Genomic DNA, 461,373 nt, shown 5'->3' with positions numbered 1-461,373 from the left:
GAACAGTATCGGCCGTCCATTCAACCTCATTTGCTTTTATGCCATCGATACGATCCCCCATTCCAGTAAGCTCCTGAATTCGTTCAAACGGAATGCGGCTGACATCAGATTGGTCGGTTACGGTATAACCGCGTTGCTTCAACTCGTTAAGCTGCTCTTCCGTAACCAAAGCCCTTACTGTATAGTCGGTTTCGCTGTGCTGCTCGGCCGTAGGACGGTTTATGTCCAGATTTGCTTCCTCCAATTTATGCAGCATGTCCAAGCTGGACGCATGAATCGTTACTTCAAACCTATTCATTGATTTTCTCCTTTCTCTATGCAGCTAAGGCAGTTCACGATATCCAAAATCCCCTTCGCGGCAATCATCCGGTTTCTTTTAATTCATATTCTGTACCTTACAACCTTCCTCTGGAATCAAATCAATAATAATTTGGCGTAAAAAAAATAATACATCCCAAAGTTCAGTTTACATATTTAGATATTTATCCCATTAACTACAGAGAGGCTCGGTTTTTGTAACAGTCCCGGATCGTTTCCGATTTGGGAAATCGTCGGCAAAGGGCTAAAATCATCGGCATCGTGTATAGACGCGATAAAATTTTTAACAGAACCTTGACGGAACCTTCATGGATCAAATGTTTTCTCCTAAATACAGGTAACTATTCCATCCCTCCCGCCGTTATTTATTTTGGAAACCAAAATTATTGTGCTCATTTGGAGGTCATGATGAAAAGCAAATTGGTACATAAGGCGTTACTGGTTCTGTTATGCGGTGTCGTGTTTGCGGGGTGCTCCAGCGCTCCAGCCAAAGAAACGGGGCAGCGCTCCAGCTTCAAAATCATGTATGCGGACGAATCGTATTTCTTCCAGCAATACGGCGATTTGTTTGCGATGCAATACCCCAATATCGATATTGAAGTGGTTAGCATGAACAGTATTTACAGCGGGGATAATCAGGATTACGACAAAGCGTTTGCGGACTTCGTGGAGAAAGAACAGCCGGATGTACTTATGTTGGGCACGGACAATTACGAGAAATACGCAACGGCAGGTAAATTGCAGGAGCTCGACACCTTGATCGAGCGGGATAAGTACGACACCGGGAGCATTTACCCGGCATTGCTCGAGATTCTTAAGGAGAAGGGCGGCGGTAAGCTGTACGGCCTGGCTCCTTCTTTTTATGGAAGTGCCCTTTACTATAATGCGGATCTGTTCGCCAAATACGGAGTCGAAGTGCCGCATGACGGGATGACATGGCAGGAAATCATCGATACGGCCCGGCGGTTTCCGACCGATGGCGACGAGAAGACTCGCGTCTACGGATTTGGCAACGACTACGGTATGTCCATGGGGAATCTCGCTTCTGCCATCGCGGGTACCCAGGGTTTAAAGTATATCAATACTGATACGATGAAAATCACGCTGAATACGGACTCCTGGAAGCAGGCCTATAAGCTGGCCAAGGACGCGGTTGATTCGGGAACGATCTACAATCCAAAGGATGGCGGTTTCCGTAGCGGAACGTTAGAAGAGTATTATCAAAGCCAGGCGTTTTTGATGGGACGTATGGCCATGACGACCAGCAACTCTTATTTATTGCGTAACATTAAAGACGCCAAAAATACACTCAAGGATTACAAACCTTTTCAAGTCGGTATCGTCGCGGGACCGGTCGATCCGGCCGAACCCGATAAATCCCGCGATATCTATTTTAATGAACTGTTTGCCATCCGGGCCAACTCACCTAATGCGGATGCCGCATGGGAATTTCTGAAGTTTGTGAACGGGGAACCATTCGCCAAAATTAAATCACGATCATTAAATAACGGGCTTTTATCCCGTATGGGAAATTCGAAGGAATATGACGGCGTGAACCTGGACGTGTTTTACAAATTAAAACCGAATTTGGACGGGGCAAGTTCGCTGGACAATGATAAAATCCCCCGGAAATTCCACTCCCAATACCAATCGATCGTCGATCGCGAGCTGAAATTGGTCGAGGAGAACAAGAAATCCATTGAGGAGGCACTGCAGACGATGGAGCAGGAAGGCCAGACCGTATTGGATAAGACGGTAAAAGATGAGGCCGCCAAGAAAAACGGAGAACAGGGAGATGACGGCTCCGAAGACGCAGAAGAAACGGCCAACAACAGCGATGACGGTATGATTATAATCAGCAATTAGTTGCAGCATTCATAATAATCGGGTATACTCTAACCATAATTTAACTGGCATGAAGCACATGCCGCTTTAATACGAGCCTTCGTTTGGCTGCGTATTGGAGCGGCTTTTTGTTTGTCTACACTTAAATTGTGATACATAAAAGAAATGGAGTTGAATGTCAAATTGACGACTGAACTTCTTGATCCACGGAATGATTTTGTTTTTAAGCGGATTTTTGGCAGTGAAGATAATAAAGATATACTCCTGGCCTTCTTAAATCGAACCTACTTATTAATGTGGAGATGCAGCTATTTAATAAATACGACATTGAGAAACGAACGCTCTACTATTGGAGCAGGCGCTACTCCAGCCAGTTGCAGGAAGGGCAATCCTACAAGCTACTGAAAAAATGCGTTACGATCAATATTTTGAATTTCACGGCCATTGCCTACGACCGGTATCATAATGTCTATCATTTGCGGGAAGATCACACGGGTCTTGAGTTATGCGATGACATCGAAGTACATGTTATGGAACTATCCAAACTGGATGATCAGCCGATTTCGATGGAGGGCGGTTTGGTGAACTGGCTGCTTTTCCTGAAAAGTGCCGACAAATCCAACTGGGAGGTGCTGAAGATGAATGAACCAAACTTGAAGAAAGCGATGGATACGCTGGAGTTTTTAAGTCTGGATCGGGAAGCCCGCCGCAAGTACGAAGAGCGCCAGAAATACCTGCATGACGAAGCATCCATGATTGAGTGGGCAACGGATAGAGGCATGGCTAAAGGTATGCAGGAAGGTATAGCAAAGGGAGAACAAAAGAAAGCCATTGAAATCGCCAAGAACATGCTGGCCATGGGGATTGAGGTTTCCGTCATCGTGAAAGCGAGTGGATTATCGGAGGACGAAGTCAAATCCTTGAAGTCCACTCACTAGTTTTTTAAAAATAATCGCCTTGCCGATCCGATTAACGGCAAGGCGATTATTTTTTACAGCAACAGTAGAACCCCTCTTATGTCTTCTCCTCCCTCCCGGGGCGCTCCCAATTCGGCTTGATCAACAACTGGAACAGCTTTTTCCCTAATATTTTAAGGATCATATACACCGGGACGATCAGCAGCATGCCGATGATGCCGAATATTTTGCCGCTGCCAAGGATGAGCAAAATCGTTGTGACCGGATGAATATCCAGCGTTTTGCCGAACACGTAAGGCGAGATCAGGTTGTCCTGAATTTGCTGCGCCGCCAGGATGATCACCAGCGACCAGATTCCGATGTACGGCGCTTCGATCAAACCGATCAGCACGATGGGAATAGCAGAGATGATAGCCCCGAAAATCGGGATAAAGTTCATAATGACCGCGATGACCGTCAGCAACAGGGCGTACGGAAGCCCCAAGATCCAGAATCCGATAAGCATCAAAATTCCCAGTGCCACGTTAACGATAACCCGGCCGACGATATAATTGTTTAGTACATTATCGATCTCGCGGACCGTTCTCAGCGCTTCACCGCGATAGCGCCGCGGAAACAATTTCGCCAAAGTGATTCCGAAGCGTTGACCATCTTTGAGCATGTAATACAGGATGATCGGAAACGTGAACAAGGCGATCGCAAAATTGGAGAGCAGCGAAATAAGACCGGAAATGGAATTAGCCAGCATGGTGACGCCAGTGTTCACGTATTCGGTCACTTTGTTATAATCAATCTTTTCCAGCGACAAAAAGGCGAGTTGCTGATTTTTCGCCAGCTCGCTGAGCTTGACATTCAGCATGTCAAGCAAGTTCGGAATATTTTGCAGCAGATTGACCATTTGGGCTTGCAAAGGCGGCCATACCCCTGCGAAAAAGGCGATGGCGACGATCAGCATAACGAGATACAGCAGCAGAATTGCCAACGTCCGGTTGAGCTTGCGCCGTTCCAGAAAATCCACCGCCGGGCGCAGCAAATAGTAGAAAAAAGCGGCCAGGAGCAGTGGAACGAGGACCGCGCTTATCATGACTTGTATGGGCATATAAATAAAATCCAGCTTGGAGCCCAAATAAACGATGGCAATGATGATCAGCAGCAAGGTGCCATAACGAATGGACTTGTCTAACAGCTTTTCCAGCCTCCTTTTGTTTTACGGATGAAGAATTCCCCGTTCCAGAGCCGTGGCTACGGCTTGCGGCCGTGAATCGACTCCCAATTTATTGTAGATATTCGTTAAATGCGCCTTGACCGTTCGCTCGGAAATGCCCATATCAAAGGCGATTTCCTTGCTTTTGTATCCCCGGGCGACAAACTGCAAAACTTGAACTTCTTTCTCGGTAAGCGGAGAAGCTTGCTCTTTCTTCGCGGAATCCTCCCGGTTCTCTTTTGCGGCCAGCGCTTTAGCCAAAATATCGGCCTGCAGCAGCGTCTCCCCGCGCATCGCCGATTCGATTGTGCGGAATAGATGATCCCGGCCCGTATCCTTGAGCAAATAGCCTTTGGCCCCCAAAGCGAGGCCGGTGGCGATAAGATCGTCTTCGTTATAGGTCGTCAAAATAATGACCGGAATCCGGCAACCGCTGTTTTTTAACACTTTCATGGCCTCCAGCCCGCTCATGACGGGCATATTGAGGTCCATGAGAATGACATCCGGGTTAAGCTCATTCACCTGCCTGACGGCCTCTTCCCCGTTTTCCGCTTCACCGATCACCTCAAACCTTTCATCGGTCTCCAGAATCAGCTTGAGTCCTTCCCTCACGACGAAATGATCATCGACAATCAGTACTTTATACCGGTTCATAATGTTTCTCCTTCAAGCCTTGAAGCCTCCATTTGAATTTTTGTGCCTTCCGCGCCGCTAAAAATATGAAGTTCTCCCCCAACCAGCCTGGCGCGCTCCTGCATCCCCAATATACCATAACGCCCCGGCTGTTTGCCGAGCATATCCGTGTTAAACCCTGTCCCGTTATCCCTGATTTCAATAAGCAGCCGATTGTTCGCATCGGACACCGCAACCCACACTTTATCGGCCTTTGCGTGCTTGGCCACATTGGTCAAACACTCGCTAATGATCCGCAGACTATGCTCCATCAACGCTCCGGACAGACGCCGGCTCACCTTCATACTCAGGGCCGTCTGCATCCCTGTCGCCTGAATAAAACGCCGTACCTCATCGGCCACCGCCTCTTTGAAATCGACGTCGGGGGCCGATTTGACCCGCAGGTCGTCGATCGCCCGGCGGGCATCAGCCAACGTACGGCGCGCCTGCTCCATCGATTTTTTGACGATATCCCGCGACCGGTCCAGATTGCCCTGCGACATAAAGGCATCGACGGCCTCCAACTGCATGATCAAGCCGGCTAAACCCTGGGCCAGCGTATCGTGGAGATCGCGAGCCATGCGCTGCCGTTCATTGGCAAGGGTCAATTCTTCAACCTTCCGATGCGCGTTCTCCAGGTCGCGCAGAAAATTTTGCATCCTAATACGCGCGTGAACCTGCCGAAAAAAGAGCAGCGCGTACGCCATAACGATAATCGACATCAGGATGAACAGCGGAAACAGAACTTTCAATTTGTCTAAGCTGCCCGTTAACAGAACGCAATAAAAAAACAACAGCAGGCTGAACAGGACCATGAGGAGTATTTTTCGCTTTTGATAGTACAAACCCACGCTTTGCCCGATCAGAACGGGGAACAATCCGACCAGAGCAGGCGGGGAACCGTACGGCATCAATATGACGCACCATGATATCAGCAGGCCCTGTACTAAAAAATACAGCCAAGGCTGTCTTTTGGTAATGCGGTACGAATTCCAGTGCAGGCAGATATGCGCCGCCATGACCCCGGTAAATAACAGACTGTTAATGATACGTATCTCGTTTAGATTTTGCAATATCAAGGTGGCGATAAATACCATCAACACCCAAAGCAAAACCGGGAACCTGGATACGAACAATTCATTAATCGAATCCGTCAGGGGCGTCTCCCAATCTTCTGATTTTTTTCTGCCGAAGAACATCCAGCCCCCTCCTTTCCCTCTATTATAAGACCTATCCACTCCCTTTTAATCGTACTTTCGTACAATGTACCTTCGCCAATACGGTAGATTTTTAATCTCACCTAGATTACAATAAATTTAGCCACATATGATCAGAAGTTTAACCAAATTTGTCTTAGGAGAATCAACATATGATCAAATCGCAGCGAATTAATCAGATCAAAGAATATGTCTTTGAGCATGAATCGGTATCTTTGGAGGAGCTGGTTGAGCATTTTGGCGTTTCCAAGAACACGATCCGCAGGGATATCCAAATGCTTGTCGAATCGGGGATTCTGAAGAAGGTTTACGGTGGAGTATCCGTCAACCACTCCACACTCGTTGTCTTTAACGAGCGTAGGGATCAAAACTTAACCAAAAAGCAGGAGATTGGAAAGCTGGCCTCGCAATTTGTGGAGGATGGAGAGGTGATCTTTGTCGACTCAGGGACTACAACACTCGAGCTGCTTCCTTACATTCAACACAAGCAGCTTACGATAATTTCCAACAATTTTGACTTCATTCACCAAGCCAAAGCATTTCCTTCCTTGACCATTTTCTCTACAGGCGGCATGCTTGAACGCAAGACGAACTCTTTTGTCGGCTTTCAGAGCATTGAATTTCTTAAAAAATATAATATTAACAAGGCTTTCCTCGCTTCAACCGGCATCACCCTCACCAATGGAGTGACAAATTCGTCGCCGCTAGAAACCGAGGTGAAAAGTACGATCGTGGAAAAAAGTTCAAAGGTTTACTTAATGATTGACGACAGCAAATTTGATAATTATGGGATCACCACCTATTGCTCTTTAAGCGACATTGATTTACTGATCACCAACAGCCTACCCAATGAGAGCTATCAGCAATACGCTCTCGAACACGGCATTACGATTGTCACGCCGTGAAATCCTCGCTCCAAACGCAAACGGCACGCCCCGGCCTTCTTCATAAAAATAGGCCGGATCGTGCCGTCTTGTTGCAGAACGATGATTAGTACGGTTTGGATTTCTTTAACATCTCCACCTTGCGCTGATATGCCCGCTGAATGCTCTCTTTGTCCGATACCTCGGCTACCCCTACATGCCACCAGCTGTCATAGCCGTCCGTCATGGTCTTTGGCAACACCTTCATATCGATTAGCGTGGATGTCGTTTGCTTCTTAGCATCCTCCAGCGCCGTCTTGAGCTCTTGAGCGGTATTGGCTCGATAAACCTTGGCCCCATACGCTTCGGCTATTTTGGCGTAATCGATGTTCATGATCCGGTTGTCTTTCGTCCTGAACTCGCAGTGATAGCTGCCGGAGCCATGATCCATCTGCAAATTGTTAATGCACCCGAATCCCGAATTGTCAAACAGCAGAATATTAATTTTGTGATCATATTGAATCGCTGTGATTAGCTCCGAGTGCAGCATCAGGAAACTGCCGTCGCCTACGATCGAATAGACCTCCCGGTCGGGATGGGCAAGCTTGATGCCCAAAGCGCCGCAGATTTCGTATCCCATACACGAGTAGCCATACTCCAGGTGATACGTATTTGCCACTTCAGCTGTCCAAAGGCGCTGCAGATCTCCTGGTAAGGAACCGGCAGAAGAAACGATGATGCTGTCCTTGTCAATGCTGTCATTGATGGCGATCAACGCCGTTGTCTGAGCCATCTCCGTTCCGAGCGCATCCGCATATTCGTTCATCGTCTCTTGCGTGAAATGCCCCTTGATTTCCGGAGCGAAACCTGAACGTTTAAATTCGATCCGGCCCAAACGTTCCCGCTCGGTGTTCCACTCCGTTTTCAGTTCGGGAATGATCGGACCAAACTCACTGATATATCCGCGCAAGCGGTCATGCAACTTGCTTAAAGCAACTTTGGCATCGGCCACTACTTGCAGGCCATCCAACTTGTAAGCTTGCATGCGGCTGACGTTAATATTCAGAAACTTCGTATTTTCGAAGTCAAACGCCGTCTTGGATGAAGTGGCAAAGTCGGTGTACCGGGTTCCGATACCGATCACCAAATCCGCCATTTTGGCCGCCTTGTTCGCGGCCAGCGTCCCCGTAATGCCCATGCCCCCCAGGTTGTTGGCAAATGTGCTTTCCACGGCCGACTTGCCTGCTTGCGTCTCTACTAACGGAATCCCGAATTCCTTGGAGAAAGCGCTAAGCTCTTCACGGGCCTCCGAATACTTCACGCCCCCGCCCACAAGAATCAGCGGCTTCCTGCTGCTGCGGATCAACCGCTCCGCCGCTTCCAGTTCCCGTTCGCTTGGCTGCAGGCGATCCACATAATGAACGCGTTTTTGAAAAAAAGACTCCGCAAAATCAAAAGCTTCCCCTTCAACATCCTGGGAAATGCAGATGGTGACCGGCCCGCTCTTGACCGGATCGGTCAGCACTTCAAAGCCGCGCAGCAGGCTGCTCATCAATTGCTCCGGCCGCGTCACCCGATCCCAGTAGCGGGAAACCGGCAGCAACGCATCATTGGTCGTAACCGCTATGCTGTATTCCTGCTCAAGCTGCTGCAACACCGGATCGGGTTGTCTGGTGGCGAAGGTATCCGCGGCCAGAAACAGGACAGGGAGGTTATTGGCCAGCGCCGTTGCGGCCGCGGTCACCAGATTGGCAGACCCCGGTCCGGACGAGGTGGACACCGCAAAAATTTTCTGCCGCAGCTTCTCTTTGGCATACGCTATGGCCGCATGAGCCATACCTTGCTCGTTTTTGCCCTGAAAAACTTTCAGATGGCCGGCATCCTGCTCCAACGCCTGTCCGATGCCTAGCACATTGCCGTGGCCGAAAACGGTGAATATGCCTTCAACAAACGGTGTTTCACGGCCGTCAACATGAATATATTGCTGATTTAGAAATTTGACCAGCGCCTGCGCCGTGGTCAATCTAAGCTTTTTCCCCATGCTACAACTCCCCTTTAATTGAAGTTCCCGGTTATTGCCGCGCCAAAATCCACTCATGATCCGGGTCATTGTGGAATTTCCAGATCCGCTTGGGCCCTGCCATAACGTTCAAGTAGTAGGAGGTATATCCGTCCGGTACGCCCACCGGATGATACCCTGCCGGTACAAGCACCACATCCCGATGCTCTACGGACATCGTTTCGTCCAAGCTGCGGTTATCCGTGTACACTCTTTGAAAAACAAATCCGGTATGCGGTTCCACTTCATGATAATACGTTTCTTCGAGAAACGATTCCTCCGGGAGACGATCCTGGTCGTGCTTATGCGGGGGATAACTCGAAAAATGTCCGCCTTCGGTATACACCTCCACCACAAGCAGGCTGCTGGCCGAAGGATCACTGTCCGGCAAAATGTTGTGCACCATGCGTTGGTTCTGATATTTGCCGCGGCGCTCCACGCCTACATCTCCGGCTTTAATCCATCGGGTCGGAAGTTGCTGCAAGGAAGGAGCATAACACAAGGCGACGGTTGCATTCGTCACCGCTTCAAGGAGGAACTGCTTGCCGCCGGATACAAACACGCTGTCGGTCGGCTTTTTCTCGAATACACTCTCCCTTGTCCCGATTCCCGTAAAATGATGTTCGCCTTCAGAAACCGTAATCCGGCCTGTTAGTGCGACAATACAGCATTCCTGATCCGTCAGCGTTTCTTCATAACGCGCTTTCACCTTGAGATCGATCATTTTGAAGCCGACATACTCCAGCCCAGTGTCTTGGGCCAATAGTTGATGGACGATAGTGGCATCACCTTCATGAACTAGACTCGGTTTACGCAGCAACGGACTGGCCACGGATAAATCCCCCTCCATTTTTATTAAAATTTAATTGCTTCTATATGTTAACTGTTGATAATATTTTGGTTATGTTTTATATTAAATGTATTCAAATTCACAGGAGGAAAACAACATGCCATTACTACGATTTGACGTTATTGAAGGCCGCAGCCCGGAGGAATTGAAAAAACTGTTGGATGCGGCTCATGCTGCGATGGTCGATGCCTTCCAGGTCCCTGATTCCGACCGGTATCAGATTGTGCATCAGCACCCTGCTCGTGAAATGATGATTGAAGATACAGGCTTAGGCTTTAAACGTACCGATCAGGTTGTCGTCATCAGCATCGTAAGCAAAGAGCGGACGCCGGAACAGAAAAAACAATTGTACAAGCTGCTGGTTGAACGTCTCAAGCAGGAATGCGGTATTGAGCCAACCGACGTGATCATCTCGCTGGTACAGAATGGACCGGCGGATTGGAGCTTCGGTATGGGGGAAGCCCAGTTTCTCACGGGAAAACTGTAAGCAGGCGTCTCCCAAAACGTACAAAGCCGGCTTTTTAGAAATAGCAAAGGGCATGCATGAGAGTCGGTCAAATCCTATCATCTTCATGCAAGCACATGCATGCCCCTTTTTTTAACGCAATCCCAATCCTTCCTTCATGGCCTTTAATGTAAGTTCACTCGACCATTCGGGTTTGTCCGGATAAGCAAACACTGCATTGGTGGCAATGCCGTCAAACTTCATTTCCTTCAGCTTCTTGAAGATCGCCGGGAAGTTTACCTCTCCTTCGCCAATATTCAAATGCTGGTGGATGGTAATTTCGGCGTCCGGCGGATTGACAATATAACGCAATCCGAAGGCCGCTTTATGATTAAACGTATCGGCAAACAACACATGAGCCAGCAAGTCTCCGGCTTCGTCAAACATTTTCTCGATGTCGCCGATTCCGTCGTCATAGTAAAAAGTGTGAGCGGTGGAGTAGACCAGCTTGATCCAATCTTTGTCCAAAGCGCGGATCATATTAATCGCTTCCCTGTTCGTTTCGATAAAATCCAGGGGATGGGCTTGCAAATTCAGTTTGATGCCTTCCCGCTCAAAGATCGGCAGCAGTTCATCCATGGATTTAATAAATTTCTCTTCGCTCACCCGTGCGTGATATTTACTGCCGCTGAATTCACTGTTCATCAAATCAACATCAAGTTCCACGGCGATTTCGATGGCGCGTTTCCAGTTCCGCACCGCCGCCTGCCTCTGTTCCTCATCCGGACCGGCCCAATAATACAGCGGCAATAACGAGGAGATTTTCAGCCCCGTGTCGCGCAATCTTTTTTTCAGGGAAGCGATTTTGGCTTTGTCGACCTTGGGATATTTATAAAATGGACAAAAATCTTCACGCGGCGACAGCTCAATGTATTCGTAGCCCAGTCTGGCCACCTGATCGACCATTTCCTCAATCGTTGTGTTGTCTCTGTAATGCGTCGGGTCATAAGCGATAATCATGTCACGATCTCCTCCATCATCGGTATCAGTTCCAGTACTTGGCTACATGGCTGCGGGTTACTTCGGCAGCCTTCTTCACGTTCTCCTCCTGGGAAAGCTTGTAGTAATCGGGGCGGAAGACTTCCACCGTGCAAACCTCTCCTTCAAATCCGATTTTCTGCAACGTATCGGCATAACGCCGGTGATCCAGACAATCCCCGGGCTCACCTGGCCATAGCCGCTTCTCATCGGTATTGTACGGGGCCCCGCAAGGCATATTTTCCGAACCGTTCAAATGCCAGACAAAAATTTTCTTGCCATCCGCCTTTTCCAGCGCCTCAAAGCTGGAGGCCATGGCATGGAAATGGTATTGATCCAGCGTGATGCCCACCAGCGGAGAATCAACCGCCTCTGCGATCGCGTAAGCGTCCTCAAAACGGTTGATCGACATGGAAGGAGCGCCGCAGAATTCGATCGACAGCTTGATGCCGTGCGGTTCAACCTTTTTCACCATTTCCTTGAGGACGGCAACCGCATCCGCTTTGATTTCATCCAATGTGGCGTGAACCGGCAAATCCATGGACGGAACCACGACGATCATTTTGCAATCCAACATGTTGCAGCGGCGGATGATTTCGTCCAACTCCTCCATAACCGCCTCCTTTTCGGCCTGCGTTTGCTTCATATTAAAGAAAATAAGTGCGTTGTAGGACAGCATTTGGAGCTTATGGGCGGGGTCTCTGAACCAGGCGCTCAACTCCTCAAGCGTGTATTTTCCGGCCGCCAAATCACGATTCAAGCATTCGGACTGAATATCGATATAGTCAAACCCGTGTTTTTCGCAATATTCCAGATCCTTCAGCACCGAATGATCCTGGCAAAACCGGTTGCATCCTTCATTGAACCCTATTTTCATGGCATTTACCTCCCAATGTTCATCTGCTTATTTCGTAAAAGCCTTCAATACGCAGGAATCGAGATAGCCCCGGGCAATCAGGGCATATTCCAGCGGATTGGCAACCTCCGGATCCTGCTCCGCTTCAATCACGATCCAGCCTTGATAATCGTTCTGAATCAGAAACGAGTACACTTCCACAAAATCGATCAAACCGTCTCCCGGAACGGTAAACATCCCCGCCAGAAAGGATTGCAAAAACGATTTTCCCTCCGCTCTGCAATCATCTAATACTTCCGGCCGCACATCTTTGAAATGAACATGGGCAATCCGCTCGATATGGGCCTCCAGCAGTGACAGATAATCGCCATCCGACACAAAAATATGTCCCGTATCGTAGAGCAAATGCACAAGTTTGGGGTTGGTGCCGGCCATCAGCCGGTCCACCTCTTCTTTGGTTTGAACCCCTGTCCCCATGTGATGGTGATACACCAGCTTTAGTCCGTATTTATTGGCTGCTTCCCCCAGGGTATTCAAGCCCTCGCAAAGCCGCTTCCATTCTGCGCCCGTAAATTCCGGTTTCTCTTTAAACACATTTTTGTCCGTCCCCTGCACACTGTAGGTTTGTTCCGACACAACGGCGACATCCGCGTTAACCGCTTTCAAATAGGCGCAGTGCTCAGTGAAATCCCGCAAGGCCTGCTCAATACCGTCGCGGATGATGTAGCTGCTGAACCATTTTCCCGCAATGCGCAAATTCCGCAGCTTCAGCTCCTTGTTTAACACCTCGGGCTCCGGGAAAAAACCGCCCACTTCCGTTCCTTCAAATTTCGCCACAACGATGTCGCTTAAAATTTGCTGTAAATTGTTGTTCTTGCCGATTTCGGGAATATCATCATTTCTCCAACCAATGGGCGCTATTCCCCATTTGATTGCACTTTGGGTTGCCATGTCCATCCCCCCGCCAAAAAAGTAAGATACGAGATTTCACCGTCTTTCGAGGTTCATTCTAATGGGAAAAAGATTCAAAAACACTATCCATACTTGCTTAGAAATTGACTTTTTTTGCTCATAAAATAGCGTCCAAAAAAGAAGCCAACACCGCACACCGGGTCAGCTTAAAATCTCATCTTTCTGAATTTGCCGGGGGTCAATCCGCCCGTGGATTTTGAGAACGTTCGGATGAAATGGGCAACATTATTAAACCCGCTGCGGGCGCTGATTTCTTCCACCGTGAGGTTGGTCTCCACCAACAGCTGTTTTGTTTTTTTCAGCCGCAAGTTCAGGACGTAGTGGTGTGGGGTTACTCCCATCTCTTTTTTAAACAACCTCACGAAGTGGTACAGGCTCAGGTTCGAAAGCTTGCTTAATTGCTCAACATAAAGTTTCTCGGCATAGTGAGCATGAATGTAATCCAGAGCCGGTCTAAGATCCGGATTAAGCCTTTTTCCCGAAACCTGTTTGGGGCCTGCCGGATAATTGGTTTTAAACAACGAAACCAATAATTGATAGATTTGCACGGACAAATCAAAATCATCGGGATTGCCGGCAGCGATTTTATCAATGATCGCAGGGATTGCCGTATTGTCATGGCCCAGCCCGGAGAACAGGCACCCGGCCTTTTTGTACAATTCTTCACACATCATCTCGGACTGCGGGCCCGAAAAGTGAAAGAAGTGAAATCTTACATCGTCTACCGCATAATAATAATTCCGGTATCTGCAATCCAGCAAAACGATATCGCCCGCGGAAGCGGTAAACTGTTGATCCCGATAATTAAAGGCGAGACTCCCCTCCCGGATTGAAAATAGAATAAAGGAGTTCATATAATCTCTGTCCACTTTGTAAGGAAACCTGCAATAATACTCGCCGCCCCAAAAAACATAAAAGAACATCGATTTCGCCACGTCTGAAGCTTCATGAAAATATACGCCGTTTTTCCATACAATTCCCGGTTCCGATTGAGGAATATACAGATCGATCAAGGGGGCCTCCTTATCAAGCAGGTTTATTGGTTTGTACGGTAAAAATCCGGCTTCTCCTTTAAGGTTACAGGTTCCCAGCCCCCTGACTCCTGCGCTTTTACGCAGGCGTCAGCCGTCACCGCGGCGATGTAGCCGTCCCAGGACGTAGGCCCGCCCGGTTCACCCGTTTTTTGAATGGAATCGATAAAATCCTGCAGCTCAACATCATAAGCCTCGATGAAACGCTGCTTCCAATCCATGAGCAGATTCACTCCGTATTTGGCATCCTTGCGGAACGTAACGCTTTGAACTTCAGGCAGCGTTACAATCCCTTCTTCCCCGATCACCTCGCACTGAATATCGTAACCGTATTTGCAGTTGACAAACACTTCGGCGGTAATAATGATTCCGCTTTCGGTCTTGAGTGTGATGATTTGCGGGTCATGCAAATGGTCTGAAGCATATTTGGTTTTCTTCGGATAAACCACCTGCACGGCTTTATAATCGTCATTGACAAGCCAATGCAACACGTCGATTTCGTGAATCAGCGTATCCGTAATCGCCATATTGGTCAAATAGCTGTCCCCCACTTCCGGATTGCGGTGCGCGGCGCGAATCATCAGCGGTTCGCCGATAAATTTATTTTCGATCGCCTCTTTCAATTTGATGTATCCGCTGTCATAACGGCGCATGAACCCGACTTGCACCAAACGCTTGCCGTGCTTCATCTCGGCTTCGACAATGCGCAGACAATCCTCCGCGGTTGTAGCGAGCGGCTTTTCGCAAAAGACGTATTTTCCCGCTTCGATACCAGCCAGCACGCTCGCCTTGTGAGCCGGTCCCCAGCTCGTGATCACAATGGCATCCACATTACCTTCGGCCAGCAAAGTGCGATCATCGGGAAATACCTTCGCATTCAGCCCCAAATCCGCCACCGCCTGTTTGGCCGCCTCCGGGTTTATATCCGTAACCGCCACAACCTCGCCGCCGTTTAGCGTTTGCTGAATTCTTCTCATGTGATCCATGCCAAGCGCTCCTGTACCGATAACTCCAAATTTCATGGTCATAAGTATACTCCTCCAATGATTTATTAAAAGTTTACATTCGAAGATTCCGGTTGCTGCCGTTCTCCGTAAAGCTCCAACTGAATTTCTTCCAGAGATTTGCCGGAAGTGTTAGGAGCGAACAAGCTGCCGATCAGGAAGCTGATAAACACAAAAACCACCAGGATCGCGGCGACCGCACGGATTCCAAAATCCGTGAGCAGCATCGGCACGAACACGCTCCAGATGCCCAGCGTAATTCTCACCGCGAAAAACATAAAGCCTTGCGCGGACGCCCGCAGCGAAGTGGGGAACAATTCGCTGGACCACAGCTGGTAATTGGCTTGCTGACCAGAGCCGTTGTTGATGCCCATCAAAATGATAAACAGAATAAGAATAGGAATTCCATCCACCGGGAGCAAAAGCAGCGACCAGCCGACAACGGCAAGAAATGCTGAAAACGCATATACCTTCCGGCGATGTTTATCCGCGAACACCATAAAAATCAAGGCTACCGCCAGACCCGTGAAGGTGAAATACCCCATTTGCAACAGATTGGCGGTCGTTGCCGAGACCCCGCCTACTTTCTGATAGATATACGGCATAAAGAAACCCATGACGCCGGCGGCCAAATTCCAGACTAGATAGACCCCCATCAAAAAAAGAATGCTGCGCATAAATTTACGCTGAAATAAGTGCCTATACGTTTTTCTTTCAATCATCCCCCGCTTCTGGTGGACTTGCCGGCTTTTCCAGGCTTCCGATTCCGGCAAGCGCAGGCGCAGGATTAAGGTAATCAAAGAAATGACCAACAAATGGGCAAAAACGATCCGGTTGCCGAGCAAGCCCATCCCCCCGAGCAGCACCGATAGAAGCATAACGATAACCGCTCCCAGCGCCCAGGCTACCTGCGCCATCCCGGCATGCCTTGCCCGCTTCTCCTTGGGAGCATTTTCGGCGATAATGGTCCAGGAGGCGGTAATATCGGCTCCGACCGCGATGCCGGCGATAATGTACCCGGTCAGCAGCATCGGGAAATTAACCCCGAAAATGATGAGCATGGTTCCAAGCGCATAAGCCATCATGCTGGTCGTATAAATTTTCTTCCTCCCCACCTTATCGGCCAGATACCCTCCGACCAGCGCGCCGATGGCGGCCGAAATCGCGTTGGCACTCATCGCACCCAGCAATCCGATTTGACTGTCGTTCAACCCCAGATAATCTACCCATAGGGACAATCCGGCCGAACCGGCCACTATGGAGCCGGCATCGATGTAATTAGCCAATGCGGCAACAATCGTTTTCTTCTGTTTGGACGGTTCTCTGCTTGCCAACGTATTCATGCGCTTCCTCCTCTTTTTGATTCTTCCTCATGTTTTGCCTGTTAAGTCACCTCCTTATCGTATTTCCGATGATGTTATGATTAACTTTTGATAATAATGTGATTACATGATAATATTAAAAGCGCTTACAGTCAACTTATATTTTCCAATATTTCTTTTTATTCCACCTTTTGGGCACGAAATTATCATAATATCTTTGGATTCCTATCTATAACTTCCGATCTTGATCATGTTTTGGTTAAAAAGTTGTAGTTCCATGGAAGTATACGCAAATAAAAACGGCAAGCGTTGTCCGAAGACGGCGCTTGCCGTTTTAAGTTTGCTAATATTCTATTGAATGCTTAAGTCACAAGGAAGAAACCTGTTCCCAGACGGGAATTTCCGCCGGAAACTGCTTTTTGGGAAGGAAGTGCACACTGCGAATATAACGGATCGTGCGGCTCTGCGCGCGCATGATGACGGAATGCGTCTCCGCATGATCAGGGCCGATAAAGCGGACACCGTTCAGAAATTCTCCGGTAGTCACGCCGGTGGCGGCGAACAAGACATCTCCGGAGCCGACCATATCCTTCATGTAAAGCACCTGGGTGGGATCGGCAATGCCCATTTGCAGGCAGCGCTGGACCTCCTGCGGACTGCTCGGAAGCAAAATGCCCTGCATCTCGCCGCCGAGGCATTTCAAGGCGGCCGCGGCCAGCACGCCTTCCGGCGCACCGCCGGAGCCAAGATAAAGGTCTACATCATTGTCCGGAAGCGCGGCCGCAATCGCGCCGGCGACATCCCCATGAAGAAGCAGTTTGATCCGGACGCCGGCTTTTCGCAACTCGGAAATCAGGCCCGCATGGCGTTCCCGGTCAAGAACCATGACGGTCAGTTCGGAAAGCGATTTGCCCGTAATTTGGGATGCTTTGTTTAAGGTGACGCCGACCGGATCCGTAATGCTCAATTTACCGGCCAGTTCCGGGCCACAGGCCAGCTTCTCCATATAAATGTCAGGGGCGTGCAGCAAGCTGCCTTTGTCGGCGACGGCGATGACGGCTTGCGCGTTGCTTAGACCCGCGGCCACCACTTCCGTACCTTCGAGCGGATCAACGGCAACGTCTGCGGACGGTCCCAGGCCATTGCCTACTTTTTCCCCAATATAGAGCATCGGCGCTTCATCCATTTCCCCTTCGCCAATCACCACGGTTCCGTCGATCGAAACGGAATCGAACATGGAACGGATCGCAGCGGTAGCTGCCTCGTCGGCGGCGTTTTTATCGCCTCTGCCGACCCAGCGGGCGGCGGCCAGGGCGCCCAGTTCCGTCACCCTTACAATTTCCAGCGTTAGTTCTCGTTCCATATAAAATCCCCCCATTAGCGTTATAATTCGGAAATTTTTAAATATAACCCATGATGATGCCGGCCGTCTCTTCAATCGCTTTATCGGTAATGTCGATAACCGGACATTTCAGCCGGGAATACAGCGCCAGGGCATAATCTGTTTCTTCCCGGATTCGGGCCAGGCTTGTATATTGCGTGTCTAGCGGCAAGCCCAGCATTTTCAGCCGCTCCGAGCGGATTTTGAGCATATGCTCCGGCTCCATCGTCAGGCCGACGAGGCGGCTCGCAGGCAGGCTCAGCAGATGCGGCGGCGGCCCTACCTCGGGAACGAGCGGATAGTTTACGACTTTTTTGCCGCGATGGGCAAGGAAGATGCTTAATGGCGTCTTGGAGGTGCGCGATATGCCCATCACCACAATGTCCGCTTCGAACATGGCTTCGAGATTCCGGCCGCCGTCGCTGGCCACCGTAAAATCGATGGCTTCTACACGCCGGAAATAATTTTCATTAAGCTGATGCAGCAGGCCGGGGCGCGCCCTCGGCGCATCGTCGAAAGTGTCGATGAACGCCTGCATCATTGGGCCCATAATATCGACGATGCGCAAGTCGAGCCTGACGGCTTCTTCGCGAATCGCTTCGCGGAGCTCCGGCTGCACAAGCGTGTAGGCTACAAAACCTTTGTGGCGCGCGGCTTCTTCCAGCAGCTTCCGCAATTCATCTTCATGCCGAATGTTGCCGTAACGCTTAATCTGGACTCGTTGATTCTCAAATTGGTGAATGACAGCCTGCACAACCGCCTCGGCCGTATCTCCCAATGAATCCGAGCAAATCGTGATCAAATGTGATGTTTCCATGCTCTTTCGATTCCTCCTGTTTCCCTATCAATGGATCTCTTTGTCAAGAAGCAGCTTTAAGATCGAAGTTTTCGTCAAACGGCCAACCACCTCAAGCCTTGCTCCGCTCTCTTCTTCGTTAGCCGGAACGACAACCGGCAGGCTGTCTACCTCGTGCAAAATCATTTTTTGCGCCGCGTCGAGCACCGTATCTTCGGGGAATACCGTAACCACCTTGGGTTGGCGGGTCATGACCATACTGACCGGCATGGACGCGGCGCCAGGGTTGCCGAGCGTAACCTTAAGAAAATCTTTGCGCGAAGCAACCCCGGCGAGCTTGCCGTCATCATCGCAAACGAAAAGCGTGCCCACGTCCTGCAGAAAAAGCGTAACGACAGCATCTTGAATGGTAGTGATTTCCCTGATAATGATCGGCATGCCCTGAATATCTTTGACTTTGCTATTTTGCAGCAGGTAACCGTTGCGCAGATCGGAAGAAGCCTTGCCTCCCGGGAAATAACCGACCTTTGGCTTGGCGTTGATATAATCGAGCATAACAAGCAGCGACAAGTCCGAGCGGATCGTCGGTTTGCTCAAACGCAAGCTTTCAGCAATCTGTTCTCCGCTGATCGGTGCGTTTTTCTGGACGATATCGATAATTTGCAGTTGACGGGCTGTCAGTTCGATCACGGTTTACCTCCACTTTATAGGTGAACTTGCACACTCTTTTAAGAGTGAATTGGATATATAATCCGTATTTATGTTTGAATAATACACAATATTTCAAGCAAAATCAATATATAGAACGTACTATATTTTCTTTTTTTAAATAAAAAGACCTCCGGCCGAATTGGCCAACAGGTCTCCACAGGTGCAATTTATTGTTTATTCAAAATTTGTATAGCGCTTTCATATGCACGCGGTGTTGCAAATACTCCCTTAATCGATGCCAGCCAACTCAGCGGGTCGCCTTCTATAGTAGAACAACGAATTCCCGCGGTTTCGCATAAAATCCTCCCGGCTGCGTAATCCCAGGGCGCCAGCTTGGAAACGTAAACCGACTGTTTTCCCAATAGCAGGTGAATAAATTCCGTACCCGCACAGCTCTGTATCCGGACCCCGCAGCTTCCCCAGGCCAGGTCCTTAACGTTGGAAACATTGTCGGCAAACATTTGCCAGTTGATGGCCACCAAGCTGTCCTTTAATTCGTTATCCTGCCATGGCGGCAGCGGATGACCGTTATAATATACGCCGATTTCCGGCCCGCCCCAAATGAGCCGGCTACGCATGACATCATAAATGAAACCGCATTTGCCCACTCCATTTTCCACAACAGCGATCATGACGGCAAAATTCTCTTTTTGTTTGATGAAATTCATCGTTCCGTCGATGGGGTCTAGTATCCATACCCGGCCGGCCATATCCTCCACCCGATCCCCGGTGCCTTCCTCGCCTAGGATGCGGTCGCCCGGGTAGAACTTCCTGATATTGTGAACCAGAAACTGTTCAATCCGCCGGTCCATATCGGTCACCAAATCAAGGGCCCCGGTCTTCTGGGATATTTCTCTTTCTTCTTGAAGCGAGTCGCGCAGCATTTGCGCCGCCTCCTCAAGCCAGCCCAACACCCGTTCAACATCCAGGCCGTTCATCTTTTACTCCTCCTTACCTTTACAAAACCGCACCCAATGCCAACACACAGAGTAGCCCTGTCACCGAAAGCACCGTTGTCAGCGTGGTCCACGTACCAAATGTCTCCTTCAGCGTCAGTCCAAAATACTCCTTGATCATCCAGAAGCCGGCATCGTTCACATGGCAGGCGATTACGCTGCCCGCTCCCGTAGCCAGCACCATCAGCGCCGGATTCACATCACCAACTGCGATCATCGGCGTCACCAGACCCGCTGTAGTCAGCGCGGCCACTGTTGCGGAACCAAGACACAGTCTCAAAATGGCCGCGATCATCCAGGCGACAAGCAGCGGAGACAAGTTGGTTGCCGAGAACAATTGGGAAACGTAATCGCCGATCCCGCCGTCGACCAGCACCTGCTTAAAAGCTCCGCCGCCGCCGATCACGAGCAGCATCATGGAAATTTGCGAGATAGCGCTTACCAAAGTGTTGCTGATTTGCTTCATCGCGATGCCTCTGGCTATACCCATAGTATACATGGCCACCAGCAAAGAGATAAGCATCGCGGTGCCGGGCGTTCCGATAAAATTCAGCACTTTGAGCACGGGCGAATTTTCGGGCATCACCATTTTGGCGGCCGCGGCAACGCCCATAAAAATAACAGGAAGCATGGAAGTCAGCACGCTGATGCCGAAACCAGGGGTTTCGCTAAGCACAAAGCTTTTTTGATCGCCGATGACAACGGAAGCGTCCGTTTCCCGCTCGTACACACGGGGATACACTTTCATCAGCACTTTGTTAAACAAGGGTCCGGCCACAATCGTCGTCGGAATGGCGATGATCATACCGTACAACAGAACCTGTCCCAAATCCGCTCCATAAGCGGCCGAGATGGCGGTCGGCGCCGGATGCGGCGGCAGAAAGCCGTGGGTTACGTTCAGCGCGGCGGCCATCGGAATGCCGAGATACAGGAAAGGCATCTTCAATTCTTTCGCGATAACGAAAACAATCGGAATCAAGAGCACCAGACCAACTTCAAAGAATAGGGCAATTCCGACGATAAAAGAAGCCACCACGACCGCCCACTGAATCCGTTTACGGCCAAACTTGTCGATCAGCGTGATGGCGATTCGGTATCCGCCTCCTGCGTCGGATACAAGCCGGCCGAGCATGGCGCCGAAACCGAACACCAGCGCCAAATGCCCCAACTGGCCGCCGATTCCGCTTTCAATGGTAGTAACAATGGTCGTCGGATCCATTCCGAGCAGCAGAGCTACGACAAAAGCGGTAATCGTAAGCGATACAAACGTATTCAGCTTTGCTTTCATAATCAAAACAAGCAGCAGCGCAACCCCAAAGCAAACAATCAATATCGGCATAAACTAACTTCCCCCGCTTCAATTATAAAGTAATCACCAGATGTTAATAGCAATCAAATTTATTGGCTTTGCTCGGCAATGAGCTGCTCGATTTCAGCCACCGTCGGCATCGCTTCCGATGAACTGTGCTTGCTGACGACGATAGCAGCCGAAGCGCTTGCGTATTTCAGGGCTTCAGCAATCTCTTTTCCTCTCATTAAGGCGTACAGGAAAGCGGCCGCATAGGAATCGCCAGCTCCGAACGTTTTGAGTACTTTGGATTTATAAGCCAGCCCTCTATGCACCTTGCCATCCCGGGTATAAGCGTAAGAACCTTGCACGCCATGCTTGATAACCACCAGCTCCGGGCGATAACGGAACAATTGTGAAACGGTCGCCTCGTTGTTTCCGCCTTCTTTTCCTTCAAGCACATCAAACTCGTCCCGGGTTCCGATCACAACATCCGCCTGTTCGGCAATGGCCGAGTAATAAATCGACGTTTCCTGCGGGGACTTCCAGGTGTAACCCCGATAATCCAATTCAAAAATGACTTTGGTATCGTTGTCCCGGGCATATGAAATCGCTTTAAAAACGGCTTCTCGCGAAGGGCTGGCGGCAAGCGCCGTACCGGAGACCAGCAGGGCCGAAGCGGCGGCAATATATTTTTCCTCGACCTCTTCCGGCCGTAAATACAGATCGGCGACATTTTCACGGTACATCAGAATGCTGCATTCCTCCGGACTTTTAATCTCCGTAAAAGCCAGGCCCGCCTTGCGTCCTTCCGTATCGTCAATCATATTAGAGACATCGACACCGCTCTTCTTCATGGAATGCCGGATAAAGCGGCCGTGCTGGTCGGCGGGAACTTTGCCGATAAATCCGACTTGCAAGCCGAGTTTGGCCGCGCCGATTGCAATATTGGCGGGCGAACCGCCCACATATTTGGAGAATGTCAACGTTTCTTCCATGGGCCGGTTGTACTCCACCGCGTTTAAATCAATGCAAGCTCTCCCCAACGTGATAAGGTCAAATTTTCGTTGCTTTTCGTTTTGCAGCATTGCAATCTCTCCCTACTTGAATCAGTTTGCCTGCACGCCTGGCCTCACGGCGCAAAGGCCGTAGGCCAGGCACACAGGAGTTATAAAAATTTATTGATCTTTTGCCGGTGCTCACCGCTACGCTTTTCCTGCGGAACCAAACTCCCGGATTTTGCCTTTGACAATTTCCTGGATCGCCTCAGTTCCCGGGGACAAAATCGCGCGTGGATCGTACACACCGGTGTCGGCGTCAAGCGTCCGGCGCAAGGCCGACGCCCAGGCCTGGATACATTCCGTGTTGACATTGATTTTGGCATGGCCCAAAGAGATCGCCCGCCGAATCTGATGTTCGGGAATGCCCGAAGCGCCGTGCAGCACCAGCGGAATCCCGACAAGCCCGGAGATTTGCTCCATTTCCGCAAAGCCCAGCACCGGTTCTCCCCGGTAAGGACCATGGACGGAACCAAGCGCCGCGGCGAGCGCATCGATCCCCGTTTCCTTGACAAGCGCGGCGCATTCTCCAGGGTCCGCATACTGAATGCCGCCGATCAAACCGTCTTCCATCCCGCCGACCGTGCCGACCTCCGCTTCAACCGACACCCCGCGGGGGTGCGCGTAGTTCACGACCTCGGCGGTCATCGCTATATTCTGCCCGATCGGATCATGGGAACCGTCGATCATCACGGAGCTAAAGCCGGCGTCTACGGCCTTTTTACAATTCTCCGGTGTTTTCCCGTGATCCAGATGAAGCGCCACCGGAACGGTGACCTTCATCTCTTTAACAAGCTCCTCCACCATCACCGCGATCACTTTATAGCCGCCCAAAAAGGGCACCAGCCGGTCTGAAGCCGCCAGAATGACGGGAGAACGCTCTTCTTCAGCGGCCTGCAATATGGCCTGCGCCCACTGCAAGCCGTTCAAATTGAACTGTCCGACCGCATATTGTTCCGCCTTGGCTTTTTGCAGCATTTCTTTGAATGATACCAGCGTCAATAGTCTCTTACCTCCCAACTACCATGAACATGATGATTATTCAAAAGCCGGCGTTGCATATCGGGCAGTCACGACCTTCTTATGCGTATAGAAGTCCACACTGTCTTTGCCGTTGGCGTGCAACGTGCCGAAGAAGGAGGACTTCCAGCCCGAGAACGGGAAGAAGGCCATCGGCGCGGGCACGCCCAGGTTTACGCCCAGCATCCCGGCATCGATGTTTTCCCGGAAATACCGGATGGCGGATGCATTGGAGGTAAAAATGCAGGCTCCATTGGCGAATTCCGACCGGTTGGCGATCTCCACCGCCTCCTTGAGGTTTTTCACGCGGATCACGGACAGTACCGGCGCAAAAATTTCCTCCTTCCAAATCGTCATATCCGTCGTTACATTTTCAAAAATCGTTGGCCCGACAAAATAACCTTGATCCGGCACGTTATCCCGTCCGTCGCAGATTAGAGCCGCTCCCTCTTCCAGGCCTTTTTCGATATATCGAAGAGTCCGCTGTTTATTCTCTTCCCGGATTACCGGGCCAAGAAACACCCCGTCGTCCAAACCGTTGCCGATTTTAGCGCTCTGCGCCTTTTCCTTGAGAAGGGCGATGAATTCATCCGCGATCCCCTCTTCCACGGTAACCACTGCGCAGGCCATGCATCGTTCTCCGGCCGATCCGAAAGCGGCGCTGATCACATTGGTCACCGTGTCCTCCAGATTAGCGTCATTCAGCACAATGGTATGATTTTTGGCTCCGGTCAACGCCTGCACCCGTTTCAGGTTTTGGCTGCCGCGCTTGAACACATATTCGCCGACCGGCTTCGAACCGACAAAGGAGACCGCCTTGACTTCCGGATGATCAAGAATACCGTTTACGACATCGTGAGCCCCGTATACAACATTGAACACGCCTTTAGGCAATCCGGCCTCCTCGAACAGCTCCGCCAGCCGTCTGGTCAGCAGTGGTGTACGCTCCGACGGCTTCAATATAAACGTGTTGCCGAGCGCGATCGCCATCGGAAACATCCAGCAGGGCACCATCATCGGAAAGTTGAAGGGTGCAATTCCTCCCACTACGCCAAGCGGATAGCGATAATTAACAGCTTCTACATCCGTGGCGATGCTGGCCAGCGAATCGCCCATCATTAACGTCGGGGCTCCGGCGGCAAATTCTACGTTTTCGATGCCACGCCCCACTTCGCCCAAAGCCTCGGTCAGGTTTTTGCCGTTTTCAAGCGTGATCAGCTTGGCCAATTCCTCTTTGTGCCGGGTCAACAGTTGCTGATAGTTGAACAAAATCCGGGCCCGGCGGGGTACGGCCACTTTCTGCCAACTTTTAAAAGCCTCGGCCGCGGCTTCAACCGCATGATCAATTTCTTCTTTCGTCGATAAGGGAACACGGGCGATAACCTCGTTTGTCGCCGGGTTGTACACATCTTCATAACGGTCGGTGGTACTCTCCACCCATTCACCATTAATGTAATTTTTTAAAATCTCCACTTCCGACACCTGCGTCATCATAGTATCCTCCTTGTTTCAAAAATTCCAACCTTCAAGCAATTTTTTGATAACAGTTGATCAACTTATGGTCATATATTATTATTTAAACCGTTTTCAGTCAATGGTAAATACAAAAAAATTGCTATATATTAAAAATAATTAACACTATTCATGCCTTTATTGTTTTATATTTCAAATTACTGGGTATGTGTTGGTGATGTTTAATTCAGATAACTTATCGTAAATAAGGGGCTTTATAGTAAGCAATTAGTTGCAGCATTCATAATAATCAGGTATACTCTAACCATAATTTAACTGGCGTGAAGCACATGCCGCTTTAATACGAGCCTTTGTTTGGCTGCGTATTGGAGCGGCTTTTTGTTTGCCTAAATTGTGATACAATAAAAGAAATGGAGTTGAATGTCAAATTGACGACTGAACTTCTTGATCCACGGAATGATTTCGTTTTTAAGCGGATTTTTGGCAGTGAAGACAATAAAGATATACTCCTGGCCTTCTTAAATCGAACCTTTGCAGAATCGGGCGAACCGCCGCTGACGGAAATCGTCCTCTTGAATCCTTATACGGATAAGGACGCTCCGCTTGACAAACAATCGATCTTCGACATTTGGGCTAAAACTACGGAAGGCCAACTTATTAACGTGGAGATGCAGCTTTTCAATAAATACGACATTGAGAAACGGACGCTCTACTATTGGAGCAGGCGCTATTCCAGCCAGTTGCAGGAAGGGCAATCCTACAAGCTACTGAAAAAATGCGTTACGATCAATATTTTGAATTTCACGGCCATTGCCAACGACCGGTATCATAATGTCTATCATTTACGGGAAGATCACACGGGTCTTGAACTATGCGAAGACATTGAAGTGCATGTTATGGAACTATCCAAACTGGATGATCAGTCGATTTCGATGGAGGGCGGTTTGGTGAACTGGCTGCTTTTCCTGAAAAGTGCCGACAAATCCAACTGGGAGGTGCTGAAGATGAATGAACCAAACTTGAAGAAAGCGATGGATACGCTGGAGTTTTTGAGTCTGGATCGGGAAGCCCGCCGCAAGTACGAAGAGCGCCAGAAATACCTGCATGATGAGGCGTCCATGATTGAATGGGCGACGGATAGAGGCATGGCAAAGGGAGAACAAAAGAAAGCCATGGAAATTGCCAAGAACTTGCTAGCCTTGGGCGTTGAGGTTTCCGTCATCGTGAAAGCGAGCGGATTAACGAAAGATGAGGTCGAATCTTTAAAGTCCGTTCAATAATTCGCAAAATAAACGCCCTGCCTTTTTGTATTAAGGCAAGGCGTTTATTTTTAAATGCCAATCTATTCATACTATTTCACAACTACCCTTGCGCAGCCAAGATTCAGAACTTGAGTATACACGTCGTTGCCGTTGCCTTTCCGATTCAATGCTGCGTGCAATACGGGAAAATAAGTGCCGGGCTTTGTAAGTATCGCTTCGTACAAAGCTCGCTTCGGAAAGCGCTGCGCTGCTAAACTAGGCCCATTCATTACGCGTGGCGATGGACGCATAATCTTTCAATAAATTTTCAGGAACGGTTTTAATTAATTCCTCCACCGTCCAAGGACCATCGTTTTTCTTGATCTCGCCAGCCGGTTCAGGATCCGAGTAAAAGGCAACTCGTCCGTTGGCCGTGATCGAAAACACCGCGCCGCTGATGAAGCCTGCTTCTTCGGTAGCCAAATAAGCGACGAACGGCGCCATATTTTCCGCCGGTCCATGCGCCTCTTCGACTTCCTTCATTTTCGCTTCGTTAACCTCCATGGTGATCCCTTGGGCCTTCATCAACTCTCTTAGTGTTGCGCGAAAATTGACGTGGCCGCGTGAAGCGGCTTGGGGACAAAAAGCGTTGCAGGTTATGCCAAATGGCCACAATTCCTTCGCTGCTGCCTTCGTCAGGCCGACAATCCCGGAGTTCGCGGCACTGTACGCGCCGAGCCCGGCGATTCCCACCCACGCGTCGGAGGCGACATTAAGGATACGTCCGGACTTCTGCTCCATCATGAAAGGAAGCGCATGGCTCAAGCAGTTGAAAGCACCTTTGAGTTTCGGTACCGTTTGATAATCCCAATCTGCTTCCGAGGTCGTTGCCAACATCCCGAATCCAAGACCCGCTGCGTTATTGACCAGGATATCGACTCTCCCAAATGCATCGACGGCCGTTTGAATCAACTTGCCTGCCGTGGCATAGTCAGACACATCGCCATAAAAAGGTACAGCCTCCCCGCCCGCCTTGATGATTTCGTTCGCAGTACTTTCAGCATCGCCTTTTAATGTGAGAAGTTTCGTCCGCTCTTCATCGTTGAACTGTTCATCAAGTTCCTTCTTGAAGGAAGCCACGCCGGTCGATCCCGGTTTGCGGTTGTTGGTAACGACTTTGGCTCCTTCACGAGCCAGGACAAGCGCAATCCCTCTCCCTACGCCCTGTCCGGATCCTGTCACAACAGCTACCTTACCTTCTAATCTTTTGGTCATCATCGTTACCTCACTTTCCCTTATTGTTCTAATGGAGCTTAGAAAGCCCTTACACCTATAAGAGGTAGTTCAAAAAGCCATCTTTCCATGACGAAGCAATTCATGAAGTGGATCGGGCGTCGAATCTTGAATTTAGCCGGGCCTTCCGTTGCTCACGTAGGTAATTCCTACGCTCCGCTACTCAGTCCCTAGCTTCATCCAACCTTCTCGGTCCTGAAAACCCGACTTTTAGAACACGCACTATAAGTATGGCATACACTCGCCTGGAAATATGGTATATTACAAAGAAAAATGGTAAGAAATCGAGGTTTATGCGATGCTCACTATAATTGATCCTCCCGGCCTGGCCTATCTGTGCAAACAGCTTCATGAAAGTTTGCAGCTTCCGGTTTATTGCCAACTGAATGCCGACTTTGAAGCGGATATGATCTTAAACGCCAGCCTTTCACCTCATCCCTTCTTTGCGGATCCGGCTGAGCTTTTCCGTTCTGTGGTAAGTCAAGGAACGGATTTGCATAGCCCGATTCTCCGCGAAACCAATTTCATGGAGCAATTTATCGTTCTGCCAGTTAAACAAAACAGCCATGGTCAAGCTGTCATCGTCATCGGCCCGGCCATCCGGCAAAAGCTGAATGACGAGATTTGCGCCAATCTCTTAAACGATTACGGGTTACTTTATCCGGAGCGAACAAGATGGATAGAGTATTGGAACAGCCTCCCGGTCATGAACCGCCTGCGAATGCTGCATATCGGCGTATTGACCAACTGGATGATCAACCGGGAATCATTGGATATTACGGACGTGCTTCAATCCAGCTTGCAATATGGACTTCCGAATCGGCAGAAGGAGAAAGTGGAGCTTGCCCTGGCGGAGCGCCGCGAGTTTTCCATCTTCCATGAGGGGATCGAAAGGGCGAACCAAATGTTTGCTTTAATTCGCAGCGGGAATAAAACCGAACTGATGCAGAAGCTGGCCGAAGCTACTTACGATGAAACCGAAGTACTCTCTAATCGCAGCCATCTTCGCAGCGTGAAAAACCTCGCGATAAACGGAGTCTCCATCAGCATGCTTGCGGCTATCGAAGGAGGCTTGTATGAGGAATTAGCCTTTACGCTCTGCAATATGCAAATTCAACATATCGAAGAACTGAACGAGGTTAAAACGGTAGAGGCCGCCGCCATCCAAGCGATGTTGGATTTCGCCGACCGTGTTGCCCAATGCCGTAAAAACAGTGTTTCGAAACCGGTCTATGTTTGCAAGGAATACATCTACCGCCATCTGTTCGAAGAAATTCGTTTACAGAAGCTTGCGGAGCTGTCCGGGCTTAACCCCGAATATTTGTCACAGTTATTCAAGAAGGAAACCGGGCTGACATTAATGAACTATATTCAATGGGAACGAATCGAACAGGCAAAAAAGCTGCTCACCCATTCGGGTGAGCCGATTTCAACCATCGGAGCACGGCTCACCTTTTATGATCAGTCGCATTTTATTAAGGTCTTCAAGAAACACACGGGAGTAACCCCTAAGCAGTACAGGAACCGGATTCGAGCAGACTGAATGGATCCAAAATAATTTGTCCTCACCCTCTAAATATTGCAAGGCTGTATTAATAAATCCATTTTTTGTATAGAAAAATTTGCGCTTTACTCTTTGTTCATAATTATCTGCGCTTTCTTCTATTGCTTCTATATTCAAGATGATGCGGTTGCCGGGGTGCTGTGACTGAATTGTTTCCAGCGCCTTTTTGCCATAGCCCTTTGACCTGATTTCACCGTCAATCGCCAAATACATAACGAATGTCAAATCCCGGCTTGTAACCAAATATGTCACACCGACAAACCGATCATCATCATACAGCGCCAGAAAGTCTGCAAAATTGCTTCTTGCCTTCCAAAGCAAAAACCACATAGGAAATCGCTCGCTGATTATCAATTCTTTTATTTGTTCATACTCTTTTAACCGTTTGTAAACAGGACGTACATTCAGGCTCATTTTATCCTCTCTCACCTTGGAATAACCGGCAGCATAAGGTGCGAGGGGTGTTCCCCATCCCTATGCACCGTAATGACCGGCACAATGTTATCGGGGTCGTCGGGGTTGTTTGTCGGGCTGAGCTCCGGCAGGATTTCAAAAGTCGGCCAATCCGCACAGGCAATCGAAACCCTTATGCTGTGACCTTCCTTAAATACCCAGGAGGTAGGTAATAAATCAACAGTCAGTTGCACGATACTTCCGTTGGCAAACACAGCATCATTGTACTGCGATTTTTCATAGCCATGCCAGGGCAATTCGGGTTTGACATCTATGCCCTTTTCACGACCTTGTATCATGGTGTCGTTGTCATACAAGCCATTGAATCCAGCGCGCAAAAGCCCTTCCGTAACTAAAACCGCTTTTCCGTTTTCATCTACATCTTCCAGATAGATGAAAAAATCTCCGTTGTCGGCGGTAGAGGATACCCAGAAATCTACGACGGGATGCCCGGTAACTTCTGTATCCTGAGTCATCGGTGCGGTTGTGTAGGTCAGACTCATCTTATCCAGCTCTGTGCGCACCGGTAGCTCATCAGGGCTTGCCATTTGCCAGCGGCTGGTTCGATAGCTTTTTCCCCAACGGGCATCATGCTTATAATTAACAGTATAGAGGTCGGTGCCGGCTGCTGCGATTATAGTATCCAGCGTTCCATTTTCGGCAAAATAGTATGATTTCATTTCCTGCCTTGCAAGCGGCCATTCATTTTCTGCGCGCCAGCCATCGCCATTCATGTTATAAATATAAACAGGCGGTTCTGTGTCTATGCCGTTTTCAATCCCTTTGAGGTAACGGTCAAAGAAGCGCAGCATTTCAACGCCGTATTTTGCAAGCACTTCCTCCTCGTCCTCGCCAAAATACTCCCAATAGGGCGAAGTGCCTTCGTGATATCCTGCATCAATAACCAGCTTGGAAGGATTGGTGTCTTTGAGGGTGGAATACAGCTCGGTAGTACCACGTACAAAAGGGTCCATCCAACCGCCGTGATTATATACCGGGACACCGCTTTCCATTATCGCGGCTAACGCGCTGGACGGGCCCACACTATAGGCACTTACCGTTTTGGTTTTACCGCCGTCTGTATATTCCCATTCATCGTCTATAAAAGCTGTTTTTGGGCCCAGATCGCTGTAAGGTGTGTTTTCAAGATGCTCGTACACCCCAAGATAATAGAGGTGCTCCCTTTTTTCACCATCGGCGTACTGCGGAGGGTCGTTGGGGTTGCCGGGGTAACTGTAATCATCTAGAAATGTGCCGTTGCCGTTTAAGTCCAGCGGTATTTCATCATCCAGCTTGCCGTCGCCGTCCTCGTCTACCACAGGCGCGGTCGGATAATACCCTTCGTCCGGCAGGTAATAGTTATGCTCAAGATAACTCTGCATATCCAGCTGTGAATATGCCCACAGGAAAATGCCGCCGGGTCTTATTTCCCCAGTGAAACCGTCCATCGGAAAAACTTCGGGGAAAATAGCTTTTAGTGCTTTTGGGGTCTGACCTGCGGTAATAATCTGGGAATAGCCAAGATATGAGCCGCCGAACATACCGACACTACCGTCACTCCATACTTGATCCTCAATCCAGTTTACAAGCTCAAAACCGTCCTCGGCCAGCTTCGGCGAGAAATCTATTTTGGTTCCATAGCTTGCGCCTGTTCCGCGCATATCCGCACAAACATAAGCATATCCGTGCGATAAAAACAGGTTTACCATCTTATCAGTTGAGCCATATACGGTGCCGAAGCTGTTTGCCCTGTCCAATACCGGCCCCCAGGTGCCTACGGAATTTTTTATAAACGGTTTTTCATACCATTTTACATCCGGCATGATAAACGCCCGTCCATAGGGAGTATACTGGAAAACCACAGGAAACGCTGCTTGTTCCGGACCATTAGTGGGCAAATAAATATCAACCGCAAGCTTTGTCCCATCGGACATTTCCACATATTGAGAAGATTTTTTGTAGTCTTTAAATTCGGCTTTCGTGTAGCCTGAGTAAACAAACGGTTTACTGACTTTTTCTTTAGTGGTGTTACTACTGGAGCAAGCAGTAATACTTAAAATTAAAACGAAGCAAACAAAAACGGAAATTATGCGTTTTAACTTATTTTTCATTTAATACCTCATATCCTTTTAATTTTTTGAAAAGTCCTCTTTGGGAAGCTGTGTTAGTCTCCACACTATATCGGCAAAGGCCTCTGTTGTTGGGCGAAGCTCTTCCTTGGAAACCTTATCTATCGTATCAATATTGTCATATAAGTATATAGGAGCGCTGACAAGGCTGATTATCGGCACCCCTATTTGGAAGTAAGGATCTGCATCGGTGGGCAATTCATCACCTAACATATCCGTGGGAAGAATGATTGTACGCTGGAGACCATGCCTTACAATCTCTTCTTTTGTGATATCGAGAAGTGCATCTATTTCACTTGCAAAAATAATTCTCGGCTCAATCTCACCTGTAAATACAACTTCACCATCAACCTCTTTCACTTCATTTGCAATATGCTCTATGCACACATCGGCAAGAATTTTGTGACCTTTAGTAAGGTATTTTTCAATAAATGCATCATGCGATACATAATCAGCAAAATGCGTATCCATGGCAACAAAAAGCAGAGACCTGTCCCTTTCTTCTTTCGGTATTTGAGCATAAAATTTCGCCAATGCAAGCACAACGGATGAGCCGGAAGCATCTTCAACCGCACCGGTGGTTGATGAATCGTAATGCGACTGAATCATTATGATATCTTCGGACTTTCCGGGAAGATAACCGACAACTGCACCTGCCTTAACCTCCTCGATTTGCACACTCATTTTAAGGCTGGCTTCGGCTGCATCGCCTGCAGTCTTGATTACTTCAATAATATTTGCCCCCTCGGTTCTGCTGACCCACAAAGCGGGAATTTTCATTTTACCGCCGAGATAAGAATAGTCCTCGTTATTAAACTCGTTGCTATCGATATAGTTTGAAAGAATCCCCACAAAACCTGCCGCGCCGTTTTCCATAGCACGGTAATAGTTATATGGATACGTATTGGGGCTGTAAGGGTTAGCCCTTGATGATGTAAGAGGAAGTGTATTTTCCGGGTCGTAATACAAATATGAAACAAATTTTGCAAGACCGACGGGAATATCGGAAAAGACAACGTCAGACACCACGATTTTGCCCTGAACATCAACATTTTTAAAGTCCGATTCTGAGCCCTCACCGACATATACGATTTCAGTTTTTAGACCGCCGTCAGGAGTGCTGAATTTTCCAAAAGCTCCGTCGTTTAAAGTATGCGTCATATAATATGACGGTATCTCAGCACCTGAAACAGTAAGTCCCCATTCATCACAGGTCCAAAGGGTTGCATCGGATTTCACAACATCAATATTGTCGAGACCGAAAGATGTGAATTTCTCAACCATATACTCCTGCGCTTTTTTACCGGCTTCCGTTCCGGGTTTTCGTGCTCCCATATCCGTCAGGTCTTTGATCCAACTGTATATTTCGTCGGTTTCAGGCATTTTCCCGAGATATTCCGCTGTAGATGAATCTTTAAGCTTTAGCTCCTTGAGTTTTTTCAGTTCCATTGCCGGTTTTACAAGAAATACTCCGCATACACTGCCGATAAACACGAATACTGTCAACAAAACAAGGATCAAAATCTTGTGCTTTTTTTGCATTTTGCCACTCCTAATATAATTTTTTAAAATGATCTTTATTTATTTCATCACCTCTATAATTTTCAAACGACTTTAGTTGATTTATCTTTATAAATATATATATAATAGACACCAATTCGTTTTACCATATTCAATTTAGTGCCGTAATATCTGGTAAGCGACATTGAGCAGCTATATTGTCGTTTTGAAAGGCAGGTTTTTTATGAATACAGACGATAGACGAATAAGGAAAACAAAAAAAGCTCTTAGGGAAGCGCTTGCTGAACTCATGATGAAAAAAGAGTTGCGCAGCATCACAATCCGGGAGCTGAGCGATACGGCAGATGTACACAGGGCCACTTTTTATGCACACTATAAAGATATTTATGATTTATACGAACAACTCGAAGATGCCATGGTTGAGGAAATTGGCGCAATCATTGTTGGCGACCCGTCCCACACATATGAAGAACTGTTTACGGCAGTTATCGATTATGTGCTCGACAATTCAAAAACCTGCCGTATGTTTCTAAGAAACCGCACCTTTCACGAAAGGATAAGCGGTTTTCTTGAGGAAAAATATTTTGCTATATGGCAATATGAAACGGGTCAAAACGAGGTCACGGAAGAATGGCGATTCTTAACAAGATACCACATACAGGGTTGCCTTGCGATTATTGGTCGATGGGGTGAAAACGGCTATACCTATCCCAAAGATAAACTTACCGAAATGATCATAAAAGTAGATACACATTTTGATGAAATTCTGTGATAGAGACAGCCAAAGGATTAACATCATCCAAGGGTCTCTGTTCACGCTTTAGGTTTAAAAATCGCCTTTAGCCAAAAATAGTAATTTATAGGCCGCCGAAATATCGGCGGCCTATTTTGCTAGTTCTTTACTGACTGATGCGTCTAGTGGACTACGACACGAATTCTCCCCAGATTCTGGACTTTTGCGAAAGGCGCGGCCGCATCCCCTTTACGGTTGGCGGTTACTCGCAGCGCCGGGAAGTAGGTGCCGGACGTAGTGTAGGTGAAAGACGCCGACAATTCCACGGTCTGTTCGGGCTTTCCAAAGGGGTGAACCGTGAAATTTCCCGTGCCGTCGAAATCCCACTCGGCGGCGCCGGCCCTTGGAGGAACCTGGATCTTGGCCCTGAAGCTGACGTTCCGGCCGAAGACGATAAAAAAGGATCGCCTCCGTCAGTTGAATAGGAACACAACTTGTGATTTATTAGAGGGTAGGAATTGATGTATCGGCAGAACGGCTTTCACATATAAGACTTGCTGGAGGAATTTATGGATAATAAAAGGTATTTTTCAATTGGGGAAGTTTCCAGATTAAAAAATGTTACGATAAAAGCCTTACGTTATTATCATGATATTGGCTTGTTAATTCCTGCATACACGAATCCCGATAACGGTTATCGCTATTATACAATGAATCAATTCATCGATCTGGATATTATAAAAATTTGCAAGCAAAGTAATGTAGGTGTTAAAGAAATTAAAGCCTTATTTGCTAAAGCCGATACTGATTACCTTAAACTTTACTTAGAACAGAAAAATGAAGAAATTCATAAAAAAATAAAGAAATTAGAGGAACTTAATAAACGAATAGAAATCTTAAAGGCAGCTATCCATTCATCTGAAAATGAACTTATGAACAATGGATTTAAAATTCAGACCTTTGAAAAAAGATACTTTTTAAGTTTACCTACACAAGGCGGAGAACTTAATGAGATAAAGTCATTCGATAAATTAGATGAAAAATTAGGCGAATTTTCAATCAATACGTTTCAGTATGGATTAATTTATTCATGTCACTATGATCATTGGGAAATCAGTGATGTATTTCGTCTAATAACATCAGATGACTATAGATTACTTAAAGATACCTCTAACGTATCCGAAATGCCAAAAGGAGAATATTTAACAATTAATTGTACGAGAGATGCTGAAATGGAAACATTTCAATCAGTAAAAGAATATTTGGAGAAAAACAGTTTGAAATGTAATAAGGTTTATATGTTTTATTTAGTAGCAGATGTTTTTAATCAATATAATCACTTTTCCCAATTTCAAATAAGTCTAAAGCCCACCCCATAAATGAGGTGGACTGACTTTTAGCTTAAAGTTGGTATTCATAAATAAAATTTGTATTTTCGAGTTTGCCGGTAGGTAGATTGAATACGGTTACTTCTTCATCAAGACGGACAAATCCATTATGCTCATAGAATCCATAGTTGCTCATTGTGTCTGTATACACATAAATTTTATTTGCTTTTGTATCTCTTAAGTAAGAGATGAGCTCATTAAATAATTTTTTCCCTATCTTTTTTCCTCTAGCTTCTTCAGAAACAGCAAAGAATTCTAAGCAACCCTGAAACTCATTTTCTTTGCCTCTAATTAACTTGCTGTATGCTTCATTAGTAACGGAAGTGAGTTCAACAAATAGATTTCGTTCCATGTCATTTAGATTTAAGAGTTGTAGTAATTCACTTGTATAATCCTCTTGCAGCAATCTATAAGATGTTGTTTCACCAACTCTTGAACCAAAAATGACACCAATAACTTTTCCATCTAATGCAGCTACTCTTCCAAAAGTACTTTTGTTCAATACGGGGCCAACGAACATCATTGTAACGGCTGCATTTATTACGTCTTCATCCTCGATAAACTTCTTCGCGTTCCACGTATTGGAAATGATCGATTTAATAGGTTCGATATCCCCGCTTCTAACGTCTCTGATATCCAAGTTCATTTTGATTTCCTCCCTTTTAATTGATCAGCTTACACATTGAGTTTAATGTCTCCCCTATAGGGGAGAGTCAAGTATTTATTGCAATGCCTTTTTTTACTAACCGTTTATTGAATAAAAAAGGCTCTCCTTATTTCAGGAAAGCCGTGAAATGCCACTAAAACGTAGAAATAAAACAACCGCCGGCATATTCCAGCCGGTGGTTGCCCTTCTTCTTTTCAAAACCTTTATTTTAGGGCTTTACTTCAACATTCGCATAAAACCCTCTTGTCTTGCCGTCAATATAAAGGTCAGAACTAATTCGGAAGCTGCCATTCGCCCGGATATCATGAGAGGATGCTCCCACCTTCAATTCCATCTCTCCGCTCTCAACCTTCCACTTCATTTCTGAATCAAGAAATGCAAATTGGCTCAGTTCCATTGTAAATTCAACCGTCTTCTTCTCGCCGGATCCCAGCGAAACTTTGACGAATCCAGCCAGTTCTTGAACGGGGTGGATCATACTTGCATAAGTATCGCTAATATAAAGCTGGACTACTTCCTCACCATATACCTCACCGGTATTAGTAATATCAATGCACACCTTAAGAGTTTCATTCGGATCGTATTCTTGTTGGCTAATACGCAAATTGGAATAATCAAAGGATGTATAGGATAGTCCATGCCCAAAATAATAGCGGGGGGCATGGGGACAATCAATATAATCCTTAAACGCTGTGTCTGTTCCAACACTATAACTGGAGCCTTGATCATGATTATAGAACACCGGGATTTGTCCGGAATGATAAGCCACTGTAACAGGCAATTTCCCCGATGGATTAACCGTCCCGAACAGAACATCGGCAATGGCTTGAGCGCCGTACTGCCCTGGGTTCCAAGCTTCAAGGATAGCATCAAGATGTCGATCTGCCAGATCGCTCGAAATAGGTCTCCCGTCAAAATGAACAGCAATGGATGGTTTTCCGATTTCAGCTAATTTCTGAATAAAGCTCTCTTGGCACTCTGGCAAATTAATACTTGTTGAATCAATTCCTTCTCCAGTAGAGCAAGAGGTTCCTCAACCGAATTTGCCACCGAGCGTCAGGATAACCATATCAGCCTTAGCCGCGATTGCCAAGGCCTCCTCATGCATCGATGCATCGTTTCCGGCATAGGCATACCCGTAAGCATAGTTTACTTCAGCCTGCGGACATGCTAGCTTAATTTCATCAAGCAGAGAACGCGATTGTGGGTAGAGCTTACTAACCAACTCTTCCACCTTCGGGGGCTCAACTCGGACTACGCTTCCGGGATATGTGTAGTTATCCCTGTAACGGCCGAATTCATCCAAGCTCAGGTTGGAAATTTGTTCAAAATCAACGCCAGCCATTGTATTGCCCATACCCAGCATATTTTCTGCCAAGGTTGCAAAGGAGTAACCTCCGAATAAGGATCTTACCGAAGCGGCATGATGTCCAATTACAGCAATTTTTTGCGGTTTTCGTTCCAAAGGAAGAACTTTGTTATTATTCTTTATCAAAACAAGAGAGGCTCTGGCCATTTCCAGACCAATTTCCATATTCTTTTTGTCGTTAAATACTTTAAGAATTTCCTCTTTAGGTTTTGGCAGCGGATTCTCAAATAAACCCAGTTCAAATTTAGAAACCAGCAGACTTCTGACAGCATTATTAAGAATTTCCATTTCGATACGGCCTTCTCTGAACCGTTCCATAAGTTCATCATTGTAACAATCTTTAGAAGGCAATTCTACATACATACCGGCACGCAAGGCTTGTTCTCCGGCATCAGTCTTGTTTTCGTACAGTTTAAATCTAGTATGCATTTCTGTTATAGAGGCATAGTCTGATACCGTCAATCCGGTGAAGCCCATCTCTTCTCGTAGAAGTTCTGTCAGGAATCTCCCTATTTAGCGGACGGAGGTCGCTAGTCACTATTGTGTATGGGCCTAAAATATCATCCGCCGTTAAAATTGTAGAAGCTTGCGTCCCGTCTTTCTTCATGATTTTAACCCAGCATACGAATTTACCAGTTTGATTGTTCAAGAGGATATGCGGTCTATCCATATATTGTGAGGGATGCAAAGGTGAATCTGTATCCTCTTCATTAGGAGAAATTATTAGCTCCTTGTCTTCCCAGTTGTATAAATCTTTCGGTGCATAACACCTTACCCCCCAATGCCATATGCCGGAGCCAGGCTTAGTTTTTTCCTTATTCGTCCCCCACCGTGATAATAGACCCGCCATGAGCTTGAATCCGCTTTCCCTCAGTGTCCAGCCATACTTATCCCGGTTTAATCGAATTGTACTTCATATTTAATCTCTCCTATAAAAAAATACTCACAGACAAGGCACGAATGATCAAATTGTGTGTACTATTTATATACTTAATTTCGTTGTTAACGCCACCAGGACGTATTTTTCACGACGATTTTCTTACTTATTTTACCACTACTCTTACACGGCTAAGATTCAAGATTTGTGTGTAAATATCCTGGACATTTCCTTCTCTTTGCGATGCAGCACGCAGAACAGGGAAATAAGTGCCCGGTTTTGAAAACGAATGAGTCGTCTCCACAACCGCGCGGGTTCCTTCATTATTTAAATGAATGACTTTCCCTTCGATTTCGAAGGTGGCTTCCCCATAGAAATCCCATTTAGCGAAGGTAACTTTACCGGTACCCGGCGGAACCTCAATTTCAGCACGGAATGTTACTGCTTCCTGTAACGAAACTTCTGCCCTCTCTTTTCCGTTCGCACTCAGAGTAATCACCGGTTGAATACCCTCACGTTCTGTAGCGTTGTCTGGCACGATTACCTGTCCATCGATGACTTTATAGCGAGTATTGGACGGCGGTGTTCCCCCCCGTTCTACCCATGCACATAAATCGCGAAGAGCCTGATTCAGCGCAGGAATATAGCTGACATAATGTAAGGCTTGAAGTGTGCTTTGCGAGCTTGAATCAGCATGCAGCGCACGATCGATGAAATATAGCCGGAAACGGTTATCAAATTCCTCACCCAAATGTTCTTTGACCTTGGTACGGTACCAGTCCGCCTGCCAAGGAAACGCACTCTCGTCCATGAGTGCCTCGACGACGATCATTTTCCCTTCGAATTTCCCACTTTGAAGGGATCCGGCTCCACCAAAAGCAATTGCTGGCCCTACCTGAAATGATCGCTGCGGATATATCGGATCGCCATCAGCGTTTCTGAACTGGTCCCATACATAGAAATCCGGGGTTGGCATTTGATGACGGTGATAGGTCTGTATTGCAAGATAGTCGGAATTATCTAAAATAATTTCGTCCCCCGGCTGAAGCTGCTCTAAAGCTTGGACCGTCGTGTAAAATCCTAAAGAAGATTCAATGGTGATAATGTCGCCTTCGATGCGTCCAAACGGAATTTTGAGACCGGCAGCATTGCCGCTAACGACCCGGATAAAAGCACCATCCAGATATACATCACCTTGCGGGACGGTTTCTACCCGCAATTTAGGAACAGTCTCTTCTGCTTCTTTAAGCATCTTCCACGCTTCATCAACACCCATATTTGTGGATCGGTCCTCGGCTGAACCTTCATGCTTCCGGGGCCAGATAACTTCTGTAATCACCATTCGATGCTGCAGCCGGGCCCTACATACAGAGCTGTTCGGATCAGCACCTTGATACCCGGGAACGGTCCAAAAATCCTCGAAATATGAAGGATCCATCTGTAGTACTGCCGGGAGTAATACCGTAAGTGCACCATCGCCGATCTCCTGATATACGAACCACGCCTTGGGCGGAAAACCCATGCGTGTCACTTCATCCAGAACTTGCCGTTCTTCTTCGTTCAAGCCTGCATACATATCTCCATTCCCGCCAGGCTCCATTGCATCGAGAATTTGTGGGAACTTGTTCCATAAAAGCCGCATTGCTTGAATGCGAGCCGAGAAAACATTCGGAATAGACACCGGTGAGCCGATGACGAAAGGCACAGCGCCATCCCAGACACCGGTCGTATTTTCCATAAAGCTAATCGTCTTATAACCGCCGCCACTACCACCGTATATATATCCATATGGACGATGCGGACCATAAATTTCTACAGCCTTTACCCTTGAATACAATGCAACAGCTGCACTTGCACGGTATACCTTTGTGATGTCATCGGAAGGTCCGCCCATATTGGTTTCGACCAAATATCCGCCACTTGAAATCGCAAATCCAATTTTATTGTCCACGGCTTCCTCTAGACTTTGAGCTGCATTTTCGCTGCCTTGTACCGGGGATACTGGCTGAAAAAATCGCCCTTCATAAGATTCCTTCTTCGGAAAATAAAATGAAAACCGTGTCTCGTCCCCCTCGAAACCTCCATGGATATACCGATGGCGTACCGGAACATCCCTCCACTCATCAATGTCGACATAGGGATGCTGGAATTGCGGATCATTTAAACCGTCATAAAGCTTATTGTCATCCTTTTGTATTGTCATGCAATAACCTCCTCAATTAATATTTATGGAGTAACGGTATTGTTGCCATTACGTCTATCAGCTAATTCTTTGGCAATTCGAGATTGCTTTTCTTCCGTCAGGTCGAACCATGCGATACATATAGCGACCGACCCAAACACTGCCGGCAACACCCCGACTAATACGCGCAACCCTAAAAGGGTACCACTACTTTGTTCAACTCCCGGCACGTATCCGATTACACTAAGTGCGCCTGCAGCGATTGTACCGGAAATAGCGGTTGCAAAAGTCTGGATAAAGCCGCCGAATGAACTCATAAATGCATTCAGATTAAGACCAGTCTTCCATTCGGTATAATCAATGGCGGCCGGCATCAGCGCGCCTTGAGCAGCGGTTCCAAACCCGCCGATCAAAGAGCCAAGTACAGATACAGCTATATGAATTATAAGTCCTGTGTTATTGGCCGGAATGAACAAAAAGACAGGGCATGTTACCAAACCGTAAATGATATTGAATAAAACTACCTTCTTAAATCCAAAGTGTTTTACAACCGGTTGACTAAAGATTACTCCGAGCAGTGACGGTACCAACAAGATAATTCCCATGAGTGACATTAGACTTTCGTTATCGAAGAAATACTTGTAGAAATGGATTTGAATCCCTGAGCGAATTCCTGAAGATAATGCTCCCCCGAAAAGATACAAATAGATAATTACAGCGGGTTTATTTGAGAAGGTAGCTGTAAGCATCTGTTTATAGGATGGCTGAACTGCTTCCTTCCTGATGTCTGGAAGGTATCTTTCCTTCACCTGCACCCACTGGATGATAGCAATTGCGACGGTAATTACTCCTGCCGCTGCCATTAGGAGCGAGAAGCCCTTTGCGTCATCTCCCCCGCCCAATGCTTTATACAAAGGTACCGTGCCAACTTGAACAATCAGGGCACTGAGCATGGTGAACAGGAATCCTAATTGCGCAACTGATAAACGTTCATCAATACGTTTAGTCACAGCCGGTATAACAGCACTATTTGGGATTCCAACTATTGCGGAAAATATACTATATACCGCATAGGTTACTACGGCATAGAGGATTTTACCGTTATCACTTAAATCAGGTACAGTAAAGGTTAACCAGCCCAAGAAGCCAAAAGGAACTCCAAGAATGATAAACCACGGTGTATACTTACCCCACGGCAGTTTAATCCTGTCCAACAACGCCCCGAAAAATGGTGTTGCTAAAGCGTTTACAACGCGAACAACCAAAAACAATGAAGCTACAAACGCTGGATTTAGGTTCATGAAATCCGTGTAAAAAAACAACAAGTACATTTGAACAATTTGATAATGGAATGTTGTCGGTCCATTACCAATGACAAGTGCAAGCTTCTCTCCTAACTTTAATTTGCGTTGCTCTTCCATCGATTCCCCTCCATTTCCATACTCATGTAAGCACTTACAGCGATATTATTACATACATTAAACGCTTTCTTTGGTACAATATAAGAAACTATTGTACAGAATCGAGCTGATTTATATGTTCAAAAATGGAGAAATGCCAAGCTTGTCTTATTTATGTCAACTACTTTGCGAAATACTGCAAATACCGGTATTTCTCAAAACAAAAGCGCATTTTTCAGAAGGGCTATTCTGGAATGCTGGTTTGCCCAGCCATCCATGTTACACCGATCCTTATCAGCTTTATCATACAGTCTTTCAGGAATATAAAGGAAAAGGAATGCACACACCGAGTATACATGAGAACGACTTTATGGAGCAGTTTGCAGTTATTCCGGTTAACCATGACGAACAACAGAATTCCGTGATTATTATAGGACCGACAATCCAACATAAAATGAATGATGATTGGTATGCCCAAATTCTTGTTGAAAACGCTATTTCGAACGTTGAGCTTGCGCAGTATCACACTTATTGGCAAGGCCTTACTGTGCAAAACCGTCACCGCTTTCTTCATGTTTGTGTGACAGCACATTGGCTGATTAATCAGGAAGCCATAGAAATTGCCGATGTTTTTCAATCCAGTTTTCAATCAGTATTTGCCCAGCGTCAGAAAGAAAATGAACTGGAAATTGCTCGTCATCGTGAATTTTTTCTTTATCAGGAAGGAAATAACTCTATAAGCCAAATGCTTGACTATATCAGATTAGGTGACTCCAATGAATTAATGCGGCAACTTGCCAAGGTAACAAATGGACCCATTCAGTTCGAAGGATTATCCCGTAGCACCTATCTACGAAATGTAAAGAACCTTGCTATCGGTGGCATTACAATGGCCAGCCGTGCTGCCATTGAAGGAGGGTTGAATGAGGAATTAGCATCAGTGTTATGCTCTCTGCATATCCAACATATTGAAGAGTTAAATGATCTTTCGAAAGTAAGTGCCGCCATCATTGGAGCGATTGTCGACTTTGCAGTCCGAGTGAATCAATTTCGGAAGAGCAGTGTATCTAAAGCAGTCCGACTCAGCATGGAATATATTTATTTGCATCTTTACGATAAGATTGATTTTGAGCAGCTTTCAAACATTTCCGGTCTCAATCCACATTATTTGTCCAAAAGGTTCAAGCATGAGACAGGACTGACTTTAACAAACTACATCCAGCGTGAACGAGTTGAAGAAGCCAAACGACTGCTTGATCATACTTACGATACACTCTTAAGCATTGGTGCACGGCTCACCTTCTACGATCAAGCTCATTTCGTAAAAGTGTTCAAGAAGCACGTTGGAATCACACCAAATCAGTATCGGAACCGTGGTAAATAAACTTCGTTTCTCCGAACCTTCATTGAAGACGAAATGAAATAAAAATATATCAGGTGTTCCCGCTTTAAGGACGACCTGATATATTTTTCACAAAGATAAGCTTGAATCGTCTGGTTCTTCACTTCATTAGACACCTCCGCCCCGTCCTTTCTCCCCCTTCTATGGCGGCGTTCATAGCTAACAGGTTTGTCTGGTCGGCAATATCCCGAATTGTTGAGAGCATTCCTTCAATCTGCTCACTTTGCCGGTTCATCTCAGCCATGGATATCACAAGATTCACCATATCAGAGTCAATTTTGATCATTTCATTGGCCAGTTGGTCTACATGCTTTCGACCCTGTTCGGAGGATTCAGCCGTCTGCACATAGCGATCCAGCATTCGCGTTGCGTAATTTGAAACTTCTGCGATTTCCTTGTTGGTTTTGGAGTCATTTTCATCAATGACAGCGATCCCAACTGCTTGTGCCTCGACACCTTTAGTAATTTCCTGGAAGCCCATCGTTACTTCTATAGATAATGCCCCTTCTCGCAGCCTCTCACTGAATCTTGTAAGCCTACCTATGGCGTTATGAATTTCAACTAGCATAGACTCAACTTTGGCATCGACACCAGTCGCTTCATCCGTATGTCTATCGGCTTCCAAATATAGTTTATCATTCATTCTGGCTACAAAAATGAACAATCCATAAATCAGTAAATCCATGTACTGACCGCTAACAATTTCTTCGAGACTGAGGCCGCTGGAATAATAGTTCATTAGACTAAAGCCGACTATTATAAGTACATAAATTAATGTTATCCTAAAATTCTTAGCTGTCCGAACAATCAAGAAACTAGAGGACGCCGTTTCCGAGCTTAGAAAATTCATATCGCGGCTGAAGACTTTGCCTGTGATATTACCGATTCTGAAAGCACCGTGCAGCTGGCAAATTATGCATCAGCCAAGGGAACGGTTAAGGCGGTTATCCATGCTGCAGGCATTTCTCCACTAGAATATTTATTTTAATAAATTCGCACCTACAACAGAATTGGGAGTTTGCGTAGTTAATTTTTTGTAGGCCAAAGGTGTCATATTCATCGCCTTTCTGAATCTTTCTATAAAATAGCTCGTACTGTTAAACCCTACCTTATAGGCAACTTCTGTAACATTAGTTTCTGATTGTTGCAGTAAGACTAAACTTTTTTGAATTCGATAATCCATTACATAATTTAACGGGGTTATCTTTAACATTCGTTTGAAATATCGACAGCATTCAGAACGGCTCAATTGACCAGCTCTTGCAATATCATCTAGTGTGATTTTTTCAGTGTAATGTAAATATATCCAATTTAACATTTGCTTGATCCGATGATTCTTTATCATTTCCATCTGGTCGTATTCTAATTGAAATCCATTAATGATTAAGCTTTTCCAAATTAAAGTTAAATGCATCGTGATATCAATTTCAAAATATGGCGATTTTTGTTGAATACATTGGTTAATTTTCAAAAGGGCATCTAAAATATTTTTCCCCCAAGGCTCATTAGGATCTATGTATAAATAAGGTAAATTAGTCGCCTTAATATAAGGGATTACATAGGTTGTGTAAAGCTCTTGCGGTAAAATGAAATGAGGAGAAACATTTAAACAGATATAGACGCACCCCGATTCATTCTTATCCTTCGCCATGTGCAGGCAACCACTATTTATAAATATCCCATCACCTTGCCGTACTATTAGGTTATCTTCATTTATTTGAAAGATTGCCTCCCCTTTTAAAATAAGAACAAATTGAATCTCATCATGCCAATGAAGTTGTATATATCCATGTATATTTTGGTTAATCGTTGTTTCGTAACATGCAACCGGTAGTACGACCGTTCGATGCTCAGTTAGTTCTTTTAAGTTTTGGTCAATCATAAAATTTTTCATTTGCAAATCATCATACCCTCAATATATTTATATTTTAATATCATATATATGTATAATTAATAAGATTTTTCACCTATTATAACACTATTATTATATTTCAAGGTGGTAAGTATACATGAGTAATTCAGCTAGAAGAACAGGATTATTTCTTGTTATCACAGGAGCTATATTTTGGGGAATTAGTGGCACCGTTTCAAAAAAACTTTTTCAACAATTCACACTCGATTTAAATTGGCTTGTAACAGTACGTTTGCTCATAGCTGGTGTTTTACTCTTGACCGTTCAATTTTTTATAAAATACCCTTCGCAAATATGGGATGTATGGAAAAATAAAAGGAGCGCTTTTCAACTCATTGTCTTCGGTTTGGTTGGTATGCTTTCGGTGCAATATACGTATATGGCATCGATCAAAAGTGGTAATGCTGCTGTTGCAACGCTACTACAGTATTTAGCCCCTATAATGATTACCATTTATTTAATTCTACGAAAACACCTTGTCTTAACACAAAAGGATTTGTCAGCTATTATCCTTGCTTTAGTTGGTTGTTTTTTCTTATTAACAAACGGCTCCATTTCGCAACTGTCCGTGCCGAAAATCGCAATAGTCTGGGGGATTTTATCAGGAATAGCCTTGGCTTTTTACACCTTGTACGCAATTCCTCTTTTGAAGCAATACGATTCCCTCGTCATAGTTGGTTGGGCTATGATAATCGGCGGTTTCGGATTAAGTTTTATCCATCCACCTTGGCAGATAGACTTTAAAAACTTGACACTAGAAACCTCTTTGTATTTAGTATTCGTAATCATATTCGGCACAATGATAGCATTTTGGTTCTACATAGAAAGTTTGCATAGTCTTTCACCAAAAGAAACAAGCCTTCTAGGTAGTTTGGAACCACTAGCTGCCGTTTTAACAACCGTATTTTGGTTAAAAGAGCCTTTTGGGCTTTTCCAATGGATTGGTGTAATATGTATCATCGGACTTATTTTGTTATTGGCATTCAATAAAAAGCAATCGAAAAAAGAGCCCCCCCTCAGAGCCAGCTAATTCTGGGGGGGGGGCGAAAGGATCCAGGCAGTTTCAACAAAACACCAGCAAGAGCAGAGCGTGTTAAAACGTAAAGCTGTAGTTTCCGGACCCTAGCAGAAGTATATAAGTTTGAGCGGTTTGCTCCATCCCAAGCAGTCCGGCCATTTGGTCTAGTCGCTCCCCATTCTCTAGAATATCGTCTCCTTGATTCGCCGGAATGACCACTTCCGCCGTTGTATTCGCAGGGATAAGTACATCCATCTTCACCGCACCGTGATCCTGTTTGCTCCAATCTACTTTGATGGTTCCGTATACGGAATCGAGAGAAGCTTCAGCCCATGAGAACTGCTCGCCGATCTGCGGCTGGATTCGTATTTTCTTGTATCCCGGCTCAAGCAAATCGATGCCGCCAACAACGCGATAGAGCCAATCCCCGATGGCGCCATAAGCGTAATGGTTGTAAGAGTTCATATCGTCGCTCCAGAACGAGCCGTCCTGCTTGATGCCGTCCCAGTGTTCCCAGATGGTGGTCGCCCCTTGGATCACGGAATATAGCCAGGACGGATATTCCTTCTGCAGCACCAGCCGGTAAGCCAGCTCCGTATAACCGAACCGCGAAAGTACCAAGCACAGATAAGGCGTGCCAACAAACCCGGTCGTCAGGTGTACTCCGTTTTCTTCGATATGCTCGGCTAACATCTTGGCCGTGCGAGGACGATTCTGTTCCTCCAATAAATCGAACATGAGGGCCAATACGTAGGCGGTTTGCGTCGGAGAAGCCACCCGCCCATTCGGCGTGACAAACTCCTTGCGGAATGCCCGAACTATATTTTCGTGCAGCCCTTCATACGCTTTCGCATCTTCATTTTTGCCTAGCACGGCTGCGGTTTTGGCCAGCAACTCTGTCGAGTAGGCGTAGAACACGGTGGCGATCAAATCTTTCGGCGTCGCCCCGATGTAGCTGTTTTCTTTGGCATCCAAGCCAAGCCAATCTCCGAAGTGAAATCCGGTATTCCACAGAAACTCGTCATCGCCTTGGGCCCGAATATACTCGACCCAAGCTTTCATGCTCGGGTATTGCGTTTCCAGGACGCGAATATCCCCATAACATTGATACAGCGTCCAAGGACAAATGACGGCGGCGTCCCCCCAAGCGGCAGAACCGTATCCGGCGATCGGCACATCGGGAATGACATGCGGAACGCGTCCGTCCGCCTCTTGATCTGCGGCCAAATCCTTTAGCCATTTTTCAAAAAACGGAACGACATTCATATTAAAAGCGGCGGTGCGAATAAAGACTTGCGCGTCTCCCGTCCAGCCCAATCTTTCATCACGTTGCGGGCAATCCGTCGGGATATCCAGGAAATTGCCCTTCTGTCCCCAAAGGATATTGTGCTGCAACTGATTCACCAGTTCATCCGAGCAGCGGAAGCTGCCAGTTGGCTCCAAGTCCGTATGAATGACGCAGCCGATGAATGACTCCAGCAATTGATCTTGCGGTACACCGGTCACTTTCACATAGCGAAATCCTTGGAAGGATAAGTGTGGTTCGAATGTTTCCGCTTCGCCGCCCCGGCATATATAAGTGATCGTCTGCTTGGCCGAGCGCAGATTTCCGGTGTAGAAATTCCCGTCGCGGTCCAAAACCTCAGCATGCTGTAAAGTAACGACCGTTCCGGCTTCGGCGCGCACCGTAAACCTTACCCATCCGACCATGTTCTGGCCCATATCGAGCACAGTCTCGCCTTTAGGCGTTGTTACAACAGCGATAGGCCTAATGGTTTCGATAATCCTGGCCGGTTCGTTTTCTTGGGCAACCAATGCGGATTCCGGAGGATTCGTAATCATCGCCTTTGCCCAATCTTGATCCGCAAATCCGGGAGAAGACCATCCGTCCATCTCGAGTCTGGCGTCGTAGGTTTCGCCATGATACAATTCCGACATCCGAAGCGGTCCTGATGAAACACGCCAGTTCCCGTCCGAAACAATGATCCGTTCGGAGCCGTCGGACAATGTCATATAGAGCTGGATCATAAGAGCGCGCGTTTTGCCGAAATGCTCCTTTTTACCTTCCCAGGCCAAATATCCTCTATACCAGCCGTTGCCCACAATACAGCCCAGTGCATTATCACCTGCGGAGAGGAGTGAAGTCACGTCATAGGTTTGATACTGTAGCCGTTTGTTATAGCTGGTCCAGCCGGGGCCAAACAGCGTGTCATCCGCCGGAACACCGTTGACATACAGCCGATACAAGCCGAGCGAGGTCGCGTATACCCGCGCTGAAACCACGTTGTCCGGCAGGGTAAAGTCCGTGCGCATATAATCGCATGGTTCATCCCCCGACTCCTCGCTGCGCGGCGGCGCCGCGATCCAGCTTGCCTGCCATTCCCCGGCCGATAGGAATGCGGTTTCCCAGTAAGCAGGGGCGCTCCATGCCGATACGTTCCCTTGGCGGTCCCACACGCGCACTCTGAAATAATAGCGGGTACGTGACTTTAACGCAGGGCCCTGATATTCAATATGAACACTACGATCCGACTCCACTTTTTGGGAGTCCCAGACGATTTCAGCGCCAAAATCGGGATCATAAGCCACTTGGACCTGATAGGCGTTTTGCACAAAGCCTCTGGTTTCCGCACTGATCCGCCAACTGAGCCGTGGCCTCAAATCGTCGATTCCCAGGGGATTTTTTCGATAATTGACGCTAAGGTCGGAAACTGTAAAATGGGTCATTGGTATCGCTCCTCTTTATTTATTGATCCCTTACCTTGCCAATGGCATCATTACGTCTATTGTACGGGGCGGAGCCATCTCAATCAGGGGATGTTTCTGACATTTTTATAGGTTGATCTAGACATTTTGCAACCGGTTTCGTATGATGGAGCCAAACCGAACAAACCATGCGAGAGGGGCAGCGAAAAGCATGAGTGTCAGACGCAGCTCTTATGTGATGTCAGGAGAGAGCTTTTTCGAGCCGGGTGTGCCGATCTATGTGAACCGGGCTTTCGAAACGTTTGAGTTGACCGAGCATTCCCATGAATTTATCGAGATTACGTACGTCAGCGAAGGAGCGGGCGTCCACTATATCGACAGTGAAGCCGTTCCCGTGGAACATGGGACACTGTTTTTCATTCCGGTTGGACGCAGCCATGTGTTTCGGCCGAAGACGCTGAAGAAAGACCGTCCCCTTATCGTTTACAACTGTTTGTTTCCGGCGGTGTATTTAACGGAACTTCGGGCGGGATTTCCCGAGGCCGCCGACATTTGTGAATTATTTACCGACGAGCGCTTGCCCTGGTTATCCATGAAAGATGCCACCGGAGAATATCAGGCCATGTTCCGCGAGATGTATCGTGAATTCTCGGCAAAACCGCCGGGATATTTGGCTGTGCTCGCTTCCCTCGTGATGCGGATATTGACAGGCTTGTACCGGCATCGGCTGCAGCTCGGCACTTCTAACGGGGACCGCCCGCAATGGCTGACCGTCGACGAAGCCGTCGCCTATATTAACCGCAATTACGCCACCGAGCTTAAGCTTGGTGAACTCGCCGCCAAAGCTAATCTTAGCGCGCGGCAATTCAGCCGCCTGTTCCAGCGTCAAACTGGTATGAACTTTACCGACTACGTGCAAAGCATCCGCATGGACGCCGCGTGCCGATTGCTGACCGGAGGCCGCAGCAGCGTGGGGGAGATTGCCGCCGCAGTCGGATATGCCGACTTGAAATTTTTTCACCGGTTGTTTAAGAAAAAAATCGGCACCACCCCGAAACAATATCGTAAGATGTTTTCGCAAGGTTAAACCATCAGCCTAAAATCGATTAGAGCTGGATGATCGCGCTTTCATTTTTTTGAAAGAGAGCAAGGCGGCACTTCAGCAATTTAATGTTTCGGTTGTTTCCTCAATACCACTGGCGAACAACCCTCCATTTTTTTAAATACCTGGGTAAAATACATGTAATCCGAAAAACCAACTTTCTCACCGATGACGTACAAAAGTTCATTGGTATGGATGATCAGCTCTTTCGCCTTAGCAATCCTTAACCGGTTTACATATTCTTTAAAGGAAACGCCAAATTCACGTTTAAACCGATGACTAAAATAATTGGGCGTCATTCCCACATGCTCGGAAAGCTTCTCTACGGTAAGCTCCTGTGTATAGTTCTTGCGAATAAACTCATCTGCACGTGTCATGACAGGACTTAGTTCTCTCGATAACCGCATGCTCATCTTCTCAAACGTGGACACAACGATCTTCTTAAAATCATCCATCGCCAAAGCCTCCGACCTTTCGTCGATCACGGCTATTTTTTTATAGATATATTCGACTACATCGCTTGGAGCGTTTCTTATGATGACCATAAAAAACTGAAGCAAGTTCTTTGTATACGTGGCGATGCTCTTTCTGCTATATTTACGTTCCAGCTTAAGCTGTTCAAATTCATTTTGAACCACATCAACCAGGGGAGCCAAATCCCCCTGAAGCAACTGTGCTTTAAATTTCGCATGATCCAGCAAACCGGTTATCGGTTCATCTGCGAATTCCATCGTTTCATCTTTAACATGTATAGAACCCTTGCCTTCGTACAGCCTTAAAGATAAAGCTTGATTAGCTTCGTTATACATCTCCACAAATTCCGACACATTGCCGTAACTGCTTATTCCAGCCGAAAATGAAAGCTTGCCCTGGGATTGCAATTCACGGTTCCAAGCACGCAACTGATTCAACAATTCACTTACCCATTGCCGAGAGTACAAAAAGGACGGCGTCTCAGATTTGAGCAAAAATACAAGGCTGCCTTCTTTAGATCTCAAGCAGATTCCTTTTTCAGTCAGTTCACTCGATTCAAAGAGATGGCAGAGCATCTCCGCTGCGGCTGTCACTGTTTCGATATTCGTATTCCAGTCTTCGTCAATCCGAGCGGCTACACAAATAAGCCCCCCCGCTGCGTCAACCCCATAATGTTGCTGCAAACCTTCCAGAATGATCAAGCGGTCCGTTATATTGCCCGCAAGCAGTTCAGACCTGAAACTGGCTTTATAGGACTCGAGATATTTATTAAACTCTTGTTCCGTCATTTGTTCCCGGATAATCTCCTCTTTGACCCTCTTGATCAATGCGACTAGACTCCGTGCCCGAATAGGCTTCATTTCATAATCTACAGCATCTAGCTGAATGGCTGTCTTGAGGTATTCAAAATCGTTATATCCGCTTAGGATGATCACCTTGGTTTGCGGTCTAATCCTCTTAATTTGCTTCAGAAGCGTAAGTCCGTCCATTCCGGGCATTCTCACATCCGTCAGCACGATCTCCGGCAACATTTCCGTAAATTTTTGAAGGGCCTCAACTCCATTGGAAGCCGTAATCACTATCTCGATATCCAAGGCATGCCAGTCGATTCCCTGCTCTATGCCTGTTCTGATCTGATCATCATCATCCACAATTAACAGCTTCATTCAGAATCACCTCCCATTCTTTATTCAATAAGAGGAATGTACACTTCAACTCTAGTGCCGCCCCCGTGCTTGCTGGTGAAATGAAGGCCATATTCCGGTCCGTAACTGATCTTGATCCGATCATCGATGTTTTTTAAGGCAAATACGTTTTTCGTTTCTCCTTCTCGGGTCATCATTTGATGAATTTTGGTTTCATCCGTCCCCAGGCCATTATCGGTAACGATGAAACGAATTCCCTGCTCCGCTCTTGTTATACTAACTTCTATTACACCCCCATCAATAACCTGTTCCAGCCCATGCACGATCGCGTTCTCCACTAAAGGCTGCAAAACTAATTTAGGCATTTTATAATTCATCAGAGCAGGATCCGCATGGATACGGAGCTTGATCCTTTGACCGTATTTTCGTTTCTGAATCAGCATGTAATTTTCTAAAAAATCGACTTCTTGACGAATCGTGACAGAAGGCTCTCCCTTATTGAGAACATGCTTGAATAATTCCGCAAGCGCTTCGATCTGCTCGCTTACATCATAATTTTTCTGCTTTAAGGCAAGCCAATGGATCGAGTCTAGCGTGTTGTATAAGAAATGAGGGTTGATTTGCGCTTCCAATGCCTTGATTTCTGCCTCTCTCTGTTTAATTCTTCCAACATATACGTCATTTATCGTTTCTTTCAGTTGATGAACCATCCGTAAGAAACCATTACTTATGTCACCAATTTCATCTTTGGAATCAATCGTCAAAGCAATATTGAAATTTCCGCTTTTCAGCTTCATCATTTCTCTCCGCAATAGCTGCAAAGGTTTAAGTAAATATTTGTGCTGTACAAAAGAGAACAGTACGCCAAAAAAAAGACACAGCAGGATTGCGATAAGTAAAATTAAATTAATCGTTCTCCTTAACGTAGAAAACGATTTTTCGGGAATGATTTGCACTAATTTCCAATCAGGTTCCTCGATCGTATAATAAAAAGCAACTTTTTTGTCATCATCGATTGTCGTTTCTAGGTAGCCTTCATTTGTATTAAAAATTTCTTGAATACTCGCCACATGATCCAGTTTGCTTCCGACCAAAATTCTTTCTGTAGAAGATAAGACAAGCCCCTTAGAATCCAATAGAAAAATTTGAGCGCCGGCATTAGACTGCAGATTGCTGAATATCCGATACAGGTTTTCTTCATCCAAATTGAATCTTTCGATCCCGATCATTCTTCCATACATGTTCAGATCCATGATCCCTCTGTAATATGCAATTTCTCCGGGCGCGGTAACCCAAAAGGCTCTTCCTTGAAGATTCATAGCGCGTTCCCTCACGGCTGGATCCATCTCCGGGACCTGCATCCCTTTTTGGAAGACAAGCTCTTGGCTTGAATATAAGCTTATTGACTTATAGTATTTTTGGGAACCCAGTATATCATCCAGCCAATTGTTTACGTTCCAATAAATTTTGTCGTAATCCGTTAATTTATTGTATTTTCCGCTAGCGAAATCTTGAATAAGTTCGTTGGACAATATTCGCTTTGATTTATCGTTCGTATCTGCCACGATGGATTCAAAGTTTTGGCGGGTTTGCTTTAAAGTCTCGAGTACTGTATCATAGGTTCTTTTTTGCGTTAAGCTGGCGAATTGATAATTCAAATATAATCCCACCAAAATTAAGGGCAGGATAATAAATATCATGATGCAGGAGTACAGTTTCAACTTCAATGATAAGTCCTTAAACTTGATGATACTTACCACGCTCCAATGTCATTAGTGCGTGTTCAAAAAGTCGAGTTTTCAGCGCCGAGAAGGTTGGATGAAGCTAGGGACGTCAGGAGCGGAGCGTACGTTTTGGGTACGTGAGCACCGGAAGGCCCGGCTGATTCAAGATTCGACGTCGAGACCACTTCCTGACCTGCTTCGCGATCAAAAGTTGACTTTTTGAACATCCTCTATCAGTCATGCTGGATAGCCTCTTGTCTAAGCTGGTCCAACTCTTTCAAAGAATCCATTCCATAAAATAAAAAGTTTGCCGGCATGTTATTACCCATGTAATCAGCTATTGATGGTGAGAGCGACAATATTTCTTGCTCTTTATAGATTTTTCCAATGTCTTTGGAATATTCAGCGAAATTGGGATCATCCACTGTCACACCTTTTACCATGACTGGTACACCGCTGTTCACCCGATGTTGAAGCACTTCAGCGCTCGTCAAATACTTGAGGACTTCGACCGATGCTTCCGGATGCTTGGCATTGATTGGAATCATATAGCCGTTATAACCGCCCAACACTTTTGTCCGAGTTCCCATATGAGGCCAGCTTATAATTTCAATATTCCTTAATCCGGAGCCTTTGATGGATTGTTTGGCAAGGCTGTTGAGGTCTGCCTTAATGGCTATCCTGCCGCTTTGAAAAGCGGTATTGACTTGATCCAAAGTCGTCGTCAAAGCCCCTTTGCCCGGATACACATACTCTTTATCGTACAATTCCTTTACTTCATTAAATACGTTCACAATCGTTGGATCGGTAAAAGGAATTTGGCCTTTAGACCATGCAAGTAATTTTTGCTCATCCGGCCAAACCGAGTAGAACAGCTCTCTTACCGTCCAAGAAGCCCAATCTTTTTGCAGTCCCAGAGGGGCGATCCCCGCCTTTTCCTTAATGATTGACAGTATATTCTTAAATTCATCCCAGCTAATAGGGCCATCCGGAAGATCCACTCCCACTTGATCAAGAATGTCTTTATTCACTTCCAGTACCGGATAGACCGGGGTATTCGGCACCGCATATACCTTTCCATTGTAGGTTCCGGTATTCAATGCCCCGTCGAGGAAGGAGCTTTTCCATTCACCGTTATTAGCTTCAAGGTAGGGAGTGAGATCCAATGCCAAATTTCCGTTAACCAAATTTTTCATTTCGCCAGGCCAATACATCACAAGATCAAGCGCTTCTCCTGAAGCGACAGACGTTTTGATTTCTCTCTCCGCATGGGCCGCTTCCCATATTTTAAAGGTAATATCATATTTATCTGCAAAGTGCTTTGACACCAATTCTTCTTCAAGTTTGGCGTTTGTGTCTTCCGTGCTGGCTATCATTAGCGTCAATTTTATTCTTTGTTCAATCGGGCTACCACTTTCCGGTACGGGTTTGTCCGTAAGTTCCGATGAATTTGGCGGTTTGCCGGCACATGCGCATAATAGCAACATCAAGCAAACGAAAATCGCAATTCTCACTTTTGATAAATTCATGGTGTCCTCCCGGTAACCTTGTTTCCGAAACAAATTCACCTTCATTATAAGGTAACCAATTAAAAACAACAAACCGGGTATCTTACATCTTTGGACAACAAGCAGGTCAACCTACAAGGTCGACCTGCTTGTACTGGAAACCGGCATGCTTGTCGCTATGACACCTCCACATCCGCGTAAAAACCTCTTGTTTTTCCGTCAATGAACAAGTCGGAGCAAATCCGGAAAGAGCCTTTCGCCCGGATGTCATGGGAAGAAGCCCCAACCATAACCTCGATTTCACCTGCTTCGATTTTCCACGTCATGTTGGTATCCAGGAAAGCAAATTGACTCGGATCCATACGGAATTGAACCGTTCTCGTCTCGTTTGGTTTCAACGGAACTCTAACGAAACCGGCCAGTTCTTGCACGGGGCGTACGACACTCGCATATTTGTCGCGAATGTAGAGCTGAACGACTTCCTCGCCGAATACCTCTCCCGTATTCGTGACGTCGATCGTGACGATAACTTGTTCAGCAGGCTCATACGCTTCCTTGCTGACCGTCATGTTCGAATATCGGAAGGAAGTGTACGATAAGCCATGTCCAAAATAATAACGAGGCTCGCGAGGGCAATCCAGATAACTCGTATAATCGTTCATTGTGCCGACATGGTAGCTTGAACCTTGGTCGTGATTATAGAAAAGAGGCACTTGTCCGGCGTTGTAAGCAATCGAAACGGGCAATCTTCCGGCCGGATTATAATCGCCGAATAAAATATCCGTCACGGCTTTCGCCCCGTATTGTCCCGGATTCCAGGCTTCGAGAATAGCGTCGATGTGCTCGTCTGCCATGTCGCTCGATATCGGTCTGCCGTCAAAATGAACCGCGACCGTCGGCTTCTGCAAAGCCGCCAACTTACGGATGAAGCTTTCCTGGCATTCCGGAAGCCCAATATTCGTCGTATCGATCCCTTCGCCCGTTGTGCTGAACATGCCCCAGCCATGCTTCCCGCCCAGAGTAAGGATGACCACATCCGCTGCTGCTGCCACCGCCAATGCCTCATCATGCATGGACGTATCGTTCCCGGCATAGGCGTAACCATAGGCGTAAGTCACTTCGGCATCCGGACATTCCAGAATGATTTGCTCGAGCAGATGATTACATGTCGGATAATGCTTTCTTATTAGTTCCTCCGTTTTTGGGCTTTCGACCTGCACAATACTTCCGGGATACGTGTAGTGATCCTTAGCCACACCGAACTCGCTCGCGTTCAAATTTGAAATTTTCTCAAAGTCCACGCCCGCCATCGTGTTCCCGACATTGTGCATGGCATCGAACAAGCTCGTATACGAATAGCCGCCGAACAATGATCTCGTGGATGCCGCATGGTGGCCGATAACGGCGATTTTCTTCTGCGCGTTCCTTTGCAATGGAAGCAGGCCATTATTCTTCAGCAGAACGATCGATTGACGCGCTGCTTCCAAGCTGGTTGCTTCATTATTGGGATCTGCATAAATCCGTTCCACGGCAGCGCTCGGCATTGGATAAGGATTCTCGAACAAGCCCAATTCAAACTTCGCGATCAACACGCGGCGGACAGCTTGATCGAGAATCTCTATGGAGATCTTTCCGTCTTGAATACGCTGCATTAACTCGTCGTTATAGCAGTCTTTCGCAGGCAATTCCACTTCCATGCCGGCCTTCAAAGACAATTCACCGGCATCCGTTAAGGTCTCGGCAACCCTATGCCTCGAATGAATCTCCGAGATGGAGACGTAGTCGGATACGATCAAGCCGTCAAAGCCCATTTCCCCGCGCAGAAATTCGGTGAGGTACTTTCGGGAACCGGCTACAGGCTCGCCATCGATGGAGCTGTACGTATTCATGATCGATTTCATGTCCGCAAGCGTTATGACCGCCTGGAATGGCTTCGCATATACCTCCCGGAGCATTCTTGGCGGAACCGGCGTTGACGCAGCATGAATGCCTCCCTGGGTCATATGGTAGCCGATAAAATGTTTGGCGCACGCCAACATCCCTTCTTTGAGGTCGCCATCGTTTTGCAAACCCGACACATAAGCCGTTCCCATTGCCGCCGCCAATGCCGGATCTTCTCCATACGTTTCGCCTTGACGTCCAAAGCGGGGATCGCGGTTAAGATCCAACACCGGGGCGAACGCATGCGAAACGCCGACGGCCCGGGCCTGATTGCGAATAATGCCGGCCAGTTCCTTCTGTAGCCCAGGGTTCCAGGTGGAGGCTTGTCCGATTCCCGTGGGGAAGCTTGTTGCTTCAGGAAGCATGGCCCCTGTTAATGTCTCCACATGAAAAATAGCAGGAATGTTGTGATCGCTTAATTCCATAATTTTATTCTGAATATGTGTAACCTTTTCAACTACGGACTCCTTGTTCTCCAATCCGCCCGCGAATAACATGACGACTTCCCCTGCGCCCTGAGGAAAGTCCTGCTCCAGCTTTTCAATCGACCCTTTATCTGGCATATAGCCGACAATTTGGCCCATTTTTTCTTCAATGCTCATTCTTTTTAATAAGTCATCCGCACGTTCTTCAGCCGGAAGCGAAGCATTCATAAATTTTCCATTAACAAATTTATTCATAATCCTCAACTCTCCATTCCTCTTTCCAGTCTAAATAAGCCATTTCTCCATCAAATCGGATCGGCAGCCATACGTAATCCGCGACCGATGTATCGGTATTCATGTCACATGAATAATGGACCTCATCCATAACAAAATCAGTATCCGGTTCAAACATTCTCCGATATATCTCCGCAGTTTTTTGATAGCCCTTGCCGTTTGCATGATCTTCCCCCGCTAAATCAGGAAGATTTGGCATCCATCTGTCAGCTAATGCAATGTACAAATCTTTTTTAAATGGATGCCTAAATACAGAAGTAATCTGCGAGTTATAAGAAGTTCTGGAGGTATCGTACGGATGCGGATCACCCAGCACCTCCCACGGACCATGGAAGGATTTCGCTACCGCCACCTCCGAAGGGTTGGGATGATATCCGGTTGTTCCGGATGTAAACATATAATGCCGTCCCTTCCTAAAGAAGTAGGCTGGGGCTTCACGTACATACGGCGGCTGAATATTAGGAAAATGCGTGGAATAATATCCTGTCACATCCGTATAGTCCTCCGTCAGATCCGCACAAATAAGCTCGCTGTGGACTCTTTCGAAATAATAGTAGGCCTTACCGTCGGGTCCCACGACTAAATCGAAATCCCCCGCACTCATATTCAACGGGCGAAGATCACTTTGCACCATCGTATAAGGCCCCAGAATATGATCGGCCGTCAAAACCGTGGATTTTTGCGTCCCATCCCTTTTCATCACTTTGATCCAGCATACAAATTTTCGTGTCGTTTGATTAAAAATAATATGAGGTCTATCCATATATTGAGCAGGATGCAAAGGAGAAGACTCATCTTCCTCATCCGGAGGAATAATGATCCCCTGGTCTTCCCAATTGTATAAGTCTTTAGAGGCATAACATCGTACTCCCCAATGCCAGATTCCGCTTCCGGGTTTCGTTTTTTCTTTATTTTCACCGTACCAATAGAAAGTATCTCCCACTGTAATAACAGATCCCCCATGTGCCTGAATACGTTTTCCTTCGGTATCCAGCCATACTTGTCCGGGTCTAATTGAGTTATATTTCATTTTCATCTTTCCTTCCGAATTAAATGAACTGAACTTACTATTCTTTTACTCCCCCTAATGTAATCCCTTTTACAAAATATCTTTGGAAGAAAGGATACAACACCAGGATAGGTAAAATCCCAATTGCTGCAATGGCCATTCTTATCGTCGTTGAAGGCAGCTCCGATACTTTAGCGCCGATAGACTGGGCTTTGGAAGCATTTTGCAGCAGGACTTGGATATTTTCGTTGATATTGTTCAAAATGATTTGAATCGTATATAAGGAAGCCCCGTCACGGCCCGACAAATAATACATCCCGTTTTGCCAGTCATTCCAATAAGACAGACCGGTCATTAATCCAATCGTGGCAATAATCGGCAAACTTAGCGGCATGATGATTTTGGCGAATATTCTGAATTCACTGGCGCCATCAATCGTGGCCGCTTCTTTTAACGCTCCGGGAATACTATATGAAATGTAATTCTTGACCAGAATTACATTAAACGCGTTCATCAGAAGAGTCGGAATAAGCAGTGCCCATATCGTGTCTTTAAAATCCAGGTAATGAACGTACGTGTAATAGGTAGCAACCAAGCCTCCATTGAACAGCATGGTGAATATCAGAATGAAGTTAACGATTTTCATCCCCGGTATATGGGATTGGGATAAACCATAGGCAAATAGAGTCGTAATGAAAACACTGACAACGGTCCCAATGAATGTTACAACCAGCGTCATAAAATAGGCTTTCCCGATCGTCCCCCACTGCACCGCAATATATTTATAGGCTTCCAAACTTAGCTTTCCGGGAAAAAATGAATACCCATGTTCAGTAGCCCATGCTTCCGCAGTAAATGAAGAGATAATTAACAGCAAAAATGGCAGTATCGCACACAGTGCAATGATGCCGCAAACCAGGTGGGCGATAATTTGTGTTACTCTAGCCTCTCGCGTTCTCATAGTTATCTTACCCCCTTAAAACAACGCATTGTCACGGTTATATTTCTTAATAAAGAAATTTGCGGCTAAAATAAGAATAAATCCTACGATCGATTGATAGAAACTGGCAGCGCTGGACATCCCGTAATCGCTATTGCGCAACAAGGCCTGATACACATAAACATCCAAGGTTCTCGTTACAGAGTAGAGCGCTCCGCTGTTTTGGGGCATCTGATAAAATAGACCAAAGTCAGACCGGAATATTTGACCGACACTGAGTATAAATAGTGTAATAAACGTAGGCTTCAGAAGCGGTATGGTAATATGCTTAATCTGTTTCCATTTGCTCGCTCCGTCAATCGTCGCGGCTTCATAATAGTCCTGGCTGATTCCGACAATGCTTGCCAGATAAATAATCATGCTGTACCCAATACCTTTCCAGGTATTAACAAGAATCAGAATAAGCGGCCAGTATGTCTTATCCATATACCAGTTTATCGGGTCTTTGCCTAAAGGCTCCAGGATCGAGTTATTAATTAAGCCCGTTTCCGAAGACAAAAAAGCGTACCCAAGATAGCTTACAACCACCCAACTCATTAAATACGGAAGCAAGGTTACACTTTGATAAGCTTTTGAAGCAAACTTGCTGCGGATCTCATTAATCAAAATGGCCATAGCTATTGCGGCAATAGTGCCGACAATGAAAAAGGCGACATTATAAAGAATGGTATTCCTTGTAATGACCCAGGCATCATTTGTGGCGAATAGAAACTTGAAATTGTCCAATCCGCTCCAGGGGCTTCTGAAAATGCCGTCTGAAAAGTTCAATTTTTTAAAAGCAATGATGACTCCAAACATCGGGATATAGTTATTTATTAAAAGATAGAGAAGCCCCGGCAAAATCATCACATAGACTGGAAGAAACTGTTTCCAACGTTTCTTCTTTTTTACTTTAACCGCATTAGCCGCCATACAAATCCCCTTTCTGTAAGCGATAGGGCCGCCTTCCGGCAGCCCTCTTTCTACCCCTTTAAATTTTACTGCTTGTTACTTGGCAGCCACTTATCCAGTTGTGTCTGATTTTCTTGGATAATCTTATCCATCCCTGCCGCTTTCAACGCCGACAAGAACTCAGGCATCGCCTTCGCTGGATCCAATGCTCCACTATTAATCGCTGGCGTAAACTGTTCGATCACGGTTGAAACGGCAGCTATTTCCGACGATACATTAGTCTGAACAAAACTATACCCTAAAGCCGGCGAGTATCTCGATTCAGGGATACGATCATCATCCTCTTTCAGAATTTTGTTCTTATCAATCGGTGCAGGAGCCACAATAGGCCACTCCAAACGGTTACCATAAATACCATAGGGTTGATAATAAGGAAGTTTAGAGGTGTCTTTGTCCAAATACTCAATTAAAGTGCCTTTGTCCGACTGTTCCACCACTTTATAAGATTTTCCTTCGATACCAAACTGGAGTAACCACGCCGCTTCTTTATTTTTATAAATATAATTCAGCACTTCCATGGCTTTGGCAGGATCTTTTGACGCCTTCGTGATGTTCCACATAATATTTTGACCGCCATTGTTCGCGACATATGGATCAAGCATTGGAATTCCGGTAAATTCCATACCCGCAGACGCACCATATTCACTAGCCGATAGCCGGTCATTCCAATAGAACATCCCTAAATATTTTTTGGTTGCAATCAGTGAATCCGGTGACTGTTTTGTAATCGCAGCATCCGAGGAAATGTATCCTTTTTGTGCCCAGTCATACATTTTTTTCGCATAACTTGCGTATTCGTCAGTAGCAAAAAGATTGGTAACGGTCGTATCGTCAAATCCACGATTCAACATCAGTACTCCGGTCGCAAGCGATCCGCCGATTTTGTCGTACTCAATGTAAGAACTATTTAATGGATCTTGCGTCGTATTCCAGGGGATAGTCATATAGAAATCTTTACCTTCCCCCGCTTTAATTTTCGCAAATATTTGATCCAAATCGTCCAATGTGTACTTTTTGTCAGGATCAATGGTAATGCCGTATTTCTTCAAGAGATCTGTTCTTGCAAGATAACCATAGGTATTGCCTTTAATGTACACCGGGGGGATACCGTAGATTTTTGAATCATAACTGGCGCCCTGCAGTAACACTCCTGCCTGTTCTTTAATATCCTTTCCGTGCTGATCAAGCAGCTCATCCAAGGGAATAATCATTCCACTGTCTACCGACGGCCCCAAACTAGTAAAAGCAGTCAGCATAATGTCAAGCTGTTCTCCACTGGCTACGGCAAGAGAAGCTTTTTTGGTGGACTCATTTAAGCCAACCGGTTCAAATTTCACTCGTGCTCCGACATCTTTTTCCAGCATGGCGTTGAGAGCATCCTCCACCTCTTGAAAACCTGATCCCAGATTTCCCGGCGTCGGATACTGCCAAATGATAGTTGGGATTTCGGCAGCGGCATTGCCGGCACCCTTGGCATCATTAGTTGCTTTAGAATTGTTTGAACAAGCAGTTAAGGCAGACAGAGCAAGAACTAATGCCAGCGTTACCCATTTCCTCATCTTTACTTCCCCCTTTGTAATGGTTTAAGCGGTTTTCTAAGAAATATTAGCGCTTACATTTCAAATTATATAATTGCGGAATTAGGGCGGGTATCTTGAAAAACTACAATTACTTTAGCTTTTCTTTAATAAGTTAGAAAATTTTCGGATTCATACGCATACGAAAATCAAGCGAAAAACCGAGGTATGTAAGATACCTCGGTTTGTAAACAAGCTTATTTATATTGATACAACTCTACACGCAATGCGGCCGGATTGTTTCCGATCTTGATCTGGTAAACTCCTTCGTCACCGTTAAGAACGCGGCCAGGGACCCATACATCTTGAACAAATTTTCCTTCTTCAATCCTTACATAACTTGTTTTCATCGAACTCGAGCGCTTCGGCAAAAATTCAATGTAAAAGCTGATTCCGGCAAAAATAAACTCATCTTCAGAAACCTCAATCACAAGCCCCCCTGATACCGGCTTGCCCGCTGGCTGACGATGATAAGTGATTCGGATGTCATACTTGGAGAAAGATAATATGCACCCGGCTTCGTGATTCTGAAGAAAACCCGTCATTTTCCCGGTTCCCCGATATTTCTGGATAATACTCAGCATGTTCCCCAGCAGCTCATAACTGCGTGCCAGATAAGGACCCGTTCCATTCAAAACAAAGCCGGAGTTTTCAATATTAAGAGCCATCATGATACCGGCATCGATACTCTCACCACTATCCGAAGGTGCCATAAAGTCTTCAATTCCAAAAGGTGAAAAGCAAAGCGCATCATGCTTTCCGATGGCATAAAATACATTCGTAGCTGTGGGTATATCTCTTCTCGCTTCAGGAATAAATAATGGGTTATCGCTTGCTGTATATTCCTCGCAAATCTCCGCAAAATTGGGCAGATAAATATCCGGCGCATACAAACAAATGGAAGGAGCCGCTGCTTTCCAGATCTTCATTACCTTCGCTATCGGTCCTCCGCTCGGGTATGTTCCCGGTCTCCAAGGGAATTGTTCCAACCAGGCGTTAACGAATAGCGGTAGAGGATAGACCTTGGAACCGGCACTCGCTATTCGTTCGACAGCTTGGGCATAATGATAAGCCATAAAGTATTCAGACGCATCATCCCCGAATCCCTCCTCCCACGTACCGCTAACCCCACAGAGAGACTCGATCACGGCTGGTATTGGCCGATTGAATTCGACGTTTGCGTAATCAGAATAGTCCCGGTCGCTGCCAAGTAACCCGATTTCATTCTCCACTTGAACCATGATGACCGTATTCTGATCACCGTCTACTTTTTTAAGATGTGCCATGAATTGTGTGAAAGCATTAGCATCAGCTTCTACAGCTTTATCGCAAAAGGGAGAGATGGTTTCTGATGGTTCATTATTTTTATGGACAGCACGGAAATAGGTTGTGAATTCCTTCTTCACCCAGCCTGGAGCATAGCTGGAAATTCCATTTTTCCATAATCCGAACCACAATAACACCAGCCGTACATTTTCTTCCCGAGCCTGTTCGATGATTCCGTTCAATAAATCAAATTGAAAACTTCCCTGCTCGGGTTCAATTAGTTCCCAGTAAACCGGCAAGATCACCGTGTTTAGATGCAGTTCTCTGAGATAGGGCCAGACTTTCTCCTTCATATACTCCAGGCTCGAGGCGCTCGAATTATGAATTTCCCCGGCTAAAGCGATGTAGGGTTTACCATCGACATAAAGATTATAGACTCCATCTTCTTTTAACAGTTGAGGCAATGACATGGAATTTCCTCCTAAAAGTTTGTAAGCGCTACTTCCTGAATTGGTTCGAACAAAACTCGCTACGGAAGCATAGGCTTAGGAATAAAGCGGGGCGATCTCCGCTTGATTTTGCTGGCAATGGTGCTTTTACTCGATTACTGCAAAGACGTCCCCCTCAGTGATCCCTTTTTCATTAAAGGTATCAACCCTGACGTATAACGGCTCATTTTTAATTAATGCACCAATTGAAACTTCATTTCGACCAAATACCATATAACTATGGTACAGTTTATCCGGCGCGAAGCCCCACAGCACATTGTAACTAACGGCATCTCCTTGATCCCAAGTTACAACGAGATCAAGATCGCTGACCAGCTTAGTCTGGACTCCAGTTGCCTTTTCAGGAAGCTCTCCTTTGCCTATGCCAAAAACCCGTAGCCCGGACACGCACGCCGCTTGGTTATAAGGTAGTTCCTTAACCATACATCGAATGTACCGGGCTTTAATCCCGTTTTCTCTTACGATCAGATCATGCGATAAGTCTGTATCAACATTAGACTTATCCTCGATGACGAAATACTTCTTACCATCCACCGAACCTTCCAAAAGCCATCTGGTAAAATGCTGACGATGATCAATGTATCGGTACGTTGGGGCATCTCCATGAAATTCCGCTCCTTCAGGAGGTGGAACGCTCAACGCATCATCCGCAAAATTAACTTGAATCGCGAAAATGTCGCATGGATGCAACAGGTCAACCTCAATCCATTCGCCAGATCCGCCGGAAGCCGCCCTCCACCAGGTCTGAACGTTTTCATCGGTAACCTTGAATGCTTCTTTTCCTTCTATATAAGAAGATGATATAGCCGGTTTGCCATACGAGAGAAGCATCCAATCCGGGTTACGCCAGGGATTCATCGCAGCCTGTTCGATCTTAAGCGGCCAGTCGCCATAACGCTGGTTGCAGAAAAGCTCCCCATCCTGATCAAACCCTGCTGGCCACAAACCTATCCTTCTCTCGAAATTATGATTCACACTAATTCTTATCGTTGAGGCATGCCAATAGTTCCCATGACGATCTTCCATGGTCGATCCGTGACCGGCACCGGGGATGAATCCCCCCGGCTTGTAGGAATAGGGGTTGTTTTTAGCTCGAGTGAACGGGCCCAATGGGTTGTCCGACACATAAACCCCATCCGAATATACGTTATACTGCGTACCGGGGACGGCATACTGCAGATAGTATTTGCCGCCATGTTTATCCATCCATGCTCCCTCAATGAATGGTTCATTCCCAATCGCATCTCGCACCATTTTCAACATTTCATTCGTCAGATTCGGATTGTTGGTCTTATATTGATGAATGATTGCTTCAATCTCTTCTGACGTTCGGGGAGGAATATGGTTTTCGCCATTTCTTTCAAATCCGTTGACGGATAAGTTAGTAAAGATAAGTTCTACCGGCTCTGTTAACGGTTTCATATTCTCAGGGTTCAGCTCCACTCCATAGATCGGTTTATCGTTGGAGCATCCCCAATAGAAATAGATTCTTCCATCATCATCCACGAACAAATTCGGGTCCCAGAAAGGAAACGTCCCTTCGATCTCCTCAAACGATCCCGAGATCGGATCTTTTGTTCGATAATAGGAGCAGTTTTTATTCGCCTTTGACGCGGAAAAATACAAGTATTCTCCGATGACCCGAACATCCGGTGCATAATCGTAGATCGGCAGATCCTTAAGGGGATGGAAAGACCACTCCGCAAGATCATCGCTCACAAGATATCCCGCTGTCATGGAAGGGAACATGAAGTACTTTCCATTAAAATAAATCATAGACGGATCCGCAGCTTCCCGATTTACAGTCAGCTTGCCGTGCGCTTCAATAAATTGATACTTGTATTCCATGTTGATCGGGTTACAGATGTATTTCATATTCGTTTCGCTCTCCTTTCCTATATATTCGAAAGAACCCTACCTCTCACAAATAAATTGCAGTCATAATGGCCGCAGCTCTATATTCTGGTTAACATCTAACTATACACATTCCCCAAGGCTCGATTTCGACTTCTTCGCCTTGTTTCATTTCTTCACTAGACAACAACTCCGTACCGCTATTGTAAGGATAGATGAAAGTTTGCGTATCGTCGGAGTAGTTAAAATAGAAACGTATAGTATCTCCCTCTCTACTCTCGCCCGTCTTTACAATGAGCGGGAACGCCAATTGTTGGTCCGTCCCCCATAAACCTGCCGCCTTGACAGCTTCCTGCAGGACGCGACGCATGGAAGAAGCATCGAACATGCCGCCGATGTAAGTCGCCAAACCTTTGCCGTAACGATTACGAGTTGCCGCCACATATTGCCCCCAATGCGGATGCACATAGGTAGCGAGCACCTCTACCTCTTCCGAGACAGGGGTCAGCAATTCCATAAAGCTTTCGACAGTTCCGACCTGCGCCGTTCCGTCGTTAAACAGCTGTCCGGCAAGTCCAACTCCTTTCGGTTCAACGAACATACTATACGTTACACCACAGGCTTCAGAAATGATGCCCGGCTGACTTGTTGTCCTCACCTTCACCACATCGTCTGCAAAGCCACTTTTGAAGGAGTAGACGACATGGCCACCTTCTGCTGTATAAGCATTCAATCGCTCCAAAGCTTCGTCCGTCACAGCATAAAGCGCAGACACAACGATTAGTTTGTATTCGTCCAAATTATCGAAATTCGGTTGGATAAAATCGCAGGACACATTCATTTTATAAAGCTCATCGTACATTCGGCGAACGACGTCGTTATACGTTCGGCCGTCAGGAAGCTTAAACCATTCCATCGCTGTTAACGCTTCGTTGCTAACCATGACGGCCACACGATTCGTTTTTTTCAATCCGAGCAATGCACCCGATAGCCTGGCAAAATCGCGTCCTATCGTAACGGCTTCGTTGTAAACGGGATTGGGCTGTAGATCGTGACTCACCAAGCCTTTCCAATAAGTCTCGAAGGAGTTATGAATCGAGTGCCAATGCCAATAAGCGACCATGGAAGCGCCAGACGCTACATGACTGAATGCAAGCAACCGGAGTTGGCCGGGGTACGGCGTCCAGTTTGGAAATGCTTGTGCCTGCGTTTCGAGAACAAGATAATTTGATCGTTTCAACGAACGCGCCATATCTCCGCCAAACGATACCTCGATGCCGGTCAGTTCGCTCTGCGATGGATGGTAGATATCAACACCGGCAATGTCGAATGGCTTCACCGCTTCAAAGTGATCCACCGACGGCTGTATGCCGTATGAATGACCTCGCCAATCAAAATCGAAGTTTTGCGTCACGAACTGGTGGGGCTGTTTATATTCGTTAACGATGGCAACCTGCCACGCAAGAAAGTCCGTGACAAGTTTTCTCTGGAAACGCGAGAATTCAGCGCCTAAACTGCCATTGATCGTGCCAATGACAGAGGGGAAGTCCTCCCAACTGTTGATGCGATTGCTCCAATAGTCCAGGCCAAACCGCCGGTTGATCTCATCCAGAGATCCAAATTTCTCTCGCATGTATTTGACAAATTGAAGCTGTACGTTTGGACCTGCCGTGTTGTAGTGCTTCGTTTCGTTGTCTGTCTGATACCCGATGACGGCGGGATGATTAGCCACTCTCGAAATCAGCTTGCGAATAATCCGCTCCGCATAGAAAAGATAGACCGGATTCGTTATGTCCATAATTTGTCTAGCGCCGTATTTACCCGGCCCAAGCGGTGTGACGGCAAGCACATCGGGATGTTCCTTCACCATCCAGGTGGGGACAGCATAGGTCGGCGTACCGACAATTACGTGTATGCCTGCAGCATGCATTGCATCAAGTACACGGTCCACAGAGCTGAAATCGAAGACTCCATTCTGAGGTTCATGTGTACTCCATGTCGATTCCGCGATTCGGACTACGTTAATTCCGGCTTCTTTCATCATTCGTATGTCTTCGTTCAGTCTGTCATTCGGCATATACTCATCATAATAAGCAACACCGTATAGAAGTTTTTTAATCATCTCTTTTCTCCTTTTGCTATTTGAGCGAACTGATCGGATAGCGCTTCTTAAGCACCGTGATCACGGCGCTTTCCCAAGCTCCAGATAATAGGTTCGAAAATTTGTATAGATTGTTACAAGTCGTGCAGACTCCCATCTCTTCTGAGCCATCATCCGCATCCTCGGATTGGGCTGTATGACTATTTAGTCTCAATCAAAGCGGCATCGGTCCGGAAATGGAGTTTCGCCCCAAGATTGTGAGGTTCAAGTTGAGCTATAAATAGGCCCTTTTGTAAGCCGTACGATGAGGCTAAGGTTTATCCTTTTACCGCGCCTGCCGTAATGCCCTTAGTAATCTGTTCATTGAATAACGCATAAATAACAATTGCCGGGAGCGAAATCAGCACCATTACGGCAAACTGAGACCCGTAATCGGATGAATACATACCTGTGAAGTTCTGAACAGCAAACGGTAGGGTCTTATAGGTATCCCTGCTTAAGAACGTTGCTGCCAAAATGAATTCATTCCAACAAAACAAAAAGGAGTTGATTGCAACTGTGACAACGGCAGGCTTCATTATTGGGAGAACAATTTGAAATACGAGCCGAAAAATTCCACACCCGTCAATGACCGCCGACTCCTCAAGCGCACCCGGAATCGTACGCATAAATCCGGAAAGCATGAACATTCCTATCGGTACATTCACCGCCGTATATGGCAGGATTAATGCCCAGTAACTATCCGTCAACCCTAATTTCTTAAGAATGACAAAGTCAGGCAGCAATGTTGCATGGATCGGAATCATTATACCCAGTAGAATGATTGCGAAAAAGAGCCCTCGTAATTTCCACTTCATTCGAGTGAACGCGAATGCCAGCATCACGGAGATTACAATTGTAAGAAGGATCGAGGCACCTGAAACAACGACACTATTTGTCAAGTATTTCAAAAAATTTCCGTCCACCCATGCATTTACGTAATTTCCCCACTTGGGAGAAGTTGGCCACTTTATAAGATCGTCTGAATAAAATTGGTTTCTATCCAAGAAAGAGTAATTTACCAACCATATAAGCGGAAACAACTGCATGATAGCAGCAAGGATAAAAAATACCCATATGCTCGTTTTCTTCAATGATTTCATCCTGCCACCCCTAATATTCAACAGAGTTGCGACTCGTGATTTTATTACTGATGTAAGAAGCGATTAGACAGATAATAACAAACATGATGGATATCGCATTAGCATATCCGTATTCGTTAGCTGTGAATGCCTTTGAATATAAATAAACACCTAAAAATTGCGTTGCATCTCCAGGACCGCCGCCTGTGGTTAAATACACGCCTTCCATTTGCTTTAAAGCCATGACAATTGCCAGAGTAACCTGAACCGTAATGACCGGGGATAAGAGAGGAATCGTGATGTTCCAATGAAGTTTAATTCCGGAAGCACCATCCAAGCGTGCAGCTTCATACATATCCTCCGGAATTCCTTTGACTCCGGCATAATAATACAACAGTCCCCAGCCGAATCCCGACCAGATTAAGATCAGGAGCAAAGACCAAAGCGCAGTGTTTGGATCGGCCAGCCAAGCATGATTAAGTGATCCCAACCCGATTGAAGTGAGAAACTTATTAAATACGCCAAAACTAGGATCAAGAATAGACAGCCACATTTTGGAGATTACGACTACCGAAATGACGCAGGGGATAAAGAAAATGGTTCTGAATGCTTTCTCTCCCTTGCCTCCGATCCGATCCAGCAAAAGAGCAAACAAAATACAAAGAGGGTGTTGGATAAAGATAAAGCCGAGCCCGAGCAGGAGAGCATTCCTTAACGAAATCCAAAAACGCGGGTCGTGAAAGAGCAAATTCCGATAGTTATCCCAACCAACCATCGTAATCTTCGTACCTGGTCCCATCGTTTCCGTGAAAGAATAATAGCCACTCAAAACGATCGGAGCGAGTAACATAAGTGAAAATAATAGTATGCCAGGAAGCACGAATATAAATATTGTAAGTTTATTACCGAGTATTTTCTGCATGTAATGCCCCACCTCGAGTTGTTGATGAAAGTATGGGATAGGCGCCTCATCCTACCCCATACTTGGCGCAACCTATTTTCTTTGTTTATCTGACGCTTCCTGCAGCTTGTCGATCAGTTGTTCCGGCGTAATTGCCCCGCTTGCGAATGCACCGAATAGGTTATTGGTATCATCTTTGAAGGCCGCAGTACCATGATCAATCCAGGAGATCCCGGGCGTGGATGTTGCATTCTTCAGCATGTCATTCAGTTTCGTTTGAACGCCGGGTTCGCTGCCCGTCAATTCAAATTTTTGGGCCGGGAAAAGGCCGCCAAGTTCCCAACCATTTTTTGGCCATTGTTGGGCACTCATCATGTAGTCAAAAAACTTCTTAGCTTCTTCGGGATGCTTGGAAGCAGTGACCAAAGCAAGTCCCCCGCCATTCCACGCTTGCAGGTCGGTAGCTTTACCTTTTCCGCCTTCTACGATCGGGAAGCTGGCAGCATCAAGATTTGTACGGAACTCTTCAGAAAGCTCATTATTGGTAGCCATCGCTGCTTCCCAAGAACCCGAATACCACATTGCCGCTTTTCCTTGAGTAAACAAATTTTGGGACATTCCGTAATCCGCCGTCATAAAGCCATCTTGAAATAGACCTGCATCCACTAACTGCTTGAAGATTTTCGCACCTTCCAGGAAGGCAGAATCATCTTTGAAAGACACCTTGCCTTCAACCGCATCCAGAATGGATTGTTGGTCACCACTTACACGCTGAACAATATTTTGGTACATCTCCCCCAAATTCCACAGGTCCTTACCAAACATGGACATCGGAATGATTCCCTTTGCACGGAATTCTTTCGACGCAGTAATCAGTTCGTCAATCGTTGTCGGAACTTTTATACCGTTATCCGCAAATAATTTTTTATTGTAATAAATGATTTCAAAGTCGCTGCTCCTAGGGAGTGCGTACAGTTTGTCTTCAAACGTAAAATTCTCAAACGAACCCGGAAGGAAACCAAAATCATCGCCGCTGTAATCTGCAGGGTTCAGTTCTTTTACATATCCAGCTTGCCGAAGCGTGTCCAGATTCGCTCCACCAGTTACCATAGTGATATCAATCGGTTCGTTAGAAGCCATATAAGTTCTAAGCTTGTTCCCGTGAGCTTCCCCTCCAAGCGCTTCAACCTCGATTTTCACGTTCGGATTTTCCTTCATGTAATTATCAATAATCGTTTGTTCAGCCAGACCTTGTCCTGTTTTCCGATCCGGCAGGTTCGAGAAGAAACGTAACGTAACTTTTTTCGCCTGTACTGCAGAATCCGTAGCGGAGTTAGGACTTGAATTGCCATTAATTCCGCAGGCTGTCAACAAAACCGCAATTACCAAGGATACGAGTAGCAACTTAATTGTAGCCTTTCTATTCATTTTAATTCCCCTTTGAAAGTATATTTTGTTGCTATGTGATCAACCTTATCATGACCATCGTGAAGTGTCAGGGGAGAAAAAGACAGTAAGGTTGAAGTTTCGCAACTATAACAACACCCTCATTGTTTCCGCTCCGAATACGTGGTAATAATTGATTGAGTGACACTTGATGAGGAAGGGTTGCGAACCTGGTGAAAAGACTCTACTTAGATTTAAGCATACGTCTAAAGATTTTCGTTATTTTCTATTCGGTTATCACAATAATCACGCTTTCCATAGGTATTTATTCTTATCAGACTGTCAAGAAACAAATTATCGATAAAGTGAGCACGACCAACATCGGGATGATCGCACAGATCGGGAACGGCATATCGGCTATGCGAAAGCAAGTTGAGGATTGGGCAACCATATTTATTTCATCTCAGCCTGTTCAATCCAAACTTTCTCAAAACGGAAGCTCTGGCGAATCACTTGAAAATACTCTCTATGATGGTCCAACAGCCTCCATTATGGCTTACATGCTGACTACCAGCATTTTTGATTACTTATCTCTGTACGGGACTGCAGATAGCCCTGTATTTATTGAGTCCACTGGCAACGGCGGCACTCCCTACCCGCTTTCCAATATTTACAAAAGCCCAATTTACTCAAAAGTAAAACAAAACAATGGCGCCCCATATTGGTTTTCATTAACCGAAAATCAAAATATTTTTTTCCACGACGACCAGAGCGAAATGATTGGCATGAGCAGAATTGTACGTAATGTTTACAACGGAAATCATATCGGACTATTGTTTGTTGGCATTCATTCGGACACGGTTCGAAAATTTTATCTTAAAAATCTTTATGACGATGAACATGGTATCGTCATGTTAGATCAGAATGGTACACCGTTGTTGCAGGCGGGAATGCCACAATATCAGACAGATGAATTCTTTAATGTCTTAAACGGTATGGATGTTCAAACCCAAACAGGGACCGAAATCGTTTCGATCAATGGAGAAAAGCTGTTAGTTACCTATAGCACGATGGATTCCTTGGGATGGCGTGTTTTTTACATGGTTCCTTTTGCTTTTCTCACCAATGAATTGAGTACAATAAAAGAATTTGCGCTTATCTTAATTTTCGTATGCTTAATCCTTAGTTTGCCAATAATGCTGGTAAGCACAATCTTTCTTACAGCACCGATTAAAACCTTGCAGAAATCTATGAAGCGATTCCAAAATGGAAATTTTGATGAACGGGTGGATATTAAATATCGAGATGAGATCGGTGAACTCGGCAGGGGGTTTAACAGTATGGTTTCAAAGATCAGTTCATTGGTCAATGATGTGTATCTTCTAAAAATTAGTGAAAAAGAGGCGGAGCTCAAAGCATTGCAAGCGCAAATCAACCCTCATTTTCTCTATAACATGTTAGATACAATCTTTTGGGAAGCTCAGGCTTCCGGAAACAAAAAAATTTCCGATATGATTATTAGTCTTTCGCGGCTGTTTCGGCTTAATTTAAACCGTGGCAGCAGTCTTACTAGTGTAGCTAAGGAAAAAGAGCTTATCGGCCATTATCTTGCGCTTCAGAAGATGAGATTTGAGGAAAAGCTGCAATATCATATTGAAATTCCAACTGAGCTAGACCACTACGTCATTCTAAAACTGATCCTTCAACCTTTTATTGAAAACGCTATAATCCATGGAATTGAGAAAAGGCATGAAGGCGGTACAGTTAAAGTTACTGGTCATTTAGTAAACGACAATCTTGAATTTATAATAGAAGACAATGGAATCGGGATGGATGAAAGTACAATAAATAAAATTATGAATTACGTCCCTCCAAGCAGGTCCAATCTTTCGAGTGATACCAGCGGTTACGGCACGCACAATGTTTTTGCACGCTTGCAGCACTTTTACAATGATGGATATACGCTAAGCGTGGAGAGTCAGATAGGTGTAGGTACAAAAGTACTTCTTCGAATCCCCATTAAATCAGGACTAGAGAGAGAGGTAATCTCATGATTAGCTTATTAATCGTTGACGATGAAAGGCGTGCCCGTGAAGGAATCCGCAATGCCATTGATTGGAATTCGCATGACATTCATATTGCAGGTGAAGCTTGTGATGGAGCCGAAGCGCTCAAGATACTTAAACAATTCCCAGTCGACATCATGATCACGGACATTCGGATGCCCGTTATGGATGGCCTTGAATTAATTAAGGAAGTGTCGAAATTATACCCTAGCATTCGTAACATTATTTACAGTGGATACGATGAATTTAATTATGCTCAAAAAGCCATGACGTTCGGTACATGCGATTATTTATTAAAACCGAGCCGTCCAGATGAGATTTTGGAAATTGTCAACAAACAAGCAAATAACATTAACGAAGCAAAAAAGCAGAGTGAAGCTTTGGACCAATTACGTATTGGTTTTCAGAATAGCTTGCCTTTGTTAAGGGAACGGACATTAAGCCGCCTGGTACTACTATCAGAGCGTCTCCCATCTGATCGTCTTGAGTTGATGCTAAGCCTAAACCATATTACATTTCCAAAGATGCTGTTCGGCGTTCTGGTACTTGAAATTGATGATTTTTATACATTGGAACAAAAATATGATTATGAGGAAATTGAACTGTTTAAGTTTGCAATCAAAAATATCACGGAAGAAATACTCTCACGTACGCTCGTCTGTGCGGCTTTCGAACATCAGGATACCATTATATCGATTCTGAACACAGATCAGTGGATTGATACTCTGAAGTTCCAAGAGATTATGATGGAGCTGCAAACGAAAGTGAGTCAGTATCTTCCACTTACAATTTCAATAGGCGTTGGAAGTATGGACAAGGGGATTTCACACCTTCATATATCTTACCTTGAATCTGTAAATGCACTAGAAAAACGGTTTCTTAAAGGCTCGCAAAAAATCGTGAATTACATGGAAAAGGAGGATATAGAAGAAGCAACTTCATATCCCCTTTCTGAAGAGAAAGCCATGATTCAGGCCATTATTTCTGGCAATCGGGAAGCAATGGTTGAAAAATTTAATGCGTTTCATTATGCATTAAAACCCGAAAGCAGTTCGAAAAGCCATGTTCTCAACTCCATGCTGGCTCTAGCTTTTAGTTTGTTTCACTTTTGTATTGAAAAAAACATAAATACCGATGAAATCTTCGTTGAAGATTTCCCAAAGCTGTCAAAGATCCTCACTAGTTCAAGCATAGATGTGATAAAAAGCGTGATAACAGGAATTATGTTCAGAATAAATGATCATATAAACTCCTCCAAAAACAATAATAGAATATTTCAAGAAGCCCTGGCTTATATAAATCAAAATTACAACAAAGATATTAGCCGAAACATAGTGGCAAGAGAAGTTTTCATAACTCCTGGTTACCTGGGTATTCTTTTTAGGCAGCAATTAAACATGGGTTTTTTAGAGTATTTGCATAAGATCCGAATCGACCGTGCCACTGAATTGCTCTCTAATCCAGGGATCAAAATTAGTGAAATCGCCTACCAAGTCGGTTATCAAGATGAAAAATATTTTTCTCAAGTTTTTAGAAAGCATACTGGGCTAACCCCTAACCAATATCGGAATAATTTGCCTAAACGATGATCGCGTATGGGGGGGACTCCCCCCCCCCATACTCTTGCGCCAATAGTACTCAACTAAACTCCATTAAAGAAAGTAAATTAGCCTGTTCACTAAACAACAAGTTTATGAGCTGGAAGGCGGTTCCTCCATAGTTTTCAATTCCAACCAGCCCCACGAAATTCGAGCCTTAGAAGGCAAATCGACCTTATTACGCCTCCAGATTTCCCCTAATTTTTGCAAAAGCTATTTTCGGGGGATTCGTACAAATAACGTCATTGATCATTGAAATGGCATACCAATACTTCGCACGCCCAAAAGGCTTCGAGTTCTCCTGTTTGAGTATGCTGAACTTGTTATTTGGCATCCTTTTAAACAAACTTCCCTACCATGAAATTAGTGACGATGAAAAAGAACTGGACTGATATTTACTCGATGACTTTGTAAACCTCCCTTTCGGTAATTCCCTTTTCGTTGAAAGAATCAACTCTTACACAAAGCGACTGACCTTTGATCAGTGCACCAATCGTGACTTTATTTCGATCATAAACCATATAACTGTGATATAATTTATCAGGGGCGAAGCCCCAAAGGACATTATATCCAACGACATCAGCTTGATCCCAATTCACATATAGATCGAGAAAGGTCACCAGTTCAGTTTTTATTCCTGATACCTTTTCCGGAAGTTCCCCGTTACCGATTCCAAATACTCGAAACCCAGAAATGCAAGCGGATTGATTGTAAGGAAGCTCCTGAATTGTACATCTAATTTATCGAACGCTTACTCCTTCTTCTCTTACGATAGCTTACTATGTTTAGTACCCTAGACTCAAATCCAATTTCGTGGCTTAAGAGATAAGATCATGCGATAAATCTGTACTTGCCTTGCTTTTATCTTCTATTGCGAAGAATTGTTCTCCATCCAGCTACCCTTCCAGTAGCCACCTGGTATAGTGCTATCTTGGGTCGATGTATCTATTTTCTTGTAAAACTGCTCCTTCAGGCAAAGGCAAAGTTATCCCGTCATCGGCAAAATTAATTTGTATGGCGTGCACATCACATGGAACATAAGATCGATCTGAAGCCACTCACCAGATTCATTGGATGCTGCTCTCCACCAGGTACGAACATCTTCATTTGTAGCTTTTGAAGCATCTTTTCCTTCTACAAATGATGACGCTGTTGCAGGTTTTCGATGTGAGAGAAGCATCCACTCCGGGGTACGCCAAGGGTTCATTTTTGCCTGTTCCATCTTCATTGACCAAACACCAAAGCGCTGATTACAGAACAATTCCCCATCTTAATCGAATCCCGCTGGCCACACTCCTAACCTTCTTTCAAAACGGTGATTAACACTGATTCTCATAGAAGATGCATGCCAATAATTCCGGTGGCGATCTTTCATCGTAGAACCGTGCCCTGCTCCCGTAATAGAGCCTCTCTGCTTATAGGAGTATGGGTTGTTTATTGCAAGGGTAAATGGTCCCAGCGGATGCTCTGATACATATACACCGTCTGAATAAGTGTTATACTGCGTAGCCGGACTTGCATACTGTAAATAGTACTTGCCATTATGCTTATCCATCCATGCCCCCTCGATGTATGGTTCATTACTGAATACAACTCTAAGTCGACTTAACATTTCCTCCGTAACATCACTCATTTTACTGGCGGTTAATTGAACCAACTCCTCAATCCGTTCAGGACTTTGAGGTGGTGCAATATGATGTTCTCCATTTCGTTCATAGCCTATAACAGACTGGTTGCTACGAATAAGCTCGACCGGCTCCATAGTCGGTTTCATATCAGCCGGATTTATTTCCGCTCCCCAAATAGGAGTGAGATTAGAGCAACCCCAGTAAAAATACACTTTTCCATCACGGAAAAACGAAGTGTTTTTCATTAAAATAAATCATAGAGGGATCGGCAGCTTCCCTGTAGAACTTTAATATTCCCTGATCATCAACAAATTGATACTTGTACGGAACACTCATCGGATTACAAGCATAACTCATTCCTACGAACTCCCTAACTCCTTTTACTTTACTCAAAACTCACACCAAACCCATTTTCTTGGTCAACTCTCGAATATCCGTATCGCCGAATACCTCGGCCTGAAGCAGCTTGCCGATCATGTCATGCTCTTCCTGTGTTAGTCCCGTATCTGTAAATAATTCTCTCATCGGGCCAGCCATCGTCCGCATATATTCCAGTGCTTTCATCATGGCTTGATCTTCAGTGAGCGCAACTTCCTCAAATGGCAGGGAATAGAGTTTAGTCATTTGGTTTGTATCGATATGTGCCTTTAACCGTTCCAGAAATTCCTCATAGTTCCTATCGTTTGTCCAAGCGGCTTCCGCTAACGCCTGTATGCGCAGAGCGAGCAGGGATTCTAATTCTTCGTTTGTTGTGATCGTTTCGGTCCAGATCGCCGCTTCCAATCCCAAAATATTGTCGCCTTTTAGCCCGGTGTGTTCGCGAATCTTGGGCTGGAATTCGTAAATCTTTTTGAACTGCACCATGCAATGCGGAGAACTGAAATACAAATTGAACATATCGGAAAATACCATCTTCTGCCCGGCCTCAAAGTAGGGATATGCATAGGATTCCGGCGTCGACTCCAACCAATATTGAATGACCATATCTTTAGATACATTATTGGCCTTCAAGATGTCATTCCAACCGATCACCGTTTTCCCTTTTCTACCGAGATATTCTTTAATTTCGTTCATGAAATATCCCTGTAAGTCTTCATAGCTGTCTATACCATTTTGTCTCATTCGCTCTCTGCAATGCGGACATTGGTTCCACTTGTCCTTGGGACATTCATCGCCCCCAAGATGGAAGTATTTCGACGGGAATAACTCCGTCACTTCATCCAGAAGATTGCGGATCCATTGGTAGGTGCTTTCCTTACCGGCACACATGACAACCCGAAACACGCCGTACGTTGTCGCCACAGGTATCTCCTCGTCAAAGCAACTCAACTCTTTGTACGCGGAAATCGCGGCAGAACAGTGTCCGGGCATATCGATTTCCGGAATGACATCAATGCCGCGCTCCTTCGCAAATTGAACGATTTCCTTAATCTGTTCCTGAGTATAATATTGTCCGTTTGAAGCGTTTTCGTGCAATTTGGGGTAGATCTTACTCTCGATTCGCCAACCTTGGTCCTCAGATAGATGCCAATGCAAGACATTCAGTTTATAAACGGACATTTCCTCAATGATTTTCTTCATTTCATCCGCATCGAAGAAGTGCCGCCCCACATCGACCATAAGACCCCTATGTTTATATTTGGGCTCGTCGCTAAAAGATTGCGGCTCTATGCCATATTGATTCGTTTGCATGGCTTCAACAAACATCTGATATACGGTGGACAGCCCCAAAATCGCGCCGGTTTCATTTGAGGCGCTCAGCTTGATGGTCTCCGGCAAAACTTCGATGGTGTAACCTTCTTGCTCCAATAAAGAATTGCGGATTAGCGTTAAGTCTGCATCGCTGCCGGTGATCCCCGCTGATATATTACAGTTTTGTTTGATTCTTTCGACGAACGCACGAATTGCCCATGGAGCAAAATCACCGATGTCGACTTGCAATTCATCCTTCACTAAAAAATAGCCCGCCCCGTTATTTTTCAATATCTCCCCGTTAACTTTTGGAATGACAATCATTTTCCATCCCCCCCATATATAGCTTCGTTTAATCGATTTATCAAGATAGTGAGCGACTCTTCCGTTATCTTCCCTCGGCTATTGGAAAGCAATGCGCGCAGCGGCATGTCGCGAATTATTGCCGCCATCATTTTCGCATTGACGGCATCAGATTGGCTAGGGTTCTCTGGTGGCACAAGTTGCATTGACTGCATGATCGGTAGAGTCTTGGGATTCGCCATGATTTCACCAATCGTAGTATTCATGTGGAATATCGGTACAAGATGTACTGTTGATTGCACAGAAATTGTATCTCGAAGAAGAATATCACGTGAGGATGCACCGACTAACACCTCGTATTCTCCTGTTTCGACATGCCAATCCTTCAGCTCAACGTTATAGTATGCGAAGCTGCGCTTGTCGAGCGTGACGGAAACGACTTTCTCCTCGCCGGGCTCGAGGGCAACCTTCATAAATCCCTTCAATTCCTTCTCCGGCCTTAGGACGTTGGAAGAAACGGCTCGCACGTAGAACTGAACGATTTCTTGCCCGAAACGCCCTCCCGTGTTCTTTACCTTTACGTAAGCATGCAAGGTTTCTTGATCGGTTATCCGCGACTGATCTAGTCTTAGGTCTGAATATGTGAACGTCGTATAGCTTAAACCGTGTCCGAAAGGAAACAGCGGTGTAATATCTTTCGTTTCGTAATAGCGGTAACCAACGAATATGCCTTCTCGGTACTCCACTTTGTCTCCTTCCCCTGGAAAGAAAGGATGCGATGGGTTTTGCTTTAAGCTCAGCGGAAAAGTTTCTGCCAGCTTCCCGCTCGGATTCGTGATGCCGAACAAAATGTCTGCGATCGCACCACCAGCTGCCTGCCCTCCTAAATAGGCTTCCAAAACGGACTTTGCTTGTGGGAGCCACGGCATTACGATCGGAGCTCCGTTGCTAAGTACCACGACGACATTCGGTTGCACGGATGCCACTCGTTCAATCAAATGTACCTGATTAGCCGGCATGTCGAGATTCCTGCGGTCATAGCTTTCCGATTCGTAACGATCCGGCAACCCGACGAATAAAACGGCAACGTCGGCCCCGCTTGCAATAGACTTGGCTTCTTCGACTAAAGTATCGTCATCATCGTCTCGGTCCAGATGGTAACCTTTCGCAAACCGTATCTCCGCCTCCTCACCCGCAGCGACTTCCATCTCTTCACGAATGTTGTCCAGCCTCGTCGGGTTAATGTGCGAGCTCCCGCCTCCCTGGTAGCGCACTTGCTCCGCCATCGCCCCGATAACTGCGATCTTGCCCGACTTCTGAAGCGGAAGCATCCCGTCTTCGTTCTTAAGAAGCACCATCGACTCCCGTGCGACCTCCCGGGCTAGTTGGTGATGAACATCTTTGTCGTACGTCACATCTGGTTTACGGTTATCGTCAGCTTTAAAGTTAATGCGTAATAATCGCTCCACCGCGCGATTTAAGGCTTCTTCGGACAGTTCCCCGCTCTCCACTGCGGCGATGATCTTCCGTTGCCCTGCACCATTACTGGACGGCATTTCAAGCTCCATGCCGGCAGCTACGCTGGCCGCCGCGTCATTCACGGCACCCCAGTCGGAAAGGACGATGCCTTCATGCCCCCATTCTTCCTTCAAAATGCGAGTCAACAATGTCTCATTCTCCGAACAATACGTGCCATTTAGACGGTTATATGCCGCCATGACAGTCCATGGTTGCGATTTCTTGACTGCGATTTCGAAACCGGTCAAATAGATTTCCCGAAGCGTCCGCTCATCGACGATAGAGTCCGACGTTGTCCGCCGATGTTCTTGGTTGTTCGCAGCGAAATGCTTGATCGAGGTGCCCACTCCTTGGCTTTGAACACCTGCGATGTGTTCAGCTGCCAGCTCGCCTGTTAGATAGGGATCTTCCGAGAAATACTCAAAATTCCTTCCGCAGAGCGGAGAACGTTTTATATTTACGCCGGGACCGAGCAATATGGAGACGACTTCTGCTTGGCTTTCCTTCCCAAGTGCCTCTCCGACCCTTCGTACCAAATCGCGATTCCAGGAGCTCGCCATGCCTACCGCCGAAGGGAAGCAGGTTGATGGTACGCTCTCGTTGAGGCCCATGTGATCAGCATCGCCGGTTTGCTTGCGTACACCGTGAGGCCCATCCGTCAGTAGGATAGAAGGAATACCTAGCCGCTCGATCGCCTTGGTCGTCCAGAAGGACGCTCCCGAACACAATCCTGCTTTTTCTTCCAGTGTCAGTAGCGCAACAAGTTCAGCAATGTCTCTCGTCAATTTCAAATCTCTCCCTTGCATTATGGATTGTAATTTTTGACCTGCTGGGTTAATGCTCTATTATTCTGATATATTTATAAATTTTCTCCGAAGTTTCCTCCTCCAGTTCGTCGCCTTGATGCGTTCAGGCGTAACAGGTGGTTCCAACGGGGATGTAAGGTGTTCCGTCCGCATAATCGAAAGACGGCAGTTTTTCTGGTTCCTCTGGCTCCGCTACGTAAGGTACATCGGCCAACTCTGCCAGTGTCTCCGAAAGCCAACCTGGCGTTACTTGGTCTTTGGCCATTTGGAAGTATTGTTCGATCGTGAAACTCTTAATAATGGATGCGATTTCTGGCGCCGCCCCCTGTAGAGCCGGAACCCGGCGAACGATCACGGCACGCGACGGTTCATTCTGGTAAAGGATGCCGATGCGTGTTTTCTCGTTAAATTTCATATTGTGCTACCTCCTGACTCTTTACAATGTTTTTCTTCGTTCTGCCAATTCCTTCGTTATCTGCTTCTGCTTTTCTTCAGTTAAATCAAAAAACGCTACGCCTAAGGTAAGCAGGAATATGACAGCAGGGACAACGCCCACAAGCAATTTAAGACCAAAAAGGCTCGTGCTGCTTTGCTCTGCCGCACCGCCAACATACCCTACTACAGCAAGCACTCCTGCTGTAATTGAACCGGATAATGCAGTCGCAAATGTAGTTAAAAACCCTTGTAACGAGCCCATGAAGGCGTTGATGTTCATTTTGGTCTTCCATTCTGTATAATCCATAGCAGCGGGCAACATTGTACCTTGTGCAGGGGTAGCTAATCCGGTAAAAAAGCTCAATAGCACAAGGAAGACAATATATAGATTAACTCCTGTCGCTGATGAAGGAATAAACATGACCATAAACATTGAAACGATATTAACGATTGATGATATAATAAGGAGTTTTTTGATTTTTAACTTTTTACTTACAACAGTACTTAATCCAACGCCAAGCATAGTTGGAAGTATGGCAACCAGGCCAGTTATCGTCAGTAGATTGTCATTATGAAAATAATACTTAAAGTAGTAAATACTTGCACCGGATCGAATACCGTTAGCTAAATGCATGGCAAATACGTAAAGGTAAACGATGACTGCTGTTTTGTTTGTAAAGACCGCTACAAGCATCTCCTTTAAAGCGGGTCCTTTTCCTTTCGCCGGAGCCTGAACAATATATCTTTCTTTTATTGTGCGTTGCTGATAAAATGCTATGACTAAGCTTATTACCGCAATCATTCCCATAATCCATGAGAAGCCTGCTGCATCATTGCCCTGTCCAAGTACTTTATATAATGGTTGTACACCGATTTGTGCTGCCAACGCTCCAATGATGGACAAGAAAAATGCGATCTGACCTATTGAGGCTCTATCATCAATCCGCTTGGTTACCGCAGGAATCATCGCTGTATTGGGAGCTGAACCGAGATTGAACACCAGGCTGTAAAGAAAATAAGTAACCGTTGCATATATTAAATTTCCTGTCGGACCTAAATTGAAATTCGTGTAAGTAAACCATCCGAAGATACCTGTCAGTAATCCCCCTGCAATTAACCAAGGTTTATATTTACCCCATGGAGTAGTCGTTCTGTCGATTAGAATTCCAAAGGCCGGAGTAAGAAAAGCATCGACAATACGTGTGATCAAGAATAAACCGGCAACGTAGGCAGAATTGATTTTCATAATATCCGTATAAAAGAATAGTATGAACAATTGAACAACTTGAAGATGAAAGGTCCCAAAGCAACCATTAATCACAACGGCCAGCTTTTCGCTAAATTTTAATTTCCTGTCCTCCTGTTCCCCTGAATCAGCTAATATGACGCTATCTATTTGTGCCATTCCAAGTCCCCCCAAGATTATCAAGATCGGTTGCCTCAATGCGCAGTACTTGGGAAGGACACCCTTCCGCTTCAACGAATACGTGAATCGCCCCGCTTCCCGTTGGTCGGATAACGGCAAGCGCTTTTCCGTCAAATGTCGAATGGACATTGTCAAAAAAATCTTCTTCCGTCATCGGATTCGCGTTGCCGAAACCTTGCAGAATGCCAGCACCTTCTACTTTAACAGTGACTTCCCGATCCGAAAGCGGTTTCAAAATGCCTTGATCGTCTACAAGTGATATGGAGACAAATGCCAAATCATTGTCATCTGCTGTAATGAACGTGCGATCGACCCCTACCTTCAAATTCAGTCCGCTGCCTGCAGATTTAAGCGCCGTACGTCCCGTTTCAATACCATCGGTATAAGCCACTGCCACAATCTCTCCTGGAGTATAGACCGTATCAAACACCGCTTTATAGTCATTGCTTTCTCCCGTGCTTGCTTTCCCAATCGTGATCCCGTTTACAAGAAGCTCCACTTCATCAGCATAAGAATACACCTCAACAGCAATGGGTTTACCTTCGAATCCTTCCCAACTCCAACTGGCAATTGTATCGCTCCAGCTCCAAGGGTTCGTAGGCTTATTTCCATAATAGTGTGGACGTTCAATAGCAAGATAGGGCTGTTTCCTTAAACCAAATACAATTTCACGATAATAGGAAATGGGACGTCGATTTCCCAGGATATCAATATCTCCGCAATTGGCCCCGAGCCAAGGATAAGCCCCGGATAGCCCTTGGCTCAAATTCTCCTGCTGAGTCATGCCAATCCCGGCCTCTCCAAGATAATTCCAACCTGTCCAAGTGAAGTCGCCGATGATATACCCATTTTCTTTCACTAACTTCCAGTTTGCGGCAATATCCCTGGGGAAAGTTTCACTGCCAACAATCACTCGGTTAGGAAAGAGCGCCCTGTCCATGACATATCGATTATCCGCATAATTGTAACCTGCGATATCAACTGCCGCGAAAGATTCCGCAACGGCCTTCGTCACCAGTTCACTGGTTTGAGCCCTTTTCATGGCGGTGCCAGCATTGGCCATAGCCGTGTTAACGTCACCTGACATGCGATCTTTTATAGATACGTGATCTTTCATTGCTTTTAAAAATTGATCCAGAACAGAAAGAAAAGCATTAATCGAATTCGTCACATATCTCGTGTTGTCAAGACTCCGTATTTTCTCCGCAAGCTTCCTGCCCCAGGCGGCTCCATGCGGGCTTCCATTTTCCGGGATTTCATTGCCGATCGAATACATGATGACGGAAGGATGATTAAAGTCCTTGTTCACCATCGCTTCAAGATCCGCTTCCCACCATGCGGGAAAATACAATGCGTAATCATAGCTGGATTTATTCACCGTCCAGGTATCAAAGCTCTCATCCATCACGAGCATGCCTAAGCGATCACATGCGTCGAGCATAGTTTTGCTTATAGGGTTGTGAGCGCTGCGAATGGCATTAAATCCAGCTTGCTTCAATATTTCTATACGCCGTTGTTCGGCCCGATCAATCGTTGCTGCGCCAATGACTCCGTTATCGTGATGGATACAAGCACCGCGAAGCTTTACGACTTCGCCGTTGATTCGTAAACCCGCTTCCGCATCCAGGGAGAGAGCGCGAATCCCGAACGTATGGATTTCTTCATCAACCAGGTTATCCCCGAGCATCACTTTACTTCTGCAGGTATATAGATACGGGGTGTCTACATTCCATAAGCTTGGCTGTTTCACATAAAGCCGCTGTCTCAAAGTTAATCGTTCTCCAGGGAAAGCCGTCAACGGTGCCGTATCCGTCGCTACGATGTTGCCCTCTGAATCCACAATCTCTGTTACGATCGTAGTCGTCTCCGGGTGGATTCCTTCGTTTTCTACCATAGTAGCAACATTAACGATAGCTCGTTCGAGTGTTATATCAGGAGTCGTGATTTTCACTCCATCCAATGCAATATGCACCATGTCAGAGACGATGATTTGGGTATTCCGATAAATGCCCGTACCCGTGTACCAACGGGAATCGTCGTTGCTCTTTGCCACGACTTTAATTTCATTTTCCTCGCCATATTTCAGGAACCGGTCTGCCTTGATATAGAAGTTGGAATAACCATAAGGATGCTGGCCAGCAAAATCGCCATTGATATACACCATGGCATTCATATAAACGCCCTCAAACTCGAAGGTTACGCGTTTCTCTTTATATGTGAGCGGCACATGAAATAATTTTACATACTCATACGTTTTATCCGCGAAGAACCCTTTCTTGCCGCCGCTGACGGATTGTGCGCTTCGCTTCTGTGCAATCATAGCGTCATGGGGAAGCGTTACCGGTTCAGGCTCCATACAAGGTGCTATGTTGAAGAAATCTTTTGGCGGTCCCACTGTCCAATCTCGATTAAAGCTTTGTCTGATCATTAACCTATCTCCTTTTGCGATTTCTTTGTCGCCGATCCTAAATTGATCCCTTTTATGACTCGTTCAAGGCTGCAAGGAGTTCTTCCAGCTGTTCCTTTGGAATCGCTCCATGACTTTCTACGATCCGTAATTTAAGGCTGTTCAAGAGAGCGTCCATGTCCATGCCCAATGGCGCATCGGTTCTAGAACTGCCGAAGCCCATCCCCATTAAAATCTTGTTTACAAGCCCGGCCCCGGCAGGTTCTGCACGGATATCGCCGAGTGTCGAATCCAATGTAAACTTCTTGCGTACTTTGGTGGTTGAATGGACCACAACGGTATGGCTCAGCACAATGTCCTCTGAGGACTTTCCGATGAGAATCTCGAAATCCCCACTTTCCACATACCAGTCTTGTAAGTCGACATGATAATAAGCAAATGCGCGTTTCCCTAGTCTAAAAGCAACCCGCTTCTCTTCACCGGGCTCCAGCTCCACTTTTTCGAATCCTTTTAATTCCTTAACCGGTCTGAGCACACTGCTCTCTACATCCTTAACGTAGAGCTGCACGATTTCTTTTCCTGCTCTTTGCCCGGTATTTCTCACTTTAACGGTTACCTGCAGTTCTTCCGCATCCGTAATTTCCGACTTATCGATTTGCAGGTCGGAATACGCAAAGGAGGTGTAGGAGAGACCGTGGCCAAACGGGAACAGCGGCTTCGTATCCACTTTGTCAAAATACCGGTATCCTATGAACAACCCCTCCCGATATTCCACTTGCTCCCTCTCTCCAGGGAAGTTGATAAAGGACGGGGTATGGCTCAGTTTCTCCGGGAACGTCTCCGCCAGTTTGCCGGACGGATTCCGAACCCCAAATAGTAAATCCGCTACTGCGCCAGCCATCGCTTGCCCGCCCAGATAGGCTTCGAGCACCGCCTGAACCTTGTTAATCCAGGGCATCTCTACCGCGGAACCATTCAACAAGACGAGAATGATCTTATCTTGAACGGTGGATACAGCTTCGATCAACGCATTTTGGTTGTCGGGAAGCCGTAGGTGCTTTCTGTCAACACCTTCGGCATCGCACTCCTCAGGCAAGCCGACAAACAAAATCGCCGCATCTGCCTGGCTCGCGACCGCCTTCGCTACCTCGATCATCGCTTCGTTGGGTTCATCCTTCTCCAGGGAATATCCTTCTGCGTATAGCAGCTCAGTATCCCTGGCAACCTTTTGGATCTCCTCATAAGGGATATCCAGCTTTGTAGGCTGAACCCGGGAGCTGCCAGCCCCCTGATACCGAGGTTTTTTCGCGAAGGTGCCCAGAACCGCGATCGTTCCCTTGTTCTCCAGAGGAAGCACGGCATTCTCATTCTTTAGGAGGACCATACTCTCCGCTGCTGCTGCTCTTGCCAATTGATGATGAGCTTCTTGATCATAGGTTGCATTTTCCTTTTGTGAATCCACCGCCCGGAAGATAACGGTCAGGATTCGTTCCACAGCCGTATCCAGCGTGTCTAAGCCAATGGACCCTTGTTGCACAGCTTCCATAACTTTGCAGCTTCCGACTCCGTTGCTGTCCGGCATCTCAAGATCTAAACCTGCCTCCAGCGCAGCCTCCCGCTCACTCACCGCACCCCAGTCGGACACAACGAGACCTTCAAAGCCCCATTCGTTCCTAAGGATATCCGTCAGCAGCCTCTTGTTCTCCGAGCAGAACACGCCGTTAATTTTATTGTAGGCCGACATGATCGTCCAAGGCCCGGCATTCACAACCGCGCCTTCGAAGCTGGCCAGATAGATCTCCCTGAAGGTTCTCTCATCGAGCATGACGTTAATATTAAAGCGGCGCGTCTCTTGATTATTCACGGCAAAATGCTTGAGGGACGTTCCCACTCCCTGGCTTTGAACCCCTTGGATATGCTTCGTGGCCAACTCCGAAGACAAGTAAGTGTCCTCCGAGAAATATTCGAAGTTCCTGCCGCACAGCGGCGATCGCTTGATATTGGCTCCCGGTCCGAGGATGATTCCCACCCCCTCCGCCTGGCACTCCTCTCCAAGCGCGATTCCCACCTGCTCTACAAGCTCCCGGTTCCAAGAGCTGGCTAGCCCTGCTGCGGTAGGGAAACATGTCGCTGGAACACTATCATTCAAGCCCATGTGGTCCTGCACACCGTTCTGCTTCCGAAGACCATGCGGTCCGTCCGTCATCATAATTGCTGGAATACCATGCTCCGGCAACGCTTTCGTATGCCATGCTCCAACACCGGAACAAAGAGCTGCCTTCTCTTCCAACGACAGTCGAGCCATTAATGCTTTAATGTTTCTTTCCATATTCGCCCTCCATTTCGCGATCGAGACGTCTATTCCAAAGGGACCGATCCTAAAATTCAATGACAACCTTAGTATAGACGTCTCATTTCCGTTGTACTAACACTATGACGACAATCGGATTTGTACTTTGACGACTTGTTTCACGATACGCATACAAAAAATACCGCCTGCCATATACGGCAAAGTGGTACTAAGAAGGCCCTTATTTATTTTGTGTTACCGTCCATTCCGTAAGCTGTTTCTGTGCTTCCGTAATGTATTTATCGATTCCGGCCGATTTCAGTTTAGCAAGGAATTTCGGCAGTTCTTTTGCAGGGTCTACAGAACCGGTTTCCAAGAGGGTTTGGTATTGATTCAATACATTGTTAAGAGCAACTACTTCATTCTTGACAGGCTCCGTATTTAAAGTGAACCCCAGCGTCCTCGACTCAATGGATTTATCCGCCCATTGCTGAGCAATTTCCCATTTTTCCGAGTTGTCGCTCTTCGTCAAATAAAGCAGTCTACCGTCTCCCATCATATAATTAATGTCTTTCAAATTATAGCCCACCGTGTCAGCGCTCGTACCTGGCGGATAATCAATCATGTCATCGGATACCTTCACATAGTGTTCGCCTTCAACCCCATAAATTAAAGCGTTCACAAGCTCTTTATCCGTATACAGCAGGTTCAAGAACATCATCGCTCGCGCTGGATCTTCCGCTTGCTGGGAAATCGTCCAAAGCCCCGTCATAAGCATATTGGTTGTAACGTAAGGAGGCAGCAACTCAACGATAACCATCTCATGCCCCGCCATGGTTAACACTTCTTCTTTACTAACCGAACTGGTTCTAGAAATGTAACTGAACGCCGTCCCCGCCTTAACCATATCCCATGGCATGGCATTGGTAGTGGCTGCATCTTTATTGATATAACCTGCTTGGAACCATTTTCGAACGATATTTAATCGATTCGCATAATTTTGTGTGGCGAAGAGGTTTTCTATTTTTAATTCCTCACTATCAAACAACAAAGCTCCAAAGTCACCGATCGGATCGTAATCAATATAAGCGCTTACAGGGTTGGGATTTCCAGAAGATGCCAACGGGATCAGACTCGGTTCATTTTGTTTTACGATTTGAAGAACTTTCTCAATGTCGCTGAAGGTTTGGATCGAGGAGGTGTTAAGCTGATACTTATCAACAATATCCTTACGCATAAAGTAACCCACACCTGCTCCCGCGACGGGTCCGGTAGGCACGCCGTAAAGCTTGCCGTCAACCATTGGGACATCTACGTATTTCTGACCTACAGCATCAATAACCCCTTGTCCATTCTCCTGCAGAGACTCGCTAAGTTCCTGAAACTTCCCTTGTGCCGCGAAAGGGTGGAAAAGTTGACCATAAATGAAGGCAACGTCCAGTTTTTCTCCACTGGAATATTTCAAATTCAGCTGTTGAATATAGTTTCCGACATTTATTGGTTCAAGCGTTACGGTCGTGTTGATTTTGGCCTGCGTGATTTTATTAACGGCCTCTTGAACCTTCTCCACATCCTCCGGAACGTTTCCGAAAACAGGAAAGACCATCGTTAAATCATACAGCTCCAATGAGCTTCCGCTAGCTTCATTACTACTGCCCAAGTTTCTGTTAGGCGCATGTGAATTCGAGGCGTCATCGCCCGAAGCATTATTGCTGGAACAGCCGGCAACGATCGACAGGACGAGAAGAACAGCAAGATTAATTGGGCCAAGCCTCATTTTATTCCCCACATTCACTTCCCCCAGAACCGTTATTTTTAAGCACCTTTATCGTAACAATTCTACTGCAACTTTGCTTGTACTTTCATAACTTTGGCCTTGACACTTTCACGACATGCTGACTTCTATATTCCGATGGTCCGTAATGGGTGTACTTCTTGAAGAGCTTCGTGAAATACGAGAAATTGGAAATGCCAACGGCGGCAGCAACCGCTCCAATCGGGATATCGGTTTGAGCCAATAGCTCTTTCGCCAACTTGAGTCTTTCCATGATCACATACTCGGATATGGAGTATCCGGTTTCTTTCTTAAATATTCTCGTCAGATGGTCCGGGTTCAAGAACACCTGCTCAGCCAAAATATCGCGTGACAGCTCTTGATCAATGTGGGTTGCCACATAGCGCTTGATGATCTGCACAACGGAATCGGATTGCTTAACGACCTCCGCTTGATGCAGCGCCTTTCCCAATGCATGGGTAACCCAATCGATCATGTCCTTGACAGAACGTCCTGCCATTCCGGTTAATCGCCGTGACTCTTCATCCCCAAACAATTGATGGGCCTGGATTTCATTGTGATTCAAAAACAGATATAATGCCTGCATAAAATCCTGATGAATTTGATGGAGAACATTTGCGTCCAAGAGGCGTTGCTTGACAAGACGATTAAGAAAGTTCTCTACCGCCAGGATGACGTCCTCTTTCGTACCTTTCTTCAAGTAAGACAACCAAATCGATAGGTCCGGTAAAATGATAGATTCCTTGTCTGCAAAGGGGCCCTCTTCCCCGAATACTTGATTGACGAATGCGACATTGTCACGATTTTGTGCCTTGAGAAAGGCTACTTTATCCGCAATCCGGTGCACTTCAACCGGAGAAGCGACATAGCAGGTTAAGACGCAATAGAAATGCCGGCTGCAAAAATCAATATATTTGCGGCATACGTCATGCAACTGTTCATAGTCCCACTTTTTCTGACCCTCGGAAATATATAGGGCAAGCAACTGTTCACGCTCTAGCTGAAGCACGATCCCGTACGCTTGGTTGTCCATCATCATCTCTGCGGCTGTTTTCTTCAACGCATACTCCAAAATTTTCTCGTCCCTATGCTGCAGATGTTGATTCCAGCTTTTAACGGAAATGAGTACAGGCAGCACGATGGATTCATCCGTTAAAGGGATCTGGTCGTGTTCCATCTGCCCACGCACGGCGGCCTTGTTGCCTGGAGTGTTGCCATTGATCAGATCTAACCAGAAGCGTTCGATGATAAGCGAATGATGCTTCATCCATAACCGGTGCGATTGCCTGTTCCGATGACTTTCATCATGTTGTTCGATAATTTCCCGTGCCTTATGAATCGCCGCCTCCAATTCGCCGGCCAAGACCGGTTTCAATAAATAATCAAGGCTCCCTAGGCGCAATGCTTCTTTGGCATATTTAAAATCAGCATGGCTGGTGAGAAAGATGGTCGCGGTGTACGGATGATGTTCACGCACCCAAGCCAACAATTTTAATCCGTTGCCTTGAGGCATTTCAATATCACACAACAAAATATCTATGGATTCCGACTCGAAAACTTCCTTCGCCTGCCGGATGTTCAATGCTGTAAAAAGACGGCTTACGTTTAGCTTGGCAAGGTCCAAAATCGCCTGAATCCCTTCGATCGCCACGATTTCGTCATCAACGAGCAATATTTGATAGGTCACTTGAGTCCCTCCATCTCCGGCTCGGTTGGCAAGAGAATTTTAATTACAGCCCCGCCGGTTTCCTTATCATTACTATATTCTATCGTTGCTGTATCTCCATAAAGCAGCCGCAGACGCCGATGAACATTCCAAATGCCGGTACGCTCCCCATGTTCATTTTCCACACTTCTGCCCGACTGAAGCTGCACAAGCACTTCCTCGTTAAAGCCGATCCCGTTATCGGAAATAACAATTATTAGTTTAGATCCGCCATCGCTTTCTTGTAGGTCGATATTCACCATAATATCGATCGGTTCATCCAATGTAACGGCATGCTTGATCGCGTTTTCGACAAAGGTTTGAATCATGAGCGGTGGGACGGGGGTTTCCAATAAAAAGTTCGGAGCGTTAATACTCCATGTAAGTTGCTTCGGAAAGCGCAAGTCTTGGATTTGCAAATAATTTCGCGTATGTTCCAACTCATTCTGAAGGACAACAAACGAAGTATTGCTTCGAAACAGATACCGGAAATACTTGATCAAAGATAAGGTCATTTGCATGATCAGATCATGATTCTTAACAATCGCCAAATTGTACACGATATTCAATGAATTCAAGAAGAAGTGCGGATTAATTTGCAGTTGGAGTCTCCGCAGTTCCTCTTTCTGTTTATCCAACTGTTCTTCAAACACATTTATGCGAAGAGTCTGGATCTCAGTCATCATCGCGTTAAAGGAGTCCGCTAGCAAGTTAAATTCTTCTGCAGCCTTTCTTTGAACAACTCGGACCCCCCAGTCCCCCCTTCGCACGGTCTTCATCGCGACCAAAATTTTATTTAAAGGGACCAAGAAGGTCCTTCTCATAAAAAGTATACCAAACGGAATAAGGATGACCGCTACTAAAGCGATGAACAACGTCAATTTCCTTAAATCAGGGAGACTCGCCAAAATGTATTCATCAGGAATAAGTGCTACTAAGCTGTAGGCGCCCTGTTTCGCATTTGAGCTGACAACAAGGTATTTCTGCCCTTCATTTGACAAATAACTCGAATATAAATCACTTTGTAATAATAATTGTCCATTTTCTTGCATTAGATTTGAATCCGATACCGGCTTACCTTGTTCATTCGTGAGCAAGATCCCCCCGCGATCGCTAATATCAAGCGAATTTAATTGTTCGATCAAACGATCCGTGCTGACCCAAGCTCCCAGATAGGCGTCTCCGGCATGGATGATATCAATTAAATAATGCTTTTGATTAATTTCATAATGCTGCCACAACCTGTCGACAGCTTGCCCGGTTTGCCGATGTTGATCAATGAATTTTGTCATGTAATCTTGAATAGCGCTAGACTCTTCATTGGAAACAAAACCTTTATTCACCATGTCCATATAATCATGACGATTGCCTTCGTAAACAAAAAAACCGTTTACATTTCTATACAGCGCGATATCATTATTTATCTTCTGTTTCAAATAAAATTTTGCAAAATAATATTCATCTTCATTAATAGGCGTAGACAAGGACTGCAGATCCATGTTATAAGCTGTCGCAATGATATAGGCTTCGATATCGTTCAGTTGCGAGTCGATTTGGCCCATATATAACGATAGCGACTTTCTGTACGATTCGGCTACTTGTTCGCGTACAACGTTAACTGCGTAGAAATTGTTATAGAGCAGCATCGCGATAAGCGGGAGCGTAAGGCATAACACACTCGCCGGCTGTATGAATCGGATTGAGTTTAACGGCCAAAAACGTACGTAGCTTCTCATTAGATCATCACGCTCCACAAATCTTATCTTATCACTAAGCCTATCTTACAATGCCTCAATAACGTATAGAAAGAGCCCAAGATACGGTTCATCAAATTCTGCAAACTGAAGGGTTCAGGTTTCGTAAGATAGATCATGCCGTTCATCCAATCATTCCAATACATGATGGATATAAAGAGACCGAACGTCGCCACGATTGGAGCCGAAAGAGGCGCCACGATTGGCCAAAAGATCCGATATTCACTTGCCCCGTCTATTCGAGCCGCTTTATGAAGACATTTTGAATAGCAGTTTGACGACTAAGTGATACCCTTGTTCATAGAGATGGTCGCTTAAAATTTCCGCAACTGCTATAGTTATTTATATACCGCGAGGATAAGAGGAACTGAGGAGAAGAGGAGCTTATGAAAAGAGAATTCGAGATTATAGATCACCCAAGTATCAAATATTTAAATATTTTCTTGGTGGATATGGATTATCGCACTTCCCATTTGCATCGGGAACTGGAGATCGATCTCGTGCTTGAAGGCAAACTGTCTATTTTCTCTAAACAACAAGTCTATGAGTTGGATGGCGGTTCATCAATATTATTAAATTCCAACCAGCCACATGAAATTCGAACCTCAGAAAGCAAATCGACCTTATTATGCCTGCAGGTTTCCCCTAACTTTTGCAAAAGCTATTTTCGTGGGATATCGAATCTGGTTTTTGATTCTGCGAGGTTAGAACAACATATAACCGGAGATTCGTATAAATATATAACGTCACTGATCATTGAAATGGCATACCAATACTTCGCACGACCAAAAGGCTTCGAGTTCTCCTGTTTGAGTATGCTGAACTTGTTATTTGGCATCCTTTTAAACAAACTTCCCTACCATGAAATTAGCGACGATGAAAAAAATAAAAATAAGCTTAAGGTCGAACGGTTGACCCGGATATTGAATTATGTGGATGAGCACTATACGCATAAAATCCGGCTATCCGACATTGCAAAGATCGAAGGACTTTCGATGACGTATCTCTCACAATTTATTAAAGAGAATTTGAATCAATCCTTCCAAGATTACGTAAATAACCTTCGGTTCAGCCATGCAAAGAAGCTTTTGACCCAAGATATGAAACTTCTTGATGTCTGTTTGGAATGCGGGTTTTCCGATTACAGATATTTACATAAAGCTTTTCTTGACAATGTTGGCTGTACGCCGGCTGAATACAAGAAAAAGCTTTCGAATGACAGCAAAGCGGTCAGGATGAAAAGTTCGTTGCATACGATCGAAAACTATTATTCCGAGCAAGATACGCTTGATGTTATACGTAAGCTTCGTCTTGATCATCTTCCCGTTCTGCGAGATATTCCAAACCCCTTGTTCAGTGAATAATTCAAAAGGGCCCCTCTCCATTTATCTTAGAGATAGGCCCCTCAAAACGTCAAGCTCTATTGCAAGAACCGAATACCTCCATCTTTTCCAATACTTTTTCTTTGATGGATTCGACCGTCGCCGGAATCAAATCGATCATTCCTTTGTTGAACGAGGTAAACTGCCTGAACATGGCTTCAACAGCAGCTGTGTTGATCTCCGTAAATACATTTACTTTGCTGATTCCTGAATAAATGGCTTGTTGAAAATCCGAATCGCTTAATCCAGAACCTCCATGAAGAACCAACGGAACGGATGTGGTTTTTGAAATCGTCTCAATTCTGTCAAAATCAAGCTTCGGAGGACGTTTGTAAGCGCCGTGTGCGGTTCCCACAGCAATTGCGAGAGCATCTATCCCGGTTTGATGCACGAAATCCTTTGCTACTTCAGGATCCGTAAAAAATGCCGACGGATCTTCCATTCCGTGTTCACCTTCGTAAGAACCCTCGTTGTCACCTACATGGCCTAGTTCCCCTTCAACGGTGGCACCGAAGGAATGAGCTAATTTGGCCATCTCCTTCACTTTTCGGACATTGACATCATACGATTCCAAAGAACAATCATACATGATGGATGTAAATCCAAGTTCCAATGCCTGTACACATGCTTCTTCGGTCATCCCGTGGTCTAAATGGATGACAACCGGTACTTTGGCCTTCTTGGCCATCGGAATCAAATAGTACGCCGCTTCCTCCAGAGGACAGTAGGAGAAAAAGACCTCTGCCGTTCCCATAATAACCGGAGAATTCGCCTTTTCTGCCGCTGCAATGATGCCTCTTGCCATCTCCAGATTAACGGCATTAAACATACCGACGCCATACTTTCCTTTTTGAGCCGGCAGCAAAACCTCATTCATATTGACCAACATATTCCTAACCCCTTCCATTTCAGACTTTCTGTTTCTCCCAGCCGTTGTCTATCTTCTTCTGGAGCTCTTCTATGGTGATTAGACCACTTAACGGATCAAATGCGGTTACACAGGAGGCTCCCGCCGCTGCAGCCAACTGAAGACTTTGTTTGAGCGAATATCCATGGAGCATGGCAAAGAGGAAAGCAGCAATACTCGTGTCCCCTGCTCCCGTTGCCGATACGACCCGATCCGGGACATAACTTTCTTCAAATCTCTCCAGTTCTGCCCACTCGAGAGCGCACAAATCCGGAATGGAGAATTGGATGAAAATATCTTGTCTTGCTGCGCGGTAATACAATCCCAGGGAGCCGCATTTCAATAACAACACCTGTGCTCCCATATCCAGCAGCTTGTCAGCCAAAGGTTTAACATCCTCGGTGATGGACAATATTTCGATAATATTTCTTCCGCCAGCCCGCTGTTGCCAATCGCGGTATCTCTCTCGGTCAATCATGAAGCAAAGCTCTTCGACGCTCGGCACAAAAATATCAACATAGGGCAACACGCGGCGAAGTATCGTTTCCCAATCGGCAGTACCTGCTTCAGATTGAGGGTCCACCGCCGCCATATCAAGAGATGTAGTGATCCCCAAACTTTTTACGGTTCTGAACATCCGGATTAGCTGTTCGCCATCATTTTCGTACATCCGCCTCATTAAGGGCGGGTAACCGAAATGGAACAAATCCGCTCCCTCGATGGCCGTCATGGACAAATCTTCAAAAGTGAACGTATCATTGGTCCCTGGACTATGAAGAAAGAGCCGATCCATACCCGGAGGGGACAATACAATGGAATAAGACGTGTTTGAATCCTTCGTTACAACCATATTTCGCGTATCCAAATGGCTGCTTAAAATATCAAGGATCAACCTTCCAAATTCATCTTGTCCTATCTTACCGATTAAACTGACATTCGCACCGAAAAAGTTCAGGGCTAGCCCTGTATTGGCAACGACCCCGCCGGTATGAACGTCGGCATCCCGCATTTGGACCAATTTCCCAGGCAACAGAATTTCACTAAGGTTTGGATTGGTGTCCGCCGGAAATTTCGGAGTAATGTCCAGACAAATATGTCCGGCTACTACTATTTTTTTCTTGTTTCCCAACATCCTTGTACCTCCTTTAGGGAAAGCATTACTTTTGATCGGTTCCCATCAGCAGGTTCATCACATACATTTCCAATTCTTCAAAATCCCTGTTAGCCACACATTGCTTCTGAAACTCATAATCAAACCTTTTCACCTTTTCTTCCAGCGATTTAACGATGTTCAAACTATTCGTTAAATGCTTGTAACGGTCTTGATCTTTCGTAGTTCTCATGGCTTTAACGTCCAAGCCGACATATTCCCCATTGGAACCATAATTGTTTTCTACCAGCACTTTAATCTGATTGAAAGCCTGACGGAGGTTTTCTACCCCGAAGCTTTTGTCTTGATCGAATTTCAGCCCATTCTGGTCATTAAGATGAACGCCCCACAGCTTATTCATTGCCAAAGCAAATCCAATCTCGTGGGACGGATCAAGGCCTGCCAATGTTGCGTGCGCCGACTCAAGTAAACCGCCAACCCGCGAAGGGTCAAAGGTTGCCGCAGATACCGCAAGGACGTGGCCCATCGTTCCACAAATACTGCGGTCAATCGGTTCATTGGGCTTCGGCTCAATCAATATTTTGATATTGGCATCATATTGCAGCATTTTATTGATGGCATCAATTAATTGCTTCGTTGCGGTAACCGGGCTTTTGCTTTCGGCACAAAGGGTTCCTTCTCTGGCAAGCCACAGTACAATTTTGTCACAGCCCAGTTCGTTAGCAATATCAATAGAACGGTAGGATCTCCACAGTGCAAATTCTCTATCTTCTTCAGATCCGGACATGAAGCCCCCATCCACCGTATGCGGATCCATCCACAATCTCGGTGCAACAAATTCGGCAACCAAGTTGTATTTGTCCAGGAGCGATTTAACTTTTCTGGCTTCCGCTTTGATTTCTTCTTCCGTCAAATCATTCAGACTCGGCACAGCATCATCATCATGGAATTGGATGGCGCTGAAACCCATTTCGGCAAAGGTTTTGATTTTTTCTTCAAAATGGATTTCCGTCCGTGTTGCTGGTCCGTACGTGTCCGCTCCATCATGAATATTCCAAGGACCAACAGAGAATTTAAACATCGTCATTTTATGCATCTCCTTATAAAAGACAAATTTATTTCTCATTTAATGTAGTTGATCTTCAGATTCGAAACATGCACTAGTTTTCGTTTTTTCACCTACAGTTTTGCTAATCGATCTAATCACAATGCTGGCACCCTTGCCACTCGCTTACATGTAAGAAACACAAGGCACCTGAAAGTGAAACTTCTGATTCATTAAGTTACGAAAGGCAAAAGGATGATCGGCGTATACCGATCATCCTTTTGCCTTTCGCAATTGAATTATTCGTTTCTTTGATAGATAATCTTGCACCCTCCATGCTGATATTCTTCTCAAATGCTTCTGCAAGATGATATATGTCGTAACGATGTGAAATCAGAGAATCAATCGGTAGGCCCCGGGGCTTGCATTCTTTTAGAAACTCACAAGCTTGCAGCCAGTCTTTGGACGCATAGGTCCAAGAACCGACTGATACGGCTATTGACTGATTGGCATGGTCATGCCTTCTTCTGACTCCGGGACCAGACGACAACCGGGATCAAAAGCAGCGACAAGAATCCTCCAGCCAAAGAGAGTATGGAAAAGCTTGACGAAGCGACTATCATTCCAGACAACGCGCCTCCGGAGGCACCCACCAATGCGATCAGCACATCTACCGTGCCTTGCGTCTTCGCTCGGATTTGCGGCGGCGCCGCATCGACGATAGCTGCCGTTCCACTAATCAAGCCGAAGTTCCAGCCCAAACCAAGCAGCGCTAGCGCCAGAATGAGCAGAACCATGGAATCGCCAGGCGCAAATGCAGCCACTAATCCGGCCAAGAGCAAGGTAATCCCGGAGGCGTAGGACATCATGGTGCGCCCATATTTATCGACGAGAACACCCGTAATGAGGGAAGGCAAATACATCGCGGCAACATGGATGCCGATCACGATGCCCACCTCGCCCAGTCCATGCCCGTGATGTTTCATGTGAACCGGCGTCATGGTCATAATGGCGATCATGACGATTTGGGTTAGCACCATTACCGTCGCGCCTATAATGATACCTGGTTTATGAACGCGCCGTTCAGCCTCCTGCGTTCCCGTCCCGCTGTCTTGCCCTTCCTTGGCCCGCTCTACATCCGCAATGGCCTTGGCGACCACGAGCGGATCGGGACGGAGAAACAAGAGAAGAACCAGTCCGGCCAAAATATAAGCCGTGGCAGCCAGCATAAACGGACCTGACAGCGCAGGAGCCCCCATGGAAGTCGCTACCCTGCCAGTGACATTAACCAGATTTGGTCCGGCCACCGCGCCAAAGGTCGTGAAGACCATGGCGGCACTAATCGCTTTGGCCCGCTGTGTCGGCAACGCTAAATCCGTACCGGCATAACGCGCCTGCAAGTTTGTCGCCGTACCGGCACCGTAAACTAACAAAGAAATAAAAAGCAGCGGCACACTATTGAGAATGGCTGCCAAGACGACTCCTACAGCACCGATTCCCCCCGCCAAAAAGCCGGCAGCAAGCCCGGCCCGGCGGCCCAAACGTTGGGAAAGGCGGCCGACTAAAAGCGCCGCGGCAGCGGACCCTAACGTAAACAAGGCGGAAGGAACTCCGGCATAGCTGTCCGTGCCGAGCATGTCTTGGGCAAGCAGCGCGCCCACCGTAATCCCTGCGGCCAAGCCCGCCCCGCCGAAAATTTGTGAAGCGATGATGATCTTTATCGTTCTCTTGTACAACTGTCGCTGCTTCTCGGGGGATGCTGCGTATTCCTCTAACGGATCGGAAAGGTTCTTCATCTTTTTTTCAAATGATAAGGAAGTTTCTGCCATTAGAGACTACCAGTCCAATCCGTGTTCTTCAATATAATTACTTGTCGCGTCTTCCCCGGATTCAATCGATACTTTGCCATGTGTATCTACTGGCACCCCTGCCTTTTTAAGCAGTTGGCCAATATGACAATCCCTATCAGCCTGTACAATCAGTTCTTCTACCATGGCGACATCTTCTTTCGTAGCATCCGGAGCCAATACAACATGCGGATGGTGCGTAATACTCGGATGATCTCCTTTGGATAATGTACCTTCTGTATCCATGAAGAATCCGGTTACGGGCATTTTTTTACGATCAAGCATATACGCGAGCGTCATTGTATAACAAGCAACTGCCGAAGATATGAGTAATTGCTGCGGTTCTGCCCCTTCTCCGCTCCCGCCCTTCGGAACTGGGATCGCAATTTTGGTTTTCAGGTTATCACTTTGAATCCGTCCGTCCCCTTTTGCATTTTTGTACCAGACCGTATTCATGTTAATTTTATGTTCTGCCATTTCAATCACCTCTTATTATATTACTGTATTCAATTTATTAATTGAATTTTATATGTTGCTTTCCCCCATGTCAATCCCTTATGACATTCGCCAATTGTAAATCTGTTCGATCTCAGCTTTGGCAAAATGGCGTGACACACATTCATAGCCTATTTGCATCATTTGTTTCGTCCATGGCGCGCTCACCAGGTGAATACAGCTTCATGAGTTCTGATACTGCTCGCTCGGCTGATCGAAGCGCGCCTTCAAGATGTCCGCCGTATTTGCTATCCGTTTCTGTACCTGCAAAAATGATCTTCTTTTCCCAATTCTCCGTGCCTGCAAGAGGGCCATACTCCGGATAGTCTCGTAGTGGTTCGGCATCTTCATTCACCGCGGTTTCCGGATCACTGGACCAATCCTTATAAAAAAGAGCGGTAATGTTTTCCGCAGAAGGCCCGAAAAGCCGCGTCAACTGTTCCACCACGAGCTTGAGGACTCTTTCTTCCCCTAGTTCTTGCCGCGACTTTGCCGGCAGCCCAAAGAATCCAAAAAGCGCCCCTGCGCCTGTATCGGGCGATGCATCATGGATTTCCTGCAAAGGTCCTGCCCAGCTGGACGCGAGACCGGACAGCCCTTTTTCTCGCCAAAAGGGGCGTTCATAAACCGCAACAGCTTTAGCCTGTGCCGCCATCCAGGTAGGTTTGTTGACCATAAGTGCCATTAGATCCGCAGAGAGCTCAGGCCAAAAGGAGATGTTTCGCGCTACGATTCGGGGCGGTAAGGTGCTAATGACTGCACTTGCACGGATACTGCCCCTCTGACCATCGATTTCCAGCGCTATGGTTCCGTTTTCTTCCTGACAGATCGAAGTCACTTTTGTATTAAGCCGGACCGTCCCAGGAGGAAGCGTGGCTGCTACGGCGTCGATAAGAGACTTTGCACCCCAAAAAACCGCAACGATCTTTCAACAGCTCCTTCTGGCACTCTATATTGCTGTACAGGTTCACTTCGAGATCGTTCAGAAAGCATGAATCCTTTATTGTACTGCTCAAAGGTGTTTATACCGAGTTCCTTAACGAGATTGGTGATCGTCCGCTCATAACGCGGCCAATACCATGTCGGGCCCAAATCGAACCTGCCGAGTTCACGTCTCTCTGCAACTTCTATACTTAAGACTCTCCCGCCGATACGATCCCGGGCTTCGAGTACGCTGCACGGAATGCCTTGTGCCGTAAGCAATGATGCGATGCGCAGGCCGCTTAAACCTGCACCAATAATGACCACCAATTCATTTTTATTCATGTCAAATTCCACTCCTTCACCCCTTCATCAATGCGATAGGCAGTAAATCCCTTTTTCTGCATAAGTTCAACGGCCTCCGCTGGATTCACACAAAAGGGGCCTCTACAATAAGCTGCTAGTTCTACATGCTGTGGCAGTGTTTGAAGGTACCCCTCGAGTTCTTCCATGGGTACCGATATCGCACCTTCAATATGCCCCGCCTCATATTCGTCTTTAGGACGAAGATCCAACACCATAATCGTGTTGGCAGCCATTCTCTTCAGCAACTCTTCTTTGGAAATCGTGCGAATGCCTTCATATTCATGCAACAGGTCTTCTTTAATACGAGGTATATCGGAAAGCCGGTTCTCACATAGGTTCCATAAGGCAATTAAAAACTCGGTCACCACAGGATCCACACTATAAATCGCATAGGTTCCTTCTTTTCTGAATTTCACCAGCCGCGAATCCAACAAAATTTGCAGATGCCGCGATACGTTGGCAAAACTCATACCGGATTGCTGCGCTAAATGTTCAACCGTTTTCGGACCATTGGAGAGCAAATCCATGATTTCAAGCCGCTTATCACTGGACAAGCATTTTCCGATGCGGGCATATTGCTGGTACAGTCTTTCTTTAATGGATGGTTCTGATTGTGAGTGATCCATAAAACAATTGTCCTTTCCATAGATTATGAAGCCGTTTCCCTCTCTTCGCCGGCATTGACTAGCGAGGAAGGGCCAATCTTATCATGATTGGCCCCCCTCATCATACAATTTATCTCAAACGGTTTATTTGCCTGTGAGCTTTAGAATTTTATCTTTGAGCACATGCTTTGGATTTAATCCAACTATTGTTTCCACCAGCCTGCCATCTTTAAACAGCAGCAAAGTCGGAATGCTTCTGATACCGAATTGCGAAGCCAACTCCGTTTCGTTGTCAACATTGACTTTGGCAAGTGTTGCTTGCCCCTTTAGCTCATCAGCTAATTCCTCTACAATCGGAAGCTGGATTTTACACGGCCCGCACCAAGGCGCCCAGAAGTCAATCAAGGTTACGCCGGATTGAATATGGCTTTGAAATGTCGTTTTCGTCAGTGCTATTGCACCCATATAGAGTTCCTCCTCTTTTTTGTTTATTCTTAAAATCAATCGTTATCATATTCAATTGATAACTTGAATTATAATGCTGGCTTTCTGGTTGTGTCAAGCTGTCATTAGTTTCGATTTTATTCAGATATACTCAGCACGGCACGAAATCGTGTCTTTGCCGACATCATCTTGTCATACGCTTCGTTGGCGCGTTCCAAAGGAAAGACTTCAATCAAAGGACGAACCTCAGTCAGCACACTGAAATGAACCGCCGCTTCAATTTCTTTAGTTTGCCCGGTAAACGAACCCCGCACAGTATTAGGGCCTTTCAAAAAGTCCATCGCAGACAATTCCAAAGGTTCGCCGGAACCAGCTACAATAATGAGCTCGCCATCTGGACCTAGCCCATGAATCAAAGAAGAAATTACTTTAGCATTTGGCGCAGTAGCGAGAATGACTTTGGCTCCGCCTAAGGCTTTTAACGCTTGGGCCAGGTCTTCTTTTTCGGAATCGATATAGTAATGCGCTCCAAGCTTTCGTGCCAACTTTTCTTTGTCCACACCACGAGAGATAGCCACAGTTTGAAAGCCTGCTTTTTTAGCATACTGTACAGCAAGATGCCCGAGTCCGCCAATACCGGAAATGGCCACAAGATCACCGGGCCGAGCCTTGCTGTTTCGCAGTGCGCTAAACGTGGTTTCGCCTGCGCACATCAAAGGAGCTGCTTCATTGGATGATATTTCGTCGGGAATGCTGATCAGGCCGTCTTCAAAAGCAACCATATATTCCGCATAGCCGCCATCGATGGTTAGACCCGTTACATGGTTGTGACTCCCATGCCAACCGATGCCCACGCGTTGCCCAATTTTCCATTTTTCCGAACCTGCCCCAAGCTCCTCCACGATACCGACCACTTCGTGACCCGGAATCCTCGGATATTCTCGGGAGCCTCCTCTAATAGCAACCGAGTCTCCATTACATACCCCGCATGCCTCTACACGAAGAAGCACTTGCCCTTCTCCAGGTTGAGGCACCGGGATCTCCACCAATTGCATTTTTTCGCCCTTGGACGGAATTTGCATTGCTTTCATCATTTTCATTGCATCTATCCTCCCTATAGTTTGGCTGCCGAACACTTATAGTATATGATGAATCAAATATTATTAAAATAAACAATTGTATAATTGATTATTAAACAACTTTAACCATAGGAGTTTTTCTGGGCACATAAAAAACGCAGCCTTAATGCTGCGTTTTTTATAGAGCAATCATCTTAACTAACTCGTCCGCCATTCATGCACGCCCTCTTCAATGCGATAGGCCTTGAATCCCTTTTTCAGCATTTTCTCAACAGCTTGCGTGGTGAATACACAATACGGTCCGCGGCAATAGGCGGCGATTTCGGTTTCTTGCGGCAAATTTTGGAGATAGTCATCAAGTTCTTCCATTGGAACAGATACTGCTCCTTCAATATGTTGCGCCTCGTACTCCTCTTTAGGACGAATATCCAATACAAGAAAATTACCCGTTTTCATCCTCTCCAATACTTCCTTCTTGGATATGGTACGAACGTTCTCATATTGTTGATACAGATTTTGCTTGAGACGCGGTACATCAGAAAGCTGATGCTCAGAGATTTTCCATAAAGACATCAAAAATTCCGCGACTAGCGGATTCGCCAAGGAGTAGATGACGTACGTGCCTTTTTGGGTAAATCTCACTAAATTAGCATCTAATAACACTTGAAGATGACGCGATACATTGGCAAAACTCATTCCAGATTGATGAGCTAGAGTTTCGACAGCTTTAGGACCGTTGGATAGTAAACTCAAAATTTCGAGTCTTCTCTCACTGGATAGGCATTTCCCAATTCGGGCATATTGTAAAAATAATTGTTCTTTATATAACTCCGCTAATTGTGCATCTTCCATAAAATTCACCGCCATTCCTTATTCAACTGAATATTTGAATTATAAAACGCCAATCTTCAAAATTCAAGTAATCCCCAATCCCGATCAGTTTCCTGAATCATGAAAAAAACCGGTATTGCGATAATTCGCAGTACCGGTTTTATCTATGCTATGGGTCAATTCCGTCATTAATAGGCATTGTAAATGCGAATTTCCGGATTTGCCTGAAGCAGAGGCTTAAGTCCAACAACTACATCATTATTGAAAAGCTCACTTTCCAGGTAGGCTTTTGCGTCTGCTTCACTACTGAAACCGTGAAGCACCTGAACATCCTCATCACGGATAAGCAAATCCTTGGAAACCGCACCCTTGATTTCCTTCAAGAAAGGCTCGCGGTAGTCCGTATAAACTTTAGCCGCAGCCGGACGGTTATTATTATCAATAACCATTGTGATTTGCAGATATGCTTTTGCACTCATGATTTATCCCTCCATTGATTTGTTCTATGGTTCGTTTAACCATGATTAAACTATAACCAAGGAGCTTGGCAGGGTAAATATATTAGGAAATTTATAAGTAACTAATAAATTTCATAGTTAAGAAAACTATAGCTGGTCACAAGTTCTGCAAGCAGGCAATTTCGTATCTAAATCTTCCGCTGAATGTTCCCTCGACCATTGACAAATGTATTGAAGAATTGGAAGTACGGATTTTCCTTTTTCTGTAAGAGTATATTCGACTTTAGGTGGAATTTCATTATATTGCGTGCGATTGATCATTTCGTCAGCAATCAATTCTTTTAGCATTGCAGCAAGCACCGCATCTGTAATATTACCAAGTTCCTTTTTGATTTCGTTATATCGTATTACTTTGTTAGAGGATAACACACATATAATTCTTGACTTCCATTTTCCGCCGAAAATATCAAGACCGTACTCAATAGGACACATGATTTCTTTTCCGAGTTTTAGTTCATATTTCATTGCTATTTCCTCCAAAATTCGCTTTATTGCTCTGCATACCATTTTAAATCAAATAATTACCAAATTAAATATTTCCGTATATACTGATACGAATAAGACCAGACTTTATATCTGGTCTTATCTGTAAATGTTTTTTTAAAGTGCTTGAATTTCTCTTACAATATTTGCAACAGCTTTTTGAACATATTCAGGGTGCGTTGCTAAATTTAAGCGAATATAACCAACAAAATTTTCTCCAAACCATTCTCCATAATCAACAGCAAGTTTACATTTTTTTTGGACAAAGTCTCCTATATCTTCGAGCTTAACATATTTTCTTAAGTCCAAAAAAAGCAAGTACGTTCCTTCTAAATCGGCTACTTCAATATGTGGAGCCTTTTCTTTAAGCTCTTTTTTAACAAAATTATAGTTGCTTTCAATAATTTCGTTAATATTATTCAGCCACTCTTCGCCATATTCATATCCAGCTTGAGTTGCTACATACCCCATAATATTTATTTCAGTTTGATTAATTCTTTTCACAAATTCATCATAGGCTTCACGAATTTTATCATCAGAAATAATAATATGTGAATGTAGCAGTCCCGCCAAATTGAATGTTTTCGAAGCCGAATTCAAAGTAATTAGATGATCTCTATACTTACCATCTGCAACTACTGTTGCTGGAATAAATTTCTGGCCTTTCATAGTAATGTCTTGGTGAATTTCATCACTTACAACCAAAACATGATGTTCTTTGCATATTTCAAGAATTTTATCCAGTTCCTCTTCCGTCCAAACTCTTCCAACCGGATTATGCGGTGAACATTGAATAAACAGTTTCACGCCATTCTCTACAATAGCCTTTTCAATTGCCATGTAGTCCATAACGTATTTGCCATTATCGTTTACTAGATCAACAGTCACAAGCTTTCTGGCATTATTAGTAACAGCATGATGGAAAGGATAATACACCGGGGTAAGAATTAATACGGCATCTCCCTTTCGAGTGAATCCGTTTACAAGCCAATTAATCGCTGTCACTAACCCATTGGAAAATCTTACCCATTCTTTCTCAATAGGGAAATGATATCTTTTCGTCATCCATTTTGAAAAAGCCTCAAAATATTCATCAGGAATAAAAGAATAACCAAATACGCCTTGTTTTACTCGTTCTACCATCTTTTCAATGATTTTGTCTTCTGTCTTGAAATCCATATCAGCAACCCACATAGAAATTAAATCGGGATCTCCATATCTTTTTTCCAATTCATCCCACTTTAATGAATGAGTATTGTGACGATCTATAGCATATTTTTCTAAAAAGTTTTGGATTGTCATGTTTCACCTCTTCAATGTACTAGTCAATGGTTGCAAGCGCCTCGATTTCGCATAAAACACCTTTAGGCAGTTCTCTTACAGCCACACAGCTTCTTGCTGGTTTAGATGTAAAATATTCCTCGTAAATCTTATTGAATTTCCCGAAATTTTCCATATCCGATAAGAAGCAAGTCGTTTTAAAGACTTTTTCTAAACTTGATCCTGCTGCTTCTAAAATAGCTTTAATGTTCTCACAACTTTGTTTAGCTTGACCAGTAATCGTTGTTTCGACACTATCGGTTTCACGGTTTATTGGAAGTTATCCCGATGTGTAAACAATTCCATTTACTACAAATGCCTGTGAATAAGGACCGATTGCTGCCGGTGCTTTTTTTGTATCAATTTTTTTCATATCCATTCCTCCGTTAATAAAATTAATAATTTGGCGTTTCTGTTTCCGGACTCTTCATTTCTTTAGATTTGAACAATCCAAACTGTATGACTAAAATCGCTGTGACCATGATAATCACAGGATAGTAAGAATATTTCATCAACTCTAAATAGTCGACACCCCCATATTGTTGAGCTAATAGCACACTACTGTCATACGGGACTAACGATAGAATGGCACTTGAAAAAATGGTCATCAAACTAGCTACTTTTTTTCGTGGAATATGATATTTTTTCCCCAAATCACCTGCAATCGGTGCAGTAATAATTACCGCAACCGTATTGTTCAAAGTTGCTCCGGAAATCGTACCTGTTACTAAAGAAATTAAGTATTCACAGCTTTTAGCTCCTTTAATTTTTCTGGTTAAGAAATCAAGCAGCCATTCAATCCCTCCGTAATATTCAATAAGTTCTATCAATCCTGAAACTAGACTTGAAAATACAGCCAGAAAGAACATATTTTCCATTCCGGCCCCTATTGCTCTTGTCCATTCAAAAAATGTTACAGTCCCGCTCAATATTCCAATTATTTCGGTGGATAAGATCCCTAAAGTTAAAACAAGAATCACATTCATTCCTATTAGGGACATTCCAATTACTACTATATAAGGAAGAATATTAATTAAGCTATATCTATTTGCTATAATTCCTTCACCTAAACTGCCATTGCCGCTTGATAGCGCATACAAAATTACGGTAATCAGTACGGCGGGTAAAGCAATTAAGAAATTCATTTTGGCAATCTCTTTTAATTTCTCATTAACTCCACTTGCTGCAACAATTAAAGTACTTGAGATAAATGCAATCGAGTCTCCAAAGTAGGCACCTGCAATAGCGGCAGCTCCTGCCATGGCCACGTTTATTCCTGCCCCGTTTGCCAAAGCAATCGCAACAGGAATAATTGCAACTTGGGTACCCATAGAGGTGCCCGTAGAAGTAGAAATAATACAAGAAATTAGAAATATGCCCGGTACCAAGAAATTTAAGGGGATTAAATCGATTCCCATATTGACAATTGAGTTTTCTGCTCCCATTGCAGAAGCTGCACTTTGAAAACCACCAGCTAAAAGTACAACAAGACTCAACAGCATAACTCCATATCTTCCTGCACCTTTAGTATAAATTTCTGCCTTTGTACTTAAAGGTGTTTTTCTATCAAAAAATACAAATGCCAAACATATAGCCGCCACAACTGCAACATATCTGGGCAATTGTCCGAAAGGGTCTTCTGTTCCGGTAAGAGTAAAAAATACTCCACAACCAACATACAAGATCAGAAAAACAATCATTGGAACAAAGGCTAGTCCTTTATAATTTCTCTTACTTCTAAGTTTTTCCATATTTTCCCCTCAGCCATATTTATTTTGTTTTTCATTTTTATTGCTAACAGCTTCACAGATTCGTCTTAACCCTTCTTTAAGAACTGATTTTGGACAAGCAAGATTTAATCGAACGAATCCGTCTGAGTTCTGAACAAACATACTACCTCCTTCCAAGAGAACTCCAGCTTTATATGCAAAGAATAAGGGTAAGCTTTCTTCATCCGAGAAATATTCACTTACATCAACCCAGGCCAAATAAGTTGATTCAGAAATTTCAATATGAGCTTCCGGCAAATGAGTATTTATATATTCTTTTGTAATTCTAAAATTCTCATCTAAATATTCTCTTAGTTCTTCCAGCCAGGGTTCACCTTTTTCATAAGCAGCTTGTGCAGCTGCAATACTCAAAGGATTGTCAAAGTTATAATGTCTGGACAACCAGGTTTTTCTTAATTCTTCATTTGGAATAATAATATTTGAAATCATTAAGCCCGCTAAATTGAATGTCTTACTTGGTGCCATACAAGTAATAATTTTGTTATAATTCGGAAATACTTTAGCAAAGGGGATTTGCTGTTTTCCTTTTCTTAACAAATCGCAATGGATTTCATCTGAAATCACCCATAGATTATGTCTAAGCGATATTTCTCCGATTTTTTGCAGTTCTTCTTCTGTCCAAACTCTACCCGTAGGATTATGTGGATTACATAAAATCAATAATGCTACTTTGTTGTCTGCCGCCTTTTTTTCTAAATCATCAAAATCAATTTCGTATCTGCCAGCATTATTAATTAAATCACTTACCACAGATTCTCTATTATTATGATCAGCAGCATATTTGAAATAGGCATAGGATGGAGTTAAAAAAAGGACTTTTTCATCTTCCTTACAGATATATTCTACGAGTTCATAAAGTGCAGGAATTACACCATTTGACATCACTAAATCTTTTTTCTCAAAGTGCCAACCGTATCTTTTTTCACACCATTTTGAGAAAACTTGATAATAGTCTTCAGAAAATACTCTAGTATAACCAAAAATTCTTTTTTCCAATCTTTCCTTAATCCCATCGATGACTACATCAGGAGTTGCGAACTCCATATCAGCAACCCACATGCGAATGAACTCCTCATCTTTATACGGAAAAACGATTGAATCATCTGCTTTAAAAATGTACTCTCTAAATCCATCCGTATTCATGGCATTGGTATTTCTTCTGTCGATTATTTCATCAAAGTTATACATTGTAGCATCCTTTCGTTCTTTTGATGTTTATAAATTAGTTCAAAACAGAATTCAAAACAAATGAAGTAATGTTTCTTCAAAGTATAAAAAAAAACTAAAAAAATCTACTTAGAGTAGATTCTTTTAGTTTTTTCGTGTTATTATTCTTTTTATAAATGAAAGCGCTAAAATAAATGACTTTTTCAATTTATATGAAACTCTATGGGGAGTTGATTTATATGGCTGATTTAAATAGCAAAATTGGAGGTAAAATAAGAAACTTCCGTAAAAAAAGAGATATGACATTAGCAGATTTATCAAAGGATCTTTGCAAAAGTAAAGCTACTGTATCGAAATATGAAAGAGGAGAAATTGCTATTGATATAGTCACTTTATACGAAATAGCCGATGTACTTAATGTCCACGTCGATCAACTACTGTATTTTGAAAGAGAAAACGATCCGACAAAACGAAAAATATTTAATCCCGCTTTCTTTTCTGGAATAAACCAATTTTATTCTTACTTATACGATGGACGGGCAAATAAAATAATGAAGTGCGTATTCGATATTATTCCAACGGAATCAGAAACTGGAAATAAAATTTATATGTATATGAATTTTAAAGATTACGATAATTATCAAAATTGCGAGAATACTTATCATGGAATTATCGAACATTATGATGCTTTAACCAATATTGTGATGAGAAACCAAGATACGTATATGGAACAAGTAACCGCCAGTATTTTAGCTTCTTTTTTGGATTCCAGCACCAAATGGGGACTTTTCTTTGGACTTTCTTCCAGACCTATGATGCCTATAGCAGTAAAAATGTTATTCTCAAGACATATTTTAAAAGAAGATGATGAATTAGTAGATAAATTGAAAGTTTCAAAAGACGATATACGTCTTTTAAAACATTATAATATGCTTTCAGTCACATAAGACATGAATGAAGTAAATTCCTTAAGTTCCATTTTCATTCTAAATTATGTTGTTAAATTAAATTATAAATTCCATAATCTTCCTTGTCAAGTGTTATGACACTTATTTGCTTTTTCGCACACCGCAAGAAAACAAAAAAATAATTGGTCAGGTTATGTATGCAAGTAAAAACACAACAAACCTGACCAACCTTTTTTTTATGTTCTCTCTTTTAAAGCATTTGATACCATGATACTCAATACATTTTTAAACGTTTGAAGATCATCCTCAGAAATACTAGCTATCGTATCGTTTTTAAACTTTTCGGCAACCGGCAGTAAATTTAGATAGACCTGTACTCCCTTTTCTGACAACTCCAACCGTTTGACCCGCTTATCTGTATGGATACCTGACCGATTCAAGAACCCCTCAGATTCTAGTTTTTGAAGCAATCTGACAACGCTGGGCTCTTTTATACACATTTTATTTGCCAGTTCGCGCTGGGTAATGGATTCACTAGTATAGATATAATACATCGCAATCCATTGGCTCCTAGTCATGTTATACGGCCGAAAATCCTTCTCCAATTCTTCCGCGAATAATTTTGCACTGCGGTTTGTAATAAAGGCAATACAGTCATCTAAATTAAACAAGGTTTACACCAACCAATCAACTGATTTATCTTAAATTAATCTCCTCTTTTCTAAATTATTATAACAAAATATTGTTGTGGCCGCTTAATAAACATATCAAAGCGATCAAATTGTTACAGCTCAAGCTTGATGCAACGCTCCAATTCCTAACCCAAACGCCGCCTCATGAATCACCTCTCCGGTAGTCGGATGAGCAAAGATCGTCTGAGTAATCTGCTGCTCGGTAAGCTCATTAGCAATCGCAAGAGTAAGACTGCTAATCAGCGAAGAAGCATCGGGACCAATAATGGACCCTCCAACGATCTTTCCAGAGTTATTATCCTTGATCAGCTTGATAAATCCTTCCGGTTCATTCATAGTTAGCGCCTTACCGTTACTTTCAAAAGATACCTTACTCACACTGTAGTCCATTCCCCGCTGCTTGCATTCATCTTCCGATAAACCAACGCTGGCAATCTCGGGAGAAGTGAAGATAACATTGGGTACAGCGGAATAATGCATGCTATTGGTCTCACCAAGCAGAGCATCTACAGCCGTAATGCCTTGATGTGAAGCAACATGGGCAAGTTGTATAATGTTTGTGACATCTCCAATGGCATACACATGTTTTAAGTTCGTACGCATTTGTTTATCAACGGCAATGCCTTTACCTTTATCATTTAATTGAATGCCCGCTTTTTCAATATCCAGCCCGTCAAGGTTTGGTTCGCGTCCAATCGCAACCAATACCTTTTCACTGACAAGAAGATGCTCACCCTTAGAATCCTCGTAGGTTACAATTGCCTCATCATCGTCAGCACGTTGAATTTTGGACACCTTGGAGTTGGTGTGAATATGAATCCCTGCCTGCTGGGCCATATGCTTGATTTCTTCTGAAATGTCGCTGTCCAACATTGTGAGCAGACGATCCATAAATTCCACAACATGCACTTCAACTCCCAAGTTGCGGTAAATGAAGGCGAATTCCATCCCAATAACCCCGCCGCCGATGATTGTAATGCTCTTTGGCAGCTCTTCGCAAGATAGTGCCTCCGTACTATTCATTACAAACGGCAGCTCAATTCCTGGTATATTCACCTTGGAAATCTTGGACCCTGTTGCCACTATAATATTTTTTGCTGAAATATGGTAATTATTCTTACCCGTTACATTCACTGTCTTCGCCGAAAGGAAAGAAGCATGACCATGGACAACCTGAACCTTGTTTTTTTCCATTAAAAAACCAACGCCGGAAACCAACTTCTCTTTGACTTCATCTTTACGACGAATAATTTGCTTCATATCGACTTGAAGTTCATTTCCTGCTTTTATACCAAACAATGAAGAATTCTTAACGCTATGACAGATTTCAGAAGATTTGACTAGTGCTTTTGTAGGGATACAGCCTACATTCAAGCAGGTACCGCCCAGTTCTTCTTTTTCAATTATCGTTACTTGAAGACCTTTTTTTGCAGCGTAAATGGCAGCTACGTAACCTCCCGGCCCCGCTCCAATAATGAGCAAGTCCGTGTTCATATCTCGAGTTTGTGGAGCATCAGTCGATGGCTGCTGCTTGGATTGGACAGGTATATCAACCTGTATTGCATTCAATTCAAACAAGACTTGATTCGAGGAAATCTCGTCGCCTTCTTCAAACAATATCTTGCTAATAACGCCCACTTCCGTAGCTTCAATCGTTCGATTCCCTTTTCCGGTTTCAATCTGTACCAAGCTATCTCCAGCAGACACCTTGTCGCCAACCTTTACCTCTATCCTGCCTGCTTTTCCCTTTTTACCACCGGGTATCATTGACATTTTGATTTGCATAGATATGCTCCTTATTTACTTGAAGGGCAGATTATAAGAGCCTCTTCAAGTGAACGTATTAATGTCTTACTACACCTGCTTTAACCATCTTCACACCGTTAGCGAGGCAATCTCCAACAGGGCATGTCTTTTCGATGAATTCTGCAAAAGCCTCTGCCTTTTCTTGGCTTTCGTTGGTTTTGAAATGCATGACGAAACGAATTTCTTGAAATCCATTCCTCACATCCGCAAATCCCATAAAGCCATCCGGGTCTAGGTCTCCTTCAAGTTCAACATAAAATTCTTCATAGGTAAATTCATTAGCTTCCGCAAAAGCGCCTGCAACAATGGATTGACAGGCACCAAGCGCACATAAAAGAGCTTCAACCGGACTCATACCAGTATTGGTTCCTCCAAAATCCTCTGGCTCGTCCATAAGGATTTTAAACCCTCTTGAATTTGTCTCAACCTGCAATCCATTAGGTAATTTTTTGGCAGTTGCTTTGAAAGTAGTTAGCATGAACATAACCTCCATATTAGGTTTGTGAAAATAATAACATGGCTCATTTTGAAAATCAATAGTTAACTAAGTAAGTATTTATTCTGATTGAGCGAAATCGACATAGATTTTGATCAAAAGAAACGAGAAATAAGGTATAGAGCTCCCCCATTTCTCGTTTGCATCAATTGATTTTTAAGCCAGAAGACTATTTAAACGTTCTTCGTCAATATTTTCAGTGATTAACCTCTGCATTTTCCCGTCTTTGTAGTAAGCGACAGCCGGTACGCTGTCTATGCCCAACTTACCGGCTGGCGCCGATGGCCAAAGCCAGGCTGATCTGTCCGACATTTTCTATGCCCGGAATCGGGTTGCCTGCAGCAAAGGCGGAAAACTTGATCGCCGTAAAGCCGATGGTTGCGAGAGAACAAGCAAGCAAAACCGCCCTCGTCACGGATGTACTCCCTGTGATCCAGGGGTCCCGCATGGACGCCGTAAAACAAAACCGCGCTCTTTGCAGCACTACGCCAAACGCAAGTCCGAAAAGTAAATAGATCACCATTTTGCCATTGTACTGATTCAAATAGAGACCAAATCCAATGACGAGAACCGTAGCCAAAAGAGCGATCGGCAGTTGGCTCTTCTTCGGCTTTCTGGGTGCCCGAGTGCGAGTGGGTTTCGTTGCGAGACTGGCGTTTTGCTCCATAAGTGAACACCTCCAACTTTGAAGTCAATCAAACTATGTGAAAATAGCAACATGATTGTGTAGTCTATGGTTATCTGCATTTTCGATGCTGCATTAGTTTTTCTTATAACGATTTAATAATAGACGGGTTATGATATACATTGGTCAAAACTTGACAAGGAGGGCATTACAATGAATCTGGATACTCTTAAGCTATTTCTTGATATTTCCAGGCTCAATAGCATCTCCAAAGCGGCACAGAAATCGCATATCACGCAGTCCGCGCTTAGCCAACAATTAAAATCCTGGGAAACGGCGCTGGGCACCGAGCTGCTGCAAAGAAGCAACAAAGGAGCGCAGCTTACGGAGGCCGGAGAAATTGCCCAAAAATACGCGGCCCAAATTTGTAAACTTTATGAGGATATGATCACCGAAATCGCACAAATTAAGCCTGCCCAATGCCAACATCTAGCGATTTACGCGATCTCTGAAGTATGCAACTACGCTCTACCCTGTACTTTATTTGAAGTGAAGAAGCACTTCCCTTGTTGCAGCATTTCATTAAATGAAGCGCTCAGCCCGCACATTGAAGAGCATATTTTACTTGGAGAAGGAGACATCGGTTTCATCTCCGGTCCATCCTCCAAGCCAGGGATAATTTCGTATAAGGTATTTTCCGACCAAGTCATGCTCGTGTCCAGCAACTCCAAGCCTAATCCCAAAGAGATTCAATTGGAAGAGCTGCCCCGGTACCCCCTGATTGGGTCAACCCAGCTTATCTGTGTTCAACGCTCGTTGGCGATGACCTCCACAGGATCCGTGAAACTGAACATTCTCTACAAACTAGATTCCATTGAGGCCGTTAAGCTGGCTGCGATCAAGGGGCACGGCGCGGCATTTCTGCCGTAAATGTCCATAAAAAAAGAGCTGTATAACAAACAGCTCAAGCCAATCCATATTCGTGATCTCCAGGTTTACAATGACATTTATATGGTGAAGAGGCATCATCAAAAATGTAACCGCGATACCAAGCAACTTATGCAGTATATTGAACAGACCTTGATTGATACGTTATGCTGAAATCCCAAAGCTCAAGCCTCTATGCGGATCTCCCACACGCCATTCATTACTTCTTGAGCTGAGCAACGCAGATGGGTCTGATTGCAGTATTCTGTGATCGATTTTCTCGCACAGCTATGGTCTGTGAGCAGCAGCACTTTTTCGCCGCGGCAAATCGCTTGGTGGTGCTTCTTAAGTATCAATACCGGCACCGGACAAACTTCTCCCATGCAATCGATTTCAATCATACTTCAGCACCTCTCCTCACTCAGCTCGCTTGATAAGTCCAGTATAGCTCAACCAGCATAAATAAAGCTATCAACCTATCTCCTTGAAAAGTGCGCTACTTCAAATACTACTTAAGCGTTTCAATAAACGTACTCAGAGCCTTGGTCAGGTAGGTATACCAACCTGGTGACATGGTAAACCCCCGCTTAAAGGGAGTGACCTCCTGGGGCTCCAGACTCCGACTTGCCGAAAATAGCGGTAATTTATGTCGCTATACTGTCGGCTCTCCCCTTCGCCCACCAAATAGCGGAACAATTGGGTCCTATTTTATTGCCAGGGTGGGAAAAAGCCCCTTTTCGCCCCGCTCGCCAATAATAGCGGTAAAAAATTCCTCTATCGGGGCTGAACTCACTTCTTTGCAGACAACAGGGCCCTTTTTTACCGCTATTTCGTAACCTCCGCAGCCTTCGCACGAAGAACTCATTCCAGCCGCGTTCAGCTCTGTTGTAAGAAAGAACGTTCAGCCGCGCACTCCCTTTTTTTCCGTGAAAAAGTACAGCAAAGCCAAAACCGGAAACAGAACGCCAACCCACATCGCCGCCTTCCAGCCGCCCATGGCGTAAGCCCATCCCCCGACCGCGGAACCGATGGCCCCGCCGGCAAAAAAGATCGCCATATAGAGGCCGTTCAGCCGGCTGCGAACCTCCGCTCCCAAAGCGAAGATGGCGCGCTGTCCGAGTACCATGTTGGCGGACACGCCCATGTCCAGCAAAATGGCGGCAGCCACCAGGATAACAATAGAGAGAATCGAACCGCCGGCGAACAGCATCGGCAAAAGTCCGGAAAGAATCACCAGCACGATGGACAATCCGGTGGCCGCGCGGATCAGGCCTTTATCCGCCAGGCGCCCCGCGATAGGCGCCGCCACCGCGCCGGATACTCCCGCCAAAGCGAACAGGGCCACTCCTGTGGAAGAAAAATGATACACCGGACTCGTTAAAACGAGCGGAACCGTGGTCCAAAACAGGCTGAACATGCCGAACAAAAACGCGTGATACAGCGCCCGGCGCCGCAGAATCGGCGTCGTTTTCAGCAACTGCAGCATCGATGAGAGGATCGCCGGATAGTTGACGGTGGTTTGCGGGCGTCTTGCCGGAAGTACCTTTGCCAAAACAAGAGCCAGCACCAAAAGCATGCCGGAGGATAAAATAAAGATCGCGTGCCAGCCGAAGTAATTTTCCACCAAACTCGACACCGGACGGGCCAGCATGATCCCCAATAACAGACCGCTCATAACGTTGCCCACATTACGTCCCCGCGTCTCCTCTGGAGATAGGTGAGCCGCATAGGGAACCAGAATCTGGGCCGCCACGGACCCGACGCCGATCAACAGGGAAGCGGCCAGAAACAGCGCCGCGCTTCGGACTTCGGCGGCGATGATCAATACGATGGCCGTCAAAATCAGCAGCGTAACCACCAGCTTGCGGTTCTCCAGCAGATCCCCCAAAGGAACGATAAATAACAAACCGATCCCGTAGCCGATTTGGGTCAGCGTGACGATCAAACCCGCGGCTCCCGAAGATAATCCTACGGCCGAACTGATCGATTCCACCAATGGTTGCGTGTAATAAAGATTGGCTGCGATCAGACCGCAGGCCACAGCAAGAATCAGCGTGATCCATGACGAAGCGGTATTCTCCTCCGGCTTACTTTTTGCGATGACATTCATGAAAAACACTCCTTTTTATAAGTTATAATGCCAAAATACTGGAATATTCGTTCCAATATGAGAACAAGTTGCCCATTCCCTTATGTACTCGTAAATGGGCTTCATTTTCAGGAACAATCGTTCCGATAAAGTGAAAAAAAAATAGCTTTACAGCATCTCGAAAACCGCGTTCATCATATCGCGGACTTTAGCTCTGTCGCTTTGGACCTTGGCCATCACGTTGATGCTATGGTTGAGATTCAGCAGCAGGTACGCGAACATTTTAATATCTTTATCTGGGGCAATCTCTCCCGCTTCTTGCCCTTTCTTTAACGTCTCGTAAAACAGCCGCTCCAATTCCGTAAATCTGTGGCGAATCGTATTCTGCAGTGGCTCATCCAAGGCTTCCATACCAATCGATGCGTTCGTAATCATACATCCGTTTGGATAAGCTTCGCCGTGCGCGGCAAAAGCGTTCGTGATATGCAGCTCAAAATACTGGCGGATTCCGTCGATCGCAGAAGGGGCCTGGATCATCAGATCGCGTTTTTTTTGCGACATTTTTTTGTAACATTGGATGGCTTCGTAATAAAGTGTCTGTTTATCCTGAAACGTTTCGTACAAACTGGATCGGCTTAGTCCCATAGATTCCAGCAAATCCGGGATGCTTGTTCCCTCATACCCCTTTTCCCAAAAAACGATCATCGCTTTGCGCAGCACTTGATCCCGGTCAAATTCTTTAATCCGTCCCAAAGGTACCTCCTCCTTTTCAACACAAGTATAAATTAATCGGAATGAATAGTCCAGTATTTTTTTCAAAAAGCCAATTCCTTCCGCAGGAATCGGCTTTTTGCGTTTCTTACTTATTTAATATTTCATGCGCGCTTTTTCTCACAAAAGCCAGCTCGGCCTCGCTCATTTCGCAGTATTCGCTGTTTTCATTTGTGGTGTTGGCGTCTTGAACATACGTCATTACCGTATCCTTTTGCATAATCGTATAAAACCAGGTATCCTGAGCAATATTGTAGACCTTCCCCGGTTCCATCTCAATCAGTTCGATATCGAACTTGTCATCCTTCCGGTCCGCTGCCAGCAGAATCGCTTTGCCTTTCACCAAAATGAATTGTTCATCGGTTTCGCGATGGACTTCCAGGCGATAAATGCCGTTGATATCATTATCCGGTTTCCAGTTTTTGATGCATACCAGCCATTTCTCATTTTTGTACACGCATTGGATGCCTTCGCCTTCATGACTAAATATATCCGCCTTCATCGGTTTACCATTCCTTTCGCATTTCGCAGTTACTCTCCGATAACCTGAATGTAAACTTTCCTGCTCTTCGGACCGTCGAATTCGGCCAAATACACATCCTGGGCGTCGCCCGACACCAGCTTCCCATCCTGCACAACGAACATGCAGCTGTTGCCGGAAATCATCGACTTGAGATGCGAGGGAGAATTGCTGCCCGTTGCGCCGTAGGACGGCAGGAAATGCGCATGAGCGTATGGCCAATCCTTGGGTGCCAAACGTTCCAGCAATTCCTCGATATCCGTCTCCACGCATTCCAGTCCTTCGTTGACCATAATGCCGGTAGTCGTATGTGCCGAGATAACAGCCGCCAGACCGTTGACTATGCCGCATTGTTCCACGAAACTTTGAATCTCCCTCGTAATTTTGATCATCTGAAATTCGGCTGTTGACCTGAGCACAAGCGTTTTTAATTTAACCAAGGCCGCTCATTCCTCCTCTCTCCCAGGAAAACCTCAGCGTTGCCGCTCAGAATCTTCTGCAATGTCTTCGGCCGGAACGCCATCGCCTCAAGCGCCGGCAAAAGCCGCTTCGCCTTGAATCGGGGCGTGTTGGTGCCGAACATGACCTTGTCTCTCAGATTGCGCTCTATCCAGAGCGGACCCATGTTCACTTTGAAAATCTGCGTATAGAAGTCAAGCGCATTATCCATATGGAGCAATGACGTGTCCGTGAACACATTCGGATATTTCAGCAGCAGCATCACCGTCTCTTGAATCCATGGCCAGCCGAAATGCGCCAGGCATATGCGAAGCTCGGGATACGCGATCGCCACTTCCTCGAAACGCAGCGGGTGCGAATATACGGCCGGAGCGTCAGGCTCCCAGCTCATACCCGCGTGGAACATGATCGGTTTGTCGTATTTCACGCAAATCTCGTAGAGCGGCTTCAGCCTATCATCATCGGGGTAAAATTTCTGCTTTGAAGGATGAAGCTTCAGGCCGCTCAGCTTCAGATGGGCGAACGCGTACTCCAGCGCCTCTGCCGCATCCTCGCGATACGGATCCACGCTGGCAAAACCGATAAACCGGTCCGGCGCAAGATCGACCAGCGTTCGCACCTCTTCATTCGCGACAATCCAGCCGCCGCTTCTGGTCGTCAGATCCAGCGGGAGCAGCACAGAGCGCGTTACGCCATTGTAGTCCATCTCCTGAAGCACCGATTCGACCGGAGTTGGCGACTGTTTGAATATGCCGAACTCCCGTTTTCGATATTCCAACGTCTCTTTGTCCCCGCAAATTGCCTTGTGGAAAATTGGATGTGTGTGCACATCAATAATCAAAGAAAACACCTCTTCTCTGGTCTGTCCTATTTCAGTAGGGTTCGAATTTGGTGACAACCCCGGCTGCCGTTCGAGCGCCATGATTCAGCGATTCCGAAATGGACCAGCCTTGCAGTTCGCCATACATGAAGCCGGCACAGAAGGAATCTCCCGCCCCTACCGTGTTGACAACCTCCGCAGGCACAATCTGACCGCGATACAACGTCTTGCCGTCATAAGCCAGACTGCCGCGCTCCCCTAACGTCGCGATGACGATACGCGGCCCCAACGCCTGCGCCCATGCGATGAACTCCGTAATATACGCGTCCTCCTCCGTATAGGAGAAAAATGCGTAGTCCACATCCGGCAAAATCGCCCCGGCAATATCCTTCTTCGTTCGCGTGGAGAAATCAAACACAATGGAGACGCCCCGCTCCCGGAAATAAGGCAATTCCCGCTCGATCCTGCCGGACAGATTGGTGTGGAGTGCATCGTGCTCCGCAATAAATCGCCGGTCATCCTCATTCAATGCGAAATGCGCCATAACGCCTTCGATTTTTTCCTTGTGCACGCGATCGTTCCCATTCAGCTCCATCTTGAAAACCGCCGTACTGCCCTGCCGCACGCTAAGATGGGATACATCGATCTTCTCTGTTTTCAGCATGTCGATCATCATGTCGCCGTATGCATCCGTCCCGACCACACTGACCATGGAAGCCTGAACTCCCATTCTGCGCATATGAATAACAAAATCGACACTATTCCCGGTTGGATACATCCTGTTCAATTGGTCATAAACATCCACGCAGCTGAATCCAACTCCCGCTATTCGCACGCCCTCGCTTCCCCTTCCTTTGTTCATATAATTCGGCCTCGCTCATTTCGCAGATGGGTATTAGGATAAGTGCTTTTCAAACCACGCGAGCGAATCCCGCATCGCTTTTTCCGGATCCAAAATATACCTTCTATCCAGCAATTCCAGGCCCAGGTATCCCTTATAATCGATATCGTTAAGCGCCTTCAAAGCTTCGTCCATATTGAGCTGGCCTTCTCCGGGAACCAGATGCCCTCCGGGATTTCCGTCTACAAAGTGGACATGATTCAAATCATTTCCGAGTTCCCTGATGAAGTCATGGATCGTATCCTTGCCTGTCGTGGCCATCACATCCGTATCCGCCAACCCTTTCAAATACGGGCTCCCTACCTCTTTGATCATCCTAGAAATATGCTCGGCCCGGTTGAACACGTGCGTGGAAAAGCTGGTAAACGCCTCCACGGGAAGGTAAACTCCTTCTTTTTCCGCCGTTTTGCAAATTTCGCTCAAAGATTCCCGGCACCAATTCCACGTTTCCGTCTCATCGGCGTCCAAATAGGCGATCCCCGTGGTCACCAGCACTCGGTCGCATTCGAGAAGGGACGCGGCTTCAATATGGCGGCGAAAAAACTCGACGCTGTGCTTGCGGTACTCCGGATCGGGATGGCTGATGCTGACCGGATAGACATACTGCTCAGGGGTCAGGCAGATCACCTGCAACCGGCGTGCTTTTATTTTTTGCTGCAAACTTTTGACATCTTGAATTGTAAAATAGTCCAAATGGAAATGCGGGCCCGATGCCCATAATTCAATATTGCGGAATCCCAACCGTGCGGCGGAACTCAAGAAATACTCCAAGGAATACCTTTTATAATGATAGTTCGCGGCGGCCACTTGCGAGATTTGTATCATATTAACCAGATTCCTCCTTTGCTTGTGACAAGCGGTTATAATAAAGCGCTTCCAATCAAGGTGGCTATGATGACGGAGACCACGGTATTAATTAATCCGGGTATCATGAAACTATGATTTAATACAAATTTACCGATTTTGGTCGTTCCCGCGGTATCAAACGAGATGGCGGCAAGACACTGCGACGCGACCGGCAAAAAGTAGTTGGCATTAACGGCCATCCACGCTCCGATGATGATATAAGGAGGCAGATGCAGGGCGATGGCGATCGGGATCATAATCAATGTCGTGGCCCCTTGGCTCGTCGTCAAAGCGGCAACGACAAACATGATCACGGCAAGCGTCCAGGGATGACTATTTACGATGGTGGCGACATGATCCTGAATGAAAGCGGTTTGTCCGTTGATGAAGGTGCTGCTCATCCAAGCCAGCCCAAAAGCGCAAACCATCGCCAGCGCACCCGCCCTAAATATCGGGCCGTTAAGAATCGTTTCAATCGCCGGACGGCCAAAGATAATGATGAGCGTAGCGCAAACCAGCATAATGATTTCAATCGTATTCGGCAAGGATAAAAGCGTAGTTTCGCCATTTAGCACCCAAGATGGACGCAGGTTGGTAAACAAGCCCATGATGACAATCGCCAGAACGCCCAGCAAAAAGAGCACAACCGAGGCTTTCGCGCCCTTTGTAACTGCTTGTTTCTCGGCATTTTGCTCCGGTTTGGCGATTAATCCTTCCGCCAGCCTCCGCAAATATTCCGGATCTTCCTCCAGCTCTTTGCCTTTGCGCATCGTCAATACAGCGCTTGCAACAACCCCCAAAAGTGTAGCCGGTATTGCAATGGTCAAGATGGTTCCCAAACTGATTCCAAGCGGGGCCATAAATCCGATCATCGCGGCGGTGGCCGCCGATACCGGCGAGCAGGTGATCGCCTGCTGGGAGGCGATGATACTGTTTGAAATCGGTCTTTCCGGTCTGATTTTATTATCGATGGCCAGTTCATTGATAATCGGTAATAAACTATAGACAACATGTCCCGTTCCCGACAAGAAAGTAAACAACCAGGAGATGATCGGAGCTATGATGGTAATATTTTTAGGCGACTTACTAAGCATTTTTTCCGCAAGGTGAACAAGAAAATTAAGCCCGCCCGAAGACTGCAGCGCTGAGGCCGCCAAAACGACCGCTAAAATAATCAGCATGACATCGATGGGAGGTGCCGCCGGTTGGACGTGGAAGATAAAAACAAAGATCGCCACGCCCACGCCGCCGAGCAAGCCCATAAATACATCGCCTTTTCTGGCGCCAAAGAAGATGAGCAAAATGATGATGAACAGCTGAAACCAGAACATGAAGGTTCGCCCTCCTTATGTTATTCTCTGAATACGCTTACAAAATGCCGATTTAAGGTGTCTATTTTTAAGTTGGAGGGTTCTTTATACGATTGCCGTGCCATGGCCAAATGCCCCGTTGATCCGGCAAATCTTCGCGGCAAATGCGGCTCCCTGCTCCATGCTTGCTTTGATTTTGCGCAGCATCTCCTCATCTGAACCCGAGAACATGTTGCCGTCTTTCGAGCTTCTGATCATCCCGACAAGAAAGGCTGTTAAATAAGAATCGCCCGCTCCCATCGTGTCCACCGTTTCCGTCAATACGGCCGGTTGGTACATCCACTGATCTTTATACAACGCGAATGAGCCGTTTTCTCCCACCGTTCCGATCACCATTTTGGAGCCGAATTTTTGGGCTTTTCGCATTTCTCTTTCTCGCTCGCTTTCCGTTAAATGGCTGCAGGAAAGAAAGGAAATGTCCGCATACCGGCATACTTGCTCCAAATACTCGTCATTCCAACGCACCGAAAAGTCAAAGGAGATCGGTACATGGCTTGTTTTTAAGATGGCCAGATCCTGTTCGATATAGCTGTTTAAACTAGTATGAATCACGGAGAATTGTTTAATATAATCCAGGTCGTCTTCCGTAAAATCCCAAGCCTTTTCCTTGGCGATCCCGCCTTTGTTCGAACCGAGAAATACACGGTCGCCGTTTTCCAACGTAACCCGCGCATACCCGTTTTCCCCTTCAAAATTCCGGCAATGACTGTGTTCGATCTGCAATTCGTCCATCACCCGCTGGATATAATGGGCGACTTGGTCGTTGCCGAATTTACCCAAATAAGACGCTTCCATTTCACACATTGTGGCATAAGCGCAGAAGTTCAAGGCGTTTCCACCAGGGTACATCATACCCTGGTGGACATACTTGTCTACTACGTTGTCGCCGATGCCGATAACCTTATATTTTTCCATTAATATTCAACCTTCCACATATATCTGCGAGTTGTAAGCGGATGTTCTCTTTCCACCGCCAAAGCTTGATTGTAAACCGGATAAACGTTATTAAACAGGGAATGGTTGAAGTAATCGACCACGGAGCTGTCGATGGTGGACAAGCCCAAATCCTTGGCGTCCAATACTTCCACTCGCTTGGCATAACGGTTCAGGAAGTTCAGCGCTCTTTCATCCAGCGGCCGGGTGCTTCCTTCGGAAATCTGAATGACGAACGGAATCTCCGCATCCGTAATCTCAAACGGCCCGTGGAAAAATTCGCCCGAATGAATGCTGGAGGAGTTGATCCACTGCATTTCCATGAAGATACAGATGCTTTCCATGTAGGCGGCCCCGTAACCGGCTCCGCTGGCCATGGTGTAAATGACGTTATCGTCTTTGTGATTTTTAGCGAAAGCCAGAGCCCGTTTGGCCACGTGTTTGCAAGCGTTTTTAACAATGTGATCGATTTTGGCCACGCCATCGAGGAATTGATTGTAGTGCTCGTATCCCTCAGTCTGATTCAAGGCTTCTACCGCCGTCAACAGGGCTTTTATGGTTTTTTCTCCAGCGATATCCTTGCCTTCGCCAAAGGTATATTTCACCACATAGTCCGCGTGCTCCGTAATCGGCGAATCGGTGAGCCAGGTTAACGCAATGACCGGAACACCTGCCTTTTTGCCGATCTCCGCCGCTTTCACTGTCTCCGGCGTATTGCCTTTATGGGAGGCTACCACCAGCACCGAATTTTCGCCAAATGCTTTAGGCGTGTTGTGCACAAACTCATTGCTGTTATACAGCCCTACTTTAATATCCTTGGCCTCTTTCTCCAGAAAAGTTTTGGCTGGATAAAAAGCGCCATAAGAACCGCCGCAAGCTACATAATAAACCTGCTTAATACCTCCGACTTCTTGTTTCCCCGCCACAATTTCTCCAATAATTTGTTTTATATCCATTGTCTTCTCCTTGTATGATACATTTAGTTTGTTTTCATTCCTCACCGGTGTATTGTATTGGAATGTCTTGATGCGATAATAACACATAATAATACATTAGGCAAGGGCACTTTTCTGCTTTTTTTAGGTTCACAGCTTGTACATATTGTTATAATATAGAGGTAGAGAAATAAAACAATATAATACAAAGTTTTTTGGAGGTAAAACCATGGTCGATCATACAGAATCCGCGCCATTATATAAACAGCTGCAAGATAAAATTTTGGACTCCATCCATAACGGTACCCTGAAGCCAGGGGACAAACTCCCTACGGAATTGGAGCTCAGCGAAACCAACAATGTGAGCCGGGTTACGGTCCGCGCCGCTCTCGATTCGCTTACCTCTGACGGGTATTTGGTGCGAATCCCGGGGAAAGGCACCTTCATTACGAAAGAGAAGATCAAGAAAAACGTCACGGAGACGATTGGATTCACCGATACTTGCAAGCTGCAAAACAAGGTCCCTGGGGCAAAAGTGATCAAGTGCGTAATTGAAGAGGCTACCGCTGCGGATCAGGAGCATTTGGGTTTAAAACCCGGGGATAAAATCATTAACATCGAAAGAATCAGATATGCCGACGATGTCCCTGTATCTGTGGAATATACCCGGCTTCCTTCTTCCTTTTCTTTTTTGCTGCAGGAAGATTTAAATCATAAATCACTGTACGAAATTTTAAGAAATAAACATAAAATCACATTTGGCATATCCCGAAAATATATCGTGATGGAATACGCTTCCTTCGATGTGGCCACCTACTTAAATATCGAGGAAGGCCATCCTCTGCTGTGTATCCGAAGTACGGTCAGCAGTCCGGACGGCCAGAAGATCCATCGTTCCAAACAATTGATCTTGGGGGACAGGTTTGAGTTGATTGTTTGATGTTTCCACAAATCATCAGATGCATTATTTTTCCATGTATTTCTCCGAAACCATCAAGGGATATTATGTTTGATTGCGTACAAAATTGTAATGGATGGAGGAATAAAAAGTGGCACAGGTTGACACGAATACTCTGAAAAAAGCGGAAGCTGCCGCTTCGATTGCAAAAGATCTCATTGTTCAAGCGATTGAACAATCCGCCGCCAATCAAACGCTTTGCGAAGAAGCACTGAAACAGGCTTCCACCGAGATCGCGCAAGCTCAAACGATGGTCAGCCAGGTCCAATCATCGATTCAGACGGCGCAAGCGCAGCAGCAATCCAAGCAATAGCACAGTGTTTTGAGGAGACGTCCCATCAGAGGGCGTCTTTATTTATCTGTTTTTAATTATCGTATTTGCGGATGTGCAAACGCACGCCCCCCCTTTAGAAACGATTGCCTAAAGGGGGGACAACATCGTTAGCGATTTTTTGGTTTGGCTAATGCTTCATCCAGCAGGGCTTGCCCGGTCTTGGAGACGTTGTCCAGCGCCTCTTCCAAGGAAATTTGTTTCCGCACCGCTTTGCTCATCTCCGTGCTGATCAAGGCATTGAAATTTTCCGTGAACGTATCGGGAATTTCGGCTTTCCTACTATAATCGACCATCAATGGATCCAGTTTGTAAAAAGCCTGCAAACGGCTTTCATTATAGTGATCCGTCCGCGTTAATAAGTTACTGTTAAATACACGCGCTTTTATCACTGCATAATCGTCGCTGTTGACATACTCCACGAAATCCCAAGCAGCCTCCAGATTGGGAGTATCCGCGCGAATGGCGAAAATTTGCCCTACTTCCATATCCCTTGAAGATGACCTATCCAGCGGGTCGACCGGACCCGTTACGGTATCGAACTGAAAGGCTTTATAGTCCGGAAGCGTTTGGGTCAGTCCCGCCAAGACTTGCATGAAACCCGCATCATCCAGCTTCATTGCCACGCGTCCTTGCACAAATAAATCGTTATCCAGAAAATCCTGCAGCGAGCCGCCGTAAAACGGAGTTTCCGGCAAATATACGGCGCTGGATTGAGCGCCGTTTATCGCCATGTTCCATACGCTTTTCCAAGAGTCCGTATTTAAGGTCACTTGCATCGTTTTCGGATTGACTGTGGATAATCCCTGGGTGTTGGCGATCCTCGCCGCCAAGTCATCGGCCGTTTGCACGAACGGAACGCTTAACCCGTAAATGCGCTGCTGCTCATTCCCATCCACAGGAAAGCGCGCTGCCAGATCCAAGATTTCCTGCCAAGTCATGTTATCGTGCGGAGGCGAAATTCCATATTGCTTAAAAAGATCCGCGTTATAGTACAGAGCAGTATTATAAAACGTCGGGCTAAGCCCATAAAGTTGTCCGCCCCCCAATTCCTTCAAAAAGTCAATAATGGAGCTTTGCATGCCGGACAGCTCATCATGATCCGCTTGAATGTATGGTTCCAGGCTGGCAAGCAGCCCTTCCTGGACGTAACGCGCATATTCATCCGCCGATAAATAAAGTACATCCGGTTTTTCAAGCCGAATAAAGTCATCCAACGCTTCACGATAACTTTTCTCCGGCGGAAGAGTACTCTGGTCCAGGACCGCGACAACCAAATCAACATCCCCGTATTTGCTCAAAAATAAATCGCCGTAGTCTTCAAAAAAACTGCTGTCTCCAAAATACATCACTTTTAAAGATCGCTGCTGCGCCGCTTTTTCCGGCGTTACGTAACAGCCTGCAACGCCCAGGCATAAAACGATGGAGCACAGGAGCGACCATCCTTTTCGTCGAAACATTTCACCGCTTGCCTCCTTAACGGAATGAACTACAAGATTAAATCCGGGAAATTTCCACCGTCAACAGGTCGGCCGGCAACTCCAGGCGATCCGCCAGCGTATCGATTATTTCATCGCGAATGGCGGCGGGGTCGCTATCGTTTTTGTTTAGAGTCTCGAGCACCAATTTATCAATACCGGTCCGTTCATCCTCCAATTGATCGTAAGACGCATGGTCCAGTACCAAACTGGAAGCGTACACTTTAGCCGTGTACGGGCTCATTTCGCTCCCGCAACGACTGCTCAGCGGAATATTCTCCTGGCCGGTGAAAATAAAAGCGCCGTCCGCCAGTTCAAAATAAACCGTATCCGTATACGGGATGCCTCGTTGTTTGTAAATACCATAGATGTCGGCATCGCTTAACTCGTTGAGCTTACGGTCGAGTTTTACAAGATACGGGTTGCCCGCCTCCTTCACCTCCTGATCTTTCCCCGGTATTGAAGCTTCGACCGCTGCGGAAGAAGTCTCATCAATCCTATAAGAGGTGCCTTCCATGCTATCGACAGTGGTGAAAACCACCACAGAGGACGCCGTACCGGAGGAAATATCAATGTTGCGCTCCGGACTGGTTGCGGAAGCAGGACCTATCTCGGCGTTTACGACAGTAGCTATCACAACCCCGGACACCGTGACCGTAACCGCCAAAATCGCCGAAAGAACAGCCGATCGCCGGCTTTTCTTCGTTGCCTTCAAAATATGTATCAACCTGGTTTTCATCCATGCGGTATTATCACTAAAGCCGGTAAAAATCCCCGCCCGTTGGTTTGCCGCCCGCTCCAGTACATTTAAAATGGTTTCCCCATAGAAATGTCTTTCGCTTTCGGGCATCCCGCCGACAACCCGTTCGTCGCAGGAGATTTCCATGTAACGGTCGAGGTCTTTCCGCAAAGCATAAACTGCGGGATTAAACCAATGTATCGCATTTGCCAGCAGAGCCAGCGCTTTGATGAATAAATCATGCCGTTTGTAATGAATCAGCTCATGGCGGAAGATCAGCCGCAGTTCCCGTTCGTCCAGGTCAATTTCCGGTAAAATCAAGACCGCTCGTGGCATTCCGACCAACATCGGCGTGTGCACCCCGTCATTCGATTGAAGCAAAACGCTTCCTTTGATCCCCATCTCCCGCTTGACGGGCGCAAAGATCTCCAGCGCCCTTCCTTCCACAGGGAGATTGGTGCGGCAAAGTCTGGCGCGAAACCGCCAGTAAGCCGTGAGCCATCGGCAGCTTGCCGCCGCAAACCCAAGCAGCCAAACAGTCGTCAACCATAAACCTGCTTCTTGAAACCAGACCCTAAGATCCGAAAAATCGCCATAATCCGTCAACGCCGGCGCAGAACCGGGCGCCGTTGTCCAAATCCGGCTTTCCGTACCGGCATCCGCCGGGGATATCACGGGCGGTTGCAGAGGAACCCCGGCTGCGGCCGGTTCATTGGGTTCAATGAAGCGCATATACGCCGATCCGCCAAGCACTCCGATGGGCAGAAGCAAAAACAGGAGCACGACCTTTCTGATGCGGTAGTGCCACTTTCCATCGAATATTTTTTCGGTCAGCGGCTCCATTAGCCGTAGAGCACCAAACAGCACCGTTCCGGTAACCGAGAGGGCCGTTATCGTTAAAATCAACACGTGTCCCATCTTTGCTTCCTACCTTTCGGAAAACCATTTTTTCAATTCTTCGATCTCCTGCGGGCTAATATCGTCGGCATCGTATAAAGCCGCGATAAAACTTTTGACGGAACCTTTATGTACCGAATCAAGAAAAACCCGGGTTTCCAGATGCTTGTATTCTTCCTCGCTAAGCGCGGGGGTGTAGAAGTTGACCTTTTTTCGCTTTTCTGTCCGCAGCAATCCTTTTTCCGTCAACCGGCTCAAAAACGTCAAGACGGTGGTCGGCTTCCAGTCCTTCCGCTTGTTGAGTTCGGCAAAGATTGTTTGGGACGTTACCGGTCCGTCTGCCGCCCATATAACGCGCATCACTTCCGCTTCCGCATCCGACATCTTTTGTATGGAATTCATGAAATCTCTCCCTTTATTCTCAAGTTTAATTTTCTACAAGTTGTAGTTTTATTAAATTCTACATCCTGTAGAATTTAAAGTCAATGTAAAATCATTAAATAAGCCGCTCCCGAAAAGGAGCGACTTATATCGCGACCATGATACCTGTTTGTATGTCCGCTAATTGGCCTTCTTGACGGCGACGATGCGCAGCCGGCTGGTGTCGATCATCCACTGGCCTTCCCGCACAAGGCGCGGCTTAACCTTTTCCTCAATAGCCCGGTAGATCGCCATTTTGTCTGCAGGGGTGACGTCGGGGAAGAAATATCCGGCGAAACTGTCCAGCCAGATCCGTACGCCCGCATCCCCCTTCAGCAGAGTGGGGCTGTCGAAATGCTGCCCAAACGTCACGCGGAATCCGGTTTGTTCCAGCAGTCCGGCGTATTCACCAATGGTGGGATGGTACCACGGATTTCGTCCCGCCCACGCAGCCATGCGCCTCCAATGCCTCCTTCATGGCGCCGGTCAGCACGGCGACATTGCCGCTGCCGGCGAATTCGGCGGCGAACCGCCCGCCCTCCCGCAGGGCCAGCCAGACAGTGCGGGCTACGGCGGAAGCATCTTTGATCCAATGCAAAGCCGCATGGGAGAACACCGCGTCGAAGCGGACATCCGTCCGGTAGTCACAAGCGTTTTCCACTTGGAAATTCAATTCGGGATACTTCTGCCTGGCCCGCTTTACCATCTCTTCCGACAGGTCGATCCCTGTGGGGACCGCTCCGGCGGCGGCGATTTCGGCCGTTAGGTTCCCGGCCCCGCAGCCTACGTCCAGGATTCGCTCCCCAGGCTGGGCCTGCAGCAAGGATAAAATCCCCGCTCCCGGCTTGGCGGCAATATTATGTTTAGGATCGTATGATTCCGGCTGCCAGCGGTGGATAGAGGGTTCGTTACACATAGATTAAGTCTCCTTTTTGACAAAAGCCCATAACTCCTTGCACGCAGTCTATTTGCAAACTTATTATAGATATTATGTATCTATAATAAGTTTAATTCCGTCATTCTGTCAATTCCATGTTGAAATGATCTAACTCGGCTATGAAAAAAATCCAACCTCGGCACCAAACAACTGAGAGGTTGGATTTTAAAAAATGAGAGAGTTTAAATCATCATTTAGGGAGAAATGGCATTTTATTTCAAATACGCTTCGGCCAGTTTGATCAACTGGTTTTTGTTGATCGGATTTATGGTCTCGATATGGTAATGAACCGCTTCTTTGCTGCTTGGAACATCATAGATCCATTGAATGTTTTTGCCGCTGCCGAAATCCGTGTAGATCATTTCCACGCCTTTTACTTTTATTTTTTCACGTTTGCTGTCATCGTTTTCAGGTATCCAAATCGTTTGTTTCTCGGGGGTCTTGGAAATGGTAACGCGAATATCGTGTTTTCCTTTTTTATAGGTACTGTTGATTCTCCAATAATCATTGGATACCTTGATCGGCATCACGGCATAATCTTTGCCCGCTTCCTCCGCCTGCTTCAGCAGTTTCTCCGCCGTCGCCGCCTCTTCTTCCGGAGTCAGCGGCTTCTGATACAATACCGGAAGGAAAGAGACATCGGCATTCTGAAATTTATAATTTCCGGACAATTGATCCAAAATTTTAACCGGCTGCTTCGCCATTTTTTTGCGGAATTGGCTTAGATTCGTATAGTTGATCGATTTATATTCAATATCGATTTTTTTGTCCGGGTTGTTCTCGACAACGTAAAAAATCGCCGCCGTTCCTTCCTTCAACTGTTTGTCCGCTAGACTTTCGACCGTTAAAGAGCGGATCTGTTCTTCCATAGAAGGCGCTTTGTAGTCGGGGCTGCTTTTGTCCAGCGTTTTTGCTTCCACGATCACTTCGCCGGCCTTGTTCTTTAAGGTATAGTTGGTCTTAGGCGCAGCAGCAGCCGCCGACACCGTTAACAGCATTCCAGCCAATACCAGCAAACCTATTTTTCGTTTCAAGATGAATCGCTCCTTCGTTTTTGTTTTGCTTGCGGATTCTTCACCGCGCTTCCAACCTATCCGAACTGACTGCTCCCCCCTCCCTTTCACTACAAACAACGAACCAGACACAAGGCAATGTGACAGGAATAATGACTCAACTTTCGCAGCAAAAAATCGGCAGACAAGCCTTGATGTAGTTGGGTAAAGCAGCAATCCATGTCGGATTTGACGCTGAATCAGAGGCCGTATGCCGACTTCGTCGCACAGCAAATAAAACAAGCCGCTGAAGGAGCGTGCGTTGTACTTTACCGGGTTCGTGTCTTGGTGTTCCTGCCAGCAACCTTTGCACGATTATCCCTTTCGTTCAGAGAGCAGGGGGGGCTAGAGCAAGGATTCCAAAAAAGAGAGAAAAAAATAAAAAAGATGAGGAAAAAATGAGGCGGTTCAGGTGAGATTTTCGACTTGAGAAGGGAACACATGTTTGGTATAATGAAATAAATGGAACCTATGTTCGTGAATTCTTGATTCGGGGGCGAGCAAACATGGAAGTCAATACGGAAACGGAACTTCAACCATTCAGCAGCCGTTACCAAAGCGAGCAGGACTGCATGGAGGCGCTAATCGCCATGAAGTGGCCAAGCGGTTTCGTCTGCCCGCGCTGCGCTCACACTCGGTGCAGTCGTCTGACTTCCCGGCATATCCCCTTGTTCGAGTGCGGAAAGTGCAAGCATCAAACATCGCCTTTGGTCGGTACGATTTTTGAAGGAACGCATCTGCCCCTGCTCAAGTGGTTCAAGGCGCTGGAGTTGTTCCTGCTTGAGGGCGGCATTTCGGCGATGCGGCTGAGCCAGGTGATCCGGGTCACCTACAAAACCGCCTGGTTGATGCTGCACAAAATACGCCATGCCGTGGGAGAGTTTGGTGCCCGTGAGTTGCTCTGCGGAGATGTGAAGGTGAACAGCGATCAGTATGGGCGTAATCCGTCCCGGTGTCAGTTTTCGCATCCGTATGCCTCGGCGGTCGTAGCCGGCTGCACGGTAACGAAGTCGGGCGAGCCGGAGCAGGTCAAAATCCGCCTAGTACCGCATAAACGGGGAAGCGAAAAAAGGGCAAACCGTCACGATCTAACCGCGTTCATCAACGAGCATGTGGATGTCCGTACATCGGTGGTGCAGTTGTTCCCTCAAGCCTTTCGGCTGTATATGCCCTTGCGAAAAGTGGTGAGAGAGGCGTGGGAATCGCTGAAGAGTACGTATGGAGCCTTGGGACTGAAGCATCTGCAGGCGTACCTGAACGAGTACACCGGACGCCGCCGGCTGCTCCTGTCCGGAGAACTGCCCGGAGCGGAAGAAACGATGCGGCAGAAGTTGCTGCAGATGTGCGTGGAGGTGCCAGTGCTTCCTTACCGCAGGCTGATCGAACGCCAACCGAATCAGCCCCTTGCGGCTGCGGCCTGATCGAGAAGCTGGAAACGGTGGGAGGAGTTTGATGCAGATCAACTTAATGGGTCCTCGATCTCCAGTCATGTTCCCTTGTCCGGTCTGTTTCACCTCCCCTAAACCTGATTCCTTCTCCTAAGCCCGTCTAAATTATCTCGAACCTATTTGCTTCTCTACCGAATATTTTCTTCTCCCGAGTTTGTATGTTTCTCTGCTACCTGATCAACTCTCTACTACCTGATCAAACGGGATAATCGTGCAAAGTCTCCGGACAGCGAGTGTTGATCTGCCGCCCACCCCACTTCCCTATTCTCAAGCGCTAGAGAAAGCCGACGACCGAACCGCCCTGCGCAAATACAGCCCTCAAGCCGTTCTCTGTTCCTGTCCAGTTCCCCAAAACACCTATGAAAATTCACCTCATACATCGCCGGTCAATCTTTCCCGCGGATTTGCCTCGATCCCATCCAAACGTTTTACAAATGTTGACCTCCAGTTAACCGACAATTCTTCTACCTCGAGGATCTTTTTAATGCCTGCAAGATGATCTTTCTCATGATGCATGATCCGGTTTGCGTAAGAAACCGTGACTGCTTTGGGATGACGGGAAATCCTGATAAGGCCATCTGACTTGGATACCGCCCCTTCTTTCAACACACGAAAATAAAAGCCGGTATATCCGGTTTCCTGCACTTTGAGCGGCATGTCAGGCACGCCGTATTTTACGGACAATTTATAGCAAGGCTGCCGCGGCTGACTAACCTGGACCATGGCTTCTCCAAGCTTAAATATATCGCCAACGCAAACATCCGTTTCCAATAACCCCCGAATCGTTAAATTTTCTCCGAAAGCTCCATAGTCCAACGTTTTCTGCAGCTCTTTTTCCCAAAATGGATAGTGTTCATAGGGATAAACGCATACGGCCTTTTCCCTGCCGCCATGATGAACAAGGTCTCCCTGACCATCCCCCTCAAAGTTCAACCAAGATAAAAATAGCGATTCACTTGCAGGAAGTTTGTTGATGCCGGTGGAAATTTCCTTGTTATTAAACTGTATCTGTACGGGTCTGCCTACATTAAGCGAAAGTATTTCATAATGAACTCTCATGTTGTTTCTCCTCATATCTATTAGATATTTCTTATGGTTATGATTATAATAATAGCAATTTCCTATGAAAAAAGACTGGGAGGCTAAATTTAATGGAACTCAAGCAATTAGAGTATTTTATGGCCGTATGCCAGGAGCTGCATTTTACCCGCGCCGCCGAAAAGCTGGGTATTGCCCAACCCTCGTTAAGCCAGCAAATTCGTTTGCTCGAGCACGAAATCGGTACGCCCTTGTTTGATCGCGTCGGCAAACGAACCCTGATTACCGAAGCCGGCAAAACGCTGCTGCACCACAGTTACAATGTTTTTCACGAGTTATCCCAGGCACGCGCCGCGATTAGCGAGCTGCAAGGCCTGAATAGAGGAACATTAAAAATCGGCACCCTGCTGACGGTAGTCAATTACTTGCTTCCGCCAACCGTGATCGGTTTTCACCGCAAATATCCTAATATCGAGCTATCCGTTCTCGGTTTGCGAACCGGAGATATTTTCGAAAGGCTGCTGAAAAACGAACTTGATTTGGGCATCGTCTATTTGCCGATGGAGCATGAAGAACTGGAAGCAATCCCGTTATATAAGGAAAATCTTGCCCTTGCGGCGCCTGCCGAACACCCGGTCACCAAAGAACCGTTCGTTACGCTTGATATATTAAAAGAAGCCCCCAGTGTTCTATTGCCAAGCTCCTATTTTTTGCGACAAATGATCAATGAGCACTGCCGCGCACTTGATATAAAACCGCAGCAGGTCTTGGAAATGACTACGATGGAATCGATCATCAATATGGTCGTTCAAGGCGTCGGCGTCACCATTTTGCCGCAAGGCTATCTTGATTATATCGACAATCAGCATATTCGGACGATCCCGATTAAGAAACCGGTGCTTACTGCCGAAATTGGCCTTGTTTACCGAAAAAACAAATATTTATGCGCGGCAAGCCGAGTGTTTAAGGAGCAATTGCTGGCGACACTCCCCCTCGTTCATACATGATCTCTCTTAACACCAGTATTCCGCTTCAGTATAAATCGCGCGAAATGCATCGTTCAATTCTATTGTTTATATCATTACGATAGGTTTTTCCTATGAATATCCTTTAGCTCCTTTTCAGTACTGTACAGCCGATATTACCAATATAATTTAATAACATGATATTACGACGGCTTCTTCTATTTTCAGGAGAGGAAGATCAGCAAATGCCGATACGTCCGCCAATATTGCAGAGAGGCGATACCGTTGGAATCGTTACTTTAGGCAGCCCGCTCACCCCGAGCATTATTAATCAACGGATCGAAGTTTTGAGAGCAACAGGGCTAAATGTTTTATTGGGCCAATTCGTATATGCGCAAAACGGGTTTCTGGCCGGCTCAGACGCGCAGCGGGCCGCCGATTTGATGATGATGTTTCAAAACGGGCAGGTTAAAATGATACTGCCCACCAGAGGCGGTACTGGAGTAGCCGGAATTCTTCCGTACCTTGATTATAATGTGATCCGGAATAATCCCAAAATCGTTGCGGGCTACAGCGACATCACGGTTTTGTTAAACGCGCTGCATCAAATTGTGGATTTAATCACATTTCATAGTCTGCTGCTTATTGATTTTAAATCCGAAACGCCCACCTATAATTTCGATCAGTTTTTTTCCGCGACATCCCTGTATTCATTAACCCGGCCGATTCAAAATCCGCCGGCGATTCCGCTGATCAGCCGGGTACCGGGCAACGTTACGGGGCCGCTTGTGGGCGGGAATCTGACCTCTTTTGTCGATACGTTGGGCACGCCTTTCGAAATCGATACACGGGGGAAAATTCTCGTTCTTGAAGAAACGCATGAACCTACCAATACCGTCTACAGATATTTGAATCATTTGAAGCTGGCCGGAAAATTGAACGACTGCATCGGCATTATTATGGGGGAATGCACGGGCTGTCAGGCGGCATACGGCATATCCTATGAGGATTTAATCAGCGAATTCCTGATACCGCTCGGTAAGCCGCTGATCACGAACCTTGCCACAGGCCATGGTCTTTATAAAGCGGCTTTGCCGATTGGCGCCATGGTTAACCTCAATTCAGTCAATAATACAATAACTGTGGTTGAACCGACCATCAGCTTATAACGTTTGGTTTTCAAGCCAAAGAAAAAATCGCCAAACACCCGGAACCCCTTGTGTTTAGCGGCTTTCTCGCTGCTTTTGATTACATTTTTACGTTTTCTTCGCGGGCCATGGAGCGGATATAAAAAGCGCCCAGTACGGAGCAAAGCAGGAAAGAGAAGAACGCCATCGCCGCGGCCTGTTCCCGCTCCTGGAAGACGCTGAACACCTGCTGCATCGAAACCCCCAGCATTTGCGGGGAATTTGCTCCGAGCAGAAACGGCGCGGTGAACGATCCGATGACCCCCATGAACACAAAGGTCAGGGCGACGAGAAACGTTTTGTACGTAAGCGGAAAAATAAAACGCGTAAACAGCTGCAGTTTCCCCGCCCCCACGTCCTTCGCGCTTTCGATGACCGAAGCGGGGATACCGGCCAGCGCGGAGCTGAGCAGCATCGTCGTAAACGGGATGTTGAACCATAAATTGGCGATGATGATCCCCTTCTCATCAAAAATGATGCGCGGGAGCAGGATGCCGGTTCCGTCAAGCCATCGGGCCAGCCAGCCGTGATTGCCGAGCAGATTGATCAGCCCGTAGGTGGCGATCACGCCGGGGATGAACAGCGGGATCATATACGTCTTGCGAATCAGCTCAACGATCGGCCCCTTGTTAAAGCGCATGTAGACGGCCAGCACGTAGCTAATGAGCAGCACGAGCGCGCAGGTGATCAGCGTGATGCGCAGCGTAAACAGGATATTGGCGCGCAGCCCCTTGTCGGTGAACAAAAGCTGATACCGGCTCAGATCGTATCCGCCCTCCCCGTTGCTGAGGCTCATAAGGAGAGACTGGATGACCGGAATGATGACAACGACCAGCAAAACAGCGAAAGAGGGGATGACCATCGCCAACCCCGCCATCGCTTGTTTCCACGCTTTGCTCATTGGGCCGCAACTTCGCTCTGCCAGCGTTTGTTGATCTCCGTGCCCAGATCGCCGATATTGAACGTCCGGAAGCCTTCGGCTACTCCTTTAAACTTGTCCTGCGTCTCCTGCGGCATATTCGCCAGCTCGATGCCCGGGAAACCGTTCATTTTCTCGACAACGACCGCCTGAGCTTCCGGCGATAGCAAGAAATCGAGGAACTGATAGATCGCTTCCTTCTTCTCCGACGCGCTGTTCACCATCAAATAAGTCGGGCCGCCGTTAAACCCGGGCGTAATTTGCTGCATTTTGATCGTATCCGGGAGCAATCCTTCGTTAAGCTGCTGCAGCACCATATCGGACCAGGCGGGAATGATTGACACCTCGCCGTTCATCAGCAGATCGAGCGTGCCCTGGTTTTTCTTCGGATAAATTCCTTCACCGTACACGTATTGTCCCAATTCTTTCAGCGTGTTAAAACCGCTGTCCCACTTCGCCATCACGGACGGATCGGAGTTGTGAATTTCCTCCTCGGGCATATCCTTATAGATCACCGTCTGCACAAAAGAACTGCCGGAGCCGCCGGTCGACGGGTCGTTGTAGGCAAACTGTCCCGTTATACAAGCAAAATTATAGTATATAAAAACTATTATGGGGTTAGTTTGATTTAACCGATTATTTGGTGTTCAAGGGATTTTGAGCGATGCATCCATTCCTGCAACGTTTTCTTGTCAGTAATCTCAGGATCCAGCCAACACGATTTAATGAGGAATAAGTTATGTCCCCCTAGTACTCTCTCAACACTAATGGTATAGATTGGATAGATCTGGTATAGTTGCAGCAATTCCCGGACCAATCACCACTTTGCTCCCGTATCGTTTGAATAAATGTTGCGTCAGTTTCATTTCCGGCATGCTCACCTCTCCTTGTTTGTATTAGTCTCCCTCTCGGGTTCATCATACAACAAGCGAGTAAACCAAATTTAAGAGGCGGAAATGTAACGAAAGCGTATCTGGAGCAATGGGTTGATGAAGTGTTGATGCCGATTTATATGAAATAAACTTGCGGCCAAAACCGCCGGACCCTTTTCGCTCCGGCGGTTCTTTGACTCCTACTTTGGTGTAAAGAGCTTCCTTGTTTAGCCGCTGCTACGCGGCCTCCGCAAACCCGGCCGGTTCAAGCCGCTGCGGACCCGGAATCCGCGCTTTGAGCACGATAATCTCCATAAAATTCCACTTCGGCTATATTTCCGTTCCAGGATGCATTGTTGTAAATTCTTAAGTAGCGATAGGAACCGCTGTCCAAGATGTTGTCGCCGTCCATAAACGTCCACGTCCCCTCGGCCGCGCCCGATACCGGCAAAATCAGATCGGTCCAGACATCCTTGTCATTGGAACCCTGCACGATCACGCCGTTCATCCGGCTCGCATACGAAGCCCTCGGCAGCAAATTGATTCCGCTCAGCCTGACCGTTGCGCCTTCGCCAAAGTCCACCATGTAATAGGCTCCGGCGCCGGCAGCAAGATCGCCGAAAGTGGCCGCGTCGCCGTCAAACAGCAGATAACCGACCTGCTCTGCGGACAGGCCGCCGTTCCCCCACTGTTTATCGGAAGCCACGACCGTAGCCAGCTTGGGAACAGCAAGCTGCTTGGAACGGTCGATCAGATACAAAAGCGTACCGTCGGTGGTCAAATAGGCCGGCTCTGCAGCCTCCCCGCTGGCCGTCTTGTAGGAAATGGAGAAGCCGATTTCTCCCGTGCGGGCCGAACTGTCCATCACCGCCGATGCCGTCCAGTGGATGTGATCCGCCGACGAGACGGCCGCTTCTTGGCCTTGGATAGTCACTTTTACATCCCTTATTTGCTCGGAGGAGCGAAAGGACACCGTAACGGTATCGCCGATGTCAACCCGTTGCCGAATACTGTCGGCAGAAGCGATGGACACCGACACAAGCTTGTTGTTCGTCTCCAGCCGCTCTCCGTAAATGCGGAACTCGGACAATTCAAGCATCGTGCTGGACGGTTCAATCATTTGAATTTTGAAAAAGCGGTACGGCTTATTCCTGTACTCGCCGCTGACTTCAAGTCTTTGCCTATCCTCCGACACTTTGGTCGTTTCCGGGGTTAGACGGTCCCAGGTTTCCATGTCATTGGAGCCGAACAAAGCGGTGCCGCCAATCCGCTCCGGAAAGCTGGCTCTAACCTGGAGTTCAAAGGCGTTTGCCGCCACTTTAAAATCGGGGCCAAAGTCCATCGTATGCGTCAAATTCACGGCGTTCCCGTAAAAAGCGAAGCTGCCCGCGTAGTTGTCCAGCAGATGAAGCACTTCGTTATAGAAGGTTGCGGCAGCAAGCATGCCGGAATAGTCGATGCTTCCATCCGCGAGCAGCGGAGTCAATTCCTTCAGGCCGATCACCGCCAGCCTAAGGTCGGCCAGCTTTTGTAAAAACGCATCATCCGCTGTCCCGGAAAGGGCATTTTGGGCCGCTTCATATTGATCCAGGAAATGCTGCAAAGACGCGGACACATATTTGGTCGTTTCTCGATAAGGCAAGGTGACGGCCTTCAGGGCCGATTGCCGGTCGCTGCTGACGATAACGTTGACCGCCATGGTCGATACCGAAGTTCCGTCGCCCGCTCCCACGATAAAAGAATAGGTTCCCGCCCGCTCGGGCTTCCAGGAAAACGCGCCCGTGCTTTCATCGAAAGAAGCGCCCTCCGGCTTATGATCCAGTTGATAGGCGACAACATCGGATGCCTCGGTATCGACCGCGGAGAAATCGTACCGGAGAGGAGCTTGCGAGCCCACATAAGTAAATAAGTCCAGCGATGCCGCGCCCGCTTGGAACACCGGCGGTGTCAGTTGTTCGCTCGCTTTCAAATGGATATGATCGATGTCAACCGCCGTGCCTTCGCCCTTGACCTGGAAATAAATCAGATCGCCCAATCCGCGCAGGCCGTCCACCGTATATGTGATATACGTCCACTGGCCGCGCGTATCCGGGAGCGTCAGCACATCGTCGGACCATCCGTTGATCTCAAGCATTGCCGTGCCATTCGTCCGGATTTTAAGCCCGATCGTTTTGGCCGATGTGGCGGAACCGACGATAGCGATCCGGCTGCCTTCTTCCGTGCTCTTGATCTCGACATATGCCGTCGCATCCTCCTGCTTCAGCTGGGAATGGGGATCGAGGCTCACGAAGCGGTGTTCGGTTTCGATCAGATCCGGGTTTGCCGAAGCTTTGGGAAGCGTGTCCGCGCCTTCCGCTTCGGCTTCTTTCGGAATATACAGCCAATATTCCCCCCCGGCGTCCGGGGATTCCCAATAAAAAGGCAAACGCTTGGCAAACATTTCGGTGTAGTATGGCGCTTCTTTTTCCATACCGATGCCTGCCGCGTATTTGTAATAATAAAACAAGCCATACACATTGCCGCCGATGCGCCCCCGGTATGCCTCCGACAGTTCTTTATAAATGATGGTCGGATTTCCCGCGGGATCGGTATGCGCCGCCACCGGGGTCCAAGGCGTATCATAGCCCAGCATGAACCGGGCAAAGTAATCGGCCGCCTCTAATATTCGGTTGTCCAGAAAACCATAGGCATTCACGGCGTCCGCGGCGGTCGAAACCGTTCCGTCATCGGAATCGACTTTGGTTCCTTGCGCTTCCAGCAAACGGCATAAAATCTCCGCATTGACGAGATCTCCAGCCCCATGAGCTTGATCTCTGCCCATTTCGACATGCTGCACCCGCGGCGGATTCACCGGCTCGCCGGTTAACGCATCGGCATCCACCAACCGGAACAGCTGCTTGATCGAGCCGTTTTGGCCTTGATCCACCGCGGTTTTATTTACGGTAAACCATTCTACGCCCTCGTTGTATCTCTCCCTGTTATCCGTAAAGATATATCCGGACATCGCTCCCAGCAAAGGATACGTATGCTGGTTCATGAAGTAATTGTTTCCATGAAGAAAGGTTTCCGTCATCGGGTGAATCAGGTTGTTGGTGAAATCGGCGGTATCTTTCTCCGTCCAATTCAGCGCTTCGTTCCGGGCGCTCGTATATCGCAAAAGCTCAGCCGCCGTTACCATCCGATAGAGCGGAATCCCCATATGAATGTGAGAATCCGTGAAATAAGTATATTGATCAGGGTCCATCCGCTCCCAAATCCGGATGATGTTCATCGCGTTGGCACGGTAAGTCTCATCGCCTGTAATATAATACATAACCGCTTGTGTATACGCTTTCAATCCATCGGCGACAAAAGCCCCTTTACTGTTGACCGCGACGGATTTCGGCTTGGCAGGGTCCGCGGGACTGGCATTGCTTGAGGTGACGTTTCTGGAGGCGTAAGGAGAAAGCGCCATCGCCTCATAGTAAGAATGCCAGGGATCTTTACGGGCAATGACTTGCTCGCGCATGTTTTCCAAGATCGCTTTGGTCAAACCTACGCCCGGGTGGATAAATCCGTTGCTGACGGTTTCCTGAATGACGACATCGGCCGAAGGGGAAGGAACGGCTGCGTCCGCCAAAGCCCGGGGCAAACCGGTTCCTAAAAAAGACAAGGTACTCAACACGCCCGAAATCATTACGGCAAAAGCTTTGCGTATTTGCGGGTTCCGGATATTCATAATCCAACCTCCTTAATTTCAATCTTTTCGCTGAAACATGGCTAATCATAACAAAATCCTGTTTTATTATCTATTGCAAAATCTTTTATTTTTTTATAATTTCTTTTAATTAATCGTGCCCAATCCATTTTAGCTGAATTGCGTAAATTTAAATTTAATTATTGGACTAAATTTAATAATTTAGCAATTTATTCTTGTTTTAATATCGTTTAAAGTATATTTGGAGGCGCTTCCTAATTTAGTTTTAGAAGGGGAGGTTATACATTGAAAAAATGCTGGACGATGATCATTGTTTTGAGCTTCTTAATAAGTCCGTTTAGCAGCGTGGACATCCAGAAAACGGAAGCCGCGGCACCAGCCGCCTTTGCCCATCCCGGACTGTTGCACACCCAGGCGGATTTGGACCGGATCAAACAAATGGTAAACGCTGGCACGCAGCCGTATTTGGACGGTTGGAACCAATTGGTCAACAGTCCGCTTTCGCAAGCCGGCTGGACTCCGCGCGCCACAGATACGATTAAACGCGGCGGAACCGGCGATAATGTGGCTCTGTTGTCCAACGATATCGCCCGCGCGTATCAGAATGCCTTACGCTGGAAGATCAGCGGCAGCAAGGCCCACGGCGATACGGCCCGCGACATTCTGAATGCCTGGTCCTCCACGCTGACGACCATTTCCGGCAATGCGGACCGTTATTTGGCCTCCGGCCTGTGCGGGTATCAAATGGCCAACGCGGCGGAACTGATGCGGGATTATCCCGGTTTTGACGTAGCCCGGATGCAGAACATGCTGATCGATGTATTTTACAAACCGCTTAGCGAGCGTTTTTTGATTGGCAACGAATACGGCCGCGATCATAACGACGCGTACATCCAAAATTACTGGGCGAACTGGGATTTGGCCAATATGGCGGCCACCGTGGCGATCGGAATTTTTTGCGACCGCCGCGATATTTACGACATCGGCATCGAATATTTCAAACACGGCGCCGGCAACGGTTCGATTTACAATGCGATTCCGTTTCTGCACCCGGACGGGCTGGCCCAATGGCAGGAGTCCAGCCGCGACCAGGCGCACACTCAACTGGGCATCGGATTGATGGCTACCATCAACGAGATGGCCTGGAATCAAGGCGACGATTTGTACGGCTGGGCCAACAACCGCTTTTTGCGCGCCGCCGAATACGTGGCCAAGTACAACAACGGGGACGACGTACCGTTCGCCGCCTATGAATGGGGCTCCGGCACAAACGGCGCCGTAAAAACGGATACGGCAATATCCAGCCAAAACCGCGATGAATACCGGCCGATCTGGGAAATGATCTACAACCATTACGCCAACCGGAAGGGCCTGTCCGTGCCCAACATCGCCGCCCGCGCCGCCCGGACGAGACCGGAAGGCGGCCCCAATCCGCAATATCCTTCGACCTTCGACCAACTCGGATTTGGCACGCTGCTCTATACCCGACCTGCCGGCAGCGGAGGAACGGCAAAGCTCCCGGATGGAAATATTCCTGGCGGGACTTACCGCTTCACCTTGCGTCTTGACGGCAAAGCCATGGAAGCAAGCGGCAGAACGAGCGGCGCGGAAGTGCGGAAATCCACTTATACCGGAGGAGCTCATCAGCAATGGACCGTAACCCATCTCGGAGGCGGTCAATACAGTATTAAAAATGTGGAGAGCGGGCTTTCGCTCGATATAGCGGACGGTTCGCTGGAGCATGGCGCCAAATTTCAAGTGTGGAGCGGCAATGGCGGGGACAATCAGAAATTTGCTTTCCTTCCCGTCGGCGACGGGTTTTACCGGATCACCCCCGTACATTCGAATAAACCGGCCGACGTGGTGGGGGCATCCGCCGCCGAAGGCACACCGGTCCAGCAATGGCGGTATGTGCTTGGCAGCCACCAACAATGGCGGCTCGAACCTATACCGTGAACGTTCGCCTGCAACCGCTTATGCGACAACCCCCGATATCATGGATATCGGGGGTTGTTGTCATCATAAAAGTTTCCTGTGTCATCTCCTAGCGCCTTTACATCATGGACATGTTTTCCGATGATGATATACGGCTCCTTCAGTTCGAACGGTTTACCGTTGACGGTTATCTGCTCAAAGGTAATATTCCGAACAGTTCTCGATTCATCATATCCGGCAATATGCGATGGATAATTGCAGCTTCCGTTAAAATGAATATTTTTAAACCGGACCTGTTCGATCCGTTTCCCCGGAACCGGATTGTATTTCTTGTTTTGCAGCACCCGAAGATTGAACAATTCGCCCAATTCAAAGGATTCAATGCGAATATCTTCGAAGGTTACATCCCGCACCGTATTGTTATCGCCGGCGTTGATGGCCATGCATCCCCAATACTCCGGCTGCGGTTCATGATGCTCCAGCATGTCAATATCGCTGAATATCAACTTTTCAATGACATCCCCTTCGCTTTCGTAATTCCCGTGCGTGCCTATATTGATCGGGTGGGCCACATCCGCCCACAAGATCGAACCGCTCACCGCGACATCCCGCGTGTCGCCTTGAAATTCACCGCGCGAAGCGTACACCGCAACACAGTCGTCGGACGTGCGCAAAAATCCGCCCGCGATCTCGACGTGTCGGCAAGCCATCATATCGATGCCGTCGCACCAGCCGCGAGCGCTGAACGTTTTGAGACCGCGGATGCGGATATGTTCCGATTGTCCGAGGAGGACCGTATAATGCGGGGGATCGATCACCGTGATTCCTTCAATGAGGATATTACGGGAGAACGTCACCTCGACTCCCCGATAATAGGTCGTCTTCTCGAACTCGGACATATACAGGATGCCTCTGCCCCGAATCGCCACATCCTCGACGTGATCGCATATCAAACCGCCGTAAACAACCGCCCCGCCCGCGATGTATACCGAGGTATGGGACGGGATCGGCAGCCGGGATTCGTCCAGCCGGTGAAGGCCCGGGCCAAATACAACCGTCCGCTTTCCCGCCGCCGTGTTCAGGCCGTCAAGCCGGCTCAAAATGTCCGCTGTGCGATGCAGCCCCGGCTGCACGACGAGCACCTCTCCGCCGGAAACGGCCTCATGGCCCGTATCGATCGGATTGGCGAAAATATGAAGGTTGTGGAAGCGATCACCATTAACCTCCAGCGACAGCAATCGGGGGCCATCCAGCGTCAGAGAAATCCTGCGGCCGCCGATTTCGCAGTGCAAACCGTTCGAAAGCGGCCGAACCACGGCGCTGACGACAGGCCGCCGATGATAACTCACTTCCAGTTCCACGGTTCCCGCGCAATCAAACATCACCATGGAAGCATCGCGGACTTCGTGCATATCCACCTTCACGTTATAGCTGAACAAATCATTCCACGCGCCTCCGGGCGTACGCACCCGTACGGAAAAATCCGGGTTGCCAACTGTCCCCGCCGGGGCCGGGTATACCTTCAACAAGCGATCCGTCAACAATGAATTCACCTCCACTTACTTACCGCTCCTCAACGATTTTTTGAGCTTCGTCCAGCTCCGCCTGCCCGCCGGACTTGAGCCACTGGGCTTTGAAATCGTCAAACCCTTGATCCGTGTCGGCTTCCCCGGTTATGGCCTTAATGTAATATTGCGTCTGCAGCGTGGTAAGAATGGCTTCATATTGCGCTTTGCTCGGCATGACGGTCGCTTGCATCAAATCGGTCAGCACGGTAAGGCCGTCCACTTGCGTAAGCTGATCTCGGAAAGCGAGCTTCTCCGGGGCAAAATGATATTTCTCCATGGCTTTCACTTTCCCGCCAAGCGGATTATAAAAGCCTACTCCCACTTTCGCGCCCGTTTCTTCAGGATCCTCAGCAACAACCGCCAATTCGCCTTCAAGCTGATAGTTGACCCCTTCCTTGCCAAACACCGTTATCAAATACCCTTCAGGATCGGTGGCGACGTACTCGAGAATTTCCAATATTTTTTGCCGCTTCTGGTCATCCTTCTCCAACTGTGCGCCGAAGAAAAGGGGCGGCTGCAATGCCCCATTGGCCATGGCGTACTTCTTGCCGTCCGGTCCCGTAAGCGGAACGCCCGGAACCAACTCGATTCCTTTATCTTCAGCAACCGCCCCAAAATAGCCGTCTTTATACAGATGGTGCCACATCCCGTTATCAAACATGCCGGTGCGGAGGCTGATGAATTTGGTCTGAATCGAACCGTTGTCGTCCGTAATAAATTCGGGATCGATAATGCCGGCCTTATACCATTTGTTGAGCAGTTTTAACGCGCTGCGCGCTTCTTCGGTGACCGCGCCGTACTCCACCTTGCCGTCCGCACTCAATTTAAACTGGAACGGATTGACGCCGAAGGCGGCAAACACCGAATTGAACATTTGCATTTGCGCGTCTTTGCCGCGCCCGGACATGCCGTAAGTATCCTTTTTCCCGTTGCCGTCCGGATCGCCTGCCGTAAATTTGGTCAGGACGTCTTCGAGCTCGATCAAATCTTTAGGCGGCTCGTTGTATCCGATCGCTTTGAGCCACTCGCCGTTATAAGCGGGAATGAAGCCCGTCGCGCCCAAAGACCAGACTTTGGGAACCCCCCAATTTTTTTCGTTATAGTTTCCGGCATCCCAGGCGTTCGGATCGACGCTCTCCACATCCGCCGAATACTTGGGCATATACTTTTTGATATCATCGACCGAAATGCTGGCGATGACGCCTTGGTCCGCCCACTGCACCATGTCTCCCACGGTGCCGTCAACGGCCAGCACATCCGGAATATCACCGGAAGCCAGCATGACCCCAAGCTGTTCTTTCCAAGTGTTATTTTCGAATTTTACGTTTTTAAATTTTACGTTGAATTTTTGTTCGAGAAATTGCTGTACGTAGTTGTTATCGTCTTCCGGCAAATTCCAGTTGTTGGCCCAGGAGATGGTGATTGGCGCTTCCTCGCCGGAATTGGCCGGAGCGGCGGACGGCTCCTGATTTCCTCCACCTTTGCTGCACCCTCCCGCAATCAAGGAAGCGGCGAACAATAAAGCTACTGTACCGGTTAGCCACGTTTTTTTCTTAGACATGTTTATTTTCCTCCCTTTTGATTAAAACGGATTTGAGTAAGCCGTACAAATTAGCCTTTGAGCGAACCAACCATCGTTCCCTGGACAAAATACTTTTGCAGAAAAGGATAAATGACAATGATCGGCAAAGCCGTAAACATTAAAGTGGCCGCCTTGATCGGCTCCTGATAGCCTATTATCATTTCATTGGAACCCGTGGCGTAAAGGGAAAGATTCTCGCCGGTGATCACCACTCTGCGCAAGAAAGTCGTCAATACTTGCTTGTTCGGGTCCTGAATGTAGATCATCGCGTCAAACCAGGCATTCCAATGTCCCACGGCCGACCATAACGAAAGCGTGGCCAGAACCGGAAGCGAAAGCGGCATGACGATTTGAAACAGAATGCGCAGATCGTTCGCCCCATCGATCTTGGCCGAATCCTCCAGCTCGTCGGGGATCGCCTGAAAGAAGTTGCGCAAAATAAGCATGGAAAACGTACTGACCAGCACGGGGAGAATGAAAACGAGCCGGTTATCGATCAGCCCCAAGTTCTTGATCAAAAGATAGGTCGGAATTAAGCCTCCGCCGAAAAACATCGTAAACACGATGAACATGGTATAAAAATTACGGTGCGGCAAATATTTTTTGGACAGCGGATAAGCTCCCATGGACATAAACAGGATCGAACATGCGGTGCCTACCACGGTTCGAAACACCGAGTTCCCAAAGCCGATCCAGATATCAGCCTTGGTCAGCACCTTCTCCCAAGCATAGAAGGAGATTTCTCGCGGATACAGGTGAATCCCCATTCTTAAAGCTTCCGCCGGTGTACTGAGCGAAATCGACAACATATGAACAAACGGATACAGCATGACAATACAAAGAATCACCATAAAGGCAATCAAGAAAACCTGAAATAGGTTGCTCCCCTTAGTTGGTTTCATCAGTCAAATGCTCCCTTCGAAACTGCCCTGTCAAAAGAGTCCTTCTTGTCCCAGCTTCTTGGATATAAAGTTAGTGAACAGTACTAAACAAAAGGCGACCACATTTTTGAACAGCCCTACCGCCGTTGTTAAACTAAATTGGAAATTCTGCAAGCCCACCCTGTACACGTAAGTGTCCAGAATATCGGCTACTTCATAAGTAGCTGGCGAATACAAGTTCAACACCTGGTCAAAACCGGCGTCGAGAACACTGCCAAGCCGTAAAATAAATAACAATACAATGACCGGCAAGATCGAAGGCAGGGTGATATGGAGCGTTTGCTTCCACCGGTTGGCCCCATCCATAACAGCCGCTTCATATAAATCGGGAGAGATTCCCGCAAGCGCCGCCAAATAAATGATCGTTCCCCAGCCTACCTCTTTCCAGATGCCCGATGTAACCAATGTAAATCTGAAGTAATTGGGGTCGCCGACGAAATAAATCGGTTCCAGCCCTGCCAGTTGAATCAGGTAATTGACGACCCCGGTGGACGGCGAAAGCAAGGTAATCAAAATGCCCGATAAAATAACCCAAGAGAAAAAATGCGGCAAGTAAGTGAGCGATTGGGTGATCTTTTTAAATTTCGGCAAGCGGATCTCATTGATCAGAAGCGCCAATACAATCGGGGCAGGAAACCCAAAAATAATATGATAAAAACTAATGATAATGGTGTTTCGCAAAATTTTGAAAAAATCAGGGGACTGAAAAAATAAAAATTCAAAATGTTTAACTCCGACCCAAGGGCTGCTCCAAACCCCGTCGATCATTTTGAAATCTTTAAAAGCCAGCTGAATTCCATATAACGGCCCGTAAGCGAATACGACATACCACAGCAAGACCGGAGTCAACAACAGAAAAAGGTACCTGCACTTTTTGTATCCCTTCCATGTTTCCGAAAATTTTGACGGCCTTTTTTCTCGCCTGATCGCTGCTTTACTGCCGTCAACATCCGGAGATACCGGCGAAGAAGTCATCCAAGTTGCTCCTTTCATCCATCAATATCGTGGGTAGCGGTTATACGACCATCACAAACCACAGTTTAATTTTTGGGAAGCGCTTTTTCCATTGCAACTTGATTCGATTTATTCTAATTTCTTTTGAAGTTATTCACTAAAAACATTGGGATTGTTCGGTTACAAAGTTTGCAAGTCTTTAAATCCCTGCTGCAATCTTCGATACTGGACGGGAGTCACGCCGAATCGGGCTTTGAATTTACTGTGAAAGTATTGAACATTCCTGTACCCGACCTGTTCGGCAATGGCCGATACCGATAGCCGCGGATTAGCGATTAGCAGTTCCGCCGCTTTTTCCAGTCTTAACCTGGTTACATATTCGGTAAAAGAGCTTTTCGTCCCTTCGCTGAACAGGGTCGAAACATAAGCCGGAGCCAGCGCGACTTCCCTGGATAAAATCTGCAGCGATAAATCCTCATGCAAATGCTCTGCTATATACTCCTTCATAGTACGGACAACCTCGGCATGCGGCTGATTCCCGCCTGCGTTCATCCGCCCGGTAATCTGTGCGGACATTTTGCGGATGCTCTCTATCGTTCCGTGGAGCGTATCCTGCTTCAACTCTTCCGTCAGATTGGAACTCGGCAACATATGCTGCAATTTCAGCTCAATCACGCACTGGTACAGTTGGGCAATCAGCTGAAGAACCGCCAATTCCACAGCTTCAATTTGAGCCTCCCCGTTCAACAATGCCGTTAAAAAGTGATCCATAAATTCATTAACGGCACGTTGATCCCCGGCTTTCAGCGCATTGCTGTAATGCTCAAAATGGAACAAGAGCGGATCCGCATTCAACGCTTGGGTCGAAGCGTAGGCAATTACCGTGTTTTTGCCAAAGATGAAATGGTATCGCTTCGTCTCTTGAGCCGTCCGATAAGATTCCGGGATGTCCTTAAAGTTTTGCACCTGCCGGCCAATGGCGGCCTGAAAGGCTGCTCTAGGCCCGGCAATTCTCTGCAATGCCTTCAGATCATCGACCAGTTCGGATGAATCGAACACTTTGCCGCTTGCCAAATAGTAAATAATAGCCGCTTCGTTGGCATTTAAAGCAATAAACTCCCCCGGAAGAGCAGGGGATAATTCGTAGCATTGCTTCAATCCCTCTGAATCGCCTTTCGTAAGCTGTATACAGGCTACGCAATAGGACGTATCCGGCAGCGATATTTCTTTCGGCTCCGCCCGCAAACTGACGCCAAGCAGCAGATTGATCATCTCGGTTTTTCTGGCCCGTGATTCCAGTATGCCGATTTTCTCCCTCATCATCGAAAACGTATCGCTAATGGGTACGTAGAGACGTTTGGATAACAAAAACGACATGAATATGCCAAAAATAACGATGACTCCGCAGGCCGTAAAAAGTTCCTTTTTCAAGCGCTCGGTGAATAGCTCAAAAGAATAGGCAGGCCGATACATGATATAAGTCCATTTGTGATCGGAATGGCTGGATGCAAGTCGGGAAGCGATTCCGGGAACCCCGGGCTCGCCGATCACTCTTTCTTCAGATAAGCTGGCTTTTACGATTTCGTTCAAACGTTCCGTCATCTCGCTATTTTCGCCGCCGACTTGAAAAAGGACGGCCCCCGATTCATCCAAAATCACAAGCCGGTCATCTTTGGAACTCAGCATGGGAGAAATAATGCTTTTTAAATAGTGAACATCCACATCAATGACAAAATATCCTTTGGCCTTCGCTATTGGGGTATCATAAGGAAGCTTTATGATATAGCTCAAAACCTGCTCATCATTCGCATTTACTCGTACAATCCATTTTTTCAACGGGATTTGGTTCATTTTTGAGAAAAAAGGAGCCTCTTGAGCATTTGCCGTGTGCATATAAAAGCGGTCCGCGTCAATCACATAATCATTGCTCGGGAAATAAACGCTTACGTTCGTAATCCCCGAATTGCCTACTTTAAATAATTGCAAATCATTGTTAAATGCAAAAACTTTGCTTAAATTCCCTTCCCAACCGTTATACAAAAGCAAATTTAAATTGCTGTTGTCTTGGATAAACCCGATAGCCAAAGCCTTGTTTTGCAAATTGTCCTCATATTTTTTTAACAAATTCTGTTCGATTAAATTTTGCGCCGCCTGAAGTCTGGCCATATTGTCTTTGACGATTTCCTGATCCATCATCCTGCTCACCTGAGCATACCAGTATCCGCCCATAGAGCCGATCAGGATAACAGAAAGAATCGTATAAGACAGAATCAAATGATTGTATATCGTTTTTTTGAAATTGGTTTTACTCATTATGCTTCCCCTTTTCTCGGCTTGTTTCAGGTGCTTTTATCAGCTGGATCTTATTAGGATGAACCCGCTTTTGAAGCGCTTACATTTATTGGCTAATATCAAGCTTGAAAAAATCTCACCGTTTGGGAGCAGCATGCGTTGATCTTAAAAAGCACATCCGGTACAAGCTTTAATACGGCACCATGAAAAAAACGACGTATAAAACGCCGTCAAGCTTTATCCATGCCGGCGTTTACGTCACAGTGCCTTTTGTTACTCATCTTCTCTATATTCAAAATAATCGAAATCGGCGGCCTTGCCAAAACCGGTCAAGTCTTGACAGCAGATACCTACAAACGCGCCTGTAAACCATCCTTCTTGGCACGCTTCATCCGATAATGTACTTGCATCGAAGGATGGGCCGATAGAAATAAACTCTTCTTCGCCACTTGCGGAATAAGCGAATTGCAATCGACCGTGATTGACGGCGGCCCGCAAATGGACTCTCCGGGCGTCTTCCGGGAGCGGCAAATAGCCGACAGGTTCGTCGTACCTGTTATTGATCGCCGACAAAATGCTAAGGCAACGTCCAACCTGTTCGTGATGCGTGATATGCAAATAATAATAGTTCTGATAGTCATAGAGGCAAATCAAACCGGCCATTTGCTTGAACAAGGTCGGCTCAAATTCCAAACATGTAGTTGCTGTAAATGCAAAAGCTTGCCACCGCCGCGCGATTAAGCTTTGACGATATTTAGAGCCGAGCCCCTCTCTCCCGTATAAACGCAGGTACCCCTTTCTTGCAGACAGGGAATAGAAAGTCTCATCCAACGGGATTCTGAGCGATTGAAACCGGATGTCCAACTGCGGCGAGTCAAAGTCGTCCCTTGGCGGCTTGGGCGGAAAAGGATGCGGAGGAAGCGCCGGACCTTCCACCTCGAGCTCGGGCAAAACAGAGCCGCTTGCTAACCTCAACCAGCCGTCCTCCGTCCATTCCACCTTCTGAATCGCCGTTTCTCGGCCCAGAGTATATTTACGCTCCCCTTTTTTTGTTCGATTCTTCAGCGGGCGGCCGCAAAGATGCACCATGTACCACTCTCCGTTTTGCGTTTCCGCCAAATCGCCGTGACCGGCCTTCTGCAAAGACGCCTCGGGATGGTTTCTGGAAGTCAGGATCGAGTTGCCTTCGTAATATTCATAGGGACCATACAACTCGCGCGAACGCAAGATCGACTGTCCGTGACCTTCTCCGGTCCCCGTATCGGCGGCGAACAGATAATAGTAACCGTTTCGTTTGTAGAGATGCGGACCTTCAAGAAAGATATCCCGGCTGGCGAAAATGGTTCGCGCCTCCCCGATCATCCTCCGCTCGGTTACGGAGTACTCCTGCAGTACGAGCCGGCCTTTGTACGGTTTTTGTACGCGGTGATCCGTCATCATGCTCACAATATATTTTCGGCCGTCGTCATCATGATAAAGCGAAGGGTCAAATCCATAGCTGTTCAGAAAGACAGGTTCGGACCAGTCCCCGCGGATATCCGTCGTCGTCACCAGATAATTGTGCGTGTCATACATATTTACATAGAATGAATGAACGACGGTATACACCAGATAAAATATCCCGTTATCGTAAGTTAGGCATGGGGCCCACACGCCTTGCGAAGCGCCGGCGCCTCTCAAATCAAGCTGGGATATCCGGTTAAGCGGATGAGCGATAAGCTCCCAATGCAGCAAATCCCTGGAGTGGTGAATCTGAACTCCCGGAAACCATTCGAAAGTAGAAGTCGCTATGTAATAATCATCTTCCACGCGAATAATGGAAGGATCCGGACTAAAGCCCCTTAATATCGGATTTTGAATCTTGGTCATAGAGAACGCCTCTTTTCATTCATCTCCAGCTTCACCACAGGTTTAAATCGTTCCCCTTTAATTTGAAGACGGCTTCCATCAAGTAATAATCACCGTAGATGATAGGATAATGATGGTACGGCGCATGATAGGCGGCAGAACCTTTTTGCACGATGGCATCCGAATTCTCCAGCCAATTGCTTCGCGCATCCACAGCCTTCATCAGTTTAAGGGCGCGCTCCAGATAAACTGGTTTCTCTAAAGGGGGCACCGCCCTGGCCGTTTCGATCAAACCGCAAGCGGCAATTACCGCAGCCGTATCGTCTTCCAGTTTAGGCTGCTCCGGCTGCCTGAAATCAACCGGAATGACGCCGTCAGCCGGTATATTGGCCATGAAATAATGCCCGATTCGTTTGGCGGTATCCAGGTATTCCTGTTTTCCCGTATGGATATAGCTCAACATAAAACCGTACAATCCCCATGCCTGCCCTCTCGTCCAAGACGAACCTTCTCCGTAGCCCTGGCCTCCATGCGTTTTGACGACCCCGCCTTGGAAAGGATCAAATTCGACAATGTGGTTGACGGAGCCGTCCGGCCTGACGAATGCGGCCATTGCCGTGTCCGCGTGTTTCATGGCAATTTGCTTGAACCGGGGATCTGTGGTTTCTTCCGTGGCCCAATACAACAGGGGAAGGTTCAACATGCAATCGATGATTGCCCACCCCCTCGTATCGTGGCCATCCACTTCGTTCCAGGCGCGTATGAATTCCCCGGCCACATTAAACCGGCCGGCTAGCAAATTGGCGGCATGCAGGGCACGCTTGCACGACTCCGGATTTCCGGTAACTTTATAATTTGCCACGCTGGTTAGCAGCCACATGAATCCCACATCGTGATGCAGCCCATAGTATTCCTGGAAACACCGGTCCATCAATGCTTCGGAAACACCGGCAATCTCCCTGTATTTAACGTTGCCGGTCTCGTGGTACATCAACCACATCATGCCGCCCCAAAAGCCGTTCGTCCACCAGTTGATCCCATCGGTTGCCGTGCAGGACGGATTCTCCGCGTTCCGGTCGTCGTGGGTACCGTTGTATGTTGTATAAGGAATCTTATGTTTCGACTTTTCGCTGACCCACTCCATTTTGGCTTTGATTTTTCCAATCATCCTATCCAACCAATCTTGTTCCTTTCCCATCAACATCAGTAAGTTTCCTCCCTTGCCGCCTGTGATTGCCTGACGTCCGTTTCTATTGATACAACCATTATATAGGGCGGCGGAAGCTGAATTTGTTCAAAACCAGCGTGATAATGTTCAAATCTTGCTATATGTACCGTATACTTAAGAATAGGCAATACTATGAAAGAGTCGGTGATGTTTATGCACAAGCTGTTTGAACGTGTTCCGTTTGATAAAAGCGCCATCATCTGGAAATACCGCAGCGCGTCGACCGCGGATTTCCCTGGATTTTACCATTGGCATCAATGCTGCGAAATTTTGTTCGTTCACGAAGGCTCCGGCAGTGTCATTGTTAATCGCAAAATGTACCCGATCCGTCCCGGCATGTTGTTCTTCTTCCAACCCTTTCAACTTCATAAAGTACATGCCGATGTAAGCCCGGAGTCCCCCTATGTGCGGTCGGGCATCCATTTTGATCCCTACGAATACGAACAAGCGTTGAAGCCCTTTACGGAAAAATACAAATGGTTCCTGGAGCTTTGGCAAGGGAATGAGTTGGAACCGGCCATGGATGCCGCTGCCGAAATCCAATACTTGGAGCAGGTTCTGGCCATGCAGCAGAAGTCGCTGCTTGACGCGGGCGGCTCCCGGGCCCGTTCCGAAGACTCCTGTTTGCTGCTGCTTCAACTCCTGCACGGGATTTCTCTGATCGGGCGGCGGGATATGGCCGTTCGGGCCCTTCGTCCCCGCAAGCTCACGTACGCCGAACAAATGATGCAATGGGTAGACGGCCATTATTCCCAGCCCGTTAAACTCGATGACATCGCCGAAGCCTTGCATTTGTCCAAATTTCACTTATCCCGATTGTTTCAGCGGGAGACGGGAAGCAGCCTTTTGCAGTACCTGACGGCGCGAAGAATCAAAACCGCTTGCCGGTTATTGCAGACGACCTCGCTTTCGGTCGAGCAAATTGGAGAACGGGTCGGCATCCCGAATCCCTCTTATTTCATCCGATTGTTCAAAAAGGAAGTGGGAACGACGCCGTTAAAATACCGGCAGGAAAGATATTAAAAAAGCCAATTCCTTCCGCAGGAATCGGCTTTTCAGCAGACTATTTTTCGTCTTTGTCTACTCTAAAGTAGTAGAAAGAGCCTTTGGAATTGAACATACCCGTTACGGTCGGGGCTCCTTTTTTGGAGAAAATCAAGGTATCGGTTCTATTTTTCGCTCTTTTAGCGCTGTATCCGCTTAGGTCCAGGTCCATGATGGCTTTCGCATCTTTGATGGCCGCTTTGAGCAGTGTATTCGTTTTAAAAGATTGCAGCTTTTTGTCGATGGCATCGCCTTTCGCTTTGCTTGTGACTTCGAAAAGCTTGTCCGACAATGCCTGTAGATTCACTTCCGTCCGTTGCAGGGTGCCCTCTTCAATATGGATCCATACGTTTCCTTTATTCGTGGTATACAGGAAATTATAAACGGGCTTCTGTCCCGCTTTCAGGGTTACCCCCTCCAATGTGCGCGTCTTCTTGACAAGTCCGCCGCCGCTACTTGCCAACGTTTTCTCCGCCGTTTTTAGAACGTCGGCGGGAATATCCTTATCCTGCACATGCCGGAGCGCATGGTCCACCTTTCCGTGCACCAAATAAATCGTGCCAACTTGATTGGAAGCCCACATCCGAAGATCATCAACAGAGCCGCCCCAAAGATTGACGTTTTCCAACGGTTCGCTGCTATCCGGAAAAAACTCGCTCCACGCTTGGTCCAACTGCTTTTTTAACTGCTCATTGCCAAGTTCGTCGTAACTTATATCGATGGATACAAAATCAGCAATCCCTTTACTATTTACAATAACTTGATCGGTTTGGCTTTTTTGCAATTTGAAAACATACGCCCCCTCATCCCCCTTGAAAACGGCGCCGAGGGGATAAGTATTTCCCGTTAATTCTTGGAGTTTGGCTTGCACGGCGTCGGCGATCTTCGGGTCGACATCGGCCAAATTAATCTCCTTAACCTCTTCCGATGGCGCGCTCGCAGCCTGCACCGTGACATTGGAGATTGGGCTGGTCATTAAACTCGCCAATAGCATTATACTTAAGATTTGGGATATTTTCTTCATTTTAACGTCTCCTTCTTTCTATGGTCTGCTCGTGGGAATTCCTTGGATCATAAAGTAATAGAAAGACCCTTGGGAGTTGAACATGGCGGTTACGTCCGGAGCACCTTCTTTAGTAAAAACAAGCTTGTCGATCCGTGCATGATCTCTCTTAGCACGATAGTCCGATAAGTCCAGATTCATCCATTCACGCGCTTGCTCCACGGCCGTTTTAACAAGTTCATTCGTTTCCAGCGCCTTCGTTTTTTCGGAAATGGAAATATCCTCCTCCAAACTTGAGACTTTATAGAGTTGATCCGACAATGGATCGGCAAAAACGCGGGTAACACGGTTGGTTTCTTGCTCAATATCGATCCAAACCTCTCCATCCCCCGTATCATACACAAAATTGTAAATCGGCGGCTGCTTTGGCCTTAAAGTCATTTCAACTATGCTCGAGCTGTTCTTGAAATTTCCCATGGATTTAAAGAGCCGATCAACGGTTGTTTTAACGGAATCCGGAACCTCGTTCGCTTGAATCTTTTGTACCGCGAAATCCAACTTGCCGTTAATAATGTATATGGTTTTCGTTTCATTCCCCGCTCTAAGAACATTATAACTTTCGGAGTACCAAATATTAACATCCTTTAACTGATTGCTATCGCCCGGGAAAATTTCATTCCAAGCCGCAGTTAACTGATTCCGGAAATCTTCATCCTCAATCTCCGCATAGCTTAGATTTTGCTCAAGAAACGTCACTTTGCCCTTTGCATCAAAGTGGACCGCCTGTGGTCCAATCCCGCCGCTGTCCGCGGATTTAGCTCCCAATTCATTTACAAACAGGATAATGTAGTTCAGCAAGGGGATTTTCTTCATCGTTTCGGCCATGACCGGAGACAGAAAACCGCCAACCAGCATAATTGCGGCCAATGCCGCTGCAGATACAACAGTTGTAATCCCCAGTTTGTTAAAGAACCGAGGTTTGTTCGGACGCTGTTTCATTCCCTCTATTCGGTTTATAATCTGTTCGCTGAAGCTGTGCTCCAGCGTTTCCGTATCCCGAATCATTTGTTCCGCTTGGTTTAGACCCAGCTTTTTAGGTTGATTTTGCAATCGCCGCATTCGCTTCTCCTCCTTCATTTCTATCCTCTTCCGATAGCTTTCTACGAAGACGTTCGTATTTCTTACGAACGGTTGCCGATTTGATGCTCATGATCTCGCTAATTTCGTTGAAGCTATACCGATGAATCGCCCGCAGCAGTAAAATATGTTTCTCCTCCTCAGTCAGCGAACTCAACAAATCCTCTAGTAATACTTGACTTTCTGTATTCTGACACGAGAGACGCTCGTGCTTGTACCGTGTCAAAAATCGGTGCCATCGCTTTTTGCCTCGGATTTGATTTAAACTGTAGTTATAAGCAATCTTATACAGCCATGCTGAGAAGGATACGGTTGGACGATACTGTTGGATCTGCTCATAGGCTTTAATTAATATTTCCTGCAGCGCATCTTCCGCCTCCTCCCTGCTTCTGAGAATATGGTAACAATAAATGTAAATCGGCTTCTCAAAGCGCTGAATAATTTCAGCATAAGCCTGCTTATCTCCCAATTTCGTTCTCCTAACCAGCATTTCAATCTCCTTCGGGTCTACATGGACTTCAGAGTGTGGCCCATCCAAATTTGTTCACCTCCTTGAATTTTTGCCTCTATAACACCGATACCTTTCATTTTGTGACAATCGGATCCAAAAAAAATCCCAATCTCAAAAAACCTCGGGTGGTTTAGAGATTAGGATTTGAATTTGATAAATGGGGAGAGTTTGAACCGTCCTATCTAAAAAGGAACGGTTTATTTCACATACGCTTTGGCCAGTTTGATCAATTGGTTTTTGCTGATCGGATTTACGGCTTCGATATGATAATAAACCGACTCCTTGCTTTTTGGAACGTCACCGGCTGCGGATCAGCGAAAATTTTTCATAAAACGATGGGAACGCTAAGCTTGGTACGGAGGAAGCTCCATCACCTTCAGCCCGCCGTCCGTTTTTATCACCGTATACGTAAATTGGTTCGTGACAGTATCGAATTCCCTTGTCTCGAACAAGGTTCCGTCCTCAAGCTGGAACGTTACCGTAAACTTATACAAGCCCTCGCTTTCCTCGGCCTCGGCGATGATTTCCTTCAGCGAAATATCGGGCAGCAGCTTCATATATTGCTCAAATAATTGCTGTTTGTGATCAGGGTCGGTATCGGGGAATAAATGGATAAGCCCCTCGTAGCTGCCGCCGTATAACGCGACCAATTGTTCGGCGTCCTTTTCGGCGATGGCCTGCATATACCGTTCCAATGTTTGGCGCGGGCTTTCGTCGGCCTTCGCGCCGCTGCATCCCGCGAGCAGCATGACACAGATGATGAAACAAGCGAATGCGATCTTTTTCATCGTTCTCCCCCTTACTTCAACGTGATCTCTTTTTCCCAGGTCAACTCGTTGTTCTCATCATTCGCGAATGTAAAGATAACCCGGCCTTTCTCGTCTTTCAGCGAATCCGGATAAAAGAAGCCGGAAAACTGGCCGTTGCCGCTAATGTAGAATCCGTCCTCCCCGGTCTGGCCATGTTCGATCGCTTCTTCGTACGTATTGGTGATCTCGTTTTGATCCGAAACCCACTTCATTTCCTTCAACATGTATCCTTCCGGCAATTGCTTCACAATGAAATCAAAGCTGTTGCCTTCGATTGGTTTGGCCGTCTGGTCGATGACGATTAATATTTTTTCTTCCGGGCCGGCTGCGTTTTCGGTAGGCGGAGCAGCGTTACCGGCTTGCGTAGCGGACTCGGATTCCGCAGGCTTCTCGTTGGCGGCGTATGGGTTCGACCCGGCGCCCGCTTGATTGCCGCATGCGGACGCAAGCAGCAGCACCAGAACGAACAGCGCTGGCAAAAGATAAATTCGTTTATTATTCTTCATCATAATATCCTCCGTTTTCCTTCAGGGTAAAATAAAACGCAACGCCCTGATACGTATTTCTGGCCCCATACTCGCTATGATGGAGCTCCAATATATGCTTGACGATGGCAAGCCCCAGTCCTGTTCCGCCATGAAGGCGGTCCCTGGAACGCTCCGCCCGGTAGAAGTGATCCCAGATCCGGCTCAAATCCTCCTCAGCCAGCGGCGCTCCGGCATTTTCGAGGACCACGGTTATTGTCCCTACAGCCGTCCGCTTGATGTCGATTGTAATGACGGTGCGCTCCACGGCATGCCGAATCGCGTTGCTCAGCAAATTCAATACGACCTGCTCGAGCCTCCGAGGGTCTGCCGTTACAAAGGCTTCCTCCCCTGTCAAGCCATTCAGCTTAATTTGGAGATGCTTGTTCTCCAACTGCCGGGTAAACGAATCGGCCGCCTTTTGAATAAGGCGAGGAAGGGGTACGCTCCTGGGATGCAAGCGTATAGCCTTGGCTTCGTATTTGGACAGCTCCAGCATATCCATGATGAGCTCGTTCATCCGGTCCGTTTCCTTGACGATGAGGGCAAGGTAACGTTCCCGCTTGTCGCTGGCCACGCCGTCCTGTAGCCCTTCCGCAAAGCCTTTTACGATACCTAGCGGCGTCTTCAATTCATGGGAGAGATTCGCGATCAGTTCTTTCCGAAGCTGTTCGGAACGCTCCTTCTCGATCATATCCTTCCGCAGTTGCTTTAACGTGGCATCCAGATTACGGGATAATGCGGTCAGGCTGCGCGACAGCTCCCCGAATTCATCCTTTGCCCGGATTTCCGGCTGCGCGGTAAAATCCAGTTCGGCCAGACGCGCTGCCGAGCGGCTTAGCGCAACTAACGGGCGGGAGATGATCCGGGAATAAAAAAACGACAGCAGCAGCACAAGCACAAGGATGACCGGCGCCGCATAAACGAAATACTGCCGGAGAATGCCCACCGCTTCCCCAACCGGCTGCAAAGAAGCCATGACGAATAAATACCGGATCCCGCTTCCGTCAACCGGCAGCGGCTGAATGATCACCGCGTAGCCGAGACCGCTCCATTTGTCTCTCCATTCCGTGCGGACGCTGCGCCCTTCCTGCAGGAGCGCGATGTTTTGCTCCGCATCCGGCACCCATTCCTTCAGTGCTTCATCCGCCAGGGTGTCCTGGTATAGCGGATTGTACGACCGGTTCTCGGGAAGCAGCATATCCGTTACTTTCCCTTGTACGCGAACCAAGCCATCCTCCAAAGCGGTATCTTCCCGCCGAATGTACGCAGGCTGCATAATGGTGTCCTCTTCATCCATGAAAATGCCGTCAACGATGATACGCTCCCCGACTTGAATGCCGTGCGGAATGTCGTCTAACGTCATGCCTTCCGGCGTAATGGGAACCGTGACGGTCGTACCGGAAAGCAGCAGTTCCAGGAAATAAGGATTTACGGCCTTTCTTTCAAATTGCCCGTTCAGGAAGAAGGCGCTGGCATCGTTATCGTTCATAAAAGCGCCGAGCAGCCTTGCTGCACGCTGTCCTTTGAATGGCGTCCCATTGATTTGCTGCGCGAGTTGTTTCATGTTCCGTTCCAGCGCGCCGATTTTGGACGTCCGGTAAAACCGTTCGAAATACAAACTCTCCGCGAGCATAACCAGGGAAAAAATAAGGAGAATCAACAGCGACGTGACAACGAAAAGCTTATATACTACACTGTTCCTTCTCAAGGTATCATCTCGAACTTATAGCCGGAACGGATGACGGTGCCAATAAAGCGGCCCTCGTCTCCGAGTTTGGCTCTCAGTTTTTTGATATGGGTATCTACCGTTCGTACATCTCCCAAGTAATCGTACCCCCATACCGCATCCAAAATATACTCCCTTGGCAGCACCTTGCCATAATGCTTTATAAGAAAAAGCAGCAAGTCATATTCTTTCGGAGACAGATTGACCGGAGTTCCCGTCACCGTTACTGTATGCGCGATTCTGTTAACCGTTAAATCGCCATAAACAAGCAATTCCCCTTCGCGCCCTACGGTTCCTTCCGTTCTTTTCATTAACGCGACCGCTCGGGCGATCAATACCCTGGGGCTGAAGGGCTTTACGACGTACTCATCGGCGCCGAGCTCGTAGCCCATAATTTGATCATCGTCTTCGGACTTTGCCGTGATCATAATGATCGGTACGTCCGACTTCTTGCGGATGCTCCTGCATACCGCCCATCCGTCCAGCTCCGGCATCATAATGTCCAGGACTACCAAGTCAACGGATGTCTGCTCGAACGTATCGAGGGCGATCCTTCCATTGCTTGCCTCGTATACTTCCCATTGCTCTTTTATAAAATAGTCCGTTATAAATTCACGCATCAGCGCATCGTCTTCGACTAGCAAAATCCTACGTTTCATCGCCGCGCACACTCCATATGCTTAATTACCGCCATGCTGCCAAAGCCCTTTCCTAATCGTCTTGAAATGCATGCTCGTTCATGTACGCTTTCACCTCCGACTGCCCTCAAACAGCAGTCTAGAGCAATCCTGTGTCCTTCGTGTGTCCTATTAATAATGTACACTAGAAAACTGTCGGGTCAACAAGGGCATAGGCTTGCATAGGATTAAAAACGCACTTATCATGGGATGGGGGCCTGATATATGAATTTCTATGAACAGCGAATTTTACCGGCGTCGCGGCAGATGAAAGATTTGGAGAAGGCCGTGGCATCATCGTATGAGTATCTGGTGCTGCTGGATGTCCATATCGCCCAGCTCAAGCACGCCTGCGGCATGGTGCATCAAGCGAACAAGAAGTTGTTTTTGCACATGGACCTGATTCAAGGCCTGCAGAGCGACGGGCACGCGACCGAGTATCTGTGCCAGGAGTACCGGCCGTACGGGATATTGTCCACCAAGTCCAGCGTCATTCAAAAGGCGAAGCAAAAAGGCGTCATCGCCGTGCAGCGCATCTTCTTGATCGACAACAGCGCCTTGGAGAAGAGTTGCAAGCTGCTGGAGAACACGCAGCCGGATGTCATCGAAGTTTTGCCCGGCGGCATGCCAAGCGTGATCCGCAAGGTGAAAGACAGGACGAACCTGCCGATCCTGGCGGGCGGATTCATCTCTTCAAGAGAGGATGTAGAACTGGCTCTGCAAGCGGGCGCCGAAGCGGTGACCACCTCGAACAAAAATTTGTGGCGAGAATTTGAAAAAAAATGATTGACAACGTTTACAATTTTAAATAAAATTTGAATCAAGTTAATAATGTTACGGAGACTTGGAGATCTACATTGAACGTGCCCTCATCCCAGCATGGGTGGTTTGGGGCACACTTGATGTAGGTCTTTTTGTGTTCTCTGAACATTCACAATCATTGGGAGGGGTTTTCATGTCAGCGTTTTGGGGAGAGTTGATTGGAACCATGATACTGATTGCACTGGGCGGAGGCGTATGTGCCGGCGTATCGCTGAAAAAATCTTTTGCGGCAAATTCGGGTTGGATCGTCATTACGATGGGGTGGGGGCTGGCGGTCGCGATGGGGGCGTATGCGGTAGGTTCGATCAGCGGCGCCCATCTCAACCCGGCGCTCACTTTGGGCCTGGCGCTGATCGGGAATTTCCCCTGGGCCGACGTCCCATCGTACATCGCGGCGCAAATGCTCGGGGCTATCCTCGGGGCCGTCATCGTGTATCTGCATTATTTGCCGCATTGGAAGGCGACGGAAGATCCGGGCACCAAGTTGGGCGTATTCGCAACAGGTCCGGCCGTGTACCATCCTTTCTCCAACTTGATGAGCGAAATGATCGGGACGTTCATCCTGGTACTCGGGATTTTGGCCATCGGCGCCAACAAGTTTACGGATGGGCTGAACCCGCTGATCGTCGGCTTTCTCATCGTCAGCATCGGCTTGTCGCTGGGCGGAACGACCGGGTATGCAATCAATCCGGCGCGCGACTTGGGGCCGAGAATTGCGCATGCGCTGCTGCCGATCGCAGGCAAAGGCGGCTCCAACTGGCAGTACGCCTGGATCCCTGTCGTAGGGCCGCTGCTGGGCGGGGCGCTGGGGGCGTTATTTTACAAGAATGTATTTTTGGGCAAACCGGACCCGGCCATTTGGATCGTGCTGGGCATCGCGGCCGTCATCTTCGGCATCGCGCACATTTCCGGCAAAAGCACCAAGTACAGCGTATCAATGTAGGCGTCGTTATCTGCTCGATCATACTCAAATATTTTAAATGGGGGAACTTCACATGGAAAAATACATTTTGTCGCTTGATCAAGGTACAACGAGCTCCAGAGCTATTTTATTCAACAAAGCGGGCCAAATCGTCCACGTCGCTCAGAAGGAGTTCAAGCAAATTTTCCCCGAACCGGGTTGGGTGGAGCATAATGCTCTGGAAATCTGGGGAACGGTGCTCGCCGTCATCGCGACTTGCTTGATTGAGTCCGGCGTGAAGCCGGACCAAATCGCCGGCATCGGCATTACGAACCAACGCGAGACGGCGGTCGTATGGGATAAGGAATCCGGCCGCCCGGTCTACAATGCGATCGTGTGGCAATCCAGACAGACGAAATCGATTTGCGACGAATTGCAATCCGCGGGCCACAGTGAATTGTTCCGCTCCAAAACGGGGCTGCTGATCGACTCTTATTTTTCGGGCACAAAGGTCAAATGGATTCTCGATCATGTCCCGGGAGCCCGGGAGAGAGCGGAGAACGGCGAGCTGCTGTTCGGCACGATCGATACGTGGCTGATCTGGAAGCTGACCGGAGGCGAGGTGCATGTTACCGACTACAGCAACGCTTCACGCACGCTCATGTACAATATTCATGAATTGAAATGGGATGATGAACTGCTGGAGCTGTTGACGATCCCGAAGCGGATGCTGCCCGAAGTGCGCTCCTCCTCCGAAATTTACGGCAAGACGGTCAACTATCATTTCTTCGGCGAGGAAATCCCGATTGCCGGCGCCGCCGGCGACCAGCAGGCCGCCTTGTTCGGGCAAGCTTGCTTCAAAGAAGGCATGGCCAAGAACACCTACGGCACCGGATGCTTCATGCTGATGAATACCGGCGACCAGCCCGTTCAATCTTCGCATGGTCTGCTGACAACGATCGCCTGGGGCATCGACGGCAAAGTGGAATATGCGCTTGAGGGCAGCGTTTTCGTGGCGGGCTCCGCCATCCAATGGCTCCGCGACGGCCTGCGCATGATTAAGGAGTCGAAGGACAGCGAGCTGTACGCAAGCAAAGTGGATACGACAGACGGCGTGTATGTCGTTCCGGCGTTTGTCGGACTGGGGACGCCCTATTGGGACAGCGAAGTGAAGGGAGCCATCTTCGGCCTGACGCGCGGCACTTCCAAAGAACATTTTATCCGCGCCACCCTGGAATCGCTCGCTTACCAGTCCAAAGACGTGCTTAGCGCCATGGAAGCCGACTCTTCGATTGAGCTTACCAAACTGCGCGTGGACGGCGGGGCGGTGCAGAACAATTTCCTGATGCAGTTCCAGAGCGATATGCTCGGCGTACCGGTGGAATGCCCGCAAGTTTATGAGACGACAGCGCTCGGCGCCGCTTACCTGGCCGGTCTGGCCGTCGGATACTGGGAGAGCCGGGATGAGATTGCGGCGCAGTGGAGCATCGACCGCATCTTTACGCCGACGATGCCGGAAGCGCGGCGCAATGATTTATACGCCGGCTGGGGCAAAGCAATTGAGGCAACAAAGGTATTCAAATAAGGCCGGAAATATGCTATAATTTTTAATAAGTTAATATTTAAATTCGGTTGGAGAAGCTTGAAACCGCAATTGCACTTTAGCTCATAGCTGAAGTGTTATTGCGGTTTTTTTGTTCACTTCTATTAGAGGTTGCACTATTATGCCGTCTTTACGACGAGGAGGTTATTGGGATGACAGTAACATTTTCCGCAGCAAACCGCAAAGCGATGGTGGAAGCCATGAGGCAACAGCCGCTGGATATCATTGTGATCGGCGGAGGGATTACCGGGGCCGGCATCGCCCTGGATGCGGCGACGAGGGGGCTGCACACGGCGCTGTTCGAAATGCAGGACTTTGCCGCAGGTACCTCCAGCCGCTCAACCAAGCTGGTGCATGGCGGCCTTCGCTACCTGAAGCAATTTGATGTCAAAACAGTGTCCGAGGTCGGCAAAGAACGCGCCATCGTTTATGAGAACGGCCCGCATGTGACAACGCCGGAATGGATGCTGCTGCCCCTGCATCGCGGCGGCACGTTCGGCAAATTCAGCACGGGCATCGGCCTGCGCGTCTACGACTTCCTGGCCGGAGTCAAGCGCAGTGAACGGCGCCGGATGCTGCCGCGGCAGGAGACGCTGGCCCGCGAGCCGCTGCTGAAACAGGAGGGGCTGCTGGGCGGTGGTTATTATGTGGAATACCGGACGGATGACGCCCGCTTGACGATTGAAGTCATGAAAGAAGCCGTTCGCTACGGTGCAAAGGCCATGAATTACATGAAAGTCGAATCTTTTTTATATGAAAACAACAAGGTCGCCGGCGTGCGCGTGGTCGATCAATTGGACGGCTCGGCGTATGAGTTCCGGGCTAAGAAAATCATCAACGCCGCAGGCCCCTGGGTCGACGAGCTTCGCGGCAAAGACGGGTCCAAGACCGGGAAGCACCTCCAATTGTCCAAAGGGGTCCATCTGGTCATCGATCAGTCGAAGTTTCCCTTGAAGCAAGCGATTTACTTCGATACACCGGACGGCCGGATGGTCTTCGCCATTCCGCGCAACGGCAAGACGTACGTAGGCACAACGGACACGTTCTACAAGGCCGATCCTGTTCAGCCGGTCATGACGAAGGAAGACCGCGATTATATTATGGCGGCGATTCGTTACATGTTTCCGACGGTTCAGCTTGCCGAGGCGGACATTGAATCCAGTTGGGCCGGCGTGCGGCCGCTCATTTATGAGGAGGGGAAAAACGCCTCCGAAATTTCCCGCCGGGATGAAATCTGGCAATCTCCATCGGGATTGATTACGATTGCGGGCGGCAAGCTTACCGGATACCGCAAGATGGCCGAAACGATCGTCGATCTGGTCATGCGGCTATTAAGCCAGGAAGAAGGAATAGCGTTCGTAGCGGCGAAAACGAAAAACATGCCGATCTCCGGCGGTCATGTAGGCGGCTCCGACGCATTTCCGCAATTTGTTCGGCAAAAAAGCGAGGAAGGCGTTCGCCGCGGTTTGGATACCGCACTTGCCGAGCGCTGGGCGCATCTTTACGGCTCCAACGTCGACCGGATCTTCGAACTCGCGGAGCGCCGGCGGGAAGCAGCGGAACAAAGCGGACTGCCGCCGGAAGTGCTCGTCCCGCTCCTGTATGCCCTAGACGAAGAAATGACCGTCAAGCCGGTGGACTTCTTCATTCGCCGCACGGGCGCGCTGTTCTTCAACATCCGGTGGGTGCACGAATGGAAGCAGCCTGTGATTGAATTTATGGCCTCCGCCCTCGGCTGGACCCCGGAACAACGCGACGAATATACGCAAGAGCTGGACACCGCCCTGTATCAAGCGGTCACTCCGCAGATGGAGCATGGCAGGGAATAAAGCGTAGGCCAGGGTTCGCGTTGGGGAACTAACGTTAGCATGACGGTAAGTGAAGACTTGAGAAAACGGCAAAATTAGTCTATTGAAGATCTCGGGTGACAGCATAAAGGAAAAAAAGGGCGCTATTTCAGCGACATCCCCCATCTTACGTGAAATAGAGGAATTTTATGGCGCTATTTTCACAATTTAGTGGCGAAAGGCCGCTTTTCGGGTAGCGTCAAGAGTTTTGTGTAATTATCTTTTAGGGTTCGAAGTAGGGTATCCATTGGGGCAATGGATATCATTGGTTTTCAAGCTTCAGGGGGGATCCCCCCTGAAAAATTTCCTTTTTATTTCCAGTTGTCAAAGTGTCCTTGTTATCTATGCTTTGTGTGCCACACCTGGCTAACGCGACTGCATCGGCTCAGGCCTGGGGATATTTTTCGTCAAACATTTTTTTGAGCGCTTGCTGGGTTTTTGCATCCGCGAATCCACGCAACACCCGGCTGCTCCAGCGTTCGTTATAGGAGAGGGCCTCTAGATAAATAATTTTCTCCGCTGCATCCATGTTCGTCAAACTGTTCATGGGCCGCAGCCGCTTGCGGATTTCCTTGTTTGTTCGCTCGATGGGGTTCGAGGTGTAAATGGCATAGTGGATCATCGTTGGGAAATCGTAAAAGCGAAGGAGGACCGGTAACTCGTTCTCCCACGACGCGAGCTCCTTCGGATAGATCTTGCCCCACTTGGCTTGCACGAGGTCGAAATTGGCCATGGCGACATCGCGATCCATGGCACTGTAAATCGTCTTCATGTCCGTCACGAAATCCGCTTTGTCCTTATCACGGATTTTCGGTAGCGTATTGCGCATTTTATGAGTGACGCAACGCTGGACGCCGGCCTGCGGATACGTTTCCCGGAAGGCCTCCTCCAGTCCCGCTAAGCCATCGAATACGCCCAGCAGCACCTCGTGCACGCCACGTTTGTAGAGGTCTCGCAGGACATCCCTCCACCCGTTGGCGCTTTCTTTGCCGCCAAGGCTGAAGCTAAGGATCTCACGGTGTCCGGCCTCATCGACACCCATGGCAATATAAATGACTTCGCTGGCGACGGACTGACGCTTGAGCTTCACGTACATCCCGTCCAGATAGATGACCGCATAACGCTTGGCCAGCGGTCGAGCCTGCCAGGCCGCAACGTCTTCCAGCACCGTGCTCGTGATGTTGCTCACGGTCGTCGGCGAGTACTGGGCGCCAAACATTTTTTCAATGAAGGCGGCGATGTCTCTTGTGCTCATCCCGCCCTTGTACATGTGAATGACCGTGTCCTCTAGCCAAGCTTCCCGCCGCTGGTAGGGCGCGAACAGTTCCGTCTGAAAGTCGCCTTGGCGATCCCGCGGCACTTGCAGATCCGGAATCACCCCGTGTCGGGTTTCCCAGTTCCTGCTGTAATATCCGTTGCGGCTGTTTGCCACTTCCGGGTGCTCTACTTGTAAGTAATTTTTAATTTCCTCCTTTAAAAGAGTTTCAATTTTTTCTTTTAGAAAACTTTGCATTGTATTTTCGAGTTGTTCTGTGAACGAGTTTTGTTGTATAGTTGTCATTGAGTAGGGTTCCTCCTTGGTGACTTCGCAATCCCAAGCATACCCTACTTTTTTGTCGTTTGATAGACTAACCTGTCCTTACACAACTTATTTTACGCCATCCGCTTTTCGACCTGTTCATCGAAAATTAAGACCCAAAAGTTCCCCTATTGGTGATGAATAGGCTCAAATTCGGAAATAAGACCCTAAAATTCCTCTATTTTATGGGGACGATACCCTATGAGGCTTATCGGTAAAACTGTAATGAATTATCGAAGTGTCACCAATTTCCACTAAACTCTTATCAGACCAAACATTTGTGCTTTGAATTCCAACTGTGCTCGCTTGTTTATAAGTACTATGGAAATCTTGTATTTATCGGCCTTGTTGTACTCCTCACTTTCAACTACATTCAATTCATATGGGAGCTTAGAAACTATTATTTTTTCTTTTACTTCATCATAAATTCTAAGCCTTTCCTCAAGATTAGGAGCAGGCACATCATCCATCTGCAAACTTGATATCTTTAGCGATAACGGGGCAGCAGAAAATAATAAAGTAAAGAACAACGCAACGTTAAGCAATATAATTAAAAAACTTCTTTTTTTCTTAACCCACATCAATAGAAGGCCGTAACCTACAAGAATCATAACTAAGAAAAGCAAATTTTTGAAAAATACAGTTGTGTTTCTTCCCGATACTAAAGTATTGCTACTTGAGAAGATAACATTGACCACCAAGAAAAAACTGCCGAATCCTAGTAAAGCACTTAATAGAAGTAGAAGAACACTTAAAATTCCCTTTTTCAATTAGTACTCCCCTCACATTTTCTTATTCCACCATTTTTAAAATAACAACTGAAAACTGAGCCAAAGCATTAATATGTTTTTATTAAAATCATTCCCTTGTCTTATTTTTTTTCTTAATCAAAAAGCAGAATTATATAAGAGAAACATTGTGAGAATCTTAAAGCCTCCCTTCTTTCAAAAAGTCGAACGTTGCCATAATATAGACTTTTTTAAAACTTCCTAGATTTTTGATATTACTAATTTTTATAACTCAACTTTCGCAGCAAAAAATCGGCAGACAAGTCTTGATTTAGCTGGGTAAAGCAGCAATCCATTGCCGGAGTTGACACTGAATCAGAAGCGGACAGTGTCTTTCCTAAATCGGGCAAGCAACTCGACCGCTTTGCTACGATTCTGCTTAAACATGGAAGCATAGAAGCGTCAACGATGAAGAGGGCGTCTCAATCCGCCGAAGTCAGCACATCTACCTTTTGCACCGTAGCCGTTTCGATCAGTGTCTCAAATCGACGCCAGGTGAGGGGGGCTGGTCTAAAGGGTTCGTGTCTTGGTGTTCGTGTCTTGGTGTCCCTGCCTGCTGCTTGCCTTTGCACGATTATCCCTTTCGTTCAGAGAGCGGGGGGGTGTGGGCTAGAGCAAGGGTTCCAAAAAAGAGAGAAAAAGAGATAAGGAAAAAAAATGAGGCGGTTCAGGTGAGATTTTCGACTTGATTAGGGAACATATGTTTGGTATAATGAAATAAATCGAACTCACGTTCGTGTATTCTTGATTCGGGGGCGAGCGAACATGGAGGGCAATACGGGAACGGAACTTCAACCATTCAGCAGCCGTTATAACAGCGAGCAGGACTGCATGGAGGCGCTGATCGCGATGAAATGGCCAAGCGGCTTCGTCTGCCCGCGCTGCGCTCACACCCGGTGCAGTCGTCTGAGCTCTAGGCATATTCCCTTGTTCGAGTGCGGAAGGTGCAAGCATCAAACGTCGGCTTTGGTCGGCACGATTTTTGAAGGAACGCATCTGCCCCTGCTCAAGTGGTTCAAGGCGCTGGAGCTGTTCCTGCTTGAGGACGGCATCTCGGCGATGCGGCTGAGCAAGGTGATCCGGGTCACCTACAAAACCGCCTGGTTGATGCTGCATAAAATACGCCATTCCGTTGGGGAATTCGATGCCCGGGAGCTGCTCCGCGGAGACGTGAAGGTGAACAGCGATCTGTATGGGCGTAATCCGTCCCGGTTTCAGTTTTCGCATCCGTATGCCTCGGCGGTCGTAGCGGGATGCACAGTCACGGAGTCGGGCGAGCCGGAGCAGGTCAAAATCCGTCTGGTGCCGCATAAGAGAGGAGACGGGAAAAGGGCAAACCGTCTCGAACTCGCTGCGTTCATCAACGGGCATGTGGATATCCGTACATCGGCGGTAGAGTCATTCCCCCTAGCCTATCGGCTGTATACGCCCTTGCGGAAAGTGGTGAGAGAGGTGTGGGAATCGCTGAAGAGTACGTATGTAGCCTTGGGACTGAAGCATCTGCAGGCGTACCTAAACGAGTACACCGTACGCCGCTCGCTGCGCCGGCCCGGAGCGGAAGAAACGATGCGGCAGAAGTTGCTGCACATGTGTGTGGCGATTCCGGCGATCCCTTACCGTAGGCTGATCGAACGCCAACCGAACCAGCCCCTTGCGGCTGCCGCCTGATCGTGGCGCTTGAACGGTGGGGGAGTTTGCCGCAGATCAACTTAATGGGTAGGGGTTAGCATGAACAGTCCGGGCGGTTGCTGCAGATGGAAGGGTTTAGGCTACAGCAAAATCACGGTCTTTTCGTTTCCCTTGCGTCTTGTCCTTGATCTCCTGTCTTGATTTTTGTCCGGCCTGTTTCACCTCCCCTAAACCCGATTCCTTCTCCTAAGCCTTTCTAAATTATCTCGAACCGATCTGCTTCTCCACCAAATATTTTCTTCTCCCAAGCTAGTCTATTTCTCTGCTACCCTGATCAAACGGGATAATCGTGCAAAGCGTCCGGACAGTGAGTGTTGATCTGCCGCCCACCCCAAGAAAAGAATACTTTACTTCTTTTAGCAGTTGATTTAGGTCGGGCTGATGGTCTAGTAGTGTTTTTCTATTTTGCCAGCCGCCTATCTTAATTCTTTGAAAACCTTCAGTTCAAGGACTCAAGCTGATTTTTGCTCTGCGAAAGTTGAGTTATAAGTTTTAAAAAGTGTACTAATATTAAACCCCGGATTGCTCCGGGGCTAAGCATATAACAAAAATTTAATTTCTCCGATCATCATTTCATTTTATCTGTCTTTACCCCTTGAAATTGGAACTACTCCTCAAAACACCTTCTTATGCTCCCGATCCTCCTTCAAAATCTCCACCGCTTCGCGGAACCGCAGCGAGTGAATGATTTCGCGCTCGCGCAGGAACTTCAGGCCGTCCTGGATGTCGACGTCGTCGGTCATGTCGATCAGCCACTGGTATGTAGCCCGCGCCTTTTCTTCGGCGGCGATGTCCTCGTACAGGTCGGCGATCGGGTCGCCTTTGGCCTGGATGTATGTGGCCGTAAACGGCACTCCGCCCGCGTTCTCGTAAAACAGCGCCTTGTCGTGGTTCACGTAGTGCGGGCCCAGCCCCGCCGCCTCGATCTGCTCCACGGTCAAGTCCTTCGTCAGCTTATACACCATAGTGGCGATCATTTCCAGATGCGCAAATTCCTCCGTGCCGATATCGTTCAGAAGCCCGATGACCTTGTCGGGGATCGTGTATCTTTGATTCAAATAACGCAAAGCGGCCGCCAATTCCCCGTCGGCTCCGCCGTACTGCTCGATCAGCAGTTTAGCCATCCGGGGGTCGCATTTGCCTACACGAACAGGATACTGCAGCTTTTTCTCATAGATCCACATATCGCCTGGTTAACCTCCTTTAGCTTCAACTCAACCGAACCATCGGTCGCCTAAACCTGCCATGGCCACGGGCTTTGCGACCATTCCCAAGGGAATTTCGAATAGGCGCGCCCAAAGTGTTGCAGCGGCCCGTATCGCTGTTGAAAATGATTGGCGAGCTGCGTCCGTTCCTGCGTCAATTGGTTGAACTGCTGAATGGCGGCCAAGTCGTCGGGGTGCGTGTCGAGGTACAGATTTAACTCCACCAGCACAAAATCAAGCGCCTGCAGTTTTTCCAACAATTCGTAATACTCCGGCTCGTACGGTTTGTTCGAGGTCGTCGTCATGGGATCACCGTCCTTTTCCCCATTTGGATTCATAAGGGCTGTACAAAGCGGGCCACAACGTACCGTGCCTTAAAGCCTCCATCGGGCTGAACTGCGGCAAATTCGGCGGTTGAAAAGGTATAAATAACTGCGGAGGGGTGCTGTATGTTTTGTGGGTGATTGGCGGACAAGGATCAAACGGCCCAATAAAGGGGGTAAACACACGCTCTTGGGGATGGTTCAAAGAAATTTCCTCCTTTTCCAGGACAAATTTCATGCTGTCAGGAAACCATCATTTCCCTGCATCTTACCAATAACATATGACATTCGCCCAGATAATGAACCGAAAATCCGCAAAAATCGCAAAAAAACATCGCCGCTGGAGAGGTCCTTTGCCCGCGCAAACCCATACCTTGGATGCGCGGGAGGAATGGTTACGGGGTTTCACCCGCTCTTAGAGCCAGGTTCTTATGGATCTTACTTTAAGTTAGAACTTGACTCTAAAGACGGGCCGGTCGAGTAGGCGGGGCCACTCCTTCTGGATTGAGCCCCACTCCGAGCCCCCTTCCCCTTGTTTCATGAGCAGAAGTATCGAGTACTTCGGCTCTTTCTAAACTTTGGACTCTGCTGCTCTAACGGACTCCAGCGACCTTATCCGCCCATTTCCCGGATATTTCCCAACCTAACGGACAGAGGCGCCCCTATTTCGCTCTAAACCCGTTCATCCAGGCCGATTTGAGGTAAATAAGGTCTTCTGTGTCCGTTACATTTTGCAAACCTCCGTTTCTCCTCAAATAACGGCTCTGGTGTCCCTTAGCCCCCTGATTCTCCTTCTCCTCCCTCGGAATTTTATACTTTCTGATGTGTTGTCAAAAAAAACGCCCAGGTTTGTCTTAAACCTGGACGTCCTCATTCTTATTTCCTTGGCAATAATCAGCAACCGGCTCTATTCATCCTCCAAATCTTCATCCGGCTCCAAAATTTGCAGCTTCGTAATTTTCACCCGGGTGATGCGGAGGCGGCCCGATTCGGCCACTTCAAACAGGATGTCGTCGACCTGTATTTTTTTCCCTTTGGCCGGAGCTCCTTCCAGCTCTTTGAACAGCCAACCCCCGATGGAGTCGACCTCCTCATCCTCGATGTAGCTGCCGACCAGATCGTTCACTTCCTCGATCAGCAGCCGGCCGTCCACCGAATAGACGCCTTCCGCCAAAATTTCCACTTCCGGACGTTCGTCCTCGAACTCGTCATGCAAATCGCCGACGATCTCCTCGAGAATTTCCTCCGCCGTCAGCAGCCCGGCCGTGCCCCCATATTCGTCCACCACTAGCGTCATCTGGGAATGCTTCTTCTGCATCAGGCGCAGCACCTGGCTGACTTCCATCGACTCCGGCACGTTCAGGATCGGCCGAATCATCTCCGCCAGATCCAGCGGGCGATCCGCTTCCGGCAGCAGCAGATCGGTAATATGAACAAAACCGATGATTTGGTCTTTATCCTCGACTGCAACCGGATATCGCGAATGTTTCGTTTCGGCCACGATTTTCATGTTTTCTTCCCAACTCAGGTTCGTGTACAAGCAGTCCATGTCCGTGCGCGGCAACATGACCTCGCGGGCCAGCATGTCCGAGAAATCGAAAATATTGTCCACCAGCTTCATTTCGTCCTGATCGAAAACCCCGCTTTTGGCGCTTTGATTCATCAGGATGCGAATTTCCTCTTCGGAGTGCGCTGCTTCAGCCTCGCCGGCCGGCTCGATCCCGAACAGGCGCAGCGCTCCGTTAGCGGCCGTATTGAGCAGCCAGATGACCGGCAGGAACAAACGGTAAAACATCAACAGCGGCCACGACAGCCACAGCGACGTCTCCTCCGATTTTTGGATCGCCAGTGATTTCGGGGCAAGCTCGCCCATGACGATATGTAAAAAAGTAATGATCGCAAAGCCGACGGCCACGGAAACCGTCGAAATCAGCGTCGGGTCTGTGGCGCCCATTTTATGCATCAGCGGCTCGACCAGCAGCTCCGATACGGCGGGTTCGCCGACCCAGCCCAAACCAAGCGAGGCCAGCGTAATGCCGAGCTGTGTTGCCGACAGATACGTGTCGAGCCGTTTATTCACTTTCAGCGCATAATTCGCGCGCCGATTTCCTTCTTTTACCAGTTGGGTAAGCCGGGACTGCCGCACTTTGACAAGCGAAAACTCGGCCGCCACAAAGAAACCGTTCAGTAATACGAGGATAAGAACAATAAGCAGGTTTAAGATCAGTTTGCCTACTTCAAATTCGGTATGACCATCAGGCAATGGAAACGCCTCTTTCCTATAATGTAATCGCTTGGCGGGTTTTAAAGTCGATATTTTTATAGTACATATCAGCTACTAGCAGATTAGGGCCGCAGCAGCCGGCGGCATCGCAATGGCAATTCACCGTCTGGTTCAGCGGATGCTCCGTTTGCCATTTGGCGAAAATGTCGTCCAGTCGCCCTTCGTTCACATTGCCGAACGCCGGAATGGCCGCAAAATCCGTCACGTAAACATCGCCCGTAAACATGTTCACATTCACGCGGTTCCGGCCGTCCGGATCGTTGCGCACCGTCACATTGGGTTCCTTGCGTAAACGCCGCAAAAGCGCAATATCCGCTTCACCTTCGCTGCACGCAAAAAACGGCAAAGTCCCGAACAGCATCCAAATCGACGGATCCCGTTCATCCAGCAGCGTATGTATCGCCTGACGCATTTCCGCGAGCGACAACACCGGCAGCCCTTCGGCAAAATCGGCCGCATACATCGGGTGAACCTCATGCCTCCGGCAGCCCATCTCCACGATCATGCGGTGAATTTGCGGAAGCTTCTCGTGCGTCCGGTAATTGATCATCGACTCCGCGGATATGAACATCCCCGCTTCGCTTAGTTTGCGCGTATTCTCGATCATTGTATCATACAGTTTATACGCGGCTTCCGCCGGAACGGGATGCCCGCTTCGCGCAAACCCCACCTCATGAAAATCGCGCTCGCTCGTATAATTGAAAGAGATGTGCATCACATCCAAAAACGGCAGCAGCGGCTCGTACCGGTCATAGCTCAGCGTCAGGTTCGAGTTGATCTGGGAACGCACTCCGCGCGCCTTGGCGTATTTGAGCAGCGGGATGATCTTCTCCTCCACAGTCTGCCGCCGAAACGTCGGCTCTCCTCCCGTGATGCTGATCGTCTGCAAATGCTCCACTTCATCCAGCCTTTTCAGAATGAGCGGCAGCGGAAGCTGCTCGGGCTCCTTCAATACCAGGCTGTCGCCGACCGCGCAATGCTCGCAGCGCATATTGCACAAATTCGTGACCGTCAATTCCACGCTGGTCAGCACATGCCGGCCGTATTTCCGCAGCGAAACAATCGGGTCCCACGGGTCGTTTTTCGGACTGATCGCCTGACTCCAAGCTCCCGCCGTATTATTCGTTTCTATCATGATTTATCACCATTCCCATCCCGTCAATCTCCGTAATCACCACGGAAAACCTGACGGACAAATCAACTTCATAGGGCGATTTCAAGTCCTCGCCCAGCGGATCGGTTATAACCCGCACCACCGGCCGCTGCGGCATATGCCCGTGAATTTTCACCACCACACCGCTTTCGCCCGTGCTTAACTTCACGGTCATGCCTAACGGGTAAATCGCCACCCGGTCGCGGAAAACCTCCAGCTTTGATTTTTCGTACCAATCCCCGCAACCGGCGTACAGCACCTCCAAAGCCTGATGCGGCAGCATCGCCTTGCGGTAGACGCGGTGCGTCGTCATCGCGTCGTAGGCGTCCGTAATCGCGATCCAGCGGGCGAATTCATGGATTTCCTCCCCCCGCAGCCCCCGCGGATAACCGCTGCCGTCTATCTTCTCATGGTGCTGGTAAGCGCAATGCGCCGAAATCAAAGGAATGCCCGGCTCATCCTTAAGCATTTTAAAGCCCAGCTCCGGGTGGAGCTGAATCTGCTTGAACTCCTCGTCGGTCAGCCGGGAAGGCTTGTTCAGCAGCGACAGCGGCAGCTTCGTTTTGCCCACGTCATGCAGCATCGCCCCCAGGCCAAGCATCGTCAGTTCGTCTTTGTTGTACCCGTGAATTTGTCCGAGCAGCAGTGTATACACGCACACGTTCAAGGAATGACGATACAGGTAATGATCCATGCTGTTGATGTTCATCATCATAATCATGGCGTCGTCCCTGGCGCTGAGATCGTCGAGAATCGACTCGATGATCCCGGTGAACTTTTTTCCCAAATAGGGATACACCACTCCTTTGACGGACGGGGCCGCCCAATTGCGAAACTGGGTCCGGATCTCTGCCAGCGCCTGCCGCCGCGTTTCATCTTCAATCATGTCCTGCACGGCGAGATCATCCGTGCGCGGATCCGCAACATAGACGAAATCCAGCCCGTGGGTCTTAAGACGCCGAATAATCGCATCGGTAAGCTCCGCATTTTCGGAGAGAAGAACGACCCCGTCCTCATTATAAATCTTTTTGCCTAATTTCATTCCGGCTTGCAGCGAGCCGACAGGTATCAACCGCATGTTATCCACTTCCATCTCTGTATTTTCGTAATGTCCCTATGGAACAGCGGCTTATTTATGGATCGTTAAACTTCCAGCCCTATGCGGAATTACCGCATAATAAAAATCCAGAATAACGCGGCAAGAATAAAGCGATAGTAAGCGAAATGGCGAAGCCGAATCTTTTGGATCAGCTTAAAAAAGGCCACGATCACCACATACGCAACAATAAAAGCCACGATAAATCCGACCAAAAAATAACCCAGCGTATCTGAAGTTAAATATCGGTATGAATCGAGCATTTCGTAACCCGAGACCGCGCACATAATCGGAATGGCGATCAGGAACGAAAAATCCGACGCCGCCCGGTAGCTTAGCCCGCTGAGCATGCCGCCGGCAATTGTGGATCCGGAACGCGAGAAACCCGGCCACAGTACGGAGATGCACTGGTACACGCCAATCAGCAAAGCCTGCTTGTACGTAAGCTGATCGATGTCCGGCGCCGTAATGTTCGCCTTGCGTTTGGAGAACCATTCGGCAAACAGCATAAAAGCGCCGCCTACGACCAAGGCCCATAATACCGTGGAAGGGCTGAACAAGCTTTTGATAAAATCCCGGAAAACATAACCGACAAGAAGCGCCGGCAATATCCCCAAAAAAACATGCAGCAAATTTAGCCGCTGCGACGGAGCGTTCGTGTTGACGGTCTTTACCTTCTGGCTCAGGCCAAGCAAGTCCAGGATCCGCTCCCGGTAAACCCAGGCCATCGCCAAAATGGCCCCGAGCTGGATGACGATTTCGAAAGTTTTCATCTCCGGCGACTGATCGTCGTATCCGAACAGCTTGGCCGTCAGGATCATATGCCCGGTCGACGACACGGGAATAAACTCCGTTAAGCCTTCCACAATAGCTAAAACAATCGCGACGATAAAACTCATCCCATCCTCCTGATCAGGTATGACGTCTATTCTTTTATTCTACTTTTTTCCATCGCTGATGAAAACAATTTTCCACCGCGCCGCGCGTTTGCAGCTCCATCCGCAGCAGATCGCGAAGAAAGTCAGGGAGCATGTACCGCTTCTCGCTTCCGTTTTTCAGCCGCTCATAGCCGACGCCGAACGCAAACATATCCAATGTGCCGACATCATAGATTCGCCGGGCTTCCACGGGTTTTCCCGCCACGCGGGCCTCTACGATCCGCCGGAAGGGAGGGGCGTCCGGATGGTAGAGAATCTCCATGCCGTCGGTGCAAATGCACCCCAGCACTTTCCCTCTGAAACCATAACCGAAAATGACTTTCTCCTTCATTTCATCCAATAGCGACTGCTCCAGGCTGTAAAGAATGTCCTCACCGCTCAGCTTCATTCTGCAAGGGTTGATAGGCGACGGGCACCGCTCATGCAGCATCCCCGCGCTGATCTCGCCTGCCGGAAGGCCGGCCAGCAGTTGCCCGCTGTTCACCATCGACAGCTCGCTGCCCGTATATCTCCGGACCGCTTGCGCGAGCAAATTGCCAAACGGAGATTCGGCGCCGTAATCTACCGGCAGGCTGCGCTCCGTGACGGCCACGGTACGGCTTAATCGCTCTTTGGCAAGCGTGAGGTTCCGGGAAATCGCTTCGGTCACCCGCTCCTGCTTGGGCCCGTCTCCCACTTCGCGGCAAGCGCCGCCGATTTGGAAGGCTCGCCCCTGGCCCGCCGGATTTTTGCGGACGACGATTTTTCCCAGATAACGGCCGAATTTACCGGCCGCCGTAATCATCGCCGAGCCGATCGGCTCGGGCGTCTCCAGCAGATGATGCGTATGTCCGCCCAAAATCAGGTCGATCCCCGGAACCGTCTCCGCCAGCTCGCGGTCCAGCGCCAGCCCCAGGTGGGACATGACGATCACCAGATCCGCCTGGCCGCGAAGCTGCCGCACGTCTTCAGCAATCGTTTCCCGCGGATTCAAAGCGCCTAGGCCCAGCAGATCATAAAATTCGGCAAAAGCAGCCGTTGCCGCAACCAGGCCGATCGTAAACCCGCCTTTTTGCACAATCAGCCGTCTTTGCATCCAGACCGGCGGACGTCCGGTTGCTTTTTCCAAAATATTGCCGCACACCACGGGGCTTTTCAGCTCCGCGTAAGCCTGTTCAAGCTGGTCGGGGGTAAACGTCAGCCCTTCATTGTTGCCGATCGTCACGGCATCGTAACCCGTCAGGTTCAGCACGTCCACGTTGGCCTGTCCCATCGTCCCTTCGGTTTCCACGGCGGAGCGGTCCATATGGTCCCCGATATCGAGAACAAGCGTAGGTCCGGACGCCTGGGCCCGCAATTCATCGATCATGGCTGCGATGCGCTCCATGGCGCCGAAATGGCTATGTATATCGTTCGTATAAAGAATCGTTAATGTATCCTGGTCCATCTCCGGCATCACATCCTGCCCCCTTGCCTTCTCCTTAAAACCGGCCTATTCTAAATTTTAGAGTTCAAAGAGTATTATATACCTTAAAATTGATCATTGTCTTCTGATAATGATATATTACAATCAAACCAAACCGAGGAGATTTCGTATGAACATCAAAATTGCTTTATTTGCCGGGTTGGCCGACCGCATCGGCGCGTCCAGCCTCGATTTTGCATATCCGCAGCCCGAACTTCAGCAAGTGACCGCGACTCAGCTGAAAGAAGCCTTGGCCGCCGCATATCCCGCCGCTTCAACGCTGATTGACGCTTCGTTCGTGGCGGTTAACCAGGAATATGCCGCAGGGGACGCCGTCATTACCGAACATGACGAGGTGGCTCTGATTCCGCCGGTTTCGGGCGGGGAAAACGCCGCGGAAGACGGAGAATCCCAGGCAGAGGGCGATCTTTATGTCATTACCGAGGAGCCGATTTCCGCCGAAGAGGTCAGCCGCAAAGTCATCACCCCCGCGCACGGCGCATCGCTTGCTTTTATCGGAACGACCCGGGAATGGACCGAGGGGCGCCGCACGGTACATCTGGAATACGAAGCTTACGTGCCGATGGCCTTGGCCAAACTGCGGCAAATCGGCGCCGAGCTCGGCGAGAAATGGCCGGGAACCAGATGCGCCATCAGCCATCGGATCGGCCGGGTCGGTCTGGCCGAAATCAGCGTTGTGATCGCCGTATCGGCCCCGCACCGGGACAGCTGCTACGAAGCGAGCCGTTACGCCATCGAACGGCTGAAACAAATCGTGCCCATTTGGAAGAAGGAAATCTGGGAAGACGGTTCCGAATGGAAAGGGCACGGCTTGGGTCCATGGAACCCTTCTGTCCCCGGGACTTACAGCTCGGTACGGTGACTGGCGCCCCATAATTCTCGTTGTCAATCCAAATATTTCCTGTTATTATAAAGGAAAACTGGTGATATGAGGTGTCATCGCCCTTGAAAGTGCATATCATGGAACTGAGCCCCGGAGATCGTCTTCAAACCGACATCTTTAACAATTACGGCGTTTTTGTTATGCAGAAAGGCGCCCGGTTGACGAAAGATGCCATCGTGAAATTGATGCAGCACGGTATCGACTACGTGGATATTGAACCGCAAAGCCGGGATGTGGACGCCCCTCCGGAAGAGTGGCCTTCCCATCCGGCGCAAAAAGTCAAACCCATTTTGGACGATACCGTGGACGGTTTTGAACAGATTTTCTTGGAAGCGCTAACTCACGGTACCTTTGATAATGCCAAAGTGGACAAGCTGCTTAAGCCCATGGTCAATCAACTCGTTGACCATAAAGACGTCGTCTCCTTGCTGCTGCTCTTAGGAGGCGATGACAACTATGCCTATCATCACTCTATGCAGGTCGGGATGCTTTCCTATTATATCGCTTCCTGGCTCGGTTATTCCAAGGAGAAAGCCTACCAGGCCGGCAAGGCCGGCTACTTGATCGACATCGGCAATTGCAAAGTGCCGCAGGAAATTTTGTCCAAACCCGGCAAACTAACGCCGGAGGAATTCGATCAGGTCAAAAGACATCCCGCCTACGGATATGAAATCATCCTACACTCAACCGGAGATGAAATCGCCGCTCAAGTGGCCCTGCAGCACCATGAACGCGAGGATGGGAGCGGATACCCAAATGGCCTGCACGCCAAAGACATCCATCCTTTCGCCAAAATCGCCGCCGTCGCCGACGTTTATTCCGCAATGACCACCAATCGGGTTTACCGCTCCAAGCAGGAACTGCTGACCGTGCTGCGCGAACTGAACAGCCTCAGCTTCGGCAAGCTCAGCCCCGAACCGACGCAAGCGCTGATCGGCCATTTGCTGCCGAACTTCATCGGCAAGAAGGTGCTGCTCAGCAGCGGCGAAGTCGGCTCGATCGTCATGACGAACCAGACCGATTTTTTCCGCCCGCTCGTCCAAACCGATTCCCGCTTCATCGACCTGTCCAAAGAACGGGAGACCACGATTGAAGAAGTTTACCTGTAAGCCTGCGCAGGAGCTGCTCCATAGGTCAAAATCGACCCGGAGCGGCCTTTTGTGCGCCCAATCCACTCCCGCCCAGAGAGCATACACTATGGCAAAAACGTGGAGGCGCACAACATGCCGAACTACCGCATCATCGTCGATCTTTCGGACAGAAAGCTATATTTGCTGGACAACAACACCGTCGTCCGCGCGTTTCCGGTCGGGATCGGAAAAATGCTCACGCAAACGCCGCAAGGCACCTATACGATCGTCAACAAAGCCCCAAATCCCGGCGGCCCGTTCGGCGCGTATTGGATGGGGTTATCCAAACCCCATTACGGGATTCACGGCACCAATGATCCTTCCACCATAGGCAAAGAGGTTTCGCACGGCTGCATCCGCATGTACAACCCGGATGTGATCGAGCTGGCAAGAATCTTGCCGATCGGGACGAGCGTGACGATCAGGCAGTAGCCGTAACTTGTGCTGAATTGGAGACAATAAGGTCTCCTGAGGCCCCTCCTGACGTCCGTTACGATGATGAAATGCAAAAGTGCATGCGATTTTCGTCGAAATCCCTCGAAATTGGCGGCTCAACTGTAAAAGTGCAGTTCATTTCCGGGCAAAAGATACTTTTTGATCCAGTAGCCTCAAATCAGATGTATTTTTGCACTTCAACCGCTCAAAAGCAGAAATTTGCGGAAACTCAAATGTACTTTTGCATTTGATCCCATCAGATTCAGCGCCTACTCTACCGGTAGATGATGGTTTTCCCCATTATGTAAAAAAATCCGCAGAGTAAATCTGCGGATTTTGCAACCGAAACCGTGGATAGCCTCAGCTTTTCCTTAACCGATCGAACCTTCCATCTCGAACTTGATCAACCGGTTCATTTCCACCGCGTACTCCATCGGCAGCTCCTTGGTGAACGGTTCGATGAAGCCCATGATGATCATTTGCGTCGCTTCTTCTTCGGTAAGGCCGCGGCTCATCAAGTAGAAGAGCTGCTCTTCCGACACCTTCGAAACGGTCGCTTCGTGCTCCAGCACGATGTTGTCGTTCATGATCTCGTTGTACGGAATCGTGTCCGACGTCGACTCATTGTCGAGGATCAGCGTATCGCATTTGATGTTCGCCTTCGCGCCTTCCGCCTGACGGCCAAAGGAAGCGAGGCCGCGGTACGTCACTTTACCGCCATGTTTACTGATCGATTTGGACACGATCGTAGACGTCGTATCCGGCGCCAGGTGAATCATTTTCGCCCCGGCGTCCTGAAGCTGGCCTTTGCCCGCTACCGCGATCGACAGCACGCTGCCTTTCGCGCCACGGCCTTTGAGCACAACCGCTGGATATTTCATCGTCAGCTTGGAGCCGATGTTGCCGTCGACCCATTCCATCGTGGCGTTCTCTTCGGCCACCGCACGTTTCGTAACGAGGTTGTAAATGTTCGGCGCCCAGTTTTGGATCGTCGTATAACGCACGCGGGCATCCTTTTTCACGATAATTTCCACGACCGCGCTATGCAGCGAGTTTGTGCTGTAGATCGGCGCCGTGCAGCCTTCCGTGTAGTGCACGAAGCTGCCTTCGTCGGCGATGATCAGCGTGCGTTCGAACTGGCCCATATTTTCCGAGTTAATGCGGAAATAAGCTTGCAGCGGGATTTCGCATTTCACGCCTTTCGGCACGTAAATGAAGCTGCCTCCGGACCAGACGGCGCTGTTCAAAGCGGCAAACTTGTTGTCCGCCGCCGGAACGACGGTGCCGAAGTATTCGCGGAACAACTCCGGATACTCGCGCAGTGCGGAATCCGTATCCATAAAAATAACGCCTTGGTCTTCCAGGTCCTTCTGAATGCTGTGATAAACGACCTCGGATTCGTATTGCGCGGATACCCCGGCGAGGAATTTCTGCTCCGCTTCCGGAATCCCGAGTTTATCAAACGTTTCTTTGATTTCGGCAGGAACCTCTTCCCAAGTTTTCCCTTGCTTTTCCGAAGGTCTTACATAATATTGAATATCGTTAAAATCAAGCTCGCTTAGATCCCCGCCCCAACGCGGCAACGGCATCTTCTCGAATTGTTCCAACGATTTCAGCCGGAAATTAAGCATCCATTCCGGTTCGTTTTTAATACGGGAGATCTCCGTCACGATTTCGCGGGTCAAACCTTTACCCGATTGGAATATCGCTTTGTGTTCGTCCCGAAAACCATATTTGTACTCTTCCAATTCCGGTGCTTTTTTGGCCATGAGTCAGGTCCCTCCTTAAATTTAAGATTCGGTTTGAATCCCTTTTTTCAAAGCGTTCCAAGCTAATGTGGCGCATTTGATCCGGGCCGGAAATTTGTTAACGCCGGATAAGGCCTCAAGATCCTCGTAATCGTCAAAATCCACGGATTCGCCTAACATCAGCTTGGAGAAACGTCCGGCCAAGTCCAACGCCTCCGTCAGCGTCCGGCCCTTGACGGCTTCCGTCATCATCGAGGCCGACGACATGCTGATCGAGCAGCCTTCCCCGGTAAACCGGGCGTCCTTGACGATGTCGCCCTCGATGATCAGCTGCAAGGAAATCCGGTCGCCGCAGGTCGGATTGTTCAGGTCGACCGTAACGGCATCTCCAGCAAATTTTCCGCGGTTGCGCGGGTTTTTATAATGATCCATAATGACGCGGCGGTACAAATCGTCCAGTTGCATTACCCAAAATACTCCTTTGTTTGGATTAAAGCTTCCGCCAGTCGGTCGATATCCTGTTCCGTATTGTACAGATACAGGCTGGCTCTGGCCGTTGCGCTCGCTTCCAGCCAGCGCATCAGCGGCTGGCAGCAATGATGGCCGGCCCGGATAGCGATGCCGGAAGCGTCGAGCACGGTCGCCACGTCATGCGGGTGAATGCCTTCCAGATTGAAGGTCAGAAGTCCGACCTCGCGTTCGCGCGGTCCGTACAACGTTAGTCCCTCAATTTCCGATAGGCGGTTTATCGCATAAGCCGCAAGTTTGGCCTCGTGCCGATGAATTTCCTCCAGCCCGATCCCTTCCAGAAAATCGATGGCCGCCGCGAGTCCGACGGCGCCGGCGATAATCGGCGTCCCGCCTTCGAACTTCCAAGGAAGTTCCTTCCAGCTTGACTCGTACAAACCGACATCGTCGATCATTTCGCCGCCGTATTCGACCGGTTCCATCGATTCCAGCAGATGCTTCTTCCCATATAGTACCCCAATCCCGGTCGGAGCGCACATCTTATGTCCGGAAAAAGCATAAAAATCGCAGTCGAGGTCCTGTACGTCCACTTTCATATGCGGCGTGCTTTGTGCCCCGTCGACGACCATAACGGCCCCGTGCCGGTGCGCGATGGCGGCCAGCTCCTTCACCGGGTTCACCACGCCAAGCACGTTGGATACATAGGAAGTGGCCACGATTTTCGTTTTGCCGGTGATCGTCTTCTCCGCATCCTCCAGCGCGATATGACCGTCCGGCTGAAGCGGAATATATTTCAGCACCGCCTTCTTCTTCAGCGCCAATTGCTGCCAAGGAATCAGGTTGCTGTGGTGCTCCATCGGGGTGATGACAATTTCATCGCCTTCATTCACGGCCGCCGGGCCGTAAGACGATGCGACCAGATTCAGCGAAGTCGTTGTTCCCCGGGTAAAAATAATTTCCTCGCGGCGCGCCGCCCCAATAAAGCGGGCTACCTTCTCGCGAGCGCCCTCGTAAGCGTCGGTCGCCCGGCTGCCCAGCGTGTGAACGCCGCGGTGCACATTGGCGTTATCCCATTCGTAGTAGTGCTTCAGCGCCTCCAATACCTGGACCGGCTTCTGCGAAGAAGCCGCGCTGTCCAGGTAAACGAGCGGATGCCCGTTTACCTCCTGCTGCAAAATCGGAAACTGTTTTTTGAGCTCTTCGGCGTTTATGCTCATTGTCCCAACTTCCTTTCCACCAGAGCCTGCAGCTGCTTTTGCAGCGGCTCCAGCGGGATATCCGACACGACCGGCGCCAAGAAACCGTAGATGACCAAGCGTTCGGCTTCGGCGCGGGTAATGCCGCGCGACATCAAGTAGTAGATCTGCTCAGGGTTCACCTGGCCGACGGAAGCGGCGTGGCCGGCGGTAACGTCATCCTCGTCGATCAGCAGAATCGGATTGGCGTCCCCGCGTGCTTTCGGGCTCAGCATCAGCACTTTTTCCGTTTGCTGGCCGTCCGCTTTGGTCGCGCCTTTTTCGATTTTCGTGATCCCGTTGATGATCGCCGTAGCCGATTCGCGCATCACCCCGCGGGTGATCATTTGGCTGCTCGAGCTTTTGCCGTAGTGAACAGCCTTCGTCGTGTAGTTCAAACGCTGCGAGCCGGAACCTACCGCAATAACTTTTGCGTCGGAGCTCGAGCCGTTCCCTTGCAAAATCGACAGCGTTTCGCTGGCCGAGTCGCCGCCGTTCATTTCGCCGACGATCCATTCGATGCTGCCGTCATTTTCGACGATAGCGCGCCGGAATATCAGGTCGGTCGCTTGCTCGCCCAAATGATGCACCGTAGCAAACTGCACCTTGGCCCCTGGTTTTACGAACACTTCCGCGGAACCGTTGTGCACGATTTTGCCGCCCAGGTTCACGGAAATGTAGTTATCCACGTAAGTGACCTTGCTGTTCGCTTCGGCCACGATCAAGACATGCGGCGCAAATACCGCACCGGCCTCATCCAGCAGGAAAATGCTTTGCAGCGGCGCATCGATTTCGACGTTTTTCGGCACGTACAGGAATACCCCGCCGTTCCACAAAGCCGCATGCAGCGCGGCCAGCTGGTTCTCCTCCGGCTTCACCGCCGTATGCAGATATTTCTGAACGAGGTCGCCGTGCTCGCGGGCCGCGGTTTCCAGGTCGGTAAAAATAACGCCCTTCGCCGCCAGCTCCGGAGCGAGCCGGGTAAATACAGTGTCGGAGTTGCGCTGCACAAGCAGATTGCTTTGGTCCGTCAAATCGACGAGCGAAGTGATGCTGTCCGGAAGCTGCTGCGATTTTTCTTTGCGAGCCGCGCTTAATTCTCCGTAATTATTCAGGTCCCAGCGGTCGAGCCGCGTTTTCTCCAATTTAGGCAATTCCAGTTCCGCCGCCAGCTGCAGCGCCCGCGACCGGCTTTCGGTCAGCCACGCCGGTTCGCCGCGCTTGGCGGAAAGATTTTTTAACTGCTCCGCTTCCACCGGAAGAACGGTTTGTGTCGTCATCTTATGGTTCCTCCTTCCGCTTAGGCTTCTTGACCGACCGTTTCGTCCACGATGCCAAGCTCTTCTTTCACCCAATCATAACCGTCCTGCTCCAGACGTTCCGCCAGCTCAGGGCCGCCGGATTTGACGATGCGCCCTTGCATCATCACGTGCACGAAGTCCGGTTTGATGTAGTTCAGCAGGCGCTGATAGTGGGTGATGATCAGGAAGCCGCGATCCTCGCTGCGAATCGAGTTGACGCCGTTCGCCACGATGCGCAGCGCGTCGATGTCAAGGCCGGAGTCGATTTCGTCGAGAATGACGAGTTTCGGATCGAGCAGCAGCATTTGCAAAATTTCGTTCCGCTTCTTCTCCCCGCCGGAGAAACCTTCATTCAAATAACGGTGGGCGAATTCCGGATTCATTTCCAGCACCTTCATCTGCCCTTCCATTTGACGGATGAATTTGATCAGCGAAATTTCATCGCCTTCTTCGCGGCGGGCGTTAATCGCGCTGCGCAAAAAGTCGGAATTTGTCACCCCGGCGATTTCACTCGGATACTGCATGGCCAGGAACATGCCGGCGCGGGCACGCTCGTCCACTTCCATCTCCAGCACGTCTTCGCCGTTCAGCGTAACTTTGCCGTCCGTCACTTCATATTTCGGATGCCCCATGAGTGCCGAAGCGAGCGTACTTTTCCCGGTTCCGTTCGGACCCATGATAGCGTGGATTTCTCCGCCTTTTATCTCAAGATCGATCCCTTTCAGGATCTCCTTCCCTTCAATCGTCGCTTTAAGACCTTCCACAGCAAAATGCGTAGCCATTTTTCCTGCTCCTTCCATCATACGAGAGTTTAGCCAGGGACGTTGCCCTTTGTTTTTGCCATTATAGCATAACAATTATCACATTAGAATAATTCTAAGTGATTCTCATTGATTCTCATTTCATTCTAACCTAATTTGTATGCATAATCAACGTACGCCGGCGGACATACCGCCACACGAAAAAGGCTCGGCCCGCTTCATGACGGCCAAGCCCTGTTCGAACGCAAGACTGACTTAAGCGTCCCTAATCAGCCCAAGTAAGAACGCAGCATCCACATGTGCTTTTCCCAATCTCTTTTGTACCCCGTCAACAAGTCGCCGGTGACATCATCGCCGGCCTGATCGGCCAAATCGATCGCTTCATGATAAGACTCCGCCAAGGTGGCAAGGTCCTCGATCAAGCTCTGCACCATGGCCTGCGGCTCTGCCTGCCCCGCCGCATCCTGAATGGAGGACAGTTCGAGATATTCCTTTAACGTTGCGGCAGGCTCCCACTTCAGGGCAAGCATCCGTTCGGCTATGGCGTCCATCTGCTCCGCAGCTTCATTATATAGCTGTTCGAATTTGGCATGCAGGGTAAAGAAACTGCCGCCTTGAACGTACCAATGAAAATGATGCAGCTTGACGTATAATACGTTCAAATTGGCGACCTGTACGTTAAGCAACTGCTCCAGGACCGTCTTGTTCGACTGGCCTGCTTGTTTGGCATCCGATTGCGTCATGATTCATCCCCTACCTTCAGCTTGGAATAGAGTATGCTCGCTTATTTATTACCCATAACCAGTGTTTACGAAACAGGTTCGATTCATTCGGCGTTCGCTATTAAGTATTTCCAGTTTCGTTCCGTGTTCTTTTTGGGAATTTGGGGCTATGATTGTTTATTGAGCGGTGCTATTATTAATGAAGTCAAACCGAACACGACTTTTATGGGGGAACTATGGACAAGCAAACTGAACAGCATCATGAGGATGAATCCGGTTACTTATTTAACGTGGAAGTGTTGATTCGGAGCAAAACGAACGGACAGGCGCTTCAGAACCTGCTGCAAATGTTGAACAACGGGCCTGAAATCATAGATTTCCGGATTAATTCGGGAATTGAACTGGGCGAAATCATCGAATCGCTGCTTGCGAACCGGAAGCAGTCCTTTATTTCCAAGACCTATAAGCGCTTGGGAAAAACGGAGGCAAACAACAACACACCCGCTGACGGCAAAAAAAGCGAACCCCAGCCAAAAGCGAAATCGCCCGCCCCGGATCAAGCCGCCAGCGGCTTCAGGGACTTCGCTTCCAGCGAGGAATTTCAGAAGTGGATTCAGAGTTACATTACAGGAAACAAGCTGGTGCGGCTATACGTCAACCGGAACGGCGAACGGATGAGCATCCCGTGCCGGATTTTGAACTTCCTGCCGGAAACGTACGCGTTGAACGTGTATCATGTGGACGAGAAACAGGTCTATAACCTGAAGCTGAGCGAAATTATCGACTTCCTGGACACTTAATCCAGGAAATGGACGATTCACGTCATTCAGCCGAGCTTATCGTTTTCATGGGAAGAAGGACAGCTCACTGAGATGAATTCAACTGCAAAAATGCATTCTGTTTTCCGTAAATCACCATTTTAAAGCGATTAAAATGAAAAAGTGCATCTTTTTTGGGGCTATTCGATAAATAAGGGACTTTTGACCGGGAATGAATGCACTTTTGCAGTTGAACCGCCATTTTCGGGGAATTCCGACGAAATTCGCCTGCACTTTTGCAATTCGTGGAATTTCGTTCTGGTCGCACCGAAAGTTGAGTTATAAATTCTATCATCTTCAAAAAGACGGCTGAACCCGCTCCGCCGTGGAGCCCTTCAGCCGTCTTTTTCCGTTCTAAGCCTTCTTGCTCCAAGCCTCCAGCGCGAGCAGCAGCCAACCGGCGATAAAAGAAACGCCCCCGAGCGGCGTAACCGGCCCGAGCCAGGTCCAATGGAGTGCAGCCAATCCGTACAGGCTGCCTGAGAACAGGATGACGCCGAGCAGAAACAGCCGGCCCGCCCAGCGAAGCCGCCCGGATTCCCCCCATTGCCCGGCAAAAAACGCCGTCAGCAGGATCGCAATCCCGTGAATCATCTGGTAATGTACTCCAGTTTCATAAGTGCCAATGGCCGTCTCGCCGATTTTCGCCTTCAACATATGCGCCCCGAATGCGCCAAGCGCAACGGCGAGCAGCATGACGACCGCGCCGATTCCGGCATAGGTGCGCTGCATTTTTTCCGCCTCCCTTGTTTGTTCATTTCGCCAAAATTCATTCATGTTCATTCTACCTCAACCATCCGTCCGATATCTACAGCAAGCTGAAATGAAGCCTATGACCAGTGCCTTTCCCTTGCCTTCCGCTTTTTGATAAAATAGAATAATCGAACAATATAATCAAGGAGATGCTTATGGCAAACGTCAAAATTTTCGCTGACAGTACCTCGGACCTGCCCGTAGAATGGATCCCCCGCTATGATATCGGAATTATTCCTTTATATGTCGTGTTTGGCGGCGAGATGTTCAAGGATGGGGTGGATATCACGCCGGTCGATATTTACCGGAGGGTCGAGGCTGCCGGGAGTTTGCCGAAAACGACCGCTCCGTCGCCCAAAGATTTTATGGACGCCTTCGGTCCCTATATCGAGCGCGGGCAGGACATCGTTTATATCAGCCTTTCATCCAAACTCTCATCGACCTATCAAAATGCGCTGATCGCCGCCGCAGAGTTCCCGGAAGGGCGGATTCACGTTGTAGATTCCCAGACCTTATGCAGCGGTATTGGCCTGTTGGTCATGAAAGCGGTCAAAGCTGCGGCGGAGGGCCGCACCGCCGGCGAAATCGCCGCACTGGTCAGCGATATCCGCCCGCGGGTGGAAACGCAATTCGTCATCGATACGCTGGAATATTTGTATAAAGGCGGACGCTGCTCCGGCATGCAGAACTTTATCGGCAGCCTGCTCCAAATCAGGCCCGTGCTCAAGCTGGTGAACGGGAGCATCATCCCGGCCTACAAGGTGCGCGGCCGCAAGGAGAAGGCGGTCCAGCAAATGCTGGACAACGCTTTGGCCGACCGGGACAACATGGATCACGACTTGATCATCGTCGCCCACACGCTGGCCGAAGAGGATGCGCTGCGTTTGGCCGCGATTTTGCGGGAGCAGACGGAAGCGCGGGAGGTGGCCGTATCCGAAGCGGGATGCGTCATTTCCAGCCACTGCGGGCCCGGTACCGTCGCCATTATGTACACGAGAAAATAATCGGCCGCTTAGGCCCGGCTTTTGCAGAAAGGCTACAACTTATAGGAGGATCAATATGGCATCGATCAAAATTTTCGCGGACAGTACCTGCGATTTGCCGGCGGATTGGATTAAACGGCACGAAATTGGCATCGTTCCCCTGTACGTCACTTTTTCCGACCAAACGTACGGAGACGGCGTCGATTTGAGCGTGCCCGATCTTTACCGCAAAGTCAGCGAGACCGGCAAGCTCCCGAAGACGGCCGCGCCGTCGCCGGCCGATTTCATTCAGGCGTTCTCCCCTTATATCCGGCAAGGGCAGCAAATATTATGCATCAGCTTGTCTTCAGAGCTTTCATCTACATATCAAAACGCCCTGCTTGCGGCGGAGGAATTCCCGGAAGGGGCGGTCACCGTATTCGACTCGCTTAATTTATCGACCGGCATCGGTCTTCAGGTGATGAAGGCGGTGCAGGCCGCGTCGGAAGGCAAAAGCGTCGGCGAAATCGTCGACCTGCTCACGGCGGTTCGGCCTAAGGTCGAAACGGAGTTTGTCATCGATACGCTGGAATACTTGTACAAAGGCGGACGCTGCTCCGGCATGCAAAACCTGATCGGCAGCCTGCTCAAAATCCGCCCGGTCATCAAAGTGGCGGACGGCAAAATGACCCCTGCCTACAAAGTCCGCGGCAGCCGGGAAAAAGCCCTTGACCAGCTGCTGAACAACGCGCTTGGCCGCTTAAACGATATGGATAACGACATTATTTTTGTCACCCATTCCCTGGCGGATGAAGACGCGGCCAAGCTGAAACAAGAGCTTGAGGCCAGAACCGGGGCCAAGACCGTCGCCGTTTCCAATGCCGGCTGCGTCATTTCCAGCCATTGCGGCGCCAAAACGATCGGCATCCTGTATACCAAAAAGACAGGCTGACGTACAGATAGAGTCATGTCCTTTTAACCCCTTGAGGCGGCCAGTACATGACTCTATTGGTTTTCCGCCTAAGTTTGCGGTTTGCCGCGTTTATATCCGACCCGCGAGCGGTATTGCTGCGGCGCCCGGGCCGGATAGCGGACCGGCAGCGAAAACATGTGCACGAGCATCGTAAACGGAATCGAGGCGAACAACAGGAACGCCGACAGGACGTGCAGCTGGAAGATGAACGGAACCGTATCCATCAGGTGATAATCCGGCCGAAACGCAAGCAAACTACGGAACCACGGACCGATGGTTGTCCGGTATTCGTAAGCGGCCACCGTCGTATTGTATACAATCGTCATATAGGTGCCGTTGGCGGCGACGATCAGCAGCAGGATCACCGCGAAGTAATCGGCAAATCCGGCATGGGCGCGCACGCGCCGGTTCGTTATTTTGCGAATCAGCAAAATAATAAGCCCCAGCACCACCATGATTCCCGCCAGCCCGCCTCCGGCAATCGCAAAGATGTGGTACGTTTCATCGCTCACGCCCATGGCATGGTATACCCTTCGCGGAATCAACACCCCCATCACGTGGCCGATAAAGGCGAAGACGATGCCGTAATGGAAGATCGTGGAGCCGAGCCGCAGCCATTTTTTCTCAAACATTTCCGTCGAAGGAGCGGTCCAACTCACTTGGCGGAAGGCAAACCGGTACAACAATCCGACAATCATCACCGTTAGGGCGATGTACGGATAAACAACCCACCAGAATAATCCGGTCATGAAGCTGCCCCCATTCATTCAGTTGCATATTTGCAAAACGATAGATCCGTTCCCGTTCGGGCCGTTCCGTCCAGCCCGTACAGAATCGGGTAAGGGAGTTCGCCTTGGTCGGCCTGCTCCCGCTTCTGCGTAAGCCGGCGGACATCTTCCTCCGAAGGTTCGCCAAAAACATCCGCCACAAGATGGTGAAGCAGTTGCCGGTAAGGGTTGTCCTCCGCCAAATGCTCGCATACCCGCTTCGTGGCGACGGCGAGCCGAAGCTCCAAAGCCCGGACGTGGACATGGTCCGGACGCACGGCCAGCAGCTCGTACAGAAGCGGCATATAATCGGCCAGTTCGCCTGCGGCGGCGGCAAAACCGGCGTCCTTGATGATCTGCTGCAAGAGAATCAGCGCGGCGCCGCGCTCCCGGCTGTCCCCAAGCTCATGCGCGGTGAGATACAGTCCGGTTTTTTCCTTCCAATCAAAAGACCAAACATACTGCTCCCTTAGCTCCTTCAGCGGGCAGGATAACAGCGGGTGGCTCGCCTCCTGAAGACGTTCCGCCAGCAGCGGGCCTCCGGCTTCCCGGACCGCTTCCACCATGCTCCGCGCGGTTTCCGGAAAATCATCCTCCGGATATCCGAGCAGTCTGGCCGCAAACATCAAACTGATTTGCTTGGCTTCCATCGCCAACCTCCTTGCTCTACCTGTCGTCTTTGGCAAACAACCGCGGCAAAAATCCTTCCTCCGGTGTGATGCCCTCCAGACTGCAAGCTCCCTGACGGTAATGCAGTCCGGCTTCGTTGATCATTTCCCGCCGCCCTGTCGGAATGACGAAACGTTCGTTGTGCTTGGCAACGGCAAACAAACGGGCCATCTCCTCGATTTCCTCCACGCTGGTTCCCGCCTCCCCAAGCAGCTTGCTGCGCTTCAGCTCGTCCAGGCCGCCGACCGCACGGTCCCGCATCAATACGCGCATCGCCGTCATCTTCAGCAGCACCCGCCGGATCTCTTTCGTGTCGCCCGCCGTCAGCAAGGACGCCAAATATTCCAGCGGAATCCGCATCTGATCGACCGCCGGGATGTACATGTCCGTCTGCAGCTCGTCCTCCTCGATATGGTTCATGATCGGACTGAGCGGCGGTACGTACCAAACCATCGGCAAGGTGCGGTATTCCGGATGCAGCGGCAGCGCCACCTTCCATTTCATCGCCATTTTGTATACCGGAGAGCGCTGGGCCGCATCGATCCAGGCATCCGTGATCCCCGTTCTTCTCGCTTCCCGGATGACCTCCGGATCAAACGGATCCAGGAAAACGCCGAGCTGCGATTCGTACAATTTCTGCGGATCTTCTACCGAAGCGGCCGCCTTTACCCGGTCGGCATCGTACATGACGACGCCGATATAGCGAATCCGGCCCACGCATGTTTCGGAGCAGATCGTTGAAATTCCGGCCTCCGTGCGCGGGTAACAAAAGTTGCATTTCTCCGCCTTATGGGTGTTCCAGTTGTAATAGACTTTATGGTACGGGCAGCCGTTCATGCAGAACCGCCACCCCCGGCAGGCCTCCTGATCGACCAGCACGATGCCGTCCTCGTCGCGTTTGTACAGCGCGCCGGACGGGCACGAAGCGACGCAGGAAGGATTGAGGCAATGCTCGCAGATCCGCGGCAGATACATCATGAACGTTTTTTCATATTCCAGGGCGATATACTCCTGCAGCTTTTTGACGTTGGGATCAAGCGGCACGATTTCGCTGCCGCCGGCCAAATCATCGTCCCAGTTCGGCCCCCATTCAGGCTTGTCCATATACTCGCCCGTAATCAGCGACACCGGCCGCCCGACCGGGAGATGCTTGCTCTTTGGGCTGTGCAGCAGGTTGTCGTAATCATAGGTCCAAGGTTCATAGAAGCTGTCCAAATCGGCCATGTTCGGGTTGTAAAAAATGTTCGCCAGCTTGGCGATCGGGCCTCCGGCGCGCAGCGCCAGCTTACCGCCGCGCAGCACCCAACCGCCCTTATATTTGCCCGTATCCTCCCATTCCTTCGGATACCCCGGGCCCGGCCGCGTCTCCACGTTGTTATACCACATGTACTCCGTGCCGGGGCGGTTGGTCCAGGTATTTTTGCAGGTGACCGAGCAGGTGTGGCAGCCGATGCATTTGTCCAAATTCATCACCATCGCAACCTGCGTTTTAATCCTCAAGCCAATCTACCTCCTTCAGCGGGCGGATGATGGTCAGCGTATCGCGCTGGTTCCCCGTCGGACCGTAGTAGTTGAAACCGTAGCTTAACTGGGCGTAACCCCCGATCATGTGGGTCGGCTTGAGCGTAATCCGCGTCACGCTGTTATGCGTACCGCCGCGCTGCTTGGTGATCGACGTGCCGGGTACGCCCAGCGTGCGGTCCTGGGCATGATACATGTAGGCGATGCCTTCCGGAATCCGGTACGTCAGCACAGCCCGGGCCGCGACGACGCCGTTGCGGTTGTATACCTCGATCCAATCGTTGTCCTTGATCCCGATGGAAGCCCCGTCCTTCTCGTTCAGCCAGACGACCTGCCAGCCGCGGAACAAGGTCGTCATCTGGTTGGTGTCGGTGAACATCGTATGGATGCCCCACTTCTGGTGCGGGGTCAGGTAACGGAGCGTCAGCGATTTCCCGTTCTCCGGCACGCCTTCCTCCCCTTTGAGAAAAGGAACGTGCTTTAGCGGCGGCAAATACAGCGGCAAAGCCTCCCCGAAGTCGAGGATCATTTCATGGTCGAGATAAAAGCTCTGCCGTCCGGTGAGCGTCCGCCAAGGGATACTGTATTCGGTGTTCAGCGTAAATGGCGAATAGCGGCGGTTGTCCTTCTCCAGCCCGCTCCAGACGGGTGCGGAAATGGCCTGGCGGGGTTGGGCCGTGATATCGAACAGCGTAAAGGCTTCCTCCTCGCGGGGAAGGGCGATCTCCGCGAGTTTTTTGCCGGTCTTCTTCTCCATATGGCGCCACCCTTCCACGGCGCGCTCTCCGTTCGTCGCCCCCGACATCAGCAGGATCGCTTCGATCACCTGCCGGTCGTAATATAAATCCGGCTGGCCTTTGCCGACGCCTTCACGCTTCGAGGCGCCAAGCCGGGCCAGCAATTGTTCGTAAACCCGCTCGCCCGGAATTTTCACCGCCTTCGAGCCGTACCCTTTGCGGATGTTGGGCCCGATCGTAATCATCTTGCCGTAAACGTCCTTGTAATCGCGCGGCACGATGAGAAAATGCGGCATGCTTTTACCGGGAACCGCCGCGGTTTCCCCTTTACGCCAATCCTTGATCCTCCCGTGCACCTGGGCCACTTCGTCCGGGCTGTCATGACCAAGCGGAGTCATCATCACGTCTTCGCAGGCGGGGAGATGCTTCTCCGCCAGCTCGGAAAACGTCTTGGCGATCTCCCGGAACGCGTCCCAGTCGCTTTTGCTTTGCCATGGCGGCGAGATCGCCGGATTAAACGGATGGATGAACGGATGCATGTCCGTGCTGCTCAAATCATGTTTTTCGTACCAGGTCGCCGCCGGCAACACGATGTCCGAAAACAGCCCGGAGCTGGTCATGCGAAAATCGATGCTGACGAACAGATCCGTTTTGCCTTCCGGCGGCACGTCGTCGGTGCGCACATCCTCCGGCCGCCAGGAGCGGCTCGGGTCGGTCAGCACCTGACCATCCGCCCCGATCAAATGTTTGGCGAAATATTCATGCCCTTTGCCGCTGTCCCCCAGCAGATTCGAGCGCCAGTTGAAAAACACCCGCGGAAAGTTGCGGGGGTCGTTCGGATGCTCGATCGCCCAGTCGAGTTCGTCTTCCGCCGCCATCCTGGCGATTTCCCGCACGGCCTCCTGATCATCCGTCAGCCCCTTTTCGCGGATTTGCCGCGCCAAATCGATGGAATTCTGGGTGAATTGCGGGAACGACGGCAGCCAGCCGAGCCTTACGGCCAGCGCATTGACGTCGGCCGGATGCATTTTGCCGTACCGCCCGCCCCAAGGCGTATCCTGCTCTTCGCTCACGCGTACCTCGTAGCGGAACTGCTCCGTCACAAAGTAAAAATACGACGTGCCGTTCTGCAGCCGCGGCGGCCGGATCCAGTCGCCGGCAAAAGCGATCTGCTGCCAGCCCTCCAGCGGGCGTACTTTTTCCTGGCCGACGTAGTGGGCCCAGCCGCCTCCGTTTACGCCCTGCGCCCCGGTAAGCATCACCAGGTTCAGGATCGAGCGGTAGATCTGATCGCTGTGATACCAGTGATTGGTCCCCCCGCCCATGGCGATCATCGAACGGCCGCCCGTTTTCGCCGCGTTGTCGGCAAACTCGCGGGCCACCTGGATGCAATGCGACTTTTTGACCCCTGTGATCGCCTCCTGCCAGGCCGGCGTATAAGGCTTCATATCGTCGTAATCGGCCGGATAATCGCCGGGCAGGCCGCGCGAAACGCCGGCGTGGGCCATCATCAGGTCATACACCGTCGCCACCTTCAGCGTCTCGCCTGACGCGCTCTTCAGATGCTTGACCGGTAAGCCCCGGCGTACCGTTTGGCCCTCTTTTTCCGCGAAATACGGAAAATCCACCTGCACGACTTCGTCGGCATCCTGGATAAATGTCAGCTGCGGGTCGATTGGAGTTCCGTCCGCCCTGTTCAGGTCAAGGTTCCAGCGGCTGCTCTGGTCCCAGCGGAACCCTTCGCTCCCGTTCGGCGCCTCCGGTTTCCCCGCCGCCGTGTCCCAGACAACGGTTTTCCATTCGGCAAGCTCCTGCCCGTCGCCCAAGTCGGCCAAGTCGGCCGCCCGCAGGAAGCGGTCCGAACGGGTCATTCCGTTCCCCTCCTTTACGAGGACGAGAAACGGAAGATCGGTGAATTTTTTCACATAATTCATGAAATAGGGGGTCTCCCGATCCACATAAAACTCTTTGAGAATGACGTGCGTCATCGCCATCGCCAGCGCCGCATCCGTGCCGGCCCGGGCCGGCAGCCAAATATCCGCGAATTTCTCGTATTCGGAATAATCGGGGCTCACGCCGACCACCTTGGTGCCGTTGTAACGCGCCTCGACCATAAAATGGGCGTCCGGCGAGCGGGTTTGCGGAATGTTTGTCCCCCAGATGATAAAATATTTCGTATTGTACCAGTCTCCGCTCTCCGGCACATCGGTTTGATCCCCCCATACCTGCGGCGAAGCGGGCGGAAGATCGGCATACCAGTCGTAAAAGCTCAGGATCGTCCCGCCGATCAGCGACAGAAACCGCGTCCCCGCCAAGTAGCTGACCATGGACATGGCCGGAATCGGGCTGAACCCCACGACGCGGTCGGGCCCGTACCGCTTGATCGTATGGATCGTGGCCGCGGCGATCATCTGGCAGGCCGCGTCCCAATCCCCGCGCACGAATCCGCCTTTCCCCCGGGCTTTGACGTAACGCGCTCTTTTTTGCGGATCGCTGACCAGGTTCTCCCAGGCTACAACGGGGTCTTTTACGGCGGCCATTTCCTCCCGCCACATTTCGTAGAGCTCCCCGCGAATATACGGGTACTTCACGCGCAGGGGGCTGTAGGTGTACCAGGAGAAGCTGGCTCCCCGCGGGCAGCCGCGTGGCTCGTATTCCGGAAAATCGGCGCCTGTCGTCGGATAATCCGTCTTCTGCGTCTCCCACGTGATGATGCCGTCCTTCACGAACACATTCCAGCTGCAGGAACCGGTGCAGTTCACCCCATGCGTGGAACGTACGACTTTGTCGTGCTGCCAGCGGCCGCGGTACAGGCTTTCCCAGTCCCGCCCCCTGGGGCTTTCCTCCGTCCATCCCTCATTTATGACTTCGCCGCGCCGCAAATATTTCAGCGCCTGGAACAACTTGTTCTGCTTATCGCCCACCACTAGAGTTCTCCCTTCGCTTCGCAAATCCGCGGCGCCGGATTAAACCGTTCGCCCGCCAGCTTAAACGCCCCTTCTCCAGCCAGCAATTCCTCCGCAAATACGCTCCATGCGGAAGCATTGCAAGCGGCCAAAATCAACCGCTGCAGTTCGTCCGGCTTGCGGATCGCCGCGATTCGTTTCACCGCCTCGCGCGGAATCTCCCCGAACCGCATGTCCAGCACCGCCAGCAAGTCCTCCTGATCCTGCGCTGCCAAAACGTCAAGCTCATGTACTTCCATGTCGACCATTCCTTTCCGTCAGAACGAATTCGGCCCTCCCGCGGGTACCGGTTCCCCGTAGGGAAACCTTAAAGCCGCGATTTTTTGTAGTACTCCGCGATCAGCGTTTTTTTCACCTGTTCCGCCGCCTGGCGCATAAAACCGCCGATTTGCTCGTCTTGATTTTCGACTATGTCCCAAGAAAAAAAACGGCCTTCCACCCGGTCGAACCTTTCTCCGTAGCGAACGTAAACGGTAACCCCTTGTTCGCTCGCCTGCCCGCCGGCTTTTACGTCATAAGGATGCAGGTTCAGCCGGCGGAGCTCGCAGGTTAGACACTCGTACAGCCGGGGTTCCACCGCCCGCAGCGGTTTATCCGGCAGCAGGGCCGTCAACTTTGGGGCCGGAAACCGCTCCATGGCGACGCTCCTCCAATTCCTTTTCCACCATTTCTTCTTCATCCCGGTTATGTATCTGGTCGATCAGAATCAGCGCCTGAAACCTCTGCAGCACCTGCTCGTCCATCTCGCCCCGCTCCAGCCGCTCTTTGATTTCGGCGGCCAATTCCCGCATCAAATTGTGGTCCCGGGTCAAAGCGGTAATCACGTCCCGAAGCTGCGGCTTCAGCTCTACCGCCTCCAGGTATAATCCCTCTTCCTCGCTTTGCGCGTGCTGGAGCGTGCGCGATTCCCAATGTTCGACGGCGATCCAGGCGATGCCCTGCGCTTTGTCCCGTTCGCCCCGGCACAAGCTCCGCTCCAGCAATTCCGTCAATTCCCTGGCTTCTTCAAGCGCGGCCTCATGAATCAGACTGTGGCTGTCCGCCCGTCTCAAGGAGGGTCCTGACATCCGCATCACTTCCTTTTCTCACTGATTTATTACTAAAGTTTGTTATGAATCTAATTAATATACTTTTAAGCATAAAATTCTCAAAATTTTCAAGGGAAAAGCTGTACGCAAAACATTGCAACCGCCGCTCACCCTCACATATCGCCTCACTCCGTGAATATACTTTATTTACATCCACTTCACAGCGCTGGCGTAAATCCACATATGGAGGTGTTCACCATGTCTACGCCCGATCGTTACAATTTCATCGTCTCCAAAGAAGATTGGTCGCTGCACCGGAAAGGGTATCAGGATCAGCAGCGCCACCAGGAGAAGGTGCGGGAAGTCATCCGGCAAAATCTCCCCGATCTCGTGACCGAGGAAAACATCATTATGTCGGACGGAAAGCAGATCATCAAGGTACCCCTCCGCAATTTGGAGGAATACCGGTTTATCCATAACTATCAGAAGCAAAAGCATGTCGGCCAGGGTGACGGGAGCAGCGAAGTCGGTGACGTGCTTGGCCAAGACAGTCCCAAGGATAACGGAAAAGGCGGCAAAGCCGGCGATCGGCCGGGAGTCGACTACGTGGAGGCGGACATCAGCATCGAGGAGCTGGAGGATATGCTGTTCGAGGAGCTGGAGCTGCCTTTCATTCAGGAAAAAGACAAAGACCAATTGGAGACTGAATCCTACCGTTTCAACGATATACGCAAAAAAGGCCTCATGTCCAACATCGACAAAAAGCGGACGATCCTGGAAAATCTCCGCCGCAACGCGACGGCCGGCACGCCGGGCATCCACGGCATCACGCCCGACGATCTGCGCTACAAAACGTGGGAGGAAGTCGTCGTCCCCCACAGTAACGCCGTCATCATCGCCATGATGGATACATCGGGCAGCATGGGCGCATTTGAAAAATATTGCGCGCGCAGCTTTTTCTTCTGGATGACCCGCTTTTTGCGGCGGCAGTACGAAAAGGTGGAGATCGTGTTTCTCGCCCACCACACGGAGGCCAAAGAGGTCAGCGAAGAGGAGTTTTTCACCCGCGGCGAAAGCGGCGGCACGATCTGCTCGTCCGTATACCAAAAAGCGCTGGAAATCATCGATTCCCGTTACTCCCCGTCCAGCTACAACATCTACCCGTTTCATTTCTCGGACGGCGATAACCTGACGAGCGACAACGAACGCTGCATCAAGCTGATCATGGAGCTCATGAAGCGCTGCAATCTGTTCGGCTACGGCGAGGTCAATCAATACAACCGCGGCAGCACCCTGATGTCCGCTTACCGGAACATCAAGCAGGAGAAATTCATGTATTACGTTATCAAGGAAAAAGGCGAGGTCTATAACGCGCTGAAGCGGTTTTTCCACAAGCGCGAAGGGGGGGCGGCCAGTTGAACAGCGAACATGAGCAACTCGAATACGCGATCGCGGAAATTATGGAAATCGCCGGCTCCTTTGGCCTCGACTATTATCCGATGCGGTACGAAATCTGCCCCGCCGACATCATTTATACGTTTGGCGCCTACGGCATGCCTACCCGCTTCTCGCACTGGAGCTTCGGCAAAGCGTTCAACAAGATGAAGATGCAATACGACTTCGGGCTAAGCAAAATCTACGAGCTCGTCATCAACTCGAACCCGTGTTATGCCTTTCTGCTGGAAGGCAACTCCCTGATCCAAAACAAACTGATCGTTGCGCATGTGCTGGCGCACTGCGATTTTTTCAAAAACAATGTGCGTTTCTCCGTCACCAACCGCGACATGGTGGAGAGCATGTCCGCCACCGCCGAGCGGATCAGCCGCTACGAGCTGATGTACGGCAAAGGTACGGTGGAAAGCTTCCTTGATGACGTGCTGGCCATCCAGGAGCATGTCGACCCGCAGCTGATCAAACCGAAACGCTACGATAAAAGCCGGCAGATGGCAGAAAAGCTGCGACTCGCCAAGGAAGGGCGGCAGGGGCAGGTCAAGCCGAAGGAATACGACGACCTGTGGGAGCTGGACGACGTTGCCGATAAGCGTGAAGCTGAAGCCAAAACCAAAGCTAAAGAGTCCTTATTTCCCCCTGAGCCGGAGAAGGACATCATGTGGTTCATCCAGGAGTACTCGGAAACGCTGGAGGACTGGCAGCGGGACATCATGAGCATGCTGCGCGAGGAAATGCTGTATTTCTGGCCGCAGATGGAGACGAAAATCATGAACGAAGGCTGGGCCTCCTATTGGCATCAGCGCATTATCCGCGAGCTCGACCTGACCAGTGACGAAACGATCGAATTCGCCAAGCTGAACGCCTCGGTCGTGCAGCCGTCGCGGCAAAGCCTGAACCCGTATTATCTCGGGCTGAAAGTTTTCGAGGATATCGAGCGGCGCTGGGACAATCCGGCGAAAGAGGAACGGGAGCGCTATGGCCGGGAACCCGGACAGGGCCGGGAAAAGATTTTCGAAGTGCGCGAGCTCGACTCCGATACCTCCTTCCTGCGCAGCTATTTGACCAAAGATCTGGTGCGCGACCTCGACCTGTACATTTTCGAGAAGCAGGGCCCGGAATGGAAAATCACCGACAAGACGTGGGAACACATCCGCGATCAGCTGGTAGCCACCCGCGTGAACGGCGGCTCCCCGTACATCGTCGTCCAGGACGGCGACTACCTCCGCTCCGGCGAGCTGCTGCTGGGGCATCAATATGAAGGACTGGAGCTCGACCTGAAATATTTGGAGCATACGCTCCCCCACGTCTACCGTTTATGGGGCCGGCCCGTGCACCTGGAAACCGTGATCGAAGACAAACGCGCGCTGTTCTCCTACGACGGGCAGAAGCATCTGCGGAAGATGCTGTAAGGGAAGCGTAACCTGTGCGCCGAAATAGGTGTTGGACCACAAGATCAGATGGCAGATCCTTTCGTTTGGAGTGAAACGTTCGGCCCTCGGGCCTCGGGGTATCCTGGCCTAGGGGTATCCGGGCCTCTGGGCCTCTGGGCCTCTGGGTCTCTGGGTCTCCGGGTCTCCAGGTCTCCGGTCTTTCGCTAACGGTTGTAATCGCGCCTAATTAGCCGAAAAGACGGGGTTTCAATTTCTAACGGTTGTGAGCGCGCCTATTTAAGCGAAAAAGGCTCAAATTTGCAGAAAAAAGGCAAAATAGGCTCTGCCACAACCGTTAAAATTAATTTCCTCGGCATTTTGCCGAAATAACGACGCTGACAACCGTTAGAATGGCAGCTCGATCCGTAACGGACCGTAATGACCTTATTCGCACATTTCCCAGGTATTTCCCAATGTAACGGACCTACAAGGCGTTATTCCGCTTCGCAAGGGGTAATTTGCATAAGTTTGATGAGAATAACGGCGCTGGAGTCCGTTACATTTTTGCAACCTCCGTTTTGGCCCATTTAACGTCTTTGGGGTCCGTTAGCCGGACAGCTGGCCAAGCACTTGGGCTTCCATTCAAAAAGGTGAAGGGGATTTTCCCCTCCACCTTTTTTGCCGTCACCCTATCGCCTAACGGTTCAACAAACTTCCGACATAGCGCAGCAGCTCGTTGGCGCATACCGGGCAATACCCGTGCTCGTCGATCAGCCGTTTGCTGACCTCGTTGATCCGCTTCAACTGGTTTTCGTCCGGCGTTTTGGTCGACGTCGTAATTTTCACGATATCCTTGAGATCGGCGAACAGCTTCTTTTCGATCGCCTCCCGCAGCCGGTCGTGATGATTGTATTCGAATTTTTTCCCTTTCCGCGAGTAGGCGGAAATGCGGATCAGGATCTCCTCCCGGAACGCCTTTTTGGCGTTTTCCGAGATGCCGATCTGCTCCTCTATCGAACGCATCAGGCGCTCATCGGGGTCCAGTTCCTCGTCCGTCAGCGGATCGCGGATTTTCGTCCAGTTGCAAAATGCCTCGATGTTGTCGAGGTAGTTCTCAAACAGCGTGCGCGCCGACTCTTCAAACGAATACACAAACGCTTTTTGCACTTCTTTTTTGGCCAGTTCGTCGTATTCCTTCCGGGCGATGCCGATAAAGTTCAAATAGCGCTCGCGTTCCTCCTTCGTGATGGAGGCATGCTGATCGAGGCCGTCCTTGATCGCCCGCAAAATATCGAGCGCCCCCATGCAGTGCAGGTCCTGCTTGATCAGCGCGCTGGAAATCCGGTTGATCACGTAGCGCGGATCGACGCCGGACATCCCTTCCTCCAGGTATTCGTTTTGCAGCTCTTTCAAATCGGCGTCCTTGTAGCCCTCCACTTCCTCGCCGTCGTAAAGGCGCATTTTTTTTACCAGATCGACGCCCTGCTTTTTCGTTTCCTTGAGCCGGGTCAAGATGGAAAAAATCGCCGCCGACCTTAACGCATGCGGGGCAATGTGAATGTGGTTCATATCGCTTTGGCCGATCAGCTTCGCGTAAATTTTCTCCTCCTGGGACACCTTGAGGTTGTACGGAATCGGCATGACAATCATCCGCGACTGCAGGGCCTCGTTTTTCTTGTTGGCGATAAACGATTTATATTCCGCCTCGTTCGTATGGGCAACAATCAGCTCATCCGCGCTGATCAGCGCAAACCGGCCGGCCTTGAAGTTGCCTTCCTGGGTCAGCGACAGCAGGTTCCACAAAAACTTTTCGTCGCATTTCAGCATTTCCTGAAATTCCATCAGCCCGCGGTTGGCTTTGTTCAGTTCGCCGTCAAACCGGTATGCCCGGGGGTCGGACTCCGATCCGTATTCGGTAATCGTCGAGAAATCGATGCTTCCCGTCAAATCGGCAATGTCCTGCGACTTCGGATCGGAAGGGCTGAACGTGCCGATGCCGATCCGCTCATCTTCAGAGAGCAGCACCCGCTCCACCCTGACGTTTTCAATGTCGCCGCCGTACTCCGTTTTGAGCTTTAACTGGCAGACCGGGCATAAGTTGCCTTCGATCCGGACGCCCAGCGCCTTCTCCACCTCGGGCCTCAGCTCATGCGGAACGAGATGGAGCGGGTCCTCATGCATCGGGCAGCCGGCAATGGCATATACGGCCCCTTTGTCCGTCCGCGAAAATTTCTCCAGCCCCCGTTTCAGCAGCGTCACCAGCGTCGATTTGCCGCCGCTGACCGGGCCCATCAGAAGCAAGATCCGTTTTCGCACGTCCAGCCGGCGGGCGGCGGAGTGAAAATATTCCTCGACCAGCTTTTCGATCGCCCGATCCAGCCCGAAAATTTCCTGCTCGAAAAACTTATACCTTTTCCGGCCGTCAACTTCCTCTATCCCATAAGACTTAATCATTTCATAAACTCTGGCATGGGCGGTCATCGCCGGCGAAGAGTCCTTGGCCAAAAGTTCGATATATTGTTTAAATGTGCCGCTCCACGACAAAGAGTCGCTTTCCGCCCGGTAAGCCGCTATACGTTCAAAAATGTCCATGTTAGGTACCTCCTGTATCCCGCTTGGGGGTTCTCCCGCGTCCCCGGCCTTTGTATCTGAAGCTGAATTTAAATGGAGCTTTCACATAGAAAAGTGTATTACATTCCTATGCGGCTTTTCCCGAGAAGTTGACCGTTTTCGGGCTAAAAATATTCGCATCGAAAAAGTGGGGATTGAAGTTTGTGCTATAATTTGTACTGATTATGGATACGTAAAATGCGAGTTCAAAAAGTTAGGTTTTCAGGACCGAAACTTATGCTCCCGATGTGCGTTTCTTCAAAACGCTTTAGTTGGATGAGGCAAGTAGACGATTCTGGAAATAACGTTAGCATGAGGGCAAGTGAAAACTTGAGAAAACAGCAAAATTAGTCTATTGAAGATCTCGGGCGACAACATAAAGGAAAAAAAGGGCGCTATTTCAGCGATATCCCTCATGTTGCGTGAAATAGAGGAATTTTATGGCGCTATGTTCACGATTTAGTGGCGAAAGGCTGCCTTCCGACCTGTTCATCGAAAAATAAGACCCAAAAGTTCCCCTATGGTGATGAATAGGCTCAAATTCGGAAAATAAGACCCTAAAGTTCCGCTATTTTATGGGGGACGCTTCCCCTGAGCGCGCAAGACTAATATAGAACAATGTGATCCATGGCACCTGTCGCAGATAAGCCGTATTATTTCCGGATCATTCTACTAGGGACTGAGGAGCGGAGCTGAACGTTTTCGGAGAAAACGGCTTCGGAAGCATAGACTTGTGAGGGTACGTGAGCAACTGAAATGTTTCCGCAGGAAACATGCTTCGTAAGCATAGGCTTGTGCCCGGCTGAATTCAAGATTCGACGCCGATCCACTTCATGAACTTGCTTCGTCATGGAAAGATAACTTTTTGAACAACCTTGTAAAGGAGATCGTCATGGCAGTACAGCATGAGACGGAATTATACGCCCCGTTGAAGGCTTTTTTTGAGGAGCGCGGATACATCGTGCGCAGCGAGGTGCGCCATTGCGACCTGGTCGGCCTGCGGCCGGACAGCGATGAGCCGCTGATCGTCGAAATGAAAAAAACGTTTAATCTGCCGCTGCTGCTGCAGGGATTGGAACGGCAAAAGCTGAGCCGCGAGGTTTATTTGGCCGTGGAGAAAAACCGCACGAAAAAAGGGGCGCACAACCAGCGCTGGAGCGAAATCACCGTATTGTGCCGCAGGTTGGGGCTAGGGCTTATCGCAGTCACCCGGTATAAAACGAAACCGGCGTTTGTGGAAATTTTATGTGCGCCCGGAGACACCGTGTACAACCCGGGACCCAAGGTCGTCAAAAGGCGGGCGGAACGGCTGATGCACGAATTTCATGAGCGCAGCGGCGATTATAACGTCGGCGGCAGCCACGGCACCAAGCTGGTGACGGCGTACCGCGAAAGGGCGCTGCGCGTCGCGCTCGCCTTGCAGGAAGGCGGTGGAGAGATGGCCCCAAAGGACGCGCGCGACCGCAGCGGCGTCGGCAGCGCCGCGGCGATTCTGCAGCGCGACTACTACGGCTGGTTCCGCCGCGTCGCCCGCGGCCGCTATTGTCTGACGCCCGCGGGGGCGGAAGGCCTGCGGCAATACGCCCACGTCGTCGATGCGTGGCGGCGCACCGCGGCGGCCTTGGAGCGGAGCGAGGGGGCGGAGTAGGCCGGGCGTGGGCTTTGGGCGAGGGACGTGGCCCGGCGAGAGACAGGGGCGTGGTGGCCTGGCGATGCTCCGGTCTAAGTGAACGTGCAGGACCGGCAGCGGCTGGCCGTTTGTGTGAACGGGTGGCAACCGAAGTGCAGGCGGCCCAGTGCAAGCCAGTCGTGGCCGATGGCGATTGGGCCATGCTCGGGCGCGCCTGGCGCGATAAGGCGCGTTCAGCTGCCGGAACGCGCCGTGAAACCGGCGAGGGCGGCGGCGATGCGCGCCAGCCCCTCGCGTAGCCGCGCTTCTTCGAGCGCGGCCACAGTGAGCCGGATGAAGCTATCATCCGGCTCACCGGCGTAGCACAGCGTCCCCGGCAGGAACGCTGTGCCCTCCAGCAGCGAAGCGCGCAGCAGCGCTTCGCTGGAGATCCCGGCGGGCAGGCTGACCCACAGGTACAGCCCGCCGCCGGGATCGGCTGCACAGGCGCCCCGCCAGGCGGGCGCCTGCAGCAGCTCCAGCGCGAGCGCGCGGCGCGCTGTGTACGCCGCCGCGGCTGCGGCGGCATGCCGCGCGGCCGCGGGCGAGGCGAGCCAGGCGCGAAGCCGCCCGGCTCTTGCGGCCACGGCCCGATCGTCCGCGGTTCGATCGGCCTCGCGCCTTTGGCTAGCCCGGCCCGCCGCGGACAAATCGCCGCCGCTCCCGCGCCCCGCTTCCCGCCGCAGCCTTTCCATCGCCTCCGCCTCGCCGCGCAGCCAAGCCAAAGGCAGTTGCGGCAGAAGCGTCCGCTCAAACGAGCCAACGCCGATCACCTCGGCCCCGGAAATCCCCGCCGTCCGCCGCAAGCGGAACAGAGACTCGCAGCATTCCGGCACCACCGCTTTCAGTATTTCATCCCCCAGCAACACCGCTTTCGGTATTTCATCCCCCGGCAACACCGTTCTCGGCATTTTGTCTCCCGGCCCCGCCGCCGTCAACCTCTCCTCCGCAGCATCCTTCGCTTCCCGGGCTTCCGGAGCTTCAGGAACCTTCGGATTTTTCAATAACAGCGCAAACGGCAGCGCTCCTGCCGTGTCGTCCTCCACGAGCGGCAGCTCCAGCTCCGCGCTCAGCGCAAGCAGCTCCAGCTTGCGCTGCCGGCTCCACACCCGGCCGGACGGATTCGAGAAGTGCGGCGTCACATACGCCAGGGCCCCCGGCTTGCCCCCGGCCAGCCGCGCCTTCCGCCGCACATCGTCCGGCAGCATGCCGTCCCGGTCGCACTCCACCGGGACGGCCCGCAGCCCCAGGCGGCGCATCAGCTCCAGCGCCTCCGGCGCGGCGGGCGTTTCGACCAGCACCGCCCCGCCGCCGGGAACCATCGTCCGCAGCGCCAACTCAAGCGCCCCATCGGCGCTTTCCGCAAGCAGCCATTGCTGCGGCGGGAGCGACTCTCCGCCCTCGCATTTGGCGTAAGCGGCGGCCAGCCAATCCACCAGCGTACGATCCGCCCTTCCCGCCGCCGGCACGCCATCCCCGCTTTCATCCTGTGGAATGTTTTCTTCATTTAATATATCTTCATCCCGTAAATCCCGTACTCCATTCCCGTGCGACCCGGCCAACCCGATCAACGTTCCGTTTTCCAGACGTTCTTCGGCTGCAAGCACAAAAGCGGGCGGCAAACTTCTCCCTAACATCTCCAGCCAGAATTTCAGATGTACTCCCCCTCTCCACTGCTTCATTTACGGCGATTGTACCCCAGGACAAAGTTTCCAGACAACCGGCGGCGGCAAACCAAAAACGACACGTAATTTGGCATATTTTCTCTAAATCTATCCTTTTTGCGATAAAAATGTCGCCGTGTTAGAATGGGTACTGCGAATAATAGTTTTTGAGGTGATTATGTGATGTCTTACTCTACGGAGCCTGCGACCGACACTGAACCGATGCCCAGCCGAAAAAAGCAGAGGCCTTCCGTAGCTTTGATTTTGCTCGTCTGGGTACTGTTGATTGGCGCCGGAATCGCCGCCGCCTATTTTTATAGCAATCATTTAAAGCAATCGATGGTCGCACAGCTGGACGCCAAATGGCAAAGCCAAACGGAATTAATGAAAGCCGACTACACCTCGCAATTGGCGGCATTATCGAAAGAAGTCGAAGAACTTCAGGGCAAAGTCGACACGTTTAACGAACTGCTTGAGTTTACGAAGGACAATACCAGCGAAAAAACGGACAACAGCAACAAGCTGTATACCCAACTGAACGAGGTTAAGCAGCAGCTGGCCAAGCTCCAGAAACAGATGGATCTGCTCAAATGATCACGCCGGTAAAACAAATCAACCGTTTTTTTCTGCTGGCAACCGGTCCTTTGTTTGGCCTTCTGATCGCCCTGCTGATCAGCGGCCCCCGTATCGAGTGGAACAGCCAACCCGGCGATATTACGCCGGAGGCAGATATTTTTCAGACGACCGGGGCGATTTCCGCCGGACTTACGCAGGCGCAAACGAACGCCGAAACCACGATTTCGTCTATCCAAAAAACCGCCGAGCTGTACCGCAAAACGACTTCGGCGATGAGCACCATCGTGAAAACGGCCAAAACGTCCGCCGGGATGCCCGCGACCATTTACAATAAAAGAATCACGGCCAAGCTCGGAACACCGTACGAAGCGATCCAGAGCGACCGGATTCGTATCGAGTTATACAAAGTCAACCCGGGAACCTACCGGGGTTATGCGATGAAGGTCAAGCTGAAAGCTCCGGATGCGATGAAAATGACGCTGGGCAAAGACATGCTGGGCGGTTCGGAAACGACCAAACAAGCCGTTCAGCGCTACGGCGCCGTGGCCGGCATTAACGCCGGCGGGTTCGCCGATTCCCGCGGCAAGCGTTACCCGTTAAGCACGACGATCGTGGGCGGCAAATACGTAAACGGGTTCGAAGCCACTTACAAGGATTTGTTTTTCGTCGGCTTGGGCAAATCCGGCAAACTCATCGGCGGCAAGTTTGAGCGCAAGGAAGATTTGGACAGGCTGGAACCGGTGTTCGGCGCTTCCTTTGTGCCCATCCTGTTGCAGGACGGCAGGAAAACGACGATCCCGGAAAAATGGCAGTCCTCGCCGCTGCGGGCGCCGCGTACTGTAATCGGCAACTACAAGGACGACCAGCTGATCATTTTAGTCATCGATGGCCGGGACGAAAACGGAAGTTCCGGAGCGACGCTGGAAGAACTGCAAATAAAATTGCAAAAGATGGGTGTCCAGGACGCCTATAACCTCGACGGCGGGGGTTCTTCGTCGCTTGTCGTCAACAGCCGGGTGGTCAACAGCCCGTCGGATGGCGCGCTTCGGCCCGTACCAACCCACTTCTTGTTCTTTAAATAGCGTAAGTCAAACCGCAATTATTTTCATCTATGAAAAACATCACATTTTAGCATTTATTTTTAAAGTTTAGGCGGGTATAATAAGAGCAGAAGTACAACGTGGAGGTGTTCGGGTTTGTCTTTCTCTTTGACGTTCTGGATTATTGCCCTGGTTTTGGCTATGTTTTTGTGCGGGATTTTGACCGCGTCTTATAACGATGATAAAACAAAAGGTCTTTAATGAAGACAAGCGCCGATCAGCGCACATTCCAAGAAGACAGGCCGCCGGTAAGCGGTCTTCTTTCTTGCGGTCATTCAGGCATAGGCTGACGCGATTCGGATAGCCAAAATAAATAAGCCTCCCCTGCGGGAAGCTTATTTATTTACGATTTGCCGCGGGGCCGTCCCTTTTCATGCGGAAAGGCCTAACCCGCGCGAAGCTATCAGGTCTTTGGTTTTAGGACAACTGATTCATTTCGACCAAACACTGATTGCAAATGGAGCGATCTTTAAAATCGCTCACGTTTTCCATCGATCCGCAGAACACGCATTTCGGACGGTATCTTTCCAAAATAATGTGATCTCCTTGTACCAAAATCTCGACGGGATCGCCCTCGTTCATTTGATATCTTTTGCGCAACGACTTGGGTAAGACGATTCTCCCCAGTTGATCTACTTTACGGACCACACCAGCAGGTTTCATAAAGTCACACCTCTCCTGACAAAAAATTATGTAAAAATAGAACCAAATACCTAATCTATTTTATTTCGCTATCATTTTCAGGATTCCTGCTAAATTTCAATTGTTTTAATTATTTTGGCAGGATTTCCTCCAACCACCGCTCCGGCCGGCACATCTTTCGTAACGACCGCCCCCGCCGCAATGACCGCGTTATCGCCGATCGTCACCCCGGGAACAATCACCGCCCGGCCGCCGATCCATACATTGTTGCCGATCTTGACCGGTTTCCCGAATTCCGCACCGGAGTTGCGTTCGGCCGGATTTAGCGGATGGGCTGCCGTATAAATATGAACCCCCGGCGCCATAAAGCAGTACTCGCCAATATGCACCTCGCATACGTCAAGGATAACGCAGTCGAAATTGGCATAAAAATGATTCCCGACATAAATATTCGTGCCGTAATCGCAGCGAAAGGTCGGTTCGATGTAAATATCGTCGCCGCAGCTTCCGAACAACTGCTTCAAAATACCGGTTCTCCGCTCCCGTTCATCCTCCCGGGTGGCATTAAACTCTCTGGTCAACCCGCGGGCCCGCAGCCGTTCGGCAACGAGCACGGGATCGCTGGCGTCATACCAATCGCCGGCCAGCATCTTCTCTTTTTGAGTTGTCACCCTCATCTACTCCATTCCTGGAAAATCAAGCTGCCGCAGCGCCTCATACACGATAATCGCCGCAGAATTGGATAAATTCAGCGAACGGACTTTATCCGTCATCGGCATCCGCATCACGGTATCGGGATGCGCCGCCAAAATTTCCGGAGACAGCCCTTTCGTTTCTTTGCCGAACACTAAAAAATCCCCATCCTGAAACGAGAAATCCGTATACCGTTTATCCGCCTTGGTAGTCGCGAAGAAAAACCGGCTGCCCTGGTATTTTTCCTCCACTTCCCGAAAGGAATCGTGGTATTCAATGTGGACCGCGTACCAATAATCCAGCCCGGCCCGTTTCAAAGTTTTGTCATCCGTTCGAAAACCCAGCGGACGCACCAAATGCAGATGGGTCCCCGTCGCCGCGCAGGTTCTGGCGATGTTCCCCGTATTTGCCGGAATTTCCGGCTCCACCAGCACAATATGCAATGCCATGAAACTAACACCTCGTCCAATTTGTGAGTCTGTCCATCCTCGGGCAGCGCTTGTTCCATTATAACAAATCGGCCGCCCGCTTTCAGGTGCGGGGCCCGAAAGCAAAAACTCCACCACCGCCAAACCTTGCGATGATGGAGCCATAATTTGCTATGGCCTGAAGCGGCATGGCCAAGCCCGACCGGCCTTGGTCCCGCTTAGCCGTGCGACTTCCGGAAATGGTCCATAAATTCGACCAGGGTCTTAATAGCGTCATACGGCACGGCATTGTAGATCGAAGCGCGCAGACCGCCTACGCTGCGGTGGCCTTTGAGCCCCACAAAACCGGCTTGCTCCGACTCCTTGACAAACAGCTTCTCCAGCTCTTCGGAAGCGAGGCGGAACGTAACGTTCATCGTCGAGCGGCTGCCTTGCTCCACGCAGCCCCGGTAAAATCCGGCGCTCGCGTCGATCGCTTGATAGAGGAGACCTGCTTTTTGCTCATTTTTTTGCTCGATGCCTTGTAAACCGCCTTGTTCCTCAATCCACTTCAATACTTCGTTCACCATGTAAATGGAGAAGGATGGCGGAGTGTTGTACAGCGAGTTGTTTTCCGCATGGGTATCGTACCGGAACACCGTCGGCAGATGCTTCGGCGACTCGCGGAGCAGCTCCTCACGGGCAATCACGACCGTCACCCCGGACGGGCCGAGGTTTTTCTGGGCTCCGGCATAAACCATGCCGAATTGCTTGAGATCAAACGGACGGCACAAAATATCGCTCGACATGTCCGCAATCAGCGGCACGCTGCCGGTGTCCGGAAATTTCCGGAACTGCGTGCCTTCAATCGTTTCGTTGGACGTGATGTGCACGTACGCCGTATGATCCGGAAGATTCAAACTGCTGACATCCGGAACGGACATATATTTATTTTCCTCCGAGGAGGCCGCAATAAACGTCTCGCCGATGAGCTTCGCTTCCTTAATCGCCTTGTTGGCCCAGCTTCCCGATTTTACGTAACCGGCCGTCTTGCCTTCGGTCAGAAAGTTCATCGGAATCATCGCAAATTGTGTGGAAGCCCCGCCCTGCAGGAACAACACCCGATAACCGGACGGGCTGCCAAGCAGTTTCAAAAGGCGGCTGGACGCCTCGTTATGAACCGCTTCGTACACGGCTCCGCGGTGAGACATTTCCATAATCGACATGCCTGTTCCGTTAAAATCGACAAATTCCGCCTGAGCGCGTTGCAGCACTTCCAGCGGCAGCGCGGCCGGTCCGGCGTTAAAGTTATAAGCTCTGTTACTCATTGCTCCCCATCCCTTTCCTTCCATGGCTTGTATAGTTCGAAGTTTTAGATAAGGATTATCATATCAACTAAACCGCCGCCCAGCAAGCTGATATTTCGCAAAAATTCGCCAGTTTACAGAAATGACACATTAATGCTTCATTTTGATAAAGACATAAACTGTGCGCATACCGCGCATAAATTACAGAATGCCGATCTCAAGTATACTTCCATTATTTCCCTTGGCGAAATAACGGTCATTTGTGTCGTTATTTTGGATATATGACCTCTCACGCGAAAATAGCGGACTTTTTGGTACTTATTTCTTTCCGAACTTGGTAATCAGAGCTTACTATCCCTATTCGCCAATAATAGATACAAAAAATGTCCTTATGTCGGCTGAATCCCTTGCTTTGGTGAAAATAACGCCCTTTTTTACCGCTATTCCCGCGGCCTGGCTACCTTAAAGCCTTCCCCAACGGACTGGAACCACCTGAACAACCTACACCGTCTTAAAAAACTCGTAAATCCGGGTCCAAGTCTGCCGCTCCCCTGGAGCGAGCTTCACTTCCACGAACATCTCCGGTGAAACAACATGCCCCTTCCCCCATACCGCGGCAGCGGCGACGCGGAGCTTGCTGCGCTCGCGAACCCCAAGACCGCTTGGCCGATGCAGCAGCTCCCAAAGCCACGGCTGTTCCGCTCCATCAAACCCCGGCAGGCGGAAATAAAATTCCTGCTCCGGCTGCCGCTCCCAGGTAACTTCGTTGCCGCTGAACGCAAGCCCGTCCAGTGTACCGGGGTCATCGCTCCAGGGTGAAGACGCAAACGGAAAACGCAGCACGTAGTCCGGGCCAATCGGCGTGCCGTCAATCCCGAAGAAATTGTGGCAGTATTCATCGGTATGAACCGGTCGGGTGCCCACGTTATCCATCTCAACGCTCACGATAAGCCGATCATGATCGATCGAGACGGTTTTTACGAGCTGCACGGCGTAGCCGTTGCAGTCTTTAGGCAACACAGTAAACGTAATGCTTTTCGGCCCCTTCTGCTCCGTCATGATGGAAAACGGCTCGGCCTCATAAGCGCGGAAAAATTGATAAGGCGCCGCATCCGGGCGTGTCAGCAACCCGACGCCAAGTTTGGGAAACTTCCCGCCGATCCCCGCCTCGTCATAGCCAATGGCTTGCGCGATCCCGAATTCGCTGCAAAGTCCCTTCCCTCCGGTACCTTGACCGGGAATCAGGCTTTCCGGAACGCAAAACGTATGGCCCGCGAACCGGACGCCCGTAATAAAGCCGCTCCAGTCAAACCGCGTTCCCCGGTATTCCCCGGGGTCCGCGATATCGACCGCAAGCAGTTCATTTTTCAGTTGATAAGCCATGCAATCATTACCTTTCTTGAGCAATATAAGTTGAACTCTGATTGGTACGCGATAGGGCAGCCGTGTGAAATGTTCTTACGATCGCTGTTGTTCGCAGATTTCTATGATCAACTAAATTCGAATGTGGTAGAAATCCGCTCACAAAGGCGACCACTGCCGTTTCTTCAGAATCATTTCCCACTCTTGCCGAACTCGCTCCTTTCTTTAGTTCAACTTATATAGCGGGTCAAGCATCACGATCAGCTCATGAACGCCAGCGGCGGGCAAGGCTTCGATCTGCGCACGGGAGATCAGGCAGCCGATTCCAGCGTTTTCGCCATCCAGGGTTTGACCATCCAAGGTTTGACCGTCCAGGCTGACGGAACCCACCCGGTACTGCCCAAATTCGGCCCGCTGCGAATTGCGGTAAACGACCCGCAGCATGCGCCCGGCGAACAGCGTTTCGACCACCGCTTCGCCGGCATCGTTAAACTGCGCCTGCACGAGCTTTGGCTCCAAACGGAGGTCGCCGTAGCAGCCCTTGACCCCGTAAACCTCGGTGAGCTGCGTCAGCAGCAGCCAGCTCGCCGATCCGGTCAAATAGGTGTACATGCCCCGGCTGCGCTCATTGATATATTCCGGAACCCCCGGATATATCCGGCTGTTCTCGAAATCGGCGGACAGCCGGTAAATGGAGTCGAGCACCTCGAACCCTTCCTGCACGAAACCGCGCTTATACAGCGCATTGGCGTACATGACGGTCATATGGCTGAACATTGCGCCGTTTTCTTTGTGGCCGAAAGCGAAGCCAAACGCCCGGCCCAGGTTTTGCTGGATTCCGCCAAAGCGGGAATTCAGCCGGTATCCGATCCGTTCGTCTTTCAAATAGCGCTTTACCGCTTGCGAAATTTGCCCCGTCTGTTCGTCCGTGGCGACGCCGCCCATAATCGCGAACACCTGCCCAGTTAACGTCATCCGTACGCCGTCCGGATGGTCTCCTTCGACGCGTTCGCCATCATTGTTGTAATAGCCGTTGAACCAGGCATACCCTTCCTTGCTTTGGATCCATTCATTTTGGCGAAGATGCGCTACGGCCCAGTCCGCTTTCCGCTTCAAATCCTCGGCCACCTTGCGGATGTCAAGCGCCAGCTTTCTGCCGCTTACGCGCGGAGTAACGGCGTCGTAATAGCGGTCAAGCAAATCCCGCTTTTCCTGAATGCTGTCATAAGCAATCGGCTGCCCAAACGTATCAAGCAGCAGCGCCATCTCTTCGGCGATGTCGAGCGAATCTCTTCCCGTGCGCTTCTGCAGCTCAAGCAGCAGCTCCGACAGCTCCATCAGGTTGCTGGCGTAAAACGCCGTAAACGCCACACTTTCCCCGCGGTCCGGGGCCAAATCGAGCCCGTCGTTCCAGTCCGCGCCCTCCAGCTTGATGTTGCCGTGGTCGCCAACATTAAAGAACGGAACGATATTTTGCAACAAAATATGCTCCAAAATCGTGCCCTCGTAAATTTGTCCGTCCAAGGTCAGCAGCTTGTTCCCCTGCTCCGGCGTCCAGGACGCATCACGCTCGCGGCACCGCTTAACGAATACGTCGCGGAAATAGCCTTGCGGCTGAAACAGGAAGTCCAAGTCCCCGCTTTGATGGAGATACAGCAACGTCGTCATCAGCGGCCAGGCGCCATGATCCATCCATACCCGCGGGATGTTGTTGCGGTCGGCGACGAATTCCCCCGGCTGCGCGCCGATGATCGTCGCGTTGCTGCCGTCCATCCGGACGCCGGCGTAATTGTTGAGCAGCAGATGGCGCACTTCCGCCGGCTCCATCACCATCAGCGCCAGACAGTCCTGCCACAAGTCGCGCCAGCCTCTGCCCCCGCGTCCGTAATCGTGGTAAGGCAGGAACGAATTGCCGTAAAGCCGGCGCAAAATCGGCTGCAGCGTCACCCATTTCATCCATAAATCCTGTTCCTCTTGCCCTGAGCTGAAGCGGATCGTATCCAATTTGTCCCGCCAGTAAGCCTGGTTTTGCTCAAGCAGGGCATCGAACCGTCCGGCCGCCAAATAATCCGCCGCATATCGCCCCACATCGATCCGGTCGCCCGAAATGATCATGGCCACGACATATGAGACGGATTTCCCCGGCGCTAATTCCACCGGAGCGAAACGCAGCGCGCCAACCGCTTCGTAACCTTCCACAGCGGCTCCCGCCTGCGTATCCGGCTCCCGGTTCATAACGACGGCCTCCGGCCAGTCCAACGCCCCGCCTTCGCCGATAAAATCCTCCGCCACCGGGAAAAATCCGGTGGGCGCCGCGCCCTCGCCTTCAGCGCCAAGCACAGCGTAGGCTATCTTATTGGCACGGTGGCCCCGCTCGTCAAAGGAAAGCGCCGGCTGCACCTCAATGCCGTACTCCGACGTAAATATCCGGTGAAGCAGCGACGTAACGTGGCGGTGATCCCGCAGATCGTCGGCCGAACGTCCGTACAGCGGAATCGCCGCCGTCGGCGTCAGCCGCAGCGGGGCGTTTCCCGTATTGGTCAGGGTGACCTGCATCAACTCGATTTTATCGTCCGTTACCGGAACAAAGCTGACCGTCTTGGCCTGCAGCCCGGCTTGTTCATTCTCGCGCTTCACGGCATGCCATAGGAACCCTGCCTCCACCGTGGAGCGTTCTTCTTCCCCCGTAAACCGCGCTGCGTTTTGTTTGGCGGAATTGCCGCTGACGGACCAGGCCCCGTATCCCTCGATAAACACCCAAAAATTCCGCGATGCTTTGGAATTGTGCAGGCTTTCCGCCGAAACGGGCTCCATCAGAAATGTGTTGTGCCCCGAAGTGATGCCTCCGTGCAAATTCGGGGTCACGGCCGACATCATCCCCGCCTCGTTGACGAGGGGAAAATACAAATAGCTGTTATGCCCTGGCTGCTCCAGGCTGAATTCGCCTTGCTCCCCTTGAAACTTCCATCCTTTTTCTCCCATTTGCGCTTCTTCCTCTCTCTCTGTAGTCCGCATTTACGATTTCACGGCCCCGGCAAGCGCGCCGTCCACCAGGTATTTCTGAATGAAGGTATAGAGCAAAATGAGCGGAGCCGCCACGATCGTAATCCCGCACGCCAACAGCGGCCAGTTGTTGCCGTATTGGCCCTTGAACTCTTTTAAGCCAAACGTAATCGGATAGTTCACTTTGCTCGGCAAATACATGATCGGACCGACGAAGTCGTTCCAGATGCCGATCGCCGTAAGGATGACGCCTGTCGCAATAACCGGCTTCATCAGCGGCAAAATCATCTGGAACAGGTATCTTGTATACCCCGATCCGTCCATGCCCGCAGCTTCGTCCAGCTCGCGGCTGATCGATTTGATGTAGCCGACGAACATCATAAACACGACGCCCGTACCGCTTGTCTTCAAAATGATGTAGCCCAGCTTCGTATCGTAACCGAAGAAATCCAGGCTTTCCTTAAAGGTAAGCATCAGCTTATATTGAGCGACCATCGGGTTCGGGAGAAACTGCGACAGCAGGAAAAACATATAAATGAACCCGCTCCATTTGACGTACCCCCGCGCTACCGGGAAGGCGCCAAGGATAGACACAATAATCGTAAGCACCGTTGCCACGGCCGTATAAAGAACACTGTTCAGAAAATAGTTCGCAAAATTGCCCTCAGTCCAGGCGCTGACGTAGTTGCTCCACTGGGTGTCCTTCACCAGCCCGATCGGGTTCATCAAATATTCGGGATACGATTTCAGCGAAACGTTGAGCACCAAAATCAGCGGCACCACGTAAAGGACAAGCAGCACGGCGATGACGGCGTAAGACAGAATCGTAAATGAATTGGATTTTTTCATTTTAATATTCCACCTCTCTCTTACGCGTCTGTCTGACGGCCACGACAACAAACACTAAAATGATCAGGAACTGGACCACGGACAGCGCCGAAGGCAAGCCCATTTCCAGACTGCCGCGGAACGTTTCCTTATACACGTCATACGCCATCGTTCTTGTGTTGAACTTGCCGTCCGTCGTGGCGAGGATAATATCGAACGTGGACATCGCCCCGATGATCGAAAGCAGCATGTTGACGGTAAAAGACGGCGCGATCAGCGGGAACGTAATGTTCTTAAACGATTGCCAGCGGTTCGTCCCGTCGATGTACCCCGCTTCGTACAGATCCTTTGGTACGGATTGCAGGCCGGCGAGGAAAATCAGCATCGAATAGCCCATGTACATCCAGATTTGCACGAAAATAATGTAGCCGAACGCATGCGTAAAGCTGGAGAAAAACATATCTTTATATCCGAACAGCCACTGATACAGCATATTGACCGGCCCGCTCATCGGGTCGAACATCATGCCCCAAACGAGCGCGACGACGGCCACCCCAAGCACGACCGGAAGAAAAAACACGGCCCGGTAAAAATAATCTCCGCGCAGCCGTTGGTTAATCAGCACAGCCACAAACAACGCCACTCCGTTCTGCACGATAGTGACGATAAACATGAAAATTAACGTGTTTTTGATCGAAACCCAACGTTCCCCGGAATTTCCGGCAAAAAACAAGTCTTTATAGTTATCAAGCCCGACGAAATGCATGGAGCTGCCGGGGATATTTTTCACATCCGTAAACGAATAAATCACGGTTAACATCGATGGTCCGAAATAAAAAACGACGTATAACGCCAGCGGAATCAACAGGAGCAGAAAAGGAACGTAACGGGCAAAGCCTTTTCCAAATGGGTACATCTCTCTCACCTCTTAAGGTCCAAATCAAATAAAGGATCGGGGCCTGACGAGCAGACCCCGAGGGCAGTACAGTATGGTTGTTTTCTTTCTATAGATTCAGACAGAAACCTTAGGCTTACTTAGGCGCTGCGGCTTCCCATTCTTTTTGCTGGACGTCGGCCAGTTCCTTCGCGGTTTTAAATGCTCCGCCCGGAGCCAGGTATTCCGTATGCACGCCTTCGGCCGCAAGATGTTCGCCCACGTTTTCGCGGTTGATCATCATAATCTCGTAAGCCAGTTCAAAGTCGCCAAGGTATGGAGTCAACTCCTGGTCGATAAATTCGCTTTCCGTCGAAATGTTGTCCTGCGTTGGAATAAAGCCGGCGGCTTTGACGAATTTGGTGTAATTTTCAGGCTGGGAGAAAAATTCCATCCATTTAAGGGCGCCTTCTTTGTTTGGCCCTTTTTCGGCAACGTACCAGGTTACGTCGTACTTCCCTACGAAAGAAGCGTTTTTCGCGGCGTCTTCCGTGGCCGGAAGCGGGAAATATCCATATTTCAGATCGGGATTCGCGGTTGCGATCGTCGGAGCGTCCCAGCTCCCGTCCGCCAGCATCGCGGTTTTGCCTGCGGCGAAAATCGACGGTACGGAAGCATAGTCGATCCCCATAAAGCCATCGATCATGTAATTGTCCTGAATCGTTTTCGCTTTTTCCAGCACTTCCACAGCTTCGGCGTCATTAAACGCCGTTTCGCCCTTCCAGACGCCTTCGATCCATTTTTGCTGGTCGCCGCCGCCCAAAATTTTCGACTGCAGGGCGAACACCGGCAGCTTCAACGGCCATACGTCTTTACCGGCGACGGCAATCGGCGTGATCCCTTTCGCTTTCAAATCTTCGCAAAGCTTGATGAACTCCGACCAAGTTTTCGGCACGGAAAGCCCGTTTTCTTCAAAGATTTGTTTGTTGTAAAACAGCCCGGACATCGCCACCTTGCCGGTTGGGATCGCATACACTTTGCCGTTGTAAGTTCCGGCTTTTTCAATGTCGTTCGCATTCCAGTTCTTGACGAACGCCTGATCCGACAGATCGGCGATCAGGCCCGAATCGATCCATTGCTGCCAATCCGGCGTTTTCGCTCCGGGTGTCCATTCTTGCGGAGAAAGTCGCATCCCGGACAAGTCGGCCAAAATATCAACGTCATTCGCCGTGATTCGCGCTCTTTGCGCCTGCTTGTACTCGTCGTCAGGGCCGGTCGTCGTATATTCAATCTTATATTCCGGATATTTTTCCTCGAACGCCTTATTGATCTCTTCCATCGCTTTGTTAATGTTTTCTTGCTTCCAGTGCAGAATCTTAATGACTTTCTTCTCCCCGGACGCTTTGCCGCCTTCGCCTCCGTTTGCCGGAGCCGCGCTGCCGCCATTGCTTCCGCCTCCGCCGCAAGCCGCCAGACTAAGCGTCAGCGCACCGGCCAGGATCAAGGCTGAAATTCTCTTTACCATGCTGTTACCCCCTATTAAGGTAATGATTTTTGGACTATCGATCCGGTTTATCTTCCCGATTTTACGTTTTGCACTGAAGTTTTTCATGATTTTCGTAAAATAGAGCCGTTTTGGAGAATATCGGGATAAATTTACCGAAAGCGGTTTCGTCAAGACACATTATTGCATCAAAGTTTAGGTTTGTAAAGATTTTTTTTCGCGATTCGAAAAAACCTGATTCCTACGCGGTTCCGACGTATAAGCTATCCGCCGTAAAGCCCTGCATTTGCCTATATTTTTCTATACTCTGCACGTTTATTTCGGGTTGGCTTGACTCCGTTTCGCAATTCCTATAAACTAATCACGAAACCAGTTTCGTGAATATTTCGTAATTGATTTCTTTCATGGTCTTAAACATCTCATTAAGATATACTAATTCCAAAATGTTCTTTTATTGTAGGGAGGGCTGCTTTTTGGCGGTCAATATTAAAACAATTGCGGAAATGGCCGGAGTATCGGTATCGACCGTTTCCAAAATCATTAATAACTATAGCGACATATCCGAGGAGACAAGAGCGAAAGTTCTCGAAATTATGAAGCAGACGGGGTATGTGCCTTCGAATTCAGCGAAAACGCTGGCTACAAAGAAGTCGAACCTGATCGGCGTCATTTTCGCGGGTAAACTCAATATTGATTTTACCCACCCCTTCTTTATCGAAGTGCTGAACGCGTTCAAGAAACAGATGGGTTTTCTGGGCTACGATCTCCTGTTCTTCTCCAACGAGAAGTTCCACTCCGTCGACGGCGATTATTTGGCGCGCTGCCGGCATTTTCAAGTGGATGGATGCATCATCGTCACCGGCCAGGAGGTCGAGCCGTCCATCAACGAGCTGGATCACAGCGAAATCCCCTGCATTGGCGTCGATATTCAACTAAACGGCAAAAGCTCAGGCTACATCATGTCCGATAACTACAAAATGTCCTATAAAGTAGTGGAGCATTTTTATTTGCTCGGGTACAGGGATCTCGGTTATATCGGCAGCACGCTGGAATCCGACATTTCCAATATGCGCGAACAAGGGTACAAGGACGCGATCGAAAGCTTTGGCCTTCCGGTGACGGAACAATGGTTTGTCAACGGGGACAACTTCTTCGAGTCCAGCGGCTATGAAGCCATGTCCCGGATAATCCAATCCGGCAGCTTGCCGCGGGCCGTGTTTGCGGCCTCGGACCTGCTGGCGATCGGGGCGATGCGCGCTTTGAAAGAACACGGGCTGCGCGTCCCCCAGGACCTAGCCATCATCGGCTGCGACGACATCGAAGCGTGCAAATACACGACGCCAACCCTGTCGACCATCCGGCAGAACAAAGACAAAATCGGCAGGCTGGCCGCTTCCCTGCTCTACGACCTGATCAACAATCAATCGGAGACGAGCAATGTTGTCGTGGAGCCCGAGCTCGTGATTCGCGAGTCCTGCGGAGGCAAACCCGACGTGTTTTAAGGCGGACAGGTTAAAATATATACGTAACATTTTCTACGCTAACGGTTGTCATCGCGCTTATTCGAGTGAAAAAGCAGCGGTTTCTTTTCTAAGGGTTGCATATGCGCTTATTTTGGATGAAACAGCCCCATGACCTTCGAAAAACGGGAAATAAGCCCGCTGGCAACCGTTACATTTTGTATCCGCTCGTTTTTGCCCAAATAGCGTCGCTCACAACCGTTAGATTTTTTGCCGACCTCTTTTACGCTATTCACTTGTCCCGCAGTCGGGCACATCTTCATCCTAACCTGTTCATCTCTCCGGCGCGATGGCACTCGGACCAAAAGGCCCAGGCGAACGGGACGCCGCTGAACATCAAAGCAGGAGTTTGCCGATAAGCCGGCTGAACTCTTTTGTATTACGTTGAAAAAACCAGCAAAACCCGGATGCCCTTAGAAACTGCTGCGAAAAACATAAGGACAAAAAATGCCGTTATTCCGGCGATATCCCCCATTCAGAGAGAAATAGAGGACATTTACGCCGCTATTTTCTCGAATTGCCAGGAAAAGCCCGCAATCTGGACCATTCATGGGAAAATAAGTACATAAAATGCCGCTAATGGAGATGAACATGCCTGGCTCCGGATAATAAGAACATACAATGCCGCTATTTTAAAGGCCGACCATTCGCGTTCGCCGTACCAGCACCCGGCTGTCAAGGACCGGCTTCTAGGTCGAGCCCTTTTTTACCGTTAGTTCCAGGTCCTCCGCAAAAACGTTGGCCGTGTGTCCCCCTCCGAATCCTGAAATTTTATAAAATTTATAATTTTAAAAGGCCATCCCGGCGAAGGCGATTGATAACCTTCGCGGGATGGCCTTTTGATTATTTTCTATTTAATAATAGCAATACTTCTTACAGATCGTAGTAAAGTCCGAATTCGTAAGGATGGACTCTTACAGCTACCGCTCTAGCTTCGGCGCGTTTCAATTCGATGAAGTTCTCGATGAAGGCTTTCGTGAATACGCCGCCTGCTGTCAAGAACTCGCTGTCGGCCGCCAGCGCGTCCAGCGCTTCGTCCAGGGAGCCCGGTACGCTGCGGATGCCGGCTTTTTCTTCGTCGGACAGTTCATAGATGTTTTTGTCGAACGGTCCGTAGCCCAGTTTCATCGGATCGATTTTGTTCTTGATGCCATCCAGACCGGCCATCAGCATCGCGGAGAAGGCCAGGTACGGGTTTGCCGTGGAGTCCGGCGTACGGAACTCGATCCGGCATCCTTTCGGCGTTACGGCTGCTACCGGAATGCGCACAGCCGCCGAACGGTTGCCTTTGGAGAATACGAGATTAACCGGCGCTTCAAAACCAGGCACCAGACGTTTAAACGAATTCGTGCTCGGGTTCGTGAACGCGATAATCGCAGGAGCGTGGTACAGGATGCCGCCGATGTAGTGCAGCGCCGTTTCGCTCAGGTTCGCGTACGCCCCTTTATCGTAGAACAGCGGAGTGTCGCCATTGAAGATCGATTGGTGCACGTGCATGCCGCTTCCGTTGTCACCGAACAGCGGTTTCGGCATGAACGTGGCGGTTTTGCCAAATTGAGCGGCCGTGTTATGCACGATGTATTTATAAACCATCAGATTATCGGCCGTTTTGAGCAATGTGTCGAAACGGAAATTGATTTCCGCTTGACCGGAAGTGGCCACTTCGTGATGGTGGCGTTCCACACGGAGACCGGCTTCCTCCAGCAGGCGGCACATTTCACTGCGGATGTCCTGCTGCTTGTCAGTCGGAGCAACCGGTACATAACCGCCTTTTACAGGCACTTTGTAACCGAGGTTTCCGCCCTCTTCGGCGCGTCCCGTATTCCAGATCGCTTCCTCGGAATCTACCGAGTAGAACGTTTTATTCATACCGCTCTCGAAGCGGACATCGTCAAAAATGAAAAACTCCGATTCCGGCGCAAAGAACGCTGCGGTTCCGACGCCGCTTTGTTTCAGGTATTCTTCGGCGCGCACGGCCACGCTGCGCGGATCCCGCTCGTAACGCTCGCCGTCCGGCGTATAGATATCGCAAAACACATTCAACGTCGGATGCGCTGTAAACGGATCTACGAATACGGAGCCGTGGTCCGGCATCATAACCATATCGGATTCTTCGATACCGCGGAAGCCGGGGATCGACGATCCGTCGAAAGCAACGCCGTTTATGAAAGTATCTTCATCCACTTCTTTGGCAGGAAGTGTGATATGATGTGCGCGTCCCGACAAATCAACAAAACGAAAGTCCACCCATTCGATTTGCTTTTCTTTGATTGTTTTTAAAACGAACTCTGCTGACATTACGCTTTCCTCCCCAAATCACGAACATTAAATCCCGTTAATGCGATTAACGTTCATCCTTTTGTTTTATTCTGTGGTTCATTATAGGTCTATTAAAGCCGCTCGTCAATACTTATGTAAGGTATTTTTATATTTCATGTAAGGTATTATTACAACAAGTACAAATTATCCGACAAAAAGTATAAAAGCCCCTTCGCTGCTGTAGCGAAAGGGCTGCCCATTATTGGCAAATACTCCAAAACAGTATAACTTACAGCTGAAGCGCAGCCTTCGGGGTATCAAACCGTTTGCCGACAAGCGGTGCCAATTTCTCCAAATCTTGCAGCAGGGCCGCAAACTGGTCAGGGAACAAGGACTGAACGCCATCGCCCGTCATCGAATTGTCAGGATCGGTATGCATCTCGATAATCAGGCCGTCCGCTCCGGCCGCCACGGACGCCTTGGTCATCGGCTCAACCAGCTCGCGCCGCCCCGTCCCATGGCTCGGATCGGAGATGACCGGCAGGTGGCTAAGGTTTTGCAGCACCGGAATCGCCGACAAATCGAGCGTATTGCGCGTATACGTTTCAAACGTGCGGATGCCGCGCTCGCACAGCATGACGTTAGGGTTTCCGCCGGCCAGGATGTATTCGGCCGCGTTCAGGAACTCGTCGTAGGTCGCGCTGAACCCGCGCTTCAGCAGCACAGGCTTGTTGCACGTACCGAGCTTGCGCAGCAGGTCGAAGTTTTGCATATTGCGCGTCCCCACCTGCAAAATATCGGCGTATTCCGCACAGACGTCGACATACTCCGGCGTCATGACCTCCGTGATCGTCAGCAGGCCGTGTTTTTTGCCCGCCTCGGCCATCATAACGAGACCTTCCACGCCAACACCCTGGAAGCTGTACGGGCCCGTACGCGGCTTAAACGCGCCCCCGCGCAGCACCTGGCCGCCGGCCGCTTTGACGAGTCTGGCGATTTCGTCGATCTGCTCGGGGGATTCCACCGCGCAAGGCCCGCCCATCACGACCAGCTCCCCGCCGCCGATGGTCACATCGCCGATGCGAATGACCGTGTTTTCCGGATGGAAATCGCGGCTCGCCAATTTGTACGATTTTGAAATTTTAATGACATTTTCAACATCCTTCATTTGACGGAGATGCTCGGCGAGCTTCGGTTCGATCGTCCCGATCAGGCCGATCACCGTATGGTCTTTTCCGCGCGACACATGGGCCTGCAGCCCTTCCTTTTCAATCACGGCGACGATTTCCTGGATACGCTCTTCCGGCGTATGTTTCGAGGTAATGACGATCATCTTCATTCATCCTTTCATCTTTAACGGGTAACACCCGATAGGAGTACGATAATTAAGAAGAAATAAAATCACTCTTTCACTTAAACGCTTGTTCGCTTTTAAGCTTTTATTCGTTAAAGCAACTATAGCTGATTATACCGCCCCCGTCAAGTCCAAAGGGGGAATATCTTACGAAATGCAAAAGTGCAGGCGGTTTTCCCCAGAATGCCCGAATATGGCTCGTCAAATGTAAAAGTGCAGCTCATTTCCGACTTTCTTATCGAATAACCCTAAAACAGATGTACTTTTGCATTTCAATCCCTCTAAAATGGTAGTTTACGGATAATAGAATGCATTTGCAGTTAATCCCCTCGAACCGTCCTTACTCCTACTATTTTGAACCAATCCTTGGCGCAAAAAAATAGAAGGCTCGGAGACTCTCTCTCCGGCCTTCTATTAGACACTGTTAGATTAACTTATCTGCCCACAAACTCCTGTGCCCAGTAGCCGTTGTAGTATCCGACCCCGATCAGGTTGTAGTTGGCGTTCAAAATGTTGGCGCGGTGGCCTTCACTGTTCATCCAGGCCTTTACGACCTCTTGCGGTGTTTTTTGTCCCATGGCGATGTTTTCGCCGGCATAGCTGTATTTGATGCCAAACTTCTTCATCATGTCAAACGGCGAGCCGTAAGTTGGCGATGTGTGGCTGAAGTAGTTGTTTTGGCTCATATCCTTCGCTTTGGCCAAAGCCATGTTGTTCAGCGCGGAGTCGCCGGTAAGCGGCTTAAGGCCCTGTTTCGCCCGCTCCTGGTTTACCAATTTGATAACCTGGGTAGCAAACTGCGATTTGTCCGTCGTCGTTCCCGCGCCCTGCTGGGCCGAAGAGCCGGAGTTACCCGTAGTTCCTTTTTGACCGGCTCCGCTTTGTGTATTTCCGGATTGAGTATTGCCTTGGGTTGTTCCAGTTTGTGGTTTTCCGGCGATCGATCCGCTGTTTGGTTTGCTTGTTACCGGTTGGGAATTATAAAATAAATACCACGGAATCGTATAATAGATTGTCTGAGAATAATCCGCAGAATTACCCGCATTCACTGTATACGTTTTATAAGTCGTATAAGTCCGATAAGTCGTAGAGTCCGATGCCGCCGAAGCCGTAGCCGGAACGATAAGAGCTGCGGCTACAAGCGCCGTTATGCCGCCGGATACCCAACGTTTCATTCTGTTCGATTTCATGCTGTCATCTCCTTAGCAGTCTTTTTTAGTTACAATTTTGTAACCAAACTACTAGGAGTATAACATGGAATTTGCGGGGTTGTGACCCCGCAAATGTTGGAAATCGGATGCTATTCCTCTTTGCTGCGGGCGGTTTTCACCGGAGGCAGCAGCTTTTTCATGTTCACCGTACGGACGATGTCCCAGGTGGCCGGATTATCCGGATCATATTGCTCCAGATAATGGATGACTTCCTTCGTAATCGGCGTTGGCGTCGAAGCGCCCGCCGTGACCGCCACCTTCCGGACACCTTGCAGCCACTCCCGCTTGATTTCCGTGACATCGGCGATCCGGTACGCCGTTACCCCGGCGATCTCCTCGGACACTTGCGCGAGCCGGTTTGAGTTGTTGCTGCGCGGGTCGCCGACGACGATGACCAGGTCGGCCTGCCCCGCCTGCTCGGCGACGGCTTCCTGGCGCACCTGCGTCGCCAGGCAGATCTCGTTGTGCACCTCTGCCCCCGGGAACTTCTCCAGCAGCTTTTTCATGATCTGCTTGATGTCCCATTGGCTCATCGTCGTCTGATTCGTAATGACGATCTTGTCCGCAGCGATCCGCAACCCTTCGATCTCTGCTTCTTTCTCGATCAGATGAACATGCTCCGGCGCTACGCCGACCGCGCCTTCCGGCTCGGGGTGGCCTTTTTTGCCGATGTAGATGATCTCGTATCCGTCCGCCACTTTTTCCTCGATCAGTACGTGGGTTTTCGTCACATCCGGACAGGTGGCGTCAACGGTCGTAAGCCCTTTGTCCCGGGCTAATTTCCGGACCTCCGGCGACACCCCGTGGGCGGTAAAAATAACCGTCCCGCTCTCCACCTGCTCGAGAATCTCCATCCGGTTAGGCCCATCCAGCGTAATGATGCCCTCGTCTTCAAACGACTGTGTGACATGGCTGTTGTGCACAATCATGCCCAATATATAAATCGGCCGCGGCAGATCCAGATTTTTAGCCGCCTGTCTGGCCAGCACCATCGCATCGACGACGCCGTAACAGTATCCGCGTGGTGAAATTTTGATCACTTCCATGACTTTATCCCTGCTTTCTGGCACCCATATTTCCTGACGGAGGGAAGCAACTCTATTAGTACCTGTTCATACCTCTATTATAGCTTATTCCGGCAGGCCGTTAAAGCTGGCGGGGAGCCAGATGACGAACGTCGTGCCTTGGCCGAGCTTGGTCATGACCTCCACCGAGCCGCCGTGTTCGTCGATGATCCATTTGGCGATGGACAGACCGAGCCCCGTTCCCTGGATCACGCCGCGGGAAGGATCGGCGCGATAGAAACGCTCGAAAATATGCGGGACCTCGCTACGGTCCATGCCGATGCCCGTGTCGGCGATGCGGATGCCGATTTGGTACCCGGCGCGCACAGCATCGATGGTGACGCTGCCCTTTTCGGTATATTTGAAGGCATTTTCAATGAAAATAAACAGCATCTGCTGCAAATAATCTTTGCTCCCCATGACGACGGTGCCACCCAACGCATCCAGATTACCGGTGATCCATTCAGCCTTGCGCGGTAGAAATTGGGCGCGGCGAACGACCTCCTCCACTACCGGCTGCAGCAGGAGAGGTTCCTTGGTCACCGTTTGTCCGGCGTCGGCGCGGGCCAGCGACAGCATGTCGTTGACCAGCCGGCTCATCCGTTCCGATTCGGCGGAAATGTCGCTGACCGCCTCGATGGAATAGGAACGTATCCTTTCATCATCGGGGGGATCGTGTTTTTCCGCTTCCGGGCTCCACATTTTTTTCAGCAAATCGACATTGCCGCGAATCGTGGTGAGCGGAGTTCGCAGCTCATGGGAAGCGTCGGAGACAAAACGCCGCTGCGCCGAATAAGCATCCTCCAACACCTTATAAAACCCTTCGGTACGTTCAAGCATATTGTTTACGGTGCCGATCAGGCGGCCGATTTCATCATTTGGCCCATCGTAGTCGATCCGCACGCTTAAATCGTTCCCCGTCTGAATCCCATTTGCGGCCTCGATGACCTTGCCGATCGGCGCCATCGATTTGCGGGCCAGGAACAGGCCTAGCGAGCTGGCGATGACAATTGTAAACAGCGAGCCGAACAAGATCACGGTCCGCATCTGCTTCATCAGCCGGTCTTCGGCGTTCGTATCCGCGGCCAGCTGGAGCAGCCCAACGATGGTATGATCGTTAAGTCCAAGAGCCCTTTCATATAACATGTATGAATTTCCGTTTATAGTAATCGTTTGAAATTTACCGTTTTGGATGTTTTTCATCTCGGGTATGGGGAATTTGATTTTTCGTTCCGCCAGGCCTGGAGAGAGACGGTATGTCCCGATGACATAGTTGTTAAGCTGCCAAAATATACGGGCATCCTCCAGCCTGATGATTTGATCGGGGTCGAGCTGCATATCCCATCCCTGCGTGAGCGTAATGTTTTGCGTGCTAAGAATCTGGTCCGCTTGCTCAATAACCCTTTTCTTCACTTCCTGATACGTATTATAATATACCAACCCGTATATCGATGCGCTGAATAAAATGAGCGTCACGGCCAAAATGCCGGTATACCATGCGGTCAGCCGCAGCCGGATCGACATGTTTACGCGTCCCCTCTCAAGATGTAGCCGGCGCCGCGGATCGTTTGAATGAGCCGTTTGCCGCCATGTTCCTCCGTTTTTTGGCGCAGCATGGCGATATACACCTCAAGCACATTGGATTCCCCGCTATAATCGTAGCCCCAGATTTTGTCCATAATTAAATCCCGGGTCAGCAGCCGTTTTGGATTTTGCATGAATAGATGCAAGAGCTCGAATTCTTTGGCCGTTAACTCCAGCCGATGCCCCCCGCGCACCACTTCGCGGGAATCGAGATCCATGACGATATCTTCAAAAATCAGCCGCTGGCTGTCCGCCTCCCCGGCGCTTTCCTTGCGCCTAAGCAGCGCTCGCACCCGGGCCAGCAGCTCTTCCAGGGCAAACGGTTTGACCAGGTAATCGTCCGCGCCGAGATCAAGCCCTTTGACCCGATTCTCGACCTCGTCCTTGGCGGTCAGCATCAGCACCGGGACCGTGCTGCCCCCTTCGCGCAGCCTGCGGCACACTTCAAAGCCGTCAACCTTCGGCATCATCACATCCAGGATGATCAGATCCGGGTCGGCTGACACGACCATGGACAGCCCCTCTGCCCCGTTATGCGCCGTATATACGTCATATCCCTCAAACGCCAGGCCGCGCCGCAGCATGGACGTGATTTTCTCGTCATCATCAATAACCAATATTCCCGATCTCACGATTATCTCTCCTTATCTAAACAATTCACCTTACCTTATTGTACCAAAAAAAGCGGCAGGCTTTGAACCTGCCGCCTCATTAGCGCTTGGGCCGCGATTAGCTGAGCGATTATTCCACGTTCGGGTAATTATTCTTGTCGCCGATTGTGACTTGAAGATCAACGCTCTTTCCGTCGCGCACGACGTTAAAGGTCACTTTGGCGCCAACCTGCTGCTTCTGGATAAATTCGATCAGTTTTTCCTTCGTCGCAAATTTGGTTCCATTCGCCCCGACGATGATGTCATAAGGGCGCAGGTCGGCCGTGTAAGCAGGCGATTTGAAGACGATATCGGTCACGATCGAACCATCCTTCACATCAGTGCCCATCTGCTTTGCGACTTCATCGGTCATCGTCATCAACGTGGCTCCGATGAACGGTTCCGGTTTTTTCGGGATTTCCTCGTTATTTTTCAGCTTGTCAATCACTTCGTTGATCGTGCTGGTTGGGATCGCAAAGCCGATGCCTTGGGAATCGGAGCTGACGGCGACGTTAATGCCGATAACTTCCCCGTTCAGGTTCAGCAGTGGACCACCGGAGTTCCCCGGGTTAATCGAAGCGTCGGTTTGCAGCAAATGCTCATACTCCCGGGCTTTCTCGCCGTTTTCGCCGTCGATCGTGATACTGCGCTCCTTCGCGCTCAGCACCCCTGCGGTGACCGTGTGGTCAAAACCTTGCGGGTTACCGATCGCTACCAGCCATTCACCAACCTGCGTGCTGTTGGAATTGCCCAGCGGAATCGACGGGAAGTTGCTGCTGCCATCGATTTTCAGAACGGCCAAATCAAGCTCATAGCTCTTGCCCAGTACCTTGGCTTCATACGGTTTATCCGTGCCTTGCACCGTAACTTGGACCACGTCGGCATTATGGATGACGTGCTCGTTTGTCAAAATGTAACCCGTTTTGTCGAAAATAAACCCGGAACCAATCCCTGTCGGCACCAGTTGGCCGGACCCGGAAGAGGAGCCTCCGTTGCTGCTGTTCCCTCCGCCTGAACCGTAGGAATCGCCGAAAAAGTAGCGATAGAACGGATCATTGCTGTAAGGGTTTGAACCGCTGCTTTGCTTGCTTGAATCCGCCAGCGTTTCGATTTTGACCACGGCCGGTCCCGCTTGATTTACGACTTTGGTAACATCCCCCGAATCGGTTACGGGATACAAAGCCGTTGACGCCTTGCCCGACGAACCGTTGCCGCTTCCTTCCGTCGATGTGCCGGATGCCGGCGCGGTCGTTGTCGCCGCCGCCTGGTCCGGTGTAAACAGGTTTTCGCGGTCGGCGAACACCATGGCTCCGGTCACGATCAGCATTCCGGCCAAAACGCCGGCGATCACGGAACGGAATGACGTTCTTTTCGGCGGCTTGCTGTACTGCCAGTTGCCCGTGCCTTTGACACCCGGTACGCCTCTTCCGCCGTCACCGTTTGAACCGCCGGGCCCCTCTGCCGAAGACCGGTAATCGTACATCGGAATCGGCTTCACCGGCTCCGGACGGGTGATTTCCACTTCCTCCGGCTCACGGCGTTCATAGAAGCGGTCCTCTCCGGATCCTTCATTGTTTTTTCCATAGGATTGAAAAGGTCCGTAAGAGTAATAATATGAAGAGCCCGACTCCGGAGATTCTTCCGGCTTATCGCCATGATTGTCTCCAAAATTTTGGCCTGGTTTGTTTTTTTGATCGTCCATCTATGTTTACCTCCTTCCCCCGCTTCCAGGGGGTGTTGTTTTCATGCTTTTATTTTGTACCAGGAACCTTAAGGGTACCTTAAAAACAATTAAAAAGGAGATAAAAGCTATAAGTCCATTGCAAACATAAGACCAAAAAATGTCGTTATTCCGGCGGTATCCGTCCATCTGAGAGAAATAGAAGACATTTATGTCGCTACTTTCCCCCGTCGCAAGGAAATGCGAGCGGTCTGGACCATTCATAGGATAATAAGTGCAAAAAATACCGCTAATGGGGATGAACACGCCCCGCCACGGATAATTAAGTACATAAAATGCCGCTGTTTAAAGGCCCATCCGGCGCTTCGCCGACGATGCCTTAAGACCGGGCAACCCAGCCTTGCCGATGAGCATAGATAGCCAATTGGGTGCGGTCGTCCAGCTCGCATTTCATCAGCAGGTTGCTGACATGCGTTTTGACGGTTTTGATGCTGATATGCAGCTCTTCGGCGATATCTTTGTTGGTTTTGCCTTCGGCAATGAGCAGCAGGACTTCCTTCTCCCGCTCGGTGAGTCCGGAATCGTCTCCCTGCACGGTACGCTGGCGCAGCCCGCGCGTCAGCGCCTGGGCCACGTCTCCGGTCATGACTGGCATTCCGCGGTAAGCTCCTTGCAGCGCATAGATGAGTTCCTCGGCCGAAACCGTTTTTAAAACATAGCTAACCGCCCCGGCTTCGACCGCCTGGACGACGAGATCATCCTCCAAAAAGCTGGTCAGGATGACGATTTTGATTTCCGGATAACGGCTAAGCACCGCTTTGGTCGCCTCCGCTCCGTTCATGACCGGCATCATTAAATCCATCAGGATGATATCCGGCAAGCCGCCGGGAATACCTTGCTCCAGCAGTTCGACGGCCGCTTCACCGTCCCCGGCTTCGGCAACCACCTCAAAGCCCGGGTCCAGCATCAAATATGTTTTCAGCCCCATCCGCACCATATCATGATCATCGACGATCATGACCCTGATTTTGCTGCTCATTCGCGGCTTCCCCCTCTACTGTCCTCAAATTTCGGGATATGTACCCGAATGGTCGTGCCCGCTCCCGGCTTGCTGATCACCTCAACATGACCGCCAAGCTTTTCAGCCCGCTCCTTCATCGTCGTCAGCCCGTAAGAGCCTTGCTTCTGGGAGGTGCCGCTGAAGCCCTGCCCGTCGTCGCTGATGCTGAGCACTACCTGGCGCGGCCCTTCACGAAGTGACAGGCTGACCAAATGGGCCCCGGCGTGCTTGACAATGTTGGCCATGGCCTCCTGAATGATCAGGAACAGCTGATGCTCTTTCGCTTCCGACAGCTCTCCCGTCAGATCCATGTCCTTGATTCCCTTCAGGCCGTTTTGCCTGCAATAATCCGGAAACCACTGATCCAGCGCCTCCGCCAGCGATTTGCCGACCAGCTCCATCGGCCGAAGCTGGGCGATCAGCGCCCGCATCTGCTTTTGCGCCGTATTCGACATTTGGATCAGCTGTTCCAGCACCGTATTAGCCGCGGCCGCATTGCTTTCCAGCACTTTAGGCAGCGAAGAGGCGGCCATGTGGATCGCGAACAACTGCTGGCTCACCGTGTCGTGCAAATCGCGGGCCATGCGCCTTCTTTCTTCCAATACCGCTTTTTCAGCCGCCTGCTCCTTTTCGATGACTTCTTGTTCCCCAAGCTGCTGCAGCAGCTGCATTTTTGTTTCCATGGAATCGAGCATATCATTGAATTCTTGATAAACGCCCGCAAACGTCTGGTCCACGGTTTCGGGCATCCGAACCGATAAATTGCCTTTGGCCACCTGCAGCATGTTTAAATGAAGCAGATCGATTTTGCTCTGAATCCGCCGCCCGGCGAGATATCCGATGATCAGCGTAAACACCAAAATTCCGGCGATATCGTAAATCCACACATTGGGGTCGCTGACATGAATCACTCCGGTTTTGGAGCCAACATACAGAGCTGCTGCCGTCAATCCTCCTGTAAGCAGAAAATAACACAGCAGCTCCCATTTCGTATTTTTTAAGATACGCTGTACGATCATCCGCCTAACCCACCATATTCACTTTAACGTCGCCGATAAACACGCTGACGACCAGCTTGATTTTTTTGCTCGCTTCCCGGTAATATGGAGATTCAGCGGAAACGCTGGTCATAAATCCGCCCTGTTTCTGCTTCAGCACCTTCAGATCGCCGATAAAGGCGCTGGAAGAGGCCATGATGCCGATATCCATATCCTCCGGAATAAATACCTTAACGTCGCCGATAAAAGACGAAACATTGATTTTCGTTTCCCCGTACGGAATTTGCGCCTTCGTCAAATCAATGATCGTATCCCCGATAAAATGCGAGATATTCGTTGGCCTCAGCTGAAAATAATCCTGACCCAAATGCACGTCGCCGATAAATCCCGATTTATTGATCACTTCTCCCTTATCGCCGGCCATATCATAGTAATGGTCATACTTCGGCCGTTCCTGTTTCGGATGCTCCTGCTTTGGCTTTGCTTCCTTCTCGGCCTCTTTCTTCTCCAGCGAACCAAAAATCGAATCCAGCGGCGATTCCATTTCCGGATGAAACGCCGGAGGCGATGGCGGATCCATCGGCGCCGGCGGTGGAGGCGGCGGAAATTCCTCACGGTGTCGGCGGTGCGGATGCCGCGGAAATTCCTCGTGGCGGCGGTGATGCGAATGCCGCGGTTTGAAAATGAGGCAAATCCCGCCGATAATCAGGGCAAGCGGGAGGAAATACTTAAAGAAGTCTCCCGGATCGAGCGATATATATCCCAAATTACTGCCAAGAAAATAACCGCCGATCAGCAGCAAAATCAGGCTGCCGGCCAGTCCGCCGCCGTGCCGGTTGCCCGATGCCAGACTCGTCAATCCGGCAAAAATCAGAAACACCGGCCAAAACGTTGAGAACAGATAGCCGATGCTTACATCGGTTATTCCCATTTGGTTGAGCAAAAACAATGCCCCAATACCGATGAGCAGCAAACCGCCGATCAGCCTGCCAAATAAATTGTGTCTCATCTTGTTTCCCTCCATTATCAAACAAACTCTGTTAATGCCAGTGTACAACAAGCTGCGGAAGGAGGACAGCGGCGGGAGAAGTAAGCTTTCCTCGGTCTCGGGACCGAGGCGATAGCTAAATATTTACAATTAAAAAAGAGCACCCAATTCAGGGCGCTCTTCGCTTAGTTGCTTAACTATTGTTGTTTTTGAGTACCGCTTACAGGCGTAGTTGCATTACGGGAAGCTTTAGCCTTTTGGGCAACAGTTGCAGTGCTTTCCTCAGCAAATTCTTCGTTAAACTTCTCGTTTGGTGTTTTGTAACCAGGAGAAGCCGCACGTTTTTGATTTTGGCTTTGATTTGGCATGGATTTCACCTCCCTTAACATAACACGGCGGTCTGTCACCGCCAGGTGCGATGCGGTCTCGTGAAGGATGACCACATCGGTTATTATGTGACCGGAGAGGTAAAATATGCGGCCTGGTGCAAATTGTTAATTCACCATTAAATGGCCTTGTCCCACAAATCTTCCGGGATTTCCTTGCTCACTTCCATCGCTTTGCCGAGCTCTTTCAGCATCGCTTCCGTCAGTTTGCCGGTGCCTTCCCGGACGATCTGCACTTCGACTTCCTTTTTGCCCCATTCTTTATATACCTGCTTCGTTGTATCGAAATACAAATCGATTTTTTTCCCTTTGATGGCGGAGCCTTTATCCGCGACGACACCGTACCCGTAGCCCGGAATATACAAAATGGTGCCGATCGGGAACACCTTCAGGTCGGCCGCAATGGTCGATACCGTATCCTTATCCCGGCGCACCTTAACTCCCGAAAAGGTAATGCCGTACTGCGGATGGCTGGGCTTTTTGCCCGTGGATTCGTAACCTGCGGTATATCCGGTAGCCAGAACTTTGACCGTCTTGACGGTCTTTTTCTTCGGTTCGGGCTTCGCTTCCGTTTTTTGAATGTGTAACGTATTTCGGTTGTGAAAATCCCGGTTTTGCAGATAAGCGGGTGTCCGGGAAAATCTAGCTTCCAGCCATGGCGCATCATTCCGGTATTGATATACCGCCTGATTGAGCCCGGCAATCCCGCGCGGCGGAACATCCGCGGCGAGCGTAACGGTCAGCAGCACTCCTAGCAGCAAGCACTTGCCGATATGTTGCCAGATATTAATTTGGCGCATGAGAAAACCTCCCCCTTATCCGAAGGTTTTCCACATGCGCCTCAATTTATACGTGGTCAGCTTTTAAATTGTATGGTTGCGGATTTCGTCTTGCAGTTCGGCGATTACTTCGCCAAGCGCTTTGGCGCCCAGGTCGCCTTCGCCGCGTTTACGCACCGATACGGTGCCGCCGCTTTGCTCGTTTTCACCGACGATGAACATGTACGGCAGCTTTTCGAGCTGGGCCTCGCGGATTTTGTACCCGAGCTTCTCGTTGCGCAAGTCGCTTTCCGCCCGAATGCCGGCGGCGCGCAGCTTGTCTTCCACTTGGCGGGCGTAAGCGTCGAAATTGCCGGATACCGGAATGACTTTCGCTTGCACCGGAGCCAGCCAAAGCGGCAGATTGCCGGCAAAATTTTCGAGCAGGAAGGCGGTAAACCGTTCCATCGTTCCCAGGATGCCGCGGTGCAGAACGACCGGACGGTGCTTGGCTCCGTCTTCGCCGACATATTCCAGCTCAAAACGTTCCGGCAGCAGGAAGTCGATTTGCACCGTCGACAGCGTCTCTTCCTTGCCGAGCGCGGTCTTGACCTGTACGTCCAGCTTCGGACCGTAGAACGCCGCCTCGCCTTCGGCTTCGAAGAACGGCAGTCCGGCTTCCTCGACGACTTCGCGAAGGATGCGCTGCGCTTTATTCCACATTTCGTCGTTTTGATAGTATTTCTCCGTATCTTGCGGATCGCGGTAAGACAAGCGGAAACGGTATTCCTTGATACCGAAGTCGTTATAGACTTGAGCGATCAAATCCAGCACGCGCTTGAATTCATCTTTAATTTGGTCAAAACGGCAGAAAATATGCGCGTCGTTCAGCGTCATCGAACGGACCCGATGCAGGCCGGTAAGCGCGCCGGACATCTCGTACCGGTGCTGCATGCCAAGCTCGGCGATGCGGATCGGCAGATCCCGGTAGCTCCGCAAATCGCTTTTATAGATCATCATGTGGTGCGGACAGTTCATCGGGCGAAGAATAAATTCCTCGGTGTCGATGGACATTTTCGGGAAAATATCGTCCTGGTAATGCTCCCAGTGCCCCGAAGTTTTGTACAGATCGACGTTGCCGAGCACCGGAGTATATACGTGCTGATAACCGAGCCGTTCCTCGATATCGACGATGTACCGTTCCAGCGTCCGGCGCACCGTTGCCCCCCTCGGCAGCCAGATCGGCAAGCCTTGTCCGACTAGGTTGTTGAACGTAAAGATGTTCAGCTCTTTGCCCAGCTTGCGGTGATCCCGCTTTTTCGCTTCCTCCAGCATATGCAGATGCTCGTCGAGCTCCGCTTTTTTCATAAACGCGGTGCCGTATATGCGCTGCAGCATTTTGTTGTCGCTGTTGCCGCGCCAGTAGGCCCCCGCGACGCTCAGCAGCTTAAACACCTTGATTTTGCCCGTCGAAGTCACGTGCGGCCCCCGGCACAGGTCGAAAAACTCACCCTGATCATAAATCGAGATGACGCTGTCTTCCGGCAAATCGCGAATGAGCTCCAGCTTGTACGGATCGCCCAGTTCGGTAAAAATCGCCAACGCTTCTTCGCGGCTAACTTCGCGCCGGGAAATCGGCAGATTTTCGCCGATGATGCGCTCCATCTCTTTTTCGATTTTCTGCAAATCCTCCGGATTCAGCGGATGCTCCAAATCCATGTCGTAATAGAAGCCGTCCTCGATCACCGGACCGACCCCGAGCTTCACCTCTTTGCTGCCGAACAGCCGTCTCACCGCTTGCGCCATCAAATGCGCGGTGCTGTGGCGCATAATTTCCAAACCATCTTTGGAGTCCCCTGTAATGATTTCCACCTTGGCTCCATCAATCAGCTTGGCGTTTAAATCAACCGCTACGCCGTTTAATTTCCCGGCCAGCGCGTTTTTGCGCAGCCCGCTGCTGATCGAAGCAGCCACATCCTCCAAACTGCTTCCTTCCGCGTACTCCCGGACCGACCCGTCCGGCAAAGAAATGGATACTGCCATCGTCGTTTCCTCCCTGTTTCGAAAATAGTTTCAAGGTCTACCGGAAACGGACAAATCAAAAAACGCCCGTCCCGGAAAAGGGACGAGCGTTATACCCGTGGTTCCACCCTCATTCGGCTTATTCCGCAGATCCGCCCGCGGCGATAAGCCCTTAATTCGGCATTGTGTAACGGCAATGAACCGGCATTCCTTAGTACCTTAAGTCCATGTTCGGGTTCGGGAACGCAGCTACAAAGGGGTAAACCAAAACCGAAACCGGAGGGAATTCCAGCCCATGTTCCCTCTCTCTGCACCGTCAGGCATTTTGGTTCATGTCTTTGTCAACGCTTTTAGCTTGAAAGTAATTATAATGCTATCGCCGCCGGCTCGTCAAGAATCGATTGATTTCTTGCGGAAGGAACCTCTTTTATGTGCCTTGATCCAGGCGGCGGACCTCACGGTGAAACAACTTGCATTGCGGACAGAGAAGGCAAATTTCCACGCGTTCGCCAAAAATTTTGGACAAGGTTTCAATCACCTGGGCCCCGGGATCCTGCGTATGAATCAGAATGCGGTCCGGAGAAAGCGAAATCAGCGTGCTGACGATAACGTCCTCCATTTCCATTTCCTGATCGGCGATTCGAGCCACAACTCCGCCGGAGGACGGAAGTTGAATCGGCGAAAATTGCTCGTTTAAAATAGCGAATTCATGCCCTTGTTTATGCATCAAATGGACCAGCGGCGTCAACGGTTCCTGAAAATAAACAAAATACTGCAGCAAACTTATAAATTCCTCGTATTGCTTATCCAGCAAATACTCGTCCACCGCCAATTCAGCGGCTTCCCGCAGACTGCCCTCGTACTCCTTCAGCCGGAAGGCGGCAAATCCGTCAAGGTGCAGATGCTTTTCGCTGTGCAAATATTCCCGCAGCGCATCAAAAACCATCAGAACTCGCCTTTCCGCAGAACAAGTCTTGATCCCGTCTTTGGGCTGCTCCAATAGTTCGCGGCAGATGTCCTTCACGATCTCCATTTCTTCGCGCGAAGTCCACTCATATTCCCGGTTTAAAATCCGCCCGAGAAGTTCATCCTCTTTCACATGTACGATGTATTTGGCTAATCCCAGCGATAAAAGGTCGATCAGTCGTTCCGGTTTGTTTTCTCCCGCCACCCCCGGCAGGTTGACTACAGCCTCCACCGTTCCGCCCGAAACCTCGCTCAGCGTGAGCGCGGCCTCCGGAGAATGCAGACTGCTTACGGCATCATGCAAGTAACCGGCGAACCGGTTTTGCGCTTCGGCCTCATCGGCTTTGACCCGTATCGTAAAAAAATCCATGAACCTGTCCCCCTTCCGCTTCCTTCTCCAAGTATATGGCGGGAAGGAAACGGATATACGGAATAGGTTCATGGAATGAAAGGCAGTTTTGCCATCTGCCTGCCAGTTTAAGCGGATTAATTCTGCATAATAAAATCCCGTTCGACCTTGGCTTCTTCGTCAAACACCCGCAAAATTTCGTATTTCGTATTGCGCTGCGCAGGAGTTTTTCCGGCCTCGCGGATGATTTGCAATGTCGTTCCGATGTTGACTTTGTACGTTGCGCCTGCGGACGACACGACGTTCTCTTCGATCATCGTGCTGCCGAAATCGTTGCAGCCGTATTGCAGCGACAGCTTCCCGACTTCGGGACCCATCGTCACCCAGGAGGACTGCAGGTTTTTGATATTGTCGAGTACGATCCGGCTGATCGCCACCGTTTTCAGGTACGATTCCGGCGTTTGTCTTTCCGCTTTCAAATTCGTGTTGTCCGGCTGGAACGTCCACGGAATGAACGCCAGAAAACCTTCCGACGGGTAGCCGTTTTGAATACACTCGTCCTGTGCCTCGCGCACGCGCAGCAGGTGAAGCGCCCGCTCCTCCATCGATTCGCCGAACCCGATAACCATCGTCGCGGTCGTGTTCATGCCGATTTTGTGCGCCGTCTGCATGACGTCCATCCAGTCTCTCCAGGAGCCTTTCAGGCGGCTGATTTTGCGGCGGGTCCGGTCGTCCAAAATCTCCGCACCGCCGCCGGGCAGCGAATCGAGACCCGCGGCATGAATTTCGCGGATCACCTGTTCGAGCGACAGGCCGTCCGACACTTCTTTCATTTTCATAATCTCCGCCGGGGAGAAGGAATGCATCGTGATATTCGGGAACCGCTGCTTGATCCCTTTCAGCAGGTCCGTATAATAGCTGAACGGCAGATTCGGATTCGTTCCGCCTTGCATCAGGATTTCCGTACCGCCGACATCAATCGTTTCCTGGATTTTTTGAAAAATCACTTCATCCGGCAGGACGTATCCTTCCTCCGAGCCCGGACGGCGGTAAAACGCGCAAAAGCGGCAGTACACGTCGCAAATATTCGTGTAATTGACGTTCCGCCCGATGACAAAGGTGGCCACCGGTTCGGGATGCTTCCGTTCCATCAGAATGTTGGCCGTGTGCCCCATTTTTTCCACTTCATCGGATTCGAACAGACGGATCGTGTCCTCCAAATCCAACCGTCCGCCCTGAAGCGCCTTGTTTAATATATCGTCGATCGCAGTCATGCCGCTGCCTCCCTGCAACTAAAAATGAGATAAATAAAATCGTGAAAAATTAAACATTATGAATTAATCGTAACACAATCATGGGCAGAAAAACAGCACCCGTTGTTGAGCGAGTGCCTGATTGGGAGGAATGATGGGGAAGAAGGATGGCCTTATGGGATTAACTGTAAATCAACTGCAAAAGTGCATTTGAAAAAGACTGAAATCGGTAAATTTGTCCAATGAGATGTAAAAGTGCAGTTGAAAATCGACCTTGGAAGCAATTTGATCCGATATGGCGGAAATCGCCTGCACTTTTGCAGTTGAATCGCCCTTTTCGGGAAATTCCGACGAAATTCGCCTGCACTTTTGCATTTCGTGGGATTCCCGGCCGGGATTTTTATGGATTGGTGCATCCTGCATCCCTCAAAAAAGAACGCCCCCGGCCAAGATAACCGGGGGCGGTAAAGAATCAGCTGCGCTGAAGGGCCTGGTCGAGGTCGGCGATCAGGTCGCCGATATCCTCGAGGCCGACGGAATACCGCAGCAGGCCGTCGGTAATCCCGCGCTCGCTGCGCACTTCCTGCGGCATCGAGGCGTGGGACATCATCGCCGGATACGATAGAATGCTCTCGACGGCGCCGAGGCTAACGGCGACGATCGGCAGCTTCACTTCGCTCAGCAGCCGTTTTGCCCGCTCGCCGGAGCCGACATCAAACGAAACAACCGCGCCGTAACCGGCCGACTGCTTCTCCTGGATCTCCCGGCCGGGGTGATCCGGCAGGCCGGGATAGAAGACAGCGTCGATGTCGCCGCGTTGGCTCAGCCAATCGGCCAGCTTCCGGGCGCTGATTTCGCTGTGGGCCATACGCGCGCCGAGCGTTTTCATCCCCCGCATCAGCAGCCAGGAATCCGACGCGCCGAGCACGGTGCCCATGCCGTTTTGCAGATACTTGAGCTGCTGCCCCAGCTCCTCGGTGCGGGCCACCGCCAAACCGGCCAGCACGTCGCTGTGGCCGCCCAGGAACTTGGTCGCGCTGTGCAGCACAATGTCGGTTCCCAGCTCAATCGGCCGCTGGTAATACGGGGTCATAAACGTGTTGTCGACAATGCTGATCAAATCATGCTCGCGGGCCCAGGCGGAAATTTCGGCGATATCGGTTATTTTCAGAGTGGGATTCGACGGCGTTTCCATATATACCGCTTTGGTGTTCGGCTTCAGGGCTGCTTTCACCTCATCCGGCCGAGTCATGTCGACGAAGGTCGTTTCGATGTTCATCCGGCTCAAAATGTTCGACAGCAGCCGGTATGTACCACCATAAACATCCTCCGTCACAATGATATGATCGCCGGCGGACAACAGCATAAACGTCGTGGAAATCGCCGCCATCCCACTGGAGAAGGCAAAGCCCCGCACGCCGCCCTCCAGCAGTGCGATATAATCCTCAAGCGCCTGCCGCGTCGGGTTGCCCGACCGGCTGTAGTCATGCTGCGGAGGATTAAAAATATCATGATGGTGAAACGTCGAAGCCTGATAAATTGGCACGCTGGATGCGCCCGTCGCGCTGTCGACCTCGCTGCCGAAATGGATCAGCTTCGTGTCGAATTTTTTCTCCAAATTTCCGGATTGTGCCGCCTCCTTGTTATGCTCCTGATTACTCATGTTTTTGTCCTCCTTCGACTTCGATCCGCGCCGCTTCCAACGCCTGTCCCAAATCGGCGATCAAATCGTCCGCGTGTTCAATGCCTACCGAGAAACGCAGCAGACGGTCGTCTACGCCCACCGCTTCGCGGATTTCGGCGGGAATGTCGGCATGGGTCTGCACGGCGGGATAAGTCATCAGCGATTCGACGCCGCCGAGGCTTTCCGCAAACGCGATCAGCCGCAGGTTGCGAAGCACCGGCTCTACGTAGCGGGCGTCCGTCACTTTAAAGGAGAAAATCCCCGTATTTCCGCTGGATTGTTTGTTCTGGATCTCGTATCCCGGATGATCCTCCAGCCCCGGGTAAAACACTTCAGCTACCTGAGGATGGCTCTGCAGATATTTGGCGATCGCCAGCGCGTTGCTTTCATGGCGCTCCATGCGCAACGCCAGCGTCTTCATGCCGCGCATCAGCTGATAGGAATCGGACGGGCTCAGCACCGCGCCGATGGAATTGTGCAGAAATCCTACTTCCTCGGACAGCTCTTTGCCCTTGGTGACGATCAGCCCGGCCAGCACATCGTTATGCCCGCCCAAATATTTGGTCGCGCTGTGCACCACGATGTCCGCTCCAAGCTCCAGCGGCCGTTGAAAATACGGCGTAAGCAGCGTGTTGTCCACGATCGTCAGCAGGCCGTGCTTACGCGCCCATTTGGCGACAGCCTCGATGTCGGTCACCATCATCAGCGGGTTGGTTGGCGTTTCGATAAAGACCGCTTTGGTGTTCGGCTTACGTACGCTTTCCAGCGCGTCCAGGTCGTTCGTGTCCACATAGGAAGCCGTTACGCCGTATTTGGACATGATCCGTTCCAGCAGACGGTAAGTTCCGCCGTACAAGTCAAGCGATACGATCAGATGATCGCCCTGGGCGAACAGGGTGAATATCGTTTGCAGCGCCGCCATGCCGGAGCTACAGGCAAACCCCGCATCTCCCGCTTCCAAAACGGCCGCCGCGTCTTCCAGCACTTTGCGGGTCGGACTTTTTGTCCGGGCATAATCAAAGCCTGTGCTTTGACCGAGCCGCGGATGCCGGAAAGCCGTCGCCTGATAAATCGGGTAATTCACCGCCCCGGTCACCGGCTCCTCCACGGAACCGATTTGCGCCAAAACGCTTTCGATACGCCATTCCTGATTTTTGTTCTCTCCCACCTGTTATCCCTCCACTTCAGATCTCATACATAATTTCCGCCGCTTGATCGATATCATACGGCGTTTCTTGATACACATAGTAGTTCAGCCAATTGGAAAATAATAAGTTTGCATGGGCGCGCCAGGACGAAACCGGCGAACGGGAAGGATCGTTTTTCGGGAAATAGTTGACCGGCAGATCGACTTCCATTCCTTTGGCTATGTCTCGTTCATACTCCCATTTGAGCGAATCGGGATCGTATTCCGAATGTCCGGTCACAAAAATCTGTTTGCCGTCCCGGGTAGCCACGAGGTAGATTCCGGCTTCTTCGGATTCGGCCAAAACTTGCAGCTCGGGCACCCGTTCGATGTCGGCGCGTTCTACATCCGTATGACGGGAATGCGGCACCAGGAACATTTCGTCGAAGCCGCGCAGCAGTTTAACGTGCGGATCGCTGACCGTATGGGAGAACACGCCAAAGCATTTTTTCGGCAGCGGGATTTTCCGTACTCCGTAATGATAGTAAAGACCGGCTTGGGAAGCCCAACAAATGTGCATGGTGGAAGTGACGTGGGTTTTGCTCCATTCGAAAATTTCCTTGAGCTCTTCCCAGTAATTCACATCTTCGAATTCCAGCTGCTCCACCGGAGCGCCCGTAACGATCATGCCGTCGAACCGGCGGTATTTGATTTCGTCGAACGTTTTGTAAAACATCTCCAAATGCTCGGCCGAAGTATTTTTGGAGGTGTGGGAGCTCGGGTGGAGCAGGACGAATTCAACCTGCAGCGGCGTATTGCCAAGCAAACGCAAAATTTGCGTTTCGGTCGTTTCCTTGGTCGGCATCAGGTTCAGGATCGCGATCCTTAAGGGGCGGATGTCCTGATGATAGGCCCGGCTTTCGTCCATCACGAAAATATTTTCGTGAGTCAGCACTTCTTTGGCCGGCAGATGATCCGGTACTTTAATCGGCATAGGGGTTCACTCCTTTAAAAGTTAGTCGGAAATCATATCGATTCGAAAGCCGGCGATAACAAGAAAGACCTATCTCCTTGGGAGAAAGGTCATTACGTTCCAGTATGCGCCTCTCTCATCTCTCAGAATCCGCCAAACATCGCTTGCCGGGCGATTCTGCAAGAATTAGCACCGCTGCGATCAGAGATCGCCGGTTGCCGGGTTTCATCGGGCTAGTCCCTCCACCTGCTCTTGATAAGATTTCGCTGTATTTAATTGGTTGTTCGGAGCTTTCGTTCGTGAAGCATTGCTCCTTGAAATCACTTTAATGTAAATGATGTCTTCCGTCAAGAACTTAGGAGAAAAATCACACCGTTTTTTCATGTACGGCTTTCATCACACAGCATAATATACTTTTGGGTTGAAACATTTCCGATCGCGGCGTTATACTAGACAAGTGCTTAGAGGCTGTTTGGTCTTGAAGCGCACTGAATGTTTCAATTCTGAAAGTTGCGAGGTGAAACCGAGAATGGAAGGCGACCCGAGTCCGCAGAGGACGACCCAGAAATTTCAATTGCATAGGAAACCGATCAGCTGGGTGCTCAAGGACCGGTATGGGCACTTCCGTTTCCCGGTGTTTGGTTAAACGCCTCTTTCGGTGTGGCCGAATGCAGCGGTCTTTTTCCTATGCTCCAACCAAGAGCAAACCCTGGATTTATGCCCAGGGGAAAGGGAGTGAAGGCATATGAAAATCCGTCATGTTAAAGAAGGCGTATTTACCGCTGTAGAAGACGTTGAACTGACGACAAACCCACCGGAGGAAGGTTTCTATTGGATCGATGCGGACGTGGACGATCTTGCCCTGCTGCAGCCGCTGTTTTCGTTGCATGATTTGGCCGTGGAGGACTGCTTGACCGAGGAGGAGCAACGTCCGAAAATCGAGACGTACGACAACCATTATTTTATTGTAGTGAACAGCATCCGTTATGATGACGAGGAAATTTTTCTGCGGGCGCTGAACATCTTTTTGGGACGCCATTACATCATTACCGTGACCAAGCAGAAAATCAACGAACTGCGGGCGGTCAAGCCGATTTTATGGGAACAAGAAGTGAGTGAACCCGACCGTTTCCTGTATCTGCTTATCGACCTTGTGGTGGACAATTATTTCGTTGTCGGCGACCGGATCGAAGTCAAGATCGAAAAACTCGAGGAAGATATCCTCATGCATACGAAACGTTCGCACCTGAACGAAATCATCGGGCTGCGAAGTGAAATTTTGTGGCTCAAAAAGGTGCTTGGCCCGCAAAAAGAAGTCATCAATATTTTAAATAAAAAAGATCTGCGTCTGATCGACGATCAACTGCAAAAATATTTCAGCGACATTTATGAAAACGCCGTGAAGATATCTGAAAATTTCGATACGTTCCGCGAGCTGGTCGGCAACTTGCGCGAGGCCTACCAGTCCGCCATCGCCAACCGCGCCAACGAAATCATGCGCGTCTTTACCGCGATTACGACGATTTTTATTCCGCTGACGCTGATCACCGGCATCTACGGAATGAACTTCGACAACATGCCGGAGATCCATTCACAATACGGCTATTTTATCGTTTTGGGCATTATGCTCGTGCTCGGTTTGGGCATGTTTTATATTTTCCGGAAGCGGGATTGGATTTGAGGGGGAGCGGTGAAGAACTTTAGGGGCCGTCGTTGAACTATTGATTGCACAGATGGGGGCAGACGGGTGAAATGTTCTTACGATCGCTGCATTTAGTTCAACTTAAAGCAATAATGAAGCGGCAGGGACTTCACCGCTTTTTATGGAGTAGTGGCGCCGCCCCGGCTATACAGCTGAGTCGGCGCTTTTTGTTTAGCCTAATCAATTACCCCGCGTGGCGGGCGCTTTCGCGGTGGCGGCGGTAACGGAGGCGGATCAGGCGCAGCCGTTCGTAGAGCAAATCGAGATTTGCTCCTTCCGGTGTTTCGGCGCCGTAAACCTTCTGGAGCACCGGCTTAAGAAAAGCGTCCCCCAGTTCCTCGTACGCCTGCCAAACCGCGATTTGCTCCTCTTCGGGCATCTCCTGCAGCTCGGCATCCACCAGGGAATCGGTATCATACCCTTCCTTTTCCAACGATTCTAGCAGCTCCAGCGCCTCCCTCCGCTCAACGCCGGCCCGGGAACACATGTCGCTTAGGCTTGAGCCTGTAGCCAGCGACTCAAGCATCGAGCGGCGAACGCTGAATTTCTCCATCTCCGCGCGAAACTTGACCTCCTTCTGCTTATACAGCCAAGACCGAAACGTTTCATCGTCGATCTCCCGCTCCACCCAATCCAGCGGAAAATCACGGGTACGTTCCGCTTTCTCCGTAATTTCCAGCACTTCGGCGCCAAAATCGGCGGCTTTGTTCTCGCCTACGCCCGGAAGCTGCAGCAGTTCCTCGGCCGTATGCGGCAAAAATGTGCTGATCATGCGCAACAGCCGATTGCTCGCGATGAGATATGGCGCTTTCCGATCGGCAGCGGCCTTCTTTCTGCGCCATACACAAAGCTCGTTATACACAGGCTCGTTTGCGTTCAGCTCGCTGTAGCAAATCAATTTCTGGGCCGCCATTCCCCGCCCTCTCAACTGCTCTTTTTCATCCCAGATTCCCTCCATGACGGGGCGAAACCCCTCCCCCAGCTTGACCGCCAGCCGATGCCGGTAAACGTGAAGCATTTCCGACCAGGAAGCCCCCTCGTACCACAAATGCTCCTGCTCCCCGTCCGCGGTCAATTCGTTCCAGCCCATCCGCCATTGCCCTTCCTCTTCGCCAATCCAAACCTGGGCCTCGGTCATCAACGCGCCGTTTCCTTTCTTCTCCAAACTGTTCAAAAATACGATCCGCATAAGCTTTCGCCTCCTTTAACTTCAGCTACGCAGAGGAATCCGCCTGTCTATGGCGGAACGCAAAAAAGCACCCCTCCTGCGGTCATCGCAAGAGAGGTGCTTCCTCCAGACGTATACTGTTATTCCTAATCATACCATGTTTGGCGTAACTGTCAATAGACGACGTTATTAAAGATTAATCCTTTTCCAACGGTCCGGCTTTTCCTGTATAATTAACCAAAAAGACATGTAACCACACCCACAGGAGGCATAAATGATGAGCCAACCGAACCCGCATAAAGATTTGGACTTTCTCTCCGACAGCACCGAGGATACCTCGACCCGTTTCGTCACGTTTATCGGAGGCTCGCTGCGGCGGTTCGATCTCGCCGTCACAACGACGAACCGCTTTTACGGCAAAAAGCTGGTCACGGATTTGCAATCCGGCAAAACCGCCATCTTAGGCACGGATGATTTGGATGAGGAAGGCTACCTTGAACACGTCTACGGCCTGGACGAAGAAGAAGCCGAAGAAATGCGCTCGTTTCTGTATCAGGTGGTTGGCGACGCTTATTTCACGGACTGATGCCACAAAGGTTCCAACTTTACAAAAGCCAAACGACTCTTAACTCAAACGAATGGACCAATTTCCGGTCAGAACAGGATAACAGAACCGCAGCTTCCTGCCGCTTTATTGTCTGGTCCGACCGGAAATGTCCGTTGGAAGTAAATTGCATAAAATTTCAAATTTATGTTACCGGAAATTCACCTTAAGCCAAAAAGAAGTTCTTCCTTTGCCACGTATACTTCCATCATCATTAATGCCCCAAGCTGAAACCCATTTACGAAAGAAGATGTAGCCTGCATCGACTCGGTCTGTCTATGCAAATCGAGTAGCGCTTCAAGCTGGTTGAAATTATCGGTAGACAGTTTCCCTTTCCACATTCCTCTGGCTTCGGATATCTCTCTTCTTATTCTGCGGAACTCGCGATCTTTCGGGACGATCTTCTCTTCCGGACGAAATTCACCACAATACAATGCTTCCAGCATACTTTTCATTTTCATCTTCCTTTCGTATGGATGGCAACGCCTTGAAAGAAAGACTTACACATGATAGATTAAATGTGCAGTCTGCCTTTCAGGCAGTTGCGGGGAGGAAGTGGCGATTTCTTTTGCGAGGAGGCGCCGCTTCCTTTTTACTCATGATCATCCAACTTCTCAATCTTACGCCTTACAGTCTCATTTTTCGTAAGCCGTACTGTAAGGCGGATTTCTTTCGGATTTTCCGAAAAAGGGTGCTCAAGTTTTTTTACGATATTTCACCTCCATATTTAACTTGAATTTTGTATCGCCTAATGGATACAATTTGATTGTATATCGATTAGACGATACAGTCAATCATGTTTTCATAACGGACAAGAAAGCGTATAATTTATGTGATGAACTCTACTCGGAAGTTGGTGGCATTTTGCCAGTTGTCGTTAAACTCAAAGAGATTCTAGCCGAACGCAATATGTCTCAGCGTGAATTAGCAAGACTAACAGGACTAAGACCAAATACCATAAGCCATCTTTGTTCCAAAGAAGTTGACAGGGTACATCTCAGCACCTTTGATGTGATTTGTAAGACTTTAAACATCAGCTTGAGCGAACTTCTTGTATTGGAAGATGGCTAATCATACTGGATAGGGATGACTCAGGGGGAGCATTATCGTTTCCTACCTTTGGTGCGGTATTTAAGCCCTCTTTCCCCTACTGTCATCCTGACTTCGTTGAAGTGAGAATTTCCTCTAATGAACTCGCTGAATACAGGGCATTTTCTGTTTCTTTACCAGTTGCTATCCTCAGGCATTTCTTTCGAGTCAATCCAGTTAATCAAATCACTCTTTTTGCCCTTCAGGCATCATATGCATCCTCAATCCATTCAATTTTGTCTGTTCTTTCCCCCGTTTTACAAAATACCAAGGATGTAATCTTCTTTTCATTGGTATAAATGGGGAGTAGGGGATGATAAAGCAACCAGACTCTTAAATATTTAAAACTCCCTTTTTAGTCTGCTTCTGTTCAAAAAAAATAAAGCTGTCTCCATCCTATTTTTAGGCGTGAAGTATATGTAGTTATAAAAAACTCCCTTACTCCTAGAACGACTAAGGAGAGGGGGTTATGACGTCTGACAAACCTTTTTTAAGATATTTGAAATTAGAATATTGAATGTTTTCGAGATACAACTATTTAGTTAGCGGAGGAGCAATTACCTCAAATAAGGGATTTGACCAGCAGTATTTCTCGCTCAAGCAGCGTTGCACAACCAGTGTATTCATTTGGTGTCACCTTGACACTACCATCATCTGCCAAATGGCGGATTTTTTTTATATGCCGTTTGGCAGCTATTAAACTATAATCCTTATTTAAAATCCCAAAGATTCACCAACGAGGATAATCTTTATTCTCCCCGCCGGTCTACACATTCTTGTTTGGACGATGTAAGAACAGATGCAATCATCTGTTTTACAATCTCCGCAAGCACCATTGATCAAGCAGGGCGTTTTTTGCGGCGAATGTAAAAATGGGCTGGACGAACACGAACAGCGGTATACATTAATGGGGGCCGCATATGTTCTGGCTCTTATAACTGCGTCTTCAGCGGTCTTGCAAACCTTATTCATCCCAACGATAGCAACAACACTTTTCGGTCCAAAGGTAATCGCCGCCGTTCGATTGCCCACACTGTCTATATTGACCAATATGCCATCTTCGCTAACGGCGTTAAAACTCGTTAAATAGGTGTCGCACAAAAGAGATTGGCGCATGAGGTCATAACGTTCCTCCATTGTTTGCGCTTTATCACGATCAGTGATTATATAGCTGCCTTGACGTACTCGATTCAGAAGCCCGATTTCCTCAAGCGTGACTGACCCACCCCATGATACCGAAGAATGTTCCGGAATAAATGATAGTGCCTTTTCTACAGCTTCTATGGCGGTATCACAGTAATAAGCTTCAAACTTTCTGCTTTGCAGATTTTTAATAACCTTTGAGGCTAAAAGTCGATTTCTCGCTTTTATTGAATTTTCTTTCCCTTGCATTGTTTTTCCTCCATTCTGACCTTAGAAAAGGTGACTAACTTCTTGTGTATTTATGATTAATATAGTATTGTAAAAAGAAAAAGTATGTTGCACGTGCAACGAGGAGTCTCTCATGAACAACTTAGATTCCCTATGTCAATCACGTTTATTTTCGGGGATTTCCCCATATGATATTCCCCAAATGCTTAAATGTCTGTCAGCCACACGGAAAGAATATGCAAAAGATGAGATGGTTGTCCGTGAGGGCGATTTAGTTGATGATGTCGGCATCATATTGCAGGGTAGCGCTCAAAGTACGAAATTGAGCGTCACGGGAAAACAAATTATTGTATCCCTCCATTATCCGGGTGGATATACCGCAGTTTTAACAGCGGCTAGCCGTGGAAGAAGATGCCCTATGTCAGTACAGGCAATAGAACCGCTTGAGCTTCTGTTTATTCCTATCAAAAGCATATTCAGCCGTTGTACGAAGTTATGTATGGCACACGAACAATTACTTGGCAATCTTTTTGATAGTATTGCAGAACGAGCGTTAGAACTGCATGACCGAAATGATTGTCTGATTATGCCTACTATTCGGGATAAGGTCTTAACTTATTTAACAAGAGTTATGCGTGAAACTGGAACAGAAACTTTTACTATTCCTTTTGATAGAGAAGCGATGGCCGAGTATTTAGATGTAGATCGAAGTGCTTTATCCAGAGAGCTTGCATGGATGAAGCGGGACGGCTTGATTGACTTTTATAGAAACGAATTTAAGCTATTGCAAAAGCAGTAGAAAAAGATTTTCACTAACCGGCAAGCAGGGCAAGTGTATTAACACTTGCTTCTTTGCTTGTTGGGGAGTGCCTTCACCAAACCCAGCTCCCGATATTCTGCTTTGAGCGCATTTATTTTCGGCAGCTTCTTCCCTGACAATAAGCGCCGGAAAGTATCTTGCGCGCCCGATAAGCGGCAAGATCGGCCCCATGCTCTGCAAGATATTTTTGGCTGTATTTTGCCGCTTTGTATTCTTCAAATACAGGTCTGGTTTTAGCGTAATGGACCAAGGCCATTTGTAGATATGTATTCACGCGCATGGTAGTTTCCGTATTTTTTATCAGCTCAGACAGAGCATGGAGACGCTCAGTAAGCTGGTCACTCTTTTGCGTAAGTTGCTGATATTCCGTCAGTCTGTTTTCCTGCAAATACTGTTACGCCGCCACCATCTGTTTAAGGTTAAAAATTTGGCCCAACGTTCATAAGCGGGGCCTTTTCCTGCTCTCATGCGAGATTCAATATCTACAATTAGAATGACCTTGCCTCGTTCCTGTCGAGTGTCCTGACTCTCAATAAATGCCCTTATATCCTCCTGACTATAGCCTTTACCAAGCGTAGAAGCCCGAAGCCGGGTAAAGCGTTGCTGCCCCTCTGCGCGGAAGCTGATTGTACCTCCGCGGCCATGCTTGACCTCATATCCAGCAGACGATATTGCCTGTAAAAAAACATCCATATCCGGCGGCTTCTTTACAAGAAAAACATCAATCTGCGCTTTTAATTTATCTTGGAATGTTAACGGCTTACGAATCCCAAGCCACTCGCCATAATGCTTGAATTTCCCTTTGCTATGGTGTTTTGAATTGGTAATAGTAGATAATCCATGTTCTAGGCAAATACGGTCAGAGAGCCGAAGAACGGCACGAGCAGTACCAATAAAATCTCGGAACTTTCTCGTACAGTCCAGGGAGGTTGAATTGTAGTAAATATGGCAATGGGGACGGTCAACATGAGAAACAACGAAGAAAGCGTGCTGCCCCTTTGTCCAGCGCATAGCCAGTTCATAGCCAATTTTAAGTGAGGTTTCCGCATCAATTTTACCCGGCGGGAACGATTAACGTATCTGGTAATACAACACATCCTGTTTCTGCTGTCGGCCTGTTATCGCCTTATATTTTGCTTTAGAAAGCAGAAATTCTGCGTCAGCCGTAGCTGGATCGCATTCATATCCCATGATCAAACCATTTCTTTGATTTTCTCAAAAGGTACGACGATATCTCCAGAAATGGGGATATGTCTTTGACCGCTAGGAGAATCTAGCTGGGATTTCACCTCTTGCTGCTCTTTTGGAACTGTTTCTTTCTTTGGAACTGATGTCTCTGATTTTGTTTTCGGAATAGAGGGTTTTTCGGTTGTTTGTAACCGTGCTTTTAAATTCAAAGAAACCTATCGGCTTATCGCCTACCTCTTCAATGCCGCTCTCATAGAACACATGGGTAGGATTCATCCGCTGAATCATCGCCTTCATCCCGGTTGTCAGTTCTTCGACAAGTTCATCCTCCAGATCGTGATCGATTCTTTTTAAAGAAAAATCGACGCTTCCCGGCTCGTCACTTTTGATAATTTCCGGACGTTGCTCGTAAGGATATTTGACCTTTCGAAGATGCTCCGGCAAATCTACAAAATCACGCGGAAAATAGACCGAGAGTTTATCTTCAAAGAACGTTTGAGGCGTAAATTCGTAATACCTGTCGCCAATTTTAACGGGGCCCGCTAAAATCGAGCGCGGAGCCATAGATTGCTCAGCTTCATTGATGATCCGTGCAATTTTTTCATCCATAAATGACATGGGTAACTGCCTCCTTTATCCGATAAAAATTTTTCCCACCTAATTCACAATCACTCTTCCCCCGCCGCCGGGGTCACTGGCTCGAGGGCCTTAAAGTAGTACTTCGCACACATTTTCCAGAAACAGAACTCTCTCATTAGGTCTTTTGGGGTAATCATAAACATCGCCATTCCCAATTGTCAATATATAGCACATATGCACGAAACAAGGAGGTTTTTCCTATATAAAAATGTAATTTAGGTACATCCATCCATTTACGCGCCTATTTTTTGAAACTGCATACAAATTCAGGGCAATCCATCCGATATAGAAAAGATAATCTAAAATTGTTTGATAGACTTGGTTTGTTATAATTTGCACAATCAAGTAATGAATTGGTTGATAATTCGAAGTAAATATAGAAATTTGATTAAATTCTCCATTATTTCCGGGACTATATTCCTGTTTTTGTTTTTCCTCTCAATTTAACACTTTATTGATAAGCCTCTTGGATTAAATGGAACCTGAAGGGGGCATTGTTGAGTAATGCCGGCCATTCGAGATTGGAATCAAGTTTGTTGGAACGTTTGACGATTGTCCGGCGTTTCTATATTTTCATTTATAATCGAAGGTTAGAAAAACCTCGCCGCTGGTGAGGTCCTTTGCCCTCGCAATCCCATACCTTGGATGCGCAGGAGGGTCTAACGGACACCAGTGACCTTATCCGCTCATTTCCCGGGCATTTCCCAGCCTAACGGACACCAATGCCCCTATTTCGCTCTAAAGCCGTTCATCCAGGCCGATTTGTGGTAAATAAGGTCTTCTGTGTCCGTTACATTTTGCAATCCTCCGTTTTTTCGAAAATAACGGCTCTGGTGTCCCTTAGCGCCCTGCTTCCTCTTCTCCTCCCTCGGAATTTTATACTTTCTGATATGTCAAAAAAGCCATCCCGGCATATGGGATGGCTTGCAAGCGATTTTTACGATTCTAACCAATCATTTTCAACAAAGAGGTAAACCGGTATTTTTCAAATAAGTCCGCCGCCGCGTCCGGGTTCACCGTCCACAAGCATTCTTCCAGCGAGCATTCGATTGGCACCTCGACATTAATCCGGGCGAGCGTTCTGGACAAATGGAGGTTGTCCAAGTCCGCCTCGATTTTGGCTTTAACGCTCTTTGGCAAATGGTCCAGATTGTCCAAAATTCCGTCGATGGACTCGTATTCGGCCAGCAGCTTTAACGCCGTCTTTTCGCCGATCCCCTTCACTCCGGGGTAGTTGTCGCTGGTGTCGCCGGTAAGACCCTTCATCTCGACCACCTGGAACGGCTGAATTCCCTTGTCCTCTTTTAAGAAATCCAAGTCGTACACCGCATAATTGGATCTGCCCTTCTTCATGATTACGACATGAATGCGTTCCGACACCAACTGCAGCATATCCTGATCGCCGGTAAGAACATAAACATGACCGAACCCGCTTAACCGGTTGGAAACCGTGCCGATGCAGTCATCCGCTTCGTATCCTTCGAGTCCGATATTGGGGATGTCGAGCGCGGCTACGATGTCTTTGACCAAAGAAAACTGCGGCACCAGGTCTTCCGGGGCTTCGGGACGATTCGCTTTATAATCCGCGTGAAGCTCATTGCGGAACGTTTTGCTGCCCATATCCCAGCAGCATAGGACGTGCGTAGGGTTAAACGTATTTACCGCGTCGAACAGATATTGCAGAAATCCGTAAATCGCATTGGTCGGGGTACCGTCCGCCAGACGCCTGGCACTGTAGGACTGGGCAAAGTAGGCTCTGAAAAGCAGGGCCATTCCGTCAACCACAAGAATTTTATGTTCGCTCATGAAAAATATAAACCGCCTTCCTCAAAAGCATGAAGCTATTTGCCCCATACCTGCTCGTATTGTTCTTCCTTGTACCCGACCGTGACCGTTTTTCCGTCCGTGACGATCGGCCGCTTGATCAGCATGCCGTTCGAAGTCAACAGCGTTATCTGCTCTTCCCTGGACATGCCGGACAGCTTGTCCTTAAGCCCCAATTCTTTATAAACCTCGCCGCTCGTATTAAAAAACTTCTTCAATTCCAAACCGCTCCGTTCCACTAACTCGGATAGCTCTGCCTCGCTTGGCGGATTCTCCTTGATGTGCCGCAAGTCAAGCTCGTGGCCTTTGGACTCCAGCCATTTAATCGCTTTGCGGCATGTGCCGCATGGCGGATATTGATAAACCAATAATTTGCTCATATTGAACTTCCCCTTCCGTTTCGCAAAAGATCGTACAGCGCCTGCATATCCTCAGGCAACGGCAGCGTGAAATGGAGCGGCTCGCCCGTAAGCGGATGGACAAAGCCCAGCTCCGTGGCGTGCAGCGCCTGCCTGCCGATCGCCTCGTCCCACCGCAGCACCGCCCCCTGCTCCTCCGGCCTAAGACGGTCCAATCCGGGCGTCCGATAAAACGTGTCGCCGATCAGCGGGTGGCCGATCGAGGTCATATGGACGCGGATTTGATGCGTTCGCCCCGTTCCGAGCCGAATCTCCACCAGCGAGCCCGCCTTCCGTCCATCAAGCACCTTGTAAAAGGTTTGCGCCGGATAACCGCTCTCCGTAACGATCCGCCGGTGCGGTTCGGCCGGATCGCGGTCGATCGGCCCGTCGATCCTCCCCTCCGGCTCCGCCGGACAGCCGTGCACAAGTGCGGTGTACTTCTTGATCACCTGCCCGGCGATCAACTGCTCGGAGATATGCTGGTGTACGTAGGCATTTTTGGCGATCGCAAGCAGTCCGCTTGTTTCCTGATCCAGCCGATGCACCGGGCGGAACCGGAACTTTTCGCCTTTTTCCCGCCAGTAATGCACGACACCGTTAGCGAGTGTGCCGGTATGATGGCCGTGCGTCGGGTGGACGATCACACCGGCCGCCTTGTTCACGACGAGCAGCGCCTCATCTTCATAAACGATGTCAAAAGGCAGCGGCTCCGGCAAAATATCCTCCGATATTTCTTTTTCCAGTGTGATAGAAACCGTATCGCCGGCTTTGACCGGCACGCTGATGTAAACTCTTTCGCCGTTGAGCTGCACCCCGCGCTCCGTCAGCTTGATTTTGGACAGCAGTTTGCGGGATACGCCCAGCCGGCGCTGCAGCACGCTTTTGACCTGCCAGCCGTCCTCGCGTTCGGTGACATGATAGTTGATCGGATCATAATATTCGGTCATGACTTGTTGCCGAACACCTTCCTGCCGCGCGCGTATTCGATGTCGGAAACGTGCTGCCGGGCATTGGCGGTGCGGGCCGCCGCGAAGAAATAATCGGACAACCGGTTTAAGTAGGTTAACACGTGCGGATTCACTTCCGTGTGGCGGCTTAACGTGACCGCCCGGCGTTCCGCGCGGCGGCAGACGGTACGGCAAACGTGCAAAGCCGAAGCCAGCTCGGTTCCTCCCGGAAGTATAAACTTTTCGAGCGGCGGATTTTCCGCTTCGTACCGGTCGATCCACGTTTCCAGCCGTTCCGCCAGCTGCGCCGCCACTTTATAACGGCTTTCGGACAGCTTGACATAGGCCAAATCCGAACCACAGTCGAACAGTTCCTGCTGAACCTCCAGCAGTTGTTCCCGCAAATCGGAAAACAACTCCGGTCCGGCCAGGCTCGCCGCCACCCCGGCAAAGCTGTTCAGTTCGTCGATCGTTCCGTAAGCTTCAATCCGGTCGTCGTCTTTGTCCACTCTGCCCCCGATGACCGAGGTTTGCCCCTGGTCTCCGGTACGTGTATATATTGGCATAGGTACTCCTCCCATTTCGCTTCGAGCCGTATATAGGTCTCGCATTCAGGTCTTGCATTCAGGTCTTGCATTTAGGTCGCACATATAGGTCAGCCGTTCTAATCGGAACTTGCCATCTTCCATGATACCACAACAAAAACCGCCGGAGAACGGAGGTCATGCGGGAAGCCCATACTTTAGGCGCGAAAGCCCCTGTCGCCGAAAGCAGTGGTAATTTATGGATCAACCTAGAAATCGGCGCTAGACAGCCGGCTACTGGAACGACGGAGGCCTCCGGCCGGCCTTCAAAATAGCGCCATTTTATGTTCTTATTATCCGGAGCCAGGCATGTTCATCACCATTAGCGACATTTTATGTACTTATTTTTCCATGAATGGCCCAGATTGCGCGCATTTACTGGCGATTCGAGAAAATAACGGCATAAATGTCCGCTATTTCACTCAAATGGACGGATATCGCTGGAATAACGACATTTTTTGTCCTTATGTTTTTCGCAACAGTTTCTAAGGGCCGCCTGGTTTCCCTCAACGTACATCTAGGATACCAAACAGCAAAAGAAGGAGATCCCCCGGGATCCCCTTCAAAGCCGGCAAGCGGCTAACCGTTATTATTTGTTTTTTTAGAGAGGTAGTTCAAAAAGTCCGCTTTTGATCACGAAGTGAATCAAGAAGTAACTCGGCATCGAATCTTGAATTCAGCCGGGCCAAGCATATGCTTCCGAAGCATGTTTCCTCCGGAAACATTTCAGTTGCTCACGTACCCAATACGTACGCTCCGCTCCTTTCGTCCCTAGCTTCTTTCAACCTTCTCGGTGCTGAAAACCGGCCTTTTTGAACACGTATTTTTATGGGTTTTCATAAACTCATTAATTTTCAAATCGAGCAAACTGCTGATTTCAATCACGATATCCGAAGTAAAGGACTTCTCCTGCAAAAAGATCTTCTCCATTTTACTGCGCAGCAGATGAATTTCATCTTCTAACGTTACAGCTTGTGGTGAATTCGGCCGATCTTCTCCGTTCATCCATTGATTCGTATCATTGCCTTCGGCGATTATCATGTTATCAAATGGCAGGTTGTATCCACCACTGCGCAAAAGAAATCCCTCCCTGAGAAACTAAAACCTTCTTCCAAATTCGAATTATACCATGTCCTAATGGCATAGATCAATTAAAAAATGAAAAAAATGTTAATTAACACCATTTCTTCAGGGATTTTTTTCTATCCTTGCTTTAATTTGTGGACAAACTCTCCCATACGATGCAGCGCCTCATTGATTTGGCCGACACCTGTCGCATAGGAGCAGCGAAGGAAACCTTCGCCTCCGGCGCCAAACACATTCCCGGGAACCGCCGCAACCTTGGCTTCGATCAGCAGACGCTGCGCAAATTCATCGGACGTCAGCCCCGTCGATTCGATGCTCGGGAAGGCATAAAACGCGCCCTGCGGTTCATGGCAGCTCAGACCGATGTCCCGCAGCCCCTGAACGATTAACCGGCGCCGCTGGTTGTAGGATTCGATCATCTGGTCTTTTTCCTCAAGCCCGTTTCGAAGAGCTTCCAGAGCCGCGACTTGCCCCATGACGGGGGCGCACATCACCGTGTATTGGTGAATTTTAAGCATGGCGTATATTAAATCCGGATGGCCGCAGGCATATCCCATCCGCCAGCCGGTCATGGCAAACGCCTTGGAAAAACCGTTGACGAGAATGGTCCGGTCTTTCATGCCTGGGATCGAAGCGAAGCTGACATGTTTTGGCCCGTACGTCAGCTCGGAGTAGATCTCATCCGAAATAACAATCAGATCGTGCTCCTCCACCACTTTGGCGATCGGGAGCCAATCCTCGTAGGTCATAATCCCGCCCGTCGGATTGCTCGGATAGTTCAAAATCAGCACCTTCGACTTCGGCGTGATTTTAGCCTTCAGATGCTCGGCCTTCAATTTGAAATTGTCGCCCGCGTAGGTTTCGATTTCTATCGGAATACCTCCCCCGATCGTAACGATCGGTGAATAGGAGATATAACAAGGAACCGGAACGAGAATTTCGTCCCCCGGCTCGATCAGCGCCCGCAGGGCGAGGTCGATCGCTTCGCTTGCGCCCACCGTAACGAGAATTTCATCCTTCGGATTATATTTGACGTCATAACTGGAATATAAATACTCCGCGATCGCTTCTCTGAGCTCAGGCGTGCCGGCGTTGGAAGTATAGCTCGTATACCCGCGCTCCAGTGAATATACACAAGCTTCCCGTACATGCCAAGGCGTGATAAAATCGGGTTCGCCCACGCCTAAAGTAATGATATCTTTGCTCCCGCTGGCCAGGTCAAAAAAACGGCGGATGCCGGAGGGCTGAATCTCCTGAACCCGGGGAGCCAAATATGAAGTCATCGTTCGTCCTGCCTGATCTGCTTGCTGTGAATTCACGCTCATAACATTACTTCCTTTACGGAGAAATCATCAAACGGCGGTCTTCTTCCGGATCTTCGAAGATCACGCCGTCTTGTTTGTATTTTTTGAGAATAAAATGGGTTTTGGTCGATAACACCGACTCCAGCGTCGACAACTTTTCCGACACGAAGCTGGCCACCTCTTTCAAATTGCGGCCCTCCACCTCGACCAGCAAATCGTACGCGCCGGACATCAAATAGACGGATTTGACCTGAGGGAACAGATACACCCGCTCCGCGATCGCCTCAAAGCCGCGTCCCCGTTCGGGCGTGATTTGGACTTCAATCAAAGCCGTTACCTTCTCGTCGTCCAACTTGCTGGAATTGATCACCGTCGCGTATTTGACGATTACATGGTCATCTTCCAGTTCCCTGATCGCTTCAGCCACTTCCTCCACCGGAACCCCGATCAGGGTCGCCAGCAGATTCGCATCACGGCGGGCGTCCTCTTTCAGGAGGTCCAGCACCTTCAGCTTCAATTCGCTTAGTTGTTTCATCCCTCATCCTCCAGCGATGCTTCCGCTTCACCGCATCAATCCAGTGATTCGGAATCTAAATTTAATACTTATATTACATGAAATTTAGGCTCCTGCATAGAAAAACCGTCCATTCCCGGTGAGCTTCCCGGAACTGGACGGTTGCGCGTGAAATGGATGTCTTCGTTCCTTTTTTTGGCATCAGGCTCTAACGGGCTTGATTGCTTTTTTGCGGCGGCCATCGGGCTCCGAAGGCCGCGGCGCCTTTTTTAGCTGTTTGCGTAGCGCCAGCCAGCTAAGAACCGGCGTCGCTCCCAAACCGAACATCAACCATGTAATCGTGCTCATACGCGGATAAAGCGAATAAATGGCGATAAACAGCAGCGTTCCGGCCAGGCGCCCCACCGTGATGCTCAGCTCCCGCAGGACAACGAGCTCGACGCGCTGCTCCACGCTTTCCGGGCTGCCTCCGATCAAATCGAAAACGGAAGAAACGACGGGGATAAGGTACAGGGGCATAAACAAGGAGGTGCCGATACCCATAAACATCAACGTGCCATAGTTTACCTTCCAGAGCAAAGGGCCGATGGCGAGCGTTATCAATACGGCGCCAAATAGCATCCCGTAATAGCGGAATTTCAGCTTCAACCATTTGCCGACCGCCCAAAAGCTGACGAGCGATACCAGCGAAGTAACAAACGAAAACTGCCCGATCCTCCATTCGGCCGACGTGCTGATAAAAACGAGCAAGTTAGTAATGAAAGTGAATACACCTTCGCGCAAACCGTGCGCCGCCGACGCGGGAGCGGCTTGACGCCATGGGCTGCCATGCTGCAGCTTGCGCACCGGGGCGAGCCAATTGTAGGGACCTCCCCGTTTCCTTTTTTTTAGCCAAAAGCTGAGCAAAATGCCGATGCCGTATACCACGAGGGAAAGCGTAAAAATAAGCCGGTACCCCGCTTCGCCGTGCTTGACCGAAATCAGCCAGCCGGAGATCCAGGGGCCAAAAATGCCGATAACCGACCCCAGAACGCCGACCCAACCGTTAAACAGGTCCCGGGACTTCACATCAGTCACTTCGAAATAAACGACGTTGAAAGCCAGCCAGAACAAGCCTGATCCGGTGCCAAACAGCAAACCCAGCGGCCAGATGTAATCGACCGTGTGTTTCCCCGCCCAGAGCACCAGCAAATAAAACAGGCCGGATACGATGATCCCAAGCCGCAGAAAAATCATTTTATCGCGTTCCTTGACCCATTTGCCGGCAATCCAAAACGTGAGACCAAGCGCCAGCTGCTGGGAAAACGTAAACCAACCGATTAGGGGGAAATCCTGCTTTATCTTCCAAATGTATACGTTGAGAAATGTCCCCGATAAGGCGCCGGCCAGCACAAACAGTCCGTTGACCGCCAGAAGCAGCATGGATTGGCCGTTCAGGTGTTTGCGGTGTTTAATCATAATTCGTTCCTCCAGCCGTCAAAAAAGTTACTCTTGTAAGATGCCCAAAACTGGAGGAAGCATGAGATTTTTTCGAGCGAAATGCAAAAGGGCATGCGATTTCCGTCGAAATCCCTCGAAATGGGTGGTTCAAATGCAAATGTGCATTTCATTTCCGGTCATAAACCACTTTTTTATCAAATAGCCCCAAAACAGATGTACTTTTGCATTTCACCCGTTTTAAATCGGCACTATACTCGAACATCAAATGCACTTTTGCAGTTGGTTCAGCCAAGCCGGAATTCAAATCCCAATAAGTTGAAAAAAAGGCAAAAAGACGCCAAAGCGGCGTCTCTTCACGGCGAATCCTTTATTTGTTAGATGCATCTTCTTCCCCGCTCACCGTGCGGATGAAAGAAATCCGGTCATCCTCGGACAAGAAGCGGCTGACATGGAAGCAGGCCGAGCAGACATACACGTTCAGCTTGACCGGTGCCTGCAGCAAAGGCCGCCGATTTAGGCCGGACGGAACCGGGGCGGGGGCGTCCAGATTGCCCGGTGCAAGCTCCTGCTGGCCGGCATAAATCATGTACTCCCGGCAGTGAGGGCATTCCGGAACCTCGTCCTGATGGTCGAGCAGCTTTTCCACACCGGTCTCATACGCCAGCAAATCCCCGCCGGAGGCCGTAAATGCTTCCAGCCGGCGAACTGCGCCGAGATGCCCGCCGTGTTCGTCGTCCCAGTAGTCGTCTTCATCCTCGTGATCGTGGCCGTGATGATGAGCGTGGTCATGGTCGTGATCGTGTCCCTCATGGCCATGATCATGGTCATGATTGTGGTCGTGATGATGCCCATGCTTGCGGTCGCCAAAAGGATGGTCCTCGTATTCGCCCTCAAACTCCTCTTCACTGCCGAGGGTAATGCTCACCGTCCGGTAGCCTTTTAGTTCATTATGGCAATGGGGGCATTCATCCTCCGGTCCCAGTTCTTCGTCCCATACGATTTCGGTTTGACACCATGGGCAAATCGTTGTTTCCATCGATGTTCGTCCTTTCAATGTATATTAAGCGTTCCATAAATAAATAATACCGGCTGCCAAAAACAGGATCGACGCAACAAACAAGATCCGGACCAGGTTTTTCACTTCCGTCTACTCCCCCTAAACTAACCTAAACAAGCTCCGATCAAAAAGGACACCGAAACGGACACCGCCATGGAAATAAAACCGACGCTCGTATTGCCCTCGGCGATTTCCCGGTCGAGCCGGAACACCGGCGTCCAAAACTGGAATAACAGGTAGGCTGCAAAAAGCAGCAGCGAGCCGACCGACGACCAGATCATAAAGTCGTAGATGGACGGCTGCTTGGCCGCAAACCGGATCACGTTGCACAGCCCGAAAATTTTTCCGCCGGTCGCCAGCGAAGCAGCCATATTCCCGCGCTTGATTTCCTGCCAGCAGCGGTATTTGGTCAACGATTCAAAGCAGGAAAGAAAAACAATCAACTCCACAACCGCCACGGAAAAATAACCGATCATCAGCCCCAGCGGCTGCTCCAACAGCGGATCGATGTTCTCCTTCACGTCCTCCCTCTCCTCTTACGTTATTTCAACTCCGCAACCGTTACTCCCGTACCGCCTTCGCCGTAATTGCCAAGCCGGTAGCTTTTGATATGCTTATGTTTTCGTAAATAATCGGAGATTCCCGTGCGCAAAATCCCGGTGCCTTTGCCGTGGATGATGTAAATTTGGCCCAAATTCGCCAGGTACGCTTCATCGATAAACCGGTCGACTTCAATAAGCGCCTCCTCCAGGTTAGCTCCGCGCAAATCGAGTTCGCTGCGGACCTGATCGTCGCGCGACCGCTTGACGTTCGTCACCGTGCGCTGCGCCGGTTTGCTGGCCGGAGCCGGAGCGAGCAGCTCCATGTCGTCCAGGCTCACCTTCATCTTCATAATGCCGAGCTGGACCACGGCTTCCTTGCTGCCGGCAAGCTCCACAACATGGCCTTTTTGGTTCAAGCTGTAGACCATCACTTCATCGCCGGGTTCGATTTGCCGTGGAGGTTTGGCCGCCTTGCGTTCGGCCGCCGTTTTCTTCCGCCGCGGCGGTTCGGCCTCATCCAGCTGTTTGCGGGCCGCAATCAGCTTATGCTCCTTGACGGCGGCTCCTTCCTCCTGCGCCAATTTGCGCAGATCGGCGATGATCCGTTCGGCTTCCTCGCGCGCTTTGGCAATGACCGCCGCGGCATCCGCCTCCGCCTTCTCGAGATGTTTGTCCCTTTGCCGCTCCAGCTTTTCCAGCTCTGCCGCATGACGGCTGCGCAAAGCCTCCAGCTCGCGCCGCAGCTTCTCCGCGTTCTCCCGTTCCTGCTCGGCGCCAAGCCGGTTTTCCTCCAGGGAAGCGATCATGTTTTCGACCCGCAGGTCTTCTTCCTTCACTTCGCCGCGGGCATACTCCAGGATCCTCTCCGGCAGCCCCAGCCGCTCGGCAATGGCAAATGCGTTGCTTCGTCCAGGCACGCCAACAAGCAAACGGTAAGTCGGGCTTAGCGTATTGACGTCGAATTCCATGCTGGCGTTGATGACGCCCTTGCGCTCATACGCGTAAGCCTTCAGCTCACTGTAATGCGTCGTCGCCACCATACGGCTGCCCAAACCGTGAATATGCTCCAAAATCGCCACGGCAAGCGCCGATCCTTCCGCCGGATCGGTGCCCGCCCCAAGCTCATCGAGCAGCACAAGGCTTTTCGGCGTCATTTGCTTCAAGATGGAAATGATGTTCGTCATATGGCTGGAGAACGTACTTAAGCTTTGCTCGATGCTCTGCTCGTCCCCGATATCGGCGTAAATGGCGTCGAAGACACACAGCTGGCTGCCTTCCTCGGCCGGGACAAACAAACCGGACATCGCCATCAGGCTGAGTAAGCCGATCGTCTTCAAAGTGACGGTTTTCCCGCCGGTATTAGGCCCGGTCACAATAATGGTCGTATATTGGTTGCCGAGCTCCACATCGATCGGTACGACTTTGTCGGCAGGAATGAGCGGATGACGCCCTTTCTTGAGCTTCAGGAAACCGCGGTCGTTCATTCGCGGCAAAGTTCCTTTCATCTCCCGCGCCAACCGGGCTTTGGCAAACATAAAATCGAGCTGCCCCAGCACATCGCAGTCATACAGCAGCAGATCGGCCTGCTCGCCGGCCGCGGCCGTCAGCTTCTGCAGGATCACTTCAATTTCCCGCTCTTCCTTCAGCCGGGTTTCCCGCAGCTTGTTGTTCATAGCCACGATCGATTCGGGCTCGATAAACAGCGTGGCGCCCGATCCCGACTGGTCGTGCACGATGCCGCCGAAATGGGCCCGGTACTCGGCCTTCACCGGAATGACGAACCGGTCGCCGCGGATCGTAATGAGCTGATCCTGCAGCATTTTGGCCACGGAAGAGGAGCGGATCATCGCGTCCAGCTTCTCCCGGATACGGACCTCGCCTCCGCGCAGCTCGCGGCGGATTTGTGCCAGCTCCGGGCTGGCAGAGTCCAGCACCTCGCCGCTTTCGTCGATACAGCGCTTGATCGCTTCCTCAAGCGGCTTCTGGTCGCTTAAGGTGTTGCTCAGCGTAAACAGCAGGTCTACCTCATGCTCCTCATGCACTGCCGCAATGTATTTTTTGACCCTGCGGGAACCCTCCAACGTCGTCGCCACGCCAAACAGCTCATGCGGATTCAGCGTTCCGCCGATGCGAGCCCGCTTGACCGCCGGCGTGATGTCGACGATGCCGCCAAAGCCGGGCGCCCCCTTGAGCCGGTCCACATTAAACGCTTCATCCGTCGCCTGCAGCAGCCGCTTGACGTCCTCCAGGTCGCTGACGGGCGCAAGCGATTCCGCAGCTTGTTTCCCCATCGGCGTTTGCGCAAAATGGATCAGCTGATCTATGATTTTTCGGTATTCCATCGTTTTTAAAATTTTTTCGTCCAAGAACGTTCACAACTCCCCTCGGGCTATGATCCCATTATAACCGAAACCGCTCATTTTTCGCTATTTTGCGAAGGGGCACACATAAGATAGCGCCTTGCGGAACATGATAATTACGTATAGCCAAACGTACTTACATTTAAAAGGAGGCTATGTACCAATGCAATTTCTGGGACACGTCGTGCGATTCATCGTCTCCGCCATTGTATTGCTCGTGGTGGGATGGCTTGTACCGCAATTCAGTATCGGCGGATTCGGCAGCGCTTTGCTGCTGGCTCTCGTAATCGCACTTCTCGGTTGGGCCATTGAAGGCATTTTCGGGAAGCGGGTTACCCCGTTTGGCCGCGGAATCGTCGGTTTTCTAACGAGTGCGCTTGTGATCTGGCTTGCCCAGTTCATTATTGCCGGCGTTTCCGTCTCCATTATCGGAGCGCTGCTTGCCGCCCTCGTGATCGGGATTATCGACCTGTTCATCCCGGTCGCTACGCCGTTTGAGGCAGGCAGAGACAAAGACAGAGCAACCCGCTGATGTCTCTACCCGCTCATGGCGGAGCAGGAAAAGGCGGTCGTCCTTATGCAGCATGCAGCTGCCTGGGGCGGCCGCTTTTCATTTGTTCAATAATTATTCATACCTGTCCTCGGTGTTCCCCCGCAAATTACGATATGATATTCTTAAAATTGTCACAAAATATTTGAATTGTGGGGGGGATTATCGTGAAGAAAAGTATTGCTTTATTCGCATGCGCTATTATGCTTTTGGTTTTATCCGCCTGCGGCAGCGGGAATTCCGCCGGAAACGGCAGCGCGGCCGAAAGCAATATTCAGCCCGAAGCTGAACTCGTGATCGAAGCGTCCAATTATCAGTTTGACCAAGCCGAATACCATCTAAAAAAAGACGTACCCGTCAAAATCGTGTTCAAAAACGCCTCGGGCAATCACGGCGTACTTGTACCGGGTTTGAAGCTGCAGCTTGACCGCAAAAACGACTCCGCCGTCATCATCCCGAAGGAAGCCGGGGAATTTGAAATGTCCTGCTCCGTCATGTGCGGCTCCGGACACAGCACGATGATTTCCAAAATTATCGTCGAATAACCGTGGGGACAGCAAGAGCCCGCGGCCGTACGCCGGGGCTCTTGCTGTTTACGGTGCGTTTAAAACGTCAGGACTGATCCTGCTCGATCAGCTCGATCCATTCGTTAAATTCCGTCTGCAGCTTCGCGTAATCCTCCTGCAGCCGGCGGTGCTCCTCTTCCCGTTTCTCAAACGTCTCGCGCTCGGCTTCGCGTTCTACCTTCAGCAAGCGGTATTCATGCGAAATGATTTCGTAATGCTCGGAAATTTGCTGAAACTCTTCGGCCAGCCGCTGCTTTTCTTCCTCCAGTTGCTGGTAATCGTTCGACAATTGAACCACGCGTTCGCTGCCGGCCGCGCTTTCCTGCTGCCACTCATCCAGTTGGCGCAGCAGCTCGGATTCCTTCCCGTGCCACGCCTCAAGCTCGCGCTCGGTGGACGCCCATCGCTCCTTAAGCTCCTGTTCCCGCTTTTCCGCGGCTTCCCGGAGCTGGTCCATCCGCTCCTCCCGTTCGGCATGTTCCTGCAGCTCCACGTTCATATCCTGCAGCCGGTCATGCAGCCGGCTGAGTTCCGCCGCCATCTGCTGTTTCTCTTCCTCGGCCATACTTGCCATATGGAGCGCCGTCTCCCGTTCGCGGGAGGCCTCCTCAAGCCGCTGGCGAAGCGAATCCAATTCGTCCGCTAACACGCGCGCGTTGTCCTCTTCCGACTGCAGCCGCTCACGGACATTCACCAGATCCGCGGCGGCGGAACGGGCTTGTTCCTCCAGTTGCTCGCTGCGGCCTTCCGCCTCCAGTAAGCTGATTTCCAGGCGGCTAAGCTCTTCGCTTCGTTTATCGGCCAGCTTCTGCCACGATTTTTCGCTCTGCACGGCGGCGGCGGCATCCGCACGAAGCTTGTTCTGCTGCGCACCTGCCTCCTGCAGCTGCTGCTGCAGCTTCTGGGCTTTCGCTTCGGACGTCTGGAGCAGCTCCTTAAGCCGCTTAACCTGCTCCTCCAGCTTGGCACAATTCTGCGCGGCCTGTTGTTCGGCTGCTTTGGCGTTCTGCGTGGCCTGCTGTTCGGCCGCTTTGGCAGACTGCTCCCGCTGCAGCGCTTCGCTAAGCTGCTTCTGCAGCTTCTCGCGCTCTTCCTTCTCCTTAACCGTCAACTGTTCGGTCTGGCGCAATTTGGCCTGCAGCTGCGAGTTGCTGCCCCGCTGCTCATTTAATTGCCGCTCCAGCTCCTGAATGCGGCTCTTCCCCTTGCGCACTTCGCCGTCCTGCGCCTGCAGCGCCGCCTCCAGCTTCTCTGCCTGGTCGGCCAGCAGCTTCTTCTCCTCCTTCAGCCTGTGATGCTCCTCCTGAAGCGCTTTGTACACATCTTCCTGCTTGGCATGGAGTCCCTGCAACGCGGAGTTCTCCTGCGCGATCATGGCTTTCTCCTGCTTGGCATTTTGCAGTTCGCTTTGCAGTTGATCCGTTTTGACCGCCTCTTCGGCCATGCGAACCGCCGCGAGCACCGCCAAACGCGATATATCGAGATGCGGATAAGCCTGGGCAATGCTGTGCATCAGCCCGTCTACGCGGCGGGCCACCTGCTTCATATAATCGGTGCTGCTGCCTACGATTTTATAAGAAGTGCCATATATTTCCACACTTACGCTAATTCGGCCTTGGTTACTCAAAGCTATGTGCCTCCTTCGGTCCTGGGCTTAGATCTAAGATGTCTTTTATAAATTAAACGAAAGTCACATCGAATCGGTTATCTTACAATTGATTCGATGTGACTTTGCCCAATTCCTGCTATTTTCTAAGTTCGGCGGCAAAAGTTTGCGTCAGTCCGGCCACAACCCGATCATGGACCGCCGTCACCTCTTCGTCCGTCAGTGTCCGTTCCTTGTGACGATACACCAGGGACAATGCCACGCTCTTTTTACCTTCTCCCAGTTTGGAACCGGTAAATACGTCAAACACTTGCACGTCTTCCAGCAGCTCGCCCGCCGTTTGCCGGATTTCGGCGATCAGCGCGCCGGCTTCGACATCGTCCGCAACGACGACGGCGATATCCCTTTGCATCGCCGGGAAACGGGGCAGTTCACGGTATACGACCGGTTCTCCGGCATATTCGTAAATCGGCTTCAGCAGCAGCTCGGCCACATACGTATCGTCCAGATCCAATTCCCGCTGGAGCTCCGGATGAATTTGTCCCAGTGAGCCGAGCCAGCGTTTTTCGCCCTCCGTCTGCAAATATATGGAGGCCGAACGCCCTGGATGGAAGCCTTGCGGCTGATCCGCCGCATAGGTCACGCGGCCGCTCAGCCCGAGATAATCGAACAGGCTTTCCAGCGCGCCTTTCAAATCGAAGAAATCGACCATCTCCGCCGGTGTGTTCCAGCGCTTCGACTGGCGCTCGCCGGTCAGCAGCAGGCCAAGCGCAGGCAGTTCGTCCGGCTGCTTCGTCAGCTTCTCTTCCTCCGTCACGAACACGCCGCCGATTTCGAACATCGCCAGATTTTCCTGCTTACGGTTGCGGTTATATACGGCAATATCGATCATACCCGGCAGCAGGCTGCTCCGCAAAGTGCTGCGTTCCTCGCTCATCGGCATCGCCAGTTTAACCTCATGGCCGCCACCGCCAAGCTGCGGAAATTTCCGCGCAGCTCCCTCCCGAATGAAGGAATAGCCGAGCACTTCCTGCCAGCCGCCATGAACCAGCAAACCGCGGATTGCCCGCCGCAGCGCCTGCGGCTTCGTGTAACCCCCGGCCGTGGTCGGGCCTTCGATCAGCGTGGACGGGATATTGTCATAGCCGTAAAGCCGGGCGACCTCTTCGATCAAATCCACATCCCGGGTGATGTCTCCCCGCCGGGTCGGAATCCGCACATCCAGCGCATCCTCGGGAAGATCAGCGCTGGCGAAGCCAAGCCGGGTCAGAATCGTTTTCGTCTCCAGCGTAGAAATGTCCGTTCCCAGGTAATCGTTCAGCTTGCGAAGGGACAAAGTAACCACCTGTTCCTGCGGCTCCTGGTTGACGACCTCTACGATGCCCTTGCAGACGTTGCCCCCGGCATATTTGGCCATCAGCTCGGCGGCGCGGTTCAGCGCGGGAATGACGGAGGACGGGTCAACCTCTTTCTCGAAGCGCTGCGAAGCTTCCGAGCGAAGCCCCAGCGTACGCGACGTCTTCCGCACCGATCCGCCGTCGAATTTCGCCGACTCAAGCACGATGTTGACCGTCTGGTCCGTCACCTCCGAGTCGAGGCCTCCCATGACGCCGGCCAGACCTACCGGCTTATCGTCACCGTCCACGATAAGCAGCGCCCCTGGCTCCAGTTCGCGTTCCTGTCCGTCCAAAGTCACCAGCTTTTCGCCCTCGCGCGACTGGCGGACGCCGATTTGCCCGCCGGCGATTTTGTCGGCGTCAAACGCGTGCAGCGGTTGTCCGTACTCCAGCATGACGTAGTTGGTAATGTCCACAACGTTGCTGAGCGGACGGATCCCGGCGGCCATCAGCCGGTTTTGCATCCACAGCGGCGACGGACCGATTTTAACGCCGGAAATGCAGCGGACGGCATAACGGCTGCACAGCTCGGAAGCCTCGACCTTGACGGCGATCCGCTCGTTGGCGGGCTGAGCGAATTCGATCAGCTCTTTCTCCGGGTGCGGCAGCTTCACGTCGCGGCCCAGGATCGCGCCGACTTCATACGCCGCCCCCAGCATGCTGAGGCAATCGGAGCGGTTCGGCGTGAGATCGAAATCGAGCACCTGATCGTCCAGGCCCAGCAGCCCCGCGATCGGCGTTCCGATCTTGGCGTCCTCCGGCAGCACCAGGATGCCCTCCTGCTGCTCCTTCGGCAGCAGCTTGTCGTTCATGCCGAGCTCTTTGGCGGAACAGATCATCCCTTGCGAAGGGACGCCGCGCAGCTTCGCCTTTTTGATCTCGAGCCCGCCCGGCAGCTTGGCGCCGACGAGCGCGACCGGCACCTTCTGGCCGGCGGCGACGTTTTTCGCGCCGCAGACGATTTGCAGTTCCTCTTCCTGCCCGGCGTCGACGATACAAACGTTCAGCTTGTCGGCATCCGGATGTTTTTCCTTGCTTTTAACGTAACCGACGACCACGTTTGATACGCCTTTGTTACGGTTTTCGACGGAATCGATCTCAATTCCCGAACGCGTGATTTGCTCCGCCAGTTCTTCAATGTCGACCCCATCCAGCGATATATAATCGGACAACCATTCGGTTGATACTTTCATCGTAATCCCTTCCCTCTTCCAAAATTAAACTCTGGCAAACTGCTGCAGGAAACGCTGATCATTATTGTAGAAATAACGAATGTCGTCCACTCCGTATTTCAGCAGCGCGATCCGTTCCACGCCCATCCCGAACGCAAAACCGCTGTACTGCTCGGGATCGTACCCGCTCATCTCCAGCACGCGCGGATGAACCATGCCGCTGCCGAGAATTTCCAGCCATCCGGTGTGCTTGCACACCCGGCAGCCGCCGCCGCCGCATTTCATGCACGTTACGTCCACCTCTACGCTTGGCTCCGTGAACGGGAAGAAGCTCGGACGCAAGCGGATTTGCGTGTGCGGCCCGAACATTTTGCGCGTGAATTCCAGCAGCGTACCTTTGAGGTCGCTCATCCGGATGTTTTTGCCGACGACAAGTCCTTCAATTTGATGGAACTGGAACGAGTGGGTCGCATCATCGTCATCGCGCCGGAACACCCGGCCCGGGCAGATGATTTTGACCGGCACTTCGCCTTTCATCGCTTCCATCGTGCGCGCCTGCACCGGCGACGTTTGCGTCCGCATCAGCAGATCGTCGGTGAGGTAAAACGAATCCTGCATGTCGCGGGCGGGATGGTTTTTCGGCAGATTCAGCGCTTCAAAGTTGTAATAATCGGTCTCGACCTCCGGCCCTTCCGCGATAGAATAGCCCATGCCGATAAAAATATCCTCGATCTGCTGGATGACCTGATTCAACGGATGAATCGCTCCCTGCTTCAGCGGGCGTCCCGGCAGCGTCACGTCGACCTTCTCGGCGGTCAGGCGCGCCTCCGTCTCAAGCCGCTCAAAATGCGCCTGCTTCTCTTCGATCAGCGTCTCGATCGCCGACCGCACCTCGTTGCCGATCTGTCCGATGACCGGGCGCTCCTCCGCGCTTAACGATCCCATGCCGCGCAGGATTTCCGTCAGCGCTCCTTTTTTGCCCAAATATTTGACCCGCAGGTCGTTAAGCTGCCCAGCATCCGCAACTTTACCCAGTTGCTCCAACGCTTCGTGTTTGAGTGCTTCCAAACGTTCTTTCATGAATTTTTTCCTCCTCAGGCAAAATAAAAAGGCCTTTTCTCCCAAAAGGGACGAAAAGACCGTGGTACCACCCTTGTTAGAGCCCGTCATGACCGGCATTTCCCGAGGCTTCGGCAAAATTAGCGCCAAATCTGCGCAAAACTTCGGCCAAGCGATGTGTCGGTACTTCCTGCAGCTCTCACTTTAACGATATAACGGATCGTAGCCGGTATCCTCTACTGCGCCGGCCCTCGCCGATTGAATCGGCGGAAGCATTAGCGGTTCAAGGAACTGCTCCGGAGCGAACTTCGGCAGCCTGTTTCCGTGGGGACGCTCTCAATCTCCGGCTTCCCCTCCCTGTAAGGAGGCTTCTGCTTACTCTTCTCCATCATCGCATTTCGTGCATGATCATTCGCGGCTGCGCCCGTGACGGGACGCGCTTTCGACTTAACTGCTATTATATGCAAACTTGCCGCCATTGGCAAGCCGCTACGTAAATATGGTATGTTTATCTCAGCAATCTATACCACACAAGGAGTACAACCGCATGAACGGCAACGAACGCAAAAACATCTCTCCCGGCCTGACCGTCGATATCGTCCTGAAAAAAGACCAGCCCACCGGCCGCCTGACCCGCGGCGTGGTGAAAGACATCCTGACGAATTCGCCCACCCATCCTCACGGCATCAAGGTGCGGCTTCAGGACGGCCAAGTGGGCCGGGTGAAGGTCATCCATCCGACTAAAGCGGACTAATCGCGCCGTGAGGCTCCATCCGCGCGGGCAGCTGGTCATTTTCTAACTGCCCCTCTCCTTAGTTTATTCCCGCTAGTCCCGCTTCCAGCGCTTCAGCGTCGGAAACCACGCCTGCATCCGCGCTTTGGCCTGTTCACGGTCCGCAAAAAATTCCGCCCCCGATTCGGCGCCATATTTCAGGCACAACTCGATCATCTCCTCCATGGACGAATCGCTCGTAAACGCCCCGTCCCGGTAGCAGTAACCGCAATACTCATAGTTTGCCTCTCCGCCTTGTTCCGTGCCGAGTTCCTCGTTGTTTGTCAGCGGCATGCCGCAGCTTTGGCAGAACAATTGACCCTTGGCGACCGGAAAATACAGCTCCACATGCGCCGGATTTCCCGGTTCCGGATAATGCTCATGCACGGCGCCGGTCAACTGCAGTCCATGCTTGGGCAAATATTGTTCAATCGTTTGCTGAAACAACTCGCCATAAGCCGTTCCGCTGCAGTCCCCCACCAGATACGTGTGCGCCGGAACCGTCCATTTCGTCCATCCTTCCGGAACCTTGGCGTCCGGCCTTACTTCGCACCCGGCCAGATAGAGGCCTTGGTCGTCCCACCGTCCCAAATAGTTGTCGGGGTGGCCCATCAGGCCCCACATTCCCTTAGGCGCCCCGCTTTCGTTCTTGAGGGCGATGTCCTGAATCTGGGAATACGCTCCGTTCGCTTGCTCCCAAAGGGGGACAATCCACTGAGGTCCCTCGTCCGCTTTTCCTTGACCAAATTTTCCGGCCACCGTAAACTCTTCCGCATACTTCAATTTCAATTCCGCCATTTCTTGTACACTCCCTTCTTTAATGGAGCCATTGTATCAATCATAATATGACGACTGTATGTCATATTCAGAAGGGTTTTGATACATTTTTGCGATTTTTTCGGCTTTGTCTCTCAGGATCTGCCGGACATGGGGCGGGGAGATCACCCGGACGTCTTCGCCAAAAGACAGCAGGTACCCGTACACCCAACCGTTTTCCGGATAACTGACCGTAACCCGAAAGCTGCCGTCCTCGTTTGTATGGACAGAGGTCCGGTCAAATTCATCATGAATACGAAAAGCCAAACGCGGCGAGAACCACAGCTCCAGACGAACAAGCGGCGCCGTTTCCCGTGAGGACGACACAAGGTCGGGAACCTCGCCCTCCCTCCGCTCAAAATGCTCGCCGGTGAACGCGACCGCCTCCATCCGGCTGATTTTGAACGTGCGGGGCGTTTGTTTTTGCAGGCAATAGCCCTGCAAATACCAGGACTTATTTTTAAAATGCAGCTTCAGCGGATCGGCCTGCCTTTGCGTTTGTTCTCCGTTCGAATTGTAATAGGTAAAAGAAATCCGCCGCCGCTCCAGGATCGCCGTCTTCAGCATCCCGAATTTCCGCCGTTCCGCTTCACCGCTTTCCCAATGCGAAAAATCGACGTCGATCCAGTTCACTTCTTCCCGCCGGAACAGGCTGCTCAACTTGGCCAGCACTTCCCCGGTTTGCTCGGCATTTGTGGCCGCAAGGCTTTGCAGCCCGAACAGAATCTCGTTTTGCTCCGCTTCGGATAACAGTGATTTATTGAGCACAAAATCCGGCAGCAAACCGATCCCTCCGCCTTTCCCTTTGCTGCAAAACACGGGGATACCCGCAGCGCTAAGCGTATCGATATCCCGGTATATCGTTCGCGCCGACACCTCAAAACGTTCGGCAAGTTCAGCCGCCGTCACGGTTTTGCGTTCCATCAACAAATAAACAATCCCAAACAGCCGATTTATTTGCATGCAAACTTCCCCCTTGCTATGAGTCCCTGCGACGACTCCCTGCTATGAGTATACCGGCAGCTAGGTGACAACACCATGTCAATAAAGCGAAAGACGGTGGCCGCTGGTCATTATTGGTTAGGGGCTTGTGTAACGGGGCGGATGGAGGTAGAGGTAGCATGTTGGGGTGATGCTTGCACTACCTCCCGGGAAGATTAGCGGTAATTTATGGCGTTATTTCTGATATTCCCCTTCTTCTGCGTAAAATAGCGGAAATTTTAGTTCCTATTTCTCCACCAAGACCCGAAAAGTCACCCTTGCACCCCGATCCTTCCACAATAGCGGAAAAAAATTCCTTTATTTTAGCTGCACTTTTCTTTCCGATGAAAATAGGACCATTTTTTACCGTTATTCCCAAGCTTCCGCAAAAACGCAGAAAAAGACCCTTCCCTAAGAAAGAATCTTAGGAAGGGCCTGCAGATCTTAGTTTCTTGCCATTTCGGCCAGTCACTTTACGCCGTATGTTTCACATTCACCGGAGGTTGGGGTGCTCCCAGTTGCGTTCCTGCATTCCCTTTTTTGCCGAACAGTTTGCGCAGGTAAGGGAGGACGTAGTAGTCGAGGCCGATTTTGCCGGCGTTGGCGGCGGCGGCGACCACCAGTACTTCAAGCAGCAGCATTTGCGCGTTCGTACTTACCGTTCCGCTGAAGAGGAACGCCGCGTTCATCACCAGGCCCATCAGGGCGGCGAAGGTGGTGAAGGTACCGAGGATCAGCCCCACGCCGACCAGGAACTCGCCGTAAGGAACAAGGACGTTGAAGATACCTACGTTAGGCAGGGCGAAATGTTCCAGGAAGGTGGCCCACCAGCCTTGGACAGCGGGATGATCGCCCGTACTGTTTGCGATCGCGCCGGTGAGGAAGCCCGCGGCGTCGAAGCCGCCGGTAATTTTATGATACCCTGCTTCAATCCATTGGTACCCGAGGTAAACCCGGATGACGGTCAGCAGCCACATGGCGATTTTATTGGTTCTCAGGAAGTTGTTAAACATATTTACCACTCCTTAAGGTGATTTGTTCGATTAATTTTGTTTTTGAAGGATGATCATCTTTGATGTCTTTATTATAAGTGATATTTTTCACAATATATGTGATTTAAATCACATATATTAAAAATTTAATAAATTAATTTTTATCCAACCCGCCTGTTCATGAATCTTTCCAAACAGCAATGTCTTCCTTTACGAAAAATTATGTTGCGCCGAGCCAGCAAAAGTGTTATATTATATTTTGTCTTCGCGTTAGAGGCTGATCCGCGAAGCTTTACGGGACGTAGCTCAGCTTGGTAGAGCACCTGGTTTGGGACCAGGGGGTCGCATGTTCGAATCGTGTCGTCCCGACCATCAATGTTTTTGATGCGGGTGTAGTTCAATGGTAGAACTCCAGCCTTCCAAGCTGGTAGCGTGGGTTCGATTCCCATCACCCGCTCCATAATGTATACAACGAATCCTTACATGGTAAGGATTTTTTATTTTTCCGAGAAAAAGTAAGAAAAACGCCTGACGGCGTCCTTTAATGGCTCTGACTTCTACTTTGGAGCGATTGGAGGGATGGGTTCCCATCTGAACAGTAGCGCCCCAGTACCTCGGCCCTTTCCAATCTGTAGTCTACATCCAGTGGACGTTGCTCTAACGGACTCCAGCGACCTTATCCGCCCATTTCCCGGGTATTTCCCAGGCTAACGGACCCACATGTCCCTATTTCGCTCTAAACCAGTTCATCCAGGCCGATTTGAGGTAAATAAGGTCTTCTGTGTCCGTTACATTTTGCAAACCTCCGTTTTTCCTCAAATAACGGCTCTGGTGTCCCTTAGCCCCCAGACTCTTCTCCCCCCTCTCTACCTGCGCCGAAATTTTATAACTCAACTTTCGCAGGTTTTCAAAGAATTAAGATAGGCGGCTTGCAAAATAGAAAGACACCGCTTCGTTTGGTAAAGCGAGAGTAAAGAGCTTCTGCGATCAGACAGAAGAGGTGTCTTTCATTGTTATAGACATCAGCCTGACCTAAATCAACTGCCAAACGAAGTAAAGTATTCTTTTCTTGGGGTGGGCGGCAGATCAACACTCGCTGTCCGGACGCTTTGCACGATTATCCCGTTTGATCAGGGGAGCAGAGAAACAGACTAGCTTGGGAGAAGAAAATATTTGGTAGAGAAGCAGATCTTTTCGAGATAATTTAGACGGGCTTAGGAGAAGGAATCAGGTTTAGGGGAGGTGAAACAGACCGGACTAGAGATCATGACAAGAGATCATGACAAGAGATCATGACAGTAGACCAAGGACAAGACGCGAGGGAAACGAAAAGACCGTGATTTTGCTGTAGCCTGAACCCTTCCGTTTGCAGCAACGCCCACACCGTTCATGTTAACTCACACCAATCAAGTTGATCCGCATTAAGCTAACCCCTACCCATTAAGTTGATCAGCGTCAAACTCCCCCCACCGTTCCAGCGTTTCGATCAGGCCGCAGCCGCAAGGGGCTGGTTCGGTTTGCGCGCGATCAGCTGGCGGTAAGGGATCGCCGGAATCACCACACACATGCGCAGCAACTTCTGCCGTATCGTTTCTTCCGCTCCGGGCCGGCGCAGCGAGCGGCGTACGGTGTACTCGTTTAGGTACGCCTGCAGATGCTTCAGTCCCAAGGCTACATACGTACTCTTCAGCGATTCCCACGCCTCTCTCACCACTTTTCGCAAGGGCGTATACAGCCGATAGGCTAGAGGAAACGACTCTACCGCCGATGTACGGACATCCACATGCCCGTTGATGAACGCAGCGAGTTCGAGACGGTTTGCCCTTTTCCCGTCTCCTCTCTTATGCGGCACCAGGCGGATTTTGACCTGCTCCGGCTCGCCCGATTCCGTGACCGTGCATCCCGCTACGACCGCCGAGGCATACGGATGCGGAAACTGACACCGGGACGGATTACGCCCATACAGGTCGCTGTTCACCTTCACGTCTCCGCAGAGCAGCTCCCGGGCATCGAACTCTAGGGCGGCATGGCGTATTTTATGCAGCATCAACCAGGCGGTTTTGTAGGTGACTCCGATCACCTGGCTCAGCCGCATCGCCGAGATGCCGTCAGGGAGCAGGAACAACTCCAGCGCCTTAAACCACTTCAATAGGGGCAGATGCGTTCCTTCAAAAATCGTACCGACCAAAGCCGACGTTTGATGCTTGCACTTTCCGCACTCGAACAAGGGGATATGCCGGGAAGTCAGGCGACTGCACCGGGTGTGAGCACAGCGCGGGCAGACGAAGCCTTTCGGCCACTTCATCGCGATCACCGCCTCCATGCAGGCCTGCTCGCTGTTATAACGGCTGCTGAATGGTTGAAGTTCCGTTCCCGTATTGACCTCCATGTTCACTCGCCCCCGAATATCAAGAATTTACGAACGTGGGTTCTATTTATTTTATTATACCAAACGTACGTTCCCTTATCAAGGCGAACATTTCACCTGAACCGCCTCATTTTTCCCGCTCTCTGAACGAAAGGGATAATCGTGTAAAGGCAGCAGGCAGGGATACAAAGACACCAAGACACGAACACTTTAGACAGCCCTCTCACCCAGCATCGATTTGAGACTGCTCGAAACAGCTACGGTGCAAAAGGTAGATGCGCTGACCTTGGCGGATCGTGGCGCCCTCTTCTTCGTTGACGCTTCCATGCTTCCATGTTTGAGCGGATCGCAGTAAAGTGGTCGAGTTGCTTGCACGATTTAGAGATCATGCCACCGGCACGTTTTACAAGGGAACTCCTATGCTCACAATGGGCTGGTCGAACGGCTAGCGACGAAGTCGGCACTCTCGATTGGCTGGTTGCCCTACAGCAGTTCTCGACTTAATCAACGAAGTAGCCCAAAAAGCCGGGAATGCACTGTCCGCCTCTGATTCAGCGTCAACTCCGGCAATGGATTGCTGCTTTACCCAGCTACATCAAGGCTTGCCTGCCGATTTTTTGCTGCGAAAGTTGAGTTATAAATTCTATAAGGTTAAAAAAATCCCCTAGCCGGCAAGCCGGCTAAGGAATTCATGCTCCAGCACGCCGGCGGATACCGGTTTGCTGAACAAATATCCCTGACCTTCATGGCATTTTTGCAGCCTCAGAAACTCCAGCTGCTCCTCATTTTCGACGCCTTCGGCCGTAACCTTGAGTTTCAGATGATGCGCCATCGTCGTGATCGTCGAGACGATCGCCGCGTCGTTGCCGTCGTACATAACCTCTTTGACGAAAGCGCGGTCGATCTTCAGCCGGTCGATCGGCAAGCTTTTCAAATAATACAGCGAACTGTAACCGGTGCCGAAATCGTCGATGCTGATCTGGATGCCCAGGCTCTTCAAACGATGGAGCTGATCCAATGCCGTATCGATATCGTAGGTCATACTTTCGGTCACTTCCAGCTCCAGATAACGGGGATCCAGGCCGACCTCGCGTAAAATCGCGCCGATCCGCTCCGCCAGATTGTATTGGCGGAATTGGCGCATCGACAAATTGACCGACACGTTCACCGGCTCATATCCCGCAAGCTGCCACATCTTATTGTACTGGCAAGCCGTTTGGAGCACCCATTCCCCCAGCGGAACGATCAATCCGCTCTCCTCGGCCAACGGGATAAACTCGCTGGGTGGAAGCAGCCCGCGTTTCGGGTGCTTCCAGCGGACGAGCGCCTCCATCCCGACCATTTTTCCGGTGTCCAGGCTCATCTGCGGCTGAAACTCCAGAAAAAACTCCTCGCGCTCCAGCGCTTTTCGCATATCGTTCTCCAGTTCCACGCGGGACTGGGTATACTTCTTCATCTCCGGGGTGTACCGCATAAAATGAACCCCATGCTCTTTGGCGTGATGAACCGCCATATCCGCATATTGGATCATTTGATCAACCGAATCGCCGTCAACCGGGAACACCGACAAGCCCATGCTGAGCGAGATATGGTATTCCGTATCGTCGATCAGCACCGCGGGGTTTACCGAACCGAGCAGTTGCTTGGCCCGTTCTTCGACAGTCTCGGCGCCTTCTACCCGCGGCAAAATCAAAGCGAACTCGTCCTCCCCCATGCGGTACACCCGCTCATCGGCGTAACACAGCGCCTGCAGCCTGCCGCCGAATTCGGTGAGCAGCTTGTCCCCCGCACTGTACCCCAGCGAATCGTTGATCGCTTTGAAACGATCGATATTAATGACCGCAACCCCGGTATACGCCCCGGAAACGGTTAACCATTCACCGAGCTGCTCCTTCATAAGCCTTAGATTCGGCAGACCCGTCAAATCGTCATGGTAAGCCATGTGCTTCATCCGCGCTTCGGCCTGGTGCTGACCGCGGATCGGCTCCTCGATCGTCTGCCGGTAAACGCCTTTCAGCACGAAATAATAGGATAAACACATATAACACTGGCCCGCCGCTTGCGCAATACCTTGGGGATCCTTGAAAGGAAACGTCAGCAGCACATGGCCCATGACCATAAACAGCAGCGCCCGCGTTACCGTCATGATGGCCGGCGGATGCTCTTCCCGGTGACTGTACAATATCGCGGCAACCGCCAAAATGTACAGCATGGAAACGCCGAATACGAGCGTAAGTCTGCCTGCCGCCGAGTTCAGGAGACCCGCCGCAAAACCGGAAACGAGCCTCCCCTCGTACCGGTTCATCCATATCAAACCGGCAGCGGCGATCAGCGCCGCCGCAGAAAACACCGTAACTTTATGACCGCTGGACACCCGCTTCTCGGAGGAAGCGAAAACAGCCAGCATTCCAAGCGCTCCGACCGTATGGGACAACATTAAAAACCAATCCGCCAGACCCTGTCCGGACTCAAAGCCCAAAAGCGGGATTCCTCCGTATGCGGCGGAGTATAGCATGTCCAGTATTCCTACCACCGAAAACAATGCGGCCGAATAGAGCCGCTGCCTGGACAACTTGTCGATAAACATGATCCATCCTTGGGCAAAGATGGAATAAGACACGGCCAGGCACATAAAACCCGCCAGCAAATGCAGCGTTTGCATCGTCTTGCCGGTTTCCTCCGGCAAAACGGTTGTTGCCGACAACCAGACAACGCCGATCATCGCGGCCAGCCCGATTACCCCTAGGACGATTGTCGATTTTGCCTCTGCCCTGATTCTCAATGCCCTCAACCTCCGGAGGTAAGTATCTGTCTATGACCCTAAGAACTATTTATTCAACTTATTCAACATATTCCGCGCATTTCCTGCCTTTTACCCGCCAAAAATGTCGGACGCAAAAAGAAAAGCCCGGCCCAGAGGGCCGAGCTTTTCGCGGCATTATTTTTTCTTTTTGTCAAAGCTGACTTCCGGTGTCGTTAATTGGTCGTAGAAATCCACAACGCCGTCCTTGTCGTCCGATGCGCGCAGCGCCATCGCCGAGCGAGGATGCTCGTCCAGCGTCCCGGTGATCATGTACGGGATCAAATAACCCCATTCCTCTTTTTCGCGCAGCGGAATAAGCAGCTCTTCCAGCACCCCAAGCACCGGACGCAGACGGTAGTTCGTATTTTTCAGATGCGTAACCAGCAGTTCGGTCGGGCAGTTGCCCGCGGCGCGCCCCATACCGTATACCGAAGCGTCGAGTAGTTCGACGCCGTTTTCGGCGGCCACGAGCGTATTGGAAAACGCCAGCTGCATATTGTTATGGGTATGTACCCCAAGCCGTTTATTCGGCAGATGCGTTTTGAACTTGTTGACCAGGTACTCCATATCCTTATAATCCAGGCTGCCGTAGGAATCGACGATATAGACGACGTCCACGACGCTTTCCCGGATCATTTCGAAAGCTTCCAGCAGTTCATTTTCCATAACGTTGGACAACGCCATGATGTTCAGCGTCGTTTCGTACCCGCGGTCATGGAACAGCTGCACCAGTTGAAGAGCCTTGTCCACATCTTTGATGTAGCAAGCGACGCGAATCAGATCGAGCAGGCTTTCGCTGCGCGGCAGGATGTCGTTTTCATCGACGCGGCCGATGTCGACCAGGGCGGACAGCTTCGTCTGGCCTTTTTGAGGAATGACCTTCCGGAGAAAATCATCGTCAAGAAAACGCCACGGTCCCGCCTGATCGGCGCCTTTGAGCAGCTTGGGCGAATTTTTATATCCGATTTCCATATAATCGATGCCCGCCTCGTTCAGGCCGGCATACAATTTTTGGACAAACTCTACGCTGAAGTCCCAGTTGTTGACCAATCCTCCGTCACGTATTGTACAATCCACGATTTTGCACGGGTTACCCTTCATAACAGCATGTTCCTCTCCATCGATAGTATTAATACCCATCTTACTTGAAGCGAAATCAAAAAGTAAAGAAGCAATTGATAATTGATATGAGGTTAGTCACAGTATGGTACGAACTAGCGTGATATATTACTTTTGAATCTAAATGAGATTAATTCTCAATGCCTTTTTTTTCCTAAACAAGAACAAGCTTTCACAAAATTAATATGAACCCATTAAATTGGAGGTTATTTCGATGATCGTTTCCTTGAAAGAACTGAAACCCAAAGAGAGCGGAGTTATTAAAAGCATCGGCGCCGGCGGTCCGCTCCGCAGGAAACTGATGGACATGGGAATTACTCCGGGGGCCGAAATCACCATGAAAAAGGTAGCTCCCCTCGGCGATCCCATCGAAGTTCACATCCGGGGCTACGACCTTAGCATCCGTAAAGCCGAAGCCGATCAAATCACAGTGGAAAAATAGCAGAGCTAGTTCCACTAAATTATGTAAAAATTTTGTGATGAGGGATGAGGAAACATGGTATACCGGTTTGCATTGGCGGGCAATCCCAACTGCGGCAAAACGACGCTCTTCAACAATCTGACGGGGAATAACGCGCATGTGGGAAACTGGCCCGGCGTCACCGTCGAACGGCGCGAAGGAAGATGCAAGAAAACGAGCGAAAACGTTGTAATCATCGATTTGCCGGGAATCTACTCGCTGTCTCCTTATACACCCGAAGAAGTCGTTGCCCGGGACTTTTTGGCCGGAGAAAAACCTGATGTCATTATCAACATCGTCGACGCGACGAATATAGAACGCAATCTGTATTTGACGACCCAACTGCTGGAGCTTGGAATTCCGACGATTATCGCTCTCAACATGATGGATGAGGTAAGCTTGCGCGGTGACAAAATCGATGTGGCCAGCCTTGAACGGCTGCTGGGCGTTCCGATCGTTCCGATCATCGCCACCAAGAACCAGGGAATTAAGGAGCTGCTCGAGCGAGCCGTCGCTTTTAACCGCAGTCCTGGAGCCGAAGGCAAAAGCGCCCTCGAAAAAACAAAATTATATGGCGCCGTTAAAGGCATCAGCGACTTGCTGGCGGACGGTGGATACAGCCACACGTTGTTTTATGCCGTCAAGCTGCTGGAGAAGGACGAAAAAATCAGGACGGTGCTGAAAATGCCCGCCGCACTGGCTGCATCCGTCGACAGGCTGATCAGCCAGGCCGAGCGGGAAAACGAAGGGGAAATCGAGACGCTGATCGCCGATCTGCGCTACAGGTATATCAGCGACGCGATTGCGGGGCATGTCAAGAAAGGGAGAAAGGCCGGAGAGCTTTCCTTTTCGGACAAAGTGGATAAAATCGTCACCAACCGCGTTTTGGGATTGCCCATCTTTTTCGCGATTATGTATCTCATTTTTCAGCTTGCCGTCGGTTCGGTCGGCGCCCTGATCGTTGATCCGTTTGGCGCCCTGGTTACCGAAACCTTGCCGGAAGCGGCAACGCGGTTTCTGGAATGGGCGGGCGCTTCGGACGCTATGCAAGGCCTTGTCGTGGGCGGTGTCATCACGGGGGTCGGCAACGTCCTGTCCTTTCTCCCGCAAATCGTGATCCTATTCCTGTGTCTCTCGATTCTGGAGGATATCGGCTACATGTCGAGGGTAGCCTTCGTCATGGACCGGATTTTCCGCCATTTCGGGCTGTCCGGCAAAGCGTTCGTTCCATTGCTGATGGGGTACGGATGCGCCGTGCCGGCGATTATGGCCACGCGGACGCTGGAGGATGAAAAAAGCCGGCGGCTGGCGATTACGCTGATGCCGTTTATGTCGTGCAGCGCGCGCATTCCCGTATACGCCGTCTTTGCGGGCGCCTTTTTTGCCGCAAACCAGGGGCTGGTCGTCTTCAGCATCTATTTTCTCGGCATTATTGTGGCCATGCTCTCCTGCCTGCTGCTCAACCGTACCCTATTGAAGGGGGATTCAGCCCCGTTCGTGATGGAATTGCCGCCTTACCGCATCCCTACCTTTAAATCCACGGTAGCCCATACCTGGGAAAAAGCGAAGGGGTACGTTATCAAGGTGGGAACCGTCCTGCTGTCGATGACCGTTGTGATCTGGTTCATGCAATCCTTCAACTTTTCGCTGCAGATGGTCGACGATGCTTCGCAAAGCATCTTCGGTTCGATCGGGAAGCTGATCGCGCCGCTTTTTGCCTGGAACGGGTTCGGATACATTAAAGGCACTTCGGAAATTCACTGGCAGGTCGGCGCCGCCCTGCTGACCGGATTGATCGCCAAAGAAGCGGTGGTCAGCACGCTGGGCATCCTGTACATCAACCAGGGGACCGAAGAGCTGACCACCGCGCTGGGCACGGCGCTGCAGACGTATTTTACGCCGCTGGCCGCATTCTCCGTCATGGTGTTCGTCCTGCTGTACGCTCCTTGCGTAGCGGCGATTTCGACCGCGAAAAAAGAGCTGGGTTCATGGAGATGGACCTTATTTACCATCGTTTACCAATGCGGCATAGCCTGGCTGATATCATTAATCGTCTATCAAGTCGGACGTCTTTTGGGCATCGGAATCGCTTAACAAAGGAGGAGGGATCGTTATGATCGATTACGTGATCGTTATTGTCCTGGCGGGGATCATCGGTTTTACCGTGTACCGCTATATCAAACGGCAAAAGGCGGGTGGAGGCTGCGCCGGTTGCAGCGGATCCTGCGAGCAATTCAGCTCATGCTGCGAACCGAAGAAGCGTTGACGCATTATTTTCGGGGGAGGAGGGAAAAGGATGCCATTAACGATGCTTACGCCGGGCAAAGAAGCGATCATCCGTGAGTGCCGGGCGTCGGAAGCTACCAGAAAATTCCTGGAAGGACTCGGTCTTGTTCCCGGAACACCCGTTACGGTCATCTCGGAAATGGACGGCAATCTGATCATCAAAGTGAAGGAAGCGCGAGTGGCCCTGAGCAAAGGAGTTGCCGGGCAAGTTTACATCCGCGTTTGACCCAAAACAAAGAACCTTCAATCAGGAAACGGTATCGGATTGAAGGTTCTTTACATTAGACGAGCGGCAGCGTGATGACGAAAATCGTCCCCGCGCCTTTGAGGCTGTCCACGGAAATATTTCCCCGATGGTTGCGGATAATCCGATAGCTTACGGACAACCCCAACCCGGTTCCCTTCTCTTTCGTCGTAAAGAAAGGATCGAACAGGCGGTTCAGCATGCCTTTGTCCATACCGTTTCCGTTGTCCTGGATGGAAATGTTGACCGCTTTGCCCTCCATCTCCGCCCGGATATCGATGACTCCCTTATGATCCCCCTCCACCTCGGCGATGGCGTCCATCGCGTTTTTGATGATGTTGAGCAGGACCTGCTTAATCTGCTTCACATCAATTGATACGAGAAGCTCCTCCTCCGGAGCGTGCAGCATCATTTGGCAGCCTTTCATCACCGCCTCGCTTTCCGTCAGCAGGACAACCTCTTTCAGCAGCGATGACACGCTGACGTTCGATTTCTGCGGGGCGGAAGGCTTGGACGAATTCAAAAATTCATGAATGATATCGTTCGCCCTGTCGATCTCCGTTAAAATAATCCTGGCGTACTCATCCTTGCCCAGCTCCACCAAATGCGGACGGAGCAGTTGAATGAACCCGCGGATCGCGGTCAGCGGATTGCGGATTTCATGGGCGATCGCCGCCGATATTTTCCCGAGCATCGCCAGCTTGTCGTTCTGGTACGCCGTTTGCTCGATTCGTTTGAAATCCGATACGTCTTTGACGCTAAGCAAGAAGTCCCCGTCCATCTGATCTCCGTATGTAACCGTAATAAGCCAATGCCTTCCGTACTCATCGATAAACTCGTGGTATTTTTTCCGGTGAAAAATGGTTTCCCGATAGATCCGCAGAATTTTCCGCTTCTTGAATTGATTCAGGTGCGGGTGGCGCAGCATTTGCAGCAAATTGCAACCGATGAGTGATTGGCGCGGCATCTCGAGCAACCTGGCCATTTGAACATTGATGAAGGTTAAAACCCCTTCGCAGTCAAACAGCATAATTCCGCTGTCTAGGTGCTGGAGCACGTTTTCGTATTTGTTTTTGACGAGTTGGGTTGATTGGAATGCTTTGACGGATTGGAGCAGCGTCTCCTGGAATTCACTCAACAAGTTGGTTCCCCCTTTTCCCATAAATGATGTACTTGCCTTACTGACAACATACGATCACTACCTGAGAAGAACTTACCCGAAATCGGCTCGTGCGTAACGTTTATTATTCATGAGCTAAAGCCTGTCCGTAAATCAGTCCAAAACTGCCTATTTCAATCATAGTAAAGTCTTCCAAATACCGTCAATCAGAGATACTGTCGAAAAACATGGAATCACCGCAAATGAGTGGCCATAGTCCCAAAAATAAAACAGCCTCCCTCCCGGGAGACTATTTTTAGCCTGTTCTTGCAGTTGTTACTTGTGTTGAAGCCGGGCTCTGCGTCTGCTCATTACGGCCAATCTTTTCTTCAGCTCTTCTTCCCATTTATCATCGCCGATTTGCTTCGCCACGGAAAGAAGATCAAGCGAAATATCGATTTGGCTTTGAACGATCAACAGCGGGTCCTCATCTTCCCGGTTCACGCAATTTCCGAAAATCGATTCATCGTCCTCCATGACGAAATCCTGAAAATCGATTTCCGAAACCCCGTCGCCGTGCGCGTATTCCGCTAATATTTCGTATTCGTTTTCCACCTTATAATGAACCTCAACCCGATGGCACACCGGGCAAAATAACAGGGGAACATTATGAACCTGCGTACGATAATGCTTTAAAGTCCCCTTTGTTCCCAGCATACTTGCTCCGCAGCAAAAACTCATTCCCCTTCACCCTTTCACGTGTGTGGTTCATCCATGGATCCCGGGCTCCTCGCAATGCACGATTTTCATATTAATTTATTCGTGAAGCCGGATTGAAATTCCTGCGCCTTATTTGAAAATTCACCCATTTCGTTACAAAACGGGACTATGGTCCGATAGGCCAGGCATGCAAGCGCATATGGCCCCGGCTTAGCTCAGCGCGCTTATGATGGGCAAAAAACCCCCTGATTGGCAGTGGCCAAGCAGGGGGCTCATCGCTATTCACCCGAAATTAAGCGTTCAGGTTCTTATCGCCCGGTTTCCAGTTCATGGCGCAAAGGCCGCCGGATTGCAGGGCTTGCAGCACGCGAAGCGTTTCTTCTACGCTGCGGCCGATGTCGTTATGGTTAACGACTTGATATTTCAATTCACCTTCCGGATCGATGATGAACAAACCGCGGAGGGCTACGCCTTCTTCTTCGATCAGCACGCCGTAATCGCGGGCTACTTTCTTCGTGATATCGGAAGCGAGCGGGAAGTTCAACTGGCCAAGGCCGTTGCTGTCCTTAGGCGTGTTGATCCATGCTTTGTGGCTGTGCTCGGAGTCCGTGCTCACGCCGAGAATTTCGCAATCCAGGTCACGGAATTGAGCGTAAGCGTCGCTCAGCGCCGTAATTTCCGTCGGGCACACAAAAGTGAAATCAAGCGGATAGAAGAAAAATACCAGCCACTTGCCGCGATAATCAGCCAGCTTCTTGCGTCCAAATTCCTTTCCGTCACCCGTTACGATCGCCATGTCAAAATCCGGAGCGGGTCTTCCAACCAAACGTTCTGCCATTCGTAAACTCCTCCTTTGAAAATATGTAAGAAACACATTAGTGTTTCTAATCCCTTTTGCTGTGTAAGTTTCAATCCTTTTCAAACTTACAGTTCTCATGGTATCAAAGGCATATTTCAAAGTCAATATTATAACAGTTATTTTTTTATAATAATTATAAATAAGGATTTTTTTTGAACTTTTTCGTAGATTGGAACCCTTTTCAAAGCGTTTCCAGCCCGCTACGGCAAGCAAGCAAACACCCTACTTTTTCATCGCTGCGACGATCAGATCGCCCATCGCTTTCGTGCCGATCGCCTTGCTTTTATCGACCGCGATATCGCCTGTCCGATGGCCGGCGTCCAGCACTTCCGCCACGGCTTTTTCAATCGCGTCCGCCGCGTCGACGTAACCAAACGTCATGCGGAACATCAGCGCAACCGACAAAATCGTGGCGATCGGATTGGCCAGGTTTTGGCCGGCGATATCCGGCGCCGAACCGTGTACCGGCTCGTAAAGGCCGAAGCTTCCTTCGCCGAGGGAAGCCGATGACAACATGCCGATCGAACCGGTCAGCATCGCCGCTTCATCGCTGAGAATGTCGCCGAACATGTTCTCCGTGACGATGACGTCAAAGCTGGCAGGACGGCGCAAGAGCTGCATCGCGCAGTTGTCCACGAGCACATGCTCGAGCTCTACGTCCGGATACTCCGGAGCGATCCGAATGACCACCTCGCGCCATAAACGCGACGTTTCCAGCACGTTCGCTTTGTCGACGGAAGCAAGCTTTTTCCGCCGCTTTTGGGCGATTTCGAAGGCCTGGCGGACGATCCGCTCGACTTCGCTAACGTTGTACGCGCAGGTATCCACGGCTTCCTGGCCTTGATCGGTATCCCGGCGGAATTTTTCACCGAAGTAAATGCCGCCCGTCAACTCCCGCACAACGATCAGATCGGTGCCCTCAAGCACCTCCGGTTTCAATGTGGACGCGTCCTTCAGGCAATCGAAAACGACCGCCGGGCGCAAATTCGAGAACAAGCCCAGCGCTTTGCGGATGCCGAGCAGGCCGGTCTCGGGACGCAGCTCCTTCGGATTGTTGTCCCATTTCGGGCCGCCAACTGCGCCGAGCAGCACGGCGTCGGCGTTTTTGCACACTTCCAGCGTCTCCTGCGGAAGCGGCGTTCCTTTCTCATCGATCGCGATGCCGCCAAACAAGGCATGCTCCGTTTCAAAACGGTAGCCAAACAGCTCCTCCGTCCGCTTCAGCACCTTCTCCGCCTCGGCCACCACTTCCGGCCCAATGCCGTCTCCCGCGGTAACCGCGATTTTTTTCACTTCTGCCATTGCTTCCAGCTCCCTTTTTTAGCTATTTCAAAGTACAAATATTCGGCATGGCTTGTATTCGCACGCCGAAACGCCCAATACACTTCTCGCACTAACTCTTCTTCTGTTGTATCATAGCTGATAAGGATAAACAAAGATATGAAATCTATTAATGTTATAGGTTCTGACTATAAGATGATGATGTTATGCAAATCGTATCCGGTATCCGGTTTCCGCTCCCGTAACGGACTGAAATGACGCTGACGCTCTTTCTAATCTGTGGACGCTGCTCTAACGGACTCCAGCGACGCTATCCGTCCATTTCCCGGGTATTTCCCAGCCTAACTGACACACATGACTCTATTTAGCTCTAAACGATCTCACCCGGGCCGATTTGAGGTAAATAAGGTCTTTTGTGTCCGTTACATTTTGCGCACCTTCGTTTTTTCGCAAATAACGCCTCTGAGGTCCCTTAGCCTCCAGTTCTCTTCTCCTCCCCCCTACCTGCCTCTTCAGCCTCTACCCGGCCTGAAATTTTATATATAATCTAAAAAAACCCAATGCGGCCCACGCTTAAGCGCGGCCGCATTGGGTTTATATTACTTCATCTATATTATTCTTATTACTTTTTGATCCAGTGCATCAATCCACGCAGTTCGCCCCCGACCACTTCGATCGGATGGCTGGCTTCGTTGCGGCGGGTAGCCGTCAGGAAAGCACGGTTCGATTGGTTTTCCAAAATGAAGTCGCGGGCGAATTTGCCTTGTTGAATATCCGCAAGCACTTCTTTCATCGCTTTTTTCGTTTCTTCCGTCACGATGCGCGGACCTGTTACATAATCGCCGTATTCCGCCGTGTTGGAGATGGAATCGCGCATCGTGGCCAGACCGCCTTCATAGATCAGGTCAACGATCAGCTTCATTTCGTGCAAGCATTCGAAGTACGCCATTTCCGGAGCATAACCCGCTTCCACCAGCGTTTCGAAGCCGGCTTTGATCAGCGCGGACACGCCGCCGCAAAGCACGGCTTGTTCACCGAACAAGTCGGTTTCCGTTTCTTCGCGGAACGAAGTTTCGATGACCCCTGCGCGCGTACAGCCGATGCCTTTCGCATAAGCCAAGCCGATTTCTTTGGCTTTGCCCGTAGCGTCCTGATGGATCGCGATCAGGCCGGGAACGCCAAAGCCTTCCACATAAGTGCGGCGAACCATGTGGCCCGGGGACTTCGGAGCAACGAGCAGCACGTCGTTGTCTTTGGAAGGTACGATTTGGCCGAAATGCACGTTAAAGCCGTGAGCGAACAAGAGAGCCGCGCCTTTTTTCAGGTTTGGCGCAATGTCACTGTTGTAAACCGCAGCCTGCGTTTCGTCCGGCATCAGGATTTGCACTACATCAGCGCGTTTCGTCGCTTCGGCGACGGACAATACTTCAAACCCGTCCTCTTTGGCTTTATCGAAGGATTTGCCTTCGCGAAGACCAACGATTACGTTCACTCCGCTTTCGCGCAGGTTTTGCGCATGGGCATGTCCTTGGCTGCCGTAACCGATAATTGCGATCGTTTTTCCTTTCAAAACGTTAAGATCTGCATCTTGTTCATAGTACAAAGTAACTGCCATTTTAATATGCCCTCCTAAAATTTGCGGGATAGCCGACTGGCTTCCCTTGATATTAAACCCTCCGCCTGATGAGCGGGTGTTTCAACGGATCGACGCCATAACGAGATAAAGCGCTGCTGTCCATCCGCTCAAACCCCCGCCCGCCGGCGGAAGCCGAAGCCGTAAAAACGGCTTAGTTAACATTCCTGATTGTTTACTTGGACTTAAGGCTTTCGTTTTAGGCGTTGCCGCGAATCATGGCGGTCACGCCCGTACGGCTAAGTTCCCGTATGCCGTAAGGCCGGAGCAGTTCGATCATCGCATCGATTTTGTCGGTATCGCCGACCACCTGCACCATCAAGCTGGACGGGCCGATATCGACGACCGCCGCACGGAACGTTTCCACGACTCCCATAATTTCAGGGCGTTCGGCCGGCTCGGCTTTGACCTTGATCAAAGCCAGCTCCCGGGAAACCATCGGTCTGGAGCTCAAATTGACGACCTTGATGACATCGATTAATTTATAAAGCTGCTTTTCGATTTGCTCTAGCGTCTTGTCGTCCCCTTGGGTCACGATAACCATCCGGGACAAGCCTTCCTCCTCGGACTGGCCCACCGTGATGCTCTCGATATTAAAGCCGCGCCGGCCGAACAGGCCGGACACGCGCTGCAAAACACCTGGCTGATCGTTTACCAATATGGAAATGGCGTGTTTCATCATTCTTATTCACCGTCCCCCATCAACATTTGATCGATGGTAGAACCTTGGGGAACCATCGGATATACGTTCTCCTCTTTGCTCACCATGAATTCCACCAACACCGGTCCCGGCGTATCGAGCGCTTCCTGCCATACCCGTTTGGCATCTTCCTTGCTCGCGGCCCGCAAACCTTTAACGCCGTACGCTTCAGCGAGCTTCACGAAATCCGGGCTGCCCTCGAGGTTGATATGGCTATAACGATTGTCGTAAATCAGCTCCTGCCATTGGCGAACCATCCCGAGTACCTGGTTGTTGATGACGACGATCTTCACCGGTATGTTGTTGATGGCGCAAATGGCCAGCTCCTGGGAGCACATTTGCATACCGCCGTCGCCGTTGATCGAGATGACCAGCCTGTCCGGGAACGCCATCTGCGCGCCGATCGCCGAAGGGAACCCGAAACCCATCGTTCCGAGGCCGCCGGAAGTGATCCAGGACCGCGGCTGATTGAATTTGTAAAATTGCGCCGCCCACATTTGATGCTGTCCGACATCCGTGGTGACGATCGCTTCGCCGCCCGTGGTTTCATTCAGCATTTCGATGACCCACTGCGGTTTCAACTCGGTGTTCGAGTCTTTGTACTTCAGCGGTTTATCGAGCTTGGACTGCCGGATTTGCTCTCTCCAGGCATCCGCCTTGTCCGCCCGGGATACGAGCGGGTTCAGCATTTCCAGCACCGTCTTCACATCGCCGACGATCGGAATGTCGGCATGCACGTTTTTGCCAATTTCGGCCGGATCGATGTCGATGTGGACGATTTTTGCGCGAGACGCAAAACCGTCCAGCTTGCCCGTCACCCGGTCATCGAACCGGGCCCCGATATTGATCAGCAAGTCCGACTGCTGGATCGATTGATTGGCCGTATAGGTGCCGTGCATCCCCGGCATGCCCATCCACAGCTCATGGCCGCTCGGGAAAGCGCCCAAGCCGAGCAGTGTCGTCGTAATCGGAATTTGTGTCTTATTCACGAATTCGAACAGTTGCTCATGGCCGCCGGAATAGACGACTCCGCCGCCGGCGATAATCACCGGACGCTCCGCTTCCCCGATCGCCGCCGCCAGTTTGTCGAGCTGCAGCCGGTTTGGTACGACCGTCGGATTGTAGCCGCGCAGGTTGACCGTTTGCACCGGTTCGAACAGGGTTTTGGCCGCCGACACGTCCTTCGGAATATCGATCAGCACCGGCCCTTTGCGTCCCGTGTTGGCAATATGGAACGCCTCGTGGATAATGCGCGGCAGATCCTCCACGTTTCTTACAAGATAGCTATGTTTCGTAATCGGCATCGTAATGCCGGTAATGTCCGCTTCCTGGAAAGCGTCGGTGCCGATCAGGCTGGTCGCAACGTTGCCGGTAATGACAACCAGCGGTACGGAATCCATAAATGCGGTGGCGATCCCTGTTACCAGGTTGGTCGCCCCCGGTCCGGAGGTGGCGATGCACACGCCGACTTTGCCGGTGGCGCGGGCGTAACCGTCCGCCGCATGAATGGCGCCCTGCTCATGTCTGGTCAGCAAGTGATGGAAATCGGTAAAACCGTACAACGCATCGTAAATATACAATACCGCGCCGCCCGGATAACCGAAGACGCATTCGACACCTTCCAAAAGCAAACTGCGAAGCAGTATTTCCGAGCCCGTAATGACTTCCGGCTTCATCCATTTCTCACGTAATTGTTCTGTAGACCGCACTTCTGGAGTTTGCGCGCTCATCAGTCATCCTCCTTTTTAAAGGTTGCTCAAAAAGCCGACTTTTTGAACTCTTATTAAATCACATTGCAAATAAAAAAACCTTCCGTCCGCCGGAAGCAGTCTCCTGTTCCGAGGGACGAAAGGTTTGCATCCTTTCGTGGTACCACCCATTTTCACCCGGCACCTCACAGTGCCAAGCCTTATCGAGTACGGCGCTTGTTACCCTTACCCGAAGTCCATAACGCGGACCTGACGATTTCCCCTAATAGGCCTTGTTCGCAAGCGTCACCGCGGAATGGCTTGCAGCTTTTCAGGAAAACAGCTCCGAGGTGAGCTCGCATTTAAGGGATTTTGGTGGTGGTCTCAGCAAATCCATCCACTCTCTGAGCAAAGAGCCCCTAAACCTTCGTCCTCATCATCGCCGATTCAGTATGTGTCATAAAATGTTTAGGAACATTATATGATTACTTTACACATAGAGTCAATACCCTATCGAAGGAAAACTTTTGACTGGAACACCTCTCCCCCCGCTCTCATAAGATAAATGGCGGCGCCCAAACAGATGCGCGGCAAGGAGGAGAACCATCGCATGATCCGCTACAGAAGACCAAAGCAGGACGATCCCGTCATTTTCGATCTCGTTCAAAAGCAGCTCGTCCCCCATTCGAGTTTGCCTCCCCACGAAATCGAAAAGATCCTGAAAGAACTGCCGAAGCGGCTTTCGCACGGCGTCACGCTGGTAGCCTCGCCTTATTATGAGGCCGATCCGGTGGCGTTTATTCATTTTCTCGTGCATGGCGATTTGCTGTATATCGATATGATGGCGGTTGCCCCCGCTTATCAGCGCAAGCGCTACGGCCAGACGCTGATGCTGCACGCGGAGCATTTTGCCGCTTCGCGCGAGTGCATACGCGCAAAAGTGTTGGTGGACCGGGACAACACCCGAGCCCACCTGTTTTACCGAAAATTAGGATACCGTTCGAAGCGTTTCATTGAGGCAACGAAATGCTACGAAATGGAAAAAATACTAAATTTCTGTACTTAGGCCGCTTTACCAAATGAACGGGCCACCAAACCCGAAGGGCCCGAAGCCGCCAAACCCAAAGGGTCCAAAGCCACCGAAAGCAAAGGGCGATGTGCCGATAGCCAGCAGATCAAACAAAACGAGCGGGGCAATCGCTTTCGTATGCACTTTTTTACCGGATTTCGGGCGGACGTACAGGCGGTTGCCGCTGATTTTCACCAGTTTCCCCGTGACAATGCTACCATCCTTTTTGTAAGCAACAATGTCCTTGCCTAGCAATTTCTCGGCGTCTTTCTTCGTCACCGTTCTACCCATCTTAACTCCTCCTGTCAGGTTAGTTCATAGCCGACAAACCGTTTGGGATGAGCTGTTTTAATCGGCTATTTAGTGTTCAACCTAACATATTCGCCTGTCATCATCAGTGCCTGCACCATCGCCTTGACTTGAAAAAAAGGGCTCGTGTCACGGACCTTTTGCGAAAAAAAGAGATGCTTGCGCTTTAACGCAGCATCCCTTTGATATAGTCTTCTATAATGCTTTTCACGGGTTTTTACCTTTTTCCCGGATCGTATGGCGTTCCCAACGCGGACGGAGCCGACGAGCGGCCTACCGCGCCAACAAGCACGATGATCGTCAGGACGTACGGAATCATAAAAATAAACTCCTGCGGTATGCTTCTCGACCATTCAAACAACTGCACATAGTTGCGGATCGCCTGGGAGAAACCGAAGAACATCGCCGCTCCGAACGCGCCCAGCGGATTCCATTTGCCGAAAATCATCGCCGCAATCGCAATGTACCCTTGCCCGGAAATCGTATTGTGGGCAAACGTACTTGTTGTCGTCAGCGTAATCGTAGCGCCGCCAATACCCGCCAAGGCACCGCTAAGCAGCACGCCGATGTAACGCATGCGGGTTACGTTGACCCCCAGCGTATCGGCCGCGCTCGGATGTTCGCCCACGGCGCGAAGGCGCAGGCCAAACGGCGTTTTGAACAAAACGAAATAAACGACCACGACCAGAATCAACGCCAGATACGTCGTCGGATAGGAGTTGAAGACGCCCGGCCCGATGATCGGGATATCCCGGAGCACCGGGATGGCGTATTTCTGGAATACGTCTACCAGCGGCGTTTCCGCCGCCCCCTCAAACAGCAGCTTGACGATGTATACGGTCAGGCCCGCCGCCAAAAAGTTGATGACGATCCCGCTGATCGTCTGATCCGCTTTGAACGTGATGGAGGCAACCGCGTGAATAAGCGCCCCCAAAGCGCCGACAACGATGGCCGCCAGCACTCCGATCCATGGAGCGAATCCTCCCATTCCGGCCTCCTGGGCGTAATAGGTGCCTACGCCGGCCGCAAACGCCCCGAAGATCATCAAACCTTCCAAACCGATATTCACCACGCCGGAACGCTCCGAAAAAATGCCGCCCAGCGCCGTAAAAATCAGCGCGGTCGAAAATACAAGGGTTGAATTGAGCAGTTGACCAAGCAGCGTGAGTACGTCCATATCACAACACCTTCTCTTTCTTACGCTTCAGGAAGAAAGGCTTCAGTACCAACCGTACGATGCCCTGAGCGGCAATGAAGAATATGATCGAACCGAGTACGATCTTGATCAGCTCCGGCGGGACTTTGGCGGCAAAGCTCATCCCGGCCGAACCGTAAGTCAGCACGCCGTAAAGAATAGCGCCCAGGACTACGCCGAAAGGATGGTTCATCCCAAGCAACGCTACGGCGATCCCGTCGAACCCGTAACCCGGCGATGCGGCGTATACCGACTGATAGTGAAAAACGCCCAGCACTTCGAACGTGCCCGCCAGCCCGGCAAACACGCCGCTGATGAACATCGCCTTCACCACATTGCGGCCAACGTTCATCCCCGCGTACTCAGCTGCGTTCGGGTTAAGGCCAACCGAACGCATTTCGTACCCTTGTTTCGTTTTCCAAAGGTATACGAAGAAAAATACCGCTGCCAAAAGGGCGATGACCGTTCCCCAATGGAGCCGGGCATTGTTGAATATCCCAAACAGGAACGTCATCGACGCCGAAGCTTCGATATCCTCGGAACGGTTTTGGCCTTTCAGCAAAAAGAAGTTTCGGATCACGTAATTGGATAAGTACAAGGCCGTCCAGTTGAGCATGATCGTCGTAATAACCTCGTTAATACCTCGTTTAGCCTTAAGATACCCGGCGATGGCGGCCCAAAGTCCTCCGGCGATCCCGCCGGCGATGACCGCGAGCGGCACGAGGATAGCGGACGGCAAGCCCGCAAAGGACAGCGAGACGGCCGTAGCGGTCGTCATGCCGATAAGCACCTGCCCGTCCGCACCGATGTTGAACATCCCGGAACGGAACGCAAAAGCAACCGCCAAACCGGTGAAAATAAGCGGCGTAATCTGCCGGATCGTTTCGCCGAAATCGTACGGATTGCCGACGACCCGCTTAATTAAGGCGCCGTAAGCCACTAACGGATTATAGCCGCCGATCAGCATGACCACGGCACCGACCAGCAGCCCGAGCAATATCGCCACAAGCGGGACGATCAGGCTGTCCATCGTAAATATTTTGCGCAGTTTATCCAATCGACTGACCTCCCCGTTCCAGGCTTCCGGCCATCATTAGACCGAGTTCTTGATCGTTCGTTTCCTGCGGAAGCACTTCGCCGACGATCTTCCCCTCGTAAATGACGGCAATCCTGTCGGATACGTTCATGATTTCATCCAGCTCGAAGGAAATGAGCAGCACCGCTTTTCCCTGATCTCGCTGCTCCACCAGCTGTTTATGCACGAATTCGATCGCCCCGACATCAAGCCCCCGCGTCGGTTGGGCAGCGATAAGCAGGTCCGGATTTTTGTCTATTTCCCGAGCAATAATCGCCTTTTGCTGATTCCCGCCGGACAAAGAGCGGGCCTTAGTCTCGATGCTTGGCGTACGCACGTCGAACTGCTCGACCAAAACCTTGGCATGCTCGTCGATCGCGCGGTGGTTAAGCAGCATACCGCTGCTGTAAGGCGGCTTATAATACGTTTCCAGCACCATGTTTTCGCTGATGGAAAAATCGAGGACGAGCCCGTGCTTGTGCCGGTCTTCCGGAATATGCGATACGCCGCTTTCAATGATTTTACGGGTCGGCAGGTTCGCGAGTTCCTTCCCGGAAAGACGGATTGATCCGGATTCGATTTTGCGCAAACCCGTAATCGCTTCGATCAGCTCCGTTTGACCGTTGCCGTCAACCCCGGCGATTCCGACGATTTCCCCCGCCCGCACATCAAGATTCAAGCCATCCAGCACCGGAATGCCGTGTTTGTCCTTTGCCCTGATTTCACTGAGCTGCAAAACAGGCTGCCCGATTTTCGGCTCATTTTTGTCGATTTTGAACGATACCCCGCGGCCCACCATCTTTTCGGCGAGTTCGCTCGGATTCGTTTTGTTCGTCTCGACGGTATCGATCACTTTGCCGCGCCGGATGATCGTCACCCGGTCGGAAATTTGCATAATTTCCTTCAGCTTGTGGGTGATCAGGATGATCGATTTCCCTTCGGCGACGAGCCGGCGCATGATCGCCATCAGCTCTTCGATTTCCTGCGGCGTAAGCACTGCCGTAGGCTCGTCAAATATAAGTATATCCGCGCCCCGGAACAAAATCTTCATGATTTCCACCCGCTGTTGCATCCCGACGGAAATATCGTGGATTTTCGAGTTCGGATTAACATGAAGGCCGTATTGCTCCGACAATTTCGCCACTTGGGCGGACGCCGATTTATAGTCGATGTTAACGCCTTTTTTCGGCTCCATGCCGAGAATGATGTTCTCGGTCACCGTAAAAGGCTGGACAAGCTTAAAATGCTGGTGAACCATGCCTATTCCCAACTTGATCGCTTTATTGGGACTGTCGATCGTTACCGTTTGGCCGTTCATCTCGATCGTGCCCTCATCGGGTTGATAGAGCCCGAACAAAATGTTCATTAACGTTGATTTGCCTGCACCATTCTCGCCGAGAAGCGCGTGAATTTCCCCTTTTTTCAGGGTCAGGCTGATGGAATCGTTGGCCACTATGCCGGGAAAACGCTTTGTGATTTGCTTCAACTCGACTACGGGAGCCTCGGCATTCATGAAATCACCCTCACCATTTTGGGATATACGCAAGCAACAAGGCCAGTTCATCCACTGGCCTTGCCTGCTTGATTGCTATGTTTACTGCTGCTTGATTGCTACCGGCTGAAACCCAGCCGGAATTTGAAGCCGCTTGATTATTCGGCCGGAACCGTGATTTCGCCGCTTACGATTTTTTGTTTGTATTCTTCCACTTTGTCGAGAATTTCCTTGCTCAGGTTCGGATTTTCTTCCGGCAAGCCAACGCCGTCTTCTTTCAGCGTCAGGTTGGTAACTTGTCCGCCTTTAAACGTACCGTCGATGACTTGTTGGGATACGTTCTTCACCGCAACGTCAACGCGTTTAATCATCGAGGTCAAAGTAACTTCGTCACCAAATTCAATCGATTGGTCTTTGTCAACGCCGATAACCCACAATTTGTTTGCCCCGCCGGCGTTGTTGCGTGCGGTCGCTTCGTTGAACACACCGTTACCGGTTTGGCCGGCAGCCGGGAAAATAATATCCGCGCCATAATCAAACAATTGGCCTGCAAGAGATTTACCGACATCCGGTTTGTCATACGCGCCGGCATAAGTGATCTTGACTTCAGCATCCGGATTAACCGCTTTTACGCCCGCTTGGAAACCCACTTCAAAGCGTTTGATAACCGGGCTATCCGCACCGCCGATAAAACCGATTTTGTTCGTTTTTGTCGTCAAACCAGCTACGACACCAACCAGATAAGCCCCTTCATTTTCCGCAAACGTTACGGATTCCACGTTCGGAGCGTCAACCACGTTGTCGATAATGGCCAGTTTTGCGTTTGGATTCGCGTCAGCCACTTGTTTTGTAGCGTCGCCGAGGTCAAAGCCGATCGACCAAGTCAGATCATAGCCGTTTTGCACGAATTGGTTCAAGTTTGGAACGTAGTCCGCGCTGCTTGCGCTTTGCAAATATTGGTTTTGGATGCCTTTTTCTTTGTTCAGAGCTTGGAGCGCTTCCCATGCCGATTGGTTAAACGATTTGTCGTTAACGCCGCCTACGTCTGTGACGAGACCGATTTTCACATCGGAAGCGGAAGCCGTATCTCCGCCGTTGCCCGCACCGGCATTTCCGGTATTGGCCGCGTTGCCGGCGTTACCCGTGTTGGCAGCGCTATTGTTCGCCGCTTTCTGGCCGCAGCCGGCCAAAACCAACACGAAGGCGAGCATCATGACTAGAGAAAGTTTGAAGGCTTTGTTCATTGAAAAATAATCCCCCTTAAAATATTTATAACCTTGTCCAAGCAAGGTTTCGATATAGTCAGATTATACCTGCAAAATAAGCTAAAATCCATACTTTTAACGACCTTGGGTCAAATAATTTTCGTGTTTATTCCAGATAAAGCGCTTGCTTTTGACAAATTTCCCATACAATGTTCGTTACATGTGAACTTAAGCTGGCAAGAACTGTCTATATCCGAACTTTCCTTAGCAACCTGAAGGATAATGTAAGTCTTTTCCCCCGGCTCGCGTATCTATATACTTCCTCATTTTCTAATTTCCATGCCTGTCTTCGGCATCTTCTAAAAAAGGCGCCGCCCCGGTGGTCTATACCGGAAACAGCGCCTTGTCAACCTAATTAAGCGTTGATTTTTTCTTTGGCTACGGCAGCCAAAGAATTAAATGCGTTCAGGTCGTTGACGGCGAGATCCGCCAGCATTTTGCGGTTGATGTTCACTTCGGCCAATTTCAGGCCATGCATCAATTTGCTGTAGGACAAACCGTTCATGCGAGCTGCCGCATTGATACGAACGATCCAAAGCTTGCGGAAGTCGCGTTTTTTCGTGCGACGGTCGCGGTATGCGTACAGCAGGGATTTCATAACCTGCTCGTTCGCGGTTTTGAAAATGCGGTGCTTCGAACCGAAATAACCTTTAGCCAGTTTCAATACTTTTTTATGACGACGACGAACGACGAATCCGCCTTTTACTCTTGCCATATTAATAAACCTCCCAGAAAGTTGTGTTAAGTATGAGCGTTCAAAAAGTCAGGTTTTCAGCAGGCTTCGTGATAAGAAAACCTTTATCCATGCATCTGCACAGAAGCCAGACCGCCTTAAGCGGTGGTTTTTCTTGCGATATAAGGAAGCTGGTGCCGAGAGGGCTATACTTTCTTATATCTTCAAAAGATGACTTTTTGAACTACCTCTTTGATTACTTCAAGTTTGCCAGTTGTTGCTTCATACGGCTAACGTCACCTGCGTAAGCAACAGGGCTGTTGGCCAAAACACGTTTTGCCCGTTTCGACTTATGGGACAGCAAGTGATTGCGGTTCGCTTTGTAACGTCTAACTTTACCGGACCCGGTAATTTTGAAGCGGCCTTTAAGGCTGCTGTGAGTTTTCATTTTAGGCATTGTACTTCCCCCTCAAAGTTTGTGAGACGATTGTTCCCGTTCCAAGGCATTTCGCAGGCGAAATGCACATATATAGAAAACAAACGTTTAGTTTTTCGGCGCCAGAATCATGATCATGCTGCGTCCTTCCAGCTTCGGAAGGCGCTCAATGCTTGAGATTTCCGCAACTTCATCTTTAACGCGGTCGAGAATCTTTTTCCCGATGTCGGCATGGGCAATTTCGCGTCCGCGGAAGCGAACCGAACATTTCACCTTGTCGCCATCCTTCAAAAATTTGATCACATTGCGAAGCTTCGTTTGGAAATCGTGTTCCTCGATGTTGCTCCGGAACCAGACTTCTTTGATGTCCACAATTTTCTGATTTTTGCGGGCTTCCTTCTCTTTCTTCTGTTGCTCGTAACGGAACTTGCCATAGTCCATAATCCGGCAAACCGGCGGCTTGGCAGTCGGCGCAACGTTCACCAGATCCAGATTCAGGTCGATCGCCATCTGCAGCGCTTCACGCAGCGGCTTAATGCCGATTTGTTCTCCAGCAGCGCCAACCAGACGGACCTCTTTCGCACGAATCTCATCATTGATCAAATGTTCCTTACTGATAATTCTCCACCTCCAAAAGGTCTTAAGCTCTTTGACCAAAACTTGGGCACATAAAAAGGATGCAGGGTTTACGCCCGCATCCCAATTGATCGTCAATTCTTCATGAATATATCATTCATAAATCATTGGATCAAAACCAGCCAACGCAAAAGTCGGACAGGTGAGAAGCCAGGGCCTCTGCTTGCAATCCAAAAACTTCTTGCAACCTCAAATACTATAGCATGCGGATACACGCCAAGTCAAGCGGGTTTGATAAAAAAATACCTGACGGCGTCCTTTTATGGCTCTGACTTCTATTTTGGACGCTGCTCTAAGGGACACCAGCGACCTTATCCGCCCATTTCCCAGTTATTTCCCAGCCTAACGGACACCAACGACCCTATTTCGCTCTAAACCCGTTCATCCAGCACGATTTGAGGTGAATAAGGGCTTCTGTGTCCGTTACATTTTGCAAACCTCCGTTTTTTCGAAAATAGCGGCTCTGGTGTCCCTTAGCCCCCAGATTCCTCTTTTCCTCCCCTCTCTTCCTGCGCATCGCCCACTACCATGTTCGAATTTTTTTAATTCTATAATGTTAGTAGCGCAGCTACACGTTTTCGGAGAAACCGGCTTCGGAAGCATAAGCTGGTGAGCCTACGTGAGCACACGGAGGGCCCGGCTGAATCCAAGATTCGACGCCGAGCCCGCTTCGCTAGCACTACTTCGTGATCAAAAGTCGGTTTTTAAACCACATTTATCAGCCTTGTTTGCTTTGGACTTCTTCTAGGCGAACCACCCGCGTATGCTGCGTATGGCTCCACTGCTTGTTGTTTTGCGTAAAGAAAGCGTAGAACGTGATCGGCCACCAGGAGATCAGATAGATCGGGAAAAGGATCAAGTAAGCGTACACCTTCTTGGACTTCACCTTCTCCAGAACCATGGCCGCCAGGAAAATAAACACGTTCGCCGCGATCGCCAGAAAAGAAACCCACATCGGCAAATATTGATAAAGCGTATCGAAATGCGGCCCTTGAAGCAGCGACTGGTCCACCCAGATCAATGCCGTCAGCAGGAACGTCAGCAGCACGATGTAAACGTTGACCCCATAAAGCGCCATGTCCAGCTTGACCATATTGCGTTCCTTGATGCTCTTCCAGAGCAGCGGGAAGAAGTAACGCCGGGCGACCGTAAAGTGCCCCTGCATCCAGCGCAAACGCTGGCGCGCCGAAGCTTTGAACGTCAGCGGCTTCTCGTCGAACAGCTTGGCGTCGTAGTTAAACACCGGATACACGCCCCGCTCCACGCAGCGCATCGTAAATTCCAGGTCTTCGACCAAACTTGTCGCGCCCCAGCCCATCTCTTTGAGCAGGTTCGTTTCAAAGCACATGCCCGTGCCGCCCAGGAAATTCGCCATATTCAAATTGTGCCGGGACAGCTGCCATAGCCGATTGCAGTACCAGTACGAAATCCCGTAAGAAGCCGTAATCCAGGAATCCTCCGGGTTCTTCGTATCGATGTACCCTTGGATAACGCGGGCGCCGGAGCACAGATCGTTGTTCATTTCCCGCAGGAAATCCGGATGCGCCAGGTTGTCGGCGTCAAACATCACGATTGCGTCGTACTGGCGCGGCATTTTCCACAACTGCTTCAGCATCCATTCGATCGCGTAGCCTTTGCCGCGCAAATTCGGATTGCTGCGGACGCAGGCGTTCATGCCGTGGCTGCGGACGATGTTCGCCGTGCCGTCCGTGCAGTTATCGCAAATGACAAATACGTCGAACAATTCTTTCGGATAGTTCAGGAGCTTGAGATTTTCCATCAAAGCCCCGACCACTTTTTCTTCGTTATGCGCCGCGACAAGCACGGCAAAAGATTTGGTTGGCTCGAATTGCCTTTTCGTTTTTTTCTTGTACATGCCGAATAAAGCTAGACCGAACTGATACACCCCAATCACCGCAAGCACCACCTGCAGTGAGACCAAGATGATGTCCAACATGATTTCTTGCCCCCTTTTTTCTCCTCCGCTTTCTATCTCTGTATGTACGGAGTGTTTTGAGTGAACTGACCCTTTTTTTTGTTGCTGTTCCTTTTTTTGTCTCTTGAATGGCATTTTTTTCTAATCAAATTAACGTGACGCATTCGATTTTCCACGACTTTGCCGCTTTTGTCAAAGCCACTATAACCCCGCCGTAGCGCAAATACATCCGAAGTTGGCCTATTTTCGCATACGGGACCCCCGCATCCTGCTTTCAGGTGCGGTTTGTTCTTATTTTCATCACTTTTGGCACTTTTTATTTCAGGTTCCAACTTTTTTTTCATTCACCACGTCAAAAAAAGGAACGTTCCATATAAACAGACGTGACAAAGCGGCAAAAAGTTTACAGATTCCTGCACTTTTTTTTAAACTTTTTTGCTATTATTTGAATCATTGTAAAGGGAGGGCGGGCAAAAAGTCAAAAACCTGCAGTTATGCCTGCGACAAAAAAACAGTTCTTGAAAAGGCCATGGATAAAAAATATGATAAGTCTAACCTGAAAATGCCATCCTACTTTTTAACCAAAACGTAAAAACGGGCAGTTTTAGGCCGTAAATGCGGCAAACCAAACGCGGAGGGATCTCATGAATCAACTCATTCAAAAACTAAAAAACCTGGACCGCCGGATTTTTGTGGGCATCAACGGCCGCTGGCACCGCAAATTTCTCAATTCCTGGCTTTATCGATTAACTTTTTTGGGCGGGGCTACGTTTACGATCGCCTCTTCCCTGTTAATTTGGCTTGCCGCGCCCCAACCCTGGAGCAGGGTAGGCCTGCAATCATGCGTTGCGCTTGCGCTCAGCCATCTTCCCGTCGCACTCGTCAAAAAAACTTACCCGCGCGTTCGGCCGTATTTGACGCTTCCGGGCACGAATACCTTCAGGAATCCGCTGAAGGACCATTCTTTTCCTTCCGGGCACACGACAGCGATTTTTTCGGTAACGGTACCGTTTGTGGCCGCCGTTCCTGCGCTCGGATTTGTGCTTTTGCCCGTGGCGCTGCTGGTCGCCGTTTCGCGGATTTACCTGGGCCTGCATTATCCTTCGGATTGCCTTGCCGGCGCGGTGATCGGTTCTTGCGTAGCCCTCGGCACGGTTGCATTCTGGGCGTAAAGGGGATATTGTAGTTCAGTAGGAAAACCTTGCAGGAAAAGGTGAAACCAAAGTGCATAAACAAAGAGTCTTGCTTTTATCCGAAGGGTTTGGAGCGGGACATACCCAGGCGGCCTATGCGCTCTCCAGCAGTTTACGGAAACTGGCGCCAAACGTGCAAACGAAAGTCCTGGAGCTTGGCAGTTTTTTGAATCCGAGAGTGGCTCCGCTCTTCATAACCGCTTACAAAAAAACGGTGTCCACCCAGCCCAGACTTATACGCATGATGTACCGCAGCAATTACAAAAAATCCATGAACCGATTGACGACGCTTGCTCTACATCGGATTTTTTATACCCGCACCATCCAGATCATACGCCAGCTGCATCCCGACGTGATCGTCTGCACTCACCCGATTCCTAGCGCGGTCATCTCGCGGATGAAGCGGCTGGGCATGCTTGACGTGCCGCTGTGCACCGTGATTACCGATTATGACGTACACGGGGCGTGGGTAAGCCGGGAAGTGAACTGCTACCTCGTCTCTACCGACCAGGTGCAGCGCAAGCTGATGGACCGCGGCGTGGAGAAGAGCAAAATCCTGATCACGGGCATTCCCGTGCACCCGAATTTCTGGGAGCGCCACCGCAAGGAAGACATCCGCCTGCAGTTCGGCTTGAAGGATATGCCGACCGTTCTGGTGATGGGCGGCGGCTGGGGGTTTATGAAGGATGAGGCAGTGAACTCGCTGCTGGCCTTGTACCGGGAGAATATCCAAATCATTTTCTGCTTCGGCAACAATGAAAAATCGCTGGAAAAAATGAAAAAGGATCCCCGTTTCATCCATCCCAATATTCGGCTGCTCGGATTCACGAAGGAAATCGACAAGCTGATGGAAATCTCCGACCTGCTGATTACGAAGCCCGGGGGAATGACCTGCTCCGAAGGACTGGCCAAAGGCATTCCGATGCTGTTCCACAAACCGCTTCCCGGTCAGGAGGAAGAAAACTCCCACTATTTCGCCCAGCAAGGATGGGGAACTCCGATCGATTCCCTGGACGATATCACGAACTGGATCAAACGCTTGACCGACGATTACGAGGAGGTCGTCCGCGCTCGGGAAGACGCGCTGAGCCATATCGCCCGCTTCCGTCCGATGCAGAGCGCCCAGGCCATTATCGATCTTCTTGGAAATACGAATTTTATCCGAAAATAAAGCAAGGCGGCCGCAAGGGTATCCCCATGCGCCGCCTTGTTTTTCCAAGCCAGATCTAAAACCGCTCCATCTTATGCTCATGGTATCGCTCCAGAGCCGCTTTCCCCACGATCGCCTCGCAGCGGTAAATCGGCATGCCTTGTCCGACGAATTTGCTTTCGTATTCCGTCATGACATGCTCCTCATTAACGCCTCCCTCGTGCAAACTGAGCGAAATATCGTTCATCTGCAGCCCGCACGCGGCAAACGAATTCAGCGAAAACTCAAACAAAATCCGGGAATCCGTCTTAAAATGAATTTCCCCACGTTCGTTCAGCAGGGCCCGGTATTTGTCCAGAAATCTCGGGTGCGTCAACCTTCTGCGCCAATGTTTCTTTTTCGGCCAGGGATCGCTGAAATTCAGATAAATCCGCTCCACTTCCCCCGGAGCAAAAAACTCTTCCAGCGATTCGACATTTCCAAGCGCCAGCCGTACGCTTTCCGGCCGCTCCGCGCCCTGCTCCCGCCAAATCGTCCGCACCTTCTCGCTCGCCCGGCGAATCAGTTCATCGTACATATCCATGCCGATGAAATTGGCCTCCGGGTATTTCACACTCATTCCACTGATAAACTGGCCTTTTCCCATGCCAAGCTCGATGTGAATCGGCCGTCCGTTGCCGAACAGCTCCGCCCAGCGTCCTTTATATTCCCGGGGATCCAGCACAACCAAATCGCGCTGCTGCTCCAAATCCTCCCGAATGCCTTTTCTGCCGCGTAAACGCATGTTATTCCTCCGCTTTTCTTGTTATTCGTACTTGCAATATTTTGCCGAACATCGTCATAAAAGTAAAGAGCGGAAAATGAAAAAGGAACCAAAACGAACGCCGGGGAGACGAACGAGTGATTCCTTTTTCGATATATTTTGGAATTGGGGTTCCAACAAATTTAATACATTCAAAATAACATAATCCTTATTTCACTGCAAGGAAGCTACCAGGCTCTATTCCCCTTTTTTCAAAAAATTTGATACAATGAATCAGGTGGAATGGCCGAAACGGCGGGCTTTTCCCAGTGAATAAATATACAAAATTTTTTTTTGACAAAATAAAGGAGCTTGTGATGAGTACACTAATGGCGGACACTCCTGCGTTGTGGGGAGACAAGCGATTTCATACCTGGAATACCGAGATGCGCCGCGAATTCGGGGAAAAAGTGTTCAAGGTGATGCTGGATGCCGGCTTTACCTGCCCCAACCGCGACGGTTCCATCGCCAAAGGCGGCTGCACCTTTTGCAGCGCCCGCGGCTCGGGGGACTTTGCCGGCAGCCGCCGGGACGACCTGGTCACCCAATTCAACCATATCCGCGACCGGCAGCACCAGAAATGGCCGCAGGCCAAGTACATCGGTTACTTTCAGGCTTATACGAATACGTATGCCCCGGTAGAGGTGCTCCGCGAATATTACGAGGCGATCCTCGAGCAGCCCGGCGTCGTCGGCTTGTCCATCGCCACCCGGCCGGATTGTCTCCCGGACGACGTCGTCGATTATTTGGCCGAGTTGAATGAACGAACTTATTTATGGGTCGAGATGGGGCTGCAGAGCATCCATGAATCGACGTCCGAACTGATCAACCGGGCGCATGATACAGAGTGTTATCTTAACGCCGTCGAGAAGCTGCGCCAACGGAACATCCGCGTCTGCACGCATATCATTTACGGCCTCCCGCAGGAAACCCACGAAATGATGCTCGAAACAGGGCGGGCCGTCGCTGACATGGATGTTCAGGGCATCAAAATCCACTTGCTCCACCTGATGCGCAAAACGCCGATGGTGAAGCAGTATGAAGCGGGACTATTGCGGTTTCTCGAAATGGACGAATACATTAAATTGATCGTCGATACGCTGGAGTTTCTGCCGCCGGAGATGATCGTCCACCGCCTGACGGGGGACGCGCCGCGCGACCTGCTGATCGGGCCGATGTGGAGCCTGAAAAAATGGGAGGTGCTGAACGCGATCGACGCCGAGCTGAAGCGGCGCGATTCCTGGCAAGGCAAATACTGGAGGGGGCAAGGAGCATGGGTTTCCTCTCGGTGTTAAGCATGGCTCACAAGCTGGCGGGCGAACGGCTGCAGCCGGGCGATCCCGCGGTCGACGCCACCGCCGGCACCGGGGCGGACACGCTGTTTTTGGCCAAAGCCTGCGGACCGAAGGGGCGGGTGTTCGCCTTCGATATTCAACCGCAGGCCTTAAACTTGACCCGGGAACGGCTAGGCAAAGAGGAACCCTCCTCCCTGGCCGGCGTCACCCTGATCGAACGCAGCCATGCCGAGATGGAGGCTGCTTTGCCCGCCGAGGTCCATGGCCGTTTGGGCGCCGTGATGTTCAATCTCGGCTACCTGCCGGCCGCAGGAGCGGACCCGGCGCTGATCACGCAGCCGGGCAGCACGCTCCCCGCGCTGGAGGCCGCCGTGCGCCTGCTGCGGCCGCGCGGGATTCTCACCGCTGTCCTCTACCCGGGGCATCCCGGCGGCGATACCGAAGCCCGGGCCGTGGAAGCCTGGGCCGCGTCGCTGCCTTCGGCAGCCGGACAAGCGATCGTGTACCGGCAGCTGCAAAGGCCATCCGCGCCTTATTTGGTCGCCATAGAGAAAAAATAAAACGATAAACGAAAGCTGGGATTCATTCATGGGTATTCACAAAATTGAGCATGTCGGGATTCGCGTATCTGCGCTGGAGGATTCGATCGAATTTTACGAGCGGGTTATCGGGCTGAAGCTGCTTCATACGATCGGGGAGGTCGGCGACCCGTTGCGGCTTGCTTTTCTCGCTTTTCCGGGACAGGAGTCAGTAGAAGTAGAACTGGTTAGTTTGCAGGGCGGGGAAGATCTGCCTGGGGAAGGGCGCGTTCACCACATTGCCTTTACGGCCAGCGAGATCGAGGAAGAATATGCCCGTATCGCCGGTCTGGGGCTGTCGGGGCTCGACAAGGACATCCGCTCGCTCCCGGGCGGCGGCGGCCGCTTTTTCTTCTTTAGCGGACCGGACGGCGAGCGGATTGAGTTTTTTCAGCCGGCTGTGACGGTGTGACGGTGTGATAGTGGGACCACGGACAAACCATATTGTACTGCAGATTGTGAGAACGAGTGATGGAATCAACTGCAAAAGTGCATTCTATTTTTCCGCAAATCACCATTTTAGCGCGATTGAAATGCAAAAGTACATCTCATTTAGGGCTATACGATAAAAAATAGATTTTGGCCCGAATTGAACTGCATTTTTACATTTGAACCATAAGTTTAGAGGGGTTTCGACAAAAACCGCCTGCACTTTTGCATTTCGTGGGATTTCCTCTCTTCCTTTATCACAGTGAGGCAGGAGTGGCATATAGTTCCTTCCACGCAAAGGTTTTAGACACGTTCAAGTTTCCGAATAGCAGCTTCAAGCCACGCATTTCATCGGTGTCAAACCCTTGCTCCACCTGTTTTTAAGCTGATTTTCGTTCTGTGAAAGTTGAGTTGCATTTTTCTTAACAATTCTGAGAAAGCGAGTGCTGCGCATGGAAGAGCGAACTTTTACGTTCGAAAACGGCGCCGGCCATGACGTGTTCGTCTATCGCTGGAGCGCGGAAGGGGCGGCTCCCCCGCCGCGGGGCGTGCTGCAAATCGCTCACGGCATGGCCGAAACCGCGAAAAGATACGAGCGCCTGGCCCGGGTGTTGACCGCCCGCGGCTTTGTCGTATACGCCAACGACCATCGCGGCCATGGCCGCACTGCCAGAGGCCCGGAGGAATTGGGCTGGCCCGGCGAAAACGGCTTTAACGGCATGGTGCAGGATCTCATCGCCCTTGGCGCAATCATCCGCGGCGAGCACCCGGAGCTGCCGGTGTTTTTGCTTGGCCACAGCATGGGTTCTTTTTTGACGCAAAAAATGATGTATGCTGCTCATGAGCCTTACCGCGGGTTCGTCCTAACGGGTACGAACGGGCCGCGCTCGCTGCTCGGCTTCGGCAAAAACCTGGCCCGCCTGCAGGCAAGGTTTCAAGGAGATGATCATCCCAGTTTCCTGATGAACATGCTCACCTTCGGCGGCTTCAACCGGAAGTTTCTGCCCGCCAGAACCCCGTTTGACTGGTTGTCCCGCGACGAGCTCGAGGTTGACAAATACATAAACGACCCTTACTGCGGTTTTTTGTGCAGCGCCGGTTTTTTTCAGGATTTCTTCGATCTGCTGCAGGAGATCCATCAGCCGGAGCAGCTGCAGGATATCCCGAAGCATAAGCCGGTCTATATTTTCGCCGGCGATCAGGACCCCGTCGGCCTGCACGGCGAAGGCATTCGACGGCTGAGCGCTTTGTATTCCTGGCTGGGGCTGCGGGAAGTCAAGGTGAAACTGTACCCCGGCGGGCGCCACGAAATGCTGAACGAAATCAACCGCGACGAAGTGATGAACGACCTTGCCGATTGGCTGGAGCACCATTTGCCCGTTAACGCGGCGGCTGAGGGCAGCTCATAATATAGCAATCAAGCCGCTGAACAAGTCAGCGGCTTGATTTTGGTGCTTGCGCAGGTTGATCGGCAACTGGCTTTCCTCCGAATGTTCGCCGATGTTCGCTGGGACGTCCGCTAGATACTCGGTGAAATTCCCGGAAGAATTCCTGCCGGATGCCCGCCGAATATTCAATAGGATGCACGATAGCGGCATTTTTTGTCCTTATTTTCGTCATTCGGACACTTTCGGAAGCAATAGCGGCATTTTGGGCCTCTATTTCGAGCCGGTGATCACTAGCGTTGCATAAACTCTTGCACTAGACAAGTTGTAGCCCTGATACTTTCCAGGTTTCCCGAAATTGCTCAGGTTTTCGAATCGAAACTATCGTCCGCAGGAAATCTAACGGTTGTAACTGCGGCTATTTTACGAAAAAAGGCCTTTTGTAAATTCTAACGGTTGTGATCGCCGTTAATCGCCTTAATCTAAGCAGAATTAGCCTAGTTTAAGTGAAATAAGCGCCATGGCAACCGTTAGAATTTGAAATCAACGTTTTTGGGACAAATAGCGATTGTGGCAACCGTTAGAATAGTTTGTGGTTAATGCAACGCTAGTGGCCAGTGATGGGAGGCACCAAAGATAGTAAAAATGCCAGCGGCGCATGGAAAAATACCGGGCGCTCGTCCTCGCTCTGCTGGTACAGCACGACCAGCAGGGTCGCCTCCGAAGCGGCGGAAAGCTGATCGGCAACTGCTCCGGCTCCGGCTGTGGCTGTGGTTGTATCTGTAACTGTAACTGTATCTGTAACTGTATCTGTGGCTGTGTCTATAGTTGTGTCTATGGTTGCTATGGTTGTGTCAACGGTTGTGGCAACGGTTGTGGCTGTGAGTGCTTCTGCAGCTGTGTATTTGGTTTTGTCTGTATCTGTTCCTGTATCTGTATCTGCGGCTATAGCTGTGTCTACGGCCCTGCTTTGCGCCGAAGGCCCTGCCGGCACTTCCTTCCCTGCAAGCACGTCGCCCAGCCGGAACGGCAGCACCTCCAGGCAGGCGTATTTCTGCAGCTCGCGCTCGTTCAGGCCATAGGCCGCGAAGCTGGCGGACAACGCCGATGGGTGCTCCGCCAGCGCCTTGAAATAGCCGCTGCGGCGGTCCTTGTCCATCCGGTCCTCCCACCAGATTTTGCGCGGCTTGTATTTATGTCCGAGCAAATAATCGAGCTTCATCAGGGCAAGCGCCACCTCCGGCCGCTTCAGGCCGCGATAGGCGAGAAACTCGTGCAGCCGGGCGAACAGATCCTCCAGCTGATGGCCGATCCGCTGCCAGCCCCGCTCTTCCCAGTAATCGCCGAACTCCTGAAAGAAATCAAACGGCGAGTCGAACTCGCGGCTCACCAGATATTCCAGCGTATGGTCCATCCGGTGCGCGTTCCAGTACTTCTCCAGCACATCCTCCAGCCGTTTCAAGCGGACGACGTCCGAAAACGGCAACACATCGTTGCCCAAAATTTCGTACGGAGCATGGTCCATGTACACGTAGTTGTATTTGGCCGCGTTGTTCCGGAGCCCGGTCCCGCGCAGCATTTTGAGGAAGCCGAGCTGCAGCTCCTCGGGGCGCAGGGCAAACACGTCGTTAAACGTTTTGCGGAACGTCGCGTAATCCTCCTCCGGCAAACCGGCGATCAGATCGAGATGCTGGTCGATTTTGCCGCTTTCTTTGATTTTGGTCACCGTGCGGGTCAGCTTCGTGAAGTTCTGCCGCCGCTTGACGAGTTCGTTGGTCGGATCGTTCGTCGACTGCACGCCGATTTCGAAGCGGAAGATCCCCGGCGGCGCGTTTTCCGCCAGAAAATCAAGCACCTCGGGCCGCATAATGTCCGCCGTGATTTCGAACTGGAAGACGCAGCCTTGATGGTTGTCGATCAGAAATTGGAACATTTCCATTGCGTAGCTGCGGTTGATGTTAAACGTGCGGTCCAGAAATTTGATCGTTTTCGCCCCATGCTCGATCAGATACAGAATATCGGACTTCACGCGTTCGATATCGTAATAACGCACCCCCACCTCGATGCTGGACAGGCAAAATTGGCAGCTGAACGGACAACCTCGGCTCGTTTCAAAATAAATGATCCGCTTACCGATGTTCGGAATATCCTCGGGAAACCGGTGCGGCGAAGGCAGCGTGTTCAGATCGGATTTCGGCCGCGGCGGGTTGATCATAACCTCCTCGCCTTTGCGGTAAGCCGCGCCAAACACAAAATGGAATTTCCGGGCGCCGGCCAGCTCCTGCAGTAAATGATGGAACGTCTCCTCACCGTCGCCCATGACGATGAAATCGACTTCCCGGACGCGCTCCATCCAGTGCTGCGAATCGTAAGACACCTCGGGACCGCCCAAAACAACCGTCGTTTCCGGCAGCACTTTTTTCAGCAGCTTGATCACTTTAATCGTTTCTTCGATGTTCCAGATGTAACAAGAGAAGCCGACCACGTCGGGCCGGCGCTGAAACAGGTCGGAAACGATGTTCATCACGGGATCCTTGATCGTATATTCGGCCAAATCGATGTCGAACTCGTTCCCGCTGTAGGCCTTAAGCAGCCGAAGGGCCAGCGAGGTGTGGATAAATTTTGCGTTTAAAGTCGCCAGTATGACCTTCATGTTTCACAACCCTATTCCATATTTTGAAAAAAATCCAGAAACGGCTTCCCATACTTACGGTATTTGACTTCCCCCACGCCCTTAATCTTCAGCATATCCGCTTCGCTCGTCGGGCAGACGACGCTCATTTCGCGCAATGTCGCATCGTTGAAAATGATATAAGAAGGAACATGCTCCTTCTCGGCCAGATCGCGCCGGATGAGACGCAGTTGCTCAAAAATCGTCTCGTTGACCGCGGACGGGCCGTCGTCGTAGCCTCTGCGGCGCGAGCCGCCGCCTGAAGCGGTCTGTTTGCCGGCGGCCGGCTCCGGCGCGCGCAGCATCACCTGATGGCGGCTTTTCAGCACCTCCACGGCCAGCGGCTGCAGGCGTGCAACCGGGTATTGCCCTTCGGACAGGGCCAAATAACCCTCGGCGATAAACACGTTGATCAGCTCGGAAATTTCTTTTTCCGTGCGTGTGCGCATCATGCCGTAGGTCGGCAGCGAGTCGAAACCGTACTGCAGCACCTTTTTGTTCTGCGAGCCTTTGAGGACGGAGGAGACCAGCGACACGCCAAACCGTTCCCGCATCCGGTGAATGCAGGAGAAGACGATTTGCGCGTCGCGGGTCATGTCGACCAGTTCGCGTTCGTCCCGGCAGGAGCTGCAAATGCCGCACGGCGTATGATCATGCTCCTCGCCGAAATAATCAAGCATCGCCCAGCGCAGGCACTTGGTCTGATAGCAGTACTCCACCATCTGCTGCAGCTTGCGGTATTCGTTGCGCTTGCGGCTCTCGTCCTGCGGATTTTGCTCGATCAGAAATTTTTGCGTCATGATGTCCTGCGGGCTGAACAGCAAAATGCATTCGCTCGGCTCGCCGTCGCGGCCGGCCCGGCCGGCTTCCTGGACATAAGCTTCCATATTTTTAGGCATATTGTAGTGGATGACGTACCGTACGTTGGACTTGTCGATCCCCATGCCAAACGCATTGGTGGCGACCATCACGCGGATATCGTCATACAGGAACGCCTCCTGGTTTTCCTCCCGCTCCTTGTCGGACAAGCCGGCATGATAGCGGCCCGCCGGAATGCCGGAACGGCGCAGCCGGTCGTACAGGTCGTCGACCTCCTTGCGGGTCGCCGCATACACGATGCCGGGCTGATGCGCGTGCGTGTTCGCATAGTTCATCACGAATTCACGTTTATTTTCGCCGCGCAGCACCGACATCGCCAGGTTGTCCCGGCCCAGGCCGGTGACAAAGACGGCCGGCTCCGCGAGCCGCAGCAGCGACACCATGTCGTCCATGACCTCCGGCGTCGCCGTCGCGGTGAAGGCCGCGATGATCGGGCGCTGCGGCAGCCCCTGCACAAACGGCGAAACCGCCAGGTAACTCGTCCGGAAGTCATGCCCCCACTGCGAAACGCAGTGCGCTTCGTCCACGGCGACACAGGAGATGGTCAGGCCGCTCATCTCCTCGCGGAACCAGTCCAGCTCCAGCCGCTCCGGCGCCACGTACAACAGCTTCAGCTCGCCGCGCCGGGCGGCGCGGATGCGCTCGTTTACCTCTTTGCCGGTGAGCGTGCTGTTGATGTAAGCGGCGGAGATTCCCATCGCGGTAAGCGCGTCTACCTGATCCTTCATCAAAGAAATGAGCGGCGACACGACCAGCGTCAGGCCCGGCAGCAAAAGCGCCGGGACCTGGTAGCAGATCGATTTGCCGCCGCCGGTTGGCATAATGCCGAGCGTATCCGCACCCGAAAGCACGCTTTCCACGATTTTTCGCTGGCCTTCGCGGAAATCGGGGTAACCGTAATATTTTTGCAGTAATTGCCGCGCTTGTTCCATGTTTGCTGTTTGCGAAATCATTTGTTCCTCACTCTTCTCCCTAAATCCATATACTTTAAGTTTACCGGGCTTGGCCGCACCTTGGCAACCATGGTCCATCGAACACGCCGCCCAAAATTTACAATTATGAAAAAAGCGCAGCGAAACGCCCGCGTTTTGGGGTAGGCCGAAATCGCCCTCTCGATCGCGGGGGTTCTTGCTTTTCTGCTGCGGCGTGTTTAAAGTCGGAGCGTTTAAATCAGGGCCCCACTGTGGTGTCCTCTGGTCCCGCGTGGTATATTGGGACTGTACCTTTTTCGGAAATGGAGATTTTGGATCAATGAGCGATAACAAACCACGTTACAATACATCGCGTTTTCCGGGGAAAACCCGGGATTCGAAGCCCAATTCGAAGCCGCCTTCAAGGCCGGTTTCAAAGCCATCCGCCGCCGGCCGCGAGCAGGCTGATCAATTGCGGACCGGCGACAGAATCGTCGTCACGGTCAAGCGGCTCGGGATCAACGGTGAAGGGGTCGGCTACTACCGCCGCAAAGCGGTATTTATCGAAGGCGCCATTCCCGGGGAAGTCGTTAAGGCGGAAGTCACCAAGCTCTCCGACAAGTTTATTTCCGCCGCGATCAAGGAGATCGAAAAACGTTCCCCCTACCGGGTGGATGCGCCATGTCCGGTGTTCGGCATATGCGGCGGTTGCCAAATCCAGCATCTGTCTTACGAAGGCCAGCTCGCCGGCAAGGAGGACATGGTGCGCGAGGCTTTTTCCCGTTATGCCGGATTGCAGGATGTACGGATTAAGCCGATGCTGGGCATGGAGCATCCCTGGAATTACCGCAACAAAGCGCAACTGCAGCTCGGCATGGCCCAGGAAGGCGTAATCGCCGGACTGTACGCGGCCGACTCGCACAAGCTGATCGACATCACCGGCTGCCCGATCCAGCATCCGAAGATCAATGAAGCGGTAGACCGGACGCGCAACGTCCTGCAGCAGCTGCAAATCCCCGTATACCGGGAAAAAAGCAATCAGGGGCTCGTCCGCACGATCGTCGTTCGCTGGGGGTTCCAATCGGAGCAGCTTCAGGTCACGCTCGTAACGGCGAGTGACAAGCTGCCGCGCCAGGCCGAGCTGATCAAAGCACTGCGGCTGGCGATGCCCGATTTGACGAGCATTGCGATGAACGTCAACCCGAAAAACACTTCGCTTGTCTTCGGCAACAAGACGGTAATTCTTTGGGGCGAAGACAGTATCCGGGAGTCGCTTGGCGACCTGGAGTTTACGTTATCGCCGCGCGCCTTTTTTCAGCTGAATCCGATCCAGACGGTGAAGCTGTACGAAACGGTGCGCGCCGCCGCCGGACTGACCGGCCGGGAAACGGTCGTCGACGCCTACTGCGGCACCGGCACGATCGGCCTGTGGCTGGCGCCTTACGCGAGTGAGGTGCGTGGGATCGAGTCAATCCCCGAGGCCGTGGAGGACGCGAAGGCAAACGCCGCTCGCAACGGCCGCGGCAACGCCTCCTTTTACGCCGGCTACGCTGAGGAGCTTCTGCCCCGCTGGGTGAAGAGCGGCTTCGCACCCGACGTCATCGTCGCCGACCCGCCGCGCACGGGCCTCGATCCCCGCTTCCTCGAAGCGGTGCTGCGCACGAAGCCGAAGCGCTTCATTTACGTCTCCTGCAACCCTTCCACCCTGGCCAAGGACTGCAAGGTGCTGCTGGACGGCGGCTATACCATCGACTGGGTGCAGCCGGTCGACATGTTCCCGCAGACGAGCCATGTGGAGTGCGTTGTCCTATTGCAATGGAAAAACGGTTAAATCCCCGTCCGGATTCATCGAAGAAAGAATTGAGGAACTTGGCGACTGGCGGGGCCAGTTGCTCTCAAAGTTGCGGAACCTGGTCAAGCGGGTCGATCCGGAGGTAGTTGCGGAGTGAAAGTGGAGCGGGCCAGCTTCTGGAAGGACGAACTGCCGGCCTTCAAAAAATAGTGGAATTTTATGTTCTTATTATCAGCAGCCCTAGCATGTTGATCCCTATAGCGGATTTTTTTGTCCCTATTTTCCTATGAATGGTCCAAAACGTAACTATTTCCTTGCGATTCGAGAAAATAGCGACATAAATTTCCTCTATTTCTCTCATATGGACGGATATCGGCGGAATAACGACATTTTTTGCCCTTATATTTTTCGCTGGAACTGCGATCCTAATTTTACCACTATTGGGGCAGATTCTGGAAAGACACGGAATTGTTCTTCCGTGTCTTTTTGCGTTTCGGGAATTGACAACTCACTATCATTCGACTAACATCTAATTTAACAAATATCTAATTTGATATTCGCTAAATTTGTTGATTGAGGAGGACAAACATTTTGGATGATAACCATAAGCGATTTAGAGACTCTGTCATTAAAAATTTTTTTACAATCGAAGGACGGTTAAAGAGCATTCCCGTGCAACTTAAGAAGAAGCTTGTTGTACTGGAACAGCTAGTATCAAAGCTAGAGCCGGGACGGAAGTACAGCGAAAAGGAAATAAATGATTTTATTAAGGATTATCATGATGACTTTGCGACAATACGCAGGGAGTTTATTATTCACCAGTTCATGTTTCGGGAAAATCAAATTTACGAGCTAAACCCGCAAGAAATGTGGGTAAAATGGGATGAGCTTTCATGACGAAGTTAGGCACTTGACCGGTACTCATTTATGATCGGCCATGATCAGCAGCAAATATAACACCGGCCGATTCTCTCGCCGCTTGTACGATTTCCATGACTCTCCGGCTTTGCTCCAGCAATAGCTCCGCTGCCTGCGTGTCCCGCTGGGCTATAATCCGGTCAAACTCCACGAATTCGTCATACATCCGGTGCGCGTGATTTTTATGATCCACTTTTTCCGGCTCTTGACGATAGAGGGTATAGGTATACGAATCGCAGATATTGGCCGAACTGTTCATCTGAATGCTGCCCTTGTCTCCTTGAATGCTGTAGAAGGCGGGAGCCGAGCTATCCTTGGCGCCGACGCATACGGCTTTAAAATGTCCGTAATCCAGCAGCAATACGCCGGAAGTGTCAATCCCCCGCTCGATATTGGCCATATATTGCACACGCTCCGGGCTGCCAAACAATCCGGTTACCCAGTGGATATTGTAAATGTTGATGTCCATCAGCGCTCCGCCGGACATGGCCGGATCAAACGCGGGCAGCGTGTTCCCTGCTTTAAATGCGTCATAACGGGAGGAATACTGGGAGTAGTTGCACTGCACTATTTTAATATCGCCAAGTAATCCCACACGTTCTTTTATCGATTTGTAATTCGGCAGATGAATCGTTGTGACCGCCTCCAGCAGCATCAAGCCGCGCTCACGCGCCAGCCTGTCCAACTCCAGAAACTCCCGCAAATTGGATGTAAACGGCTTCTCGCAAATCACATGTTTGCCCTGCAGCAAGGCCCTTCTGGCAAAAGAATAATGCAGATGATTGGGCAGTCCGATATAAACCGTATCCACATCATCCTCCAGCATTCTGTCGTAATCCGTGTAAATCCCCGGAATCCGGTACTGCTGCTGTAATTGCCCCAGTTTCTCATAGCTTCTTGGCGTGCCGCAGATGGCGATGACGGAAATATTAGGAATCTCATGAATAAAACTCAACAAATCCAACACGATCTTACCCGCGCCCGCAATTCCCAATTTCATCTTATCCGCACTCCTTATCCTTTTAATTACTCCATTATAGGAGCATAAACTCCCGCCCGTATAGAGACTGCCGCCAGAATGATGCATATGTTCAGCCGTGCCCATGGCGTTCCCCCCTAATGCTGAACCAAAAGTTCATTTTCTATACTTCCCATCGACGCCTTTGGTACAATAAATCTGAGGTGGATCTGATGAAAATACTAACATTGCTGAAAGAAATGAGAGGTTTTACGCCTAACGAACAGAGCATTGCCGCCTACGTTCTGCAACATCCGGAGAATTGCCTGTCCTTAAGCATCCATGAGCTTGCCCGGGCGGCTTTTACCTCTCATTCGGCCGTGGTTCGTCTGACGCGCAAGCTCGGCTTAGCCGGCTTCAAGGAATTCAAAATCAAACTGGCCCAGGAACTGCAGCAATCCCTTCAGCAGATTTCCGGCGTAGATCCGAACCTGCCTTTCCAGGTGCATGAGTCTTCCATCCAGGTAGCAAAAGGCATGGCCGAACTGCTGAAAGAGACTATTGAGAAAACATTTGTTTTGCTGGATGATGAGTTATTGAACCGGTCTGCCGAAATGCTGAACCGGGCGAAGCGGATTTTCATTTTTGCCCTGGGAGATTCTCAGATTCGTGCCCAGAGCTTTCAAAATAAACTGATTAAAATCAATAAATATGCCATTATTGCCACCGAACTGGCGGAATGGGCGCATCATACCGTGAATATGACTCCGGAGGATTGCGCCGTTTTTCTGACGTATCACAATAAATCGCCCATCTATTTGAAAGCCGCCCGGCATCTCAAAAATTCCGGAGCTCCTATACTGACCATCACCTCATCCGCCCGCAGTGAACTGGCCGCACTCAGTACGATTTGTATTCAGGTGCCAAACGACGAGTTGTCCTATGCCAAAATCGGTACCTTCTCTTCCCAGATCGCTTTTGAATATGTATTAAACGTGCTGTATTCCTGCATTTACAAAATCGACTATCCCAAAAACAGGCAGACCGCACTCCAGTCGCTATCTGCATTTCGAACATTTGACATGATGCAGGATATATGAAAAATGAGGATATAAATCCTTAACGGAAGGAGCCGGCAAACATGGAAACTATAAATGAACCGCAGCGCATGGAGCATGCCTTGCAGCAATTGGCGCGTTTGCTCCTTCGCCATGCCCCGTCGAACGGAACGCATCAGACGGTTATGCCTTCTTTGACGCTGATGTATGCCGCGCATCCGGCGGAACCGCTGGAAACCGTACACAAGCCATCCGTTTGCGTCGTGGCGCAAGGGGCGAAGACGGCCACACTGGCAGAGGAAACCTACCGATACGATCCTTCGACTTATTTGATCACTTCCGTCGAATTGCCGACCATCGGCAGAATTGTCGAGGCATCGCCCGGGACCCCCTATTTAAGTTTAAAGCTGAGCTTCGACACCGACGTCATTCTTGAGATTTTGAACAAAATGAATCTCCCCGTTTCCGCTCCCGTGGAAGCCGGCCGCGGCATCACCGTAAACCGGATGTCTTCATCGCTGCTCGAAGCCGTCGTGCGGCTTATGCAGCTGCTCGACACGCCTGAGGACATTCCGATGATGGAACCGCTCATCGTCCGCGAAATTCTGTATCGAATGCTTCAAGGTGAACCAGGGGCCTTCCTCCATCAATTTGCGATCGCCGGCAGCCATGGGTACAACATCGCGCAAGCGATCCGGGTGATTAACCGGCAATATGACCGCCCGCTGGCTGTTGAGCAGCTCGCCAAGTCCGCAAACATGAGCGTATCGGCGTTTCACAAGCATTTCAAACGCGTCACCGCGATGAGCCCGCTGCAATACCTGAAAACGGTGCGTTTGCAGGAAGCCCGGCGGTTAATGTTGGCGGAGTCCATGCCGGCATCCGATGCGGCGTTCCGCGTCGGCTACGAGAGCCCGTCCCAGTTCAGCCGGGAATACGCCCGGATGTACGGAAAACCGCCGATGCGGGATGTTCAGGAGACAAAAGAGCTGTTTCTTAGCTCACCGCTGAATTAAAAAGAAGATCAGGACGCCGATGTCCTGATCTTCTTTTTTGTCCGCCATTCAAATTAAGAAACAACTTCTTCCGCCGCATCAGCAATATCCTTTGCAGTCAGCTTGTAGAATTCCTTCAGGTAATCAACCTTACCGACCTGACCGAATTGTTCCCTGACGCCGATCCGCCGCATTCGGGTTGGGCAATGTTCGCTTAGAACCTCGGCCACGGCGCTTCCCAGTCCGCCGATCACGTTATGGTTTTCCGCCGTAACGACCGCTTTGTTTTTTTCGGCGTACTTGACGATTAAATCTCGATCGATCGGCTTAATCGAAAACATATCGATCACGGCGGCTTCGATGCCTTGCTCCTGAAGCAGGTCGGCCGCTTTCAACGATTCCGCCACCATAATCCCGCTGGCGATGATGGCGACATCGCCTCCTTCTCGCAGAACCTTGCCTTTCCCCGCTTCAAACACCTCATTTTCCGGGTAAAGTTTTACGGCATTTTTGCGGATCGTCCGAATGTAATGAATGCCATGCTCTTTTTCAATTTTGCGCAGCAAGTACCGCAGCATCGTGGAATCGCTCGCTTCATACACCTGGGCACCCGGAATCAACCGAGCCAGGCCAAGGTCTTCGAAGGCCATATGGGTCCCGCCGTTATGCTCAGCGGTTACGCCGGCATCGGAGCCTAATATTTTGATATTCGTTTTCGCGTAAGCGCCTGAAACAAAAAGCTGGTCAAAAGCGCGGCGGGTGGCAAACTGGCCGAATGTATGGACATAAGGGATCTTGCCCGTCAGCGACAGACCGGCCGCAACCCCCATCATATTCGCTTCCATAATCCCGGTATTGATGATTTGCTCCGGAATCTCTTTCATAATTTTATTGGTCGAGATCGCACTCATTAAATCGGCTTCCAAACCGATGACATTGGGATTGGCCTTAGCCAGTTCCAATAACGTATTGGCATACATTTGGCGCATTTCCACGTTTTCCAGTTCATAGTTTCTGGCCGCTACGCTCATCATAACTCCACCGCCTTTCCAAGTTTGGTTTCCAATTCTGCAATCGCATTCAAAATAGCGGCTTCATCGGCTTCGTTGGGACGAATATGATGGTTATCGGCCTTCTCTTCCAAATAAGGAACGCCCTGCCCTTTGACCGTATCCAAAATAATCGCGACCGGCTTATCCCCCTGCGCTTTTCCTTTTTCGATGGCTTCATAGATTCCCCGCAACGAACCACCGTCCACTTTCATCGCGTAAAAACCAAAAGCGTTAAACTTCTCCGCAAAATCCAGCGGATCAATAATATCCTTCGTTAACCCGTCCAACTGCTTTTTATTGTCATCCACAAATACAAAGAGGCGGTTCAGCTTATGATGCGCCGCGAATTGGAAGGCCTCCCAGCACTGCCCTTCGTTTAATTCGCCATCCCCCACTATGCAATAGGTGTAATTCTCCTTACCTGATAGTTTATGAGACAGAGCTACCCCAACAGCCGCGGAAATGCCTTGCCCTAACGATCCTGTTGTCATATCAACACCCGGTGTTAAATTTTTATCGGGATGCGAAGGGAGCTTCGTGCCATTCTGATTTAACGTATACAGAACTTCTTCGGGAAAGTAGCCTTTAGCCGCCAAAGTGGCGTACAGCCCCGGTCCGCCATGGCCTTTGGAGAGAATGAAATAATCGCGTTCCTCCCATTTCGGGTTGGCCGGATCGACTTTCATCACTCCACCATACAATACGGCCAAAACCTCAACGATGGACAAGCTGCCGCCGTAATGTCCAAAACCAAGGTGATGCAGCTCTTTTAATGTTTTTAAGCGGATCTCATCACGAAACAATTCCAATTTTTGCAAATCCAAGTCCATTCGAATTTCCTCCTCTGGTGTGTCTGACATTTAAGCTTCCATCTGCTGCGAATCCTGATTCGCTTTGTTTTTCTTAAAGAAACCGAATACCACGGCCAAAATTACCAGTCCAACCACCGTTATGGTAACGCCTGTTGCTCCCAGCGATTTCGCGATATTTCCAAGCAGAATGCCGGAAGCGGCAAAATCGGTATCCGAAAACGTTGTACTGGCAAAACCGAGGTTGCCGAGAACCGGCATTAAGAATACGGGGAGGAACGTAATGATCAAGCCATTTACAAAAGACCCCAAGGTCGCGCCGCGAACCCCGCCCGTGGCATTGCCGAATACCCCGGCCGTCGCCCCCGTAAAGAAATGGGGAACTACACCCGGCAAGATGATCACGGAGCCTGTCATGGCCAAAATCACCATTCCCACGATCCCGCCAAGGAAGCTGCTGAAAAAGCCGATCAACACCGCGTTTGGCGCATAGGGAAAAACAACCGGGCAATCGAGAGCAGGCTTGGAGTCCGGAACCAGTTTGGTGGAGATCCCTTTGAAAGCCGGAACAATTTCCGCCAGCACCAGCCGAACCCCGGAAAGGATCACGAACACTCCGGCCGCAAAGGTAACCCCCTGAATCACGGAGAACACAAGGTAATGCGTGCCCCCGCTAAGTTCTGTCTCCACATAAGACGGACCGGCAAAAATAGCAATGATGATATAAAGCACCACCATCGTTAACGAGATGGTCACGGAACTGTCGCGCAAAAATCCCAACCCTTTGGGAAAGCTGATCTCCTCCGTGGAACGCGAGCCTTTCCCGACAACCTTTCCGACAAGCCCGGAAGCAACATACCCTATGCTCGAAAAATGCCCAAACCCTACGCTGTCGTTCCCCGTGATTTTTCGCATAATCGGCTGGCAAATGGCCGGAAACACCGCCATGATTAAACCTAAAGCAAGGGAACCGACAACAATCAGCGGAATTCCTTGTAAACCCGAAACCACCAAGATGACAGCAAGCATACAAGCCATATACAACGTGTGATGACCCGTTAAAAAGATATATTTCAGCTTTGTAAAGCGGGCAATCAGGATGTTCGCAATCATGCCGAAGAACATAATAAAGGCGGTCGCGCTGCCAAATTCATTTAAAGCCATGGCCACGATGGCCTCGTTATTCGGCACAACCCCCGATACATGGAAGGCGCTCTGAAACATTTTTCCGAATGGATCCAAAGATTGAACAATGATTCCGGCCCCTGCGGAAATGACCAGAAAACCGAGGAGCGTTTTGGTGGTTCCTTTGACGATTTCGCTTACCGGTTTTTTCTGAATAATCAGCCCCACCAGGGAAATCAACGCAACCAAGACGGCCGGCTGGCTTAAAATATCCATCATTAATTTGAGAATTCTTTCTCCCATAGCAGTTGTCCCCCCGTTATTAAAGCATTCCCTTTGCTTGGAATACGTCCTTAAGTTTGGCGCGCAGACCGTCCATATCGATAATGCTGTCGATCACAATCACCTCTCCCAAATGCCCCATTCCTGTGGCAATATCCTTGGCGGCGATAAACAGATCCGCTGAATCCGGAGCCGCCGAGCTAAGGTCGGAATGGTCCACTTCGACACCGCCGATCCCAAGCTCCGACAAAATTTGTTTGACGTTCATCTCCAACATAAAACTGCTTCCCAAACCCGTACCGCAAATCGCTAAAATTTTCATAAATCTTCTTCCTCCCGTTTCCATGGTTTAAACCGCGGCAGAATATAACTTGAATAAGTCAAGAAACGTTTCTATCGACTTTTCCTCTTTTAAGAGCTCAATGTTTTTGGTGTCGCTGAGAAGTTTCGTTAATTGAGTGAGCGCTTTAAGATGGGTCTTGTTATCATTGGCCGCAACACAAAACAACAGCCGGACAGGATACTTTTCATCATTCAAAAAATAGACCGGCCGATTGAGCTTTAAAAAGCTCATCCCTACTTGATTCACGCCCATTTTGGGACGCGCGTGCGGGATCGCGACTTCATTGCCAAGGACGACATACGGGCCCATGGTCTTGATATTTGCAATCATCGCCTCAATATAGGAAGATTCGATGGCCCCTTTCTCCAGCAGCGGGGTTGCCGCTACTTTGATGGCCTCTTCCCAATCGGGAAGCTGTTCAACAACTTGGATCGTTTCTTCTTTTAATAGATCGCTTAGCACAGGTTGGTTCCTCCTCTGGATATCTATTTTTCTATGAATCGTCAGTTGGCTTAACGTTTCCGTTAATCCCTTTTCGTCGTAAATGTTGGCATAACGCTCAATCGTTTGGATCAGCTCTTTTAAGGACAGGTCCTGGTATCCGATCCCAAACAGCTGCCGGTACACTTCATTGACCAACCTGTTTTTTTCATTGGGCGCCATGATGGGCTTTACATAAAAGCACGGTAGCTTGGACTCCAGCTCGATCGTCGAAAAGATCAGATCATATGGATCTACATTTTCTTTCTGGTATTCCTGTAAAGACAGCGTTTTTTCCACGGTGATTTCCGAAAACAGCGACTCGATCTGGTGCTTCACCATCAACGAAGAGCTGACTCCGCTGGGACAAACGACAATCGCTCGTTTCTTTTTCGGCATGGCTTGCTGCGGTTTGGCCAACAGGGCTCCAAAGTGCATCGTGATAAAACCGATTTCTTCCTCCGGAATATTGATGCTTAACAGCGATCCGACCGGCTGAAGCAGTTCCTTGATAAGGGTGTAAAGCTCGTGATGTTCATTTTGAATCTGCTCGAGCAGCGGATTATGAATCGGAATCCGGTATTTCATGCGAAAATAAGCCGGCTTAAAATGCTGATATAAAGTGCGGATGACTTCATCCTTTTGTTCGAAAACAATGGCCGCTTTATATTCAAAATCAACGACAAGCTGTTCGCATAAGTGAAAAAGCAAATCCCGGCTCCCGTCTTGAACCGCGCGGCTCCCTAAAGACAAACCTAACAATTGGGTGGTGAAATAGCACAGCTCATGTTCATCTTCCTCAAATCCCAGATGATCAAATATGGTTTTGGCCACGGGCCACATGGGATCTTTGCTTAACAACTCGATTTCATCATTATGAAATTGAACGAATTTTCTTTCTTTGTGCCGGTAATCATAGAGGACAAGAAAATAAGCAAATTGATGTACACGTTCTTCCACAAAATCGAGATGAAAAAGCTTTTCTGCCTGCACAAGCGCACGGTGAGCCGAATCTAAGGGAAGAAGTTCCTGCCGATTGCACACTAGATAATGGATTAGTTTTTCAAAATACGGAATTTGCATCATCTGCGCTAAATGCTGCTGGACAAGGATCCGCTTATCGGACTCTGTGCCCCGAAGATGATAACCCTTCTGCCTGGAATAACGAATTTCAACCAGGAAAGGCCGGTTCATTTCGTTCGCCTTTTTCACATCGGAAATCACCGTGTTCTTGCTTACCTGGAGAAGTTGTGTTAAATGTACCGACGAAATGTGCTCTTGCCTTATAAAGAGGTACAGGTAAATGAATATCAAACGTTCCTCTTCCGTTAAAAAGAAATCTTGTTTGCGGTTCTCCAGCTGCTGCTTCCGACAAAAGCCCACCACCTCTTCCGGCACCATGATATAATTCATTCCTTTGTACGGAATGGCAGGAAGTGCTCTCTCTTTCAACCAATAATTGATTTTGTCCAAATCATAGGCGATTTGCCGTTTGGTTAATTGAGAGTGCTCCATGACCTGATTCATGGTTGTATGCTTCACTTTTAAAAGGTGCTTCAGTAAAAGCGCAGGACGTTTATCAATCATCAATGGAACCACCTCCTGCATTGATCATACAATAAAACGCTTTCATTTTGCGGAGTCATTGAGAACAAACGATGGTGAGCGTGATGAACAAAATTGGGCTGAAGTTGGGTTTGGATAAACCTCTGTTTGTGTACAGAGGGAGTATAACAGGGACATAACGAAAAACGGTGAAGGTGATCTGGTTGTGAAGGATATGGAGAGACTACGATTGCTTTTGCGGTAAATCGGGACCTAGGCTGTCGGAAGCCCAAATCCCGCTATTTTTTGCCCTCTCCTCTCTTCTCCCTAAATACCGTTATCAATATTTCGTCCAATAATCTATATTACCGCTCGAGGCGCTGAATTTTGGACGTTGAGGCTGATCCCGTTCCCACGCCTCCAGGATGACTAGCGTATCCAATCCGGGATTGTCCGGCCAAAAGATATACCGCTGTTCCACCAACCCACGCAATCCGGCAAATATATCCTGCTTGTTCCTGCCGGTCTTAATCTCCAACTCATCGATTGTAGGCATCCGTTTCCGCTGCGTCGAATAGCTGTATAGGATACGAAGTAATTTCCGTTCAAGATCTGAAAGCAATTTGACCACTCCTTTTGAATAGGAACATATGTTTGTATTATATACGAATATTCGTTCTGTATTCAATCAGAAAAAACTGTAATTCGCCCCTAAAGTATAAGAAGCATATGTTTGAAAGGAATGTACTGTTGAATTTTACGAATAATAAACATACAATGATAACAGCAATCAAAAGGAGTTGTTATAAATGCCGAATATTAAGCCCATATCCGATTTGAGAAATTACAATGAGGTTTTGCGGGATATTTCTGTAGGCGAGCCGGTATTTTTAACTAAAAATGGCAGAGGAAAATTTGCTATTGTCGATATAAGTGAATATGAAAAACTAACGGCTTCTCTAAAACTGATGTCAAAGCTTGCTCAAGGAGAGCAATCAGGGAAAGAAAAGGGATGGATGACTATAGAGGAAGTCGAAGCAGACCTGGGAATATAAAATGAATAAACTGAAAATTTCACCTGAAGCCAGAAATGACTTAGTGGAAGTGAAAAACTACATCTCCCAGGAGCTTTATAATCCTGAAGCCGCTGTAAAATTTGATCGCAAAAATAACGAAAAAGATTCGCAGCCTGGTGGATTATCCTAAAATTGGCACCCCTCTATCCGCTACTATAGACATTCAAACCGATTATCGGTATCTTGTTTGTGACAATTACCTGATATTTTACAGATATGAAGATGGAGTAGTTTATGTGGTTAGAGTCTTATACGGCAGACGGAATTTCATACGTGTTTTGTTTAGCAATTTACTTGAGGAAGAAAAATAAAATTATTCTACTTAAATCAACATAGAAATAACGGGACAAAGGCTAACCATTTATCGGAACCTGCGTCCCGTTTTTTTTATTTTTCCTGCCACTAATTCTCCCTACTCCTCCCCCAATAATTCACCAACGGAAATATCCAGCACCCTGGCAATGGCAACGACTTCGTAATCCTAAAAGTGAAAGATTATTTTTTTACTGCGAATACCGAATTAAAACAAACCGATTCCGCGTTAAAATGGAGACGAAATAAGCTAGCGCGCCGGAGGAGGAGAAAAGACAATGGAATTGCCATTATGGTTTCGAGACGCGATTCAGGAAAGGTTGAACCACATTACAGCGCGTATCAATCGTCATCCCGAATTTTGTAAACTTCGTGCCGAAGAACGCTTGGCTTTTGAGGCGATGTTTTCCGATACGGATCAAACGAAGTCGCCGGAGTATATGGACTGGGAGGACAAGCACCACTTCAGGCAGGGTTTAGAAAATGAACGTTTGTACATGCAAGGGATGATGGACGGTGTGCAACTTGCAATAGCGTTGTTTGATGACCCTGTTTTCGATTCTACAAGACTAAACAGAACGCCAAATCCGGCAAAATCGGATACAGAAATTAAACTGTAGGGTATTGTGTTGCTATTTGTACACGACAGGAGTCAAGTATGCAGAAACAGCCGGTTTGAGAACGTAAGAGGTGACCGATTTGTCGGATCCAGATATAAGTTACTTGGCAAAAAGGGGTGTAAAATTCCACGAAATGCAAAAGTGCAGGCGATTTTTGTCGAAACTCCTCAATAGGGGCTGTTCAAATGCAAAAGTGCAGTTCATTTCCGCCAAAAAGTTACTTTTTTATCGCATAGCTCCAAAACAGATGCACTTTTGCATCTCAGCCGCTCAATAATAGCGATTTACGAAAAATCAACTGCACTTTTGCACTTGGTTACCTCGTCCCCTTCACTTGAAGGTTTTCCCCCATTACAAGTTGAATATTAATTTTGAAGGAGTAAAGATAGATTGACGGAGGGGAACTATGGGACAAAGAGCAAATCTGATTATGGTTAGAAATAATTATTACGAGTTGTACTATAGCCACTGGTGTGCAAACACGCTGCCTAAAGATTTGTTTTGGGGAGAGCAGCATGCCGTCAAATTCATCGAAATGCAAAAGCGGGTGGATGAATCCGGATGGTTGGATGACGTTTGGGCCGAGGGTGGAGCTGTTATTGACTTAGATAAAAAGAAGCTGGTATTATATGGCGGCGAGGATATACTTTACAATGTTCCACTCAGGAATCTCTACTTAAAACTGATGAGAACTATTTGGTCCGGTTGGGAAATCGCCTGGGCTTACGAAGGCATTTTAGATTTAGCCAACTACGTCGGTTACCCGAGGGAAAAAATATTGACGTACGGTGAAGACGATTTAAAAGATGCAAGCTTAGAACCTCCCGAAGAGAAAGATTGGGTAGATACCATAGCGAGCGTCATGTTCCCTCAAAACGAACTGCTATTGTTCCCATTAAGCGGAGGTGTCGAAGTATATTTAGCCCATGGCCCTAATATGATCCACGAGATCAATAAATCCTATGGATATAAAAGCATTGCCCTGCGTGAATGGTCTAAGGAATTCCCTGTCGGAGGCTTCCATATTGATATAGGTCGCAGGAAATTGGAATTTTGGCATGCCAATGACATCCCCAACATATCCCATGAACTTAAAGCGAAATGGTCCGGCTGGGAAGTCGTTCATCATTACGGTGATTATGAATCCCATTTAAAGAGTACTGCCGGACAACTGCAATTCCAGAATATTGACCAGCATCAATTATTGGCGGATTTGAAGAGCCAGCTGCTTTGGGAATCGTCAAATCCGGTAGATACTATAACCTACTTTGCCAAAAAAGAAGCGGAAGCAGGAAGAAACGTAGAAATAAACCCGCACGCTTTGCGATACGATACATATGAACTGTCCAGGGAAATTAAAGAGGAAATCCTACGACGCGCTATAGATAACTTGCATTAAATTTCTGGAACTGCCGCCGCAAGCTGTGCAGCCGATCCGCCGACGGCTGCAGGTCCCCGGGGCTGCGCATCTCCAGCACCCAGGCTCCCCGATAATCGCAAGCCGCCAGCCAGTCGGCCATCTCTTCGATCGGGACGGTATCGTCCCGCCATTCCCGGGGAGTGCACCCCATCCGTCTGCTTGTCTACTTGATGCCGGAATGAATAAAGCTGTCGATAAACTGGCGCTGGAACGCCAGAAAAATGATCAGGAGCGGCACGATCACCAGCAGCGTCGCCGCGCTGACCTCCGTCCACTGCACGCCGACTTCAAACGATTGGGCGAAAATCGACAGCCCCACCGTCAACGGCCGGTTCTCCACGGAATTGGTTACGATCAATGGCCATAAAAAATTGTTCCACTGATAGCTGATGGACACCAGCGCAAACGCGACATAGGTGGGCCTGGACAAAGGAAAATACACCTTCCACAGCACCTGCCAGCGGTTTGCCCCCTCCACAAGCGCCGCTTCGTCAAGCTCGTAAGGGAGCGTCTTGAACACCTGCCGCAGCAGGAAGATGCCGAAGGAGGAGGCCAGATAAGGCAGCATAATCCCAAGCTTCGTGTCGAGCAGCGAGAACTGCTTCAAAATGTTATAGTTCGGAAAAATCAGCACGTCCGCAGGGATCATGATCTGGGCCAGGAACAGCAGGAACACGAGGCTGCTCCCGATAAACGGAACGCGTGCGAACGCAAAGGCCGCCATGGTTGCGGTCAGCATCTGCACCGCGAATACGCAAAACACAATGAGCAGCGTGTTCAGGTAATACACCGCAAAGGGGGCGGCGGACCACACCGTCGCGAAGTTATCCAAGGTAAAATCCGCCGACCAAAAGCCGGACAGCGCCGCCTGCCGCGGGCGAAACGCCGTCACCGTCATCCAGACGAGCGGCACCAGCCAAATGATGGCCAGCAGCAACATGAGAACATTGCCGATTTTCGGCGCAAGTTTTTGCAGCATAAATACGCCTTTCTTCCCGGACGGCCATCCGGGATCAGTTGTAATGAATTCGCTTGTCAAGCCCGAAAAACTGCACCGCCGCAAACAGCAGCATCAGCCCGATCATAATGACGGTCAGCGCGGAAGCAAGCCCCTGGTCCCAGAAGCTGAACGCCGTCTCGTAAATGTAATACAGCAGCAGATTGCTGGAATTGTTGGGCCCCCCGCGGGTCATGATCATCAAATGATCGACAAGCTTGAACGCATTCGTCAAGGCGATAATGCTGACAAACAGCGTCGTTGGCATCAGCAGCGGGAACGTGATTTTGCGGAACACCGTAAAGGCCCCGACCCCGTCCATCTGAGCGGCCTCGTAGAGGTCGCGCGGGATATTTTGCAGACCGGCCAGATAAAAAATCATCAGGTACCCCGATTCCTTCCAGATAATCATGATAATCATCGCCCACATCACCAGCCCCGGCGTGCCCAGCCAGTTTAGTTCGGGCTGACCCGTCCATGACAACATCCTGCTCACCAAGCCGTATTCCGGCGTGTAAATGAACAGCCAGATGTTCGCCGCTGCGATCATCGGAATCAGCGTCGGATAAAAAAAGCCCGTCCGCAGCAGCGCTTTTCCCCGGATCGCTTTGTTGGCAAAAACCGCCATCAGCAGGGCGAGGCCGATTCCCGCAGGAACCGTCCCCACCGCAAACAGGGTATTGTTGCGCATCACCTTCCAAAACACCTCGTCCTCCGCCAGCCGGCGGAAGTTGTCCCACCCGGCAAAGATCGGCTCCGGTGTAGCCAGGTCGGCCTGAAAAAAGCTCAGGCGCAGCGTCAGAAAGATCGGGTAAAACGTGAACAGCGCCAGAATCGCCAGCGCCGGCAGCAGCAGCAGCCAGGCGAATCCGTTGTTTCCAAGTCTGATTCCTTTCATGGCTATTTGTTAAAGGACGCCAGCGCCTGGTCCGCCTCCGCCTGAGCTTTCTTCAGCGCGTCGGCCGGGGTCAAATCGCCTGTCAATGCCGCCTGCACGGAATCGTTCAAAATTTTCATCACCTTGCCGTTGTTGTGAGTGGACAGCTCGGCCGCCGCGTATTCCAACTGATCGCGGGCCACGACCGCCGCCGGGAACCCGGCCGCGTACTCCTTCATCCGCTCCGTCTCATAAGCGGACTTGCGCACGGCTACATAACCGGTGTCGATGCTCCATTGGGCGGCGCGCTCGGGTTCGGTCATAAACTTGACGAATTCCCAGGCGGCCTGCTGCTTCTCGGGTGCGATATCCTTGAAAATATAGAAGTTGCCGCCGCCCGTCGGGCTGCCGTACTGCTTCTTCGCCGGCAGGAAGCTGACGCCAAAGTCAAAGGTGGCGTTCTTTTTCACGTTCGACAGGTTGCCGGTCGTGTGATACATCATCGCCGTTTTGCCTTCCAGGAAATCGGACGGCACGGTGCTCCAATCGGTCACGCCCTCCGGCATCGCCTTGTGTTTCGCGGCCAGGTCCACCCAATACTGCAGCCCTTCCACGTTTTCCGGCGTATCAAACATGACCTTTTTGCCGTCCGGGGTCATCAGATTGTCGCCGTTCTGCAGGGCAAAAGTCTGCATCATCCAATAAGCAAAGCCCGTGACCGGAATTTCCAGGCCGTAGCGCCCGTCCTTTTTCAGCTTAACCGCGTATTCCTGCATTTGCTCCCAGGTTTCCGGCCCTTTTTCCGGATCAAGTCCGGCTTCCTTGAACATCTCCTTGTTATAGTAAAGCACGATGGTGCTGCGCTGAAACGGAATGCTGTAGGTATGGCCGTCCGTTTGCGAGTTGGCCATAAACGCCGGATAGAAATCCGCCAGATAGTCGCCCTCTTCCTTTGCGATAAAATCGTCCAGCGGAATAACCGCGTTCATATCCAGCAGACTGAACAGCTCGGTCGACTGCAGCACCGCCACAGCCGGCGGCTGCTTGGCCTGGACGCCGGCTTGCGTCTTGACCGCGGTGTCGGCATAGCTGCCGGTGTACACCGGGGTCACGTCAATATCGGGATGCTCCGCTTCAAAGTCCGCCGCCATCGCCTCGATCGTCGCGGTCAGCGGCCCGCCGACCGCGATCGGATAATAGAACGTAAGCTCGGTCTTTTTCCCTGCGGACGCGTTCGCCGTTCCCGCCCCGTTCGTGGAAGCATTCGCACCGGAGACGGATCCGCCGTTGCCGCCGCTCCCGTTGCCGCCCCCGCATCCCGCCAAAAGCGACAATCCCAGCGCAACTGCCAGCACTTTCGTACTCCATTTTTGCATCACTTCAATCTCCTCCAAAATTTCATATATTGGTGTGCGGAAGAATCGCCGTTTTTAGAGGTTGTTCAAAAAGTCATCTTTTGATCACGAAGCAAGTCAGGAAGTGATCTCGACGTCGAATCTTGAATTCAGCCGGGCCTTCCGTTGCTCACGTAGGTTACCCTACGCTCCGCTACTCAGTCCCTAGCTTCATCCAACCTTCTCGGTGCTGAAAAGCCGACTTTTTGAACTCGCACTTTTAGGAACCGGCATTTTCTTCCACTGTAGCAAACTCGTTTATTTGCATGATTAGCACCGGGTAAAAACGCCGTTAAATTCGGGCCGGCGGATTTAAGTTCGTTCGGCCTGCCCCAGCAGTTCGTCCAGCGTGGCCCAGACATAATCCGGCATGACCGGAAACTGTTCCAGATCCCCGAGCGAAGCGACCCCGGTCAGCACAAGCGCGGTCCGCATGCCATGGCTGGCCCCGAACACGATGTCGGTGTCCAGCCGGTCCCCGATCATGAGGCAGCGGTCGCCGCTCGTACCGCTCCATTCCAGCACCTTGGCCGCGTAATAGGCGGACGGCTTGCCGATGACTTCGCTCACCGCCCCCATGCTCGCAGCTTCGATTGCTTTGACCATGGACCAGGTGTCGGGAATTAGATCCCCGGCCACCGGGCAGTTCGGATCCGGATTGGCGGCGATCAGGCACGCTCCGTTCCGCACCGCCTTCATCGCACGGTGCAGCTTGCCGTAGTCGAACTCCCGGTCCATGCCGACCAGCACATGCGTCGCCTGCGCCGGATCGTCCGTCATTTCTACCCCAGCCGAGACGAGTTCATCGCGCAGCGCCTTCTCCCCGGCAACGAGCACCCGCACCGCCCCACGCAATTCCAGAAAATAAGCGGCGGACATGAACCCCGCCGTCACGATTTCTTTCTCATGCGCGGCAAGGCCAAGCTGCAGCAGCCGGTCCCGGCATTCCCCGCGGGTGCGGATGGTCGTATTGCTCAAAAACCTCACTTTTTTGTTCAAGCTTCTTAAATGGCATAGCGTTTCCTGCACGCCGGGCAGCAGGACGTCCCCCAGAAAGATGGTACCGTCCAAATCGAAAAAGTACGTTTCAAATGACAGCGTGTCCGGCAATGAATGAGCAGCCTCCTTTGGTGCGGACAACACAAAAAAGCCCGTTATGCGGCGCACGGAAGCGGGTATGGCAAACAGACCATTCCTTCCGGTACCGCATAAGGGCTTTCTCCTCGTCTCCGACCCTTTAATGATGAAATTTTTGAAAAACAAACTTCTTACCTTACAATAAACCTTCCGTGTTATCCCGGTATTAACGTTATGTTAACGGTTTGCAAAAGAGCGCGCAGGATTCACGCCCGTCCGGGAACCTTATTCCAGAAAGCCGGACGCTTCAAGGAAACGTTCCAGTATGACCGCCGACTGCGCGCGCGACGACGGAGCCGCAGGCGCCAGCCTATTCCCGGATATGCCATTAAACAAGCCCGCCTCAAGGACCAGACTCCATTCTGCTTGTCCCCATTTCACCTCAGAGGCGTCGCGGAACCGCTCAAGCGCGCCGGAGCCTCCCGCAGCCGCAGCCTCGCCGCCAAAACCGGCCAGCTTTATGGCCCTGGCCATCATGACCGCCTGCTCGCCGCGGGTTACGGGAGCGTCCGGGCGGAAGGTTCCATCGGCATAGCCGCTCACAAGCCCGGCCGCAGAAGCTGCCCGCACATACGGAGCAAACCAATCGTTCGCGCCGACGTCGGACAGCGCCGGGGTCACCGCGCCCTGCTCCGAAGCGGCCGTGCTTTCGCTATCGCTTAGCCCTAACGCGCGCACCAGCATCGCCGCAAATTCGGCCCGGGTCACGGCGCGGTCGGGTTCGAACGCTCCGCCGCCGGTGCCGCTTAAGAGCAGCCGGTTCGCCAGCTTCTCGGCAGCGGCTTCGGCCCAGTGGCCGTTCATGTCGGCGAAGTCCTTGTTCATCGCGACGGCCGTATAAATCCCGTTGCCGCCATGGATCAGGACGACTTCTGGAGCGTCCGCCGCATACCGGCCCGGCGTAAAGGACAGCGCCTTCTGTGCCGTTTCGTACCGGGCGCCGGCGATTTCCATGCCGTTTCCATCCCCCGAAAGGCCAATATACTTGATGCTGCCAAGGAGTGCGAACGGTACGGCGGATTGGAACGAAGGGGCCGCCGCCTCAAGGGCGAACTCCACGGCAGGCCCGGCCAGCGTTCCGCCCGCGCGGTCGGCGGCGTTCCGTACGGCTTCCGCCTCAGCGCTGTCCAGCCCGCGAACGGTGACGACCAGTTCCAGCGCATCCGCGTTAACGCCGAGAGCCTTTGCCGCCTGTGCGGTATCGAGCTGGTGCAGCGGCAGTCTATAGCCCGCGTTCAGATCGGCGTTTACCGCCGTCAGTTCCGCTCCGCTCGTTCCTGCCGCTTCGGACAGCACGGACAGTGGCAGCGTCAGACGCTCACCCGTAAATCTGACCTCAACCCGCCGGCCGTCCCGGAACGCCTGCTCCAGCTCCGCGGCCGAAACTGCGCCGCCGGTGGCTTCCACTACGCCTGTCTGCTCAGCTTGGCCTGGCTGCGAAACACCGCCGGTCCCGGACGCTCCGCTATTTCCGCTGTTCGTTCCGCCGCTGCTGTTGCCAGGCGAACCGCCACCACTGCTGCCACCATTACCGCCTCCTCCATTGTTGCCTCCTCCGTTATTGCCGCCCCCCGGCGATTCGCCGCCGCCGTTAACGGCAATTTCCACAGGCTCGGAGTACAGATCGTAGGTGCCGCCGCCGTCGATCGCAGCAGAGTAGCGCAGCAGCGCGTAGGCTTTACCGGCTCCGACCGCCTGAATCGACGCCCCGTCCGCCTGCACCGCGTCAGCTCCGGCAATCAGCACGACTTCGGGCTCGACCTCCGTTTTGTCGCCTTTGTACGTTTCAACCTGGGCGCTTAAAGTCCTGCTCTCACCCTTGTCCAGGGTAATGACCGGCTCCCGGGCGGCAAGCGAAGCGGCCCAATCGGAAGCATAATACGTATAATCCGTCGTAATGCCAAACGCGCCCATTTTAAAATACTTGACGATATCCTCGCGCTTATTTAGCGTCCACGGGGAAATCAGAAGTCCGCGGTGCTTGGCCGCTTCCATAAATTTCGGACCCAGCCCGTTATAATCGGTATTATAAGTCCAGTTTTGCTTGGATAACGCTTTGAGCGTGTCGCGCAGCGAACCTTCGACATTGTTCTCGCTGGCGATATAGCCGGTCAGCAGGCCGGCGTTCATTTCCGGCATCAAAACCGCCAGCCGGTCCAACTGCGCCGGGTGAAAGGACATGACATTGACGATATCCTCGGCGTTATATTTTTTTACGGTGCTGACAAAAGCATCCACCGCCGCCGGCGTCTCGGTTTTGATCTCGGCATACACCATCCGCCCTCTGGCGCGGGCCAGCTCCAGCTGTTCGTCCAGCGTCGGCATCCGGACCACCGGAAAACCCTGCGGATAAGGCTTGTTGGCGTTAAACGCCTTAAGCTCGGCCAGCGTATAGTTCTCTACCGGTCCGAAGCCGTCCGTCGTCGTTTCCAGCACGGAAGAGTGCGAAATGATCAAGTAGCCGTCTTTGGTCAGGAACATGTCGTTTTCAATGTAATCGGCTCCGGCGTCCAATGCCATCGTATTGCTTTCGATCGTGTTTTCCGGCGATACGGAAGGCATGCCGCGGTGCCCGATCATATAGACTTTCCGCACCAGTGTCGTATCCCGTCCGTACAGCTTCAACGCTTCATGCGCCTCGCCCGGCTCGGCAGCCACCATCCCGTTGACCCCGGCCGTAATCATGCGATGCAGCGGCAAAACCCCGCCGGAGGAGTCAGGCGCTTCCTTGCTCCAGACCATGATCGCCAGCTTCTGCAGGTAGGACACATTCTCGCGGGTCGCCGCGCTTTGCGGCAGCAGCACGATCCGAGCCTGGCTCGCGGCCGTCTGCCTGCGGATGTCCAGAAGTTCCTCCCGGGAAGGATTGGCGATGGCGGTGAAATCCAGAATGCTGCGGATCATCGGATACGCCGCACGGGCTCTTTTGACCAGATCCGCCCGGTCCGAAACGATAAACACATCCTCCAGCCCGCGAGCGCGCAGTTCATGAACCAGCCGGTCCACGGCCAGCTCTTCGGTGACATAAAAGGCCGGAATGACCTTAGCGCCGGCCGCGGCAAGCGCCTCATCCAGACTCGCAATTTCTTGGCCGCCGCCCGGTTCCGTCACGGTCAACTCCGCGTTCAGGTGAAATATCGCCGTGGCGGGCAATTGGCTCCCCGTCAGCTTAGCCAGATCGCCGGAGCGGGCAATATCTGTCACAATCGTCGGCGCCATGGCAATCCGCGTTTCCGGCTCCGCCACCTTGATGAACGGTTCGATCGCCGGAGCGGGCAGCGGTTGTTCCAGCAGCGTCACCCGGATGTTATCGATTCTCATGTCGCTGCCGTCCGCCTGGAAGCCGATGCCGCCTTTATCGTAGGCGGTTGCCTTGACCGAATCGATAATCATCAGCTCGTCCACCCATTCCTGGACCCGGTTCCCAAAGGCTTTCACCGTATAATGCAGCGCCCCCCCTCCCTGCATCGGCTCCGTGTAGGAGCCGCGCTCCATCACGTTCCACTGGTTCGACGCCGTGCGTTCCGCGAATTCGATGCCGTTGTATGCGGACGGGTCTTTGCGGACGGCCATCTGATAATAAGGGTAGTTCCCGCCTTGAATCCGGAACATGATCGAATTCCAGCGGGCGCTGTTATTTGCAGCCGTATTCGTGATGTCCGCCTCGATGGTGTAGTTGCCGAACAGCTTCAGATAATCAGGCAGCAGCACCCGGGACGGGTTATCCGGAGAAGCGGACGCCTGCATCTCAAACGCTCCGCCGCGTACGGCCGCTTTGCCCTCGGATGCTCCCTGAAGGCGGGTCCAAGCCTCGGGAAAAGCCCCCTCCGCCAGCCGATCGAAGTTCTCTTCATACAGGACGTATTCTTCGTCTTCCGCGGCCTTGGCCACGACGATCAGGCTGAGCTCGGCGTTGTCTTTGCGGACCTTCACTTCGTATACGCCGGGATGCTCCGCCGCCAATTCCCCACCATCTACACGGATTGCCCCGCCGCTTTCGTCGGACCATTCCACAGCGTCACCGCTTAGCTCCGCCGTGGAATAATCGCTGGATTCAGCCGTGAACATGACGGACGCCAGCTTAAGCGGAGTTCCGGCATCCGCCAGCAGGTAGCCGGTATCGTGCGCGAGCTTCAGCACCTTCGCCCCGGTCAGCGACGGCGTCACCCGGACGGTTGCGCTCGCTTCCGCCTGATGGTACACCGCGGTGACGATCGCCTCGCCTTCCTTCAACGGAACGGGCTGATTATCGACGATTTTGATCACACTCTCATCCGAAGAATACAGCTTGAGCTCCTTCCCCGTCACAGGCTCTTCCAAGCCGTCGGAGTAATATACAGTCCCGGTCACCGTCAGCGGCCCAGTCAGCGCTTCCGCCGCAGCCGGCAGGTTCAGGTCAAGCCGATTCGCCGTGATGCGCGTAACCTTCAGGTTGTCGAAAGAGACCGTCATCTGGTCAGCTTGAAAACCCACCTTTCCCCGCTCCAGCAGGTCGCTCTCCAGCGTCCTGTCCATCAACAGGGTAAAGTCCTCGTCGTCCTTGGCCTTGATGTATTCCTTGACGTTATTGCCGAACACCCGGACCTTCATCGTATAATCCTCGCCCGGTTCAAGCGGCCGCCACGTTCCGTTTGCCGGGACGGACCAGTTGTTGTCGGGCTTGCGGTAAGCGAACTCATACGTGCCGTTCTGGCGGACGGCCATTTGATTATAGGGGGCTTTGCCGTTTGCGGGAACCCGGAACATCAAGGCCGCCCAGCGTGCCCCGTTCAGCACGCTTTCAATTCGGACATCCGCCTCCACCGTATAATTATCGCTTTGAACCGGCGCCGTAATCCGCGCCTGCAGCCCCGCTCCGTTGCCGTCAAAACGCAGTCGGCCGTTCTGATACGTCTGATACACCGCGTCCGTTATGCTGTAAGTGTCTCCGGTGACGGTAGCCGCCTCATGAACCACCCGGAAAGCCGGGCTGCCCGCATTAACATCGGATATCCATCCGGGCGGCACAGTACCTTCCTGCATATCATCGAAATTTTCTTGAAACAGTACCGGATCGACGGCTCCGGACACCGGCCCGTCGTAGTCCAGGTTCACCACCCCATAACCCGAGGTATCATTCCAAAAGCTCATCGTATTGTAGGCGCTCCAGTAGCTTGTCCGCTGCTTGGCCGTATCAGCGGCATCGTAACGGTTGGTGACGCCCACCTCAAAGCCGAGCTGCCGGCTCAAGCGGGGATCCGTATTCAGCATATCCCACGGCACGGCAAGCTCCGCGGTCCATCCTTCCGGCGTGGCCTGGATGGCGCGAAGCACCTTTTTCTCGTCCTTCCCCGCGTGATTGTTTAAGGCCGCGCCGAACCGGAACTCCGGCGTGCTTGAGCCCTCCGCGTAAACGAGGCCGATCTGCATATCATCCTGCACAAATGGCGACGACCGGTGCAGCGCCGGATCGAAGAACAGGTGCAGGCTGTCCTGATCAAACCAATACCCGGACGCTCCGCTAATCGGCGTATCATCCTCGATCCGCACACCTATGTATAAATAGGCGTCGTCCCACAGCAAGCCAAGCCGGCTGTCTTCACTTGCAGACGGATCGGTATGCACCGTGAGCGGCTCGCTTACGTTCCAGAACGATTCATCGAGCCTCCCGTCGATCGCGGGGGCCGTCAGGGTTCGAGCGGCCCGTATCTCCGCCCTCCCCGGTTCCGCCGCCGCCGCAACCGGCGCGGGCCTAAGTCCGACATCCGCGAGTCCGGCCAGGAGCGACAGAACGGCAATCATATTCAACAGCTTTGTTGCTTTGTACATTCGCGTATCCCTCCCTGTAATAGTGCAAGTTCAAATAGGTTGAAAGATGCGGCGCACGTCCGTCGTCCGGCTAAAGAAGACACGGTCCCAAGCTTTTTTAGGCAGCACAAAAAACCCTTCTTTTCCGCTCCCGCGAGGCCATGGACCAATCCGGTCCGTTTTGCCATGCGGATAACGTAAAGAGGGTTTTCTCCTTGTCTCTACCCGATATTCAATTGCTTTGAAAAGCTTTAAGGGCCGCCGTCTGCCCGGCCGAACACGAGGTTCTCCAACATCTGACGATACCTTCACTTTAACGGGGATTTATTAACGCTGTATCATTGCCGGGTAAACGGATTGTCAATTCGTCTCAAAAGGTATTACTGACAGCAGCTGTCAGTGTAAATGATTTATAATGACGAAAAGCTTCGATAGATGCTTGATCAATTATACGAGGAGGAACAACCATGACGAAATACATTGGAGCAACCGGAAACTATACAAAAAATGGAGTACCTAACGGATTTACGGCGATAACACCATTTATCGTAGTGAATCATCCTTCTGAAGCCATCGAGTTCTATAAATCTGTTTTTCACGCAAGGGTTAAGGATATTACTGAGTTTTCGGATGAAAACGGCAATAAAATAGTTGTGCATGCGGAATTGGATTTTGGAAATGGATTTTTGCAGTTGGGAGCAGCGAATCCGTCCTATAAACTGGTTTTGCCGCCTGGTGAGGATAATGCCTGCTATTCCTTGGGCATTTATGTTGCTGACGTGGATCAGGTATTTGAACATGCAGTAGCAAAAGGTGCGCGAGTCAGAGAGGCCGTTACAAACTTTGTTTCAGGTGACCGGTTCGGAAGCATTTGGGATCCTTTTGGGGTGAGATGGAGCATTATGACCAGGGTTGAGGATTTATCCGAAGAAGAGAGCACCCGGAGAGTGAGAGAATGGGCTGAAAGTTTGAGCGGTAATTGAAAAATCTATGTAGTTCTTCTCGAGTTCCCCGCTTTCATACAGTTGATTGATATCTTCGTAAACTTGGAGCGGGTAAAGATCACTGGAGCAAGACATGATCTCGGCGTTCAAATAATATGGGGTATCCGAAAGCCTGCCGTTTAACAATTGTTTCATGTAATCTATTGCAAACTCTCTCGTCAATTGGTGATCAAAAACAAGCGTAACTATAGCTTTTAACGCTTGTCCCCTATCGGCGCATTCCGGCAATAAAAAAACCGTCTGCAGACTCGCAGGCGGTTTTGATGATTTTCCCCATTAGATATCCGTGTGAGACAAAGCGAGCTGATCCTCAGGCATCGCCTTGGTCGAGCCGTCCAGATTCAGGATGGAGCGCCAGGAATAACGGGGTTCATAACCGAGTGTTTTCCGGGCCTTGTCGATAGCCATCAGCGTCTCGTGGCCTTGGATCTCCTTCTTTAAAGGGACCTTCGGAAAATACTTTTCGGCCAGATCGCGGCTCGGATCGGGCATGATCGTGTCCGGGGCCGTGATGTGGAAGACCTCATGTCCCAGCCCGTTCTTCTCTATCGCCAGCAGGCAGGCGGTTGCGGCGTCCCGTACATCGCAGTAAGCCCATGCGTTTTTCTTCTGAATATCCTTCTCCTTGTCATGCCAGTGCAAGATCGGAATCTTCTCATACTCGTCGGGTTCATACATGTTGGCGAAACGAAGGGATACGAGCTGGGCATTCGTCAGTTTGTGAAACATCCCCGTCAGCTGTTCCGTCAGCGCCTTCGCCATCGCATAGGAGGACTTGACGAGCGTCGGATGCTCTTCATCCACGGGAAGATAACTAAGCTCTTCCGGTACGAACGGATACCCTAACACAGTTTCGCTGGACGCCCATACCAGCTTGGGAATTTTCAAATCCTTGCAGGCTTCGAGGATATTGAAATTGACGATCATGTTATTTTCGAATATGGCCTGGGGCGTATTTCTTACGTCCGTAGGGATGTTCCCCAGATGAACGACGGCATCGCATCCCAACAGGAGCTGGATAACCTGGCCGTAATCGCGCAAATCCGCCTGGATAAAATTTTTCGACGCGGATTCTTCCCGCAGTTTCCGGTCCGAAGCGACTACGTCGTGCCCCGCTTCAAGGAACGTTCTTACGGTCCAGCGGCCGATTTTGCCCGCCGCGCCCGTTACCACTACTTTCACGATGGATTCACTCCTTTGATCCTGAGATCAAAATCTCTTTTTTAAAATCTCCCATCTTTGATGGTTTTATTAGAGGAGGAACGTATTTACCGCAGCGTGGTGCAATAAAATCCCGGATGTTATAATGAAACGAATTCCTTGAATGGGTTACCTGCTGCAGATTCCGCAAAAAGGAGGCAAAACATGCTGTTGCAAGGAAAACGAATTATACTGAAACCAGCCGCCAAAGAAGACGCCCAGTCCCTGCTGGATCTCGAGGTAAGAAACCGGCCATTTTTCCAGCAATTCAGCGGCAAAAGGGACGAATCTTTTTACACCTATCAGGGGCAGGCGGATAGAATCGGCAGATTTTTGGAACAAAGCGAAGCCGATCAAGGCTACCTTTTCTTGATTTTTTTGCCGGGCTCGGATGAAGTGATCGGCGAAGTGATGTTAACCGAGGTCGCCCGCGGAAATCTGCAAGGCTGCTGGATCGGCTATTTCCTCGATCAGGCTTACAACGGCCAAGGTTATATGACGGAAGCCGTGAAGCTTGTCGTCCAATATGCGTTTGATGAGTTGGACCTTCACCGGATCGAAGCCGGGGTGATGCCGCATAATGCCGCATCGATGCAGGTGCTGCTGAAAGCGGGTTTTAAGAAAGAAGGGCTTGCCCGCAAAAACGTAAAAATTAACGGAGAATGGCGGGACCATCAAACCTTTGCCATCCTCAAAGAGGATATGCCGGCGATTTCCGGCGAAGTCAAGCCGGCGGCCGGCCGCCGCTTTATTATTTTCGGAGCCAGCCAAGGCCTGGGCGGCGCGTTCGCCAAAGCCTTGCCCGCCGCCGGGGATACCGTGTGGATCGTCTCCCGCAGCCGTCCGCAAAGTTTGGAACTTGCCGACGGCGTACACCGCCATTGGATTGAAGCCGATCTCGCTTCGCCGGATGCCGGAAGCATCATCGCCAAAGCGCTTCAGGGCGCGGTCATCGACGTGCTCATCTATAATGTCGGGATCTGGGAAAGCCGGGGGTTCGGCGCAGACTATGATTTTGAAAAAGACGACCCACAGCACATATCCGCCATCCTCCAGGTAAACTTGACCTCCGCGATCACCTGCATTCAGAAGCTGCTGCCGAATCTGAAACAATCGGACCGGGGCAAAATCGTTCTGATCGGTTCGACCGCAGGACTGGAGAACAATCATATATCCCAGGTCGCTTTTGCCGCATCCAAGTTTGGTCTGCGCGGCGCAGCTAATGCGTTAAGGGAGCATCTTAAGCCGCATGCCATCGGCGTAACCTGCATTAATCCGGGAGAACTGGCCACCCAAATGCCTTATGAAGCCGGCGCCGAAGCGGTCTGGTCGGCCTACCGCGGAGCGCAAATCCCCCTGCAGGATATCGTTGAACTGGTCAGATGCGTCATTCATCTCTCGAACGCTTCGTGCGTGAAAGAAATCAACGTGCCGGCCATGCTGGATGCGGATGCTTGATTTTGGGCTCAGAACTAAAAGCGGCGTTTGACAAAACAATCAAGCATTTCATGTTGAAAAACCCCTGGGGAGAACATAACGGAAAAAAATGTCGCTATTGGGTCGATATCCCCCATGTAGAATCAAATAGAGGAAATTTATGGCGCTATTTTCTTGAATCGCATGGGAATGACCCTTTTCCGTACCGTTCAATGGGCAATAAGACCATAATATACCGCTAATGCTGATGAACATCTCCATTGTGGAAAATAAGACCATAAAGTTCCGTTATTTTTATTTTTTATCGCCCTCATTCGGATCAATCGCTCTATGCCAAGTGTAGGAAATGCAATTATTAAGGAGCCCCTGCAAACAGCAAGCCCCCGCAGGTTCGTTGCCGGATGCATGTTCCGGCCCGTACCTCGCGGGGGTTCCTGTATAAAACGCCTTAACGGCTTATTTCTTGCGGACGCTAATCGTCCATGTCGCATCGCCGATTTGCTCGTAGTTGGTTACCGTATGGCCTTCTTCAGCCGCCCACTGCGGAATGCTCTCCGTCGCCTGCGTACAGTCGAAATCGATGATCAACTCGTCTCCGCTGGCCAGCGATTCCATCGCTTCCTTGGCTTCAATCAGCGGGAAGGGACAAACCTGGCCGATTACCGACAATTTCTGTTGAGTCATATGTTCTCCTCCTTAAACTGCTGTTTGTACCGAAGCGGTGGTGCGTGCTTCAGCCTTGCGGGAACGGGGACGTACATACACAAAATAAGATGCGGTCCACGTCCCGAGAATCATCACCGCCAGGGCCACCCAGCCCTGCCAGGTCATCATGGCCGTCTGAACCAGGCCGTTGCCGATGGAGCATCCTCCGGCCAGGCTGGCGCCAAAGCCCATCAGAATGCCGCCGGCAAAGCTGATGACGGACGTCTTGGCGTCCGGCGCGCGAAACTTGAATTCCCGGCTCGCCTTGGCCGCGGCAAACGAGCCAAGCAGGATGCCGAGCACCAGAAATACGCCCCAATTCAAAATCGTTTGATCTCCCGTTACAAGATATTGCACGATGTTCGCCGAAGGCGTCGTTATGCCCAGGCCGGCCTTTCTTCCGGTCGCTTCGCTGAGCGGCCAGGCCAGAATCGCGATCAGGCCAACCAGGATCGCCGTGAAGAACGGATGCCAGCGTTTCTCGAACAGTAAATGAGCGAGCCCGCTCCGCTTCGCTTTCAAAGCCGGCAGCGCCACCTTTGGTTTGCGCAGCTCCCGGACCACCAAAAAGGCGGTGATGATGACCACCAGCGTCACAATGAACCAGGCGCTGAGGCCAAACGTCTGCGGAATGGAATTCGTCGGAGCGCTGACGGCCGAAATCGACTTTGTGAAGCCTGACAACGGCCCCGTTTTCATCACGGCGCTCATCACCATATAGCCGAACAACGCAATCCAACTGCCGATCAAGCCTTCGCCGGCCCGGTACCAGGTCCCCGTCGCGCATCCTCCCGCCAGGACGATCCCGATACCGAAGACGTAATAGCCTATAATGACCGCAAGCCAATTGAACGTCCCGGCGGAAAATTCGATCACACCGAATTGCGCCAGCGCGAAAATACCGATAGCCTGAACCGCAATGGCGATCAGCAGAGCGTAGAACATGCGGTTGTTTTTGGTCAGATACATATCTCTAAAACCGCCCGTCAAGCAGAAACGGCCCCGCTGCATCACAAAGCCCAGCAAGCCGCCGCAGATCAAGCCGGTAATGACCATTTGCAGCATGTTTTCACCTCTCCTTATAGAATTTTCATCTCTATACCGCCAATGCTATCAATTCCGATTTATTTAGTCAACATTAAATTACTTCCATGCTTACGCTCCCTATTTAAAGCTTTCGATAAACCGCCGGGCCGCTTGCGAAAGCGGCATATTCCGCATGTTCATGATACCTACCTGGGACGGAGGAAGCTTGACGTCCAACCTGATTTCAAACAGGGATCCTTCCTCCAGCTCCTTGGACACGAATTCCCGCGCCACGTAAGAAATCCCCAGTCCCCTGCGCGCCATCTCGATCAGCAGCCCCACGCTCCCGACCTCGATTTCGGGTTTGAGCTCAAAGCCATAGTCCTGAAACAGCTCCGTGATGGCCATCCGCGCCCGGCTGTTGCGCGAGAACAGAATGAGCGGATACTTCATCAACTCCTCCAGCGTCAGCACCTTGTCTCTGAGCTCCTCATAAAAACGGCAGCCCGCCACAAAGCAATCCTGCAGTTCGATTCCCTGCCTGACCTCAATCTGCGAATCCACAATCGGCATCCGGGCGACGCCCAGATCGATTTTCCCTTCTTTCAGAAACGTCATAATCTCCGGCGTGGTACCGTGCAGCAGATGAATGCCGATCCCCGGGTACCGGACATGGAACCCCTCCACGAAGGGCAGCAAATAATGCTTAAACAGCGAGTCGCTGCCGCCGATCCGCAGCTCGCCGCTGTCGAGGTTTTTCAGCTCGGCCATTTTCTGCTCGGCCGTCGTTATTAAAATATGGGACTGCTCGATATAGGAAAAAAGAACGGCCCCCTCCTGGGTTAAAGAAACTCCCTTGGAATTCCGGTAAAACAAAGTCAGCCCGAAGCTTTCCTCCAGCTGTTTGATCGCATGGCTTACGCTCGGCTGAGTCAGATACAGGGCATTGGCGGCTTGCGTCAGACTGCCTGTTTTGGCGGCCCAGTAAAACACTTTGTATAATTCATAATTAATGCTCATAGATGTGATCTATATCTCCTGTCAAATATATTAATTACATATATGAAGTCTATTCGTATTATAGTGGATTATGAAAAAAGATACCATAGCTTACAGATAGGAGATAGGGCTATTTTATCCTGTCTTCCGTTCATCCTATATGACGATAGAGAAGCTATGCGAGAGGAGAGAAACGTATGGAAGCCAGCACCTTTGTTTTGTTTGGGGCAACAGGAGATTTGGCCAAACGGAAAATTTACCCCGCCCTGTTTAATCTATTTCTCGATGGCAAACTGCCGCAAGCTTTTTCCTTGATTGGCCTGGGCCGGAGAGAATGGTCCGATGACACCTTCCGGGCGAACATCGAACAATCTCTGCGCAGCTTTTCCAGACGGGAAGCGGATGATTCCGGGGCCTTAAACCGGTTTCTGAGCGCATTCCGCTATCAGGTGCTCGACGTGGGCCGCAAGGAGGATTACCAGACTTTGCTGCGGTTGATCGAGCAGCGGGAGCAAGCCTTGGGGGCTGCCCCGAACCGGCTGTTTTATTTGTCGGTGGCGCCCGAGCTGTTCGAAACGATTTGCACGAACATTCAGGAAAGCGGACTCGGCTCCGCCAAGGGCTGGAAGCGGCTGATCATCGAAAAGCCGTTTGGACGCGATTTGGAATCCGCCCGCCAATTTAACGCGCAGCTCAGCAAAGCTTTTACCGAAGAAGAAATTTTCCGGATCGACCATTATCTCGGCAAACCGATGGTTCAGAAGCTGGAAGTTTTGCAGCAGACGAATCCGGTGCTGCAAGCGGCATGGAACAACCGTTACATCGCCAACGTGCAAATCACCGCCAGCGAAACGGTCGGCGTCGAGGAACGGGCCGGTTATTACGATAAGTCCGGCGCCGTCAGGGATATGTTCCAAAACCATATGCTCCAGCTCCTGATGATGCTGGCCAGCCATCTGCCAAGCAGCAACAGCCTCGAACAGGTGCGGCAAAACAAAAAGCTGGTGATGGAATCCCTCGAACCGCTGCCGGTTGAAAATGTGGGAGTAAACGTAGTGCGCGGACAATATACTAATGGAGTAATTCAAGGCAAACCCGTCGTCGGCTATACGTCCGAGCCCGGCATTGCCCCAGGCTCCGCCAACGAGACGTTTATCGCCGCCAAGCTGCAGATCGACGATGTCTTTTGGCGCGGAATCCCGTTTTATATCCGGACCGGGAAGCGGATGAAGGAGAAATCGACGCGGATCGTGATCGAATTCAAAGAGCCGATCAAACAGTCCGCCGCAAAAAAAGACGGTCAGGTGCCCAATCTTCTGGTGTTTGAAATCAGCCCGAACGAAGGAATTTACCTGCAATTGAACTCAGGGGGAGTTTCCCATAAACAGGATCTTACCCCGGTGCTGATCGGTCCCGGACAAAGCGGCAACGCGGTGCCTGAGGCTTACGAAAACTTGATTTTCGACGCCTTGCGCGGGGATTCCACCTACTTTGCGCATTGGGACGAAGTCGAGTTGTCCTGGAAATGGGTGCAGCCGATTCTGGACGCATTCGCGGCAGGCCGGGTTCCCCTGCACGATTACCCGGCAGGCTCCTTCGGTCCGGAGGCAGCAAACGAATTGCTGGCCAAAGACGGGTATCGTTGGTGGTTCGACGAAGAAACGGACGCCGGCGCCGCAGAACCATCCACCGCAAACGGCGTTCGGGAAGCCTTGTCGGTCAAATAAAGCCAAAATCTATAATTTGGAGGTAAGGACGATGAAATTTTTTATCGACACAGCGAATGTGGAAGACATCAAAAAAGCTTACAAAATTGGTGTTTTGTCCGGAGTGACGACCAATCCTTCCCTCGTCGCCAAGGAAGGCGTGAAATTCGAGGACCGGATCGCCGAAATTCTGCAGACCGTACCCGAAGTCGAATCCGTCTCCGCCGAAGTGACGCCTGACGCTTTAACCGCTGAAGATATGATCGCCGAAGCGAACGAGCTGATCAAAATCAACAACAACGATTCCAAGATTACGATCAAGCTGCCGATGACGCTCGCCGGGCTGGAAGCCTGCCGTTATCTTTCCCAAAAAGGCGTAAAAACCAACGTGACGCTCATCTTCACCGTCAACCAGGCGCTGCTCGCCGCACGCGCGGGGGCTACTTACGTATCGCCGTTTCTCGGCCGCCTCGACGACATTTCGGAAGACGGCGTACAGCTTGTTTCGAAAGTGGCCGAAGTATTCCGCATTCACGGGCTGGAATCGCAAATCATCGCCGCTTCCGTACGCCACCCGGACCACGTGACCCGCGTTGCGCTGGCCGGCGCGCATATCGCCACGATTCCGTTTAGCGTGATCGAACAGTTGACCAAACACCCATTAACCGATCAGGGATTGGAAAAGTTCGCCACCGACTGGAAAAAATCGCTGTAACCCCCCGGATTCCCGGGTTCCTCCTTATGGACCGCCGCCTCGGCCTCGCCGGGGCGCGGTTCTTTTTTTGCGGACCGGAGCAATGCCGCGGCCAAGGATAACTTGGACACTTTCTCTCCGGCGAGGCAGGAACTTTACGGAACTTTGTCGAAATTTAACCTTAACAAACTAGCGGACAGTTGCTGGAATAACGTGAGTATGGCGGCGGGCGGGGCTCCTCTTGCGGAGAGTAAAACTTAAGGGCAAAAAATGTCGCTATTTCGGCGATATCCCCCAAGTTGAGTGAAATAGAGGAAATTTATGGCGTTATTTTCTCGAAACACATAGGAAATGACCGCATTTCATAACGTCCATAGGAAAATAAGGGCAAAAAATTCCGCTAATGAAGATGAACATGGCCTGGTCTGGAAAATAAGACCATAAAGTTCCGCTATTTTTGTGAGTTGGGTGGGTACCCAGCCGCAGATTACCGCGTTCTTTCCAGGGTCGATCCGCTAGATTTAAATTCGAGGTGACAAATGTTTTGACTATTCTGAAAAACGATTGGGCCCCATTCCTGGAGGCCGAATTCGCGAAACCGTATTACTTGCAGCTGCGCAAATTCCTGGCGAACGAATATAAAACGAAAACGATTTATCCCGACATGTACGATATTTTCAACGCGCTTCATTATACTTCTTTCGCTGACACGAAGGTCGTTATTTTAGGGCAGGACCCTTATCATGGACCGGGGCAAGCCCATGGGCTAAGCTTTTCCGTGAAACCGGGAATTAAGCCCCCTCCTTCCCTGCAAAATATTTTCAAAGAGCTGCAGGACGATTTGGGCTGCTCCATCCCCAATAACGGCCACCTCGTACCGTGGGCCAAGCAGGGAGTGCTGCTGCTCAACACAGTGCTGACCGTGCGTGCGGACACGCCGAATTCCCACAAGGATATGGGCTGGGAGAACTTCACCGACAAAGTGATCGAGACGTTGAACCAGAAGGAGGAGCCGGTCGTGTTCCTGTTGTGGGGCAGCCATGCCCAGAAAAAAGCGGCGCTTATCCATAACAGCAACCATCATCAGATTCGAACGCCGCACCCAAGCCCCTTGTCCGCTCATCGCGGATTTTTGGGCAGCCGTGCTTTTTCGCGGGCAAACCAGTTTTTGCGGGACAAGGGGCTTCCCGAAATCGATTGGCAGCTTCCGAATTTGTAACTCAACTTTTTTCGCAGAACGAAGCCAAATTAAAAGCAGGTGGAGCAAATCCCACGAAATGCAAAAGTGCAGGCGATTATTGTCGAAACTCCCCAAAACGGTGGTTCAAATGTAAAAATGCAGTTCATTTCCGGCCAAAAGCTGCTTTTTTATCGTACAGCCCTAAATGAGATGTACTTTTGCATTTCAACCGTTCTAAAATGGTAATTTACGGAGAATCGAATGCACTTTTGCACTTGATCCCCATCAGACCGTCCTTCTTCCCATGAAAAACGTACCATTTTTTCTCCCGGTAGATGGTGGATATCCCCAATTGCATCAAGGGCCTACTAGCCAATTTCATACTGCTTAAGTTGAGTTATGCATTTCAAACTTAGAATACGCTGCGCACCAATCCCCCGTCGATCCGCAGCGCGGCGCCGTTGATCGCCGAGGATAGCGGGCTGCTCAAATAAGTCACGAAATGGGCGATTTCCTCCGGACGAATCAGTCGCTGAATGATCGAAGTCGGGCGGTTTTCCGCCATAAATTTCTTTTCCGCCTCTTCGATCGTCAGCTTTTCGTTCGGGTACAGCGTGTCCAGCATTTTCTCCACTCCTTCGGTCAACGTCGAGCCGGGCATGACCGTGTTGACCGTGACACCGGTCCCTTTCGCCAGTTCGGCCAAGCTGCGGGACACTGAAAGCTGCATCGTTTTCGTCGCGCTGTAATGCGCCATTTCCAGCGATGGCATGATCGCGGCTTCGCTGGCCACGAAGATGACCCGCCCCGTCCCTTTTTCCAGCATCCGTTTTAGATACCCGCGGGTTAACCGGACGCCGCTCATCACATTGACTTCAAAGAACTTGAACCATTGCTCGTCAGGGATATCGAAATATTCGGCCGGCTCAAAAATCCCAAGATTGTTGATCAGAATGTCCAGGTCCGGATAATCGTCCATCACCTTGTTGCATCCATCCTCCGTGCCCAAATCGGCCGCCGCCGGTTTCAGGAGCGCCGCAGGATACTGCGTTTGAATCTCCGCGATAGCCTGGTTAACCTTCTCCTCACTCCGGCCGTTGACGAGCACGGTTGCGCCTTCCGCCGCCAGCGAAGCGGCGATCGCTTTGCCGATGCCGGCCGTGGACCCGGTAACGAGCGCCGTTTTTCCTTTCAATTGCAAATCCATGACCAATCCCTCCATAACTCTCCTGATATTTCTTGATCCATTATGTTATTATGCACTCAGAGATCGTGAAATTAATAGTACGCACTTTGCGGTAACATAGGCACCAAAAAGTGCCTTTGGCAGCCGCGCCATCAACCCTGGAATGAGGAGAACGGTATGAAGCATCTGGCCAATGGCTTGACCCTTAGCCGCATCGTCCTGTCTTTCATGTTAATTTTCATGATGAATAAACCGGCGGCGTTTCTCACCTTCTATGTGATCGCCGGGTTCACCGACGTGCTTGACGGATGGATCGCGCGCAGAACGAATACGGTCAGCGAGAACGGGGCCAAACTGGACTCCTCGGCCGATCTCCTGATGTTCGGAATAGTTACCGCCGCGTTGGTTCGCTGGTCGGGAGACCGGATGGGGATCATCTGGCCGTACCTTGCCGTCGCCGTCGCCATACGCCTGGCGACCGCCGTTTATGCCGCCTGCAAATATCGCACCGTGGCCATGATCCATACCTGGGGCAACAAATTGACCGGGCTTCTCGTCTTTGTTGCCCCCCTGATCATGATCGCCGCCGGTAACAAGCCGTGGGTGCTCGCTGCAATATGCATCATCTCCACGATCACCGCCTTGGAAGAGCTGCTGATTCATCTGACCTCGCGGAAGCTCGAGTTTAACCGGAAAAGCTTGTTCGTAGGCAAAAATCGGGAACGGCGTGCTCACTAACCGATCCTAACTTTTACTGCTGCTTCTCCAAACCTTCGGCCAAAGACACCAGCTTGTTTACCGTCTTCCAGTTGCGAACGGTGACGGATTCATCCAGCTTCTGCAGATTCGCCGCCAGCTTGGAGTTGCGGACGCTGTCGGAGAACAGCAGATAAACCTCTCTACCGGCCGCGCGGAATTGCTCCTTGTCGTTCGCGTAAACGGTGGCAAATCGCTCCAGCGCCTCCGTCAAAGGCTCGCCTTTCAAAAACGCCACGTACAAGCATTCTCCCGCCGAAGTCGATTCCGCCGCGGATACCTCCTCCGCCGTAAACGGGCAGCCCGCCGCTGCGCCTTCCAGCTCTGCCGCCGTTCTTAAGACGACAGGGACGTCCAAGCCGAGGTCCTGGCGGATAATCTGTTCGATCCGCACGCGCAGCGCCCCCTCCTCCTCATCCGATACGAACAGCACATTTCCGCTTTGAATATAGGTTTGCACCTCTTTTAAACCGTTGTCCGTTAAAGAACGTTTCAAATCGGCCATCTTGATCATGTTTTTGCCGCCGACGTTAATGCCCCGCAGCAGCGCAATATAAACCGTCATGTTCTATCCTCCTTGAACTTGTACTCGGGCAACCGCCATAAATCCAATATACACCAAACCTCAGATTAACCTATAAATGAATGTTCAAAAAGTCGGCTTTTCAGCATCGCGAAGGTTGAGGGTAACAGGCGCCCAGCTTTCGCATAGTGTATAGGAAAACCGTTCATAGAAAGGAGAACGTTTCCTTGTTCAATCACTACTATCGGCATTGCCCCGCAGAGCACTATCCATATACGATCCAGCCCGGAGACACACTGAATTACATCGCGTTTCGGCTGGAATCGAGCGTGTCGCGAATTCTCACGGCCAATCCGGGGATCGATCCGAACAATCTCCAGGTCGGTCAGGTGATCTGCATCCCGTCCTGTCCGCCCAATCACTTCTCGAAAATCATCGAGCCCGGGGATACGCTGTATGCCATCGCGCAGGCCTACGGAGTCAGCGTTTCGAGCATTTTGGAGGCCAACCCGGGAACGGATCCGAATTCCTTGCGGGTTGGGCAGCGCCTCTGCATCCCCGCTATCGGGGCCGGAGGAGCGGCCGATATCTCGGGGATTCGCGAGACGCTCACCGCGATGCAAAGCGACATTAACATGCTAAAGGCCGAGAGCAGCGTGCAGCAGACGGAAGAAGCCAACTACGGCTCTTCCAAACAAACGACCCGCGTACTTAGCGTAACTCCCCGCGAAATCCGGTTCGAGGCCGTTCCCGTCACGTTCGCCGGCTCTTACCGCGGCCATTACACCGGAGGCAAAAGCTATCCCTACTACCTGGATGCCGCCATGGGAGGGCGGCGGGGAATCACGGTCAAAGATAATTTCGGGGTGTGGCATTCCTTCAGTTACACGGTGGAGATTGAGGCGCAATAGAAGTTGTAATCCCCCGCTTTGGGAAGGTATAATGTTAAGGATCACATTCGCATTGGAGTGACTTTTGAATCATGATCCATTACATTCGCTTACGTTAATGAAAGGTACGGATGGCGTAAACTCGGCTTTTTTTGAAATATAGCTGCCGGGTTTATTTATCTGTGCCTTTTTTCATTCACGTAAATACGAATGAGAATGGGGTGTTTCTATGTCCACCAATGGAAAAATTACTGCATGGCAATCCCTTTTTGCCGAATATGAGCATCTGTTTGTTTGCCCGATCTGTTCCGGCCGCATGGCCGTTGACCATTTAAAAAGCCTGATCTGCCCGCAGGGGCATTGCTTTGATTTGGCCAAGCCGGGGTACGTACATCTGCTGCCGCGCGCCGCCAAAACGACTAAATACGACGGGCGGCTGTTTGCAGCGCGCCAGCTTTTGCACGAGCGCGGTTATTTTGAACCGCTGATCTCCGCCCTTTGCGCCGAAATCGCCAACCGGCTGCCCGCCTTGGCTCCCGATAAACCTGTAATCATGGATGCGGGCTGCGGCGAAGGCTCCCATCTGTCCGCCATTTTGCACACTTTGGGGCATCAACTGCCTGGCACTCCGCTAGGAATCGGCATCGACATTTCCAAAGAAGGCATCCGCCTGGCAGCCAAACATGCCGCGGCAGCCGTCCAAAACGGCCGTAAGGAGCGTCCCGACATCCTGTGGTGCGTCTCCGATTTGGCCAACAGCCCTATTGCGGGCGAGCGGACGCACTGCATTCTCAACCTGCTGTCGCCTTCCAATTATGCGGAGTTTAAACGCCTGCTTTCACCCGGTGGGCTGCTGATCAAGGTCGTTCCTGAGACGGAGTATCTGCAGCCTTTGCGCGAACGGTTTTACGGGGACGGCGCGAAAAAATCGTATTCGAATACCCGCACCATCGAACGTTTTGCGGAGCATTTTGAGCTCGTCCTTTCCCGGCGGATTCAATATCCCGCCACGCTGCGGCATGACGAGATCCGGCATTTGGTGGCGATGACCCCCTTGCTTTGGAATCTGCCGGCGGACCAGGTGTCCCGGGTCACCCGGCAACCACAGCTGACCGTAATGTTCGATTTCCGCATATTAATCGGAACAAAGAAACATCGTGAATAATATCACATACACTCCCTTCAAAATTAATTATTATGGATTTGCAATATAAACCAACGCATTTTTTGAGGGGGAGAAACCAACATGAAAAAAATCGCAGGCCTGGCGTTCACCTTCGCCTTATCGGCAGCTTTGCTGGCAGGCTGCGGCGGCGGCTCCGGAAACAGCGCGGCGGGCGACGCAGCGGGCGGCAATGCGGCAGCGAACCAAACGGCCGACGCCATGACTTCCGCTTCCGTGGTCAACACCAACGACGCCTTTTTGAAAGCGATCGGCGCCGACGGAACCTGGATCATCGCCACGCTGAACGACCTGACCTTTGATCAGGACCTCGTATTGGAAGGCGACTTTACGAACAAAGACGCAAAAGCCCGCAAAATCGCCTTGTACACGCAGGACGCCGATCATAACATCACCGCTTCGTTCAAGCTGACGGCGCCGAAGCTGACGGTCAAAAGCGAAAACGCCCGCATTCAAGGCGGTACATTCGTTGGCGACGTGTATGTCGAAGCTCCAGGCTTTAAGCTGGTGGACGCGACGATTGAAGGAAACCTGTATTTTGCCAGCGAAGAGCTGCAATCGACGTTTGACGCTTCCGACAACGGCAAAGTGACCGGCGTAACGGAAGTGAAAGCAGCGGAATAACAGCATAACCAGACCGCGGCGGACGCGAGTATCCGGGGTTAAAACCCGGCTGCTCGCGTTTTTTTCACGCCAGAATGGGAATAAAAATTAGGGTACACCTATTCTGGAGGGGATTCCCTGATGAAGCTGACGCCGGAGCAGCACGTTCAACTGTATGGATTCAACAATCTGACCAAAACGTTAAGTTTTAATATGTACGATATTTGTTATACCCGGACGAAGGAAGAACGCGAAGCCTACATCGCCTATATCGACGACGAGTACAATTCGGACCGTCTGACGAACATTCTCAGCAACGTGGCGAACATCATCGGCGCCCATGTCCTGAACATCGCCAACCAGGATTATGTCCCCCAGGGGGCCAGCGTCACGATGCTCGTCTCCGAAGGCCCTGTGGTGGAGGTGCCTACCGAATCTTTTGCCGAATCTCCCGGTCCGCTTCCCGAATCCGTCGTCATGCAGCTCGACAAAAGCCATATCACCGTCCATACGTACCCGGAATACGATCCGAACGAAGGCATCAGCACCTTCCGGGCCGATATCGACGTCTCCACCTGCGGCGAAATTTCTCCGCTAAAGGCGCTCAACTATCTGATCCATTCGTTTGATTCGGACATCATGACGATCGATTACCGGGTCAGAGGGTTCACCCGGGATATTAACGGCCAGAAGCTGTTTATCGATCACGATATCAGCTCCATTCAAAATTATATTCCCGATGAAGTGATCGAGCTTTATCAGATGATCGACGTCAACGTGTACCAGGAGCATATTTTTCACACGAAATGCAAGCTGAAGCAGTTTGATTTAAACAACTATTTGTTCGGTTACACGAAAGAGGCGCTGACGTCCGAGGAGAAAAAGGAAATGACGGAAAGACTCGTTGCGGAAATGGATGAAATCTTCTACGGCAAAAATATCGAGCCGGCTCGGGTGGAGGATACCCACTAATCTAAAGGCTGCCCCTGACCAGATCAGGTTACGGGCAGCCTCTTCTATGCATGGAAGTTCAATTGCCTTAAATTTTATAAATGATAGTTCTAAAGTCATATTTTGTAGATTTTTGATAAATATTAGGCTCTTATTATAGAATTCTATGACAGCTTTTGGTATATTATGGTTAGGTCGGATAACTTATCCTCTCGCTAGTCTGCTACTCCCCCCTTATATTGAAACAGAAAGTGAGGTGAACGGATCGTTTTTATTGGTTTAGACGTTACTCCGACCAGCATAATTTTAGATTTTAGGAGAAACGAGAGCTGTTTCGGCCAGTAAGAGCCGCATCTTTTGTTTTCTCGTAGAATCTCTTAAGAAGGAGGATGGAATCTGCAAATGGGCAAAAGGATCAGGAAAGGTGGTATGGTGTCATTCAGCCTCATGATAGCGCTTACCGGATATTCGGGATGGGGCGCTTTCTCTCCGGCAGCAAATGCGGCGGCATCCGATTATAACTATGCCGAAGCGCTGCAAAAATCGATGTATTTCTATGAAGCGCAGCGGTCAGGCAAGCTCCCGGAAAACAACCGTGTGGAATGGCGCGGCGATTCCGGGCTTCAGGACGGCGCGGATGTCGGCCACGACCTGACCGGAGGATGGTACGATGCCGGAGACCATGTCAAGTTCGGGTTTCCCATGGCCTCTACCGCAACCATGCTCGCCTGGTCCGTTTATGAGTACCGGGAAGGATACGAACAGTCAGGTCAGCTTGATGAAATTTTGGATAATATCCGCTGGGCGACGGATTATTTCATGAAAGCCCATACGGCTCCAAACGAACTGTGGGGCCAGATCGGCGATGGCAACGCGGACCACAAATGGTGGGGACCGGCGGAAGTGATGCCGATGGCGCGGCCCGCCTACAAAATCGACGCCGCTCATCCAGGCTCCGATCTGGCCGGAGAAACGGCCGCAGCGCTTGCCGCCAGCTCGATCATTTTTCGGGACAGCGACCCGGCTTACGCGGACAAGCTGCTAACCCACGCCAAGGAGCTGTATAACTTCGCCGACCAATATCGGGGCAAATACTCCGACAGCATTACCGGTGTAAAGGACTTCTACAACTCCTGGAGCGGATACGCCGATGAGCTGAGCTGGGGCGCGGTGTGGCTGTATTTGGCCACCGATGACGAAACGTATCTCGATAAGGCGATCGCGGCCAGCGAGGAATGGGGCACCAACCAGCAGGGCGATTGGGACTACAAATGGACGCATGGCTGGGACGACAAGCATTACGGCGCGCAGCTGCTGCTGGCCCGGATCACCGGCGATCCCAAGTTCGTCCGCTCGACGGAAAAGAACATGGAATTCTGGACGACCGGCGTTGCGGGTACCGGCGAACGCGTCGCGTATACGCCGGGGGGACTGGCCCATCTCGATCAATGGGGCGCCTTGCGCTATTCGGCTAACCAGGCTTTCCTCGCTTTTGTCTATTCCGACTGGGAGAGCGATCCCGCGAAGAAAATAAACGCGCGTTCATTCGCGGAACGGCAAATTCTTTACATGCTTGGCGACAATCCGCGCCAAAGCAGCTATGTCGTCGGCTACGGCAACAATCCGCCGGAGCATCCGCACCATCGTACTTCGCAAGGCTCCTGGGCCGACAATATGAATGTGCCGGAAAACCACCGTCATATTCTGTACGGCGCACTCGTCGGGGGACCTAACAAAGACGATACCTACAAGGATTCGGTCGGCGATTATGTATCCAATGAAGTGGCGACCGATTATAATGCAGGCTTCACCGGCGCTTTGGCGAAAATGATGGTCCTCTACGGCCAAGGCCAGCAGCCGCTTCCCTCCTTCCCCGCTCCGGAAGAGCGCGAGGACGAAATGTTCGTAGAGGCTTCGGTCAATGTCAGCGGCAGCAACTTCGTGGAAATCCGCGCGCTGCTGAACAACCATTCGGGCTGGCCGGCGCGCGCCAGCGAGGACATGTCCTTCCGCTACTACGTCGACCTCAGTGAAGTCATCGATGCCGGATACGGTCCGGAGGACATCACCGTGACGGTAGGAGGATACAATCAAGGGGCCACGGTTTCCCAGCTTCAGCCGTATGACGAGAACAATCATATCTACTACACAACGGTCGATTTTTCGGGAACCCGCATTTATCCCGGCGGACAATCGGCGTCCCGGAAGGAAGTGCAATTCCGCATCGCCGCGCCGCTGAACACGAATTTCTGGGACAACACCAACGACTTCTCGTTTCAGGGAATCGCGACGAATGCAGCTTCTCCGGTCAAAACGCCGTACATTCCCGTGTTTGACGCTGGCCGGCATGTGTTCGGCGAGCTGCCCGCCGGAGGCGGAAATCCGGGAGAACCGACGGCACCGGCCGCTCCGCGCAACGTTCGCGCCGTCCCGGGCGACGCTTTCGTCCAATTGTCCTGGAACGCTGTAAGCGGCGCCGAAACATATTCGGCGAAGAGATCGCTGACTAGCGGCGGTCCTTACGAGACGGTAGGAACGGTGACCGCAGCCACGTATACCGATTCTGCGGTGATCAACGATACGGCCTATTATTACGTCATCACCGCGACAAACGCCGCCGGCGAGAGCATCCCTTCCGCCGAGGTCAGTGCCAAGCCGCACGAAGCGCAGACGCCGGTGGAAGGGGAGTTGAAGGTTCAATACCGCAACAATGACACAAATGCCGGGGACAACCAGCTGCGGCCGCACTTCCGCATCGTCAACACCGGCGATGACGCGGTTCCGCTCAGCGAGCTCACCCTGCGCTACTATTACACCATCGACGGGGACAAGCCCCAGCAGTTCCACTGTGACTATGCGGTGATCGGCAGCGGCAACGTAAGCGGGCGGTTCGTCAAGCTGGATAGCTCCGTAGATGGCGGCGACTACTACTTGGAGATCTCCTTTGCGCCCGGCGCGGGCAATCTGGCTCCCGGGGCGGACAGCGGGGAAATTCAGGCCCGCTTCAACAAAACCGATTGGAGCAATTATAACGAAACGGACGATTATTCCTATAGCGGTACCCAGCAGCAGTTTGGCGACTGGGACAAAGTGACGCTTTACCGGAACGGGACGCTCGTCTGGGGTTTGGAACCCTGAGCCGCAAAATTCCGCCAATTTCTCCATTCAGCGGAACGGATTTGACTAATTTCATGGAAAGGATGATATAATGATGGCGCATTGGACACGATGCAAGAAACCTGCATCAATCCTGATGACCGCAGTGTTATTTTTAGGCGTGGGAACCGGGATGTTTGGTTCCGGTTCGGCAAGAGCCGCTGCCGAAGCCGCTGCCGATACTGCAACAAAAACCGCGGCGGAAACAGTTGCCGATCAAACCGGGGCCGCTTCTGCGGAAAGAACCCGCTTCCTGCAACTATACGACCAGATCAAGGATCCGGCTAACGGGTATTTCTCGGCCGAAGGCATTCCCTACCACTCCGTGGAAACGCTGATGAGCGAAGCACCAAACTACGGACATATGACGACCTCGGAGGCATACAGCTACTGGATGTGGCTCGAGGTGCTGTACGGTTACTATACGGAAGATTGGAGCGCGCTCGAAGAGGCCTGGGATAATATGGAAGAGTATATTATTCCGGTCAACGAAGGCGACGGCAAGGAAGAACAGCCGACGATGAACTATTACAACCCGAACAGCCCGGCTACCTACGCGGCGGAATATCCGCAGCCCGACCGTTATCCTTCGGAGCTCACCGGCCAATACGCAGGCGGTAAAGACCCGTTGGACGCCGAGCTGAAGAAAACTTACGGGAACAACCAGACTTACCTGATGCACTGGCTGCTCGACGTGGACAACTGGTACGGCTTCGGGAATCTGCTGAATCCAAAGCATACGGCAGCCTATGTGAACACCTTCCAACGCGGTGAGCAGGAATCGGTGTGGGAAGCAATTCCCCATCCTTCGCAGGACGACAAGTCGTTTGGCAAATCCGGCGAAGGCTTTATGTCCCTGTTCACGAAGGAGAACCAAGCTCCGGCGGCACAATGGCGCTACACCAATGCCACGGATGCCGATGCCCGGGCCGTTCAGGCCATGTACTGGGCAAAAGAGCTGGGCTACGATAACGAAGAGTATTTGGACAAAGCCAAAAAGATGGGCGATTATCTCCGCTACGGAATGTATGACAAATACTTCCAGGAAATTGGCAGCGCAGCGGACGGCAGCCCGACTCCCGGCAACGGTAAAAATGCCAGCCATTATCTGATGGCCTGGTATACGTCCTGGGGCGGCGGTCTCGGAAACGGTGCCAACTGGGCTTGGCGGATCGGGGCCAGCCACGCCCATCAAGGGTATCAAAACGTTGTGGCGTCCTATGCCCTCTCCGACCCGGATGGCGGCCTGATTCCCGAATCCCCGACGGCCGGACAGGATTGGGACACTTCGCTGAAGCGCCAGCTGGAATTCTACACCTGGCTGCAATCCACCGAAGGAGCGATCGCCGGCGGCGCGACAAACAGCTGGGGAGGCGCCTACAAAGCGTATCCGGCCGGAACGAGCACGTTCTACGGAATGGCTTACGACAGCGCGCCCGTCTATCACGACCCGCCATCCAACAACTGGTTTGGCATGCAGGCATGGCCGGTGGAACGGATCGCGGAATTGTATTATATTCTCGCCTCGAACGGGGACACTTCGTCGGAAAACTTCCAGATGACCAAACAAGTGATCGATAAATGGATCGATTGGTCGATGGATTACATGTTTGTGGACAGCCGTCCGGTTTCCGATGCGGAAGGATATTATCTCGATGAGCAAGGACAACGGGTGCTCGGCGGACAGGATCCGCAAATCGCTACCGTTGAAGCGCCGGGCGAACTCTGGATTCCGGGCAATCTGGAATGGCAAGGCCAACCGGAAACCTGGAACGGGTTCGACAATTACACCGGCAATCCCGATCTGCACGTTGTGACGAAAGACCCGGGTCAGGACTTCGGCGTGGTCGGCAGCTACATTAAGGCTTTGACTTTCTACGCAGCCGGAACGAAGGCTGAAAACGGCAAATATACTGAGCTTGGCGAACAAGCCGAGAAGCTCGCTAAAAATATGCTGGATGCTTCTTGGAACTACAATGACGGCATCGGCATTACGAAGCCGGAGCCGCGCAACGATTATTACCGCTACTTCAAAAAGGAAATCTATTTCCCGGCAGGCTGGAGCGGCAAATACGGACAAGGCAACACGATTCCGGGGACGAATACGGTTCCGTCCGATCCGTCCAAAGGCGGCAATGGCGTATACATCGGTTATTCCGATCTTCTTCCCGAGATCAAAAACGATCCCGACTGGAAATACCTTGAGGAAAAATACAATACGTCCTGGAATCCGCAAACCGAAAAATGGGAAGACGGCAAACCGGAATTCACTTACCACCGCTTCTGGTCGCAAGTCGATATGGCTACGGCTTACGCCGAATACGACCGCTTGATCAACGGCGGCGGCGGTCCGGGCGAACCAACCGCCCCGAAAGCGCCGACGAAACTGAAAGCCGAAGCGGGCGACACCCAAGTATCGTTGTCCTGGAGCAAACCGGCCGGAGCGGACAACTTTACGGTGAAGCGCGCGACGGTGAGCGGCGGACCTTACACGGAAATCGCCACGGTCACAAATGCAGTTTACTTGGATCTTGATGTCGTCAATGACCAAACGTATTATTATGTCGTCAGCGCATCCAATGAAATCGGCGCGAGCCCGGATTCCGCCGAAGTCAGCGCCACCCCAACGGAAAAGCCAAAACCAGTGGAAGGCGATCTGAAACTGAAGTACCAAACGAACGATTCAAATCCAAACGACAATCATATCCGGGCGCAATTTAAGATCGTTAACAATGGAAAGGAAACCGTCAACCTCAGCGATGTGAAGTTCCGTTACTACTTCACGATTGATGGGGACAAAGCGCAGGAATTCCATTGCGACTACGCGGTAGTCGGCAGCGGAAACGTAAAAGGCACCTTCGTGAAGCTGGACGAAAGCGCTGAGGGAGCGGACTACTATTTGGAAGTTTCCTTCGGCTCTGGCGCGGGAAGCCTTGCGCCTGGAGCGGACAGCGGCGAAATTCAAGTCCGCTTCAACAAAATGGACTGGTCCAACTACAGCGAAACGGATGACTTCTCCTACGATCCGACGAAAACATCCTACACCGAATGGGAGCGCGTTCCGCTCTATGTCAACGACACCCTCGTGTGGGGGCTTGAGCCGTAAGGCATACCCCCGTACACGGTAAACGATTTACTTTCTCCTTCTCACCTTCTCATATAGTAAGGCGCGGCCCGGGCATATTTGCCCGGCCGCGCCTTGTTTGTTATTCACTCGGCCGAAATCCAAGGCAGCGGATTCGGGAATGCCGCCCAATCCAGCGTCATTTCCTCATCGCTTAGCAGACAGGCGTCAAGCTTCCGCTCAATCATGCTCCGGTCCATCTCGATGCCGATGAATACGAGCTCATTGATCCGGTCGCCCCAGACGGGATCCCACTTCCCCCGCATGTCGGGCTCCTGCGCGAGCACCTCAAGCTGCTGCTCCTCCGGCAGCGCCGCCAGCCAGTAACCCGCAGGGCCAAACTGGATCGACGGGCCAGCCTGGCTTAAACTGGCCGCCAGATCGGAATCGGCCGCGAGCCAGGCCAGCCCTTTGGCCCTCACGACTTCTTCCGGCCAGTCCGCCATAAAGCGGGCGAGCCGATCCGGATGAAAAGGCCTTACCCGCCGATACACAAACGAGCCGATCCCGTATTCCTCGGTTTCCGGCGTATGATTTTCCCGCTCCAGCTCTTTGATCCAGCCGGCCGACAGGCTCGCCTTGGCAAAATCAAACCGCCCGGTGTTCAAAATCTGTTCCGGCTCCACCCGGCCGTTCACCGCGAGGATGAATTGGGCCGTCGGCTGCAGCTTGCGCAGTACGCCTTCCAGCTCGTTCAGATCATCCTCACCTACCAAATCGCATTTGTTAAGCACCAGGACGTCGCAGGTTTCGATTTGGTCGATCAAAAGATCAACGACATCGCGAGTATCCCCCTCCCCCGCGGCCTGTCCGCGTTCCAGCAGCGTTTCGCCGGAGGAAAAATCATGCCAGAACCGGTACGCGTCCACGACCGTAACCATGCAGTCCAGCTTCGCTACGGCCGTCAAGTCGATGCCGGTATCCGGGTCCGCATAAGTGAACGTCTGGGCGATCGGCACCGGCTCGCTGATCCCGGTCGACTCGATCAGGATGTAATCAAACCGTCCCTCCGCCGCCAGCTTCTGCACCTCCTGCAGCAAATCGTCGCGCAGCGTGCAGCATATGCAGCCGTTGGACATCTCCACCAGCTTCTCCTCCGTTCGCGACAAATTGCCCCCCGCGTTCACCAGATCGGCATCGATGTTGATTTCGCTCATGTCATTCACGATCACCGCAACCTTCATTCCTTTGCGGTTGTTTAATACATGATTCAACAGCGTCGTTTTGCCCGACCCCAAATAGCCGCACAGCACCGTGACCGGGATCGGCTTCTGATGTTCTTTTTTCAAATGTCCGCTTCCTATTGTTTAATCGTAATTATTACGATTTATCTTTTTCATAATATATCTTCCCCTGCGCCCTTTTGTCAACCGGGAAAATTGAATTATTAATGGATTCTGCAAGTTTGGTTCTGAATTCCGGCGCAAATTAATAGTAATGATTATGATTTGGCCAAGCCGTTTTCAAGCCATTATCAGACATTAATTAGAACCCGCGTTGAAGGAGATCGACATGAACAAAATCGCCCTGCCCCGCCGCTTGCTGCCGCTTCTGGTTCCGCTTGCTTTTGCGCTGGCCTGCCTGACGGTCCTTGGACCGGTTCTCCTAAAGCAGGTCCCGCTGAACGAGGTGCAAACGTTCAAAACGAGCTTTATCAGCATTTTACTGGAGGCACTGCCCTTCGTGCTGATCGGAGCGCTGCTCTCCTCGCTGCTTCACCTGTTCGTGTCCGAGAAGACCCTTCGCCGCTTTATGCCCAAAAACCCGGCGCTCGGCATCCTGTGCGCCTGCCTGCTCGGCCTGATCTTTCCCGTATGCGAATGCGGGATGATTCCGCTTATTCGCCGGTTGATCCAGAAAGGGATGCCCGTTTATATGGCGGTCGTGTTTATTTTGTCGGGACCTATCCTGAATCCGGTCGTGTTCAGTGCCACCTACATGGCTTTTCGCTTATATCCCGATATGGTGTACGCCCGGATGGGGTTGGCTTTTGCCGTCTCCGCGGCGATCGGCGCCATCGTTTGGCTCACCTGGAAAGACGCCCCGCTGAAGCTCACTTTTTCCCGAGGAATGGATGAAGATGGAGGGCATACGCCCGGGCATGGCGGCGGCAAGCTGACGGCCGTGTTCGTGCACGCCGCAGACGAAGTGTTCGAAATGGGCAAATATTTGCTAATCGGCTGCATGTTGACGGCGGGCATCCAAGCTTTTGTCGCCAAGGAAAACCTCGCGGAAATCGGAAGCGGGCCGGTCAGCGCCTATGTGTTTATGATGGGGTTTGCTTTTCTGCTGTCCCTTTGTTCTACGTCCGACGCTTTCGTCGCCGCTACTTTCCTGCAGACATTTTCCGGGGGCTCACTGCTCGCTTTTCTTGTGTTCGGGCCGATGCTTGATTTGAAAAACGGGTTGATGCTGCTCTCCGTCTTTAAAACCAAATTCGTCCTCTACCTGGCCTTTCTTATCTGTACGATCGTGTTTACGGGGGCGGTGCTGACGGACGCGCTGTGGTTAAGCCCTTGACGGAAAAGAAACCAAGGAGGTGCCAACCGTATGAACCACCCCCGCGTGATTCGAGCCCACTATTTCGCCAGATCGCTGATCCTGCTCGGGTTCGCCCTGTTCATCGCCCATCTGTCCAAATCGGGAGCGCTCAAATATTATATCGCCCCGACCATGGAGCCATATATCCGCTACTGCCCGATCGCGTTAGTTTTGATGGCCGTCAGCCTTGCTTATCAGGCGTTGTTTCAAAAAGCCGCCGTCCTCTGCGACTGCGAGCGCCCGCTGTCTGCGTCAAGCTGGAAAAACGCCGCGGTCTACGGTCTGTTCCTGCTCCCGCTGCTGTTGGGAGCGCTGCTTCCCGATCAGGCGCTCGGCAGCTCTGCCGCCGCCAAAAGGGGGATGAGCCTGACCTCTCCCCTCTCTGCCTCGGAACAGCTGGAAGCGATGTTTAAAGCGCCCGATCCGTACAACGCCGAATTTGCCGAGCTGGCCAAACGGCTGTACCCGGAGGAGGTTATTGAGATCCGGCCGGAGATTTTCTCGGAAACGGTTGGGGCGATCGAACTGTTCCAAGATCAATTTCGCGGAAAAAAAGTCAAACTGAGCGGGTTCGTGTATCAAGCGCCGGACGCTCATGAATTTATTCTCGGCCGCTTCCTGGTGATGTGCTGCACGGCGGACGCGGCTCCGTTCGGCATTGTCGTGACATCGGCCAAGCCGCTGGGGAATATTCGGGCGGATGCCTGGCTGGAAGTGGAAGGAACGATCGAGCCGCAGATCCGCCAGGGCAAAAACATCATCACCGTTGCCGCCGAACGGATCAAGGAAATCCCCAGGCCGGACACGCCTTACGTGTACCCGAGCGGGGATTCGGTGCAGGTTTGGGAGAGCGGACAAGAGGAATAGTGAGGGTCCGGCAAGGAGCGCTTACCGGACGTAAGCGTCGATTCCGTCATCACCCAGGTCCCCGCCCCCGGTGCTCACGATCTCTACGTACACCCGGTTGGGAACGCATATGATCGTTTCGCCCGGGCGGGAGATGAAACCCATCTGCATCGAAATTTTCTTCGGGCAATCCGCGTAAATCATCTGGATTCCCTGGTCAAACACCTTTAACGTATTGTGGCCGTATTCCGTCCGGATATCGATCGTCTGCTCCGGACCGTCCAAAGGTACGTTTGCGTATGGCTTCCCATCCACCGTTATAACCGCGCTCAGGACGGACGGATCCACCGTTTGCCGGTTTTCCGCCGCCTCCCGGAGCAGCAGCCACACGGAACCGACCAGCACCAGAAACGCCATCAGCAGCACGTCGCCGCGCTTGAGTTTTAACATAACCTCATTCCATTCTTACGAATTAAAACGTAATTGTTACGAATAAACATATATTAGGAGGATGCCTCTCGTTTGTCAATGACATGTACCCGAAAGGAGCTTGCAGGATGCACCCTAACAGTAAAACGCCTGGCACGCCGGTCATCATTTTAAGCGGATTTTTGGGCAGCGGCAAAACGACGCTGCTGCTGAAGTTGCTTGAGGAAGCGGCCAAACGCGGGCTGCGGCCCGGCGTATTAATGAATGAGCTCGGGCGGCTCGATATCGACGGCGATCTCGTGTCCCGCGCATCCGGCATGATCTTTCCGCTGGAAAAGCTGCTGGACGGATGCATCTGCTGTACGAAAAAAGACGAAATCCAAGGAGCGATCGGCAGTCTGCTGCGGCAATCGCCCGACTTGCTGCTGCTGGAGCTCACCGGCGTGGCCAATCCGGAAGAAATCGTGGAGCAGCTTACCGAACCGGAGCTGGTCGGCCGGGTCTATCTCCACCGCGTCATTACGGTCATCGATGCCGAGCATGCGCTTGAATACAACAGCATATTCGCCTCCGACAAACAGCTCGTGCGGACGCTTCGCGGCCAGATCGCCGCGGCCGATGACCTGATCGTCAACAAAAGCGATCTCGTCTCCCCATCCCATCGCGCCAAAGTGGCGGAGATGGCCCGCAAGCACAATACCGCGGCACGGATGCATTACGCCGTCAGCGCCGACGTCCCGCTTGACCCTTTCTTTTCGGGAGTGCAATCGGTCCCCGGCAAAACGTCCGTCCCGGTGAAGCGCTCCCCTTTCCGGGTGATCGTGTCGGGTCACGCTCATTCTCCCGGGGCTCTCCAGGGTGAGCCTGGTGAATCCCCCGCTTCCTTCAGCAGAATCCGCACCGTCGTATTGCCTTTGCCCGAGCCTTTAAACTTTCCGGCCGGCACACTGGAACGGTTCATCAAACAATGGGGCAGCAGCGTGCTTCGGGCGAAAGGCTACCTCCGGTTTTCCCGGCAGGAGCAAACGTATCTTCTCCAATTCGCCGGCAAGCGGTTCCAGTGGGAGCCCGTTGCCTACAGCGGCCGGCATTACCTTGTATTGATCGGCTACGGACTGGAAGAAAAAGCGATCAGCAAGGAATGGGCTCTGCTTGTTTAGCGGCCGCTCGCGGCCTATCGCATGCCAAAAAGCCGCTCCCATCAGTCCAATCGACTGAAGGAGCGGCTTCTTTACGCAAGCAAGTGCGATTATTTCTGATTTTGACTTACGACCAGATTGACGAGAATATCCAGCTGTTTCTCCAGGTTCAGCCCGTCAACCATCCAAAACTCCTTGGTGTCAAGTTTATACACGTGATTGTTTTTGACTGCCGGAAGGTTTTTCCAGATCGAACCGTTCATGACCTCTTGCGCGCGTTCCGCCCCGCCGTCCGGCTCATACACCGTAACGAACATGTGATCCGCCGCATATTCGGGCAGCACTTCCAACGAAATGTCCGCTCCCGTGGTCGGGAACACTTCTTTTGCGATTTTATCAAGCGGCTTTAAGCCAAACATTTCGTACAGATTGTAGCCGGCATCCCGCGTTTTCGGCCATACCCAGAAGTTTTTCGCCCAAATCGAATACGTTCCGACGGTTTCGTTCGGGCCGATGACTTCCTGCAGCTTAGTCTTGGCTTCGTCCGCCTTTTGCTTGTAGCGGGTAATGAACGCTTCCGCCTCTTTCTCCCGGCCCAGCAAGGCGCCGACCGTTTTCACCTCTTCGAGCGGATCGATGCCCTCCCAACCTGTTGTAGCCAGGGTGACGACCGGAGCGATTTTTTTGAGCTGATCCACGGTCTCGGCCGGCAAATAAGTAGGGACGATAATGAGGTCAGGTTGAAGCTCCAGCACCTTCTCCACGGAAACATCACCGACGTTCTCGACGCCTTCCAGCTCCTTTTTCAGCAAAACCGAATTTTCCAGCGCCACCGAACCGGCGCCGACCGGCTTCACGCCCAAGGCCGACAGGTCGCCCAAATGCGTGATCGACACGATCCGCTGCGGGTTCGTTGCTATTTCCACTTGCTCCCCTTTATAGTCCGTGTAAACTTTTGTCCCGGCTTGTCCTTCCGGTGCCTCGCTGTTTCCACCCTGCGTTTTGCCCGCGGCTCCGCCGTTCGCGGCCCCATTTGCAGGAGCGCCGTTTGCCCCATTGGCTCCGGAGTTTCCGCCTTGACCGCCGCAGGCGGCAAGCACGACAGTCATCAACATAATTGTAGCCAAAGTAAAAAAGCGGTATTTAAAAGCGTGCATGTTTCTAATTGATCCCCCATTCATATTCCCACTGATAATGATTATCATTATATAGAGAAACGGGGATTTAATCAATAGAATCCGGGGATAAACGTAACGGATAGGGGGGATAGGCCACTCCTACGAAATGTAAAAATGCAGTTCATTCGCGCCCGACTCGCCTGACAATGGCCCGTCAAATGCAAAAGTGCACTTCATTTCCGGTCAAAAAGCGCTTTTTTATCGAGAAGCCCCAAATCAAATGTACTTTTGCATTTCGATGGACTGTTTCGGGAGAATTTGACAAAAATCGCCTGCACTTTTGCATCTGGGGTAAAAAAGTCTATCGACCTACCTGCTTATATCCTAAAAAAATTGCCCCCGCCACCCAAAGTGACAGGGACAACCATCGCCTGAAGTCAAACTTCAACTAAGCATTCACTTATAAACGTCAACTTAATTCCGTTCCACAGTGATCCATCCGTCGGCGTCGACTTCAACCGTCGCTCCCAGGGCTTCCGCCAGGAAACGCAGCGGCACGTAGGTCGATCCGTCCGTGTGCACGAACACCGGCTCGTTCAACTGAACGGCCTTGCCGCCCACCGCGGCTTGTTTCGAGCCGATCGTCAGGACGATTTCCTCCCCGGTGAGATCGTTGATAACAACGAGCCGCTTCGAGCCTTCCGTCCACTTCACTTCGGCGTCAAGCTGCTCCGACAAGTAGCGAAGCGGCACGAAACCAGTACCGTTTTTGTTGATGAATCCGTAATACTCGCTTTGCGAATCGATCAGCACATATTTATGGCCGATCCCGATTTGGTCCTTAAGCAGATTATAGAGCGGCGTCACTTCTTGGAAATTACGCAAAATTTGCCCCGGCGTTACCTCTCCGTCCGTCACGTCAAGCATGCCTGCGGAGGTATCCACCTGATCGATGGCCACCTCGCCGCCGATGTTCCAGGTTTCGCTCTCACTGTGAACCTTGATCGCCGAAATCGGGAGATCTTCGGAACTTGGCAACGCTACGTTCAGGTCCATCGTTTGCTTGCGGATGTTCAGCTTGCTGTCGAAATACAGGTCCAGCTTAAGCACCGTATCTTTGCCGAGCACAGTGGACAATTCCGGCGCATCGGCCAGCAGGCCGGCGACCTGTTCATCGTAGTTTCCAACGACTTCTTCAAGCCCCTTCTGAATCTCCGCGTAAAGTTCTTCGATGACTTGCGTTTTGGACGTCTGCTCCTCAAGCGACGAAGCGGAATCCTCATCACCGTAAAGATCGTCCATCGCGTTAATAACAGGCAGCACCATATCGTAATACTCGCCAATTAAGTCTTTCAAACCTTGCTCATCCTTGGACAAGCTGACGAGGAGCGGCTTGATCATGCCGATCAACTCGTCGCCGCGGATCTCGGCGTGCAGATTGGTCAGGTTTAACGATTCGCCGTTCACCTGCTCCTGGGTTTGTTTCACGGTGAGGACCGTTGGATTCGGGAAATGCTTGAAAAGAAGCTCCGCCGTCTTCAACGTTAAGTTTTGGACGCCTTCTTCATAATTCCCCATACCCATTTCTGCGGACAGCGTGTCTTCCATCGATATGTACAGCGGTTGCTTAGCTCCTTCGATCTGGAACGCAATCCCTTTATCGGCATCCACCGACATCAGAAACGGGATGTTCCCGCCCTGGAATCCGACCGAGCCTTTGATGGACACATGATCTTTATCCTGCACCTTGGCGTTGTCAATATTGAAAGATAAAGAATTGATCAGTTCGATAGCTGCCTTGTCCTCGGCGGACAAGTTCCCCGAAGACGGCACCAGTTCCACCTTAAGCGTCTGCTTCGATTCACTGGATGTCGGGTTCAAACTTCCGGCCAGCGCCTTGCTGACGTCGAAACCGCCCACAGCCTGACATCCAGTCAGCGCCACCAGAAGCAAAATCATGGGGATGGCCAGCCATTTCATTTTTTTCATCGTTCAACCTCCTTTGTTCTAATCTATTCCATTATCGGTGATATCCCCTGTTTTGTGAACAGCAAACCGCCATATCGCTTCCAAAGAACTACCTGCGTTCGATCAGCCCCCCTTTCCAGCGATAAAAATTATGTTATAATGAAGCTTGTGCCTAATGCCCCTCGCATGAAAGCACCCAATTGAAGAAGAATCCATGCTGGCCGGATGCGGCTAAGGCATGGGAGAGGTTCGAGAACTCCCTCTATAAAAAACTATAAAACGCCCTATCTTATGGAGGGGTTGATTTTGGCGTTCCGTTCATCAGCGCGAAAGTGCGAAGGGGACAGCCGAAACACCCGCCGGAACCGGGCTTGTTTTTTTGTGACCAGTTCAAGAACTCTCTTTCTTCTGCGAGCGAAGCCAAGGCTTGCCGCTTTCTAATCCAAAAGAAGATGGAGGGTTTTTTTATGCTTAAAAACGAAAAAGCGGTCGTTGTCTTCAGCGGCGGACAGGACAGCACCACCTGCCTGTTCTGGGCCATGAAGCAGTTTGGCGAAGTGGAGGCTGTGACGTTCGATTACGGCCAGCGCCATGCCCGCGAAATCGAATGCGCCAAGGACATCGCCCGCGAGCTTGGCATCAAACATACGATTCTCGACATGAGCCTGCTGGGCCAATTGACGCAAAACGCGCTGACCCGCAGCGACATCGCCATCGAGCAAAAGGACGGGGAGCTCCCCAGCACATTTGTGGATGGGCGCAACCACCTGTTCCTCAGCTTTGCCGCTGTCCTGGCGAAAGGGATCGGCGCCAAGCATATCGTGACCGGCGTCTGCGAGACCGATTTCAGCGGGTATCCCGACTGCCGCGACGTGTTCGTCAAATCGCTGAACGTGACGCTCAATTTGGCGATGGATTACGAGTTCGTGATTCACACGCCGCTGATGTGGATCGACAAGGCCGAGACATGGAAGCTGGCCGACGAAGTGGGAGCGTTCGACTTCGTCCGCGAGCGGACGCTCACCTGCTACAACGGCGTCATCGGCGACGGCTGCGGCGAATGCCCGGCCTGCAAGCTGCGCAAAGCCGGCCTGAACAAATACCTGCTGGAGCGTCAGGGGGCGGATAAACCATGAGCCGCACGCCGGGCGAATTTCGGATCGTCGAATCGCTGCAGAAGCTGGGCCGCGACATCGGCAAGGAGCAGTTGCGCTACCACCGGCGCCGCGTTCTCGTCAGCAAGGAGTTCACCTTCGACGCCGCCCATCATCTGCATGCCTATGAAGGCAAATGCAAAAATCTGCACGGTCACACGTATAAAGCCGTGTTTGGCATCAGCGCCCTGCCGAACGAGATCGGCATCACCGCCGATTTCGGCACGATCAAGGAGATCTGGAAAAACGAAATCGAAGTTTATCTCGATCACCGGTATTTGAACGAAACGCTGCCGCCGATGAACACGACGGCGGAAAACATGGTCGTATGGCTGTTCGAGAAGATGGAGGCCGCCCTTGGGTCCGAAGCCTACAAGGATGTCGTGCAGGAGGGCCGGACGGAGTTCGTCCGCCTGTACGAAACGCCGACCAGCTATGCCGAAGTCAGACGGGAGTGGATGCGTGATGAATAACCTGCCGATTCCCGTGCTGGAGATTTTCGGGCCGACCGTTCAGGGCGAAGGCATGGTCATCGGGCAAAAAACGATGTTCGTCCGCACCGCCGGCTGCGATTACCGCTGCGCCTGGTGCGACTCCGCCTTCACCTGGGACGGCAGCGCCAAAGACGCGATCCGCCGCATGACGCCGGCGGAGATTTGGGAGGAGCTGCGCGCAATCGGCGGCGACCGCTTCTCGCACGTCACGCTGTCGGGCGGCAATCCCGCTCTTCTGCCGCAGCTCTCCGGACTGGTGGATCTGCTGCATGCTAAAGGGGTCGCCATCGCCGTCGAGACGCAGGGCTCGCGCTGGCAGGACTGGCTGGCCGAGATCGAGCAGGTCACGTTGTCGCCGAAGCCGCCGAGCTCGGGGATGGAGACCGATTGGGCTATTCTGGACGACATCGTGACCAAGCTGTCCCATCGCCCCCATCCCTTGGCCGTCAGCCTGAAGGTTGTTGTGTTTGACGAGACCGATCTCGCCTACGCCAAACAAGTGCATGCCCGCTACCCGGATGTAGCCATGTATGTCCAGGTCGGCAATCCCGACGTGCGGCGGATGGATATCCGGGAGCATGCCAGCGATCTGCTGCAGCGCTATGAAGCGCTGATCGATAATGTCGTGGCCTCGTCCGAGTTGAACGACGTGCGCGTCCTGCCGCAGCTGCATGCCCTCGTATGGGGCAACAAACGCGGCGTATAGCTTTGGCCATTATTTTTTTCATATAGATAAAATCACTTTGTAAAGGAGGGCCAACCCATGGCCGGAAGAAAACCTGAAGAAATGCAAGACGTCACGCTGCTGGGCAACCAGGGCGTTAAATATCCGTTTGATTACGCGCCGGAAGTGCTCGAATCGTTTGACAATAAACACCCTTACCGCGACTATTTTGTGAAATTTAACTGTCCCGAGTTTACGAGCCTTTGCCCGATCACCGGGCAGCCGGATTTCGCCACCATCTATATCAGCTACATTCCCGACATAAAAATGGTGGAAAGCAAATCGCTGAAGCTGTACCTGTTCAGCTTCCGCAATCACGGCGATTTCCACGAGGATTGCGTCAACATCATCATGAACGACCTGATCAAGCTGATGGATCCGAAGTACATCGAGGTATGGGGCAAATTTACGCCGCGCGGCGGCATTTCCATCGATCCGTACTGCAACTATGGCCGCCCCGGCACCAAATACGAGGCGATGGCCGAACACCGCCTGCTCAATCACGACATGTACCCGGAGAAGGTTGACAATCGCTAACGCCTTCCCCCTCCTTTTTCTGGTATGATAAAAGGTAAGTTTAAGAGTTTGCACGATACCATAGAAAAGGGAGAGGAGAACCGTGAAGCCACACGTATTTATCGCCAGACCCGTGCCTCCGGAGGTGGAGGTTTACCTCGCCGAACACTGCTTTTGCAGCAAGTGGGACGGCGGCGGACCGATTCCGCGCGAGCGGCTGCTCGCAAGCCTGGCCGAAACGGACGGCCTGCTGACGTCCGGCACCCGGATCGACGCGGAGCTGCTGCAGCATGCTCCCCGGTTGAAGGCCGTCAGCAATATCAGCGTCGGCTATAACAACTTCGATCTGGACGCGATGAAAGCCTGCGGCATAATCGGAACGAACACGCCGGCGGTGCTGAACGACACGGTCGCGGACCTCATTTTTGCGCTGATGCTGGCGGTCGCCCGCCGTGTTGCGGAGCTCGACCAGTATGTGAAGCAAGGAAATTGGAAACGCGGCGACGACGAAAAACTGTTTGGGCTCGATGTGCATCACAAGACGCTGGGCATCATCGGCATGGGGGAAATCGGGGAAGCCGTCGCCCGCCGGGGCCATTTGGGCTTCGGCATGGACGTGCTGTACTATAACCGCAGCCGCAAACCCGGGACCGAGGCTGAACTGGGCGCTGTGTACTGTTCTATGGAAGAACTGCTGCGGAAATCCGACTTCGTCGTCCTGATGACGCCGCTGACCCCGGAAACGCGGGGGCTGATCGGCGAACGCGAGCTCGCCTGGATGAAGCCGACGGCCGTGTTCGTCAACGCCTCCAGGGGGGCGACGGCCGACGAAGCCGCGTTGACCCAAGCGCTGCAGCAGGGACGCATCTACGGGGCCGGGCTCGACGTTTTCGAGCGCGAACCGATCGCGCCGGACCATCCGCTGCTGAGCTTGCCCAACGTCGTCACCCTGCCGCATATCGGCTCCTCCACCGCGCAAACCCGCCATCAAATGGCGATGCTGGCCGCGGAGAACCTGGTTAAGGCGCTGACCGGCGGCACTCCGCCGAACGTGGTCAAGGAGCTGCGCCTCTGAACCTGCTGCCGCCTACCATTTAAAGAAGCCGCTCCCTGGCATGGATTCGAACTTCCATGTTTCGGGGGCGGCTTTTTTAAAGGTTATAGAATTTCTTTGCGTGGAAGGAACTATATGCCACTTCCATCAAGTTGCGATACAAGGAAGAGGGGGAAATCTCACGAAATGTAAAAGTGCAGGCGATTTTTGTCGAAACTCCTCTAAATCGGGGGTTCAAAGGCAAAAGTGCAGTTCATTTTCGCTCAAAAGCTGCTTTTTTATCGGATAGCCTCAAATGAGATGTACTTTTGCATTTCAAACGCTCTAAAATGGTGATTTACGGAATATAGGATGTACTTTTGCAGTTGATCCCAGCGGACCGCCCTTCTTCCCATGGAAAACGATAAACTCGGCTTTCAGCGAAAAACATAAGAACAAAAAATGCCGCTAATGGAGATGAACATGCTAGGCTCCGGATGATAAGCACATAAAGTTCCGCTATTTTGCAGGCCCAGTCGACAGTTCGTCTTTCCAGTAGCCAGCTCCAGCTGTCAAGCGCCGATCTCCATGTTTAGCCCTCTTTTAACCAATTCAATGGCCTACACCAAGAACACAACCGCACGGTCCTTCTCCCCATTCTGATCATCGTATACTTTGCACGTTATTCAGCCCTGCTGCTTGGAAGGCTTGGCCGCCGCGCCGCGGAGAATCCGATCCTTGGGCATGGCGATGACGACCAGGACGGAACAAACGGCCGGAATCAAAGCCCACATAAAGGTGTGCGCAATCGAGCTGGATAAGGCGTCCGTAATTTTGTCCAAAATTTCCGGCGGGATCATTGCCCGCTTGTCCTCGCTCAACGCCTCCTGGGCATTGCCGAAAGTCGCCCCTGCTTGTCCCGTTCCGGCAAAAGCCGCGGACATCTTGTCCGCCAGCAGATTGCGCTGCACGATCCCGAAGATCGTAATCCCGAGCGTCATGCCGAGTGAGCGCAGAAAAGAGTTGGTCGACGTCGCCGCACCGCGCTGCCGCATGTCGAAATGATGGACGGACGCCATGCTGAGCACCGAAAAGGAGAAGCCGACGCCAAAGCCCGTCAAAATGCTGAAGACGGTTAGCAGCAGGCGCGAGGTATCGTTCGTCAGCGTGCTTAAGGCGAAAACGCCGCAAACGAAGCAGACGACCGAGATCGCCATGACCGCGCGGTACGACATCCGTGAGGTCAGCATTCCCCCCAGCATGCTGCCGATAACCGAACCGATCATCATCGGCATCAAAATAATGCCGGAGTTCGTGGCCGAGCCGCCGAATACGCCCTGCACGAAAATCGGGATGTACACCGTCGCCACGATAAACACGCTGCCGTACAGCAAAGCGAGCAAACAGCTTGTCGCGTAAAGCCGTATTTTGAACATGTCAAATGAAATGATCGGCTCCCGCGCTTTCCTTTCCGCCAGCAAAAAGGCCACAAACAGCACAGCAAAGCCGGCAAACAAAGCGATGATCGCCGCCGAACCCCAAGCGAATTTCTCGCCCCCGAGCTCCAGCGCAAACATCAGGCAGACCACCGCCCCGACGAGGGTAACCGCCCCGCTCCAATCGATCTGCTGCTTCGTATGCGTGAGCGATTCCCGGTAATAAGCGGAGATCAGCAGCAGGGAGACGATCCCAATCGGCACATTGATGTAAAAGACCCAGTGCCATCCCAGCGAATCGGTGATAAACGCGCCAAGCAGCGGGCCGAAAATGCTGGAGGTACCGAATACCGCTCCGAGCAGGCCGGTCATTTTCCCGCGCTGCTCCACGGGGAAAATGTCATAGATGATCGTAAACGCGATCGGCATCAGCGCCCCGCCGCCGATTCCTTGGATCGCCCGGTAAATGCTGAGCTGCATAATGCTTCCGGCCAGCCCGCACAGGACCGAACCGAGCAAAAACGTGACAACCCCAAACAGGAAAAAGCGTTTCCGGCCATACATATCGGACAGTTTGCCGAAAATCGGCGTCCCCGCCATCACCGCCACCATATAAGCGGAGGTTACCCAGACGAACTGCTCCATGCCCCCGAGGTCGGCGACGATCGTCCCCATCGCCGTCGTTACGATCGTGTTGTCCATGGCCGACATTAAGATCGCCAGCATCAGGCCGACCAGGATGAGTGTGGTTTGATTCTTTTTTTCCGCTGTCAACGTCGTCTCTCCTTTTAGCCAATTGATTCAAATTTTACATAACATAGCTTCTTCCCATTCTATTGAAATTTCCGCAAATGTAAACCTTTATTCCGTTAAATTTTGCGCCTGCTCCCAACTATCCCTTTTCCAGTTATTAGCCTATAATGTTATTTGAAACTGTTTGCGAAAGGAAGTATTTTCTAATGAATATGAAATGGACTGAGCTTGACCGAAAAATGCGCGAATCCGGGATCAGCACGCTGCTGATTACCGATCCGAAACATGTATACTATCTCACCGGGTTCCTAAGCAATCCGCATGAACGCTTTCTTGGCGCCGTCCTTCAAGCGGGGAGCGAACCGTTTCTCGTTGTCCCCGCACTGGACGAGGAAGCGGCCCGGGCGGCGGCGGACGTCGATGAAATCATCACCCATCAGGACACGGACGACCCGTATCTCCTGCTGAAGCAGCGTTTGAAGGGGACGCTTGGGACGATCGGATTCGAAAAAGAGCAGGTGACTGTGGCCAGGTTCGAGCAAATGCAGGAAACGCTTGGTTTTTCCCGGTATTTGGACGTTGGCCCTTGGCTGCGTGAGCTTCGTTTCCGCAAAAACGCGGAAGAGGTCGCCAAAATCAAGCACGCCGTAAGTCTGATCGAGCAGGTGCTGACGGAATCGGTGCGCCAGGTCAAGGAAGGAATCAGCGAAAATGAGCTTGTGGCCGAGGTGGAATATCAAATCCGCAAGCTGGGCGCGGACGGCCCTTCCTTCGATTCCATGGTGCTGTCCGGGGAAAAGACGGCTTTGCCGCACGGTGTTCCCGGAACACGGCAAATTCGCCGCGGCGACCTTGTCATGTTTGACATCGGGGTTTACGCAGACGGGTACGCATCGGACATCACGCGCACATTTGCCGTAGGGGAGTTGTCTGACGAACTGGTCAAAATATACGAAACCGTGCTGGCCGCCAACATGGCCGCCATCCAGGCGATCAAACCCGGGGTTGCCTTCGCCTCGATCGACAAAGCCGCGCGCGACGTCATCGAAGCCGCCGGTTACGGCCCATATTTTATTCACCGGTTAGGCCACGGGCTGGGCATTGACGTCCATGAATTCCCTTCCGTCCACGGCAAAAACGAACAATTGCTGACGGAGGGCAACGTATTTACGGTAGAGCCCGGTATTTATGTGCCGGGAGTCGGCGGCGTCCGCATCGAGGACGACGTGCTGGTGACCGCCTCCGGCGTGGAAGTGCTGACGACCTATCCGAAGCAATTGGCTTATATCTAACACTAAATGTAAGAAATCGGAGTTTTTTTATTCCTGTCGGGATAGGGAAATCTCTGATTTTTTTCTTTTTTGCAAGTTATTCATTTTCAAAGGGCATTTTTTCCTATAAAATAATGCTTATGAACCAGTGGTTAAAAAAGAGACTCCACGGTTTCGGATAGGCTTAGAGACATAGTTTACTTATTTTATGGGAGATTGGGGAGGATTCCGTGCTTAGAGTCAAGAGCTCTATCAGCCGCAAATTCATGCTTACGTTTGCGGTGCTACTCGTTTTGTCTTCGCTTTTGTTTAGTGTTAGTTTTTATTACATCTCCATGGGGATCATCACCCAAAACGTGCTTCCGCAATTTGACAAGGTGCTGCTGACCAGTACGCAGGACATTTATAAAAGGCTGGACACGAATCAAGCGCAGCAGTTGATGAGCGGAAAGGAAAACTCCCGTTTTGCGGTTGAATCCTATTTGACGAAAAGCGCCGAGGAGTTTCATTTAAACAAAGCTTACCTGATCCAGCTTCAGGAAAATGGAGCCGCCGTCATCGCCGCCAATGAAAATTCCGGCATGAACGCCGGCGACCCGTTGGAGATTCAAACGGCCATGACCAAGACCTCCGATGGGGGAGTACATATCAGCGAGCTGTATTCGGACCGGTTCGGCTCGCACAAAACGGCGTTCATCGCGATCCCCGGAAGCAAAGCGGTGCTGGCCATCGGGCTGGACGCCACTTTTATCGATGAGAAGCGGGCGGAAATTTTGCAAATTTGCATCGGCATTACCGCCCTCGTCATCGTGGGCGGTCTGTTGGTCGCGTATTTTGTTAGCCGGCGCATCACCAAATCGATCAAAAAGCTGGTTGCCGTTACGGAAAAAATGGCCGGCGGCGATTTCCGGCAAACGATCGAGGCGTCCGGCCATGACGAAGTCGCTCAGCTTGCCGCAAGCTTCCGTACGATGACGAACCAGCTCAAAGAGATGTTCGCCAAAGTAATGGACACGTCGCAAACCGTCGTGAGCGGGTCGGAACATTTATCGCGGTCGGTGGACACGTTTGGGGACCTGATCACCCGTTCCAATACGGCGACGCGCGAAATCGAATCCGGCAGCCTGACGATCGCCACGGCCGCCGCCGAAAATGCCCGGGCGATGGAGGAAATTTCGCAGGGCATCCAGTATATCGCCTCCTCTTCCGCCGAGGTCACCGAACGGATCGGACAAGCCGCCGAGGAAGCCGGCGCCGGCAACGAGCTGGCGCAAACGGCCGTCGAGCAGATGCAGCACGTCGAGGAAGCCGCCGGCCGCACGCTGGAGCATATCCGTATTCTCAACGAACGTTCCGAATCGATCGCCACCGTCGTTGGAACGATCACCGAAATCACGAAGCAAATTAATATCCTGGCGTTAAATGCGGCCATCGAAGCTTCCCGCGCCGGAGAAAACGGCAAAGGCTTCGCCGTCGTCGCCGAAGAAGTGCGCAAGCTGGCCGAGCAATCCCGTGAAGCCATGGACGAAATCGGCGAATATTTGCTGAGCATCCGCGAGGAATCGGAAAATTCCGTCAGCGCGATGCAGCGCGCCAGCGAGGAGATCGTCTCCGGCACCGGCCGTGTAAAACAAGCCGGCCGCGCCTTCGGGCAATTGACGGAGCTGATCCAAAACATCAATTTGACGATCCAATCCGTCTCATCTTCCACCCAACAAGTATCCGCCGGCACGGAGGAGGTCACCGCCTCGGTCGAGGAGTCGGCCAACATAACGGCCAAATCACTGGCGAGTATGGAACAAATCGCCCAATATTCGCAGCAGCAGCTGACCGAAATGGAAAGCCATGCCCAAACGGTCCGCTCCCTCCACGAACAGGCGCTGTCACTGCGCGAATCGGTGGAGAAGTTCCGTATCTAGTGGGCGGAGAAGCTCCAACTGTATGGGAGAAGTTCTAACTGCTGGGAGATACTCCAACCGCAGGAGGAAGCTCCAACCGCATGGAGGCTAACGGACCTGAGCGACCTTATTTGCCTGAAAAAACGCCGTTTTCATTTCTAACGGACCGAGGAGCCGCTATTTGCCCAAAAAAGGCCGGATATGTGCACATAAATGCCGAATAAGGTCTGTGGTGTCCGTTACATTTTGAAAACTGTGGATTTCACCAAATTAACGGCGCTGGGGTCCGTTAGGGGGCGGTTAACCAAAATTGTGTCGTATGCCCTACGCCAGAGTTTCTCACAATCGGATCGTCCGCACCGCATCTCATTGGAAAAAATCCAATAGATCGTCGGAAATCGACCACCATTGGGAGCTCTGATTGGAAAATATCCAATAGAATTTGCTTAAACTGCCTGTTTTGTGCCTTACAAAGCCCAATCTATTGGATATATCCAATCTGGCTGCTGTATTTACCATTTTATTTCCAGTTCTATTGGATATATCCAATTAACCTTCCCAATTAACCTTCCGTACTTACCACTAATTTTCCGGTTCTACTTGGCAGTATCCATTGAGAGTGCCGGTGCTAAGCAGACGATTCGCCCCAAACTTACCTCCTAATTTCCCTTCCATTCGCTATCGCCGGATCGAGCCCGGCGATTTCATAAAGCTGCTCCAGCTTCACGTGCCGCCGAACATGTTCAGCGAGGCGGTCGAAGGCCGCTTCTTTGCGGGAGGCCGCCGTAAAGGTCGCGCCCAGGGGATCGAGTCCCTTGGCCGTGCGAATGCCATCCAGCCAGCCCCGCCGCCACGCGTCGTTATGAAACAGGCCGTGCAAATAAGTGCCGAAAACGCGCCCGTTGACGAGAGCGACACCTTCGGGATAGACTTCGTCTTCGTCCGAAGACGGCGTACCGGCAAAAGTGCCGGTCAGTTCGCGGCGGATCAGAAACATATCGGCCAGACCAGGGCCGGCGGAAGAGGACGCCGAAGCAGAAGCGAAAGCAGAAGCGTAAACAGAAGCGGACGCGGAAACAGAGTTCAAAACCGATGGCGAGGCGGAATCCGCCGGCAACCGAACCGTCTCCCCTTGATGGATTTCGTAGCCTTCGATAGGCAGGGCGGCCTGGCCGGGAGGATACATCCGCACCGGATGCCCGTTAGCTGTCGTCCCGCGGACGCGGACCGTCTTTTTGCCCGGGCGGAAGGTCGTCGCGAGCGGCAGCCAGCCCAAACCTTCCGCCGACTGCGGTGCGCCCGCCTCTACCGCCTCGGGGTCGTGCAAACGCACCCCTAGCATCTGATAGCCTCCGCAGATGCCAACCAGTTGGGCATGCTCCCGGACGTCCATATAACGCCGGATAGCTTCATCCCATCCCTGCTCCCGCAGGAAGGTCAGGTCTCCGATCGTGTCCTTTGTACCCGGCAGGATGATCGCGTCGGGCTGACCCAGATCGGTGAGCCTGTCCACGTAACGGAGCGATACGTCCGGCTCGGCGGCGAGCGGAGCGAAATCGGTGAAATTGGAGATGCGCGGATAGCGGATTACGGCGATATCAACTGCTGCCTGTTCCCGGGCGGATTTGTCCGCCGCCGATGGATAAGTATCCAAAACGACCGAATCTTCGGCTTCAATGTCCAGGTCGGGAAGATAGGGCAGCACGCCGAGCACGGGAATGCCGGTGCGCCGCTCCAGCCAGTCGAGCCCCGGCTGGAGCAGGGAAAGGTCCCCGCGGAATTTGTTGATGATGAAGCCTTTGACCCGTGCCCGTTCCTCCGGCTCCAGCAGCTCCAGCGTACCGACCAGGAACGCGAACACCCCGCCGCGATCGATGTCCCCGACTAAAATAACCGGAGCGTCCGCCCATCCGGCCAAGTTCATATTGACGATGTCGCGCTGCTTCAGGTTGATTTCCGCCGGGCTGCCGGCCCCCTCCATGACGACGATGTCGTACTGCCGGCGCAGACGGTTCAAGGCATCCATCACAAGCGGCTTCGCCTCCGGGAGAAACTTCTCCCGGTAATCCGCCGCGCTGAGATGCTGCAGCGGCCGCCCGTGGACGACGATCTGCGAATGCATATCCCCGGTCGGCTTGATCAGCACCGGGTTCATGTCCGTGGTGGCGGCGATGCCGCAAGCCTCGGCTTGCACCCCCTGAGCCCGGCCGATTTCCCGGCCGTCCGGCGTAACGTAGGAGTTCAAAGCCATGTTTTGGGACTTGAAGGGAGCCGTGCGAAGCCCGTCCTGCGTAAAAATACGGCAGAGCGCCGTGACAATAACGCTTTTCCCGACATCCGAGGCCGTGCCTTGCACCATAAGCACCGCGCCGCCCCCCTTGGAATCGTCCACGCTTTCCCCCGCCCCTCTGACATTGGCTTCTCCTGCCCCAACGGCCCCGCCTGGAATGAAGCTTCCAGTCTTATTTTCCATCTGCTTCCTCTCCCTTCCGTTTTGCCGCGCCCGCGATCACCGGAATATCAAAACCGCCAGCAGCAGCAGCGCAGCTTCCAGTCCTTCGTTCAGCGCCCCGTAGGTATCGCCGGTTAAACCGCCCAGCTTGGCGCTCATCCAGCGGGCCGCCAAAGTTCCCCCCGCCCAGGCCAGCAAAGGGTGCAGACAGGCGTACAGCAGCAATTCCACCAAGGGCAGGTCGATGCTGCCGCGTAAGGCTGCCCCCGCCTCCGTCGCCTGCAATATGGGCTGCACGCTTATCGGCAAAATAACCAGCAGCACAGCGGGCAGCATCGCCGCCACGGTCAACACGATCGCCCAAACGGCAGCTCCCCGGGCGTCGCGTGACCCAAACCCGCGGAACTGCCCGGCCAAGCCTTCCCCTTGGCGGGCGTTTGGCCAAAAACGCATGGCCCGGGTCATAAACCAGCGGCTCCACACGGGCGCCGTCAACAGGGCGGCCCCGGTCTGCCATGCGCCGCCCTGCAGCAAGGAAGCCAGAAGCGAAGCCTTTAGCATAAGCAGCAGCACGCAGGCGAGCACCCCCATCGCTCCGACCCGGCTGTCCTTCATAATTTCCAGCATTTTTTCCCGGGGCCGGTAGCTGAGCAAGCCGTCGGCCGTGTCCATCCAGCCGTCCAGATGCAGCCCGCCGGTGACCCAAACCCAAGCGATCAGCGTCAGTACGGCGGCGGGCAGCGGCGGCAGCAGCCATGCCGACAAAATTGCGACGGCCCAGACGCTAAGCCCCACGGCCGCGCCTACAAGCGGGTAATATCGGGCGCTTCGCCGCAGCAGCTCGGGCGTAAAATCGAGCTCGGCCCGAACCGGAAACCGCGTCAAAAATTGAAAAGCAGCCAATATCGGCTGCTGCGGGCCGCTCCGATTGCTCTTACTCTCATCGCTCATAGCCGATACTCCCTGCTTTTCAACTCGATCGGAATGCCTGCCGTCACGAGAAACACCTGCTCGGAAATGGCCGCCATCCTGCGGTTCAACCTGCCCGCCAAGTCGCGATACAACCGGCCCAAAGGGTATTCCGGTACGATTCCGTCGCCCACCTCGTTGGTGACCATCACCAGCGTGCCGGGGAAAGCTTCGGCCGCGGCAGCCAGCCGCCCGATTTCCCGCTCCATGACCTCGGCCGCGTCGGGCCGTTCCCCCTGCTCTAGCAGCATGTTCGACAGCCATAACGTGAGGCAGTCGACGAGCACGACGGCCGTGGCGGACGAGCCCGCCTTTTCCGTTCCCTGCTGGTTCGTCCCGGCCGCTTCCGCCCCGCTTGCCCGCAGCTCGTCCCCTAACTCCGTCAGCTTTTCCGCCAGCCGCAGCGGCTCCTCCACCGTCGTCCAAGCAAATCCGCTTTGTTCCCGCTGCCGCCGGTGCAGCGCGATCCGCTCGGCCATTTCTTCGTCGAAGGCTTGCCCGGTCGCGATATATAACGCAGCTTTCGCATGCTTCATAATCCAGCGCTCGGCAAACGAGCTTTTGCCGCTGCGGGCGCCGCCCGTGATCGTTACTTTCATCGCTTTCCCCCCAAACTCATGTTGACTGTTGACGCAATTTCGCCCGGGCAGCGCCCCTATATTTTACTGGTCGCCGCCCGTGGAAATCCCCGCGCTCTCAAACGTAGCCATCTCCCGCATGATCCAGCTCGCCGCGTCCACCAAATGCAGGGCGAGCACCCCGCCGGTTCCCTCGCCGAGCCGCATGCCGAGCTCCAGCATCGGATCGAGCTTAAGCTCCCGAAGCAGCTGGCGGTGCCCCTGCTCCGCAGAAACGTGGGAAGCGATCATATACCCGGCCGCTTCCGGCGCTAGCCGGCTTGCGGCAAGCGCCGCCACGCTGGAAATGAAGCCGTCGATCACGACGGGGCAGCGGCTTTTCGCGGCGCCAAGAATGACTCCGGTGAGCCCGGCGATTTCCAGGCCGCCCACTTTAGCTAACACGTCGAGCGGGTCTCCCGGGTCCGGACGATTGACCTCCAGGGCGCGCTGCACGACTTCGATTTTGCGGCGCAGCCGTTCATCGTCGATCCCGGTTCCCCGGCCGACGCTATGCTCCGGCGAAATCCCGGTTAAAGCGCTCATCATCGCCGCACTGGCCGTCGTATTGCCGATGCCCATTTCGCCCGTAACGAACAGGCGAACGCCGTGGGATGCCGCTTCCTCCACAAGCCGCGCCCCGATCAGCACGGCCGCCTCCGCTTCCTCCCGGGTCATCGCCGCGCCTTTGGCCATATTGGATGTGCCGTACCGCACTTTCCGCTGCATCAAAGCCGGGTGCAACAGCTCCGCGTTCACGCCGATATCAACGCACACGACGTCGGCGCCGGCCTGGCGCGCCAGCACGTTCACCGCCGCTCCCCCGGCAAGGAAATTGCCCACCATCTGCGGCGTCACTTCCGCCGGAAAGGCGCTGACGCCTTCCTCGCAAACGCCGTGGTCGGCGGCCATCACAAACACCGTGCGCCGCGGGAACTCCGGCAGCGCTTCACCCGTAATACCAGCCAGCTTGACGGCCAATCCCTCCAGCTTGCCGAGACTGCCGGGCGGCTTCGTCAACCGCCCCAAATGTTCCTCGGCGGCAGCCATCGCCACCGTATCCAGCCCGCCGATGCTTCCGATAAGTTCCAAAATCGCATCATATCCCATGACTATTCGTCCCTTCCCCGTTCGGTTCAACTGTTCGGTTCATCTGCTCGGTTCATCTGCTCGGTTCATCTGCTCGGTTCATCTGCCCGCATCCTCTGTTCGCTTTTTCCGCCTCAATTTCCGGTTTCGCCGCTCCAATCGCCCTAGTAGAATGATCCGGAAATAATATGGCTTATCTGTGGACAGGGGCCATGGGTCACTTTGTCCCATATTAGTCTTGTGCTCAGTATCGTCCCCATAAAATAGAGGAACTTTAGGGTCCTATTTTCCGAATTTGAGTCTATTCATCACCATAGGGGAACTTTAGGGTCTTATTTTTCGATGAACAGGGCGAAAGGCGGATGGCGTAAAATAAGTTGTGTAAGGACAGGTTAGTCTATCAAACGACAAAAAAGTAGGGTATGCTTGGGATTGCGAAGTCACCAAGGAGGAACCCTACTCAATGACAACTATACAACAAAACTCGTTCACAGAACAACTCGAAAATACAATGCAAAGTTTTCTAAAAGAAAAAATTGAAACTCTTTTAAAGGAGGAAATTAAAAATTACTTACAAGTAGAACACCCGGAAGTGGCAAACAGCCGCAACGGATATTACAGCAGGAACTGGGAAACCCGACACGGGGTGATTCCGGATCTGCAAGTGCCGCGGGATCGCCAAGGCGACTTTCAGACGGAACTGTTCGCGCCCTACCAGCGGCGGGAAGCTTGGCTAGAGGACACGGTCATTCACATGTACAAGGGCGGGATGAGCACAAGAGACATCGCCGCCTTCATTGAAAAAATGTTTGGCGCCCAGTACTCGCCAACGACCGTGAGCAACATCACGAGCACGGTGCTGGAAGACGTTGCGGCCTGGCAGGCTCGACCGCTGGCCAAGCGTTATGCGGTCATCTATCTGGACGGGATGTACGTGAAGCTCAAGCGTCAGTCCGTCGCCAGCGAAGTCATTTATATTGCCATGGGTGTCGATGAGGCCGGACACCGTGAGATCCTTAGCTTCAGCCTTGGCGGCAAAGAAAGCGCCAACGGGTGGAGGGATGTCCTGCGAGACCTCTACAAACGTGGCGTGCACGAGGTGCTGCTGGGCGTATTCGATGGCTTAGCGGGACTGGAGGAGGCCTTCCGGGAAACGTATCCGCAGGCCGGCGTCCAGCGTTGCGTCACTCATAAAATGCGCAATACGCTACCGAAAATCCGCGATAAGGACAAAGCGGATTTCGTGACGGACATGAAGACGATTTACAGTGCCATGGATCGCGATGTCGCCATGGCCAATTTCGACCTCGTGCAAGCCAAGTGGGGCAAGATCTATCCGAAGGAGCTCGCGTCGTGGGAGAACGAGTTACCGGTCCTCCTTCGCTTTTACGATTTCCCAACGATGATCCACTATGCCATTTACACCTCGAACCCCATCGAGCGAACAAACAAGGAAATCCGCAAGCGGCTGCGGCCCATGAACAGTTTGACGAACATGGATGCAGCGGAGAAAATTATTTATCTAGAGGCCCTCTCCTATAACGAACGCTGGAGCAGCCGGGTGTTGCGTGGATTCGCGGATGCAAAAACCCAGCAAGCGCTCAAAAAAATGTTTGACGAAAAATATCCCCAGGCCTGAGCCGATGCAGTCGCGTTAGCCAGGTGTGGCACACAAAGCATAGATAACAAGGACACTTTGACAACTGGAAATGAAAAGGAAATTTTTCAGGGGGGATCCCCCCTGAAGCTTGAAAACCAATGATATCCATTGTCCCAATGGATACCCTACTTCGAACCCTAAAAGATAATTACACAAAACTCTTGACGCTACCGAAAGGCGGCCTTTCGCCACTAAATCGTGAGAATAGCGCCATAAAATTCCTCTATTTCACGCAACATGGGGGATATCGGCTGAAATAGCGCCCTTTTTTTCCTTTATGTTGTCACCCGAGATCTTCAATAGACTATTTTTCCGTTTTCTCAAGTCTTCACTTGCCATCATGCTAACGTTATTTCCAGAATCGTCTACTAGGCTTCCCCGCTTTCCGCCTTCCGCCTCTGCAAAAGCAGCTGCGGGACGCCGCTGTCCGGATGCGGCACCCGATACGCCTTCACTTGATAGACCTCCTCTACCAAAGCCGTGGACAAAATGTCTTCAGGCGGTCCCTCCGCGACAATACGCCCTTCGCTCAGCACCAAGAGACGGTCGCAAAACAAAGCGGCCAGGTTCAAATCATGCATCACGGCTACGACCGTCAGTCCTTCCTCCCGCTGCCACCCGGCGACCAGCTCCATGAACTGCATTTGGTAACGAAGGTCCAAATAGGTCGTCGGTTCATCGAGCAGCACCAGCTCCGGCTGCTGCGCCATCACCTTGCCGAGCGCGGCGCGCTGGCGCTGCCCTCCGCTCAGCGCGCTCAGCGGCCGGTTCTCCAGCGCGGTCAGTTCCAGCTTATCCATAATTTCGCCGAGCAGCCGCCGGGGGGCCTCCGGTCCGTCCTTCTCCCTGCCGCGCCAATCCTGATACGGAAAACGCCCCATCTCAACCACATCGCGGACGCTGTACGAAACCGGAGGCAGACCGTCCTGCTGCAGCACGGCGATTTTCCGCGACAGCGACTTGCGGCCATAGGAAGAGAGCGGACGGCCATCCAGCGCAATCTCCCCCGAATCCGGCCGCTCCACGCCGGAAATCAGATGGAGCAGCGTCGTTTTGCCGCTGCCGTTAGGTCCGATCAGCCCCCAAAATTCGCCCTTCCGCACGCTCCAGGTCACATCGCGGATGACCGCCTGGCGGCCGTACGTTTTGGAAAGCTTTTTTACCTCGATCAACGCAGTTCCCCCTCCCGCTCCTTCTTTTTCCGGTACAGCAAATAGCCGAAGAAAGGAGCCCCGACAAAAGCGGTGACGATGCCGAGCGGGATTTCCGTCGGCGCCAATAGCGTGCGGGCCGCAAGATCGCTCCACATCATAAATATCCCGCCGCCAAGCGCGGAAAGCGGAATGATCAGGCGGTAATCGGGTCCGGTAATCAGACGGATCATGTGCGGGATCACGAGGCCGACGAACCCGATGACACCGGACACCGACACGGCCGCCGCCGTCATCAGCGTGGCTATGAGCAGCACGATCAGCTTCGTCCGCTCCACGTTCAGCCCCGAATGCGCCGCCTGACGTTCGCCGAGCGCCAGCAAATTGAGCGTTCCGGCCCGGCTCCACAGAAACACCCCGCCCACCAGCAAATACGGGAAAAGGATGGCCGTATACGACCATCCGCGTAAGGCTAAGCTGCCCATCGTCCAATATAAAATTTCATTGACCGTTTGCTTGGACATCGCCGTCAAAAACGACACCACCGCGCCGAGGAACGACTGCATGACGACGCCGGACAAAATCAGGCTTTCGATCGGGATTCTCCCGTTTTCGCGGGCCAGCCAGATGACGATCCACAGTGTGACCGCGCCTGTCAGGAAAGCAACCGCCGGCAGTGTAAACACCCCAAGCAAAGAAAACTGCCAGCCGAAAAAAATAAGCACGGCCGCGCCGATCGCCGATCCCGACGAAACGCCGAGCGTAAACGGATCGGCCAGCGGATTGCGCAGCACGCCTTGAAAGCCGGCCCCGGCCACCGCAAGCGTCGCGCCGACCAATAGCCCCAACAAAACGCGTGGAAGGCGCACCTGAAGGACGATTTGCTCCGAAGCCACGCTCCAGTCCGGCGTGATCCAGCTCCCCAAGCCCGGTAAGCGGTGCAGTAAAATGCGGGCGATGTCGCCAAGCGGCAGCGGTACCGAGCCGATCCCGATGCAAAACAGCAGCGTCACGGCCAGCAGCGCCACCAGGACACCCCCGTAACCGGCCAGCTTGCCGGTCATCATGGCTGAATCAGTTCCGGATAAATAGCCTTGGCGACTTGGGTTAATCCTTGCGTCACCCGCGGGCCCGGGCGGCTGAGCAGATTGTCGTCCAGCCCGACGACGCGGTCTTCCTTGATTGCGGTAATTTGATCCCAGCCGGCGCGTCCTTTGATGATGTCCGCCAGCGTACGGTTGTTTTCGTCGACAACGCTTTTGGCGTACAGAATCACGTCCGGGTTTGCTTTAATGATGTTCTCTTCGTTGATTTCACTCCAGCCCTGCACGTCGGAAGCCACATTGACGCCGCCGGCCAGAGTGATCATTTCGTCCATAAACTCGCCTTTGCCGACCGTCCAACCCGGCGAAAATTCGATGTACACTTTTTTCTTCTGATCTTCCGTCAGCGATTTAACCGCATCAGTTACCCGGCTAAGCTCCTGCTGCATTTGACCGACTACTTCTTCGGCCTCAGCCTGATGGTCGGTGATCTCGCCGATCGTCTTAATGTGCTCCATCACATCGCTCATCGTTTTCGGATTGGACTGGAACACCTTGAACCCCAAATCGGTCAAGCTTTTGACCGTCTGTTCGTCGATCAGGCTGGCCGCCACGATCAAGTCCGGCTGCGCGGCGACAACTGCCTCCACGTTCACCTTAAATCCGCCCATTTTGGGCTTGTCCTTCACCGCTTCCGGGTAATCGTCCAAATCGGAAACACCGGCGATCTGCTGATCTAGTCCGAGCGCGAACAACGTCTCCGTCTCCGACGGGGCCAGGGAAACGATTTTTTGCGGCGCGGACTCAAACGTAAATTCTTTACCGCTGGAATCCTTCAACGTGAGCGGGTACGCCGTCTGGTTGGCGAGCTGCTTGCCCTGCGCCTCCCCGTTTCCGGCATTCGAACCGGCATTCTGCCCGGTTTGGCCCGCGGCCGAGCCTGCCGTGCTTTGGCCGCCCGCGCCTTTATCCTGGCCGCAGCCCGCCAATAAAAGCGCCATCGCCAGCAGCGCGATCCCCCATAAATTCAACCACTTTTTCATCAATATCTCTCCTCTTTTATGCTTTTCTGCGGGTTGTTCCAAAGGGCTACTGAAACCCCAAAATACTAAGCGATGCCTACGGCAACGGGCCCCTGCCCGTTAAACAAGAAAAACCCCCAATCCCGGCGGATGGGGGTACGTCCACAAAGTCACGCCTTCAGCGGGAAACGGATAGCCCGCCTTAAGGGCATGGTGATCTTAGCAGAACGTTATCCTTTCCTCGAAGGACCGTCTTTAATCACCCGTGGGCAGGTCTCCTGACTCGCAGGTTTTGACGGCAGCTCGCCTTCCCATCCCCCGTCTTCGGCGGGTGACAGTGGCAATATGAGCGGCGTCCCTGTTTACAGTGGCGGGACCGTGCCGGATTTGCACCGGCTTCCCTTTTAACCGAGAAGCTGCGCGCGGCAAACGCACCGGCTTCCAGGACCTACGGGCACTGATTTTTCGCTTGGTTCCAAGCTTTCTTCACTATTGGATTATAGGTGAAAAAAATAAAACTTACAATCTTTATCCAACCTTCATGCATATTTCATCATCGATTCATCGCGCCTTCATGACAAAGCTCCCCCGTCCCGGTAAAGTTAAGTTATCAAAGCGAAGGAATTTGAATAATTACATTTACTAAGAGGTGATTAAATGACTAATGATAAAAATCGCTTAACCACTAGCTCAGGCGCTCCGGTGGGAGACAACCAAAACTCGATTACGGCCGGCCAGCGCGGCCCCGTCTTGATCCAGGACGTTCACTTGCTGGAGAAGTTGGCCCATTTTAACCGGGAACGCGTGCCCGAGCGCGTCGTTCACGCCAAAGGCGCCGGTGCCCATGGGGTATTTGAAGTGACGAACGATGTCTCCAAATACACCAAAGCGGCTTTTCTGTCCGAAGTCGGGAAGCAAACCCCGATGTTTATCCGCTTTTCGACGGTGGCCGGCGAGTTGGGCTCTGCGGATACCGTCCGCGACCCGCGCGGATATGCCGTGAAGTTCTACACCGAAGAAGGCAACTACGACCTGGTCGGAAACAATACGCCGGTGTTCTTTATTCGCGATGCGATCAAGTTCCCGGACTTCATTCACACGCAAAAACGCCACCCGCAAACGCACCTGAAAAACCCGAACGCCGTGTGGGATTTCTGGTCTTTGTCGCCGGAATCGCTGCATCAAGTGACGATTTTGTTCTCCGACCGCGGTATCCCGGCTACATACCGTCATATGCACGGTTTCGGCAGCCACACCTTTAAATGGGTAAACGCGGAGGGCGAAGCAGTGTGGGTGAAATATCACTTCAAAACGAATCAAGGCATCCAAAACCTCGACGTCAAACTGGCCGAAAAATTGGCGGGCGAAAATCCGGATTACCATACCGAGGATCTATTCAACGCGATCAAGCAAGGCGACTTTCCGAGTTGGACGCTGTACGTGCAAATCATGCCGCTTGAAGATGCGCAAACGTACCGCTTCGATCCGTTCGACGTGACCAAAGTATGGTCCCAAAAAGATTACCCGCTGATCGAAGTCGGCGTAATGACGCTGAACCGGAATCCGGAGAACTATTTTGCCGAAGTTGAGCAGGCGACGTTCTCGCCGGGCAACTTCGTCCCAGGAATCGAGGCTTCACCGGACAAAATGCTGCAAGGCCGCCTGTTTGCCTACTCTGACGCGCATCGTTACCGCGTTGGCGCAAACCATAACACGCTGCCGATCAACCGTCCGATCGCCGAAGTGAACAACAATCAGCGCGACGGCTTCATGCGCGGGGACGGCAACGGCGGAGCCTCCGTTTACTATGAGCCCAACAGCTACGGCGGCCCGGCGGAATCTCCGCAGCATAAAATTTCCCCGTTCGAAGTGACGGGATATGCCGACAGCGTCGCCTACGACCACGATGACCACTATACACAAGCCGGCGACCTGTACCGCCTGCTGAGCGATGAAGAACGCACCCGTCTGGTCGAAAACATCGTAAACGCCATGAAACCGGTGGAAAAAGACGAGATCAAGCTGCGGCAAATCGAGCACTTCTACAAAGCCGATCCAGAGTACGGAACACGCGTTGCCGAAGGTCTCGGCTTGGCCGTGCCGCAGGGCGGCAACTAATCCGCTAAAAATAAAAGGAATGCGTATCTCCGCTTAGGACGGATACGTATTCCTTTTCACATAGATTTAATAACGGCCTGTTCTGCGGATGTGGGAGCAGGCCGTTTTTATGTCGTTTATTGCGGAGCAAGCGGGAACAAAGCGCCGAAGACCATCGCCCCGATGATGGCGCCGCCGGCAATCGGTTTCTTATACGCGTAAAAAACCGCTCCGCCAAGGGTCGCGCCAATCCCCACCGGAATCGAAGCCATCACCGCCGAGATGATGATCAGCGGTCCCAGATAGCGGCCGGCCGCGTTTCCCGCCCCCATCATGATGTCCGCCCCGAAGGTGGAGTTGGAGGCGTTAATCGTGTATTTGCGAATCAAAATGATCATGCCGCCGACCAAAAACCCGAGTACCGCCCCGGTAAGCAGCGCTAGCGGAAACGAGGTGATCGGGGCCGTGATTCCCGCTCCCAGCATCAACGCGGGGATGCCTATACCCAGCCCCGTTTGCAATGCACCCCCGATGTCCAGAATACCGACAAGCGGTCCTTCCAGAATGCGGGCAAACAGAAAACTCGCGCCAAACGCCGCCGCGGCGCCGAAGCTCCCGCCGTTGATGCCCGCTTCGAGCAGGGCGACGATCGCAATATCATTAAATGCGCCGACATGATAAACGTAATACATATGCGTCCCGGCAAAAATGCCGGAAGACAAAAAAGCGACGAAAAACGGAAACGCCCATTCCGAATACCAAAAGCCTGTTTTCAGTTCGTTATGATGTTCCATCTTATTTCACCTCGGATCCAAAAAATGCGTGCAGATCAATCAGCCACTGCGGTACGGTCACATGGACGCTATGCAGCAAAGAGACATCAAAGCCGCGGAAAAAGCCGCTCAGCACAAACAAAAGCACGACCGCCGTAACCAGCGTTTTCGTAATCCGGTTCCATCCGCCGTCGTCGACGCCTTTGCCGATCAGAATCCCCAGCACGATGCCCGGAACGGCATTGCCCATCACCAGATGGGATAAACCGCCGAGAACGGTCGACCAGACGCCGGTTCGTTTGCCCGCATCCATCGCCGCCGTCCAGAACACGATCGGCATGATCGGATTGATCAGCCAATTCGCCGCCGGTACCAGCACCTGCGTGGCGATCGCCTGCAAAGAGGCGGGAATAGCCGCCGCCGTCGAATTCAGCAGCGCGACCACAACAGCGCCGACGAATGCGCCGGCCCAAGCCATTTTTCGCGGATTATGCAACGTCTCCTCAACATTTTTGTTGCGGATCATGAGCGCGGCCGCCGCCCAGTTCGGAATGATCCGGTGGTCGACGTCCTGAGTCAGACCCCCGGCTCCCACCACGGAAGCCCACGCGTTAAACAGAAAACCGAGCCCGAACGAAAAATGAGCCACCGGGTCGCCTTCGCACGCATTCAGTTCCCCAAACGTCCGGAAGGCGCCCATCCCCTGAACCTTGGGGGCGTGAAACATCCGCGCCGCTCCGGCGCCTACGCCAAAGCCGACCAGCAAGCCGATGATAATGGACTTCAAAATAATTTCCAAGGTTTCCATCCCTGTTCCCTCCTTAATAATGCGAGTTCAAAAAGTCAGGTTTTCAGCACCGAGAAGGTTACCTCATGCGCAAAATACGCCGGACCCGGGAAGGCTGCCGGACCCGTTCGCTGAACTCAAGGTTCGCCAATTCCACCAGCCGCAGTCTCACCGTGATGTTGGCGGTGACTTCGTACTTAGTGCGGACTCGTGCAAAAAGGAAGCCGAGGAATTTTTCCGTATATGTATGCTGAACGGCGGATACTACCGCAAAATCCAACGGCTCGATTTGTAAAAGAATATCCTGCGTATCCCTGACAATGCCTTCCCTCATCCTCAGCAGCGCCTGTTGAAAGGCCGCTTGCTTCGTCTCACCCGAGCCGGTAATCGTAAGCGTGCGCTCCATTTCCTTGTACATGCCTCAACCTCCGTGTTTCTTCAGATAAGCTTCCGTCAAACGCCTGCCCAGCTCTTCCACATCCATAAACCCGAAGCCTAGTACTTTTTTTCCTTGCTGAATCGCCGTGACTCCCGCCTCGACCGACCTAAGGCCGAACTCCATCGGATATTGATATTTGGTATTGGCCGTCACCGCTCCCGCGCCGCCGCTGCCGCAAAAGGAAATGCCGAAATCGGCGTTCTCCTGATGCATCACATCCCCTAGCTTCATGTCCGCTCCGATTCCCGGAATCAAAATGGCGATCCCCCCGGCGGCCTCAACTCCCTTTGCAACGTTTTGCCCTTTTCCCAACCGGTCGCCGATCACGACCTTGACCGTTTTGCTCATATATTCGTTTTCCCCCTCATTTTTAGTGGTTGTTCAAAAAGTCATCTTTTTAGGTTTGCTGCCTTACGGCTTCAAAATGAACGGCCAGATAAAAAACTTCCGCCCGGTCCAGCTCTCTTCCCGGCGGCAATTCGCAGAGGGACAGCAACTCCTTGCTTAAAGCCGCCGAGGCGGGGCTGATTTCCTGAAACATTTCCTCAGAAATATCGGGAAGATACTCCCCGCCGGCCAATCTGCGGATAAATGCCAGCAAATGAATGCCGATGATCAGTTCCTTCTGGCTGCCGATGTCCAATCCGTCCCGGCCCGCTTTGCCGCGCAATTCGCCGAGCAGCCGCCGCACTTCTTGCAGCTCATGGGCTTCGGCCGTTATTTTCGCCTGAATCGCCGCTAGTGTATCGTCAATGATGCACATGGATATTCCCCTCATTCCAAATATTTCAAAATTGCCTGCAGTTCACTTTCCGTAACTTCGATTTGACGCTCCTGTAAAATGTCCAACAAGCGGTCCCTCAGCGGTTGTTCCCCCTCCAAACGGGCCGCCCAGGAGTTCTCCTCCCGGTATTGGATGCCGAAAGCTGTACGCTGCATCAAAAATATGCAATGCAGTGTCAGCGCTTCTACCCGCTCTGCCGCGAAATGACCGCCCACGCTGCTTACGATCTGCCTGCTCAGCTCAAAGCCTTGAAAAACAAGGTTTTGAAACCACGCCTGAACCGCATAGGGATCATCCATCTGTAAATGCGCTGGCCCAGAGCCTTTCTTGCACGCTTTAACTCCTGAGCCCAGGGCTTGATTCGTCTGCTCTGCCTTCAAAATTTCACCAACCTGCTGCTGAATGTTTTTGAAGTCCGCTTCCCCCGGAATCGCGCTCACCAATACCGACGGGACCGCCACGTTTACCGGCAAAACGCTGATCACCAGATCATGGCCGCCTTGCCGCAGCGTTTTATGAAGTTCCATCACGGAACAGGTGCCGCCTACGCTGACATTTTTCAAATTGTTCTCGATGACCGTCTTAAGCAGCCTGCTGCTGCCCCGTCCCGTACCGCATACGACCAATGCGTTCACCTTGCGTTGTCCGTGCATTCGCTCATAAGCATTTTGAAAATGCAATGTCATAAAGGCCACATCGCCATCCGTAAGATAGATGCGGTACACCCCGAACACCTTGATGCCGGCCGCCTTCACCTGGTCAAACATCACACGGTAGGCACGCCTGATTTCATGGAGCATCGGGTTTGGTTCGATCACCCCGTAGCTGTATTCCGTCAGCTTGTTGGAGATATGGGCCAGCAGGTCGGTAAACAGATCGGGATATTCCGAAAAGGGGAGATTCAGCCCCTCTCCAACCTCCTGAATCATGCGCCTGGTAATGGAAAAAGAGTCGGGCAGCACTTCCCCGGCAAAATGCTGGTTGTCCGGAGCGGCGGAAATCATCGCTAGCGCCTGTAAACAGACGAACCAGATGTCGGATTCGGGAAACCGGGTTCCCGTCTCCTCGCCAAGCTTGGTCAGCCGCTTGCGAAACACCGCGAAAATCCCTCTATTCCCATCCAACGTTCCGGGAAAATCAAAAGTTCCTTGTTCCCGGCCATGCCAGCCATGGCTGCGGCGAGAAATGATAATGCACAAACGGATAAACACGCCGATAATGCACTGATCGGAAAGCAGGACGCCTAGTTCCCGCTCCGTTTCTTTGACCAGCGAGCCGACAGTGGCAAACACCAGGTCCAAGTGGTCCACGGAATCCAAAAAGCTTTTCAGCACCTGATTAAAATAGTGGTTTGGTTTTCTCGCCTCGGCCACGGCGGCCACAATCCGGAACATATCGTTCCCGTCCAGCAAATCCTGGATGATTTTCTCCAGGACGAACCATCTCTGCTTTTCCGCTCCGGTGACTTGGATGCCTGAAGCGGAACGTTCAATCCGTAGGCTCCAATCGGCCAAAAACGGCTCGATAACCGCCAGATCGGCCAACGCTGTATTTCGGCTGACCGCGTTTTTCTCCGCAAGGCGACCGATGGTCAGGCAATCGTCCGCCAACAGCAGATCCAAGGTGATCGAGCTGACTCGTTCGCTTTGGCTCAGAAACACCTCGTCCCCGCCGTGGCCCAGTTGCTCCAGCAGCTTCTTCCGCTTTTCCTCCGTGCATTCTATCCAAATGCCCTGGCTGGGCTTGGATTTAAGCTCCATCCCCTGATCAACGAGCCACAACCGGATGCTGCCGACATCGTATTTGATCGTCCGCTCGCTGACTCCGAATTCGGCAGCAAAATCCTTGATGCGCAGTGGTCCGGGAGCGTAAAGGATCTTTTTGAGCAGCGCGCGGGATCGAGTGACGAGAGCCATGAATTTCACCCCCTTAAATGCAGCGTTATTCGAAAACGGCGGACAATACGGCGCCGATTTGCCGCAGCGCCTCTTCCTCCCGTTCCCCGGACGTCTTCAGCACAACCTTGTCTCCATAATTCATCTCCAAAGCCAAAATGCTGACGATGCTTTTGCCATTCGCTTCCTTATCGGCTTTGATCAATCTTACGTCGCAAGGGAACAACGCCGCCATTTTCATGACCGCCCCCGCCGGACGGGAATGAATCCCCAGCGGATTATGAATGATCACCTCTGTCTCCATGCTTATCACTCCTCGTTTGTCATTCGTTTTCCGTAATCAATGTCATAATACATTACACAAAATACCGCTTACCCTCCTTTTTTCTCAAGTTCCTGAAAGATTTCAGAAATTAATCGTTTTCATTGCACAACTTAAGTGATGTAATGTACCATGATTTGTAGATTGTACTTTCAAGTTAACGAATAAGCGGCAAAATGAACAGACCAAAAAAGCTGCACCCTGAACGGTGCAGCTTTTTGTAAAACCGAAGCTAACAAGAAAAACTACAATTCTATGAAGCTTGTTTTGCTAGAGTTGGGAGCGTGATATACTCTAATTATGGACTGAAAAGCGGTGGATGTTTTTGGGTCACGGCGTAGCTGCCTGAAAGGGGGTGACGCCGATGGCCGTACTTGTGGCGTTGCTGGACGTACTCCGATGGATTACCGCGATTCTAAGCCTAGTGTTTGGAATCCGGAAACTTTTCCGTTGGATGAAGCGTAAGTTTCGCAAGAACAAGCAAAAACCCACCGCGTAAGGTTGGCGCCTAACGGTGGGTTTTGCAACTGATTTAAATCTTTGCACGCCGTGGTGATCCACAGCCTTTCATGTCCTAAGAGTCTTTGCCGCACCAGGGCAGAGGCTCTTCTTTAGTTTATGGCTGAAACATAAAACTTCATACAACTGAACAGAAAATTAAATACTTGATCGCATTTTCATTTTAGCACTTCGAAATTCCGAATGCAATGAGGAACGAAAACAAGCAAAGGCATTGCAGTATTTGTTGCAGCGCTATACCGGCTGCTGTGTGGTCAACCACACATGACGGACAAAAGTCCCTTTACTGACGGAGCAGGAGTCCATGATTTTCAGGCCTGCGGCTTCAATTTCGGACTCAAGCGACTCGGAAGAGACGATCACCGCCCGCTTGCTGATCCGCCTTACGCTGGCAAGCATGAGGCTGCGCTCGGAGGCGGAAAGAATGGAGCATAAATTATAAGGCATATCGACGATCGCCGCATCAAACGCCTCGTTAATATCGTTCAAGTCGCCGATAGCCACCAAGTCCGCATCCTCGTAGCCGAAATGGCGCAAATTGACCCTTGCCCCGCGAACGGCCAGCGGATTGATGTCCCGGCCGACGATATCGATGCCCATCGACAGCGCTTCGATCAGCACGTTGCCCATACCGCAACACGGATCGATCGCCCGCATGTCTTGCGGATCGGGCACGGCGATGTTGACGAGCGCCCGGGCCACTACGGTGGTGAGGCCGGTGGAGTAATTTTGCGGCTTATCCTTATGATTCTGCCAGACCGGGTCGGCCGGCCGGCAAATGCCGAACATCCAGCCATCGTCCAACGACAGCAGTCCAAATGTCACATCCGGCCGTCTCATGTCGGCCTTGCCGCGGATCCTTCCGCCTATCTGCCGCTCCAATTCGCGCCGCTGCTCATAAGTCCGTTTCAAACCATTTTTGAGATACAGCACCTTAAAGGTACGCCCGTCCAGCTCCAGCTCCGCCACACGGGTGATGATTTCTTCCAGCGTTCCGGCGGCAAGCAAAACGTCCACCCGCATAGAAACAAACGGACTCCGGTTCGGTTCAATCCGTAAACGGCTGTCTATCAAAGCAAACGCCCCGGACTCTTGTCCAAACAGGGCGCGAAGCTCCATACGGCATAACTCCCGCTCATTCTCATGGCACGCAAAAGGATAGATGTACCGTAAAGGCGTTTGATTCAAATCCACTCTGTCAACTTCCCCTCTAAAATACCTTCCCGTCCATTGTACCAGAACCGCTGGATATCGGACGATGCCAAGCGTATTCAGGCGCTTACTGCAGGCGCTTCGGCTTTGGAGAGCCGGTGCGGTGTCCGTGTCCGCGCTCTCCCTGCATCTCGGTCAATTGCCCCCAGTAGCGCTTGGGCATATGGGACATCTGCGCCCGAGGATTAATCCTCTCCCGGATCGCCACCGTTTCGTAGAACCGCTTCCAGAGGCGGCGGTACGCTAGTTCCTGCTCCCCCGCTTCAGGCAAAATCAACTCGTCGACGTCCACGATCTCCGCTTTCCGGGCTCCCGCCTCCTCCGGCCGGTGGATGAGCGCTTGTCCGTGGGTTTTGTCGTAGATCATAAAAGCCTCCCTCCGGTAGCGGTCGCAAAAATGCGCGGCCAGCAGCGGCAGCACCCGGTTCTTCGGCTCAATGACCGAGACCAGCGCCTCGCCGTAAATCGAAAAGCGCACGAAACCCATCAAAGCATGGCTCTCCGTGTTCAAATGCCGCACCGCCTTGCGCAATCGGTGCACCGTATTCTCCGTCAGCATATCCATCACAACCCGCCCATGCTTAAAGCCAAGCCGCAGGAATCGGTAAATAAGCAGATCCTTTTGCGGATCACAGGTGAGAAAGCCGCGGCGGACAAGCTCTTGAGCGGCCGGCGATATTTTTTGCCCGATGGCCGCGTACACCCGGTTTGCCTTCTCCGGACAGGTTTCCACCCAGCGGGTCACAAACAGGGAATATTCTGGATCAGCATCGGAACGCAGGTCGACCAAATCCTCCTTCCGCGCATAGCTCTCAAACACGCAGCTCAACAAGCCGTCAAAGCTGCCGTCGTAAGCGTAAGCTGCATCACTTATCCAAGCAGCCATGGACTTAGCTCCTTCCCGGTTTTCCCCGCCAGCTCCTCGTCCGAAAACAGCGACAGTTGCTCCACCTTAGGCTTGGGCAGGAACATGTCGATTTCTTTGCGGGACAACAGCGACCTAAGGATTGTGCTTTCGTTCACTTTCAACCCCTCAAGCCGCCGGCCCGAGCAGATGATAAAATATTGGGCCCGTTTCAGCACGACGCCCAGCTTCTTTAAGCCGGGAAAATCCAGCAACGCCGTTCTGCGCGCCGCCACGATCCGCTTGGCGCTGCGGACGCCGATGCCGGGCACACGCAGCAGCTCTTCATAAGGAGCCTTGTTGATCTCCACGGGAAACCGTTCGATATGATTGACCGCCCAATGGCATTTCGGGTCCATGAACAAATTGAAATTCGGGGTACGCTCATCCAGCAGCTCCTTCGCTTCAAAACCGTAAAAGCGCAGCAGCCAATCGGCCTGGTACAGGCGGTGCTCCCGCAATAACGGCGGCTTGCTATCAAGCGAAGGCAGCAGCGAATGCTCCGCGACCGGGGTATACGCCGAGTAATATACTCGTTTCAGCTCGTATTTCCTGTACAGTGCCTCCGTTAAGGTTAAGATCCTAAGATCGCTGTCCGGTGTGGCGCCTACGATCATCTGCGTGCTTTGCCCGCCCGGCACAAACCGGGGAGCGTGACGGTATTTGACGAGATCGGTGCTGTTCTCCCGAATGCCCTGGCGGATCGCGGTCATCGGCCTCAGGATCGCTTCCTTGCTTTTGTCCGGAGCCAACTGATCCAGGCTGTCCTGTGAAGGCAGTTCGATGTTCACGCTCATCCGGTCGGCCAGCAGGCCCAACCGGGAAATCAGCGCCGGATCGGCGCCGGGAATCGCCTTGACGTGGATATAACCGCCGAAATGGTATTTCCGGCGCAGCAGCTCCAGCACCCGGATCAGCTGTTCCGTCGTGTAGTCCGGATTCCGCATGATGCCGGAGCTGAGAAACAAACCTTCAATGTAATTGCGGCGATAAAAATTTATCGTGAGCTCCGCCAGCTCCTCCGGGGTAAACATGGCCCGGCGCGTATCGTTGGAGCGGCGGTTCACGCAATATTTGCAATCATAAATGCAACTGTTCGTCATCAGTACCTTCAGCAGCGAAATGCATCGTCCGTCCGCGGCAAAGCTGTGGCAGATCCCCGTGCTAACGGCGTTTCCCAACGAGCTGTCCCCGCCGCTCCCGCGCTCCGCCCCGCTGGATGAACAGGATACGTCATATTTGGCCGAGTCCGTCAAAATGGTCAGCTTGTCATACACATCCATACGTTATGGCCTCCCTTTTGACAGCATTATATTGCGAACATGTGTTCTTGTCAATGATTAAGACCGCCGAAGGTCGAAGGAATTCGTTGCGGCGGTCCCTTTGATGTCCAAAGCAAGCCTTTAGCGGAAATAGAGGCAATTTATGCACTAGCGTTGCATCAAACCTATCATGATTCAAAAATTAACTAATTAAGGAAAAATATAAGTTATTTTCATGGAAAACCCATAAAAAAGCTCCTATTGTTAAGAGAGACGCGTTACCCATCTAACTCTCAACAAAAGGAGCCAAACCCATGGGTAACATACACAATTTATCCCTGATTCGTCAATGCTTTTCTTATTTTTCGGATGAAAAAATTTCTTTTCCCATCGCTGACTATCGTGTCCCTAAGCTCACCGTGATGAAATGTACGAAGCTAATTATGACTTCCCAACTGGCGAAATGGGAGTCGTATCGTCAAATCTCCCGCGCGCTTCGTACTAGCGAAACTTTACAGGAGAGCCTGGAATTGACCAGTATCAGTGCCTCCCAAATCTCAAGGAAATTACCGGAGATTCCGACCGAGTGGCTTGAATCGTTATTCCTTGACATTATGGGAAAGGTGAAGTTGCTTCTTCCTACGGCCACCTCTAAGATTGGCGCGGTTCGTATCATCGACTCGACATGTATCAAGCTTCCAGCCAATCTGGCCGAATGGGCCCATGTGAATCGGACTCACACGCAAATCAAGATTCATGTCCGTGTCCTAGCTTTACCTACGGGTCAAACACTTCCCGAGAAGGCAATCCCATCGACCGGAAATGTGAGCGACGTAGAAACCGTGGATCTGTTAGTTGAAGATGACAGCACGATTTACGTGATGGACCGTGGTTATATCAAGTACAAACAGTTCGATGCCTGGCTAAAGCGAGAGGTTCGCTTCGTGAATCGAATCAACGAAAATAACGGGGTATGGCACGTCGAGCAAGAATTGCCGATTCCTTCAAACACGAAGATTACTCGCGACGCTATTGTCCGGTTGGGGAGTGCTTTTCGCCGAACTAAGCAGACTTTGCGCTTGGTTGAATTTCGGGATGAAAAGGACCGTAAATACCGACTAGTTACATCTTGCTTTGATCTCAGCGCTACGGAAATTGCCGATATCTACCGGCAACGTTGGCTCATTGAACTGTTTTTCAAGTGGATGAAGCAGCATTTACGGCTCGTGAAACTGTACAGTTATGAACCGCAGGGCGTCTGGAATCAAATTTTTTTGGCACTCATCACATACGCCATTGCGATGCATATTCAGCTATCCAGTGGAACTTCGTTGAGTTTATGGGACGTATTACAGTCGGTTCGGAATTGTTGGGAAAAAAACCTCTCGATCTTCGAAGCGGAGCTTCATCGGAAGCCCAGCCGGTCATCAAGAGGACGACAGAAGGTACCAAAAGTCCAGAAAAGTCCACCGAAGTTACATACATCGGTGGGGATTATAAAGCCGCGGAAAACTGAGGGAAAGTAAAAGAGTTGATTTGAAAACTAAATATCCAAAAAAATGGATAAACGCGTCGTTTTCTGGTGCTCTCAACTTTTTGGCCTCTTTCCTTAAAATAAAAATGGAAAATTATTACATATATTAAATGTTAATCTTATGTTAGGGTCTTTGCAACGCTAGTGCAATTTATGGACTTATTTTAATTTTTCCTTCTTTAACTCAAAATAACGGTAAATATGGTCGTTATTCGGAGATGAAATTGGGAAATATCGCCCATTTGACGCCATATATTAAAAATAGAGACAAAAAAATCCTCTATCGTAGCTATACACCCTTTTTTGTCAAAAATAAGGCCATTATTTACCGTTATTTAAGGACTGTTCCCCTCGGAATTCTACAATCTTGAAAAAACGCCGCCGCCCGGTCTAACGCTTTCGGTTTATCTTCTTCCGGCCGGCGCGGTGCCGATCACCCCGTACCGCCACAGCACCTTGCGGCCAAACCAGCCGAACAGCCGGTCGGTGGCAAACCCCATCACCCCTAGGCTGAGCAGGCCGACAAAAATCCAGTCGGTGCGGAAAAACAGCCGCGAGTTCCAGATCAGGTAACCGACGCCTTCGTTCGCCGCGATCATCTCCGCCCCAACGATCGCCATATACGAGGTGCCCATCGCCAGCCTTACGCCAGTAAAAATATACGGCGCGGTCGCCGGCACGATCACGTGCCGGACGATTTGCCACTCCGAAGCGCCCATGCTGCGGGCCGCGCGGATTTTATCCTCCTCCACCGCCAGCACCCCCGTCAGCGTGTTCATGATGACGATAAATAGCGTTGCGTACAAAATCAGCGCGATTTTCGACTGCTCGCCAATACCGAACCAGACGAGAAACAGCGTGATGAAGGCGATCGGCGGAATAAAGCGGATGAAGTTGAGCAGCGGTTCGGCAAAACGGCGGATGAAATCCACCTTGCCGATCAAAATGCCAAGCGGGATAGCGATCAGGCTCCCCAGCGTCCAGCCGCTGAACACTCGGTAGAAGCTGATCCCGATATATTTCGGCAGCGAGCCGTCCCGCAGCAACTCCAGCGCTCCCGCCGCCGTATCCTTCGGCCCGGGCACCACCTCAGGGCCGTAAAGCCAGGCGCCGCATTGCCAGGCGGCCAGGATGAACAACCACAAGAGGAGCAGGCCGGCCCATTTATTTTTCAGCCAAGTCATAAGGTTCGCCCCTTTTATTCGTCAAAATGAGCTTGAATCCGCCGGTAATACTCGTAAAATTCCGCCGTGGACACGTCGCGCGGATAGGCGAGTGGAATCTCGTAAATCTGCGAAATATTGGAGGACGGGCCCGAAGACATGATGCCCACCCGTTCCCCGAGCAGGATCGCTTCCTGAATATCGTGCGTTACGAAGACGACCGTTTTGTTCGTCTGCCGCCAAATTCGCACCAGTTCCTTCTGCATCGTCCGGCGGGTCATGGCGTCCAAAGCTCCGAACGGTTCATCCATGAGCAAGATTTCCGGATCATTGGCCAGTACGCGGGCCAGTTGAACCCGCTGCTTCATGCCGCCGGACAGCTCCTTCGGAAATTTGTCCTTGTGGCCGGCCAGCCCGACGAGCTCCAAAAAACGGTCAGATACGGCCCGGCGCTCTTGCTTTGGCACTTTTTTCATCTTCAGCCCGAACTCGACGTTCTGGCGGACGGTCAGCCAGGGAAACAGCGAGGAATCAGCCTGCTGAAACACGACCGCCCGATCCCGCCCGGGCCGGTCGACATCCGTACCGCCAACCCGCAGACTGCCGCTCGTTTTGGAGATGAACCCGGCGATCATGTTGAGCAGGGTCGATTTGCCGCAGCCGCTGGGCCCCAGCAGGATAAAAAACTCGCCGCCTCTGACGACCAGATCGACATCTTTGATAATGTAATGAACCTCCCCGCTCCCCGCAGGACGCTGATCGCTGTAGCTTTTGCCCAGTCCTTCGATCAAAATCGTGCGGCTTGCCGAGGCCGATGTCATAGACATGCTTTCCCCCTCCTTACGGCGTGAGCGTCACGCGGTCCGGCAAAACCTCCCGCAGAAATTCCAGCTTGATTTTATCCTTCAGCTCAAAATCTTTTTCGATAATTCCGTTCTCCACCATATATTTTTTCTGCCTGGTCAAACTTTCGTAAGCGGCCTCCGTAAAATCGACGTTCCAATTGAGCACCTCCAGGTCCTTAAGCGTAGACTCCCTCGGCTGCTTGACTTCCTTATACAAAATGTCCGCGACCTCCTGCGGATTTTCCTTGACGAACCGCGAGGCTTCATCGAGGGCGCGCAGGAAATTCGCCACCGCCTCCGGGCGCTCGCGGATCAACGCTTCCGGCGCTACGATTTGGCTGCCGATTCGCACCTTCGTCTGCGACATGTCGGTCAGTTGCCGGACCCCTTCGGCGGCCTCGAACTTCGCGACCATCGCCGCGCCGCTGACCCAGACCGCGTCCACCTCGCCTTTTTTCAAAGCGATATACGCTTCGTCCGAGCCGCCCTGCCCGATGAGCTTAACGTCATCCAAGGCGAGGCCGTGTTCGGCCAAATATTCATCCCATAAATAGGAGAGAAAAGTCCCGCGCAAAAAGCTCAGCTTCTTCCCTTTCAAATCCTCCGGTTTGCCAATTTCGTCCCGCACGAACAGCTTCCACTGTTTTGCGTTTTGTTCCGTCGAGGTGCCGGTCGAGGCGATGATCGCAAACTCCCCTTTACTCACGGCGTTCAAAATCGGAAAATCGGCGCCCCAGGCGATGTCCGCCTGTTTGATGAACAGCGAGTTGATGCCTTCCGCCGGCGTGGCGAAGGTGACCAGCTTCGCTTCAATGCCGTATTTTTCAAAAAAACCTTTGCTTACCGCCGTGCGCAGTACCGGATTGGTGGAAATGTCGGCGATATTCAATTTGACGGGGGCTTGCTCCTGCCGGTCTTGCACCCCGGCGCTCCCTGCGCCCGCGGCCTTCGCCGCCGCCTGGGCCCCCTCCTTCGCCGAACCGCAGCCGCTTAAGACGAGCAGCAAGGCCGTAAATAGCCAGAATAAGCTCAGCACCGTTTTTGCCTTCGTTTTGGGGGATGTGGCCATACGTGGTCGCTCCTTTCTTCTTTATGGGTTCCCGTTAAGACGGATCCGCAGCCGTGCGCGGACGTTCATCAATCCGGGCGACGCAAAGCGCGCCTTCGCCGTAGGAGACGGTCCCTTCCACGGTGACAACCGAATCCGTGCCTTTCGCCGCGGCGCCGGGCACCCGGAAGCTGGCTACGTCGAGCGGCTCGATCGCCCGCTCCTCGGGATGCGGAAGCTGCGGCACCCAAGCGTAAGGAACGCGGTAGGCACGGTAGACCATGTTGGAGTTCCGCTTGTTTTTATACGGGGAAATGTATTCCCACACAAGCTCATGCTCCCGCGTCACCTCGAAAATCCGCCCATCCGCCCCTTCCGTAATCAGCGTGTTGCCGTTCGGCAGGCGCTGCGCGGAGCTGATGTACGGGCTGTAGAAGCGGTAGGAATCGAGCGGCGCCTGAAAACCGGCTTCCGTCGGCGTATACTGCCAGACGATCTCAAGGGTGACCGGATCGATTTCCAACACGCGCGAGTGGTCGCGGACAGCGTTTTTCTGGCCGGTCGGCGACGCCGGATTCGGCAGTCCGTAACCTCCCCAGCCGCCGTTGTCGAACACGAGCAGATTGCCTTCGCCGGGCAGGCCGCGCGGGATCAAATGGGCGTGATGCTGGCCGATGATCCACTCCAGGTGTTTGACCTCGGGTGCCGAATAATCCGGTCCCAGCTTCCAGACGAGGTTCCCGCTTTTTTTGTCGATAATGGCGATGATGTTGCTTTCCCGGGCGTCCCAAATGATGTTGTCCGGATGGAAGCGCTCGTCGCCCTCATCGAAATGGCGGTTGGGTCCCAGCGCCGACACCGAGTTGATGTGCATCCAATCCCCGGCCTCATTGCCGAAAAAGCGGGTATTCGGTTCTTCGCGCAGCACATTTTTCGCCGCGTCGTCAAAACCGAGCTCATCAAAATGCTCGTGGCAGTTCCATTCCCAAACGATATTGCCGTCCCAATCGACCTCGATGATCGAATCGTCGAGCAGTAATTTATCGGAAATTTTCGGGTTGCGCACATTTTTATGGACCAGAACCAGCGTGTTGCCCTTCAGCGTTTTGGGCTCAAGTCCCGGCGTAAAATACCCTACCGGATTGCCCTCCCGCTGATAATCGTGATGGGCTCTCGCCATCCACTGCGGCTCATGTCCGGGGTCTTCGATCCATTCGTGGCGGTTGAAGCGCCAGATGATATTGCCGTCCCAATCGACCTGAACGAGATCGGCCTCGTCCTGGAACCCGTGCTGCGGATCGCGTTCAGCCGTACTTCCGAGCACGTAGCCTCCTGGCAGCAGTTTGTTGGGAAAACCACGAAGCCCCTGCCACAAACGGACCTCCTTCCCGTTCATGTCGATGAGCAGCGCGCCTTGTTCGGCCGCCTGATAAATCGTGTAGCCGCTATAGGCTTTCTCCGGCTTGTAAATCGTTGCCCCTGTCGGATAAATCGTCGGATGCCCCATGTTCTTCACTCCTTCAATAAGTTAAAAATCTGCTCCGGACCTGGTTCTTGTTATGGCTGTTGACCTGGTCGTGATCGTGATCCTGATTGTGATCCTGGTCCTGGTCGTGGTCCTGGTTCTGATCCCGATCCTGATCCTGATCCCGATCCTGATCCTGATCCCGATCCTGATCCCGATCCTGGTCCTGGCCCAGTCCCTGCTCCCGGCCCAACTCTAGCCCCTGGTCCGCGCGCTTGTCGCCTTCGCCCGGCTTTTGTCCGGCATTGCTCTCCGCCAGCGCGTTCAGCGTACCGGAGAAATGCTCCAGATTCCCGGTCAGCTTTTGGAAGAGGCCGGCCATTTGCTTTAGCTCCTCCGCGGAGAAGGCGTTAAACAGCAGCGTGATGCACGACGCGCCGATATTGCGGTTGCGGGCCATCATTTCCCTGCCCTGCTCCGTTATATCCAGCCATACCGTCCTCCGGTCGAGCGTCTGGCGGACCCGCCGGGCGAACCCTTTTTGCTCCAGCTTGTCGCAAAGCCCCGTCACGGCCCCGGAGGTGAAATCGAGCTCCTCCGCCAAATCTCCAAGCCGCTGCGGCCCTTCCCGAATCATTTTTTGCAGGACGAGCAGCCCCGGGAGCGTGATGCCTTCAACCTCCACTTTGTCCCTTTCCTTCACGAACCGTCTGACCATTTTGCGGAACAGCCAGTCGGCTTCCTCCAGCAGCTCCCATTCCGCATGACAACCGGAAATAGGTACCACCTCCTTTGACAAAAATAAAAGGCTCCCGAAAGCCCCTCTAAAAGGGAAACTTCCGGAAGCCTTTGGCGGTCCAATCGGCTGCAGTCCAAGGCATATCTTAGACTTCTTTTAGCGCTAAGATAATGAGCTGTGAACGATTTTTCATCATATTAAACCAATTATTCTTACCCGTCAAGTATGAAATGAAAATCTGACCACCCCCAGGGGCTTGTTTATCCTTTAGGAGTGTAATGCCAATTCGAGGTCATGCCAATCCAAGGGTATGCCAATCCAAGGGTATGCCAATCCAAGGGTATGCCAATCCGGCGTTATACCAATTTGAGGGACATGCCAACCTAAGGGATAGTCAACCTGAGGTTATGTCAATCTAAGGGACGTGCTAACCAAAGGGCTATGCCACATCCCGCGAAATGCAAAAGTGCATGCGAATTTCGTCGAAATTCCCCGAAATAGGCGACTCAACTGCAAAAGTGCATTTCATTTCCGGGTAAAAGATACTTTTTGATCCGAGAGCCCCAAATCAGATGTACTTTTGCATTTCGATCGCTCAAAAATAGAAGTTTATAGTGAGTTAAAATGCACTTTTGCATTTGATCCAGTTAAGTTTCCAGTCCTTCCAAAGAAACCTGGAGGTAATACGTGCTGCCTTCAACGGAGAGCTTAGACACACCGCAACTTATGTCGCAAGAAGCCGGTAAGACCGCAGCCGCTTCTCGTAATCGGGAATCGGCGTCACGATCAGGAATTCCTCGTTGCCGTATTGGCGCTGCATCTCCGCCAGCTGCTCCATTACTTGATTAGCCGTCCCGGCAAATCCGCTGAAGGGGGAGCCGCCGCGGGCACGATATGCCGCTTCAACACCGGCGGCGATGGCTTCGGCCTCCTCCCGGGTTTCGCCGCAAATCACGCTGACCGCGAGAATAGCTCTAGGCACCGCTTGAAAAGCCGATGGCCGAAAGGCATCCCGGTACGCTTTCAGCGTTTCGATGCCGTCGGTTTCGCTCATAAAGCGACCGAACACGTACCCCGTGCCGAGCTCGGCGGCAAAGCGGGCGCTTTTGACGTTTGTGCCCAGCATCCAAAGCTCGGGCGGCGTTTGCGGAATCGGCCGGGCTTGGACCGGGTGGTCCTCATAGCGGTACTCGTCCTGGAGCAGGGCGGCAAGATCGCCGGCCAACTGGCGGTAATGGGCCACCCGCTCCAAAAAGTTACCGCTAAGCGCCATGACGGCATGCGCTTCTCCGCCAGGTGCCCGGCCGATACCGAGGTCGATTCTGCCCGGATAGAGGGCGGCCAGCAGCCGAAAGCACTCCGCCACCTTCAGCGGACTGTAATGCGGCAGCAGCACGCCGCCCGATCCGAGCCGAATCCGGCTTGTTCGCGCGCCGATATGGGACAACAGCACCTCAGGGGAGGCGCTAGCCAGCATCTCCATGTCGTGGTGCTCCGAGGTCCAGTAGCGCACGTATCCCCATTCTTCCACCCGCTGCGCCAACAGCACAGCCTGCTCCAAAGCCTCCTCGGCGCTATGGCCCGGCAGCTTCGGAACCATATCCAACACCCCAAGCTTAAAGTCCATATTCGGTACGGTCAAACCGATCCCGCCTTTCTTTTCAAGTGATATATGTAGTAGCGAGGATCAATCTCCCCCACCATAATTATCGCGTACCGGACGCCAAAGCTCCCCTGCGCCAGCGCCGTTCCCCATCTCTCATTGGAAAAATCCAATAGATTGACGGAAATCGCATGACATTCGGAGCTCTCATTGGAAAATATCCAATAGATTTCGCTCAAACCGTCCATTTTGCGCCTTGCCGAACCTGATCTATTGGAAAAAATCCAATCAAACCACTGTACTTACCATTGGATTTCCAGTTCTATTGGAAAAAATCCAATCAAACCGTAACTTTGCCATTAGATTTCTAATTTCATTGGATATTTCCAATCAAAACATTATGGAAACTTCGTTAAATCCCATCGTTAGAATCGCTATTCCCAATAAAGCCGCTTGATCCCGCCCGGGGGCAGCCGAGTATCCCAAAAACCCAGCCCAGGCTCCAGCATCGCCGACAACAGCGAGATGACCCCGCCGTGGGTGACGATCAGCAGCCGTACCGTTCGGGAGTTCCGCGTGAAAACCTTGCTTGTCTCAAGCCTCACATCAACATGTTCGCTCATCGCCTCGGTACGTTTCCACAATGTCTCGGCCATTTCCCTTGCGACCTCAGTATGCTCTCCCGAAACCTCTACATTTTCCTGCATCGCCTCGGCCGTTTCCCCCATCGTTTCGGCGTTCTCAGGCATCACCTTGGCGTTCTCACACATCATCTTGGCGTTCTCAGGCATCACCTTATCACGTATCACCTTGGCGTTCTCACACATCAATTTGGCGTCTAGACGTGTCCTCGCTGCGCTTTCCCGCATCTCTCCGGCGTCTTCCCTGCGGCTCCTTCCCTCCGCGGCCAAAGTTTGCGAACATGCCGCCAGCTCCTGACGCACGGCCTCAATCCGCGCCCGAAACGCTTGCCACGATTCGCCGCCCGGCGGCGTTACCTGCTGCGGGTCGTCAACCCAGGCCCTGTACAGGGCGTTGTCCTTCAACATCTCGTACGTCCGGCCCTCCCACGCCCCGAAATCCATTTCCCGCAAACGGCGGTCGGCCACGCAGCGTTCCGCCAGATCAGGGCGGGCGTATTCCAGCGTTTGCCGGCAGCGGAGCAGGTCGCTCGCGTAAACGGCAGAGAAGTCCACCCCCGCCAATTCCCGGCGCAGCGGTTTAAGCCCGGACGCTTCACCGGGGAGAAGCGCAAGGTCGCTTTGCCCCTGGTACCGATGCTGTACGTTCCACTCGGTTAATCCGTGGCGGACGAGCCACCATTCGATCCGCACCGTCCTCTCTCCTTTCGCTTTCGCCGCTCTAAAGTTTCTCCCCTGATTATACTCCTCAAAGCCAAGGCTTGGCAGCTTTAGCCGACCCAATTTTCACTTTTCCTTATCGCCCTGGCAGCGACAAGGGTAGTAAGGCTAGCAAGGTTAGTAAGGTTAGTAAGGTTAGTAAGGTTAGTAAGGTTAGTAAGGTTAGTAAGGTTAGTAAGGTTGACAAGGTTACGCCGAAAATAGCGGCTGCGGCAACCCGGGCGTCCTACAGATCGTGCCGCCCCCCCTGCCTAAACAGCCAAAAGGATGGGCCCGGGGATTCCCCCGTTCCCATCCTCCCCTAATTGTCGCTGCTAATCCAAGTGAGATGGCTTTAGATGTTTGGCGTAATGTGGCGTTTGTTCGCCTGCAAAAATTCCGCCGCATATTTCTGTGCGTTCCGCGTTTCTCTCTCCACCGCTTCCGGGTCGCGGCGCAAGGATGCGCCGTTGCTCAGCAGCTCGGCATGCAGCTCCTTGATATCCAGCTCCCGCGGCTGGATTCCCTGCTTGGCGCTCAGCCCCGCCGCCGTGCCGGCCGCCTGCCCGATCGCCATCACGCTGCCTTGCGTGCGGAAGGAGCCGTGGGCTTCGCTTGTCGCCGAGATGCATCTCCCCGCCATCAACAGCCCGTCGACTTTGACCGGCACAAGGCAGCGGTAAGGAATGTCATAGGAGTCCTTGATGTCGATCCACGCTCCCGCGGTTTCCGGATCGCCGTACCCTGCTTTGCCCGCCATATTGTGCACATCAATCGGGAAGTAACCTCTCGTGATGACGTCGTCGAATTTTCTGCCCCCGATCACATCGTCCGCCTGCAGCACATAGTTGCCGACGATATGCCGGGATTCGCGCACGCCGAGCTCGCTGCCGGTCATGCTTAAGAAGGCATGCTCAAAACCGGGCACATATTTGTTCATGAACTTGACGATCGATTCAACCTGTCTGCGGCCTTCGATCTCCCCCGCCGTTCTGGAATCGGCGTTTGTGCCGTCCACGTCGATCACCCGCGTGGAATTGAAATGAATGACCCCGGGATGAACGGAATTCAGCAGCAGGATGGAATCCCGCCCGATATGGAGTTCCCCGTTGTCTACCGCCTGCTTCACGAACTTTTTGAACCCTTGCGCGACGAAATACTTACTCACGAGCCTGTCCGAATATTTCCGGATCGGAATAACGTCGGATTTCCATTCGAAATCGTCCGGGTTAGCGAGGATATATTGATAAAGCTTCTCCGTATCCACATTGCCCATTTCGAACATCAAAGTCGATGGCTGCATTTTCCGGTCCTTGGCCCGCCCCAGCACAAACTCCGCGCCGGCTCCGCTGGCCACGTCCCCGTCCCCCGTCGCGTCGACGACCACCTTAGCCTTCAAAATATTTTCGCCGGATTTGTTGACGACCTTCACGCCGGTCACCCGGTCGCCTTCCGTAAGCGTGCCGCTGAACATGGAATGCAGCAGAACGTCCGCGCCGGCTTCCCTGACCATTTCGTAAGCGATATATTTGTATCTCTCCCGGTCGAAAAAGCCCAGATAAGCCCCGCTGCCGTAAGGATCAAGCACTTTGCAATGCCCCGGGCTCGCGCCGTACTCGACCATTCGATCCATGAATTGCTGCGGAATACCTTTGACGACCTGTTCGTCCCGAATATGAAAAGGAGATATGGGACCGAGCGCCGCCGAAGTGGCAGCGCCCCCCAGAAAACCGTTCTTATCCACCAGCAGCGTGCGCGCCCCCGTCCTGCCCGCGGCAATCGCCGCGATAAAACCGGAAGGGCCTCCGCCCATGACGATGACATCATACTCTTTTTCCACCATGTTCTCTTCCTCCCATACGTATAAGTTTGATTTGGTTAATGCTTGCCGGCGTTGTAGTTGCCCGCAACCGCGTCCAGCGTCTCCTTGGCCGGAGCGTTCTGGAAAATAATTCTTTGCGCCGCTTTGGCCAGATCCGTGCTCAAAAGGGTATAATCCGCCGGATAGAAAACGATTTGACCGCTTTCGCTTGCCTCCTGCTTCCAGCGCAGCAGTTCCTCGTAGTTCGGCAACGCAGTTACCGCGGCATCCTCGTAAGCGGAGGACAGCACGGGCATAACGCCGGCCTCGGCCCATTTGATCTGCGATTCTTTGCTCAAGTAATATTTAATGAACTCCCACGCCTGATCGGGATGTTTGGTGTTCGCCCCGATCGCCAGCGTCTGGCCGGCGACCATGGTCGGCGCAGGTTGCCCTTTTTCGAACGGAGGCATCGGCATCGTCAGGATGTTTTGGCCGATCTCGGAGCCTCTGATCGCCGAAGCGCGCATCGTTCCCGACACCGCTGTGGCGATGTTGCCGGCTTTGAGCCCGCTTGTGATGTCGTCGGCCGTCATCGAAATCGTCTGATTGTTCATCGCCCCGCTGTCCACCATGTCTTTAAGGAAATTGATCGCTTTGACGCCGGCGTCATCGTTAAACACCGCTTTGCCGTCCGCGTCGAACATCTGGCCGCCCGCCGCCCGCAAAATCGGAATAAAGGTCTCCATGAACGATGCCGCGTTCGCTCCTTCGGACATGCCGACCGCGAATCCCAGCCGGCTGCCGTCTCCCACCTGCTTCGATGCTGCGAGCAGCTCGGGCAGCGTTTCCGGAGCTTTCAGACCGGCCGTGTCGTAAAGGTCTTTCCGGTAGAATAAGGTGAATACCCTCGCCTCCCAAGGCATCGCCATAATTTCGCCGTTCAGCTTAAGCTGGTCCGCCGAATAGATATAATCGTCTTTGCCTTCCTGACCCAGCCATTCCGCCGCGTATTTGGTAATGGGCTGAATCGTCTTGGCTTCGGTATGCATCTTCAACAAATCGGTGTACACGTTCAAAATATCCGGTCCGCCGCCCGAAGCGGTCGCTTGAATAACCTGGGAATCGATCTTGGAAAAGTGAACGCTTTCAACCGAAACTTTGATGTCGCTCTGACTGGCGTTAAAGCTCTCGACGATGCTTTTTAACGCCGCCGATCGCGGATCGTCCTGCTGCTCCGGGTTAAGGAACGTCCACAATCTTAGCTGGGCAGGTTTCCCGGCATCGCCGGCTGCCGAATTGCCCGGCGAGTTTGAGCCGCCCGGCGTTTCCCCTCCCCCCGAATTGCCGCAACCGGCCAGCGCCCCGATCATCACCACGGTAAAGATGAAGGCCCAAAGCTTTTTCATGTTTAATACCCCCCAGTCGTTTAGTTATGTGAAGAGGTTGTCCCTCTTGACACCGCCGATTACCCTTTGACCGCCCCCGCGGATAAGCCGTCCACGAATTTGGACTGCAGACAGACAAACAATACGACTACCGGAATGACCGAGATGACCACGGCGGCCATCAGCTGTCCCCAGTTGATCCCGTACTGGGTAATGTAGTTGTACAGGCCGACGGACAGAAGCCGCAACTCGTCCTTGGTCGTAAAGGAAAAGGCCACGAGAAAATCGTTCCATACATAGATGGCGGACAACAGTGCGCCGGCGGCCAGGCCGGGCTGGGATACGGGAAGAATAAGCTGGTAGAAGGTGCGAAGCGGCGAGCTGCCGTCGACCTTGGCCGCTTCCTCGATCTCCTTGGGGACGGAGTCGAAGAATCCGCGCAGCACCCAAATCAGCATCGGCGTTCGCCAGGCCGTGTAAATCAGGATCATGCCGATAAAGGTGTCATACAAACCGGCCTTGACGGCGGTTAAATAAAGCGGAATCAGAATGGCTATGCCCGGAATCATCGAAGTCATGAGAATCAGGAACAGGATTATTTTTTTGCCCCGGAAATGAAATCTTGAAGCCGCGTACGCCGCATGCGCGGAGATAAACAGGGAAGCCAGAATGGAAACGGCCGCGACCAGTATGCTGTTCAGAAAATAGCGGGGAAAGTTGGAATGAAACAGCACGTTGGCGTAGTTCTCGAAAGTAGGCTGCGCCGGAACCCATTGCGGCGGATACTGCACGATCATCGACTCGGACTTGAGCGATGTGCTGACCGCCCATAAAATCGGGATAAGCGCAAAGGCGGAGCTTAAAATCAATACGATATACACGAGGAAATTAAACCATTTTCCGTTGGACATGAGCCTGCTTTGCATAGCCGCCCCCCCTTTCTTGTGTTCGCTATTCTTTGTTTTTAAGCGCTTTCACATATAGCAAGCTCAAAATGATGTTGAAGCCGAAAAGCAGGACACTGAACGCCGAACCCATGCCGATGTTCCAATATTCGAAGCCTTCCTTGAACGCCCGCAGGCTTAACGTCTCCGTCGCGCTGAACGGTCCGCCGCCGGTAAAGACGTAAATTAATGTCACCATGTTAAAATACTCCAGGCTAAGCATGATCAACGTGACCAGAACCGTAGGTTTGATCAGCGGCAGCGTGATGTGCGTAAACGACTTCCAGCCGGTCGCTCCGTCGACCCGCCCCGCTTCGTAAAGCTCGGACGAAATCGTCTGCAGCGCGGCCAAAATAAGCACCAGCGCGATCGGGAAGGTGTTCCAAACGTTGGCGGCGATCAGCGCGAGATTGGCTCCCCCGCCGGTGCTGAGCAGATCGATCTTGGCGCCGCCGAACCGCTCGATCACATAATTCACGGGACCATAGTTGGCGTTGATCAGCCATTTCCACAGCAGCGCCGTAACCGTTTGCGAAATGACCCAAGGCAAGATGATCGCCGTTCTGAACAAAACTCTGAACTTGATTTTCATATTTAACAGAACAGCCAGCAGCGTGCTTAGGGGAACTACGATTAGAATTGATCCGAATACGTAGACAAATGAATTTCCGATATTTTTGAGACCGCTTTCATTTTTGAAAATGGAGAGAAAATTGCCGGCGCCCACATAAGCTCCCGTTCTTACATATTCCGTTTCGTACATGCTCCATTTCATGGCCACGGCGATCGGATAAAACGATACCATCAAGACCAGCAGCAGCGCGGGGGCCATAAAAGCGTACGCAATCCATTTTTCGCTATTTTTCTTTCCGATCGTCTCCATTCGTCTACCTCCTGCCTTAGATTTCAAAGTATAAATGATGGAAAACGTTCCACATTATAGAACATCGTTCTTAATATTGCGTAAAAAAAGCGGAGTCACCCCTTTCAGGCATACAATGAGATTAAGGCAGCTGTCTTTCGATTTGTTGCTTATGCTGCTTCAGCAGGCCGGCGAAAAACTCGATTTTGTCCTCGTCAAACCGCAAGGAAGGACCGGATATGCTGATCGCCGCGAACGGATACCCTCTTCTGTCCATAATGGGAACACCGACGCCCTTGATTCCGTATTCATGCTCCATGTTGTCTACCGAGTACCCCCTTTTTCTTGATTTGATCAGTTCGGCCCGCATCGCCTCTTTATTGGTGATCGTGTTTTCGGTAAATTGCGTAAAATCGTCCTGCAGCAAACTTTCAAGTTCGTCGTCCGGCAAAAAAGCCAGCATCGCTTTTCCCGTCGCGGTGCAGTACACTGGAGCCATGACGCCCATCTTGGACGTCTCCATGATCGTCCCGGACGTGCAGGCATAGTCCAGATAGAGCACCTGTTTATTGTGCAGAATGGCGTAATATACGATTTCGTCCGTTTCGTTGGCGATTTGCTTGATGTGCGGCTGGATGAAGTCTCTTTCGTGCAGGTTGCTGCTGATAATGTTGCTGAGCTTCAGGATATTGAGACCCAGCTTGTATTTGTTGGTGTGCGGATTTTTGGTCAAATAACCGTGTTTTTCGAAAGTGGATACGATGTTGTGCACATTGCTTTTGTACAAACCAAGCTTGTTGCAGATCTCCGTGATGCCCAGCTCCGGCTCGTCAACGGAAAAGCACTCCAGCACGTCCAACGCTTTGGATAGGGACTTTACTTTGGATTCTTCCATGGGCTAAGGACCTCTCTCCTTTATCATCGTTCTATATTGGAGAACGTCGTTCTATTTCTATATCGTCATTATGGAATGCGCTTTCATTCTTGTCAAGTGGTTTTTTCGACTTTATTTCGACAATTATCCTGTGTACTAGCCTGTTGGAAACTCAGGCGGAAACATAGGGGAAAAAATTGGCGTTATTTCGGCGATATCCCCCATGCTAAGAAAATTAGAGGAAATTTATGTCTCTATTTTCTCGAAATGCAGAAGAATGGACATTTTTTGCAGCGTTCATTGGAAAATAAGGCCATAAAATTCCGCTAATTGTGATGAACAGGCTAGACTCCAGATAATAAGAACATAAAGTTCCGTTACATTTAAGGATCAAGCCGCTAGATCCAGGCAAAACCTCCGCTCCACCACATCCACAGCACCGTGCCCAGCAAGACGAAGGCACCGGCCACCCAAAACAGCAGCCGCGCGGTGCGCGGGATGTCCTCAGGCTCGAGCTCGCGGGTTTTGTCGCCCATATAGGCGCGGAACGAAACGACGCCGCGGTAGCTGTTTTCGCCGCCCAGCCGGACCCCGAGCGCTCCGGCGACGGCCGCCTCCGGGCGGCCGCTGTTCGGGCTCGGATGCTTCGGAGCGTCGCGGCGCACCGTGCGCCAAGCCCGGGCCGCGTCGAGCCGGAGCGTCCAGGCGGCCGCGATCAGCAGCAGCGCCGTCAACCGGGCGGGGATAAAGTTGGCGACGTCGTCCAGCCGGGCGGAAGCCCAACCGAGATCGATGTACTTGTCGTTTTTATAGCCGACCATCGAATCGAGGGTGTTGACCGCCCGGTAAGCCATCGCCAGCGGGGCCCCGCCCAGCAGCGCGAAAAACAGCGGCGACACCACGGCGTCGACGATGTTTTCCGCGACCGTCTCGACGGCGCCGCGCGTAATTTCCGGCGCATCCAGGTGCGCCGTGTCGCGGCCGACGATCATGCCCAGCGATCGCCGGGCCGCGGGAAGGTCGCCGCGCAGCAGGTGGCCGTGCACGTCCATGCCGGCGTCTCGCAGGCCTTTGGCCGCGATCGTCGTCCAGATCAGCGCGGCTTCCGCCAGCGCCGCGAGCCACGGGCTGACCTGGGCCAGGAGCCGCAGCGCTGCCCAGGTCAAGGCAAAGCTGCCGCCGGCGACCAGCAGCGGCAGCAACACCCCCGCCGCGCGGTAGCGGCGGGGAGGGACGAGGCGGCGGAGCGCCGCCTCAAGCGCGGCGACCGCCTTGCCCATCCCGATCACGGGATGGGGCAGCCAGCGCGGGTCGCCGAGCAGCCGGTCGAGCAAATACGCGACCGGCAAAACCCACCACGCCGCCGTCATGGACGCACCACCGCTCCCGTTCCCGCTCTCGCCTCCGCCCTGTGCAGCGACTCCGTCACGGCGGCGTACACCAGGCGGCCCACCGTGCCGCCCAGGTCCGTGGCGGTGCCGGCGTACGCGTGCAGCAGCGGCCAGCCGGCCCGCTGGCTCACGCCGAGCACGACCGCATCGGTCGTGGTGCCGGTGGCCGCAAGGCCGTTCTCGGCGTCGCGCACGCCGAGATCCGCAAGCGCGGCCGTTTTGGCCTCCGTCGCCGTGATCACGGCGTTCACCATCGCCGCCGGCGTCAGCCGGCCGTCCACGGCCAGCATGATATTGATCGTTCCCGGCGTCCAGGAGGCCGGGAACGTCGTCCGCCGCACGCCGGCCCGCGCGGCATTCCCGGTCCCCGCCGTCACGCAGCAGCAGACGGCGAAATCCCCGCCGCGCTCCTCCGCCACCGCGGCGTACCGCAGCTGCACGGCCGTCAGCAATCCGGCGGTCCCCGCCGCCGGATATCCCCACTCGCGCAGCAGCGCCGTAATATCCCGCTGCGGATCGTCGCAGCGGTAAGTCCGGTCAACATAAATGTTGACCATCCGCCGTAACCCCCCCGGCCCGCCGCCAAACACCGAACTGCTGAGGCTATCCAGCTCTTCCGGGGCCTCCAGCAGCAAATGCCGCTCCTCAAAATGAAGGCGCAGCCCCGGCCATACCTCCGAGTTATAAACGGCTCCCGGTTCCCCCGTCACAAAAGGCATCGTCATACTTTTAACCCCTCCGTTCTCCCATTACCTGCCCTATTTCCAGAACCAGCTTCGCGCAGGCCGCCTCATCCTTCACGGCAACGCGAATATCCCGCCCCCCGAGCCCCGGATACATCGCGCAGCTGCGCACCAGCACCCCGCGCCGCCCGAGCGCTTCCTGCATCCGTTCCGCGGTCCAGGGCTCCGGCAAGCGGACGAGCAAAAAGTTCGCTTCCCCCGCCCACGTCCGGCAGCCCAGCCGCCCGAGCGCCTTGCGCAGCCGTTCGCGCTGCCGCTCAACCAATACGATCGTGGCCCGCTCATAATCAGCATCCGTCCGCAGACAAACTTCGCCGGCCAAGAGCGCCAGCATGTTTACACTCCACGTCACCTGCTTGTCCCGCATCGCTGCGGCCAACTGCGGATGCGCCGCCGCAAACCCAAGCCTGAGCCCCGGGATTGCGTAAAACTTCGTCATCGAGCGGATGACGATCAGATGCGGGTACGCTCCCAATTCGGGAAGCAAGGTGCAGCGCCGCCCTTCCGGGATAAAATCGATAAACGCTTCGTCCACCGCCACATAGGTGCCGTACGCTTCCCCGGCCTCAGCGAACCGCCGCAGCTCGTCCAAACCGTACTGCACCCCGTTGGGATTGTTCGGCTGCCCGACAAACACCATGTCCGTGTCGCGGATCAGCCGCACCACCTCGTCCGGGTCGGCCTTGAAATCGCGCGCCTCCGTGCCGAACACCGAAACCACCTCCGCGCCAAACTGCTCCGACAAGCTGCGGTATTCCGAAAAACAGGGCTCGACGATCCCCACTTTTCCCGGAGACAGGGCAAGCAGCGCCAGCGCCATATTTTCCGCTGCCCCGTTGCCGATGACAAACGACGGCTCCGCGAGCCGGTGGCGTTCCGCCAGCAGCGCGACAAGGCGCCGGTGCCCGGGATCCGGGTACCGCACCACCTCCGGCAGCGCTTCCCTGAGCGCTGCCAGCAGCCCCGGGGGCGGACCAAGCGGGTTGATGTTGGCGCTAAAATCCGTAAATCCGCCGGCCGCCGCGCCGTACCTAAGCATTGCCGTTTCCAGGTCTCCCCCGTGTCCGTAAATTTCCAACACGTTTATCATTCCTCTTTTCCGGTTCCGTAAGTCCTGCCACTTTCACCAATGCCCTCATTATGAAGTTCCGGCCAGCCCCCGTCAATCCGCAAAAAACGCGAGCTGAAACTACTCTTTGGTTTCAAGGCTGATTCGTTTACAATAGAAGTAAAGCTGTTTTCATAGATTGCGGAAACGCTCGAACGATGTGTTCGGCCGTCCGCAGGCGAAAAGGATAGGAGGAAGCAAACCTATGTTATTTATCGACAACGAGGGGATTACCGATGCGTCCGTAAACCTGGCCATCGAGGAATACGCCCTCAGACATCTTCCGCTGGAAGACGACAGCTATTTGCTTTTTTATATCAATGCCCCGTCGATCATCATCGGCAAACACCAGAACACGATCGAGGAAATCAATACCGAATACGTCAAGGAAAACGGCGTGCAGGTCGTCCGCCGTCTTTCCGGGGGCGGAGCGGTGTATCACGATCTGGGCAACCTCAATTTCAGCTTCATTACAAAAGATGACGGACAATCGTTCCACAATTTCCGCAAATTTACCGAACCCGTCGTGGAGGCGCTGAAATCGCTGGGCGTCAACGCGGAAATGACCGGGCGCAACGACCTGCAGGTCGGGGAGCAAAAGATTTCCGGCAACGCTCAATTTTCCACGCGCGGGCGGATGTTCAGCCACGGCACGCTGATGTTTAACCTCAATTTGGACAATGTGCAGGCTTCGCTTCACGCCAATCCGGAGAAATTCAAATCGAAAAGCACCAAATCCGTGCGCAGCCGGGTCGCCAACATCATTGATTTTCTGGACAAAAAAATGACGATCGAAGAGTTCCGCGCCGAGCTGCTGCGCCATATTTTCGGGATGGAGCCGGGAGCGGTGCCGCAATATAAATTGACCGAAAGCGATTGGGCCAAAATCCGCGAAATCTCCAACCAGCGCTACAAAAACTGGGACTGGAACTACGGTCTGTCGCCGGAGTGCAACGTCAAACACGCGAAAAAATTCCCGGTCGGGATCATCGATCTGCGCATGAACATCAAGGACGGGCATATTCAGGAGATCAAGATTTACGGCGACTTCTTTGGCGTCGGCGACGTCACCGACATCGAGGACAAGCTGCGGGGCGTAAAATACGAGGAAGAGGCCGTACGCGCCGCGCTGGCCGGCATCGACGTGAAGCATTATTTCGGCAATTTGGAATTTGACGACTTTGTCGGACTGGTGTTCCTTGAGGAATAGGACGCTTTTAGCAAAATAGAAGGAGAGAAACCATGTACAAACTGATAGCGATCGACATTGACGATACTTTGATCAACGACGACAAGGAGGTGACTCCGGCCACCCAGCAGGCGCTGGAGAAGGCGGTGGCAAAAGGCGTCGTGGTCACGCTGGCGACCGGCCGGGCCTACGCTTCCGCGCAGGCGATCGCGCGCCAAACCGGACTCAATGTGCCGATCATTACGTACCAGGGGGCGCTGGTCAAAAACCTGATGGACGAAAAGGTGCTCTACGAGCGTTACGTCCCGATGGAAGCGGCCCGCAAGCTGTTTGAATACTGCATCCGCCGCAACCTGCATCTGCAGACTTACATCGACGACAAGCTGTACGCCCGTGAAGAAAATCAGAAGCTGATCGACTACACGAACCTGAACCGGACCCGCTATTATATCGAACCTGATTTCGAGAAATTGGTCGAACAGCCGACCCCGAAAATGCTGATCATCGACGAGCCCGATTTTCTCGACGAGATCGCCCCGGAGCTTCGCGAGCTGCTGGGCAAAGGCGTGCATATCACGAAATCGAAGCCGAATTTCCTGGAGATCATGCACGAGGAAGGCACCAAAGGCCATGCCCTGAAATTCCTGGCCGGCCATTTCGGCTGCGACCTGTCGCAAACGATCGCCATCGGCGACTCCTGGAACGATCATGAAATGCTGGAGGCCGCCGGCCTCGGCGTGGCAATGGGCAACGCCATCCCGGCCCTGAAGGAAATTGCCGATTTCGTGACGCTCAGCAACAATGAGGACGGCGTCAAACACGTTATTGACAAGTTCGTGCTGAATCCGGAAGCTTAAATCCGCTAAAAGAAAGAGGTTATCCTTGTAAAGCCGCGCGTCTGATCCGGCAAAACCAAGGATAACCTCTTTTTTACCACTATCTCAACCGGTTCCTCCTGCTTCTCAATTCCCCCTCAGACCCTCCAGCCCCACGCACATCCCCGTTCCAGCAAACCCCACGCCGGCCGGCAAGCCGTAATCGCGGCGGAGGTCGATGTCATGCGACATGTGGGTGAACAGCGTCCGCTTCGGCCGGATTTCGCGCAGCAGCTCCAGCGCTTCGGTGACGTCATATACCGATCTGGTGGAAAATTCGGCCTCTTCCCGGTAAAAACTCGTTCCCAGCACCAGCAAATCCAAACCGTGCAGCGGCACCCGCTGCTCCTCCGGCAAAGCGATCGAATCGGAGCAGTAGGCCCAAGAGAAGCCGTTTTTCTCGAGCCGGTAGGCGTACGAAAACCCGTTTTTTCCGTGAAACACCTTCCAGCCGCGGATTTGCCATCCGCCGAGGATGATGCCGTCATCGACCGCATGCATATCGAGTTGTCCTCCCAGCCAGGGATATTGGAGAACGATTGTGTCCAGCACCTCCAGCGGCGCGTACAACTGTCCTCTCCGGTTTAGCCAGCGGCAGGCGTCGGCCCATTCCGGCAACCCGCCGATATGGTCAAAATGGGCGTGCGTCACCAAAATCCGCTCCGCAAAACGCTGGCCTCTCCGCTCCATTCCCGTCCGCCAATCCGGGCCGCAGTCGATCAGGAAGTTCCCTTCCTCCCCCTCGACCGAAACCAGGGAACGGTATCTCCGGTTGACGCCCGAGCTTCGGGCCTCCTCGCAAACCGCACACTCGCAATATACTCTCGGAACCCCCATCGCGTCGCCGGTGCCGATAAATACAAGCTGATCCATACAGGAGTCCGCTCCTTTCCAGCTAAATTTCCATACCCCCATTCTATCCCTTTCGATATATCCGCAACAAGCGAAAACGCCTTTTTTATGCCGGGTAGTGAATATCGACCTTACGGGAAGCACGGCAATATCGTAAAATAAACCATGTCCCTTTCAGAGGAAATAACTATAAATGGTACAGTTAAGGCATGAGTGCTAAAATAAAACAGAAATCATTAACGAGAAGAGTGAAAGCAGTGAGAATAGGATTTTTGGATTCCGGGATCGGCGGGATTACCGTGCTTCACCAGGCGCTGCGGCTGCTGCCGAACGAGGATTACATTTTTTATGCGGATACCTTGCACGTCCCGTACGGCGAAAAACCGAAGGAAGAGGTTAAGGGGTATATTTTTGACGCGGCGGATTTTATTGTGAGCCAAGGCGTAAAGGCCTTGGTCGTGGCCTGCAATACGGCAACCAGCATTGCGATCGAGGATCTCCGCCGGAAATTCGATATTCCGATCGTGGGCATAGAACCGGCCGTAAAACCCGCGGTGCAAAAATGGGAAGGCCGGCGCAAAAAAGTTTTGGTGCTGGCGACGCAATTAACGCTTAACGAGGAGAAGTTCCATAATCTTGTCAAAAGAATCGGCCACGAGGACATCGTGGAAAGTTTGCCTTTACCCGGTTTGGTTCGTTTTGCGGAAAAGTTCGAATTCGCCGAAGAAATCGCAGTGCCCTATTTGCAGGAGCAATTGTCCTCCTTGGATCTGACCCAGTACGGAACCGTTGTTCTGGGTTGCACGCATTTCCCTTATTTTGAAAATAGCCTTAGACAGCTGTTTCCGCCGGAAGTGGATATCATCTCGGGGAGTTTCGGAACCGCCAAAAACTTAAAACGCATCCTCGAAGCAAGGCGGCAATTAAACGAAGGTACAGGGGATATCGTGTTTTACCAATCCGGCACGAAGGTCGAAGATCAGCAAACCTTGACGAATTACAAAAAGCTGTTGGCCATGCTGGAGGAATTGTATTCCCGTCCGAAACAAGTCTAATCGCCGAAAAAGCGCGAGCCGCCAGGATTATCCCCAGCGCTCGCGCTCTTTTTGTGTCCATGCCCCACCCGGCGGACGGCTAACGCCCCAGCAAATCCAAAGAGATTGTATTCAAAAGCGGCTTTCCTTCCGGCGCACCGCCCGCCGGTTCGATCGTAAGCTCCAGGTTGTCGGCGTCGCTTAATGTTTTGTCCTTGACGTAAAGATGGGCCCGGTTGGCGTGGTACTGCAAGAGGCCCAGGCTGTCGCGCATGCCCTCCTTGACGATCCATACCCTCACCAGTTGATCTTTATCCGGGACGAGCCCGCCGACCAGCATCAGCATCTCCCGGGAATCGGCGTTATACCAGACCATGCCGCCGTCCGGCTCCAGCCGCCCCATATCGATCTGATAAGATATCGTCCCCGGCTTGGACATCACCGGCAGCGCCTCGGGCTCATAGGTTTGCACATAGCGGTCCCACTTAGCATCCGGCTGCGTCAAGCGGCCGATACCGACCCCTATCCCGATCAGCACCATCAAAACAGCGGCAAACGATACCGTCCATTTCCAGCGGTGCGCAAAAAAACGGGAAACGCCGAGCCGCCACCCGGTCATTTGTACCCGGAGGCGCAGTTTTCTGCGGATCGAGTCGGAAGGGACCTTGGCCGGCAGACCGTAATCTTCGCCGGCGTACGCCAGAGCATAAGCCGGTTCTTTCGTCTTCTCATCCGCGGCGTCTTGGCCGCCGCCGCGAATGTCCAAAATTTCTTCCCAGCGCCGCTTATGCTCAAGGCAGACCGCGCATGAAGTTAAATGAGCCGCCATCTCCGAACGTTTCACCGCCGCCAGCGAGCCCAGCAGCCAGTCGATCCACTCTTGCTCCGAATACAAGCGGACGCAGGCACCCGGATCGTCCGCTTTCCGTTTCACCCCGCTGGTGCTAGGATCGATGTGTCGTCCGCTCATGCGGATTCCCTCCCTCCAGCTGATCCCCCCAGCCCTGTTTTTCCAATTGCTTGCGCAAATTGTGCAGCCCGTACCGGACCCACGATTTCACCGTGCCGATCGGTACGCTCCAGGCCTCCGACATTTGGCGCTGGGTCCGCAGCGCGTAATAGGAGCCCATGATCGCTTTTTTCTGCGGCTCCGGCAGCGTATAAATCGCGGTGCGGATCGCTTCGCGCTCCAGTCTGGACAACACCTCGTCTTCGCCCGAACCGCCGGCCCCTTCCGTTTTCCGCTGCAACGCCTCATCCCCGGGGTATTCCAACCGTGCCTTGCGCCGCATCCGGTCGAGGCTGCGGCTCCGCGTCATGACGGCCAGCCATGCCTTGATCGAGCCGCGGGCCGGATCGTAATCTTTGCCTCGGCGGAGTACTTCGATGAATACTTCGTGGCAAACATCCTCGGCTTCCATCCGTTCTCCGACCAAACGGCTGGCCACCTGCATCACAAATGGAGAAAACTCAGCGTAAAACGCATCAAACGCTTGCACCGAACCGCCGCACATCTCGCGCAGGCGCCGCGTCATCTCTTCATTTTGCAGGTCCATTCCCTTCCCTCCCGCAAATTATTCTCCCCTTCCTATTTAATTTTCGTTTTACCAAAAACGCTTCCTTTTGAAAACCCTAATTTTTTTTCGGCTCAAAACTGAGATCATTGCTTGACGAAATAAATGATGACTTTAGGTGGTTGTCCTGAGGGGCTGTCTATAGCGTTCGTGTCTCGGTGTCCCTGCCTGCAGCCTGCCTTTGCACGATTATACCTTTCGTTCAGGGGGCGGGGGTGAGGACTAGTGTACGGGATAAAGAAAAAAAGAAAAGGAAAAAATGAGGCGGTCCAGGCGAGATTTTCGACTTGATTAGAGAACGTATGTTTGGTATAATGAAATAAATCGAACTCACGTTCGTTTATTCTTGATTTGGGGGCGAGCGGATATGGAGGTCAATGCGGGAACGGATCTTCAACCATTCAGCAGCCGTTATAACAGCGAGCAGGACTGCATGGAAGCGTTGATCCCGATGAAGAGGTCAAGCGGCTTTGTCTGTCCGCGCTGCGCTCACACCCGGTGCAGCCGTCTGACTTCCCGGCATATCCCCTTATTCGAGTGCGGAAAGTGCAAGCATCAAACATCGGCTTTGGTCGGCACGATTTTTAAAGGAACGCATCTCCCCCTGGTGAAGTGGTTTCAGGCGCTGGAGTTGTTGCAGCTCCCTGACGGCATCTCAGCGATGCGGCTGCGCCAGGTGATCCGGGTCATCTACAAAACCGCCTGGTCGATGCTGCACACAATACGCCATGCCGCCCTAGAGTTCGATGCCCGGGAGCTGCTCTCTGGAGACGTGAAGGTGAACAGCGATTAGTATGGGCGTAATCCGTCCCGATGTCAGCTTACACATCCGTACGCCGCCGGCTGCCTGCCCGGAGCGGAAGAAACGATGCGGCAGCAGTTGCTGCACATGTGTGTGGCGATTCCGGCGATTCCTTACCGCCGGCTGATCGCACATCAACCGAATCAGCCCCTCGCGGCTGCAGCCTAATAGAAATGCTTGAACGGTACAGACGTTGCTACAAACGGATTTCAGGCTGCAGCAAGATCACGGTCTTTTCATTTTTCCCGGTGTCTTGCCCTATCCCTCCTGTCAGGTCTGCTTCACTTCTCCTAAACCTTCTTCTCCAAAACCTGTCTAATGATCTCGAACATAACTGCTTCTCCCGAACATTTCTTCTCCTAAACATATCTACTTCTCACAAATTTATCTCCTTCACCTGAAGTTATCTTCTTCTCTGCTTCCTGATCAAACGGGATAATCGTGCAAAGCGTCCTGACAACGGATATTGCTCTGCTTTCAACGCTCTTCCGCCATTTCTTTCCACGATCAGTTGCCGGCTTGAATGTCAAACACTGATTATTAGGTTGAGTCTTTTTTCCCGGCGAATAAATCCAACCCGTTTTCCCGTTCGTATCCTTTATGAAACAACATTTTAGCCATAGGGGGATCAAAGAGATGCTTCAATTTTTTCGAAAAGCGGCGCTGACGCTGCTCATCTTGTTTACTGCGCTCGGGGGCAGCGCTCTGGGCGGCTCGGGCAAAGCTTCCGCGGCCGGCTCGCTGGAGCTGTACACCCCGTATCTCGAGTGGTCGGCCGCTCCCGGCGAAACCGTCTCTTATTCGATCGACCTCGTCAACCACGGGTCGGCCACCGCTTCCGCCAGCCTGTCGCTGGAGACCGCGCACAGGGATTGGACCTATGACATGTCCGCAGGCGGGCGGGCCATTTCCCGGCTTGCCGTAAAACCCGGGGAATCGCAAACTTTTACACTGGACTTGGAAGTGCCGCTGAAGGTCGATAAGGGCCGTTATGCCTTTACTTTGAAAGCTGATCAGACCACGCTTCCGCTCGTCGTCAACGTCTCGGAGCAAGGCACCTTCAAAACGGAGCTAACCCTGGATCAAGCGAACATGGAGGGCCATTCCGACTCCACGTTCACGTACAGCGCGATGCTGCGGAACCGGACGACGCAAAAACAAACTTACGCCTTAACCGCCCAGGCCGAGCAAGGCTGGGACGTCCGGTTCAAAGCGGATTCCAACAGCGTGACCTCCGTGGAAGTCGAACCGAACGCGGAAAAAACGATCTCGATCGAGGTCAAGCCGCCGGAACAAATCAAAGCCGGCACCTACGATATCCCGATCGCGGCCGCCAGCGGCGACTCGACGGCAAATGCAAGCATCGAAGCGGTCGTTACCGGCACCTACGATATGAAGTTTACGACATCCAATGAAGTCCTTAGCACGGACGTTAGAGCGGGCTCCGAACGCAAGCTGACGTTTGTGGTGCAAAATACCGGTTCGGCCGATCTGCAGGACCTTTCTTTTTCGTCGAGCGCGCCAACCGACTGGGAGGTTTCCTTTGAACCGTCCACGATCAATGCCATCGCCCCCGGAGAGAGCAAGCAGGTCCAGGCCACGATCAAATCGAGCGAAAAAGCGCTGGCCGGAGACTACGTCGTCAGCCTGACCGCTTCTTCCGCCAATAAAAGCGCGAACGCCGATCTGCGGGTGACGGTGAAATCGTCCGTATTATGGGGATGGGTGGGAGTTCTCATCATACTGGCCGTCTGCGCGGGGATTTACTACTTGTTCCGGAAATACGGGAGAAGATAAACGATGGTGACCGGCATGAATCCCACAGTGGTTGCCGCCGATGGTCAACCTGTCGTGCAGCTCAGCCAGTTAACCAAAAAATACGGAGAAGCCACCGCCGTAGACCATCTCGACCTAAGTATTTCGCGCGGGGAAATTTTCGGATTGCTTGGCCCGAACGGCGCCGGAAAAACGACGACGATCCTCATGATGCTGGGGCTGACCGAGCCGACTTCCGGGCACGCCCGGATTTGCGGCTTCGATCCGGCGCGCGAAGCGCTCCGCGTGAAACGGATTGTCGGCTACCTCCCTGACGACATCGGCTTCTACGAGGACCGGACCGCGCTGGACAATTTGGTATATACCGCCAGACTGAACGGAACTCCGCAAAAAGAAGCCGTCCAGCGGGCCGGAGAGCTGCTGGAGAAAACCGGCCTTACCGCGCACAGCGGCAAAAAGGTCGGGGCGTTCTCCCGCGGGATGCGGCAGCGTCTGGGACTGGCCGACGTATTGATCAAAAACCCGGAGGTCGTCATCCTCGACGAACCGACGCTTGGCATCGACCCGGAAGGGGTCCGCGAGCTGCTGGGGCTGATCTCCTCACTGAGCCGCGACGAGAAGCTGACAGTGCTGTTGTCTTCGCATCATTTGCATCAGGTCCAGCAAATCTGCGACCGGGTCGGCTTGTTCGTTCAGGGCAAGCTGATTGCCGTCGGCGATATCCAAACGTTGTCGAAACAGCTGGACGAAGACGGCAAAACTTACATCGAGGTAGGCACCAAAACCTGGACGGAAGCGCTCGCGGACCAAATCAAGCAGCTGGACGGCGTACAGGAAATCCGCTATTCGGAGGCGGATGGCGCGGAGCATGACCAAGGCGTTACCGCGACGGTCGCCTGCAGCCGCGACCTGACGGCGCAAATCGCCGAAACCGTCATCCGCGCCGAAGCGGAGCTCGTGTACATCCGGCGCAAAGCGTATGGTTTGGATGACATTTACCATCGATACTTCGAAAGGAGAGGAGAGTAATGATGCCTAACGGCAAGATGGCGTGGAACTTTTCTTCCGTGAAGGAAACGCTGCATCTGAAAGATATACGGAAGCGGATGCAAAAAACGCTGCATGAGCTTCTTCCCCGCCGCGATGCGGAAGACGGAAGCGGCGTCCGGGTGCGCTCCTCTTCCTCGTTTTGGGTGATGGTGCAAAAAGAGCTCGGCGATCATCTTCACAGCTGGAGGTTCGGCATCCTGATGGGGATCATCGTCCTGGCCTGCATCGGCTCGATTTATTCCGCGGTCACCGCGATCGCCGGCGGCAGCGCCACGAGTGACAGCGGAGGCGGAGACACCTTTTTGTTCCTGAAAATGTACACGCTGACCAGTTCCTCCCTGGCGGTGCCGTCCTTTGCCACCTTCCTGTCCTGGCTGGGGCCGCTGATCGGCATTACGCTCGGGTTTGACGCCGTCAATTCCGAGCGGAACAAGGGCACCTTGGGCCGGCTGCTGTCGCAGCCGATCTACCGGGACGATTTTATCAAAGCCAAGTTTGTGTCGTCCCTGTTCATGATTGGGATCGTCGTGTTTTCGCTGGGATTCCTGGTGATGGGGCTTGGCCTGATGACGATCGGGTATCCGCCGACGCCGGAGGAATTCGGGCGGATCCTCATCTTCCTGCTGATCGCGGTCGTCTACATCGGCTTCTGGCTATGTCTGGCGATTTTGTTCTCGATCCGTTTCCGCCAGGCGGCCACCTCGGCGCTTTCTTCGATTGCCGTCTGGCTGTTTTTCACGATTTTTTACAGCATGATCATCAACATGATCGACAGCGCCACGGCCGTTTCGCAAATGGCGGCGGCGGACGTGCAGCTGCGGCAAATGAACTTTATCCTGACGCTGAACCGGCTGTCCCCGACGGAGTTGTTTTCGGAGACGATCACAACGATGCTGTCCCCCGGCGTCCGCTCGCTGGGGCCGCTGACGATGGACCAGCTCATCGGAGCGATTGCCAGCCCGCTGTCGCTGGGGCAAAGCCTGCTGCTGATCTGGCCGCAGCTCACCGGTTTGCTTGCGGCCACAATGATCTGCTTCGGCCTGTCCTACGTGCTGTTCATGCGCCAGGAAGTGCGTTCGAGAGTGTAAATTTGGAGTAGAGTGCATTTGGAGTGTGCGAGAAACTTTGGTGCGGATAATATTCTAAATAGAAATGGCGGCTTAAACGCGGTTTCCGGGCAAATAGACGGCCCCACACCGCCTCTTAACGGGTGTGGGGCCGCCTTTTTTGCCGGTTCGGTTGGCAGGGACGGCGTCTGATTGGAAATATCCACCCACCAATCTATTGGATTTCTCCAATGGAATAATGTCAGATAATGACGCTAAGCGGATCAGCTTTCAGCGGGTTTTCCAAAATCCAGCTGCGCTCGTCGTTGAACAGATAAGCCCGGTGGACGAGCACACGCACCTCTTGCCCGGGTTTGAGCGTCTCCTTTTCCAGCGAGCGGAAGGTCGTTAACGTATGGCCCCCCACTTCAACTTCCACCAGCCATTCGCTGCCGCGGAAATGCAGGTGCTTCACGGTCCCCGGCGCCGTGGCGGAAAGGAGGGTAAACTCGTGTTCGTTTCCCACCTCGATGTATTCCGGCCGGATCAGTGCCCGCGTCCCGGGTCCGCCGCTTTCTACCTCAAACCCTTTGAGGTCGGCCGCCCGCTCGACCAAGGTCGATTGCCCGATAAACGAGGCGACAAACGGGGTTTGCGGCTCCTTGTAAATATCCCAGGGTGTGCCTTTCTGCTCAAGGCGTCCCTGATTAATAATCATGATTTCATCGGCCACTTCGATCGCTTCATCCTGGTCATGGGTGACGAATATCGACGTAATGCCGACCCGCTCGATCAGCTCCCGCAGCCAGGAACGCAGTTCCTGGCGGATTTTCGCGTCGATCGCCGCAAACGGTTCGTCAAGCAGGAGCAACTGCGGCTGGGGCGCCAAAGCGCGGGCAAAAGCGACCCGCTGCCGCTGCCCGCCGGACAGCTGATGCGGATAACGGCTCTCAAAGCCCTTGAGCCCGGTCAATTCGACAAGCTCCATCACCCGGCTCCGAACCTCTGCTTTAGGTACTTTTTTAACCTGCAGGCCAAACGCAATATTATCAAAAACGGTCATATGTTTAAATAATGCGTAACTTTGAAATACGAAGCCGATGCCCCGTTCCTGGGGAGCGAGTTCGTTCACCCGTTTTCCATGAAACAAAATCTCCCCGGCATCCGGCTGCTCCAATCCGGCCAGCATCCGCAAAATCGACGTTTTGCCGCCGCCGCTGGGACCCAGCAAACCGATCAGTTGCCCCTTCTCGATCCCAAAGCTAACATTTTGTACGGCATGAAAAGCGCCGAAATGTTTATCCAGGTTTCGTACTTCAACATGCATGCAAAGCCACATCCTTTCCAGATTCCGCAAGCCACCCACGCCGTCAAACCATCATTCGATCTATTCTGATGCAAATACTCGGTTTTATATATATGGATAGATTACCAAACCCCAGGGCTTCCGTCAATCCGCAAATGGGCGGCGGCCAAGCGTTCGGGAAAGATATTTATGGCAAAAAAATAAAACCAGCTGTTTACGAAATGAACTGTTTCATCTCGCCTCCACCGGTTTTGCAAAGCAATGTTATAAAGTATTGATGCTATGATGGTGTAAATGGTTAAAGCGTTAAGTTAAAACAAAAACGCCTCATGACGTTATCCGGTAACAGCCGTGGCTCAAAATTTTCACATGGGCTACCGCCGCGGCCTTGATTTCCTCAAAGGTCAGCCGATCCTGAATGTAATAAGAGATAAATCCATGCATCCCCAAAAACATGCTGAGCGGAAGGGACGGATTATTTTCCATCGGGTGCTTCTCCTCCTGCAAAAAACTGCGAACGATGGATTCGAACATATTAAAGCATTTGGTTTGCTCGCTGCGGCAATACGCCAATATTTCCTCATCCCTCAGCATAAACATGATTTCGTATTGGTGCGGATGCTCCAAGCCGAACTTGATGAATTCCAGCATCAGCTGCTCGGTCTTGGTCAAACCTTCCGCGGGCGCACGTTTGGCTACCTGCTCGCACAGATGGGTTAAAGATTCGAAATCCTTGACCACGATAGCGTAAAACAATTCGGCTTTTTCTTTGAAGTGATAATACAACGAGCCGTGACTATATCCCAAATGCTGACCGATGCTCCGCATGGAAATTCCGCGGTACCCCTTCGTGATGAATAAATGCCGGGCCGCTTCCATAATTCTTTCTCTCGACAATTCTTGATCTACTGCTCTTCTTGCCATAGGCGTTATTCCCCTTCGATAAAGTAAACCTGGTCACCTTCCGTCATCAGCGCCTGTCCCCCCGTCAGATCCGTCATCCAAGCGATGAAGGCCTGTGCTTCATGGTGAAGCGGCAGACAGCAGAGCGTCACCTTATCCGCAAAGACCGTGTCCCCCGTACGGATTCCGCGGTTTCGCAGTTCATTTTCCACCTTGCCCAGCCAAGTATATTCCAGTTCCACAAAAATTTCCTGGTGCAGCACCCGGGTAATGGCTTCCCCCGCTTCGATCGCCGCAACCGCCCCGTCCGTATAGGCGCGGATGAGACCACCGGCCCCCAGCATGATTCCCCCAAAATACCGGGTAACGACGATGGCGACATTTTTGAGGCCCTGATTTTTGATAACCTCCAAAATCGGCTTTCCGGCGGTGCCGCTTGGCTCCCCATCATCCGACTGCTTCTGGATTTCATCCCGCTCGCCGATCATATAAGCGGAACAATTATGCGTGGCGTTCCAATGCTTTTTTTTGATTTCCTCAATAAAAGCAATCGCTTCATCTTCCGTTTCCGCTGGCATGACGTGTCCGATAAACCTCGATTTCTTGATGACGATTTCTTTCTCGCCGGCTCCTCGAACCGTCTTATACCGTTCCAACATATGAATCCATCCTTATGAATGTGCCAAGAAGCAGCCCGGCCGAAACGTGCGGCGAACTGCTTCCTGGCGCTGTATCTTTCCTTCGAAAAGGGAGCCTGCTTCCAAAAAGCCGTTAAGCCGTTATTCGGAAAGTCTTGCTTCCAATGCGGCCTTTTCCTTTTCGTATCCCGGTTTGCCGAGAAGCGCAAACATGTTTTTCTTGTAGGCCTCAACGCCCGGCTGGTCAAACGGATTGACGCCCAGCAGGTAACCGCTGATGCCGCAAGCTTTTTCAAAGAAGTAAACAAGGTAGCCGAAGGAATACGGCGTCAAATCCGGCACGTTGACGACCAGGTTCGGAACCTGTCCGTCCGTATGCGCGAGCAAGGTGCCTTGGAACGCCTTCTTATTCACGAAATCGAGCGTTTTGCCGGCCAGGAAATTCAGCCCGTCCAAATCGGCCGGATCGGATTCAATCGTGATGTGGCTTGGCACCTCCGTCACCTGAATGACCGTCTCGAAAATGTTCCGGTTGCCTTCCTGGATAAACTGCCCCATAGAGTGCAGGTCCGTGGAAAAATCGACCGATGCCGGGAAGATCCCTTTATAGTCTTTGCCTTCGCTTTCGCCGTACAGCTGCTTCCACCATTCCGACACATAGTGCAGGGAAGGCTCGTAGTTCACGAGAATTTCCGTCACTTTGCCTTTGCGGTACAAAGCGTTGCGGACGGCCGCGTACTGGTAGCTGGCGTTCTCGGCCAGGTTCGGGTTGCTGAACTCTTTCGCCGCGTCGGCCGCGCCCTGCATCATTTCGTCGATGCTGATGCCGGCGGTTGCGATCGGCAGCAGGCCAACGGCCGTCAGCACGGAATAACGTCCGCCTACATCGTCCGGGATCACGAACGTTTCATAACCTTCCTCGTCGGACAGCTTCTTAAGAGCGCCTTTGGCGCGGTCGGTCGTCGCGTAAATCCGTTTGCGCGCTTCTTCCTTGCCGTATTTCTTCTCCAGAGCGGCGCGGAAAATCCGGAACGCGATCGCCGGTTCCGTCGTCGTTCCCGATTTGGAGATGACGTTGACGGAGAAGTCTTTGCCGTCGATCAGGTCAAGCAGGTGATTCACGTAAGTCGAACTGATGTTGTTGCCGGCAAAATAAATTTCCGGCGTTTTGCGCTTGTCCTTCGGCAAAATATTGTAGAACGAATGGGACAGCGATTCGATCGCCGCGCGCGCGCCCAGGTAAGAACCGCCGATGCCGATGACGATCAGCACGTCGGAATCGCTTTGGATTTTCGCCGCCGCCTTCTTGATGCGCGCGAACTCTTCCTTATCGTATTCGGTCGGAAGGTTGATCCAGCCCAGAAAGTCGGCCCCTGCTCCCGTACCGTTATGTAACTGCTCATGAGCCGTGCGGACCTGCTCGGCAAAATAATCCACTTCATGCTGCCCGACAAATTGCAGGGCTTTGCTGTAGTCAAAGGTTACCTTTTTCGACATGTTTGAAAATACCTCCGTCTAATTATTTCAAACAACTTAAACCTAGGATACTGTAAATTTCTAGCGAAGACAAGGGCACATTATACAGGTTTTAGGCTCTCTATGCTAAAATAATTAAATGCTGTTCAATTTTTGTTGAAAGGTGAACGTTTATGAAAAAAATCGGATTTATCGGACTGGGCACAATGGGTGCTCCAATGGCCTCCAACCTGCTGAAGCAGGGTTATGAGGTTACCGTCTACAACCGTACCGCGTCCAAAGCCGCTGCCTTAACCGAGCAAGGCGCCGCCGTAGCCGCTTCGCCGAAGGAAGCCGCTGCCGCCGCCGACATCGTGATCACGATGGTCAGCAACGACGCCTCCATCGCCGCCGTTTACGAAGGGCCTGACGGCGTGCTTGCCGGCCTGCGTCCCGGGACTAAAGTCATCGACTGCTCCACGATCTCGCCCGCGCTCGTAAAGCAGCTGGCGCAGCAAGTTTCCGCGCTGGGCGGGGCATTTCTCGACGCGCCGGTCACCGGCAGTTCGCCGGCCGCCATCGCCGGCACGCTCGTCTTTATGGTCGGCGGACCGGCCGATACGCTGGCCGAGGTTATGGACATCTTTGAGACCATGGGCAAAAAAGTGCTGCACATGGGCGAAAACGGCAGCGGCGCGGTAGCCAAGCTAGCCCATAACACCATCGTCGGCATCAATAACTTGGCGCTCGCCGAAGGCTTCGCCATCGCCGCCAAATCCGGCCTGCCCACCAACCTGTTCCTGGAGCTGGTGCAGCTTGGTTCCGCAGGCAGCAAAGCGGCAGAGCTGAAGGGCCAGAAAATCATCGAACACGATTTTTCCAACCAGTTCTCCCTGGCGCTGATGCTCAAGGACCTGAAGCTAGCCTCCGCGCTGACCGACGGCTCGGGCATCCCCGCGCCGATGCTGAACCAGGCGAAAAGCCTGTTCCAGACGGGAGAAACGCAAGGCTTCGGCGAAGAGGACCTCTCCTCCGTCGTGAAGCTCTACGAAGCCTGGATCGGTCAAAAAATCGGCGATAAAACGGTGTAACGCTCCCTAAAGATTTGTAAAAAGGCAGGTACAGCGCCATAACGCTGTAACCTGCCTTTTTATTTGCTTTTTGCGGCATGCGCGCACCCGCCGCTAGACGTACGAGCAGCAGTAGTCCGTAACGCTCCGCACTTCCAGCTTGAAGGAAGATTTGGCGGGAACGGTAAACGTTCCGCGGCCGCTGATTTCTCTCCATAACGTTTCGCCCGGAAGCAAGACCTTCAGGTCCCCGGACAAAATATCCATCACTTCCAGCGAATCCGTTCCGAACTCGTATTCCCCGGGGAGCATGATCCCCAGCGTCAATTTGCTGCCGTCCTGAAGCCATACGGTCCGGCTGGTCACTTTGCCGTCAAAATAAATATTGGCGTTCTTCTCCACGGTAACATTTTGCAATTGCTGCGCCACGTTCCCCTCTCCCTTCGCGACTCGGCCGCTGATTATTTGTTCAATTGCGCTTTCACGTGCTTCACGACGTTTTCAACAGTAAAGCCGTATTCGGCGATGACTTTATCGCCAGGAGCGGAGGCGCCGAATTTATCGATGCCAAGCACGGCTCCGCTTTCGCCGGCGTAACGTTCCCATCCGAACGGATGCGCCATTTCCACGGCGACGCGGGCTTTGACACCCGGCAGGATGACGGAGTCTTTGTACGCCTGATCCTGCTTATCGAACAGATCCCAGCTCGGCAGGCTGATTACGCGAACGTGGATGCCTTCTTCGGCCAGCGCGGCTTGCGCTTTAACCGCCAGCTGTACCTCGGAGCCCGTCGCGATGATTTGCGCCACCGGCTTGCCGTCCTTGGCGTCGGAAACGACGTAGCCGCCGCGTTTTACGCCTTCGCGCGCCTGCTCTGCCGTGCTCTCGAGAATCGGCAGGTTTTGGCGGGTCAGCACCAGCGCTACCGGGTTCGCTTTGTTCTCAACCGCATAAGCCCAGGCTGCGGAAGTTTCGTTGCCGTCGGCAGGACGAATGACCGTCAGACCCGGAATGATGCGCAGGGAAGCGAGCTGTTCGATCGGCTCGTGCGTCGGGCCGTCTTCGCCAACCGCGATGCTGTCGTGCGTCAGCACGTAAGTCACCGGCAGCTTCATCAAGGCCGACAAGCGAACGGCCGGGCGCAGGTAGTCGGTAAATACGAAGAACGTGCCGCCGAATACTTTCAGGCCGCCGTGCAGCATAATCCCGTTCATGGCCGCGGCCATGCCGAATTCGCGTACGCCGAAGTACAGATTGCGGCCGTCGCGGGTTTCCGGCGTGAACATGGCAAGGTCGTTCAAATGCGTCATCGTCGAGCTTTCCAGGTCGGCGGAGCCGCCAAGCAGCTGCGGAACGTTAGGCGCCAGACCGTTCAGCGCGTTGCCGGAAGCGACGCGGGTCGATACCGCCTTGTCCGAAGCGCTGTATTTCGGCAGCTTCGCATCCCAGCCGGCCGGCAGATCGCCGGCTACCGCGCGCTCGAACTGAGCGGCAAGCTCCGGATGCTGGGTTTTGTATTTGGCAAACGTTTCTTCCCATGCTTTATAAGCGGCGATACCCCGTTCCTTAACTTTGGCAAAATGCTCGCGCACTTCTTCAGGAACGTAGAAGTCTTCTTCATAAACCCAGTTGTAGAATTCTTTTGTCAGTTTAGCTTCTTCCGCGCCCAGCGGAGAACCGTGCGTGCCGCCGTGGCCGCCTTTGCCCTGCTTGTTCGGGCTGCCGTAGCCGATGATCGTTTTCACTTCGATCAGCGTCGGGCGCTCCGTATCGCCTTTGGCTTCTTCGATCGCCGCTTCGATCGCGGCCAGATCGTTGCCGTCCTTAACGAGCAGCGTTTGCCAGCCGTAAGCTTCGAAACGCTGTCTTACGTTCTCCGAGAAGCTCAGGTTCAGCTTGCCGTCGAGCGAAATATCGTTGGAATCGTACAGGAAAATCAATTTGCCCAGCTTCAGATGACCGGCGAGGGAAGCCGCTTCGCTGGCCACGCCTTCCATCAGGTCACCGTCGCCGCAAATGCCGTAAGTATAGTGGTCGACGACCTTCAGATCGCCTTTATTGTAAGTCGCCGCAAGCTGCGTTTCCGCCAGAGCCATCCCGACGGCCATCGCCAAACCTTGGCCCAGCGGTCCCGTCGTGGCGTCTACGCCTGCAGTATGTCCGAATTCCGGGTGGCCCGGCGTTTTGCTACCCCATTGACGGAACTGCTTGATTTCTTCCATCGGCAGGTCATACCCGCACAGGTGCAGCAGGCTGTAAAGCAGCATCGAGCCGTGACCGGCGGACAAAACAAAGCGGTCCCGGTTGATCCAGGTCGGCTCGTCCGGGTTATGGTTCATCGTTTTGGCAAACAGCTGGTAACCCATCGGCGCGGAGCCCATCGGCATGCCGGGATGGCCGGATTTCGCCTTTTCGATCGCGTCGATCGCCAGCGTCCGAATCGTCGTAATCGACAAATTGTCGATCTTGTTGTTCTCTGAAAGTGGCATTCATTTTCCTCCTTAATCATAAAAAGATCCTTGAAAACCATGAAAACTTAACCTTGCGATTACAAAACAATCAAATTGAAAAAATCATTTTGACTTTATTTATTGTATCATCATTCGTAACCCATTGCTATATCATTATTCCCATCCAACGCACCTGAAATTACCTAATTTAAAAAACCACCACAACGGAACTTTTCCCGTCATGGTGGTTCTTCGCTTAAACCTATCAACTAAATACGACCGTTTTGTTCTGGTGCACCAGAATCCGGTCCTCGATATGCCATTTGACGGCCCGGGCCAGCACGACGCGTTCGATCGTCCGTCCGATGCGCTTCAGCTCGCTGACATTGTCGCGGTGCGTCACGCGCTGCACGTCCTGCTCGATGATCGGGCCGCCGTCCAGCTCCTCCGTCACGTAGTGGGCGGTGGCGCCGATCAGCTTCACGCCGCGCTCATAGGCTTGGGCGTACGGCTTGCCGCCGACGAAGGCCGGCAGGAAGGAATGATGGATGTTGATCAGGCGGTTGCGGTACGGCTCGATCAAGGCCGGAGATACGATTTGCATATATCTCGCCAGCACGATCAAGTCAACTTTGCCGCCGACGATCTCCAACTGTTTTTGCTCGGCCTCGCGCTTCGTTTCCGGCGTCACCGGGATATGATAATATGGAATGTCAAAAGATTCCACGTACTCCTTCATGTCCGGATGATTGCTGACGACCATGGAAATTTCGGCGTCCAGATCCCCGGCCTGCCACTGCCACAGCAGCTCCACCAGACAGTGATCCTCCTTGGATACGAAAATCGCCAGCTTCTTTTTGCGGCTGAGCTGATAAATATTCCACTGCATGCCGAACTGCTCGGCGATAGCGGCAAAATCCCGCTCCAACCCGGCAAGCCGCTCATCGAGATTTTCCAGGTCAAATTCTATTCGCATAAAAAACATGCCGCCCTCGGGATCCATCGTATATTGGTCCGATTGCACGATGTTCGCCCCGTGCTCATGCAGGAAGCGGGACACCGCCGCCACGATCCCCGGTCCGTCCGGACAGGAAATCAGCATCCGGGCCCGGTTGCTTTCATAAGGTTTCACTGGCCGCCGGCCTGAGTGAATATGCGTTTCCATTGTTCTCCAATCCCCTTGCTCCTAATGATGATGTCGATTATTTGTGCGCGCTCGCAAACCATGCGACCAGACGCTGGTTGATTTGTTCCTCCGATTGGTCCGGAAAAAGCCCCGCTTCGATGACCATGTCATACAGGCGTTCCATCGGCTCGCGCGGGTCGGCCTTTTTCGCTTTGGCGTCGTTTTTCAGCACCGTCCAAGTGTCCAGCACAAAGCTGCGCGGATGGATATCCTGTTTGCCGAAAAAGCCTCCCAATCGCTCCACGTCAGTCAGGAACGCGTCGCCGAACCGCGTCGCCGTATCGCCGCGCAGCAGCGCGATTTCCACCTCATACATCGGACGCTGGGTTTTCGCGTCCTTGCCGACCCATGGCGTCTCCAAAATAAACGGCCGCCCCTGCAGCGCTTCGTGATGCACGACCCGGTGAATCGCCTCGAACCCAATCCAGCCCGATCCGATCGGCGTATGCCGGTCTTTTTGCGCGCCGGCCGGATTTTTGCTGTCATTGATATGCACGACTTCAATCCGGTTCAGTCCGATCGTTTGATCAAATTTGTGCAGGACGCCGTCCAAGTCATTTACGATGTCATATCCGGCATCATGAATATGGCAAGTATCAAGACAAATCGTCAAACGTTCGTTATGCTGCACCTTGTCGATGATTTGCGCGATCTCCTCAAAGCTGCGTCCGATTTCAGTCCCTTTGCCGGCCATCGTTTCCAGCGCAATATGCACTTCGGTTTCGCTCGTGCCGTTTAACACTTCATTTAAACCTTCGGCAATCCGGTTCACGCCGTACTCGGCATCCTTGTCCGTAAACGCGCCGGGATGAAGCACGATATTGCGGACGCCCAGCGCGTGGGTGCGGCGGATCTCCTCCTGCAAAAAATCAACGGCAAGCTGATAGGTGTTCGACTTGTAAGAACCTAAGTTTATGATGTACGGCGCATGAACGACGATCTCGCCGATCCCGGCCTGCTCCATCGCTTTTTTGCCTTCCTCAATGTACATCGTATCGATGGGCTTGCGCCGCGTATTTTGCGGAGCCCCGGTGTATATCATGAACGAACTGGAGCCGTAGGATTCCGCCTCGGCCGTCGCGCTCAGCAGGCCTTTGTCCGAGAACGAAACATGGGAACCGATTTTAAGCATAAATATTTTCCCCCTTTTGGACAGTAAATCGCTAAACAAGCCTATTTTAGCTTGAATGCTGAAATAAATAAAGAAATAAGGTATAATTTCAATTTGAAATATATTGTAACGTAAAACGCGCAGAAAATCTAAATGAAGCGCCTGAGGTGATGAATCAATGCTGCAACTGGGGGTTCAACTATTAACGGCGGAAGGGCCCAATCGCTGGTTTATGAACGGAATTGCGTTTTGGGGATTCGTGTTGCTTGGCATGATGACGATCGGCGGATTTTTCATGTTCCGCAAATTTTTAAAGGTGCTCCCCAAAGCGGACGGCATGTCCAAGCTGGACTGGCAAAATCATTGGGTCGAGAAAAGCCGCCATCTGTGGACCGACGAAACCAAAGCCTTTCTCGATCAGCTCGTTGAGCCCGTGCCCGGACCGTTTCGGGACATCGCCAAACATTCCATTGCGGCGGAAATCGGCAAAATCGCCTTCGAGGAAAAGGCCGCCGAGGTCACCCGCGATCACTGCATCAAAGGATATATCGTAGCCACGCCTAAACGCGACAATAAATTTCTGGTCAAATTTCTGGAAAAGAACCAGATTGATTATCAGCCTTACCGGCATCTATTAAATAAATAATCGCAACGCAAAAAAACATCCGGCCGAGAATCAGCTATTCAGACAGCCGGATGTTTTTTTAAGGAGGCATGACGATGCATATCGCGATTTTTGGCGGCACGGGATTTATCGGCCGGGCCTTAACCGCTTATTGGCTGGAGCAGGGGCACCAAGTGATCATCGTAAGCCGTGAAAAAGGCGGCGGCAATCCTGCGCAGTCAAAACCCGATGACCAAGCCGCCTCCCAGCCGTCCCTTCTCAGCTATGTCACCTGGAGTGAACTCGAAAAGGACATCTCTCCGCTCGAAGGAACGAACGCCTTCGTCAATCTGGCAGGGGCGACGCTAAACACGCATTGGTCCGAACGCAATAAACGGCGGATTCTGGAGTCCAGATTAACCGCGACGAGGATGATCGCACGTTTCGCGCGGGCGCTCCCCCACCCGCCGGAAGTGATTCTGCAAGCTTCGGCCGTGGGAATTTACGGCACCTCCTTAACCAAGGAGTTTGACGAGTTTTCCCCGCTCGCCCCGGATCGTACCGATTTTTTGTCCGAGGTTACCACTGCCTGGGAGGCCGCCGCGGACAAAGGGTTTTCCGGGCAACGTCTGGTCAAGCTGCGCATCGGCGTGGTGCTGGGCAATGACGGGGGCGCTTATCCGCTTATGCGCCTTCCTTACTTGCTGGGGGCCGGCGGCCCCGTGGGGAGCGGCCGGCAGTGGGTGCCGTGGATTCACCTTAAGGATATCGTTTCATTATTCGATTACGCCCTGGCCCATCCGGACATCCGCGGCCCGGTGAACGCCGTCAGCCCGAATCCGGTAACGAATGAACAATTCGGCCATATTTTATGCCGTGTATACCGGCGCCCGTTTTGGCTCCCGCTGCCGTCCGCGATGCTCAAAGTGCTGCTTGGCGAGCGGTCCATGCTCCTGTTGGACGGGCAGAAGGTGCTCCCCGCAGCTGCTTTGCGCGCCGGGTTCACCTTTGCTTATCCCGAACTGGAACAAGCGATCACAAATCTACGCGAACAAAAATAAAGGCAGCAAAGCCCAGAACCCGATAGCTCGGAGATTCTGGGCTTTTTTAGGAGCGCATTGCCGCGTTTTTGTGGAGGTCGGTCGCGGAAATAACGGTAAAAAAGGTCCTTATCTTCAGCAAGAAAAGGATTTAAATAGAAATAGAGGAGTTTTTTACTCCTATTTTTAGAAGATGAGGGTAATAAGGCGCCTTATCCAAGCATGTTCCCTAAATAAGGCCAAAAAGTTCACTAGCGTTGCAAAGACCCTAACATAAGATTAACATTTAATATATGTAATAATTTTCCATTTTTATTTTAAGGAAAGAGGCCAAAAAGTTGAGAGCACCAGAAAACGACGCGTTTATCCATTTTTTTGGATATTTAGTTTTCAAATCAACTCTTTTACTTTCCCTCAGTTTTCCGCGGCTTTATAATCCCCACCGATGTATGTAACTTCGGTGGACTTTTCTGGACTTTTGGTACCTTCTGTCGTCCTCTTGATGACCGGCTGGGCTTCCGATGAAGCTCCGCTTCGAAGATCGAGAGGTTTTTTTCCCAACAATTCCGAACCGACTGTAATACGTCCCATAAACTCAACGAAGTTCCACTGGATAGCTGAATATGCATCGCAATGGCGTATGTGATGAGTGCCAAAAAAATTTGATTCCAGACGCCCTGCGGTTCATAACTGTACAGTTTCACGAGCCGTAAATGCTGCTTCATCCACTTGAAAAACAGTTCAATGAGCCAACGTTGCCGGTAGATATCGGCAATTTCCGTAGCGCTGAGATCAAAGCAAGATGTAACTAGTCGGTATTTACGGTCCTTTTCATCCCGAAATTCAACCAAGCGCAAAGTCTGCTTAGTTCGGCGAAAAGCACTCCCCAACCGGACAATAGCGTCGCGAGTAATCTTCGTGTTTGAAGGAATCGGCAATTCTTGCTCGACGTGCCATACCCCGTTATTTTCGTTGATTCGATTCACGAAGCGAACCTCTCGCTTTAGCCAGGCATCGAACTGTTTGTACTTGATATAACCACGGTCCATCACGTAAATCGTGCTGTCATCTTCAACTAACAGATCCACGGTTTCTACGTCGCTCACATTTCCGGTCGATGGGATTGCCTTCTCGGGAAGTGTTTGACCCGTAGGTAAAGCTAGGACACGGACATGAATCTTGATTTGCGTGTGAGTCCGATTCACATGGGCCCATTCGGCCAGATTGGCTGGAAGCTTGATACATGTCGAGTCGATGATACGAACCGCGCCAATCTTAGAGGTGGCCGTAGGAAGAAGCAACTTCACCTTTCCCATAATGTCAAGGAATAACGATTCAAGCCACTCGGTCGGAATCTCCGGTAATTTCCTTGAGATTTGGGAGGCACTGATACTGGTCAATTCCAGGCTCTCCTGTAAAGTTTCGCTAGTACGAAGCGCGCGGGAGATTTGACGATACGACTCCCATTTCGCCAGTTGGGAAGTCATAATTAGCTTCGTACATTTCATCACGGTGAGCTTAGGGACACGATAGTCAGCGATGGGAAAAGAAATTTTTTCATCCGAAAAATAAGAAAAGCATTGACGAATCAGGGATAAATTGTGTATGTTACCCATGGGTTTGGCTCCTTTTGTTGAGAGTTAGATGGGTAACGCGTCTCTCTTAACAATAGGAGCTTTTTTATGGGTTTTCCATGAAAATAACTTATATTTTTCCTTAATTAGTTAATTTTTGAATCATGATAGGTTTGATGCAACGCTAGTGCAGAAATTACCTCTATCTCAGAGAAGAAGCTTCCCATCCCCATACCATACTTTCCTGTACGCCTAAAATATCGATTTGCGCACCCGCCCCCTCCCAAATCAGACCTTTTCTTCAGCTATACTCTGGACTTCGAAAGCAAATACAGGAAGTAGGGAGCTCCAATGATGGCAACGACGATACCGGTCGGAATTTCGTACGGCTGAAGCACCCAACGCCCCAGCGTATCGCCGACGATCACAAGCAAACCGCCCGCCAGTGCGGATGCGGGAAGCAAGTACTCGTGTTTGGGCCCAACCAATCGTCTCGCCAAATGCGGCGCGATAAGGCCGACGAACGAGATGCCGCCTCCGACAGCGACGCAGGAGCCGGTCAATCCGACCGCGGCGGCCAGCAGGCCAAACCGCGAGCGCTCCAGCGGGGTACCCAGTCCGGTCGCCGTTTGGTCCCCCAAATTCATTACGTTCAATACGCGCGCCTTCATGAACACGTAAGGTATCAAAATAATTAACCACGGAATGAGAGCAAACACGTATTTCCAGGACGTTCCCCAAATGCTTCCCACAAGCCAAATCTGCAGCATCTGGAAGTTTTCCGGACGCAAGCGCAACTGCAATACGATCATCGCGGCGTTGATTCCGGCCGCTACCGCAATGCCGACCAGCACCATACGGATTGGGAGCAACCCGTAATTTTTCTTGAACGACAATACATAGATAAGCGCAGCCGCAAGCGCCGCTCCCAGAAACGCCAACACAGGCATCAGAAACACGGGAGCATTCGAAGATGTCGGATAAAACGAAATAAACAATGCAACGGCAAGTCCAGCTCCGGCATTAATCCCAAGCACGCCGGGATCGGCCAACGGATTGCGCGAAATTCCTTGAAAAATGCAGCCGGCTACCGCCATCCCCATGCCGATCAAAACGGAAATGACGATTCGCGGCAAGCGGAATTGGTATAAGACCAGTTCCTGTTTATCCGTCCCCATGCCGAACAGCGTTTTGAAAACGTCAGCCGGAGAGAGACGAATAGAGCCGGTATTCATGCTAAAAATGAACACGCCGACGATCAGCAAAGCAAAAATGATCATAACGGTATAAGCTCTGCGGGACCTTTGCTGCAAATGCATCGGATAATTTTCCCGGTTCATTCCAATCCCCCCTTCTGTTTCATGGCCAGATAGAGGAAGAAAGGAACCCCGATCACGGCGATCAGCGCCCCGATCGGCGTCTCATGCGGAGGATTCACCATCCGGGCCAAAATATCGGCAAACACCAGCAACAAACTGCCGAGCAGAGCGGAAGAAGGAATCACCCACCGGTAGTCAACGCCCACCAGAAACCGGGCGACGTGAGGGATCATCAAGCCGACGAAACCGATCGCTCCAACGATCGATACGGCGCTGCCAGCCAGAACGAGCACGATGATCATCCCGACGATTTTGATCGTCGCCGTTTTTTGGCCAAGCCCGGTGGCTACCTCTTCCCCAAGGCTAAGCAGCGTGATGGATTTAGACAGGAGCAAAGCGGCGATCAGCCCGGCACCGATCCAAGGCGACACCATTTTGATCTGCAGCCAGGTAGAGCCGGATATAGCCCCGGCGTACCAAAAAGCGAGGTCTTGTCCTACCTGGAAATAAAGCGCGATTCCTTCGCTGATGGCGGTCAGCAGCATGCTGACCGCGGCCCCTGCCAAGGTAAGGCGGACAGGTGACAAGCCGCCTTTGGACAGGGTACCGACGCCAAACACGAGTCCGGCCCCCAGCCCGGCTCCAATGAACGAATAGAACATCATCACCAAAAACGGCGTCCCCGGCATCAACGCAAAACAGACGGCCAGCGCTAAACCGGCCCCGGCATTAAGCCCAAGCAAACCGGAATCGGCCATCGGATTTCGCGTCATGCCTTGCATAATGGCTCCGGCCACGGCGAGCGCCGCTCCGATCAAAGCAGCAGCCAGCGCCCTCGGCAGACGCAGCTCCATAATGATCTGATGCTGCGTCAGCTCCGGCTGAAAATGAAATAACGCGTTCCAAACCGTTTGGAGTGCTATATCAGCGGCTCCGACCGAAATCGAGAGGCAAACGGCGAAGACTAGCAGCGCCGCTCCGCCAATGAGCACAATAGTTGCCGCAAGCGGACGAGAGCGGTAATGCGGTTTGGAAGATTGTGTGACTGACGACATATGTAGACCATCCTTTAAAAGAATTTATTGCCTATGCAACCGATGATACCCGTTTCACTTTGTAAATGAGAATCATTCTCGTTAATTATAACTGCTTTTGGACGGATAATCTACGGGCAGCATAAATTTTAAAAAAGGAGCCATTCCTGTAATGAAGTAATTTGCCCCTTGAAAAGAAAAAGCGCCTCCTGTATGCTGGGTCTCGGAATGGTGGCCATTCACTGCCCTAATTGAAGGAGGACGCTCTACATGAAGTATAAGCTGAAACAGAAAAAGAATCAACGAATTACACGAATTACCGAATCGACACTGGTCGTCGGAGCGGATATCGCCAAGAAGATTCATGTGGCTCGTGCAGTAGATTTCCGTGGCATTGAGCTTGGAAAAGACTGCGTGTTTCATAATAGCCAGGAAGGGCTGACGAAGCTGGCGACGTGGATGAAGGAGCTCGGGCAGACACACGGCAAGACGGACATCATATTTGGCATCGAGCCTACTGGACACTACTGGTTTCCGTTAGCAGCCTTCTTACAGGATCAAGGGATTCAAGTCGTAGTGGTAAACCCGCATCATGTCAATAAGTCGAAAGAGCTTGAAGATAACTCACCGACGAAGAGTGACTACAAGGATGCAAAAGTCATCGCAAAACTCATTCGGGATGGGAATTACTCCGAACCGAAGTTGCCGACGAAGGAATTCGCAGAACTGCGGATCCTGATGAACCTCCGCGAGAAGGTATCGGACAGTCTAACTCAAGTCAAAAGCCGCATCGGCAATTGGTTTGATCGATTCTTTCCGGAGTACGCAAAAGTGTTTAAAAACTGGAGTGGCAAGGCATCGTTCATGACCATGCGAGCCTTCCCGTTGCCTGCTGATATCGTCGCCAAGGGCGCTAGAGACGTCCTAGCGCATTGGAAGACGGAAGTCAGGCGTGGCGTTGGAATCAAGCGGGCAGAAGCGCTTTACGCTGCAGCAAGCGTCTCCATCGGTCTGACAGAAGGCATCGTTGCCGCCAGGCTGGAACTAAGTACGCTACTGTCGCAGTTTGACCTGTTTAACGAGCAGCTTGAAACGATTATGCATCAAGTGGCCGGAATTTTGGAGGGCATTCCAGGAACGACAGAAATGCTGTCTGTACCCGGAATCGGCGTTCTGACCGTAGCCGGATTTCTAGCCGAGGTTGGAGATCTGAATCACTACGATCACGGTCAGCAGATCATTCGTCTGGCGGGCCTTAATCTGATGGAAAACAGTTCAGGCATACGGAAAGGACAGACAGGCATAACCAAGCGAGGGCGATCACGCCTACGGGCGCTGTTGTTCCGAGCGGTGATGCCGCTGGTTGCAAAGAATCCGGAGTTCCAAGCGCTTCACCGGTATTACACGACGCGGAGCCAGAACCCGCTGAAGAAGAAGCAATCTCTCATTGCCCTATGTGGAAAACTCATACGGGTGCTTTATACCCTGGGAACAAAGCAAAGAATGTATAACGCCAACGATGTCATGGGCCCCGTTAGGCAAGCCCAGCTGCAACAATTGGCTGCATAAAGTCAAGGAAGCAATCACCCTGCAATATCGCTTATTCACATGTGTACAACTAGACAACGGAAGCACCGGAGAAGCCGACGCACGACACACCGTAAGGGCAACGACCCTGTAAAGGAGCGAGAAACGGCATCCACCCCTTGAGAGGTAGAACGAAGGAATGTAAGGGCATAGACCCAGTGTGACATGGGAGGGTGAACCCCAAGGGCGGAATGTGGAGATCCATTGTGCGATCATAACCAATTATCTACAGTTTTGGAAACGAGAAGATCCTAAGCTCTGTTCCCGCCTACGCTCTTACAGAAAATCGTGGTGTAGACTATATTCTCCACCAGTATCTCTTACACTGTCAAAGTTGAAATATTGAGAATGAACGAGAAAACAGGAGAAGTTATTACTTTATAGTGGGAGGTTCGTCGATCTAGGTTAGAATCCTGATACTCGATGCTAATAAACTTAAAGCAATTCCTTGCCAAACTTAAAGGAAACATCCGCCAACGTAAAAACATCCCCGGTTTCAAGCTCGTATTCTTTATAAGGAGCGATAAGTTCGCCGTTAAAGCGCGTCCCATTTCTGGACCCTAAATCCTTGAGGCAACATTTCTTCGGCGTCACCATCACTTCAACATGAGCTCGGGACACACCCGGCGTATGTTCCACGTACTGCGCCATATCCTCGGAGCGGCCGATCACAAAACTCCCCGGCTTCAAGGTTACCCGTTCCGGGCTTGCCCCGTCTTCGTTAAACCTCTCCAAATAATATCGCGGTACGAACGAGGACTTGGAAGCGCCGGAAAGCATCGATTTGTTTAAAAGCATCGTTGCCGGTTGGACTAATTCCGCGTCTTCAGCCTTTCCTCCATCCCCCGTACCTGCTTCTTGCTCAAAGCGATGGGCTTGCGGAATTGGCGAATCTCGCTTCGCGGATACCCCGAACTCCAGAGGCTCCAGAGCATCAGGCTGCGCATCGTTTGAGGTTTCAAGCTGCTTTCGTCCGCTTCCGGATTGCGGAAAAGAAAGCTTCCCGCTGCAAATCAAGCAGGCTGCCCCAGCCAACAGAAACGTTGCCGCGAGACAAATGTAAAGGCCGATGTTCCATGGCCGGTCCAGATACAAAAACTTCCAGCACAACGCGTCCAGCAGGATGGCCCCCAAAATGCAGGATGTCGGCGTTATCCTAGCTTTGGGCTTGGCTTCTTCCTCCTCCAAGCCAGGCCACTGTTCCCGCCCCGGGTTCGCCGAAGCAGCCCCCGGGATCTCCGGCGCATATCCGGGCAAGAAACCGTCCGGCAAGTATTCTTTTATAACCGTATGCGATGATTTCAATTCATCCTTCTCTTGGTTTGGGCCGGATTGCGGCAGCTTGGACCATGGCGTTTCTTCCGGAGACAACGGATTCCCTTCAATCTGCTCCGCTTCAGTCAACAGCTCCAGCAGCATTTTTTTCAATTGCGGAAGGGAAAAATGCTCCTCACTGCCGCAAAAAGAGATGATTTGCTGTATCCCGTTTCCCTCTACCCGGCTCACGCTTACAAGCATCCGGGTAATCAAAGCCAGCAGCGTTTGAGACAGCGGGACAGCGGTCGGCGCATCCTTCAATGGCACATAAGCAAAGTGAAAAACTCCGCAGGATAAGAGCTCCTCCACAAAAATATGCTCCTCGTCGAGCAAAACATTGGCGGAGGATAACATGTATTTTTTACAATCATCCAGCACCGTAACCACCTGAAGCAGCAAGCCGTAAAATTCAGACATGCCGATTTTGTCGCTCTTCAGACAATGCGAAAGCATCTTTTTGCCGGTGATATCGTAATGCAGACTAACCTCAAAATCCACCTCGCGAATATCCAGCCGCAGCAAACTGGGCACCGGAACCGCGGCTAGCATATCCCTTTGAACGCGGCTCAGCTCTTCCGAGCGCAGCCCCTCCTCGGCCTTTATAATCATATAAATTCCGCCGTCTCTGACAAAATCGGTCTGAAGCTGCTTCCGCATGATTCAGCCACCTCCTTATCAAATACAGAGCACCCGCTTCATCGGTAACAAAGCGCAAGGATCGCCCCAGGCAGCACCGCAAGCATAAACGGAAACTGCAGCTGTCCTTTGGCGGCGGACTGAATAGGCGAGATACTGCGGAAAATAACCGCTCCCCATACGCCGCGGACGACCCGCCGCAGCCGAAACAGCGCCTCCCGCCGGCATAACAAAATGAAAAGGCCGATGCACCCGGCGGCTAAAATCGAATACATCATGACGGATAACGTAAAGCTAATGCCCGTCCAAGCCCCAATTCCGGCAAAAAGCTTAACGTCGCCTCCGCCGACGGCCCTCAGCAGATAGAGGATAAACATCAGTCCGAAACCAACCGCCGCGCCCTTAAAAGCCCCCCCTATTCCGTTCCATCCCCCGGTCAAGGCGTGAAACAAAACCCCGCTCACCAAACCCGCCAGCGTAATCCAATTAGGGATTTTCATCGTTCGGATATCCGTCACGAAAGCAGCCGCCAACATCAAAAAACAACCCCAATATTCCCATGGCATCCGTTTCCGCTCCCTTCACATTATTTGGGACTGGCTACTTCAAACTCCATCGCCGTCCGCAAGCCATCTTCCGTCTCCACAACAAACGTCCACGTTCCCGGAGTCGTATTTCCCCCGACCAGCCAATTCCATTCCACGATGCCTTCGCCGTCCGCCGCAGTTTCTCCCAAATATTTGGCTTGGCTGACGCCGCTCTTGTAATAGACGGTCAACTTGGCCGCCCGCCCCGGCTCTACCTTTGCCTTCACCGTGGCCCGATGTCCGGCGTAAGCCGGATCCGGTTTGGACAGGATGACCGCCGCTTGTCCCTGGCCGTCTCCCCCGGCTCCTTCCCCCGCTGCCAGTTCCCTGGTATCGCCGATCCAAATCCGTTCCTCGGCCCGAGACTGAAGCACGACGCGGTTCGATGTAAACGGAACTTTGATCGGAAGCTCATAGCTGATCTCCAGTCCGAAATAAGGCCGCTTCCCCGTTTTTAAGTCAGGTACCGTAACGCGGCTTACATGCAAACGCTCTTTGTTTAATAACGTTCCTTCAAGAAACGGCTGAAGCAGCGGTTTTACCGCAGGATCAAGGACGCTTTCGGCAACGCCTGTTTTGATATTCTGCAGCGGCTCGTCTCCTTTTTCCGCGGCATCCATGACCCAAGCGGAGATCGGTTCAGGCAAACCGCCGGCATATTGCTTGGCCCATTCGGCCAAAGAAAGGCTTGGCATTTCCCAGCTAAAGATAGATCTCCCGGTTGATGATCCGTCCTTGCCCCCGGCAGCCCCCGCAGATTCGTCCGAAGCGGCCGATACCGCCAGGGCCACCGGATATAGGTGGGCGGAAACCTGTCTGACGGCATTGGATGCGACCGTATGCAGCTGGCTGGACAGCAGCGTCATATGTACCATATAAATAAACCAGAACAGCACCATTACAAAGACGGGCATGACCAGTGCGGCTTCCAGGACAATGCTTCCCCGCGCCGAGCCTCTTTTCCGGCCATGAACTTGCCGCCTATTAATAAGAGAAGTCCGCTTGTTTCTCGGCATAATACCGGCTTCCTTCCACATTTCCTTTCAGCACGCCCGCTGCCCCTAGCGCTCTAGCGACTCCGGGCAAAAACCATAACGGCATCGACACCAAAACCTTCCCGCTCGTATAAGTCGCCCGCTCTCCCGTGTCGATCCCCGTGTTCATTCGGATCACTGCGAGCATTCGCGACAATCTGTTCTCGCTTCTTCCATGCAACAGCAAAAATATCCGTAAATGATCCCGGTAGGTGAGGTCAACTTTGATGTACTCGGTCAGCTGTATTTTGCCATCGCGCGTTAAGGCAAGCATGTCCGACAGCGCATGCTCCGCACCATACAGCAGCGCGGCGGCCAGAACCAGCAAAGGGTTACCCTTTGCTGCGTTTTTGATGAATCCTTCCATCGTCCGGATCGCCAGGCGCATCGCAAAGATTTCCCCGTAAGCGGCGGCGATATTGCCCACCGGATTGTGAAAGCCGTACAAAATATATTCGGCCTCCTGCCGATCCGGCGCAAATTGATCGCTCAGCGCGTCCAGCTTGTCCGTGCCGGGGCCCCCTTGCAGCAGTTCATCCAGCGTGCTTACATCCAGATAACGAAAATAGCTGACGATGTATTCGGTTTGAAAAACGTAGTCCGTCATCCCTTTCAACAGTCCGGATAATCCTCCGTATAGGCCGTCCATGCCTGCCATCGCCGAGCTTCCCGCTTGATAGGGATCGTCATCGATCGCGGCTCCCGCCGCCTCATCCCCGCCGGACGCGGCCTTGTTCATGTCACGATTCGCTTCATAATCCGCCTTTAATTGATCGAACCGCTCCTGCTGGGCCTTCAGCTTGTCACCCAGCTCCGAAATCCGTGCGATCAGACCGGCCGCTTCTTTCAGTTTGGCCCCGGCCGCCTTCTCCGCCGACTTGCGCTCCTTATCGCTCCCGCGATGCGATTCCAACAGCTGCGTGTTGGCATCCAAAACATTCGCCGCTCCCCGGTCCACATAGCTCCGCATATATTTATCCGCCTCCCGGCCAGCCCGGCGTACGGCACCTTTCAGCGTACTTGAAGACGTTGACGCCGATAACACAGCTCCTTCCGTAGCGAGCAAGGAGAGGATTTCCCCGTCCAATTGCTGAAAAGCCGCGGCCTGATCGTCGATATCCGCTTCGAGATCCGCAAACAGCTCCTCGGAAAGGACAAGCGAACCGCTTTGCTCCCGTATCCTGGAGATTTCCTCCATCCCGCCTACTTGGCCATCTTCCCTGGTGCTTGGTCCAGATGCCACTTCGTTGTAACCGTCTTGAGCGGCGCGATGCTCCGCCTCTTTGATCGTTTGTTCCATCTGCTCATTGATTTCGCGCGCCTCCCCAAGCAGCGCCTTGGCCTGCGGCGGCAGATTTTCATGCCGCTGCTCGGCTTCGACGCGAATCTCGTCCAATTGCTCATATACGCCGGACGTTTCGGAACGGTAGACTCGAAGCTTCCTTTGGTGCTTCTGCTTCTTGGGCTCTCGTTCCTCATCCTCCTCGACCTTTTCTTCGTAATCGTCATACTGGGCCGCAAAGTCCGCGGCCGAGGAGATTTCGCCGCCCAAAGATTTGTCACCTATCGCGAGTGCGGAACCTCTGGGCAGCGATTCCCCGAAACCCTCCACCGCCCGGGCAGCCTGGCGCTGCATCTCCAGCAGCTCATCCAATTTCGCTTCGCGCCTATCGTACAGCTTCTGCAATTTGCCGAGCAAATCAACCGTATTGGACGCTTCTTTCATCACTTGCGCCATCGGTTTAAAGCGATTCAAAATTTCTACCGTTAAATCAATCGGCGCGCGGTATTTCATCTGCTCCTGAATTTGCCGTTCAAACGCGGCGTAGGAACCGAGCGGACGAAGCGGTTCAACCGAAGAGGATTCCAGCTTGGCTCCAAGCAGCGGCAGCCCGTCGCTTCGCCCCGCAAGTTGAAAAGAGTCTTGGAGCACTTTAGACATAATGTAATTGCTGTCGGTCTCTCCTAATGCAAACAAACCGTACCGCTCGGCCAATTCCCGGTCGTACGAGGACATCACGGATCTGGCGGCGGCGTGAGCCAAGGCTTCCGCCTTGGCCTGCAGCGCGAACATTCTGGCAAAGTCGATAAAAATAGCCACAAAGGCGAATATCGCCGCAAACACTACGATTAAAAAGACCGTAACCGCTCCCGACTCCGCGCGTCTCCTAGCAAACATACGGTTCGCCCCCCTCCTTCTCTTATCCTTTCCCGGCTTATTTGCCAAACAGCTTCAGCGCGTTTCCGGCCTCCGTCCGGTCCATTTCGTCCCCGCCATCGCCCTTAAACTTCGCTCCATAATAACGCGCCAATTCAACGGTGCGAATAAATTCCACAGGTTCAATAACATACGCGCAGGAAGTTCCGGTTTGGGAAATGTCGTCCAACCAGCTCTCGAGCGGCGGTAATGGAACAAGCCTTTCCAAAGCCACTTTAACTTTGCGCAAAAGCACACGGTTGTCATATTGCATTTCTCCCGAGATGCTCCCGGGAAGCCCGCTTCCTGTCCGGGCCAACTTTTTATCGGGCAGCGAATCGGCGGAGGCCTCCCCGGCAGGCAAGCGCAGCCGGACGGCTCCGTTTGCCTCTCCCCAGCCGAAAATGCTCTGCAGCATACCGTCGTCCTTGAGGCGCCAATATAAAGGGTCATATTGCCCTTCCTCAAAAGCACCGGTCAGATCGTCACGATGGCTGTTATCCCATGTGTAGGCGCTGCGTTCCGCGGCCACGGAAGCGGCCTGGCCAAGCAGGGCGTTTTGGTACAAATACAAGCAGAAGAACAGCAAAACCAAGATCGTGTAAAAAATAACCGGCAGCACTAAGGACGCTTCCAGCGTAAAGCTTCCCCTCGCATCCCGCAGGCAACGCCGCATGTTTCGTTTACTCCCCGTCCATGAAGTCTTCGGTTTTCGTTTTTGCTTTTCCGAGCAGGCTGCTTACGATTTCTTTCAGTTGAGAGCGGAAGATCACGGCAATAATGACGATGACCGCGATAATTAAAATCATCTCAAGCATCCCCAATCCGCCCTCATCGTTCCAAAACCCTTTAACTTCGTTGCTTATTGCTGTTAACATCAGCCTCTTCCTCCTTGAATTTCAAAATAGCGAAAGTTTATTAAAGCGTTCAAAAAGTCGGCTTTTCAGCACCGAGAAGGTTGGATGAAGCTAGGGACTGAGTAGCGGAGCGTACGTTTTGGGTACGTGAGCACCGGAAGTCCCGGCTGAATTCAAGATTCGATGCCGAATATACTCCATGTTCTTGCTTCGTGATCAAACGACGACTACCTCTTAAAGGTCCATGATCATGAATGCGGGTGCGCCTACCAGAAGCAGGATCGCCATAAACATCAGCACCATAGGGAAAACCAGCTTGGACGAGGCCTGCTCCCCCAGCGTTTTGCTGACGGCTTTGCGCTTCTCCCACAACGAATGGGACAAATCGCGCAGCGCCAGGGCAAAATCATGGCCCCCGCGGCGGTAGTTCAGCAGCACGGCGGTGGTGAAGGCGGAAACCTCCTGAATTCCGCAGCGTTTGCTAAAGCCCTCCATCGACTGCTGGAAAGAATAGCCCCCTTCCCAATCCCGCAGCATTTGGAACAGCTCCCGGTAAAGGGGATGGGTCTCCTGCTCGCGCTTGCGTTCCAAACAGAGCTTGATCGCTTGCTGAACCGTTGAGCCGGCGCCGACAAGAAGCACGATTTTGTTCAGCAGCTCGGGAAGCTCCAGAATAACGGCATACTCCCGCCGAACCACCTTGCGGTGCAGATCATGGATCAACGCTGCCGGAAGCAGCAAAGCTAACACCGCACCGATTAGAAGCCCCGATGAATCGCCATTCATCAGCAGGGACAAGACGCACCCCAAAGTGAGCAGCAGCCAGCTGTAGGTGAGCGTTTCGGCGAGAAACAGCAGCGTAAACTCACCGCTGCGCCGGTCGCCGCAAATTTTTTGCACCGCCCGGTTCACTTTAAAGAACACGCCCGGAAACCGCCGGGACACCTTGATGCGCTCCAGCAAATACAGCATTGGCGGCGACAAACGCTGAAGCCTCAGCCCCTCCATGATCAATTGGGTGTATCCGCTAAAGCGGCGGAAGGATATCCGGTATACCCATCCCCATCCTCCCAGCAAAACCAGCAAGATCCCCCAAAGCATCAGGAACATCCAGCAAAGCCCTCCTTAAACCCGGATATCGACGATTTTAAGCATCAGCCAGGAGCTCCCGGCAAAAACGAGCAGCGCGGCCGCCGAGATTAACAGCCCGACTCCGCTGTGCAGCGGTTGCATATAATCCGGCGAAGTCATTTCCATAAACAATAAAAACAGGATGGGAGCGGCAAGCATCGCCTTCGCTTCAAAGCGCTTTTGGGCAATCATGACGCTGATTTCCTGCCCGATCTCCAACTTCTCGCTAATCAGGGCCGAGGTCCGCCGGACAATGTCCACCAAATCCCCGCCGGAGCGTTTGCAGGTCGTAAACACGTCGGCAAAATTGCTGATATCCTCCATGCCGGCCCGGCGGCTGAAGTCCAGCAGCGCTTCCTCCACAGGCTGTCCGTACTCCATACGCGCGCAAATAATCCCAAGTTCCCTGATCAAATCGTTATCCCCGTCCGGGTACAGCAATTTCAAATCATCGATCGCTTCGCGAAATCCGTTTTCCACCGATCGGCCGGCGGCCAGCGATGAGGAGAGCGAATAAAGCGCCTGCTTGAAATGCAAGCTGAGATTCTCTCTTCGTTTCCGGAGCAAATGCCTGCTCCAATGCTTCGGTACCAACACCGCGCCGATGGATAACCCCAAAGCCAGCGGAACGGAATGAAAAAAAACGTAGCCGACAGCGAATAACACCGTCCCGCCGAGCAGCATGCACAACGCTTTCTGCCGCCCCATCAAAACGTAAACCCGGTAATCGTTGAGCCCTTCGGAACGAAGAATGCCCGGGGCGTCTCTTTTCTTCAAAAAAATTTCAGCCCGCCATTTCATGCGGCTCTCCTCCTTCTGCCGGAGCATCCGGCGAAATCCCCGCCATCCGCAGCTTGTCCGTATGCAAAAGCCCAGACCCGGTACTTTTCAGCCGGCCGATGACTTTACCTTCCCGCTCCCCTTCCTCCAGAAAGATAAACAGCGGCCGCAGCACCACCTCCCCTTCCTTTAAACCCGCCACCTCCGAAATCTCCATCACCCGGCGCGAACGGTCGCGCAGTCGGGACAAATGCACAAAGATGTCAATCGACGAGGCGATCTGCTGGCGGACCACGCCGATCGGCAATTCCGCGCCGCTAAGCACCATCGTTTCCAACCGGCTGATCATATCCGCCGTACTATTGGCGTGTCCTGTCGATAAGCTCCCGTCGTGTCCGGTGTTCATCGCCTGCAGCATATCGAGCGCTTCACGGCCCCGGACCTCGCCGACAACGATCCGGTTGGGGCGCATCCGCAGCGACGAGCGGATCAGGTCGCGAATGGCGATTTCGCCTTTTCCTTCCGTGTTGGCATTGCGGGTCTCGAGAGACACCAGATTCGGCACGGTTACGATTTGCAGCTCGGCCGAATCCTCAATGGTAATCACCCGCTCATCCGGCGGGATGAACTGCGAGAGCGCGTTTAAAAACGTCGTTTTGCCTGAACCGGTACCTCCGCTGATAAAAATGTTGTATTTGCTTCTGACAAGCCTCTGCAGCAGCAAGGCGGCCTCCTCGCTCAGCGATCCGATGGTTACCAGCTTCTCCATTGTCAGCGGCTGTGCCGGAAATTTCCGGATCGTCATGGTCGGGCCTTTCAGCGCGATCGGCGGCAGCACGATGTTCACCCGGGAGCCGTCGCGAAGCCGGGCATCCACGATCGGCGAAGATTCGTTGACGACCCGGTTTACGCCGGAGACGATCGTTTGGATGATGTCCTCCAGCCGCTCACGGGATTCAAAACGGACGGGAAGTCTGTGGACATGACCTTCCTGCTCGACGAAGATTTCCTCGTGGCTGTTGATCATGATTTCCGTGATGGTCCGGTCTTCAACAAGCGGCTGCAGCACGTCGAGACCGCGGAAGGAATCATATAACCGGCGGACCCATTTGCGTTTGTCGGACGCCGTCAATTCGGCCAAGCGGGCATCGTTCAGCACATGACCTTCAATGTACTCAAACAATTGCACGTCGCTCATCACCTTAGTGACATCGAGCCCTAAACGTATATCGCTGCGCAGGGCGGCGAATATTTCTTCCTTCACGTTTATCCCTCCCGCGTCCGGACATTTTCCGCATCGCCCAAAAGCGCCTGGCACAATTTCAGCACATCCCGCTGAAACACAGGGGAATACGGCAGCTCTCCCTGACTGCTCCCCTGGCTCCAGGAAGGAATAAACGATAATGTCGCCTGAATCGAAAGCCCCGGCTTCGGCATTTCGGTTACGATATTTCCGGCGTACTTGTTCAGGACAAACCGCGTTTTGCCGAGCAGATCATGGTGCAAAGCCGCCTTCGAGCGCTCCAGGTGGGATAGCCAAGCTCCCGTCTTCCGCATCACGCCCCATTCATCCGTGACCAGCCATACCAACCGATCCGCCCGCTCAAACAAGCCCTCCGTTCTTCCGCTCGGATAGGAATCCGGATCAACAATGACCGCGTCATAAAGACCGCTCCCCGCGATGTAATCGATGAGCTCTAGCGTATCCTTTCGTTCCATCTCCAGCATTTCGTTGATATTCTCCAGCGGGCCGAATGTATCTCCCTGCAGTACCGGATGCCTGTAGGCATACGTGGAGATCGGAAACTTCGGCGCCTCCCGCTTGTCGTCCGCCGCCTTAAGGTCATACAATAACCGGGCCAGTCCGGCCGTTTGCCCTTCCCGAAACGGAAGTCCGGCCAACAAGCTGCCGCTGCATACCGTCTCCAAGTTCAGATAAAACACTTTCCCCCCTTCCGCGGCCAACTGCCGGGCTATATTCAGCGCCACGGTCGTTTTGCCGCATCCGCCGACGCTGGAGTAAACCCCGATGACCGCCGCTTGTCCTTCCGCCGCCGCCCCTCCGGCTTTTCCGCCGCGGATAATGTCCAGCACCGTTTGCAGAAGCAGGTGGAGCGGCTGATATTTCTGCACGCAAGGTTTTCCGTCATCTGCTTCGCCTCTTTCGCCGAGAACGATCCATAAAATACCACGCTTATCGGCCGCATCCATCGCTTCCCGGAATTCCGCTTCTCCCAGCACAGCATCAACAAACTCTGTTGACTCTTCCAGGTATTTGTCTAACGCCTCCCTGCGGCTGAATGCGGTCAAGATCAGATTGTGACTAAACTCGCTGCTGCGGGCGTAATATAAAAAAGCTTCGATATACTGCTCATCCCGCACGGCAAGCACAAGCCGGACCGGCCCCATAAGTTCACCTTCCTTTAAACGAAAACAAAAAAGCACCGCCCAAAACCCGATATAAGTCGGATCATGGACGGTGCTACCGTTCCCGTTATTCCTGAAATTTAATGTAAGAATATCACAGTTTTGGGACTTAGACAAGTCCTAAATTAAAAGAAAAAAGCACGGGATTCCCCCGTGCCTGCTTGAGTTATAAAATTACTCCGACAAAAGCTTATCAAACCATTGTCCTTCATCGATCTGACGGTGAATTTCACCGGAAAACTTCTCCATGCACTGGCAAATAAAATCTTTGCGGCAAACCGGGCACGGCGTCTTTTGAAGCCGGTTGACGTTCGTTAACCGCCAATTCGGATAGCGGTGGTAAAACACGCGGCATTCCGTACCATCGGCCAATTTGGCGATAAACTCGTATAATCCATCATTGTCGTTGTTTCCGGCCTTCGTCACGTTCACAACTTTCGGTCTGTAAGACATTCGATCACCCGTATTATCAAATTTCATTCCGTTCCAGAGATACTCTCTTCTAGAGGTTTGAACCCGCACTTTTAGTACTTAGACATATTAAATAATTTTCTCCGGCGTGTCAACTTAAAAAGGCGTTAAAAAGCCTGTTTGGCATTATAATTCCTGCATTTGGATAGGATGCGCAAAAAAAAGCGATTTCATTCCTCATGAAAGCCGTTTTCAAATAAAAAACACCCCCTCTCCGTTTATTTTCAGAGCAGGGGTGCTTGTCATTATTCTTTGATCTCTTCAAAAGAGGCATCGTACAGCCGGAACATCGTCTTATAACCGGACTCGTCGATTTTAATGCCGACATCGAGGCGGCCGGTTATCTGCAGCGCTTCCGGCTTGTAGCGAAGGTTGACATCGTCCGGTACGAACACGATCATGATTTTGTTCCAATACGTCTCATCCCCGTTGTCAAAAGGGCATTCCGCACCCGGTTCGGGAATGAGCAGGAACCAGTGGTTTTCAAACGACAGCACCTCGCCCATAAACCCCTTGATGGTGACCGTTGATCCGCTGAGATCCCAAAAGCGTTCGGAAGGCGTCGTCTGATCATCCCCGTCAAAAAACTCGGACCACCCGATGGTCGTCACACCCGACTTTACGCCCTTCGCTTTACCGGAAGCGGAAGTAGGGGCCTTTTCGCTCGCAGCGCCGGTCGTCTCGGCTTGCGGAGCTTCGCCTGAACCAGAGCTCTTGGACGATGCCGCCGCGACTTTCTTGCCTGGCATTTTGCTTTGCCCGGCCTTCGCGGTATCGGACTTGTTGGAGCTTGAGGCAGAGGCCTGGCCGGCGTCCGCGGACTTTGGCTTATCGGCTGTTTTCTCTCCGGCTTCGCCCGATTCATCCACGGCCGCCTTAGCCGCCGCATCCTGCGGAGCCCCGGCGGGCGTCTCCGGCGCAGCGCCAGCCTCCTTTACTGCGGTGGCCTCCGGGACGCCCACGTCCTCTTTATCGACAGGGCTACTGGTTGCAGCCGGCTCCTGCTCCGGCTTTTCGCTCTCCGCCGTATCGGGGCTTTGCAGCTCATAACTAAAGGCCGTCCCCGCTGACGCCGCGGCGCCAAATGATCCGGCTTCTTCCCGGGAGCCCGCATCCTTGCCGCAGGCTTGCAGCAGCAGCGCCGACAGCACGAGCAGCAGGCACGGCAGGGATAAACTTTTTTTCACGTTAGGCCATCTCCTCTCGTTACGCCCGAAATAAAGTGAGCGGGTCCATTTTGTATAGCCGGATCGCCGGTCCCAGCGAAGCCGCCAGCCCGATGACAAGCGTACCCGCGGCTATATACGCCTGATCCGGCGTACCGCGGAACGGTTCAATCTGAATCCCCCCGTAAGCAAACAACGCATCCTTCAAAACATAACCGGCAATATGGCCGGCCAGGATTCCAAGCACCAGCCCCGCGGCGGTGACGAGCAGCCCTTCACCGATCATCGTCATCCAGACGTAGGCTTTCGATTTCCCCAGCAGGCGCAGCAGGCCGACATCTTTCGTCCGTTCGCCGGCGGCGGCAATCAGGGACAGCAGGATCGAAATCGCCGCCAAAATGACGCAAAGCCAGGTCAGGATTTCAACGATTTCCGCCCCGCGGTCCACCAGGTTGACGACATCGGCAACGGCCTTGCTCGTATAGGCAACCTGCACTGTCCCCGTTTGCTCCAGGCTGTTTTTGAGTTGCTGCGCTCCGAGCAGAGTCGCCGGCTTAACCAGAATCGCCGTGATTTCCTCGTCAGCCTCTTGATGCACGGCCCAGGCATAATCGACCGTCGTGAAGACGGCGCGGTCATCGGGCGTGTTGAGCCTGGGAAGTATCCCTTTTACCGTATACATGAAGCTTCCGTGCTCATCATGCTCTCCGTGCTCCTCCGATTCTTCCTCCGGATGATGGGCTCCCTCAACCAATCCATGCGCTCCGGCAAACGCATCGCCCACTTGAAGGCCGAGCATGCTCGCCACATACGACCCAACCACTACCTCGCCGGTTGCCCCGTAAAGCTCCCCGGACGCTAAAGCACGATCCCCGTAACGGGTCAAAAAATAGGACGGATCGACCCCGACGATCGGATACCCGTTGTAGTTGTCCCCCGCCGTCATCGCATAAGCCGCGTCCACGCCCGGATCCTGCCGGACCGTCTCCAACGTTGCCAGCGGAATGTTGCCGGTCGGCGCTCCGATATGGTAAAACGTGCTGAGCACAAGCTGCGTTTCGCTTCCCGCCGCCCCGACGACGATATCGAAAGGCCCATACCCTTTCTCGGCCCCCTGCTCCACGCTGTCCCGCGACAGCGAAAGCAGGACGATAAACGCCACGGTAGCCGCCACCGAAACGACGGTCAACAGCGAAAGAAACTTGCGGTGCCAAATATTGCGGATCAGGATCTGAAACAGGCTCATCCCGTCTGCTCCTTCCGGGCCGCAGGTGCGGAACCGCCGCTGCCGGCGGCGGATAATCTCCGGCGCTCGCCGGACAAGCGGTTGATTTCCCTAATATGCAGGCGGCGCGGAAACCGGTCGGCCATATTGAGGTCATGGGTCACCACCAACAGTGTATGCTGCTGGCCTTCGCACAGCCGAAGCAGCAGGTCCGTCACTTCCTCCGCTGTCTCCCAGTCCAGGCTTCCCGTCGGTTCGTCGGCCAGCACCAGCGCCGGATCGTTGATCAGCGCCCGGACCATCGCCACCCGCTGCTGCTGTCCGCGGGACAATTGGGACGGCAAATGGCGGCCGCGATCGCTTAATCCGACCTGCTCAAACCAATGGTCGATCAGTTCCCGCCGCTCTCTTCTGCCTTTCGTGCGGGGCAGCGTAATTTCTACGTTTTGCCTGGCCGTCAAGGAAGGAATCAAATGAAAATCCTGAAGGATGTAGCCGATACGCTTCGCCCGGAAACGGTCCCTTGCCGCTTCCGACATCTGCTGAAGCGCCCGGTCAAACACCTGTACCTCGCCTTCGTCGGGACGCATTAAGCCGCTGACGATATGCAGTAACGTGCTTTTGCCCGATCCGCTTGGCCCGGTAATCGCCAGCTTCTCCCCTTGGCGCACTTCCCATTCGGGGATGTCCAGAATCGGGATGTTCTGCCCGGCAACCTGAAACTGTTTTTTCAAACCGCGAATACTCAGCATGAATGCTCTCTCCCTCCGTTAATCCGTTAAGATGGAAAAACAGGAGAACACGGATCGTTTCTCCTGTTTTTTCGGATAGTCTGCCTGCCGGATTACTGCAATGCGATCCGTTCGGAAAGCGCGTCCCACTTCAGCGTTTTGCCGGTCAATTCGTTAAACGCCGCCAGCGGCAGGTACAATGTACCGTTGTCCACGTCGACCGTCATCTTATTCGAGGCCCCAGCGGTTTTGGCGGCTCCCGCTTTCAGGTCCACCGTAATCGTTTTGCCGCCTTTTCCGCTCAACGTCGCCGTATTGCCGGATTCCTGATAGGTCCCGCTAAGCGCTTCCGTTAAAGCCTTCGCCGGATAAAGCACTTCATTTTCGCGGTTGATTTTAAATTTCGGATATATATATTTGGACTGCAGCTCTGCCGTCGCTTTTTTGAGATCCACGCCCAGCACTTCGGCGCCGGCAACAGCGATCTGCGTATTGTCGATCTGTCCTTTGACTTTGTCGGCGATCGGTCCGTACGCCCATACGCCTACATCGACGGCGGAGTGTCCGTGGCCGGACCAGCCGACCAGCAGCCGTTTGGAGATGACCGCGTTATATCCGCCCTCGCGTTTGTAGGAAGAGCCGTCGCCATCGAGAATCAGCTTGGCTTCTTCATCCGTCAAGTCGGTGATCCAAGTGTTCTCCGCAACGATTTTTTTCACGTCGGCAATCGTTTTCGCTTCATTCAGCGCCGTAACCAGATACTCGGAGGAATGCTTTTGCTTGTCCCAAAGGTCGATATTGACTTCATAAATATTGTCCCGGGACAAGGACAAGCCGCCGGTTTCGTGGTCGGCCGTAACGACGACGGACGTATTGCCGTCCTTTTTGGCAAAATCAAGCGCCACCTTAAAAGCCGCGTCAAAATCGAGCGCTTCCTGCACCAGTGTCGGCAGGTCATTGGCATGACCGGCATGGTCGATCCGCCCGCCCTCGATCATGATCGCAAAGCCTTTTTTGTCGGCGGACAAAATATCGAGCGCTTTGGACGTCATTTCCGCCAGGCTTGGCGTTTCGTCCGTACGGTCGGGCACGTAGGCGACGTGCGAGCTGCCGAACAGACCGAGCACTTTACCTTCTTTAGCCGGCAGAGCATTCAGCTCCTGGGCCGTTTTCACCACTTGGTAGCCTTTGGCTTTAAACTCAGGCAGCAGGTTTTTGTCGCTGCGCTTTCCTTTTTCTTCTTTCGTGACGAAAAATGATTCCCCGCCTCCGAGCAGCACGTCAACACCGCTATCAAGGTACTGCGAAGCAATCGCGTTTTCGTTGTCGCGGTTGCGGACATGGGAGGCGTAAACGGCCGGCGTCGCATGCGTGATCCGCGCCGTTGTTACCAGGCCCGTCGACTTGCCGCCGCGCTCGGCCGCTTCGATAATCGAAGCAAACGGCTTGGAGACGTCCTCGTTCGATACGCTGATGCCGGCGTTATACGTCTTGTGCCCGGTGGCGAAAGCGGTTCCGGCCGAAGCCGAGTCCGTGACGATCCCGGACACGACGGTGCCCCCGTCTTCCCCGCGGTCCGCGTACGTAGTCGCTTGACCGACATAATACGGATCCAGGTTCAACGACTTCGTGCCGTGCTCGTACTGCTGGTAATACCGTGCCGCCGAAATTTGCGCCGGACCCATGCCGTCGCCGATCAGTACGATCAGATTCCGCGATTTTCCGTTCGCCGCATTTTTCGCCGACTGCTCTCCTTGCCCTTGCGCCGCAGCGAAACTTCCCGCCGATACGACGGACAGCACCAAGCCGCTGATGGCCAATCCTTTCCAAAACTTGTTCATTGCTTCCCCTCCCCCAAAATTACGAACTAAAGAGTAGTTTAATTGGGGAGTATTAGCCCGATGTTATAATATTGTTCTTGTTTGGTAAAAAATTTCAGGATTGCCCAGTCTTTATGCTTGTTCCGGCGGAGACGGCAGCTTGCGGCCTTCCACGCCCTCAAAGGTAAGTTGCACCGGCTTGATCGTGCCGTCCGCGCGGAATTCCATCCGGTCGATGCAGACGACGCGATGGTTGGCCGCCGTTTCCTCCAGGGGGCGCCGATGATACACGATGTACTCCTCCGAATAAAAAGCGTCAAAAAAAGTTTGCTTTTCGTAAACAGCGGAATACGTCG

394 protein-coding genes, 2 tRNA genes, 10 pseudogenes and 3 riboswitches (2 of these 409 cut by a window edge) are annotated in these 461,373 nt (G+C 51.3%); of the genes and pseudogenes, 107 read left to right on the top strand and 299 right to left on the bottom strand.

The features are described from left to right. A protein-coding gene (locus EHV15_RS18285; RefSeq protein ID WP_128632459.1) for a M14 family zinc carboxypeptidase crosses the window boundary here: on the bottom strand, window positions 1-298 show its start. Its footprint begins 1,127 nt before the window's first position; the window shows 298 of its 1,425 coding nt (coding positions 1-298); its start codon is at window positions 296-298; the stop codon falls past the left edge of the window. A 425-nt stretch (window positions 299-723) separates the two neighbouring features. Between EHV15_RS18285 and EHV15_RS18280 the strand changes: the two genes are divergently transcribed. Both EHV15_RS18280 and EHV15_RS18275 read left to right on the top strand, forming a co-directional pair. Beyond that, on the top strand, window positions 724-2,184 hold the full coding sequence (locus EHV15_RS18280) for an ABC transporter substrate-binding protein (RefSeq protein WP_246061667.1): 1,461 nt from the start codon (window positions 724-726) through the stop codon (window positions 2,182-2,184). Window positions 2,185-2,328: 144 nt separating this feature from the next. Continuing rightward, window positions 2,329-3,101, top strand: a pseudogene (locus EHV15_RS18275) (Rpn family recombination-promoting nuclease/putative transposase). 76 nt (window positions 3,102-3,177) lie between these two features. On the opposite strand, the gene EHV15_RS18270 reads toward EHV15_RS18275, so the two are convergent. The 3 genes from EHV15_RS18270 to EHV15_RS18260 are packed head-to-tail and all read right to left on the bottom strand — an operon-like array spanning window position 3,178 to window position 6,155. Further along, on the bottom strand, window positions 3,178-4,236 hold the full coding sequence (locus EHV15_RS18270) for an AI-2E family transporter (protein WP_246061665.1): 1,059 nt from the start codon (window positions 4,234-4,236) through the stop codon (window positions 3,178-3,180). A 51-nt stretch (window positions 4,237-4,287) separates the two neighbouring features. After that, a complete protein-coding gene (locus tag EHV15_RS18265; RefSeq protein ID WP_128632458.1) occupies window positions 4,288-4,938 on the bottom strand; it encodes a response regulator in 651 nt (216 codons plus the stop codon). Beyond that, window positions 4,935-6,155: a sensor histidine kinase gene (locus tag EHV15_RS18260; RefSeq protein WP_128632457.1), complete on the bottom strand. Its 1,221-nt coding sequence runs from the start codon at window positions 6,153-6,155 to the stop codon at window positions 4,935-4,937. The genes EHV15_RS18265 and EHV15_RS18260 overlap by 4 nt, the downstream gene beginning before the upstream one ends. A 170-nt stretch (window positions 6,156-6,325) precedes the next feature. Between EHV15_RS18260 and EHV15_RS18255 the strand changes: the two genes are divergently transcribed. Then, window positions 6,326-7,078 (top strand): DeoR/GlpR family DNA-binding transcription regulator, encoded by a 753-nt coding sequence (locus tag EHV15_RS18255; RefSeq protein WP_128632456.1) that lies wholly within the window; start codon window positions 6,326-6,328, stop codon window positions 7,076-7,078. An 85-nt stretch (window positions 7,079-7,163) separates the two neighbouring features. Here EHV15_RS18255 and iolD read toward each other — a convergent pair whose 3' ends face one another. Together iolD and iolB are read right to left on the bottom strand one after the other, a co-directional pair. Further along, window positions 7,164-9,077, bottom strand: coding sequence for a 3D-(3,5/4)-trihydroxycyclohexane-1,2-dione acylhydrolase (decyclizing) (gene iolD / locus EHV15_RS18250; protein ID WP_128632455.1), 1,914 nt, complete (start codon window positions 9,075-9,077; stop codon window positions 7,164-7,166). Between the two features lie 31 nt (window positions 9,078-9,108). Then, window positions 9,109-9,927, bottom strand: a complete 819-nt coding sequence (gene iolB / locus EHV15_RS18245) for a 5-deoxy-glucuronate isomerase (protein WP_128632454.1) — start codon at window positions 9,925-9,927, stop codon at window positions 9,109-9,111. A gap of 115 nt (window positions 9,928-10,042) precedes the next feature. On the opposite strand from iolB, the gene EHV15_RS18240 reads away from it, so the two are divergent. Then, window positions 10,043-10,432: a tautomerase family protein gene (locus EHV15_RS18240; RefSeq protein WP_128632453.1), complete on the top strand. Its 390-nt coding sequence runs from the start codon at window positions 10,043-10,045 to the stop codon at window positions 10,430-10,432. Between the two features lie 111 nt (window positions 10,433-10,543). Here EHV15_RS18240 and EHV15_RS18235 read toward each other — a convergent pair whose 3' ends face one another. The 14 genes from EHV15_RS18235 to iolA form a co-directional block, all read right to left on the bottom strand. Further along, window positions 10,544-11,410, bottom strand: coding sequence for a sugar phosphate isomerase/epimerase family protein (locus EHV15_RS18235; protein ID WP_128632452.1), 867 nt, complete (start codon window positions 11,408-11,410; stop codon window positions 10,544-10,546). 25 nt (window positions 11,411-11,435) lie between these two features. Beyond that, a complete protein-coding gene (locus tag EHV15_RS18230) occupies window positions 11,436-12,305 on the bottom strand; it encodes a sugar phosphate isomerase/epimerase family protein (protein WP_128632451.1) in 870 nt (289 codons plus the stop codon). A gap of 27 nt (window positions 12,306-12,332) precedes the next feature. Beyond that, a complete protein-coding gene (iolE, locus tag EHV15_RS18225) occupies window positions 12,333-13,235 on the bottom strand; it encodes a myo-inosose-2 dehydratase (RefSeq protein WP_128632450.1) in 903 nt (300 codons plus the stop codon). A gap of 167 nt (window positions 13,236-13,402) precedes the next feature. Further along, window positions 13,403-14,269 (bottom strand): AraC family transcriptional regulator, encoded by an 867-nt coding sequence (locus EHV15_RS18220; protein ID WP_128632449.1) that lies wholly within the window; start codon window positions 14,267-14,269, stop codon window positions 13,403-13,405. 23 nt (window positions 14,270-14,292) lie between these two features. Continuing rightward, complete coding sequence (gene iolG / locus EHV15_RS18215; RefSeq protein WP_128632448.1) at window positions 14,293-15,315, bottom strand: bifunctional inositol 2-dehydrogenase/D-chiro-inositol 1-dehydrogenase; 1,023 nt, start codon at window positions 15,313-15,315, stop codon at window positions 14,293-14,295. Between the two features lie 23 nt (window positions 15,316-15,338). After that, on the bottom strand, window positions 15,339-16,634 hold the full coding sequence (locus tag EHV15_RS18210; protein WP_128632447.1) for an MFS transporter: 1,296 nt from the start codon (window positions 16,632-16,634) through the stop codon (window positions 15,339-15,341). A gap of 346 nt (window positions 16,635-16,980) precedes the next feature. Then, window positions 16,981-17,976 (bottom strand): class II fructose-bisphosphatase, encoded by a 996-nt coding sequence (gene glpX / locus EHV15_RS18205; protein ID WP_128632446.1) that lies wholly within the window; start codon window positions 17,974-17,976, stop codon window positions 16,981-16,983. 37 nt (window positions 17,977-18,013) lie between these two features. Further along, window positions 18,014-18,811, bottom strand: a complete 798-nt coding sequence (locus EHV15_RS18200) for a pyruvate, water dikinase regulatory protein (RefSeq protein WP_128632445.1) — start codon at window positions 18,809-18,811, stop codon at window positions 18,014-18,016. 27 nt (window positions 18,812-18,838) lie between these two features. Beyond that, window positions 18,839-19,480: a helix-turn-helix transcriptional regulator gene (locus EHV15_RS18195; RefSeq protein WP_178075882.1), complete on the bottom strand. Its 642-nt coding sequence runs from the start codon at window positions 19,478-19,480 to the stop codon at window positions 18,839-18,841. 188 nt (window positions 19,481-19,668) lie between these two features. Beyond that, window positions 19,669-20,439: an inositol monophosphatase family protein gene (locus EHV15_RS18190; RefSeq protein WP_128632444.1), complete on the bottom strand. Its 771-nt coding sequence runs from the start codon at window positions 20,437-20,439 to the stop codon at window positions 19,669-19,671. A 19-nt stretch (window positions 20,440-20,458) separates the two neighbouring features. Then, entirely contained in the window at window positions 20,459-21,796 is a 1,338-nt protein-coding gene (locus EHV15_RS18185; RefSeq protein ID WP_128632443.1) for a gluconate:H+ symporter, read from the bottom strand. A gap of 59 nt (window positions 21,797-21,855) precedes the next feature. After that, window positions 21,856-22,833, bottom strand: coding sequence for a 5-dehydro-2-deoxygluconokinase (iolC, locus tag EHV15_RS18180; protein WP_128632442.1), 978 nt, complete (start codon window positions 22,831-22,833; stop codon window positions 21,856-21,858). 117 nt (window positions 22,834-22,950) lie between these two features. Further along, window positions 22,951-23,805: a class II fructose-1,6-bisphosphate aldolase gene (gene fba, locus EHV15_RS18175; RefSeq protein ID WP_128632441.1), complete on the bottom strand. Its 855-nt coding sequence runs from the start codon at window positions 23,803-23,805 to the stop codon at window positions 22,951-22,953. 36 nt (window positions 23,806-23,841) lie between these two features. Further along, window positions 23,842-25,314: a methylmalonate-semialdehyde dehydrogenase gene (iolA, locus tag EHV15_RS18170; protein WP_425464478.1), complete on the bottom strand. Its 1,473-nt coding sequence runs from the start codon at window positions 25,312-25,314 to the stop codon at window positions 23,842-23,844. Window positions 25,315-25,706: 392 nt separating this feature from the next. On the opposite strand from iolA, the gene EHV15_RS18165 reads away from it, so the two are divergent. Beyond that, window positions 25,707-26,576, top strand: a complete 870-nt coding sequence (locus EHV15_RS18165) for an Rpn family recombination-promoting nuclease/putative transposase (RefSeq protein ID WP_128632440.1) — start codon at window positions 25,707-25,709, stop codon at window positions 26,574-26,576. A gap of 237 nt (window positions 26,577-26,813) precedes the next feature. Here the strand turns inward: EHV15_RS18165 and EHV15_RS18160 are convergent, their stop codons facing one another. Beyond that, entirely contained in the window at window positions 26,814-27,815 is a 1,002-nt protein-coding gene (locus EHV15_RS18160) for an SDR family NAD(P)-dependent oxidoreductase (RefSeq protein WP_218571240.1), read from the bottom strand. Window positions 27,816-28,128: 313 nt separating this feature from the next. Here EHV15_RS18160 and EHV15_RS18155 point away from each other — a divergent pair, with 313 nt between their 5' ends. Continuing rightward, on the top strand, window positions 28,129-29,373 hold the full coding sequence (locus EHV15_RS18155) for a helix-turn-helix domain-containing protein (RefSeq protein ID WP_128632439.1): 1,245 nt from the start codon (window positions 28,129-28,131) through the stop codon (window positions 29,371-29,373). Here the strand turns inward: EHV15_RS18155 and EHV15_RS18150 are convergent. From EHV15_RS18150 to EHV15_RS18140, 3 genes are read right to left on the bottom strand one after another with little or no spacing between them, the layout of a single operon-like run. Then, window positions 29,260-29,808, bottom strand: coding sequence for a GNAT family N-acetyltransferase (locus tag EHV15_RS18150; protein ID WP_128632438.1), 549 nt, complete (start codon window positions 29,806-29,808; stop codon window positions 29,260-29,262). The two genes, EHV15_RS18155 and EHV15_RS18150, sit on opposite strands and share 114 nt — an antisense overlap. 11 nt (window positions 29,809-29,819) lie before the next feature. Next, window positions 29,820-31,958 (bottom strand): CocE/NonD family hydrolase, encoded by a 2,139-nt coding sequence (locus tag EHV15_RS18145; RefSeq protein WP_128632437.1) that lies wholly within the window; start codon window positions 31,956-31,958, stop codon window positions 29,820-29,822. A gap of 18 nt (window positions 31,959-31,976) precedes the next feature. Further along, window positions 31,977-33,518, bottom strand: a complete 1,542-nt coding sequence (locus EHV15_RS18140; RefSeq protein WP_128632436.1) for a M28 family peptidase — start codon at window positions 33,516-33,518, stop codon at window positions 31,977-31,979. A 202-nt stretch (window positions 33,519-33,720) separates the two neighbouring features. Between EHV15_RS18140 and EHV15_RS18135 the strand changes: the two genes are divergently transcribed. Together EHV15_RS18135 and EHV15_RS18125 are read left to right on the top strand one after the other, a co-directional pair. Then, window positions 33,721-34,269, top strand: a complete 549-nt coding sequence (locus EHV15_RS18135; RefSeq protein ID WP_128632435.1) for a TetR/AcrR family transcriptional regulator — start codon at window positions 33,721-33,723, stop codon at window positions 34,267-34,269. 530 nt (window positions 34,270-34,799) lie between these two features. Continuing rightward, a complete protein-coding gene (locus tag EHV15_RS18125; protein ID WP_128632434.1) occupies window positions 34,800-35,609 on the top strand; it encodes a MerR family transcriptional regulator in 810 nt (269 codons plus the stop codon). 22 nt (window positions 35,610-35,631) lie between these two features. Here the strand turns inward: EHV15_RS18125 and EHV15_RS18120 are convergent, their stop codons facing one another. The 5 genes and pseudogenes from EHV15_RS18120 to EHV15_RS18105 all read right to left on the bottom strand — a co-directional run bounded on the left by EHV15_RS18120 (window position 35,632) and on the right by EHV15_RS18105 (window position 42,134). Then, the gene (locus tag EHV15_RS18120; RefSeq protein WP_128632433.1) at window positions 35,632-36,264 is read right to left on the bottom strand and encodes a GNAT family N-acetyltransferase; all 633 of its coding nucleotides are present in this window, start codon (window positions 36,262-36,264) and stop codon (window positions 35,632-35,634) included. Between the two features lie 229 nt (window positions 36,265-36,493). Continuing rightward, the gene (locus EHV15_RS37365; RefSeq protein ID WP_425464477.1) at window positions 36,494-36,844 is read right to left on the bottom strand and encodes a fibronectin type III-like domain-contianing protein; all 351 of its coding nucleotides are present in this window, start codon (window positions 36,842-36,844) and stop codon (window positions 36,494-36,496) included. Between the two features lie 78 nt (window positions 36,845-36,922). Further along, window positions 36,923-38,155: pseudogene (locus EHV15_RS37360) on the bottom strand (glycoside hydrolase family 3 C-terminal domain-containing protein); the annotation flags it as partial. A gap of 542 nt (window positions 38,156-38,697) precedes the next feature. Beyond that, window positions 38,698-40,734 carry a hypothetical protein gene (locus EHV15_RS18110; protein ID WP_128632432.1) on the bottom strand — a complete coding sequence of 679 codons (2,037 nt, stop codon included), beginning with the start codon at window positions 40,732-40,734 and terminating at the stop codon, window positions 38,698-38,700. Between the two features lie 23 nt (window positions 40,735-40,757). Continuing rightward, on the bottom strand, window positions 40,758-42,134 hold the full coding sequence (locus tag EHV15_RS18105) for an MFS transporter (protein ID WP_128632431.1): 1,377 nt from the start codon (window positions 42,132-42,134) through the stop codon (window positions 40,758-40,760). A gap of 115 nt (window positions 42,135-42,249) precedes the next feature. Here EHV15_RS18105 and EHV15_RS18100 point away from each other — a divergent pair, with 115 nt between their 5' ends. Further along, window positions 42,250-43,497 (top strand): helix-turn-helix domain-containing protein, encoded by a 1,248-nt coding sequence (locus EHV15_RS18100; protein WP_128632430.1) that lies wholly within the window; start codon window positions 42,250-42,252, stop codon window positions 43,495-43,497. Window positions 43,498-43,615: 118 nt separating this feature from the next. Here the strand turns inward: EHV15_RS18100 and EHV15_RS18095 are convergent, their stop codons facing one another. Together EHV15_RS18095 and EHV15_RS18090 are read right to left on the bottom strand one after the other, a co-directional pair. Further along, entirely contained in the window at window positions 43,616-44,254 is a 639-nt protein-coding gene (locus EHV15_RS18095; protein ID WP_218571239.1) for a methyl-accepting chemotaxis protein, read from the bottom strand. Between the two features lie 240 nt (window positions 44,255-44,494). Then, the gene (locus tag EHV15_RS18090) at window positions 44,495-45,415 is read right to left on the bottom strand and encodes an AraC family transcriptional regulator (protein ID WP_128632428.1); all 921 of its coding nucleotides are present in this window, start codon (window positions 45,413-45,415) and stop codon (window positions 44,495-44,497) included. A 109-nt stretch (window positions 45,416-45,524) separates the two neighbouring features. Between EHV15_RS18090 and EHV15_RS18085 the strand changes: the two genes are divergently transcribed. Next, window positions 45,525-46,457, top strand: a complete 933-nt coding sequence (locus EHV15_RS18085) for a DMT family transporter (RefSeq protein ID WP_128632427.1) — start codon at window positions 45,525-45,527, stop codon at window positions 46,455-46,457. Between the two features lie 63 nt (window positions 46,458-46,520). Here EHV15_RS18085 and EHV15_RS18080 read toward each other — a convergent pair whose 3' ends face one another. Continuing rightward, entirely contained in the window at window positions 46,521-49,172 is a 2,652-nt protein-coding gene (locus EHV15_RS18080; RefSeq protein WP_128632426.1) for a glycoside hydrolase family 78 protein, read from the bottom strand. A 190-nt stretch (window positions 49,173-49,362) separates the two neighbouring features. On the opposite strand from EHV15_RS18080, the gene EHV15_RS18075 reads away from it, so the two are divergent. Beyond that, entirely contained in the window at window positions 49,363-50,238 is an 876-nt protein-coding gene (locus EHV15_RS18075) for an AraC family transcriptional regulator (RefSeq protein ID WP_128632425.1), read from the top strand. Window positions 50,239-50,318: 80 nt separating this feature from the next. On the opposite strand, the gene EHV15_RS18070 is transcribed toward EHV15_RS18075, so the two are convergent. The 14 genes from EHV15_RS18070 to EHV15_RS18005 form a co-directional block, all read right to left on the bottom strand. Continuing rightward, the gene (locus tag EHV15_RS18070; RefSeq protein WP_128632424.1) at window positions 50,319-51,893 is read right to left on the bottom strand and encodes a response regulator; all 1,575 of its coding nucleotides are present in this window, start codon (window positions 51,891-51,893) and stop codon (window positions 50,319-50,321) included. Window positions 51,894-51,913: 20 nt separating this feature from the next. After that, window positions 51,914-53,530 carry a cache domain-containing sensor histidine kinase gene (locus EHV15_RS18065; protein WP_178075880.1) on the bottom strand — a complete coding sequence of 539 codons (1,617 nt, stop codon included), beginning with the start codon at window positions 53,528-53,530 and terminating at the stop codon, window positions 51,914-51,916. Between the two features lie 299 nt (window positions 53,531-53,829). Then, window positions 53,830-55,125 carry an ABC transporter substrate-binding protein gene (locus EHV15_RS18060; RefSeq protein ID WP_178075879.1) on the bottom strand — a complete coding sequence of 432 codons (1,296 nt, stop codon included), beginning with the start codon at window positions 55,123-55,125 and terminating at the stop codon, window positions 53,830-53,832. 155 nt (window positions 55,126-55,280) lie between these two features. Further along, window positions 55,281-57,725 (bottom strand): glycoside hydrolase family 3 N-terminal domain-containing protein, encoded by a 2,445-nt coding sequence (locus EHV15_RS18055; protein WP_128632421.1) that lies wholly within the window; start codon window positions 57,723-57,725, stop codon window positions 55,281-55,283. Next, complete coding sequence (locus tag EHV15_RS18050; protein ID WP_246061661.1) at window positions 57,718-58,800, bottom strand: family 43 glycosylhydrolase; 1,083 nt, start codon at window positions 58,798-58,800, stop codon at window positions 57,718-57,720. Before EHV15_RS18050 ends, EHV15_RS18055 begins: the two co-directional genes overlap by 8 nt. 31 nt (window positions 58,801-58,831) lie before the next feature. Then, window positions 58,832-59,734 carry a carbohydrate ABC transporter permease gene (locus EHV15_RS18045; protein ID WP_128632420.1) on the bottom strand — a complete coding sequence of 301 codons (903 nt, stop codon included), beginning with the start codon at window positions 59,732-59,734 and terminating at the stop codon, window positions 58,832-58,834. 15 nt (window positions 59,735-59,749) lie between these two features. Continuing rightward, entirely contained in the window at window positions 59,750-60,685 is a 936-nt protein-coding gene (locus EHV15_RS18040; RefSeq protein ID WP_128632419.1) for an ABC transporter permease, read from the bottom strand. Window positions 60,686-60,750: 65 nt separating this feature from the next. Further along, window positions 60,751-62,283 (bottom strand): ABC transporter substrate-binding protein, encoded by a 1,533-nt coding sequence (locus EHV15_RS18035; RefSeq protein ID WP_128632418.1) that lies wholly within the window; start codon window positions 62,281-62,283, stop codon window positions 60,751-60,753. A 215-nt stretch (window positions 62,284-62,498) separates the two neighbouring features. After that, window positions 62,499-64,037, bottom strand: a complete 1,539-nt coding sequence (locus EHV15_RS18030; protein ID WP_128632417.1) for a DUF5597 domain-containing protein — start codon at window positions 64,035-64,037, stop codon at window positions 62,499-62,501. 126 nt (window positions 64,038-64,163) lie between these two features. Beyond that, window positions 64,164-65,951, bottom strand: a complete 1,788-nt coding sequence (locus tag EHV15_RS18025; protein WP_128632416.1) for a family 43 glycosylhydrolase — start codon at window positions 65,949-65,951, stop codon at window positions 64,164-64,166. Between the two features lie 91 nt (window positions 65,952-66,042). Beyond that, window positions 66,043-68,049: a beta-galactosidase gene (locus EHV15_RS18020; protein ID WP_128635408.1), complete on the bottom strand. Its 2,007-nt coding sequence runs from the start codon at window positions 68,047-68,049 to the stop codon at window positions 66,043-66,045. A gap of 299 nt (window positions 68,050-68,348) precedes the next feature. Beyond that, a complete protein-coding gene (locus tag EHV15_RS18015) occupies window positions 68,349-69,173 on the bottom strand; it encodes a carbohydrate ABC transporter permease (RefSeq protein ID WP_128632415.1) in 825 nt (274 codons plus the stop codon). A 10-nt stretch (window positions 69,174-69,183) separates the two neighbouring features. After that, on the bottom strand, window positions 69,184-70,074 hold the full coding sequence (locus EHV15_RS18010; protein WP_128632414.1) for a carbohydrate ABC transporter permease: 891 nt from the start codon (window positions 70,072-70,074) through the stop codon (window positions 69,184-69,186). A gap of 72 nt (window positions 70,075-70,146) precedes the next feature. Further along, on the bottom strand, window positions 70,147-71,481 hold the full coding sequence (locus tag EHV15_RS18005; RefSeq protein WP_128632413.1) for an ABC transporter substrate-binding protein: 1,335 nt from the start codon (window positions 71,479-71,481) through the stop codon (window positions 70,147-70,149). A 191-nt stretch (window positions 71,482-71,672) separates the two neighbouring features. Between EHV15_RS18005 and EHV15_RS18000 the strand changes: the two genes are divergently transcribed. Then, entirely contained in the window at window positions 71,673-73,493 is a 1,821-nt protein-coding gene (locus tag EHV15_RS18000; protein WP_128632412.1) for a sensor histidine kinase, read from the top strand. Continuing rightward, on the top strand, window positions 73,490-75,094 hold the full coding sequence (locus tag EHV15_RS17995) for a response regulator (protein ID WP_128632411.1): 1,605 nt from the start codon (window positions 73,490-73,492) through the stop codon (window positions 75,092-75,094). The genes EHV15_RS18000 and EHV15_RS17995 overlap by 4 nt, the downstream gene beginning before the upstream one ends. A 994-nt stretch (window positions 75,095-76,088) precedes the next feature. Here the strand turns inward: EHV15_RS17995 and EHV15_RS37035 are convergent. From EHV15_RS37035 to EHV15_RS17945, 11 genes are all read right to left on the bottom strand, one after another. Continuing rightward, window positions 76,089-76,331: a discoidin domain-containing protein gene (locus tag EHV15_RS37035; RefSeq protein ID WP_218571238.1), complete on the bottom strand. Its 243-nt coding sequence runs from the start codon at window positions 76,329-76,331 to the stop codon at window positions 76,089-76,091. A 42-nt stretch (window positions 76,332-76,373) separates the two neighbouring features. After that, window positions 76,374-76,976: a family 43 glycosylhydrolase gene (locus EHV15_RS37030; protein WP_218571237.1), complete on the bottom strand. Its 603-nt coding sequence runs from the start codon at window positions 76,974-76,976 to the stop codon at window positions 76,374-76,376. Between the two features lie 151 nt (window positions 76,977-77,127). Beyond that, entirely contained in the window at window positions 77,128-78,747 is a 1,620-nt protein-coding gene (locus tag EHV15_RS17985; RefSeq protein ID WP_128632410.1) for a beta-N-acetylhexosaminidase, read from the bottom strand. Beyond that, window positions 78,744-81,029: a beta-glucosidase family protein gene (locus EHV15_RS17980; RefSeq protein WP_128632409.1), complete on the bottom strand. Its 2,286-nt coding sequence runs from the start codon at window positions 81,027-81,029 to the stop codon at window positions 78,744-78,746. The genes EHV15_RS17985 and EHV15_RS17980 overlap by 4 nt, the downstream gene beginning before the upstream one ends. Window positions 81,030-81,153: 124 nt before the next feature. Continuing rightward, window positions 81,154-81,465, bottom strand: a complete 312-nt coding sequence (locus EHV15_RS17975) for a hypothetical protein (RefSeq protein ID WP_128632408.1) — start codon at window positions 81,463-81,465, stop codon at window positions 81,154-81,156. Between the two features lie 21 nt (window positions 81,466-81,486). After that, complete coding sequence (locus EHV15_RS17970; protein WP_128632407.1) at window positions 81,487-82,890, bottom strand: MFS transporter; 1,404 nt, start codon at window positions 82,888-82,890, stop codon at window positions 81,487-81,489. Then, complete coding sequence (locus tag EHV15_RS17965) at window positions 82,874-85,339, bottom strand: glycoside hydrolase family 2 TIM barrel-domain containing protein (protein WP_128632406.1); 2,466 nt, start codon at window positions 85,337-85,339, stop codon at window positions 82,874-82,876. The genes EHV15_RS17970 and EHV15_RS17965 overlap by 17 nt, the downstream gene beginning before the upstream one ends. Window positions 85,340-85,391: 52 nt before the next feature. Beyond that, window positions 85,392-87,647: a glycoside hydrolase family 3 C-terminal domain-containing protein gene (locus EHV15_RS17960; RefSeq protein ID WP_128632405.1), complete on the bottom strand. Its 2,256-nt coding sequence runs from the start codon at window positions 87,645-87,647 to the stop codon at window positions 85,392-85,394. Window positions 87,648-87,849: 202 nt separating this feature from the next. Next, window positions 87,850-89,397 (bottom strand): ABC transporter substrate-binding protein, encoded by a 1,548-nt coding sequence (locus EHV15_RS17955; RefSeq protein ID WP_128632404.1) that lies wholly within the window; start codon window positions 89,395-89,397, stop codon window positions 87,850-87,852. A gap of 73 nt (window positions 89,398-89,470) precedes the next feature. Continuing rightward, a complete protein-coding gene (locus tag EHV15_RS17950) occupies window positions 89,471-91,090 on the bottom strand; it encodes a response regulator transcription factor (RefSeq protein ID WP_128632403.1) in 1,620 nt (539 codons plus the stop codon). Then, window positions 91,087-92,844, bottom strand: a complete 1,758-nt coding sequence (locus tag EHV15_RS17945) for a sensor histidine kinase (protein ID WP_128632402.1) — start codon at window positions 92,842-92,844, stop codon at window positions 91,087-91,089. Before EHV15_RS17945 ends, EHV15_RS17950 begins: the two co-directional genes overlap by 4 nt. A gap of 404 nt (window positions 92,845-93,248) precedes the next feature. On the opposite strand from EHV15_RS17945, the gene EHV15_RS17935 reads away from it, so the two are divergent. Further along, window positions 93,249-94,226 carry an AraC family transcriptional regulator gene (locus EHV15_RS17935; RefSeq protein ID WP_128632401.1) on the top strand — a complete coding sequence of 326 codons (978 nt, stop codon included), beginning with the start codon at window positions 93,249-93,251 and terminating at the stop codon, window positions 94,224-94,226. 49 nt (window positions 94,227-94,275) lie between these two features. Here the strand turns inward: EHV15_RS17935 and EHV15_RS17930 are convergent, their stop codons facing one another. From EHV15_RS17930 to EHV15_RS17855, 17 genes and pseudogenes are all read right to left on the bottom strand, one after another. After that, a complete protein-coding gene (locus tag EHV15_RS17930) occupies window positions 94,276-95,133 on the bottom strand; it encodes a class II fructose-bisphosphate aldolase (RefSeq protein WP_128632400.1) in 858 nt (285 codons plus the stop codon). A 19-nt stretch (window positions 95,134-95,152) separates the two neighbouring features. Beyond that, a complete protein-coding gene (locus tag EHV15_RS17925) occupies window positions 95,153-96,283 on the bottom strand; it encodes a carbohydrate kinase family protein (protein ID WP_128632399.1) in 1,131 nt (376 codons plus the stop codon). 25 nt (window positions 96,284-96,308) lie between these two features. Continuing rightward, the gene (locus EHV15_RS17920; protein ID WP_128632398.1) at window positions 96,309-97,349 is read right to left on the bottom strand and encodes a TIM barrel protein; all 1,041 of its coding nucleotides are present in this window, start codon (window positions 97,347-97,349) and stop codon (window positions 96,309-96,311) included. A gap of 473 nt (window positions 97,350-97,822) precedes the next feature. Then, entirely contained in the window at window positions 97,823-99,103 is a 1,281-nt protein-coding gene (locus EHV15_RS17915; protein ID WP_128635406.1) for an MFS transporter, read from the bottom strand. A 39-nt stretch (window positions 99,104-99,142) separates the two neighbouring features. Further along, window positions 99,143-99,631, bottom strand: coding sequence for an OsmC family protein (locus EHV15_RS17910; protein WP_128632397.1), 489 nt, complete (start codon window positions 99,629-99,631; stop codon window positions 99,143-99,145). 142 nt (window positions 99,632-99,773) lie between these two features. Next, on the bottom strand, window positions 99,774-100,541 hold the full coding sequence (locus tag EHV15_RS17905; RefSeq protein WP_342774087.1) for a flavin monoamine oxidase family protein: 768 nt from the start codon (window positions 100,539-100,541) through the stop codon (window positions 99,774-99,776). After that, complete coding sequence (locus EHV15_RS38060; protein ID WP_342774009.1) at window positions 100,529-100,915, bottom strand: FAD-dependent oxidoreductase; 387 nt, start codon at window positions 100,913-100,915, stop codon at window positions 100,529-100,531. The genes EHV15_RS17905 and EHV15_RS38060 overlap by 13 nt, the downstream gene beginning before the upstream one ends. Next, window positions 100,912-101,562 carry an ArsR/SmtB family transcription factor gene (locus EHV15_RS17900; RefSeq protein ID WP_128632396.1) on the bottom strand — a complete coding sequence of 217 codons (651 nt, stop codon included), beginning with the start codon at window positions 101,560-101,562 and terminating at the stop codon, window positions 100,912-100,914. The genes EHV15_RS38060 and EHV15_RS17900 overlap by 4 nt, the downstream gene beginning before the upstream one ends. 123 nt (window positions 101,563-101,685) lie before the next feature. Further along, a complete protein-coding gene (gene trxA, locus EHV15_RS17895; RefSeq protein ID WP_128632395.1) occupies window positions 101,686-102,006 on the bottom strand; it encodes a thioredoxin in 321 nt (106 codons plus the stop codon). Window positions 102,007-102,122: 116 nt separating this feature from the next. After that, window positions 102,123-103,085 (bottom strand): zinc-binding dehydrogenase, encoded by a 963-nt coding sequence (locus EHV15_RS17890; protein WP_128632394.1) that lies wholly within the window; start codon window positions 103,083-103,085, stop codon window positions 102,123-102,125. A gap of 177 nt (window positions 103,086-103,262) precedes the next feature. Continuing rightward, entirely contained in the window at window positions 103,263-103,916 is a 654-nt protein-coding gene (locus EHV15_RS17885) for an ArsR/SmtB family transcription factor (RefSeq protein ID WP_128632393.1), read from the bottom strand. Window positions 103,917-104,083: 167 nt separating this feature from the next. Continuing rightward, window positions 104,084-104,374, bottom strand: a complete 291-nt coding sequence (locus EHV15_RS17880) for a hypothetical protein (protein WP_128632392.1) — start codon at window positions 104,372-104,374, stop codon at window positions 104,084-104,086. A 126-nt stretch (window positions 104,375-104,500) separates the two neighbouring features. After that, on the bottom strand, window positions 104,501-104,878 hold the full coding sequence (locus EHV15_RS17875) for a winged helix-turn-helix transcriptional regulator (protein WP_128632391.1): 378 nt from the start codon (window positions 104,876-104,878) through the stop codon (window positions 104,501-104,503). A 135-nt stretch (window positions 104,879-105,013) separates the two neighbouring features. After that, the gene (locus EHV15_RS17870; protein ID WP_128632390.1) at window positions 105,014-106,198 is read right to left on the bottom strand and encodes a MalY/PatB family protein; all 1,185 of its coding nucleotides are present in this window, start codon (window positions 106,196-106,198) and stop codon (window positions 105,014-105,016) included. Between the two features lie 19 nt (window positions 106,199-106,217). Further along, window positions 106,218-106,589 (bottom strand): annotated as a pseudogene (locus EHV15_RS17865) (Rid family detoxifying hydrolase). Window positions 106,590-106,611: 22 nt separating this feature from the next. Beyond that, the gene (locus tag EHV15_RS17860; protein WP_128632389.1) at window positions 106,612-107,967 is read right to left on the bottom strand and encodes a Na+/H+ antiporter NhaC family protein; all 1,356 of its coding nucleotides are present in this window, start codon (window positions 107,965-107,967) and stop codon (window positions 106,612-106,614) included. A 9-nt stretch (window positions 107,968-107,976) separates the two neighbouring features. After that, window positions 107,977-109,194 (bottom strand): MalY/PatB family protein, encoded by a 1,218-nt coding sequence (locus tag EHV15_RS17855; RefSeq protein ID WP_128632388.1) that lies wholly within the window; start codon window positions 109,192-109,194, stop codon window positions 107,977-107,979. A gap of 218 nt (window positions 109,195-109,412) precedes the next feature. Here EHV15_RS17855 and EHV15_RS17850 point away from each other — a divergent pair, with 218 nt between their 5' ends. Further along, complete coding sequence (locus tag EHV15_RS17850) at window positions 109,413-110,120, top strand: helix-turn-helix domain-containing protein (RefSeq protein WP_128632387.1); 708 nt, start codon at window positions 109,413-109,415, stop codon at window positions 110,118-110,120. A gap of 197 nt (window positions 110,121-110,317) precedes the next feature. On the opposite strand, the gene EHV15_RS17845 is transcribed toward EHV15_RS17850, so the two are convergent. The 4 genes from EHV15_RS17845 to EHV15_RS17830 form a co-directional block, all read right to left on the bottom strand. After that, complete coding sequence (locus EHV15_RS17845) at window positions 110,318-110,659, bottom strand: MarR family winged helix-turn-helix transcriptional regulator (RefSeq protein WP_281281723.1); 342 nt, start codon at window positions 110,657-110,659, stop codon at window positions 110,318-110,320. Window positions 110,660-110,872: 213 nt separating this feature from the next. Next, window positions 110,873-112,558 (bottom strand): dihydrolipoyl dehydrogenase, encoded by a 1,686-nt coding sequence (gene lpdA, locus EHV15_RS17840; RefSeq protein WP_128632385.1) that lies wholly within the window; start codon window positions 112,556-112,558, stop codon window positions 110,873-110,875. A gap of 58 nt (window positions 112,559-112,616) precedes the next feature. Further along, on the bottom strand, window positions 112,617-113,057 hold the full coding sequence (locus EHV15_RS17835) for an OsmC family protein (RefSeq protein ID WP_128632384.1): 441 nt from the start codon (window positions 113,055-113,057) through the stop codon (window positions 112,617-112,619). A gap of 283 nt (window positions 113,058-113,340) precedes the next feature. Beyond that, window positions 113,341-113,742 carry a YeeE/YedE family protein gene (locus EHV15_RS17830; protein WP_178075877.1) on the bottom strand — a complete coding sequence of 134 codons (402 nt, stop codon included), beginning with the start codon at window positions 113,740-113,742 and terminating at the stop codon, window positions 113,341-113,343. A gap of 171 nt (window positions 113,743-113,913) precedes the next feature. On the opposite strand from EHV15_RS17830, the gene EHV15_RS17825 reads away from it, so the two are divergent. Further along, window positions 113,914-114,630, top strand: a complete 717-nt coding sequence (locus tag EHV15_RS17825) for a LysR family transcriptional regulator (RefSeq protein ID WP_128632383.1) — start codon at window positions 113,914-113,916, stop codon at window positions 114,628-114,630. A 182-nt stretch (window positions 114,631-114,812) separates the two neighbouring features. On the opposite strand, the gene EHV15_RS17820 is transcribed toward EHV15_RS17825, so the two are convergent. The 11 genes from EHV15_RS17820 to EHV15_RS17770 form a co-directional block, all read right to left on the bottom strand. Further along, window positions 114,813-115,028: a sulfurtransferase TusA family protein gene (locus EHV15_RS17820; protein WP_128632382.1), complete on the bottom strand. Its 216-nt coding sequence runs from the start codon at window positions 115,026-115,028 to the stop codon at window positions 114,813-114,815. A gap of 500 nt (window positions 115,029-115,528) precedes the next feature. Then, window positions 115,529-116,737, bottom strand: coding sequence for an MFS transporter (locus EHV15_RS17815; RefSeq protein ID WP_128632381.1), 1,209 nt, complete (start codon window positions 116,735-116,737; stop codon window positions 115,529-115,531). Between the two features lie 147 nt (window positions 116,738-116,884). Next, entirely contained in the window at window positions 116,885-117,469 is a 585-nt protein-coding gene (locus tag EHV15_RS17810; protein WP_128632380.1) for a TetR/AcrR family transcriptional regulator, read from the bottom strand. A gap of 106 nt (window positions 117,470-117,575) precedes the next feature. Then, window positions 117,576-117,989: a cupin gene (locus tag EHV15_RS17805; protein WP_128632379.1), complete on the bottom strand. Its 414-nt coding sequence runs from the start codon at window positions 117,987-117,989 to the stop codon at window positions 117,576-117,578. Between the two features lie 29 nt (window positions 117,990-118,018). Then, entirely contained in the window at window positions 118,019-118,447 is a 429-nt protein-coding gene (locus tag EHV15_RS17800) for a secondary thiamine-phosphate synthase enzyme YjbQ (protein ID WP_128632378.1), read from the bottom strand. Next, complete coding sequence (locus EHV15_RS17795) at window positions 118,435-119,295, bottom strand: amidohydrolase family protein (RefSeq protein WP_484217436.1); 861 nt, start codon at window positions 119,293-119,295, stop codon at window positions 118,435-118,437. The genes EHV15_RS17800 and EHV15_RS17795 overlap by 13 nt, the downstream gene beginning before the upstream one ends. 43 nt (window positions 119,296-119,338) lie before the next feature. After that, window positions 119,339-120,148 carry a fructoselysine 6-kinase gene (gene frlD, locus EHV15_RS17790; protein WP_128632376.1) on the bottom strand — a complete coding sequence of 270 codons (810 nt, stop codon included), beginning with the start codon at window positions 120,146-120,148 and terminating at the stop codon, window positions 119,339-119,341. Between the two features lie 33 nt (window positions 120,149-120,181). Further along, the gene (locus EHV15_RS17785; RefSeq protein ID WP_128632375.1) at window positions 120,182-121,012 is read right to left on the bottom strand and encodes a sugar phosphate isomerase/epimerase family protein; all 831 of its coding nucleotides are present in this window, start codon (window positions 121,010-121,012) and stop codon (window positions 120,182-120,184) included. A gap of 35 nt (window positions 121,013-121,047) precedes the next feature. Beyond that, on the bottom strand, window positions 121,048-122,364 hold the full coding sequence (locus tag EHV15_RS17780; protein WP_128632374.1) for an anaerobic C4-dicarboxylate transporter family protein: 1,317 nt from the start codon (window positions 122,362-122,364) through the stop codon (window positions 121,048-121,050). A gap of 84 nt (window positions 122,365-122,448) precedes the next feature. Next, window positions 122,449-123,318: a fructoselysine 6-kinase gene (locus EHV15_RS17775; protein WP_128632373.1), complete on the bottom strand. Its 870-nt coding sequence runs from the start codon at window positions 123,316-123,318 to the stop codon at window positions 122,449-122,451. Further along, the gene (locus EHV15_RS17770) at window positions 123,318-124,292 is read right to left on the bottom strand and encodes an SIS domain-containing protein (protein WP_128632372.1); all 975 of its coding nucleotides are present in this window, start codon (window positions 124,290-124,292) and stop codon (window positions 123,318-123,320) included. The genes EHV15_RS17775 and EHV15_RS17770 overlap by 1 nt, the downstream gene beginning before the upstream one ends. A gap of 208 nt (window positions 124,293-124,500) precedes the next feature. Here EHV15_RS17770 and EHV15_RS17765 point away from each other — a divergent pair, with 208 nt between their 5' ends. Both EHV15_RS17765 and EHV15_RS17760 read left to right on the top strand, forming a co-directional pair. Further along, on the top strand, window positions 124,501-125,211 hold the full coding sequence (locus EHV15_RS17765; protein ID WP_128632371.1) for a GntR family transcriptional regulator: 711 nt from the start codon (window positions 124,501-124,503) through the stop codon (window positions 125,209-125,211). A gap of 109 nt (window positions 125,212-125,320) precedes the next feature. Then, window positions 125,321-125,542: a hypothetical protein gene (locus EHV15_RS17760; protein WP_128632370.1), complete on the top strand. Its 222-nt coding sequence runs from the start codon at window positions 125,321-125,323 to the stop codon at window positions 125,540-125,542. A gap of 128 nt (window positions 125,543-125,670) precedes the next feature. On the opposite strand, the gene EHV15_RS17755 is transcribed toward EHV15_RS17760, so the two are convergent. The 6 genes and pseudogenes from EHV15_RS17755 to EHV15_RS38360 all read right to left on the bottom strand — a co-directional run. Next, window positions 125,671-127,020 carry an ABC transporter substrate-binding protein gene (locus EHV15_RS17755; protein ID WP_128632369.1) on the bottom strand — a complete coding sequence of 450 codons (1,350 nt, stop codon included), beginning with the start codon at window positions 127,018-127,020 and terminating at the stop codon, window positions 125,671-125,673. Window positions 127,021-127,057: 37 nt separating this feature from the next. Beyond that, window positions 127,058-128,695, bottom strand: a complete 1,638-nt coding sequence (locus tag EHV15_RS17750) for a M56 family metallopeptidase (RefSeq protein ID WP_128632368.1) — start codon at window positions 128,693-128,695, stop codon at window positions 127,058-127,060. A 9-nt stretch (window positions 128,696-128,704) separates the two neighbouring features. Beyond that, complete coding sequence (locus EHV15_RS17745) at window positions 128,705-129,076, bottom strand: BlaI/MecI/CopY family transcriptional regulator (RefSeq protein ID WP_128632367.1); 372 nt, start codon at window positions 129,074-129,076, stop codon at window positions 128,705-128,707. Window positions 129,077-129,235: 159 nt separating this feature from the next. Further along, window positions 129,236-130,010 (bottom strand): annotated as a pseudogene (locus EHV15_RS17740) (class I SAM-dependent methyltransferase). A 233-nt stretch (window positions 130,011-130,243) separates the two neighbouring features. Beyond that, the gene (locus tag EHV15_RS17735; protein ID WP_128632366.1) at window positions 130,244-131,065 is read right to left on the bottom strand and encodes a hypothetical protein; all 822 of its coding nucleotides are present in this window, start codon (window positions 131,063-131,065) and stop codon (window positions 130,244-130,246) included. A gap of 136 nt (window positions 131,066-131,201) precedes the next feature. Beyond that, window positions 131,202-131,383: pseudogene (locus tag EHV15_RS38360) on the bottom strand (IS4 family transposase); the annotation flags it as partial. A 206-nt stretch (window positions 131,384-131,589) separates the two neighbouring features. Between EHV15_RS38360 and EHV15_RS17725 the strand changes: the two are divergent. Beyond that, on the top strand, window positions 131,590-132,504 hold the full coding sequence (locus EHV15_RS17725) for a transposase (protein ID WP_128632365.1): 915 nt from the start codon (window positions 131,590-131,592) through the stop codon (window positions 132,502-132,504). Between the two features lie 399 nt (window positions 132,505-132,903). Here the strand turns inward: EHV15_RS17725 and EHV15_RS17720 are convergent, their stop codons facing one another. Continuing rightward, entirely contained in the window at window positions 132,904-133,590 is a 687-nt protein-coding gene (locus EHV15_RS17720; RefSeq protein ID WP_128632364.1) for an MOSC domain-containing protein, read from the bottom strand. A 92-nt stretch (window positions 133,591-133,682) separates the two neighbouring features. Between EHV15_RS17720 and EHV15_RS17715 the strand changes: the two genes are divergently transcribed. Continuing rightward, the gene (locus EHV15_RS17715; protein ID WP_128632363.1) at window positions 133,683-134,576 is read left to right on the top strand and encodes a LysR family transcriptional regulator; all 894 of its coding nucleotides are present in this window, start codon (window positions 133,683-133,685) and stop codon (window positions 134,574-134,576) included. A gap of 203 nt (window positions 134,577-134,779) precedes the next feature. Beyond that, window positions 134,780-135,703, top strand: coding sequence for a S66 peptidase family protein (locus EHV15_RS17710; RefSeq protein WP_128632362.1), 924 nt, complete (start codon window positions 134,780-134,782; stop codon window positions 135,701-135,703). 79 nt (window positions 135,704-135,782) lie between these two features. Here EHV15_RS17710 and EHV15_RS17705 read toward each other — a convergent pair whose 3' ends face one another. From EHV15_RS17705 to EHV15_RS17695, 3 genes and pseudogenes are all read right to left on the bottom strand, one after another. Next, window positions 135,783-136,622 carry an ABC transporter permease gene (locus EHV15_RS17705; protein ID WP_128632361.1) on the bottom strand — a complete coding sequence of 280 codons (840 nt, stop codon included), beginning with the start codon at window positions 136,620-136,622 and terminating at the stop codon, window positions 135,783-135,785. Continuing rightward, window positions 136,619-137,215 (bottom strand): annotated as a pseudogene (locus tag EHV15_RS17700) (extracellular solute-binding protein); the annotation flags it as partial. The pseudogene EHV15_RS17700 and the gene EHV15_RS17705, both read right to left, overlap by 4 nt. 562 nt (window positions 137,216-137,777) lie before the next feature. Continuing rightward, window positions 137,778-141,230: a putative Ig domain-containing protein gene (locus EHV15_RS17695; protein WP_128632360.1), complete on the bottom strand. Its 3,453-nt coding sequence runs from the start codon at window positions 141,228-141,230 to the stop codon at window positions 137,778-137,780. A gap of 264 nt (window positions 141,231-141,494) precedes the next feature. Here EHV15_RS17695 and EHV15_RS17690 point away from each other — a divergent pair, with 264 nt between their 5' ends. Beyond that, a complete protein-coding gene (locus tag EHV15_RS17690) occupies window positions 141,495-143,165 on the top strand; it encodes an RICIN domain-containing protein (RefSeq protein WP_246061658.1) in 1,671 nt (556 codons plus the stop codon). 38 nt (window positions 143,166-143,203) lie between these two features. Here the strand turns inward: EHV15_RS17690 and EHV15_RS17685 are convergent, their stop codons facing one another. From EHV15_RS17685 to EHV15_RS17655, 7 genes are all read right to left on the bottom strand, one after another. Continuing rightward, window positions 143,204-144,688, bottom strand: coding sequence for a glycosyl hydrolase family 28 protein (locus EHV15_RS17685; protein ID WP_246061657.1), 1,485 nt, complete (start codon window positions 144,686-144,688; stop codon window positions 143,204-143,206). A gap of 19 nt (window positions 144,689-144,707) precedes the next feature. Then, entirely contained in the window at window positions 144,708-146,273 is a 1,566-nt protein-coding gene (locus EHV15_RS17680) for an extracellular solute-binding protein (protein WP_128632359.1), read from the bottom strand. Window positions 146,274-146,323: 50 nt separating this feature from the next. Further along, on the bottom strand, window positions 146,324-147,196 hold the full coding sequence (locus EHV15_RS17675) for a carbohydrate ABC transporter permease (protein WP_128632358.1): 873 nt from the start codon (window positions 147,194-147,196) through the stop codon (window positions 146,324-146,326). A 30-nt stretch (window positions 147,197-147,226) separates the two neighbouring features. Further along, window positions 147,227-148,210 (bottom strand): ABC transporter permease, encoded by a 984-nt coding sequence (locus EHV15_RS17670; protein WP_128632357.1) that lies wholly within the window; start codon window positions 148,208-148,210, stop codon window positions 147,227-147,229. A 159-nt stretch (window positions 148,211-148,369) separates the two neighbouring features. Further along, complete coding sequence (locus EHV15_RS17665) at window positions 148,370-150,502, bottom strand: helix-turn-helix domain-containing protein (protein WP_128632356.1); 2,133 nt, start codon at window positions 150,500-150,502, stop codon at window positions 148,370-148,372. A gap of 252 nt (window positions 150,503-150,754) precedes the next feature. Further along, complete coding sequence (locus EHV15_RS17660; protein ID WP_128632355.1) at window positions 150,755-152,350, bottom strand: glycoside hydrolase family 43 protein; 1,596 nt, start codon at window positions 152,348-152,350, stop codon at window positions 150,755-150,757. Window positions 152,351-152,381: 31 nt separating this feature from the next. Then, the gene (locus EHV15_RS17655; RefSeq protein ID WP_128632354.1) at window positions 152,382-153,533 is read right to left on the bottom strand and encodes a glycoside hydrolase family protein; all 1,152 of its coding nucleotides are present in this window, start codon (window positions 153,531-153,533) and stop codon (window positions 152,382-152,384) included. Between the two features lie 156 nt (window positions 153,534-153,689). Between EHV15_RS17655 and EHV15_RS17650 the strand changes: the two genes are divergently transcribed. After that, window positions 153,690-154,580, top strand: coding sequence for an AraC family transcriptional regulator (locus tag EHV15_RS17650; RefSeq protein WP_128632353.1), 891 nt, complete (start codon window positions 153,690-153,692; stop codon window positions 154,578-154,580). 40 nt (window positions 154,581-154,620) lie between these two features. Here the strand turns inward: EHV15_RS17650 and EHV15_RS17645 are convergent, their stop codons facing one another. From EHV15_RS17645 to EHV15_RS17615, 7 genes are all read right to left on the bottom strand, one after another. After that, complete coding sequence (locus tag EHV15_RS17645) at window positions 154,621-155,625, bottom strand: hypothetical protein (protein ID WP_128632352.1); 1,005 nt, start codon at window positions 155,623-155,625, stop codon at window positions 154,621-154,623. 18 nt (window positions 155,626-155,643) lie between these two features. Next, window positions 155,644-156,723: a hypothetical protein gene (locus EHV15_RS17640; protein WP_128632351.1), complete on the bottom strand. Its 1,080-nt coding sequence runs from the start codon at window positions 156,721-156,723 to the stop codon at window positions 155,644-155,646. Then, window positions 156,698-157,279 carry an RNA polymerase sigma factor gene (locus EHV15_RS17635; protein WP_342774008.1) on the bottom strand — a complete coding sequence of 194 codons (582 nt, stop codon included), beginning with the start codon at window positions 157,277-157,279 and terminating at the stop codon, window positions 156,698-156,700. Before EHV15_RS17635 ends, EHV15_RS17640 begins: the two co-directional genes overlap by 26 nt. Window positions 157,280-157,596: 317 nt before the next feature. Next, entirely contained in the window at window positions 157,597-158,040 is a 444-nt protein-coding gene (locus tag EHV15_RS17630; RefSeq protein ID WP_128632350.1) for a DUF2059 domain-containing protein, read from the bottom strand. An 11-nt stretch (window positions 158,041-158,051) separates the two neighbouring features. Next, on the bottom strand, window positions 158,052-158,570 hold the full coding sequence (locus EHV15_RS17625) for a hypothetical protein (protein ID WP_246061656.1): 519 nt from the start codon (window positions 158,568-158,570) through the stop codon (window positions 158,052-158,054). After that, window positions 158,557-160,296 (bottom strand): sensor histidine kinase, encoded by a 1,740-nt coding sequence (locus EHV15_RS17620; RefSeq protein ID WP_128632349.1) that lies wholly within the window; start codon window positions 160,294-160,296, stop codon window positions 158,557-158,559. Before EHV15_RS17620 ends, EHV15_RS17625 begins: the two co-directional genes overlap by 14 nt. After that, a complete protein-coding gene (locus tag EHV15_RS17615; RefSeq protein WP_128632348.1) occupies window positions 160,293-160,973 on the bottom strand; it encodes a response regulator transcription factor in 681 nt (226 codons plus the stop codon). The genes EHV15_RS17620 and EHV15_RS17615 overlap by 4 nt, the downstream gene beginning before the upstream one ends. 243 nt (window positions 160,974-161,216) lie before the next feature. Here EHV15_RS17615 and EHV15_RS17610 point away from each other — a divergent pair, with 243 nt between their 5' ends. From EHV15_RS17610 to EHV15_RS17595, 4 genes are all read left to right on the top strand, one after another. Then, a complete protein-coding gene (locus EHV15_RS17610) occupies window positions 161,217-161,777 on the top strand; it encodes a glycerol-3-phosphate responsive antiterminator (RefSeq protein WP_128632347.1) in 561 nt (186 codons plus the stop codon). A gap of 169 nt (window positions 161,778-161,946) precedes the next feature. Beyond that, window positions 161,947-162,756 carry an MIP/aquaporin family protein gene (locus EHV15_RS17605; protein WP_128632346.1) on the top strand — a complete coding sequence of 270 codons (810 nt, stop codon included), beginning with the start codon at window positions 161,947-161,949 and terminating at the stop codon, window positions 162,754-162,756. Window positions 162,757-162,808: 52 nt separating this feature from the next. Beyond that, on the top strand, window positions 162,809-164,299 hold the full coding sequence (glpK, locus tag EHV15_RS17600; protein WP_128632345.1) for a glycerol kinase GlpK: 1,491 nt from the start codon (window positions 162,809-162,811) through the stop codon (window positions 164,297-164,299). Between the two features lie 170 nt (window positions 164,300-164,469). Next, the gene (locus EHV15_RS17595) at window positions 164,470-166,146 is read left to right on the top strand and encodes a glycerol-3-phosphate dehydrogenase/oxidase (RefSeq protein WP_128632344.1); all 1,677 of its coding nucleotides are present in this window, start codon (window positions 164,470-164,472) and stop codon (window positions 166,144-166,146) included. 403 nt (window positions 166,147-166,549) lie between these two features. On the opposite strand, the gene EHV15_RS17590 is transcribed toward EHV15_RS17595, so the two are convergent. Then, a complete protein-coding gene (locus EHV15_RS17590; RefSeq protein WP_128630411.1) occupies window positions 166,550-167,725 on the bottom strand; it encodes an IS256 family transposase in 1,176 nt (391 codons plus the stop codon). Window positions 167,726-167,997: 272 nt separating this feature from the next. Beyond that, on the bottom strand, window positions 167,998-168,513 hold the full coding sequence (locus tag EHV15_RS17585; protein WP_128632343.1) for a hypothetical protein: 516 nt from the start codon (window positions 168,511-168,513) through the stop codon (window positions 167,998-168,000). Window positions 168,514-169,296: 783 nt separating this feature from the next. Here EHV15_RS17585 and EHV15_RS17575 point away from each other — a divergent pair. Then, window positions 169,297-170,199 (top strand): transposase, encoded by a 903-nt coding sequence (locus EHV15_RS17575; RefSeq protein ID WP_128632342.1) that lies wholly within the window; start codon window positions 169,297-169,299, stop codon window positions 170,197-170,199. A gap of 635 nt (window positions 170,200-170,834) precedes the next feature. On the opposite strand, the gene EHV15_RS17570 is transcribed toward EHV15_RS17575, so the two are convergent. The 8 genes from EHV15_RS17570 to EHV15_RS17535 all read right to left on the bottom strand — a co-directional run bounded on the left by EHV15_RS17570 (window position 170,835) and on the right by EHV15_RS17535 (window position 178,654). Then, a complete protein-coding gene (locus EHV15_RS17570; protein ID WP_128632341.1) occupies window positions 170,835-171,404 on the bottom strand; it encodes a manganese catalase family protein in 570 nt (189 codons plus the stop codon). 50 nt (window positions 171,405-171,454) lie between these two features. Further along, window positions 171,455-171,730 (bottom strand): spore coat protein CotJB, encoded by a 276-nt coding sequence (locus EHV15_RS17565; RefSeq protein WP_128632340.1) that lies wholly within the window; start codon window positions 171,728-171,730, stop codon window positions 171,455-171,457. A gap of 4 nt (window positions 171,731-171,734) precedes the next feature. Continuing rightward, the gene (locus EHV15_RS17560) at window positions 171,735-171,986 is read right to left on the bottom strand and encodes a spore coat associated protein CotJA (protein WP_128632339.1); all 252 of its coding nucleotides are present in this window, start codon (window positions 171,984-171,986) and stop codon (window positions 171,735-171,737) included. A 669-nt stretch (window positions 171,987-172,655) separates the two neighbouring features. Next, window positions 172,656-174,011 carry a hemolysin family protein gene (locus EHV15_RS17555; RefSeq protein WP_128632338.1) on the bottom strand — a complete coding sequence of 452 codons (1,356 nt, stop codon included), beginning with the start codon at window positions 174,009-174,011 and terminating at the stop codon, window positions 172,656-172,658. A gap of 16 nt (window positions 174,012-174,027) precedes the next feature. After that, the gene (yfkAB, locus tag EHV15_RS17550; RefSeq protein ID WP_128632337.1) at window positions 174,028-175,167 is read right to left on the bottom strand and encodes a radical SAM/CxCxxxxC motif protein YfkAB; all 1,140 of its coding nucleotides are present in this window, start codon (window positions 175,165-175,167) and stop codon (window positions 174,028-174,030) included. Continuing rightward, complete coding sequence (locus EHV15_RS17545; RefSeq protein WP_128632336.1) at window positions 175,151-176,263, bottom strand: HD-GYP domain-containing protein; 1,113 nt, start codon at window positions 176,261-176,263, stop codon at window positions 175,151-175,153. The genes yfkAB and EHV15_RS17545 overlap by 17 nt, the downstream gene beginning before the upstream one ends. Window positions 176,264-176,352: 89 nt before the next feature. Next, on the bottom strand, window positions 176,353-177,180 hold the full coding sequence (locus tag EHV15_RS17540) for an undecaprenyl-diphosphate phosphatase (protein WP_128632335.1): 828 nt from the start codon (window positions 177,178-177,180) through the stop codon (window positions 176,353-176,355). Window positions 177,181-177,214: 34 nt separating this feature from the next. After that, the gene (locus tag EHV15_RS17535; protein ID WP_128632334.1) at window positions 177,215-178,654 is read right to left on the bottom strand and encodes a bifunctional metallophosphatase/5'-nucleotidase; all 1,440 of its coding nucleotides are present in this window, start codon (window positions 178,652-178,654) and stop codon (window positions 177,215-177,217) included. A 139-nt stretch (window positions 178,655-178,793) separates the two neighbouring features. Between EHV15_RS17535 and EHV15_RS17530 the strand changes: the two genes are divergently transcribed. The 3 genes from EHV15_RS17530 to EHV15_RS17520 all read left to right on the top strand — a co-directional run bounded on the left by EHV15_RS17530 (window position 178,794) and on the right by EHV15_RS17520 (window position 181,129). Beyond that, window positions 178,794-179,546, top strand: coding sequence for a molybdenum cofactor biosynthesis protein (locus EHV15_RS17530; RefSeq protein WP_128632333.1), 753 nt, complete (start codon window positions 178,794-178,796; stop codon window positions 179,544-179,546). An 83-nt stretch (window positions 179,547-179,629) separates the two neighbouring features. After that, entirely contained in the window at window positions 179,630-180,676 is a 1,047-nt protein-coding gene (locus EHV15_RS17525) for an HD-GYP domain-containing protein (RefSeq protein ID WP_128632332.1), read from the top strand. 114 nt (window positions 180,677-180,790) lie between these two features. After that, complete coding sequence (locus EHV15_RS17520) at window positions 180,791-181,129, top strand: L,D-transpeptidase (protein WP_128632331.1); 339 nt, start codon at window positions 180,791-180,793, stop codon at window positions 181,127-181,129. Window positions 181,130-181,503: 374 nt separating this feature from the next. On the opposite strand, the gene sufB is transcribed toward EHV15_RS17520, so the two are convergent. The 6 genes from sufB to EHV15_RS17490 form a co-directional block, all read right to left on the bottom strand. After that, the gene (gene sufB / locus EHV15_RS17515) at window positions 181,504-182,901 is read right to left on the bottom strand and encodes a Fe-S cluster assembly protein SufB (RefSeq protein WP_128632330.1); all 1,398 of its coding nucleotides are present in this window, start codon (window positions 182,899-182,901) and stop codon (window positions 181,504-181,506) included. 21 nt (window positions 182,902-182,922) lie between these two features. Then, window positions 182,923-183,345, bottom strand: a complete 423-nt coding sequence (sufU, locus tag EHV15_RS17510; RefSeq protein WP_128632329.1) for a Fe-S cluster assembly sulfur transfer protein SufU — start codon at window positions 183,343-183,345, stop codon at window positions 182,923-182,925. Further along, window positions 183,345-184,565, bottom strand: a complete 1,221-nt coding sequence (locus tag EHV15_RS17505; protein ID WP_128632328.1) for a cysteine desulfurase — start codon at window positions 184,563-184,565, stop codon at window positions 183,345-183,347. Before EHV15_RS17505 ends, sufU begins: the two co-directional genes overlap by 1 nt. Continuing rightward, the gene (gene sufD, locus EHV15_RS17500; RefSeq protein WP_128632327.1) at window positions 184,562-185,863 is read right to left on the bottom strand and encodes a Fe-S cluster assembly protein SufD; all 1,302 of its coding nucleotides are present in this window, start codon (window positions 185,861-185,863) and stop codon (window positions 184,562-184,564) included. The genes EHV15_RS17505 and sufD overlap by 4 nt, the downstream gene beginning before the upstream one ends. A 20-nt stretch (window positions 185,864-185,883) precedes the next feature. Further along, window positions 185,884-186,666, bottom strand: coding sequence for a Fe-S cluster assembly ATPase SufC (gene sufC, locus EHV15_RS17495; RefSeq protein ID WP_128632326.1), 783 nt, complete (start codon window positions 186,664-186,666; stop codon window positions 185,884-185,886). A gap of 248 nt (window positions 186,667-186,914) precedes the next feature. Beyond that, on the bottom strand, window positions 186,915-187,388 hold the full coding sequence (locus EHV15_RS17490) for a Dps family protein (protein WP_128632325.1): 474 nt from the start codon (window positions 187,386-187,388) through the stop codon (window positions 186,915-186,917). 215 nt (window positions 187,389-187,603) lie between these two features. Between EHV15_RS17490 and EHV15_RS17485 the strand changes: the two genes are divergently transcribed. After that, the gene (locus tag EHV15_RS17485) at window positions 187,604-188,167 is read left to right on the top strand and encodes a hypothetical protein (RefSeq protein WP_128632324.1); all 564 of its coding nucleotides are present in this window, start codon (window positions 187,604-187,606) and stop codon (window positions 188,165-188,167) included. A 64-nt stretch (window positions 188,168-188,231) separates the two neighbouring features. On the opposite strand, the gene EHV15_RS17480 is transcribed toward EHV15_RS17485, so the two are convergent. Beyond that, window positions 188,232-188,558, bottom strand: coding sequence for a hypothetical protein (locus EHV15_RS17480; RefSeq protein ID WP_128632323.1), 327 nt, complete (start codon window positions 188,556-188,558; stop codon window positions 188,232-188,234). Next, window positions 188,540-188,917, bottom strand: coding sequence for a DUF423 domain-containing protein (locus EHV15_RS17475; protein WP_128635401.1), 378 nt, complete (start codon window positions 188,915-188,917; stop codon window positions 188,540-188,542). Before EHV15_RS17475 ends, EHV15_RS17480 begins: the two co-directional genes overlap by 19 nt. A 176-nt stretch (window positions 188,918-189,093) precedes the next feature. Between EHV15_RS17475 and EHV15_RS17470 the strand changes: the two genes are divergently transcribed. Further along, the gene (locus tag EHV15_RS17470; protein WP_128632322.1) at window positions 189,094-189,942 is read left to right on the top strand and encodes a DegV family protein; all 849 of its coding nucleotides are present in this window, start codon (window positions 189,094-189,096) and stop codon (window positions 189,940-189,942) included. A gap of 55 nt (window positions 189,943-189,997) precedes the next feature. Next, window positions 189,998-190,852 (top strand): DegV family protein, encoded by an 855-nt coding sequence (locus EHV15_RS17465; RefSeq protein ID WP_128632321.1) that lies wholly within the window; start codon window positions 189,998-190,000, stop codon window positions 190,850-190,852. Between the two features lie 68 nt (window positions 190,853-190,920). On the opposite strand, the gene narI is transcribed toward EHV15_RS17465, so the two are convergent. From narI to EHV15_RS17430, 7 genes are all read right to left on the bottom strand, one after another. Then, on the bottom strand, window positions 190,921-191,622 hold the full coding sequence (narI, locus tag EHV15_RS17460) for a respiratory nitrate reductase subunit gamma (protein WP_128632320.1): 702 nt from the start codon (window positions 191,620-191,622) through the stop codon (window positions 190,921-190,923). A 14-nt stretch (window positions 191,623-191,636) separates the two neighbouring features. Continuing rightward, window positions 191,637-192,290 (bottom strand): nitrate reductase molybdenum cofactor assembly chaperone, encoded by a 654-nt coding sequence (narJ, locus tag EHV15_RS17455; RefSeq protein ID WP_128632319.1) that lies wholly within the window; start codon window positions 192,288-192,290, stop codon window positions 191,637-191,639. 16 nt (window positions 192,291-192,306) lie between these two features. Further along, window positions 192,307-193,809, bottom strand: a complete 1,503-nt coding sequence (narH, locus tag EHV15_RS17450; protein WP_128632318.1) for a nitrate reductase subunit beta — start codon at window positions 193,807-193,809, stop codon at window positions 192,307-192,309. Next, window positions 193,799-197,491 (bottom strand): nitrate reductase subunit alpha, encoded by a 3,693-nt coding sequence (locus EHV15_RS17445; protein WP_128632317.1) that lies wholly within the window; start codon window positions 197,489-197,491, stop codon window positions 193,799-193,801. The genes narH and EHV15_RS17445 overlap by 11 nt, the downstream gene beginning before the upstream one ends. 2 nt (window positions 197,492-197,493) lie before the next feature. Then, complete coding sequence (locus EHV15_RS17440; protein ID WP_128632316.1) at window positions 197,494-197,772, bottom strand: hypothetical protein; 279 nt, start codon at window positions 197,770-197,772, stop codon at window positions 197,494-197,496. Between the two features lie 68 nt (window positions 197,773-197,840). After that, on the bottom strand, window positions 197,841-198,170 hold the full coding sequence (locus EHV15_RS17435; protein ID WP_128632315.1) for a hypothetical protein: 330 nt from the start codon (window positions 198,168-198,170) through the stop codon (window positions 197,841-197,843). Next, window positions 198,124-198,600, bottom strand: a complete 477-nt coding sequence (locus EHV15_RS17430) for a hemerythrin domain-containing protein (RefSeq protein ID WP_128632314.1) — start codon at window positions 198,598-198,600, stop codon at window positions 198,124-198,126. Before EHV15_RS17430 ends, EHV15_RS17435 begins: the two co-directional genes overlap by 47 nt. A gap of 219 nt (window positions 198,601-198,819) precedes the next feature. Here EHV15_RS17430 and yhbH point away from each other — a divergent pair, with 219 nt between their 5' ends. Then, the gene (gene yhbH / locus EHV15_RS17425; RefSeq protein WP_128632313.1) at window positions 198,820-199,980 is read left to right on the top strand and encodes a sporulation protein YhbH; all 1,161 of its coding nucleotides are present in this window, start codon (window positions 198,820-198,822) and stop codon (window positions 199,978-199,980) included. After that, window positions 199,977-201,422, top strand: a complete 1,446-nt coding sequence (locus tag EHV15_RS17420) for a SpoVR family protein (RefSeq protein WP_128632312.1) — start codon at window positions 199,977-199,979, stop codon at window positions 201,420-201,422. Before yhbH ends, EHV15_RS17420 begins: the two co-directional genes overlap by 4 nt. A gap of 657 nt (window positions 201,423-202,079) precedes the next feature. Here the strand turns inward: EHV15_RS17420 and EHV15_RS17415 are convergent. Next, on the bottom strand, window positions 202,080-203,975 hold the full coding sequence (locus EHV15_RS17415; RefSeq protein WP_128632311.1) for a PrkA family serine protein kinase: 1,896 nt from the start codon (window positions 203,973-203,975) through the stop codon (window positions 202,080-202,082). Window positions 203,976-204,885: 910 nt separating this feature from the next. On the opposite strand from EHV15_RS17415, the gene EHV15_RS17410 reads away from it, so the two are divergent. Further along, entirely contained in the window at window positions 204,886-205,641 is a 756-nt protein-coding gene (locus tag EHV15_RS17410) for a DUF2161 family putative PD-(D/E)XK-type phosphodiesterase (RefSeq protein ID WP_128632310.1), read from the top strand. Window positions 205,642-205,856: 215 nt separating this feature from the next. On the opposite strand, the gene EHV15_RS17405 is transcribed toward EHV15_RS17410, so the two are convergent. Further along, complete coding sequence (locus tag EHV15_RS17405) at window positions 205,857-207,344, bottom strand: aminotransferase-like domain-containing protein (RefSeq protein ID WP_128632309.1); 1,488 nt, start codon at window positions 207,342-207,344, stop codon at window positions 205,857-205,859. Window positions 207,345-207,509: 165 nt separating this feature from the next. On the opposite strand from EHV15_RS17405, the gene EHV15_RS17400 reads away from it, so the two are divergent. Both EHV15_RS17400 and EHV15_RS17395 read left to right on the top strand, forming a co-directional pair. Next, window positions 207,510-207,920 (top strand): hypothetical protein, encoded by a 411-nt coding sequence (locus tag EHV15_RS17400; protein WP_128632308.1) that lies wholly within the window; start codon window positions 207,510-207,512, stop codon window positions 207,918-207,920. Further along, a complete protein-coding gene (locus EHV15_RS17395) occupies window positions 207,917-208,984 on the top strand; it encodes a phosphodiester glycosidase family protein (RefSeq protein WP_128632307.1) in 1,068 nt (355 codons plus the stop codon). The genes EHV15_RS17400 and EHV15_RS17395 overlap by 4 nt, the downstream gene beginning before the upstream one ends. 435 nt (window positions 208,985-209,419) lie before the next feature. Here the strand turns inward: EHV15_RS17395 and EHV15_RS17390 are convergent, their stop codons facing one another. From EHV15_RS17390 to EHV15_RS17350, 9 genes are all read right to left on the bottom strand, one after another. Further along, on the bottom strand, window positions 209,420-209,665 hold the full coding sequence (locus tag EHV15_RS17390; RefSeq protein WP_036624848.1) for an AbrB/MazE/SpoVT family DNA-binding domain-containing protein: 246 nt from the start codon (window positions 209,663-209,665) through the stop codon (window positions 209,420-209,422). A gap of 89 nt (window positions 209,666-209,754) precedes the next feature. Continuing rightward, window positions 209,755-210,315: a maltose acetyltransferase domain-containing protein gene (locus EHV15_RS17385; protein ID WP_128632306.1), complete on the bottom strand. Its 561-nt coding sequence runs from the start codon at window positions 210,313-210,315 to the stop codon at window positions 209,755-209,757. A gap of 6 nt (window positions 210,316-210,321) precedes the next feature. Then, window positions 210,322-210,786: a tRNA (uridine(34)/cytosine(34)/5-carboxymethylaminomethyluridine(34)-2'-O)-methyltransferase TrmL gene (gene trmL / locus EHV15_RS17380; protein ID WP_128632305.1), complete on the bottom strand. Its 465-nt coding sequence runs from the start codon at window positions 210,784-210,786 to the stop codon at window positions 210,322-210,324. Between the two features lie 197 nt (window positions 210,787-210,983). Further along, window positions 210,984-212,072: a 3-phosphoserine/phosphohydroxythreonine transaminase gene (gene serC, locus EHV15_RS17375; protein WP_128632304.1), complete on the bottom strand. Its 1,089-nt coding sequence runs from the start codon at window positions 212,070-212,072 to the stop codon at window positions 210,984-210,986. A gap of 480 nt (window positions 212,073-212,552) precedes the next feature. Beyond that, window positions 212,553-213,434, bottom strand: a complete 882-nt coding sequence (locus tag EHV15_RS17370; RefSeq protein WP_128632303.1) for a hypothetical protein — start codon at window positions 213,432-213,434, stop codon at window positions 212,553-212,555. Between the two features lie 204 nt (window positions 213,435-213,638). After that, window positions 213,639-216,395, bottom strand: coding sequence for a GH36-type glycosyl hydrolase domain-containing protein (locus EHV15_RS17365; protein ID WP_128632302.1), 2,757 nt, complete (start codon window positions 216,393-216,395; stop codon window positions 213,639-213,641). Window positions 216,396-216,428: 33 nt separating this feature from the next. Further along, complete coding sequence (locus EHV15_RS17360) at window positions 216,429-217,265, bottom strand: carbohydrate ABC transporter permease (protein ID WP_128632301.1); 837 nt, start codon at window positions 217,263-217,265, stop codon at window positions 216,429-216,431. Window position 217,266: 1 nt separating this feature from the next. Further along, entirely contained in the window at window positions 217,267-218,160 is an 894-nt protein-coding gene (locus tag EHV15_RS17355; protein ID WP_128632300.1) for a carbohydrate ABC transporter permease, read from the bottom strand. Between the two features lie 115 nt (window positions 218,161-218,275). Beyond that, complete coding sequence (locus EHV15_RS17350; RefSeq protein WP_128632299.1) at window positions 218,276-219,643, bottom strand: ABC transporter substrate-binding protein; 1,368 nt, start codon at window positions 219,641-219,643, stop codon at window positions 218,276-218,278. Window positions 219,644-220,095: 452 nt separating this feature from the next. Between EHV15_RS17350 and EHV15_RS17345 the strand changes: the two genes are divergently transcribed. Next, window positions 220,096-221,124 (top strand): LacI family DNA-binding transcriptional regulator, encoded by a 1,029-nt coding sequence (locus EHV15_RS17345; protein WP_246061655.1) that lies wholly within the window; start codon window positions 220,096-220,098, stop codon window positions 221,122-221,124. 891 nt (window positions 221,125-222,015) lie between these two features. On the opposite strand, the gene glnA is transcribed toward EHV15_RS17345, so the two are convergent. The 18 genes from glnA to metA form a co-directional block, all read right to left on the bottom strand. Then, complete coding sequence (gene glnA, locus EHV15_RS17340) at window positions 222,016-223,440, bottom strand: type I glutamate--ammonia ligase (RefSeq protein WP_128632297.1); 1,425 nt, start codon at window positions 223,438-223,440, stop codon at window positions 222,016-222,018. 250 nt (window positions 223,441-223,690) lie between these two features. Then, window positions 223,691-224,734, bottom strand: coding sequence for a 3-deoxy-7-phosphoheptulonate synthase (gene aroF, locus EHV15_RS17335; protein WP_128632296.1), 1,044 nt, complete (start codon window positions 224,732-224,734; stop codon window positions 223,691-223,693). A gap of 455 nt (window positions 224,735-225,189) precedes the next feature. Continuing rightward, entirely contained in the window at window positions 225,190-225,945 is a 756-nt protein-coding gene (locus EHV15_RS17330) for a CAP domain-containing protein (protein ID WP_128632295.1), read from the bottom strand. Window positions 225,946-226,055: 110 nt separating this feature from the next. Beyond that, window positions 226,056-227,012: a 4-hydroxy-3-methylbut-2-enyl diphosphate reductase gene (locus EHV15_RS17325; RefSeq protein ID WP_128632294.1), complete on the bottom strand. Its 957-nt coding sequence runs from the start codon at window positions 227,010-227,012 to the stop codon at window positions 226,056-226,058. Between the two features lie 84 nt (window positions 227,013-227,096). Further along, on the bottom strand, window positions 227,097-228,554 hold the full coding sequence (locus tag EHV15_RS17320) for a sensor histidine kinase (RefSeq protein ID WP_128632293.1): 1,458 nt from the start codon (window positions 228,552-228,554) through the stop codon (window positions 227,097-227,099). Window positions 228,555-228,556: 2 nt separating this feature from the next. After that, the gene (locus EHV15_RS17315) at window positions 228,557-229,246 is read right to left on the bottom strand and encodes a response regulator transcription factor (protein ID WP_128632292.1); all 690 of its coding nucleotides are present in this window, start codon (window positions 229,244-229,246) and stop codon (window positions 228,557-228,559) included. Between the two features lie 109 nt (window positions 229,247-229,355). Continuing rightward, complete coding sequence (locus EHV15_RS17310; protein ID WP_128632291.1) at window positions 229,356-230,966, bottom strand: S1C family serine protease; 1,611 nt, start codon at window positions 230,964-230,966, stop codon at window positions 229,356-229,358. A gap of 358 nt (window positions 230,967-231,324) precedes the next feature. Then, the gene (locus EHV15_RS17305; RefSeq protein WP_128632290.1) at window positions 231,325-231,984 is read right to left on the bottom strand and encodes a response regulator; all 660 of its coding nucleotides are present in this window, start codon (window positions 231,982-231,984) and stop codon (window positions 231,325-231,327) included. After that, window positions 231,981-233,024 (bottom strand): sensor histidine kinase, encoded by a 1,044-nt coding sequence (locus tag EHV15_RS17300; protein WP_128632289.1) that lies wholly within the window; start codon window positions 233,022-233,024, stop codon window positions 231,981-231,983. Before EHV15_RS17300 ends, EHV15_RS17305 begins: the two co-directional genes overlap by 4 nt. Before the next feature lie 4 nt (window positions 233,025-233,028). Beyond that, window positions 233,029-234,012 carry a cell wall-active antibiotics response protein LiaF gene (gene liaF / locus EHV15_RS17295; protein WP_128632288.1) on the bottom strand — a complete coding sequence of 328 codons (984 nt, stop codon included), beginning with the start codon at window positions 234,010-234,012 and terminating at the stop codon, window positions 233,029-233,031. Window positions 234,013-234,188: 176 nt separating this feature from the next. Continuing rightward, a complete protein-coding gene (locus EHV15_RS36560; RefSeq protein ID WP_178075876.1) occupies window positions 234,189-234,359 on the bottom strand; it encodes a hypothetical protein in 171 nt (56 codons plus the stop codon). Between the two features lie 137 nt (window positions 234,360-234,496). Then, window positions 234,497-235,177, bottom strand: coding sequence for a 3D domain-containing protein (locus EHV15_RS37910; protein ID WP_281281644.1), 681 nt, complete (start codon window positions 235,175-235,177; stop codon window positions 234,497-234,499). A 63-nt stretch (window positions 235,178-235,240) separates the two neighbouring features. Further along, on the bottom strand, window positions 235,241-237,178 hold the full coding sequence (gene thrS, locus EHV15_RS17285) for a threonine--tRNA ligase (RefSeq protein WP_128632287.1): 1,938 nt from the start codon (window positions 237,176-237,178) through the stop codon (window positions 235,241-235,243). A 406-nt stretch (window positions 237,179-237,584) separates the two neighbouring features. Then, window positions 237,585-238,493, bottom strand: a complete 909-nt coding sequence (locus EHV15_RS17280; protein ID WP_128632286.1) for a putative sporulation protein YtxC — start codon at window positions 238,491-238,493, stop codon at window positions 237,585-237,587. A 116-nt stretch (window positions 238,494-238,609) separates the two neighbouring features. After that, window positions 238,610-239,746 carry a cyclic dehypoxanthinyl futalosine synthase gene (gene mqnC, locus EHV15_RS17275; RefSeq protein ID WP_128632285.1) on the bottom strand — a complete coding sequence of 379 codons (1,137 nt, stop codon included), beginning with the start codon at window positions 239,744-239,746 and terminating at the stop codon, window positions 238,610-238,612. Between the two features lie 451 nt (window positions 239,747-240,197). Next, window positions 240,198-241,388, bottom strand: coding sequence for a trans-sulfuration enzyme family protein (locus EHV15_RS17270; protein ID WP_128632284.1), 1,191 nt, complete (start codon window positions 241,386-241,388; stop codon window positions 240,198-240,200). After that, complete coding sequence (locus tag EHV15_RS17265; RefSeq protein WP_128632283.1) at window positions 241,381-242,577, bottom strand: aminotransferase class I/II-fold pyridoxal phosphate-dependent enzyme; 1,197 nt, start codon at window positions 242,575-242,577, stop codon at window positions 241,381-241,383. The genes EHV15_RS17270 and EHV15_RS17265 overlap by 8 nt, the downstream gene beginning before the upstream one ends. 16 nt (window positions 242,578-242,593) lie before the next feature. After that, window positions 242,594-243,529, bottom strand: a complete 936-nt coding sequence (gene metA / locus EHV15_RS17260; RefSeq protein ID WP_128632282.1) for a homoserine O-acetyltransferase MetA — start codon at window positions 243,527-243,529, stop codon at window positions 242,594-242,596. A 112-nt stretch (window positions 243,530-243,641) separates the two neighbouring features. Further along, window positions 243,642-243,770, bottom strand: a riboswitch (SAM riboswitch). Between the two features lie 483 nt (window positions 243,771-244,253). Between metA and corA the strand changes: the two genes are divergently transcribed. Then, window positions 244,254-245,189 carry a magnesium/cobalt transporter CorA gene (gene corA / locus EHV15_RS17255; protein ID WP_128632281.1) on the top strand — a complete coding sequence of 312 codons (936 nt, stop codon included), beginning with the start codon at window positions 244,254-244,256 and terminating at the stop codon, window positions 245,187-245,189. A gap of 205 nt (window positions 245,190-245,394) precedes the next feature. Here the strand turns inward: corA and EHV15_RS17250 are convergent, their stop codons facing one another. Then, window positions 245,395-246,399, bottom strand: coding sequence for an HRDC domain-containing protein (locus tag EHV15_RS17250; RefSeq protein ID WP_128632280.1), 1,005 nt, complete (start codon window positions 246,397-246,399; stop codon window positions 245,395-245,397). 253 nt (window positions 246,400-246,652) lie between these two features. On the opposite strand from EHV15_RS17250, the gene EHV15_RS17245 reads away from it, so the two are divergent. Next, a complete protein-coding gene (locus EHV15_RS17245) occupies window positions 246,653-246,964 on the top strand; it encodes a DUF3055 domain-containing protein (RefSeq protein WP_246061653.1) in 312 nt (103 codons plus the stop codon). Window positions 246,965-247,143: 179 nt separating this feature from the next. Here EHV15_RS17245 and EHV15_RS17240 read toward each other — a convergent pair whose 3' ends face one another. After that, on the bottom strand, window positions 247,144-247,437 hold the full coding sequence (locus EHV15_RS17240; protein WP_128632279.1) for a DUF6809 family protein: 294 nt from the start codon (window positions 247,435-247,437) through the stop codon (window positions 247,144-247,146). Window positions 247,438-247,846: 409 nt separating this feature from the next. Between EHV15_RS17240 and EHV15_RS17235 the strand changes: the two genes are divergently transcribed. Further along, window positions 247,847-248,053 carry a helix-turn-helix domain-containing protein gene (locus EHV15_RS17235; RefSeq protein WP_082208085.1) on the top strand — a complete coding sequence of 69 codons (207 nt, stop codon included), beginning with the start codon at window positions 247,847-247,849 and terminating at the stop codon, window positions 248,051-248,053. A 732-nt stretch (window positions 248,054-248,785) separates the two neighbouring features. Here EHV15_RS17235 and EHV15_RS17230 read toward each other — a convergent pair. Then, window positions 248,786-249,463, bottom strand: a complete 678-nt coding sequence (locus EHV15_RS17230; protein WP_128632278.1) for a lactate utilization protein — start codon at window positions 249,461-249,463, stop codon at window positions 248,786-248,788. Between the two features lie 112 nt (window positions 249,464-249,575). Between EHV15_RS17230 and EHV15_RS17225 the strand changes: the two genes are divergently transcribed. Next, window positions 249,576-250,241 (top strand): Crp/Fnr family transcriptional regulator, encoded by a 666-nt coding sequence (locus EHV15_RS17225; RefSeq protein WP_128632277.1) that lies wholly within the window; start codon window positions 249,576-249,578, stop codon window positions 250,239-250,241. 112 nt (window positions 250,242-250,353) lie between these two features. Here the strand turns inward: EHV15_RS17225 and EHV15_RS37025 are convergent, their stop codons facing one another. The 14 genes and pseudogenes from EHV15_RS37025 to EHV15_RS17160 form a co-directional block, all read right to left on the bottom strand. Then, window positions 250,354-250,650: a hypothetical protein gene (locus EHV15_RS37025; protein ID WP_218571236.1), complete on the bottom strand. Its 297-nt coding sequence runs from the start codon at window positions 250,648-250,650 to the stop codon at window positions 250,354-250,356. Continuing rightward, window positions 250,632-251,321, bottom strand: a pseudogene (locus EHV15_RS37020) (relaxase/mobilization nuclease domain-containing protein); the annotation flags it as partial. The pseudogene EHV15_RS37020 and the gene EHV15_RS37025, both read right to left, overlap by 19 nt. 204 nt (window positions 251,322-251,525) lie before the next feature. Then, complete coding sequence (locus EHV15_RS17215; RefSeq protein ID WP_128632276.1) at window positions 251,526-252,068, bottom strand: hypothetical protein; 543 nt, start codon at window positions 252,066-252,068, stop codon at window positions 251,526-251,528. Window positions 252,069-253,034: 966 nt separating this feature from the next. Continuing rightward, window positions 253,035-253,895 (bottom strand): 5'-3' exonuclease, encoded by an 861-nt coding sequence (locus EHV15_RS17210; RefSeq protein WP_128632275.1) that lies wholly within the window; start codon window positions 253,893-253,895, stop codon window positions 253,035-253,037. 35 nt (window positions 253,896-253,930) lie between these two features. Beyond that, on the bottom strand, window positions 253,931-254,293 hold the full coding sequence (locus EHV15_RS17205; protein WP_128632274.1) for an arsenate reductase family protein: 363 nt from the start codon (window positions 254,291-254,293) through the stop codon (window positions 253,931-253,933). Then, window positions 254,290-255,261, bottom strand: coding sequence for an RluA family pseudouridine synthase (locus EHV15_RS17200; protein WP_128632273.1), 972 nt, complete (start codon window positions 255,259-255,261; stop codon window positions 254,290-254,292). Before EHV15_RS17200 ends, EHV15_RS17205 begins: the two co-directional genes overlap by 4 nt. Further along, a complete protein-coding gene (locus tag EHV15_RS17195; RefSeq protein ID WP_128632272.1) occupies window positions 255,258-255,827 on the bottom strand; it encodes a cob(I)yrinic acid a,c-diamide adenosyltransferase in 570 nt (189 codons plus the stop codon). Before EHV15_RS17195 ends, EHV15_RS17200 begins: the two co-directional genes overlap by 4 nt. Window positions 255,828-256,616: 789 nt before the next feature. After that, window positions 256,617-256,850: an aspartyl-phosphate phosphatase Spo0E family protein gene (locus EHV15_RS17190; protein WP_128635398.1), complete on the bottom strand. Its 234-nt coding sequence runs from the start codon at window positions 256,848-256,850 to the stop codon at window positions 256,617-256,619. A 197-nt stretch (window positions 256,851-257,047) separates the two neighbouring features. Beyond that, window positions 257,048-258,256: an aminotransferase class I/II-fold pyridoxal phosphate-dependent enzyme gene (locus EHV15_RS17185; protein ID WP_128632271.1), complete on the bottom strand. Its 1,209-nt coding sequence runs from the start codon at window positions 258,254-258,256 to the stop codon at window positions 257,048-257,050. Window positions 258,257-258,269: 13 nt separating this feature from the next. Then, on the bottom strand, window positions 258,270-258,770 hold the full coding sequence (locus EHV15_RS17180; protein WP_036624896.1) for an Lrp/AsnC family transcriptional regulator: 501 nt from the start codon (window positions 258,768-258,770) through the stop codon (window positions 258,270-258,272). A 180-nt stretch (window positions 258,771-258,950) separates the two neighbouring features. After that, window positions 258,951-260,207, bottom strand: coding sequence for an MFS transporter (locus EHV15_RS17175; protein WP_128632270.1), 1,257 nt, complete (start codon window positions 260,205-260,207; stop codon window positions 258,951-258,953). Between the two features lie 349 nt (window positions 260,208-260,556). Beyond that, window positions 260,557-261,225, bottom strand: a complete 669-nt coding sequence (locus tag EHV15_RS17170; protein WP_128632269.1) for a hypothetical protein — start codon at window positions 261,223-261,225, stop codon at window positions 260,557-260,559. A gap of 125 nt (window positions 261,226-261,350) precedes the next feature. Next, complete coding sequence (locus EHV15_RS17165; RefSeq protein ID WP_178075875.1) at window positions 261,351-261,767, bottom strand: DUF350 domain-containing protein; 417 nt, start codon at window positions 261,765-261,767, stop codon at window positions 261,351-261,353. A 20-nt stretch (window positions 261,768-261,787) separates the two neighbouring features. Next, entirely contained in the window at window positions 261,788-264,154 is a 2,367-nt protein-coding gene (locus tag EHV15_RS17160) for an endonuclease MutS2 (RefSeq protein ID WP_128632268.1), read from the bottom strand. A gap of 157 nt (window positions 264,155-264,311) precedes the next feature. Between EHV15_RS17160 and EHV15_RS17155 the strand changes: the two genes are divergently transcribed. Both EHV15_RS17155 and EHV15_RS17150 read left to right on the top strand, forming a co-directional pair. Beyond that, complete coding sequence (locus tag EHV15_RS17155; RefSeq protein ID WP_128632267.1) at window positions 264,312-264,680, top strand: phage holin family protein; 369 nt, start codon at window positions 264,312-264,314, stop codon at window positions 264,678-264,680. A 185-nt stretch (window positions 264,681-264,865) separates the two neighbouring features. Next, entirely contained in the window at window positions 264,866-265,243 is a 378-nt protein-coding gene (locus EHV15_RS17150; RefSeq protein WP_128632266.1) for a cupredoxin domain-containing protein, read from the top strand. A 67-nt stretch (window positions 265,244-265,310) separates the two neighbouring features. Here the strand turns inward: EHV15_RS17150 and zapA are convergent, their stop codons facing one another. The 3 genes from zapA to pheS all read right to left on the bottom strand — a co-directional run bounded on the left by zapA (window position 265,311) and on the right by pheS (window position 270,519). Continuing rightward, on the bottom strand, window positions 265,311-266,891 hold the full coding sequence (gene zapA, locus EHV15_RS17145; RefSeq protein ID WP_128632265.1) for a cell division protein ZapA: 1,581 nt from the start codon (window positions 266,889-266,891) through the stop codon (window positions 265,311-265,313). A 118-nt stretch (window positions 266,892-267,009) separates the two neighbouring features. After that, window positions 267,010-269,460 (bottom strand): phenylalanine--tRNA ligase subunit beta, encoded by a 2,451-nt coding sequence (gene pheT / locus EHV15_RS17140; RefSeq protein WP_128632264.1) that lies wholly within the window; start codon window positions 269,458-269,460, stop codon window positions 267,010-267,012. 24 nt (window positions 269,461-269,484) lie between these two features. Beyond that, complete coding sequence (gene pheS, locus EHV15_RS17135; RefSeq protein WP_128632263.1) at window positions 269,485-270,519, bottom strand: phenylalanine--tRNA ligase subunit alpha; 1,035 nt, start codon at window positions 270,517-270,519, stop codon at window positions 269,485-269,487. A 526-nt stretch (window positions 270,520-271,045) separates the two neighbouring features. Here pheS and EHV15_RS17130 point away from each other — a divergent pair. Continuing rightward, complete coding sequence (locus tag EHV15_RS17130; RefSeq protein ID WP_128632262.1) at window positions 271,046-271,252, top strand: YwbE family protein; 207 nt, start codon at window positions 271,046-271,048, stop codon at window positions 271,250-271,252. 72 nt (window positions 271,253-271,324) lie between these two features. On the opposite strand, the gene EHV15_RS17125 is transcribed toward EHV15_RS17130, so the two are convergent. The 3 genes from EHV15_RS17125 to EHV15_RS17115 form a co-directional block, all read right to left on the bottom strand. Next, window positions 271,325-272,068, bottom strand: a complete 744-nt coding sequence (locus EHV15_RS17125) for a zinc ribbon domain-containing protein (protein WP_128632261.1) — start codon at window positions 272,066-272,068, stop codon at window positions 271,325-271,327. A gap of 36 nt (window positions 272,069-272,104) precedes the next feature. Further along, window positions 272,105-273,049 (bottom strand): helix-turn-helix transcriptional regulator, encoded by a 945-nt coding sequence (locus tag EHV15_RS17120; protein WP_128632260.1) that lies wholly within the window; start codon window positions 273,047-273,049, stop codon window positions 272,105-272,107. A gap of 491 nt (window positions 273,050-273,540) precedes the next feature. Next, window positions 273,541-274,080, bottom strand: coding sequence for a DoxX family protein (locus EHV15_RS17115; RefSeq protein WP_128632259.1), 540 nt, complete (start codon window positions 274,078-274,080; stop codon window positions 273,541-273,543). A gap of 274 nt (window positions 274,081-274,354) precedes the next feature. On the opposite strand from EHV15_RS17115, the gene EHV15_RS17110 reads away from it, so the two are divergent. Both EHV15_RS17110 and EHV15_RS17105 read left to right on the top strand, forming a co-directional pair. Further along, window positions 274,355-274,431: transfer RNA gene (locus EHV15_RS17110), tRNA-Pro, on the top strand. A gap of 14 nt (window positions 274,432-274,445) precedes the next feature. Further along, a tRNA-Gly gene (locus tag EHV15_RS17105) sits at window positions 274,446-274,519 on the top strand. Between the two features lie 1,026 nt (window positions 274,520-275,545). Here the strand turns inward: EHV15_RS17105 and EHV15_RS17100 are convergent. Beyond that, window positions 275,546-276,448 carry a transposase gene (locus EHV15_RS17100; protein ID WP_128632258.1) on the bottom strand — a complete coding sequence of 301 codons (903 nt, stop codon included), beginning with the start codon at window positions 276,446-276,448 and terminating at the stop codon, window positions 275,546-275,548. 429 nt (window positions 276,449-276,877) lie between these two features. On the opposite strand from EHV15_RS17100, the pseudogene EHV15_RS38355 reads away from it, so the two are divergent. Beyond that, window positions 276,878-277,060: pseudogene (locus tag EHV15_RS38355) on the top strand (IS4 family transposase); the annotation flags it as partial. A 31-nt stretch (window positions 277,061-277,091) separates the two neighbouring features. On the opposite strand, the gene EHV15_RS17090 reads toward EHV15_RS38355, so the two are convergent. Together EHV15_RS17090 and EHV15_RS17085 are read right to left on the bottom strand one after the other, a co-directional pair. Continuing rightward, entirely contained in the window at window positions 277,092-279,209 is a 2,118-nt protein-coding gene (locus EHV15_RS17090) for a putative bifunctional diguanylate cyclase/phosphodiesterase (protein WP_128632257.1), read from the bottom strand. Between the two features lie 156 nt (window positions 279,210-279,365). Further along, window positions 279,366-280,331, bottom strand: a complete 966-nt coding sequence (locus EHV15_RS17085; RefSeq protein ID WP_178075874.1) for an aldolase catalytic domain-containing protein — start codon at window positions 280,329-280,331, stop codon at window positions 279,366-279,368. A 232-nt stretch (window positions 280,332-280,563) separates the two neighbouring features. Here EHV15_RS17085 and EHV15_RS17080 point away from each other — a divergent pair, with 232 nt between their 5' ends. Genes EHV15_RS17080 through EHV15_RS17065 form a run of 4 tightly spaced genes read left to right on the top strand, consistent with a single transcriptional unit; the run spans window position 280,564 to window position 283,321 of the window. Then, window positions 280,564-280,791 carry a FeoA family protein gene (locus tag EHV15_RS17080; protein WP_128632255.1) on the top strand — a complete coding sequence of 76 codons (228 nt, stop codon included), beginning with the start codon at window positions 280,564-280,566 and terminating at the stop codon, window positions 280,789-280,791. Between the two features lie 54 nt (window positions 280,792-280,845). Further along, window positions 280,846-282,903 (top strand): ferrous iron transport protein B, encoded by a 2,058-nt coding sequence (feoB, locus tag EHV15_RS17075; RefSeq protein ID WP_128632254.1) that lies wholly within the window; start codon window positions 280,846-280,848, stop codon window positions 282,901-282,903. A 19-nt stretch (window positions 282,904-282,922) separates the two neighbouring features. Continuing rightward, complete coding sequence (locus EHV15_RS17070) at window positions 282,923-283,075, top strand: FeoB-associated Cys-rich membrane protein (protein WP_128632253.1); 153 nt, start codon at window positions 282,923-282,925, stop codon at window positions 283,073-283,075. Between the two features lie 30 nt (window positions 283,076-283,105). Then, window positions 283,106-283,321, top strand: coding sequence for a FeoA family protein (locus tag EHV15_RS17065; RefSeq protein WP_128632252.1), 216 nt, complete (start codon window positions 283,106-283,108; stop codon window positions 283,319-283,321). A gap of 55 nt (window positions 283,322-283,376) precedes the next feature. Here EHV15_RS17065 and EHV15_RS17060 read toward each other — a convergent pair whose 3' ends face one another. From EHV15_RS17060 to ilvB, 7 genes are all read right to left on the bottom strand, one after another. Further along, a complete protein-coding gene (locus EHV15_RS17060; RefSeq protein WP_128632251.1) occupies window positions 283,377-284,480 on the bottom strand; it encodes an ATP-binding protein in 1,104 nt (367 codons plus the stop codon). Between the two features lie 294 nt (window positions 284,481-284,774). Continuing rightward, a complete protein-coding gene (locus EHV15_RS17055; protein ID WP_036624918.1) occupies window positions 284,775-285,179 on the bottom strand; it encodes a hypothetical protein in 405 nt (134 codons plus the stop codon). A gap of 271 nt (window positions 285,180-285,450) precedes the next feature. After that, window positions 285,451-285,996: a peroxiredoxin gene (locus EHV15_RS17050; protein WP_128632250.1), complete on the bottom strand. Its 546-nt coding sequence runs from the start codon at window positions 285,994-285,996 to the stop codon at window positions 285,451-285,453. A 243-nt stretch (window positions 285,997-286,239) separates the two neighbouring features. Continuing rightward, entirely contained in the window at window positions 286,240-287,319 is a 1,080-nt protein-coding gene (gene leuB, locus EHV15_RS17045; protein ID WP_128632249.1) for a 3-isopropylmalate dehydrogenase, read from the bottom strand. A 601-nt stretch (window positions 287,320-287,920) separates the two neighbouring features. Further along, window positions 287,921-288,913: a ketol-acid reductoisomerase gene (gene ilvC, locus EHV15_RS17040; protein ID WP_128632248.1), complete on the bottom strand. Its 993-nt coding sequence runs from the start codon at window positions 288,911-288,913 to the stop codon at window positions 287,921-287,923. Between the two features lie 217 nt (window positions 288,914-289,130). Continuing rightward, entirely contained in the window at window positions 289,131-289,613 is a 483-nt protein-coding gene (ilvN, locus tag EHV15_RS17035; RefSeq protein ID WP_128632247.1) for an acetolactate synthase small subunit, read from the bottom strand. 2 nt (window positions 289,614-289,615) lie between these two features. Further along, window positions 289,616-291,361 (bottom strand): biosynthetic-type acetolactate synthase large subunit, encoded by a 1,746-nt coding sequence (gene ilvB / locus EHV15_RS17030; RefSeq protein ID WP_128632246.1) that lies wholly within the window; start codon window positions 291,359-291,361, stop codon window positions 289,616-289,618. 568 nt (window positions 291,362-291,929) lie between these two features. On the opposite strand from ilvB, the gene EHV15_RS17025 reads away from it, so the two are divergent. Further along, entirely contained in the window at window positions 291,930-292,385 is a 456-nt protein-coding gene (locus EHV15_RS17025) for a GNAT family N-acetyltransferase (RefSeq protein WP_128632245.1), read from the top strand. Window positions 292,386-292,391: 6 nt separating this feature from the next. Here EHV15_RS17025 and EHV15_RS17020 read toward each other — a convergent pair whose 3' ends face one another. The 9 genes from EHV15_RS17020 to EHV15_RS16980 form a co-directional block, all read right to left on the bottom strand. Beyond that, on the bottom strand, window positions 292,392-292,679 hold the full coding sequence (locus EHV15_RS17020) for a 50S ribosomal protein L33 (protein WP_128632244.1): 288 nt from the start codon (window positions 292,677-292,679) through the stop codon (window positions 292,392-292,394). 235 nt (window positions 292,680-292,914) lie between these two features. Next, on the bottom strand, window positions 292,915-293,874 hold the full coding sequence (locus tag EHV15_RS17015; RefSeq protein WP_128632243.1) for an ABC transporter permease: 960 nt from the start codon (window positions 293,872-293,874) through the stop codon (window positions 292,915-292,917). A gap of 1 nt (window position 293,875) precedes the next feature. Further along, entirely contained in the window at window positions 293,876-294,949 is a 1,074-nt protein-coding gene (locus EHV15_RS17010) for an ABC transporter permease (protein WP_128632242.1), read from the bottom strand. Beyond that, complete coding sequence (locus EHV15_RS17005) at window positions 294,942-296,480, bottom strand: ABC transporter ATP-binding protein (RefSeq protein ID WP_128632241.1); 1,539 nt, start codon at window positions 296,478-296,480, stop codon at window positions 294,942-294,944. Before EHV15_RS17005 ends, EHV15_RS17010 begins: the two co-directional genes overlap by 8 nt. 137 nt (window positions 296,481-296,617) lie before the next feature. Continuing rightward, window positions 296,618-297,703, bottom strand: a complete 1,086-nt coding sequence (locus EHV15_RS17000; protein ID WP_128632240.1) for a BMP family lipoprotein — start codon at window positions 297,701-297,703, stop codon at window positions 296,618-296,620. 376 nt (window positions 297,704-298,079) lie between these two features. After that, the gene (gene rplT / locus EHV15_RS16995; RefSeq protein ID WP_036624933.1) at window positions 298,080-298,439 is read right to left on the bottom strand and encodes a 50S ribosomal protein L20; all 360 of its coding nucleotides are present in this window, start codon (window positions 298,437-298,439) and stop codon (window positions 298,080-298,082) included. 214 nt (window positions 298,440-298,653) lie between these two features. Next, window positions 298,654-298,854 carry a 50S ribosomal protein L35 gene (gene rpmI, locus EHV15_RS16990; RefSeq protein ID WP_059046389.1) on the bottom strand — a complete coding sequence of 67 codons (201 nt, stop codon included), beginning with the start codon at window positions 298,852-298,854 and terminating at the stop codon, window positions 298,654-298,656. Window positions 298,855-298,941: 87 nt separating this feature from the next. Then, window positions 298,942-299,436, bottom strand: coding sequence for a translation initiation factor IF-3 (infC, locus tag EHV15_RS16985; protein WP_036624935.1), 495 nt, complete (start codon window positions 299,434-299,436; stop codon window positions 298,942-298,944). Window positions 299,437-300,187: 751 nt separating this feature from the next. Further along, window positions 300,188-301,426, bottom strand: coding sequence for a glycosyltransferase family 2 protein (locus EHV15_RS16980; protein ID WP_128632239.1), 1,239 nt, complete (start codon window positions 301,424-301,426; stop codon window positions 300,188-300,190). 623 nt (window positions 301,427-302,049) lie between these two features. Between EHV15_RS16980 and EHV15_RS16975 the strand changes: the two genes are divergently transcribed. Both EHV15_RS16975 and EHV15_RS16970 read left to right on the top strand, forming a co-directional pair. Further along, the gene (locus tag EHV15_RS16975; RefSeq protein WP_128632238.1) at window positions 302,050-302,577 is read left to right on the top strand and encodes a phosphatase PAP2 family protein; all 528 of its coding nucleotides are present in this window, start codon (window positions 302,050-302,052) and stop codon (window positions 302,575-302,577) included. Between the two features lie 52 nt (window positions 302,578-302,629). Continuing rightward, window positions 302,630-303,769 (top strand): MGDG synthase family glycosyltransferase, encoded by a 1,140-nt coding sequence (locus EHV15_RS16970; protein ID WP_128632237.1) that lies wholly within the window; start codon window positions 302,630-302,632, stop codon window positions 303,767-303,769. Between the two features lie 55 nt (window positions 303,770-303,824). On the opposite strand, the gene trmB is transcribed toward EHV15_RS16970, so the two are convergent. After that, window positions 303,825-304,532: a tRNA (guanosine(46)-N7)-methyltransferase TrmB gene (gene trmB / locus EHV15_RS16965; protein ID WP_128632236.1), complete on the bottom strand. Its 708-nt coding sequence runs from the start codon at window positions 304,530-304,532 to the stop codon at window positions 303,825-303,827. Between the two features lie 335 nt (window positions 304,533-304,867). On the opposite strand from trmB, the gene mnmL reads away from it, so the two are divergent. The 4 genes from mnmL (at window position 304,868) to EHV15_RS16945 (ending at window position 308,261) form a co-directional block, all read left to right on the top strand. Continuing rightward, on the top strand, window positions 304,868-305,845 hold the full coding sequence (gene mnmL, locus EHV15_RS16960; RefSeq protein ID WP_128632235.1) for a tRNA modification radical SAM protein MnmL/YtqA: 978 nt from the start codon (window positions 304,868-304,870) through the stop codon (window positions 305,843-305,845). Further along, complete coding sequence (gene mnmM / locus EHV15_RS16955; protein ID WP_128632234.1) at window positions 305,824-306,405, top strand: tRNA 5-(aminomethyl)-2-thiouridylate-methyltransferase MnmM; 582 nt, start codon at window positions 305,824-305,826, stop codon at window positions 306,403-306,405. The genes mnmL and mnmM overlap by 22 nt, the downstream gene beginning before the upstream one ends. Window positions 306,406-306,433: 28 nt before the next feature. Then, complete coding sequence (locus EHV15_RS16950) at window positions 306,434-306,835, top strand: VOC family protein (protein WP_128632233.1); 402 nt, start codon at window positions 306,434-306,436, stop codon at window positions 306,833-306,835. A gap of 469 nt (window positions 306,836-307,304) precedes the next feature. After that, the gene (locus EHV15_RS16945) at window positions 307,305-308,261 is read left to right on the top strand and encodes an alpha/beta hydrolase (protein ID WP_128632232.1); all 957 of its coding nucleotides are present in this window, start codon (window positions 307,305-307,307) and stop codon (window positions 308,259-308,261) included. A 583-nt stretch (window positions 308,262-308,844) separates the two neighbouring features. Here EHV15_RS16945 and EHV15_RS16940 read toward each other — a convergent pair. Then, window positions 308,845-310,890 carry a B12-binding domain-containing radical SAM protein gene (locus tag EHV15_RS16940; RefSeq protein WP_128632231.1) on the bottom strand — a complete coding sequence of 682 codons (2,046 nt, stop codon included), beginning with the start codon at window positions 310,888-310,890 and terminating at the stop codon, window positions 308,845-308,847. A gap of 11 nt (window positions 310,891-310,901) precedes the next feature. Further along, window positions 310,902-312,740 carry a DNA helicase RecQ gene (gene recQ / locus EHV15_RS16935; protein ID WP_128632230.1) on the bottom strand — a complete coding sequence of 613 codons (1,839 nt, stop codon included), beginning with the start codon at window positions 312,738-312,740 and terminating at the stop codon, window positions 310,902-310,904. Window positions 312,741-313,038: 298 nt separating this feature from the next. On the opposite strand from recQ, the gene rlmD reads away from it, so the two are divergent. Together rlmD and EHV15_RS16925 are read left to right on the top strand one after the other, a co-directional pair. Further along, window positions 313,039-314,529 carry a 23S rRNA (uracil(1939)-C(5))-methyltransferase RlmD gene (gene rlmD / locus EHV15_RS16930; RefSeq protein WP_128632229.1) on the top strand — a complete coding sequence of 497 codons (1,491 nt, stop codon included), beginning with the start codon at window positions 313,039-313,041 and terminating at the stop codon, window positions 314,527-314,529. Between the two features lie 570 nt (window positions 314,530-315,099). Continuing rightward, window positions 315,100-315,387: pseudogene (locus tag EHV15_RS16925) on the top strand (DUF2087 domain-containing protein); the annotation flags it as partial. Between the two features lie 28 nt (window positions 315,388-315,415). On the opposite strand, the gene EHV15_RS16920 reads toward EHV15_RS16925, so the two are convergent. Then, on the bottom strand, window positions 315,416-316,408 hold the full coding sequence (locus tag EHV15_RS16920) for a Gfo/Idh/MocA family protein (protein ID WP_128632227.1): 993 nt from the start codon (window positions 316,406-316,408) through the stop codon (window positions 315,416-315,418). Between the two features lie 191 nt (window positions 316,409-316,599). On the opposite strand from EHV15_RS16920, the gene EHV15_RS16915 reads away from it, so the two are divergent. Together EHV15_RS16915 and EHV15_RS16910 are read left to right on the top strand one after the other, a co-directional pair. Beyond that, a complete protein-coding gene (locus EHV15_RS16915; RefSeq protein ID WP_128632226.1) occupies window positions 316,600-317,466 on the top strand; it encodes a MurR/RpiR family transcriptional regulator in 867 nt (288 codons plus the stop codon). 41 nt (window positions 317,467-317,507) lie between these two features. After that, window positions 317,508-318,440: an AraC family transcriptional regulator gene (locus tag EHV15_RS16910; RefSeq protein ID WP_246061648.1), complete on the top strand. Its 933-nt coding sequence runs from the start codon at window positions 317,508-317,510 to the stop codon at window positions 318,438-318,440. Between the two features lie 53 nt (window positions 318,441-318,493). On the opposite strand, the gene EHV15_RS16905 is transcribed toward EHV15_RS16910, so the two are convergent. The 6 genes from EHV15_RS16905 to EHV15_RS16880 all read right to left on the bottom strand — a co-directional run bounded on the left by EHV15_RS16905 (window position 318,494) and on the right by EHV15_RS16880 (window position 324,686). Then, on the bottom strand, window positions 318,494-319,453 hold the full coding sequence (locus EHV15_RS16905) for a transketolase family protein (RefSeq protein WP_246061646.1): 960 nt from the start codon (window positions 319,451-319,453) through the stop codon (window positions 318,494-318,496). Beyond that, window positions 319,450-320,301 carry a transketolase gene (locus EHV15_RS16900; RefSeq protein WP_128632225.1) on the bottom strand — a complete coding sequence of 284 codons (852 nt, stop codon included), beginning with the start codon at window positions 320,299-320,301 and terminating at the stop codon, window positions 319,450-319,452. Before EHV15_RS16900 ends, EHV15_RS16905 begins: the two co-directional genes overlap by 4 nt. A gap of 30 nt (window positions 320,302-320,331) precedes the next feature. Next, window positions 320,332-321,708: a PTS ascorbate transporter subunit IIC gene (locus EHV15_RS16895; protein ID WP_128632224.1), complete on the bottom strand. Its 1,377-nt coding sequence runs from the start codon at window positions 321,706-321,708 to the stop codon at window positions 320,332-320,334. A gap of 19 nt (window positions 321,709-321,727) precedes the next feature. Then, window positions 321,728-322,009 (bottom strand): PTS sugar transporter subunit IIB, encoded by a 282-nt coding sequence (locus EHV15_RS16890; protein WP_128632223.1) that lies wholly within the window; start codon window positions 322,007-322,009, stop codon window positions 321,728-321,730. A gap of 27 nt (window positions 322,010-322,036) precedes the next feature. Continuing rightward, entirely contained in the window at window positions 322,037-324,097 is a 2,061-nt protein-coding gene (locus tag EHV15_RS16885) for a BglG family transcription antiterminator (protein ID WP_246061943.1), read from the bottom strand. Window positions 324,098-324,395: 298 nt separating this feature from the next. Next, window positions 324,396-324,686, bottom strand: coding sequence for a hypothetical protein (locus EHV15_RS16880; protein WP_425464437.1), 291 nt, complete (start codon window positions 324,684-324,686; stop codon window positions 324,396-324,398). Between the two features lie 178 nt (window positions 324,687-324,864). Here EHV15_RS16880 and EHV15_RS16875 point away from each other — a divergent pair, with 178 nt between their 5' ends. The 5 genes from EHV15_RS16875 (at window position 324,865) to EHV15_RS16860 (ending at window position 327,462) form a co-directional block, all read left to right on the top strand. Continuing rightward, window positions 324,865-325,110: a type II toxin-antitoxin system prevent-host-death family antitoxin gene (locus EHV15_RS16875; RefSeq protein ID WP_128632220.1), complete on the top strand. Its 246-nt coding sequence runs from the start codon at window positions 324,865-324,867 to the stop codon at window positions 325,108-325,110. Window position 325,111: 1 nt separating this feature from the next. Next, entirely contained in the window at window positions 325,112-325,261 is a 150-nt protein-coding gene (locus EHV15_RS37015) for a hypothetical protein (RefSeq protein WP_218571235.1), read from the top strand. After that, a complete protein-coding gene (locus tag EHV15_RS38350; RefSeq protein ID WP_218571234.1) occupies window positions 325,248-325,442 on the top strand; it encodes a type II toxin-antitoxin system RelE/ParE family toxin in 195 nt (64 codons plus the stop codon). The genes EHV15_RS37015 and EHV15_RS38350 overlap by 14 nt, the downstream gene beginning before the upstream one ends. 279 nt (window positions 325,443-325,721) lie before the next feature. Next, window positions 325,722-326,063 carry a hypothetical protein gene (locus tag EHV15_RS16865; RefSeq protein ID WP_128632219.1) on the top strand — a complete coding sequence of 114 codons (342 nt, stop codon included), beginning with the start codon at window positions 325,722-325,724 and terminating at the stop codon, window positions 326,061-326,063. A gap of 406 nt (window positions 326,064-326,469) precedes the next feature. Further along, entirely contained in the window at window positions 326,470-327,462 is a 993-nt protein-coding gene (locus tag EHV15_RS16860) for a hypothetical protein (RefSeq protein ID WP_128632218.1), read from the top strand. On the opposite strand, the gene EHV15_RS16855 is transcribed toward EHV15_RS16860, so the two are convergent. The 6 genes from EHV15_RS16855 to EHV15_RS16830 all read right to left on the bottom strand — a co-directional run bounded on the left by EHV15_RS16855 (window position 327,443) and on the right by EHV15_RS16830 (window position 337,696). Beyond that, entirely contained in the window at window positions 327,443-327,634 is a 192-nt protein-coding gene (locus tag EHV15_RS16855) for a hypothetical protein (protein ID WP_128632217.1), read from the bottom strand. The two genes, EHV15_RS16860 and EHV15_RS16855, sit on opposite strands and share 20 nt — an antisense overlap. A 12-nt stretch (window positions 327,635-327,646) precedes the next feature. Then, window positions 327,647-328,462 (bottom strand): carbohydrate ABC transporter permease, encoded by an 816-nt coding sequence (locus EHV15_RS16850; RefSeq protein WP_128632216.1) that lies wholly within the window; start codon window positions 328,460-328,462, stop codon window positions 327,647-327,649. A 34-nt stretch (window positions 328,463-328,496) separates the two neighbouring features. Then, a complete protein-coding gene (locus tag EHV15_RS16845; protein WP_128632215.1) occupies window positions 328,497-329,378 on the bottom strand; it encodes a carbohydrate ABC transporter permease in 882 nt (293 codons plus the stop codon). Between the two features lie 2 nt (window positions 329,379-329,380). Beyond that, window positions 329,381-330,733 (bottom strand): ABC transporter substrate-binding protein, encoded by a 1,353-nt coding sequence (locus EHV15_RS16840; RefSeq protein WP_128632214.1) that lies wholly within the window; start codon window positions 330,731-330,733, stop codon window positions 329,381-329,383. A gap of 330 nt (window positions 330,734-331,063) precedes the next feature. Further along, window positions 331,064-331,861 (bottom strand): HAD-IIA family hydrolase, encoded by a 798-nt coding sequence (locus EHV15_RS16835; protein WP_128632213.1) that lies wholly within the window; start codon window positions 331,859-331,861, stop codon window positions 331,064-331,066. Between the two features lie 252 nt (window positions 331,862-332,113). Beyond that, window positions 332,114-337,696, bottom strand: a complete 5,583-nt coding sequence (locus tag EHV15_RS16830) for a glycerophosphodiester phosphodiesterase family protein (RefSeq protein ID WP_128632212.1) — start codon at window positions 337,694-337,696, stop codon at window positions 332,114-332,116. A gap of 446 nt (window positions 337,697-338,142) precedes the next feature. Here EHV15_RS16830 and EHV15_RS16825 point away from each other — a divergent pair, with 446 nt between their 5' ends. Then, the gene (locus EHV15_RS16825; RefSeq protein WP_128632211.1) at window positions 338,143-338,658 is read left to right on the top strand and encodes a VOC family protein; all 516 of its coding nucleotides are present in this window, start codon (window positions 338,143-338,145) and stop codon (window positions 338,656-338,658) included. On the opposite strand, the gene EHV15_RS38345 is transcribed toward EHV15_RS16825, so the two are convergent. Further along, a complete protein-coding gene (locus EHV15_RS38345; protein WP_178075873.1) occupies window positions 338,596-338,907 on the bottom strand; it encodes a DUF1186 domain-containing protein in 312 nt (103 codons plus the stop codon). The two genes, EHV15_RS16825 and EHV15_RS38345, sit on opposite strands and share 63 nt — an antisense overlap. A gap of 48 nt (window positions 338,908-338,955) precedes the next feature. Beyond that, the gene (locus EHV15_RS16815; RefSeq protein WP_128632210.1) at window positions 338,956-339,861 is read right to left on the bottom strand and encodes an NAD-dependent epimerase/dehydratase family protein; all 906 of its coding nucleotides are present in this window, start codon (window positions 339,859-339,861) and stop codon (window positions 338,956-338,958) included. Between the two features lie 183 nt (window positions 339,862-340,044). On the opposite strand from EHV15_RS16815, the pseudogene EHV15_RS16810 reads away from it, so the two are divergent. Together EHV15_RS16810 and EHV15_RS16805 are read left to right on the top strand one after the other, a co-directional pair. Continuing rightward, window positions 340,045-340,542: pseudogene (locus tag EHV15_RS16810) on the top strand (GNAT family N-acetyltransferase); the annotation flags it as partial. Between the two features lie 39 nt (window positions 340,543-340,581). Continuing rightward, on the top strand, window positions 340,582-341,337 hold the full coding sequence (locus EHV15_RS16805) for an SDR family NAD(P)-dependent oxidoreductase (RefSeq protein WP_128635393.1): 756 nt from the start codon (window positions 340,582-340,584) through the stop codon (window positions 341,335-341,337). 435 nt (window positions 341,338-341,772) lie between these two features. Here the strand turns inward: EHV15_RS16805 and EHV15_RS16800 are convergent, their stop codons facing one another. The 3 genes from EHV15_RS16800 to EHV15_RS16790 all read right to left on the bottom strand — a co-directional run bounded on the left by EHV15_RS16800 (window position 341,773) and on the right by EHV15_RS16790 (window position 344,067). Then, window positions 341,773-342,000 (bottom strand): sulfurtransferase TusA family protein, encoded by a 228-nt coding sequence (locus tag EHV15_RS16800; RefSeq protein WP_128632209.1) that lies wholly within the window; start codon window positions 341,998-342,000, stop codon window positions 341,773-341,775. A gap of 12 nt (window positions 342,001-342,012) precedes the next feature. Then, complete coding sequence (locus EHV15_RS16795) at window positions 342,013-343,086, bottom strand: YeeE/YedE family protein (protein ID WP_128632208.1); 1,074 nt, start codon at window positions 343,084-343,086, stop codon at window positions 342,013-342,015. A gap of 99 nt (window positions 343,087-343,185) precedes the next feature. Then, window positions 343,186-344,067: a LysR family transcriptional regulator gene (locus EHV15_RS16790; RefSeq protein ID WP_128632207.1), complete on the bottom strand. Its 882-nt coding sequence runs from the start codon at window positions 344,065-344,067 to the stop codon at window positions 343,186-343,188. A gap of 176 nt (window positions 344,068-344,243) precedes the next feature. On the opposite strand from EHV15_RS16790, the gene zwf reads away from it, so the two are divergent. The 3 genes from zwf (at window position 344,244) to EHV15_RS16775 (ending at window position 347,665) form a co-directional block, all read left to right on the top strand. Beyond that, a complete protein-coding gene (gene zwf / locus EHV15_RS16785) occupies window positions 344,244-345,773 on the top strand; it encodes a glucose-6-phosphate dehydrogenase (RefSeq protein WP_128632206.1) in 1,530 nt (509 codons plus the stop codon). A gap of 31 nt (window positions 345,774-345,804) precedes the next feature. Beyond that, complete coding sequence (gene fsa / locus EHV15_RS16780) at window positions 345,805-346,467, top strand: fructose-6-phosphate aldolase (RefSeq protein WP_128632205.1); 663 nt, start codon at window positions 345,805-345,807, stop codon at window positions 346,465-346,467. A gap of 523 nt (window positions 346,468-346,990) precedes the next feature. Continuing rightward, window positions 346,991-347,665 carry a uracil-DNA glycosylase gene (locus EHV15_RS16775; protein WP_128632204.1) on the top strand — a complete coding sequence of 225 codons (675 nt, stop codon included), beginning with the start codon at window positions 346,991-346,993 and terminating at the stop codon, window positions 347,663-347,665. A 373-nt stretch (window positions 347,666-348,038) separates the two neighbouring features. On the opposite strand, the gene EHV15_RS16770 is transcribed toward EHV15_RS16775, so the two are convergent. After that, a complete protein-coding gene (locus EHV15_RS16770) occupies window positions 348,039-348,833 on the bottom strand; it encodes an SDR family NAD(P)-dependent oxidoreductase (RefSeq protein ID WP_128632203.1) in 795 nt (264 codons plus the stop codon). A gap of 156 nt (window positions 348,834-348,989) precedes the next feature. Between EHV15_RS16770 and EHV15_RS16765 the strand changes: the two genes are divergently transcribed. After that, a complete protein-coding gene (locus EHV15_RS16765) occupies window positions 348,990-349,550 on the top strand; it encodes a CDP-alcohol phosphatidyltransferase family protein (protein ID WP_128632202.1) in 561 nt (186 codons plus the stop codon). A gap of 13 nt (window positions 349,551-349,563) precedes the next feature. Here EHV15_RS16765 and EHV15_RS16760 read toward each other — a convergent pair whose 3' ends face one another. Beyond that, window positions 349,564-350,133, bottom strand: a complete 570-nt coding sequence (locus EHV15_RS16760) for a DUF1697 domain-containing protein (RefSeq protein WP_128632201.1) — start codon at window positions 350,131-350,133, stop codon at window positions 349,564-349,566. A gap of 185 nt (window positions 350,134-350,318) precedes the next feature. Here EHV15_RS16760 and EHV15_RS16755 point away from each other — a divergent pair, with 185 nt between their 5' ends. The 6 genes from EHV15_RS16755 to EHV15_RS16730 all read left to right on the top strand — a co-directional run bounded on the left by EHV15_RS16755 (window position 350,319) and on the right by EHV15_RS16730 (window position 359,980). Then, window positions 350,319-351,002, top strand: coding sequence for a LysM peptidoglycan-binding domain-containing protein (locus tag EHV15_RS16755; RefSeq protein WP_128632200.1), 684 nt, complete (start codon window positions 350,319-350,321; stop codon window positions 351,000-351,002). 208 nt (window positions 351,003-351,210) lie between these two features. After that, on the top strand, window positions 351,211-352,146 hold the full coding sequence (locus tag EHV15_RS16750) for a putative RNA methyltransferase (protein WP_128632199.1): 936 nt from the start codon (window positions 351,211-351,213) through the stop codon (window positions 352,144-352,146). Between the two features lie 81 nt (window positions 352,147-352,227). Then, window positions 352,228-352,788 carry a hypothetical protein gene (locus tag EHV15_RS16745; RefSeq protein ID WP_128632198.1) on the top strand — a complete coding sequence of 187 codons (561 nt, stop codon included), beginning with the start codon at window positions 352,228-352,230 and terminating at the stop codon, window positions 352,786-352,788. Between the two features lie 120 nt (window positions 352,789-352,908). Further along, window positions 352,909-353,739 carry an adenosylmethionine decarboxylase gene (gene speD / locus EHV15_RS16740; protein WP_128632197.1) on the top strand — a complete coding sequence of 277 codons (831 nt, stop codon included), beginning with the start codon at window positions 352,909-352,911 and terminating at the stop codon, window positions 353,737-353,739. 381 nt (window positions 353,740-354,120) lie between these two features. Beyond that, window positions 354,121-356,856, top strand: a complete 2,736-nt coding sequence (locus EHV15_RS16735) for a glycoside hydrolase family 9 protein (RefSeq protein ID WP_128632196.1) — start codon at window positions 354,121-354,123, stop codon at window positions 356,854-356,856. 70 nt (window positions 356,857-356,926) lie between these two features. Further along, window positions 356,927-359,980 (top strand): glycoside hydrolase family 48 protein, encoded by a 3,054-nt coding sequence (locus EHV15_RS16730; protein WP_425464436.1) that lies wholly within the window; start codon window positions 356,927-356,929, stop codon window positions 359,978-359,980. A 104-nt stretch (window positions 359,981-360,084) separates the two neighbouring features. On the opposite strand, the gene EHV15_RS16725 is transcribed toward EHV15_RS16730, so the two are convergent. Then, window positions 360,085-361,287, bottom strand: a complete 1,203-nt coding sequence (locus tag EHV15_RS16725) for a GTP-binding protein (RefSeq protein ID WP_128632195.1) — start codon at window positions 361,285-361,287, stop codon at window positions 360,085-360,087. A 223-nt stretch (window positions 361,288-361,510) separates the two neighbouring features. Here EHV15_RS16725 and EHV15_RS16720 point away from each other — a divergent pair, with 223 nt between their 5' ends. Both EHV15_RS16720 and EHV15_RS16715 read left to right on the top strand, forming a co-directional pair. After that, window positions 361,511-362,518 (top strand): permease, encoded by a 1,008-nt coding sequence (locus EHV15_RS16720; protein WP_128632194.1) that lies wholly within the window; start codon window positions 361,511-361,513, stop codon window positions 362,516-362,518. Window positions 362,519-362,548: 30 nt separating this feature from the next. Next, window positions 362,549-363,406, top strand: a complete 858-nt coding sequence (locus EHV15_RS16715; protein WP_128632193.1) for a TIGR03943 family putative permease subunit — start codon at window positions 362,549-362,551, stop codon at window positions 363,404-363,406. A 21-nt stretch (window positions 363,407-363,427) separates the two neighbouring features. On the opposite strand, the gene EHV15_RS16710 is transcribed toward EHV15_RS16715, so the two are convergent. Continuing rightward, window positions 363,428-363,835, bottom strand: coding sequence for a NusG domain II-containing protein (locus EHV15_RS16710; RefSeq protein WP_128632192.1), 408 nt, complete (start codon window positions 363,833-363,835; stop codon window positions 363,428-363,430). 107 nt (window positions 363,836-363,942) lie between these two features. Here EHV15_RS16710 and EHV15_RS16705 point away from each other — a divergent pair, with 107 nt between their 5' ends. Beyond that, on the top strand, window positions 363,943-364,974 hold the full coding sequence (locus tag EHV15_RS16705) for a CobW family GTP-binding protein (RefSeq protein WP_128632191.1): 1,032 nt from the start codon (window positions 363,943-363,945) through the stop codon (window positions 364,972-364,974). Window positions 364,975-365,063: 89 nt separating this feature from the next. On the opposite strand, the gene EHV15_RS16700 is transcribed toward EHV15_RS16705, so the two are convergent. Further along, the gene (locus EHV15_RS16700) at window positions 365,064-366,110 is read right to left on the bottom strand and encodes an ABC transporter substrate-binding protein (RefSeq protein WP_128632190.1); all 1,047 of its coding nucleotides are present in this window, start codon (window positions 366,108-366,110) and stop codon (window positions 365,064-365,066) included. Window positions 366,111-366,545: 435 nt separating this feature from the next. After that, entirely contained in the window at window positions 366,546-368,060 is a 1,515-nt protein-coding gene (locus tag EHV15_RS16695; protein ID WP_128632189.1) for a copper amine oxidase N-terminal domain-containing protein, read from the bottom strand. Between the two features lie 217 nt (window positions 368,061-368,277). Beyond that, window positions 368,278-368,321, top strand: a riboswitch (PreQ1 riboswitch). Window positions 368,322-368,506: 185 nt separating this feature from the next. Here EHV15_RS16695 and queC point away from each other — a divergent pair. The 5 genes from queC to EHV15_RS16670 all read left to right on the top strand — a co-directional run bounded on the left by queC (window position 368,507) and on the right by EHV15_RS16670 (window position 372,002). Next, window positions 368,507-369,175 (top strand): 7-cyano-7-deazaguanine synthase QueC, encoded by a 669-nt coding sequence (queC, locus tag EHV15_RS16690; protein WP_128632188.1) that lies wholly within the window; start codon window positions 368,507-368,509, stop codon window positions 369,173-369,175. Further along, window positions 369,172-369,666, top strand: a complete 495-nt coding sequence (gene queD / locus EHV15_RS16685; RefSeq protein WP_128632187.1) for a 6-carboxytetrahydropterin synthase QueD — start codon at window positions 369,172-369,174, stop codon at window positions 369,664-369,666. The genes queC and queD overlap by 4 nt, the downstream gene beginning before the upstream one ends. Then, complete coding sequence (queE, locus tag EHV15_RS16680) at window positions 369,659-370,393, top strand: 7-carboxy-7-deazaguanine synthase QueE (protein WP_128635391.1); 735 nt, start codon at window positions 369,659-369,661, stop codon at window positions 370,391-370,393. Before queD ends, queE begins: the two co-directional genes overlap by 8 nt. 57 nt (window positions 370,394-370,450) lie before the next feature. Continuing rightward, window positions 370,451-370,948: a preQ(1) synthase gene (gene queF / locus EHV15_RS16675; protein ID WP_128632186.1), complete on the top strand. Its 498-nt coding sequence runs from the start codon at window positions 370,451-370,453 to the stop codon at window positions 370,946-370,948. A gap of 82 nt (window positions 370,949-371,030) precedes the next feature. Next, entirely contained in the window at window positions 371,031-372,002 is a 972-nt protein-coding gene (locus EHV15_RS16670) for a 2-hydroxyacid dehydrogenase (protein WP_128632185.1), read from the top strand. Window positions 372,003-372,646: 644 nt separating this feature from the next. On the opposite strand, the gene EHV15_RS16665 is transcribed toward EHV15_RS16670, so the two are convergent. Then, window positions 372,647-374,170: an MFS transporter gene (locus EHV15_RS16665; RefSeq protein ID WP_128632184.1), complete on the bottom strand. Its 1,524-nt coding sequence runs from the start codon at window positions 374,168-374,170 to the stop codon at window positions 372,647-372,649. A 185-nt stretch (window positions 374,171-374,355) separates the two neighbouring features. On the opposite strand from EHV15_RS16665, the gene EHV15_RS16660 reads away from it, so the two are divergent. Further along, window positions 374,356-375,441 carry a M24 family metallopeptidase gene (locus EHV15_RS16660; protein WP_128632183.1) on the top strand — a complete coding sequence of 362 codons (1,086 nt, stop codon included), beginning with the start codon at window positions 374,356-374,358 and terminating at the stop codon, window positions 375,439-375,441. 209 nt (window positions 375,442-375,650) lie between these two features. Next, complete coding sequence (locus tag EHV15_RS16655; protein ID WP_246061645.1) at window positions 375,651-377,339, top strand: methyl-accepting chemotaxis protein; 1,689 nt, start codon at window positions 375,651-375,653, stop codon at window positions 377,337-377,339. A gap of 631 nt (window positions 377,340-377,970) precedes the next feature. Here the strand turns inward: EHV15_RS16655 and EHV15_RS16650 are convergent. The 4 genes from EHV15_RS16650 to cobT form a co-directional block, all read right to left on the bottom strand. Next, the gene (locus EHV15_RS16650) at window positions 377,971-379,677 is read right to left on the bottom strand and encodes a cobyric acid synthase (protein ID WP_128635389.1); all 1,707 of its coding nucleotides are present in this window, start codon (window positions 379,675-379,677) and stop codon (window positions 377,971-377,973) included. A 150-nt stretch (window positions 379,678-379,827) separates the two neighbouring features. Continuing rightward, window positions 379,828-380,721, bottom strand: coding sequence for an adenosylcobinamide-GDP ribazoletransferase (gene cobS / locus EHV15_RS16645; RefSeq protein WP_128632182.1), 894 nt, complete (start codon window positions 380,719-380,721; stop codon window positions 379,828-379,830). Further along, window positions 380,718-381,338: a bifunctional adenosylcobinamide kinase/adenosylcobinamide-phosphate guanylyltransferase gene (locus EHV15_RS16640; RefSeq protein WP_128632181.1), complete on the bottom strand. Its 621-nt coding sequence runs from the start codon at window positions 381,336-381,338 to the stop codon at window positions 380,718-380,720. The genes cobS and EHV15_RS16640 overlap by 4 nt, the downstream gene beginning before the upstream one ends. A 63-nt stretch (window positions 381,339-381,401) precedes the next feature. Beyond that, window positions 381,402-382,466, bottom strand: a complete 1,065-nt coding sequence (gene cobT / locus EHV15_RS16635; protein WP_128632180.1) for a nicotinate-nucleotide--dimethylbenzimidazole phosphoribosyltransferase — start codon at window positions 382,464-382,466, stop codon at window positions 381,402-381,404. A 442-nt stretch (window positions 382,467-382,908) separates the two neighbouring features. Between cobT and EHV15_RS16630 the strand changes: the two genes are divergently transcribed. Beyond that, window positions 382,909-384,084, top strand: a complete 1,176-nt coding sequence (locus tag EHV15_RS16630; RefSeq protein ID WP_128630411.1) for an IS256 family transposase — start codon at window positions 382,909-382,911, stop codon at window positions 384,082-384,084. A gap of 389 nt (window positions 384,085-384,473) precedes the next feature. On the opposite strand, the gene EHV15_RS16625 is transcribed toward EHV15_RS16630, so the two are convergent. Genes EHV15_RS16625 through EHV15_RS16615 form a run of 3 tightly spaced genes read right to left on the bottom strand, consistent with a single transcriptional unit; the run spans window position 384,474 to window position 387,342 of the window. Next, window positions 384,474-385,277: an ABC transporter ATP-binding protein gene (locus EHV15_RS16625; protein WP_128632179.1), complete on the bottom strand. Its 804-nt coding sequence runs from the start codon at window positions 385,275-385,277 to the stop codon at window positions 384,474-384,476. Next, window positions 385,274-386,320: a FecCD family ABC transporter permease gene (locus tag EHV15_RS16620; RefSeq protein WP_128635388.1), complete on the bottom strand. Its 1,047-nt coding sequence runs from the start codon at window positions 386,318-386,320 to the stop codon at window positions 385,274-385,276. Before EHV15_RS16620 ends, EHV15_RS16625 begins: the two co-directional genes overlap by 4 nt. Next, the gene (locus tag EHV15_RS16615; protein WP_128632178.1) at window positions 386,320-387,342 is read right to left on the bottom strand and encodes an ABC transporter substrate-binding protein; all 1,023 of its coding nucleotides are present in this window, start codon (window positions 387,340-387,342) and stop codon (window positions 386,320-386,322) included. Before EHV15_RS16615 ends, EHV15_RS16620 begins: the two co-directional genes overlap by 1 nt. 230 nt (window positions 387,343-387,572) lie before the next feature. After that, a riboswitch (cobalamin riboswitch) is annotated at window positions 387,573-387,788 on the bottom strand. Window positions 387,789-387,978: 190 nt separating this feature from the next. Between EHV15_RS16615 and katA the strand changes: the two genes are divergently transcribed. Continuing rightward, on the top strand, window positions 387,979-389,439 hold the full coding sequence (gene katA, locus EHV15_RS16610) for a catalase KatA (RefSeq protein ID WP_128632177.1): 1,461 nt from the start codon (window positions 387,979-387,981) through the stop codon (window positions 389,437-389,439). A 116-nt stretch (window positions 389,440-389,555) separates the two neighbouring features. On the opposite strand, the gene EHV15_RS16605 is transcribed toward katA, so the two are convergent. The 10 genes from EHV15_RS16605 to EHV15_RS16560 all read right to left on the bottom strand — a co-directional run bounded on the left by EHV15_RS16605 (window position 389,556) and on the right by EHV15_RS16560 (window position 398,336). Beyond that, window positions 389,556-390,212, bottom strand: coding sequence for a DUF4310 family protein (locus tag EHV15_RS16605; protein WP_128632176.1), 657 nt, complete (start codon window positions 390,210-390,212; stop codon window positions 389,556-389,558). 1 nt (window position 390,213) lies between these two features. Further along, window positions 390,214-390,999: a DUF4311 domain-containing protein gene (locus tag EHV15_RS16600; RefSeq protein ID WP_128632175.1), complete on the bottom strand. Its 786-nt coding sequence runs from the start codon at window positions 390,997-390,999 to the stop codon at window positions 390,214-390,216. 58 nt (window positions 391,000-391,057) lie between these two features. Then, the gene (locus EHV15_RS16595; protein ID WP_128632174.1) at window positions 391,058-391,396 is read right to left on the bottom strand and encodes a DUF4312 family protein; all 339 of its coding nucleotides are present in this window, start codon (window positions 391,394-391,396) and stop codon (window positions 391,058-391,060) included. Between the two features lie 3 nt (window positions 391,397-391,399). Then, window positions 391,400-391,765, bottom strand: coding sequence for a glycine-rich SFCGS family protein (locus EHV15_RS16590; RefSeq protein WP_128632173.1), 366 nt, complete (start codon window positions 391,763-391,765; stop codon window positions 391,400-391,402). Between the two features lie 49 nt (window positions 391,766-391,814). Beyond that, the gene (locus EHV15_RS16585; protein ID WP_128632172.1) at window positions 391,815-392,180 is read right to left on the bottom strand and encodes a PRD domain-containing protein; all 366 of its coding nucleotides are present in this window, start codon (window positions 392,178-392,180) and stop codon (window positions 391,815-391,817) included. Window positions 392,181-392,191: 11 nt separating this feature from the next. Beyond that, window positions 392,192-394,117 (bottom strand): BglG family transcription antiterminator, encoded by a 1,926-nt coding sequence (locus EHV15_RS16580; protein ID WP_128632171.1) that lies wholly within the window; start codon window positions 394,115-394,117, stop codon window positions 392,192-392,194. Between the two features lie 25 nt (window positions 394,118-394,142). Further along, complete coding sequence (locus tag EHV15_RS16575; RefSeq protein ID WP_128632170.1) at window positions 394,143-394,400, bottom strand: HPr family phosphocarrier protein; 258 nt, start codon at window positions 394,398-394,400, stop codon at window positions 394,143-394,145. A gap of 771 nt (window positions 394,401-395,171) precedes the next feature. Beyond that, a complete protein-coding gene (locus tag EHV15_RS16570; protein WP_128632169.1) occupies window positions 395,172-396,056 on the bottom strand; it encodes a TRM11 family SAM-dependent methyltransferase in 885 nt (294 codons plus the stop codon). A gap of 160 nt (window positions 396,057-396,216) precedes the next feature. Then, window positions 396,217-397,035 (bottom strand): TIGR03915 family putative DNA repair protein, encoded by an 819-nt coding sequence (locus EHV15_RS16565; protein ID WP_128632168.1) that lies wholly within the window; start codon window positions 397,033-397,035, stop codon window positions 396,217-396,219. Next, a complete protein-coding gene (locus EHV15_RS16560; RefSeq protein WP_128632167.1) occupies window positions 397,020-398,336 on the bottom strand; it encodes a putative DNA modification/repair radical SAM protein in 1,317 nt (438 codons plus the stop codon). The genes EHV15_RS16565 and EHV15_RS16560 overlap by 16 nt, the downstream gene beginning before the upstream one ends. A 293-nt stretch (window positions 398,337-398,629) precedes the next feature. Here EHV15_RS16560 and EHV15_RS16555 point away from each other — a divergent pair, with 293 nt between their 5' ends. Beyond that, window positions 398,630-399,841, top strand: a complete 1,212-nt coding sequence (locus tag EHV15_RS16555; RefSeq protein ID WP_128632138.1) for an IS4 family transposase — start codon at window positions 398,630-398,632, stop codon at window positions 399,839-399,841. Window positions 399,842-400,253: 412 nt separating this feature from the next. Here the strand turns inward: EHV15_RS16555 and EHV15_RS16550 are convergent, their stop codons facing one another. From EHV15_RS16550 to cobD, 15 genes are all read right to left on the bottom strand, one after another. Next, a complete protein-coding gene (locus EHV15_RS16550) occupies window positions 400,254-401,033 on the bottom strand; it encodes an ABC transporter permease (protein WP_128632166.1) in 780 nt (259 codons plus the stop codon). A 14-nt stretch (window positions 401,034-401,047) separates the two neighbouring features. Then, a complete protein-coding gene (locus EHV15_RS16545) occupies window positions 401,048-401,833 on the bottom strand; it encodes an ABC transporter ATP-binding protein (RefSeq protein ID WP_128635387.1) in 786 nt (261 codons plus the stop codon). Window positions 401,834-401,852: 19 nt separating this feature from the next. Continuing rightward, window positions 401,853-402,926, bottom strand: a complete 1,074-nt coding sequence (locus tag EHV15_RS16540) for an ABC transporter substrate-binding protein (RefSeq protein WP_128632165.1) — start codon at window positions 402,924-402,926, stop codon at window positions 401,853-401,855. Window positions 402,927-402,960: 34 nt separating this feature from the next. Then, window positions 402,961-404,412 carry an aryl-sulfate sulfotransferase gene (locus EHV15_RS16535; RefSeq protein WP_128632164.1) on the bottom strand — a complete coding sequence of 484 codons (1,452 nt, stop codon included), beginning with the start codon at window positions 404,410-404,412 and terminating at the stop codon, window positions 402,961-402,963. 13 nt (window positions 404,413-404,425) lie between these two features. Next, window positions 404,426-405,169, bottom strand: a complete 744-nt coding sequence (locus tag EHV15_RS36555) for a MarR family winged helix-turn-helix transcriptional regulator (protein WP_246061644.1) — start codon at window positions 405,167-405,169, stop codon at window positions 404,426-404,428. Between the two features lie 664 nt (window positions 405,170-405,833). Further along, complete coding sequence (locus EHV15_RS16520; protein ID WP_128635386.1) at window positions 405,834-406,736, bottom strand: MsnO8 family LLM class oxidoreductase; 903 nt, start codon at window positions 406,734-406,736, stop codon at window positions 405,834-405,836. Between the two features lie 410 nt (window positions 406,737-407,146). After that, window positions 407,147-408,046 (bottom strand): histidine phosphatase family protein, encoded by a 900-nt coding sequence (locus EHV15_RS37355; protein ID WP_246061643.1) that lies wholly within the window; start codon window positions 408,044-408,046, stop codon window positions 407,147-407,149. Between the two features lie 361 nt (window positions 408,047-408,407). Then, entirely contained in the window at window positions 408,408-409,895 is a 1,488-nt protein-coding gene (locus EHV15_RS16505; RefSeq protein ID WP_218571233.1) for an FAD-dependent oxidoreductase, read from the bottom strand. Window positions 409,896-409,930: 35 nt separating this feature from the next. Next, window positions 409,931-411,262 carry an ABC transporter substrate-binding protein gene (locus tag EHV15_RS16500; RefSeq protein WP_128632163.1) on the bottom strand — a complete coding sequence of 444 codons (1,332 nt, stop codon included), beginning with the start codon at window positions 411,260-411,262 and terminating at the stop codon, window positions 409,931-409,933. A gap of 59 nt (window positions 411,263-411,321) precedes the next feature. After that, the gene (locus EHV15_RS16495) at window positions 411,322-412,167 is read right to left on the bottom strand and encodes a carbohydrate ABC transporter permease (RefSeq protein WP_128632162.1); all 846 of its coding nucleotides are present in this window, start codon (window positions 412,165-412,167) and stop codon (window positions 411,322-411,324) included. Window positions 412,168-412,192: 25 nt separating this feature from the next. After that, complete coding sequence (locus tag EHV15_RS16490) at window positions 412,193-413,068, bottom strand: carbohydrate ABC transporter permease (protein ID WP_128632161.1); 876 nt, start codon at window positions 413,066-413,068, stop codon at window positions 412,193-412,195. 121 nt (window positions 413,069-413,189) lie between these two features. Next, window positions 413,190-413,942: an IclR family transcriptional regulator gene (locus tag EHV15_RS16485; RefSeq protein ID WP_128632160.1), complete on the bottom strand. Its 753-nt coding sequence runs from the start codon at window positions 413,940-413,942 to the stop codon at window positions 413,190-413,192. A gap of 377 nt (window positions 413,943-414,319) precedes the next feature. Beyond that, entirely contained in the window at window positions 414,320-415,291 is a 972-nt protein-coding gene (gene cbiB, locus EHV15_RS16480; protein ID WP_128632159.1) for an adenosylcobinamide-phosphate synthase CbiB, read from the bottom strand. Next, window positions 415,288-416,037: an adenosylcobinamide amidohydrolase gene (locus tag EHV15_RS16475; RefSeq protein WP_128632158.1), complete on the bottom strand. Its 750-nt coding sequence runs from the start codon at window positions 416,035-416,037 to the stop codon at window positions 415,288-415,290. Before EHV15_RS16475 ends, cbiB begins: the two co-directional genes overlap by 4 nt. A 4-nt stretch (window positions 416,038-416,041) precedes the next feature. Continuing rightward, complete coding sequence (cobD, locus tag EHV15_RS16470; RefSeq protein ID WP_246061642.1) at window positions 416,042-417,136, bottom strand: threonine-phosphate decarboxylase CobD; 1,095 nt, start codon at window positions 417,134-417,136, stop codon at window positions 416,042-416,044. 232 nt (window positions 417,137-417,368) lie between these two features. Between cobD and lplA the strand changes: the two genes are divergently transcribed. Then, the gene (gene lplA / locus EHV15_RS16465) at window positions 417,369-418,373 is read left to right on the top strand and encodes a lipoate--protein ligase (protein WP_128632156.1); all 1,005 of its coding nucleotides are present in this window, start codon (window positions 417,369-417,371) and stop codon (window positions 418,371-418,373) included. Window positions 418,374-418,405: 32 nt separating this feature from the next. Continuing rightward, window positions 418,406-419,209 carry a Cof-type HAD-IIB family hydrolase gene (locus EHV15_RS16460; RefSeq protein WP_128632155.1) on the top strand — a complete coding sequence of 268 codons (804 nt, stop codon included), beginning with the start codon at window positions 418,406-418,408 and terminating at the stop codon, window positions 419,207-419,209. Window positions 419,210-419,314: 105 nt separating this feature from the next. On the opposite strand, the gene EHV15_RS16455 is transcribed toward EHV15_RS16460, so the two are convergent. After that, the gene (locus tag EHV15_RS16455) at window positions 419,315-420,100 is read right to left on the bottom strand and encodes an MBL fold metallo-hydrolase (protein ID WP_128632154.1); all 786 of its coding nucleotides are present in this window, start codon (window positions 420,098-420,100) and stop codon (window positions 419,315-419,317) included. Between the two features lie 236 nt (window positions 420,101-420,336). Here EHV15_RS16455 and murI point away from each other — a divergent pair, with 236 nt between their 5' ends. Further along, window positions 420,337-421,134 (top strand): glutamate racemase, encoded by a 798-nt coding sequence (gene murI / locus EHV15_RS16450; protein ID WP_128632153.1) that lies wholly within the window; start codon window positions 420,337-420,339, stop codon window positions 421,132-421,134. A 79-nt stretch (window positions 421,135-421,213) separates the two neighbouring features. Here the strand turns inward: murI and EHV15_RS16445 are convergent, their stop codons facing one another. Next, window positions 421,214-422,083 (bottom strand): anti-sigma factor, encoded by an 870-nt coding sequence (locus tag EHV15_RS16445; protein ID WP_128632152.1) that lies wholly within the window; start codon window positions 422,081-422,083, stop codon window positions 421,214-421,216. Then, window positions 422,058-422,669 carry an RNA polymerase sigma factor gene (locus tag EHV15_RS16440; RefSeq protein WP_128632151.1) on the bottom strand — a complete coding sequence of 204 codons (612 nt, stop codon included), beginning with the start codon at window positions 422,667-422,669 and terminating at the stop codon, window positions 422,058-422,060. Before EHV15_RS16440 ends, EHV15_RS16445 begins: the two co-directional genes overlap by 26 nt. A gap of 385 nt (window positions 422,670-423,054) precedes the next feature. Between EHV15_RS16440 and EHV15_RS16435 the strand changes: the two genes are divergently transcribed. The 4 genes from EHV15_RS16435 (at window position 423,055) to EHV15_RS16420 (ending at window position 427,403) form a co-directional block, all read left to right on the top strand. Next, window positions 423,055-423,480: a transposase gene (locus EHV15_RS16435; protein WP_246061641.1), complete on the top strand. Its 426-nt coding sequence runs from the start codon at window positions 423,055-423,057 to the stop codon at window positions 423,478-423,480. A gap of 645 nt (window positions 423,481-424,125) precedes the next feature. Then, window positions 424,126-425,286, top strand: a complete 1,161-nt coding sequence (locus tag EHV15_RS16430) for a COG1470 family protein (RefSeq protein WP_128632150.1) — start codon at window positions 424,126-424,128, stop codon at window positions 425,284-425,286. A gap of 3 nt (window positions 425,287-425,289) precedes the next feature. Then, the gene (locus EHV15_RS16425; protein WP_128632149.1) at window positions 425,290-426,294 is read left to right on the top strand and encodes an ABC transporter ATP-binding protein; all 1,005 of its coding nucleotides are present in this window, start codon (window positions 425,290-425,292) and stop codon (window positions 426,292-426,294) included. Next, the gene (locus EHV15_RS16420) at window positions 426,294-427,403 is read left to right on the top strand and encodes an ABC transporter permease (RefSeq protein ID WP_246061638.1); all 1,110 of its coding nucleotides are present in this window, start codon (window positions 426,294-426,296) and stop codon (window positions 427,401-427,403) included. The genes EHV15_RS16425 and EHV15_RS16420 overlap by 1 nt, the downstream gene beginning before the upstream one ends. Window positions 427,404-427,623: 220 nt before the next feature. On the opposite strand, the gene EHV15_RS16415 is transcribed toward EHV15_RS16420, so the two are convergent. The 4 genes from EHV15_RS16415 to EHV15_RS16400 all read right to left on the bottom strand — a co-directional run bounded on the left by EHV15_RS16415 (window position 427,624) and on the right by EHV15_RS16400 (window position 431,705). Continuing rightward, entirely contained in the window at window positions 427,624-428,688 is a 1,065-nt protein-coding gene (locus EHV15_RS16415; RefSeq protein WP_128632148.1) for a sulfate/molybdate ABC transporter ATP-binding protein, read from the bottom strand. Window positions 428,689-428,994: 306 nt separating this feature from the next. Continuing rightward, complete coding sequence (locus EHV15_RS16410; protein ID WP_128632147.1) at window positions 428,995-429,591, bottom strand: TetR/AcrR family transcriptional regulator; 597 nt, start codon at window positions 429,589-429,591, stop codon at window positions 428,995-428,997. Between the two features lie 5 nt (window positions 429,592-429,596). Next, a complete protein-coding gene (locus EHV15_RS16405) occupies window positions 429,597-430,229 on the bottom strand; it encodes a YigZ family protein (RefSeq protein ID WP_128632146.1) in 633 nt (210 codons plus the stop codon). A 120-nt stretch (window positions 430,230-430,349) separates the two neighbouring features. Further along, window positions 430,350-431,705 carry a glucose-6-phosphate isomerase gene (locus EHV15_RS16400; RefSeq protein ID WP_128632145.1) on the bottom strand — a complete coding sequence of 452 codons (1,356 nt, stop codon included), beginning with the start codon at window positions 431,703-431,705 and terminating at the stop codon, window positions 430,350-430,352. Window positions 431,706-431,857: 152 nt separating this feature from the next. Here EHV15_RS16400 and EHV15_RS16395 point away from each other — a divergent pair, with 152 nt between their 5' ends. Further along, complete coding sequence (locus EHV15_RS16395; RefSeq protein ID WP_128632144.1) at window positions 431,858-432,754, top strand: NAD(P)-dependent oxidoreductase; 897 nt, start codon at window positions 431,858-431,860, stop codon at window positions 432,752-432,754. A 93-nt stretch (window positions 432,755-432,847) separates the two neighbouring features. Here EHV15_RS16395 and ppnP read toward each other — a convergent pair whose 3' ends face one another. From ppnP to EHV15_RS16375, 4 genes are all read right to left on the bottom strand, one after another. Next, window positions 432,848-433,162, bottom strand: a complete 315-nt coding sequence (gene ppnP / locus EHV15_RS16390; RefSeq protein WP_036625106.1) for a pyrimidine/purine nucleoside phosphorylase — start codon at window positions 433,160-433,162, stop codon at window positions 432,848-432,850. A 32-nt stretch (window positions 433,163-433,194) separates the two neighbouring features. Continuing rightward, window positions 433,195-435,222 (bottom strand): transketolase, encoded by a 2,028-nt coding sequence (gene tkt, locus EHV15_RS16385; RefSeq protein WP_128632143.1) that lies wholly within the window; start codon window positions 435,220-435,222, stop codon window positions 433,195-433,197. Window positions 435,223-435,448: 226 nt separating this feature from the next. Next, the gene (gene purU / locus EHV15_RS16380; RefSeq protein ID WP_128632142.1) at window positions 435,449-436,348 is read right to left on the bottom strand and encodes a formyltetrahydrofolate deformylase; all 900 of its coding nucleotides are present in this window, start codon (window positions 436,346-436,348) and stop codon (window positions 435,449-435,451) included. Window positions 436,349-436,385: 37 nt separating this feature from the next. Continuing rightward, entirely contained in the window at window positions 436,386-437,501 is a 1,116-nt protein-coding gene (locus EHV15_RS16375) for a deoxyribonuclease IV (protein ID WP_128632141.1), read from the bottom strand. A gap of 157 nt (window positions 437,502-437,658) precedes the next feature. Between EHV15_RS16375 and EHV15_RS16370 the strand changes: the two genes are divergently transcribed. Next, a complete protein-coding gene (locus EHV15_RS16370) occupies window positions 437,659-438,126 on the top strand; it encodes a DUF2621 domain-containing protein (protein WP_128632140.1) in 468 nt (155 codons plus the stop codon). Window positions 438,127-438,200: 74 nt separating this feature from the next. After that, window positions 438,201-439,145 (top strand): TIGR01777 family oxidoreductase, encoded by a 945-nt coding sequence (locus EHV15_RS16365; protein ID WP_128632139.1) that lies wholly within the window; start codon window positions 438,201-438,203, stop codon window positions 439,143-439,145. Window positions 439,146-439,528: 383 nt separating this feature from the next. Here the strand turns inward: EHV15_RS16365 and EHV15_RS16360 are convergent, their stop codons facing one another. The 3 genes from EHV15_RS16360 to EHV15_RS16350 form a co-directional block, all read right to left on the bottom strand. Further along, window positions 439,529-440,740 carry an IS4 family transposase gene (locus EHV15_RS16360; protein WP_128632138.1) on the bottom strand — a complete coding sequence of 404 codons (1,212 nt, stop codon included), beginning with the start codon at window positions 440,738-440,740 and terminating at the stop codon, window positions 439,529-439,531. A gap of 263 nt (window positions 440,741-441,003) precedes the next feature. Next, window positions 441,004-442,038 carry a FecCD family ABC transporter permease gene (locus EHV15_RS16355; protein ID WP_128632137.1) on the bottom strand — a complete coding sequence of 345 codons (1,035 nt, stop codon included), beginning with the start codon at window positions 442,036-442,038 and terminating at the stop codon, window positions 441,004-441,006. Then, complete coding sequence (locus EHV15_RS16350) at window positions 442,035-443,072, bottom strand: FecCD family ABC transporter permease (protein ID WP_128632136.1); 1,038 nt, start codon at window positions 443,070-443,072, stop codon at window positions 442,035-442,037. Before EHV15_RS16350 ends, EHV15_RS16355 begins: the two co-directional genes overlap by 4 nt. Window positions 443,073-443,333: 261 nt before the next feature. On the opposite strand from EHV15_RS16350, the gene EHV15_RS16345 reads away from it, so the two are divergent. After that, on the top strand, window positions 443,334-444,620 hold the full coding sequence (locus EHV15_RS16345; protein ID WP_425464476.1) for an IS110 family RNA-guided transposase: 1,287 nt from the start codon (window positions 443,334-443,336) through the stop codon (window positions 444,618-444,620). A 453-nt stretch (window positions 444,621-445,073) separates the two neighbouring features. Here EHV15_RS16345 and EHV15_RS16340 read toward each other — a convergent pair whose 3' ends face one another. From EHV15_RS16340 to EHV15_RS37350, 16 genes are all read right to left on the bottom strand, one after another. Next, the gene (locus tag EHV15_RS16340; RefSeq protein ID WP_128632135.1) at window positions 445,074-446,612 is read right to left on the bottom strand and encodes a DUF6382 and FHA domain-containing protein; all 1,539 of its coding nucleotides are present in this window, start codon (window positions 446,610-446,612) and stop codon (window positions 445,074-445,076) included. Window positions 446,613-446,650: 38 nt separating this feature from the next. Continuing rightward, complete coding sequence (locus tag EHV15_RS16335) at window positions 446,651-447,157, bottom strand: A24 family peptidase (protein ID WP_128632134.1); 507 nt, start codon at window positions 447,155-447,157, stop codon at window positions 446,651-446,653. A gap of 20 nt (window positions 447,158-447,177) precedes the next feature. Then, entirely contained in the window at window positions 447,178-448,194 is a 1,017-nt protein-coding gene (locus tag EHV15_RS16330; protein WP_128632133.1) for a TadE/TadG family type IV pilus assembly protein, read from the bottom strand. After that, the gene (locus EHV15_RS16325; RefSeq protein ID WP_128632132.1) at window positions 448,163-450,391 is read right to left on the bottom strand and encodes a hypothetical protein; all 2,229 of its coding nucleotides are present in this window, start codon (window positions 450,389-450,391) and stop codon (window positions 448,163-448,165) included. Before EHV15_RS16325 ends, EHV15_RS16330 begins: the two co-directional genes overlap by 32 nt. Window positions 450,392-450,428: 37 nt before the next feature. Continuing rightward, window positions 450,429-451,085: a TadE/TadG family type IV pilus assembly protein gene (locus EHV15_RS16320; protein WP_128632131.1), complete on the bottom strand. Its 657-nt coding sequence runs from the start codon at window positions 451,083-451,085 to the stop codon at window positions 450,429-450,431. 7 nt (window positions 451,086-451,092) lie between these two features. Next, window positions 451,093-451,287, bottom strand: a complete 195-nt coding sequence (locus tag EHV15_RS16315) for a Flp1 family type IVb pilin (protein WP_128632130.1) — start codon at window positions 451,285-451,287, stop codon at window positions 451,093-451,095. 213 nt (window positions 451,288-451,500) lie between these two features. Continuing rightward, window positions 451,501-452,376, bottom strand: coding sequence for a type II secretion system F family protein (locus EHV15_RS16310; RefSeq protein WP_128632129.1), 876 nt, complete (start codon window positions 452,374-452,376; stop codon window positions 451,501-451,503). Between the two features lie 15 nt (window positions 452,377-452,391). Further along, the gene (locus EHV15_RS16305; RefSeq protein ID WP_128632128.1) at window positions 452,392-453,198 is read right to left on the bottom strand and encodes a type II secretion system F family protein; all 807 of its coding nucleotides are present in this window, start codon (window positions 453,196-453,198) and stop codon (window positions 452,392-452,394) included. Continuing rightward, window positions 453,182-454,441, bottom strand: coding sequence for a TadA family conjugal transfer-associated ATPase (locus EHV15_RS16300; protein ID WP_128632127.1), 1,260 nt, complete (start codon window positions 454,439-454,441; stop codon window positions 453,182-453,184). Before EHV15_RS16300 ends, EHV15_RS16305 begins: the two co-directional genes overlap by 17 nt. Before the next feature lie 2 nt (window positions 454,442-454,443). Continuing rightward, complete coding sequence (locus tag EHV15_RS16295; protein ID WP_128632126.1) at window positions 454,444-455,586, bottom strand: nucleotide-binding protein; 1,143 nt, start codon at window positions 455,584-455,586, stop codon at window positions 454,444-454,446. 192 nt (window positions 455,587-455,778) lie between these two features. Beyond that, window positions 455,779-456,057, bottom strand: coding sequence for a hypothetical protein (locus tag EHV15_RS16290; protein WP_128632125.1), 279 nt, complete (start codon window positions 456,055-456,057; stop codon window positions 455,779-455,781). 263 nt (window positions 456,058-456,320) lie between these two features. Beyond that, entirely contained in the window at window positions 456,321-457,262 is a 942-nt protein-coding gene (locus EHV15_RS16285; RefSeq protein WP_128632124.1) for a hypothetical protein, read from the bottom strand. Window positions 457,263-457,281: 19 nt separating this feature from the next. Continuing rightward, on the bottom strand, window positions 457,282-458,487 hold the full coding sequence (locus EHV15_RS16280; protein ID WP_128632123.1) for an ABC transporter permease: 1,206 nt from the start codon (window positions 458,485-458,487) through the stop codon (window positions 457,282-457,284). Next, complete coding sequence (locus tag EHV15_RS16275; RefSeq protein ID WP_128632122.1) at window positions 458,484-459,218, bottom strand: ABC transporter ATP-binding protein; 735 nt, start codon at window positions 459,216-459,218, stop codon at window positions 458,484-458,486. The genes EHV15_RS16280 and EHV15_RS16275 overlap by 4 nt, the downstream gene beginning before the upstream one ends. 92 nt (window positions 459,219-459,310) lie before the next feature. Then, complete coding sequence (locus tag EHV15_RS16270; RefSeq protein WP_128632121.1) at window positions 459,311-461,038, bottom strand: alkaline phosphatase; 1,728 nt, start codon at window positions 461,036-461,038, stop codon at window positions 459,311-459,313. A 111-nt stretch (window positions 461,039-461,149) separates the two neighbouring features. Beyond that, window positions 461,150-461,373, bottom strand: partial view of a hypothetical protein gene (locus EHV15_RS37350; protein WP_246061636.1) — the 3' portion only. 88 nt of this gene lie beyond the right edge of the window; 224 of the gene's 312 nt are visible here — the last part of the coding sequence; its start codon lies beyond the right edge, outside the window; it ends in the stop codon at window positions 461,150-461,152.

It is taken from the genome of Paenibacillus oralis (assembly GCF_003863965.1).
GTDB classification, from domain to species: Bacteria; Bacillota; Bacilli; order Paenibacillales; family Paenibacillaceae; genus Fontibacillus; species Fontibacillus oralis.
This window is presented reverse-complemented; position numbering and strand designations above follow the sequence as displayed.

Excerpts from the sequence above, each read along its gene's own strand:
- EHV15_RS18280 (WP_246061667.1), top strand. The coding sequence starts at position 724 with ATGATGAAAAGCAAATTGGTACATAAGGCGTTACTGGTTCTGTTATGC.
- EHV15_RS18265 (WP_128632458.1), bottom strand. The coding sequence starts at position 4,938 with ATGAACCGGTATAAAGTACTGATTGTCGATGATCATTTCGTCGTGAGG.
- EHV15_RS18260 (WP_128632457.1), bottom strand. The coding sequence starts at position 6,155 with ATGTTCTTCGGCAGAAAAAAATCAGAAGATTGGGAGACGCCCCTGACG.
- EHV15_RS18255 (WP_128632456.1), top strand. The coding sequence starts at position 6,326 with ATGATCAAATCGCAGCGAATTAATCAGATCAAAGAATATGTCTTTGAG.
- iolD (WP_128632455.1), bottom strand. The coding sequence starts at position 9,077 with ATGGGGAAAAAGCTTAGATTGACCACGGCGCAGGCGCTGGTCAAATTT.
- EHV15_RS18240 (WP_128632453.1), top strand. The coding sequence starts at position 10,043 with ATGCCATTACTACGATTTGACGTTATTGAAGGCCGCAGCCCGGAGGAA.
- EHV15_RS18235 (WP_128632452.1), bottom strand. The coding sequence starts at position 11,410 with ATGATTATCGCTTATGACCCGACGCATTACAGAGACAACACAACGATT.
- EHV15_RS18230 (WP_128632451.1), bottom strand. The coding sequence starts at position 12,305 with ATGAAAATAGGGTTCAATGAAGGATGCAACCGGTTTTGCCAGGATCAT.
- iolE (WP_128632450.1), bottom strand. The coding sequence starts at position 13,235 with ATGGCAACCCAAAGTGCAATCAAATGGGGAATAGCGCCCATTGGTTGG.
- iolG (WP_128632448.1), bottom strand. The coding sequence starts at position 15,315 with ATGACCATGAAATTTGGAGTTATCGGTACAGGAGCGCTTGGCATGGAT.
- EHV15_RS18210 (WP_128632447.1), bottom strand. The coding sequence starts at position 16,634 with ATGAATACGTTGGCAAGCAGAGAACCGTCCAAACAGAAGAAAACGATT.
- glpX (WP_128632446.1), bottom strand. The coding sequence starts at position 17,976 with ATGGAACGAGAACTAACGCTGGAAATTGTAAGGGTGACGGAACTGGGC.
- EHV15_RS18200 (WP_128632445.1), bottom strand. The coding sequence starts at position 18,811 with ATGGAAACATCACATTTGATCACGATTTGCTCGGATTCATTGGGAGAT.
- EHV15_RS18190 (WP_128632444.1), bottom strand. The coding sequence starts at position 20,439 with ATGAACGGCCTGGATGTTGAACGGGTGTTGGGCTGGCTTGAGGAGGCG.
- EHV15_RS18185 (WP_128632443.1), bottom strand. The coding sequence starts at position 21,796 with ATGCCGATATTGATTGTTTGCTTTGGGGTTGCGCTGCTGCTTGTTTTG.
- iolC (WP_128632442.1), bottom strand. The coding sequence starts at position 22,833 with ATGCTGCAAAACGAAAAGCAACGAAAATTTGACCTTATCACGTTGGGG.
- iolA (WP_425464478.1), bottom strand. The coding sequence starts at position 25,314 with ATGACGCAGGTGTCGGAAGTGGAGATTTTAAAAAATTACATTAATGGT.
- EHV15_RS18165 (WP_128632440.1), top strand. The coding sequence starts at position 25,707 with ATGGAGTTGAATGTCAAATTGACGACTGAACTTCTTGATCCACGGAAT.
- EHV15_RS18160 (WP_218571240.1), bottom strand. The coding sequence starts at position 27,815 with ATGATGACCAAAAGATTAGAAGGTAAGGTAGCTGTTGTGACAGGATCC.
- EHV15_RS18155 (WP_128632439.1), top strand. The coding sequence starts at position 28,129 with ATGCTCACTATAATTGATCCTCCCGGCCTGGCCTATCTGTGCAAACAG.
- EHV15_RS18150 (WP_128632438.1), bottom strand. The coding sequence starts at position 29,808 with ATGAGCCTGAATGTACGTCCTGTTTACAAACGGTTAAAAGAGTATGAA.
- EHV15_RS18145 (WP_128632437.1), bottom strand. The coding sequence starts at position 31,958 with ATGAAAAATAAGTTAAAACGCATAATTTCCGTTTTTGTTTGCTTCGTT.
- EHV15_RS18140 (WP_128632436.1), bottom strand. The coding sequence starts at position 33,518 with ATGCAAAAAAAGCACAAGATTTTGATCCTTGTTTTGTTGACAGTATTC.
- EHV15_RS18135 (WP_128632435.1), top strand. The coding sequence starts at position 33,721 with ATGAATACAGACGATAGACGAATAAGGAAAACAAAAAAAGCTCTTAGG.
- EHV15_RS18125 (WP_128632434.1), top strand. The coding sequence starts at position 34,800 with ATGGATAATAAAAGGTATTTTTCAATTGGGGAAGTTTCCAGATTAAAA.
- EHV15_RS18120 (WP_128632433.1), bottom strand. The coding sequence starts at position 36,264 with ATGAACTTGGATATCAGAGACGTTAGAAGCGGGGATATCGAACCTATT.
- EHV15_RS18110 (WP_128632432.1), bottom strand. The coding sequence starts at position 40,734 with ATGACAATACAAAAGGATGACAATAAGCTTTATGACGGTTTAAATGAT.
- EHV15_RS18105 (WP_128632431.1), bottom strand. The coding sequence starts at position 42,134 with ATGGAAGAGCAACGCAAATTAAAGTTAGGAGAGAAGCTTGCACTTGTC.
- EHV15_RS18100 (WP_128632430.1), top strand. The coding sequence starts at position 42,250 with ATGTTCAAAAATGGAGAAATGCCAAGCTTGTCTTATTTATGTCAACTA.
- EHV15_RS18095 (WP_218571239.1), bottom strand. The coding sequence starts at position 44,254 with ATGAACTATTATTCCAGCGGCCTCAGTCTCGAAGAAATTGTTAGCGGT.
- EHV15_RS18085 (WP_128632427.1), top strand. The coding sequence starts at position 45,525 with ATGAGTAATTCAGCTAGAAGAACAGGATTATTTCTTGTTATCACAGGA.
- EHV15_RS18080 (WP_128632426.1), bottom strand. The coding sequence starts at position 49,172 with ATGACCCATTTTACAGTTTCCGACCTTAGCGTCAATTATCGAAAAAAT.
- EHV15_RS18075 (WP_128632425.1), top strand. The coding sequence starts at position 49,363 with ATGAGTGTCAGACGCAGCTCTTATGTGATGTCAGGAGAGAGCTTTTTC.
- EHV15_RS18070 (WP_128632424.1), bottom strand. The coding sequence starts at position 51,893 with ATGAAGCTGTTAATTGTGGATGATGATGATCAGATCAGAACAGGCATA.
- EHV15_RS18060 (WP_178075879.1), bottom strand. The coding sequence starts at position 55,125 with ATGAATTTATCAAAAGTGAGAATTGCGATTTTCGTTTGCTTGATGTTG.
- EHV15_RS18055 (WP_128632421.1), bottom strand. The coding sequence starts at position 57,725 with ATGAATAAATTTGTTAATGGAAAATTTATGAATGCTTCGCTTCCGGCT.
- EHV15_RS18050 (WP_246061661.1), bottom strand. The coding sequence starts at position 58,800 with ATGAAAATGAAATATAACTCAATTAGACCCGGACAAGTATGGCTGGAT.
- EHV15_RS18045 (WP_128632420.1), bottom strand. The coding sequence starts at position 59,734 with ATGAGAACGCGAGAGGCTAGAGTAACACAAATTATCGCCCACCTGGTT.
- EHV15_RS18040 (WP_128632419.1), bottom strand. The coding sequence starts at position 60,685 with ATGGCGGCTAATGCGGTTAAAGTAAAAAAGAAGAAACGTTGGAAACAG.
- EHV15_RS18035 (WP_128632418.1), bottom strand. The coding sequence starts at position 62,283 with ATGAGGAAATGGGTAACGCTGGCATTAGTTCTTGCTCTGTCTGCCTTA.
- EHV15_RS18030 (WP_128632417.1), bottom strand. The coding sequence starts at position 64,037 with ATGTCATTGCCTCAACTGTTAAAAGAAGATGGAGTCTATAATCTTTAT.
- EHV15_RS18025 (WP_128632416.1), bottom strand. The coding sequence starts at position 65,951 with ATGAAATACATCTGTAACCCGATCAACATGGAATACAAGTATCAATTT.
- EHV15_RS18015 (WP_128632415.1), bottom strand. The coding sequence starts at position 69,173 with ATGAAATCATTGAAGAAAACGAGCATATGGGTATTTTTTATCCTTGCT.
- EHV15_RS18010 (WP_128632414.1), bottom strand. The coding sequence starts at position 70,074 with ATGCAGAAAATACTCGGTAATAAACTTACAATATTTATATTCGTGCTT.
- EHV15_RS18005 (WP_128632413.1), bottom strand. The coding sequence starts at position 71,481 with ATGAATAGAAAGGCTACAATTAAGTTGCTACTCGTATCCTTGGTAATT.
- EHV15_RS17995 (WP_128632411.1), top strand. The coding sequence starts at position 73,490 with ATGATTAGCTTATTAATCGTTGACGATGAAAGGCGTGCCCGTGAAGGA.
- EHV15_RS37035 (WP_218571238.1), bottom strand. The coding sequence starts at position 76,331 with ATGAAGATGGAACAGGCAAAAATGAACCCTTGGCGTACCCCGGAGTGG.
- EHV15_RS37030 (WP_218571237.1), bottom strand. The coding sequence starts at position 76,976 with ATGAAAAACACTTCGTTTTTCCGTGATGGAAAAGTGTATTTTTACTGG.
- EHV15_RS17985 (WP_128632410.1), bottom strand. The coding sequence starts at position 78,747 with ATGATTGTCATTCCAAAAGTTAACGGGGAGATATTGAAAAATAACGGG.
- EHV15_RS17975 (WP_128632408.1), bottom strand. The coding sequence starts at position 81,465 with ATGAAATTTAACGAGAAAACACGCATCGGCATCCTTTACCAGAATGAA.
- EHV15_RS17970 (WP_128632407.1), bottom strand. The coding sequence starts at position 82,890 with ATGGCACAAATAGATAGCGTCATATTAGCTGATTCAGGGGAACAGGAG.
- EHV15_RS17965 (WP_128632406.1), bottom strand. The coding sequence starts at position 85,339 with ATGATCAGACAAAGCTTTAATCGAGATTGGACAGTGGGACCGCCAAAA.
- EHV15_RS17960 (WP_128632405.1), bottom strand. The coding sequence starts at position 87,647 with ATGGAAAGAAACATTAAAGCATTAATGGCTCGACTGTCGTTGGAAGAG.
- EHV15_RS17945 (WP_128632402.1), bottom strand. The coding sequence starts at position 92,844 with ATGAGAAGCTACGTACGTTTTTGGCCGTTAAACTCAATCCGATTCATA.
- EHV15_RS17935 (WP_128632401.1), top strand. The coding sequence starts at position 93,249 with ATGAAAAGAGAATTCGAGATTATAGATCACCCAAGTATCAAATATTTA.
- EHV15_RS17930 (WP_128632400.1), bottom strand. The coding sequence starts at position 95,133 with ATGTTGGTCAATATGAATGAGGTTTTGCTGCCGGCTCAAAAAGGAAAG.
- EHV15_RS17925 (WP_128632399.1), bottom strand. The coding sequence starts at position 96,283 with ATGTTGGGAAACAAGAAAAAAATAGTAGTAGCCGGACATATTTGTCTG.
- EHV15_RS17920 (WP_128632398.1), bottom strand. The coding sequence starts at position 97,349 with ATGACGATGTTTAAATTCTCTGTTGGTCCTTGGAATATTCATGATGGA.
- EHV15_RS17915 (WP_128635406.1), bottom strand. The coding sequence starts at position 99,103 with ATGAAGAACCTTTCCGATCCGTTAGAGGAATACGCAGCATCCCCCGAG.
- EHV15_RS17910 (WP_128632397.1), bottom strand. The coding sequence starts at position 99,631 with ATGGCAGAACATAAAATTAACATGAATACGGTCTGGTACAAAAATGCA.
- EHV15_RS38060 (WP_342774009.1), bottom strand. The coding sequence starts at position 100,915 with ATGAATAAAAATGAATTGGTGGTCATTATTGGTGCAGGTTTAAGCGGC.
- EHV15_RS17900 (WP_128632396.1), bottom strand. The coding sequence starts at position 101,562 with ATGGATCACTCACAATCAGAACCATCCATTAAAGAAAGACTGTACCAG.
- trxA (WP_128632395.1), bottom strand. The coding sequence starts at position 102,006 with ATGGGTGCAATAGCACTGACGAAAACGACATTTCAAAGCCATATTCAA.
- EHV15_RS17890 (WP_128632394.1), bottom strand. The coding sequence starts at position 103,085 with ATGAAAATGATGAAAGCAATGCAAATTCCGTCCAAGGGCGAAAAAATG.
- EHV15_RS17885 (WP_128632393.1), bottom strand. The coding sequence starts at position 103,916 with ATGGAAGATGCACAATTAGCGGAGTTATATAAAGAACAATTATTTTTA.
- EHV15_RS17880 (WP_128632392.1), bottom strand. The coding sequence starts at position 104,374 with ATGAGTGCAAAAGCATATCTGCAAATCACAATGGTTATTGATAATAAT.
- EHV15_RS17875 (WP_128632391.1), bottom strand. The coding sequence starts at position 104,878 with ATGAAATATGAACTAAAACTCGGAAAAGAAATCATGTGTCCTATTGAG.
- EHV15_RS17870 (WP_128632390.1), bottom strand. The coding sequence starts at position 106,198 with ATGACAATCCAAAACTTTTTAGAAAAATATGCTATAGATCGTCACAAT.
- EHV15_RS17860 (WP_128632389.1), bottom strand. The coding sequence starts at position 107,967 with ATGGAAAAACTTAGAAGTAAGAGAAATTATAAAGGACTAGCCTTTGTT.
- EHV15_RS17855 (WP_128632388.1), bottom strand. The coding sequence starts at position 109,194 with ATGTATAACTTTGATGAAATAATCGACAGAAGAAATACCAATGCCATG.
- EHV15_RS17850 (WP_128632387.1), top strand. The coding sequence starts at position 109,413 with ATGGCTGATTTAAATAGCAAAATTGGAGGTAAAATAAGAAACTTCCGT.
- EHV15_RS17845 (WP_281281723.1), bottom strand. The coding sequence starts at position 110,659 with ATGACTAGGAGCCAATGGATTGCGATGTATTATATCTATACTAGTGAA.
- lpdA (WP_128632385.1), bottom strand. The coding sequence starts at position 112,558 with ATGCAAATCAAAATGTCAATGATACCCGGTGGTAAAAAGGGAAAAGCA.
- EHV15_RS17835 (WP_128632384.1), bottom strand. The coding sequence starts at position 113,057 with ATGCTAACTACTTTCAAAGCAACTGCCAAAAAATTACCTAATGGATTG.
- EHV15_RS17830 (WP_178075877.1), bottom strand. The coding sequence starts at position 113,742 with ATGGAGCAAAACGCCAGTCTCGCAACGAAACCCACTCGCACTCGGGCA.
- EHV15_RS17825 (WP_128632383.1), top strand. The coding sequence starts at position 113,914 with ATGAATCTGGATACTCTTAAGCTATTTCTTGATATTTCCAGGCTCAAT.
- EHV15_RS17820 (WP_128632382.1), bottom strand. The coding sequence starts at position 115,028 with ATGATTGAAATCGATTGCATGGGAGAAGTTTGTCCGGTGCCGGTATTG.
- EHV15_RS17815 (WP_128632381.1), bottom strand. The coding sequence starts at position 116,737 with ATGAATGTCATCGCAAAAAGTAAGCCGGAGGAGAATACCGCTTCGTCA.
- EHV15_RS17805 (WP_128632379.1), bottom strand. The coding sequence starts at position 117,989 with ATGAAGGCGGATATATTTAGTCATGAAGGCGAAGGCATCCAATGCGTG.
- frlD (WP_128632376.1), bottom strand. The coding sequence starts at position 120,148 with ATGAACAAAGGAAGGGGAAGCGAGGGCGTGCGAATAGCGGGAGTTGGA.
- EHV15_RS17785 (WP_128632375.1), bottom strand. The coding sequence starts at position 121,012 with ATGATACAAATCTCGCAAGTGGCCGCCGCGAACTATCATTATAAAAGG.
- EHV15_RS17780 (WP_128632374.1), bottom strand. The coding sequence starts at position 122,364 with ATGTTCTGGTTTCAGCTGTTCATCATCATTTTGCTCATCTTCTTTGGC.
- EHV15_RS17775 (WP_128632373.1), bottom strand. The coding sequence starts at position 123,318 with ATGGAAAAATATAAGGTTATCGGCATCGGCGACAACGTAGTAGACAAG.
- EHV15_RS17770 (WP_128632372.1), bottom strand. The coding sequence starts at position 124,292 with ATGGATATAAAACAAATTATTGGAGAAATTGTGGCGGGGAAACAAGAA.
- EHV15_RS17765 (WP_128632371.1), top strand. The coding sequence starts at position 124,501 with ATGGTCGATCATACAGAATCCGCGCCATTATATAAACAGCTGCAAGAT.
- EHV15_RS17755 (WP_128632369.1), bottom strand. The coding sequence starts at position 127,020 with ATGTTTCGACGAAAAGGATGGTCGCTCCTGTGCTCCATCGTTTTATGC.
- EHV15_RS17750 (WP_128632368.1), bottom strand. The coding sequence starts at position 128,695 with ATGGGACACGTGTTGATTTTAACGATAACGGCCCTCTCGGTTACCGGA.
- EHV15_RS17745 (WP_128632367.1), bottom strand. The coding sequence starts at position 129,076 with ATGAATTCCATACAAAAGATGTCGGATGCGGAAGCGGAAGTGATGCGC.
- EHV15_RS17725 (WP_128632365.1), top strand. The coding sequence starts at position 131,590 with ATGGAAGTCAATACGGAAACGGAACTTCAACCATTCAGCAGCCGTTAC.
- EHV15_RS17720 (WP_128632364.1), bottom strand. The coding sequence starts at position 133,590 with ATGAGAGTTCATTATGAAATACTTTCGCTTAATGTAGGCAGACCCGTA.
- EHV15_RS17715 (WP_128632363.1), top strand. The coding sequence starts at position 133,683 with ATGGAACTCAAGCAATTAGAGTATTTTATGGCCGTATGCCAGGAGCTG.
- EHV15_RS17710 (WP_128632362.1), top strand. The coding sequence starts at position 134,780 with ATGCCGATACGTCCGCCAATATTGCAGAGAGGCGATACCGTTGGAATC.
- EHV15_RS17705 (WP_128632361.1), bottom strand. The coding sequence starts at position 136,622 with ATGAGCAAAGCGTGGAAACAAGCGATGGCGGGGTTGGCGATGGTCATC.
- EHV15_RS17695 (WP_128632360.1), bottom strand. The coding sequence starts at position 141,230 with ATGAATATCCGGAACCCGCAAATACGCAAAGCTTTTGCCGTAATGATT.
- EHV15_RS17680 (WP_128632359.1), bottom strand. The coding sequence starts at position 146,273 with ATGTCTAAGAAAAAAACGTGGCTAACCGGTACAGTAGCTTTATTGTTC.
- EHV15_RS17675 (WP_128632358.1), bottom strand. The coding sequence starts at position 147,196 with ATGAAACCAACTAAGGGGAGCAACCTATTTCAGGTTTTCTTGATTGCC.
- EHV15_RS17670 (WP_128632357.1), bottom strand. The coding sequence starts at position 148,210 with ATGACTTCTTCGCCGGTATCTCCGGATGTTGACGGCAGTAAAGCAGCG.
- EHV15_RS17665 (WP_128632356.1), bottom strand. The coding sequence starts at position 150,502 with ATGAGTAAAACCAATTTCAAAAAAACGATATACAATCATTTGATTCTG.
- EHV15_RS17660 (WP_128632355.1), bottom strand. The coding sequence starts at position 152,350 with ATGACCAAGATTCAAAATCCGATATTAAGGGGCTTTAGTCCGGATCCT.
- EHV15_RS17655 (WP_128632354.1), bottom strand. The coding sequence starts at position 153,533 with ATGTTGATGGGAAAGGAACAAGATTGGTTGGATAGGATGATTGGAAAA.
- EHV15_RS17650 (WP_128632353.1), top strand. The coding sequence starts at position 153,690 with ATGAAAGAGTCGGTGATGTTTATGCACAAGCTGTTTGAACGTGTTCCG.
- EHV15_RS17645 (WP_128632352.1), bottom strand. The coding sequence starts at position 155,625 with ATGAAGAAAATATCCCAAATCTTAAGTATAATGCTATTGGCGAGTTTA.
- EHV15_RS17640 (WP_128632351.1), bottom strand. The coding sequence starts at position 156,723 with ATGCGGCGATTGCAAAATCAACCTAAAAAGCTGGGTCTAAACCAAGCG.
- EHV15_RS17630 (WP_128632350.1), bottom strand. The coding sequence starts at position 158,040 with ATGAAAAAGATCGCATTCGCTTGTTTCATCATCTGTGTCATGCTGCTC.
- EHV15_RS17625 (WP_246061656.1), bottom strand. The coding sequence starts at position 158,570 with ATGATGAAGAATAATAAACGAATTTATCTTTTGCCAGCGCTGTTCGTT.
- EHV15_RS17615 (WP_128632348.1), bottom strand. The coding sequence starts at position 160,973 with ATGAAACGTAGGATTTTGCTAGTCGAAGACGATGCGCTGATGCGTGAA.
- EHV15_RS17610 (WP_128632347.1), top strand. The coding sequence starts at position 161,217 with ATGAATTTCTATGAACAGCGAATTTTACCGGCGTCGCGGCAGATGAAA.
- EHV15_RS17605 (WP_128632346.1), top strand. The coding sequence starts at position 161,947 with ATGTCAGCGTTTTGGGGAGAGTTGATTGGAACCATGATACTGATTGCA.
- glpK (WP_128632345.1), top strand. The coding sequence starts at position 162,809 with ATGGAAAAATACATTTTGTCGCTTGATCAAGGTACAACGAGCTCCAGA.
- EHV15_RS17595 (WP_128632344.1), top strand. The coding sequence starts at position 164,470 with ATGACAGTAACATTTTCCGCAGCAAACCGCAAAGCGATGGTGGAAGCC.
- EHV15_RS17590 (WP_128630411.1), bottom strand. The coding sequence starts at position 167,725 with ATGACAACTATACAACAAAACTCGTTCACAGAACAACTCGAAAATACA.
- EHV15_RS17575 (WP_128632342.1), top strand. The coding sequence starts at position 169,297 with ATGGAGGGCAATACGGGAACGGAACTTCAACCATTCAGCAGCCGTTAT.
- EHV15_RS17570 (WP_128632341.1), bottom strand. The coding sequence starts at position 171,404 with ATGTGGATCTATGAGAAAAAGCTGCAGTATCCTGTTCGTGTAGGCAAA.
- EHV15_RS17565 (WP_128632340.1), bottom strand. The coding sequence starts at position 171,730 with ATGACGACGACCTCGAACAAACCGTACGAGCCGGAGTATTACGAATTG.
- EHV15_RS17560 (WP_128632339.1), bottom strand. The coding sequence starts at position 171,986 with ATGAAATTTGTCCTGGAAAAGGAGGAAATTTCTTTGAACCATCCCCAA.
- yfkAB (WP_128632337.1), bottom strand. The coding sequence starts at position 175,167 with ATGATAGAAACGAATAATACGGCGGGAGCTTGGAGTCAGGCGATCAGT.
- EHV15_RS17545 (WP_128632336.1), bottom strand. The coding sequence starts at position 176,263 with ATGCGGTTGATACCTGTCGGCTCGCTGCAAGCCGGAATGAAATTAGGC.
- EHV15_RS17540 (WP_128632335.1), bottom strand. The coding sequence starts at position 177,180 with ATGAGTTTTATCGTCGCGATTGTTTTAGCTATTGTGGAAGGCTTAACG.
- EHV15_RS17535 (WP_128632334.1), bottom strand. The coding sequence starts at position 178,654 with ATGCCGGAGATGGACCAGGATACATTAACGATTCTTTATACGAACGAT.
- EHV15_RS17530 (WP_128632333.1), top strand. The coding sequence starts at position 178,794 with ATGAACATCAAAATTGCTTTATTTGCCGGGTTGGCCGACCGCATCGGC.
- EHV15_RS17520 (WP_128632331.1), top strand. The coding sequence starts at position 180,791 with ATGCCGAACTACCGCATCATCGTCGATCTTTCGGACAGAAAGCTATAT.
- sufB (WP_128632330.1), bottom strand. The coding sequence starts at position 182,901 with ATGGCCAAAAAAGCACCGGAATTGGAAGAGTACAAATATGGTTTTCGG.
- sufU (WP_128632329.1), bottom strand. The coding sequence starts at position 183,345 with ATGCAACTGGACGATTTGTACCGCCGCGTCATTATGGATCATTATAAA.
- EHV15_RS17505 (WP_128632328.1), bottom strand. The coding sequence starts at position 184,565 with ATGAGCATAAACGCCGAAGAGCTCAAAAAACAGTTTCCGATTTTGCAG.
- sufD (WP_128632327.1), bottom strand. The coding sequence starts at position 185,863 with ATGACGACACAAACCGTTCTTCCGGTGGAAGCGGAGCAGTTAAAAAAT.
- sufC (WP_128632326.1), bottom strand. The coding sequence starts at position 186,666 with ATGGCTACGCATTTTGCTGTGGAAGGTCTTAAAGCGACGATTGAAGGG.
- EHV15_RS17490 (WP_128632325.1), bottom strand. The coding sequence starts at position 187,388 with ATGACGCAATCGGATGCCAAACAAGCAGGCCAGTCGAACAAGACGGTC.
- EHV15_RS17485 (WP_128632324.1), top strand. The coding sequence starts at position 187,604 with ATGGACAAGCAAACTGAACAGCATCATGAGGATGAATCCGGTTACTTA.
- EHV15_RS17475 (WP_128635401.1), bottom strand. The coding sequence starts at position 188,917 with ATGCAGCGCACCTATGCCGGAATCGGCGCGGTCGTCATGCTGCTCGCC.
- EHV15_RS17470 (WP_128632322.1), top strand. The coding sequence starts at position 189,094 with ATGGCAAACGTCAAAATTTTCGCTGACAGTACCTCGGACCTGCCCGTA.
- EHV15_RS17465 (WP_128632321.1), top strand. The coding sequence starts at position 189,998 with ATGGCATCGATCAAAATTTTCGCGGACAGTACCTGCGATTTGCCGGCG.
- narI (WP_128632320.1), bottom strand. The coding sequence starts at position 191,622 with ATGACCGGATTATTCTGGTGGGTTGTTTATCCGTACATCGCCCTAACG.
- narJ (WP_128632319.1), bottom strand. The coding sequence starts at position 192,290 with ATGGAAGCCAAGCAAATCAGTTTGATGTTTGCGGCCAGACTGCTCGGA.
- EHV15_RS17440 (WP_128632316.1), bottom strand. The coding sequence starts at position 197,772 with ATGGAAGTACATGAGCTTGACGTTTTGGCAGCGCAGGATCAGGAGGAC.
- EHV15_RS17435 (WP_128632315.1), bottom strand. The coding sequence starts at position 198,170 with ATGGAGCGGTTTCCGGCCCCAAAGTTGACGGCCCTGCTGCCGGATAAA.
- EHV15_RS17430 (WP_128632314.1), bottom strand. The coding sequence starts at position 198,600 with ATGTCAGGACCCTCCTTGAGACGGGCGGACAGCCACAGTCTGATTCAT.
- yhbH (WP_128632313.1), top strand. The coding sequence starts at position 198,820 with ATGTCTACGCCCGATCGTTACAATTTCATCGTCTCCAAAGAAGATTGG.
- EHV15_RS17415 (WP_128632311.1), bottom strand. The coding sequence starts at position 203,975 with ATGGACATTTTTGAACGTATAGCGGCTTACCGGGCGGAAAGCGACTCT.
- EHV15_RS17410 (WP_128632310.1), top strand. The coding sequence starts at position 204,886 with ATGGCAGTACAGCATGAGACGGAATTATACGCCCCGTTGAAGGCTTTT.
- EHV15_RS17405 (WP_128632309.1), bottom strand. The coding sequence starts at position 207,344 with ATGAAGCAGTGGAGAGGGGGAGTACATCTGAAATTCTGGCTGGAGATG.
- EHV15_RS17400 (WP_128632308.1), top strand. The coding sequence starts at position 207,510 with ATGTCTTACTCTACGGAGCCTGCGACCGACACTGAACCGATGCCCAGC.
- EHV15_RS17395 (WP_128632307.1), top strand. The coding sequence starts at position 207,917 with ATGATCACGCCGGTAAAACAAATCAACCGTTTTTTTCTGCTGGCAACC.
- EHV15_RS17390 (WP_036624848.1), bottom strand. The coding sequence starts at position 209,665 with ATGAAACCTGCTGGTGTGGTCCGTAAAGTAGATCAACTGGGGAGAATC.
- trmL (WP_128632305.1), bottom strand. The coding sequence starts at position 210,786 with ATGGCATTGCATATTGTGCTGGTGGAGCCGGAAATTCCGGCAAATACG.
- serC (WP_128632304.1), bottom strand. The coding sequence starts at position 212,072 with ATGAGTAACAGAGCTTATAACTTTAACGCCGGACCGGCCGCGCTGCCG.
- EHV15_RS17370 (WP_128632303.1), bottom strand. The coding sequence starts at position 213,434 with ATGGCTTATCAACTGAAAAATGAACTGCTTGCGGTCGATATCGCGGAC.
- EHV15_RS17365 (WP_128632302.1), bottom strand. The coding sequence starts at position 216,395 with ATGGGAGAAAAAGGATGGAAGTTTCAAGGGGAGCAAGGCGAATTCAGC.
- EHV15_RS17360 (WP_128632301.1), bottom strand. The coding sequence starts at position 217,265 with ATGAAAAAATCCAATTCATTTACGATTCTGTCTTACGCCGTCATCGCC.
- EHV15_RS17355 (WP_128632300.1), bottom strand. The coding sequence starts at position 218,160 with ATGTACCCATTTGGAAAAGGCTTTGCCCGTTACGTTCCTTTTCTGCTC.
- EHV15_RS17350 (WP_128632299.1), bottom strand. The coding sequence starts at position 219,643 with ATGGTAAAGAGAATTTCAGCCTTGATCCTGGCCGGTGCGCTGACGCTT.
- glnA (WP_128632297.1), bottom strand. The coding sequence starts at position 223,440 with ATGTCAGCAGAGTTCGTTTTAAAAACAATCAAAGAAAAGCAAATCGAA.
- aroF (WP_128632296.1), bottom strand. The coding sequence starts at position 224,734 with ATGATCGTCATTACCTCGAAACATACGCCGGAAGAGCGTATCCAGGAA.
- EHV15_RS17330 (WP_128632295.1), bottom strand. The coding sequence starts at position 225,945 with ATGAAATCGAACAGAATGAAACGTTGGGTATCCGGCGGCATAACGGCG.
- EHV15_RS17325 (WP_128632294.1), bottom strand. The coding sequence starts at position 227,012 with ATGGAAGTGATCAAAATTTCACCACGCGGATACTGTTACGGCGTCGTC.
- EHV15_RS17320 (WP_128632293.1), bottom strand. The coding sequence starts at position 228,554 with ATGTCGATCCGGCTGCGGCTGACCGCATGGTATACCGGCATTTTGGCC.
- EHV15_RS17310 (WP_128632291.1), bottom strand. The coding sequence starts at position 230,966 with ATGGACGATCAAAAAAACAAACCAGGCCAAAATTTTGGAGACAATCAT.
- EHV15_RS17305 (WP_128632290.1), bottom strand. The coding sequence starts at position 231,984 with ATGAGCAGCAAAATCAGGGTCATGATCGTCGATGATCATGATATGGTG.
- EHV15_RS17300 (WP_128632289.1), bottom strand. The coding sequence starts at position 233,024 with ATGATCGTACAGCGTATCTTAAAAAATACGAAATGGGAGCTGCTGTGT.
- liaF (WP_128632288.1), bottom strand. The coding sequence starts at position 234,012 with ATGAGACACAATTTATTTGGCAGGCTGATCGGCGGTTTGCTGCTCATC.
- EHV15_RS36560 (WP_178075876.1), bottom strand. The coding sequence starts at position 234,359 with ATGCCAAATCAAAGCCAAAATCAAAAACGTGCGGCTTCTCCTGGTTAC.
- EHV15_RS37910 (WP_281281644.1), bottom strand. The coding sequence starts at position 235,177 with ATGCGCCAAATTAATATCTGGCAACATATCGGCAAGTGCTTGCTGCTA.
- thrS (WP_128632287.1), bottom strand. The coding sequence starts at position 237,178 with ATGGCAGTATCCATTTCTTTGCCGGACGGGTCGGTCCGGGAGTACGCG.
- EHV15_RS17280 (WP_128632286.1), bottom strand. The coding sequence starts at position 238,493 with ATGGATTTTTTTACGATACGGGTCAAAGCCGATGAGGCCGAAGCGCAA.
- mqnC (WP_128632285.1), bottom strand. The coding sequence starts at position 239,746 with ATGACTGCGATCGACGATATATTAAACAAGGCGCTTCAGGGCGGACGG.
- EHV15_RS17270 (WP_128632284.1), bottom strand. The coding sequence starts at position 241,388 with ATGAGTAATCAGGAGCATAACAAGGAGGCGGCACAATCCGGAAATTTG.
- metA (WP_128632282.1), bottom strand. The coding sequence starts at position 243,529 with ATGCCGATTAAAGTACCGGATCATCTGCCGGCCAAAGAAGTGCTGACT.
- corA (WP_128632281.1), top strand. The coding sequence starts at position 244,254 with ATGAAAATCCGTCATGTTAAAGAAGGCGTATTTACCGCTGTAGAAGAC.
- EHV15_RS17250 (WP_128632280.1), bottom strand. The coding sequence starts at position 246,399 with ATGCGGATCGTATTTTTGAACAGTTTGGAGAAGAAAGGAAACGGCGCG.
- EHV15_RS17245 (WP_246061653.1), top strand. The coding sequence starts at position 246,653 with ATGATGAGCCAACCGAACCCGCATAAAGATTTGGACTTTCTCTCCGAC.
- EHV15_RS17240 (WP_128632279.1), bottom strand. The coding sequence starts at position 247,437 with ATGAAAAGTATGCTGGAAGCATTGTATTGTGGTGAATTTCGTCCGGAA.
- EHV15_RS17230 (WP_128632278.1), bottom strand. The coding sequence starts at position 249,463 with ATGCAAGGGAAAGAAAATTCAATAAAAGCGAGAAATCGACTTTTAGCC.
- EHV15_RS17225 (WP_128632277.1), top strand. The coding sequence starts at position 249,576 with ATGAACAACTTAGATTCCCTATGTCAATCACGTTTATTTTCGGGGATT.
- EHV15_RS17215 (WP_128632276.1), bottom strand. The coding sequence starts at position 252,068 with ATGTCATTTATGGATGAAAAAATTGCACGGATCATCAATGAAGCTGAG.
- EHV15_RS17210 (WP_128632275.1), bottom strand. The coding sequence starts at position 253,895 with ATGAGCGAACATAAAATTCTTGTGGTTGACGGAATGGCCCTGCTTTTC.
- EHV15_RS17205 (WP_128632274.1), bottom strand. The coding sequence starts at position 254,293 with ATGAGCAAATTATTGGTTTATCAATATCCGCCATGCGGCACATGCCGC.
- EHV15_RS17200 (WP_128632273.1), bottom strand. The coding sequence starts at position 255,261 with ATGACCGAATATTATGATCCGATCAACTATCATGTCACCGAACGCGAG.
- EHV15_RS17195 (WP_128632272.1), bottom strand. The coding sequence starts at position 255,827 with ATGCCAATATATACACGTACCGGAGACCAGGGGCAAACCTCGGTCATC.
- EHV15_RS17190 (WP_128635398.1), bottom strand. The coding sequence starts at position 256,850 with ATGAACGGAGAAGATCGGCCGAATTCACCACAAGCTGTAACGTTAGAA.
- EHV15_RS17185 (WP_128632271.1), bottom strand. The coding sequence starts at position 258,256 with ATGAGCGTGAATTCACAGCAAGCAGATCAGGCAGGACGAACGATGACT.
- EHV15_RS17180 (WP_036624896.1), bottom strand. The coding sequence starts at position 258,770 with ATGAAACAACTAAGCGAATTGAAGCTGAAGGTGCTGGACCTCCTGAAA.
- EHV15_RS17175 (WP_128632270.1), bottom strand. The coding sequence starts at position 260,207 with ATGATTAAACACCGCAAACACCTGAACGGCCAATCCATGCTGCTTCTG.
- EHV15_RS17170 (WP_128632269.1), bottom strand. The coding sequence starts at position 261,225 with ATGGAAACAACGATTTGCCCATGGTGTCAAACCGAAATCGTATGGGAC.
- EHV15_RS17155 (WP_128632267.1), top strand. The coding sequence starts at position 264,312 with ATGCAATTTCTGGGACACGTCGTGCGATTCATCGTCTCCGCCATTGTA.
- pheT (WP_128632264.1), bottom strand. The coding sequence starts at position 269,460 with ATGAAAGTATCAACCGAATGGTTGTCCGATTATATATCGCTGGATGGG.
- pheS (WP_128632263.1), bottom strand. The coding sequence starts at position 270,519 with ATGAAAGAACGTTTGGAAGCACTCAAACACGAAGCGTTGGAGCAACTG.
- EHV15_RS17130 (WP_128632262.1), top strand. The coding sequence starts at position 271,046 with ATGAACGGCAACGAACGCAAAAACATCTCTCCCGGCCTGACCGTCGAT.
- EHV15_RS17125 (WP_128632261.1), bottom strand. The coding sequence starts at position 272,068 with ATGGCGGAATTGAAATTGAAGTATGCGGAAGAGTTTACGGTGGCCGGA.
- EHV15_RS17120 (WP_128632260.1), bottom strand. The coding sequence starts at position 273,049 with ATGCAAATAAATCGGCTGTTTGGGATTGTTTATTTGTTGATGGAACGC.
- EHV15_RS17115 (WP_128632259.1), bottom strand. The coding sequence starts at position 274,080 with ATGTTTAACAACTTCCTGAGAACCAATAAAATCGCCATGTGGCTGCTG.
- EHV15_RS17100 (WP_128632258.1), bottom strand. The coding sequence starts at position 276,448 with ATGGAGGTCAATACGGGAACGGAACTTCAACCATTCAGCAGCCGTTAT.
- EHV15_RS17085 (WP_178075874.1), bottom strand. The coding sequence starts at position 280,331 with ATGAAGGGTAACCCGTGCAAAATCGTGGATTGTACAATACGTGACGGA.
- EHV15_RS17080 (WP_128632255.1), top strand. The coding sequence starts at position 280,564 with ATGATCGTTTCCTTGAAAGAACTGAAACCCAAAGAGAGCGGAGTTATT.
- feoB (WP_128632254.1), top strand. The coding sequence starts at position 280,846 with ATGGTATACCGGTTTGCATTGGCGGGCAATCCCAACTGCGGCAAAACG.
- EHV15_RS17070 (WP_128632253.1), top strand. The coding sequence starts at position 282,923 with ATGATCGATTACGTGATCGTTATTGTCCTGGCGGGGATCATCGGTTTT.
- EHV15_RS17065 (WP_128632252.1), top strand. The coding sequence starts at position 283,106 with ATGCCATTAACGATGCTTACGCCGGGCAAAGAAGCGATCATCCGTGAG.
- EHV15_RS17055 (WP_036624918.1), bottom strand. The coding sequence starts at position 285,179 with ATGAGTTTTTGCTGCGGAGCAAGTATGCTGGGAACAAAGGGGACTTTA.
- EHV15_RS17050 (WP_128632250.1), bottom strand. The coding sequence starts at position 285,996 with ATGGCAGAACGTTTGGTTGGAAGACCCGCTCCGGATTTTGACATGGCG.
- leuB (WP_128632249.1), bottom strand. The coding sequence starts at position 287,319 with ATGGCAGAAGTGAAAAAAATCGCGGTTACCGCGGGAGACGGCATTGGG.
- ilvC (WP_128632248.1), bottom strand. The coding sequence starts at position 288,913 with ATGGCAGTTACTTTGTACTATGAACAAGATGCAGATCTTAACGTTTTG.
- ilvN (WP_128632247.1), bottom strand. The coding sequence starts at position 289,613 with ATGATGAAACACGCCATTTCCATATTGGTAAACGATCAGCCAGGTGTT.
- ilvB (WP_128632246.1), bottom strand. The coding sequence starts at position 291,361 with ATGAGCGCGCAAACTCCAGAAGTGCGGTCTACAGAACAATTACGTGAG.
- EHV15_RS17025 (WP_128632245.1), top strand. The coding sequence starts at position 291,930 with ATGATCCGCTACAGAAGACCAAAGCAGGACGATCCCGTCATTTTCGAT.
- EHV15_RS17020 (WP_128632244.1), bottom strand. The coding sequence starts at position 292,679 with ATGGGTAGAACGGTGACGAAGAAAGACGCCGAGAAATTGCTAGGCAAG.
- EHV15_RS17015 (WP_128632243.1), bottom strand. The coding sequence starts at position 293,874 with ATGGACGTACTCACGCTGCTTGGTCAACTGCTCAATTCAACCCTTGTA.
- EHV15_RS17005 (WP_128632241.1), bottom strand. The coding sequence starts at position 296,480 with ATGAATGCCGAGGCTCCCGTAGTCGAGTTGAAGCAAATCACAAAGCGT.
- EHV15_RS17000 (WP_128632240.1), bottom strand. The coding sequence starts at position 297,703 with ATGAACAAAGCCTTCAAACTTTCTCTAGTCATGATGCTCGCCTTCGTG.
- rplT (WP_036624933.1), bottom strand. The coding sequence starts at position 298,439 with ATGGCAAGAGTAAAAGGCGGATTCGTCGTTCGTCGTCGTCATAAAAAA.
- rpmI (WP_059046389.1), bottom strand. The coding sequence starts at position 298,854 with ATGCCTAAAATGAAAACTCACAGCAGCCTTAAAGGCCGCTTCAAAATT.
- EHV15_RS16980 (WP_128632239.1), bottom strand. The coding sequence starts at position 301,426 with ATGTTGGACATCATCTTGGTCTCACTGCAGGTGGTGCTTGCGGTGATT.
- EHV15_RS16975 (WP_128632238.1), top strand. The coding sequence starts at position 302,050 with ATGAATCAACTCATTCAAAAACTAAAAAACCTGGACCGCCGGATTTTT.
- trmB (WP_128632236.1), bottom strand. The coding sequence starts at position 304,532 with ATGCGTTTACGCGGCAGAAAAGGCATTCGGGAGGATTTGGAGCAGCAG.
- mnmL (WP_128632235.1), top strand. The coding sequence starts at position 304,868 with ATGAGTACACTAATGGCGGACACTCCTGCGTTGTGGGGAGACAAGCGA.
- mnmM (WP_128632234.1), top strand. The coding sequence starts at position 305,824 with ATGGGTTTCCTCTCGGTGTTAAGCATGGCTCACAAGCTGGCGGGCGAA.
- EHV15_RS16950 (WP_128632233.1), top strand. The coding sequence starts at position 306,434 with ATGGGTATTCACAAAATTGAGCATGTCGGGATTCGCGTATCTGCGCTG.
- EHV15_RS16945 (WP_128632232.1), top strand. The coding sequence starts at position 307,305 with ATGGAAGAGCGAACTTTTACGTTCGAAAACGGCGCCGGCCATGACGTG.
- EHV15_RS16940 (WP_128632231.1), bottom strand. The coding sequence starts at position 310,890 with ATGAAGGTCATACTGGCGACTTTAAACGCAAAATTTATCCACACCTCG.
- recQ (WP_128632230.1), bottom strand. The coding sequence starts at position 312,740 with ATGATTTCGCAAACAGCAAACATGGAACAAGCGCGGCAATTACTGCAA.
- rlmD (WP_128632229.1), top strand. The coding sequence starts at position 313,039 with ATGAGCGATAACAAACCACGTTACAATACATCGCGTTTTCCGGGGAAA.
- EHV15_RS16920 (WP_128632227.1), bottom strand. The coding sequence starts at position 316,408 with ATGAAATTGGGAATTGCGGGCGCGGGTAAGATCGTGTTGGATTTGTTG.
- EHV15_RS16915 (WP_128632226.1), top strand. The coding sequence starts at position 316,600 with ATGAAAATACTAACATTGCTGAAAGAAATGAGAGGTTTTACGCCTAAC.
- EHV15_RS16910 (WP_246061648.1), top strand. The coding sequence starts at position 317,508 with ATGGAAACTATAAATGAACCGCAGCGCATGGAGCATGCCTTGCAGCAA.
- EHV15_RS16905 (WP_246061646.1), bottom strand. The coding sequence starts at position 319,453 with ATGATGAGCGTAGCGGCCAGAAACTATGAACTGGAAAACGTGGAAATG.
- EHV15_RS16900 (WP_128632225.1), bottom strand. The coding sequence starts at position 320,301 with ATGGACTTGGATTTGCAAAAATTGGAATTGTTTCGTGATGAGATCCGC.
- EHV15_RS16895 (WP_128632224.1), bottom strand. The coding sequence starts at position 321,708 with ATGGGAGAAAGAATTCTCAAATTAATGATGGATATTTTAAGCCAGCCG.
- EHV15_RS16890 (WP_128632223.1), bottom strand. The coding sequence starts at position 322,009 with ATGAAAATTTTAGCGATTTGCGGTACGGGTTTGGGAAGCAGTTTTATG.
- EHV15_RS16885 (WP_246061943.1), bottom strand. The coding sequence starts at position 324,097 with ATGATTGATAAACGTCCTGCGCTTTTACTGAAGCACCTTTTAAAAGTG.
- EHV15_RS16875 (WP_128632220.1), top strand. The coding sequence starts at position 324,865 with ATGCCGAATATTAAGCCCATATCCGATTTGAGAAATTACAATGAGGTT.
- EHV15_RS37015 (WP_218571235.1), top strand. The coding sequence starts at position 325,112 with ATGAATAAACTGAAAATTTCACCTGAAGCCAGAAATGACTTAGTGGAA.
- EHV15_RS16865 (WP_128632219.1), top strand. The coding sequence starts at position 325,722 with ATGGAATTGCCATTATGGTTTCGAGACGCGATTCAGGAAAGGTTGAAC.
- EHV15_RS16860 (WP_128632218.1), top strand. The coding sequence starts at position 326,470 with ATGGGACAAAGAGCAAATCTGATTATGGTTAGAAATAATTATTACGAG.
- EHV15_RS16855 (WP_128632217.1), bottom strand. The coding sequence starts at position 327,634 with ATGGGGTGCACTCCCCGGGAATGGCGGGACGATACCGTCCCGATCGAA.
- EHV15_RS16850 (WP_128632216.1), bottom strand. The coding sequence starts at position 328,462 with ATGCTGCAAAAACTTGCGCCGAAAATCGGCAATGTTCTCATGTTGCTG.
- EHV15_RS16845 (WP_128632215.1), bottom strand. The coding sequence starts at position 329,378 with ATGAAAGGAATCAGACTTGGAAACAACGGATTCGCCTGGCTGCTGCTG.
- EHV15_RS16840 (WP_128632214.1), bottom strand. The coding sequence starts at position 330,733 with ATGCAAAAATGGAGTACGAAAGTGCTGGCAGTTGCGCTGGGATTGTCG.
- EHV15_RS16830 (WP_128632212.1), bottom strand. The coding sequence starts at position 337,696 with ATGTACAAAGCAACAAAGCTGTTGAATATGATTGCCGTTCTGTCGCTC.
- EHV15_RS16825 (WP_128632211.1), top strand. The coding sequence starts at position 338,143 with ATGACGAAATACATTGGAGCAACCGGAAACTATACAAAAAATGGAGTA.
- EHV15_RS16805 (WP_128635393.1), top strand. The coding sequence starts at position 340,582 with ATGCCGGCGATTTCCGGCGAAGTCAAGCCGGCGGCCGGCCGCCGCTTT.
- EHV15_RS16800 (WP_128632209.1), bottom strand. The coding sequence starts at position 342,000 with ATGACTCAACAGAAATTGTCGGTAATCGGCCAGGTTTGTCCCTTCCCG.
- EHV15_RS16795 (WP_128632208.1), bottom strand. The coding sequence starts at position 343,086 with ATGCTGCAAATGGTCATTACCGGCTTGATCTGCGGCGGCTTGCTGGGC.
- EHV15_RS16790 (WP_128632207.1), bottom strand. The coding sequence starts at position 344,067 with ATGAGCATTAATTATGAATTATACAAAGTGTTTTACTGGGCCGCCAAA.
- zwf (WP_128632206.1), top strand. The coding sequence starts at position 344,244 with ATGGAAGCCAGCACCTTTGTTTTGTTTGGGGCAACAGGAGATTTGGCC.
- fsa (WP_128632205.1), top strand. The coding sequence starts at position 345,805 with ATGAAATTTTTTATCGACACAGCGAATGTGGAAGACATCAAAAAAGCT.
- EHV15_RS16770 (WP_128632203.1), bottom strand. The coding sequence starts at position 348,833 with ATGGATTTGCAATTGAAAGGAAAAACGGCGCTCGTTACCGGGTCCACG.
- EHV15_RS16765 (WP_128632202.1), top strand. The coding sequence starts at position 348,990 with ATGAAGCATCTGGCCAATGGCTTGACCCTTAGCCGCATCGTCCTGTCT.
- EHV15_RS16760 (WP_128632201.1), bottom strand. The coding sequence starts at position 350,133 with ATGACGGTTTATATTGCGCTGCTGCGGGGCATTAACGTCGGCGGCAAA.
- EHV15_RS16750 (WP_128632199.1), top strand. The coding sequence starts at position 351,211 with ATGTCCACCAATGGAAAAATTACTGCATGGCAATCCCTTTTTGCCGAA.
- EHV15_RS16745 (WP_128632198.1), top strand. The coding sequence starts at position 352,228 with ATGAAAAAAATCGCAGGCCTGGCGTTCACCTTCGCCTTATCGGCAGCT.
- speD (WP_128632197.1), top strand. The coding sequence starts at position 352,909 with ATGAAGCTGACGCCGGAGCAGCACGTTCAACTGTATGGATTCAACAAT.
- EHV15_RS16735 (WP_128632196.1), top strand. The coding sequence starts at position 354,121 with ATGGGCAAAAGGATCAGGAAAGGTGGTATGGTGTCATTCAGCCTCATG.
- EHV15_RS16730 (WP_425464436.1), top strand. The coding sequence starts at position 356,927 with ATGATGGCGCATTGGACACGATGCAAGAAACCTGCATCAATCCTGATG.
- EHV15_RS16720 (WP_128632194.1), top strand. The coding sequence starts at position 361,511 with ATGAACAAAATCGCCCTGCCCCGCCGCTTGCTGCCGCTTCTGGTTCCG.
- EHV15_RS16715 (WP_128632193.1), top strand. The coding sequence starts at position 362,549 with ATGAACCACCCCCGCGTGATTCGAGCCCACTATTTCGCCAGATCGCTG.
- EHV15_RS16710 (WP_128632192.1), bottom strand. The coding sequence starts at position 363,835 with ATGTTAAAACTCAAGCGCGGCGACGTGCTGCTGATGGCGTTTCTGGTG.
- EHV15_RS16705 (WP_128632191.1), top strand. The coding sequence starts at position 363,943 with ATGCACCCTAACAGTAAAACGCCTGGCACGCCGGTCATCATTTTAAGC.
- EHV15_RS16700 (WP_128632190.1), bottom strand. The coding sequence starts at position 366,110 with ATGCACGCTTTTAAATACCGCTTTTTTACTTTGGCTACAATTATGTTG.
- EHV15_RS16695 (WP_128632189.1), bottom strand. The coding sequence starts at position 368,060 with ATGAAAAAAATGAAATGGCTGGCCATCCCCATGATTTTGCTTCTGGTG.
- queC (WP_128632188.1), top strand. The coding sequence starts at position 368,507 with ATGCTTAAAAACGAAAAAGCGGTCGTTGTCTTCAGCGGCGGACAGGAC.
- queD (WP_128632187.1), top strand. The coding sequence starts at position 369,172 with ATGAGCCGCACGCCGGGCGAATTTCGGATCGTCGAATCGCTGCAGAAG.
- queE (WP_128635391.1), top strand. The coding sequence starts at position 369,659 with ATGAATAACCTGCCGATTCCCGTGCTGGAGATTTTCGGGCCGACCGTT.
- queF (WP_128632186.1), top strand. The coding sequence starts at position 370,451 with ATGGCCGGAAGAAAACCTGAAGAAATGCAAGACGTCACGCTGCTGGGC.
- EHV15_RS16660 (WP_128632183.1), top strand. The coding sequence starts at position 374,356 with ATGAATATGAAATGGACTGAGCTTGACCGAAAAATGCGCGAATCCGGG.
- EHV15_RS16650 (WP_128635389.1), bottom strand. The coding sequence starts at position 379,677 with ATGGTGCAAGGCACGGCCTCGGATGTCGGGAAAAGCGTTATTGTCACG.
- cobS (WP_128632182.1), bottom strand. The coding sequence starts at position 380,721 with ATGAGCGATGAGAGTAAGAGCAATCGGAGCGGCCCGCAGCAGCCGATA.
- EHV15_RS16640 (WP_128632181.1), bottom strand. The coding sequence starts at position 381,338 with ATGAAAGTAACGATCACGGGCGGCGCCCGCAGCGGCAAAAGCTCGTTT.
- cobT (WP_128632180.1), bottom strand. The coding sequence starts at position 382,466 with ATGGGATATGATGCGATTTTGGAACTTATCGGAAGCATCGGCGGGCTG.
- EHV15_RS16630 (WP_128630411.1), top strand. The coding sequence starts at position 382,909 with ATGACAACTATACAACAAAACTCGTTCACAGAACAACTCGAAAATACA.
- EHV15_RS16620 (WP_128635388.1), bottom strand. The coding sequence starts at position 386,320 with ATGACCGGCAAGCTGGCCGGTTACGGGGGTGTCCTGGTGGCGCTGCTG.
- EHV15_RS16615 (WP_128632178.1), bottom strand. The coding sequence starts at position 387,342 with ATGAAAAAGTGGTTGAATTTATGGGGGATCGCGCTGCTGGCGATGGCG.
- katA (WP_128632177.1), top strand. The coding sequence starts at position 387,979 with ATGACTAATGATAAAAATCGCTTAACCACTAGCTCAGGCGCTCCGGTG.
- EHV15_RS16605 (WP_128632176.1), bottom strand. The coding sequence starts at position 390,212 with ATGGAACATCATAACGAACTGAAAACAGGCTTTTGGTATTCGGAATGG.
- EHV15_RS16600 (WP_128632175.1), bottom strand. The coding sequence starts at position 390,999 with ATGGAAACCTTGGAAATTATTTTGAAGTCCATTATCATCGGCTTGCTG.
- EHV15_RS16595 (WP_128632174.1), bottom strand. The coding sequence starts at position 391,396 with ATGTACAAGGAAATGGAGCGCACGCTTACGATTACCGGCTCGGGTGAG.
- EHV15_RS16590 (WP_128632173.1), bottom strand. The coding sequence starts at position 391,765 with ATGAGCAAAACGGTCAAGGTCGTGATCGGCGACCGGTTGGGAAAAGGG.
- EHV15_RS16585 (WP_128632172.1), bottom strand. The coding sequence starts at position 392,180 with ATGTGCATCATTGACGATACACTAGCGGCGATTCAGGCGAAAATAACG.
- EHV15_RS16580 (WP_128632171.1), bottom strand. The coding sequence starts at position 394,117 with ATGGCTCTCGTCACTCGATCCCGCGCGCTGCTCAAAAAGATCCTTTAC.
- EHV15_RS16575 (WP_128632170.1), bottom strand. The coding sequence starts at position 394,400 with ATGGAGACAGAGGTGATCATTCATAATCCGCTGGGGATTCATTCCCGT.
- EHV15_RS16570 (WP_128632169.1), bottom strand. The coding sequence starts at position 396,056 with ATGGAGCTTCGCGCCCTGTTTGGACAAGAGTCCGGGGCGTTTGCTTTG.
- EHV15_RS16565 (WP_128632168.1), bottom strand. The coding sequence starts at position 397,035 with ATGGCTGCTTGGATAAGTGATGCAGCTTACGCTTACGACGGCAGCTTT.
- EHV15_RS16560 (WP_128632167.1), bottom strand. The coding sequence starts at position 398,336 with ATGGATGTGTATGACAAGCTGACCATTTTGACGGACTCGGCCAAATAT.
- EHV15_RS16555 (WP_128632138.1), top strand. The coding sequence starts at position 398,630 with ATGGGTAACATACACAATTTATCCCTGATTCGTCAATGCTTTTCTTAT.
- EHV15_RS16550 (WP_128632166.1), bottom strand. The coding sequence starts at position 401,033 with ATGACTTGGCTGAAAAATAAATGGGCCGGCCTGCTCCTCTTGTGGTTG.
- EHV15_RS16545 (WP_128635387.1), bottom strand. The coding sequence starts at position 401,833 with ATGACATCGGCCTCGGCAAGCCGCACGATTTTGATCGAAGGACTGGGC.
- EHV15_RS16540 (WP_128632165.1), bottom strand. The coding sequence starts at position 402,926 with ATGGCCACATCCCCCAAAACGAAGGCAAAAACGGTGCTGAGCTTATTC.
- EHV15_RS16535 (WP_128632164.1), bottom strand. The coding sequence starts at position 404,412 with ATGGGGCATCCGACGATTTATCCGACAGGGGCAACGATTTACAAGCCG.
- EHV15_RS16520 (WP_128635386.1), bottom strand. The coding sequence starts at position 406,736 with ATGGACTTTAAGCTTGGGGTGTTGGATATGGTTCCGAAGCTGCCGGGC.
- EHV15_RS16505 (WP_218571233.1), bottom strand. The coding sequence starts at position 409,895 with ATGGTGGAAAAAGAGTATGATGTCATCGTCATGGGCGGAGGCCCTTCC.
- EHV15_RS16500 (WP_128632163.1), bottom strand. The coding sequence starts at position 411,262 with ATGAAAAAGCTTTGGGCCTTCATCTTTACCGTGGTGATGATCGGGGCG.
- EHV15_RS16495 (WP_128632162.1), bottom strand. The coding sequence starts at position 412,167 with ATGCAAAGCAGGCTCATGTCCAACGGAAAATGGTTTAATTTCCTCGTG.
- EHV15_RS16490 (WP_128632161.1), bottom strand. The coding sequence starts at position 413,068 with ATGGAGACGATCGGAAAGAAAAATAGCGAAAAATGGATTGCGTACGCT.
- EHV15_RS16485 (WP_128632160.1), bottom strand. The coding sequence starts at position 413,942 with ATGGAAGAATCCAAAGTAAAGTCCCTATCCAAAGCGTTGGACGTGCTG.
- cbiB (WP_128632159.1), bottom strand. The coding sequence starts at position 415,291 with ATGACGGCGGCGTGGTGGGTTTTGCCGGTCGCGTATTTGCTCGACCGG.
- EHV15_RS16475 (WP_128632158.1), bottom strand. The coding sequence starts at position 416,037 with ATGACGATGCCTTTTGTGACGGGGGAACCGGGAGCCGTTTATAACTCG.
- lplA (WP_128632156.1), top strand. The coding sequence starts at position 417,369 with ATGTTATTTATCGACAACGAGGGGATTACCGATGCGTCCGTAAACCTG.
- EHV15_RS16460 (WP_128632155.1), top strand. The coding sequence starts at position 418,406 with ATGTACAAACTGATAGCGATCGACATTGACGATACTTTGATCAACGAC.
- EHV15_RS16455 (WP_128632154.1), bottom strand. The coding sequence starts at position 420,100 with ATGGATCAGCTTGTATTTATCGGCACCGGCGACGCGATGGGGGTTCCG.
- EHV15_RS16445 (WP_128632152.1), bottom strand. The coding sequence starts at position 422,083 with ATGAGCGGACGACACATCGATCCTAGCACCAGCGGGGTGAAACGGAAA.
- EHV15_RS16440 (WP_128632151.1), bottom strand. The coding sequence starts at position 422,669 with ATGGACCTGCAAAATGAAGAGATGACGCGGCGCCTGCGCGAGATGTGC.
- EHV15_RS16435 (WP_246061641.1), top strand. The coding sequence starts at position 423,055 with ATGGAGGTCAATGCGGGAACGGATCTTCAACCATTCAGCAGCCGTTAT.
- EHV15_RS16430 (WP_128632150.1), top strand. The coding sequence starts at position 424,126 with ATGCTTCAATTTTTTCGAAAAGCGGCGCTGACGCTGCTCATCTTGTTT.
- EHV15_RS16425 (WP_128632149.1), top strand. The coding sequence starts at position 425,290 with ATGGTGACCGGCATGAATCCCACAGTGGTTGCCGCCGATGGTCAACCT.
- EHV15_RS16420 (WP_246061638.1), top strand. The coding sequence starts at position 426,294 with ATGATGCCTAACGGCAAGATGGCGTGGAACTTTTCTTCCGTGAAGGAA.
- EHV15_RS16415 (WP_128632148.1), bottom strand. The coding sequence starts at position 428,688 with ATGCATGTTGAAGTACGAAACCTGGATAAACATTTCGGCGCTTTTCAT.
- EHV15_RS16410 (WP_128632147.1), bottom strand. The coding sequence starts at position 429,591 with ATGGCAAGAAGAGCAGTAGATCAAGAATTGTCGAGAGAAAGAATTATG.
- EHV15_RS16405 (WP_128632146.1), bottom strand. The coding sequence starts at position 430,229 with ATGTTGGAACGGTATAAGACGGTTCGAGGAGCCGGCGAGAAAGAAATC.
- EHV15_RS16400 (WP_128632145.1), bottom strand. The coding sequence starts at position 431,705 with ATGTCGAAAAAGGTAACCTTTGACTACAGCAAAGCCCTGCAATTTGTC.
- EHV15_RS16395 (WP_128632144.1), top strand. The coding sequence starts at position 431,858 with ATGAAAAAAATCGGATTTATCGGACTGGGCACAATGGGTGCTCCAATG.
- tkt (WP_128632143.1), bottom strand. The coding sequence starts at position 435,222 with ATGCCACTTTCAGAGAACAACAAGATCGACAATTTGTCGATTACGACG.
- purU (WP_128632142.1), bottom strand. The coding sequence starts at position 436,348 with ATGGAAACGCATATTCACTCAGGCCGGCGGCCAGTGAAACCTTATGAA.
- EHV15_RS16375 (WP_128632141.1), bottom strand. The coding sequence starts at position 437,501 with ATGCTTAAAATCGGTTCCCATGTTTCGTTCTCGGACAAAGGCCTGCTG.
- EHV15_RS16370 (WP_128632140.1), top strand. The coding sequence starts at position 437,659 with ATGCTGCAACTGGGGGTTCAACTATTAACGGCGGAAGGGCCCAATCGC.
- EHV15_RS16365 (WP_128632139.1), top strand. The coding sequence starts at position 438,201 with ATGCATATCGCGATTTTTGGCGGCACGGGATTTATCGGCCGGGCCTTA.
- EHV15_RS16360 (WP_128632138.1), bottom strand. The coding sequence starts at position 440,740 with ATGGGTAACATACACAATTTATCCCTGATTCGTCAATGCTTTTCTTAT.
- EHV15_RS16355 (WP_128632137.1), bottom strand. The coding sequence starts at position 442,038 with ATGAACCGGGAAAATTATCCGATGCATTTGCAGCAAAGGTCCCGCAGA.
- EHV15_RS16350 (WP_128632136.1), bottom strand. The coding sequence starts at position 443,072 with ATGTCGTCAGTCACACAATCTTCCAAACCGCATTACCGCTCTCGTCCG.
- EHV15_RS16340 (WP_128632135.1), bottom strand. The coding sequence starts at position 446,612 with ATGCGGAAGCAGCTTCAGACCGATTTTGTCAGAGACGGCGGAATTTAT.
- EHV15_RS16335 (WP_128632134.1), bottom strand. The coding sequence starts at position 447,157 with ATGCCATGGGAATATTGGGGTTGTTTTTTGATGTTGGCGGCTGCTTTC.
- EHV15_RS16330 (WP_128632133.1), bottom strand. The coding sequence starts at position 448,194 with ATGCCGAGAAACAAGCGGACTTCTCTTATTAATAGGCGGCAAGTTCAT.
- EHV15_RS16325 (WP_128632132.1), bottom strand. The coding sequence starts at position 450,391 with ATGTTTGCTAGGAGACGCGCGGAGTCGGGAGCGGTTACGGTCTTTTTA.
- EHV15_RS16320 (WP_128632131.1), bottom strand. The coding sequence starts at position 451,085 with ATGCGGCGTTGCCTGCGGGATGCGAGGGGAAGCTTTACGCTGGAAGCG.
- EHV15_RS16315 (WP_128632130.1), bottom strand. The coding sequence starts at position 451,287 with ATGTTAACAGCAATAAGCAACGAAGTTAAAGGGTTTTGGAACGATGAG.
- EHV15_RS16310 (WP_128632129.1), bottom strand. The coding sequence starts at position 452,376 with ATGTTCCTGATGCTTTGGGGGATCTTGCTGGTTTTGCTGGGAGGATGG.
- EHV15_RS16305 (WP_128632128.1), bottom strand. The coding sequence starts at position 453,198 with ATGAAATGGCGGGCTGAAATTTTTTTGAAGAAAAGAGACGCCCCGGGC.
- EHV15_RS16295 (WP_128632126.1), bottom strand. The coding sequence starts at position 455,586 with ATGGGGCCGGTCCGGCTTGTGCTTGCCGTGCGGGATGAGCAGTATATC.
- EHV15_RS16290 (WP_128632125.1), bottom strand. The coding sequence starts at position 456,057 with ATGTCTTACAGACCGAAAGTTGTGAACGTGACGAAGGCCGGAAACAAC.
- EHV15_RS16280 (WP_128632123.1), bottom strand. The coding sequence starts at position 458,487 with ATGAGCCTGTTTCAGATCCTGATCCGCAATATTTGGCACCGCAAGTTT.
- EHV15_RS16275 (WP_128632122.1), bottom strand. The coding sequence starts at position 459,218 with ATGCTGAGTATTCGCGGTTTGAAAAAACAGTTTCAGGTTGCCGGGCAG.
- EHV15_RS16270 (WP_128632121.1), bottom strand. The coding sequence starts at position 461,038 with ATGAACAAGTTTTGGAAAGGATTGGCCATCAGCGGCTTGGTGCTGTCC.